Raw genomic sequence first — 461,373 nt, forward strand, 5'->3', positions numbered from 1 at the left:
TAAATCCAAGTATCATTAAAAACGTAGCACAGCAAGTAAAGGAAGTTGCTGATCTTGGTGTGGAAGCAGCTGTAGTAGTCGGCGGTGGAAATATTTGGCGTGGTAAAATTGGGGAAGAAATGGGAATGGACCGTGCCAACGCTGATTACATGGGAATGCTCGCTACAGTAATGAATTCATTAGCCCTTCAAGATAGTTTAGAGCAAATGGGCATTGAAACACGTGTTCAATCTTCTATCGAAATGAGACAGGTAGCTGAGCCATATATTAGAAGACGTGCAATTCGACATCTTGAGAAGAAACGTGTTGTGATTTTTGCAGCAGGAACAGGAAACCCTTATTTCTCAACAGATACAACAGCTGCCTTACGAGCTGCTGAAATTGAAGCAGACGTTATATTAATGGCGAAGAATAATGTAGATGGCGTATATTCTGCAGATCCGAAAGTGGATAACACTGCTACGAAATACGAGGAACTTACTTATTTTGATGTGATTAAAGATGGTCTTGCTGTAATGGATTCAACCGCTTCATCATTATGTATGGACAATGACATTCCGTTAATTGTATTCTCTATTACGGAAAATGGCAATATTAAGAGAGCTGTAATGGGAGAAACAATTGGAACAATAGTGAGGGGGAAAAATAATGCCTAAACAAGTTATCGCTAATACTAAAGACAGAATGGATAAAGCAATTCAAAGCTATTCGCGCGAGCTTGCAAGTATTCGTGCTGGAAGAGCAAATGCTTCCTTATTAGATCGTATTACAGTTGATTATTATGGTGCTCCAACACCAGTTAATCAACTTGCAGGTATCAGTGTACCAGAGGCTAGATTACTTGTTATTCAGCCGTATGATAAAACTGTTCTTGGAGATATTGAGAAAGCTATTCTTAAATCTGATATAGGTTTAAATCCTTCTAATGATGGTAGTGTTATCCGTCTTTCTATTCCAATGTTAACAGAAGAGCGTCGTAAGGAATTAGTGAAGAATGTGAAAAAAGAATCAGAAGAAGCAAAAATTGCTATTCGCAATATTCGCCGTGACGGCAATGATGATTTGAAAAAGCTAGAGAAAAATGGAGAAATCACAGAAGATGATCTTCGCGGCTACAATGATGACATTCAAAAATTAACAGATGAATACATCAATAAAGTCGATGCTTTAACAAAAGAGAAAGAAAAAGAAATTTTAGAAGTATAACCTAAACGTATTTAGTGGATATTTCAACATTTCAATTGAATAGGAAGTTTATTGTTCTTGAGTTAAACCCTCTACTTTATAGGGGGTTTTTTTCTTCATGTTAGTAAAAATAAGGATAAAAAATATAGCCTGAAATATTCATTCTTTGTACATAAAATAGTGAAAACTAACGAGTTTTTTAATTGATAGTTGCTTAGGTTGACTATTTTCCTATAATATAGAAAGGGAACTTATTTGATTATCCTTTTATTGGATAGGTTATGGAAAAGAATTTATTAGAAAAGTGGATCCTTACCATTAGTAGTTTAGGCAATATCGTTATCATAATGATTATCCTGAATAGTAGATAATATAAACAGATATAGATAATAGTATTTACCGTACATAATCACTGTGAATAGAGAGTTACAAAAGGGATCTATTTTGGAGGAGCTATTTTATGTTTAACAAAATAAGGTTATGGAAGAAGAAACCTGTTTCTTCTAATTTCCAAGACCGAATATCAGCACTTAAAATGCGACAAATTCCAGAGCATGTTGCAATTATCATGGATGGAAATGGAAGATGGGCAAAAAAGAGAACGTTGCCTAGAATTGCAGGCCATCATGAAGGAATGAAATGTGTAAAACGAATTACAGCTATTGCAAATGATCTTGGAATCAAAGTGTTAACTTTATATGCTTTTTCCACAGAAAATTGGAAAAGGCCGAAATCGGAAGTTGATTACATTCTGTCCCTTCCAGAACAATTTCTTAGTACATTTTTACCTGAATTAATTGAAAAAAATGTTCGCGTAACAGCCATTGGCTATACAGAAGGATTACCAGAATCTACTTTGAATGCCCTAAATCGAGCAGTAGAACAAACAAAGCATAATACAGGTCTTCATTTAAACTTTGCCTTAAATTATGGTTCTAGGGCCGAAATCATAGATGCTGTTAAAAATGTTGTAAAAGACAGTCAAACGGGAAAAATAGAAATAGATAACTTAACAGAAGAAGTATTTTCCTCTTATTTGATGACAGAAGATATAATCGAGCCAGATTTATTAATTCGTACAAGTGGAGAAATAAGAATAAGCAACTTCATGCTTTGGCAAATAGCTTATTCCGAACTATACTTTACGAATGTACTATGGCCAGATTTTAGTGAATTACATTTATTCGAAGCAATAGAAGAATTTCAAAACAGACAACGCCGTTTTGGTGGAGTCTGAAGAGAGTTGGTTTAGAGATGAAGCAAAGAATCATAACAGCAATTATTGCAATAGCCGTATTTTTACCATTTGTATTAATTGGAAAACTACCATTAGTTCTTTTTACTTTTCTATTAGTTGGAATTGGTGTATTTGAAATGTTTAGAATGAGAAAAATTTCATTTTTTTCTATTCCGGGATTTATTTCATTAATTACCGTATGGATGATTGTTCTGCCGAATCATTATATAAGTTCGTGGAATATGAATAAAATAGAATTGGGCTTAATCGCTGTTTTATTTTATTTAACTTATATGGTTTTTTCTAAAAATAAATTTACATTTGATGATGTTGCTTTTACGATACTAGCTGTCATCTATATTGGAACAGGATTCCATTTCTTTATTGAAATTAGAGAAACGGATTTAGCTTTTCTTATTTATTCACTATTTATCATTTGGGCCACTGATTCTGGTGCATACTTCATCGGAAGAGCAATTGGAAAACGAAAATTATGGCCAGAAATAAGTCCAAATAAAACAGTCGAAGGATTTATTGGCGGGATAGTAAGTGCTTTAGTAGTAGGAGTTCTATTTAGTGTGTTTGGATACATAGAATGGTCTATAGGCTTTGCTTTTACTACCATTATCTTATCTATTTTTGGACAAATTGGTGATTTAACAGAATCTGCGTTAAAACGTCACTATGATGTGAAGGACTCAGGAAAGTTATTACCAGGACATGGCGGAATTCTGGATCGGTTTGACAGTCTTATTTTTGTCTGGCCGCTGCTTTATTTTATCTTTGAACGTTTTCTTCATTTAATTTAAAATAAATAGTAGGAAATATTGGGTGTAGGAGTGAGGTAGTGAAGTATATTAGTTTGCTAGGGGCGACAGGATCGATTGGAATGCAAACTTTGGATGTTATTAAAAGTCATCCAGATATGTTTGAATTAGTTGCCTTTTCATCAGGAAAAAATATAGAATTAACCAGAAAGATCATTCAAGAATTTAGACCGCAGCTTGTATCTGTTGCAGAAAAAAAAGATTATGAGCAATTAAAACAAATCTTCCCAGATATATGTTTTAGCTATGGATTGGATGGATTAATAGAAGCAGCCGTTTTTGATAAAGCTGATATTCTGGTAAATGCAGTAATCGGTAGTGTTGGTTTACATCCAACGTTACAAGCAATTGAAGCGGGAAAGGTTATAGCGATTGCAAATAAGGAAACATTAGTTACTGCAGGACATATTGTAATGGATGCAGCTGCAAAATATAATGTTCCTGTATTACCAGTTGATAGTGAGCATTCTGCTATTTTTCAATGTTTACAAGGGGAAAACCCGAAAAATATTGAGCGCCTTATTATTACTGCCTCTGGAGGAAGTTTCCGCGATCTTAGTAGAAAAGAGTTAGAGCAGGTGACAGTGGATGACGCTTTAAATCATCCAAATTGGTCAATGGGTGCGAAAATTACGATTGATTCGGCGACAATGATGAATAAGGGTTTAGAAGTAATTGAAGCGCACTGGTTATTTGGGCTTCCATATGAGAAAATAGATGTATTACTACATAAAGAAAGTATCATTCATTCAATGGTAGAATTCCATGATAGTAGTGTAATCGCTCAATTAGGTACTCCAGATATGCGAATACCCATTCAATATGCTCTTTCGTTTCCAGAGCGTCTAGCTGCAGCAAATGGGAAAAAATTAGATTTAGCTGCGATTGGAAAATTGCATTTTCAGCCTATGGACTTAGAGAGATTTAGATGTCTTCATTTTGCTTTTGAGGCTGGAAAAGCAGGTGGAACTTTACCAACAGTATTAAATGCAGCGAATGAAGTGGCAGTACAAAAATTCTTAAATCAAGAAATTAGCTTTCTACAAATTGAAGATTTAATCGAAAAAGCACTAAATAGTCATCAGAATATACTAAACCCTAGTCTTGAAGTGATCCAAGAGATTGACTTAGAAACAAGAAAAAGAGTAAGCACACTTCTATAAAAAGGTGGTTAAAAATTTTGTATACAGTTATAGCTTTTATCATCATTTTTGGTGCGTTAGTTTTTTTCCACGAATTAGGGCATTTCGTATTAGCTAAGCGTGCGGGCATTTTATGTCGTGAATTCGCCATTGGAATGGGGCCTAAAGTTCTTTCTTTAAAAAAGGGAGAAACTGTTTATACGATTCGTCTTCTGCCAATTGGCGGTTATGTGCGGATGGCTGGAGAAGATCCAGAAATGGTTGATATTAAACCTGGTCATCGCATCGGCTTAATCCTTAATGATAAAGAAGAAGTAACGAAAATTATCATTAACAATAAAGAAAAGTATCCGAATGCTCGTGTTATTAATGTAGAGGATGCTGATTTAGAACATAAGCTTTTTGTAAAAGGATATGTAGAGGAAGACAATGAAGATAATCTCCTCGTTTTTTCTGTAAGAAAAGATGCTGTTTTTGTTGAAAATGGAATCGAAACGCAAATTGCACCATATGATCGACAATTTGCCAGTAAGTCACTATGGCAGCGCACACTTGCTATTTTTGCAGGTCCGGCCATGAACTTTGTGTTAGCTTTTCTTATTTTTATTGTGATTGCGTTAATACAAGGAATTCCTTCAAATGAAGCAAAGCTTGGTAAGTTAACAGATGATGGAGTTGCAATTAGTGCAGGCCTGCATGAAGGCGATAATGTCATCAGCATTGACGGACAATCTGTAGGTTCTTGGGAAGAAGTTGTTTCCATTATTCAAAAAAGTCCGGGAGAGAACCTAGAATTTTTAATCGATCGTAATGGACAAGAAATGACAATTGACGTAACACCAAAGGAAACAGAAGTAGATGGAAAAACAATTGGGTTAGTTGGTGTATACAGCCCAATGGAAAAATCGCCATTAAAGTCTATCCAATTTGGTGCAGCACAAACCTATAATTGGACAAAGGAAATTTTTGGAGCAGTTGGTAAACTAGTAACCGGTCAATTTTCGATTGATGCTTTAGGTGGTCCTGTTGCCATTTATCAATCAACCGATACGGTTGCTCAATCAGGTGTCTATTCCTTAATGAATTGGGCGGCTGTTTTAAGTATTAACTTAGGTATTATGAATCTTCTTCCGTTACCTGCATTAGACGGTGGGCGACTATTGTTTTTTGCTATTGAAGCGGTTCGCGGTAAACCAATTGACCGGCAAAAAGAGGGCATCGTTCATTTTATTGGATTTGCCTTACTCATGTTATTGATGATTGTCGTCACTTGGAATGATATCCAACGATTTTTTATACAGTAGGATACTTTTCATTCCCCTTATTGTAAGGGGAATGTTGTTTTGTCAGGAAACTCTTTTTTGATAATAGGCATGAGGCAGTTGGCGGCAGCACAAGACACTCAACTCAAAGATGTAAAACATATCTCACCATAACAACTTAATAACAACATAAATAATAGAGGTGCAATGATAGATGAAGCAAAGTAAAATGTTAATTCCAACATTAAGAGAAGTACCAGCAGATGCAGATATTAAAAGCCATCAGCTCTTATTAAGAGCTGGATATATTAGACAAAATGCAAGTGGTATCTATTCTTATTTGCCACTAGCAAACAAAGTAATAAAGAAAATTGAACAAATTATTCGTGAAGAAATGGATGCAGCTGGTGGAGTGGAGTTATTAATGCCTGCATTGCAGCAAGCGGAATTATGGCAAGAATCCGGCAGATGGTTTACTTATGGACCCGAATTAATGCGTTTAAAAGACCGTAATAGTCGAGAATTTGCTCTTGGGGCCACACATGAAGAAGTGATAACTAGTTTAGTTCGTGATGAAGTGAAATCTTATAAACGCTTGCCATTAACGCTTTATCAAATCCAAACGAAATTCAGAGATGAGAAAAGACCACGTTTTGGAATTTTGCGCGGCAGAGAGTTTATTATGAAAGATGCCTACAGCTTCCATTCTTCGCATGAAAGCTTAGGAGAAGTTTATGACTCAATTTTCCAAGCTTATTGCAATATATTTGAGCGCTGCGGCTTAAACTATCGGGCAGTTATTGCAGATAGTGGCGCAATGGGCGGAAAGGATACGCATGAATTCATGGTATTATCTGATGTTGGAGAAGATACGATTGCGTACTCAACGGAATCCAATTATGCTGCAAATATTGAAATGGCTCCAGTTATTAATTCCTATGATAAAACGGACGAGCCTGCTAAAGAATTAGAAAAAGTAGAAACAAAAGAACAAAAAACAATTGAAGAAGTTTCTTCTTTCTTAAACGTAGCAGCAGAAAAATGTATCAAATCTCTTTTATTTAAAGTTGATGAGAAGTTTGTTCTAGTATTAGTTCGAGGAGACCACGAAGTAAATGATATTAAGGTGAAGAACCTTTTAGAAGCAAATGTAGTAGAATTAGCAGATCATGCAGATACGGAAGAAGTGCTAGGAAGCAAGGTTGGCTCAATCGGTCCAATTAACGTGAAAGATGTTGAAGTAATTGCAGATTATGCTGTGAAAGCAATTGTAAACGGTGTTTGTGGAGCAAACCAAGAAAATTACCACTATGTGAATGTGAATCCTGATCGTGATTTTACTGTCGATCAATATGCGGATATTCGATTTATTCAAGAAGGTGACCTTTCACCAGATGGAAAAGGCACGATTACTTTTGCTAAGGGCATTGAAGTAGGCCATGTCTTTAAGCTTGGTACTCGATATAGTGAAGCAATGGGTGCGACCTATTTAGATGAAAACGGCAGAAGTCAAGCACTTATTATGGGTTGCTATGGAATTGGTGTGTCAAGAACGATGGCAGCGATAGTGGAGCAATTTAATGATGACAGAGGGATTGTATGGCCAAATGCTGTAGCGCCATTTGATATTCATTTAATTACTGTAAATACAAAAGATGACACACAAAATGAGTTATCCGAAAAATTATATGCAGCATTAAAGGCTAATCGTTTTGATGTATTAGTAGATGACCGTGCTGAGCGTGCAGGCGTGAAATTTGCTGATTCTGATTTAATTGGTTTACCAATTCGCGTCACTGTCGGGAAAAAAGCAGGAGAAGGCATCGTAGAAGTGAAAGTCAGAAGTACAGGAGAAATGCTGGAAGTACATGAAAGTGAGCTTGCTGCTACGATTCTCCGCTTAACACAAGTAGCAGGATAAGCGAAAACAGGATAAAAGAAAAAGGTTTAGCAATCGGCTAAATCTTTTTCTTTTTGTAGCTTAGATTGTATGCTAAACTGCATTAAGGAAAAGAACAATTTATTTCTGTGATATAATATTTTTTATAGAAATTAAGCAAGATTGGAAGGAGCGACATAAATGAGTGATATACAGGGGAAAGTAGATCGTTTCCAGATTTTGCTGCAACAATTGCAATTAACGGATGATTCATATATTTCCCATTTTCGCAACGCAAGTATAGAAAAAATTGTTGTCGAAAAACGGTCCAAAAAGTGGCATTTTCATTTTTTGTTTGATGATATCATTCCATTTCAAGTCTATCAATTATTTACTGCCAAGTTAAAAAGTAGTTTTTCTCATATTGCTACTATTACGTATGATATTCGAGTAAGAAATGGAATTGTTACAGATGTATTAATTCGAGACTATTGGTCTGCGTGTATAGAGGAGATGCAAGGAATTTCTCCACCGTTATTAAAACTATTAAATGAACAAGTGCCGCAATTAAATGGCAATAAGCTGACAATTCAGGTTAGAAATGAAATGGAAGGCTTAGCGATTAAGCGTAAATACGCGAACTTAATTACAGACGCTTATCAATATTTTGGTTTTCCTGCAATGAGTTTAGACACAGAGATAGCAGCAGAAAAATCAAATTCAGATTATGAGCAATTCTTGCTTGCGAAGCAAAAAGAGGATGAGGAAAGAGGAAAACAAGCTTTATTAGATATTCAGAAGATGGAAGCTGAAAAAGAAGCTGGTGATTCGCCAATCCCAAGTGGTCCATTAACAATTGGCTTAACGATCAAGGATGATAGCGATTATCGTCGTATGGAAGAGATTGTCGATGAAGAAAGACGTGTTACGATTCAAGGATATGTCTTCTTTGCAGAAACAAAAGAGCTGCGCAGTGGACGAACGCTATTAACCTTTAAAATAACAGATTATACAAGCTCTATCCTTGTCAAAATGTTCTCTCGTGACAAAGAGGATGCAGCTCTTTTTCAATTGGTAAAAAAAGGTATGTGGCTTAGAGCGCGCGGAAGCATTCAAAATGATACATTCGTTCGCGATTTAGTGATGATAGGAAATGACTTAAATGAAATTAAGCCTGTTGAGCGGAAGGATACCGCTAAAGAGGATGAAAAACGAGTTGAGTTGCATCTTCATACACCAATGAGTCAAATGGATGCAGTTTCATCTGTCGCAACTCTTGTCGGCCAAGCGAAAAAATGGGGACATAAAGCAATTGCTATCACGGATCATGCTGTTGCGCAATCATTCCCGGAAGCTTTTGGTGCTGGAAAGAAAAATGACGTTAAAATTCTTTACGGCGTAGAAATGAATCTAGTAGATGACGGTGTACCAATAGCTTATAATCCAAAGGATATCGATTTAGAGGATGCGACTTATGTAGTATTCGACGTAGAAACAACTGGACTTTCGGCTGTATATAACACGATTATTGAACTGGCGGCAGTGAAAATCCATAATGGAGAAATTATCGATCGATTTGAATCTTTTGCCAATCCACATCATCGTCTTTCTGCGACAACCATTAATTTAACAGGTATTACTGATGATATGGTAGAAAGCGCACCAGAAATTGATATTGTCTTACGCAAGTTTGCGGATTGGACAGGCGATAGTATTTTAGTTGCTCATAATGCATCCTTTGATGTCGGCTTTTTGAATGTCGGCTATCAGAAGGCAGGACTGCCTAAATCGACAAATGCGGTCATTGATACATTGGAACTGGGTAGATTTTTATATCCAGAAATGAAAAATCATCGTTTAAATACACTCGCGAAAAAATTTGATATCGAATTAACTCAGCATCACCGCGCCATTTATGATGCTGAGGCGACTGGATATCTCGCTTTAAAAATGTTGAAAGATGCTGCTGAAAGGGGCATCACCAATCATAATCAATTAAATGATAATATGGGACAAGGAAATGCCTATCAAAGGGCAAGACCATATCATTGTACAGTGCTAGCGCAAAATGAGGTAGGGCTTAAAAATCTCTTTAAACTCGTTTCGATTGCACATATTAATTATTTCTATCGGGTTCCTCGTATTCCGAGATCAGTCTTGCAAAAATACCGGGAAGGTTTGTTAGTAGGATCAGCTTGTGATAAAGGGGAAGTCTTTGAAGCAATGATGCAGAAGGCTCCAGAAGAAGTAGAAGATATTGCGCCATTTTATGATTATTTAGAAGTAATGCCAAAAGAGGTGTACGCTCATTTAATTGAAATGGAGTTAGTACAAGATGAAAAAGCCTTAGAAGAAATAATTGGTAATATCGTAAAACTTGGGGATAAATTAGATATACCAGTGGTTGCGACCGGGAATGTTCATTATCTGAATCCTAACGATAAAATCTATCGAGAAATTCTAGTCGGTTCACAAGGTGGAGCGAATCCGCTTAATCGCCATAAGCTTCCAGATGTCCATTTCCGTACAACAAATGAAATGCTGGACTGCTTCGGCTTCCTTGGAAAAGAAAAGGCAAAAGAGATAGTTGTAACAAATACTAATAAAATTGCCGATATGATTGATGTTATTAAACCAATCAAAGATGATCTTTATACACCGAAAATTGAAGGATCGGAAGAAGAGATGCGGGAAATGAGCTATGGCATGGCTAGACGTATTTATGGTGATGAATTACCTGAAATCGTAGAAGCACGCTTAGAAAAGGAACTAAAAAGTATCATCGGTCATGGATTTGCCGTAATTTATTTGATTTCCCATAAGCTCGTGAAAAAGTCGTTAGATGATGGATACCTAGTAGGTTCGCGTGGATCTGTTGGTTCTTCCTTTGTTGCTACTATGACAGAGATAACCGAGGTTAATCCATTGCCGCCACATTATATTTGTGCGGAATGTAAATACTCGGAGTTTTTTAACGATGGTTCGGTTGGATCTGGCTTTGACTTGCCAGATAAAAATTGTCCTAACTGTGGGGCTCGCTTGAAGAAAGATGGTCACGATATTCCATTTGAAACTTTCCTAGGATTTAAAGGAGATAAGGTTCCCGATATTGATTTGAACTTTTCTGGTGAATATCAGCCAAAAGCGCATAACTATACAAAAGTGCTCTTTGGTGAAGAGTATGTGTATCGCGCAGGTACAATTGGTACAGTTGCGGATAAAACAGCATACGGCTATGTAAAGGCATATCAAAATGATAATAATTTACAAATTCGCGGAGCAGAAATTGATCGATTAGCATCTGGATGTACTGGGGTTAAACGTACAACCGGGCAGCATCCAGGGGGAATCATTGTAATACCAGACTATATGGATGTCTACGATTTTACGCCAATTCAATTTCCGGCAGATGATCGGAATTCTGAATGGAAAACAACCCATTTTGATTTCCATTCCATCCATGACAATGTTCTAAAGCTTGATATTCTAGGGCACGATGATCCAACTGTTATTAGAATGCTTCAAGATTTAAGTGGAATTGATCCAAAGACCATTCCAACAGATGATCCTGAAGTAATGAAAATATTCAGTGGTACCGAGTCCCTTGGAGTAACACCAGAACAAATTTATTGCAAAACGGGAACATTTGGTATCCCTGAATTTGGAACAAAATTTGTTCGACAAATGTTAGAAGATACAAAGCCGACAACTTTTTCTGAATTAGTACAGATTTCTGGTTTGTCCCATGGTACAGATGTATGGCTAGGAAATGCACAAGAACTTATTCATAATAATATTTGTAACTTAAGTGAAGTAATCGGATGTCGTGATGATATTATGGTTTATTTGATATATCAAGGCCTTGATCCAAGTTTCGCTTTCAAGATTATGGAAAGCGTGCGTAAAGGAAAAGGCCTTACAGATGAAATGGAAGAGGAAATGAGAAAGAATGAAGTACCAGAATGGTATATTGATTCTTGTAAAAAAATAAAATACATGTTTCCTAAAGCCCATGCTGCGGCATACGTCTTAATGGCAGTAAGAATTGCCTATTTTAAAGTGCATCATGCCCTATTATATTATGCAGCTTATTTTACCGTTCGCGCCGATGATTTTGATATTGATGCAATGGTAAAAGGATCCCATAGTATTAAAGCGGTAATCGATGATATTACGGCAAAAGGGTTAGATGCATCAACGAAAGAGAAAAACTTATTAACGGTAATGGAGCTTGCTTTTGAAATGGTAGAAAGAGGATACACATTTAAGAAAGTGGACTTATATAAATCAAGTGCTACTGAATTTATTATTGAAGGAAACTCTCTTATCCCGCCATTTAACAGTATTCCTGGACTTGGGACAAATGCTGCCATTAATATTGTAGAAGCAAGAAAAGATGGTGAATTCTTATCAAAAGAGGATTTACAGCAACGTGGAAAAGTATCAAAAACAATTATGCAATATCTAGAGAATCATGGTTGCTTAGCTGATATGCCAGATCAAAACCAGCTTTCTTTATTCTAAAACTCTTTCTTAATAAGAGAAGAAACCTTGAAACTACGGACTTTCATTTGCATAAATGAAGTGGTTATGGTATAGTTTATTTGGAAATACTAAGGATAACTTTCGCGAATGGAGAGTGGGGCAACCCACTCTTTCCTGTTTGTATTAGGGTTTTTTTCCTAAAATCAAAGGAAAGGGTATCGCTGATTTGATGGATGAGCAACAAAGAGTACATATTTCAGGCTGCTAAGTTGACTCTAAAAACATAATAAGGTTCCTTGCTTAAGGAGGGAAAAATTTTGAGCAAAGTAACAGAAATAGTCGAAGAAATGGTACATCCTATTTTAGATGAACTACACTTAGAATTAGTAGATGTCGAATATGTAAAAGAGGGACCAAACTGGTTTTTACGGGTATATATTGACAAAGATACAGGTGTAGATATTGATGAATGTGCAGTCGTTAGTGAAAAACTTAGTGAGAAGTTAGATGAAGTCGATCCGATTTCAGAAAACTATTTTCTTGAGGTTTCTTCACCTGGAGCAGAGCGACCATTAAAAAAAGACAAAGACTTCGAAAAAGCGATTGGGAAAAATGTCTATATTAAAACATATGAACCGATTGAAAAGGAAAAAACATTCGAAGGAGTTTTAACAGCTTTTGATGGTAAAACAGTAACAGTTGAAGTGAAAATTAAAACTAGAAAGAAAACAATTGTGATACCGTACGAAAAAGTGGCAAAAGCAAGACTCGCAGTTAGTTTTTCATAATGTATAAAGAATCGATGAAATGTCTTTTGTAATCGATCATTATAATTTTTCATAAAAGAGAATAAAGGGGGATACACGCTCATGAGCAGTGAATTAGTTGATGCTCTAGTGTTACTTGAAAAAGAAAAAGGAATATCACGTGAAGTGATCATGGATGCCATGGAAGCAGCTTTGATTTCTGCTTACCGTCGTAATTTTAACCAAGCACAAAATGTACGAATTGATTTGAATCTAGGTGCTGGGTCTATGCGTGTATTTGCTAGAAAAGAAGTAGTAGATGAGGTGTTTGACCCACGTCTTGAAATTTCTTTAGAAGATGCACAAAGAATTAATCCGAACTATGAAGTGGAAGATGTAGTAGAGTTGGAAGTAACGCCAAAAGACTTTGGCAGAATTGCGGCACAAACTGCTAAACAAGTAGTAACACAAAGAGTTCGCGAAGCAGAAAGAGGAATTATTTATTCTGAATTTATTGATCGCGAAGAAGATATCATGACAGGCATTGTTCAACGCCAAGACAGTAAATTTATTTACGTCAGCTTAGGCAAAATTGAAGCGATTTTACCTACAAATGAACAAATGCCGAATGAGCATTATAAACCGCATGATCGCATCAAAGTTTTCCTGACAAAAGTGGAAAAGACAACAAAAGGTCCCCAAATCTTTGTGTCTAGAACACATCCTGGGCTACTTAAAAGATTATTCGAGATGGAAGTACCGGAAATTTATGATGGTACAGTTGAAATAAAATCAGTTGCCCGTGAAGCGGGAGATCGTTCTAAGATTTCCGTTCATTCTGAGAACGAAGAGGTAGATCCAGTAGGTTCATGTGTAGGGCCAAAAGGAACTCGTGTACAGACGATTGTTAATGAGCTAAAAGGGGAAAAGATTGATATTGTTAAGTGGTCAAGTGACCCTACTGTTTTCGTTGCAAATGCTCTTAGTCCTTCAAAGGTCTTAGAAGTTATTGTAAACGAAGAAGATAAAGCAACAACGGTTATTGTTCCTGATTATCAGTTGTCGCTGGCTATCGGAAAGCGAGGTCAAAATGCACGTCTGGCAGCAAAGCTGACAGGCTGGAAAATTGATATCAAATCCGAGTCAGAAGCAAGAGAAGCTGGAATTTATCCTACTGAAAATTCATTGATTAAGTTTGATGATGAAGTAGAAGAAGAGGATGATTTCCGCTTAAACACAGAAGATTTCGAGTGATAGAGGTGAATGTGTGTGAACAAACCAAGAAAAGTACCAATGCGTAAGTGTGTTGCTACTGGTGAAATGAAGCCGAAGAAAGAACTAGTTCGCATCGTTCGTTCCAAAGAAGGGGTTGTATCCGTCGATTTAACAGGAAAAAAATCTGGTCGAGGAGCATATCTCTCATTGGATAAAGAAGCAGTACTATTAGCCAAGAAGAAGAATATTCTTTCTAGCCAGCTTGAAGTTACTGTAGATGATACAGTTTATGACGAGCTGTTAGAACTAATAGATAAGGAGCAAAGACAATCCAAATGAACGATAACAAGTGGATGTCATTACTTGGCTTAGCAAATCGAGCACGGAAAATAACCTCAGGTGAGGAATTGACCGTTAAAGAAATTAGAAGCGGTAATGCAAAGCTAATATTATTGTCGGAAGATGCGTCACAAAACACGACAAAGAAAATCACTGATAAATGTCGTTCCTATAAAGTACCAGTGAAGCTTGTTTCAAATCGGGAAATCCTAGGGAAAGCAATAGGGAAAGAACAACGAGTGGTTGTCGCTGTTTTGGATAATGGATTTGCAAAAAAACTTTTAACGCTGCTCGATTAATTCTAGCGGGGGTGAAATGATGAGTAAAGTGCGAGTATACGAATACGCAAAAAAATATAACATTTCAAGCAAGGATGTTATTGCAAAATTAAAAGAGATGAACATAGAAGTCTCAAACCATATGACTACACTGGAAGAGGACGCAGTAAAAAAATTAGATAGCATATATAATAAAAAGAACGAAGAAAATAAGCCAAAAGCGCCAGCTGCAAAAGTGGCTGCTAAAAATATCGCGGACGAGTATGAAAAAGAAAGCGATGAAATGGCTGAAAAGGGGAAAGTAAATCAATCTGTGAAAAATACTAAAGATAATAAGCCAGGTTTTAACAAACCAAAAAATAATAATAATAACAACAATAAAAATAGAAACAACAATCGTAAAGGGAAGCAGAATACTGCTCCAGCTGCACCGCCAGCTCCGAAAAAGGAAAAAGAATTACCAGAGAAAATTACATTCAGTGAGTCTTTAACCGTTGCTGAATTAGCAAAGAAATTGCATCGTGAACCATCTGAAATCATCAAAAAATTATTCCTTCTTGGTGTGATGGCAACAATCAACCAAGAATTAGATAAAGATGCAATTGAATTAATCTGTACAGATTATGGTGTAGAGGTCGAAGAGGAAATCCAAATCGATACGACAGACCTAGAAGTATACTTTGCAGATGAAGAAGGCGCAGAATTAGTAGAGCGTCCATCTGTTGTGACCATTATGGGACACGTTGACCACGGGAAAACAACATTGCTTGACAGCATACGTAATACGAAAGTAACAGCAGGAGAAGCTGGTGGTATTACCCAGCATATTGGTGCATACCAAATTGAGGAGAATGGCAAGAAAATTACTTTCCTTGATACACCTGGACACGCAGCTTTTACTACAATGCGTGCACGTGGTGCGAAAATCACTGATATCACTATCCTTGTTGTTGCTGCTGATGATGGTGTTATGCCACAAACAATTGAAGCAATCAACCATGCCAAAGCAGCTGAGGTTCCAATTATCGTTGCTGTTAATAAAATGGATAAACCAACCGCTAATCCAGATCGCGTAATGCAAGAATTAACAGAACATGGATTAGTACCTGAAGCTTGGGGTGGGGATACTATCTTTGTTCCACTTTCCGCTTTAACAGGTGAAGGTATTGACTCTCTGCTTGAAATGATTCTTTTAGTAGGAGAAGTAGAAGAGTATAAAGCAAATCCAGACCGTAATGCAGTTGGTACTGTTATTGAAGCACAATTAGATAAAGGAAAAGGTTCGGTAGCAACATTGCTTGTACAAAATGGTACATTGCATATTGGGGATCCGATTGTAGTTGGGAACACATTTGGTCGTGTTCGTGCAATGGTTAATGATCTTGGCCGCCGAGTTAAAACTGCAGGACCATCAACACCAGTTGAAATCACTGGGTTAAACGATGTTCCTCAAGCTGGTGATCGTTTTGTTGTTTTCAAAGACGAGAAAACCGCAAGACAAATCGGGGAAGCTCGTTCCACGCAAGCGATTCAAGCGCAAAGATCTGAAAAAACAAGAATCAGCTTAGACAACCTGTTTGAACATATGAAACAAGGGGAAATGAAAGATATTAATATCGTTCTTAAAGCCGATGTTCAAGGTTCAGCAGAAGCGTTAGCAGCTGCTCTTTATAAAATCGAAGTAGAAGGCGTAAACGTAAAAATCATCCATACAGGTGTAGGGGCGATTAACGAATCCGATATTACCCTTGCTGCAGCATCAAATGCGATTGTAATTGGATTTAACGTACGTCCAGACGTAAACGCAAAAAGAGCCGCAGATGCTGAAGAAGTAGATGTACGCTTACACCGTATTATCTATAAGGTTATTGAAGAAATTGAAGCAGCGATGAAAGGGATGCTTGATCCTGAGTTCCAAGAAAAGATTATTGGTCAAGCGGAAATTCGTCAAACATTCAAGGTTTCTAAAATCGGTACCATTGCAGGTTCTTATGTAACGGACGGGAAAATTACAAGAGACAGCGGTATTCGTTTGATTCGTGATGGTGTTGTTATTTTCGAAGGGGAAATCGATGCATTAAAACGTTTCAAGGACGATGCAAAAGAAGTGGCTCAAGGTTACGAATGTGGTATTACCATCAAAAACTTTAACGATGTTAAAGAAGGCGATATTATCGAAGCATATGTAATGGAAGAAATTGAGCGTAAATGATTGTTGGATTAATGTCAGTGGAATGCATTATTTATGATGCCCACTCATTAAAAGAAAAGCGGGCGGTTCTGCAAAGAATTATGACCCGCTTAAAGCAAAGATTTAATATCTCTATTTCAGAAGTCGGGTATCAAGATACTTGGCAAAGAACAAAAATTGCTGTTGTTACCGTTGCTTCTGCGCGAGTTTCAGCTGAAGGTGTACTGCAGCAGACACAGCAGTTTATTGATTCTTTTCCTGAAATAGAGAGAACCATAACAGATATAGAATGGCTTTAAAAAAAATGAGGTGAATTGCGCGATGAGTCTAAGACCAAATCGTGTTGGTGAACAAATGAAGAAGGAACTAGGCGAGATTATTAGCCGTAAGATAAAGGATCCTCGCATTGGTTTCGTAACAGTTACAGATGTTAATGTTACTGGTGACCTTCAACAAGCAACTGTGTATATTTCTGTACTTGGCGACCAAGAGCAACGGGAAAATACACTAAAAGGGCTGGCAAAAGCGAAAGGATTTATCCGTTCTGAAATTGGACAAAGAATTCGTTTACGCAAAACGCCTGAAATTACGTTTGAATTTGATGAGTCGATAGATTACGGAAATAGAATTGATACATTATTGCATCAAATCGCAAAAGAAAATCCGTCCAGTGATGACGAAAGATAATGATGTAACATAAACTTGCTCCTATCGGACTTTTTCCATGATACTTATGGATGGGCGATAGGAGTTTTTTTATAAGCGGTGGAAATGGAGCCCGTTGAATTCCGCTCCAGGAACTTGCTTTTCTGCTGGACAGATAGGAGTCTCCTCGGCTATGCCTGTGGATTTCCCTCAATTCCAGCAGGAGTCAAAAGACTTTTAAATTATATTACAATTGAGGACTCAAGATTAAGAGTTTTTTTCCATAAAATGAATAAAGGATGAGGTATATGGAAGGGATTTTACCGTTATGGAAGCCTAAGGGGCTTACTTCCCATGATTGTGTTTTTCGTTTGCGGAAGATTTTACATATGAAACGAGTCGGTCATACTGGAACATTGGATCCGGATGTAACGGGTGTATTACCAATTTGTTTAGGAAGAGCAACAAAAGTAGCTGAATATATAACAGACGCAGGAAAAGAATATGTAGGAGAGGTAACGATAGGGTACTCTACAACAACGGAAGATCGTTCTGGTGAAAAGGTCGAGGAGAAAAAAGTAGCGGAAATTATTACGCGAGATAGAATAGAAGCGATTTTACGAGAGCTAACAGGAGAAATCACACAAACACCACCCATGTATTCGGCTGTTAAAGTAAATGGGAAAAGGCTTTATGAATATGCTAGACAAGGGATTGTGATTGACCGTCCTTCTAGGCAAGTAAACATTTACTCCTTAGAATTAATCGAAGAATGGCAAGTGTTACAGGGAGAAACCGTATCTTTTCGTTTTAAAGTAAGTTGTAGTAAAGGTACCTATATTCGCACACTTGCTGTTATGATTGGAGAAAAATTAGGGTATCCTGCCCATATGTCAGACTTGTGCCGGACACGTTCTGCAGCCTTTACGAAACAAGAGTGTGTAACATTTGAAGAACTAGAGGAATATGTAGAAAATGGGAAGCTGAAAAACTTTATTTATCCGCTTGAAGACGCGCTTTTACATTTGCCGAAATATGAAATAAATGATACATTAGCAATGAAGGTACGAAACGGAACGGTATTAGAAACTCCTGCTCATCTACTAAATGAACAGGAACCAATTGTCATTCAAACAACAACAGGTGAAGCGTTAGCTATATATGTTCAGCATCCAGCAAAACAAGGATTAATCAAACCGTCCAAAATATTAAAAATCTTGGAGTAACCATTGATGCTCTCGTTCACCTTGAAAGAAAGTTTAACGACAAATGAGAAAAAAAGAAATTTGTTAGAAAAGGTGAGTAGCACAGTGAAGATAGTAAGAATAAACCATTCAGAACGAAATAAAGAGCATGATAATCCGCCAATTTCTATAGCATTAGGTTCCTTTGACGGAGTTCATCTTGGCCATCAAAAGGTAATTGGCGAAGCGAAAAGAGTGGCAGATGAAAATGGATGGAGCAGTGCGGTGATGACATTTGACCCCCATCCTTCTATCGTATTAGGTGGAAAAACAAAAAAAGTAGATTACTTAACATCTTTTGAAGCGAAAGTAGAACAATTAGCAAACTTGGGAATCGATTATTTATTTATTGTCGATTTTACGATTGAGTTTGCTAGCTTACCTCCTCAAGAATTCGTTGATTTGTATTTAATTGGTTTAAATGTGAAACATGTAGTAGCTGGTTTTGATTACACTTATGGAAAGAAAGCTCAAGGAACAGCTGAGACTCTTTCTATACATTCACGAGGTAAATACAAAACAACAATTATTGGCAAAGAGACCTTTGGAGGTGAGAAAGTAAGTTCTACTTTAATTCGCTCTCTTATAAATAATGGCGAAATGGAAAAGGTACCTGCTCTTTTAGGTAGATACTATTCAGTAAATGGTACGGTCATCCATGGCGACAAACGTGGTAGAACGATTGGTTTTCCTACTGCAAATGTGAAATCAACTAGCGATGTCATTTTGCCGCCGTTAGGTGTATATGCAGTACGATTCTTTGTCAATGATCAATGGTATGAGGGTGTTTGTAACCTCGGTACAAAACCAACCTTCCAGCCTGATGAAAAAAAAATTAGTATCGAAGTCCATATTTTTGACTTTCATCAAGATATTTATGGTCATTCCGTAATCGTTGAATGGCATAAACGAATTAGAAGCGAACAAAAATTCAATGGCATAGATGAACTAGTAGCCCAAATTGAAAAAGACAAGCAAACCGCCTTACAATATTTTTATGAAAAGGCACGATAAGAAAAAAGAAAAGTAACCTGAATATTTCTAAAAAGATTAGGATATACTGAAAAATATATCCTAATAAAAAATGGAAAGAAACTAATGAATAGCAGGACTGGCCAGAAATACAATAGGATGAAGTTTTTTCAGATTCTATTTTTATGTTCTTTGTTTATAAAAAAATAAAAGGTTATGTCTTGATTTTTCCAAAGAAAACAGTTATTCTTAAAGACGTACTAAAAACAACCTTTGCTTGGCAAAATCGAATCACCAACGTTTTGCTCGGTAATTGGGGATTAGTGTAATAGAATTAGGAGGTGAAACAGGATGGCAATCACTCAAGAACGTAAAAACGAACTTATCAATGAGTACAAAACGCATGAGAACGATACTGGATCTCCAGAAGTTCAAATCGCTGTCCTTACTGAGTCAATCAATAATTTGAATGAACATTTACGTACACATAAAAAGGATCATCACTCACGTCGTGGTCTTTTGAAAATGGTAGGTAGACGTCGTAATCTTTTAACTTACCTACGTAATAAAGACGTTCAACGTTACCGTGTTTTAATTAACAAACTTGGTCTACGTAGATAGTTAAAAAAAGCGGGATATTTTTCCCGCTTTTTTATTGTAAATAAATGCGAATTTAACATATGATTAGTATAGATTACATAAATTAATTTCGTTTTTTAGTTATATAAAATGTGTATACTAGTAGAAGAGAAATTTAAGGATAATATTTTTTATTTTATAAAATAACGCAGGTTTTAGGTAGTTCTTAACCGGAAACCTCCATGAAGTGAATGAGTAGAGAGGGGTTTATGAATGGGACAAGATAAGCATGTCTATTCCATTGACTGGGCTGGAAGAAAGCTCACAGTTGAAATTGGACAATTAGCAAAACAGGCAAATGGTGCAGTACTTGTACGATACGGTGATACGGCTGTATTAAGCACAGCAACTGCTTCAAAAGAACCAAAGAACTTAGACTTCTTTCCATTAACAGTAAATTATGAAGAGCGTCTATATGCGGTTGGTAAAATTCCCGGCGGTTTCATTAAAAGAGAAGGCCGCCCAAGTGAAAGAGCAATCCTTGCAAGCCGCTTAATCGATCGACCAATTCGACCATTATTTGCAGATGGCTTCCGTAATGAAGTGCAGGTAGTCAGCTTAGTAATGAGCGTGGATCAAGATTGTACATCAGAAATGGCCGCAATGTTTGGATCGTCATTAGCATTATCTGTTTCTGATATTCCATTTGGGGGACCAATTGCTGGTGTTTATGTTGGAAGAATCGATGGAGAATTTGTCATCAATCCAACGGTTGAGCAAGCAGAAAAAAGTGATATTAACCTTGCTGTTGCAGGTACAAAAGATGCAATCAACATGGTTGAAGCTGGTGCCGATGAAGTTCCAGAAGAAGTAATGCTTGAAGCAATTATGTTTGGACATGATGAGATTAAACGCCTAATTGCATTCCAAGAAAAAATTGCAGAAGAGATTGGCAAAGAAAAAATGGAAGTTGTACTATACGAATTAAATAAAGACATCGAAGCAGATGTGCGCGCATTATGTGAAAGCGAAATGCTAGATGCTATTCGTGTACAAGAAAAGCATGCTCGTGAAGCAGCTATTAAAGAAGTAAAAGATTCTGTCATTGCAAAATATGAAGCAGAAGAAACAGAAGAAGAAGATTTAAAACAAGTGAAAGCTATTTTAGATAAATTAGTGAAAAATGAAGTTCGTCGTCTTATTACAGAAGACAAGGTTCGTCCAGATGGACGTGGCTTGGAAGAAATTCGTCCACTATCTTCTGAAGTGCATTTATTACCGAGAACACACGGTTCAGGTCTATTTACTCGTGGACAAACTCAAGCATTAAGTATTTGTACATTAGGTGCTTTAGGAGATGTGCAAATACTGGATGGTCTTGGGGTAGAAGAAGAAAAAAGATTCATGCATCACTATAATTTCCCTAATTTCAGTGTTGGTGAAACAGGACCAATGCGTGGACCTGGACGAAGAGAAATCGGTCATGGTGCACTAGGGGAAAGAGCATTAGAACCAATTATCCCTTCTGAAAAAGATTTCCCATATACGATTCGCCTTGTATCAGAAGTATTAGAATCCAATGGTTCAACTTCCCAGGCTAGTATTTGTGCAAGTACCCTTGCTATGATGGATGCTGGGGTGCCAATTAAAGCACCGGTTGCTGGTATTGCAATGGGACTGATTAAATCTGGTGAACATTACAGTATTTTAACAGATATTCAAGGGATGGAAGATCATCTAGGAGATATGGACTTTAAAGTAGCTGGTACTTCTAAAGGGGTAACGGCACTTCAAATGGATATTAAAATTGATGGATTGTCTCGTGAAATTTTAGAAGAAGCATTACAGCAAGCTAAGATTGGCCGCATGCAAATTCTTGAATCGATGCTGGCAACAATCAATACACCTAGAGAATCACTATCTTCTTATGCGCCAAAAATCTTAATGATGTCCATCAACCCAGACAAAATTCGTGATGTTATTGGACCAAGTGGTAAACAAATCAATAAAATTATTGAAGAAACTGGCGTTAAAATTGATATTGAGCAAGATGGCACAGTATTCATTTCTTCTGTCGATGATGAAATGAATAACAAAGCAAAACAAATTATCGAAGATATCGTTCGTGAAGTTGTTGTTGGACAAATGTATCTTGGTAAAGTAAAACGAATCGAGAAATTCGGTGCGTTCGTTGAAATCTTCAATGGAAAAGATGGACTTGTTCATATTTCAGAGCTTGCTGAAGAAAGAATTGGCAAAGTAGAAGATGTAGTAGCAATCGGTGATGAAATCCTTGTGAAAGTAACAGAAATTGATAAACAAGGAAGAGTAAATTTATCTCGTAAAGCTGTTTTGAAAGAACAAAAAGAACAAGCTGAGAATGCAAAAAACTAATAAAAGTATAATAAAGCGTACCCGCCAAAAAAGACTCATGTTTTTAAGCGGGTATTTTTTTTATGGAATGAAAAGGAACATTTTGAACAAAATAATAGGGGAAAAGGATAAGCTAACTCCGTCATTCGGCGTTCTACCTTGTCCTTTCCTATCATATGGTAGTAACTAGGGAGGGAAAGGTGATGAAAAAAACAGTTTCACTTATAGGAATTCTGGTCATCTCTTGGTTTTTAGTTAATAATCCGTTGGCTGATACATATGTTAGTACTTTACAAGAAAACGCTGTCTCAGTGACAGCAAATAACTCTTTATATACGACGATAAGCGAGAAAGCAAAAGACTACGAAAAGAAGCCGATTGATGCCAAGCTAGATCCTGTATGGAAAGCTATTCCTGGATTAAATGGGCTGACTGTGGATATTGATGCTTCTTACAAGAATATGAAAAAAGAGAAGAAATTCAATGAACAAAAACTAATTTTTAAGCAAGTGAAACCAGAAGTTACACTAAATGATTTGCCACCTGCTCCTATTTATAAAGGAAATCCAGATAAAGAAATGGTAAGCTTTATTATAAATGTAGCATGGGGAAATGAATTTTTACCTGACATACTAGCAACCTTAAAAAAACATCATGTTAAGGCGAGTTTTTTCTTGGAAGGCAGATGGGTTCAGAAAAATCCAGATCTTGCTAAAATGATTGCAGAAGCAGGACATGAACTCGGAAATCATTCCTATACCCATCCAGATATGAGTAAAATTAGCAGTAGTAAAATTCATGAGGAAATCGTAAAAACAAATGATGTCATTGAAGCTACAACTGGTAAGCAAATCACATTATTAGCACCGCCAAGTGGATATTTTAATAATGAAGTAGTGAAAATTGCCGCTCAACAAAAGCTTAAAACAGTAATATGGTCTGTGGATACGATTGATTGGCAAAAACCAAGTCCTGATACATTGCTTAAAAGAGTTACAGGAAAGGTCCATAATGGGGCTCTAATCCTTATGCATCCAACGGAAGTTACTACAAATAGCCTTGAACGTTTAATTACCGAAATCAAAAATAAAGGATATAAAATCGATACAGTTAGCGACATGCTTAGTGAAGAGCGAGAAAGCATAAAAACAAAAAAATAGTAGTTCGGTTCATCTTATAGTATTCTATAAGGAGAAAACGTTTTATTAGATGCTACTTCTTATAGAAGAAAAACAACATCTACATGAAAGGAAATGGAAAATAAAGGCTGTCCGTCCTTTTAAAAGGAACTATTCGCTATTTCATTTTTAAAACGGAGATATGTTATCATTATATTAAAACAATATTTTGGAAAAAATAAGAGGAATAAGATATACTAGCAGTCGCAGCTATTTTTTGCAACTTGGTAGAAGAACAGGAGGAACATAATTGATCAAAAGATATACTTGCCAAAATGGAGTAAGAATTGTATTGGAAAATATTCCAACAGTACGTTCCGTTGCTATTGGCGTATGGATTGGTACAGGATCTCGCAAAGAAGATGAAAAAAACAATGGGGTATCTCACTTTTTAGAGCATATGTTTTTTAAAGGAACAAAAACACGTAGTGCGAGAGAAATAGCAGAATCATTTGATAGTATTGGCGGCCAGGTAAATGCTTTTACTTCAAAAGAATATACTTGTTATTACGCAAAGGTGTTAGATACACATGCTGATATGGCGTTAGAAGTGTTAGCAGATATGTATTTTAACTCGACATTTGATGAGGAAGAATTAAAGAAAGAGAAAAATGTTGTCTGTGAAGAGATTAAAATGTATGATGATACACCTGATGATATTGTTCATGATTTATTGAGTCAGGCAATTTATGATAAACATCCACTTGGCTATCCGATTTTAGGAACAGAAGAGACACTTGCTACGTTTAATGGAGATACGCTAAGAGAGTATATGTTTAATCATTATACACCAGAGAATACGGTTATTTCGATCGCAGGGAATATTACCGAATCGTTTATTTCAGAAGTAGAAAAATACTTTGGGGCATATGAAGCCGGTAAATCCGAAGTAGAATTAGTAAAGCCTTCTTTCCATGCCAATAATTTTTCACGCAAAAAGGAAACAGAGCAAGCACATCTATGCTTAGGTTTTAATGGGTTGCAGGTGGGGCATGAGAAAATGTATACACTTGTTTCTTTGAATAATATTCTTGGGGGCAGTATGAGTAGTCGATTATTCCAAGATGTACGTGAACAAAAAGGTTTAGCTTATTCTGTATTTTCTTATCATTCCGCATACCAAGACAGTGGAATAGTAACAATTTATGGAGGTACAGGAGCTAAGCAGCTAGATGAATTATTTGATACCATTCAAAATACGCTTGCTATCTTGAAAAAAGAAGGAATTACCGAAAAGGAACTTCTTAATAGTAAAGAGCAGTTAAAAGGCAGCTTGATGCTAAGCTTAGAGAGCACTAATAGCCGCATGAGCAGAAATGGTAAAAATGAACTTTTATTAGGTAAACACCGTTCCTTAGATGATATCATTGCCGATATCGATCGTGTCACAAAAGAAGAAGTTGATCAAATGGCAAATGATATATTCACTGACACCTTTTCTGTCTCTTTAATCAGCCCAGACGGACAATTACCAAAAGCACTGCAATAAAAAGCTACATATTATATAAATAAAGAACTAGGAAACAGAATTCCCTTCTGAATCCTAGTTTTTTTTATGTATGACCACTAATAAAACCATTTTTTTGCTACTCCCATTATAAAGGAGTTGCAATAACTCCCTTCTTAAAATACCTGTCCACTAAAAGGAGATACCAACCAAATCATTCATTCTCATCGTTATCTATAATAGATAAGGAAAGTAACCATCTTTTTAAGGAATTGCGGTAAACAACTCACCTAATATTAGATAATCACATAAGATGTTGAAGTAGCGAGCTATGAAAAACAGGATCTTTAAAAAAGAAGGTGAAATATTCATGCTGAAAGGGATGAAAATCGCGGTTATCGGCGGTGATGCAAGGCAGCTTGAAATTGTTCGCAAATTAACAGAACTACAAGCAATCCTTTCATTAATTGGCTTCGAGCAATTGGACCATGCATTCACTGGTGCTACAAAAGAAAAAATCGATAACGTAGATTTTTCGAAAATAGATGCTATTATCTTACCCGTTCGAGGAACAGACCTAAATGGGCAAGTTGATACAATCTTTTCGAATGAGAAGGTTTTTTTAACGAAAAAAATAGTAGAAAAAACCCCTGAGCATTGCATCATATATTCAGGAATAACGAATGATTATTTAAATTTGCTTATTAAAGAAACGAATCGATCATTAGTTCAATTATTTAACCGAGATGATGTAGCAATTTTAAATTCTATTCCAACTGTCGAAGGTACAATAATGATGGCAATTCAACATACAGACACAACGATTCATGGCTCGAATGTTATTGTGCTCGGGCTAGGTCGTGTAGGCATGAGTGTTGCACGTGCTTTTCATGCCCTAGGAGCGAAAGTAAAGGTCGCAGCAAGTCAAAGTGAACATATTGCTCGCATTATCGAAATGGGATTAACTCCAGTACATTTAGATGATTTACAGATTGCGGTTGATGATATTGATATTTGTATAAATACAATTCCCCATCTTGTCGTAACTTCTGATGTCATTGAAAAAATGCCATTGCATACATTGGTGATTGATTTGGCATCTAAACCAGGCGGAACAGATTTTCAATACGCAGAAAAAAGAGGAGTTAAGGCATTACTTGCGCCGAGCTTACCAGGTATTGTAGCTCCGAAAACAGCGGGAAATATATTGGCAGATGTCTTAGCTCAATTACTGGATGAACAATAGCAGGCAATGAGAGGAGAATAGAATCATGAGTTTACAAGGAAAAAGAATAGGGTTTGGAATTTCAGGTTCTCACTGTACGTATGAGGAAGTAGTACCACAAGTAGAAAAGTTAGTGGCACAAGGAGCTGAAGTTGTACCAGTTGTAACAGGAAATGTAAAAAATACGGATACTCGTTTTGGAAAAGGGAAAGATTGGGTTAGTAAAATAGAAGAAATAACAGGACAGAAAATAATCGATAGTATTGTAGCAGCAGAGCCGCTAGGACCGAAAGCACCTCTTGATTGTATGGTAATTGCCCCATTAACTGGAAATAGTATGAGTAAATTTGCAAATGCGATGACAGATAATGCAGTTTTGATGGCAGCAAAAGCGACATTAAGAAACCAAAAGCCTGTGGTATTGGGAATCTCTACTAATGATGCGTTAGGATTAAATGGGATTAATCTGATGCGATTAATGGCAACGAAGAATATTTTCTTTATTCCATTCGGTCAAGATGATCCTGAGAAAAAGCCAAATTCTATGGTTGCAAGAATGTCTATGCTTGCAGAAACTATTGAAGCAGCATTAGAATATAAACAGATTCAACCAGTAATAGTGGAAAAATATTTAGATTAACAGGAAAGTACATGATTATTTAAAAAAGGCATATAAATCACGTTCTTTGAAAAAGAATGGTAGACTGATAATAAGACGTACCGTAAAAGGCGCTTGTCGACTTCCACAAGGAACTTTATAGCGCCAATCGGTGTTTTTTGAAAGAATCTGATAAAAGTTTCTTTTATTGCTGCTTGAATATGTTAAAATAGATAATATTATTTAAGGCGGAGCGTAATGCTTGCCTATTATTATTAAGAGAAAGCCTTTGGAAGGAGAACCTTAAATGGAGCAATTAAAAGGATTTAACGTAGCAGTAGTGGGAGCAACAGGGGCTGTTGGTCAACAAATGATTAAAACATTAGAGAGCAGAGATTTTCCGATTTCGACTTTAACACTTTTGTCCTCTAAACGTTCAGCAGGAACAAAGGTTCAGTATAAAGATAAAGAAATTATCGTACAAGAAGCAACACCAGATAGCTTTAAAGGAATTGATATCGCACTATTCAGCGCTGGAGGTGGTGTATCGAAAGAACTTGCACCACATGCAGTAAGACATGGGGCAATTGTTGTTGATAATACAAGCGCATTCCGTATGGACAAAGACGTGCCATTAGTAGTTCCTGAAGTAAACGAAGAAGATCTTCGCAAGCACAATGGAATTATTGCAAATCCAAACTGCTCTACGATTCAAATGGTCGTAGCCTTACAGCCGTTAAAAGAAAAATTTGGTCTTTCGAAAGTATTAGTATCCACTTACCAAGCTGTATCTGGATCAGGTGCTGCTGCTGTCGAAGAGTTGAACAGCCAGACACAAGCAATTCTTAATAAAGAAGCGTTTGAGCCGAAGATTCTACCAGTTAAGAGTGATAAAAAGCACTACCAAATCGCATTCAATGCAGTACCGCAAATTGATGTATTTACTGATAATGGATTCACATATGAAGAAATGAAAATGATCAATGAAACAAAGAAAATAATGCATGCAGATGACTTAAAGGTTGCAGCAACATGTGTCCGCATTCCAGTAGCAACAGGTCATTCTGAATCTGTTTACTTTGAATTAGACAATGATCAAGTAACAGTAGAAGAAATTAAATCCTTGTTAGCTGATGCTCCTGGCATCGTGCTTCAAGACGATCCAAGTAATCAAGTATATCCGATGCCTGCAGATTGCGTAGGAAGCAATGATGTATTTGTCGGTCGTATTCGCCAAGATTTAGATGTGAAAAACGGTTTCCATATGTGGGTTGTTTCCGATAATCTATTAAAAGGTGCCGCATGGAACTCTGTACAAATTGCTGAAAGTCTAATTAAATTAGGGCTAGTTTAATGGACTAGTGAAGAAAGACAAGGCTGTAGAGGTTTAGTATGCAGGAAAATTACCTGTAAGTAGATTTCTATTTTATTCTACATACAGGAAGTACAAGTTTGGACACAAGCCTAAAGAATGGTGCCAAAATCTTGTCTTTCTTATTATTAAATGATTCCTTAAATAGAATCCTATTTAGGGAATCATTTAAATAAGTGTGCTCATTTTGGATGGAAAAAAATCATCAAAGTTAAAACAACAAGGGATCCTCCTAGTAAAATGATGGAAGGGGAAATCTTTTTAAAAGTAGATTCCCCAAATTTGTTTTAGAAAAGGCACCCTTATATTACACTCTTTAAGAAAGTGTTCAGAGGTGTTTATTGTGAAAATCATGGTTCAAAAATTTGGCGGAACATCCGTTAGAGATGAAAAAAGCCGAATTCAAGCAAAAGATCATATTAAGGATGCATTAAATGAAGGATATAAAGTAGTAGTAATTGTTTCTGCGATGGGACGAAAAGGAGAACCTTATGCAACAGATACATTGTTGTCTTTAGTCGGCGGATCAGAATCAAGTATCAGCAGAAGAGAAAACGACTTATTAATGTCATGCGGCGAAATTATTTCAAGTGTTGTGTTTACACAACTATTACTAGAAAATCAAATTTCGGCAACTGCATTAACAGGTGCTCAAGCTGGATTTAAGACAAATAATGATTTTACGAATGCAAGAATTATGGAAATGGATTGCAGCCGTGTTCTTGAAGAATTAAAAAATCATGATGTTGTAGTAGTAGCTGGTTTCCAAGGGGCAGCGCCAAATGGGGATACAACTACTTTAGGCAGAGGCGGAAGTGATACATCTGCGGCTGCTTTAGGATCAGCACTTCAAGCAGAATATATTGACATTTTTACAGATGTAGAAGGTATTATGACTGCAGATCCAAGAATTGCAGAAAATGCTCGTCCGCTATCTGTTGTTACCTATTCGGAAGTTTGCAATATGGCTTATCAAGGAGCAAAAGTTATTCACCCACGAGCAGTGGAAATAGCAATGCAAGCAAAAGTACCGATTAGAATACGGTCCACGTATTCAAAGGGGACTGGTACACTTGTCACCTCTAGTAATGCGGAGAGTCGAGGCAGTGACATAAAGGAAAGACCAGTCACAGGAATTGCTCATGTGGCAAACGTAACCCAAATTAAAGTTTTTGCAAAAAAAGATCAGTATGACTTACAATCGCAAGTCTTTAAAGCAATGGCAAATGAAGAAATCAGCGTAGACTTTATCAATATTTCACCTAACAGTGTCGTATATACTGTAACAAACGAAATGACAAACAAAGCAATTGCCGTTCTTGAAAATATGGGATATGAACCAGTTATCGAAAAAGAATGTGCAAAAGTATCAGTGGTTGGTGCTGGAATGGCCGGTGTACCTGGGGTGACATTTAAAATTGTTACTGCACTTTCAAATAAGGGAATTCGCATCCTCCAATCAGCGGATAGCCATGCAACGATTTGGGTGCTTGTGAAGCAGGATGATTTAGTAAGTGCAGTTAATGTATTACATGATGCGTTTGAGTTAGAAAAAGAAATAGAATAGAAAATAATAGATACAACGAGATCGAAATGAGAATAGGAGTGGAACGATGGGTTTATTTGGTAGGGTGTCAACGGCCATGATTACACCATTTGATGCCAAGGGACATATAGATTTTCCAAAAACAACACAGTTAATTAATCATTTACTTGAAAACGGAACAGATTCTTTAGTGGTAGCTGGTACTACTGGAGAATCGCCCACATTATCCAAACAAGAGAAGATTGCTTTATTTAAACATGTGGTAAAGGTAGTGGAAAAGAGAGTTCCAATCATTGCAGGAACAGGTAGTTATAACACATATGAGTCCATCGAATTAACGAAACAAGCAGAACTCGCAGGTGTGGACGCTGTTATGGTAGTTGGACCATACTATAACAAGCCGAACCAAGAGGGGTTGTATCAACATATTAAAGCAGTTGCAGAATCTACAAAACTACCCGTTATGATATATAATATTCCAGGTCGTTCTGTTGTTAATATTGAACCAGAAACTATTATTCGTTTGTCAGAAATTGATAATATTGTAGCTGTAAAAGAGGCTAGTGGAAATCTAAATAATATCACAAAAATTATTGCATCAACACCAGCTGATTTTAATGTATACAGTGGTGATGACAGCTTAACTTTACCAATTTTATCTGTAGGAGGAACGGGAGTAATTTCTGTAGCTTCGCATATTATTGGCAAAGAAATGAAAGAAATGGTGACTTCCTTTTTAGATGGAAAGGTAGAGGAAGCATCTAAAATGCATCAACAATTACTTCCTCTTATGTTAGTTTTATTTAAAGCACCTAACCCTGTTCCAGTAAAAACAGCATTACAATTAAAAGGATTTGATGTGGGTTCTGTTCGTTTACCTTTAGTGCCATTAACAGAGGAAGAACGAATCGAATTAGCGAAATTTATTTAAGGAATTAGAAGGATATCGTATATTTACGAGGACTATTGATAACAGTTTATTTGATTCTTTTTTGCTAGTTTTATAAATGTTTACGTGTCAGAAGAGCTTAGCTATCTCTTATTACGACGGATAAACCAAAGCAAAAATGGTTTATTCCTCCTGAGATAACTAGCTCTTCTGTCTTTTTTATTAGATATCTTTATTAAGAAAGACTTGTTTCTAAACTAGTTTTTGATTATGATTGGATACATCATCATATTTTTAAATAGCGCAATCATAAGTTTCTCATATATAAGAAACTAGAAGTTTGTGAAGTAGATGAGTGTTTAGCTATATTGTCTTGCGAATTTTTTGTTTGGCGGAAGTCCACATGTGAAGACGCAAACTGTCTTCTTAGTTTCCTCTATCGAAAAAACTGCGGTTTGGACAACGGCTAGTAAGAACACAAGAGTATTTAGATAAGGTTATATATAAGGAGGAGAAGTCATGGCGAATAATCAGTTGCAAAAAAACTTACTGCCAAGACATATAAGTTTAATGGCCATGGGAGGAGCTATTGGGACAGGGATATTTAAAGGTAGTGGAGAAACAGTTTCAATCGCAGGTCCAGGTGTTATTTTTACATACATATTTGCAGGACTTTTATTACTAGTAGTGATGGGCAGTATTGCGGAAATGGCTATTATTTATCCAAATACAAACATGAAGGGCTTTATTGGGAAGGCCTTTGGCAACCAGACGGCATTCGTTATTGGCTGGATGTACTGCATTTTATGGCTTGCTGTATGTGTGATTGAGGTAGTTGTAGCAGGAAGCTTTCTGCAGTTTTGGCTGCCAGATGTGCCGCTGTGGATATTAAGCATTCTTTGCGCAATAGGTTTAATTGTCGTTAATACAATGAATGTGAAAAATTATGGGGAATTTGAATTTTGGTTTGCTGGAATTAAAATTGGCATGATTATTATATTTATTATATTAGGAGCCGCTGTTTTATTTGGGCTTATTCCATCTGGGCAAACAAACTATCTGCAAAATTATACAGAGCATGGCGGCTTTTTCCCAAATGGATGGACATCTGTTTTTTCTGCTCTTTTAATTGTTATGTTTTCTTATGGAGGCTCCGAGCTCATTGGCGTAACCGTAACGGAAGCGAAAGATGCAGAAAAAGTACTGCCAAAAGTTATTAAAAGCTTTATTCTTCGCATTGTTTTATTTTACACATTGCCTATTTTAATTATTTGTGGACTAATTCCTTGGAATGAGTTAACAGAAGAATCCAGCCCTTTTGTACAAGTACTTTCGATTTCTGGATTATCTGGTGCAGCCCACATTATGAATTTTGTCTTAATTATTGCTGTGTTATCTGCAGCAAATTCGGGTATATATGGATGTACAAGAATGATGTACTCTCTTTCAACGGAGGGAGAAGGACCGAAAGCCTTTAGCAAAGTAAACCACAATGGAGTGCCGACTTATAGTTTAATGGTTACAGGTATTATCTTAATTGCTGGATCAATGATTGCTTTATTTAAACAAGATCAAGTATTTTCTTTACTTATGGCATTCCCAGGCTTTGTTGTATCGATTGTTTGGATTATGATTTGTCTAGCGCAGTTAAAGCTTAGAAAACAATATCCATTTCAGCCAAGTTTTAAAATATGGGGATATCCGTATATTCCGATATTTACTGTAATCTGCTTAGGCATCATAAGCATTAGTTTCTTATTTGATGAGGCGAATCGAATTAGTATACTAGCATGTTTAATTTGTTTTTTTGCTGTGACAGCTATTTCTATATTTAAGTTTAAATTGAATAAACGGTAAAAAAATTTATTATAGGAAAAAGCGTTGGAATGCTAGGCGAACTATAGAAAAATACCTCCTGATATTGTTATGAAATGAACCTGAAAAAGGAAGATTTCATAAAATTGGTTGTAAACAATTTTAAACATCAAGTATAATAATCATAACTGATCAATGGTCGGCTTAACTCAACATAGGAGGAAACAAAAATTGATGAAAAATGAAAAAATAAAGCTTGTCGCACTCGGCGGAGTGGGCGAGAACGGTAAAAATATGTTTGTAGTCGAAGTAGACGAAGATATATTTGTAATTGATGCTGGCTTAATGTACCCGCAAAATGAAATGCTCGGGATCGATATTGTTATTCCAGATATCGCGTATTTAAAGCAAAATAAAGAAAAAGTAAAAGGAATTTTCTTAACACATGCACATGAAGATCATATCGGAGGCTTATCTTATATTTTAAGAGATTTAGATGTACCGGTTTATACGACTTTATTAACAGCTGAACTAACAAAGGAAAAGATGAAAGAGCAAGATTTCAAAGGACAAGCACAATTTGAAATTGTGACATCGAAAACTGTTCTAACATTTGCTTCCTCAAAAGTGTCATTCTTTAAAACGAATCATAGTATCCCTGATAGCATTGGGATTGTTATTCATACATCAGAAGGTGCAATCGTACATACTGGTGATTTCAAATTCGATCAAACAGCAAGTGATCTTTACAAGCCAGATTATGGCGAGATGGCCAAAATAGGAGAAGAGGGAGTATTAGCTTTATTATCTGATAGTACGAATGCAGATAAACCAGGCTATTCCACAACAGATTTTGTTGTAACTCAAAGCTTAATTGAGTCATTTTTACACACAAATGGTCGGATTATTGCAGCTTGTTTTGCAACTGACTTAAATAGAATTCAACATATTATTGATGCAGCTGAAAAAACAAATCGAAAAGTTGCGATTATCGGCAAGAATTTACAAAGAGTGTTGCAAATTGCTTTAAAACACAACTATTTAGTAGTAGATGAAGAAACGATCGTTACCTATAACGAGCTTCAAGGATATACACAAGACCAAATGGTAATCATCACTACTGGTACAAAAGGGGAACCAATTGAAGCACTGCAAAAAATGATTAAGAAAAATCATAAGCAGGTAAGCATCATGGAAGGGGATACCGTTTTATTTGCAGCATCCTCTTTCCTAGGCAGTGAAGTATTTGTCGGAAAAACAATCGATAAATTATACAGAGCAGGTGCAACACTTCTTGCAGGCTACAAAACATTTAACAGCTCTAATCATGGCAGCCAAGAAGAATTAAAATTTATGATTAATATGATGAAGCCTAAATTCTTTTTGCCTATCCATGGGGAGTATCGCGTATTAAAGGCACATGAAAAAATTGCGATTGAATGTGGTGTACCACCGCAAAATATTTACCTTCCGGAACAAGGAGAGGTGCTTGAATTTAAAGAAGATACTCTTCGTGTAGGCGGAAAAATTCCAGCTGGAAATGTATTAATTGATGGCAGCGGTGTTGGCGATGTTGGGAATATTGTTTTAAGAGACCGCAAGCTGTTATCACAAGACGGAATTTTAACGGTTGTTGTAACTTTAAATAAAGCGGAAAGAAAAATCTCTGCTGGTCCTGAAATCATTACAAGAGGTTTTGTGTATGTTCGCGAATCAGAGAAGTTGCTAGAAGAAGCAGCAGACCGTGTAAGAGATATTGTAGAAAAAAGTATTAGTAAGGACAGCTTCGACTGGACTGGAATTAAGCAAGATATTAGAGATACGCTAAACCAGTTCTTATATGAAAAAACAAGACGTAGACCAATGATTTTGCCAATTATTATGGAAGTTAAGCCAGTTAGAAGATAAAAGTGAGAGCCTCCTTAAGATAAGGGGGCTTTTAGTTTGTTTGGGACTAGCCGTGCTTAAATCTAAGAAGAGTTTGAATTGAAAAAGGAGAAGCTTCCTTGGGATTTAGATGAACCGTGGGGACCGCTGCTTAGCCAAAGGTCGGAAGAGACTTCTAACAAGAATTTTTCTGAAAAGCTTTTAATTAGAATTTATTCCAGAAGTAAAAGCGACTTATTGACTTTTCGATTTCGCCCGCATGAAATAGTGTTTCTCGCTTCATACTAAGATTATTATGGTTTTAGGAAGGGAGAACTTTATGGTTTCAGTTAACAATAATAATCAGCCTGATGAAAAGCCAAATGAGGATAAACCATCAAGCTTAATGGAAAAAATTCAACAGCTGGGACAAACTAATGTACCACAGCTTTCTCAAGATTCAAAAATACATTGTTTAACCATTGTTGGTCAAATCGAAGGCCATTTACAATTACCGCCTCAAAATAAAACAACGAAATATGAGCATCTGATTCCACAAATTGTAGCAATCGAACAAAATCCTAAGATTGAAGGGGTTCTTGTCATTTTGAATACAGTAGGAGGGGATGTAGAAGCAGGATTAGCTATTTCTGAAATGCTTGCTTCTCTGTCTAAACCAACTGTTTCCCTTGTTTTAGGAGGTGGGCACTCAATTGGTGTTCCAATTGCTGTTTCCTGTGATTATTCCTATATTGCAGAAACAGCAACGATGACAATCCATCCTATTCGTTTAACAGGTCTGGTTATTGGAGTACCACAGACCTTTGAATACTTAGATAAAATGCAAGAGAGAGTGGTTAATTTTGTGACCAAGCATTCTAAAATTACAGAAGAAAATTTTAAAGACCTGATGTTTGCAAAAGGAAATTTAACAAGAGATATTGGAACAAATGTAATTGGAAATGATGCTGTTACTTCTGGACTTATTGACTCTGTTGGCGGAGTCGGGGATGCGATGAAAAAGCTCAATGAGTTGATTGATGTCAATAAAGAACAGAATGAAGGGATTATCCAATGATTATGTATACAATGATGCCAGAAGAATTGATTTTTCCAATGAGCCAAGATATCTATGAAAAACACCAAGTTATTCATTATAATGGCATTCCTTTATTAGTAGCTAGAAATGAGTCAAATGAATATGAAGTCATAAGAATACTTAGCACCGATCCCAATCATTTTCTGCAGACAGAAATGCAGCCAGGAGCAAAAATTCCAACCATTTAATTGCTTTTTTATTAAAAAAGTTGATAATAGGGAATGATAGGGGGAAAAACTTATCTAGTATTTTGCTTTTTTAGCTAGAGTTGGCAGGATATCAGCTGAAGCAGGCGGCAAATCAGCCAAATGAGCAAAATATCAGCCAAAACAGGCAGCAAATCAGCCAAACGAGCAAAATATCAGCCAAAACAGGCAGCAAATCAGCCAAACGAGCAAAATATCAGCCAAAGCACACAACAAATCAGCCAAACCAAAAAGCATGAGCAAACATACTTTTTTCTATAAGACAGCAAAGGATAAAAAAACTTCGGAAAGAAGTTTCCCTTTATAAACTATGTTATAATATAGGAACAACAAAGAAGCAGCCTAAGGCTGCTTCTTTACTACAAAAGAGAAAGATACTTTTTAAATATTAGGTGATCAAATGGCAAAAAGGAAAAAAAGAAAAACAAGAAAAAAACAACATCTTAAATTAACGATACAATATGAACTTGCAGCCCTGCTTCTTATGGCGTTGAGTTTTATCTCTATTTTACAACTCGGTGCGGTTGGGAAAACAATGGTTTCTTTTTTCCGTTTCTTTTTTGGAGAGTGGTATATGCTTTGCCTAATAGGCCTTATCGTATACAGTGGTTATTTAATGTGGAAAAGAGAAAAGCCTTATATGTTTCATACGAAATTAAATGGAATTTATTTAATTGTCAGTGCAATTTTATTACTTAGCCATGTAACACTATTTAAGTTGCTAGCAAGCCAAGGCGCTTTTCAAAACCCAAGTGTTATATTCAATACATGGGAATTATTTTGGATGGAAGTGAATAAAGAGGCTACTAATGTCGATTTAGGCGGTGGTATGATTGGTGCCGTTTTATTTGCATTATTTCATTATTTATTCGACACGGTAGGTACTCAGATTATCAGCTTTATCGTGATTGTGATCGGTTTTATCCTGCTTACTGGTAAAACGTTAAGTGGTGCTTTTAAAAAAGTTATATCAAGTATCTGGAATTTTTTCCAAGATCAATGGGAAGCGTTTAAGCAAGATATGAAAGACTGGAAAGAATCGATTCAAAAAAATAAAGAAAAGCGGAAGGCAGAAAAACAAGCAAGACGCGAAAATCAGCAGTCTAAGGAAAATACGAATGCTTCTATTATTGTGAACACTCCGCCTCAAGAGGAAGAGCCATACATACAAGAGCCAATTATTAATACCTTTGCCGAAAGAGCCTATCAGGAAGAAGTCATTCAGGAAGACTTGTTGGCAGATTCGCCAGAAGAACAAACCGATATAGGTGATGTCGTACCAATAACTTTTACAGAAGTAGAAAATAAGGATTATGAACTCCCGCCTTTAAAACTATTAACGTTGCCGAGAAAGGCAGATCAGAGTGGGGAATATAAGCAAATTCACGCAAACGCTGCTAAATTAGAAAGAACCTTTCATAGCTTTGGCGTAAAAGCTAGAGTAACAGAGGTTCACTTAGGACCTGCGGTAACGAAGTATGAAGTTCATCCAAGCGAAGGGGTAAAAGTAAGTAAAATTGTTAATTTAAGCGATGATTTAGCTTTAGCTCTTGCAGCAAAGGATATTCGCATTGAAGCACCTATTCCTGGAAAATCAGCAATCGGGATTGAAGTGCCCAACTCTGAAGTTGCTGTTGTGTCACTAAGAGAAGTATTGGAATCAAGTAAAAATGATAAGCCTGATTCGAAGCTGATGATTGCTTTTGGACGAGATATCACAGGGGAAGCCGTATGCGCGGAATTAAATAAAATGCCCCATTTACTTGTTGCCGGAGCAACAGGAAGTGGTAAATCTGTCTGTATTAACGGGATTATTACAAGTATATTGATGAGAGCAAAACCTCATGAAGTAAAGCTAATGATGATTGATCCGAAAATGGTTGAATTAAATGTATATAATGGAGTCCCTCATTTGCTTGCCCCTGTTGTGACAAATCCAAAAAAGGCATCACAGGCATTAATGAAGGTTGTTAGTGAAATGGAGAGAAGATACGACTTATTCTCCCATACAGGGACAAGAAATATAGAAGGCTATAATGAGTATATTAAACGAATAAATGCAGAGGAACAAGAAAAGCAGCCACTATTGCCATTTATCGTGGTGATTGTAGACGAGCTTGCTGACTTAATGATGGTAGCATCATCTGATGTAGAGGATGCCATTACACGACTTGCACAAATGGCCCGTGCAGCCGGAATTCATCTAATTATTGCCACTCAGCGACCTTCAGTTGATGTTATTACAGGAGTTATTAAAGCAAATATTCCATCACGAATTGCGTTCGCTGTTTCCTCTCAGACGGATTCTCGTACCATATTAGATATGGGAGGAGCCGAAAAGCTATTAGGAAGAGGAGATATGCTATTCTTCCCTTATGGGGCAAGCAAACCTGTGCGAGTACAAGGAGCGTTCTTGTCCGATGAAGAGGTGGAAGAAGTGGTTGATTTTGTGATTGGTCAGCAAAAAGCACAATATCAAGAGGAAATGATTCCAGATGAAATTGTGGAAGTTACAGGAGCTGTAGAAGACGAACTATATCATGAAGCAGTTGAACTAATTGTTGAAATGCAAACAGCTTCTGTTAGTATGTTACAAAGAAGGTTCCGGATTGGCTATACGAGAGCAGCTAGATTAATCGATGAAATGGAAGCCCGTGGGGTAGTTGGACCATATGAGGGCAGTAAACCAAGAACAGTTCTTGTGCCTAAAAGTTCCGAAGAAATAAATATGCAGTAATAATAGCAGATGAATTGAATTCAACCAACATATAGGACAAAAAATGAACCGGTTATGAGAGAAACAATCATATTTTTTAGAAAAGGACTTGAAATAGTATAACCTATTTCAAGTCCTTTTTTAGCGTATATTCTGAACATTCATTCAAGATATGTAAGAAAAAATAACAAAACAATGCATTATTTTTACAATAATATACAAAAGAAAACGGTTGATTTCCGAACAATTACTCATTTCTGTATTTTTTCGACGAAATTCTTAAAAGTCTATTTATTTATTAGGAAAAAAGTGTTATAGTATTTTCGATTAGTAGGAATGATTGAACATCAGAGGTCTGATGTCTTAGAAATGTTTGGAGGAACATCATATGCTAATTAAATCGGATACGAGACATTTATATTTGCAAGTAGTAGATCGTCTAAAAAAAGATATTGAGTTAGGAATTTATAAAGAAAAAGAAAAATTCCCCTCAGAATTCGAGCTTGCAAAAACTTTAGGTGTGAGCCGGGCCACTTTAAGAGAGGCACTGCGTACATTGGAAGAAGAAAATGTCATTGTCAGAAGACATGGTGTTGGCACTTTTGTTAACTGTAAACCATTGTTTAATTCTGGCATAGAACAATTGAATAGTGTCACGAATATGATTAAGCAGGCAGGTATGAATCCAGGCACTATATTTCTAAGCTCAAACACGATGTTCGCTACTGAAGAAGACTCGACACGCTTCTCTGCATTACAAGGGGATGAACTGCTCGTTATCGAAAGAGTTCGAACAGCTAATGGCGAACCGGTTGTTTATTGTATAGATAAATTGCCACAGAAATTTTTGCCTGAGCGATTTTCATACGATCAAGAATCGATTTTTCAGTTCTTGGAATCGGATAGTCAAAGACATATTACATACGCTGTTGCACAAATCGAGCCGATAGGATATCACGATAAGGTATCTCCCATTCTGCAATGTGAACCAGAAACTGCACTGCTTGTATTAAAACAGATGCATTATGATGAGAAGGATGAACCGATTCTTTATTCAGTAAATTATTTTCGATCCGATAAGTTTAGCTTTCAAGTATTAAGAAAACGAATATACTCGTAGAAGCTGAACAGACTAATCGTATAAAATTTGACTAAATAACAATAAAAAGTCTAGGGGGTACAAGCTTTGAAGAAGCGTAAATTTGGCTTAGCACTATCTTTAGTACTAGCTGCTGGAACTGTATTAAGTGCTTGCGGAAGTAATGACAAAGGTAACGATAAAGCAGCAGATGGGGATAAAGAGAAAGACTCATTTAAAGTTGCAATGGTAACAGATGTCGGTGGTGTTGATGATAAATCATTTAACCAATCAGCTTGGGAAGGTTTACAAGCATTTGGTAAAGAGAATGGCTTATCAAAAGGTAATGGTATTGATTACCAACAATCACAGTCAGATTCAGATTATGCTACTAATTTAAATAATTTATCTCGTCAAGGCTATAATTTGGTATTTGGAATCGGATTTTTAATGGAAGGTGCAATTTCAGAAATTTCTCAACAACAAAAAGATGCACATTTTGCAATTGTTGATGCTGTAGTTAACCAACCTAATGTAGCAAGCATTACTTTTAAAGAACAAGAAGCTTCTTTCTTAGCTGGTGTTGCAGCAGCTCATGCAACCGAATCTAAAAAGATTGGATTTATTGGCGGGGTAGAAGGAGATGTAATTGGACGCTTCGAAGCTGGATTCGTTGATGGCGTTAAAGCAGTAGACCCTAATATTAAGGTAGACGTACAATATGCTGGTGCATTTGATAAACCTGAACTTGGTAAAACAATTGCAAGTAAGATGTACTCTTCAGGCGCAGATGTAGTATTCCATGCTTCTGGTGGTACTGGTGCTGGATTATTCTCTGAAGCTCGTGATTTAAAAGAAAAAGACCCTTCAAAATATATTTGGGCAATCGGTGTTGACTCTGATCAAGCAGCAGAAGGTGTTGTAGGAGACCACAACATTGTGTTAACTTCTGCATTAAAAGGTGTTTCCACAGCGGTACAAGATATTTCAACTAAAGCAAAAGACGGTAAATTCCCAGGTGGCGAAACTACTGTTTATGGCTTAAAAGAAGATGGTGTTGGTCTTGCACCAATTAATGAAGAAGTTAAAAAGAAAGCTGAAATTGATGCTGCTGTTGAAGAATGGACTGCTAAAATTAAAAACGGTGAGTACACTGTTCCTGATACTGTTAAGTAAATAGCAATTGCTAATTTTCCAGGAATAAGTGGTTTGCATGGCAAACACTTATTCCTTTTTTACGACAAAAAATAGAATTTTAACTAAAGAGTAGAAGTTTAATTCTAGTCTTTATTAAAAATTTTATATGTCGAAATTATCGTAATATAAAAATTACATAATTTCCTTTGTGGATTGTTTTAGAAAATAAAATTCTTTGACATCATACGTGTATTTTAAGCTTTATAACATTTATCTTGTAAGGTAAGTAAGAAGGAGTGGATTAGATGGAATATGTAATCGAGATGTTAAATATTCGTAAAGAATTCCCTGGTATTGTTGCAAACAACAATATTACCCTTCAAGTAAAAAAAGGTGAGATTCACGCACTTTTAGGGGAAAATGGTGCAGGAAAATCTACGCTAATGAATGTTCTTTTTGGTCTATATCAGCCAGAAAAAGGGGAAATTCGTGCGCGTGGGAAAGTCGTAAATATTTCTAATCCAAATATTGCGAATGATTTAGGAATCGGAATGGTTCATCAGCATTTTATGTTGATTGACACCTTTACGGTGACGGAAAATATTATTTTAGGAAAAGAAACAGTCAGCAAAGGAAAAATCGATTTAAAAAAAGCAGAAAGAGAAGTACAGGAAATTTCAGAGCGTTATGGATTGGCAGTTGATCCGAAAGCGAAGATTGCTAATATTTCTGTTGGAATGCAACAAAGAGTAGAAATCTTAAAAACGTTATATCGCGGAGCAGAAATTTTGATTTTTGATGAGCCGACAGCTGTTTTAACTCCGCAGGAAATTGCCGAATTAATTGGTATCTTCCGTAAGTTAATTCAAGAGGGCAAGTCCATTATCCTCATTACCCATAAATTAAAAGAAATTATGGAAGTATGTGACCGTGTTACGGTTATCAGAAAAGGGGAAGGCATTGGCACTTATAATGTAAAAGATACAAACCAAAATGAGCTTGCAAACTTAATGGTTGGCCGTGAAGTTTCCTTTAAAACAGAAAAAAAAGCACCAAATCCGAAAGAAACAGTATTAAAAATTTCTGATTTAACTGTAAAAGATAGTCGTGGTGTCCATGTAGTCAACTCTCTTAACCTAGATGTTAAAGCAGGTGAGATTGTGGGGATTGCTGGGGTAGATGGCAATGGTCAATCAGAGTTGATTGAGGCGATTACTGGCTTAATGAAGAAAAACAGTGGAAGTATTACCCTTAACGGCAAAGAAATCAGTGTACTTTCTCCACGGAAAATTACAGAAAGTGGGATTGGTCATATTCCGCAGGATCGACATAAACACGGTTTAGTACTTGACTTTTCGATTGGACAAAATATGGCTTTACAGACCTATTACAAAAGCCCATTTTCTAAATATGGCTTTTTAAATCAAGGTGAAATCGAGAAAAAAGCGAGCAAGTTAATTGAAGAATTTGATGTCCGTACACCAAGTATACACACACCAGCGAGAGCTCTCTCTGGGGGTAACCAGCAGAAGGCAATCATTGGTAGAGAAGTAGATCGTGACCCTGATTTGCTTATTGCTGCCCAGCCAACTAGGGGACTGGATGTAGGTGCAATTGAATTTATTCATCGACGATTAATCGAACAAAGAGATAAAGGAAAAGCGGTATTATTAATATCCTTTGAATTAGATGAAATTTTAAATGTCAGTGACCGCATTGCTGTTATTTTTGATGGAGAAATTATTGCAACAGTGGATCCAAAAACAACAACAGAACAAGAGCTAGGTTTATTAATGGCAGGATCGAAAGCTAAAAAAGTGGGTGTGGAGAATAATGTCTAATACAATAAAGAAAATTAGTATTCCAATTATTGCCGTATTGTTAGGGGTTATTGTTGGGACGATTATCATGTTTGCAACAGGTTATAATCCTGCGGATGCATATACAGCCCTTTGGAATGGAGCGTTTGGAGATATTTATTTCACTGGAGAAGTAGTGCGCCAAATCACTCCGTTGATTCTTGCAGGTCTTGCAGTTGCCTTCGCTTTTCGCACCGGATTATTCAATATTGGGGTTGAAGGGCAATTAATTGTTGGCTGGCTTGCTGCAGTTTGGGTAGGGATTTCCTTTGATTTACCAAAAATTATTCATTTACCACTTGCTGTATTAGCTGCTGCTGCTGCTGGTGCGCTGTGGGCATTTGTACCAGGCTTTTTAAAGGCACGATTTAGAGTTCATGAAGTTATCGTAAGTATTATGATGAACTATGTCGCATTACATGTATCCAACTATTTAATCCGAAACGTGCTTACAGATAAAGCAGACCGTACAGAAAATATTGCGCCAACTGCTAGTCTGCGTTCTGGGTTCTTAGAAAGCTTAACAGACTATTCCCGTATGCACTGGGGAATTTTAATTGCGGTTGGATGCGCTATACTTATGTGGATTATCTTAGAGAAAACAGTAAAAGGATATGAATTAAAGTCTGTTGGTTTTAATCAGAATGCCTCCCAATATGCTGGTATGAATGTTAACCGTAATATCATTCTTTCTATGGTCATTTCTGGTGCTTTTGCAGGTCTTGCAGGAGCAATGGAAGGTTTAGGAACATTTGAATATGTGAGTAATAAAGGTGGATTTACAGGGGTTGGATTTGATGGGATTGCCGTTGCTTTACTTGGAGCAAATGGCCCAGTCGGAATCTTGCTTGCTGCATGCTTGTTCGGTTTCTTAAAAGTAGGGGCGCTAAATATGCCGCTTGAAGCTGGAGTACCGAATGAGATGGTTGATATCATTATTGCTTTAATCGTTTTCTTTGTTGCTTCAAGCTATATGATTCGCTTATTCTTAGAACGATTGAGTAAAAATAAAAGTAAAAAGGGGGAGAAGTAAATGGGATTAATGGACGTATTATTAATTGTCATACCTTCTTCGCTATTGTTTGCTGCTCCACTAATTTTTACTGCGCTTGGCGGGAATTTTTCTGAAAGAGCAGGGGTAGTTAATATTGGACTAGAGGGTTTAATGGTAATGGGAGCTTTCTCCTCCATTGTTTTTAATTTAACATTTGCTGATAGTCTTGGCGCTTGGACACCATGGGTTTCTTTGCTTGTCGCAATGGTTGTCGGTGCTCTATTCTCGATACTTCATGCAGTGGCAAGTATTACATTCCGTGCCGACCAAACGGTTTCTGGTGTAGCGATTAATCTACTAGCAGCTGGTCTTGCTATGTTCTTAGTAAAATTAATCTATGATGGAAAGGGACAAACAGGTACCATTCGTTATAGCTTTAAGAAAATTGATATTCCGCTATTAAAGGACATCCCTGTGATTGGAGACTTATTTTTCTCTAATACATATTGGACTTCTTACTTAGCAATTGTTGTTGCTGTTATTGTTTGGTTCGTTATGTATAAAACGCCATTCGGCTTGCGTCTTCGTTCTGTTGGAGAGCATCCGATGGCTGCAGATACAATGGGCATTAACGTAACCAAAATGCGTTATATTGCGGTTATTCTTTCTGGTGCATTTGGTGGAATCGGCGGCGGCGTATTTGCCCAGTCGATTACAAATGATTTTACCCATGCGACCATTAGCGGACAAGGATTCATGGCACTTGCCGCCCTGATCTTCGGAAAATGGAATCCGCTTGGAGCAATGGGAGCTGCGATTTTCTTTGGTTTTGCTCAAAGCTTAAGTATTGTTGGAAGCAGCTTACCGTTCTTAGAAAACATCCCGAGCGTTTACTTGTTAATTGCACCATATGTATTAACTATTATTGCATTAACAGGCTTTATCGGTCGTGCAGATGCACCAAAAGCTTCTGGTGTTCCTTATATTAAAGGTAGCAGATAATCCTTTGGGAAAATAAAAAAGAGACTTCTAATGATGTGCACCCCAAAAGTTAGACGAACCAATTCTAACTTTTGGGGTGTTTTTTATTCCTCATGTGTATTAATTGCCTTCGTTTTAATTTCTTTATCCAATAAATCAATTGGAATATGTTTAGGAATCACATCGGCAGGAACTTCGCCGTTCATATCTAAATAATAATGGCGAATAGGTTTTAAGGAATTATCATCTAATTCATATACTAATGGAATGCTTGTTGGAATGTTTAAAGACGCAATTCCGTCAGGTGAAACATTATCTAAATACTGAATAATAGCGCGAATTGTATTACCATGAGCTGCAATTATTACTTTTTTATTATTGTGTAGCATGGGTGCAATTTCTTGATCCCAGAAAGTTAGGACTCTTTTCTCCGTATCGGCAAGACTTTCTGTTAAAGGAAATTCGCCTTCTTCGAGCTGTTGATACCTTGGATCGTCGATATTGTAGCGGGGATCATCTTTATTTAAAGCTGGTGGTCTGATATCCATGGATCTTCTCCATTTTTGAACTTGGTCAAGCCCATATTGATCAGCTGTTTCTTTTTTATTTAATCCTTGCAAAGCACCATAATGCCGTTCATTTAATTTCCACGTTTTATGTATAGGAATCCACATGCTATCCATTTCATCGAGAATAATCCATAATGTCCGAATAGCTCTTTTTAAATAGGATGTATATGCAATATCAAATGTGTATCCGTTATGATTGAGAATAATTCCAGCTTCCCTTGCTTCTGTTAACCCTTTTTCTGATAGTTCAATATCTGTCCAACCAGTAAAGCGATTTTCCACATTCCAAAGACTTTCTCCATGGCGAATCAAAACAAGCTTTGGCATTGTGCATCTCTCCCTTTCTTCTTTTCTTTATTTTTTTCCTGTTTTCATGGAAATAATCGTCCTTTTAAAGGAAAAAGTATAATTTAGAATTATTTTCTTCGCTATTATTGAATAAACTTTTTTTTGATTGATAATTGATTTAATTAATTTTTTATAAAGTTAGGAAAATATATGAGCGTAAAAAATCTATTATTTTTATTTAGTAGTATATTGCTTATCCTTGTAATCGGACTATTATGGAATGGACCAATTTATGGTAATGATGAAGTTCTATTAAGAAGGTTGATTAAGGAACTAATCTGAAATTTATTGATATTTTCGATACAGAAAAGACTAGAATCGCTGGTTTTACAAATGGGGAGGGCTAGGGAGCTATTAAGTTTGAAAAACATTCCAAAGGCAACTATACCTAGCTTGGTAAGAGCTTTGATAGAGAGCTGAGTAAAGGAGTAACTAGCTACACGATTTCAATCGAGGGTGAACGAACACCACTCTTTCTTTTTATTATCAGATGGGGTGGGGCAAGTGTTCGTTCGATTGACTTAATCATTCATAATGAGTGGAAGGAGAGAAAAAGGTATCTTTAGGCAATTTTTCAATGGGAACGTCGATGAAAGACTTTCAGAAATAGAGGCAAAATCCTATTATTATAAGTTTAAGCTATATGATAAAGAAGGAATAGAAATAAGCAAAGGAGAAAGATATAAGTTTAGAGGAAAATCATCCTAATCTAGACTTTATGAGAATAACCATATAAATAGAGTTAATACTAGTAAGTAGTGTATGATTAGTGTAAGTATATGAGGAGGTATGTTATGAGCATAGCAACGGAAAAAATTACAAAATATAGCGGCTTTCAATTACATACAGTCAAGACTGAAAAATTTAAAACGAATACGATTGTGGTGAAATGGCGGACCCCTATTACAAAAGAAAATTCCACACACAGGGCCCTTCTTCCTTATGTGATGCAAAATAGTACAAAGAAATATCCGACAACGGCAAAGCTTCGTTCCTTTATAGAAGAATTGTACGGAGCTACTTTTTTTATCGATCTTGCTAAAAAAGGGGAATACCACATTGTTTCTTTCTCCTTAGAAATTGCAAATGAAAAGTTTCTCTCAGACCCAGCTCCTTTATTAAAAAAAGGCTTGGAATTTTTATCTGAGGTAATCTTTCAGCCAAATGTATCAGAAAGTGGTTTTGACCAAAATGTTATAGAGAATGAAAAACGTGCATTAAAGCAAAGAATTCAATCCATCTATGACGATAAAATGCGATATTCGAATCAACGGGTAATTGATGTTATGTGTGAAAATGAGCCTTATGCATTAAGTGTGTACGGTGAAAAGGATGAGGTTGACAGCATTACCCCACAATCCCTTTACGCCTATTATACAAAAGCGTTAGCAGAGGATCAGATTGATTTGTATATGGTCGGCGATATTAAAGAAGAAGAGATAGGAGCATATATTGAGGATTTATTTCCATTTAAAGAAAGAACTGCACAATCAATTGATCGTAGAAAAACGTATGAAACTAGGGAAGTAAAAGAGGTTCGTGAAGTTCAAGATATTAAACAAGGAAAACTAAATATGGGATTCCGCACAAATATAGTTTATGGAGATCCAGAATATTTTGCCCTTCAAGTACTTAATGGTATTTATGGCGGGTTCTCGCATTCTAAGCTATTTATTAATGTCAGGGAAAAAGAAAGTCTTGCCTATTATGCAGCAAGTCGTTTAGAAAGTCATAAAGGATTGCTTTTAGTAATGTCAGGAATAGATAATAACAATTATGATAAGGCAGTAAAGATTATTAAGGAACAAATGGAGTTAATGAAAAAAGGCGAATTTTCCGATCAAGAAATAATGCAGACAAAAGCGGTGATTCATAATCAAATGCTGGAAACATTGGATACTTCCCGTGGCATGATTGAACTGTTCTACCATAATAGTGTAAGTGATAATTATGTAGAGATGGGCGATTGGCTTCAATATATGAGTAAAGTTTCCAGAGAGGAAATCATTGCTGCCGCTAAAAAGATCGAACTAGACACCATTTATTTCTTAACGGGATCGGAGGGAAATGCATAATGGAAAAAATAGAATTTGCTCAATTGCAAGAAGAGCTATATTATGAAAAATTAGCAAATGGCTTAAAGGTATATATTTTGCCGAAAAAAGGGTTTAATAAGACGTTTTGTACATTCACAACAAACTATGGTTCTGTAGATAACACCTTTATTCCTCTTGAGGGATCCGAATTCACTCAAGTTCCTGATGGAATTGCTCATTTCTTAGAGCATAAGCTTTTTGAAAAAGAAGAAGGTGACGTTTTTCAAGATTTTAGTAAACAGGGGGCAAGTGCTAACGCTTTTACGTCTTTTACAAGAACAGCCTATTTGTTTTCTAGTACCTCTAATGTAGCGAATAATCTGGAAACGCTTATTAATTTTGTACAGGAGCCATACTTTACGGAGAAAACGGTAGAAAAAGAAAAAGGAATTATCGGACAAGAAATTACGATGTATGATGATAATCCAGATTGGCGCCTTTACTTTGGATTAATTGAAAATATGTATGTCCATCATCCTGTGAAAATTGATATTGCTGGAACGATTGAATCCATCTCACATATCACAAAAGATATGTTGTATGAGTGCTATAATACGTTCTACCACCCAAGCAATATGCTTCTTTTCATTGTAGGACCTGTTGATCCAGAGGAATATATGGCTCAGATAAGAGAAAATCAAAGTAAAAAAGACTATACAAATCATAGTGAAATTCAACGTAAATTTAAAGAAGAGCCTGCACATGTTAATAAGGACAAGCAAGTTTTAAAAATGAACGTCCACACTTCTAAATGTCTTGTTGGGATAAAAGGAATCAATGTAGAGCAGTCCGGAAAAGAAATGATGAAACAAGAGTGGAGCATCAATTTATTATTAGATTTCCTATTTAGTGAAAGCTCTGAAAACTACCAAAATCTTTTCCAAGAAGGCTTAATTGATGATACTTTTTCTTATGATTACACACAGGAGCACGGATTTGGATTTGCGATGATTGGTGGGGATACGAGTGATCCTGATCGGTTAGAAGCTGCAATTAAAGAAATTTTAATGAAAGCTAAAACAATGGATTTCGCCAGCGAGACGTTAGAAAGAACGAAGAAAAAGAAAATTGGCGCTTTCTTACGTGCGATTAATTCACCAGAATATATCGCTAACCAATTTACACGCTATGCTTTCAATGAAATGAATTTATTTGATGTGGTGCCTGCTGTCGAAGAAATAACAGTAGAGGATATAAAAAATGCGGCTAATAAATTTTTAGCAGAAGAAAGACTAACATCTTGCCAAGTAGTGCCGAAATAATGATGGCAGACACAAAGAAATTTATTTCTTTGTGTCTGTTGCTGTTTAGATTTATAGGTAAAAGTATATGGAGTGAGAAAAAAATGGGGAAATGGATTTTAATTACCGGTGCATCTGGTGGGATTGGACAAGCAATTGCAAAACAATTAGCAAAAGAAGGCTATTCTCTTTACTTACATTATCATCAAAATGAAAAAGCAATAAAGGAATTATTAGAAGTTCTAGCAGTGAATGGCGGAGAATACTTACCTATACAAGCAGATTTACAACAAGAAAATGACTATCAAAAAATTCTCGAAAGTATTTTCACAATAGATGGAATCGTTCACGCAAGTGGTATAAGTACATATGGTTTATTGACGGATTTGGAAGAAGGGGAAATGAAAGCCCTATGGAATGTCCATGTTCATTCATTAATGTGTATAACAAAAGCATTATTACCGAAAATGCTTTCTAGACAATATGGTAATATTATCGTGATCACCAGTATATGGGGCCAAGTAGGAGCAGCAATGGAAGTTGCTTATTCAACTGTAAAGGGCGCCCAGATTAGCTTTGTGAAGGCATTAAGTAAAGAGGTTGCCTTTAATGGTATTCGAGTGAATGCAGTAGCTCCTGGCGCTATTGAAACGAACATGCTTCAATCTTTTTCGCCTGAAGAAATGCAGTTGATGGCAGAGGAAATCCCGATGGGGAGATTAGGAAGTCCGCAAGAAGTAGCAGAAAGCGTAGCCTTTCTATTATCGGAAAAATCTTCTTATATGACAGGACAAGTCCTTTCACTTAATGGGGGATGGCATGTATAGATAGCTTTTCCAAAAGATTTTCATGCATATTATTTCATCGAACAAACCAAAATAATGATGTAATTCACTTAAGCAATGGAAGGAGTAATTCATGATGTCTATTTTAGAAAATTGGGATCAATGGAAAGACTTTTTAGCAGATCGTCTTCATCATGCTGAAAATGAGGGAATGAATCAGGAAGCAATAGGAGATCTTGCTTTTCAAATTGGAGATTATCTGTCTAATCAAGTTCAACCTAAGAATGAACAAGAAAAGATTTTATCCGATTTATGGTCAGTTGCAGATGAAAAAGAACAGCATGCGATTGCAAATATGATGGTAAAATTAGTGCATAATAACGGAACAAAATAATTATTAGTGGCAATCATAGAAGCTCGATAAATAGAAAAGCTATTTATCGAGCTTCTTTCTTTTGTTATGTAAAAATATTCTAATCAAGATGATATGCTTAATAGATGGGAATCCTGTCTGACCAAAAGCAAGAAAGCAAAATAGAAAAGGAAATAGGGAGAAAAGCTCCTCTATTAAAAAGGTATATCTCCACACTGTTCATTTAAATAAAGGAAGAAACAAATAGAAGCAATTGCCTGCAAATAAATCAAGTAACAATAGCAGAAACCAATGATTTTAGATAAAAAAGAATACCTTATTTTCCTAGAATGCACCCTTTCTATAAAAAGTCCATCTTTTTTTCTATTTTGACCCCTTTTTTCTTGATTATTTATACTATTGCTATATGATAGAAGTTAAAAGACTAGAAAATTTCACTTGCTAGTTGTAGGAGGATTTTTTTGGAACAGAAGGAATGGTATCTAGAATACGAAATTCAAAAAAACCGACCTGGCCTACTAGGGGAGATTTCCTCATTACTAGGGATGCTTTCAATCAATATTATCACCATTAATGGGGTAGACGATGGACGGCGTGGCTTATTAATGTTAGCCAAAAATAAGGAACAAATAAAAAGGTTAGAATCTATTCTCTATACAATGGACACAATAAAAGTAATCAAGCTTAGAGAACCTTCTTTAAGAGATAAACTTGCAGTTAGACATGGTCGTTATATTCAGAGAGATGCAGATGACAAAAAAACATTTCGCTTTGTTCGTTATGAGCTAGGATTGTTAGTAGATTTTATGGCCGAATTATTTAAGACAGAAGGCCATAAATTAATAGGTATTAGAGGGATGCCGCGGGTAGGTAAAACGGAGTCCATAGTAGCTGCAAGCGTTTGTGCAAATAAGAGATGGCTTTTAGTAAGTTCTACTTTGCTAAAGCAGACTATCCGCCATTCCTTAATGCAGGGAGAATATAATGAAAACAATTTATTTATCATTGATGGAATTGTTTCTTCTAAACAGATTAATGAGCGACATTGGGCGGTTGTTCGAGAAGTGATGCGCCTGCCATGTATAAAAGTAGTAGAACATCCTGATGCCTTTGTACATAATACAGAATACACTTTAGATGATTTTGATTATATTATTGAGCTAAGACATGAGCCAGGCGAGGAGATTCTTTATGATGTTCATAAAAAAAATACTCTTGCCTTAGAAAGTGAATTCGAGGGTTTTGATTTTTAGTAGTTGGAAGGTGTTATCTTGTGAGTGAATTAGGAAATCGATTAAAAGAAGCTAGAGAAGCTAAAGGACTAACGTTAGAAGAATTACAAGAGATTACCAAAATTCAAGTCCGTTATTTAGTTGGCATTGAAGAAGGTAACTATAGTATGATGCCAGGTAAATTTTATACACGGGCATTTATCAAACAATATGCAGAAGCAGTAGATTTGGTTCCAGAAGAAATATTTGAAGAGTATAAAGCCGAGGTACCAACAACGGTAAATGATGAGTTACCGCAAAATTTATCGAGAGTAAATTCAAGAAGCGCAATAGACGGAGCCACTTCTAAAGTATTTGATATCTTGCCAACTATTCTTATTGCTATTCTTGTATTGGCTGTTGCTTTCCTGGTTTGGTATTTTGTGTATGCAAAAGATTCAAATCCAGAAAAACAGTCTAGTAGTGATACGGAACCGAATTCTGTTTATATGAAATCAGATGCATTAAATAAAAAGGAAAAAGAAAAAGCAATTGATGAGGATGCTAATAAAGAGGAAGAACAAGTAGTTGAAGAAGAAGAGAAGAAAGTAGAAGAAGAGGCACCAAAACAAGAGATTACCAAAAAAGAAACAGCGGGAAGAACGACAACATATGAAGTGAAAAATGCTGAGAAGTTTGTTGTTAAGCTTGTAGCAACAGGAAAAGTTTGGGTTGATATCCAAAATGGCAAAAACTATTCTTTTTTCCAAGGTATCCTTGAAAAGGGTGGAGCTGAATCACACGAAGAAGATTTATCAAAAGAGACAGAAGCACGTATTGTAATTGGAAATAGTCAAGTTGATGTTTTTGTCAATGATGAAAAATTAGAGCTTGGTGATTCATCCTCTAGACAAGATCTTGTTATTAAAAATATAAAAGAAGAATAGTCATCGATTCGATGACTATTTTTCGCTATTATATCGTAATTAGGTTATAATACTAATGTTTTTAATTTATTTTTAATGAAAGTGACGATTAACGTCATGGTAATGGAGGATGTAAGATGAATTTGCCAAATAAGATTACCGTAGCAAGAATTTTATTAATTCCCGTCTTTCTAGTCATCATGCTAGTGGACTTTCAATGGGGAGAACTAACATTTTTAGGTGTTACCTTACCGATGACACATTTTATCGGAGCCTTGATTTTTATTCTAGCATCGACAACGGATTGGATTGATGGACACTTTGCGAGAAAGTATAATCTAGTAACCGATTTAGGGAAGTTTTTAGATCCTTTAGCAGATAAATTATTAGTTTCGTCTGCATTAATTGTTTTAGTAGGATTGCAGATGGCACCTGCATGGATTACGATTGTTATTATCAGCAGAGAATTCGCAGTAACCGGTTTACGTTTAATATTAGCTGGCGGCGGAGAGGTAGTCGCAGCAAATATGCTTGGGAAAATTAAAACTTGGGCTCAAATAGTTGCGATTTCAGCCCTTTTACTACATAATATGATTTTTGAACTTGTCTCACTGCCGTTTGATAAGCTTGCACTATGGGTTGCTTTGATCTTTACAATTTGGTCTGGCTGGGATTATTTTGCAAAAAACAAACAGGCTTTTGTTTCATCCAAATAAAATAGAGGAATAAAAATAAGGACATCTATTTATGACAAGCGAATATTGCTTTATAAAGAGACGTCCTTTCTTTATGAACAGACAAAAAGGGGGAGCACTACATGAATGCAGAGATTATTGCTGTTGGCTCAGAATTATTACTTGGACAAATTGCTAATACAAATGCTCAATTTATATCCAAGCATTTAGCCGACTTAGGAGTAAATGTTTATTATCATACAGTAGTTGGAGATAATGCAGCTCGTTTAGAGGAAGCGATAAAAATCGCTGAAAATCGAGCGCAATTGCTTATTTTCTCCGGCGGATTAGGTCCAACAAAGGATGATTTAACGAAAGAAACGATTGCCAAGCATATAGGGAAAGAGTTGGTTTTTGATAAAACAGCTTTAGCTTCCATTGAAGACTATTTTGTCAAAACGAAACGCACTATGACGGAAAACAATAAAAAACAAGCATTGGTATTAGAGGGAAGCGACGTTCTTCCAAATGACCATGGGATGGCACCGGGGATGTTTTTAAAAAAAGACAATCGTTTTTATATGCTTTTACCAGGACCACCGAAAGAAATTCAGCCAATGTTTGTCAAATATGGATTTCCAGCTATACAAAAGCAAATGACAAGCAAAGATGTCATCGTTTCGCGCGTGCTTCGCTTCTTCGGCATTGGAGAATCGCTGCTGGAAACAAAAATAGAAGACTTAATTGATGCCCAGACTAATCCGACTATTGCCCCGCTCGCAGGAGATGGAGAGGTAACATTACGTATCACATGTAAACATGATTCTGTAGAAGAAGCAGATAAATTGATTGCCAAAACAGAAGAAGAAATATTCGCACGCGTAGGAGAATTTTTCTATGGATATGAGGACACTACATTAATGAATGAGCTTTCCCATATTTTATTAAAGAAAAATTTAACAGTAGCAGCAGCAGAGAGTCTGACAGGAGGACTGTTTCAGCAGGAGATAACAGGAATTCCAGGTGCTGGGAATATTTTTAAAGGGGGAATTGTTTGCTATACAAATGAAGTAAAGCATCAAATCCTGCAAGTAAAAGAGTCGACGATTAAAGAACATGGTGTGGTAAGCGAGCAATGTGCGAAAGAGCTTGCAGAGAATGTGGCACGTTTATTAAATGCCGATATTGGGATAAGCTTCACAGGTGTTGCAGGCCCAAATGAATTAGAAGGAAACCCAGTAGGTACCGTTTATATTGGGATTGCTAAAAGCGGGGAGCCGACAAAAGTAGAGAAGTTAGCATTAAGTGGAACAAGAGCAAGTAATCGAGTTCGAAGTGTGAGATACGGTCAATATTTCTTATTGAAAATGTTAGAAGATAAATAGTAGGGTGTCTTTTACTTAAAAGCTTCCTTTCAGCTGGAAAATAAAAAAAACGAATGAATGTTCGATTTTTTACTGTACAAATGAAAGGAAAAAAGGTATATTAAGTATATAATCTTTTAAACAACGAATGAATCATGATTAGTGAGATTCATTTTTTATATAAGGAGGAGAACGTATTTGAGTGATCGTCAAGCTGCATTAGAAATGGCGTTAAAACAAATAGAAAAGCAATTTGGTAAAGGTAGTATTATGAAGCTGGGAGAGCAAGCAGATAGAGTCATTTCTACTAGTCCAAGTGGATCTTTAGCTTTAGATGCAGCCCTAGGTGTTGGTGGATATCCAAGAGGTCGTATTGTGGAAATTTATGGTCCTGAAAGTTCAGGTAAAACAACAGTAGCGCTACATGCTATTGCTGAGGTTCAGGCAAATGGCGGACAAGCAGCATTTATTGATGCAGAGCATGCATTGGATCCAGTTTATGCACAAAAGCTTGGCGTTAATATTGATGAATTATTACTTTCTCAACCAGATACCGGAGAACAAGCATTAGAAATCGCGGAGGCCTTAGTACGAAGCGGGGCAGTGGATATTTTAGTTATTGACTCTGTAGCCGCACTTGTACCAAAAGCAGAAATTGAAGGCGAAATGGGAGATTCTCACGTTGGACTTCAAGCACGTTTAATGTCACAGGCGCTTCGTAAGTTATCTGGGGCTATTAATAAATCCAAAACAATTGCTATTTTCATTAACCAAATTCGTGAAAAAGTTGGAGTAATGTTCGGAAATCCTGAAACAACTCCTGGTGGTCGTGCGCTAAAATTCTATTCATCTGTCCGACTAGAAGTTCGTCGTGCTGAAACGTTAAAACAAGGAACAGATATGGTAGGAAACAAAACAAAAATCAAAGTGGTAAAAAATAAAGTAGCACCACCTTTCAAAGTAGCGGAAGTTGATATCATGTATGGAGAAGGTATCTCTAAAGAAGGAGAAATTATTGACCTTGGTTCAGAACTTGATATTGTTCAAAAAAGTGGAGCTTGGTATTCTTACAATGACGAAAGATTAGGCCAAGGCCGTGAAAATGCGAAGCAATTCTTAAAAGAAAATCCAGAAATGCGCTTAGAGATTCAAAAGAAAATTCGTGATCATTATGGGCTGGATAAAGAAGTAACATTACAGCCTGATAATGACGACCAAGAACAATTCGAATTAATCGATTAATCATTAAGAAAGATGGGAGACGGTTTTTCCGTTTGCCATCTTTTTTGTTACTATTCTATAAAAGTATATGTTTCGATACCATTCGTGTGCTTGAAGCTAACTAATCCAAAAACACGCAATTATTGGCCATCTTGTAAGCTGAAAAGTAAAAAAACTCTGTAATCGACTTAGGTATTTGAAAGAGGCTGTGGGATATAGGTCTCCACAGGTTTAATAAGCTTAATTTCTGACTATAATACGGATGATAGGTTAGATTTAGCTTTAGCTTTAAATAAGGTGAAATTCATACATATATAGGAAGTAAAGAGCAATTGTTAGAGGAAAATGATAACGAGATAGCCAATGAGAATTAGGTTAATCCTACTAGTTCAAAGTCTTGACAATAAATTGGTACAACTATACAATTGAATTGTATATTTTACATTTTTATAAGTATGAAAACCTAGAAAACATTTTTATAAGACTAGGGAAAATTTCGATTGAAAAAAGGAACATTTTAAGCCAATACTTTTAAAATCGTAACAAACACAATTTGATAGCAAGAGGAGGTGAAAATGATGGATTTAATAAAAATCATCTCCATTTTGCTTATTCTAATCGTTATTGCCGTTGTTGGCTTTGTTGTATATTTTATTCGAAAGTCCAATGCTAATGCAAAAATTAGCAATGCAACGTTGACTGCTGAACAAATTATGGAGAATGCAAAGCGTGAAGCAGACGCATTGAAAAAAGAAGCTTTGTTAGAAGCAAAGGATGAGATTCACAAGCTTCGTAGTGAAGCAGAACTAGAAGTTCGTGATCGAAGAAATGAACTACAAAAACAAGAAAATCGTTTATTGCAAAAAGAGGAAAATCTTGATCGCAAGGGAGAAGCGTTAGATAAACGTGAATCAGTGTTAGAAAAGAGGGACGATTCTCTTAATAAAAGACAACAGCATATGGAAGAGATGGAAAGCAAAGTGGACGAGATGGTTCGCAAGCAGCAAACAGAACTAGAGCGCATTTCTGGATTAACCCGAGAAGAGGCGAAGTCCATCATTTTAGAGCGTACAGAGCAAGAAGTTGCTCATGATATTGCGATAATGATTAAAGAAAGTGACACTAGAGCGAAAGAAGAAGCAGATAAAAAGGCTAAAGAAATTTTGTCACTTGCAATCCAACGTTGTGCAGCTGATCATGTTGCAGAAACTACAGTTTCCGTTGTTAACCTTCCAAATGATGAAATGAAAGGGCGAATTATCGGCCGTGAAGGACGAAATATTCGAACGCTTGAAACATTAACAGGAATTGACTTAATTATTGATGATACACCAGAAGCAGTAATTTTATCTGGTTTTGATCCAATAAGACGTGAAACTGCTAGACTTGCGTTAGATAAGCTCGTCCAAGATGGACGTATTCATCCAGCTCGTATTGAAGAAATGGTTGATAAAGCTCGCCGAGAAGTGGATGAACATATTCGTGAGATCGGAGAACAAACTACGTTTGAGGTCGGAGTTCATGGATTACATCCAGATTTAATTAAAATTCTCGGCCGTCTAAAATTCCGTACAAGCTATGGACAAAATGTATTAAAGCACAGTATGGAAGTGGCACAATTATCAGGAATTTTAGCTGCTGAACTTGGTGAGGATCAAACTCTTGCCCGCAGAGCTGGCTTACTTCATGATATAGGGAAAGCAATTGATCATGAAGTAGAAGGAAGCCATGTGGAAATTGGTGTCGAACTTGCTACCAAGTATAAAGAACATCCAGTTGTGATCAATAGTATCGCATCCCATCATGGTGATACGGAACCAACTTCAATTATCGCTGTACTAGTAGCTGCTGCTGACGCACTTTCAGCTGCAAGACCAGGAGCGCGAAGAGAAACATTAGAAAACTATATTCGCCGACTTGAGAAGCTTGAAGAAATTTCAGAGTCTTATGATGGAGTAGAGAAATCATTCGCTATTCAAGCAGGTCGTGAGATTCGAATCATGGTGAAACCTGATCTTGTGGATGATTTAGAATCCCATCGATTAGCACGTGATATTCGTAAGAAAATCGAAGAGGAATTAGATTATCCAGGTCATATCAAAGTAACCGTCATTCGTGAAACAAGAGCGGTTGAATATGCAAAATAAAAACGGTGCGTTTGCACCGTTTTTTTTATTGCTTGGCAACATTATTTTCAAAAAGCTTTTAGAAGGAAAATCGAGTTAGGAACGCAAGCAATAATATGTTACACTGTTACATAGTGAAGATTAGAAAGTAGGAAAAAAGACATGCATATTTTATTTATTGGGGATGTCGTAGGCTCTATGGGCCGAGATATGATTAAAGAGTACGTACCAAAGCTGAAGGAGAAATACCGTCCTCAGATGACGATTATAAACGGCGAAAATGCTGCTGGCGGAAAAGGAATCACCGAGAAAATCTATCGAAGCTTTCTGGAAATTGGTGCTCAAGCAATAACAATGGGAAACCATACATGGGATAACCGTGAAATATTTGAATTCATCGATCAGGCAAAATATTTAGTACGACCTGCCAATTTTCCCGAAAATAATCCAGGAAAAGGCATGGTATTTGTTAAAATTAATGATATTGAAGTAGCTGTTATCAATTTACAAGGCCGAACATTTATGAATCCGAGTGATGATCCATTTATCGTGATTGATGGCTTAGTTGAGGAAGCAAAAAAACGCACCGATATTATTTTTGTTGATTTCCACGGAGAGGCGACAAGTGAAAAGCAAGCAATGGGATGGTATTTAGATGGGAAAGTAACAGCGGTTGTGGGAACACATACGCATGTGCAAACAGCCGATAACCGTATTCTTCCAAATGGAACAGCCTTTATGGCAGATGTTGGAATGACAGGACCATATGACGCGATTCTTGGGATGCAGAAGGAATTAGTATTGAATCGTTTCTTAACCAATTTGCCAACACGCTTCGAGCCGCCGAAGAGTGGGAGAGCACAATTAAGCGGCTGTCTAATCGAAGTAGATAAAAAAACTGGGAAAGCAAAGAAAATAGAACGTATATTGATCAATGATGATCATCCATTTTTCTCGTAATAAATGGATGATGATTAGGAGAACTAGCTCTTCTTGCATTAACAAATATTTTCTAATTTTTTATGTCCAAGCTGGAATATGTGTATGAAACTTGGAATATAGTAACATTGGAATGATATATATCCTGATATGTTCATTATTACTTAATGTAACATGCGGGGGGGTTAAACAAGGAGGAGCTAGAAATGGAGATATTAAAGGTTTCAGCAAAGTCTAGTCCCAATTCTGTAGCTGGTGCGCTTGCAGGTGTTCTACGTGAAAGAGGTGGAGCAGAAATCCAAGCTATTGGTGCAGGTGCATTAAATCAAGCGGTTAAAGCAGTTGCTATCGCAAGAGGGTTTGTAGCACCTAGCGGAGTGGATTTAATCTGTATCCCTGCCTTCACTGATATCGTCATTGACGGTGAGGAACGAACAGCCATCAAGCTCATTGTGGAGCCTAGATAAAGAGAAAACAAGATTTGATAAAAAGTAGAAAAGCATGTAATTACATGCTTTTCCATTTATTCTGATCTTAATGGACAGTAAGAGGAAAGCGGCAGAACTTGCAGAACTTCTTGATATTCGCAGAAGCAGGTTTGAAGTCAGCTGTCTATTTAGTACTGAATGATTAACTATGATGAGTTGGAGAAGAAAAAATCTTCTCTGATCATAGTTTCGCTGTAACCCTTCTCTGATTGGTATGCTTGTTTGTGTTCTCTGATCTTTTTGGACCTGAATAGAGCAACCTTCAAAAAGGAAGGGGGATGTCTCCTCAATACGGTTTAGGCCCCGCAGTAAGGATTAAGTTGAAGAATAAACTTTTTCCTAAGCTATTACTTGAAACTGTGGAGAGTAAACCAAATGAGTGAGGCATCCTTTTTTTATAACTATAGTCAATTGATATCTTGAGGGATAGGAATAGCCATCAAGATTTACATAAAAAGAACATCTTTGTATGGGAGTGAATGGTTTGAATTACTTCGATGGACATTGTGACGTATTATTTAAAATGTTTATGGATAAAACAATGAATTTTCAGAATAGTAACAAACTTCATGTGACGAAGAGAGATTTACAAAAAGGGGGAGCAAAAATTCAATGCTTTGCTATTTATGTTCCAGAATCTGTCCATCCTGATATGCGGTTTGAAGCAGCTTTATCGATGACAAATATCTTTTATGAAAAAATCTTACAGCCGAATTCAGATTTAAAATTTATACGCTCACAAAAAGATATAAATGAATTAAAAGATGGAGAAATTGGTGCACTCCTAACATTGGAAGGCTGTGATGCAATTGGAGGAGATCTGCTAAAATTAAAAACATTGCTTCGATTAGGTGTTTCAGCAGTAGGGCTTACTTGGAACTATGCGAATGCTGTTGCGGATGGAGCACTAGAACCCAGAGGTGCAGGTTTATCTTTATTCGGGAGAGAAACAGTGAAGCTTTTGAATAAACAATCGATTTGGGTAGATGTTTCCCACTTATCGGAAAATGCTTTCTGGGATATTATGGAGCATGCTGATCATCCATATGCATCACATTCGAATACATATAATCTTTGTCCACATCCTCGTAATTTACGTGACGATCAAATTAAAGCAATGGTAGAAGCAGACAGTGTAATCGGAATTACTTTTGTACCGCAGTTTTTAAGTGGAACAAATTCAGCCACTATTACAGATATTCTGCGCCATCTTGATTATATTTGTTCGCTTGGAGGAGAGGATCATGTCGGTTTTGGTTCCGATTTCGATGGAATCGACCAAACGGTAAAAGGTCTAGCCTCTACTGCTGATTATCCTAATCTAATAAATGAGCTAACAAGATATTATACAAGTACGCAAGTAGAAAAATTCTTATATACGAATATGGCAAAAAGGTTTCCGAAATAAAGGAAATCATTCAGCTTCTTTTTGAGGAGGAGGGTGAAAGTCTCTTTCTAGTTAAACAATAAGAAAATAGTAGAATGATATCTTTAAAACGTTGCTATTGTTTTCAAAAGATGAAAGGCTTATACTAGAATAATGAAAATATGTCTATAAAGAATAGTACATATGAAACAGCAGCTATTATATGGATGGATGTTTTTCTTGTCTAAGCAGCTTTAATCAATTCACTCTGATGGGTGGAGAGAAGGAAACACCAATCAATAAGAAGCCTAAACATGTATTTTAACAAACTTATGGATGAAATAAAAATCATCGATAAGAGAGGAGTAGATGAAATGAACGAAAACCAACGTTTAGAAGGACAACAAATCGGAAGCAATAATTCTTCGGACAAAAAATCCGAAAAGGATTATAGCAAATATTTCGAAACAGTATATAAAGCGCCTTCCTTAAAAGATGCCAAAAGACGAGGAAAAGAAGAAGTTCGTTATGAAAAGGATTTCTCTATTTCCGAACAATTCCGCGGAATGGGTGAAGGACGTAAATTCTACATTCGTACATATGGCTGTCAAATGAATGAACATGACACAGAAGTAATGGCAGGGATTTTCTTAGCTTTAGGCTATGAAGCAACAGATTCAGTCAATGACGCCAATGTTATTCTTCTTAATACTTGTGCGATTCGTGAAAATGCCGAAAATAAAGTATTTGGTGAATTAGGGCATTTAAAACATTTAAAAACGGAAAAGCCGGACCTTTTAATAGGTGTTTGTGGATGTATGTCACAAGAAGAATCTGTCGTAAACAAAATCTTAAAAACATACACACAAGTAGATATGATATTTGGTACACATAATATTCACCGTTTACCAAATATTCTTCATGAAGCATATATGTCAAAAGAAATGGTCGTAGAAGTTTGGTCTAAAGAAGGGGATGTAATCGAGAACCTTCCTAAAGTACGTAATGGAAAAATTAAAGCATGGGTAAACATTATGTATGGCTGCGACAAATTTTGTACCTATTGTATTGTTCCATATACTCGCGGAAAAGAGCGAAGCCGCCGTCCAGAGGATATTATTCAAGAAGTGCGTCATTTAGCTGCACAAGGGTATAAAGAAATTACTTTGCTTGGTCAAAACGTAAACGCCTATGGAAAAGATTTCACAGATATCGATTTCCGTTTCGGAGATTTAATGGAAGAAATGCGCAAAATTGATATTCCGCGTGTTCGTTTTACAACAAGTCACCCACGTGATTTCGATGATCATTTAATTGAAGTGCTTGCTAAAGGCGGTAACCTAGTGGAACATATTCACTTACCAGTTCAGTCTGGTTCATCTGATGTGTTAAAAATTATGGCACGTAAATATACAAGAGAGCAGTATTTAGAATTAGTTCGCAAAATGAAAGCGGCTATTCCTAATTTAACTCTTACAACAGATATTATTGTTGGTTATCCAAATGAAACAGATGAGCAATTTGAAGAAACATTATCTCTTTATAAAGAGGTTGGTTTTGAAGCAGCTTATACATTCATCTATTCTCCACGTGAAGGAACACCTGCAGCACGAATGAAAGATAATGTTCCGATGGAAGTTAAAAAGGAACGCCTACAGCGCCTAAATGCTTTAGTTAATGAGTATTCTGCTAATTCCATGAAGAATTATCAAGGCCAAACGGTAGAGGTTCTTGTAGAAGGAGAAAGCAAGAATAACCCAGATGTGCTTGCTGGTTATACACGTAAAAACAAGCTAGTAAACTTTGTTGGACCAAAATCGGCAATTGGCAAACTTGTTTCTGTGAAAATTACCGATGCAAAAACATGGTCATTAAACGGAGAAATGATTGAGGTATTAGAAGCAGAAGCTGTTGAGGCAAACTAATGGCGAAATTCACACGAGAAGAAATTATTGAACGAACAGAGCAGCTTGCCAAAATGATTCGTGAGACAGAAGAAGTGGAATTTTACCAACGTGCCGAAAAACAAATCAATCAAAACCAAAAAGTAAATGATCGAATTGCCCAGATTAAAAAGCTGCAAAAACAAGCAGTTAATCTTCAGCACTATGGCAAAATTGCTGCTTTAAAAGATACTGAAGCAAAAATTGATGCCTTACAAAAAGAAATTGATGAACTGCCAATCGTCAGTGAATTTAAAGAATCACAAGAAATTGTCAATGATATGCTGCAAATGGTAACAAAAACGATCGCGGAAACAGTAGAAACAGAAATTCTTTCTTCTAATGAGAAGACGAAAGAACAATAAAACACTGAGATTCTCCGAAACAAGCGGAAAGAGGGTAAAAACATCCTCAAGAGTACCGCTGGCAGTTTTGGTAAATACAATGTAAACATATAAATGAAAACCAAGCATATTTTTGCTTGGTTTTTACTTGTTTTGATTATTTAAAATATTGATCGCCCGTAAGAATGCTTTCCGATATTCCTGTTGTTCCTTCATAGCTGTTTGCAAGGTCGAAAGCAATGCTTTATTAAGCTGCTTCGTTTCTTTGTCTTTTGCATTTCCGTTATTAACTGTTTGCAATAGAAATGTATACACAAGAAATAAGACAGAGTAATTGTCTACATAAGTTAGACTGACGGCACTTCCGCCATTTCCTCCTTCCGCATGTGTGTTAACAGAAGGTCCCCCTGTTTCTAGAATTTTATCGATAAGCTCCTCTGGTACTCCAAGCTCCTTTAATTTCTCGGCAGTTAACCCAATATTTTTTTCTTTAGCCATTCTTTAGCCTCCTTTTATTAGGTATGTAAAAAGAAAAGGGCAATCATCAAGAAGATGTTGCCCTTTATTATATGCTTATCTCTTATAGGAGTGATTATCTTAAAGGTGATTAACCTTCATTCACCATTTCAGGGCTATTTTCGTTGTAAGATACAGCAGTAGCAGCACCAGCAACGTTAGCATTAACTAAAATACCACCAACAAAGAAGTTTAATAAGTTAACACCTACAGCAGCACCACCAGCAGCACCAGCAGCAGAAAATTGGTTAGCTAGGTTACCGTTTCCTTGAGTAGCATTAGTGAATCCGCGAAGTTCTGCTCCTTTGTTTCCAATGCCTTTACCTTTAGCAGTAACATCAGTACCAGCAAGGCCAGTACCCTTACCTTCGTGACAATCAGATGTGCATTTAGACAACATTTGACTTCACCTCCTTTCAAGAAAAGATTCTTTACTTATTTTTTGATGAAATCTGAAAGATCTAGTGAAAAAATAGGCTTGCCGTTAACATTTAATTTAAGGTTCCCATCATCATTTGAAGCATCAATGACAGGTAATTTCTCTTGCAGCTTGCTTAGGGTGTCTTCACTTACTATACTTTTTAGCGTTTCTGGATTAAGATGTGGTTTTACTTTTTCTTTAATTGAATCTAAATCAACCGCACTTGCAACTTTCTCCTTCATCGCATCCATTGTAGTTCCAGCTACATTCTCAGAAACACCTTTGGTTAACTTTTGGACTAATCCACCCATTTCTGAAGATAATTTAGTAATTAATTCTTGTGCGTATTTAGCTCCGTCCTCACCAGTAACCTCTTTACCATTAACATTGAATTTAAAATCAAACTGATCGTTTTTATTAAATAACCCTGCCAACTTCCTCACCCCCTTACCGTATACTACAGTATATAGAGATTAGAACAAGCTGTATCCGCGAATGTATTAATACAAACGCATATTTTTTTTTAAAGCTTAAAAAAGAGCTGAATGGTAAGGTTCTTTCATTAAAAAAAGAAATATTGGAAATTTTTTTTAAGAATCGATAAAAAGTAGGATAGATGTCTAGAAAATACGCTAATATCGGCACACTTACCCAAGTTTTACATACAATGAAGTAGATTTAAGCATTACTTATCGTCTTTAAAAATTATCGCACACTAGACTCCTATCCCGCATAGGATGAAATGAAAATGAATGAGGAGGTTTCGCTCGAACATGGGAGAATATAGAGAGATTATTACAAAGGCAGTCGTAGCGAAAGGACGTAAATTTACAAAATCCAATCATACCATCTGCCCAGACAACAGCCCATCAAGTATCTTGGGCTGCTGGATTATCAACCATACGTATGAAGCAGAAAAGGTTGGTAAAACAGTAGAAATTAGTGGATACTTTGATATTAACGTTTGGTATTCTTATAATGACAATACACAAACGGAAGTAGTAACAGAGCGTGTGAAATATACAGATGTCATTAAATTAAAATATCGTGATCCTGACTGCTTAGAAGACCACGATGTAATTGCACGCGTCTTGCAACAACCAAACTGCATTGAAGCAGTGATTTCGCCAAATGGCAATAAAATAATTGTCCATGTAGAAAAAGAATTTATCGTTGAAGTTATCGGAGAAACAAAAATCTGTGTAGAGGTTTGCACAGACGAATGTGGCAAAGAAGATGACGATGAATGGTTTAAAGATGAAGTAGAAGATGAAGAATTTGAGGAATTAAATCCAGACTTCCTTGTAGGCGGGGAAGAAGAGTAAAGGCTAGGAGCTTTTCCTAGTCTTTTTTTCTATTAATGATTCCTCATAATCAATAATAGAAAAGCCTTTTTCCTATTTGCGTAAGAAAAAGGCAGGAAGATTATCTTTCACAAGCAATTCCGTCTTTATCACGGTCCATTTTTTTGTTTGCGTCATATAAGGCTTTAGATACATAAGGTTTGTATTTTGTTTTTCCACCTTTATTTTTGGTGCTTTTTGATTTAGCAACGCCACCCTTATAATCCTTGTTAAGGGCTGTACAATTTTTGTACTTTTTAACTTTTGTTTTTGCTTCTGCACTTGAATGTGGCATAAAACTTAGCATAAGAACAATCGTTAAAAGAATAGATAGAATACGTTTCAAGATAATTGCTCCTTTTCCTAAAATTAACTTTTATTTCAAGCTAAATTATAAAAGATTTGTTCGCGAATTACTAGTATTATTTTTAAAAATAATACTAGAATGGAGCAAAATGGAATGAACTAGTTAGCACCTTTAACTTCACACAAAAAAAGCAATTATTTTTAAGAGATATTCATGTTCTTTTCCCAACACCCCCCACTGAAATATTCTATTTCTTTATGTTATAATGGGAGAATAATAGATTTGGACAGGATTTTGGAGGAAGTTATGACAACATATACGCCCATGATACAACAATACTTACAAGTGAAGGCAGATTATCAGGATGCCTTTTTATTTTTTCGTTTAGGAGACTTTTATGAAATGTTCTTTGATGATGCCATCAAAGCATCACAGGAGCTTGAAATCACTTTAACAAGCAGAGAAGGAGGGGGAGCAGAGCGAATTCCCATGTGCGGTGTCCCACATCATTCTGCTGCAAATTATATTGAACAGCTAGTCGAACGCGGCTATAAAGTGGCAATTTGTGAACAAACAGAAGACCCGAAACAGGCAAAGGGAGTTGTGAAAAGAGAGGTCGTTCAGCTGATTACCCCTGGAACGATGATGGAAGGGAAAAATCTTTCCGATAAAGAAAATAACTACATTGCCACTATCTCTTTGTTTGCAGATGAGCAATTTGGCTTTGCTTATAGCGATTTATCGACAGGGGAAAGTAAAGCAACTCTTCTTAAGGGAATCGACTCTCTATTAAATGAATTATCCTTATCAGGTGCAAAGGAAGTCGTAATTTCTGACGATTTCTCAAAAGAGTATCAGAAGCGATTACAGGAAAGAGGTACATTGACCCTTTCGATTGAAAATGATCTGGATGAAAAAGATGTGCATGTACCATTATTGCAAGGTATTCAAGAACAACAGTTAAGAAGCACGGTTGTCCGCTTGTTTAATTATCTATATCGCACACAAAAGAGAAGCTTGGATCACTTACAGCCGGTTTCTACTTATGTTATTGATCAATTTATGAAGATTGATTATTTTTCTAAGCGGAATTTAGAATTAACGGAAACAATTCGCTCAAAAGGAAAAAAAGGATCTCTTCTTTGGTTATTAGATGAAACGAAAACCGCGATGGGGGGAAGACTTTTAAAACAGTGGATCGATCGTCCACTATTAAATAAGGAAGAGATAGAATATCGTCAAAATCTAGTCGAGACAATGATTGGACATTACTTTGAACGCCAAGATTTGCGGGAAAAATTAAAGGAAGTATATGATTTAGAACGTTTAGCAGGACGAGTGGCTTTTGGAAATGTTAATGCAAGGGATCTTGTCCAGCTAAAAAAATCGTTACAACAAGTACCAATCATTCAGCAAATTGTTGCATCGTTTGGTTCAAAGGAAGCAATGAGATTGGCTGAAGACCTAGATCCTTGTGAAGATATTACTGATTTACTGGAGCGAGCAATTGTTGAAAACCCGCCGTTATCCATTAAAGAAGGAAATATTATTTTAGACGGCTACCATCCTGAATTAGACAGTTACCGTGATGCAAGCCGAAACGGCAAAACATGGATTGCCCAGCTAGAAAGAGAAGAACGGGAAAAAACAGGCATTAAATCGCTGAAAATCGGCTATAATCGTGTATTTGGCTACTATATAGAAGTAACAAGAGCAAACGTCCATCTATTACAAGAAGGACAGTATGAACGTAAACAAACCCTTGCTAATGCGGAACGTTATATAACGCCAGAATTAAAAGAAAAAGAAAGTTTAATCCTGCATGCCGAAGAAAAAATGGTGGAATTAGAATATGAGATTTTTACAACCATCCGGGAAACCATTAAAGAATATATTCCACGCTTACAAAATCTTGCAAAAACTGTAAGCACACTAGATGTGCTTCAATGTTTCGCCACAGTAAGTGAGGATCGCCGCTATGTGAAGCCTGTGTTTTCAAGTGATCGTACGCTTTCTATTAAAAACGGCCGTCATCCTGTAGTAGAAAAGGTAATGAATGCACAAAGCTATGTAGCAAATGACTGCGCCATGCATAAAGACAGAGAATTGCTGTTAATTACTGGGCCAAATATGTCTGGTAAGAGTACGTATATGCGCCAGATTGCCTTAACAAGCATTTTGGCGCAAATCGGCTGCTTTGTGCCAGCAGATGAAGCAGCGCTGCCGTTATTTGACCAAGTATTTACGAGAATTGGAGCGGCCGATGATCTTATTTCCGGGCAAAGTACGTTTATGGTAGAGATGCTGGAAGCAAGAAACGCACTCCTGCATGCCACTAATAATAGTTTAATTCTATTCGATGAAATTGGTCGAGGCACAAGCACATATGATGGAATGGCATTGGCACAAGCCATCATTGAGTACATTCATCATGAAGTTGGTGCGAAGACTTTATTCTCTACCCACTATCATGAGCTGACTGTGCTTGCAGAAGAGCTTCCATCATTAAGCAATGTTCACGTCAGCGCAATGGAGCAAAACGGAAAAGTTGTTTTCCTTCATAAAATAAAAGAGGGAGCAGCTGACAAGAGTTACGGAATTCACGTTGCACAGCTTGCTGAGTTGCCAGAAGCATTGATTGAACGAGCACAAGAACTATTAACAAGCCTTGAGCAAAAGGATCAATTTGCTGGAGAAGCAGCCGTGGCAGTAATCGAAAAACCGGTTATGAAAGCTGAAATAGCTGAAGAAGAGGCACAATTATCATTCTTTGAAACAGAAGAGAAAAAACCGCAAAAAGTGATTTCTACGAAAGAAAAGCAAATTGTTAATAAACTGAAAGACTTAGATATATTAGAAATGACGCCAATGCAGGCATTAAATACATTGTACGAACTTCATAAAAAAGTCCGTAATGATAGATAAAGTGGGTTAGGGTGATAGAGTGTAAAGCCAGTGGTATGAACGCATAGAAATGAAATTGCGTTAGAAAAAGTGGTGTTCATAGGAACGATGAAAGCTGCAAATTCAACTATTTCAGCTGATACACTGCCCTATCCCTGATCGAAAAAAGTAAGAAAGAAAAGAGGAGAAACAATGGCAAAGATTATTCAACTGGATGATGCACTTTCGAATAAAATTGCTGCAGGTGAAGTTGTTGAGCGGCCAGCCTCTGTTGTAAAAGAGTTAGTAGAAAATAGTATCGACGCAAAAAGTACTTCAATTGAAATTTTTATCGAGGAAGCTGGTTTACAAAGCATTCGTATCCTTGATAATGGACAAGGAATTGACGAAGAGGATGTTTTAACTGCTTTTTCCAGACATGCGACAAGTAAAATAAAAGATGAAAATGACTTATTCCGAATCCGCACCCTTGGATTTAGAGGTGAGGCACTGCCAAGTATTGCCTCTGTCTCTCATGTCACTTTAACCACTTCTACTGGAGAAAAAGGGACAACAGTAGAGCTTAACGGCGGACATTTAGTGAAACAGGAAGGCGCGCCGGGAAGAAGGGGAACAGAGATAATCGTCAGCGATTTGTTCTTTAATACGCCAGCAAGATTGAAATATATGAAATCGATTCATACGGAGCTTGGTAATATTACCGATATCGTCAACCGCCTAGCCCTTGCTCACCCTGATATTAGCTTTCGCCTAGTGCATAACGAGCGCAAGCTCCTTCATACAAATGGCAATGGGGATGTAAGACAAGTGCTTGCGGGCATTTATGGCCTAAATATAGCAAAAAAAATGATACCAATTTCAGCAAGTACCCTTGATTTTAAACTAAGTGGCTATATGGCTCTGCCAGAAATTACGCGTGCGTCACGGAACTATATTTCCACCATGATTAATGGCCGCTTTATTAAAAACTATTCTCTTGTACGCAGTATTCAGGAAGGCTATCATACGTTATTGCCTATTGGCAGATATCCCATTGTTCTTTTAAATGTAGAAATGGATCCAATTCTTGTTGATGTAAATGTTCATCCATCAAAAATGGAAGTGCGCTTTAGTAAAGAACAAGAGCTATACGAACTTGTCAGCAATACGATTAAAGCAGCATTTAAGAAAAAAGAGCTTATTCCAGCAGGACTTATCCGCGAGAAAAAGCCTGCTCCAAAAGAAGAGCAAGCGGCCTTCAGCTTTGATACGAATCGCGAATCGGCAATGCCAGTATCAGTTCCAAAAATGGATTCTGTTTTTGCCAATCCAACAACAGAGCAAGTAGAAAAGCCGAGTTGGAGCGAACCTCTTGAAGACACACCAAGCAGTCGGCAATCTGGAGAAAGTGATGAAGAATCAACTATAACAGATGCCACAGCCTTTTTCTTTGGACAGGAAGGGAATAGTACTACCGCGCCTGCAACAGAAGAAGAGATAGAGGAAGCATGGGAAGAGGAAGAAATAGCTGACGTGGAAGAGGGGCCGAGAGTTCCGCCCCTTTATCCAATTGGGCAAATGCATGGAACCTATATTTTTGCACAAAACGAAAGAGGACTTTATATTATCGATCAGCATGCAGCCCAAGAACGAATTAAATACGAATTTTTTCGGGAAAAAGTTGGCGAGGTCCATAAGGAATTACAAGAAATGCTTATCCCATTAACATTAGATTATTCCTTAGATGAATGGATGAAAATAGAAGAAAATAAAGCCGAGCTCGAAAAGGTAGGCGTATTTCTTGAACCATTTGGCCAGCAAAGCTATCTAGTCCGCTCCCATCCACAATGGTTTCCAAAAGGAGAAGAAAAAGAAACAATCGAGGAAATGATTGAACAAGTACTCTCCATGAGAAAAGTAGATATAAAGCTTTTACGAGAAGAAGCTGCCATTATGATGAGCTGCAAGGGATCGATTAAAGCAAATCGCCATTTACGAAACGACGAGATTCAAAGTTTATTGGACGAACTTCGGACAACATCCGATCCATTTACCTGTCCACATGGTAGACCGATTATTGTGCATTATTCTACTTATGAAATGGAGAAAATGTTTAAGCGTGTGATGTAATTATTTAGTAGAAGAAACCTTTTATTTATAGACTGGTTATGGTGAGATTGATCACATTCTGAACACTTTTACTTGTCTGATGTAGATATAAAGAATGGATTTGTGTAATTTCAATTTGTGATTCTCGCATATTAGTGTCACATAAGTCCATGGTATCTAATTCTTTTATTTTCGGCTATTATAATATCAAACAAGTACGTAAATGCTGTTGTTATTTAGTTAGACGAGATGATTTAAGTTCCTTTTTTACACCCAATTTATAAGGACATGTAGTATTTTAAAGGATTCTTCCATAAGGAGGAGTCTTTTTTTATTGTTGTTTAATGAGCTGTAACCCTATGAATAGAGAAAAGGGGAGATAACAACGAAAGAGGAAATGCCAAATATAGACATGGTGAAGGTCGAATAGCACGCTTGATTATGGTTCTTTTGGTTATCTGTTCTTAGAAATGCGTTTTTTTGAGTTATTTAGAAGTTAAACCTGATATAATAATGAATGATTATTACAAAAGGAAGGTTATTATGTCAAAGTATAAATGTATAGTATGGGGAACAGGAATAGAATATGATTTATATATCAATTCTATTAGATATCATGAATTATTGGGAAATGTTGAAATCTTGGGTGTAACATCTAATCAGTCTATATATCAATATCTAGATGGCTATAAATTCATATCTACAGATGAACTTCTAACTTTAGAATTTGACCTATTAATTGTTGCTAGCTTGTCTTCATTTAACACAATCAAAAGGGATGCCATTTCAATAGGTATTAATGAGGATAAAATTATAAATATTAAAATATTTGGATTAGCAAATTTAGATATTAATAAATATGTACAAATAAAAAAATCAAAGTTGTCCATTTTTTCAAATAACTGTTGGGGCGGCCTAACATATAATAGATTAGGATTGGAATTTTTATCTCCATTTATAAATATGTTTGAAAGTACTACAGATTATTTGAAAATAATAAATAATCCAAAAGAGTATTTGAATTTTGAATTGGAATTTGCTAGATATAACTTTGATGAAAAATTAAAAATACAATATCCAGTTTTTTATTTAAATGATGTAATATTGCATTTTAATCATTATACATCAACGGAACATGCAGTTAGTAAGTGGAGGAGTCGTAAAAATAAAATTAATTGGGATAACATTTTTGTTATGATGTATACTACAAACGAGGAGGAAGTAAATAAATTTATAGAATTACCATATAAGAAGAAAGTATGTTTTGTTCCTTTTGAAACGTCGGAAGAATCATTAATAAATATACATTACAAAAATAATGATGAGCTTAATAATAAACCTTTTTGGGAAATAGTTAATGGTCTAGCCACTGGAGATTACAAGTATTATGATGTTTTCGATTTATTACTAGGAAGTAATAATAATTCGAGAATCAAACTGAACTAAAAGATGTTCAATGTCCAAAACGAAATTAGAATTCCACTCATTATGAACAGTAAATTACTTGTTTTCTCCATTTCGCAAACACAGGATTATATACATATAATAATTGGTTTTACAAAATGTTTACCTGCAAATCCTATTTTTCAGAGTAAGCTATTCCAAAAGCACTACCATATTACTGTCCCCCGCTCATTTGAGCAGGGGATTTTTTAGTTTCTATGTGTATAAAATAAATAAATGTAAGTTAAACTATTCAAAAAAAGTGGTGATTGTTTTGAACAAAATTATTGAAAACCTCGACATTCATGCTAAAGGGATATGGGTTCCTATTGTTTGGGCAGTAATATTATTAATGGTTGTATTATTTATGCCAAAGGAAAAAATGAATGGGCTGCAAATTTATTGTACTTATGGCGTAATTGGTGCTATTACTTGGATTGCAAATAGTGTATTTGGAATATATTTAGATTGGGTAGATTTTGGGAGAACAGAATCTACTGGTATTGGGGAGCTGCTAACATACGCAATCATTCCCTCATCATTAGCGATATGGTTTTTAAATAAATTGCACAGAGATAATCGTATGAAACGAACTCTATTATTTGTGTTATTGTCTTTGTTCATTGAGTGGACATGCCATATATCAGGATTTATGGGATACAATGGATGGAGTTTACTTTATAGCATACCTGTATATATAATCATTTATTATTTTTTCTTACCTTTTCACTATAGACTAATAAAAGATATAAAAGTCAGCTAAATATAAAATCTTTGTTATAAGCCCTATTCTTCGGAGTAGGGTATTTTTAGTTAAGCGTAAATTCGTCCCCCTTTTATATTATCGAGAAATGATCCTCTGTAATATAAATGGAGCTGAAATTTGATTCAGGGTGAGATTTCAAATTCAAATTAGATTCTATAGTATCTCCTATTCCCATTTTTTTGTTTGATACATATATATGTATAGGGGAATCCCCCTAATGGATGTGATTTTATGGAAGAAAATGCAATAAGGGAAATTCAACGAGAGATTGATATTGTCATAGCTTTTTTATTGTTAACAGGACAAATAACTTTAACTCGGGTTTATTTTGGCCCCGGCTATTTTGGGGTAACTGTTGGCGGGCCGTTAACGGGAGCTAATAGGTTGGAAAGTATTAATGATAACCCGCTTGGTAATTTTACATTGGATATAATCGACATTATAATAGCTGTCTTAATCTTAAAAGACGAGATTAATCTTGTAGGTCTTTTTGTGGCTTCTGATGCTCGGTTTTCCTTAAGTATAAGCGGTCCTTTATTCGGGAGAGAAAAGGTGGTTCCAGTTACGAAATTTCTAAAGAAAAATCAGAAAGAGTTTAATGCAATAGTTTCCGATAATTATTTCTTAGATGACGAATTTATAAAAGCTTTAAAAAGGATGAAATAGGGGGAAGAAAAATGGCCTTAACAGATTTACCAACGATAAAAAATGATTCCATGGGCAGTAAGTTCTTAATTGCCTTGGCGATAACAATATTTGTATTTTTCTTTACAAAAGATAAAAAAACGGATGCTATGTAATATGGTTCTAAATATCTATTAAATGGTCAAACTAAAAGTTGAACCTTATTTTCACTTGAGCATACACTACAGTGAATCTATAAGAGGAGGCTAATGCCATGGAAAATAATAGAGATTTAATGGAATCTTCAAGTCATCATTTATCCAGCCATCACCATCATCATCACCATAAAAAGGATCATGATCATTATAAACACAAGTTTCATCCTAAATGTCACAAGCACTTATTTGAATTTATTCAAATAGAAACAAGAGATGGAGAAGTTCACCAAGGTATTCTGCATAGTTACGATGATGAAAATGTATACTTATTGGTAAGTGGTCATCATACAAGCGAGGATAGTCGGTTAATATTCCCATTTAGAAGGTTTGGATTAATTGGATTCCCATTTTTTGGAATAAGAAGATTTGGTCCATTCTTCCCTCTTTGGTGGTAAAAGTTCGTTTTAACAAATAACGATGAATATACAGATAAAAAAATGGTTCGTTATAGTGAGTGGCGGGTTGTTCTGTTACTCCCCTCACCTTCGCCCTGCTCAATAAGCAGGGTATTTTTATGCCCAATATTTCAGCTTTTCCAAATCCTAATAGGGTTATTATGTAAGTATGAATCTTCTATTATGGTTCTCTTAATGTGGATATAGAGAGAGAAGTAGACGTGGTTTTAACTATAATTGAATGGCCAGCTCTATTTCAAAAACCAGCAAAGTCTGTTTTTTGTATAGACCTTTTATTTTAATTTGAAACTTTTTGATTATTCAAACGTATCCCTTTAGAGAGAGGAGGAAGAAAATGAATAAATTTTTTAGTAAATGTGCTTCTATTTAATTAATAGTCATGGTGGCAGCATTAGCGGGCTGTTCGGTTGAAGCGGAATCAAAAGACAAAAACATTAGTACACTTGAAACTGTATTGAATGAAACATTTACAGTGCCTAATAAAGAACTTCGGGACATTTTAGAAGATCCAAATAATTACACGATGATCGGGAATGACGAAAATACAAGCTCATCAAGTGACCTGGATTCTTACTTAAAGAAGAAGTATCAGGAATCTTTTACCGAAGAAATGTATGATAAGTATACAGGAACCTACGCATTAAGCTATATAGCAGCTAGTCCAGAAAACAGTGAAATGAAGATAAAGGACGTTCAAGTAGCCCAAAAGGAAAAACAGCAAAATATCTATGATTACACGGCTATTATTGATTATAAAAAGGACGATGGCTCTCCAATAGAAAAATATGAGGTTAAGGGGCAAGTGAATTTTTCGGAAAGCGGAAAGATTGTTGCGTTTATTATTGATGAGGATAGTAATTTATCTAGGGATATAAGAAATAATTAGGAATAGGAAGGTACTATCTTATGATTCAGACAAAAGTTATTTCGGAGAACGATAAAAATTTTGAGAACCATTTAAATAAAGCGTTAAAGGAATTGGGAAATCATGAAGTAATCGATATTAAGTTCGCTGTGAACAATGAACCAATAACAGAAGAGGGCATTTATACAGCAGTTATTTTATATAAAGCATAAGATTACGAATAATGCATCCTTTCTGGGATGCTTTTCTTGTCATGAAAAGTGGGGAGAAGTTATTTTGCTTTTTTAGCGTCAATAATAATGCCTATCTATTATATTTAATTTCTTGTAATAATCGAATTTTAAAAAGGGGATTTATGATGAATGTTTGGAGTGAAGAAGAGAGCAGCTATACGTTAAGTAATTTAACTAATAGAGATATAGAGTTGGCAGAAAAACACTTCCAAGTGAAATTGCTGAAAGCATAGATGGAAATTCTAAAGAAGAACGAGGGAGAGCTGCAATTCCATGCATTACCGATATCCCAAAATCGATGGGAAGGTGAGGATTATATTTTAATAGAGCATCTATTAGGGATAAAGGAAAAAGAAGGCATAATGGAGATGTATGATTATTTCAGGATATAATTTAAACGAGGAATTTATAGAAAATCTGAAAGATGAATTTAAAAAAAGCGATAATTAAATGTTTAGATCCTGTCTTGAATTAATGGATAATTACACAGATACTAATAAAAAATAATAAGGGAAGAGTTGTGATTGAGCAGCTTTTTTCTTATACAAACCCGATTAAAAAGGTCTGGAGCTGTTTAATTATGAAAAAAATCCTTGCAACTTTTTTTATATTGGTTATTTTGGTCGGTTGTTCGAATGAAGGGAAAGAGACTGATGTGAAATCTGCTAATATTGGTTCTCTTGAAGAACAAATTACTACTGTGATGGCAGAACATCATTTAAGGGATAAAGAAGTTATTGATTATGATCTCAAAGATGATTTCATTTATGTTATTTTTAAAAACAAACATGAAAGCGGCAATACGCATCATCCTGATTTAGTCATTTTGAAGAATAAGGAAGGGAAAGTAAAATGGGCAGCGGGACCAGAGGACCGTACAGTATCTGTTGATAGCTCTATGATATTTGAACGCGAGGATGGACCATCTGTTACTCTTACGATGCCAACAGGAAATACAACTGTTAAAGAGGTAAAGGTGCTGGGTGAATCGGCCAAAGCAGTAACCTATCTAGAGCATTTTACTGATGATTTTTCAAGAGAATATACCTATTGGATTACTTATACAACGGAAAAACCTACGCATGAGGATATTGAAGTGATTACGGAATAGGGAATACCAAAGGATAGAAAAAAGATTAAATTCGAATTGGACGATCGTCTTGCTATAAAGTAATATTGTATGATTTAATCATACAAATAACACTGCCTGCTTCTATTGACATTGTGTATGTGAATTTTATGCCAATAGAAAAAAACAAATTTATGATTTATTTTATATTCTGGGTGTTTTTTCGTTGCTAATACGACATTAACTTTATATTGGGGATATGTTAATTATAATGAATGGAATCGTTGGTATACTATTTTATATCTATGCCAATCTCTATATGCGCTAGCATTATTGATTCATATAGTGAGCAATAGACTCCCTAGTACGATAGAAGAGTGCATGAGCAGCGAGTAGAATAACGGCCTTTTTAATGAATCTTTTTTATATGAAAACTCGTATAAATGAGTATCTTAAAAATCGAGTGGAATCATATCTCGTCATTTCAATTCATTAAGCATTTAAAGATAATTCGAAAAATGGGAGAAAAAAATGGAACAGTTAAACAAAAATAAAGAAATGGAAAATCAAAAGCTGCTTAGAAAGAAATTAAAGAATATTGAAAAGTGGGAGAAAAACCAAAAAGGTTTGTTCTTTTGGGAAAAAATTGGAAGACTCCCATTTGTGCTGTTGGATAAATTGACACCGACATACATCCAAGAGAAAATACATATACTATTAGATGAAATTGCCGTATATATTGATAATGGCGGACAGTATCTAGTGGATAATGAGAAAACATTGTATAAAGTTAAAAAAGAATTATCGTTAAAGGAAGATGTGAAATTGGAAGATATAAAATATTTTCCGATTGATTCTATGGAACAGACAGCAGAAGCCTTTATCAAAAATCGTGCGAAAAATGCCCAACTTCAAGGGGCTACTACTGGTTTTGGCGGTATTTTTACACTAGCTATTGATATCCCCCTTATCTTTGGAATTACATTAAAAACCATCCAAGAAGTAGCATTAGCATATGGTTACGACCCTTCAGATAAGGAAGAGCGAATATTTATGATTAAATGTATGCAATTTACGTCTTCTGATATAGTTGGAAAAAGAGCCATTTTAAATGAATTGACCAATGTCTCTAAGGAGGAAGGTTTCGCACAGCTGCAAGGGTGGAGAGAGGTGTTTGCTTCTTATCGGGATAATTTTGGATGGAAAAAACTTTTTCAAATGATACCAGTAGCCGGAATGATTTTTGGTGCCTATACGAATAAAGCGGCCATAAAAGAGGTAGGGGAAGTTGCAAATATGCTTTATCAAAAACGGAGAATATTGGAAAGGATAAGCTAAATCGCTGGACAGTTAGAAATATAGGGGAGGAGAGGCAATAGAAAAGCCCCCTTGATGGGACAGAGGGCAGATTTTGAATTATTTTCTTTTCGATTCTTGGATGGATACATGTTTTGGCCTTTTTGGATAGGAAGCTTTTCCTGAATCATCTGGACCAGTAAGATTATTTCGTTGATCGAGAACCTTTCCCGTAAACTCAACTGGAATTTCCTTTTTCATCTTTACCACCTCCATTTAATAGGATGGGTAAAAATAAAAATCCAATGACAGGTAAATTTTCCATTTCCGATTTTAGCAGTAATCTCGATAGCGAGCAAAGAGGTATTGCTACTATTCACTTTATCTATTATTACAGGAAAAAAGAAACTAGCTCCAGTATGTTTTAAATACATGCTGGGGCTAGTCTCTTTTCAACTACTGTACCTTCACCTTCATCTTTTTCCTTTTTACAAACAGCCAAATAATAATAAATATTGCGATAGGGATTAATAAATAGTTCGTATATTGACCAAATACTTCGCCCGCTTTTTTCCATTGAGGTCCTAATTTATAGCCCAAATAGACATACATCGCTGTAATGGGAAGCATGGCTAAATAAGTATATATGATAAATTTCCATATATTCATTTTGGCCATTCCACAAGGAATCGAAATAGCCGTTCGGACTAACGGAATAAATCGTCCTAAAAAGGCGATACTTCCACCATATTTTTCAAAAAATTGATCCGATTTAGTAATATGTTCATCCTTTAAGAGAAAAAATTTCTTGAACTTCATAATTGCTGCTCTTCCGCCATAACGGCCTAATGCATATAAAGTGAGTGGTCCCAATACACCGCCGATCGAACCTGCAAAAATAGCCCCATATAAATTCATATCTCCTTCATATACCCAATAGCCAGCTAAAGGTAGTACCAGTTCTGCTGGAACAAATTCAAAAGTTAATGCAAGCATAATACCAAAATACGAAAGTCCTTTAAAGGCCTCTATCATTTGTAAAATCAAGTCTTCTATGGAAATCTCCTCCTATTATTTATGATAACGCAGAATTCAGACTATATCTTTATATGTAAGGCGAAAGTAAGTCCTTTACGTTATAGATTAAGTGTTATTGTTTTCATACCAATAAAGGAAAATTATACTATACAATTGTAAACCTGTCGAATGGGATTTAACATAGCAAAGAAGAGTGAGAAACAGTTATCTCAAAATTGCTATTGTTAATGTCAAAAAATAAAGTTTTAACGAAAGGTCCGAAGACAGAGGTATGGTGAGAGGAAAGATTTACAGCATAATACGTCATTAAGAAAGGGGATTTATATTAGCGATAGCCTGTTTAGGAGCATAGATTTGGAATAAGATGATGTAAATGAGAAGTATTAAAAAGCCTCCTTTTTAATGGTTAATAATAAAAATATGGCTCATATTAAATAGATAACATACCTAATAAAAGGAGCTAGATGGATGCAAAGTGTTAGAGCTAATCTAATCAAGTTTTTTACGCAACTGCCTATATTTTTACAAGCATTATTGAATAGCTGTTTGTTTCTTATAGGGATAACATTGAGTTTTCTTCTTATAAAAGAAACATGGTTTATCTTTTCCTATGTCGCTTTTGTAACAGAGGATGAAAGAGATTATTATTTATTTACTGAGGAACTGCTTACTTTCTTCTTATACTTCGAATTTATAGCTTTAATAATCAAGTATTTTGATTCGCATTTTCATTTTCCATTACGCTATCTCATTTATATTGGTATTACAGCTATAGTAAGATTAATTATTGTGGAGCATGATGCGCCCATTAATGCCTTCTGGTGGGCATTGGCTATTCTTATTTTGATTATTTCATTATTATTAACGAATTTAAGAATTCTCAAGAGAGATTATTAGTAATACTTTTGAAAAAATAAAGGAAGTAATTCTTTAATCAAAAAATGGTGATGGATAATATGCTAAGCTTCTTGATTCACAATACCTTTGCAAAAAAGGTTAGGGGGAGCATTTTTACTCATAAATAGGAGAGAACACCATCTAAAGTTAATTAGAAGAATATCTATAGAAAAAATGGATGAGAATTTGGTTTTTGGTGGGAAACTCTCTCCATCCTAACTAAAAGATAGGATAGAGAGAGGAATAGTTATTTACCTTCGTTGTACTTTTTTAAATACTCTTTTACTTTATCAGCATCGGCGTTTAACTCATTGCCAGTCTCTACTAATGGACTTACGGTTGAAACTGCTTTAATTTTATTGCCTTGATAATAGTTAATAAAGTCGTCTTGATTAATAGAATACAATACTGCTTTTCTTAAATCATCACTATTCGCTACTTCTCTATTTTTCGTATTGAATAATAAGTAGGTTACACCGTTACTTTCTTGGCGTTGCAGGGTAAGCTTGCTATCTTCTTCCACTAGATTATATTTCGTTTCAGGTACTCCATTGAAAAGGTGAATTTCCCCATTTCGTAAAGAAGAAAGGGCGCTATCAGCATCTGCTATAAAGCGTACTTGAACAGTAGAAATTTTCGGCTCAAAATCGGTACCTTTTTGGTATGCAGGATTCTTTAAGAATACTGCTTCGTAATCATTTTTATAAGAAAGAATATAGGGACCGCTAGCAAATAATGTATTATTATATTTGTCGCCTTCAGTTACTGTATTTTGATCCCCATAAGGAATGTCTTTATTAATGTCAAAGGAAGCTACATCATACGTATTAATACTTTCTACTTGTTTCTTCGAAACGATACCTGCAGATTGATGGGCTAAATAATTTAAAACTTGGGGGAATGGCTCAGTAGTAGTGACTTTAACTACTTGATATTTGCCTTCCTTATTATTTGCATCTTTTTTATCAGAGACTAATTCCGTAATTTCCTTGTCAAGATTTTTTTCTAGTGCTGCTTTTATGGTTGTGCCGCTTCCAGCTTCTTTCGCATTTAATTTTGCTAAATCTGTCACAAGCTCCGTTGTTTTAATATGTTCATGAAGGCTGTATGTACGGTGATCCGGAACAGAATTTTTGTCTTTGGCGCGGTCAAGCGAGAAGATAACATCGTCTGCACCAACTCTTTCTCCAGTGTCAACAGCTTTCTTGTCTTTGATTTGTGCAAAGTTAATATCATCTCTTAGTAAGAAGTAATATTCAGAATTTCCATCAGCGATACTGTAATTATGAGATAGAGATCCTTCCGCAGTGACTTGGTCGTCATCTGTTAAATTAATTAAACGGACATACATATTTGTGTTTAATGTATTAATAGATCCATCATTTCCTTTAATCGGATCAAGAGATGTCAGTGTAGAAATAGCCTGTTGAACAATTAATGGATCCGTATTTCGTTTGGAAGTATCTTTAAAGTCAATTGTTTCCCAAGCGATTGCTCTAGATTTTGCAAGTCGAACAGTTGCTGGATCCAAGACTTCTTTATTTACTCCTTGGGCTTTATAAGAAATGTATAAAGGAGCGATATAAGCTTTATCAAATACTAGTTTTTGTTCTAATTCCTTATATGTTTCTTTATATTCATCCGGTGATTGCGTACTTGCCTTATCAATTAAAGTATCAATGTCTTCATCTGCTAAAATACTATAATCTCCGCCTGTTTTAAAGAGGGAGCGTACTGCATAATCTGGGTTACCTGTTACAGTCGTCCAGCTAGATACCGCAACATCATAATTTCCAGCATCTTGTTGCGCTTTGAAGCTCGCATAGTCTGGTTGAAGATTTAATTTAACATCAAATCCATTTTTTATTAATTGATCTCTTAAAATATTGATGTCAGACTCACTTGTGCTGCTGCCCAAGATTTCAATGGTAGGTTTTGCACTTGTTTTCCCATCATTCCCTTTGTCTTCCTCAACACTTGATTTCGTATTGACACATCCTGCCGCGACTAAAACAAAGACAAGCAAGAAGGCTAATAAACTCTTTTTCATGCAAAATTCCCCCTAAATATATTTTTTTATTAATCTAACTTAGGATCCAATGCATCTCGAAGACCGTCTCCCAAAAAATTGAAGGAAAGGACTAAGGCTATGATGCATAATCCAGGATAAATGGCAAGATAGGAATGGGATTCAAGATAGGCACTCCCGATTTTTAGAATATTCCCCCATTCTGGAATATGCGGTTCAACCCCTAATCCAAGATAGCTTAAACTGCTTGTAGCTATCACAGCACTGCCAATAGTAAGGGTTGACTTAACAATCATCGGTGCAAGCGAGTTTGGAACTGCGTGCCTAAACAGGATGGTAAAATTATTTGCTCCCAATGCTCTTGCGGATTCAATATATTCGAGATTCGTAATCATGAGAATATTTGCTCTCATCGTGCGTGCATATGTTGGGATAGATCCAACACTTAAAGCGATAATGAGGGTGATAGTGTTCGAACCAAATGCGGCAATAATGACAATTGCAAGTAAAATACCAGGAATAGCGTACAATACATCCAATAGTCTCATGATTACGTTATCTGCTCGATTACCATAATAACCAGCTAAGGCACCTAAGAACCCACCGACAAATAATGGAATAATAGTAGATAGAAACCCTACAGTTAATGAAATTCTTGCTCCAAAAATAATTCTAGAAAAAAGGTCTCTACCAAAATCATCTGTACCTAAAGGATAGGCAAGACTGGGTGTCTGAAGGATGGCACCGTAATTATTCTCCATTGCCATATCTTTATCGAATGTCAGATAACTGCATATAGATAAAGCAAACAGAAAAATAATAAAGAATAGGCCAAGCATGGCAGAAGCATTATTGGTTATTTTCCTCCACGTTGTATTCCATCCAGCTTTCCCAGATTGTTTTTCTTTTCTTAAATCACGCAAGAAATTTATTCCTAAAAGAAGGGCAAATAAGTTCCCTGATAGTGCAGTAAGGAACAAGATTAAAGAAAGTACGATAACTTTTGTAGCGTTTAAAGTACTTCTGTCTTTTTTGAATAGAAAATAAAAGACGTAAAGATAAAAAAAAGAAATCGCAATGAGAATATACATGCCTAGTAAAAACGTATCTGCAACATATGGTTTAAACAAATTTAAAGCAGAAACAGCAATCACAAAAAACTGTGTTAGTAGCATGTAAACAGCAAATATATAGTCAATTGATTTGTTTTCTTTAATTAGTAATAGTCCGGATGAAGCAGTAAATACATTCCCAACCAGTACACTTAATAACTGAAAATATCCCCATTTTCTTGTTGATTTTTGAATAGAGCCAAACTGCTTCAGGTTTTGTTTAATCTTCCATGTAATCAATATCTGTATGATTGATACGAATAGATAGGCAGCAAATGCACTTAAGAAAAATGGTTTAATCACAGCTGATGAATAATCAAAGCCATTAATTAAGAAAATGATGGTCAGAATAAGAGAAACGATTAAGGAAAAAACTGCTTGTGAATATTCTAAAGGTACTTTCTGTGCTTGTTTTCTTCGGTAATGTGGTGTATCTACCGTAGTATTAGACATCGTAACACCTGCTTTAATATTGTTTCATTTTCGTACGTATACGTGGGTCAAAGAATGCATACAATACGTCAATTAATAAATTTACTAGGGAAATCGTTATGGCAATATAAACCACTCCGCCCAAAATACTCGGAATATCAGGTATGAATTGCTTATCAACAATAAAGCTTCCTATTCCGCTAATATTAAAAACTTTTTCTGTCACAGCTGCTCCACCAAGCATTCCGCCAAACAATAGACCGATGACGGTAATGACGGGAATCATGGCATTAGTGACAGCGTGCCTCCATATTACAGTTGACTTGCTTAATCCCTTTGCCTTTGCGGTGATAATATAATCTTCATTAATAATCTCAAGGGTAGAAGAACGCATCATCCTGGCAATAGAAGCAGTAAGACCAGTTCCAAGAACGACTGCAGGCATGATAATGGAAATCCAATTATCAGGTACGTATGTAGCTGGAAACCATTTTAATTTAATCGAAAAATTAAGAATAAAGATTAACCCTTGCCAAAAATTTGGAATAGATAAACCGATTAAAGCAATAAACATAAAACTATAATCAAAAATAGAGTTAGGTTTAGTTGCTGAAATAATGCCTATAGGAATCGCAATAAGGATTGCCATAATAAGCGAAATAAAAGCAAGTGTAAATGTGATTGGAAACTTTCTTGCAATACTGTTTGCGACTTCCTCATTTCCTGTGTAGGAATTGCCTAAATCAAAGGTGAAAATTCCTTTAAAGGCTTGTATCAATTGGTGAAAATAAGACTGATCAAGACCATAGATATGATTAAAGTTGGCAATCTGAACTTTCGTTGCTGTTTCCCCAAGGATATTAACTGCCGGATCAAATGGTGAAAAATATAAAATAGTAAAGACAAGAAGTGTTACGCCAAAAATGACAAAAATGCTCATTATTAATCGCTCTAGGATGAACTTTAGATAGGGATTAATACAGATCAGCAAAAATACATACATCAGTAAACCAGGTAAAAACAAAAGGGAAATTATCTTTTTGTTTGTGATGAAAGCTAGGAAGGTTTCTGAAAAGGATACCTTCTTGTTTCCTAACGCAAGCATTTTTTCCTTGCTTCTTTCCATTATGTCCGTTTGAAATTGCTCATTCGCCCATTTTCTTGCTTCTTTATTTAGTTCAGAGGGTGTATGTGCTTGATTGAAAAATTGTACCTTCTTTTCTAGTTGTAAGCGAAATTTTTTATGTAAGCTTTCCCAATGCCCTTCTTTACGTAATTGTTCTTCTATTTCTTCCATAGATTTTTTTGAAGGATCATTCTGTTTCTTGAACAAATACAGGAACAAGGCGAAGAGTGTGAGAGGCAAGCCCAAAATATAGATTGCCCAGCGATAAACAGGTCTTTTTTGAAGCTTTATAAAGCTTTCTTGTACAAGATTACAGAATGCTCTAGTACGATTACTAACGTTGGTGCTTTTTACATGAACAGGTTCCAAAGTATTGTTTCCCCCCTTTTTCTTTAAATTGCATTATTCCGACCTGTATAGTATATTTTATTTGTAGATATCAGAAAAATCAATACATAGTTTGAAAGAAAACGAGAAATAAGAAAAAAGATAGTGGGGGAGATTATGGAAGTAGTATTAAAGGTTGATAATCTGAGAGTCTCATTTACTTCAAATGAACAAGAGCTTGAAGCGGTAAAGGGAGTTAGTTTTGATATTAAAAAGGGAGAGACATTAGGTATAGTTGGGGAGTCCGGTAGTGGAAAGAGCGTAACAGCTCGTTCTATTATGCGACTACTACCATCCCCGCCATCTCACTTGAAAAGTGGCGATATAACATTTTTGGGAGAAAATCTAGCAGAAAAAACGGAAAAAGAAATGGAAGGGATTCGCGGGAAGGATATTGGAATGATATTTCAAGATCCAATGACTTCTTTAAATCCTACGATTAAAGTTGGGAAGCAAATTGCAGAAGGGATTTCTAAGCATCAACGTCTGTCAAAATCACAAGCGAAAAATCAGGCAATGGAATTACTGCGGCTTGTTGGTATAAGGAATCCCGATGAAAGATTTAATCAGTATCCACATGAATTTTCAGGCGGGATGAGGCAGAGAGTAGTAATCGCAATGGCATTGGCTTGCCGGCCAACTCTTCTAATTGCAGATGAGCCAACTACGGCATTAGATGTTACCATTCAGGCTCAGATTCTTGCTTTGATGAAGGAGATGCAGCAGCGATTCGGCACTTCTATCATTCTAATTACACACGATCTCGGAGTAGTGGCAGGAATGTGTGATCGTGTTGTAGTGATGAAAGAAGGAGAAATAGTAGAGACTGGCACAACAGAGGACATTTTTGAGCAGCCCAAGCATGCCTATACAAAAAAGCTGCTAAATGCTTTACCAAGACTTGATGAGAAGAAGAAGGTGAAACGAAAAGTCAGTATAACTTCAGAAGCGCGTCTTCATCCAATCCTTGAGGTTAATTCATTAAACAAGCATTTTGATCTTGGCAAGGGGAAAATATTAAAAGCAGTAGATGACATTAGTTTTCATATCCATGCTGGTGAAACATTAGGGCTTGTGGGAGAATCAGGATCTGGTAAATCAACGACAGGAAGATCGATTTTACGCTTGCATGAGCCAACTAGTGGCGAAACCCTATTTCAGGGAATTCCTGTTAATCGACTAAATAAGAAAGAGTTGAAAATGCTTCGACGTCATATGCAAATTATTTTTCAAGATCCATATGCAAGTCTTAATCCAAGGTTCAAAGTTCTTGATATTATTGGCCAGGCGCTAGATATTCATCAGCTATATAAAGATCCCCATCACCGTTTAAAAAGGGTAGAAGCGTTATTAGAAATGGTAGGGTTGGAAGCTAGTCACGCTTACCGTTATCCACATGAATTTTCAGGCGGGCAAAGGCAAAGAATTGGCATTGCAAGAGCACTGGCAGTGGAGCCATCTTTCATCGTTTGTGACGAACCGTTATCTGCGTTGGATGTGTCCATTCAAGCACAGATAGTAAAGCTCCTAGAAGAATTGCAACAAAAACTGGGTCTTACGTATTTGTTTATTGCTCATGACTTAGCTATGGTGAAACATATTTGTGACAGAGTCGCTGTCATGTATGCAGGGAAAATAGTAGAAATTGCCGAAAGCGAAGAGCTTTATTCCAATCCTTTTCACGATTATACGAAGGCATTACTTTCCGCCATCCCAATCCCTGATCCGAAGATAGAAAAAAATAAGAAAAAAATGGATCCAATAGATAATCGACAAGTTAAATATGAGGTGGAGAATACGCTCCTTAAAGAGGTTTCAGCCGGACATTGGGTAGCAATGCCTGTTTAGCATTGCTGCTCTGATAGGAAAATTCATAATATTATACACTTGAGGGACTCCTAATTCATTAGATAGCTTTCATAATTTCGATTTAAAAAATATAATCCATAAAGGTAGTAGACGTTTTTTGTTAAATTATAGTTCCGCAAACTCTTCTAACTATAAAGGACAGTTTACCTAAACAAAAGTTAGAACTTAAAAATGTTTAGAAAAAATGGTATTCTTAATAAGTGATATAAATACATAAGAAGAAGGTTGAAAAGTAGTGAGAATAGGATTTTTTGATTCTGGGATTGGTGGAATGAGTGTTCTTCACCAAGCATTGCGGTTGCTTCCAAATGAGGATTACTTATTTTATGCAGATACCTTACATGTTCCGTATGGTGAAAAATCGAAAGAAGAAGTAAGAGATTATATTTTTAGTGCAGCAGACTTCTTAGCTGATCAAGGCATTAAAGCATTAGTGATTGCCTGTAATACGGCAACGAGTATCGCCGTAGACGATCTTCGCCATAAATATGATTTTCCTATTTTGGGAATTGAACCTGCCGTAAAACCAGCAATTCAAAGTTGTGAAGGAAAACAAAAAAAGGTATTAGTATTGGCAACTAATTTAACTCTTCAAGAAGAAAAATTTCATAATCTTGTCAGAAGTTTGGACCAACATGATATTGTTGACAGTTTAGCTCTTCCTGGTCTTGTCCTATTTGCTGAGAACTTTGAATTCAGGAAAGAGAAAGTAATTCCTTATTTAAAAGAACAATTGGCTTCGTTCGATATCACGCAATATGGAACAATTGTGCTTGGATGTACCCATTTCCCATATTTTGAAAACAGCATAAGAGCAATTTTCCCTGATAATACGAATATAATTTCTGGAAGTATGGGAACAGCAAAGAATTTAAAAAGAATTCTTGAAGAAAAGAATCTAATAAATAAAGAGGGAACTGGCGACGTTACATTTTTCCAATCAGGTATTAAGATAGAAGATCAAGAAACTTTATCAAAGTATAAAAGATTATTAGGAAAATTGGATAAAGTAATATCTTGATTAATTTCGAATAAATTTAGTCAACATAACAGGGTAAATTAATAGAAAGGTAAGCCAGTTTATTAGGCTTACCTTTAATCTTGTAGCTATTTTTGAACGGCTATTTTTCTTTTTGTGTAATCTTATGAGGTTCAGGAAGGAATATGTTTAAGATGGCTGCTCCTACTAAGATTATTATGGAAAAATAAAAAGAAATAGTATAACTACCTGTTTCGTTATAAAAGAAGCCTGGTAAATAGGCGCCCAATGCCGATCCTATTTGATGACTAAGAAATAGCCACCCTAAAATGAATCCAATGGAATATTCCTCAAAATACTGCGTTGCCAGCAATTGAGTTGGAGCAACAGTAGCAAAGTCGACCAATCCAAAGATTACTGCAAATATAAGTAATAATGCAGGATTGTGACTAGACAAGAGAATCCCAATAGATATTGCCCTCATTCCATATAATAGAAATAGCATTTTGCGGCTGCTCCAGCGGTCAGCTATTATACCAGATAGTAAGATACCAATAATATTAAACCCAGCAAGTATACTTACGGCAGCGCTAGTAACACTTGTTGAAAAACCATGATCATGCGAAAATGGTATAAGATGTGTATCCATTAATCCTGTGGTAGTAAAACCACAGATTGCAAAAGGTAAAATTAAAAACCAAAATTGTCTTTTTAGAAAGACATTACCTATGGAAGCGTTTGTGTCTAGAGTCTTTTTTGGAACTGTATCGTCTTCGGCAATTTCGCCGCCAATAGGAACTATCCCTTTTTCTCTAGGATGATTTCGCAAAAATAAAAGAACGATAGGAAAGACAAAAAGCACTAAAAAGACGCCTAAGATAACTACGGTCATTTTCCAATTTAGTAAATGGATCAGCAAAAGAGATCCAGGGACGAGAAGCATTTGTCCTGCACCAAAGCCAGCCTCCATAATTCCAAACGCAAGTCCACGTTTTTCGTTAAACCAATTGGTTATAACTACTGTGGCAGCTACATTGGATGCTCCTCCCACACCGAGAGAAACCATAATTCCATAGAGAAAGAATAACTGCCAGGGATGTGTTACGAAAGCTGTAAGAAAAATACTTATTCCTACTAGGAAAGTACTAAAGGATAAAATGAGACGAGCCCCCCATTTATCTACTAGTCTCCCAATAAGTGGTTGAGACAGCCCATAGATGACAAAACTCAAAGTGGAGATAAGAGAAATGGTTCCTCTATCCATGGAAAAATCTGTTTCCCATGGCTCAACAAAAGCTCCAAATGAAAGGCGAACACCTTGAACGGCTAAAAAAGTCAAAAATGTAACAAAAACAATAATCCATGCGTAATGAAATGTTCTTTGCATATTTACCCCTTAAATAATAGTGATTAGCTTTTTTTAAGATCTAAATCCCAGCGTTCTTCTATTAAATTGGCTCCCCACAAAGACTTTTTCTCTTGTATTTCCATTATTTCAAATCCGAATTTTTTATATAGTGGTCTAGCTGTCACCATATCACTAACGGTCCAAAGAAAAATTCGTTCATAATCATGATCTTTACAGTATTGGATAAGAGCGTTAATAAGTTGGGTGCCGATTCCTTTTTTGTGAAAGGATGGATTTACTAAAAACCATCTTAACTGTCCTACTTTATTGCCATCATTTACTAAGCCAATACAGCCTGCAAATTCACGATTTATTTCTGCAATCCAGATTCTTTCGATATCAGCATGAAATGTCTCCTCAAGATAGGCTAAAAAACTATAATCCCATTTATGGACTTGATTATAAAATAACCATTGTTGTTTAATCATGTTGTTAATATCTTCTAAAGTATAATAACTTCTAATAGAAACGGCTTCCTCGTTTTTTTCGTTAAATGAGGCAGAAAGAATTTCTTGGATTGTACACATGGAGGCTATCAGCTTTTGCTGCTGTTCAGGGCTCAAAGCTTCACGTATGTATTCTACTTGCTGATTAGCTTTTTTCTCCAACTCTTTGTAAATCAATTCCCCATGACTGGTAACATATAAAAGATGATTACGGCCATCATCTTTACATTTTTGCTTATAAACCATTTTCTCTTTTTCGAATTTTTTGATAATTCTACTTACATAACCGCCATCTAAATCTAATCTTTCTTGAATATTTTTGGCTGTACAATTTTCTGTATTATAAATTTCAAAGAGAATACGAGTTTCTGTTAATGAAAAAGGGCTATTATAGATATGTTCATTAAGGAACCCTAAAACATCTGTGTAAAATCTATTGAATTTTCTGAATTCAAATCCAAACTTACTCTGCACATCTATCATTTTTAACACCTCATTTAATAGTATAATGTCATTATTTTCTTATTCTAGCCAAAATGCTTGCTTAAGTCAACTATTTATCGAGCGTTATTTAAAAAAATTAAATAGGATATACAAATGTAGTAATAAAAACGTTCCTGTAGAGGTAGGAACGTTTTTGTTAAAGTAGATTCATAAAAAGAATTTCGATCAGCCGTCAAGTTCTTTCGACTTTCATTTTTCACCGTTCATGCTATTAGTTATGCTGTTTCGTGATAGATTGGTATGATGGATGGTATTTTTATAGGTGGCATTGGTATTTTCCTCATGATGGTAGTACTTTAAAACATCCGTGTCTTTGAGAATATTTCCAGTCAGAATACATAAGGCGGATTCTTCTTTATCAATTACCTGCTTAGAAACTAAATTGCGCAGTCCGGCAATTGTTGCCGCTGAAGCAGGCTCACAGCCAATTCCACTTTTATCAATCATAGCTTTAGCATCAAGAATTTCCTCATCCGTTACAGATATAGTAACTCCCTGTGTTTGCAATAGAGTTTGCAGCGCTTTTTTCCACCTTGGTGGATTACCGATATTCAACGCAGAAGCACGAGTGTATGGAACAGGCTCAGGAATAAGTTCCTTTTGTTGTTGGGACACCATTTTATGAAACGGACTAGCACCTTCTGCTTGAACAACTGCCACTCGCGGCATTTTCTTTATTAATCCCAGCGTATATAAATCAGATAATCCTTTTCCTAATGCTGTTGCATTGCTTAAAGCACCACCAGGAACGATTATCCATTCAGGTAGTTCCCAGTTTAAATACTGTGCGATTTCATAAATAATACTTTTTTGTCCTTCTATTCTAAATGGATTGATAGAATTACAAACATATAATTCAAGTTCATTGCTATATTTTTCCAAAAAATGAATGCCGTCATCATAAGTCCCCGGAAAACTAAACACTTTTGCACCATAAGAAACTGTCTGCAGAACCTTATTTAAAGAGATATCTTTATCTGGGACGAACACATAAGAATCTGCGTTAGCAATGGATGCGTACATCGCTAAAGAAGAAGAAGTATTCCCGGTTGACGTACAAGTGAACTTCTTATACCCTAAGGAGTTGCCATGAGAAACAGCAACAGTCATGCCGTTATCTTTAAATGAACCACTAGGGTTCTCACTTTGTGCCTTGATATAAACTTGTTTAAGCCCTGTATAAGTTTGTAGTAATTCTGACGCATATAATCCTGTATTCCCTTCATATTTTGTGACAATAAAGTTATCAGGCAACTCAGGAAAGATTAACTCTTTGTATCTCCATACACCACTTGCATAAGGTGTCATCCGCTCAGAAAGACGTTCTTTAAATAAATGCTTTAATAAGTCAGCATCATAATGTTGAAAGTCATGCACAATATCAAGCAGACCGCCGCATGAACAATGATATACAAACTCGTTTGAAGTAGATTCTTTCTTACACTCAATACATACAAATTTCATCATTATTTGGGTATCTTGTAGATCCCATTCACCTCTTTAAAAGAAAATTTTTATTGCGAATTAGTTTTTGTAATTTTAGAATAAAAGAAAATAATAAATAAATCTAATATATATTTATTTGTCATTGATAACTTTTATCTATGAATCTAGAGGTGTAATATGAATCTTCACGCTTTGAAGCTATTTCACATTGTTGCTGAAAAAGGAAATGTTACTCGTGCTGCAGAGGAGCTGAATATAAGTCAACCTGCTGTAACAGCACAAATAAAAAAATTAGAACAAGAGATAGGGATGACTTTATTAGCTCCAAAAGGGAGGGGGATTTTATTAACGGAAGCAGGGATTGAACTTGCCAAACACGCTAAAAGAGTGTTTTCTCTTGAAGGAGAAATGGAAGTATATCTTGAACAATATAAAAATGGGTCGATCGGAAAGCTGCGCATTGTTGCAACCTATCTTCCAGCAAATTTCCTGCTGCCTAAATGGCTTGCAAAATATAAGCGAAGATATCCTGAGGTTGAAGTAGAATTAACTACTACTAATTCGCTTAAAGCGATGGATCAATTAATTAATTATCAGGCAGAAATAGCTTTCATCGGTGGGAAAAGAGAATTCCATCCATTTCTAACCAGAAGAGAATTATTTGAAGATGAAATGTGGTTTGTAGTGCACAAACACCATAAGTTTGCTTTAAAAAAGGTTACATTAGATCAAATTATGTGCGAGCCATTTGTATTTAGAGAAAAGGGCAGTTCTGCACGTGAAAAGTTGGTTTCGCTATGTACAATAAACAGCATTAATCAACCAACCGTCGGCTTACAAATTAATGGATTAAATGAAGCGATTAGGGTTGTCATGGAAGGTTATGGGGTTACTTTTGCCTCGTCTCTAGAAGTTAAAGAATATATTGCTCGTGGAGATTTAGCAAAGGTGAATGTAGAAGGGATTGAGTTAAAAAACCCTATCTCCATCTGCAGGAGAAGAGAAGATGAACTTTCAATGCCTGCCCAACATTTCATCCAAATGGTTATGAATGACGAGAATAATTAACTCGCAGTTAAAGAGGAAGAAGGATGGATGGAGTTGTGTTATTAATATAAGGGGGGAGAGAAAAAGAGTGAAAAAAAATAAAAGCAATGCGGAACATTACCTATGGGGAGATAATTGTGATGGATGGCATTTAGTGAAGAATCAAGATTTGAGTATAATTCATGAACGTATGCCTGCTCATACATCAGAAGTAAGACATTATCATCAACACGCGCGCCAGTTTTTCTATGTTTTATCAGGAGTAGCAACGATTGAAGTTGACGGCAAAGAAATAACGTTAAAACCGCACGAGGGATTAGAGGTTCCACCTTTAGTGCCACACCAGATGTTTAATAAATCAAATAATGAAGTAGAGTTTTTGGTGACTTCACAACCGACAAGTAAAGGAGATAGGATTTTAGTGGATTAAAAGATTTATAATGAGCCTTCTCTAGTAGAGTATGGAGTAGAGAGAAATGGTTGATATACATTATTTAATAAGGAAAATTACGTTATGGAGGGTTGAAGCTTGAAACAGAAAACCTATATAGTTGGTGTATTAATATTGGGAATATCAATAGTATTAGCTGCATTTATTTTAAGTGATAATTTTAAAAATTTAGAGAATAAAACCACTAATAAGCAAGCTATCCCTGATTTAATGACAATCACTCAACTTTCCGAATATCTTCAGATAAGTGAGGAAGCGATAGGAAAAATCATAAAGGAAGATGATTTGGAAAGGGCTAAATTAAGTAGTTATGATACATATCAATTTATTCCCTACTTAAAAATCGATAATCAAAAAAGGTTTATGAAATCGGAAATTGATGAATGGTTAAAGTATAAGAATGTTCAACACGAATAGACATTTTATTTTAATATGTTAAAATCTGCGAATTGGTTATTCATTAATCTGAGAAGGTTTCCCATCATTTTCTTTTTGCAAAATTTTTTTGAAAGTAACAGGCAAGATTGCTTTGAAAACAATAGATGAATTGATTAATGGAATAATGCCAATAAGGAAAAATACGCTTTTGTAAAAGGGGGAACTGAATTATATGGAGAATATCTCATTAAAAATAAAACAGATTGAAGAAGCTCTGTATAAATCTTGGTCTTTAGAATCAAGTTCAAAATGGAGTGAGGACAATCCAGCAAAGGGACATTGTGGTGTAACCACATTAGTAGTAAATGATATATTAGGTGGAGAAATTAAAAAAACTAAACTTCCTGATGGATGGCATTTTTATAATGTTTTGAATGGAAAACGATACGATTTTACAGCATCTCAATTTAGAGAAGCTATCGTATACTTAGATAGTCCTTCAAACAGAGAAGAAGCATATATGGATACAAATGAGAAACAGTATAATTATTTAAAACAAAGGGTTTTAAAAAACTTAGATATTATTTGAACTAATGATGCTTTCCTTAGAGTGTTTGGAAGGTAGTTTCTTATGGTGTACAACAGAGTATGTTAGTTTCATAGGAAAAATTTAATAGGAAATATAATTATGGATTATCTTGGTAAATAAAGAGGAGAATTAGGATGATATTAGATTTAAAGGGAGATTCGCAAATGGATCCTATCGTGGGTATGCTATATTCCATGGTAGAAAATAATTATCAAAGACTCAAATCAATTGTGGCTGGTATGGATCAAGAGGAGCTAGAATATAAAGGTCCAAGTCAAAATGACAATAGTACGGCTCAATTGCTGAGACATTTAATGTATGTTGACTTAAATTGGGTCTATCGAATAAGAGGAAAGGTAATTCCCAAAGAACTTGAAGATAGATATGGACCAATGTTAGATAAAAATAATCAATTACCGCAAGTTACAGATATTTCATTAGAAGTACTTCTAAACGAATATGATTATGTTTTATCTTTGCTTAAATCTGTATGCTGCCAGTTAACGGATAAAGATTTACTTCAAACAGTGGAATATGAAGATGGAAACGAAGCAACCATTCAATGGGGGATTTGGCATCTGGCGGACCATAACAGATATCATCAAGCACATATTAATCAATTGCGAAAATGGTTCAATACATACAATTAAAAGATTTATGTTCCATAAAGAGATAATAATAGTGGATTTCAATAGAAGAGGTGGAAATAAAATAGATAATGGGTAAAGAGAATAAGTGCTAATTTAGTAGTGAAACCAATTCGTTTCATTAGTTCCATATTTTTTCAATCCTTAAACATTGGTAGTAGGAAAAATGGAGCAGGCAGAATACACATGGATTCCTTGGAAGCTGTTTTAGAGCCTGCAGGTGAAGAAAGACCGTGTCTTAAAACTTTAAAACCTATAAAAGCGAAGTGTATCCAATCTGCAGGGATTACCACCAGTTTTCTTTCTTAAAATAAATTACCCCGAACAGTTATACGAAAATTCTTCGTATAATTGTTCGTTTTTTTATTTGGTTGGAATATTATTCCCAAGAACCTTACAGTTACTTGTTCCCTTTTTCATATTCGCCTTTAAATCGGTATAATAGGAACGATTGTTCTAATTGTAAACCAACCTATCCACAAGAGAAAATCTCTACCGGATTAAAAACATAATAAAGCTAGCAAATAATATCAAAAAATATAATCGGTTATCCTCTAATATTATATGTGAGGTGAGTAAAGTGTATCGCAAAGTAGCTCAAGATGTAATTTGTTTTCTAGAAGACTATTTGTTAGAAGATTGGCATTTAGAGGATTATGCATCAAAAATCGGTTATTCAAAATTTCATTTATCACGAATCTTTAAAGAGGAAACTGGATTGACGATAAGTGAATATATTCGAAAACGAAGACTGGCAACAGCAGCAATGCAATTATTATATTCAGATGAATCGCTAATTGACATTGCGTTTAAATTACATTTTCAGTCACAAGAAGCTTTCACACGTTCTTTTAAAGAGCTATATACAATGCCGCCAGGAAAATACCGCAGAGTAATGCGAATACTTCAAGGAATGGAGGAAAAAGTGATGAGTGATCATACAATAATTAAAGGATGGAATTTAAGCGGTTCAAACCCAGCATTATATGAAATGAGAACAGATGAACAAGTATTTCATACAGGTACGAAATCAGGCTTGCTGACTTCAAAAGCAGATATAGGAGAAGGACAATTTGGAACAATGATGCAAAGTTTTTCTGCAGATAATTGGAAAGGAAAACGTATTAAAATGTCTTGCTTTATAAAGACAGAAGAAGTTAGAAAGTGTGGAGTCTGGTGTCGAGTAGACAATGCTTTAGGCGATGTAATCCAATTTGATAATATGGACGATCGGCCGATAGAAGGTACAACAGATTGGAACTTTTATACGATAGTTTTAGATGTTCCGAAAGAAAGTAAATCGATCCACTTCGGAGTCCTGCTAACAGGAACAGGTAAAGTATGGGCTGATGGTTTTAAATTTGAAGAAGTAAATCTTTCTGTGCCATCGACAAATATGCTGATACGAGATACTTTACCACTAGAGCCAATTAATTTAGATTTTAATGGAGGCTGATGGATTTTTGTATTCGTTATTGATTTACTGCTACTTTCTACGTCACGGCTGATCGGCCTATTATTACTGGAAAGATTGTATTAGCACATCTTAATGAGTTCCATGATTACTACAAATAAAGGCACTGGAAGAGGAAGCTAAAGCTTATTGAAATAAAGGATAAAGCTGGGGCTTATATTGCAGTAAGAAATAGCCAAATTGTGAAGATGAATAATCGTTCATAAAATTAATTAGTTCCAAAAAATAAAGCAGCTTGAAGACAAGATAATTCCTATTGGTATCAGGGCACAACAGCGTGAACTACACGAGGGTTTAGCATTGATTTAGTAGTAAGATACGTGTATTCACGCTGTTGGTATTAGAAATAAACCTTCATGAAACTGCAGCCTTAAAAAATGAGAATGAATATAAGAATCTTTCTTTAGTATTTCTGTTTAATTATTGGAATTTATTTAGAAGCTAGAATAATTATATCCTAAATTCTCTCAATATCTGAATATATTATTTGGCTGACTGAGTGTCTTTTTGAATGGAGCGAATTGTTTCAGCTATACCTACTTCAAATGAAGTTTGGATTAAGGAACCAATTGTCTTTTTATACTTGCTGCCATCTAAGTAAACAGGAGTTTCTGTTAAATAAGACATTTCAACCATCTCTTTCATAACAGGGCTGAATATTCCAATCAGCTTTAACATGTATCTTGTTAAGGGGATTACCGGAGCAGATTTTCCTGCTGTAGATTGAGCTATCTGGATAAGTCTCTTGCCGGTTATAGTGTTTCCTGGGATATTCCAGTTTTGTCCGTATGCATCATTATTCATAGCAAGTTCTATTATCATTTTTGCCGCATCGGGTAGATATACATACTCTCTTGGAATAGAAAGAGAACCAATATAAGAAGATATTTTTCCTTTCGCTATATTTACCAACGTCATCCCTAAATAGGAGTTGAAATTTGTTGTAGGGCCATAATAATCTGGAAGTCTTATAATCATTGGTTCGGCCTTTATCCACTCATTACTGAAAATTAGTTTTTCTAATTCAAGTTTAACTTTTCCCTTCTTTGTATGGGGGTTTTTAGGATGTTCCTCATCGACTAATGGGGTTCTGGCTTTTCCATAGGGATATATTCCATCAATAAATACGATTTTTTTGCTAAGTTTATCTGCAGCAGTCATGACAGCCTTTCCTAAAGGGATTTGAGAATGATGCATTTCCACATATGGAACAGCTGCACATTGAAAAATTACATCAGCATCTTTAGCAGCATCATAAATACTGTTATAGTCAAAGGCATTTCCTGATTCCAATGTCAATAAATGGCTATTACCCAATTTTTCTTTTAAGCTATGAAGTTTTTCCATAGATCTACCAAAAGCTATCGTTTTAATTCCTCTATTTAGTAATTCCTCTGTAATGGCAGCTCCAGTACCGCCGGTTGCACCTAATACAATAACATTTTTCATAATAAGTTCAGCCCTTCTATTTTATTTAGTGATTGATCAATAACTATTTTTTAATAAAATAGACGATAGTTAGTCGTCTATTTCCATTAATTTTGGCAAATTTAAAGCTAGGGATATGTTACACAGCATTCCACGGGCTAAAAATAATAAAGTTTTTTCAGAGGGGTTAGAGACACCAGCTGTTTGAAAGGCCGTATATACGATGGATTGTATCTTTAAAAACTCCTCTTGCATAAGTGTAACAATATTAGTTTCTCTTATTGTTTGAGCCTGCATTTGCAGCAAGATTTCATTTTCATAATTCCTCATAATTTCTTCATAAGCCTGAATAAGTTCTATTTCTAGATTTTCTACAGAAGCAGATTGGATAACTTGTGAAAAAGCAGCTTGAATTCTAGACCACGATAATTTTAAGGCTTCTTCTAGTAATAGTTCTTTTGAAGAAAAAAAACGGAATATATAGGGTTGAGAAATCTCTGCTTTATTTGCAACCTTCATTGTTGTTGCCCGGTAATATCCTTCTTGCGCAAACACTTCAATGGCAGCAGATAAAATTTCATCTCGGCGATTACTCGTATTTTGCTTTTCTTTCAAAAAACTCCCACCTTTTAGTTAGTGATTAATCAATTACTAACTAAAATATAAAAGATAATTTTAAAAAAATCAAGCGTAAAAGAATAAAATTTTGTTTTTTGCACCTAGGGAGTGAATTCTAAAAAAGTGGACTTAGCTTAATTTAAGTTGAATAAAAAACATTCATACATAGAGAACTAGATTTATTAAGAAAAGTGAATAGCTTATTAATTTCTCTACAAACTACTTAAAGAATAATAAATTTAAGGATGGTAATGCATAAATGGGAGATATTTTTTTTATTACTATACTGAAGAGTATTGTAATATATATTTTAGCATTATTTCTCAGTCGAAAAATCGGTACCAGATTTATATCACAGATGAATTTTGTTGATTTTGTTATGGCAGTTTCAATGGGGTCATTAATTGCAAATGATTTTATTAATGAAGATTTTCCTACACTATCAGCCACCACTGCTTTTATAATGTTTGCTATCTTAACAGTATTATCTAGTTATTTAGGCTTGAAAAGTTGGAAGTTAAGGAAATTAATCAATTCTGAATCAGTTACATTGGTTAAAAACGGGATAATTGTGTATGAGAATATGAAGCAAATGAAGTCAACGATAAATGAATTAATGATGAAATTAAGGTCGAAAGATGTTTTTCATATTGCCGATGTAGAATTTGCCATACTGGAAACTGACGGTAGTTTATCTGTATTGCTCAATTCAAATAAGCGACCACTTACGCCTTTTGATATACACATTCAAACAACAAGTTCAATTATCAAAAAAGATATTATCATTGATGGAGAATTATTGGAGGAAAACTTAACAACTGCTGGTTTAGATAAGGAATGGTTGACAGCTGAATTTAGGAAGCAAAAAATTAAGAGTTGTTCAGAGATTTTCTATGCGGGAGTAGATAATACTAATAATTTGTATATATCTAAGAAGAATATTTCTAGTAAAGAAGCACATGGAAAATAGAGCAATTTGATCTCAGCAGATTGGGTACTGTCCCCAAAAGGCTAGGGTAAAAGACCGACTTTTGGGAGAAACTAGCGTGAAGCTCTTTTTTATTTAGACGTCTGCCTATTCTATTATAAAAGGAAGAGATAGTTTGATTTTTAGCTAAACTATTTAGCTGCTGCAAGAATAATGAACTTATCTAAAGAGGTGTATAGCATGTTAGAAGAAAAAACGATATTAATTGTTCAATCAACTGCTCCCATACTAAAGGAGCACAGCAAGGAAATTGGTTTAAGATTCTATAAACTACTCTTTGAAAAAGCACCTGACTTGTATAATATCTTTAACCAGACAAATCAAAAAAGAGGAATTCAACAAGAGGCATTAGGTTACTCTGTTTATGCTGCTGGAGAGTATATTACAAATTTGGATGCTATTAAACCTGTTATCGAGAGAATATCTCAAAAGCACCGTGCTATCGGAATTAAAGCAGAACAGTATCCGGTGGTGGGAGAAACATTATTGCAAGCAGTTAAGGATGTACTGGGTGACGCTGCTACAGATGAAATTATTAATGCTTGGGAAAAGGCATATAGCTACATTTCCGATGCTTTTATAAGTTTGGAAGAAAAATTATATGAAGAAACAAAAAAACAAGCTGGCGGGTGGGAAGGATATAAAGATTTTTATGTTGAAAAAAAAATAAAGGAAAGTGAAGATGTAACCTCTTATTATTTAAAGCCTAAAGATGGCAAGGAAATGGCGATCTACAAACCAGGTCAATATTTAACACTTAAAGCTACAATACCTGGTGAGAAATATACACACATTCGGCATTACAGCATATCGGAAGCACCTGGTAAGGATTATTACCGAATCAGCGTTAAAAGAGAGGATGATGATCGAAGCACTCCTGAGGGAATTGTTTCGAACTATTTACATAATGAAATAAAGGAAGGAGATACTTTACTATTTTCCGCCCCTGCGGGTGATTTTGTTTTAGATACCAAAGATAATTCATTAGTTTTAGTTAGTGGGGGAATTGGAATTACTCCTATTTTGAGTATGTTAAACTCAGTTGTTTCTGAACAACCTAATCGTGAAGTTACATTAATATATGCTACCAAAAACAGTAAGTATCATCCTTTTAAAGAGCATTTAAAGCAGTTAGAAAAACGTCATACCAACTTAAAAACGCTAGTTTGTTATGATTCGCCAACAACGGAAGACAAACAAGGGCTTGACTTTTATCTAAAAGGCTATGTGAATCAGGATTTACTTAATTCAGTTGTAAAGAATAAAGATACAGAAGTTTATTTATGCGGATCTGTTCCTTTCATGGAAGCTATCGTCTCAATCTTAGACAAAATAGGAGTACCCAGAAGTTACATTCACTTTGAATCCTTCAGCCCTTTAGCTATCTTGGGTGAGGAATAATTAATAATAAGCCAAAGTACTATAGAAGAATAAGTTTGAAAAATTCGGGCGCCTCCATCAAACCAAGGATAGGAGGTGTCTGTATTATGTATGGATACTTAATTAGAATATATTTGTGAATACTTTAACATTTCATTGCATACATAACTTAGCTGATGTTGATAAATTAGCATGCCAAATTATGCATTTATTTTTCATTTAAATAATTTTAATGTAAGGGATTATTTTCTACTAAAAATTCGGGTGTTAATCCAAAAGGATTAATGCTTTTTCATAGTTGCGAAGGATAACACTTACATAAACAGGTGCTTTTAAAGAAAAGGGAAGTTTTTGATATTTCTAAAGGGATTTTTAATCGAATGTTTGGTAAAATAACAAATATTTGATTGCTGCGAAACATACGTTCTGCTATAGTGATAATAAAAAACCTAGGAGTAGTATAAAAGTATTGTCTAACAGACATTCTTGAAGATTTCTACATTGGAAAATGAACTTATGTATCTTCCCCAACTTTAAGGGAAGTAGTTTAAAATAATTATTTAATTAATATCGGGGTAAGGAGATTGTTTTACATGAATCATAATCGTAAAATAGAGGCAGTATTTTTAGATAGAGATGGAACAATTGGTGGAGATGACACTGTACACTATCCTGGTACATTTACCTTGTTTTCTGATTCTCAGCAACAAATAAGTAAATTGAAGGAAGATGGAATAAAAGTACTCTCATTTACAAATCAACCAGGAATATCAGAGGGAAAAGCAACTTCACAAGAATTTATGGAGGAACTTACTAAATTTGGCTTTGATGATATATTTATTTGTCCACATAGTCAGAGCGAAGGGTGCAATTGCAGAAAACCAAATACAGGTATGCTTATCAATGGTGCTGAAAAATACAAATTAAACTTAAAAAATTGTGTGGTTATAGGTGATAGATGGAGTGATATGTTAGCTGCTTCTAAAACGAATAGTATCAAGATACTGGTAAAAACAGGTGCAGGTCATTCAGCATTAAACGAACACTACGAAAAAATAAAAGATATAGAAATTGAATATATCGCTGAGGATATTAAGGATGCAATAGATTGGCTGTATAGCCAATTCGATCTGAAAGGTTTATCTTTTTCTTCTTGAACAAACGAGTACATTGGTCTAAGAAGGATAAAACAGCTTGCGTTGAAGCTATTAAGTTAACGCAGCGGGGGAAAAGGAAGATGAAAATTTAAAGGAGCATCAGATTTCCATGATTTTCTTATACAAAGAAGTTGGAAAGTAAAGGTTGTCAAAACGCAATGTCCATAATTTCCCATCTTGATAATTATGGACATTGTGAATAGTTGATATTTACAAACTAATCTTTTTTGCCTCGTAATAACCTAATTTATGAAATTGATAAAGTTGATTAATATAATCCTTAGGATATGCTTCTAATAATTCAAGAATTTCTCTTGCAAATTCTAATGAAGCTGTTCCATTTGCTGTCACAATTTTTCTGTCAGTAACTGCTTGTTCTAATAGATAATTCTTCTCATTGGTGTAGTTGTCTTGTGCATAAGTTTTCAAATCATGAAGTTCATTGCTTGTATGCTTTACTTCATTTAACCAACCATTGACTCCCATAAAAACTGTCGCATCACATATTGCCCCTACTGGAATATCCATTGTAAGTGCCTTTTCTATTATGGGAATGACTTTATTGCTTACTGGTTTACGCCAAGAGTTTCCTCCAATTAGTATTAAACCGTAAAAATCTTCGGGGGCACTTTCTAAGGTGTAATCTGGAAGAACGTTTAATCCGCCGATTGATGTTATAACACCATCACTTACACTAACAATCTTAGAGATATACTTATCTGTATTATTTAAGAAAGATGCTACATAAGATATTTCCCAATCAGCAAATTCGTTCAAAATAACAATTAAAATCTCTTTTTTTTCGGTTTGGTTCATGCTTAATTCCTCCTAAAAATTCAATTATGATACTTTCTTCAGTATATAATGTAATAGTGACAAATGATGACACAATTAGCAAAAGAGGTGAAAAATTTTGAGCAAGGCAATTAGGTTAAATGAATTAAGATTGTATATTAATCGAGTCAAAAAGTTTAAGGTAGACGATTTAGCAAAGGAATTTAATGTTTCAAGAAGAACGATTCTAAGGGATTTAGAAGAATTAAGTATTTTAGGGGTACCATTAATTTCAGAGGTAGGGGCTAACGGAGGATATCGAGTTTTAGAAGAGAGAAATTTACTTGCTGTCTCTTTTACAAAAGAGGAAACTCTCTCTATTTTTTTTGCTCTTTTGTCTTTAAAACATTTTATCAGCCTACCTTTTGAATCAGAATATCAGTCAATCATAAGAAAGTTTTATCTGAATTTAAACGGAAAGATGAAAGAGGAAATAGATTTAATCAAAAATAAGATTGATTTTAAAATAGATAATCAGAGTAAAGAAAGTCCTTTATTAAAAGAGCTATTTATGGCAGCAATCGAAAATGAGTCGCTCTGGATTTCTTACTTGGGTGTTAAAAGAGAGATTCAACCAGTTGGGTTATTTTCTCAATATGGAAGATGGTATTGTCCTTCGTATTGTTATCTTAGGAAAGATTTTAGACTTTTTCGGTGTGATCGTATTTCGGAAGTTGAATTAAGTGACAGAAGGGATAATTTAAATCTAAAAGAAACCAGCTTACATGAGATGATTACAATGTTACAAACAAAGAAAAAGTATGACCTTAAGGTGGAATTAACACCGATAGGAGTAGAAAAATATAAATCGAATGTTTCGCTTTATTATAAACTTACAATTGACAGTAAAGGGTATGGAGTCATGAATGGTTCAATAAGTGAAACAGAAATAGACTTTTTATCTGACTATTTCATACAAATGGGGAACCATGCAAAAGTCGTTGAACCCGTAGAGCTAAAGACTGAAATAAAAAGGAAAATTTTAATATTGAGTGATTTATATAGTGAATAGATGTTGGGAAACAATATAAAGTCATCCACCTATACATAATTCCGAAAGCCTTATTCACTTATGATGAAAATAAACTTCGATATCTTCATAAAAAGATAATAAATAAAATGTTAAAAAATCAACGATAAAGTGACAATATATGATAGGCAAGAAAAAGAAATAGAAAAATGTAAATTATAACTATAACTTACAGCATCCTGTGCCAGTTAAAAGGGGGGATCAATATTTCCTGCTTAAGGTCTATAAGGTATTTTTTTCTCATAAAATATTTTGGAGGTGAAAAAATGGCAAGAATAGCATACAGGGATGCAGATATTGATTTAATGGCAAGAATGATGAGAGCGGAAGCGGAAGGTGAAGGAAACCAAGGAATGCTCTATGTCGGAAATGTAATTGTAAACCGTGTTGTTGGAGATTGTTTAGATTTTAAAGATTTACGTACCGTTGAACAAGTCATTTTTCATGTTCAAGGGGGAAATTACTCTTTTGAAGCTGTTCAAAAAGGAAATGTCTTTTATCAAAGAGCAAGAGAATCGGAAAGACGGTTAGCGCTTCAAAATGTGAAATACTGGAGAGATCATCCCGCAAAATTTGCTTTGTGGTACTTTAATCCATATGGTCCTTGTCCATCCACATGGTATGATCAGCCTTTTACTGGTCAATTTAAACAACATTGTTTTTATGAACCAAAGGCCGGAACTTGTGAAAGTGTTTATAGAGGATGAACATTTATAAATAAGCTGAAAACATGCATGTTATTTGCATATTTTTGGCTTTTTTTAGAGGGAAAGATTTAAATATACCCCATATTTTAAGCTGCCAAACTAGTTATGGAAGAAAATAGGCATGCATTTATACAACGGATAAGCTACCTAAAAATCAAGAAAACATACAATACTTTAGACATTGATAAAAAATAAGGTGGTTATGTTTGTATGTATAATCAAGAAGTATATCCTGCTGTGAATGCCTATCAACAATCAGAGAGACTGAATCTTCTATTCCCATCAGCGCCAGGACCTATAGGAACTCCAGGTATCCCAGGTCCTGGAGTTGGAGGCCCTGGAGGTATACCTGGATTCGGAGGACCATCAGGTATACCTGGATTACAACCTTCACAAGCTCCAACAGCACCTCCTCCACCGTTTATTCCGCAGCAAGCAGCGGCTTCACCATTTGCGATTGATCCAGGTGCCATTAGCTTGTGCATGTTTCGAAATACTTATATATGGCTAAGTAATGGAGATAGCTTTTGGTTTTTTCCTGTTTTCATAGGACCAAGATCTGTAGCTGGTTTTAGATGGAACGGCAGGTTTTGGATGATTTTTGGTATTGATACAAGAAGAATTGTTTCGTTTACATGTTTTTAAATGATTTTTTAGGGTGATGCTTCCAAGCATTGCTCTTTGTTTTGTTTAAGCATACATGCTATTTATACTTTTACAATGCCAATAGCAAAAAAGATTGGGCGAGAAATATCGGTGACAGACTATTTGCTTCTTAATAGCCAATGAGAATTAAGTACATTTTTGAGCGGGAAGGAGAATATCTTAAATTATACCCAGCAAGAAAAGTGTTGAATGGAGGAGCAAATGTTACAAATAGCAGGAACAACCTTTCAGCTTCCAGAAAATTGGCCATTGGATCAAATCGAAAGAAGTATTTTGCAGTACATGCAAGATGATCATAACATGTATTCTTATCCTTCATTAGAGGAATTGCAGTTCGAATTGACAATGCGCAAAAATATCATTAATAGTGCAAGAGCAATAAATGAAACAGAGGCACAGTTTACTGTTTTCGAGCAATCTCGGTGCAACCCTGCTTACTGGCAACTAACCTCGGCCGGGGGGTTCTCGCTGAGCCCGGATGTGCAGCCTTCTGATGCCATTATGGATATTTATTCGAACAGTTCGCTTTATGCATTTGAATGTGCAACTGCTGCTGTTATTATCATTTATCATGCTACACTACAGACGATCGGGAAACGTGCATTCGATACTCATTTTCGCAATCTTTATCTATACAGCTGGCATGTTGACACAGACCTCGGCCTTGTTACGTTTAATTCCAATAGTTTTTTGCCTGGTGACATTATCTACTTTGAAAATCCCGATTTTGACTTAGCAGCCCCATGGTTTAGAGGGCTAAATGCCATACTTCTGGATGATGGGAGGTTTTTCGGACATGGCTTTTCCATAAGAACTGATCAGGAAATTATTCAAAATCTTAATGAGATAAGAATACCAGCTAGTAATCGATCCGCATTTCTGTCAAGCTTGGTAACGAGACCATCATTTACCCATTTATCAAGATTGACACGGCAGCAGACAAGAAGCACGACGTTCAAACGACAACTACCTGTTGTACATCATAACCGCAGTTCTATATCAACTTTAAGGTATCAGAACTATCTAGTGCAGCTTGGATATATGTACAAAGGGTAATTTGTTTTTATTCTGCCTGGTGGCTGCTGGGTACATACCCATTTTTCAATAGACGGGCTCCATTTTCATTTTTGAGAGTATGATGTAGGGATAGCCTTACTAGAAGAAAGGATGAATGAAAATGTATGCTAACGTAAATGCACCTCCAACTTTTGGTGCGAATGCTGCTCCTCAGCCGAATGTATCACCTGAATTTTTTCCAAGTGCGCCATCTTTTCCTACCTATACAGCACCCGCTTACGGTTATTGCGCACCAGCCTGTCCAAGAAATGACTTTGTTTTAATTGTTGTATTGTTTATCCTATTGATTATTGTAGGAGCATTTATTTGCTTCTAATTATGATGTCGCTTTTTCTTTAAGATATAATAAAGTTTTCCCCTAAAAAGGATGGTAGTGACACCTAGTTGATAGACGGTTCTGATGAATGGTAACATCGTCTTTGTTCCTTGCCATCAAGGAAAGAACTACTAAATCGAGAGAGACAGGGGAAGGAGCAATTGGCCTGACCTAAAAAACAGAACATATATATGAAGTGGTATGCATTCCTTCCAACAAATAAGGAGTGCTTTTTTCTATTAAGGAGACAGCTTTCAGCACATTAAAGCCAATGATTTCTTATACTAAACTTGTCCGTGAGGGAAACCAAGTATCGGGGAATGGAGCATGTTTGGAAAGTTATAAGTTATCGAACCATCACGTTACGACTGAATAGCGAAGTGAGAAGATATAAATGAGATAAAAGCTAAACTGCTTCAATGACAGCTCGAGGAGACTATTGTTCCATCTATGACGGAGGATGATTATATCCGACATTACATCGTGCTCGTTCTTATATGGATTAAATAGTGATTACTTAAGTCAGAAAGATTAACCATAATCTAAGATAATTTGTATCTGAATATCTGATAGGGTAACGGAGTTCCCGTAGTAGTCCGAGCTAGGGAAAGCCTAGTACGTGGCGAAGCGGAACAGCTTATCTTGTCTAACTTAAAATTGGTAAGGAATGTGAGGTTCTATAAGAAGTCCGAACATTGTGTTAGACAATTTAACCAAACAATCAAAACGTGAAGATTACAAATTTGAAAGAATTTATCGCCATCCACTTATACTCGATTAATTTATACTTAGACCTGATGAAAATACAATATTGGTCGCGGTAACGTTGCAAATACTACAAATTTGATTGTAATAAAGTGGGGGATAGGGAGTAGATGGTAATAATAATGGAAAGGCAGATTCTTTTACTAAAAAAATGTTATTTTCACATCACTATTGCTGCTCTTGATAAGAATAATATTATAGCCTACAACATTGTTTCTGGTTCGCAATCGACTTGAATTATCAGAAAAACCATTTATTTTAATTGTTTAAGAATGTTTGGATATTTGAAGTAATCCATGTACTTGGAATTATTTCAGGTAGCCCTGTTAAACTTAATACAACCACTGATTCAAATTCAGCAAAAATTAGAGTTTCTTATAGCAATACGGATAGTGGTACATACGCCACAGCTTATAAAGGGAATAGTAACATTTTTTTATAAACCATTTAACACTTTAAGTACTACTAGAAAAAAAGAGACTGCTGTTCATGAGTTTGGTCATATCATCGGATTACATCATACTCAAAAATCTAATGAGTCTAAATCTGTAAGGAGAGCAAAAGGTTTTATTGATAAAGCTGGTTTAAATTATATTTACTAAATAATGGAGGATGTTAATATAAAAAAGAAGTAATTGTATTTATCTGGTATATTAACCTTGGTGGTAGTTTTATTTATATTACCATTAAATCAATCTAAATCTGAAAATAGTAATTCCAAGAAAATAAAACCTACTACATATAATAATAGATTTGGTGAAATAAAACCTATTATTTCAGAAGCGCACGCAAAAACAGACTCATATGAAAATCTAGCTCTACTAATAGAAGATTCCCCACTAATAGTTAGAGGTATTAAAGTTTTTGAGGAAGAGCCATCACTCATTAGAGATGAAGAGGGTTATTTAATGAATGAGTTTACAATTTCAAGTTTTATAATTACTAAAATCTATAAAAACACTACAAATAAAGAGTTAAACCAAAATAATACAATTAAGATTTCTGAGTTCTCTACTTTAGATAAAGAGAATAATATACTTTATCAAATAAATGAATATGAACTTATGGAGAAAAACGAACAATACATCCTCTTCTTAAGACCTTCAACAGATGTAAATGCAGATCACTACTTTACCAAAGGTATTACTTTTGGTAAAGTAGGTGTTAAAAATGAGGATAAAAAGTTAGATTCATAAGGAAGCAAGAGTAAAATTCAACAAATAGGATGGATTTTTATTAAAGCTTAAAGGGGGAAAACAATGCTCAAGATTAAGTGGGTTTATAGCATGTTATTTTTGATTCTTTTTATGAGTGGTTGCTCTAATAATGAAGAACTAAAAATAGTTGTTGAAAAATTAGCTGATAATGGGGAGTATAAACAAACTGAAATTGCGGATCAAAATCAAGTTTTAAAGATAAAAGATCTGTTAAATGAGTATGATTGGAAAAATGAAAAGATAGAACATAATAGGAAAGCAGATTATATATTTAATTTTTCCTATACGAATCCAAGTGTTGAGGAGAAACCAATTACCTATTATGTTTGGCTAATAGATAATGATACAATTCAAATTTCTAGAGAAAAAACTGAATATGTCTTTTTAAATAAAAATGAAAGTCAAGAATTATTAGAAGTTTTAATAAAAAACTAAATTTGTTTTAGAAATATATACGAGTATTACAACGGATTAAGTAGGATAGTTTGTTTTCATTGTTAGCGGGAAATGCCCACTTCTAAATGAATTTGTCAGAGTTAAGTCATTATTCTATATCTAAATAGATTTTTGTCAATATTAATTTCTATAAGTGTTTAATGAAGATTCCTATTAGTGTAAAAAAGTCGTCTTTTTATGTGCTTTTTTACGAATATTTCTTCTGAGATCTCTGGAGGAATTATCTCTATTATTTCCAAAATTACACTTAAAGTAAATAGGATGGTTATATATTATTCATACAACATGAATGACCACACTAAAGCCTTTCTGATTAACAGAAGGGCCTTCTCTTGGTTATGGACATTTTAACAGTAACGTTTTATCTGTCTGTGAATCTTCATCTTCTTAGAGATAGCAGTTAATAAAAAGGTTGTTAAACTAAAAAATAATTGAAATTAAAGGGGCGGCATTTAATAAGTGAACCCCTTGCTAATGGTAGAAAAAAAAGGGGGGGTAGCGGAAAAAGGATTTTATAGAATAAGAGAAAAGAAATAATTCGGATGTAAATCCTAATGAAAGTTGTACCGTTCTTAGATGACAAATATGGCGGTTAATTCAATAAGTAAGTGATGAAACACAAGGTGATGTATCGGTAATTCGTGATAAAAAGAGTTTTTATTGGTCTGATTTAGATAATAACTTTTTAATTTCCTTATATGCTGGATAAGGATATATTGGTCATAAGATAGAGCAAATGAATTAATGTTAAAGATAAGCAATTCTTTGATGAAGACTCCCTTGTATAGTTGCTTTTCTTTTTTAGAATTCATCTATAACAAACGGGGGTATTAATAGCAACAGTATCTGGAACAGGCACATTCGTTCTTTAAGCTTGCTTCAGTATTTGTATATTGAATACTTCAAAAAATAAGTGAGATTCCATATCCTAAGAGAAATCTTTCAACCTCAGCCGAATAATGATATAGTAAAGCCGTAGTTGGAGGTGCTCTTGTGAATGAATTAGAAGGGATTTTAGAAAGATCTAAATATAGGTATGAAATCATTCATCCTCAAAATTCTTTCTAGAGAAGATGGCATTAAGTATTTTGGGATTGAGGCAGGACAGACTGCTCCCACGTTCATTTTGAAAACAGATAAGGGATACTTTGTTTTCATTGTATCAGGTAACCGTGACAAACTTGATTTGAAAAAAATAGCAATTCTATTAGACTGTAGCAAAGTAAAATTAGCATCTCCAAAGGAAGTTCCAAAGGTGACAGGATTTGAGGTTGGTAGTATTCCGATGATCGGCTTAGATTTGCCTTGTGTCCTTGACAAGCAGCTTTTTAAATATGATTTTGTCTATGGAGGTACAGAAAAAACTACATGCACATTAAAAATCGAACCCCATGCCTTGCAGGAATTAAATCATGTAGTGGCAATATTAGAATCATGAAAAATAAATGATTGACTATCACCTTAGGGGGTAGCTTAAGCTTTAGTTGAGAGGTGATAGCATGTTAATTAGTGAAGCAAGTCAGACAACAAATTTAACGAAAAAAGCGATTGAGTATTACATCGAACAAAAATTACTCATTCCGAATACGTTAGAAAATGGCTATCGTGATTTTAGTGAAAAGGATATTGAATGTTTAAAGAAAATTTATGTACTTCGGAAACTGGGACTGAGTACAGAAGAAATTAGGTCCGTGCTTGTTGATAGAACAAGCAACACACTGCAAAGGATATCCACCCAGAAAGAATTGACGTTACAGAGGGAGCAAGAGAAAAAATCCTTACTGAACGAACTGGGCATTAGTAAAGATTATGCTGAAATAAGTAAGAAGCTGAGAATGATAGAACAGCATGAAACTGTAACGGAAAAAATATTAGAAGCTTTTCCAGATTACTATGGTCGTTTTATTTGCCTGCATTTTGCACGATTTTTAAAAGAGCCTATTACTACTCCCGTGCAGGACTCGGCATATGAAGAGATCATTGCGTTTTTAGATAATGTTCCGCCACTTCAATTAGCGGAGGACTTACAATTATTCTTAATAGAAAGTACAAACAATATGAACACAGAAAGTATGCAGGACATGCTGGCGAATATAAAGCAGTCTATTGAAGATCCTGATCAGTTTTTAACTGTAAGTAAGGATTTTATAGAGCGATACTTGGAGTACATAAAATCTGAGGAATACAAAAATTCTCCCATTAATAAAATCCAACAAATTTTCAAAGAGTTTAATAATACAAGTGGCTATTATGATGTATTTATTCCTGCTATGAAAAAGCTGAGTGCTTCTTATGCAGCATATTGTCAGCAACTGGAATCAGCAAATGAAAAATTATTGTTACAGTATCCAGCATTAGATAGCTTGAAAGACTAGAAGGAGCAATTCTGCTCCTTATCACATAGTTGATTTTATTTTTTCTGCTTCTGCCATTATGCTCTGGATTAATATTTTTGCAGTTTGTTGTTTAGCTAATCTTGGGCTTTGACCACACCAAAGTGACATAAATTCTTTGTTATTTTTAGAGACTGCGTTTTTTCTAATATCCTGGGTTAATGTGTTTTGAATCGGGAAGTCTGGTAAATTCCATTCTTTGTTCTTCATACACGTAATAAACGTATTTTTTATTCCTCTTGCCCATTTACCTGAAAATGATCGGGTTAGTACTGTATCTTCCTCTGTACTATTAGTAATAATATCTTTATGAATTGGCTGTGCCCCGCTCTCTATACAGGTCAAGAAAGCTGTGCCCATTTGGATACCTTTTGCCCCTAAGCAGATAGAAGCTAATAACCCGCGGCCATCCATTATGCCTCCAGCAGCTATTACTGGAATACGAACATTGTCCGCTGCCTGTGGAATTAATGACATGGAACCCACTAAGCTTCTGTTCTTATCATCAATAAAGTTCCCGCGGTGTCCCCCCGCTTCACTGCCTTGGATAACGACCATATCCATTCCTGCTTTTTCATTTTCGACTGCTTCTCTCACAGTAGTTGCAGTTCCTATTAGAATAGTATTCGCGGTTTTTAACTCAGAAACCACTTTTGCAGGTGGGATGCCAAATGTAAAAGAACAGACTGGGACATTTTCCTCCATTGCTACCTTTATTTGTTCGATAAACGTTTCATAGACATGGTGGAAATCAGGAATATCAATGCTGTCTTTTGGGGGTAAATTCAACTGTTCTCGAAAAGGATTTAGCAATTGATTAGCTGATTGAATAGTATCTTGTCTAATCGCAAACTTATTAGGTACAAATAGATTTATGCCAAAATGATTGGATGTTAGGGTCTTTACCTTTCTTATTTGGTCTCTCATTTGAAGAGGAGTCATATATCCTGCTCCAATCATACCTAAACCCCCACTGTTTGAAACCGCAGATACTAATTCAGAAGTTGTGATTCCACCTGCCATGGGAGCTTGTATAATTGGATATTTAATTTTTAATATTTTTGTCATTTCATTATTTAACATGTATCTTCCTCCCTTATTATGTAAGATCTCTGCTTTAAATAGCTGCCGCTAAATTGATTATATTTCCATCATAACGCTTATCTGCTATATTGAATAATACATAATACTGATATTTGTCATCAGTTATTTAGATAACAAAAAAGAGGGGGGATTTTGATGGATTTGCAAACATTAAAAGTTTTCCAGACGATTGCGAAGCTAGGTAGTATTTCACAGGCAGCAAGAGAACTGCAATATGCTCAATCTAATATCACGATGAAAATACAACAATTAGAAGCAGAACTGCAAACAACCTTATTTTATCGACATAATCGCGGGACTGCTTTGACAGCTAAAGGAAGGATGCTGTTAACATACGCTGAAAAGATATTTCATCTTATCGAGGAAACGAAAAGTGTGATGAATGATGATCAATCACCAAAAGGTCCATTAATGATCGGCTCCATGGAAACAACGGCAGCAGTGCGGTTGCCAGTCCTATTTTCAAAGTATCTTAAAAATTACCCCGATGTTGATTTAACCTTAAAAACTGGTTCTACGAAAGAAAATATTCTTGGTGTACTTAACTATAAACTAGACGGTGCATTTGTTGCTGGACCAATTGCAAATACGGAACTAATTCAAAAAGATGTCTTTGAGGAGGAATTGATACTTGTAACAAATCCAGTTCACTCTCCCATATTTACAATTGAAGATATACAAGACGAAACATTGCTTGTATTTCGTCCAGGATGTTCTTATCGAGAAAGACTTGAACAATGGTTTCGTACAGAGGGAGCATGTCCGAAAAAGATGATGGAATTTGGAACCCTTGATGGGATTATTGGCTGTGTAACAGCTGGCTTAGGTATTAGTATGCTGCCACAAAGTGTTGTAGCAAAACAAATAACAGAAGGTACGCTTAGACAGCATCAAATTCCAAGTTCATTCAGTAAAGTTAAAACACTATTCATATATAGAGAGGATAAGTATTTGCCTTCCTCCTTAATTAAATTTATAAATATGATGGACGATTTAAGAGAGAGCTAGATACATTTATAGGAAGATTTAAAGAAGGACCGAGTTACAGTAGAATTAATAATTTCTATTTATATGGATGGTTAATCATTTCTTATAAAAGCTTTTTGATATGGAAAGTTCTTAAGAGAATAATGAAGTTCTCTCTAATAGTGTTCGTATTAAAAAATCTTTATATATGCATCAGAGCAGATTACTTGAAGAATAAAATGAATGTTAGAGCGAGGAGGAGAGAAAGTGTATAAGGTTTTTGGAGAAAAAGTTGCTGGTCTTGATTATAAAAAGAGAAAGAGTGTGTATGCTGTTATTTTTACTATTGCGAGGGATAAGGTATTAACTGTGCAGAATTCCAGAGGGCATTATTTTTTACCTGGTGGGGGAATGGAAAATGATGAAAGCTATCAAGCATGTCTAGAAAGAGAAATGCTGGAAGAAACGGGATATAGAATATCCATAGGGACTTTTATCGGTGATGCAAAGAGATATTTTCAATCGACTAAGAATGAACCATTAATAAACGAGGGATATTTTTACTTGGCAAAACTGTTAGAAAAAATACAAGACCCTATCGAAGATGACCACTTTATAAAGTGGATAGATATTGATAGTGTGAAAGGCCAGCTTTTTCATGAACATCATTGTTGGCAGTGTATCAGGCCTTAAGCAGAGTTGGTTAATCTCTTTCGGTTTATTAAAGCGGTATTTCATTTAATAAGAGGATAAGTTTATACAAATGAGAAAAAGGAACAAGCGTTTTAAGCATTACGGTTATTGTAAAATGATATAGGTAGGAGATGTAAGGTAAATACAAATAATCATGCGCGATCTAACAGGCTCTTTTTTTTCTATTACATTCCATATAATAATAAGAAAGGAGTCTCTTTTATAATGAAAAAGAAACTCCTTTTAGCTTGAATAGGACCAATTTTGCTATTTTATTTTTTTAAATGATAAGGTACGGTTGTTATTACTACATTTCTTCGGTACAATAAAAATGTTCTAATCAATAAACTAGATTGATTATGAAGGATATTGTGCCAGCCTTTCTTCGGTATAAATTGCGGAATCACCACTGTTACCTGATAGTTTCCTTCTTTTGCTTTATGTTCAATTGTATCAACAAATTTTCTAAGCGGGTTAATGATACTTCGATAATACGAATGAAGTGTTACAAGCCTAATTTCGGGCTGCCATTTATTCCATTTCGCTTCGAATACTTTTTCTTCTTCTCTCTCAAAAGAAACATAAACAGCAATAATTTGTTCTGGTTTAAGTGATTTAACGTAATTTAACGTATTTTCCACGACATGTGTCATTCCTGCTATAGGTACAATCATCACATTTCCTTGAATAGTCAATGGCGGTTCAGAAGTAGTAAGTCTAAGCTGATCACCAACTGCTAAATAGTGCTTATTTATTTTATAAAAGATAAACACGATGATAGGCAAGAAAATTAAAATCGACCATATTTGGGAGAATTTTGTTATAAAGAATACCATTGTAACGATGAAACTGATCGTTGCACCAATGGTATTAATAATAAATTTCGGTACCCAGCCTTTTGGTTTTTCTCTAAGCCATTTAACCATCATGCCACTTTGAGACAATGTGAATGGGAGGAAAACACCAACAGCATAGAGTGGAATTAAATGCTCTGTTTTTGCGTTAAATACTAATATTAATAGGATGGAAGCTAGACCAAGAATGATTATCCCATTGGAATAACCTAGACGGTCTCCTCGAATGAGAAACATCCTAGGAACAAATTTATCTTTTGCAAGATTAACTGCAAGTAAAGGAAAAGCAGAATATCCAGTATTAGCAGCAAGAATTAAAATCAAGGCTGTAGTTACTTGAATAAAGAAATACATAAAATTACGCCCAAAGACTCCCTCAGCAATTTGAGAAACAACTGTCACTTCTGCTTTCGGTGTGATTCCGTAAAAATAGGCGAGAGTAACAATCCCTGCAAATAATACCGCTAGTAAAGCTCCCATCATGACTAGTGTTTTAGCAGCATTGTTAGGCGCTGGTTTTTTGAAATTAGGAATCGCATTTGAAATTGCTTCGACTCCTGTTAATGCAGAGCTTCCTGAAGCAAATGCTTTTAATATAATAAATAAGCTGATTCCCGCTACAGGAGTACCGATTGGCGTATGCAATTCAGATGGAACATTTCCGGTCAATATATTATAGATACCAACGCCAATTAAAATAAATAATGCTAAGACAAATAAATAAACGGGATAGGCTAATATAGAAGCAGATTCCGTCACTCCTCTCAAATTTAAAACAGTGAGAAGAAATACAAATGCAATGGCGATCTCTGCATTATAACCATGTAAAGCAGGAAAAGCAGATGTAATGGCATCTGTACCAGCAGAGACACTTACTGCAACCGTTAAGATATAATCTACTAATAAGGAACCTCCAGCAATTAATCCAGGAGTTACCCCTAAATTGCTTTTAGACACCATATAAGCACCGCCGCCATTTGGGTAGGCAAAGATAATTTGTCTATAGGATAAGATAAGGGCGCTTAAAAGAATTAATACTCCTATCGCGATCGGGATGGAATACCAAAACGCAGTCGCACCTATCGTTATTAAAACGATCAAAATTTGTTCAGGACCATAAGCAACCGAAGACAGCGCATCGGAAGATAAAATCGCTAAAGCTTTTGTTTTGTTGAGTTTTTGTTCACCTAGTTCATAGGATTTCAATGGACGTCCAATTAATAATCTTTTAATGGAACCTAACATGCGAATTCACCGCCTGATTATATGTGTTATTAATAACTACCTCAAATAATGTTTTTACTCATTTACGTAATTAAATAAAAAAGCCTACAAGCCATTATTAATAGACTTGTAGGCACGTTAATTTTCTTGTGTCACAAGTTCCACCTTCCTTCTCATATTAACGCTTACGAGGTTAGCTGTCGGATTCGGGCCTTGAGTAGCCCTACCTTAAAAAGGATTCACCCCATGGGCATAATAAACGCCCAGCAAAGAATGGTTCCCCCGTACCGTATGGTTTCAGCGATCTAGAAATTTGAAACAACGATATTATCTTACTCTCGTACTTGGGAAATGTAAATAGTTATTTTGTGTAATAATTGTGAAGCTGGAAAAGCTAATAGAAATAGCTATTTTCCTTTTCACTTACATAATAAAAGTTAATTAATAAGGAGGAATTTTATGAGCAAAGAAAACAAATTTATTATTTCAGATGAATTTTTAGATCAATTAGTAAAAGAAATTAATCAACTAAATGGAGAACCGGAAGAGGAAGAAAGTAAAGATGATGAATCGAGGGAATAAAAGCTTTAAAAAGAAACAAAAGTTGTTAACGATATTTTAAAAAAGAAGACTTTAATTATTTTATCGGAAAGAAAGCATGAAGAGAAAATTACCTGTGGATTTGAAAGATATGAAAGAGAATAATAATAAGCGCGCATCAAGCAAAAAATTTACGAAGTAAGTCTGGTTCAACACCGTATCCATATCAGTAAATTAGTTGCTTCCTATCGCGCTTATGTTGGAATGAATAATTTTTTTCTAAACTTACAAACTTGCATTCTCGCTGTTTCTATTTTTATCTATTTAACATAGATATCAAATTACAATATAAAAATAATAGAATATTAATCCCAAATTTGCGGTCGTTCAATCCCCATTGTCCTCATATAGCCCAATAACTGACCTGTATGTACTGATTCGTGATAAGCAATACGCAAGAGCATATCCTCAAGTGTTCTAATATAACCAACATCTGAACGGTCAATCATTCCATTTTCAAGGTCATCATTACTAATTGATTTAATATATGTCAAAAATTCCTCACGATATGGTTGAGAGAATTTTAATTCTTCCTCAACGGTTGTAAATTCCTTCTGCTCGAATGGATTGTGAAAAGAATTGGGCTCGATACTGCCTTTGTTAATAAGCATTTGATGATAAAGATATTCTCCTTCAACAACATGTCTAATCATGTCAGCACATGAAAGGGCCTCTTCGTCTGGCTTCCATTTTAGCAGCTGAGGAGGGATTGCTTTCCAAACTTTTATACTTCTACGTCGTACCTCTTTAAAATTTAAGATTAATAAATCTGTTTTACCCATTAGGTGAATCTCCTTTCAAATTGATATTTATAATAGTAGCATATAAAAACTTCGGTTATAATCGAACTATCAATGTAAAGGGAGGATGGTCATGGCTATTAGCCCCGATTTTTCATATGTTGCAAAACTAATGGCTGATTCATCAAGAGCGGCTATGTTGGAGGCTCTTCTCGGACTTGATGGACTTCCAGCGAATGAACTAGCAAGAAAAGCAGACGTTACCCTACAAACAGCAAGCAGCCATCTTTCTAAAATGGTTGAAGGAAAATTGATCCGTGTAGAAAAACATGGCAGACACCGCTATTATAGTCTAGCAAATACCGATGTTGCTAGAGCAATAGAGACATTGATCGTTATTGCCCCACCTGTGCGCATTCGCTCATTAAAAGATTCTTCACGAGCAGAAAAGATTAAAATCGCTCGAACTTGTTATGATCATTTGGCAGGGAGACTTGGTGTAAAGTTAACCGAAGCCTTTATTGTAAAAGGATATATGATTGAGGAAGAGGATAATTTTAGCGTAACGGAAGAGGGAGAAACGTTTTTTCGTGATTTTGGAATTGATCTTGACACTCTGAGAAATAAAAGAAGACATTTCGCTAGAAAGTGTCTAGACTGGAGCGAAAGGCGTTATCATCTAGCAGGATCATTAGGTCATGCAGTTTTATTAAAATTATTAGAACTTAATTGGATTGAAAAGCTGCCTGATCGAGCAGTGAAAATTACCATAGAAGGAAAAGAAAAGTTATATAATATCCTAGGTATTGAAATGTAAAGGGTTTGTCTTGCCTTTTTTGGTTAGTGGATAGGTATAATAAGATAGTTTTGATAGTATATTAAAGTTTATTTCTAATCTAAACAATAAGGCGGTAAGAAAGATAAAAGCTATTTTTTTCGGGCAACTAGTAATGGGGAGTAAACGAGTGAGTGTTTAAAAGAAAATAGTAGCATTCCTTTATGCTCATAGAGCTTTGAAGGATCACAAATGATACTAAGGCTATTTTCAAGTTAAAAGTCTCTCATTAATGATAATGGGAGACTTTTGCTGTATTTATGAGATAACAGTATGAAGGAAATGGATATAAGTTTACCGTTGTTTGAATAGCCCGAACAGATTTTTCTTTTCCAAATAAAATTGAAGGAAATATAACAATGGTGCTTTTAAAAAGAAATACATAAAAAATTGGAAATGATTAAATCGAACCAATGAATAATATTTTATTTTCTTTGCAAAAAATGAAAAAGGAAATGCAAAGAAGGCATGTATCATTGCATTGATTAATAGAAATTTCTTGAAATTTCCATATGCCAATTTTAGTGTCCATAGGGAGATAAAGACAAATGGTCCAGCATTAAATGGTAATTCACCAAACCAATAAGAATTTGGTTTATTATAGAAAACCCACCACTTTCGTTTTTTTCCAATCCATGCATTTAAGATTTCGATTATCCCTATAGTGAGTGTGGCAGGAAAAAATCTTTTTATATTACGAGAATCAATAAGAGTTAACGATAACCACGATAGAACAAGCAGTAAGATATTGTATGACCGTTGTAGTTTTAATGACATCTTAGAATCCTCCCTGTTTTTTATAGGATTCTTTTTTAGATTATTTATTATGCATAATAAATGGCACTTTGTTTTTAATTTAACGAATATAAAAGATTAAGTACACGCTTTTATTAATGTCTCAATTAGTAAAGTAATTTGTAGCAATTCTTTGTTAGGACCTTACCTAAGTTTTTTGGGGGAACTACAGGAGAGTTATTGCTGATTGCTATTCTAATGATGGTTACATCTGCATAGTGGATATATTCAAATTCGGTGAACGAAAAAAGTCGATTGACTGTTACACCAATCGAAGAAGATATCTTGACTTATCTATTTACCCATACGAATATTCTTTACGGTCTTCTTTTCAATACTCAAGTTTTCATAAATTCTCTTTCCGCCATTTCCTAAGGGAGCTTGTGCTAATAGTCCAACTTTTACAATCTCATCAACAGGCAAGCTGAAAAATCTCATCATATAATAATTTTGACCGTCTGTGGAGTAGTGGAATGCAAAAGAATGTCCACTTCTGCATACTTGTAGCCATACAGCATTATCATCAATATTGCAACCATTCGCATCATCCGACTCTTCCTTCGTTACAACGCTTACAACTGCATGAGTATCAAAATCAGTTAATTCAAAACAAGCCTTTGCCCAATATGTCATATCCTTCATAACCATTATGGAAGCAGAATCATAAGTGTCCTTAAAATCATGAGAAACCTTTACTTTCATGATAAAATCACCTGCAACCTCTGTATAGTAAAAGGGCGCGTTACACAATGATTGAGGCGTGATACCTTCTGCTCCAATTGCGCCATTGTTACAGAAAAAATCAGTTTCTTTTAGAGCGTATATTTCTATTCTGCCGTCTTCTTCCACGATAGTGCTTTCGTTAATCCAGTTGAAATTTAACATATTTTTCCCTCCTTTAAAGATAGAGCTATTTGCAATACATCCTATTACCTCCTCGCCTAATATTATAAACTAAATGGCGCTTCCAATAAATAACAACATTTTTACTTAGAGGTCCTATTGGATAAAAAAAGGATATATTTCATAACAGTCTAAAAAGAGCATAAAAAGACAGGAAATTATTTTTCTTTTTAAGTATAGTCAGATTTAGAAACAATAATGGAGGGGATTTCATGAAGAATTTTGAGGTGGATATTATTCAAATTAGGGATCGTTCTTTTCATATTGGTTTAAAAACAGCAGAGAGAATATTGGGGCGTTCTATTGTTAAGATGTGGAGTGAGTTTTTCGAACAGGACATTGATTATGAAAATATGCACTCCATCTATTCCGCATATGCTCCACATCTATTAGAGGAATTAGAAGGACTGGCCCAGGGTTTGGGGATTTCGTCTATCAGAGCTGCATCCATGTTTAGCGGTTATCACGTTCCCAAGATAGATGTGATGGGATGCACGGCTATTCTTACAGATGAAATCTATGTTCGGAACTACGATTTTTCTCCCAATCTGTATGATGGTATTTTTAGTTGTATCCAAGCGGAGAATACGCTGGCCACCGCAGGCTATAATTTGCAAATTTTAGGGAGACATGATGGAGTTAATGAGAAAGGGTTAGTGATGGGCTTCCATTTTGTTAGTTATAGTGGATATACAAAGGGTGTTTCCCCATGGGCTGCAATACGGATGGCTTTGGATACTTGTTCTTCGGTCGATGACGCATCTGCTCTGCTAAAAGAAATCCCTCATTCAGCCTGCTATAATTTTTCGGTGGGAGATAAAAAAGGAAACATCGCGGTGATAGAAGCAACTCCAGAAAAAGTGTGCATTAGAAAGGATGAGAAGCTCTTATCATGTGTTAATCATTTTCAAACTTCTGAACTCCAAGACAAAAACAGATCAGCTATTAATGGTTCCGTCAAAAGAAATAATTATTTACAATCATTCCAAGGGAAGAAACGAACACAGCAAGAGATGTTTAGCATATTCGCAAAGAAAAATTCTCCCGTATTCTTTCAGAATTATGACCAACTATTCGGAACACTACACACATTTTCCTACTCTTTCCAAGAATCAAGAATTCTTACTTCTCTAGCGCAAGGAAAGGAAGTTCTCGATTTTAATTTTCATAATTGGACAAATGGAGCAGATCTTGCCAGCAAAAAGATGACAGGTTATATCGAGACAATTAATTAGCTTCAATCCTTTTTAATAAACGTCTAAAACCTTGATACAAAGGGATTAGACGTTTTTTAGAAGGATTAACATCATGCTAGAAGTTGAAGCGTAGCTCAATTACAAAGAAGGGGACTCTTATGTAACTATCGGAGTTTAGGGGAAAAAGGACTTCTATAATTTGTAGAGAATATTAATAAAGGAATTATACAGTTTATGGATTTAGAAGGAGTAGTAGCATGGAGCATCTTGATAAATTGATTACGTGGGTAGAGAATATTAGAGAAAAAAATGGAAGTAGTAGCTCAGCATTATATATTTTAAAGGATAATGAAGTAATACTTGAACATTATAATGGCTTTCATTCCAATTCCACTAAAGCAAATCCGATCACTGCATCTTCTCAATTTAATGTAGCATCTGCTAGAAAGAGCTACCTTGGATTAGTAGTGGCCTATGCAATATATGAGGGGAAAATTAATAGTATTAATGATTATGCCAGTGATTACTTTGGAGATATGGATGAAGGATTATTAGGTAAAACAACTTTACGTCATTTAGTTACCCACTCGCACGGGTTACACCAAAAAGAGGATGGTACTATTTTTCGAGAGTTTGAACCTGGGCAAAATTGGGCTTATAGAGGGATTAATGTGTCAATGATGACAGAACTAGTAAATCGTCTATTTAAAATAAGTTTTCCAGATTTTTTGGAAGAAAGAGTATTTTCAAAATTGGGCTTTAGGGAAACAGCTTGGCAAACGAAAGAGAGTGAATTATTAGTAAAACAAATCATTAATCGTGAAGATGAAGGAGCCTTCAAACTAGGGAATTCTGCTGATGGAATGGAGGCAAACTTACATACCACTGCACGGGAGTTTGCACAGTGGGGAAATCTTCATTTAAATAAAGGTTTTGCAAACGGAAAGCAGATTGTGCCCAAAGAAGTTATCGAGATTGCGACTCAAATCCATAGTCCTATTTATAGAGATAATAAACTACCATTAAATGGATTGTTTTGGTATGTGCAAGGTGATCCTGCAGTTTACAGTGAACTTGGTCATAGAGTTCCAAAAGGTTCTTATCAAATATTGGGAATAACAGGACCAACACTTTTGGTTATTCCTAAATACAATGTGGTCGTTGCGAAGATGTACAATAAACGTTATAACTATGGAGGTGAAAGCTACCTTTATTATTTAAAGGAATTTAGTAATTTAGTTGCTGATACCTTTCAAAATTAAAGATTGTTATAATGTCTAGTAAACATTTGTATGTAATTTAACAGGAATATGCACTTCTCTAATCTATGGGGCATATTCCTGTAATAAGTGAAATGGAGCATAAAGATAAAGTTTGGCCGAAAACACCACACAAAACGATTTCACCTTAAAATCAAAAGAAGCCATTTTGAATAGAGATTAAATAACATGGCTTCTTTCTTTGGGAAAAACTTATCTATCTTAACATACTAATAACAATCATCAGTTGCTATCCCGCTATATGTCCAAGTAACGAGGTTTTTATCATAGGCGGCAAAGAGCCATAATATCAAGCATTCTCCTAGTTTGAATGCTTGAAGGTAATGAGTTATAATATTTCTACATATCCTTCTGTTCCATTCACCCTGATTCTTTGTCCGTCTTTTATTAGTTTCGTGGCATTTTCTACTCCAACCACAGCTGGTAATCCGTACTCCCGTGCAATAACGGCTCCATGCGTCATAAGTCCACCCACTTCGGTGATGAGACCCTTTATTGATACAAACAATGGTGTCCAGCTAGGGTCCGTAAAGGTTGTGACTAGTATATCTCCATCTTCTAAATCTGCGTCTTCCAAGTTTAAGATAACGCGAGCGCGGCCCTCCATAATTCCTGAAGAAACTGGCAGACCTGGAATTGCTTCTTCTGGGAGATTTTCACGTTTATACTTACCTTCAATGATTTCGCCATCAGATGTGATCACACGCGGGGGAGTCAGCTTTTCATATATGTTGTAATCTTCCTTTCTCTTGCTGATAATTTGATAATCCAGCTTATTTGTGCGTACTATTTTATGGAGTTCTTCGAAAGTGAGATAGAATATATCTTCTTTTTCATGAATAACTCCCGCTTGCACGAGCTGGGTAGCTTCATTCAATATGGCCTGCTTGTAAACGAAGTAACGGCTGATCATCCCAAATTTCGGATATTCACGATAACCGATGAAATTTCGGATTAGGTCAATCATCTGTTTTGTTTCGTTTGCCTTTTGTTCACCATCCGGTAAATATTTCAAGCGCTCCAATAACTCTTTTTCTTTTTGCAAAGCTTCATGAAGTCCTTGTTCAAATATCCGCTTACTAGCGTGGGGTTCAAAGTTTTTGATGTTACCAAGAATCATGGGAACAAGTGTAAGTGGTTTTTCACTCCAGCGTATTCTCGTAATATCAATTTCACCAGCACATCGCATTCCGTATTTGGTAAGAAAGGCAATTATGGCATTGCTTGCTTCCTGCCCACCATGTAACTTGACCATTTCATTCAAAAAGTTATCATCTTTTACACTTTGCAAATAATCAATTACTTTTGGAAAAGGTCGAATCGCATCTGCGACATCCAAGAGAGCTAAACCCATTTCTGAAGTAATATTATTCGATACAGATTGGGAAATGGTGTCCGCTGCGTTTTTTTCACCCAGCCACTCGTTCATCTTTTCATTGAGCCATGTTGCTGCATTCATGGCAGCCATAAATACAGCTGTACTTTGCGGGTCAAATAATATCCTCTTTAATTCCTGAATATCTTCTAGAATAAAATCAAATAACTCTGATCCGGATTTAGTTTTAATGTTTTGTTTTAACTCTTCAATGGATATTTGGCTGCGCTTTATGAAATCAGAAACGATGGATGGGTTATTATTTTCTAATTGAGCCTGTATAGCTGTATTGCCTTTTACATGATTGGGAGCTTGATCATCATCAGGTAATAACTTGATAAAATTTTCCCGCTCCAAGATGGTCATGAGTGCATCTTTTAGAAGTGGATCGTGTTGTCCCATGCCATTTAATAACATGTTTCTGCTAGCAGGTAAAGCAAGCTGCTGTGTGACATCAACAAACAACCTTCCACCTGCTTTACGCATAGGTGCGTTAGTGGTTAACAGAAAAAAAGACAATCCCAGCGGTTTAATTGCGTCGGTCATCATTTGCTGATGACCGACAGAGATATAGACATGGTTTTCTTGATCATTCGCCTCGGGGATTGGGAAAAGCGTTGTAATAGGACGACTCTGAACTATATAAAATTTATCATCAACTAAACACCACTCAATATCTTGAGGACAGCCAAAATAATCTTCAATCTTTCTTCCGATGCGTGCCAGTTGCAAGATTTGCATATCAGTCAGTGATTGTGTCTTTTGCTGCTCAGGATTAATCGCTTGCGTCTTTGTTCCGCCATCTTTAACAGCAGTTACAGCCAACTTTTTGGCAGCGATCTTTTTATGGGCAATTTCATTTTCTTGAATCTTATAATTATCGGCTGATACCAAGCCAGAGACTAGCGCTTCTCCAAGTCCAAAACTGGCATCAATCGATAGTATTTTTCGGTTGGAGGTAAGGGGATCAGCTGTAAATAAAATCCCAGAAGCCTGTGGAAAAACCATCCTTTGAATAATCACAGATAAATAAACTTGCTGGTGGGCGAATCCATTTTGCATTCGGTAGATTACAGCGCGATCTGTAAATAGAGAAGCCCAACATTTCTTGATATGCTCCAAGATGGCTTCTTTGCCGATGATATTTAAATAAGTGTCTTGCTGGCCGGCAAAAGACGCATGCGGCAAATCCTCAGCAGTTGCACTAGAACGTACTGCATATGCATGTTTTTCACCAAAACGGGCGAGATAAGTGACAACTTCACTAACAACATCGGAGGGAATATCCGTTTCCATGATGATTTGTCGAATCTCCCTAGAAATCTGACTTATTTGCTTTTGATTTTCTACTTTTAAGCATGTAAGCTTTTCTATTAATGCTTTAAACATTTCGTTTTGTTCGATGCTTTTTTGATAGCCTACTGTTGTCACACAAAATCCATCGGGTACTTGTATTCCTGGAATTTTTGATAATTCCCCTAAATGGACTCCTTTCCCACCAACAAGCATACGTTCTGTTTTTCCAACTTTCTTTAGATCGAGTACCAAAGAACTCATCCGCATCGCTCCTAACCATTAATGTTCTATTGATTTTAGCAGTAATAAAGGAGAATAAATAGTCTATAATAACCATTTTTTGTATGGTATAATTAATATAGAGGGTACTATGAAAATAAAATCTAGCCTTACAATAACTTAATTCATGTCATTTCTTATTTAACTTTTTTTGCTTTATGTTCTAATAGTTAATAGGAGATATTAAGCCTTTATCATACACACTGTGCGATACTTAATAATGAAGTATCGTATTTTAATTGAACAATAGGTGTATGAAAAAAACGCTATCTCATGATATATAATGGACAAGAAATAAGGAGGAGATTCATAATGCTAAGTAATAAATTCTGTAGAATCGGTATTTTGGCGGGGATGGGTCCACGTTCGACCGCTCCATTTATTGAGTCGGTTTTAGATGAATGCGAGCGACAATATGGTGCAAAAAATGACATTGATTTTCCCCATATGATTATTTATTCATTACCTACACCCTTTCATCCAAAAGAACCTATTATTAAAGAAGATATGGTGAAATCTTTACAAATAGGAATAAGGTCTTTAACAGAAGCTAATTGCGATTTTATTGCTGTTCCTTGTAATGTAGTCCATCAATTTTATGAGGATATGACAAAGATGACCAATATACCTATTCTTAATATTATCCAAGAAACAATAAACGCTATTGGTGTCCAAAGTTCAAAAGTCGCTTTAATTGGTACCAGAAGTACAGTAGAAAATCAGCTATACCAGCCTTACCTACATAATAATAATAAAGATATTTATTGGACAGAACATATTCAAAGCCAGGTTGATCAATTAATTTATGATGTTAAACAGAATCGCGAAATGGAAGAGCTTATTCAACAATGGAAAAACATAGAAATGGAGCTTGTAGAAAATGGTGTAACTGATGTAGTTTGTGTATGTACTGATCTATATTTTTGTGGATCTTATACATCTTTAAATTTCTTCGATTCATCAAAAATTCTTGCTAAAAGTTTAGTAGAAAGATATTTAGCCTTTAAATAGGTGATATTCGTGTTCAACTATAGGGTGGTTTATTTAGCGGATAAATAGTTGTACGAAGGGGAATATAGATCTTTAAATTATCCAGTATAATTTTATATTCACAAATAGAGTGCATTTGTATAATACATATTAATGCTTCAAAGATTTTTAATAAAAACGTCTAAAACCTGATATATAAGGAATTAGACGTTTTTTATTTCAGTTGAAGGAAAAGAAGATTCTTGGGTAACTTCTGGAGCATTCTTTTATTAAGTAAAACCTTACTTTTGCTAGAAAAGGACTGTGTTGTTATTTAAGTTAAATGATTTACGTTAATAATCTTTAATCCGAGTGGTGGAAGAACCTTTAATTAGAATAAAATAAATGCTTTTTAGTAAATAATATAATGGTTAAACTATTTTATTTAAGGGGGGGACATCTATGCCACACCATCGAAAAGCAGAACTTCAAAATGATACATACGAAGAAAAAGAGATGATTTCAGATAATTCACAAAGTCTACCTCATCATGTGCAAAAGGAGCTGCCGCAAGAATTATCGGTAAATCCTTTATTTGCCCGTGAAGGGGAATCGGACGTCCCGCGTTTTCACATGGCTGATAAAGGCATGTTACCAGAAACAGCATATCAAATCGTCCATGATGAAATTGCTCTTGATGGCAATGCCCGCTTGAATCTTGCCACATTTGTTAGCACATGGATGGAACCAGCCGCAGAGCATTTATATACTAAATCATTCGATAAGAACATGATTGACAAGGATGAATATCCACAGACAGCTGAAATTGAGGAGCGATGTGTCCGCATTTTAGCCAACCTTTGGCATTCGCCCAACCCTCTCACGACTATGGGTGTTTCTACAACTGGTTCGTCGGAAGCATGTATGCTCGCGGGGCTTGCGTTAAAGAGACGCTGGCAGAACACACGCAAAAGCACAGGAAAGTCGGTAGATCGCCCCAATATTGTGTTTAGTTCTGCTGTTCAAGTCGTTTGGGAAAAATTCGCGAACTATTGGGAGGTTGAACCACGCTATGTGAAGGTTAGCCCTGATCATCCTCTATTGGATCCTCAAGGGGTTCTCGCTGCAGTGGATGAAAATACAATTGGTGTGGTACCAATTCTCGGTGAGACTTACAGAGGGCTTTATGAACCGGTTGCTGCTATTGCAAAAGCGTTGGACGATTTGCAGAAGAGGACAGGTATTGACATTCCGATTCATGTAGATGCGGCTTCTGGGGGATTTATAGCACCATTTCTTCAACCAGATTTAGTCTGGGATTTTCAATTACCGAGAGTGAAATCCATCAACGTATCTGGACATAAATATGGGTTAGTATACCCCGGGCTGGGCTGGATAATTTGGCGGGAAGCTGCAGATCTCCCTGAGGATCTCATCTTCCGTGTTTCCTATTTAGGCGGGAACATGCCGACTTTCGCTTTGAATTTCTCTCGTCCTGGCGCACAGGTGCTCCTTCAATATTACAATTACCTGCGTTTGGGGAAAAGTGGCTACTATGATGTTCAAAGAGCTTCTCAGAAAGTCGCTCTTTTTCTTAGCGAGGCGATTCAAAAGTTGGGACCGTTCGAACTTTTGTCCGATGGTTCGGATATTCCGGTTTTCGCTTGGCGGCTTAAGGATGGTTACACATTAAATTGGAATCTTTATGATTTATCTCGACAATTACGTGTATTCGGCTGGCAAGTACCCGCCTATCCATTACCTCCAGATATGGAAGAAGTGACGATAATGCGCATTGTGGTTCGAAATGGATTTTCTATGGATCTCGCGCATCTGTTTTTGATGAATCTCAAACAGACCGTTGCTTTTTTGGATTCTCTAGACGGACCCATGCCACATGATTCGAAGTCTAACAATGGGTTTCATCACTAAATGGATTCTATAGTCTTTAAATTGAGCTAACTCTCAGTGAAATTAATATTCTTAGATGGATCCCTCCAAGCAGAAGTTTATTGGAGGGACTTTTTTTATGGAGATTACGTCAATAAAGGAGAATATGCTTTATACAGCTTATAAAACATAAACGTAGATGATTTGCTTTAAAAGAAATGTTTCTACCTAGCTCTGGCAGTATAACTTAATAACAAAATAGTTTATGATAGTAGTAAATACAATGAAATATATGATAATAAGAAAAATAATAAAAGAAAGGAGTCTTACAAAGTGCTCGGAAATAGAAAAGTTATTATAACAGGTGCAGCCTCCGGTATTGGAAAGGAGAGCGTCAGAAGATGTTTACATGAAGGTGCTTCCGTTATTGCTTGCGATATTAATAAACAGTCCTTACATAGTTTAAAACAGTCAATGGGTGACTGTTATGATCTACATACATATCATTTGGATATAAGTAACTACGAAGAGGTTCATAAATTTTTTGTACATATTGATGAAGACCATGCTGATATAGATGGTTTGGTTAATAATGCGGGAATTTATTTGGCTAAAAATATCTTGGATTATCAAGTAAATGAAATTGATAAAGTTCTAGATGTAAACATAAAGGGATTTATTTATTTTTCGCAAATGTTTGGTAGAAAATTGATGCAAAGTAAGTCAAATGGAGTAATCGTAAATATGTCTTCCGTGTCAGGCGTTGAAGGCAGTTCAGATGCAATTTACGGGCTCTCAAAAGCTGCCATAATTGGTTTAACTAAAAGCTGTGCCATCAATTTCTCACCGTATATTCGAGTTAATGCTGTTGCGCCCACGATGGTGGATACATCTATGATGGATACAATACCCGATTGGAGAAAAGAGGAGTATCTAAGCCACCAGCTTATTGATAAGCCTGTCTTACCGGAAGATGTGGCTGATACGGTTGTTTTTTTATTATCAGATAAAGCTAAACATTATACTGGTGCCACATTTGATATTAATAACGGAGGATATTTAAGATAGTACATTTTTTATAAGCTTTGTGCAGGCTTCCTTTTATTTTAGGAAGCCTGATTAATTAATTAATTGGAATGAGAAACAAATGCTTTTCGCTGCTATTATATATAGTGGATTAAAGAAGTAATGTAGCAATAGGCCAATAGAGAACCTAAATAAATTTGTGATATAGTTAAGAATAAATAACATTTGATTTATGTATTTGTAAGATTCGATTTTATTTAGGAGGAGATTCATTGAAGAATAAAAATTGGATATTATACGAGAATTTTGATGGTAAGAGTTTAACGGAAAATCTTGTGTGGCGTTGTGAACCAAAGAAATGGTTTGTAGACACGAAATCTTCTCAACTAGTTTTAGAAACAGATCAAGAAACCGACTATTGGCAAAAAACTCACTACGGTTTTGAGGTTGATAATGGCCATTTTCTCTTTACCAAAACTAACAAGAATTTCAGAATGACAACAAGAGTTAAAGCTATTCCCAAATCTAAATATGACCAAGCTGGACTGATGATTCGATTTTCCGAAGAGACATGGGTGAAAACGTCTCTAGAGTACATACCAGATGGGTTAAGCAAGCTGGGTGCAGTTGTCACCAATAGAGGTTATTCCGATTGGTCTACTCAATATGTAGACTGTAAAGAAGTGCAAATATATTACCGTATATCCAAAATTGGGCAAAATTGTTATGTGGATTTTTCGTGGGACGGAGAGGTATGGAATCAAATTAGAATTGCCCACTTAGATGTGGCAGATAGTTCAACTGTTTTAGCAGGAGTCTATGCTTGCAGTCCTCAAGGAAGAGAACAAGAAGTTCGTTTTGATTTTATAACAATCGAAGAGCTAAATAATGACCCAGCAACTGCATATTTGTAAGTCAACGATATTTACTATAAATTGCAAGTATTTAATTTAGATTAGATAAAAGAATTACTATGGCGCATTGATCCAATAAGGGATAATGCTTCTTTTTTGTTCTTATACTAACGGGGGGGAGTATAGCCCAAGAAGGATGATTTAAAGCAATCTAGAGTAGTAAAACGGAGTTAATTGTAGTATAGAAAGGAGAAAACCTACTTGTAAATAGATAAAACCATTGCGGATTTACGTCAACAAGTGGATACTTAGCTTAAAGAGCTAAATGTCGTTTAAATGCTGTTCATATGGATGAACAGACTTACTTCCTTTTAAATAATAAGCATACAGCTAACGAAAATTTTATAGATTAAAGTACTTTAATCATTTGACGAGTCATGTTATAGTAAATACTACAAATGTAAAAGTTGGGGCGTGATGAATGTAATTTTAGAAAATCTAAATATAGAAAATAAGCTATTTATAGGATTTTACAATCATTAAATGGTTAACGAATTATTTTAAATAATTTTTTTTGGTTGAAAAACTACAAATGTAGTATTTTGAGAAAAGAGAATCTATATCCAATATGGAAGAATAAATGTCAAAATACGTATATTTATTGTTATGAAAGGGAGGATGCCGTTGAAGAAAAAAAAAGAGAGGACAAAGCCATTTGTTTTCTCCTTCCGAATAAATATATTATTTTTAATTGTTTTTTTGCTGTTCTCGCTTCTTATTTTAAGGCTTGGGATTGTGCAAATAGTAAATGGAGAGGACTATAAGCGGGAAGTTGACAGAAAGGAGAATGTAACTGTAAAAATTGCTATGCCGCGTGGGGAAATATTAGATCGAAATGGGAAGTTAATTGTAGGGAATAAGCCGTCTAACGCAATAACGTTCACAAGAGCACAAAATAGTAAAACTGAAGAAATGTTGAAAATTGCAGAAAAGCTAGCGATATTTATTAAAAAGGATTCTAAAGAGGATTTAAAAGCAATAACAGAAAGAGATAAAAAAGATTACTGGATTATAAAACACTCAAATGAAGCAGAAGCGAAAATTACTGTAGCTGACAAGAAAAAGCTTAAAGATGATAAAAATTACGATGCAAAAATTTATCAGCTAACCCTAGACCGTATAACAAGTAAAGAAGTAAACTCATTTACTAAGCAAGAACTAGAAGTATTAGCTATTTATCGTGAAATGAGTAGCGGATATCCGTTGACACCACAGATCATCAAAAAAGATGCTACAACTAAAGAAGTTGCAATGATTAGTGAAAATCTAGATTCCCTGCCTGGGGTTGATACAACGATAGATTGGGATCGCTATAATCTTTATAAAGATACAGAAGGGAATGAAACTCTAGCCTCGGTCATTGGTAAAGTCTCCTCTTCTAAAGAAGGCTTGCCTAAAGATTCTATTGATTATTATTTAGCAAGAGGCTATAGCAGAAATGATCGAGTAGGGAAAAGTTATATTGAAAATCAATATGAGGATGTATTGCAAGGCCAAAAAGAAAAAATCAAAAACATAATCGATAAAAACGGAAATATATTAGAGTCTGAAGTTGTGCAAGAAGGAAAACGAGGTGATGATTTAATCCTTTCAATTGATATCGATTTACAGCGTAAGATTGAAAAGATAATTGAAGAAAAAATTGGTAATGCTAGAATTGGAGAGCCTTATCTCGATCGAACATTTGTTACTGTTATGAATCCGTATTCCGGTGAAGTTCTTTCCATGGCGGGAAAACAATTTGAGCAAAATAAAAAAACAGGTAAAACGGAAGTAAATGATTTTGCATTAGGAAATATAACAACCTCATATGAAATGGGATCAGTTGTGAAAGGAGCTACCGTATTAACGGGCTATCAAACAGGTGCAATTGTTCCAGGTGAGGTACTTAATGATCGACCTTTAAAATTTTTAGGAACGAATGCAAAAAAATCTTGGAATAAGACAGGATTCGGTCCAATTAATGATCTTTATGCATTGAAACGATCTTCTAATGGATATATGTTTTTAACGGCCATGAAATTAGGTGGACAGCAAACCTATATTCCCAATGGACTATTAAGTATTGATAAAGTGTTCGCGATTGAAACATTCAGATACAATTTCTCTCAATTTGGGCTAGGAGTGAGAACGGGAATTGATTTACCTGGTGAACAAATTGGTTATGGTGGAGGTCAAATCCCTTCTGAATCTGGAAAAGTATTAGACTATGCGATTGGGCAATATGATACATATACGCCATTACAAATTGTCCAATATATTTCCACTATTGCAAATGGGGGTTATCGAATCCAGCCGCATATTGCCAAGGAAGTACGTGAACCTAACCAAGCAAATGAATTGGGACCTATTATTCAGGAATTTGAACCAAAGGTGTACAATAAAATTGACATGAAGGAAGAGTGGATTAAACGTGTCCAGCTTGGCTTTAAGCAAGTAGTGAATGAGCCACTTGGAACCGGATATGGAATAAAGAACAAAGAATATAAGATTGCTGGGAAAACAGGGACTGCACAGGCGTTATATAATGGCCCGTTACCACATAGCCCAGGTCTAATGCTCTGGAATATTACATTTGGAGGGTATGCACCTTATGATCACCCAGAAATTGCTGTTTCTGTCACTGTCCCTTGGTTACGAACAGACCAATCACACGTTAATTTAGAAATAGCGAATGATGTGTTTAAAGCATACTTTGAACTAAAGGAAAAGAGGCAAGATTCTGAATAATCATTGTGTTTAATACTACAAATGTAGTAATTAAGTGAAAGGAAATGAGGGGAAGAGAGTTGACTAGCAGAGTAGAAAGAAAAAAGAGAAGAATCAAACCCTATATCATAATGATATTTGTCACTTTAGCTGGGATTATTGGCTTAAGTCTTTATATGATCATGAATAATAGTAATAGTAGCCAAGGACAAAAAGCTGCAGATGCCTTTATTCAAATATTAGTGAACAAAGAGTATGAAAAATTAGGAGAAGTTCTCGAAAAAGACTCATACGATTCATTAGGATATACGTTGGAGGAAGTGATCGACAAATATGATCATATATTTAATGGAATTAATATTCATGGGATTCACGCGTCCAATATTGAATTAAAAAAACTCAATCACAATGTGCAAGAGTTATCCTATCAATTAAGCATAATAACTCCTTTAGGTAGATTAGATAAAATTAATTATCAAGCAAGGATTATCAAATCAGGAGATCAGTATTTGATAAAATGGGACCCTTCATTAATTTTTCCTAATATGGAGGGAAAAGATAAGGTAGCTTTTCATCAATGGAGAGCAGAACGTGGAGAAATTATAGATCGTCTTGGCAATGGCATCGCAGTGAATGAAAACTTTAAGGAGGCAGGGATTGTTCCGAAAGACTTACTCAAGGGAAATGAAAAAACGAAGCAACTGCAAAACATTAGCAAACAATTAAATATATCTATAGAAGAGATTCAACAAAAACTGAAACAAGGATGGGTAAAGGATGACCTATTTGTTCCTCTTAAAATTATCGAAGCCAATAAAGCGGAAGTCATATCTGGGATTTCCTATCAAAATACTAACCTCCGATATTACCCTTTAAAAGAAGCTGCGGCACATTTAATTGGATATATCGGAGAAGTAACAAGGGAAGATTTAGATAAAAATTCTGATTTGAAAGAAGGAGACATGATAGGCAAAGCCGGATTAGAAAGAGCTCTTGATAAAGAGTTGCGTGGAAAAGATGGTGGAGAAATTCTGATTGTCGATGAAAATGGCAAAAACAAGCAAGCAATTCAAAAAACCGAAAAAATAGATGGAAGAGATATTAAACTAACCATTGATGCTTATATTCAAATGGAGGCATACAATCATTTGAAAGAAAATCCAGGTTCTACTGTAGTCATGAATCCGAAAGAAGGTGGTCTTTATGCTGTAGTTAGCTCTCCTTCATACGATCCGAACAAAATGGTTCGTGGCATATCACAGAAAGAATATAATAAATATGCTATGGATGAAAACAAGCCATTTCTTTCAAGGTTTGCTTCAGCTTATGCTCCAGGCTCCACTTTTAAAACGATTACAGCTAGTATCGGGCTTGATGCGGGTGTGACATATCCAGAAAAGCGAAGAATAATAAATAGGTTAAGTTGGCAAAAGGATAAATCCTGGGGAGGGTATTCCGTTACACGTGTTTCTAATGTGCAACATGTCGATATGAGAAAGGCACTTGTTTATTCCGATAATATTTATTTTGCTCAAGAAACGTTAGAAATGGGAGAAAAAACGTTTCGAAATGGGCTGGATAAATTTATCTTTGGCGAGGAATTGGATTTACCAATCGCAATGAAGCCAGCGCAAATTTCAAATCACAAGTCATTTAATTCAGATATCCTTCTTGCTGATACAGGATATGGACAAGGAGAATTATTACTTTCACCTATTCAACAAGCTGCCATGTATTCTATTTTTCAAAACGAAGGAAAAATCGTTTATCCGAGATTGCTAGAGGATAAAAGCGGGCCGAAAACTAAATCAGCTATTACCCCTTCAACAGCAAATGAAATGAGAACTTTTTTAGAAGCTGTTGTGAGCAACCCAAATGGAACGGCACATCTGCTCTATAATCAACAATATCAGTTAGCAGCCAAAACGGGTACCGCTGAATTAAAAATGCACCAAGGAGAGAAGGGGGATGAAAATAGCTTTTTATTAGCTTTTGATACAGGGAATGATCAGTTTCTTTTACTTTCATTAGTGGAACACTATTCAAAAGGCGGTTCGGCTACTCAATTAAATAAATCATTCATCGATGAGTTGTATAAATATTTTAAGTCCTTGTGATGCTTTAATAATTTGGCCCAACCTGCTATAATAAATACTACAAATGTAAAAGCAGGAGGGTCATGATGAAAGAAATTCCGCAAATTTCTGAAGGTGAATATGAAGTGATGAAGGTAGTCTGGAACTATGAGCCGATTTCCACTCCTGAAATTGTGGAGAGAGTATTAAAAAATAGCGATTGGAAACCGAATACAATTCATACAATGCTTGTACGTCTAGTGAAGAAAAAAGTATTACAAACAAGAAAAGATGGCAGAGCATTTATTTATACATCACTTGTTAAAGAGAACGAATATGTGGAACAGAAAAGTAAATCTTTCCTGAAACAATTTTTTGGTGGTACATTAAACTCAATGGTATTAAATTTTATTGAAAATGAGCAGCTATCAAAGGAAGATATTTCAGAACTCAAGAGTATTTTAGCTGAGAGGGATAAGAAAGAAGGGAAAAAATAATGGTTGTAACCCGGTTATTATTAAGTACACTTGTTGTATCCCTCCTTATTTTAATAATCCTGTTAATCAAAAAAGTATTTTACAACCATTTATCTCAGCAAACACATTATAAAATTTGGTATTTTCTTTTCGCTCCAATAATTACTTACGTGATTCCATGGGATTTTTTACAGTTTCGAGAAATATTTCAATATATGCAAAACTTCCTATTCATTGAGAAAGATATAACTAAGGGCAATGAAAGGTTCAGTGGTTTGGGCATTTCACAGACATCCAATTATGATTTATTGAATGATTTCTCTATTTCTGTGAACAAAACAAATACAGAATTTTTTCAACAGTTCTTTTTGGTAATTTGGATCACTGGAATCATGTTTTTCATTGGGAGTGCTATTTATGCAAATTATCAAATTAGGCAAATTAAAAAGTCATCTACGAGTATTAAAGATCAAAAAATAAATGAAATGTTAGAAGAGTGCAAGGAGGTTGTCGGGGTAAAAAGAAAAATAATTTTACTGGAGACCGCACTTATTACCTCTCCTATTACATTAGGATTGTGGAAGCCATATGTATTTTTACCCCAAAAAACCAAAGAAGAATTCTCGTTAAGTAAAATAAAATATGTCTTTTTACATGAACTATGCCATCAAAAAAGTAAAGATAGTTTCGTTAATTACCTAATGTGGTTGCTTCAAATTATTTATTGGTTTAATCCATTAGTATGGTTGGCTTTAAAAAAAATGCGAATCGACCGTGAGTTGGCATGTGATGCTTCTGTTCTAAATCTTTTGGATGAAAGTAGATACACCGAATATGGCTATACAATCATTCAGTTTGCGGATAAACAGTTTAACCGACCATATAAACAGTTTTCCACTGGAATGGGAGGAACGAAGGAACAACTCAAACGACGAATTCAGAGTATAGCTAACTATAGAGTGGATTCTCCATTACTAAAATGGAAGAGTAAAGTTATTTATACTATATTGGCAATTGTTGTGTTACTCTTTACTTCGCTTTCTTCTGTACTCGCTAGTTCAGACGATGTGTATCATTTTAATGAGAAAAATGTTATCTATGAAGATCTTAGTTCTTATTTTAATGGGGATATGGGTAGTTTTGTTCTATATGATGCTATCAAAAAACAATATCAAATATATAATCGTGAAATGAGTGAACAGAGGGTTTCCCCCAATAGCACCTATAAAATTTATTCTGCATTATTCGCTTTAGAAACGAATGTAATTTCCACTACAAGCAACGAGCAGTTGTGGGATGGAACGGCATATCCTTTTGAAAAATGGAATACCAATCAGAATTTGTCAACTGCTATGGAGAGTTCTGTTAACTGGTATTTCCAACACCTTGATCGTGAAGTTGGGAAGAAAAAGCTGCAAAGTTATTTTCACAAACTAAACTACGGGAATGAAAATTTGTCAGGTAATATAGATCGCTATTGGATGGAATCCTCTTTGAAAATTTCTCCAATTGAGCAAGTTCAATTATTATCTGCATTAGAAGAAAATAAATTGGGCTTTAAAGAGGAAAATATTCGTTCAGTAAATAATGCTATTTTCATAGATGAACAAAAGCAGGCACAGCTATATGGAAAAACAGGAACTGGTACAATTAATGGGAAAGAAATAAATGGTTGGTTTGTTGGCTTTGTGAAAAAAGATGGCTATAGTTATTATTTTTCGATAAATATTCAAAATAAAACTGGAAAAGCCAATGGAAAAAAGGCGGCTAATATCGCAAAGCGAATATTACATGACAAAAATATTTTCTAAATAAACCTAGTATGATACATGAAATTTTAAAGATGACTAGATTAGGAGAATTTAATACTAGTTGATAAAAAAATTATTTTAAATGATATGGTTTAAATTAAATACCTTCACTTTATTGGAAGAGTCTGTCACTAAGGGATACGTATGTTCTTAGTGACAGGCTTTTTTCTGAATTATGTTTGGTTTGGAACTTTAATCGATTTTATCATCTGTCGTATTGATCCGAGATGGTAGGCGGAGTGAGCGAGCGCCCCTAACAAACCATGCGATGTTTGTTTATCTAAGGAGCCAAGAGAATCAATCTTTTTTATTAGTTTTGTGTATTCTTGTTGAAGTTCGTCAGTAAATTGAGCCCATGTGATTTTATCAACGGTTGTGATTTTCCATGATGCTCCCCAGTCCTTACTGGGTACTTCCCCATTTAAGTAAGAGTTCGCAACCCATAAGTAATAGCGGGTATGATCTGTTTGTGCGGCGATTGTCGTACCGTTGACAGGTATTGAAGCATCTTCTGCCGATATCTTTTCAAGTGTTCCGAATAAACCACTACCAGGTTTCGCTTCTGTGTACCAGCTTGCGTTTTCTTCAGGTCCAGCATATGTTTCCTTCAACAATGTTCTAACAGCCACCAACATCGGATTGTCCATCTCAGTACCTCCTAAATTCAGTGTTTAACCATCAAAAATACTTTTGATGGTTAAATTATAGCTAGGTTGATTCTAACTGTCAATTTGTATTATGATAGTTATAGTAAAGGAGCTTTGAATATGTCGGAAATGAACTCTTATATGATGGTCGGAGAACGTTTGTGTATGGATTTTATCAATACTGTCAGTTGGCGGGAAAGTGATGAGAAAAGGCGCGATTGGTTTACGAGTTACGCTAAAATAGTCGACTGGTGCATCCATGCTGACGTCTTGACCAAACAAAAAGCAAAAGTACTTCTTTTAAAGGCCGAGGAGAAACCGTCTGAAGCGGGAGAAGTTCTAAAGCGGATTATCGAAATGCGGGAGGTCATGTATCAAATCTTCAAGTCCGTTTCAAAGGGGACATCGCCACATCTGCTAGACCTTGAATGTTTCAATGGTTTTGTAAGTAACTTCTACCAAACTTTGCGTGTAATCCATGAAAAGGATCATTACACGTTGAAGTTCATGGATAACGAGGAAAACTTGGACACTATGCTGCCTCCAATTTTGCAATCTGCTGTTGATTTACTTGTTTCTAAAAACGATTTAGAACGAGTCAAAAAATGTGAGGGCGACTCTTGTGGATGGTTATTTTTTGATACGAGTCGGAATAGGAGCCGTCGCTGGTGTTCAATGGCTGATTGCGGCAATCGAGCTAAAGCCCGCCGATTTTATCAAAAAGAAAAGTGATTAGATTCTCTCTGTGTAGAAATAGTAATTGGACAGGCAGGAAATAACAGTGGGTTTTCAATAATTATAGACTTGTTTAATAAATAAATCGTAGCTTATAAGCTATATCATCAATTTTGGTGATTGCCCCTTGGTGAAGTCTTAGCAAAATGAGGAAACCATAAAGGCATAATCATCCATTCTGATCAATGCAGCGTCTACGCTTCTTATACATATCAAAAAATATGATTAAAGAAAAAATTTAGTCAGTAGTATGTCACGCCGAGGAAACTATTGGGAAAACACAGTCATTGAGCCTTTTCATTCGAATGTAAAATTAGAGAGGGTTCAAAAGAAGTAACAGAACATGTAGAACAGTTTATGAGGATCATAGCGAGTAAACATATGCTGCCTGTTACCAATAGAGATTGGCAACAGGCAGCATATGTTGGTATTTTATTACTGCCCCATTTGGCTAGGTCAGTCTAATCTAAAAATATAATTTTTTAACTTTTGCATTCCTAATAACCTCTGTTATAAAGTTGCCCGATAACTTAGAACAGAACTTTCATTAATTGCCCGAAAGGAAGCCTAAAAAGTGTACGATATTTAATCTACATCTTTTATGCTTATTTTATTGATGTGAAGTAAAACTAGCATATTCATAACATTCTCTCGCCATTAACAATACTATAGTAGCCAACTTTAGCTAATTAAAAATCAATCGACTCATTATCCAATTGCTGCTGAATGGTCTTTACTTGTTGAAGTGTTTGCTCCTTCGTTAAATTATCTCTTTCCATTCCTATCATAATGTAAATGGACTTAGTAGTTATAAGAGTATTGTAGTTATAGGCAAAAAAAGAAACTAAATAAATATGTGATAGATCTAGTTATGAACAAATAAAATTTGGTTTATGTAATTGTAAGGTTTGATTTAATAGGAGGGGAACCATTGAAGTATAAAAATTGGGTATTTTACGAAAATTTTGATGGTAAGAGTTTAAATGAAAATATGGAGTGGTGTTTTGAACCAAAGAAAGGATTTATAAACACAAACTCTTCTTAAATTGTTTATGCTTCTTTTTTGTTCTGCTACTAAACAGGGATAGTTAGTTACCCAGAGAATATAATAAATACAATCATAATTTAAGTATTAGAGGGGGAAATTTAAATGAATCCTATTTTATTAGATATTCCGTTACAAATCGAAACAGATAGACTTATTCTTCGAGCGCCGCTTCAAGCTGGTGACGGCGATGTCGTATGCCAAGCTATAAAGGATTCATTTCATGAGTTAAAGCAATGGTTAAGCTTATTTCAAACAATGCCTACTGTTGAAGAAATAGAAATTATCTTGAGAAATGCCCATATTGATTTTTTGAAAAGAGAAAGCTTTCGTTATCTTATCTTTCATAAGGCAACTAACGAATTTATTGGAACTGCTAGCCTTCACGGAATTAATTGGAAGATTGCTAAATGTGAAATTGGATACTGGATTAATACAAAATATACTGGCAAAGGATATATGACAGAAGCAGTAAGAGCGTTAGTTAACCATGGTTTTCAACAACTCAATTTTAGCAGGATTGGAATAAGATGTGAATCAACAAATGTTAAAAGTCGTTCGATTCCAGAAAAACTAGGTTTTGAATTAGAAGGAATTTTAAGAAATGATGATTTATCCGCAGATGGCAGCAAGCTAACTGACATTTGTATTTATTCAATAATAAAGGAATAATCCCACTTAAATTAATACGGGTGCTTTCGTTTTAATAAAAAAGTAGGTAAAAACAGCTGAATATGGTTCAGCTGTTTTTACCTACTTAATTTTAGTTAATAACCGGAGTCTTCTGAGGTAAGGTTATCGATCATTTTATAATCATATTTTTGTAATGGCTTTTCAGCTGGTCCTTCAAGAACTTCTCCTGTATACGAGAACCTAGAACCATGGCACGGGCAATCCCAAGATCGTTCACCATCATTCCATGCAACTTCACACCCCATGTGAGTACAAGTTGTATCGACAATATGAAGCGTACCTTCCTTATCTCTATAAGCTCCTTTTCTTTGTCCATTAATGTCAATAACAGCTCCCTCATCAGGGGATAGGTTATGGATATCGTTTTGAGGTATTTCTAATTTCCCTTTAATTAGGTGACTAACAACGTTCGCATTTTGCGTTAAGAAATTTTTTAGACTTGGATTCAAATTGAAACGGGAAGGAGAATACAATTCCTGGTACTTGCTCTTTTTACCGAGTATGGTATCTCGGAATAAAAGCGCAGCTGCAGTTCCATTTGTCATTCCCCATTTCCGGTATCCAGTAGCGATTAATATATTTTTTTGGCCGGAAGTAATTTCGCCAATGTATGGAATTTTATCCAGAGTAGTTAGATCTTGTGCTGACCAGCGGTAGATAATATTTTCAATTCCGAATACTTGTTGACCGAACGCTTCTAAGGCTTCGTAATGCTTCAGTGTTTCTCCGCCTTGTCCTGTTTTATGACTTTCCCCAGAAATGAGAATCATTTCTTCCCCATTAATTGTTGCATACCGGAGAGACCTTTTCGGCTCATCTGCACTAATATACATACCACCTGGATAGGCTGTTTTTACTTTTGCAGCAATAATATAGGAACGGTCTGCATGCATTCTTGTAGAATAAAGTCCAGCCCCCTCATAAAAGGGAAAATGAGAACAGGAAAGAACATATTTCGCTGTAATTCGTGCTCCCCCACGGGTAAGAACTGTGGGGTGTTCGCCAGTCTCGATATTTACAGCTGTTGTATTTTCAAAGATGTATCCTCCTTTTTTGGTGATTATTTTGGTAAGATGAGCTAAGTACTTAAGTGGATGGAATTGAGCTTGATTTTTCATAACAAGTGCATTATATATTTCTAAATCGAAAGGAAGTTTGTTTACGAGTTTTCCTTCAATATGAAGCTCCTCATAGGCTTTTGCTTCTTTTTCTAGTTTCCGTGCATATTCTTCTGTTGTGGTATATACATAGGCATCTTGATGAGTGAAATCACAATCAATTTGATGCTTATTGACCGTTTCTTGAATAAATTTTAAAGCATCGGTGTTCGCCTCGTAATATAATCTTGCCGTGTCTTTCCCGGCATAGCGAATTAGTTCCTCATAAATTAAATCGTGCTGGGCAGTGATTTTAGCTGTGGTATGTCCCGTTGTCCCATTCAGTAATTTGTCTGCTTCGATAATAGCAACTTTCAGACCTTCATTCACCAACAGATAGGCGGAAGTAATGCCTGTAATGCCACCACCTACAATAGCTACATCAACTTGCATGTTATCCTCAAGGCATGGGTACTCTGGTAAATGAATAGTGTTTGTCCAATAAGATTCGGTGTTAGGTGGTAATTTTTCATTGTAATTAGCGTTGTCGGCCACTTTAACTCCTCCATATAATAGTTTATACCATTATTATTTCCATTTGCTAGAAGGATAAACTTAGTTTGGAAAACTGTATCGTTTATAAAGGGGAATAAAAGTGAATTTATGACCTATTTTCATACGTATTTAGGCTGTACCCATATGAGTCTTAATATAAAAACATGAGTAAAGAGAAGTATAAAAAATATTAGCAGATTTTCTATGAAACAACAGGGATGTATGGTTGTAGGGGAACAATGGTATAAACTAATTGATTGATTAAGGTCACCAGTATCTTTTCTAGTACAAGTTCTTTTAGTAATCTGTACCGTATCATTTATTTATGGGCAAGTGTTAAGGGGAATTTAATCTTCCAAATCAATAATTAGGCAGGAGCGGATATCAACTTTAGGATTCCATCATATAGTAAACAGAATCAAAACCCAATTATAAAGAACAACCCTAGATATAAATGGAGGTATTTTTTTCTATGACTAAATCACTTATTGTTCCCAATGTATATCAACCTAACTTGAACTTTATAGAAACCCAAATTGCTATAAATAAATTAAAACTTTACTTTGAAAATCATTTTTCTAAAGAGTTAAATTTAACAAAGATTTCCGCCCCGATTATATTGAAGGCCGGAAATGGTATTAATGATAATTTAAATGGAGTAGAACGCATTGTTACTTTTAATGCACTGGATGTAGAACATTCACAAATAGAAATAGTTCAATCATTGGCAAAGTGGAAAAGAATTGCCTTAGGACGTTATGGATTTAGTTATGGTGAAGGGTTATACACTGATATGAATGCAATCAGAAGAGATGAGGTTTTGGACAATTTACACTCTATGTTCGTTGATCAATGGGATTGGGAGAAAGTTATCAGCTACGATGAACGTCATTTAACAACACTAAAATTAGAGGTCAAAAAAATTTATCGATCGATAAAGTCTACGGAGGATTTCTTATATACGCTATATCCTCGTATCGAACCCAGCCTGCCAGAAAATATTCATTTTATTACGACACAAGATCTTGAAGATAGATATCCATCTCTAACACCAAAACAGCGGGAAGATGAAATTGCCAGGGAGTTTGGGGCAGTTTTCATTATGAAGATAGGCGGAGAATTGTTATCTGGTAACAAGCATGATGGACGTTCGCCAGATTATGATGATTGGAATCTAAACGGAGATATTATTTTATGGTATCCGCTGTTAGAAAAGTCTGTCGAGATATCTTCTATGGGGATACGTGTAGATGAGAAGACACTTTTACAGCAACTAAAATGCTCTAATCATGAAAATCGAAAAGATCTTGAGTATCACCAAGGTATCCTAAAGAAAAGACTTCCGTATACAATCGGCGGCGGGATAGGACAATCTAGATTAATGATGTTTCTGTTAAAGAAAGCACATATTGGCGAAGTTCAAGTATCTGTATGGAATGATGCTATTATTACTGCTTGTAAAGAAAGCAATATCCCACTTTTGTAATTTTTTAGGTTAAGATGATAGAGCCGATTCCTTCTGGCTTCGACTCTTCACTTTAACATCTAAAAAATTTAATTTCCTTTTACTTCACTTTTATTTGTGGTATTCCATATTTTATTCATGATGCTCAAAAAGAAACCAAAACGTCTATACTTTCAGAAATAGTTCCACTTACTGCCCCCAGTAGTAAAATAAGACCAATAACAGAAGTGATTTTATCTTTTCCTTTATCTTGAGGATTTTCAACGCCGAAATAATGATAAATGCCCAATTATACATCTGCAAAATTCCAGCAGCAGTCGTAATATATCCATATATTTTCCCAAGTAATAATAAGGCAGTTATAATGGAATATATAAGCCCGACTGTGGCAAGTCCTAAAGAAGGAAGCGGGAGTTTTTTTAATCTTTGGGCTTTCTTTCCAAAGAATGCTGAAGCATCTCCATCTTGTAAATTAGTAACGGCGAATAAAGCAGCTGTCATAGTCGAAAAACCGGCTATAATAATGGCTCCGAGTGGATATTTATTTTGGTAAAATGAGCTATATTAAGATTTGTCTTTATCTGGCTTATTACTTGGATGAAATTCTTCGGCCATTTCAGTTTGGAACTGGAGTTTTTCTTGTCGTGGATTGGATTTTGCTTCTTGCATAAAGTTTTGAATAAGGTACTTATGAAAGAAGTATTCAAAAATTAAAACTCCTAAAGAGGCAATTAACGATGTCATAACTGTATTCCCTCTATATGTGAAATTTTCACTCATTAGCCATATAACAAAGAAGGCCAATCCAAAATCCGAAAGAGTAGCAACTAGATTATTGGTTCGAGAAAGGATAAACATATCTCCAATAACGTATGCTAAAACTCCTAATACAACCGTAATCATGAAGACATTTGTAAATGGAAAATTAAATAGAACCATTAAAATTAAAGATAGTAGAACAAGTGTTGAAATAAATTTTATCGAAAAAGCTTTAACATGTTTCATTATAACACCACCTTTCCTCCATAAATTATTGTGGTTTTTATTTTTTATTTTTATACAATAGTTTTCTTAACAATAAAAGTTGTACAAAAATATTTGTTAAGGAAGGGGAAACATTACCTAAGGGAACAAGTAACTTATATACCATTTAAAACTTAATAGAAAAATTTTTTCCGGGTAAAAAGAATGAAGTGTAAAAAATACAGATTACGCTAAATAAACAATAGAATAAGTCTAATATGAACTGGAAAAGTGATTGCCTTAATTAGCCCATTCTTTATATAAAATATTTCTTTTTATATTTTTCCTGTTATTGGGAATATTATTCCCAATGGATGAATAGGAGGATTGTTAATGAAGTTGATGAGGCATTCAAGGGGATTACTAGTATTGATGATGTTTCTGTCTTGGTTTTTCCTTCCTTTAATCGGGAAAGATGCTGTAAAAAGATTTTTTGCCAGCAGGGTTATTTATAGCTTTGATTGTCACCATAGAAGATATAATTGCAAAAAAGCGAAAATGGTGGTGGTGGTACGAAAAAATTCATCCAAAGCTATCTGGCATTGTTCCTTTTTTATGGGGCCCATTTTTTATTGGTTCCTTGTGGATTTTAAAATGGACTTACGGCAAATACTTCAGATACATTTTTATAAATTTAGTGGTTGATTCGATCTTCGTCTATTTCTTGGTAGATTGGTTAAAAAAATTAGGAATTGCTTCGTTAGTTCGATTAAAAAAGTATCAACTATCATTGTTATTCTTTTTTAAATCCTTACTTTTATATGGCTTTCAGTTTGTAAAGGAAAGAAAATCATTAAAAAAAAATAGTGATAACACTCTTGTCTAATGGCTGGATGCTAACGTATTGTTACTAGAACAAAGCCTTTCTTGTGACTACATTAAAGACATCACTACTTAGTATTGAAAGCAATATCGTTAAATAGTTCAGCTATTTATGAAGGAAAATGACCATTTTAAAGTAATAAACGACAAGAACAAAGAAATTAGCTATAGTGTTAGTTGATTTTCTCGGATAATAAACCGATTAGTACATATTAGAGGTAACTTAGGGGGATGGTTACTGTATTATCTCTACTTGGGGGTTACTTATGATAGTACATGGTTGGCTGGAACAGCCCCCGATGGGATCAAATCGTGATGAATTAATAGGAAAATGTGTTCTCTTTAACTTATTGGGATCGAAATATTTCTGTCCTATCATCGTTTATTTTTAACAAGTTTTTTTCCTTCATTGTACTTTCAGAGTTTTAGTTTATTGCTGTGAGTCAACATATTAAGTGATTTCAGCATCTATTTCCTTAAAAAGACTAAAAATCGGGTGTTGTCTATTAGCATAATATTAATCATTGTTGTGATAGCTTATATTATTTGAAAAAAACGACCGTAATATCAATAATCTTCTCTATTGTTGGAAAAGCTATGGAAGTGCGAACAGATGCACTAACTAGAGAATTACTTAACATGAAGGAGGATTATAATGGGGATTTTATCTGGAAATCCAAAGGAAGAGCCCTTACACTATGGGGAAGTTTTTGATATTTGGGCTTCCCTATTGGCCGGAAACAGTATGACAGCAGGTTACCAAACGATGTTGAATCATGCTGGTGATGGGGATTTAAAGAAGTTATTAGTCGAAGCTATTGAAACTTGTCAGGAAGAAAAAAAACAGCTAGAAGAAATTCTGAAAGAAAATGGTATCGCTACACCACCAGCTGCTCCCGAACCTCCTGAAGCATGTTTAGAGGATATTCCAGTTGGAGCAAAAATTCCAGATCCTGCAATAGCAGCTACACTTTCTGCTGATATTGCTGCGGGCTTAGTTACCTGCAGCCAAATAATTGGGAAATCCATCAGAGAAGACGTTGCTGCTATGTATGGTCAATTTCATACCAAAAAGGCAGCTCTTGGAGCAAAAGTTCTTCGCTTAAATAAAGAAAAAGGCTGGCTTATTCCACCGCCATTACATCTTAATAAACATGGTGATTGTTAATTCTCAAACACGGTTAGTACTAGCCGTGTTTTTTTATTTTCTAGCTAACAAGCTATTCACGAATTGACGCTGGGGTCGATGAGAGGATGTATGTACATAAAAGATAGTATTGTTTAATAACTTAGTCTCTGTTTTGTTTACTTTTGTTGAAGAGGAGGAAATGAATAAAAAAGGTTTATTACAATAATGAAAAAGAAAAGGAGTTTTGTATCATGTATTTTTGAGTAAAGTTGTGGATCCAAAAGGCATATTCATATAATCTTTAAACAGACTAGAAAAAGTTACCGGTTGTTTCTGCTCTTAAAATATATAACAATGATATAGCAAGATAGCAGTCAACCAAACAGGGAGGAACATCATGAGAAAAACTAAACTATTATTATCACTAACTATGAGTATCGCGATAATCATTTCTGTTATGGGGATGAAACCAACTGTTTTAAAAGCTCAGACAACTGGACATGATCCAGTAATCTATGTTCATGGAACTGGCGGCAGCAGTACAAACTTTCTTGCGATAAAAAATTATTTGCTTAAGCAAGGCTGGTCTTCTGATGAATTATTCGCAATTGAATTAATTGATAAAACAGGCAACAGCTTGACGAATGCTAAGCAGCTTGAATCATATGTAGATAAAGTGTTAAAGGAAACGGGAAAAAACAAAGTAGATATTATCGGTCACAGTGCTGGTGGAATCAATACCCTTAAGTATATCCAAAATACGGGCGGAACGAAGGTAAATGATGTGATTACATTGGGATCTCCAAATAAATTCATTACGTCAAAAGCACCTGTGGGAAAAGATCCTAATCATAAAATCCTTTATACTTCTATTTACAGCAAAAATGATTATTTAGTTCCTAATATGCTCTCAAAATTGGAAGGCGCTAAAAACATACAAATAAGCGGTGTTGGCCATTTAGGATTAGTAGTAAATAGTAAGGTAAATGAGTTAATTAAAGAAGCTTTAAATGGTGGGGGAAAAAACACCAATTAAGATAAGAATAATAAAGAGCCCTTCGATGTTTAGTATAAGCATGGAAGGGCTCTTTTATTATGGAAAAATTAAATTTGGGGTTAGCAGTGGTACGATTTTATCCCAATTTGGTGTCGCGTTTGGTGCTTTTGTTGGAGCTATGATTACTACATTATGTGGTTCCTTCTCTAGCCTCATTATTTATTTTTCTAATAAATGTGATGGTATCAAAACAGTTATTTTTGGGTCTATGGGAAGCTTAGCATCATCTAGTTGGACAAAAGTCCCTATTATGGCAGTAGTCATTATGCTAGGGTGCATTTTGTTTCTTTTTCAATATCGCGTGTTAAACACAAGGCTACTTTGGGATGAATCTACTATTACTCTGGGAATTGATTTAAGCGTTTTCCGTAAATCTTACATGATTGCTACTGCTCTGGTTACAGGAACATTGGTTGCATATACAGGAATGTTTGGTTTTGTTGGGCTTATTATTCCCCATATATGTAGAAGTGTTTTTGGGGAAGATTATAAACGTTAATGCTAGGAACATTTCTAGTAGGAGGCTTGCTTTTAATTTGAGCGGATATTCTACCAAAGAACATTAATACATAATGTTGAATTGCCTATAGGAATCATTATATTTGTCATTGGATCACCGCTATTTATCTACAGGAAGCAAACGTTATATGAAAACAAAGAATTTAAAATGGAAAATCTAGTGGAAAATCTCCCGTTTTTTAGTAATAACATGTTACAATATACTTCATTTAAAAAAAATGGAAATTTTGATTATAATTTATATATCAATTATTTATAGGAAATTGTTGAGGAGAATATCTACATGTCGAAAAAAAAAGGAACTATTCCGTGGTCCCAAGAGAACTATTACGGAAGAATAATTGATTGGATTGTGGAAGAACTAGACAAAGTAAATTTACGAGTACAAGGTAATATAAAGCATATAAAAGAAACCGATCTGACACTCCTACTTCGTGTGCCAACAAATGAGGATAATTATTATTTTAAGGCAGTTGGTTCAGTACTAAAGTTTGAGGCAGCCCTAAGCAAGGAATTATATAGGAAATGCCCTGAAAGAACAGGTGATATACTAGCTATAAATGAAACAGAAGGATGGCTATTGATGAAGGATTTTAAAGGCCAGCCCTTACGGATACAAAAAGATAAAAAACTTTGGCAAAAAGCTATAGGGGATTATGCTGAACTTCAAATTTCACAAATCGGTAACGTGGATAAGTTTTTACAGATTGGGGTTCCTGATCGAAGAATGCCTATTCTTAAAGAGGAAATCAACCAGTATTTAGAAGAAATGTGTCTAACAGGGTTAAGCAAGGAAGAAACTAATCAGATACTTTCACTCTTGCCAATATTACTTGAGATGTGTGATGAAATGGCATCCAATATACCAGCTTCAATTGAACATGGGGACCTTCATACAAACAATATTAGAATTGTGGAAAATAAATTTGTATTCTTTGACTGGGGTGACGCATCAATTTCACATCCCTTCTTCAGTACCCGAGTTTTCTGGCATGCGCTTGATAACTTAATTTCATCAGAAACTGAATGGTTGGGTATGGTAGAAGAATTTCGTCCATATTACCTGGAACCTTGGACCAGATTTGGGTCAATGAAAGAGATTGATAAAACTCTTCGGATTTCTGATGAGCTAGCATGTATTCAAAGAGCGCTAAGCTGGCATTTATATATCACACCAAATAGACAAGATAAATCTGATTCTAATCATAAACCTTCGCAATGGCTTCGGTTATTACTTGAACATCGTACTTTATTAGGAAAGTAATGCACTTTGAACTTCAATTAGATACACCACTGAGAACCATATCATAAATAATGAATGAATCCTCCAACAAAGGTACTTTAGTTGAGGATTATTTAAATAACTTAAACTACTATATTATTAACTTAGAATTTTGCGAAATAAATTAATAATCAACTTCACTATTTTATGAACAACTATTGATATATATCCGAAAGGGAGAAATTTAAATCCATCTATATTAATTCTTGATCAAGCTACTTCAGCTTGAGATACTGAAACAGAAGCAGCTATACAAAGAGCATCCACTGAATTGTCACAAAGAAGAACTATCTTAGTCATCGCCAGCTGGTTTGCGACATAAAAATTGCTGATTGTATTCTAGTGATTCCGGAAGCAGGCATACAGAAACAGGGAACTTATAAAGAATTAATTCAAATAGGAGGGACATACACTAGACTTCGTCATACTCAGTTTCGTGTCGACTAAAAATTTTACCGTTAACGTAAGATTGATATGGATCCAGTTTTGGATAATATCTTGCCAACCAACTATAAAATAAAGGAAAAAAGTGTAATCACCAAAAGAGATTACGCTTTTTTCCTTTAACAAGACTTTTTGTCTGGTAATAAGACGTCCCTTTTTGTTTTCATTATTTACGGTCGGCATCTTCTTTAAATTTTCCTGCTGTTTCCTGCATTTTTCCTTTCAGCTTATCTTTTTTACCATCAGCTTGCATACTCGTATCGCCTTTCGCGTTACCAATCTGATCCTTTACTTCGCCTTTTACTTTTGATACACCACTTTTTACTTTATCTGCGATACTATGTTTATTTTCTGCCATGATTGATCACTCCTCATTTTATGTTATGTTTAATTTGTACCCTGTTGTTTTTTTCGTTAAACGTTCGGCTGATTGATTTAGTGATAAAGGTAGAGCATATATAGATGATTAACAAATTCCAACATCAATCATACAAACAAACTCTCATAATACATCCACTGAAACATGATTTTTTGAGGGTCTTGGAGACCAAAATTAAAAATTGCTTGAATTCAAATGTTTTGATTTTTATTTTATAGGTAATTTATATAATTAAAGTGACAGAAAACTGATTTTTCTGTAATAATTTATTACAAGAGGTGTTTATTCAATGAGTAAAGTTGCAGTTATTACAGGTTCAGCCGGTGGTTTAGGTCGTGGTATTGCAGAACGTTTACTTAAAGATGGTTTCAAAGTAGTAATACATGATATCAATCAAGAGTTATTGAATGCCACTCTAGAAGAAATGAAATCTCAAAATGCTGATGTAATTGGTGTTGTGGGAGATGTTTCAAAGCGAGAAGATCAGTTTAATCTTGTCCAAAAAGCAGTAGACGCATTTGGACGTTTAGATGTATTTGTTAACAATGCAGGTGTTGATGCAGTTAAACCTTTCTTGGAAATTGAAGAAAATGAATTAAACCGCCTATTTAACATCAATGTAAATGGTGTAGTTTTTGGTACACAAGCTGCTGCTAAACAATTTATAGCGCAAGGCTCAAAAGGTAAAGTCATAAACGCTTGCAGTATAGCAGGTCATGAATCTTTTGAAATGTTAGGTACTTATTCTGCTACAAAACATGCAGTACGTTCATTTACACATTCTGCTGCGAAAGAGCTTGCCAAATATCAAATTACTGTTAATGCTTATTGTCCAGGGATTGCGAAAACAAAAATGTGGGATCGAATTGATGAAGAAATGGTACGTTATAGTAATGGTGCTTTACAACCAGGTGAAGCATTTGCTCAGTATAGTGCAGATATTGCGTTACAGCGTTATCAAACACCAAGAGATGTAGCGAACTTAGTATCATTTTTAGCTTCTGATGATGCCGATTATATTACAGGACAAGCAATCTTAACAGATGGTGGCTTAGTTTATCGTTAATTTTCTAAAGTTTATTGGAGGCTGCTGTGTCTGTAAATGCAGACTGCAGCTTTCAAATTCATTTTTTAGCTGCTTTCTACTTATTCTTTGTTGTTTCTACGCTTGTTATTATTGATACCATTCTTTTCAAACCAACTTTCAAACGGTTGTCTACATTCTAAATATCAGCAAAACAGGAAATAGTCTATTGGCGCCTTTCTAGATAACGCTAATAGAGCCAAAAACCGTTCCTTTATCCCCAAATAAAATCTTCATTTTATCTCGCTTTCTATTACAAATACAAAATAGATTAGGAGAAAAAGAATTTAGCTCAAAAAAAGCCAATCCACCAATTATTTTTTTGTATCCGTATTTTCTTATTACTAGAAAGATTCAATCAACAGTCACTTTATTTAATATGAGTTTTCAGTACCTTTATCAGGAGAAGAAGTGAATTAAATCTAAGAATAAGCTTTTTTCTTCAGTATCCCAAGCCACTGTCATAGTAAAACATTGTTTTATGAACTAAAGCTCCCAAATTATATCTAAGAATTGGATAAAAATCCTTTTCTATCATTTACACAGTTATTTATTAGCGAAAAAGGAAGAAATTTGGGAATCTATGTTAAAATAGATATGGAAGGTTAAATTTTTCGAACAAGACATAAAGAGATTGGAGTTTTACAAAATGAAAAAAAGCAGTATATTTTTTGCAGCAACCTTGCTTGTTCTTTTATTAGCAGGTATGTCTGCATGCAGCAATGCATCAGAAAGTGATTCATCGAACAACTCAAATAATAATCAGTCAGAAAGTGATTCATCGAACAACACTAATAATAATCAGTCAGAAAGTGATTCATCGAACAACACTAATAATAAGCAGTCAGAAAGTGATTCATCGAATAACACTAATAATAAGCAGTCAGAAACTGATCAGAAAGCAGAAAACACAGACGTTTCTTCTCCGTCTAATGAAGCATCTGCAGATAGGACAGAAACTGCTGTAAATAGTAAGAATAGCAAGATGGACAAACCGGCGAGCGAAGATAAATCGCAAGCAGTTGATAAAGTAGAAGGAAGAAAAGCAGAGTTTATCGCAAAGTTAGATAACATCCAAAAAGAAGTAGATGCTATGCCTGATAAGAAAGATTCAGATAAAGGGGTAACAAACGCGATGATTAACTACTATGGCGTATCCTATGAGAAGTATGATGAGGCTCTGAACGAGATTTATAGCATTTTAAAGGCAGAGTTATCACCAGAAGTAATGAATAATTTGAAAACAGATCAAGTGAAGTGGATTGAACAAAAGGAAGCGGCAGCAAAGGAAGAGAGATCAAAATATAGTGGCGGTACGTTTGAAAATGTTGCTAATTATATTTCTTTATACGAATCCACTAAGAAGAGATGCTATGAATTAGTGAATGAGTATATGGCAGATTAGCGGTCTTTATCATTCCATCTGGATACGACATTTATAGGCAGAATATGTCGGACGAAATGTCTCTAATTTTTATAAGATAGGAAGTGAAAGGAGGGATTCTATGGACTGGCTGGATAGAATGAATCATGTACTAGACTACATAGAAGCAAATCTAGAAGGAGAGATAGACTACAAAGAATTAGCCAAAATTGCGTACTGTTCTGAGTTTCATTTTTCGAGAATGTTTGCATCTATATCAGGATTTACTCTATCTGAATATATAAGACGAAGACGTTTAACGCTTGCTGCTTTTGAATTACAAAAAAGCGATAGGCGGATTATTGAAATTGCTCAATTATATGGTTATGAATCGGCTGATTCTTTTTCTCGTGCTTTTAAAAAACTACATGGAATAAAGCCTTCAGAATGCCGTCATCAAGGAACACAGCTAAAGGCCTTTCCAAAAATCTCCTTTCAAATCACTATGAAAGGAGACACAGAAATGGAATATCGAATCGAAAATATAGACTTTGAAGTAAAGATTGTTGGGAAAAGCAATTCGGTTCAAACAAGCAGAGCCTTTAAAACGATTCCGACCATCTGGAGCAAAGCGAAAAAAGATGGATTTATGCAGGAATTGATTGACCTGTCATGGGAAAATCCAAAGTGCTCATTGGAAGGGATTTTAGGTATATGTGGAAAAGAAGCCGCCATAATGGACGAGGAATTCAATTATTTTACGGGTGTCCGGTATGAGGGAGAAGCAAAGAATTGGATGGAAAGCATCTTTATTCCTCCAGCAACATGGGCTGTTTTTCCCAATATCGTAGAAGCTTGGAAACGATTATATTCCGAATGGGTTCCGACCTCTGGATATGAGCTTGCCAATTTACCATGTATAGAATGTTATTATGGCCCAGGACATAAGCCGCGCCATGAACTCTGGGTGCCCATTATTCCTAAACCATCCAAGTAACTTTTAGAAAAACAGCCACTTATAAGAATGGCTGTTTTTCATTGAAAAGGAAGAGTTTTATTAATAGAAGAGTTAGTATAAGCTTACAGGTGAGTGCAGACTTACAAGGAAACGAACAATAATGGACTTAGAAGCCTAGAATAAAGAATTACAGCAAAAAGAAGCTGTATGGATGAATGGAAATGTATTAGTTATTGCAAATCATTAATACATTTCCATCTAAGTCTTTAAAGTTAAAATAAGCAAAATCACCAATTCGTTCTATCTCTTTCACAATAGTAATCCCTTTGTTTTTGATAAACTGATATGCTTCATCAATATCTTGAACAAAAAAGTTAAACAAAACATGCTCAGAGGGATTTAACTTAAAGCCTGGATCGAAAGTATGGTCGTCCAAAGTAATCCCCGTTTCTGAAGTAACTGGAATATTGTATACAGGCGATTCAACATTATTTTTATTGAAAGGAAGTCCGAGTAATTCACTATACCATTCAGCTGCCTTTTCAAGATTATCAACATGAATAAAAACATTATTTACTTTACAAGCAATAGGAGAAGAGAGTGAGTTCATTTATTTTCCACCTTTATATAGAATGTATGATAAAGATTCTATATAAGGGGAAAATATTCCTTTAAGATTCGAAAGATTTAGTAGCTTTTTTTGCTCATGTTAAAAGGACTGAAAAAGTCAATCAGTTTTTAGCTGGCTGCCTAATAGCTGCTTTTCTAATCAGTATCATCATAAATCGAACAAATAAAAAAGTTGTTGCGATGGAACCCAGGCTATAGAAAGAGGTCCAGGATTTTTTGTATTTAATTAAATTGGTTTTTCTTTCGATCCAATGTTCGGCAATCGCTATTGGAAGGCTAAACAATAAGCATTTAACCAAAATTCCCACTATACTTGAATTTCTTGTTACTTGATTATAATAGATACAAGTGACAGGAAAGAGAAGATAACTGAAAATCACACTGACATCAAATGTCTTTAAAAATTTTACAGGATAAGTTAGATAGCCCTTTTTTACTAACAGATTATCTAAAATAGAGGCGATATAACTTTTCAATAAGAAAATAATGAGCCAATCTTTTAGTGGCGGCTTTCGCAGTAAATTTAAAAACGAACCTATTCCAATTACAAATAGGACCCGTAACAGGAGCTTTTCTTGCTTGCGTTTCTTCACAGTAGTTCGCCCTTTCCTTTGCTTTTCTTTTAGTTTAACCAAAGAAGAAAGATTTCCTCTGCTTTTTTTAATGGGAATATGAGGATGGATGAATAAGCAAGATAGAAATTAGAAAAGCTCTGCTTCTTACACAGAGCTTTTTTCAAAATCTCCTTTAAGGATCGAATACATATATAAATCATCAAACTTTCCGCGTGTATACTCATAGTGCCTTAATAGGCCTTCTTTTAAGAAGCCGTGTTTTTCGACTAATTTTTGCGAGGCTGTATTGGCTGGTTCGATTAAGGCTTCGACTCTTTCCAAGCTAAGCTGTTGAAATCCATAGGCGAGAACAGCGTTGAGGGCTTCACCTGCGATTCCTTGTCCCCAATAGCTGCTGCTTAATTCATAGCCAATTTCTGCTTTATAATGCTTTGGCTGTCTATTCAGAAAGCCGCAGCTTCCTATAACGATGTTTTCCTTTTTCAATGTGATGCACCAGCGTATGCCAGTGCCTTTTTCCCAGATTGATTTGTACCAATTTATTTCTTCTAATACATCTTCTGCTGACTTGTAAGGTTCAAGCCCCATATGCTGCACTACCTCTTGATTCGATAAGTAGATAAACATATCTTTTGCATCTTCATCTCTTGCCTGTCTTAAATGCAAACGCTCTGTTTCTATGATGGGGAATGGCTGCTTCATTGACAATACTCCTTTTTTCTAAATACAATGGATAGGTATATACTTCAACAAGGAACAGATAATTCCTTCATTTGTCTTATAAAGAAGGGAAGAAGTCCGGCAGAATACATTTAGAATCACATATAGAAGAGGAAGTGAAACAATGGATTTGGAAACAGTTATGCAGGAACTAGAAGCACTAGGGAAAGAGAGAACGAAAAAGATTTATATGGGCAATGGGGCACAAGAGCCGGTTTTTGGGATTGCAACAGGTGCGATGAAGCCACTTTCTAGGATGATTAAGAAGGATCAAGCCTTGGCAGAAGAGCTATATGCAACGGGTAACTATGATGCCATGTATTTTGCAGGGGTTATTTGTGATCCAAAGAGCATGACAGAGGAAGATTTTGAGCGGTGGATTGATGCAGCCTATTTTTACATGATTTCCGATTTTATAGTAGCCGTTTCTTTAGCGGAAACTGACTTTGCCCAAGATGTTGCTGATAAGTGGATCGAAAGCGGAGAAGAATTTCGCATGTCAGCCGGATGGAGCTGTTATTGCTGGCTGTTAGGAAACCGCAAGGACGAGGAATTTAGTGAAACTAAGCTGGCGAGTATGCTGAATCAAGTAGAAAATACGATTCATCAAGCTCCAGATATTGTAAAATCATCTATGAATAATTTTATCGCTACTGTAGCCATTTCCTATGTTTCCTTACATGAAATGGCAGTAGAAACGGCTAGAGCAGTAGGTCCAGTGGAAATCAAGAAAGGCAAGAAAAAAAGCACGACCTCAATTATATCAGACAGAATTCAAAAAGAGCTGGACAGAGGAATGCTAGGATTTAAAAGGAAATATGTAAGATGTTAAGAAAAAGGTCAAATTCCTTCATGCTCACAGGGAATTTGGCCTTATGTTGTAGCCCTTTGTAATCATGCAAAACCTTTTCTAAACCAGAAGGCAAATTTCTTAGTCATATATAAAACGAGAAAGTCGATGCTGACAGCAAGCCACCAATGCCAGTTTAGATCATGTATAAGATTGCTATTTTTCTCTACTAAAAACATAAAAAGATGTATGCCATTGCTAAAGATTAAGTAATAGAGGAAAATTTTTAGCCAATGTTTCTTTTCCGGATAATAGAGAAGAAACAGAACAGCGAAAGTTGGCAATACAATGTAGTAGAGGGAGAAACTCATTTTTGTTGCATGCGAAAATTCTCTATATGGAAATCTCACCAAGTCCATAGATACTTGTATATGTGTAAAAATCCAAGCTGTTGCATGGGCGAATAAAAAAACAATTTGAAAATATCTTTTTCTCTCTTTTGGAATAATGCGAATGAGTAAAATCAAACAGACAACCCATGAAATAATTAAAATAATTAGTTCCTTATTCATTCTTTTTCAGTTCCTTCTTAAACCAACTATAGTAAGTATGGTTAATATACAATGTGACCATAACACTTAGTAGCGTATAAGATCCGTGCCAACTAAGATAGTCCACGAGTTCGGTGCAGCGCTCTATCACTACTTCAAGACAAGTGAAGAATCCAGCAAAGAGAAAATAATAGAAGAATTTGCCTGTTTTTTTTAATTTTTTGGGGAAATATAAACTAAACATAATCGCTGTCACTGGGAAAAGAAAGAATTCAAACGTAAAGCTAGACCGGTTAAATTTGTTTGCGGAGGAGAAAAGTTGAACAGGGTAGTCAATCATATTCCATTCCACAGCAAGTAATCCGGCAGGCCAAGTGATAATCTGCAGAGATAAAAATATCACCCACGCTTCTCTCGTTTTCTGTTTGGGAACAAGTAAGAAAATGGCAAGGATACTGATTACAATAATTCCTACTAAAATCCATCTTTCCATATTCATGGGAATTTCACCTGCTCAAATAGATAGTTATCCATAGTATTGCCGCTGGGACAGAAATTATCCAGAAAAATATAAAGGAAGACTTCTAGATATTCTACCTATTAACAAAGGGAGGCAGGTGGAGAGCAACGTCCACTGGCAGATAGAGAAGTGCGGGAAGGGAGAATAGCAGCAAACAAATTTATTGCTTACGTTCTCTGTCTTGCTCATAATGCTTCCAAACATAATAAATGCACCAAAATACAATCGGCAAAGATAAGGGAATAAAACTCTTTTCTGGTGGAAGAAAGAGAATAAGCACAATTCCTAGTATCAAAAAGGGAGGCATTAATAGCCAATACTTCTTATCTATGTTCATTTGTATCACTCCAAATAGCTTGTTTATACATATACGCTCCCGTGGATGAGAAAGTTTCCTTTCGTTATGAAACTTTCCCCCAGAATTGAAAAAATGCTGTTTTTTCTATAGCCAAATTGTCAAGACTGCATATGATAAAGTGGATGGACAACCAATAACTTGCCAGCTAGGAACGCGAAAAGCTCTGCTCATTTCATCCTGAGCAGAGTTTTTTTAGCAAAAAATTAATAAGCAATCTGTTTATGATTAATTTGGATAGATATTTTATCTGGAACTTCTTTTTTTGTTTGTTCCAGATTGGAGACGGAGGAAGTTTGGAGGCGATGGGAATCTGGTGGACCAATGACAACAGATTCCTTCAGCGCAGAAAAAGCATTGGCAACCTTTTCTGAATCCACTCCATATGCTGCTTCAAAAACTTCTGGTGGAGTTAAGCGTAATGTATCGGAGCCTTCCGCACTTTCAAATTGGTCATTATTAAAGAAGAGATGTAAATGCAATTTCTCTGTCGTCGGCTGAATCCAATGCCACCATGCCATTGGAATAAATACGACATCCCCGACCTTTGCATGGTAATGATGAAGTTTTCTTGTATCTGGATCGACAATCGAAATCATTGCTTCACCGGATACAATGACATCTAATTCCCAAGCGTTTGGATGCCAATGCGGCTCCCGCATATGTCCTTTTGTTAAAAATAAATCGACAAAGGCTCCGCCAATCATGGCTGGTAATTGTGTAGACGTAACTTTATAGGCAATGTTTTCTGGATTTCTTTCAAAAAATACATTATCACGAGTGTTATAAATAAGATTAGGAGTGCCACTCGATGAATGAATATTCGTGTTATCAGGAATATAGCCTGACTTTGACATGTGTTTTCCTCCAATACATAATTTTAAGGAATAGATCCTATTTTTTAATATGCACATGGAATGACGATGGTGTTAAGGAGAGAAAGAAAAGAGGAAGAAAAAATGGAAGATGCCATAATAGGCTTCTCCCATTTTTTCAGGCTTAATTATTTAAATCCATAAGGCCTGATGCATGCTCATTTGGCATATCTGGCAGTTCTGGAACTGGATAGCCTTGCGGTGGTGGAACGACATTTAAATCACCATTATTTCGGCTAGGGGTTGTGCCTTGAAAAATCTCACCGATTCTCGTATCGTCTAGGCGGAAATTAAATTGGGCATTGTGGAAGCCCATTTCTACATATTTACGACATTCAGGATATTTATTAATATCGTAGTTTGGAACTGGCAGAATTTTCCCCCAATTTACTCCTAATGTTTCTAATGCTTTGGCAAAAGCATTTTGATGAGCATTATCACGAACGATTAAAAAGGCAATCGTTTCTCTTAATGTCTTATTATCGCTCATTTCATAAATTCTTGATTTTTGAAGTACACCTGTTGATTCTAACATCACATTATTGAGAAGATTAGCAACGAGGTTTCCATGATCATACACCCAAGAACCATTCCATGGATTTCCGCCTGCATCGACAGGAAGAGAAGCTTTTGCACCGATTATATAATGGTGAGGGTTTGCCCCGCCTTTAATGACATCATCTAAAGGAGCTCCATCACTTGCCATATTGCCTGGCATGCTACCACCAGAATCGTTTAGAAGCTGATTGATAGTGGATTGTACAAGCTCTACATGGCTAAGCTCTTCCAAGAATACGCCGCGGATAAGATCACGATACTGTTTTGCTTTTCCACGGAAGTTAGCGCTTTGAAAAGAGAACTGCATTAGTGTTCTCATTTCTCCAAACTGTCCGCCTAATGCCTCCTGCAATACTTTTGCTGCATTTGGATCTGGTTTGTCAGGGACGATCATATTGATTAAATCTTCTTTATAAAAATACATACATCATCTAGCTCCTTTTTGATAATCTGCATATCGCTTTTATGATTCCAAAAGTAGCTGAATCTATTCTGAACTAGGGAGAGTTGGGAATTTTTTGATAGGAAAAAATGATGATTTTTGTTAGAGTGAAGGAAGCATTAGCTAATGGAGGGGAAAACATGAACAGATTAGTCGTCATGACAGTGGGCATGACACATAGCGGAAAGTCCACTTTTGCGCAAACGTTAAAAAGCAGACTTGAAAACGCGATTGTCATTGATCAAGATAATCATGCAGAATTTTTGCAGACCTATTATGAAAAGCTTTTGCCAAAGAAGGGGCCTAATCTTATTAAGCATGCTCTCACAAAAACAATTGTTGATTATGCCGTCCATCACTCTGACTGCCATCTTATTTTGAGTAATAGCAATCGCGATCGTGAAAGTCGGGCAGAACTGCTTCCATATTATAAAACACTTGGTTTCACGACGATTCTTGTCCATTTTGATCTGCCGATAGAGCTGCTAAAGGAGAGAATAGTTAAAAGTAAGCGGGATAAATTACGTTTAAGAACAGCGGCTACTTACGAAGAGGTTCTTGAGCGTCAGCATAAACAAACAGGGGGAGATCCAGCAGAAGGGGAAGCGGATCATTTATTTAGAGTAAAGCAGGAAGCAGATATCCCAGTTATAAGGGATTTGATTGTTAGTATATTTAAGTAGGCTAAAAAATTGATTCCTGAGATAAATGGAGTCCATTGTTCATGACCATTAATCTCAGGATTTTATTTAAGGCAACTTAAAAAACGGCATTTTCCTTAAATAAATAGTAAGATAATAGCTTTTCTGTATTTGCTTTTAATTCTGTATTAGCAAATCGGTGAACTTCGTGATAGTTGGCTACATAGTAATGATACTCGGTAAAGTTTTTATCCATATTGCCTTTTAGTAGTTTTATTTTCTTTCTATACATTTTTTCTCTGAAGCCTTTTAAATCATCTTGGACTTTTTTCATCGTATGTTCGATTAAGTTTAGATAGACTTGATTAAGTTTAAAGGGAGTTGTTTTTGCTTGCTGGTAATCTCTTTCTAAAACAGTTAGTAAGAGAGGCAAATATATGAGATGTTCCAGTATTTTTATGTCTTCCTTTGATAGTCTATTCATGGTGATTTCCTTTAAATTATAGGCGTTCCACATCGATTAATAGATGGAATGGAATGTAGTGAATAACATTGGTTTCGTCCTCTATCCGAAGTTCTTTTTTTAAGTAGTCAATAAAAACAGTTCTGCCAATGAGTGTTTCGATAAATCCATTTTTAAATAATGAAAATTGCAGGAATAAATGGTATTCCATTCCCTCGTGAATAAGCAAATCGATATCATTTAATTTTTCTTGATCCAATTCTGGTTTTTTTATTTTTTTCTCATTTAATAGCTCTTCTTTCACAGCAGCAACATGTTCTGGCAGCATCATTGCTACCCATTTTTTTGTTCCACGGTCTTTAATCATGCAAACACACTCCTTATATTATTATAATAAAACGAACAGACGTTCTTTTCAATACTTTTTTGAGAACATTTGTTCGTTTTATAATATGCGCATAATGATGATATATATGTGAAGTTAGGGAAAAAAATCGTAGCGTATAGAAAACCACTGATGAGGTGAATACGTATAAAGCGAGGGAGATCGAAGAGAGAAGGGGGTTTTCGGTGATTCGCTAAAAAACGTGGAGGAGCTGATTATATGTTTGCCTATCAATTTGTTTCCATTCCCGTTAAAGGATTGAGTGGAATACTCCAAATGGATTATCAACCAATTTGTTCATGAATATGCAAGAAACGGTGGAGTAGTCTTTAACAATGGAGGTAGTTTTTGAAAAAGAAAGAAAAGAAGGGGAAGGCAGTGAGCCAACCCTTTTCCTTTTTATTTAATAGGTCTTTCAAGTGTCAATAATTCGTCTTCAAGAGAGCTGGCTCTTTCTTCTACGATTTTTCTTGCATCTTTTACTCCAGCATTATAAAAATGGGGAGCAAGAGACTCTTTCACAAAGTCTAACAACCGTTCGGCAGCAAATTCCGAGATTTCTTCTTCTCGCTCTTGAGAAAAGAAGTATTGAATGTCTGCAATCATCGCATTTTGCTGTTCTCTAGTTAATTTATAAAACATGGTATCCCGTCCTTTATTTTGAGTTTTCCCATTCTTCACGCAGCAAACCATAGATAACATGGTCAACATAATGGTCATAAAGCCATTCTGCTTGTCTGATAATGCCTTCTTCTGTAAATCCAAGTCTTTCTGGAAGTGCTCTGCTTTTTTTGTTTTCGCTTGCTGCTGCAATTTGAATACGATTAAGCTTTAATTCAGTGAAGCCATAATGGATGATCGCTTGGCATGCTTTTGTCATAATTCCCTTTCCCTGATATTCTTCTCCTAACCAATAGCCAATTTCGCCAATCTTACTCGTACGGTTAATCTCATTGAAGCCGATGGTTCCAGCAATTTTTCCTTTATAGAGAATGGCGGTGGATTTTGGATAGCCACCAGTTTCCAGCATTCCTTGAAGTCTTTGCCGAATATTTTCTTTTGTGTCTTCCACTGTTCGCGTATAATCAAGCCAGCCGAGCCATTTCTTTAAATAAGCTTTATTTTTCATTGTTAATTGAAAAAATTCTTCGGCATCGTCTAAACGGAACACTCGTAGTGCTAAATTTTCGTCAATTGTATGTTCAAACATATGTATCCCTCCGCGGTTAGATTATGTATATTCTTTCATTGTAAGGGAAGTGAGTCAGAAGTTCATTACTTTTTTCTTCGCTAACACAATAGTTGTAATTCGAGACATCTCCTGTTTTAATAGAGAAGAAGGGATGATTTTTGTCATTATTAAGGAGGATATATATATAGTGGAGATAGGAATAAGTACATTTGTAGAGACAACTCCAGACCCGCATACAGGGAAGGTAGTAAGTCATGCAGAGCGAATTCGCCAAGTAGTGGAGGAAATTATTTTAGCAGATAAAGTTGGATTAGATGTTTTTGGCGTAGGAGAACATCATCGAAAAGATTATGCCGCGTCCGCACCTGCGCTTATTTTAGCAGCAGCTGCCACACAGACAAGTAAGATTCGGTTAACAAGTGCGGTGACGGTTCTTTCTTCTGATGATCCGGTTCGCGTGTTTCAAGATTTTGCAACATTGGACGGGCTATCAAATGGACGTGCCGAAATTATGGCCGGCCGTGGTTCTTTCATTGAATCATTTCCGCTCTTTGGCTATGATTTAAATGATTATAATGAATTATTTGATGAAAAATTAGATTTGCTTTTAAAATTGCAAGCATCCGAGAAAGTAACCTGGAGTGGAAAGCATCGCGCAGCTATTCAGAATCGTGGTGTTTATCCACGGCCAGTACAAGATCCACTGCCAATATGGATTGGAAGTGGAGGAAATAGTGAGTCTGTTGTACGTGCTGGGATTCTTGGATTGCCACTAGTGTTAGCAATAATCGGAGGGAACCCAGCAAACTTTGCCCCGCTTGTCGACCTGTATTACCGTGCAGTGGAGCATGCCGGTCATGATCCGAAAAAGTTAACAGTCGCGTCTCATTCTCATGGATTTGTAGGAGAAGATACACTGCTTGCAGCAGATGCATTCTTCCCATCCACTCAATATGCAATGAATGTGCTTGGAAAAGAAAGAGGATGGGAACCATATACGCGAGAAACTTTTGATGCAGCTCGTAGTGAAACTGGTGCTTTATATGTCGGAGATCCGCGTACAGTCGCAGATAAAATTATTGCTCTGCGCAAAAATGTAGGAATCACACGTTTTATGCTTCATGTTCCTGTTGGCAGCATGCCACACGACCAAGTGATGCGTTCAATCGAATTGCTTGGAACAGAAGTTGCCCCGATTGTCCGTAAAAAAATTGCCGAATGGGAAAATAATAACTAAAAAGATAAGGACTGCTCGTTAAGAAGCAGTCCTTATCTTTTTATCGGAGATGATAAATTTTTGAAACCAGTAATTAAGAAAAGAGAGGCCATATGCAATTAAGAATAAATGAATGGATGTGAATTTTTTTAATTTATAAAAGCCTGCTTTTTGAAAAAAGGAATTTAGTGGAAACGCAAAAATAAGATCCATGATTAAGTTTACTAGTGTGTACACAAGGAATCTTTTATATGTGAAATGAAATATCCCAATATTAATGGCGGCGAAAGGTCCGAATATAAACCCTAATGCGTCTGCGACCAATGATTTTAATCCGCCTTTTACCTCCCACCATTTAAAGATAAGTGATAAGAGCGTTTCAACTAAAAGGATAGAAGCAGAGAAAAAAGTAACCGGAAGAAATTTTTTAACTGCTGATTTAGGAAGAAAAAACAAGCTTCCCCAACTAATCAGAACCATACAAATTCTTAAAATAACAATCGACATTGGATTCCATCCCCATTTTGAAATTTTCCTAAATATGAATCATTTTTAGTTTTCGTCTATTTAATAATTTTATTCTCAGTAGAGTCGGGAAATGTGGAGAATAAAGTCTGATTTGGCAAAGGGAATGGAAAGGAACAGTAGACAATAAAAAATCCATCATTAATTAATGATGGATTGGCAGTAAGGACAGGTGATATCAGTTAACTGTTTAAATTCAATTCGTTTAAAGTCTGATTTTTTAAAGGTGGAGTATGATTTATACTTTGATCCACACATACAATAATTTTTGTCCTTTACAACATGTCTAAGACAAGGCTTTTCATCCGTTACTACAGTTGGGTAAAACATTAACATTCCTCTTTTCTAATTTTATAAGGCAAATTAGACAGGAAGATTTATTAACAAGATATACGATAATCTTGGCAACCCGGCTACCATAGCATTTTTGCTTTAGGCCCGTGGCTTTGCGTCTTTTACTTTCGTAAAATTTGCCCAAATTTAATTCTACCATGTTCCTCTGTTAATTCAAGGTATAAAGTCATGATTTTTTAATATTTTTGTAAAAAAAATGAGTTTATAGACCTATTTATTGTCAAATAAGGAAATATAGACGAGCGTCAATACTAATTTCAGATATATATTCGATTATATTCATGAATGTGGCAGGAAAAAAGAGATGGATTTTTTGGTATACCGCCAAAAGCGGCAGGGAACGGGATGAATTGCCGCTATATCAGCCAACCTGCAGGATATATCAGCCAAAGTGGAGGGGAAATCAGCCAACCTGCAGGGTATATCAGCCAAAGTAGAGGGGAAATCAGCCAACCTGCAGAAATATCAGCCAAAGTGGAGAGGAAATCAGCCAACCTGCAGGGTATATCAGCCAAAGTGGAGAGGAAATCAGCCAACCTGCAGGATATCAGCCAAAGCGGAGGGGAAATCAGCCAACCTGCAGGATATATCAGCCAAAGCGGAGAGGAAATCAGCCAACCTGCAGGATATATCAGCCAAAGCGGAGAGGAAATCAGCCAACCTGCAGGATATATCAGCCAAACCAAATAAAACCCCAACAAAAAGCCGAGTAGCAACCCAACCAGGACGCGCTTTCTTTATAATTACGCCAAAAAGGATTTCTTCTCGAGCTTATTTATTAGCTTATAATATTTAATTAAAATAAATAATAAGAACGGATTAATAAGAAAGGAGTAGGCGAGTTTCCACCAGCCATAATGAAAGAATCCCCATGGAGAAGGGAGTAAAGTAAGCCACTCGTATCCTACAATGATAAAATTCCATAGGAAAATAAACAAAATTTTATTTTGAATCCGCTTTTTCATCGGATAAAGGTTTAAGAAAATAATATTTACAGGCGGTACTAAAAATAGAATATGAATGATGGATTCCCAATCTACTTCGGTTTTGCTGAAGTACCAGTAGGCATGATATCCAATATCAATATATAAGTCAAATAGCTGCTGAAATGCAATCGTGAAGATCCATATATGTAAGATTTGATTTACTGTTAACTTTTTATTTGTTTTATAAGCAATCAAGTTAAATAAAAAGACAGAGAGTAATAATCCAAGCATAACATCCTCCTGGAAGTAATTAGATAGTTATACTATTTACTTACTTTGATTAGATTATCCTATATATGTTTTTTTACATTTCTTCTTCTGTAAATATATCTTTTAACATTTTCTCCCGATATTGCAAAAAGTATTTAGTAATCTGATAATGTTCTGTATCCTCGTATGCTATTTCTTCGATTTGGTCCCCGTCGAAGCTTAGAATTGTTGCACTTGGATACCCTAATAGAATTGGAGAATGGGTGGCAATAATAAATTGGCATTCTTCCGTTTCAGCTAAATCATGGAGGATGCGGAGAAAGCTTAATTGCCGCTGCGGGGATAGCGCAGCCTCGGGCTCATCCAGCAAGTAAATGGCTTCCCCTCTAAAACGATGGAGAAAGAGGGATAAGAAGGATTCGCCATGAGATTGCTGCAATAAGGACTTTCCACCATAGCTCACATACTTTTTTTCACTTTCTAGTTGATCAATATGGGTGGCAAATTGATAAAAGGATTCAGCCCGCAGAAAGAATCCATTGGTGAGCTTAGTCGGAGACCAAGATAGCTGCAGATATTCTCCTAAATCCGATTGAGAAGCATGAATATCATAACTGTTATTTCTTCCGCCGCCTGCTGTGTTAAATTGACATTGATAGGCAATTGCCTCAAGCAAGGTCGACTTTCCAGAACCATTTTCCCCTACAAAAAAAGTCACTTTATTTTGAAAATCAAGGGAGCTGAAATGGCTAATAGCAGGGATGGTAAAAGGATAGCCACTTTTTGATGGGATATTTTCTTTTTTTAAGCGAATTTGCTTTAACATTTGATGCACCTCATTTTTTTTTATTTTTTATGACCGCCAAGCAGCTGTGCGCGCTGCAAGGCTGTACCGCCAGAAGTGTAGGAAACAGCACGTAAGAGGGCAGTTGATCCATAGCGATTTCGAATAGTATCGACAACATATCCAAGCTTTCTTTTTTTCCAGCCGCCTGTATCAAATAAATCTAATTGCATTTCATCATCATTCTCTAATTTTGTAATAGAAACAGAAATTTGTCTAACGGTTTGTCCTCGGTGATTTTCATGAAACAATTCAAGACAAACTTGATAAATAATCATGGTTACATTAGTCGGATTTTCGATTGTTCGTGAGCGCTGGAAACCGCCGCCAAATTCATCTTTGCTGTAAGAAATGCCTAATGTAACCGTGCGTCCTGCATGGTGATTACTTCGTGCTCTTTTGGCAACATCTTCGCACATTTCAAGAAGAACCGATTTGATTTCATCAATCTCTTTATAATCCCGTAATAAAATTTGACTTTTCCCATAGCTGATTTGTCCCTGCATAATAGGTGCGCCAATTTCCGATAAATCAATGCCCCAAGCATGATGGTAAAGTTGATTGCCCATAATTCCCAATTTTTTCTCTAGTAAGCCTAAATCATAGTGTGCAAGTTGACCAACAGAGAATATTCCCATATTATTTAATGTCTTTTCCGTTCGCTTCCCAATCCCCCACATATCGCGTAAAGGGGAGATAGGCCATAATTTATCTGGAATGTCTTCATAAGTCCATCTGCTTATACCACCTTCTGCCTTTTTGGCTTCTAAATCGAGACAAAGCTTTGCCATAAGCATATTTGGGCCGATGCCGATCGTTGAAGGCAGCCCAAACTCACGCATAATATCGGCTTTTATTTTTTGTGCTATTTGGAAAGGTGTGCCCAAGCTTTTTTCCATTCCACTGACATCCAGAAAGCTTTCATCGACAGAATAGGTATGGACAGCAGTAACAGGGACATAACGAAAAAATAATTTCGTTATTTCCGTTGACACCCGAATAAATAGTTCCATTTTGGGATTACTTACGAGAATTCTTGGATCATCTGGTATTTCAAAAAGGCGGGAGCCAGTCTTTATCTTAAAATCCTTCTTCATAGCAGGAGATGCCGCAAGTACGACACTGCCCTTTTGATCGGTATTGCCGACAACAACTAGATGACAGGTTAGAGGGTCTAAACCTTTAGTGACCGCTATAATACTCGCATAAAAACTTTTCATATCGACGCAAAGAATCGCTCTATTGGGCAATTGGTCATAATCAAACACGGTAATGCTCCTTTTTTTAATCATTTTGTATGTTTACTAAGCTGTGAAAAGGAATAGAGTGCATATGATTATTCTTATCCTTGAATACGAAACTCTTGTTTTAGGTGGTTTTGCCATTTAAACGATCAATCGTTCCATTGTTAAAAATATCGTAGTGAAGCAAAAGCTTATTTTCGAGTCCTTCTAGTAAGAGTAGCTCCATTTCTGCATTTTATCTTTTTCTAAAATGAGAATTGTTATTTTTTCCGGTTACTCTAAAATCTCTTTTATACTTTGAAACATGCTCCGGCAGCAGCGATGTCCATTTAATCGAGCCTCGATTGCGTATTCATCATCTCCTTAATGGTTTCATCATATCAGAACAAACGTTCGTAAACAAGGAAGGGAACAAGAAAAATAAGAGGTAAAAGAAGGAAATGAAATATTAGAGAATAAAAATTTTACGTATCCAAAATAAGTAAAAAAACTTTCAACGTCTATAAAACAAGAATTGACAACAAGAAATTATCGTGCTAATATTTTGTTAATTCAAAATCGAATAAAAACTCTTATATAGAGAGGTGGAGGGACTGGCCCGTCGAAGCCTCAGCAACCATTCTTTTTAAAGAAAAGGTGCTAATTCCAGCAAAGCTATTATGCTTTGAAAGATAAGAGGGGGATAAGGATACAAGGTGAAACCTCTCTTTTTTTTAAAGGGAGGTTTTTTATTTTTACACAGGACAATTGAATAGCGCAAATAGGTGCTGTGAATGAAGTATTCATAGCTTAAAAGGGAAGACCGGTTAGAATCCGGCACGGTCCCGCCACTGTAAGGAGGAGCAATTTCTCAATATCCACTGTCTTTTTTAGATGGGAAGGGGAGAAAGAGTGATGATTCTAAGTCAGGAGACCTGCCTATTTTGTAAGTAAGCTACTCTACGTGGATATAGAGGAGGGAGACCATGTGTTGGGATAAAGCGTATCTCAACTCTAGTTAGTGCTGGACTAAAATGAGAGAAAATCTCATAAGAGTCTGACTCCACTGTTTATCCAAGAAGCAAGAAAGTAGGAAGCTTCTGTAAAGAGAATGTGGATGTCAGACTCTTTTTTTACTAACTTTTGGCTGAGAAAAAATAAGAAATGGGGAGAAGAAATGTACAAAAGTTCTAATTTAGGCTATCCGAGAATTGGAGAAAAGCGAGAATGGAAAAAAGCATTGGAACGTTATTGGAAGGGAGAGTGTTCCGAAGAAGAGCTTTTACAAGAAACGAAAAACCTTCGATTGAAAAACTTACAAAAGCAAAAGCTTCAAGGAATTGACTTGATTCCAGTTGGTGATTTTAGTTTCTATGACCATGTATTAGATACAGCTGCAATGTTTGGGCAAGTGCCAGCTAGATTTGCTTATGATGGGGGCAGGGTCCCGTTACAAACTTATTTTCAGATAGCTCGCGGAAATCCGACTGCTGTAGCAGCAGCCATGAAAAAATGGTTTAACACAAATTATCACTATATCGTGCCAGAGCTTGGGGAGAGAACACCAACATTAACGGAGAATCGCCCGCTGTTTTTTTATCGGGAAGCAAAAGAAGCATTAGGAATCGAAGGGAAACCAGTATTATTAGGACCGCTGACCTTTGTGAAATTAGCAAAAGGCTATGAAGAAGATAAGCTTGCAGAAACAGTGGCATCCTATCTTCCTTTATATGCGCAGGTTTTAAAAGAGCTAGAAGCAGAAGGGGTACAATGGCTTCAAATTGATGAACCATATTTAGTAACAGATGTCACAGCAAGAGAATGGGAGATTACGCAGCAAATATATCAAACATTGCGAGAAGCGGCTCCAAACTTAAAAATAATTCTACAAACCTATTTTGATTCTGTAACAGATTATAAAACAATTGTTTCGTTGCCTGTTGCGGGAATCGGTTTAGATTTCGTTCATGATGATGGAGAGAATTTAGCATCTATCCAGCAATACGGATTTCCCCAAGATAAAATCCTAGCGGCAGGCATTATTGATGGTAGAAATGTATGGAGAGCTAATTTAGAGGAAAAATGGAATCTGCTTACAGAGATACAGAAAGCGGTCGGAAGTGATAAGTTAATTATTCAGCCGTCATCAAGCTTACTTCATGTACCGGTAACAGTGAAGGAAGAGCAAATTGCTCCCATTTTAAAAGAGGCACTTTCTTTTGCAGATGAAAAACTGCAAGAATTAAATGCATTAACAAAAGGAATTAGAAATGGAAAAGCAGTCATTCAAGCAGAAATCAATAAAAGCGTAGAAGCAATCGGTCAATTGAATGCCTCCTCAGCAAGAAATAATCAACACCTTCAAGAAGAATTAAAATGGCTTCCTGATAAAGTGGAAAGAAGTGAAAATGCAAAAATCAGACAGCAAGCACAACAAGAAGCTTTTAAACTCCCAATTCTTCCAACCACCACAATCGGAAGTTTTCCGCAGACAAAGGAAGTACGGAAAGAACGCTTGAGATGGCGAAAAGGAGAAATAACGAATGAGGAGTACGAGACTTTTATTCAAGCAGAAATAAAAAAATGGATGGAAATACAAGAAGACTTGGGATTAGATGTATTGGTACATGGAGAATTCGAACGAACCGATATGGTTGAATATTTTGGCGAAAAACTAGCTGGTTTTCAGTTTACAACATTTGGCTGGGTTCAATCCTATGGTTCCCGCTGTGTGAAGCCGCCTATTATATATGGAGATGTTGCTTATGTGAATCCAATGACGGTGAAAGAAACGGTTTATGCCCAAAGCCTGACGAATAAGCCTGTGAAAGGAATGCTGACAGGGCCCATTACGATTTTAAACTGGTCTTTTGTAAGAGATGATATTTCACGAGCAGAAGTTGCCAAACAAATTGCCTTCAGCCTTAAGAATGAAGTAGAGGAACTGGAGAAAAACGATATACGCATGATCCAAGTAGATGAACCGGCACTTCGTGAAGGGCTGCCATTGAAAAAAGAAAAGTGGCAGGGCTATTTAAATACTGCCGTCTATTCTTTTAAACTTGCTACCACTTTTGTGGAAAAGGAAACACAAATTCATACCCATATGTGTTATTCGAATTTTGAAGACATTATCGATGCTATTGATGCCCTCGATGTGGATGTCATTTCTATTGAAACTTCGAGAAGTCACGGTGAATTTATTCAAACATTTGCAAATAAAACATATGAGAAAGGAATTGGCCTTGGTGTATATGATATACATAGTCCTAGAGTGCCAACAAAAGAAGAAATAACGCAAACAATCGGAAACTCCTTAGGTGTTTTGGATCCACAATTATTCTGGATTAATCCTGATTGCGGCTTGAAGACTAGAAATGAAGAAGAAACGATTCGTGCACTTGAAGTAATGGTAGAGGCAGCGAAAGAAACAAGAGAAAAGCTATTTGTGCAAAAACAGTAATTGATCGTAAAACTTGTAACCTTGGTTGCAAGTTTTTTTGCATTCCCATTAAAAATGTCCAAGGTTTGCCACAAAGTTTTTTTCAAAAAGCTGAATAAAATGGTCATTTCATGTATAATATTAGTGGCTTTAAGTAATGACAGATAGATAAGCGCCTAAATACAGTAACTAAAAGTTGAAGAAGTACCGTGTTTTTATCTATAATAAATAAGTTGAATGTATAAGCAGAAAGAGAGTGTTCATAATGGGTCGTAAATGGAACAATATTAAAGACAAAAAAGCTTCAAAAGATGCAAATACTAGTCGGATTTATGCAAAATTCGGACGTGAAATTTATGTAGCGGCTAAACAAGGGGAACCTGATCCAGAATCTAACCAAGCATTAAAAGTTGTACTAGAGCGTGCAAAAACATATAGTGTACCAAAACACATTATTGATCGTGCGATTGAAAAAGCAAAAGGCGGTTCCGAAGAAACATATGACGAGCTTCGCTATGAAGGCTTTGGCCCTAACGGTTCGATGGTAATCGTTGATGCTTTAACAAATAACGTAAACAGAACTGCTTCAGATGTTCGTGCCGCATTTGGCAAAAATGGCGGAAACATGGGAGTAAGTGGATCTGTTTCTTATATGTTTGATGCAACAGCTGTTATCGGTGTAGAAGGAAAGACAGAAGAAGAAGCATTAGAGCTACTAATGGAAGCAGATGTAGATGTCCGTGATATCATGGAAGAAGAAGATTCTGTTATTGTATACGCAGAGCCAGATCAATTCCACGCTGTCCAAGAAGCATTTAAACAAGCTGGTGTAACAGAATTCACTGTAGCCGAGTTAACAATGCTTGCTCAAAACGATGTAACATTAGATCCAGAGGCACAGGCGCAATTTGAGAAAATGATTGATGCAATCGAAGATTTAGATGACGTGCAGCAAGTATACCACAATGTGGATTTAGGCGAGTAAGCTGGATAAGAATAAATGATAAAACCCCACTTATTGGATGGATGAGAGCCATCCAGAAAGTGGGGTTATTTGTTGTTAGAAGAAGTATATCCCCAGTCTATAAGTTGGGGAATTTTTAACTTATTCGGCAATCGCCAACCATTAGGTAGAATTTTTCCAATTCTCCCTTGAACCTCCAGTTACTTGAGGAGTTATAATGAAATTAAACTTTGAATAGGGGGAATTTTAATGGACAAAAATAACAAGTTTTCGATTGGGGAATTCTCAGAAAAGACAGGAGTATCAATTCCTACTTTACATTACTATGATGAGATTGGTATATTACGACCCGAAAAGAATCCATCATCCGGTCACCGAATTTACAAATATCAGGATATTGTAACCTTACAGAAAATTCTTAGCCTAAAATTTCTAGGATATAGTCTAGATAATATCGCTAATTTGTTATATGAATCAAGTTTTACTACTGATTTGAATGAAAGTCTGTCTCTCCAATTGCAAGTGTTAGAAAAAGAACAAGAACAAATTGAACAATCCATAAAATCTATTAAAAGAGTAATTAAGCTAGTCAAGGAAGAAGGAGAAGTAGATAGTGCTGTTTTATTTAGCCTCATTCATAGCATGCGTACCGAATATATCCAAGAAGAGTGGATGGAGCGTCATATGTTAACAGATGTTGTTGAAGAGCTATCAAAGAAATCGGAAGAAGATAAAATCACTTTAGATAAAACATATATTCAGATGTCTAAAAAAGTAAAACGATTATATGGTAAACCAGTAGAGGATCCAGAAGTCCAAGAAATGATAAAGACCTATATAGAAGCATCCTTGGCATTTCTTGGGGAGGATTTGATGCAAAAGCTGGCTGATACTAATATGGAAGAACTTGATATTCAAGAAATTGAAAATATGACACCATCTCCTTTTACGGAAGAAGAACAACAATGGTTTAACCAAGCAATGGCATTTTATATGAAGCAAGAAGAACTAGAATAGGCAGATAACCCTTGAAGTTCAAAGAGATAAACCATTAAAAGGGCACGTTTGTAGGATTTAACAGGTCTTTCCTTAGTTAAAAGGGAAGCCTTTTTTTATGCTGGGATAAACAAATATTAGTAGAGGTAAAACTTACCTTGATTGAGGATCGTCTAATCATTGAAAGAGAGTAAATAAAGGTATGCAGCTTACAAAACATTGAAAAGTAATGGAGGGGAAAATGAAGAAAATAGGAAAAGTAGCTCTAAAGATAAGTTTCGTGTTTTATTTATTAGCACTAGTATATTTATTATTCTTAGGCACAAGAGCGATCTTCTGGTCAGATATATCATGGATAGAATATATAAAAAACTCATCCAATTTTGTCCCATTTAAAACGATAACTACCTATATTCTAGCAATGTTTGACGGAAGTATGAATATGTATATACCTATTGAAAATCTATTTGGTAATTTTATGATGTTTATGCCAATGGGTATATACTTACCTTATTTATTCAAGCATTTAAACAAGTTTAGCAGATTTACTATTTCGATGAGTTCCTTGCTAATAGTTATTGAAGTAGTTCAAGTAGTTACAAGATTAGGGAGTTTCGATATTGATGATTTTATCTTAAATATGTTAGGTGCATGGATAGGATATGGTGTTTGGAAAACAAAAGTTGTCCAATATTTACTTAAATGACTTATGTTGAAGAAGGAGTATAACGAGAGAACAAAGAATATAAAAGAGGAGAATTTGCAAGGGGATGATATACGATGGAAGGGATACTGCAATCATTTTTAGAAGTAGAAATTTCAGATCAAGAGTTTTATGACGGCATTATTGATTTTATTTATAATGGCAATATAAGATGTGGAGAATATGAATGCAATGAATTTGTCATTCGGAAAATGGATCTGTTAAATTTCATCGTTTATGTAGAGTATGTTATAGATGATAAGAGAGAAATTCACGGGTCTTTTTCTATCGCTAAAAATAAATTACTTCGAGCCATTAATGAATATGCCCGAAAGCAAGGATTTACCATAAGAAATTTCGAAGGTTATTCTAAACATAAAGGACATTGATCTAAAAAAGATTAATGTCTTTTTCGTTTGGATGTCTTATGGAAGAAAAGAGACGGTTTAGTAAAATAAAAGCAAGGTGATAAAAGGAGGAATGTTGTGAATTATAAAATATGGACTGTCAGAAATAAATCAATGGAGGCATAGTAAAACCCTCACTAATATTGCTATTGAAAAATGCTGAGGCTGTATATCTTATTAAAGATGTGGTTATACGGAAAAGAGATTTTCTCGTGCCCTTATAAAAAATCATGACCATCATATGTTAGTAATTCAAGATAGAGCAAACAATTGGAATTTCCCAGGAGGCAAACAGGAATTAGGAGAGACACCTGTAGAGTGTGCAAAACAAGAAATACAAGAAGAAATCGCTCTTTATATTCATCAACTTACAGAGGTTTTCCAAGGAGATTTTTATCTCGGACATACTAAATGGAAGGGCTATTTCTATTTTGCAGAGTCTGTTAGCGGAATACCTTCGATGAATGAAATGGATAAAATAAAAGGAATCAGGTTTGTAAATAGTAAGGAAAAGATTAATTTTCCAATTGAGTTATCCGCAGCAATAGAAACAGTATTAACTAGTAATCTTGTCCACGATAAAATAACTAAATGGATTTAACATTTAGGTGCTTTCCTTTAAATAAAAGGGAAGTTTTTTTTACGTTGCAATGGGGCAGAATAGTGAAATATTATTCAAAGCAGCGGAGAAATCAGCCAAACTAAAAATTTATCAGCCAAACTAGAAGGGGAATCAGCCAAAATAAAAAAATATCAGCCAAACTAGCAGGGGAATCAGCCAAAATAAAAAAATATCAGCCAAACTAGCAGGGGAATCAGCCAAAATAAAAAAATATCAGCCAAACCAGCGGGAAAATCAGCCAAAGTAACCAAATATCAGCCAAACCAGCGAGGAAATCAGCCAAAATAAAAAGATATCAGTCAAACCAGCGGGAAAATCAGCCAAAGTAAAAAGATATCAGCCAAACCAGCGGGAAAATCAGCCAAAGCAACAAAATATCAGCCAAACCACATACAAAGAAGAGGATATATTTTCCTTTTCGTCGAATATAAAAGCAAGCTATTCTATCGAAAAGGAGAATAATCATGAATACAATCATCCACAGAGTGGGAACAATTTATCTGCCAGTTGAAAATCCAGAATTAGCCTCAAACTGGTATCAAGAAAAATTAGGAGCAAGAGAAAATTTCAGAAATAAAGATAAAGCTATTCTAGACTTTGCCAATCAAAGTTTCTTTCTTGTTAAAGCGAAAAAAGGAGAAAAAGCAGCCTTTCAAGATGATGCAGGAAATGAGCATTTCTTCCTGACATTTGAAGTTGATGGGATAGACCAATTAAAGAAACTTCATTCCTCCTTAAAAGAAAAAGGTGTTACGGTTGACGATATTGAGGATAGAGGACATTCAGGCAACAATTTTGTCTTTTACGATCTTGATGGAAATAAATTTGATGTGTGGAGTCAGTTAAGCCCGAGCTTTAAAGAAAAATACTTGCTTAACGATAGTGAAAGATAGAAGATACATAATTCGAAAACTCCAGAGCATACTAATGTTTTGGAGGTGGCTATAATGGATGAAAAAGACTATCAAAAAATTTACGATGATTATTTACAGCAAGCAAGTAGCGAAGCTCAAATAGAAGCGGCCGAAGAAATCGATCCCAATATAGAACAAATTGTCGCTGTTCGTAAAAATGAGGATGATGATATTATTGCTTTTAAAACGAGCAGTGGTAGAGAATTAGATTATATTACTGCCATTGATGAAGCTAAAGCAGGGAAATTAGCGCATGTAGATGTTTTTCATAAATATGGCAGGGATATTATCCGTAGTGAACCAGATGGGATTAAAGAGAATAACTTAGATAATTTGCCTACTTTTTAAATAGGAAATAAAAGAGAATATTCAAGTGGATATTCTCTTTTAACATTTAAGGAGGAGAGAGTGTGATAAATATACATACATATATATTTAATTCACAAAGAGAAAAAATTGCTATTACAGAAGAGAAAGCAATAAGCATAGCAAATGACTATCAAGTGCGAAACAATGGTTATATAGACGGCTTCATCCATATCACATATTATAATCATAATATAACATCAGAGGAAAACAGCGATGATGTAGAATTAATGTGGATTGGTTTGCTGCGAATGACGTTAGAATACTTGGAAAATGGCAGCGGAGAAACGAGTTATTTTATGAACGATCAGACTTGGAAAATGGAAAGAATCAACACAAAGCCAGAAAATCAAATATTGTTCAGTATAAGAAACAAGCAGAAAAAATTCGCATTTGAAGAGCAATTGTTTCTAAAAGAATTACTAAAAAGTGGGGAAGAATTCACGAAATTTATAAGTGAGTTATCTCAACCAAATAGTATAACTGCTTTAGAACCAGTAATAATGAAAATAAAAAAACTAGTATACAAGTAACCTATAGTTGTAACTATTGACTATAAATCTAATTTAAGGTAATATTTTCTAAAATAAATACGGAATAGTTGGCTAAGAAGAGAAGAGTAATTTTGATTATTTATTTAAAGAGAGCTCCAGCTGGTGAAAAGGAGTAATAAGAATCTTAATGAAAAAAGACTTGGAGCTTTCGCACGGATCAAAGAAACCCTCTTTGTGATACTGCGACGGGATCTCCCGTTATAGAGATAGGGTATAACCAATTTTTTAATTGCCGTACCCGAAGAGGTTGATATGGCAACATATCAATAAACTGGGGTGGTACCACGAAGTTAATAATAACTCTCGTCCTCAAGATGAATAATCTTGGGGGTGGGAGTTTTTTTATTTTATATAGAATAAATAAAAAATCCAATAAAAGGACTGGAGGGCCATAGAATGAGCCAGGAACAAACAATACGGAGAATAGAAAAATTAGCGGCATTAAGATCAGAGGGAGTTTTCGTATATCCAGAAAGATATGAGACAAATTATGAACTTTATGAAGCGGCTTTACTGGAGGATGGCACAGAAGGAGTGCGAGTGGCAGGAAGAATCATGGGGATTCGCCAGTTTAGTAAATTTAGCTTCCTGACGATTTCAGATATTCAAGGAAGTCTGCAGCTGCTTTTGAAAAAAGAAGAGGTCGGAGAGCAGTCAGCCAATGTTTTCGCTAACTATTTTGATGTAGGAGATTTTATTGGTGTGGAAGGAAAAATGTATTCGACAAAAACAAAGGAAAAAACGCTGCGGATCGAAAAATATGTTTTACTAGGAAAGGCTCTGCATCCTCTGCCAGAAAAATGGCATGGATTAAACAATGTAGAGACCCGTTATCGACGACGTTATTTAGACCTGATGATGACAAATGAAACAAAAGAACGAATGTTAACACGAACAAAGTTAGTGCGTGCAATTCGGAGATTTTTAGAAGAAAGAGATTTCCTAGAAGTGGAGACACCTATATTACAGCATACTTCTTCCGGGGCATTAGCTCGTCCATTTAGAACGTATCATAATGCATTGGATTCGGAATTAAATTTACGAATTGCACCAGAGACTTACTTAAAAAGATTAATAGTAGGAGGCTTTACTAAAATATTTGAGCTTGCAAAGTGCTTTCGAAATGAAGGAGTCAGTCCTCAGCATCTTCAAGAATTTACGATGGTAGAAGGCTATGCGGCTTATTGGAGCTATGAGGATACAATGGCACTCATGCGTGATTTACTTCTATATGTGCTGAATGAGGTTTTTCATACAACCGTTATTTCCATCCAAGGAAAAACCATTGATTTTTCTTTAGACTGGAAAGTCGTCTCCTTTAGGGATTTAATTCTAAAAGATACAGGCATTGATATTGATTTATTTCCCAATGTAGATGACTTGTATGAAGAAACAAAGCGGAGAAGTATCTATTTAGAACAAGACAATATCGAGACCTTAGGAAGAGGGAACTTTATCGATTTGTTATATAAAAAAATGTGCCGTCCGCAACTAATAGAGCCAACGTTTTTAATCAATCATCCTATTGATTTGTCACCTTTGGCAAGAGCAAATGATGATAATCCCGCAATTACGGATCGCTTTCAATTAGTAGTAAATGGAGCTGAAATTATCAATGCATATTCTGAATTAGTGGATCCTCTTGAGCAAAGAAGAAGATTAGAGGCACAGGCTGTTTTGAAAAGCGGCGGTGATTTAGAGGCAATGGAAATGGATGAAGACTACTTATTGGCAATGGAATATGGAATGCCGCCAATTTCTGGTTGGGGATTTGGGATTGAACGCCTTTTAATGATATTAACAGACAGTGAGACAATTAAAGATTGTGTACTGTTTCCATTAACGAAAAAAGTTTAATAGAATTTTACAAAAGAAAAGCAGCAAGCATCCCCTTTTAGTAAAAGAGAAAGTGAGACCAAAAAGTTTTGGTCTCCATTGCTTTAGATTAGGAAATTTAAAACGCTTATTTAATTGAAGTAGGAGAGGTCAGCTGATAAAAAGAGAAAAATAATTGATTTCTAGATTGAAAAAAGAGATACCTAATAGGTGAGGAATTTTCCAAAAAACTGGATGTAATCAGACTGGTCTGTTAAAATCTAATGATAAAGAAGAATGAGAGAATGATAACAAATTTAGTGAAACAGCTCTAAAGGAAAAGAGGGACTAATGTGCAAGATCATATAAATGCTATAGCAGCAAGCATTCCAACACCCACAAGTGGGAAAAGAGTTGTAGTTGGGATAGACGGGCTAAGCCGGTCTGGAAAAACAACTATAGTGAAAAAACTACAAGCAAGTCTCCATGAAAAAGGATTTTCTGTAACAGTTTTACACATAGATGATTATATTGTAGAAAAAAATCGGCGTTATCATACCGGCTATGAGGAATGGTATGAATACTATCATTTACAATGGGATGTCCATACGTTACGAGAATCACTTTTAAAAAAACTAAAAGAGACAACAGAATTACAGCTGCGTAAATATAATTCAGACGATGATACCCACCAAATAGAAACGATTTCCTTATCGCATACTGACTTAATCATAATAGAAGGAGTTTTCTTACAACGGAAAGAATGGAGAGAGTTTTTCGATTTTATCCTCTATTTAGATTGTTCAAAGGAAACTAGATTTGCACGAGAAAGCAAGGAAACGCAGCAGAATCTAAATAAATTTAAGCATAGATACTGGAAGGCAGAGGATTATTATGTAAACACAGAATATCCAAAAGAACGAGCAAATATGGTGTTTCAAGTTTAAAGGAAAAGTACCGATTACATAAATAAGGAGACAAGATCGGGCAAAAGATTTTTGCATAAGGGGGCGTGGGCTGATTACTAGGATAAGATCTAATATTGATCACTTCAACAGCCATTTTAAGATGACTTCCTTTTATATAGTAAACATGAAGTGAACGGGAAGTAGATTAGGTATTTATATACCATTTACTACAGTTCTGCTCTGTACTTGGAGAATAATGAATAAGGTAAAGTACAAAGAAGTGTGGAAAGGACGTGGCAGGATGATAGGTAATATGGAACAAAACGTTACACTTCTTCCGGTAAACAAGTATATGCTGGCCGATTTTAAGCAGGAATTACACAAAGCTTTCTTAAAAGGGTTAAAGGATAGTTTTCCAGAGCATGATAATCCAGCTGAAATAGCACCGGTTCCATCTGAAAAGGATGTTGAGCAAATGCTCGCAGAACCAGATGCAGCGATCTATCATCTCGTAATGAGCGGAGAAAATCTGGGTGGAGCAGTGTTAAAGATTGATGAAGACACACAGCATAATGAAGTTGTATTTTTATATATGAATGCGAATGCCCATGGTAAAGGAATCGGGACAAAAGCGTGGCAAGCAATAGAGGCAGCATACCCAGAAACAAAAGTTTGGGAGCTATATACACCCTATTTTGAAAAACGCAATATTCACTTTTATGTGAATAAATGTGGTTTTCATATTGTGGAATTTTTGCATAGAGGTAACCCTGGCCCAGACTTTGAAGTGGATGAAACGAAACCAGATACAGAATATGAATTTTTCCACTTTAAAAAAGTAATGAAGTAAGAGCGTAATTTTATAAGGTAACTAAAAAAGTTGACTACTTGTTTAAGTTAACTTTCAGGTTGTATAAAAGCTGCGTTTTTATGCGGTGGAATGGATATATAATCGTTTGGTATGTGCGCAATAAACAAAAAGAAGAAGGAAAAACTTGTATTTTAATGATATAATCATAGGGTTGTTTTCGATTAATCAAGAGAGGAAATAGTATGAATAGTATACGTTTTTATAGTTTCTGGTTTGCTAAGACAAGCATAGCCTTAGCGGATGTCATTTACATTATGGTCATTACCACCTACATATATCAAAAAACGGAATCTGCATTAATGTCCTCATTGTTTCCTTTATTCAAGGCTTTGGCTAATTTAACTGCAGGTCTAACATCCCCATTAATTTATAGAAAGTTTGCTTTCGCTAAATTAATGTTAAAGCTTCAGGGGTTGAAAGCATTATTACTTTCTTTTTTACTACTCGGTTTTATGCCGATAACGAATCATATTTATGTTTTGCTTCTATTTATTTTAGTTATATCTTTTATGGAAGGATGGGGAAACCCATTACTTAACTCTGTTACACCTAAAATTGTACCAAAGGAAAATCTTGTGAGAGCTAACAGTTCACTATCCATCACAACTCAATCTGTTCAAATAGCGGGTTACAGCTTTACAGGTTTTGCAGTAATAAATTGGGGACATAATTCTACTTTGGCGTTTAATGTAGTATTGCTTTGGCTTTCTGTATTGGCTTTATATATTACATCAAAACATTTCGTTTCTAATATGGAAGTTCCTGTCGAAAATAAATCCAAGTGGGCGCTGATGAATGAAGGATGGAAGATTTTATGGCATAATCAGACGCTTAGAATGGTTACTTTAATGGATGTTATTGAGGGAATGGCAGGTTCCATTTGGGTTGGGGCAATAACATTGGTGTATGTAAAAGAAGCCCTAAACCAAGGAGAGCAATGGTGGGGTTTTATTAATGCAAGCTATTATGTTGGTGCTATTTTAGGGGGGATAATCACCATATTCATAGCTAAAATAATTCAGAAGCACTTGATACCTAGTATGGCAGTTGGTTCGTTAGTATTTAGTATTTTTACTTTAATTTATGGGCTGACCAGTAGTCCTATATTGGCTCTTCTGCTTTGTATTGCAATGGGTCCAGCCTACCAAATAAGAGATGTGGCTCAACAAACTGCATTTCAAATAAATATTCAAACCATAGACTTACCCAAGGTATTTGCATCACAGAGTATTCTATTATCAACTGTTACAGGTTTATCCATTTTTCTAATAGGTTTCATTGCTGACTTTGTTGGAATAAGAGCCGTTTATATATTTGCCTCCATCCTAATCTTTATTTCTGCTTTATTATCGTTTACCTTAGTTAAGGTAAACAAAAAGAAATTTTCTACTATAGATGTGAAGTAATATTAAAGAAGACAATTTCTGACTTGGAATAGTGCCTATTTCAGTACTAAAATTAATCAAATAGCATCTTTTGTTGAATCGAAAAGCAAATACTAGTGAAACTTCTAATTAGAAAAAAATAATGTAATATCTCTCCTAAACTTTTATTGAATTTAATACTACATAATCTAAGTATTTACTGTAATAATATTAAAATTGTAATATACTATTTTAAACAGGTTAACATTGTTAATTCTGTATAAGTTGAAAATTTCTAGAATGAATAATAAGAAAACATCATGAGGAGTCTTAACATGAAAAAGAAAATGAACTATTTAATCTTACTTTTAACTGCTATCTTTATAGTTGGTTGTTCCAACGTAGAAGATGTATCGAATACAGATGGGAAAGCTGATTTACAAGAAGTAACTACCAAAAATAGTGAAACAGAAAAAACATCGACTGAAAAACAAGTAGTAGAGGAAGCAGCAGCCCAATCAAAAAATGAACTGTTCAAAGGATACAAACTTATTGAAGTGGATGGCGGTGATTTATCTGGTCATCGTGAACCGAATGTTGTTGTTGATATTGGATACGGGGATCGTGAATATTGGGCATTTACGAATAAGCATGGGCAGCTAGTCCGTGTTATTGCTGAGGAAATCATTCTACAAGATGACAATAAGGAACCAGTAACATCGTCTGGCAGATACTACTCTGATGAAGCAAAGGTTCCTGGTGTCGAGAGAGCAGATTTAGATGAAGGACATATCGTTGCAGATTCACTTGGGGGAGTGTCGAATGCTTATAATATTACCCCACAAGATAGTACGCTTAACCGCCATGGTGATCAAGCTTATATGGAAGACGCAATCCGTAAGGCAGGTGGTGCAACGAACTTTGAAGCAATCATCACATATCCTAATACAGAAACGCAGATTCCTTCTAGATATCAGTATACCTATACAATAAAAGGAAATGTCATTAAGGATGAATTCGACAATGTGAACCCTGATGAAGTAAATAAATCACTTGGATTAACTGGCAGTAAGTCTTCTGAGTCAGCTAGTTCAAAGAAGAAAGAGGATATTTCTACTGTGGATACAAACGGTGATGGTCAAGTAACAATTAAAGAAGCAAAAGCAGCAGGATATAGCATGCCAATAACAAGTGATCATTGGTTGTACAAATATATGCGCGATAATGATAACGACGGTATGGTAGGGGAGTAAGCCGCTAGAATTTCAATCCATGACCATAAATAACAGATAAAAAGTCCAAAGAATATATTAAAAAAATGCAGCTGATATTATTAGTTGCATTTTTTTTATCCTTTTAAACATCTCTAACGTCACCTGATTTGATTTATGGACAGCATGAAATGAAAGTTGCTACTCATTCTTTTTGATTCATCTTTTTGGTATATTCTAAATATCACTTTGTGAAGGTACTTAAACTATGGGGGGCTTTTCTTAAATAGAAGGGAAGTTTTTCTCTCATGTAGCTAAAGGTGCAGGGAGTTAAATAAGAAGATAAGGTATCATTGAGTTATATAAATCAATAAAGGAAGTGTACAAGTGTTTTATTTTTCAAAAAAGAAGAAAATACGAGGTTGGAAAAGGCATAAAAGAAAAATCGAAAGATGGAAGCAAAATGCAATGAATTTAGATATGGACTACTTAAGGAATTACCAAAGACAATACGAAAAATTATGGATTCACCCTTTTTATGGATTAGAACGAAGAACCCCTCCTAATTGGTATAATTGCCTTTTACTTGATGCAATGATCGAAGTTTACCTAAAGTGGCATCAAAAAATGAAAAAAGAAGATGAAGACTTTTATTTGAAACTCTGGCTTTATGACCCCCATTTTATTAATTCACAAATTGTCGTCGCATATAGAAATTGTCTTGATTTTTATGATGAAACCTTCAAAAGAAGGCAAGAAAATAAGAGATTTCCATTTGATAAATTTCATTCTTTGAGAGACAAGTTAGAACAATTTGAATGGGATTTGCATATAGAGAGTGATTATTACGATGAAAACGACTTAAATGAATGGTTAGAAGAAGGAGCTTTAACTGAAAAAGAAGTATCAAGAATAAAAGAAAAAGCCTATGATGCCGTAAGAATTAAAGATGAAGATGGGAGTTTCCTGCAATATAGTCTCGACAAAGGTGATGTTTGGATAGGGGCTTTAAGGAGATAAAGATAATACGCTAGTTCTTCAGCTAACTGTTGCATTGATCCAAGACGGATGAACGCACTTTTGTCTATTAAGTTATTAAAGGGGAAGCATTCCTGCAATAAGTGAAATCTTGCTATTGGTAAAGGTTTGTTAAATAATGGGAACTTTTTCTAAAACTAATCGTAGTAATACTAAGAATATAAAGGATTGTTATAATCAAAAAAAATAACCCAATTTAACTATGTTTTACAATTATAAAAAAAGATCCGGATAAGGTGTGTCATAAAATTTTGAGCTAAGGAGTGGTAAGGTTGATCGTCTTGAGAGATATTGGAAGGTTTCAGGAGCTGCCGGAAATTGCGATGCATATTTATGAAGGAAATATTCCAGCTTTAGAGGCGGAAATCGCAGCAGGCTGGGATATTGAGGAGGGTATCGTACTTAGTAAGCGTATTTCTCTTAGTCCGTTAGATCTGGCGCTCGTATTGCAGAAAATGGAGGTTCTAAAGCTGCTGGTAGAGCATGGCGTTAACCTGAATGTTCATCATAATCCAGCTTTTTTGAGAGCTGTACGTTATTGCGGGGAGGATATCGTCCGTTACATTGCAGCGCAAGGAGCCGATATGGACAAGCCTAATCAAATGGGGTCGGGTGCATATTCAGAAGCCTATTATGGCAACAAAAAAAACATTCCGCTTATTCATGAGCTGGGATTAGATATCAAGCTGCACGGCGGTGCCATTATGCGTGAAGCTGCATCGGACCATGACCTGAAGACACTCAAGTATTTGCTCAATCATGGAGTGGACATCAATTATAATCAACCGGATATGGTCTATCCTTATCAAGCGACTCCATTAACAGTGGCTGCTCGTATGGGGAATATGGGCATGGTTAAATTTTTAATTGAACATGGTGCAGATGTTACTAAAGCGGAAAAAGACGGCGATCGGCCATATACGATTGCGGTCAGCAATAAGGATACGGTTATGGCTAATTATTTGAAATCGTTGGAGCCGGCTGAATTTCATGATCCAGCGAACAAGAAAAATGAGCTTAAAAAATATAAATTACCTGATGAACTGGTCTGCTTCCTTACAGGAAATCAGCTACGCCTTGAGCTAGCGCAAAATGAATATGAAATCGAGTATATAGATTTTTTTACGTTGAACGATACAATTGAGATGAAAATCGGTGGACAAAAGCTGCTGCGTCTTTCAGCTGATATCGACAATTACTCTGACCTACAGTTGGTTTGGAACCCAAAGAATAATGGCCTGATAGGATGTTATGATGTAGAGCATCAGACGTATCTGGATTTATGCAGCTTTACAGAGTTCTTCGCGCAGCCTGAATTGTACCTAATAAAGTATCTTGATGGAGAATTGTAAAGATGAGGAGGAGAAGATCAGATCAGATGAAGATTTTAGCCAAGAGAACAGATATATTTTTTCTGTTTTCTATAGATTGCAATTTAGATCTTCTGGAACTTCAATTGATTAATCGATGAATCTTATCTAATTTTTAAAGATGGACGGATTACCGACTATTATGCCGCAAAGGGACAAAGTGTTACATAATCTCATCGAAACAGACGAAGGTTCACATTATCTAGGTGAATTGCCTTGGTCTTTAATAAATCTCCACTTGCACAAGCAGATACTCTTTTTTACAATACCTTGTTTGCTGAAAATACGGCCAGTCCTATTGAAATCGGAAATGCATCGCCCTCCAATATTCAAAATGGCCTTGGCCAATCTGAAGAAGAGTTGAAGGCAGAGGGGCTGAATACTTCACTTTTGTAAGTCAATGAGACCTTTGGTACCGAAGATATGAAAGTAGTGGGAATTAAAGAAGGTGGAACTAAAGTGCTGCTAATGAAGGATGGGAATATCCAAATCTAATCCAAACTGGGCAGCTTTCTTACTATGGAGATTATGGGTTCTGTTTGTGAAAGAATGTACTTAAACAAAAGGGTGCATTTCTTATATAAAGGGAGGCCTTTTTCATGTGGTGCTAAAGTGGCAGTAAACTGTAATATGTAAGGTCTTTCTTATGGTAGAAAAGGTCAGTTTAGTAAAAGATAGGATTAAACCGACAAAATGGTGCACATAATGTCGGACGGATACATTCAACTCCTGTTACTCTATTGATGAAAGGGGGTCATTTAATGGATTTGCTTAAGAACATGAATAATGCAATGAGGTATATTGAGGATAACCTCACGAACGAAATAGACTTTAAAATAGTGGCAAGAATTGCTCATTGCTCTGAATATCATTTTAAAAGAATGTTTTCGTTTCTGGCAGGTATAACATTATCAGAATACATTCGCCGTAGACGATTGAGTTTGGCAGCATTTGAGCTTACAAATAGTATTTTAAAGATAATTGATATTGCGGTTAAATATGGATACAATTCTCCAGACTCTTTTACTAGAGCTTTTCAAAATTTACATGGTGTAACACCATCAGAAGCAAGAAACAACGGACAGCAATTAAAGGCCTTTCCACCAATGACCTTCCAATTATCAATTAGAGGAGGAAATGAAATGAATTACCGAATTGAACACAAAAAGGCATTTAACATAGTTGGTATTATGAAAAGAGTTCCAATTATTTTTGAAGGGGAAAACCCAGAAATTACAGCAATATGGAAATCTTTGGATATGGGAAAAATAGATCCATTAAAAAAACTCTCTAATGTTGAACCTAAAGGGATGATTCAAGCATCTACAAACTTTTCTGATGGACGTATGGAAGAAAAAGGAGAGCTTGATCAGTATATAGGAGTGGCAACAACAGAAGAATGTCCTGAAAACTTTTCAAAACTTGAGGTTCCTGCTTTAACCTGGGCGATATTTGAATCAACGGGACCTTTTCCTAGTACTTTACAGGAAACTTGGGGTAGGATTTTTTCTGAGTGGTTTCCATCTTCCAATTATCAAGTAACAGAAGGACCCGAAATCTTGTCGATTAAAACCCAAGATTTAACTTCACCATCTGTGAAAAGCGAAATTTGGATTCCAGTTTTAAGAAAATAATTTTAATTTTTAGATCAAAGAGCTGCTTATTGTCAGCTCTTTTTTCTTAAGAGATGGAATGATTGTGAATGTATTCACTTAAACTATAGGGTGAGATACTTCAACAAAGAGGTATCGCATTTCTTACTAAAGTAGGATAGTTGATCTAGAGTGAATATAATTATACATAATTTTTAGCCGAGGCTTTCTTTAAAGAAAGAGGGCCATATTCTGTGTTGCTATAGTGGAAATCGCTGTGGTTAATTTGATGAACCTATAAAATGGTAGGTAAATTTAATAATTCCATACATCCTCTAGTGGCTATTTTCATATTGAATTTACTGGAGTTTATGCAATATCTTAGCGATATTCTTGTGTCGCTATAGGGGCAGGGCAGGTTGGCGCAAATAGAATTCAAGTTTAGCATAATCGCCTTCAAAATATATGCTAAACTTGAATAAAAGTAAATCAAAGGACTGATTCAATTAATGGATATTAGAAAACCTAATGATTTTGAACTAAAAAAGGTATTATCTCTTTCACCACAAGCTGTTTTTGATGGTACTTTAGGACAAGTGGAACCTACGAAGGAAAAAATTGACCAGCTTGTTAAACCACTTTTGGAAAACGGAAGCTATTATTTAATAGCAACAAAAAACAACAAAATAATGGGCTGGATTCTTATAGGGACAAGTAAAGACCAATTTACTGATAGGGTAATTGGATTTATTTACGAACTATTTGTTATAGAAGAATTTAGAGGGAAAGGGATCTCCAAACTGTTAATGAGAGCAGGTATTGACCATCTAAAACAAGATGGATATTCAGAAATCCGTCTAAGTGCATTTGCAGAGAATCATGCAATTAAACTGTATGAGAAATTGGGATTTAACACCAGGACTATTACTATGAGTTTACAGTTATAAGAGACTAACTTATTTCATTTCCGGTTGTTAATCCAATAGGTATTATTACTGCTTTTAGACTTGGTATTAATGGGCAGGTTAACAAAATTTGCATTCTTTGTGTAGATGAAACAATAGAAGAACCCTGGTTTGAACAACACATAAACTAGGGGTTCTTTGGTATAGATATAAATTCTCATTTACATTCTTTATACTTCCTTCTTAAAGGTTCGACAAATAATGATTGATACAAGTAATTAATTATTGCTACTGCAATGCTTAAAAAGAAAAGTTGTTTTCGGCTCATTCTTACCATTTTATATACTCTAAGCTTCTCGGCTATTGAAGTTAATGGATATGCAAATAAATAGTCAGCAATGATATTAGAAAATAGATATAGCCAAAATCTTTTGTAAGTTAATTTAAAAATCCAAAAGTTTAGGATTGTAAAAGGTCCAAATACAAAAGAGACATCCGTTGCTAATTTGGGGAATATAGGTTTTCTTACTTTCCACCATTTTAAATTTCGGGATAGCTCACTTATTAATGCAATAACCAAGTCGCTAAAAATAATAGTGGGGAGAAAGCGAAGAAAGCTAAATTTACCAAGTTTTCTTATAGTTAACCAAGGCAATACCAATAATAAATACATTTTCCAGTTTCCCTTCATAAACAACCTCCGAAAATATACGATCTACATGATAATCACTGGTATTTTCACCTAAAATAACTTCATATATTCAATTTATTCATCCTATAGTAAAAATTACTGTTATTTGCTTGATTATCTTGTTATTGAATATAGTGGCAGCATTCAATAACCAATCTTTTTTCATAATCGGGGTATGTTTATTGAATAATACTATGGAAAATGAATCTACTGCTGCTGACAAGGCAGCTTTATTTAGTTATTATTTTCTTTAATCGTGACTTCCTTCCTTTTATCCAATTGTTCTTCTCCCCAATAGCAAATTGCATCTAATACAGGAATCAGTGACAACCCCTTTTCTGATAAACTATATTCTACTTTTGGCGGTACTTGAGGATATTCCATTCGAATAATTAGTTGATCACTCTCAAGTTCCTTTAGTGTATTGGTTAATGTTTTAAAAGAAATATTGCCAAGCTTCCGTTTCAACTGATTATATCGTATAGGGTTATTGTTTAAATATAACGCATATAAAACTGTCATTTTGTATTTTCCGCCAATTAATGACAAAGTATATCCAAAACCAGTATCCTTCAAATTCCCTTCAAATAGATAAGATTCTTTTTTCATTTAGCACTCTCCTTTAGGTTAGTATCGTACTTTAATTACCGTACTTGTAAAAATATATAGCATACAATAAGATGAATGTACATCAAAATAATGAAAATAAGGGAGAAGGGTGAACTAGTAATGAAAACCATTGTCTATGCACATCCATGGGAAGGAAGCTATAATCATGCAATTTTAACTTCTATCACGAAACACTTAGAAGCTAAGAAAGAAACATTTCAAGTGATCGATCTATATAAAGATGGATTTAATCCCGTATTTACAGCAGAAGAATTGGCGCAATTTAATAGAGGAGAAACACCTTACGAATTAGTTAAGGACTATCAAAAAAAATTAAGTCAGACAACCGAGTTGATTTTTATATTTCCTGTCTGGTGGTGGGACTTACCTGCTATTCTAAAAGGATTTATTGATAAAGTGATGTTGAGTGGATTCGCTTTCCTAGAGGATAAAACAACAAGTACTCTCAAAGGGCTATTGACAAATATAGAAAAAACAACTGTGATTTCAACTTCTACAACGGATAAAGAATATATTGAATCTGAAGGAGGCAATGCTATTCAAGGAGTTTTCATTAATCGAACTTTAGCTGACCTGGGAATTAAAAATGAATACACTAAATGGATACATTTTTCTAGAGTCAACTTAACAACAGATGAGAAGAGAAAACAATTTTTAAGAGAAATAACTCAAGAAATTTAAAGTAGAATGAACGGAAAAGACGTTGTTTGTGAAGACATGTACTTAAACAAACGGGAGCGATACTTTTACAAAAAGGTATCGCCTTTCTTTCTAAAGAGGTAGTTTGGTTTAATAAGGAGTATCGTCAGTTTTACGGGACTTTTAACTTTTAGTATAAAATGTTCTCCCACGATTTTTGGATCGTTATCATTTTATTACGAAGTGTTGGATATATTTTGTAAAAATCATTATTATAAATTTAATCAATAGTATACTGAGAATCTTGTACAAAAAATATACATAGGAGTTTGGCGATGGAAAAGTGGGATTTGTATGATAAGCACCGTAATAAAATTGATAAACAAATAGCTCGTGGCGACGAAATGACTTCAGATGAGTTTCATTTAGTAGTACACGTATGTATATTTAACCCAAAAGGAGAGATGCTCATTCAGCAGCGTCAGCCCTTTAAGCAAGGATGGTCGAACCTTTGGGATATCACTTGTGGTGGTAGTGCGGTTGCAGGCGAAACAAGTCAGCAGGCTGCTTCAAGAGAGTTATTCGAGGAGCTGGGGATTCTTTATAACTTTGAACGGATACGCCCACGATTTACTATTAACTTTGAAAGAGGCTTTGATGATTATTATTTAATTGAATATGAATTAGATTTGAATGAATTGACATTACAGACTGAAGAGGTACAAGCAGTCAAATGGGCCTCTAAAGAAGAAATCTTAGAGCTAATCGAATTAAAAAAATTTATACCCTATTATGAGAGTATCATTGCTTTTCTTTTTGAGGGGCGACATCATTATGGCTCTGTTTGTCTTTAAATGAAACGTGTAAAGGATAAAAACATATAAAGATCTGGTGAGAACACAAAAAGATGATGTGAAGTATTGTCCTTAAAATAGTGCGTTAGTTTAAGAAAGCCCCTCTAATCAACTAACTTTGAGGGGCTCTTCATTTTTAGGAGGTTGACCAGTTCTTGGAGAAGACTCTTTATTCAAAGCCAACAATAATATCATTCCAATGATACAAGCTGTACCTACCCATTGAAATAAACCAAAGGCTTCTTTTAACCAAAAGACCGTTGTCAAAACAGCAGCTAGTGGCTCTATGCTTCCAAGAAGACTTGATTCTTTAGGTAGCAGACTTTGTAAACTTTCTATATAGAACCAAAATGCAATCATGGTACCAAATATGATAACGAAGACTAAATATAAATAAGCTTCTATCGTTAAGCTTTTAAGGTCCATTTGCCAGGGAGGATGGATAAAACTTAATGCAAAACCACCGATAATCATAGCCCATCCGACAATGACAAGTGAATGATATTGCTTCAGTAATGGAACTGCATAAAGAGTATAAAATGCTAATGCTATTCCTGATAAAACACCCCAAATGATTGAAAGTGCAGGTACAGATAATTGAGAGATTGAGCCGTTTGTTAATAAGAAAAAACAACCCAATAAGGCCAAAGAAACAGTCAACAAATCACTTCGTGTTAAAACCAATTGTTTGCGGAAAATTAAGTATACGATAATCATAACAGGCGCTAAATACTGTAATAGTGTTGCAACAGCAGCATTTCCATATTTAATGGAAGCCATATATGTGTATTGAACCGCAAGCATACCGAGTAACCCGAAGATAATTAAATGAATAGCTGTCCTTCGAGATTTCCAAACACCAAGTATTTGGGAACGATCTTTTCTGAAAAACTGAACTGCTAAGAGTAAAAATCCAGCTATAAGCAATCGGATTATTACCAACCAATCTAGATCGATTTGATACTGTTGAAAAAGCTTTTTTGCAACTGTACCACCGATCCCCCAAAATACTGCTCCCGTTATAACAAGAAATATGCCCTTTCGTCTATTCATCATAGATCCTCCACCCTTAAATATAAAAATAGTGTTATAATATTTAAATAATAAGTGGAAAACCTCTAAAATAATATCTGAATCGAATAAAAAAATATAAGTATATTGAGGTGATATATATGCAAATAAAAAAATTTATGGTTGATGAAAGTTTAAAAGAATTAACTGAACACCGTACAGTTGAGTTACCTATTGCTTGTTATGAAACTATCATTAACCAAAATATAAATGGATATGTACCACTTCATTGGCATGATGAATTTCAGTTTATCTTCATTGTAAAAGGAGAAGCAATTTTTCAAATAAATGAGGAGAATATTACAGTTCAAGAAAGTGAAGGGCTATTTATAAATAGTGGCTGCCTTCACATGGCAAAAGATAAGAATGAGTCGGGTTGTGTCTATATTTGTTTGAATGTTTCACCACACTTCATTTTATCTCAGGAACTTTATACAACCTATGTAAATCCCTATATTCAAGCAACTAATATACCTTATTTATTATTGGATCCAACGGAGCTTTGGGCGAAAAATATTTTAGCCTCTATCATGAAAATCAATCAGTTGATACAACAAAATCCACCATGCTATGAAATTGACATTACCGTACATCTTACTTTAATTTGGAAGAACCTAATAATAAATGGTATTCAATTAGAGTCCGAAGAGACGGAAATGTTAAAGAATAATCGAATGAAACAAATGCTAAATTGGATACACCTGCATTATGCTGAGAAAATCCTTTTAGACGATATTGCACGAGCTGGTCAATTAAGCCGTTCCGAATGCTGTCGATATTTTAAACGAATTTTAAAGAAAACACCTTTAAATTACGTAAACGATTATCGAATTCAAAAAAGTTTAATTTTATTACAACATCCAGATTCCAATGTTACAGATGTTACCTATCAAGTAGGGTTTAACAGTACAAGTTATTTCATCGATAAATTCCGAAAGTCTATGAACATGACACCATTAGCATACAAAAAATATAAGATTAGTTGTTCACTTGTGAAGTAGTACACTTAAACTATTTGGTGCGATACTTTTCCAAAAAGGTATTGATTTCTTTCTAAAGTAGGATGTTAGTTTGGTGGAAGAAGGAAATAAATACTTTATAGCGAAAGGTATTGTATTAAACTAAATTAGGGGTGTTCAAAATATTGATAAAATTCTTTGAATATAACTGGCAAGTAAGAGATGAATGGTTTGACTGGTGTAATCAATTAACAATTAAAGAGTTATTAAAAAATCGTATTGGCGGAGTAGGAAATATTTTATTTACACTTTTCCATATAATTGATGTGGAATATAGTTGGATTCGTGGTATTAAAGGGAAAGAGGATGTAGTATTTCAGTTTGATGACTATAATACACTTGAAAAGGTTAAAGCTCTTTCAGATAAATTACGGAAGGAAATCGCTGAATATTTGAGAAACATAGATGACTTGAAGGAACAGAGTGTCAGTGTCCCTTGGGATGAAAAGAAATACGCTGTAAATGATATAATTCACCATATTATTGCACACGAAATTCATCATATCGGACAACTTTCAGTTTGGTCGAGAGAATTGGGACTACAACCTCCGTCTTCTAGTTTTGTTGGCAGAGATCTAAAATTTGTTCATTTTTCTTGAACTATCAGGCACATTTTTTTCTTTTTGTTATTATCAGGAGCTGTATTTCTATAATAAATGTATTATGTGACAAACGGGATTAACTTAGGAAATTTAGTTATAAAGGAAAATGGAGAAGGAGGGAATTGTTATTTTCGGAATAAAAAATTACAATCCCAAATTGTATGAAGAATCGTTTGGAATCATAGCTGAATATAAATGTAAGCTGGAATCTCTGAAAGGGCAAACAATAGAAGAACTATGGGTGTCCTGGGATAGTATTAATGATGAATGGTTTAATGACCTGCCAGTAATATTAAAATTTAAAACTTGCCAGTTAGAACTATGTGCATACAAGACTAATCAATATGCTGTAACTTTTGACCACATTGACCTGTTACAAGAGATTAATTACTTTGGTAGAAAACTAGTTTGGAAAAAGAACAAATTGGTAGAGCTTAATAAATTTTTAAAGAAAGAAATAAATACTGTTGAAATTATTCAATGGATGGAACAATTGATTGGCGTCGGTTTTGAAACTAATGAAGGTTTTTTTGCAATATGTAATGGCTTAGATGAAAATGAAATTGTTACAAGAAAGCATATAGATCAGGATTATAATTATATCAATATATAGTTTGCTCAAAGGGTAACTTGCTTAATATAGGAAAAAAGAGGCAGCATGATTGGAATAAATTAAAGTAAGGGAAGAATTGTACTTAGACTAGGGGCATTGATCCAAGACGGATGAATGCTTTTTTATCCATTATGGTACTGAAGCGGCAGGCTGCTTGGTATTAAACTTATGAATACAAAAAAGGTGTGATCCATATGAAATTATACGATAAACCGATTAGAGCATATTTACACAACGAATTAAGTGCTATAGAGGAACATGACGGTGAACTCATTTATCATTTTGAAAAGGGGTACGTGACAGTTCTTGGTGAGTTTGAATGTGAGAAGTATGTTGGAGGAACAGCTTGTATTATTTTTAATCAAGAAGATGTTATATCTGTTGGAAAAGGAATGCTACGATTTATTGACAAAGGAGTCAATGAAAAAGAGGGAGCCTTTTTTTAATGACTAATAGATACTATGAAGCAACGGCACTCTTTCTTGATCTTGCTATAATGGCAGATTAGTCAGTAAAGAATTTATAAATATTGGTTTATTCTGCATTTTATAAGAAAATAAAATGATTATTGAGTTAATAGGGGGTAATTTATGAGTATTGAAATGATAAAAATTTACGATGAACAAAAAAATCCATTAGGCATAACTAGTCGTGATATCGTTCACCAAAAAGGTTACTGGCACGATACCTTTCATTGTTGGTTTTTAAAAAATGAAAATAATATAGATTATATATATTTTCAATTACGTAGTAAGGTTAAAAATGATTTTCCTAATTTATTGGATATTACGGCTGCTGGTCATATCTTGGCCAATGAAACTGTTGGAGAGGGTATTAGGGAAATAAAAGAAGAATTAGGCATGGATGTATCAATGGAAGATTTAGAATTAATAGGTGTTATAAAGGATTGTATTATTACTGAAAATTTTATTGATAAAGAATTTGGCAATGTATATATGTATAGAGTAAATGAAGAACCTGTATATAAACTTCAAAAAGAAGAAGTATCTGGCATTGTAAGAACCAAATTCAAAAATTTTTATGATTTTGTTTTTGAGAAGAGAACTGAAATTACTGTAAATGGTTTCATAATTAATACGTATGATGAAAAGTTAGAAATTACAAAAAGTGTTACAAAAGAAGATTTCGTACCACACTCTGGTTCATATTTGAAAGATGTTGTAACAATAATTAAGAATGTTATGGATTGCTAAAGAGAGGTATAGTTGTCAGGGATGCATTTCCTTAATAAATAAACAAATTTTATTTAAAAAGGCAACCAAGTTTGTAAAGAAATGTACTTCAACTAAAGGGGGCATTAGCTCGATAAAACGATGGTCAGTTTTTTGCGGACTTTCAACTCGAAGTAATAAATGTTCCTAATCGTCGTTATGGGAAAGTTACTTAACTTTATTCCAAATCTTTAAATATCTATTGTGAAATTCATTATGATAATCTGATTATATAGTATACTGGGAATCTTATTACAATAATATACATAAGGATTTTTGCAATGGAAAAGTGGGATTTATTTGATAAGTATCGTAATAAAATAGAGAAACAAATAGCTCAGGGAGGATGAAATGAAACCAGGAGAGTTCTATTTAATAGTACACATATGTATATTTAATTCAAAAGATTCAGCAACGTCAGCCCTTTAAGCAAGGGTGGTCGAACCTTTGGAATATCACTTGTGGTGGTAGTGCTGTTGCAGGTGATACAGTCAGCAGGCTGCTTCAAGCGAGCTATTCGAGGAATTGGGGAATTCATAATAACTTTGAAAGGATTCGTCTACAATTTACTATTAACTTTGAACATGGCTTTGATGATTATTATTTAATTGAATATGAATTAGATTTGAATGAATTGACAATACAGACTGAAGAGGTACGTACAAGCAGTCAAATGGGCCTCTAAATAAGTACAAAGAACTTTTTAAGTTAGTAAATAATGTAGAAATCGATGAATGGATTCTCTATCCTATTAAAACCCAAATAAATTCTAAAAAAACATGGGACGATGTTGTTAGACAAAATAAGGAAGCAAGAGATGAAAGAATGTCTGAAGACCTTATTGCAATTGGTGATGATGGTTCGGGAGATCTACTGTGCTTTAAAAAAGTGAACAGAAAAATTGAAGATACCATTTTTCTCTGGAATCACGAAACAAGGGAATTAGACGAATATGCAGCTAGTTTAGAGGAGTTTATTAATTAAATATCTGAAGAAAATGATGAATTAAACAGTAACACCCTTATTCAACGAATGCTTTCGTTAAAGATGGAATGGCTGTGGCGCTCCCGTTTACTTCTTGTGCTAACTTGCAGTTTAATCGTTCATAGCTTTTTTTAGAGCCAGATATTATTCAAGAGAGACGAAACCGGCGCTCCCCTTTTGTTTAGGATAGAACCGGTTTAGGCATAATGAGTTTATAACTAGTCATAATGGATAACAATTTTAGATACCAGGAAAACCGTCTTTAAACATACATTCAACTTAGCTTTTTTCACTCTTTTTTTTACCTTTTTTCAAAAGCCATTTAATAAAAAAGTTTGGCTCTTTGATTCGACAGTTGTGAAAAGCAGAGATCTTCCATTCCCCATTTTGTTTGGCTATTACATTAGTATTGATAGATTCTCTTTTCTTATTATAATTTTTTTGGTTTGACATTTTTGTATTTCCTATACAGTGAACAATTGCTAGTTCATCATTTAGGAAACGAATGCTCGTAATTCGTCCTTGCATTTGTGATCCCTTTAAGACACCATTAAATAAATCCTGATGTGATCTCTCTACTTCTTTTTTTCCTTTTAAATGCTGTCCGAAAAAAGTAACATAGTCAACATCTTCCGTAAAGCAATTCGCAAATGCTTCGCCATCTCCATGACTCCATGCCGAAAACATTTCATTAAATAAAAAGTGTATGGCTTCTTTATCTGTTTTCCATTTTTGTGTCATTTGAATGTTCCTTTCTCTTATCGTTTTTTATGCTCATCTTAATCTGTTCTTTAAAATTAGTTGCCCATTGTTTTTCTAGATTCCATTGCTCTGCATTTAGGTGCATTAAACTTTCTATGGTCGTATAAAATGAGGTACGATGCATTGACTTAACATGCTCAGGATTTTCATCAAATTCTAATTGTTGGGCCTTGATATGATCAATTGCTGTTTGACAATATTTTATATAGTGATGAACCAAATAGAGTTGATCTTCTTCGTTTAGAAATTCAAAGTAGATGGCCTTTATGTGAAAAATTTTTTGGTAATTTCCAAGATTTTTTTTTGTATCCATCATCAACTCAAAAAAACGTGATTTACCTTTATTCGTTATTTCGAAAGTACGACTTGGCCGATCGGTAGGAAAAGGGACAGTGGCTGGATCAGATTCTTGAATCAGACCAGCTTTCTCTAATTTATTAAGCAATGTTGAAAGAGTTCCTCTGCTCACCTGCTCCCATGGACCAATGGTGTCATTTGATATTTTTGAGATAAGATATGCATGTAATGGAAATTTCATTAATAACGAAAGTACAAGAAGTTCATACATTCATTATCAAGCTCCCTTCTATAGTTTTGTTAAAACTAATTTAATAAAACTATATTCAATACTTTAACTTTTGTCAATGAAATATGAAAAAAGTACGTATTGCTTATTAAATAAACTGGCTCGTTTCTAATGTAAGAAGTTGTCTTTTTTATACTCTAAACAAAAGATTGTGAGGTTATTCACTTAAACTAACATGTGCTTTAAAGCTTGAAGTTAGATCCTACTTTTATAAAGCTGGATTTCAAAAATACATATTACAGACGCCTTTCTAGTCATGGCAGCTAATGTATCGTTCGTTGGATTGTACTTATTGTATTAATGCTTAAATCATTAAACGTCTAAACCTTGCTAAATAAGGATTAGACGTTTTCTTTATTATTCAATAATCTAGTTAATAGAAAAATGAACACTACTTCTTAAATAATACTGTGCAATAGTTTAAATTAAATAGAGATTCTAGCTAGAGTTAGTACAAGCTGAATTATTTTTCCATTTTCCAGCATTGCATTAATTGGTGTATGCTTTCCTCGATTTTTTCTAATGGGATGCCTCCAAACCCTAACAGGAATGTTGGATACTTATATTCAATTGGTTTTATAAGATAATCGCTTAATGGATAAATGGAGATATGGCTTTTTGCTGCGATAGCTTTTAGCTCATTTTCACTTTTTGGCAAGGGTAGGGATATTAAAATATGCATCCCGGCTTGATCTCCAGTGATGATGACTTCTGGATAATCTGTTTTAAAGATATGGATCAGTTTATCAAGTTTTTTACGATAAATTTTCCGCATACGATTTAAGTGTTTTGAAAAATAACCGTCTCTCATGAAGCTGGCTACTATATGCTGGTCAAACCTTGGTACAGTTGCCGAATAATAACTGAATGTTTCCTTATATTTCTTCAACAATGTAGAAGGCAAAAGAAAATAGGCCAATCGCAATGAAGGCATTAACGATTTGGTGAACGTACTTAGATAAATCACCTTATTGTTTTGATCCATCCCGTGTAAGGCGGGAATGGGTTTACCAGTGTAACGAAACTCGCTGTCGTAATCGTCTTCAATAATGTAGCGATTTTTACTTTTGGCTGCCCACTGCATTAACTGTGTTCTCCTTGTGGCGGAAAGAACGGCACCTGTTGGAAATTGGTGAGAAGGTGTAATATAGACCACATTCGCCTTTGTTTTTTCCAGTTGATCCACCATCAATCCGTCTTCATCAACTGGAATAGGGATGGCTTTATTTTGCAGTTGAATTCTAGGGCTTGCTGAATAGCCAGGATTTTCAAGGGCTAAGGTTGAATCTTTTTCAAGCAACTTTAAAATCATAGGAAAGAGTTGTTCTGTTCCTGACCCAATCACAATTTGCTCTGGTTTACATATTATCCCACGCGATTGATATAGGTATTTGGCTATTTCCGCCCGTAAAGTGTATTCCCCTTGTGGTTCTCCAATCTGTAGCAACTCCTTTGACGGTGTATCATATAAATTTTTTGCATACTTTCTCCACTGTGAAAAAGGAAAGGAATCTGTGTCGATTTTGCCAGGATGAAAGTCAATTCGGATCATTTCTTTCTCTATATCCTCCATAGGCAACTCAACATTTTCTGTTTCAATATAAGGTAATTCGTTTATATCCTCTACAAAAAATCCAATCCGTGGTTTTGAGACAATAAATCCCTCTGCAACCAGCTGAGCATATGCCACTTCGATAGTTGTTTGGCTGATGTTTAAAAAATCAGCCAATTTTTTTTTGGAGGGGAGTTGCGTTCCAACTTCAATTTGTTGGCTTAAAATAGCAGTTTTGATTCCCATATAAAGCTGCTCATATAAGGGTTTAGTTGTGTTTTTATTCAATTCAAACATAAGCATATCCATTCGGGAAGTATCCTTTCTGACCACGTTATTTTTATAAAAATTGACACTTTTTATATTGTCAGATTTTATTATACTAGTAATCATGAAGAAGAGGATATTCTTTTTTTAAACTGAAAAACAAATACTTGAAGGAAGAGGAGAATTTTGCATGTTTACGACAAAACAAAACAAAACGAGAATCCTAGTTCTCAATGCACTTTTTATTACTCTAACGTTTCTTGCTACAATGTTTATCAACATCAGGCTGCCACTGATGGGAAATGGGGGACTAATCCATTTGGGTAACGTGCCGTTTTTGATTGCTGCATTTCTTTTTGGCAAGAAATCTGGTGCGATTGTAGGCGCTTTTGGAATGGCTTTATTTGATATTATGTCAGGCTGGACATTATGGGCTCCATTTACATTTGTAATTGTTGGTACTATGGGATATATAGCAGGACTTATTGCGGAAAAGATGCCTGGCAAAAAGTCTTTTGTATATATAATGGCAGTTGCTGTTGCCATGATCATCAAAGTTGTCGGCTACTATTTTACAGAAGTAATCCTTTATGGCAACTGGATCCAGCCATTCGGCTCCGTGCCAGGTAATATCATGCAACTTGTCATCGCCGGCATCATCGTCGTGCCACTTACAAAAGGGTTTGAGCAACGAATTATTAAAAGTGTCCATTAAGAGTGCCTGGCACCACAAAAAGACAAAAGGGATTAAAATGTCCTTGCTGAGAGTACATTTTAATCCCTTTATTTAGTGTGCAACTAATCAATCAATTTGTTTACAAATTAAAAAAATTCATACAACCCTTCGTCAAAATATCGAAATTCATCCATGGTAATCTGATAATGTTTATAGCGTGCATAAAAGGCTTCTTTAAACCTGTTATTATGAACAAAGCTTTTAATGGCTAATGCTTCATCATAGCGGGGATCACCAACTGTCATGCCAGCGACATCAATGAACTTTGTTGCAGCGCCATTCACAACAAGAACATTGTCTGTTGTGCAATCTCCATGTATAATCGTTTGGTTTATTGGCGCTGGCTTATTATTTTTCAACAAAGTGAGAAGGTCATTGGATCCTTCTGTCCATCCTTTTTTAACATAATACTCCGCTTTTAGGAGACGTTCAGATAGCCATTCACCTACATGATGAAATGGATCCATTATTTCTGTAGTATGCAGATTATGTAAAAGTTGACCAAAGCTTTGGATTAAAGCACATTTCTCTGTGTCTGTTTTTGCTTGGTTTAAAGCAGCTGTTAAGGTAATCCCTTGTTCATAGGACATGATCAAATGACTGCTGGCTTGTTCCTTTATAAATCCATAGTAAAACGGAACAGGGATAAATTCTTTCCCGATTAATTTTTCTAAAACACATGCTTCTGTCTGAAGCCAATCTCGATATTTTTCATCAAAAGCGCTTTTTAGTATGTAGGTGCCACTTCTGGCCAGCACTTGATAAACGGTAGAGGTACTGCCTTGTTCAGCAACAAGTGAGATAGATGGAAGCGATCCAATAAGTTTCTCTAACTGCTTTAGTGGTAATTCGTTCAATTCTTTCACCAGCTTTCCATTATTCTATTTTTATATGGCCAAGAAAAGAGTAAAGAAAGAATCTTGATGAGATAGGTCACTAGAATAATTTATAATAATATTATTATGTTAACTAATGATTTTGGGACATTTTTTTCAAGCATATCCTCTATAATGAAAGAAGAGTGCAATAATTTATTGCTTTCGAACATTATCCTTTTTGCGAAACATATTTAAAAGCAAGTCACAGATAAGATAGACAATGACGAAAGCAATAAAAACGTTATACCAAAGAGTATCAATGTTTGTAAAGATTAATAGAAGACCTAAACCAGTAATCAAAATTTTTATCAATACATGTAACTTATTCATCATGACTCACTCCTAACCATTTTTTTAAATAAACGTAACCCCATTCAAACAAATTAGTAGTAATAACTCTATCAAAGAAAAAACATAAAGAGCTAAAAATAAATTTAAGAAAAAGATAAGGACATTGCCGATAAGGCCGCTAATATGAATGACTCCTTTTTTTAAGAAACCAGAGATAATCCCAATGAGAGGAAGAAGCCATATGAGTATGATAGAAAGAGTATTGGAATAGAGATACGCATAAAAAATACAAGGATAAAAGCCATCAGCGATATAATAAAAATAACAAAAGATCCAACACCAAAGAAATTCCGTTTTACATAATCTCTTATCCTTTTTTGTTTAATATTACCATATTGCAGCTTTTATAATAAAGAAAAGGAGCTTGATAGATAAATGCCTATTTACTTTACCAACCAAGCAATCGAAGTGGTAAATCAATTAAATAAAACTGGCTATTTAACTGGAAAAGCAGAATTTGTGGATATAGACTTTCTCCCTTCTTATAGATGGATGATAGAACAAATGGGTAAGAGGCTGAATCATAATGGCTCCTATCCTATTTGGCTGTGGACGACAAAACCAAATTTACAGTCGGAAGGACATTTTAATAAAGGAACAAAAGCTGTATGTTTAACAGTCGAGATACCAGAAAACCAAATTCTGTTTTCTGATTTTTCTGCTTGGCATTGTGTGTTAAATAACGGTTTTTGCCCTATGACTGAGGAGGAAGATACTTTATTCGACGATGGTAAATTAACTATTACAAAGGAGCAAAGCTGGGAAAGGATTTTCGATTTAGCAAAATTGCAAAATTCAGAAATGTGGAATAACGGGGTTCAAATAGTTCAAGGGGTGACACCTATAATTCAAAAAGAACAGATTGTAAATATAGAATATTTTATTGCAAAATAATAGATTTATTGAAATAATATCGTGAATGAAAAAGAGGAATTAGCTCCTTTCTATGGAATTTTTAAAATAATGTCATAGATTAGGAGAAAAAAGATGAAAAATATATTAGTGCTAGGCGGCACGCGTTTTTTTGGAAGGAAGCTTGTGGAATTGCTGCTGAAAGAGGGACACCGTGTTACGATTATGACTCGAGGGACAGTAAGTCATCCATTTGACAACGAAGTGAAACATATTATCGCTGATCGTTCTAAAAAGGAACAATTACAACATCATTTCGCAGGTCAAACCTTTGATATTGTTTATGACAATATCTGTTATACACCTAATGAAGCAAAAGACTTTTGTGAAGTATTTAATGGGAAAATAGGAAAGCTTGTGTTTACTTCCTCTTTATCTACTTATCCTGTAGATGGAAACGAAAAAAGAGAGGCAGATTTTCATCCATACAACTATCCAATACAACTAGATAAGAGCGAATTTGTTTATGATGAAGGAAAGCGGCAGGCAGAAGCAGCATTTTTCCAGTATGCAGATTTCCCCGTTGTAGCGGTAAGATTTCCAATTGTGTTAGGGGAAGATGATTACACGCGCCGGCTGCATTTTCATGTTGAGCGAATTCAACAGGATCGAACGATCGGCTTTGTTAATATGGAGGCAGAAATGTCCTTTATTCTTGCTTCGGAAGCGGCCGCATTTTTAAAGTGGGCAGGTTTTTCAGAGGTGGAAGGGCCATTTAATGCGACAGCAAATGGGAAAATTACAATGAAAAAATTAATCCAAATAATCGAAAAGATTACAGGACATACTGCAAAAATTACCCTTGACGGAGATGAAGAAGATTTCTCTCCGTATGCCATTCCTGCATCATGGTATATGAATACGGAAAAGGCAGAAAAAGCAGGATTTACGTTTACGAATCTGGATGATTGGCTGCCAGCATTGATTAAGAAGATTGCAAAAGATAATAAAAAATAATCTGTATTACTGAGATTTTTAGATAAAAATGTAACGAAGAAGAAATCCCCCGAGAATTAGACCATATTTAGTGTATGTCTTATTCTCTGGGGATGTTTTTGTGGAAAGGAGAAATATAGTCTTAGAAAGAGAAAAGAAACTAAAGGAAGATACCTATTATACAAATGTTTTGTCAGATGGATAACAACGGAATTATCATTAACAAAAAAATTAGTTGATATGATAAGTCGTATACAAAAGAATAAATAGCTCTACAAAGCAATTTTCGGGAGACTGGCAGTTGTTTTATAAACGAAAGAATAGATGTTGATATTTATAACACTTCCCTCATCTGTAAAATTCAATTAAATACAAATTGACATATCGTATTTTTTAGATATAATAAAAAACATGAAACCTATTGAAATCTTTAAAGCCTTATCAAATGAATCAAGGCTGCAAATTTTACACTGGCTAAAAGAACCTGAACGTCATTTTGTACCTCATGAAGGGATTGATATGAGAAAAACAGGGGTATGCGTTAGTCAAATAACAGAGCAATTAAAAATGACGCAATCAACAGCTTCTCAATACCTAAATATACTTTTGCGAGCTGGGCTGATTAAGACAGAGCGTATTGGAAAGTATACGTATTACAAAAGAGATGAAGAAGCAATAAAAAATATTGCAGCTATTTTGGAGCAAGAGATCTAAAGTAAATGTAACTGAATTCTCTCTAAGAATTCAGCTTTATTTACACCTAACATATCGATATATCACGATATGTTTATATTTATCATTTACATATCGTCTTTTCTAGATATGTAAATATAATATGCGAAGGAGAGATTATTTTGTCTAACACATTTAAAATTTATATTTTAGCACTTATTAGTTTTTTAGTTGGAACATCGGAGTATATTATCTCTGGTGTATTGGATAACATTGCAGATTCACTAGGAATCACTTTGGCGGCTGCAGGACAATTAATAACGATATTCTCGCTTGTCTATGCAATCTTTACACCCATTCTTATGGCACTAACATCAGGCATGGATAGACGAAAGCTTATGATTGTATCACTGGGCTTGTTTGTGATAGCAAACATATTTGCATTCTTATTGCCAGGTTACACCTTATTTGTTTTATCAAGAATTATAATGGCACTAGGCGCTGGAATGGTCGTCGTTACAGCTCTGACTATCGCGGCAAAAATAGCACCTGAAGGTAAACAAGGTAGTGCAATAGCTACTGTAGTGATGGGATTTACAGCATCTTTAATCATTGGTGTTCCACTAGGACGAATTATTACAGATGCATTCAACTGGAAAGCAGTATTTGGCGGAATTGCGTTCCTTGGGTTATTAGCGATGATCATCATCTCATTCGTAATACCGTCAACAAAAGGAGATGAACCGGTTCCGTTGAGACAACAACTTGCTCTCTTAAAGGATCGAAAAGTAGCGATTGGTTTATCCATCACCTTTTTCTGGCTTGGCGGGTATTCAGTTGCTTACACATACTTATCTCCTTATCTTTTGAACATCTCAGGTATCCATGAAAAATTATTAAGTGGAGTTCTGCTTATATTCGGTGTTGCTAGTTTATTCGGCTCAAAATTCGGTGGTTTTAGCACAGACAAATGGGGTGTGTCACGTACATTAATAGGTTCGATGCTTCTACACATTGTCATGCTTATTCTTTTATCATTAATCACTCACACATATGTTGGTGTTGTAATCATACTAATATTGTGGTCCTTTGCAGCGTGGACATCAGCTCCAGCACAACAGTTCAATTTGGCAACCATAAAACCAGAATCTTCCGGAGTACTTTTAGGACTAAACCAGTCAATGATGCAATTATCAATGGCTGCAGGGGCAGGAATTGGTGGGATATTTGTAGAAAAGGTATCGCTAGGTTCCATCACCTGGGTAGGAGTACTAGGATTAGCTATAGCTATTTTTATGGTATTAAAGTCTTCTCGTGGCAACTTACATAAATAGTTGAAAACAAGGTAAAAGGAACAAAAGATTTCAAGTATAATAGGTTTCTCTCTAAGTTGTTAATACTAAATGGAAAGTTTTTAAAAGGTTGCTGGTGGATTATAACGGGTTCTTTTTTGGAGTATAAAGAAAACAATCCAATTAGATATGTAATTAACATGAAAAACGACCAGATTTTTGTCTGGCCGTTTTTCATATCCTTATTTCTTAAAGTGAATACATCAATCATAAGAAATAAAAATCGTATAGTAACAACTAATAAAAACCTTTATGACCATTCTTTCTGCTTATAATATTGGCGTATTTTGCAAGTGGTTTGTCGCAGTTCGCTAGTTACAAGACTCTATTAGAGAGGTATTATTAAACAGTACCATTTGTAAAAAAGGACATAATTACATTTAAAATTAGTAATGTAAATAGAGAAAGGAGGACCATATATATGACGTTGTATGCCTCTGACCGTATTAAAATGCCGGCAGGATTTTGGACAGGATTACGTCAATTGGGGATAGACGCCATCGACATGGTTGGAAAAGCACAATTGCCAATCACCATTGTTTCTGATCCAGTTGTCACCACAGCCCAATATTTTGCGATTTGGCAGGCTTATTCCGATCTCGTTGACGACACTGCGAAAGGAATCATCAAGCTTGCGACATCCTTTGAAACAGATCATTTCCCTCCGACTGTCTTAGCAACTTACCATGCTCGTGACTACCGTGATGCCTTAAAGCGGATGGCTAGGTACAAACAACTGTGCCCTCCTGAAAGCTTATATATTACCGAGGAAGGGGAACACTGTACAATTGAAATAAAATCATTGCATAGTGAACAACCCGGTCTGACCATATTAATTGGTATTACGATGGCATTTCTTCTCGAACTGGGACGTCGGGGTACAGGTCAACCTTTGACAGCAAGATTCGTAGAATTTTCGACCCATTCAATTGGCGAACTGCAGTTACTTGAAGATTACTTTGGCTGCCGAATTCAGCTCGGTACAAATTGTAACAGGTTGACTATACATCGAGCAGATCTGGATCGTCCCTTTGTCTCATACAATGCAGAATTGCTAGAAATATTGACTACCGTACTGGAACAGTCGTTGAATGAGCAAGTACGCAGACCTTCTATTACTGAGACAGTCAAGTGGATCATGAAACGCAGCCTAACAGGAGGTCGCCCTGATATTCCGGCTATTGCGAGCGAGTTAGGGTTAAGCGATCGTACTTTGCAGCGGCGGCTTACGGAAGAAGGCACGAGCTTCAAGCATTTGTTAACAAAAGTTCGACATGAGCAGGCAAAAGAGTACCTGGCAGACCCCTCACTTGATATTAAAGAGGTCGCCTTTTTAATTGGATATGAAGATCAAAGCTCGTTCTATCGAGCCTTTCATCTTTGGGAAGGTACTACTCCTTTAAAATGGCGCACTGAATATCTCGGTTTAAACTTGATTAAATGATCGTTTACTTTTGGAACTGTATTATCAGTCGGATAATTTTAATAATAACTAGAATTTACTTAAAACGAAAAGGAGCAACCGTTTATGCAGCTAGATTTAAAAAATAAAACAGCTTTAGTCACTGGATCATCAAGAGGGATCGGCAAAGGAATTGCCATTGAACTAGCAAAAGAAGGTGTTAATGTACTAATTAATGGCCGAAATTACGAGGAGGTGGAACAAACCGTAAATGAAATTAAACTAGAGTTCCCTGATACCTTCCCTCAAAATGCCACTGCTGATATAGTAGATATTCAACAAAGGGAAGCATTATTTAAAAAGCATCCTCAAATTGATATTTTAGTTAACAATACGGGGATTTATGAAATAATGAAATACGAGGACGTCAACGATGAAGTATGGGAAAAGTATATCCATACCAATGTTCTTGCCGCAAATGGATTATCTAAATTTTACTTACCTAAAATGATAAAAAATAATTTTGGTAGAATTATTTTTATTGCGAGTGAAGAAGCAGTTATGCCTTCGGGACAAATGCCGCAATATTGTATGACAAAAACAATGCTATTATCATTGTCAAAAAGTCTATCTAAATTAACAAAAGGAAAAGAAGTCACTGTTAATACGATTATGCCAGGTCCAACACTCTCCGAAAATGTTCATCAAATAATTGAGGGGATGTATCCTAATGAAGATATGACATTTTCAGAAAAAGAGAAAAAATTTATGACCACAAATCTACCTCAGTCTGAAATCCAGCGATTTATCAGACCAGCTGAGATAGGTAGATTAGCTGCCTTTATATGCAGTCCTTATGCATCCGCTTTTAAAGGTTCTCCGATCCGCATGGATGGAGGCATGGTACCGACTATTTACTAGCACTTTTTCCTTTACTCATCTCTCAGAGTAAGTAAAAATTCTTTCAATAAACAAATCTTTGTCAAAATGACGAGTGTGCGTTTTCTTTTTCTGCTAAGCGTTGTTTACTGTAGATTACTCTTTTACTATTAAAGCGAACTGCATACTAATATTATTTTGCAACTTAATAATCATACATAGTGATTTTGTGTTTAAAAATAAACAATTAAAATGTTCTATTTGTACTAAATAAATTGAAACTAATGAAAGTCTTCAAGTTGAACTATAATTTCCATACACCGAAGTTAGAGTCAATATCCTAACTTCGGGCAGTATTAGTAAAAAATGCTAACTCAGGAGCATATTATCATTTATCTTTTGCTTGCCTGCAGAACGTCTATTACCAAATGCCTTTTTAGCTAAATAAATTTTTTCAAATCATTAATCGCCTGTAAATGCATGCCTTCGTGAAAAATCGTACGAATCAGCACTTGTTCGATTGTCTGCATTCCCATATCAATTGGGGGATATTCTTTTTCTAGATCAGCGCCGTACTTCTCTAATATGGCTTGTGGTTGTGACTGCAAAAGTACTTTTAATTCCGTAAAAGAAGGTGTTTCTTCTGTAAAGTTGGCTGGTGTAGTACCGAAACCAAACCATTGATTGAATTGTTTTGAGATAGCAGTGGGTACTTTAGTCAATGCCTCAATCCATAATAACTGATCAAGATATAGGTGACCAAGATTCCAGCGGATATTATTCCTAAACCCCGCTGGAATGATTTCTGCCTGTTCTTCTGTCAACGATTCAACGGCCCCTAAAAGTTCCTTTCGATAGGTTTCTAATTGTTTAAACAAAACTTCCTGACGTGGTTCCATTTTATCCACTCCTTTAAACATTAAATTACTATAAACATTCGCTATATATTTGTCTTTTTCCTGCACTGAAAGAATAGAGATCTGTCTAACGGAAATAATAGAAAAAATAGAATTACAGTCAGGAGGAGAACAATGCCTCGCAAGGATGTAGAGATTAGTGAAGAAGTAGAAAAAAAAGAACCGACGAATATGAAAAAGGAAGAAGGAGAAGAAGATAAATTAAACCGGATGCTGGCATCAGTATTGGAGTATATTTCCGATGATGAAGTAGAAGAAATCGACATTGAATACATATTGGATCAAACAGAAGGACTTCGCGACTGGTGGAATCAATACCGGGAGAAAAACCGCAAGCGCATGGAAAAAGAAATTAAAGAGTCATTAGGGGAATTGTCCCTTGAAGAATTGGAGAAGATTCGGGAACAAATAAAGGCAAAGCAATAGAAAAAAAGGTTTTCATCGTCGCTGATGAAAACCTTTTTAAATTTTTATTAAAAAAGCAGAAAAATGTGGATGTGAACAGCATATTCCTTTGATAGAATAAGAGAATCGAATTGGTAGATAAAATATTAAGAAATTCTTAAGAATTTTGCTTGGCAGATGTTAAGAAATTTTTTCTATGATAGAGACAGCGAAGAGAGAGAAAGCAGGTGTTTTAAGATGGAGAATGTCAATGTGCTCGTGGTGGATGATGAAAAAGAGATAAGAGATGCTATTGAAATATATCTTAAAAATGAAGGAATTACGGTGTTAAAAGCCAGTGATGGAATAGAGGCGTTGGAGATTTTAATGGGAGAAACAGTCCATTTAATTTTAATGGATATTATGATGCCTAATTTAGATGGAATTTCGGCTACTTATAAAATTCGTGAGCAAAAAAATATTCCGATTATTATGCTGACAGCTAAAAGCGAGGATACGGATAAAATATTGGGATTACAAATAGGGGCAGATGATTATATCACCAAGCCATTTAATCCAATGGAGCTAGTTGCCCGAGTGAAATCGCAGTTGCGAAGATATGTAACACTTGGCACCTTTGATGGGGTGAAGAAAAAAATAGACCTTCATGGATTAACATTAGACCAGGAGGCGAAAGAAGTCGCCGTAAATGGAGAAAGTGTAAAGCTGACTCCGATTGAATATAAGATTGTTGTTTTGTTGATGAAAAACGCTGGCAGAGTATTCTCTATTGCGGAAATTTATGAAAGTGTTTGGAAAGAACCTGGATACAATGCCGAAAATACGGTAGCAGTACATATACGAAAAATACGTGAAAAAATTGAAGTGGATCCAAAAAATCCTCGCTTCTTAAAGGTGGTGTGGGGCATTGGCTACAAAATCGAGAAGTAAAGGCCTTTTTATTGTCTGGACACTGCTTATTACACTCGCGCTGAGTGGAATTGTATCTGTAGATATGTGGTTTAACCGTTATTTACACACGGATTTTTATCAAACATCGATATTTCAAGAAAGAATGCAATATTATAAGGATCTTCTAAGTGAAAATGAGTTATATTATATTCCGATTGAAGAGGCAAAGAAAAAAATAACCGTATCAGCTAAAGAAATAAATGAATACCGTTATTATTATGGTGATTTAAATGAACAAATTCAAAACATAAAAAGTCAGTATGAAGAGCAAATTCAGACCGCTAAAGAAACAGGAAGCTCAGAAGCAGAACAGCTATATACAGAAGAAAGAGATAAGAAAATCGCTGATATTACGAAAAATTTCCAAAGTGATGAATACGTAGAAGATAAGATTAAGAAAGAAAAAGCAAGACAATTAGATGAATACTATCAAGAATTACAGAATAGAGAATATGAGTATAAAGACTGGACTGATTCCTTCCTTTATTATTTTGAAAATAACAAAACAGGAGAAAAAGTAACAAATGTTAATCTTGCTCCGGGCGAAACAATTGAGAATAAGCTGAATCAGAAAAATACAAAATTTCTTGGCGATATCCATATAAATCCAAAGGATGAGTGGGAACAGCATTATATTTCTTTAGATTCTCCGTGGTATGAGTTTGGCGATCCCGATGCGGTTGCTATAGAAGTGTCTATTCTAAATAACATCAAGAAAAACATCGGCAGCTTTGAAGGAGTTATTGCTGTTCCTGACAATTTAAGTACTAAGAGTATGCTACATAAAGACATGGATAATTATAAAACGCAACAAAAGCAAGTGATCTACTTTAGTGTTATTAGTATCATCAGCCTAGTTGCCAGCTGTATTCTCCTTTTAACTAAAAGAAGTATTTTAACACAATGGGAATACCCATTTTATAAGAAAATTCCAATTGATATCGGTATAATTTTTCTCCTTATAAGTTTAGCTGTTGCTATTATAGTTGTATGGGGAGTAAATGATCAAATAGAATTAAATTTATATAATGACGGCTCCTATTGGAAGGAAATTATTTTATTTGGCTGTTTAGCTTGGCTGTTTATATCCTTGTTCTTTATCCAAATGTCTTTATTATATAAGGAAATAGTAAAAGGCGATAAATCAATTTGGACAAAAACATTTGTTGGAAAATGTGTTAAAACAATCGGAAAACCAATGCTGCTATTATTTTCAAGTAGAAGTCCATTGACTAAATTAATCCTTTGTTTAATGATAGTTTTCGCGCTAGGATTTTGTTTAATGGCAGTGATTGTGGAACCATTTTTTGTGTTGTTCTTTCTTATTGCGGTCATAATTATCGGCATACCAGCCATCCATTATTTAGTGAAAAATGCAAAGTCTCTAGGTCAGTTAGTTCTATATACAAAGGAAATCAGGAGCGGTCGAAAAGTAAGTGACTTAGATATAAAAGCATCTAGTGAACTTTCAGCATTAGCAGAGACAATCAATACACTAAAAAATGGAGTGATTTATTCCCAAAATGCTCAAGAAAAAAGCGAACGCCTAAAAACAGAGTTAATTACGAATGTTAGTCATGATTTGCGAACACCTTTAACATCAATCATCAATTACACGGAATTATTGAAGAATAAAAATCTATCTGAGGAAGAAAAAGAGGGCTATCTAGGTATTATCGATCGGAAATCCCAACGATTAAAAGTACTAATTGATGATTTATTCGAGGTTTCGAAAATGGTCAGCGGCAATGTGGAATTAAAGAAGGAAAAAATAGACTTAGTGCAGCTTTTACAGCAAGCGTTAGGTGAATATGATGAAACAATTAAAGCGACAACACTTGATTTTCGTGTAACCAATCAAGAACCGTCGATTTATGCAACTGTAGATGGGCAGAAGCTTTGGAGAGTATTTGATAATTTAATAGGCAATATTTTGAAATATTCTTTAGAGCATTCACGTGTCTATATTTCCATTAAACTAGAAAAAGACCAAGCTATTTTGCAGTTTAAAAATATATCTAAGTATGAGCTTGACGATAATCTTGATGAATTATATGAGCGTTTTAAACGCGGGGATACATCGAGGCATACAGAAGGATCTGGTCTTGGACTTGCGATTGCGAAATCAATCATGGATCTACACCAAGGCATGATGAAAATCGAGACAGATGGCGATCTATTTAAGGTTACGCTCGCATTAAATCTAAGCGATTTGTAGTGAAAAGAAGTATGAATAAAAAACAAGCAGCCAAGCTGTATGCCTTAATATTTCCGATTACTCGCAATAAAAAGACAGCAACAAAAATAGTAATGGAAATGCTTCAGGCCGATGATAACCTAAGAGAGAAAGAATTAGCCCGCAAAGCAGTTAATAGAGCCATTGAAATGGTGAAAAAATAAATACGAAAAAGTACTTTCTTTTCAACTAGAAAAGGAGGTATTTTTTCGTAGGAGAAATTTATGGTAAAATAATGGAAAGATTGCAAAAAATCGCAAAAAAAGAAGGAATGGGGGAAAGCAATTGACTCAAAATACACAACCGCAATATGCGCCGCCTAAACATATTGTTTCGGCTGCTTCGATTGTCATCAATGAACAAAAGGAAATTTTATTAATCAAAGGACCCAAAAGAGGCTGGGAAATGCCAGGTGGCCAAGTGGAAGAGGGAGAGTCACTGAAAGCTGCTGCGATAAGAGAAACAAAAGAGGAATCAGGAATTGATATTGAAGTAATAAACTTTTGTGGAATCTTTCAAAATGTCAATGGTTCTATATGCAATACATTATTCTTAGCTAAACCGGTTGGCGGGGAATTTACTACATCACCAGAAAGTTTAGAAGTAGGATTTTTCCCTATTGAGGAAGCGCTCAACATGGTGAAATATAAAAATTTTAGACAAAGAATAGAATACTGTTTGGATGAGAAGCGACAACCTTTTTATGTGGAATTTTGAGAATGACATCGAAATAGATATAAATGGTGTCAAAATGCCCATAAAAGGTGGATGGTTTACTCCTCGCAGGATCAAGAAATCCCACCGAGATTAAACCATTTGCCGAAATTCATTCTTTTGATCGTTTATTGAGTTATTTTCCATAAGATAATAATCGTTATTTCAGAAATTAGAAGTAGACGTTTACTTACATAAGGATTCACACACCTTTTTTGAGTGAACCTGCTTGAATAAGCGGATATTTAAAAAAAGCTGAACCATCAGGTATGGAAAAAGGGGAATTGATGATTTCCCTTTTTCTATACTCTATTTACAATAAACTATTATCTATTTACCTATAAAACAAACACAAAATAAGCTTCTTCTTGCTCGGTATCCTCGAAATATTTAATGCCCATATATTGAAAACCAATTTTGCCAAGTACATCTAAGGAAGCCTTGTTCGCAATACTTGCAGAAGCATTTATTTTTTGGATATTCCCTTGCTCTTTTGCGAAGGTTAAACAGGCAATGCCAGCTTCTGTAGCGTACCCTTTATTCCAATTAGGTTTGGAGAAATGGAAAATAAGCTCAGCTTGATCAACGGAATCTTCCATATTAAAGCCTGCTGCTCCAATAACTTGATTGGTTGCCAAATCAATAACACCATAAACGGAGAGTCCAAAATCTTCTTGGCATTGCTGATAAAAGTCAATAACTTGAGGCAGTAATGCAGAGGAAGTGCTGCCGCCACAATATTTCATTACTTCCTCATTTCCCCAAAATTGTTCACATGCATCTATATCTTCTTTTGTTAATAAACGAAAACCTAATCGCTTACTTGTAAAAAGTAAATCCACTATAAAAACTCCTTTAAAAAATTCTATTGTCATTATAATCATTTTAGCGTATGGGAACCAATTCATGCAAAAGTAAATAAAAATACCAGAAGACCGCACAAGTGAAGATATCATTGAACGAAAAATAGAGGATAGGAAAAGTCACGAGGATAACAGATTATATACAATTAGAAAGATAGAATGGTGAAAGGAATTTTATCCTTCTTTTAACGGTTAGCAAGCATCAAACTATTGGAGGGAATTAGATGGGGAATTTGCTGTTAAATCAGAAAGTTACAACCAAACCATCAAGTGGGCGATGAACTTCCACTTGATGGAAGTTTTGATTTATTATGAAGTTTCATATTTACTAATAGAACTTGTGATACTTTCAGCTAGTTGGGAACAGTCACCTTCAAACATGTGAAAAGTTAAGGAATGTAGTAAATGGTCGAATTGATTGTGTGGAGATTCTGCATTGCTTATTTCGGTAGACCAATTAATTTTAGGGATGGAAATAACAAACGAATCAGTTGTTTTCATGATGTATAATTTCGTATCTTTTAGTCCATGTTGGGCAATATCTTCTAATAAAGTAATCATTTCAACAACCTCCCCCTATTTTTATTTCCATTATACTCCTTTTTTTCGACGTTTTTTTCCAATAATAGAATATTTAATAAAATTGTTAAAGAATTGTTATTTTTGAAATAAAAAGAGCAAGGTTCATTTACCAGTTAGTAGACAAAAAGATATTGGGGAAGTAGAATTGCATTTTTATGTATTGCTTGGAGTGAAGAGGGAAGACTCCCTATGGGAAAAGGGAGTTTCAGTCTGAGACCCTGCAGTTTAGCAGGCAAATCGCGGTTCATTCAGATTCAAAGAGATTAATAAATATACTTTACTCAAACTTTCATTTCCAAAATACAGGAGTTTGTCTACAGTTCTGGGTTGATTTTCATATGCTTTTTTCTTTTCATCGTAATGGATAATTAATTAGTTAAATTCCCATTATTTAAAAAACGGGATATTTTGGAAAAATGAAACGGTAAGAATTATCGTGAATATAGAACCAGCAGATGTTAATAAAACGATTTTGCGATTGTTTTGTTCTTTCGATGGCTTCAAAAACTCATATATTTGTATAGACCATATAGCTATTGCTGCTAATGCTATAATCAAGATAACGGTACTATTCGTATTTTTCACTCCTCAAGATAGTTTTTTATTATATAATTTATCATTCGTAGAAGAGATGACTGTCTTACACAACTTATTACGTTTAGACCATTCTCGTCTTCATAAAAGTCATCCTCACCATGTTCTACGGATTTGATAGAAAAAAGGTTTCAACTTTTTAGTGTCATGCTCGGTTATTGGGAAAACGTGAAAGTTGTAGGGAAGAGAAAGCACCAGAAATAAACTCTTGAAAAGGTTAATGTTTCAAACAATAGCAGACTGTTATATACTAATAGTTCATTATGTACGTTTTTTACCAGAATAAAAGGATAAGACTAATTAATGTTACCTAATATATTAGAAAAATCGGAGTTGATTTTATGAGTAAAGCAAAGGCTAAAGGTAAAGGCGGTACAGGCAGAGGAACAGATAAAAAAGGCTGGAATCGTTGGCAGGCTAGTGCCAATAAAGCAAAGAGTAACAAGCCTTATAAAAGCAAAGGGGTTAAGAATCGTAAAAATGCAGAAAATACTAGCAATCCTGCTTCAACCGAAAAAAATAACTAATCTCCATATTAAGATTTTTTTACTGAATAGATAAAGTAGCGATGCTTCCCTTAGGAAGGATCGCTTTGTTTAATTGTCCAATAGAGAACTTTCTTGTACAAGAAAGTTCTCTATTGGAAATGTTATAACCATTTTGCTTTAATAATATGTTTGACGGATGGCATCTCAATAATTCCTTCTCCAGAAGTAAAATGTCCGCCAAAAGGTAATAAAATAAAAGGAATTTCAAGTTTAGTCCACTATTTGTATATGGAAGAGTTCTTAAAGTCTTTTTTTATATCAAAAAGCCAAATTACTTTAGGTGACCCTCCATATCCATCAATTAAGTATAATCTTTTCATTTATTTTTCCTAAACCATGATGTTAGAGTAATAAAAATAGCATGGAAACTGCATCGCATAGCGTATTGTTGTTGAAAGTACTTATTATAATTTCAGTTCTTCATTTATGATTGTTAAAAACCGATTATTCCAAATAGATTCATGGTGGTTAATAATATCAACTGCATTTAAAATGGAGCTGTTAATGGTGCTATGAGTGTTTTGATAAAGGAGATTCTGCTGAAATCCCAAGCTATAGGCTGCTCTGATAGTAGTATCAAGACAAAACTCCGTTTGTGCACCAGCAAAAATAAGCTGTTCGATTTTCTTGCTTTTTAAATAATCCAAAAGTTCTGTTTTGTAAAATGCATCCCATTTAGATTTTCTAATTATCTTATCAGTAGTGGATAACAATAGATTATGATGGAGGTTCCAATCGTCCTTCCCCTCATAAAGCTCGGACTGTTCATTTGGATCTGTATGTTGGATAAAGATAACCTGAATATCTTTTTCGTGTGCTTGATTGATTAGTATATTGATGTTTTTTACTAGTTGAATTCTATCGAATAAATAATTTTCACGATGGTTAAAGAAAATTTCTTGCATGTCGATGATAATAAGTGCCTGTCTCATATAATTACACTTCCTGTTCGTTTCTTTTAAAGTATAGCAAATCGAAAAGGAGCTGGACAAGGACATTTAAGATGGAAGCGATCTAATAGACTTAAAACTTTGGATGGTTTGAATTTTTTCTTGATCAAAAAGTCGGAATTAACGAATATTTATATTGAACTTATGATAGATTCGTCTATAATATAAAAACGAACATATATTCGTTGTAAGGAGGGAGTTAGTAGTGAATACCTATATAAATAGTGCACTAAATCAAATAGAAATAGCTTTAAAAACAACAATCCAAATGGTTGAAGTTATTGAAGAGGCGGACTTACAGAAAAAGCCAGCAAGTAATAAGCGCTCGATAGGTGAGCTTTTAGAGCACATAGCCGTTATTTGTAAGGCTGATTTAATGATATCGAACGGTGCAACACAAAAAGAGATGAATCAATATTATTCGAGTGTTGCATTATTAAGCATACAGGATGTCAAGAGTGCTATTGCAGAAAATTATAAAACTTTAAAAGATATTTATATGAATCTTACAGAAATAGAGTTACAAGAAAGGACTACAGCTTATTGGGGAGCGACCTATACAAGGTACGAGTGGTTGTTAGAAATAGTCGCACATATCTATCATCATAGAGCTCAATTACACACACTGCTTGTCTACTGTTATGGGAAAAACCTGAATATATCATTATTTGAGTAAGGAACTTCCATAGATACATACATTTTATTAATAGGGAGGAAGAAAGATGCCATACTGCAAAGTGAAAAATGCAAACATATATTACGAAGATATAGGAACTGGAATTCCCATTATCATGCTACATGGATTTACGCTAGATCATAGACTCATGAGTGGGTGTATGGAGCCAGTTTTTAGAGAGAAAGACGGATGGAGACGGATATATTTGGATTTACCTGGCATGGGGAAAACCATGGATTATGACTTAATCAGTAATTCTGATGAAATGTTAAAAGCAGTTGCAAATTTTATAGATATAAACATTTCCAATCAACCTTTTCTGATTATAGGAGAATCCTATGGCGGCTACTTAACTAGAGGAATCATCAAGCTTTATAAAGAGCAAATATTAGGCGCAGCATTCATTTGCCCGATGATTTTACCAGATAAAGAAAAGAGAACACTTCCAGAACACACGATTGTTTATGCAGATAATGAATTTTTATCAAACTTAGTAGAAGAAGAACGTAACAATTTCAAAACCAATCAAGTAGTTTTAGATGAGTACAATTGGAAACGATATAAGGATGAAATTTTATCCGGATGCAATATAGCGAATACAGCATTTTTGAATAAAATTCAAAAGAACTACGGATTTTCCTTTCCAGTCGATGATGTCCTATTTCAAAAACCAACTGTCTTCTTACTAGGAAAACAAGATTCGGTAGTCGGATATGAAGATGCGTTTGCAATTTTAGGGAATTATCCCCGAGCAACATTTGCAATTTTAGATCGAGCCGGGCATAATTTGCAGATTGAACAGGCAAAGTTATTTACTGCGCTTATGAATGAATGGTTAGATAGGGTAGAAGAGGACATGTAGGAAAAAATAGTTTGATAGAATGGGAATAAAGTATAGTAAAAAAAGTAGTTATGTTTATGTAAAACTTAACTGCTTTTTATGTACTTACTTATTTTTTTTAGATAAGAAATAATCCCCCCTGATTGAAAAATAGAAGAAACGGGTAGAAAACAGATAATATAAAAAAACAAAAGGAAGAAATCTGTAGAAAATGAATCATCTAAGTGTACCACTCTTTAGAATATGACATATAATTTATGAAAAAGGTGATTTATATAAAACATTTTTGGAAGCCATTTACGTTTTTTGTGACAATCAGCCTCTTTATTATCTTTTTCCGATACACTGATATTTTTCAGGCGATTCGTGAAGGGGAGTTAAATTCAGTCACATCTGCATTTAAAGAGAATATTTCTTATGCACTTATTGTCAGTTTATTCCTTATGATTATTCAAAATAGCTTTACCGTTATTCCTTTAATTTTAGTAATTACCCTCAATTTTTACTCATTTGGCTTCATTTATGGCTTTCTATGGAGCTGGTTTTCTAGCATCATTTCTGCAATCATTATCTTCTTAGCCATTCGTTTTTGGTTCCAAGATTTTGTGATCAAAAAAGTGCAAAATCACCAAGAAATGTTAGATAAAATCGAACAAAAAGGGATGCGCTATGTGTTCTATGGAAGGGTTTTTCCGTTCTTCCCGACAAGTATTTTAAATATCATTGCTGGTATAAGCAAAATATCGATACGTCCTTTTACTATCGGTACAGCAATAGGTAATTTCTTTTACTTTTTTATCCTTGCGTTAATTCCTTATGGTGTATTCTCTACAGATATTAATCCATTAGCATTAATTGTAATTATTCTACTGATAACAGGGATTTTCTATTATTTCAGTAAAAAGAAGCCTTCCGTTATGGAAAGAGTAAAGGAAATAAGGAAAAGAGCATAAATTAATCTATCCGAAAGGTAGTTTGCTACTTTTCGGCTTTTTTAATTGAAAAAATATGAAACTATTTCCAATCAGCCTACGTATATAAAATAGAACAGCAAGTGAGGGAGGAATGAAGTATGTTTGGAATTATTATGTTGGTATTTGTGGCAATCGTCGTGGCTCAAATTTTTTCCCGCAAAGAAAAGACAAACAATATAAATAACCATCATTATCCGCCTTTTCAGGGAAATCCAGGAGATAGCTCACAAGCGTCTTTCTTTGATGGAGGAAATGACTGTGGATCCTCGTTTGATAGTGGAGGAAGCTGTGGGGGAGAATAAGAATAATATCGCTGGAATTTTCTATTTATAAAGAAAAATCGAAACTTTTCTGCAATATCAATCGTCCAATATATAAAAGAGGAATGAAAGGGGACAAAAAGGTTCACATGTTTATGGTGGTAACAATAATTGCTTTTATTTTTGCCTGTATTTGGGTTCTAATGGATACGATTTATTTTTCCAAGCCACCAAAACCTGAGGTATTATGGAAGAATAATAGAATTCCGACAACAATTGGTTCTAATTGCTGGCAAGGTTCATTAAAAGGATCTTGTGTTGATTATGTCTATGCATCTCCATGGGATATGGGGTTACAAAATGGTTCTGTGAAAGTGGAACCGAATTCAACGATTACCATCGATTTTAATAAAAAGCCATTAGCTGGATCTTTACAGGTTGCAGAAGTGTTTGAAGATGGAGAAGAGGAATTTATTAAAGTAGATAAAAATAAAATGACAGTGCCAGCCAAAAAAGGAACATATGTTTATATGATTTATGCTAAATGGGATCAAGGAAATCCCAATTATACGTTTTCTATTAGGGTCGAATAAGGTTGTCTAAACCTAGAGCTAGGGATAGACAGCCTATTTTATCGTGACGATACATATTTTATCTATAAAAAAGGAAGGGAAATGAATGAAAAATCATCCAATATTCAATTTGTTGATCACACTAGTGTTTTTAATACTATTTATTGCCAGTAAGAAGCTATTTGCCAATTACTTAGCAGCACTTATTATTTTTGGTGCCTTTTTTTGTATTTACTTAGGGCGGTCTATCCTTTCTTTAATCCGATATATTGATGAGAAGAAAACCAAGGATATATCTGTCAAAAGCAAGCATAAATGAACAGGAAAACCAACAGTAATCCATGTATGCTATTTTTAAGGATGTGATGAATGTGACATGGTTGGAAGGGTTACAAAAGGCATTAATATATATCGAAAATAATTTGGAAGAAAAGCTTGAAATAGAAGCGATTGCGCGTGTCGCAAATGTTTCAATATTTCACTTTCAACGAACATTTACAATCCTTACGGAAATACCAGTGGGAGAGTATATTAGGCGACGCAGACTATCAATGGCTGGTCAAAGCTTGCTTCATTCAAGAGAAAAGATAATCGATATTGCATTAAGATATGGATATGATACACCAGAAGCATTTACGAAAGCATATCGCAGACAGCATGGAGTTACACCAAGTGAAACGAGACGAGGAATTGGTAGTCTAAAAATATACAATCCACTAGTCATTCAAGTACAGCTGAAAGGGGCAGAACCAATGAAAGTAAAAGTAGTGGAGAAAGAGGCATTTACGATTGTCGGGATGAAAAAATCTTATACTTTTAAGGAAGATGAAAATCTCCGTGAGATTCCAAAACTCTGGGATGAAGTTAATAAGAATGGAACAGTGAACGAGCTTCTGATGCTGACTAGGGGAGAAATTCCAGGTGTTCTTGGCGTTTGTGTAGAGGAGTCAGAAGCAGCGGGTAAGGATATGGATTACTGGATAGCGGTTGCAACAGAGGATAAATCTGAAAAATATGATCAGCTCGTTATTTCAGCATCCAAGTGGGCAGTTTTTGAGGTGCATGGACCAATGCCGCAAAGTATGCAGAAGGTTTGGAAGCAAATATATTCGGAATGGATGCCGTCCAGTGGTTATCAACAAGCAGGATTTATTTCCTTTGAACGCTATACAGATGATGATCCGTCAAGCGAAAATTGCTACTCTGAAATATGGATTCCAGTTAAATAACAAAAAGCGATGGAATGACTATGCGGGCATAGTGTCAAATTCCATCGTTTTTTTGATATTTAAGGATGATTGTTATAGGGGGGGATATGTCAGTTAAGAGAGAGGGATGCTAGACTTGGAGTATAGCAAGGAGATTCAGTATTTTAATAGATTGAAAACCATTTTATAGAGGAACCGAGGGGAAAGTGGTGTTCATAAAGGGGATGAACCCTATAATTTTGAGGAAGCAAGGGGAAAAATGCGTTCATAAAGGGAATGAACACCATTATTCAAAGAAACCGGGGAAAAAATACGTTCATAAAGGGAATGAACACCATTATTTAAAGAAACCGGGGAAAAAAGGTGTTCATAAAGGGGATGAACACCTTTTTTCAAAGGAACCAAGGGAAAAGTAGCGTTCAAAAGCACAGTAGTTTAGCCGACAAAACTAGATGCACCTCCATTGTTCCCGATCGGTGCATTTCCCTTTGCCTCCATGCACTACTCGTTATCTGTTGTAAAACTATTATTTGCTGATGCTTGCCGCCAGTATCTGTATTTGCTAATGCACTGGCATTAGTAGGAGCTTGTCCTAACATAGCTCTTTTCTCGGTTGGAGCGTCTCTATAAGATTCTTTCCCATGATGGATTAGCAGTAACCTTCGCAATCTGGCGAAAAAATAAACAAATAAGCATAGCGGAATAATATCAACAGCATAAAAAAGCAGCAACTAGAATTTCTCTAAATGGATGGAATCTAGTTGCTGCCTTTTTTCTGAAATCAATAATAGGGATAATATCCGTAAGTAGAATAAGCGGGATTATAGCCATATGGTTGTGAGTATGCTGGGAAATGCTGACCATAATTCCAATGGTGTTGAATAGCAGGGCTATGATGAAAAGGCGTATAAAATAGAGGGTTGCCTCCAGCAAAGCTAGCTGATGGTGTAACTGCACCAAGGGGGATAGCCCCGATTCCCACTGCGCCATGCCCCACGCCTGCAAAACCACCGGCTCCAACAGGACCAACTGCACCAATAGGACCAACGGCCCCAATATGTCTGTCAAAAGCTCGATTTTGAGTATTCATAAATGTTTCACCTCCTCCATTACTATATGTAAACGGAAATGATTGGCGCTTGTCTTTCTTTTATAAAAATAAAAAAGTATTGGATTCTTCCGAAAAGTGTGTGTATAATAAGAAAAAAATATAGGAAATCGTAGAAAAAGAGAGTAGCTGGTTGTAAAGCAATAGCGAATTAGGGATGGTGGAAGCCTAATGTGGAGCAAGCAGTGAAACGCACTTTGGAGATATCATGCTGAAAAGGAGTAGGCATGATCGGTAACAGGCCGTTAACTGATTTAAGTGGTTATGAAAATAACAATTAGAGTGGTACCGCGGGAATTATAAGCTCTCGCCTCTTCGTATGAAGGGGCGGGAGTTTTTTTATTTTATTAAAATATCTAATATAGAAAAGGAGAATATAGATGAACATCAAATCAGAACTAGCAAACGTATTAGCAACACAATTAGATGTAGAATTATCACCAGAAACGATTGAACAGTTATTGGAAAAACCGAAATATGATCATTTAGGAGATCTCGCTTTTCCTTGTTTTACACTTGCCAAAAAATTGCGGAAAGCACCTACGTTAATTGCGGAAGAGTTTTCTCAAAAGATAGAATCTCAGCTGATTGATCATGTCGAAGTGGTAGGAGCTTATATTAATATTTTTTTAAATCAGCAATTAATTGCCTCTAAAGTAATCAAGGAGGTTCTCGAACAAAAGGAGCATTATGGGGATTTACCTACGAATAAAGGAGTCATGACAATTGATTTGTCTTCACCTAATATTGCAAAGCCGTTTTCCATGGGGCATTTGCGTTCCACTGTTATCGGCAATGCTCTTGGCCTTATTGCCGAGAAAAATGGCTACACACCGATTCGCATTAATCATCTTGGTGATTGGGGGACCCAGTTTGGTAAATTAATCGTCGCCTATAAACGATGGGGAAACGAAGAGGAAGTGCAGAAGAATCCTATTAAAGAATTATTAAAGCTGTACGTGAAGTTTCATGAAAAAGCAGATGAAGACCCCTCGCTAAATGAAGAAGGGAGAAAATGGTTTAACTATCTAGAACAGGGAAATGAAGAAGCCATTAATCTTTGGAAATGGTTTCGAAAAGAATCGTTAGAAGAGTTTAATAAAATCTATCAACTATTAGGAATTACATTTGATTCAAATGATGGCGAAGCTTTTTTTAACGACAAGATGGGAAGGGTTGTCGAGTTATTAAAGGAGAAGCAGCTTTTAGTAGAATCAGAAGGGGCACAAGTAGTAGAGCTTGAAGACTTCCCACCGTGTTTAATCAAAAAGAAAGACGGTGCGACACTTTATGCCACACGGGATTTAGCTGCAGCGATCTATCGTCAAGAAAACTATCATTTTGTGAAAAGTTTATACGTAGTAGGAAATGAACAAACTCTCCATTTTAAGCAGCTATTTCAAGTGTTAGAGAAAATGGGCTATGATTGGGCAGAAGGGATGGCTCATATTCCATTTGGTATGATGCTGAAAGACGGCAAGAAGATGTCAACGAGAAAAGGGAAAGTTGTTTTATTAGAAGAAGTGCTTCAAGCAGCTATTCAATTAGCGGAGAAAAATATCGAAGAAAAAAACCCTTCTCTTGAAAATAAAGAAGAAGTGGCAAAACAAGTAGGAACAGGAGCAATTATCTTTCATGACTTAAAGCATTATCGCCTAACAGATATTGAGTTTTCTCTAGAAGATATGTTGAAGTTTGAAGGAGAAACAGGACCATATATCCAATACACACATGCAAGAGCCTGTTCCTTACTGCGGAAAGGTAATTTCTACCCACCAGCTAATATAGACCAATTACAATGGGATCAGCTAAGTTTTCCAATTGTAAAGCTCTTAATGGACTTTCCGACAATTGTGGAAAAGGCGATTGTGCAATATGATCCTTCTGAAGTGGCAAAGTACGTTATTGATTTAGCAAAAACATTTAATAAATATTATGCGCATGTTCAAATTTTAGAGGAAAATAGCGGAAAAGAAGCGAGACTTTCTCTCGTATATGCTGTAACACTTGTTTTGAAAGAAGGCTTAAGATTACTAGGAATTGCCGCACCAGAGGCAATGTAATAGAAAGATAACCCCCTTGATTAAAGATGAATTATTTTGGCTAAAATGGGGAATAGGTCATTTAAAAGTACATTTGTCATAAAATGTTCACAGAATAGACATAATCCAAGCTGTTTTTTCTTTGAACGAAGTATCTCTATTTGATATGATGAAAGAGGTTAACACATTCAAAGTAGTGTTAACCTCTCTTTTTGCAAAACTGCAGAAATAAGGAAGGGAGATTTGAAATGATACATAAAAAGAAATTTTTATCTGGATTAGTAGCATTAGCGGCTGTCTTCTTTATAGCATTACCAGTCAGCGCCCATGTTACCGTGAATCCATCCCAATCTACTACAGAGGCTTGGGAAACGTATACTGTAAGAATTCCAGTTGAAAAAGATGTGGATACAACAAAAGTGACGATTAAAATTCCAGATAATGTGGAGTTTAAAATGTATGAACCTGTCGATGGCTGGAAAACGACTACAACTACCGATGATAATGATAAAGTGGCAACTGTAACTTGGGAGGCTGAATCAGAAGAGACAGCGATTAAGGCTGGTCAATACCGCGACTTTACCTTTAGAGCACAAAATCCCAAAGAGCCTGGCGATATTGCATGGGATGCATTCCAGTACTATGCAGATGGCAGCATTGTGGAATGGACTGGAGACAGTGATGCAGAACTACCTCATTCTATCACTAGTATTGCTCAATCCAATGAAACGGTTGACAGTCATGGACATAGCACAAAAACGGATGATGCAGCAGTTGATCAACAGGAAGACAAAGATGCCGAGCATGCAAATGAAGGTACTAATATAAATACGATTTTATCGATTATCGCTATTGTTTTATCACTAGCTGCGATTGTAATAACTTTTATAAGAAAAAAATAAGAACTAGCTAAAGAGTTCATTCCTAAGGAAGAGATTAACTTCAAGGAATGGACTTTTTCTTTTTACTCTATAGTAAATTATTCCACTACAAGCTTATGAGAATTTAGCGAAATAGGTAGGGAGTGATTAACCACAGTATTATTTATATTCCACAAAATAAATAGTACATTACGAAATAGAAAAAAGGAATGATTATGCAAAATCCATTACGATTTATATCTAGTGTATATTTAGTACTTGTATCAGTTGGCTTAATTGCTCACGTTGAAATAATTACAGGAAAAAAGAAATGCGTGGAATAGCGTCCTGTTAACGGTGCTTGATGTGCCGCTGTATGTGTTCATACTTCACATAATTAATGTAATCATACATACAAATTCATACATTAAAATAGTAAAACGGTATAGCAGCACAATACAATACTATTATTTCTTATTACCATTAGGTTTATATATGTTATTAGTACTTTTACAACGGAAAGAATTTGTTTTCTGGTCGTAATTAACCTATCTGAAAGACTATAATATATTTTGCTTCGAGGCCGTGCTTTTTTTATGTTTACTGTGCAGCAATTTACGGTTATTCTCTATGGGGATATTAAGCACCATACTATGCCCAATCGTGATTTTATTAGGTTTCTTTTTTCCCTTGCAAATAGGGAGAATAAAAACTATGAATTATTATTACCGGTATTAGAAAATGGATGTATGCCTGTTTCAAAAGGGCTCATATATACGCTTATCCTAAATTTTCAGGATTGTCCACATATAAGGCTGCAATGTAACCGCAGTGACAACAATATTCTGCCGATATTGGAGAAGGTTTCTTTCCAAGGTTTTTTCGGGATACATATGAACTTGACCAACAGTAGCTGCCATTACCCCTTTTTTTATTTCATCGCTGTTGCATTTCGGGCATATATCATTTTTTTCATACGAGAGTCCTCCTTGTTAATGTTGTCTCTATATTTTCATTGTAACATAGTAAATTCCTTCCTGAAAAATATCAAATTTACAAAAAGGTTGCTATCATAAATATTAGTGGAACTAGATCAAATTATCCGATGCTATCCAGAGCCTATGAGATATTCTCGATTTTATTAGTAAAAACAGTTGGATTTAGTGAATTCAATGAATGATAAGATAAAAAGGGTATGCCGTTTCTAAAAGGTTCAATGTTGTTTAAAGATGAGAAATTAAGCTATAATGAAACAACATAAAAATGAGACAGCTGTCTTTATGGAGACAAAATATAGTAAAGAAGTGTGGAAACAATGGAGTGGAAACCTAATCGACAAGTAAAAAAAGCAATATATAAGCAGCTGGCGGAGTATATAGAAAATGGTATCGCAGATGGATCCTTTCCCTTAGATAAACCGCTGCCATCGGAAAGAAAGCTAGCAAAACTGCTAGAATTAAATAGAAGTACGGTAGTTGCTGCATATGATGAGTTAGAGTCGAATGGATTAATTGAAAGAAAACGCGGCAGCGGAACAATGATAAGTAAAGATATATGGGGAATAACCAAAAAACGTGTACCTAGCTGGAATCGTTATATAGAAGCGGGATCTTTTCTTCCTAATCTACCTGTCATGCAGCGGATACGAAAAGAAATGACGGAACATGACCTGATTAATTTAGCAAGCGGGGAACTTTCGGAAGATCTTTTCCCCTTAAGTTCATTGCGGAAAATTACTTCTGACCGAGCTTACATAGGATCATTGGGATACGATCATCCACAAGGAAGTGAAGTGCTAAGAAAGACCATTGCAAATCATATGGAGAAATATCGTGGTTTACAAACAACGCCTTCTTCTATATTGATTACATCTGGAGCCCAGCAGGCTTTACATTTGGTTATTCAATGCTTGCTGAAACCTGGCGATGCGGTAGCAATGGAAGATCCATCTTATCATTATAGTCTTCCGCTATTTGAATCAGCCGGAGTTAAACCTTATTATTTGACTGCAGATGAAAATGGCATAAAACCTGACGATTTAATCTTATTATACAGAAAACACCGAATTAAGATGATATTTCTAAACCCAGCTTTCCAAAATCCATCTGGCGTATCTCTCGGTCAAAAAAGAAGAAGAGAGATTTTAGAAATTTCTTCTCAATATGGTATTCCCGTTGTAGAGGATGATCCATATAGCTTAACTTCTTTTAGCGGAAAGCCATTGCTTCCGCTAAAATCGATGGATCAAAATGGCAATGTATTATATATAAGCTCTCTCTCCAAAATTGTCGCCTCTGGTCTGCGAATTGGCTGGATTATAGGACCTAAGCCGGTGATAGAAAGGTTATCCGACGCTAAGCAGCAGATTGATTTTGGCCATTCTAGTTATTCTCAATGGGTAGCAAACGACTTCTTAGAATCACCCTCCTTTGCAGTCCATTTAGATAATTTAGTTAAACAACTTGAAAGCAGAAGAAATCAAATCATCGAAAGCTTGAATACCTACTTAAAAGGAGAAATGGAATTTCTAACACCAAATGGTGGGATTCATCTGTGGTGTAAAATAAAAAACGAAGTCAATGAAAATCGCTTATTAGAAGAGTCGTTAAAAAATGGTGTTATTTATGCGCCTGGATCTACAATGGGTTCAAACGCTAACTATGTTCGTTTTACGTATGCGAAAGAAACAGAAAGCAATATTGATGAGGGGATAAGGAGATTTGCTGCAGCGCTTAAATCCAGTAAAGAATAATGAGGGAAGGATGCAAGGATAAAGCGTGCATCTTATTTTTATCGCATGAGATAAAAAGTGGATGGTCAACTTATATGGAAATTGGATGGTCTATTTAGAGAGAAAATTTAGTACTATAAATAACGTAGAAATATTAATTGAATAAGTAATGGAGTGAATGGAAATGACCTGGATTACTATTATAGCCTTAGTGTTCTTTTGTATAATAAAAATTTTAATGACGTGCTTGCCAACAGGAGTAGTGGATTGGCTGCTGGATAAATATAAATTGCATTTAAAACTTAATAACATGGAAACAGAAATAATCTACAATGAAATGAAAATAGATGGAGAGAATAAAGAAGCAATTATTAAGATATTCAACGAAGCGATTGTTAGAGAAAAGTATAGTTTATATCCAGGAAGTGAAGAAGCATATCTTAATGCTAAAAATGCGGAGTATTCTCTTGTTATTCATACCAAAAAAGGGAATAAGAACATAAACTTATTTTTGAATAGTTATCAAGACCATGTAGATATTGTGAAAAAGTACAAAAATAAAATGGTTGCATATAGCACCTATCCACTTCAACTAGATGTTTTAACTAAAAAATAAAATATATTTTTACAAATTTATAAAAAGCTATTAAAGGGCTAAGCCATTTGCTGCTGCCACTTTAGTAGTTTTTTTATGCATTTTTTTAAAAATCAATTTATTAAACAATAATGACAAGGGAATTGGCAAAAAATGTCGAATTTAATACGTATAATTTTATTTTGGAGTGTTGCATATAATGGAATTTCTTGTTGAAAGTGAGTACTTTAATAGAGCGATAACAGATGTGAGCAAAGCAGTATCTCAGAAAACGCCATTTCCTATTCTTTCAGGTATCAAAATAATGGCTACTAAAGAATCATTAATTGTTATAGGAAGTAATGCTGATATCATTATTGAACAAGTAATTCCGATGGAAATAGATGGAGTACAAGTGCTAGAAGTAAAGGAGGTAGGCAGTGTTGTACTATCAGCAAAATATTTAAGTGAACTTGTGAGAAAATTGCCAGGGAAAATTCATCTAACAGTAAACGAAAAGCAAATAGCTACGCTTAAAGCGGATGAAATCGTGACAACACTTAATGGTTTTCATGCAGAAGAATATCCCACGCTTCCAAGTATGGAAGAAACAACACATATTAGAATGCAAAGCACCGATTTAATCGAGATGATCAACCAGACAGCTTTTGCTGTATCAAAAAGTGAAGCGAGAGCCGTTTTGACTGGCGTTAATATGTTATTCGAAGAAACAAAACTTACATGTGTAGCTACTAATTCTCATCGACTAGCATGGAGAGAGCTTCCGATTGAATCTGGTGTAAGTGGTGCATTCATCGTGCCAAGTACAAGCCTCCATGAGCTTACTAAGTTAATGCAGAAAACAACGGGAATGATTAAATTATTTGCTACAGATCGCTATATTGTATTTAAAACGAATTCAACTACTCTTTATTCTCGATTAATCGAAGGGAATTATCCAAATGTTGCTGGATTATTCTCCAAAAATGCAAGGACAATGATTACTGTTAATACAAAACAGCTGTTAAAAGGAGTAGATCGAGCTTGTCTTTTTGCAAGTGAGTGGAAGAATAACAATGTCCATATGGAAATAAAAGATGGTTTGAAATTAAAAATCACCTCTAATTCTTCAGAAATAGGAAAAATAGAAGAAACGCAACCGATCAATAAGCTTTCTGGAGAAACAGATTTAAGCATTTCTCTAGATGGAAGCTTCCTTATTGATGCATTAAAGGCAATTAAGGAAGAAGAAATAAAAATCAGTTTCGGAGGTACAATGAGACCAATATTGATGGAACCAGTTGGAAACAATTCATATATGCATTTGATTTCTCCTGTACGCTCCTGTTAGAGATTATAGATTGCTGATATGTATTGGATTTTAAATTTTCTGAAACCTTTGAGATGTTACATTCGTAATTAATCAAAAGGGGAGGGGAATATATGCAAAAACTTGGAGCTGTTGTTATTCTGTTTTCTTTCCTTCTATTAATCTCTTGTGAACTGAAAGAGACGATAAAAGAAGAGAGTGAATCAGATAATATTTATTTTACTTTTAAACATCCTGAAACAGACCAAGAATATGAGATTGTGCATGCTTATAAACTTTATAAAAAATATGAGAAGAGAATGAAAGAAGATTCAGCTACGCCGAACTTTTTGCTGTTTGATGAGGAGGTGATAGAACCAATTGTAGATGCGTGCTATAAAAATGCAGAATTTTTTGTAGGTAATTTTGACCTTACTGTAAAAGCACCAGAAAATATGGAGGAAGTTAATAATATTATTAAAACAATGGATGAGAAGCAGCTTAATAAGGCAATTCAAGAGGCACTCCTTAAATCATCAGATTACATCCCATCAGAAAAGAAGACGAATATTTGTATTTTCCCTATAGAAGAAGATCACATTACCCAAAGTATGGATACTTGGGGCGCTGGAATGATAAGTTTTTACTATAATAATAAGTTTTATACCGAAGAGTTTATCAAGACAACGATTGCTCATGAATATAATCACAGTGTATGGTTTGAGAAATATTATAAAAAAGAAGAGGAAGAAACAGTTTTAGATCGATTAATTTTGGAAGGAAAAGCAGTTATGTTTCAGAAATTAGTCTACCCAGATATTGACGTAGATAATTTATATTACAACTTTAAACTAGATTTTTGGAATAAAATTGAACCAGATTTGCAAACGTACGATTTAAAGAGAGCGCAGGAAATATTGATTGGTGGAAACGGATTACCATACAACTATGGTTATAGTGAGGGCTATAATATGGTAAGAACATATTTAAATAAGCATCCTGACATAACACCAGAAGAATGGACTGGACTTACTAGTAAAGAAATATATGAAGAGGGAAATTACATAGAGAACTACCAGTAAGTAATTTGTATGGAGATAAACGTTTCTTCATTGAAAGAAATAAAGAATTGGAAGCGTATTAAGAAGAGACGTTATGTCATCAGTTTAGATAACTTTTTTTAGAATCTTGATGTTAAGTAAAAATATCCATTTAGATAATAAAAAGAGAGTAGTGGTGTATTTATGGAGTTTATTATAGCGATGGGGCTGATAATATTAGCCATTACGTGTTTATCTATAGAAGTAAAGCTAAGAAAATTAACGGAACAAAACAAGGAAATTTTAGAATTGTTGAAAAGGAAAAAGGAAAAATAATCTGTTTAGTAGAAGCGTTTTTGTAGCTATTGTACTTTTGTTTTAGCGACGTATTTTTGTGATAAAAAGACCACTTCTAAATAGAGGGATTTTTTCAAAAAGGAATCAGGAGGAGAACTGTTCTTAATTATATGCCCTAACATGATATTTTTTAATTTAAGGAGATAGTAAAATGTGTAAACGCAAGATTGGAATTTGATTATATGACTATGTTGATCTTTAGATTTTGCCGGTCCTGCGGAGGTTTTCTCGTTAACAACTGAAAGTAAAGCAGAAAAAGGGTTAACTCTTTATAAAAAGAAAGCTAATGCCAACGAGACCTTTTGAAGTATATATGATTTCGGAATCAGGGAAGACAATAAAAACACATATTGGGACAAAAGTGACACCGGATTATAGTATAAATGATAGTCCAACATTTGATATATTGCTTGTTCCTGGTGGCCCATTAAGAGCAATACAATCAATTAGCAAGAATAAAAAGATTATTGAATGGATTAAGAGTCAGAAAAGTATAGAGTATATATGTTCTGTTAGTACCGGTGCCTATTTATTAGGAGAAGCTGGCTTATTAGCTGGAAAGAAGGTGACAACTCATCACCTAGCATTAAAATTGCTCCAGGATAAGTATCCAGATACACATGGGATATCTCAGGAAAAAGTTGTCCATGATGTCAACATTATTTCATGTGGTGGAGTGTCTTCTGGAATCAATATGGGATTATATCTTGTCGAGCAATTATTAGGAGACTCGTTGCAAAAAAAGAATTGCTAGAACGATTGAATTTACAAGATGAACTTTTCAATAAATATATAGATTTCAATTCAATATTTATAGTAAATCGTTCCATTTTATATATACAGGAGAGGAAAGAATGAAAGAGTTTACTGCTTATCATCTAGTTACTAATCAAAGAATGTCTCGTGGACAGGTTATTCACTTTGAAGAAAAAAAGATGAACACATTATATCGCTTTTTTTTGGAAAAGGAACACCTTAATACACAGGGCGAAGATTATATGGAGATTTTAGATAATCATTATACAGATGAAGGTTTGCACTTAAATAAAGAGAACGCCGATGTGGTTGTTCAGTATGCAGGGCACACCATGAGAGCAATTAGAGAAGTAATAGCAGAAATGGTGAGACTCCAGGATTTCCCCAATCATCCGTCTAGATTATCCTGTCTGTATGCTGCGAAAAGCTATGAGGATGTCTTAAAATGGAAAGCACTTTTTGATTCCTATAAGCGCAAAGTATTACAAATTGTGAAACTTCATGTGTCTGGAAATTATTTTGAAGGAGACGGAGAGCTTCTGCCTAATTTAGAGGCTGTTCCTTTCCATAAAAAAATGGAACAAGCGCGGGAGTATTGGAAGGGGAATGTAAAAAATGAACTTCCAGAGCTTTTGATAAATGGAAGAATAGAAGTAATGGAGATTATTCATGAATATTTAGATGAAAGTAAGTCGTAAAAATTTGATAGAAGAATGTTTTAGAAACCTTCGTGGACGGCAAACGTATTATGGAAAAATAAAGAGGGTTTCATAAAGGTAAAATGTATTGTTTGCAAAAAATACATTACCATCTATTAATGGCATATTCTTATTGTTTATTTGTTAGTTTTATAGGAGGGCTTGAAATGAAAAAAGAAAAAGATGCTCCTGAAATAAGAAGGGAAAAAATGCGACAAGAAGAATTGAAACATCCATCTAGTAGTATGCACGGCAGCAATCTTGCTGATTTAGTGGGCGGGTTAGGGTGGAAAGGTACTGGAATACTCATCCTTATCATAATTGTGGGGATAATCATTTATGCTGCCTTCTTTCAATAAGGCTCTCCCACACATATAATGGGAGACCGCACTTTTCTATATTAGTTAAGAAAATATAATAATGAAAGCTGGAATCAGTCGTAAGAAAAGAAACTTGAGCGAAAAGGGGGAGTATTAACAGTGATTAATTTAACTTTAATGAATGCAGATGAATATCAAAGATATCTGTCTAGTGCGATTAAAACGTATGCGGAAGAAAAGGTTATCGCAGGAAATTGGAAAGAAGAAGAGGCGCTTAAGAAAGCAGAGGAGGAATATACAAGACTTTTGCCACAAGGCGAGAAGACAGAGAAGAATTTTTTATACACCATTCGAAGGGATGACGAGGCAGTTGGCGTTATATGGCTTGCGCAAAAGTCTGAAGAACTAGGGTTTATTTATGACATTTATATACTAGAAAAATACCAAGGGCAAGGCTATGCTAAGGAGGCTTTAAAGGGTATAGAAAGTGTTGGCCAGAAACTAGGATTGAAAAAAATAGGTCTCCATGTTTTTGGCCATAATAAAGTAGCTAGAGGATTATATGAAAAATTAGGATATGAGACTACAAATGTATTGATGGAAAAAGACATTTAATATAAATCCATGGATGGAAGGAGTTAATGGATTCATGTCCTGAACAGGCTGTGAATAATAAGGGTTTAGAAAGAAGTAAGATGCTTGGTAAGCTATTTATAAATGATTTGAAATAGCTTACTATTATACATAGTTTTACTATATACATAGATTATCTTTGTACTATTGTAAAGTTTAATAGATTTAATAAATAGAATTCAGAGGAAGGAGAGAATGGAAAGAATTGAAGTATTCTGTCATAGGATTAATTTTTCAATTAATATTTATTTTCACAATAACTATCTTTAATCCAATTCGAGTTTATGTAATGAATCAATACTCCGTTTATCCTGTAGCATTATTTGAGTTGCTTTTAGGAGTTATAAGTCTAATTTGTGCATTAGTGGGGCTAATAAAGAAAGAGGTTAATGGTCTTTCACTCTTTGTTTTCCTTTTCAGTTTACTAATCTGTTTTTATTTTGTATTTGTATATCTATTAGGAGAAGCAGGGAATCCACCTGAGATTCCCTGGTTGTATAAAAAGTAAAAAAATGTATAAGTTAGTTTTCTTAAAAAATATTTTTTGCAGGACCAAAATTGTTTCTTAAAAAGTTAATGAGTGTAATAAGAGGAAATTAAAGAGGAGAGATGTTTTTTATGAAATTTTTACGAGATGATAATTGGGATAATGACGGGTATTGTGAATATTTAAAATCTATCCAGCATGTCTTTGATTCGTATACGGGCGAATTCCTTGTGACAAATTCATTCCATGATGGAAGGTTTAAAAAAATGGAGTTAATCAATCATTGTGAAGGAGATATAGATGAAACAAAGGATGATCCAACATCAATTAGAGTGGTCATAGAGCACTGGAATGGTTCTATATATGAATTGGTTTGGGATAAAGTGAAAAGATTTTACTTTGATTATGATATTACACGAAATATTGTCGTTAATACAAAGGAAATAGTGGATAATGGAAGAAGTGGGATTGATGATTGGGGTTATGACGAAATTTTAATAACAGAAGATAAGATGTTTTCACATGAAATAGAGCTGCTTTCAAAAACACGGATGTTTATCATCTGTAGACAGTTTCAAATCAAACCATATTCGGCATAATTAATTCAAAGTGCTAGACAAAGTTATAAAATTGATACATAGAAAAACTTTAATTAAAAGAAGTCAGGAACTTTAAGCTATAGTTATTAAATATGTAGTTTTGGAGGGGAACTATGATTAAAGTAAAACCCCAATGTTCTAATTGCGGTAAACATATTGAAAGAAATGAAGTAGTTTTTGTCAAAATGCGCTATCCAGAGCGAAAAGGGATGACCGAAATAAAGGCTTTTATCCAAAATGAAGAGAAATTAATTTGTGAAGCTTGCTTTAATACTAAGTAATCTTAACAAAAGACAAATGTAATGGGATTGGGTGTTTTTCGTCATTACCGTTATAGAATCATTAATTTTTTAATAATTAGGAGACTTAAATAATGTATGAAACTAGATGGGCAACTTATAACGAACTGAGTATTGTGGCAGAATGCTGGTATCAAATGGCTTGTGAAATGGGAGAAATAGACAGTATTCCAAAACCAAGTCTTCAGCGGCTGGAAGAAGTGAAAAATCTATTTCGGAAAGAATTTAAATTAGGAAATTTAATGTTTCAAGTTGCTTTAGACAGTGATGAAAAGATTGTTGCTTGTGCTGGAGGGTTAATTAGAACAGAGTATGCTTTTCCACTAGCGGAAGAACAAAGTCTCTTTGGGTGGATCATAGCTGTATATACGGTGGAAAACCACCGTAAGAATGGGTTAGCTTCTCAATTAGTTGAGGAAATATGTTTATGGCTAAAACAAAAAGGGGCTAAACGAGCAAGGTTATGGTCCAGTTCATCTGGCCGATCTGTTTATGAACAGCTTGGGTTCCATAATATGATGGATTTAGCAAAACCTCTTTCTTAAATGAAAGAAATGATAGGAAGGAAGATATAGATTTCACATATGATTAAAGAATTCATCATTATGATGACATAGAGATAATTATTTTGCAAAAGGTGTTGTAATATGATTAAGGTACCAATAGATCAGTATTCTATAATAAAAAAAGAGATTAGGGAAGCTCCAACATTTGCCCATAGTATATTAGATTTCATGATAGAGGGGACTGTATATAGTGACTGTACGAATTATCATTCATTGCTTTTTCAAACAGCTTCAGGCTTGTTTTTTGTGACAGGTTGTCCTTCGAACGAGCTATTTATGGAGCATTTAATTGATATTTTTGAGAAAACAGTTTTAAAGGGTAATAGATTTACGTTATTTTCCAATGGAATCGTATGGGAGCAGGCAATAGAGAAGTTTCTAAATAAGCGAGTAAGAAGAATCGACCGTATTGCTTATTCCTTTGATTTAAAAACATATAGTAATAGGACAACAATAGCTAGTCCGTATGATGTTTATCGAATTAATTCTTGCTTAATTGAAAATAGTTTAGAATTCAATGAAAGATATTATGAGGAGTATTGGGATTCTAAAGAGAATTTTCTTCAAAACGGAATTGGTTTTTGTGTGAAAGATAAAAATCGGATAATTGGGGAAGCAGTTTCTATTTTTAAATCTAATAACTATGCAGAAATAGATATAATAACAGACCCAGCGTACAGAGAAAAAGGGGTTGCAAGTCTTGTTTCGCAACGATTTATCGATTATTGTCTTTCTATCAATATTCAGCCGCGATGGGATTGTGATGTTGATAATCGTGCGTCCGTAAATTTAGCTAATAAATTTGGGTTTATCAATCCTAAAAAATACGCTATTTATATAAAAGCATAGTTGTGAAAATAATATCTCTACACCTAATAGAGAGAAGATTAGAAGGACTTTGGCAGCCAGCTATTCAAAGAGAGCGAGGAAAACTTACTGTCTCCTCGCTAGGCTCTATTATTCTTTTACGCCAATTACTCGAATCCTTTTATAGTCAGCCATCCATTTTCCATCAATATATAAAGTATCCTTTACATTTTTTTCAGCCTTCGCAATAATTTCGTTCTTAGCTTCTGATGGAATATCATGAAACAGTTGGCTTCCAAACATGTCAATCCAATTTCTTAAGCCATTTTCCCCAATTAAGGGAGTTGGTCGATCAAAGTGTTGTGCAAAGGTAACCCGGAATCCGACTTTTTCCATTAAATTTGAGTACTCCCCGACACTTGGGTAAAACCAAGGGAAATGCTCTGCGCCGAACGGAAATCCTGCTTGCTTTATTTGCTGTATCACTTCATTTGTTATTGTTTGAACATTGCCTTTTCCGCCAAATTCAGCTACAAATCTTCCACCTTGTTTTAAACATTGGTAGATACCTTTTAATGCTTGGATAGGAGGGTGTACCCAATGGAGAGTAGCATTAGAGAATACAGCATCGAATTCATTTAGATAATCCAAGCTTGTAGCATCTTGAACCATAAAAGGTAGACTAGGGTATTTATTAAGGGCTTGGTTTATCATATTTTCCGATTTGTCGATACCTAATATTTCTACACCATATTTGTGGATGGTATTCGTTAAATCACCTGTCCCACAGCCAAGGTCAAGAATTTTTTCGCCTTGCTTTGGAGCTAATAGCTCGACTAAATTATTACCGAATTTTGAAACAAAAGAATGTTTATTATCATATAAATCTGCATTCCAATTATCGGATTCACTTTGATAGCTTCCCATTTTCCCCACTCTCCTTATGTATATATTTGTAAGTAGAATTATAATGGAAAAAAAGGATAAAGGGAATTATAAAAAAAGTATTTAACACGAACTGTTATGAATAGAGAAGCTAATATGGATGTGCTTTTTATGATGTTTTTCCAAGTTAAAAATGACGCTGGATTTATTATAGAATAACGGAGCCTGAAAAGGAGAAGAAATTATAAGAAAAGAAGCAGCCATTAAAAAGAGGAAAACAATAAATTCCTCTTTCTAATGGCTTAATAGCCAGCCCAAAGGCTATAGGCATATTTGTTTATGTCCATGTTGTGTTGCAAATGTTTTTGGAAAAAATCCAATTGGCCTTCGTTAATAGCAAAAGTTCCAATAACGGGATGTTCGCTTGATAAATTAAAAAGGCTTCGATACTCATCAAGTGGGATAGCTGGAAGTTGTTCTTCTCCTGCAATTATCATGGAGGGATCGTCGATTTCATACCATTGTACTTGCCTGATCGTTTCTTCCTCGGAAAAATAGTAAGGGGATTGAAATGTCTCAACAAAAAGTCCGTTACTTGTCGCATAATCGATAGCAGATGGGCAATTAACGTAAGAACCTATGTACATATAGTAATCCCATCCAAAATGCACAAAGAATTTATCTTTAGCATATAACTGACATCCAAGGAAATTTCGCAAAACCATTTTGCAAATAAGGCGAATTTCCTTCCTCTCTACACGCATGTCTTCTTGCAGTACTAACTGATCAAATGCATCTTCATATAAGGAAGCGGTCAAGTCCTCTTCTGAGATTCCCTGTTTTGTTGCGTTTAAAATTCTTAATGAATGAACCCCGCTTTCTTCCAAGAATTTCATAACAGCCTCAACATAAGCATTCTCGACTTGAAGATATTCATCTAAAGTGAATTTTTTACCGTTAATGATCTCTCCAATCTGGGTAGGGGAAGTCCATTCCTCCGTTAAAGTAAAATAGCCATTTTCATCCCGAAACGCTGGATTGTATTTTGTCACACGCCACTGAAATTTTATGTGATTAGTCATACTGCACCTCCTCAACTAATTCTTATAATAACAGTAAAGCCAATAAAAGTTATTTATTAGTTACTAATATATAGCCTTTTCTAAAAAGGAATAAACAGTAGGAAAGGAAATAACTCTTCCTTTAACAGCAAAAAGACAGACCATACTTTGTTAGTTGGTCTGTCATTTAGATATAATTTATTTTTCTGTAAAAAAAGAAACTTCCCTATCCTATTTCTGTTCCTTGCTGGTTTTAGCTGCTTCTCTATTTGGAACAGACTGAGGCGAATGATGTTTTTCACTTCCACCATTTGGCGGCCCATATGTATGAGCATCATCCGTAATTTTGGCACCTTCTAGAAAATTATCCTTAGTTTTCATGTATTTCACCTCCGTTTATAGTATGTGTCTTGTCTAAAATATTATTTATATGTGAGGAATCCACTTAGTACTAACAGGGGTTTATTCTCTTTTTGAGTGAAACTAATTCCATTCTGCATCGTACTAAAAGATAACAAGTGGAAGACAGGAGCGTGATTATGGTGGAGCAAATTTTATCAGTTGTATTTGTAATTATTCTTGTTTTTTCTATAATTAGTGTGATTAAACAAAGAAAAAAAGCAGGTGTAACTGGATTTAAAAGTGTGTTAACACCAATTTGCTTTTTTCTTATAAGTATAAACTGCTTATTAGCTATTTGGTTTAAGTATGGGGGACTGGCTGTTTGGCTCATTAATGGTGTTTTGTTATTACTGGCAGCTTATTTCACAAAATATTTGCCGAAAACTAAAAATTGAACGGGAAGGTTCGGTAATCAAAAGCAAACAATTTCTTACAAAGAGCTTATGTTGATAATCTAATGATCGCATAAGCTCTTTTTTTCCTTTATTCACTTAGATAACAAGAAAATTCATTTTTGGATTAGCCTAAATGTAGGTGTTTAAAAATTCGTTAATTCTTAGTAAGTGGCCATATAACATAAATAATGTAAATGGCGGTTGCACTATAAGGTGATTTTGTATATAATGTATATATAGTATATATACATTATATTAAGTATGAAAGATAAAAAAAGAGGGATAAGCATGCAAATAATTATTTCGAACAGTTCAAAGGAGCCGATTTATGAACAAATTACCAATCAAATTAAATCGTCTATCTTAGCAGGGGAACTAAAGGAAGGAACAGCGCTGCCTTCCATACGCAACTTAGCTAAAGACTTGCAAATAAGTGTGATTACAACAAAACGAGCATATGAAGAATTAGAGAAAGCTGGTTTTATTTACTCGATTGTTGGTAAAGGATCGTTTGTAGCCGAGCAGAATTTAGATGTAATCAGAGAGAAGAAATTAAAGGTTATTGAAGAACAGCTAAGTGCTGTTATCGCCAATAGTAAAGAAATCGGCTTGCCATATGAGGATTTACTGCAGTTATTCAATATTTTGTATGAGGAGTGAGAAGGATGGAAAATGTGGTGGAGTTAAGGAATGCCACGAAGAAATTCAAGGGTTTTTCTGTTAATAATATAAATTTAGAAGTGAAAAAAGGCTTTATAACGGGTTTTATTGGCGAAAATGGAGCTGGGAAATCAACTACAATTAAGATGATGATGAATTTATTAAAACCAGATGCTGGCCAAGTGAAACTCTTTGGGTTGGATTATCAAACACATGAAAAGGCAATAAAGGAACGGATTGGCTTTGTATATGATGGTAATGTATTTTTTGAAGGGCTGAACTTAATCGATATAAAACGCATTGTGGGACCTGCATACAAACAATGGGATGATAAATTATTTTATCATTATGTAGAAAAATTTGAGTTACCACAAAAAAAGGCTATTAAGACTTTTTCAAAAGGAATGCAGATGAAAGCATCTTTAGCAATAGCTTTATCCCATCATGCCGAATTAATCATTATGGACGAACCTACAGCAGGCTTGGATCCTATCTTTAGGAGAGAACTGTTGAATCTGTTACAAGAGTTAATGGTCGATGGTAATCGAACTTTGTTTTTCTCCACTCATATTACAACTGATTTAGATCGTATTGCCGATTATATTGCCTTCATACAAAGAGGAGAATTGATTTTTAATCAATCAATACTAGATATCGCAGAGAACTATGCAGTTGTTAAGGGAGGACTAGATTTACTGGATAGAGACACAGAAAAAAGCTTTGTTCATCTAAATCGTGGTCCGACGGGGTTTGTGGCATTAACAGATAATCGAAAAGAAGTGGATCAGGTATTTGGTGATAGTGTTGTGATCGAACATGCGACATTAGAAGATATTATGTACTACACAAAAGGAGGAATGCAATATGTTTAATTTAATAAGACGTGATGCAATCCTTCAGAAAAGGCAACTCTTAGTATTTATCCCTTTTATCGTATTTTTTATTGTGATGAATATAGACTCTGTTTTCATTTTTCTCGTCGCTAGTATTTTTATCCCGTTTAATGCATATGCATATGATGAAAAAGCAGAGACAAATATATTATTAAATTCCTTACCTTATACACGAAAGGAAATCATTGCATCACGCTATATTGGAGCAGTTGTGTATATGTTAGCGTCTATTCTACTGACAAGTGCAGCCTTGTTTCTTTTTAATAAACCATTTACACTTACAGATATTGCCGTTGGGAGTGGTTTTTTCTTGCTGTTTGCTGCTTTCACCTTTCCATTGTTCTATATGCTTAAGCCTGGCTATATTACAACAGTTGTTATTATCAGTTTTCTTGTTTTATCAGCCATAGGGCCTAGAGTCGTTACCTTTCTAGCGGAACATTTAACCAGTATAACAGATTTTATTATCAATTTATCCCTTCCAACTTTATATACAGGAGCGACCATTTTTATTCTTGTTGTCTATTTAGCCTCATGGGGAGTTGCGACAGTGATTTACCAGCGAAAAGTATTTTAATATAAATATCTTTAATATCCAACAAAAGATGTAGGTACAGAATGAAAAACTGGAGAAGACAGTAAGTAAAAGAGAAGTTATCCATCAGTGGGGGAAACGAAAGTCTCCATTGATGGGAACTTTCTCTCTTTTTTTTAATATAGATTGCTCTATACATACAAGCTGATGTTCTGCAAGGTTCCAAAACTTGTGGATTAGAAGCTTGAAAGGAAATTACGTTTTAATAACAATTGGCCCAGAGATCATTCTTAAAATAAGAATATTTTTTTGTAACAAATCCCTTTTTTAATGTAAATAAGTTACAAAGAGTAAGAACGGAAACCTTTTACTAAAAAAGTACTCCTGTTATAATACAAATAAAGATTCGATGTAATAACGAGAATAAGGGGGATACTAATGACTGGTAAAGTAGATACAAAGGAAGTGTGGACACGATTTATTCAAGAAGGATCTTTAGAACCAGCAAATTTAACTCCAGAGATTGAAGAATCTTGGCATCTTTGCCGGCAAAAAGGCTTAAACCCACATGATGGCATAACTGATTGTATCTTGACCCCAGAGGAATTCGAAGAAAGATTGGCAGAAAATGAATTATTAATTACTTTAGCTAAGCAAAATGTTAAGCGTTTACAAAAATTTTTACGAGGCTGGCGTTTTGTCATTATTTTAACAGATAAAGATGGGTACATATTATATAAAGAAGGGGAAAATTCTATTAGCATTGCAGCAGAAACGATCCGATTTAAAGAAGGAGCAAAATGGGGAGAAATAGAAGTGGGAACTAATGCAATTGGTCTCGCGGCAAGATATAAAAAACCCATGATGGTTAGAGGGTATGAACATTTTTCGAAAGCATCTCAACAATGGAATTGTTCTGCCGCGCCAATTTTTAACCAGCATAAAGAAATGATAGGAGTTTTGAATGTATCTAGTCTCTATCAATCTATTAACCAGCCATATGTGTTAGCATGTGTTAAGCTTATTGCTGATTCCATTTCACTAGATTGGAAAAAAAAGATGCACGAGGATATGGAGTTTTTGCTGCGAACAACTTTCCAAAGCAGTGGACAATACATTGTTTGTACCATTGATAAATACATTTGTGCCCTTCCAAAAAATCTTCAGCAAAAATATCAAAATTGGATTGGCACATCATTAAGTCGATTCGCGCAAGAGACTGGTGCAGTATCTGCCGTACATATTCCGATTATGCACCACCATCGACTCATTGGATATCGAATACCTCTCCGTGCGGAAACAAGCTTTGTTTGGAATGGAAGTAGAGGTTTAAGCAAAAGTTACAAACAAGTGCTGGAATCTATTAAAAATGTCGCCCCCACGGATACTACGGTACATTTAGTAGGAGAAACTGGTGTTGGCAAAAAGTTTCTTGCTAGTTGTATTCATGAAAATAGCCCAAAGTCAACGGCCCCTTTTTATAAATTACACTGTTCGATGCTTACTAAGGATATTCTTCAAAGGTTTCTTTCTACAGATCTGCAGCGTTTGACTAAGAAAAGGCATCAAGTGGTCGAGGAAGCAACGATTTTTTTGGAAGAGATTGGAGAACTTTCGATTTCCTCCCAGCAAATGCTTTTAACCATCTTACAGGAAAAGGAAAGACAACATCACAAATCCTATCGTTTTATCACATCTTCCACGAAAGATATCCGTGATCTAGTAGAGCAAGGGATAATAGATCAAGATTTATTCTACTATATTTATGCCTATCCCATCTATCTTACTCCTTTGCGTGAACGAAACGAAGATATACTTGCTCTGATTGATTACTATTGTGACAAGAACAATTGGCATCCAGAGTGGAGAATAAATTGGAAATTACTATTTTCAAAGGGACAATGGTATGGAAATGTGCGAGAATTATATAATACTCTAGATCGATGCAGAATTTTATATAAAGAGGATGCGCCAACTGAAGAACAGTTGTATGAGCAAGTAATGATCGCAGAAAAACATATGCAAAAATCGTACCATAGAAAGGATCCGAAGACTAAATTTGAAATTCAGGCAATTACAAACGCTCTAAAAAAACACCATGGAAATGTGTCAGAAGCAACAAAAGAACTAAATATGTCTCGTGCGACTCTTTATAGAAAAATAAAAAAATATCAAATAAAAAATTTTTTATAAATGTTCACATTCTCAGTTTGGAAGATAGTGAGACAAAAATGAGACAAATTTATATGATTGGAGAATAAATAAGACAACCGAAATGGTGGTCTTGCACATTCTCCAATCTTTTTTTTGTTTAATAATAATTAGTTTTCTTCAAAGAAATTATTGCTTAAGAAAGTATGCGTCTTTTTTTAATAAAATGATGGTGAGAAAAGTGAGAAATAATGAGAAAGTCTGTCTCGTTTCAATCGATGACAAAGGTTAGAAATGTTGATTTATCAATGTTTTAAGCGCTTTCAAAAATAGAAAATATGTTGTATCATCGAAGTGTGTTAATACTGGAATATAGAATGGAGGAAAGAAAATGAAGAAAGAAACTGCTTATTGGGCCTATACGAAAATGAATGAAATTAGGAAGTTTGAAGATCAAGTTCATAAGATTTTTTCAACAGGGGCAATCCCAGGTTTTGTTCACTTATATGCAGGAGAAGAAGCGATTGCTGTAGGTGTATGTGCACATTTAACGAATAAAGATTATATAACGAGTACACATAGAGGTCATGGTCATTGTCTGGCTAAAGGCTGTGACTTAAATAGTATGATGGCAGAGATTTTTGGAAAAGAAACAGGGATATGCAAAGGAAAAGGAGGTTCTATGCATATTGCTGACCTTGACGTTGGCATGTTAGGGGCTAATGGCATTGTCGGTGGAGGATTTCCGCTTGCAGCTGGTGCGGCTTTAACAGCCTATGTAGAGGGAACAGACAGCGTAACTGTCTGCTTTTCTGGAGATGGTTCCAATAATCATGGAACATTTCATGAAGCAATTAACATCGCTTCAATCTTAAAGCTGCCTGTTGTTTTTGTAGTAGAAAATAACGGTTTCGGAGAAGCCACTCCATATCATTATTCTACTTCCTGTAAACAAATTATTGATCGTGCACCAGGCTATAGTATTCCAGGAGTAAGAGTAGATGGAAAAGACTTAGTAGCTGTTTATAATGCAGCTAAAGATGCAGTGGAACGAGCCAGAAATGGAGAAGGTCCTACTCTTATTGAAGCGGTTACGTATCGAAATTATGGTCACTTTGAAGGAGATGCACAAAAATATAAATCAGAAACAGATCGTGAGAAGTGGCCAGTAGATGAAGATTGTATTGAAATCTTTAAAGCATATGCTTTTGCCAATGATTTGTTAACGGAAACAGAAGTGGAACAAATTGAGAACGAAGTGGAAAAGGCAGTGGACAATGCAGTAGAATTTGCAAAAAATAGTAAACAGCCTGACCCATCCATGTTACTAGAAGATGTGTATGTCAACTACAAATAATAAAAGAATGAGGTGAAGGAAGAATGGGAAGAAAGATTACATTTTCACAAGCTATCAATGAAGCAATGGATATTGCCATGGAGAGAGATAATAAAGTTATCTTAATGGGAGAAGATGTTGCAGGTGGTGCGACCGTTGACCACTTACAAGACGAAGAAGCATGGGGCGGCGTTTTTGGTGTTACCAAGGGATTAGCAAATAAATATGGCCGTAAACGAGTTATCGATATGCCGATTGCAGAAGCGGGATATATGGGAGCAGCTGTAGCAGCAGCAGTTACCGGATTACGTCCGATTTCAGAGTTAATGTTTAACGACTTTATTGGAAGCTGTTTAGATGAAGTGCTTAATCAGGGAGCGAAAATGCGTTATATGTTTGGCGGAAAAGCAAGAGTGCCTTTAACCATTCGTACAAACCATGGCGCAGGAGCGAGTGCGGCCGCACAGCATTCCCAGACTTTATATGGAATGTTTACCGCAATCCCAGGTTTGAAGGTAGTTGTGCCATCTAATCCGTATGATGCAAAAGGTTTATTACTTTCTGCAATTGAAGACGATGATTTAGTTGTATTTTTTGAAGATAAAACCCTGTATAGCATGAAAGAGGAAGTTCCGGAGGGATACTATACCATTCCGCTTGGTAAAGCAGAAGTGAAGAGAGTGGGAACTGATCTTACCATTGTGGCAATCGGAAAAATGGTCCATGTTGCGATGGAAGCAGCTGATAGATTAGCGAGTAAAGGAGTGGAAGTGGAAGTAATCGATCCTCGTTCATTATCTCCACTTGAAGAAGAACCAATTTTGGAGTCTGTCGAAAAAACAGGAAGGCTAATTATTGTAGATGAAGCAAATCCACGCTGTAGTGTAGCAGCCGATATCGCAGCACTTGTCGCTAATAAAGGGTTTGATTATTTAGATGCTCCAATTAAAACAATAACGGCCCCACATACTCCTGTTCCATTTGCAACTAATTTAGAGCAATTATATATACCAAACGCAGAAAAAGTTATCAATACGGCATACGAATTAATTAATGAATTAACTTTAGCTCGATAAGTGGAGGTGAAAATATGTCAACTGCTATTGTGATGCCGAAATTAGGAATGACCATGAAAGAAGGAACCATTGTGGAGTGGTTAAAACAGCCTGGAGAATCCGTCTCGGAAGGAGAAGGTGTGGCTGTTATTAGCTCAGAAAAACTAACAAGTGAAGTAGAGGCGCCAACAGATGGAGTACTTCTTACAATCATTGAAGAAGTCGATAATGAAGTAGAAGTTGGAAAGCCAATTGGAATAATAGGTAATGAAAAGGAAGCGGAAAGTGAAAGTAGTCAAGATGTTAGGGAAGGAAAAGATGCAGCATTAGAGGAGAATGCGCCGGCGCGACAAGAGGCGGAAGTAAAAAGGAAAGATACAAATAAGCGTATTCGGATATCTCCCGCTGCAAGAAAACTTGCACAACAACTGCGAGTGGATACACAAAAAGTTACTGGTACTGGGCCAAATAATCGGATTACGAGAAGAGATATTCAAGCATTTGCTGACATGGGTGGAGAAGTAACAGAACCAAAGGTGGATCAAGAAACTAATACTATTGTACAACCAAATGTACAACCACCAGACGTAAAAGGCGAAAAACTATCTGTTATGCGTCAAACAATTGCAAAACGAATGCAGCAAAGCTTGTCTACAACTGCTCAATTAACATTACATCGAAAAGCAGAAATTAATGCCCTTCTAGATTTTCAAAAGGATATTAAGAAACAAGTAATGGAAAGTGAACTAGATGTCCGATTAACTTTAACGGTGCTTATTGCTAGAGCTGTTACATTAAGCTTGCGTGATAAGTCATTTATGAATGCTCATTTGATTGATGGTAAATTATATTTATTTGATGAGGTGCATTTAGGAATTGCAACATCTTTAGATGCCGGTTTAGTCGTTCCAGTAGTTAAAAATGCAGAACGGCTTCCGCTCGGGGAATTAGCAAAAGCTATATCGTCTGTAACGGAAAAAGCAAGAAATGGACAATTACCAGGATATGAACTAACGGGATCAACTTTTACTATTTCTAATTTAGGCCAACAGGGAATTGAATATTTTACCCCAGTCCTAAATACCCCTGAAACAGGTATTCTTGGTGTAGGAACATTTATTGAGGAAGTAACACTAGAAAATGAAAACGTAAAAACAGTGAAAAAATTGCCTTTAAGCTTAACCTTTGATCACCAAGTGCTTGATGGAGCACCAGCAGGAGATTTCTTGAACCGCGTTGTTTATTATCTAGAGCATCCATATTTACTAGTGTTATAGATAAAAAGAGTGTAAAAAGTAGATAGGCGTGCAAATGAAAAATGAATGCAGCTCTATTCCATGTTAGATAGCACCATTTATTGATGTTTGAGAAATTTTAAGAAGCGGGGCAGTACGACTTTTCTCTGTAATCGTGCTGCTATCTTAAAAGTCCAATTCAATATGGTAGCTTTAGGTACGAAACATGAATACTTATCGTTGGGATTAGCTCATCATTTTTCTGTGAGCTCTCCGTAGAAGGAAGGGAATCAAGAAATGAAGAAATATGATGTCGTTATCCTAGGTGGAGGTACGGGAGGGTATGTAGCAGCAATACGTGCCTCCCAAAAAGGAAAGACAGTTGCAGTAATAGAAAAGGATAAGCTCGGTGGAACTTGTCTTCACCGTGGCTGTATTCCAAGTAAAGCATTATTGCGTACAGCAGAAGTATTTTCTACATTTAAAAATGCTGCAAGCTTCGGGGTAGACGTAAGTGGAAATATAGCGGTGAATTTTCCAAAAGCACAAAAAAGAAAAGAAATGATTGTGCGCCAATTAGAAGCTGGGATAAAAGGATTGATGCAAAAAGGAAAAATTGATGTCTATGAAGGGACCGGTTTTTTCCACTCTAATTCTATTTTGAAGATCACTGATCGAGCAGGAAAAGAAACAAGTATTGAAGCAAAAAATACTATTATCGCAACAGGTTCAAAGCCAAGATCCCTGCCAGGCTTACCCTTTGATGAGAAGCAAATTCTTTCATCAGACGGGGCGCTGTCACTAAAAGAATTACCGAAGAGTATCATCATCGTTGGTGGAGGGGTCATTGGCATGGAATGGGCCTCTTTACTAAATGATTTCGGTGTAAAAGTTACCGTTTTAGAATATAGCCCGCGAATTGTCCCGACAGAAGATGAGGACATTTCACAAGAATTACAAAAAATTTATACGAAGAAAAAAGTACAGATTGTAACCAATGCTTTAGTTGATGCAAAAAGCTGTCGATTAACAGAAAAAGGGGTGCAAATCAGTGCCGAAGTAAATGGAAAAAAAGATATCTTTTCTGCAGAAAAACTGCTTGTCTCCGTTGGAAGAAGTCCTGTAGTGGAGGGAATTGGTTTAGAAAATACTGCAGTTAAACTGGAAAAAGGCGCAATCGTTGTAGATAAAAATTGTCGTACACATGATCATAAAATATTTGCGATTGGAGATTGTATCCCAACACTTCAATTAGCCCATGTTGCCATGCATGAGGGTATTCTTGCAGTAGATACAATTGTTGGGGAAGAAACATATTTGATTTCATATGAACAAATACCTCGATGTATTTATACCGCACCTGAAATTGCAAGTGTAGGGATATCTGAAGCAGCAGCTAAAGCAAGAGGATATGAAGTCAAAGTTGGATATTTTCCGTTCCAAGCAATTGGAAAAGCACTTGTTCATGGAGAAAAAGAAGGGTTCACAAAGATAACTGCCGATAAGAATACAGATGATATTCTTGGGATAACGATTATTGGTCCACATGCTACTGATTTAATTGGCGAGGCTGCATTAGGTCAAATGCTCGAAGCAACGCCTTGGGAAATTGCCCATACCGTTCATGCCCATCCAACTTTATCAGAAGTATTAGGAGAAGCTGCTTTGGCAGTAGATGGCCTATCTCTTCATATGTAATGACAATTGGCTGACCTGTACGATTGGTGTAGATAATGATAATTTGCAAGTATCCATTTAACCTTTGCAGAATAGTGTCTGCCCAGGTATCATTTACGGATTGTAAAAAGGATAAAGTAGTATTTTTAATACGATTGTTCTCCATTCATTTCTAGCTGCGGAAAGCAGAATTTTTGCAAGAAACCTTGTCATCCGTTAAGCTGAAAGTAAGTTTATTTCCATTCTTATATAGGAATAGTATATATAGGAAAGTAACAAAAGGCAGGAGATGGCAAGATGAAGGTCACAATCACCGATGCAGCTGTTGAGAAATTCCGCAGCTATGAAGTTCCTGAGGGTGCAGTTTATCGATTAAGTACCATTTTTAGTGGCGGCTGCAGCTATGTTTACAATTTTGACTTAGCAGTTGATTTTCCACACGAAGAGGATAAGGCATTTGAGGATAATGGTTTAACGATTTATTTAGATCCATTAACGATTAAGCATATTAATGAAGACTTAAAGTTTGACTATGTACAGGGGAAAGGCTTTCGTTTAATTGGACCAAGTGAAATTTATTCTTTCCATTTGGAAGTAAAGCAAAAAGCGAAATAAGGCTGAACAAAAGTATCAGATACTCATAATGAGGTCTGATCTTTTTTGTTTAGTGGCAAAATAAATGGATGTAACTATACCTCTTTATTTTCGTATAAGGATATAAAGTGAGGGATTAGTGAATGTTTATGTATTTCTTGATGCTATCGTTAGGAATCATCTTTCTATTGATTTCAGTTATTTATATGGTACAAATGTACAAGGATAGAAATTATTCTTTAATAATAATGGGGAAGACGTTAGTGGTTTTATCAGTTAGTATCTTTCTTTTATTGATAACTTTTCCAAGTTTAAAATACATATTGTTAAAAGAATATGTTGAAGTAATTGGGGAATGTACTATTGAAATAGATGGCACACGCCGTTATGCCGAAGCTAGATTCGAAATGCAAGATACAGGCGAAGTGTATAGCTTTGACAATATTCCAGACCTTGATGCATATGGCAAGAATGTGCCGTATTACTGTACTTTGACTGTAACGAAAGACAAGAAGTGGGAGATTGGCTATAAAATATATAATGTGAATACAAAGAAGCTGATAATATCTGATGAATAACAACGTGATGTTTACAGTGGATTTTTAAAATGGGTTTAATGAATAGGAGCATAGAATTATGTAGTTAAATAATTTAGTAATTTCTATTCTAACTTTTATTCTTTCCGGTATATACTTATTTAGAGGAATCGTGTCGCAGTCCTTTTTTAGTTGATATATAATTATGAATGAAATCAATTATCGAACAAAGCATTAGATAAGAATGAACCATCATTTCGTTTTATAAATAACAAAAAGGAAGTGAACTGCTTGATTAAATACAAATCCCTTCATCATGTAAGTCTTACTGTAACCGATTTAGAAAAAGCCAAACATTTTTATGGGGAAATATTGTGTCTAGAAGAACTTCCCCGTCCAAATTTTGATTTTCCTGGTGCATGGTACAAAATACAGGATCAGCAACTTCATTTAATTGTTTATCCAACATCGCAGACGATTCGCAAAGATAAATCGCTAAACAGTCGGGAAGGGCATTTTGCTCTCCGAGTTGAAAATTATTATGATACCCGTAGTTGGTTAAAGAAACATAATGTGGAATTCTTAGAAAAACCTTATGGAATAAGCGGATTTGCCCAAATATTCTGTGCTGATCCAGATGGTAATTTAATTGAGCTGAATGTGGATCAGAAAGATTTATAGGACAAAAACTGCCAAGAAAATAAATAATAGGAAACATAGAAATAGGGTGAATTTATCCCTATTTCTTTTATTAAAAAGCAATCATCATTATAATAGATGTTAAAACAAATAAATATGCTAAACCATCAAATAAATAAGTCACTATGCTTACAAACTTTGTAAAATTCTCAATGTATATAGTTTGTAATTCCTCTATATTCGCCTGCTGCTTATGGTAAATGTGCCAATTTTTAAGGATAAAATTTCATCGTCAAATCTCTTTAACGAGTAGAAGTAAAGAAGATTGAGCATTCTTATCGTACAAGTTAAATTAAATAATAGACATTAGATTTTAGATAGTTGATATAATAGCTAATCTCAAATTAGGAGAGTGGAAAATGGAAGCGAATGTTTTTGAACAGCTGGCCAAAAGATATGATACAGAAGATCGAAGAAAACTAGCTAATGTGATTGTGAAGGAAGTAAGAAGAGAATTAGCAAACAGTACACCTCAATCTTTAATGGACTATGGGAGCGGCACTGGTCTCGTTAGTCTAGAGTTAACGGATTTGGTAGCTTCGATTTTGTTAGTGGATTCATCCGAACAGATGCTGGAGGCTGCCCAAGCAAAAATAGCTAATAGAGGAATTACGAATGCAGATATACTATATTCTGATTTTACGCAAGACACCCCGAATTTTAAGGCAGATGTTATTTTAATGTCTTTAGTTCTTCTTCATATCCCAAATACAAAGAAGATATTACAAGCGTTATTCCAAATATTAAATCAGGATGGCAAATTAATTATCATCGACTTTGATAAAAATGATAAAATAAACCATCCTAAAGTACATAACGGTTTTACAGAAGAAGAATTAAATGAAATATTGTCGGAAGTTGGTTTTCATTCAATGAAAAGGAAAACATTTTATCAAGGTAATCATATTTTTATGAATCAAGATGCTTCTTTGTTTATTTCCAGCAGTATAAAGTGAATTTCAAAATATGTAGGCATAGGCTAAATGGTTTCTCTCTTTTCCTGCACTGCTTCATGATACTCATCTGGCAGGTCGCTAAGATAGAGAACGTTGCTTAAAAGTTTAATATCACTATGTATTTGCTTTTTAAGTTGGGTATTTTCACATTTATAATAATCATCCATTAAACGTTTGATTTCGTGACAAATAAGTTCGATTCGGAGCATGATACCGACCCTTTCGGGAAATTATAGACTATACTAATTATGTATCAAATTACTAATGAATGAAAGTGTTAAGTATTATTTAGCTGGTAGAAGATAATAAATGGCCATTTGAATGAGAATTCTTTTTTAACATGATTGGAAAAATTTTTTCCCATCTGCTATAAACTAATTTGATTTTTCTTTGGAGATTAGGCTTTCTTATTGACAAATATAAAAATTTAGCATATCTTATAGTTAGTTTCATACTTAGTTATAAGTTAATTTTCGCTTAAAAATTAAGACTTTAGCATTCTTTTAATAATGAATATTGACTGAATGAAAAAGTAACTTAATAAATTAAGCAAAAGTGATTTGATAAATAAGTAACCTAAATTATTGTACGAGTGTCTTTTATAAATTAAATGAAAATATAAAACCATATAGAGGTAGCTCTTCAAACAATTCGATGTAATTAGTTGAAGGGAAGCCGACAATTTTTTACTTTCTCATGATTGCAGATCATGGTGAATTTAAAAGATTGTCGGCTTTTTTATTGGCAAAATTAAAGGTTTTTTGAAGTAAGTTAGTTAAAGGAGTTTTTAAAATGTTTCTTTTGCACAGTATGCCATCATTACTGTTAGTGTTTTTTATGATGATTATTGTTTCGATGCTGAGTGGACTATTATTTTTGCATCCAAAAGTGCCATTAAGCTATGTAAGGGTTCATATCTGGATAGTGTCTTTTCCGCCTTTGATCGCATTAATCGCACTTATGAATCCGAATGGAATAGAAAATGCAGGTCCTTTTCATATGGATTCCTTGGCTTGGCTGATGACTTTTTTTGTCCTTGCCATCGGTTTAATTGTTCAACGTTTTTCAATCCGCTATTTAATGGGAGATCGATCTTATCGCAAATATTTTACCCTTTTCACTTTTACCACAACTGCCGCTTCCATTGCTTGGCTAAGTGGAGATCTTCGACTGCTGGTTCTATTCTGGGGAGCAACGCTTGCAGGATTAACCTTGCTTATAAGATTAAATAATGGCTGGAAAGTGGCTGCTGAGGCTTCTAAAGTATCTGGTTATCATTTTTTAATCGGTTGGGTGTCCTTGTTATTGGCAGCAATCTGGCTGTCTCACAGTACTGGTTCTTGGCAATTATCAACCGCTCTATCGATTGAAAATTCAGTTGGAATTTCAGCATGGGAAAGAACTGGAATTAATTTATTGATTGTCCTAGCGGTTATCATTCCAGCAGCTCAATGGCCATTCCAAAGATGGTTAGTAGAGTCTGTTGTGGCACCAACACCTGTTTCAGCGATAATGCATGCAGGAATTGTCAATGCAGGCGGAATCATGCTTACTCGTTTTTCCCCATTATTTAATGGTGATTTAGCTCCAACTCTTCTATTACTATTATTTGCCGGGATATCTGTCTTGGTTGGTACTGGAATTAGTTTAGTACAAGTTGACTATAAACGTCAGTTAGTTGGTTCGACGATTGGGCAAATGGGCTTCATGCTCATTCAGTGTGCCTTAGGCGCATATGTTGCTGCCATTATCCATCTTATTTTACATGGTTTATTCAAAGCGACACTATTTTTACAGTCGGGTTCAGCAGTGCGACGTAAGGAAGAGTCTAATTACAGAAAAAAACAGCCTGCTTTTTTATGGACGATAGCAGGGTGGATTTTAAGCATTACTGTGGGGCTAGTTTTTTGGCTCCAAGCACCAAGAGAAGGCTATCAAATAATTAGTTCGTTAATTTTAGTTTGGTCTGTTTCTATTTCTTGGCGACAGCTTGTTGCTTTTGGAGAAGGGCGCATCGGCCGGATTGTTGGTTTAATTTTTGTAGGGGGAACCGCTGCTATTTATTCTTTTATCCATCATTTTTTCTATGACATATTACAGACTGCTGTTTTCAAAGGTTCTCAGCCGCCATTAGCTGTTGTCATTATCGTTGGTTGTCTTTTATTAGTTGGCGCTGCGATAGGGGCGATCGCTTCTAGAAATCGTTCGTCCATCTTTTGTACTGTCCTATATCTTTGGTTAGTGCGATTAGGAGAAGCAAAGCCAAAAGCAGTAGAAAGTCATCCGAGCTATCTAAAACAACAATTACCATAAAGGAGGTAATGAGCGTTGAGTATTCCATCTGTATTAACAAAAGCTAGTTCAAATAAAAAAAATATGCCAGATGATTTTGTAGAAGGTGATATTAAGAGTTATGTTGAAGCTGCCAGCAAAGTAATTGCACCGCTGTGGCCAATTTCTACGTTTGCAGCCCGTCATCCGTGGATGGGTCTTGAAAAAAAAACTTTTGATCAAGTGGCAGATTGGTTAAAACAGACTCGTGATGTTGATATTTATCCTAGTGCCTCTATGATCCTTTCAGCGAAAAAAAAGGGAGAAATTAAGGAAGCATTTGTTAAGCAGAAGCTAAAGCAATGGCTTGCATCCAATTCCTTTAATATCCCACAAGATGTGGCAGAGCGTTTTTGCCATGCGGCATTAAATTTGGAACCCATTCCATCCAGCCTGCTCTCATCTCATGAATTAAAGAAAAAAGCAGAAGAATATAGGGAGCAACATTCAGATTCATTCCATTATTCTTCTGTGCAGCCAATCAGTTCTCATCTAGAAAGTAAAGATAAGGAAAGTTTAATCAATATACTCGATTACCATGTTATTAAGTGGTGTAAATTATATCTTGATGAGTCGCAGGCTGCCTGGACAATGCCCCATCGAGAGGAAGGTTTTTATCGTTCTTGGCGCCGGCTGATTAGTTATGATCCTGCCCTTACAAAAAAACAACGTGAAAGTTTAAAAAAGTGGCCAAAAGAGGCAGAAATAGCCTTGAATAAAGGCTTAAATGCTCTTTCTATTCCTGAACCAGAAAAACAGAAATATCTTGAAGCACATTTACTATCTTTGCCTGGATGGGCAGGAATGATGCTCTGGCGTTCTAAACAATCGAGTGAGGAAAATAGCCTGCTAACCGAATATTTAGCAGTAAGAATTTCCTTAGAATGGGTGCTTATCAATCCACAGCTTCCTTTTATTCCGAAAAGCTACGAAAATAATCAGTCCATAGATGGTCTTTTAGCAGCGTTGATTCATTGGGGCAGTCTTTCATTAGAGGAATGGTCTCAGTTGTCTAGTGCACAACAACAAGAATACTTGTTATTTGCAGCAAAATTTGATGAGAAGCTTTGCAGAAAACTCTGGCTGGAAGCTTGGGAGCAAACACATGCTGAACAATTAAGTCAAAAAATTAGTGCGAAACAATTTAGTACAAACGATAAAGCAACAACATTAGCACAATTTGTATTCTGTATAGATGTTCGCTCCGAGCCATTTCGTCGTCAGCTTGAAAAAGAGGGACCATTTGAAACAATAGGAATGGCTGGTTTCTTTGGAGTACCGATAGCCACGAATAAATTAGGAAGCGAACACAGTCACCCATCCTTGCCAATTATGCAAAAGCCATTGCATAAAATCATGGAGAGTACAGATGAGAATGAACTTAAAGCCTTTCAACACCGTCAGCAGACCGTTCATTCCTTTAGCGATACTTTCAAATCGATGAAACAGAATTTACTTGCAAACTTACTATTACCAGAATTAAGTGGTCCTTGGCTAAGTCTCCAAATGGCAGCACGCAGTTTTGTCCCAAAAAGTGCCGATCGCTTCATTCATAATCTACGCAAAAATTGGGTACGTAAACCAAATACAAAACTGGTTCTTAATCATGTTCATCAAACAGAGAACGGGATTCCAATTGGGTTTACCGAGGAAGAGAAAGTTAATTATGCCCGACAAGCATTAAAAATGATGGGGATAACAGAGAATTTCAGCCCATTAGTTGTTATATGTGGACATGGAAGCCATAGTACAAATAACCCTTATGCATCTTCTCTTGATTGTGGTGCCTGTGGCGGGGCTTCAGGTGGATTCAACGCGAGAGTCTTAGCAACTTTGTGTAACCTGCCTGAAGTAAGAAAAGCATTGTCCTTAGAAAGAATAGACATTCCTAAAGAAACGGTTTTCGCAGCTGCTGAGCATAATACAACCGTTGATGAATTAGACTGGATTTACATTCCAGAACTTTCTAAATCAGCACAAGAAGCTTTTCATCGGATTAAAGCCATTTTGCCAAGAGTAAGCAAACAGGCAAATACAGAGCGTTTAGCTAAAATACCGCATTTCTCATCCCAACGCAAAAATCCTCAGTCTGAGGCCCATCAACTAGCAGAGGATTGGAGTGTGATTCGTCCTGAATGGGGCTTAGCTGGTAATGCAGCTTTTATAATTGGTCAACGTGATTTAACAAATGGCTGTGACTTGGAAGGCAGAGTCTTTCTTCATAATTATAAATGGCAGAAGGATGAAAGCGGAGAAATCTTAGATAATATTATTTCAGGTCCAGGAACGGTCACACAATGGATAAATCTAGAATATTACGCATCAACGGTAGCTCCTCATTATTATGGAAGTGGCAATAAGGCAACACAAACCGTAACAGCAGGTCTTGGTGTTATGCAGGGGAATGCGAGTGACTTGTTAACGGGCTTACCGTGGCAGTCTGTTATGCAATCAGATCAAGCTGCATATCATTCACCGCTTCGCTTACTGATTATAATTCAGGCACCCAAAAATTATGTTGAGCGATTATTGCAAAATAATGCTGCATTTCAAGAAAAAGTTCAAAATGGCTGGGTCCGTTTAGCAAGTATTAGCCCAGAAGGCCATTGGGAGAATTGGTAAAGAACGGTTTCCATAACAAAGGAGGGTACGAGATGATTTTAGATAAAACAAAAAAAGTGTTATTTTTGATGGATGTTGGAGATGGATTGGAATCTATTATAAAAGAGGAAACCAATATACAGCCAGAAAACATGCTGACTATAAAATGCTTTGGTCCTGTTATCTCTAATCCTTTTGGAGATATAATGAGGTCAATTATTATTGCTGTCTTTCAGGAAAATGTAGAAGAAATTTTTGTTGTCGGAACAAGCAATGAGGTCAATCGTTTTATTTCTCTAGAAGGACAATTTAAGTCAAGAATCCAGACATTGGATTATCTTCTTCAAAATAGCATGCCTGAATTTACTGGTGAAACGATTAATGAATGGCTAAATGGAAAACAAAATACTGGTGACAATATCAAAAATTGTGTTAAGATGATTTGTCATCATCCATTAGTGCCGCCAACAGTAAAAGTGAGAGGACTACTGATTAATCATCAAGATGGAAAGTCTTCTGTTGTGGAAATAAATACAAATAAAACTGCTTAAAAAGGTTAAAATATGCTAATGCTGATGGTGCTGCAAATCAGATTAGTATATATTCTTTTATATGAAAGAGGTTTAAACCGATTTGTATTTAGCTTAATGATATACAAGTGTTAAATCATCTTGAAAGACAAATATAGAAAAATAAGTTTTTATCTGTTTAATAGGGGATGCATAATAAAATGAAATTAACAAAAGGTGCTTGTGAAGCAGAAATAAGTAAAGCAATAACACAATGGGAAAAGGATTTTCTTGGTCGGGGATCCTTATCTGTTAAAACTGATATATTACGCGATATGATCATAGTGAATTTGCAGGGCATTCTAACACCAGCGGAATATACGGTGTGTGAAACAAAAGAAGGACTATTAACCATTAAGAAAACACGCTCCGAATTAGTGGAATCAGGTGTTGAAGAACTAAAAAAATGTATATTAACCATTACTGGAGAGGAAGTAAAAAGCTTTCATACAGACTTAAGCTCACGTACAGGTGAACGAGTGATGGTATTTAAATTATATAATAATGTAGAAAATCTCTTTGCGTAAAAGGTTATTATCAATTTTTTATAAAAGAAAATAAAGACACTTAATCAGACTGCGCATAACTTCTATTTATCTTCTTTCATTTAAAGAATAAAAACCCAATTTGGGTTTTTATTCTTTATAACTGCCTCATTATTTGCTAACAGTGTCGTATATAAAAAGTTCGTCTACCGTGGTAGCCAATGCAGAGGCTAAGCTAAATGCTAATTGTAAAGTGGGATCATATTTATCATTTTCAATTGCATTTATCGTTTGTCTTGTCACATTACATAGTTTTGCTAATTCTTCTTGAGATAATTTTGACGATTTTCTTGATTCTCTAATACGATTTTTCATTTATCCACCATATTTCCTCTTAGATAATAGTAATGAAATTAAATATATAACTGAAATTGTAACAAGTAAACTAAATGGTTTCATCCCCTCATAATGGCTGTTCGTCCAAGTTGTTACATAGATAGACTCAATAATCTCTAACAATAAAATACCGATTACAACTACAAAAGTGTATGATTGTGCTCTCATTTTAATGTAAATTGCTCTTTCGTCTCCTAATTTTGGTAATGACACCAGATTCGTCACAATTAATAGAGTACAGATTGCAAAAATAATAAGTGATAAAGCAACTATCCAATTCATCATTCAATCTCCTTTTTTTAAAAAAGTAAAAAGTATTTTACATTTTCATTTTATCATTCGTTCTGTAAATGTCAAATTGTTTTTACATTTTTATTTGTGACAAATAGGAATAATCATGCAATGAAACAATAGAAATTTAAAGCCAAGTCCATATAAGGTTAAGTGGGGGAATGACCGTACCTTTACTTTTACTGTAACGTACATGCCCCCCTAGGCTTGCAGCCAAAGTAAATAAATAGATCCTAATACTGTATTTTTAATAATTCTCCATTGATTTTAATAACCAGCATAAAGCAAGTATAATCCCTTTTCCTCATTTCCTTAGTGAATATAATAGATGTTTGATTAAGCTCTAACTTGCCATATTTTTTGTTTATAAATAATTCAATAGTTGGAATATTATGTTATTATTGGTATAGAAAGATAATAATAAAGTATATTAGAAATTAAAAAGTATACGCGTCCGATAAGTGGGGCGCAGTGCAAATGACTAATGATAGAGTGGACAGGCTTTATGATATTGTAAAAAACAGTAGTTTCTCCAATAGAGATATCCTTTTAGGGGTTTTGGAGAGGCTAATATTAATATCTTATCTGTTGATGAAAAAGGAAAGAGAAGTAACTGAAAATACAAAACTATTTTAACTAGTCAAAAGGGGAAAAATTATGATTCATAAATTAAAAGAATACGTTGAGAATACAAGTGAAGAAGAAGTAAGGTCATTGTTATTTCTTATTCTGCTCCAAATAAGTGTGGAAGAACAGCCAGATGAGGAACTTGCGAAAAGTTTAAGAAGAACTTATCAAAATTATTTACAGGCTAAAACAATTCAACCAAAGATTGAAAATAAAAGGGATTATTTTGTACATATTGCTTTTGGTGAGTCTGCTGCTGGCAGTTTAAGAATGGCACTTAAAGAAATGGGAGTGCAGGATGAGGAAAAAGTTATCTGTTTTTCAGATGATTTTTCCTTTGGACCTTTATGGAAGATAGAGGAGGAAATGGGGCTCGCACTTAGGCACAAATGGTTAATAAACCATATTAATTATGATGAGAAGTACTTATTAAGCTATAAGAGAAGATTCTATAAAACAATTTTAGAAGTAAAGAATATTAAAGAACATGCCCATATCTTCATTTGGGCAGGTGAAAATGCTGATGAACAAACGGCACAACGCTTTGTTATTTCTTTATTACAAAATAAAACGAATGATATTTTCTTAATTAATCCTCTGGAATCTTATGAAGAGATAGCTTTCAAATCGGATGCAAAGGACTATGCAATACATACTGGCTTGTTTTCATCTGAGGAGTTACAAGCCATTTATCAAAAAAATAACCGGAAACAGCCACTTACAATGAGTACACGATTTAAGTACATAAATGAGTGGAAGCAAATATCCCAACAGAATAAAAATTTAAGAATCTGGGCGGATAAGAAAATTGATAGTGTTGCAGAAGACTATTACGATAATTATATAATAAAAACAGCTAAATTATTACATAAAGAACAGAATAACGCAGATTTTATAAAATCTGCGCGGCTAATAGGAGAGATTATTGGAAATCTCAATCAAAGAATCGGAGATATTTACTTCGAATATCGATTAATCCGATTAGTATTAAAAGGGATATTTGAACTAGAAGGGGTTCCTAAAGCCATGCGGTATTACAGTGTAAAGCTTCAAGAAAGTTATCTGTATTAAAATCTTTCATTGTTTACTATATATAGTAAACGTTAAGGAGAATCTTTAATGATAGAAAATGAAAAACAAACAGACATTTTTAAATTAGCAATAAAGAAGCTCTGCAAACTAAATAATATTTCTCCTCGAAAACCGAGATTTGAAATCATAGACAACTTTGTTGTGATAAATATTAAAAATCATTTAAAAGATGGCGTAGATTCCGACTGTTTTTTCATTTTGAACTTGATATACCAAATAATAGGAACATTGGGAATAAAGTTTCATCAACAATTAATGCACTTTCCGAACTCGAGGAGAGTAGCTAGCATAGCTGTTTCTTTTAAAGAGAAGGATTATGATGCATTAAATAGGAATTTGAAGGAAGGCAGCATTCCTAATTAATAAATATTTATACATATATAACTTAGCGAAACTAAATGGCCCCATAAACGTATGTATAAATATAGTAAAAATCATGTTTGAATGGATTTCAAACAAAGAAACTAAGTTAACTAATAGGGGGGATGAAATGAATAAAGTTACGATCTTGATAATTACTGGCATATTCCTATTTATGACTGGAATTTACGTATCTGCTTTTCTATCCGCAAATTGGGTGATGATTGGTACAGCGTTCACTGTTGGAGGTGGCATTATTACGGGCGGAAGCTCATATTTTCTAATAAATACAAAAAATGATCAACCACCAAAATGACTAAAAGATAGTAAAAATAGAGCTCGAAAAAGGTGAACATTCAAGAAGAAAATGCCTTTGACAAAGGGGACAAATATGCCTACTAACAAAGGGAATAAACATCCCAAATTGGAAAACTATTTAATATATGGAATGATTTTTGGATTATTAGCTGGTTCCTTATTAGGTACATTTGCTATGATTGCAGGGCATGTATTTATAGCAATAGGCAGCTACGGAGCAGGAGTATCTTTGGGAATGTTGATAGGAACCTTGTTATATACCATTAAAAAACGAAGTAGCTAAATATAATTATATTTACTGGAAGAGAAAGCAATTATCCACTTAGAGATAAAGAAATCAAGTTTACTATCAACAATTATGATTTTTTTTGTAATTAAACGGAGGTACTTTAGTGGAAGTTGTTTAATAGGTAACCGGATAGAAATGATTAAAAAAGGAACCAATTAGTATTTCGTCAAAGAAATGGAAACAGGTTATATAGTTATTGGTGATTAGGCCGATATATTGTTCCTTTGTAAAGAACATAAGAATGAGTTGGATAGTGATTTTAAAGATAAGTTTCTTGCCGAAATGAGTAGAATATCAGAAGCAGTATATAATTATGAGCTTTTAGGAAATGGCGATCCTCACATGCACTGGCACATTTTCCCAAGCAGCGAACAAGAACCTAATCCAACTCACCCAGTATGGTGTGGACACCTAGAGAGCAAATGTATGCTGAGAATTTGAAAGTAAATGATGAAGAACTATCTGCATTGAAAAAAATTATTAGTAAGTGAATTGGATAAGATAATGCCGAAATACTAAGTGAAAAACCCCGAAAGAGAAATTAGCACACATAATTTCTCTTTTTTGGTGTGCCCGGCATGGGTGCAATCTTTAGGGTGAAAGTCCCGAACTGCGAAGGCAGAAGTAGCAGTTAGCTTAACGCAAGGGTGTCCGTGGTGACGCGGAATCTGAAGGAAGCGGGCGGCAAACTTCCGGTCTGAGGGACACGAACTTCATAGAAGGCTAGGTATCATTGGATGAGTTTGCCAAACAAAACAAAGTCCTTTCTGCCGAAGGTGATACAAAGTAAATGAAGCAGATAGATGGAAGGAAAGATCGCACTCTTACCCGGGGAGGTCTGATGGATACGTGAAGTACTCTTCCTAACCTACTTAGCGATAAGTAGCTGAACCATCAGAAGTCAGCCGATGTCATAGTACAAATCGGTCTAGAACGATTTGGAAGGACGGAACAATTAAGAGAGAATAGCCCTTGGCTTTCAGTAGGTCATGAGGAACACAGAAAACATAGTACCTCACTTGAGGAAGGAAACGGTGAATTCCGTGGGGGATCTCTTGGAGGGTGGAGTGACCACTGGCATAAGAAGATAAGCTATTCACGGAAGGAAGAATAACGATGCTTTTAAATCAAATCCTGTCACGGGAAAATATGCTTCAAGCATTAAAACGAGTAGAACAGAATAAAGGAAGTCATGGAGTAGATAGGATGCCCGTACAAATCCTACGACAGCACATAGTCGAAAACTGGCATTCTATCAGAGAGGCTATTTTCAAGGGTACTTATGAGCCAATGCCTGTCCGAAGAGTCGAAATCCCGAAATCTGATGGAGGTGTTCGGCTACTAGGTATTCCAACCGTGAAAGATCGTTTGATTCAACAAGCCATTGCCCAAGTATTATCGAAGATATATGACCCGATGTTCTCCGAACATAGCTATGGCTTTCGACCAAACCGAAGCGCCCATGATGCGGTAAGGGAAGCAAAGGGTTATATAAAAGAAGGATATAGATGGGTTGTAGACATGGATTTAGAGAAGTTCTTTGATAAGGTCAACCATGATAGACTCATGAGTACACTTGCGAAAAGAATCAATGACAAACCACTAATAAAGTTAATCCGCAAATATTTACAGGCGGGCGTTATGATGGATGGAGTTATTTCAAGTACAGAAAAAGGAACGCCACAAGGCGGACCATTAAGTCCATTACTCTCTAACATAGTTCTGGATGAACTAGATAAAGAGCTAGAAAGTCGCGGGCATAAATTCGTTCGTTACGCGGATGACTGTAATGTTTACGTAAAATCGAAGCGGGCAGGAGAACGAACAAGGGCAAGCATTCAACGATTCATCGAAAAGAAACTTCGATTAAAAGTGAATGAGAAGAAGTCAGCAGTAGATCGACCATGGAAACGGAAGTTTCTAGGGTTTAGCTTCACGTCTTCTAAAGAACCAAAGATTCGTATTGCAAAAGAAAGCTTAAAACGAATGAAGATGAAAATACGAGAAATCACTTCCAGAAAGATGCCCTATTCTATGAGATGTCGGATGGAGAAATTAAACCAATATCTAATGGGTTGGTGTGGATATTTTGCATTAGCGGATACTAAATCACTGTTTATAAAATTAGATGGTTGGATACGAAGAAGACTTCGCATGTGCCAATGGAAAGACTGGAAGAAACCAAAGACAAGGATTCGCAACCTTATACATCTAGGTGTCCCAAAAGGGAAGGCTTATGAATGGGGAAATAGCCGGAAGGGCTATTGGCGCGTCTCGAACAGTCCTATATTAGATAAAACCCTCGATATCTCCTATTGGAATAATCAAGGGTTTAAAAGTCTACAAACTCGTTATAAATTCTTGCGTCATTTATCTTAATTGAACCGCCGTATACGGAACCGTACGTACGGTGGTGTGAGAGGTCGGGAGTTAATCACTCCCTCCTACTCGATTTTGGATTAACAAATAGATCTTGCCACATGAAACTATAAAAGAAATATAATCTAACACCCATCTTCCTTTTATGTTAATCCAATTTGACAGTTTAGCAAATTACAACTGAATCCTTACTGGAGAAAACTTTTTCAGGTGTTGTCTTGACGTAGAGACTAATGTGTGACAAAATTAACTACCGAACGGTTGGTAGTTATGTATAAGGGAGGTAATTAATTTGAATAAATATTGGATGATGGTTTTTAGTGCTGGAATCGTGGAGGTTGCGTGGGTTTCTGGCTTAAAACATGCATCAAGTTTTTGGGAATGGAGTGGAACCATAATAGCAATTGTCATTAGTTTTTATCTAATGATATATACGACAAGATATTTGCCAATTGGAACAGTTTACGCTGTATTTACAGGATTGGGAACTGCAGGGACAGTGATCGCAGAAATAGTTTTATTTAATGAACCGATTAATATAGCAAAAATAATTTTGATGCTTGTATTATTAATTGGGGTAATTGGCTTGAAAATGGTAACAGATGAAGCAGCAAATCAGGAGGAGGCTTGAATAATAAATGGCATGGTTAGCTTTAATTGCAGCAGGTTGTTGTGAGATAATTGGCGTTATTAATATTAAACGGTTAACGATGAAAAAATGGGATGCACTTCTTTATTTAGTCATTGGATTTATGTGTAGCTTTGCGTTGTTATCCTATGCGATGAAAACTATATCAATGGGAACGGCATATGGCGTATGGACTGGAATTGGTACAGTTGGTTCTGCTCTATTAGGGATGTTTGTATATGGAGAACCAAAGGATGGCAAAAGAATTTTATTTATTTCTATGATACTTGTTGCAGCTGTTGGTTTAAAACTAATCTCGTAAAGGAGAGAGTCCGATGAAAAAAGAAGAAATAAAAAAAGCGGCAATTAAGTTCTTTTTGCAAAATGGGTTTGAAGGAGCTTCTCTTTCAGAAATTGCAGAGGAAGCTGGGATAAAGAAAGCCTCTATTTATTCTCATTTTAAAGGGAAAGATGAATTATTTCTTGAAGTACTAAGGGAAGCAAAAGCAGAAGAAATAACACGCAAAGCGTATTATTTCGAAAAAGAAGACAGTCATAATCCTGAAACTTTTCTTTACGAATATTTACTATACACAAAAGAATTGTTCCAAGAGAATGAAATGTTGAAGTTTTGGCTAAGAATGGGATTTTTCCCACCCTTACATTTATATGATGTCATCCAAAAAGAGGTTTTTGAAGCAGAGCAATTTCAAGAAGAACTAATTGCTCAAAAAAGCAGCAAATGGATCGAACATAGCCAAATTTATGTAAAAGATACTAACACATTTAACCTAGCATTTACAGGAATCATCATGGCAATTATGGTAGAAATAGTTTATTTTAATTCGGAAAAAAGAGTAGATGATAAGCTAGAAGCTTTATGGGAAGTTTTTTGGAAGGGTGTTTCCAGTTAAATAAGAAAGGAAGGGAAATTATTGCAAAAAAACATTATCATGCATTTCCCATTAAATACAGAACAAAATAGCTCCTTAGAACCAAATAGTTATTGGCGCCAAATAATGAAGTACTTTTTACAAAAAGCAGATAGTATTGAAATTCATTGTTGGAATGAAGAAACAACCACAATAGAAGAAATTAAATCCCAATTTTATCTTGATACGGACATAATTCAAGAGGATAAATTAACGATTTTCCACGGGAAGAACACAGCTGCTTTCACTCAATATATTTCAAATAAAGCTGGAGCGTTAAAATGGTTTACTGTAAATTTAATGAATGGTAAAACGAGGGTATTACATTCCAGTCATTGGGGAACAGAGATTTTTGTTCCCAATGTTACGGAACAGGAAATATCCTTTATCAAAAGTGTAAGTCCAAAAGATGCTTTAATTGAAAGCTATCTATTGGAGTGAAAAATGGAATGGAGGTTTTAAGCCTCACCAAATCCTACTGCAAATGCTACTAATGTAAAAAAAACACTTGCTGCCCCATTTAGAAGCACTCCAAGGATAATATTGCTCCATTTTTTTGAAAAAATAGCCAAGATAATGCCTGTTAGAGATAAAATAAGGAAAAGCAAGAAGAAAATCCCTGCATTTTTGGTGTTGAGAAATAAGGATAATATAATACAAATACCTACCATAAGCAGGGACAACCATCATTTTTAGTCATTTAAAATCACCAGTCACTTATCGCAGTAATGTATTTACAATATATTCAAACAAAAACGAGGGTTATTACCAATTAATATAAATGTTGCATATTTTTTAGAAAGTTATTATAAATTAGCCCTTTTATGCTTAGGTAAGCGTATTTTTCATAACTATTTTGGTAGTTTTAGCATTGATTTTAACTTTTTTGTACCATCTAAAGCAAAAACAAAAGAACAAGTTAAAAGACCTTCCTCTACTCTTATTAAGAACAATGATTTTTTAAATCTTTTGTCATTACAGTGAAAATCATTGGATGCCCGTAGAAATCCCCATTATTTTCCTTGGTAATCTTAAATCCTTCTTTTTCATAAAATGATATATTAGGATTTCCTTTATAAACCGTTAACGAGAGAGTCCAAGGATCAGAGAATTTATTAACTCCTATGTTCAATAATTGTCTGCCGATTCCTTGCCCTTGGAAATTTGGATGGATATAGAGGGACTCTAAGTATATATCCTTCTTGTATAAATCTCCTGAAAAAAATGCATATCCTGTAATTTCATCCTTACTTTCTGCAACAAGCGTTAAAGAAGAGTTAAGTCGTTTATCCATTTCACCATCTGAATAAGCATCATTTAAAACTTTCGCTTGTATTCCTTCTGGAATGATTTCACTATATGTATTTTTCCAAGTGACAGCAGCAATTTCCCGGATGGAATCTATATCTAATCTATTCATATCTCTAACAGTAATCATACTTACCTCATCTCCATTTAATGGTGTTTACCAATAAATAGTAACATAGATCATTCTCTTAAACTATGTAGAAACTAAAGGTGAGGATATTTATATAGTAATAACGAGGTGTGGAAGAAATAAGTTCAGGATATATGTAGTTTGGCTGATAAGCCCCCATTTTTGGCTGATAAAATCAAAGTTTGGCTGATAAGCCCCCATTTTTGGCTGATAAAATCAAAGTTTGGCTGATAAGCCCCTAGTTTTGGCTGATAAAATTAAAGTTTGGCTGATTCCCACTTAACTTTGGCTGAAAAAAATGAAGTTTGGCTGATAAGCCCCCAGTTTTGGCTGATAAAATTAAAGTTTGGCTGATAAGCTCCTAGTTTTGGCTGAAAAAAATGAAGTTTGGCTGATAAGCCCCTAGCTTTGGCTGATAAAATTAAAGTTTGGCTGATAAGCTCCTAGTTTTGGCTGATAAATTTACAATTTGGCTAATTCACTCCTTGCAATTGTTTATATCTGCAAGAAGAATGATATTTTTTCAACAGATGACAGAGCCTTTGATAAATTTAAATCAAAAATGGAACCAATGAATGTTTATTAGAAAAACATATCAAAACTTTTGAACAAATTTAAGAAAGACCACTTGACGTGACTTATGTGAGGGATAGAGATAGTTAACTGTTGAGTTTGAATATCTTACTGGCATATATGCTAATTATATTTACAACAAAAGATAAAACTCAGACTTTCAATCATTTTTTCATTAAAAAGCACTGGTAGAAGAACTTACCGCAGAGTTAGATTAAATAGAAGCAAACATAGTGTCTTTGGAAATAATGGCAGTATGTTATACTAAATATAACCTATGTAAAAAATTTACTTTTAGTCATTAAGAGAAATATTTGGAGGAGGAAAATGAGAAAATTCTTTTCGATTTTGTCTGTAATTTCCACATTATTAGGATTTCTTCTGTTTATTTCGTTGTCACAAAATGATGAAAAGCTTCTTACCGCTTTATCTTTTGGAACTAAGGGATATCCCTTTATTGTTTTACTAAATCTATACAATATTATAGGTTTCTTGTTTGCTATTTTCGCAGAAAAGAATAAGTATAGAATTTTATTATTTCTTTTTAGTATTTCAATGATATTAACTAGTCTATTTGTAACATTTGTTGCTCTGTATGGTTTCCGAGAACCTTAATAACCCCAATTTATCAGGCTAAATAAGTTATATAGTATTAGTGAGAATAGCTGCGTATTAAGAGATAAGTGTTTGTTTATTGAGGGAGGATAGTTGAATAAGAAATGATTTAATCTCTATTGGTTATATAATTGAAGATTACCTTTGAGGAGAAATAAAAATGCTTCAAATACTGAGAAAATCAGATAATTTAATTATTGTCATACATGAAATCTATGGCATTAATCAACATATAAAGAATTTTTGTGATATATTATCAAAACAGGATTTTGATGTAATCTGCCCAAACTTATTAGAACGAGAACAACCATTTGATTATTCTGAGGAGAAAGTTGCCTATCACAATTTTATGGAGACTGTAGGATTCTCCGATGCTGCAGATAAAATAAAGAATTTATTAGCAGGTGTTAAAAATAAATATCAAAAAATATATATTATTGGATTTAGTGTAGGGGCAACGATTGCTTGGTTGTGCAGCGAGGAAGATTGTCTTGATGGGGTTGTGGGATACTATGGTTCGAGAATAAGGAATTTCACGAAAATAGTACCACTATGTCCTATAATTTTATTCTTTCCTCAAGAGGAGCAATCATTTAATGTGGATGAGTTAATTTTAAATTTAGATAAAAAGAATATAGAAGTACATAAATATATTGGACATCACGGATTTAGCGACCCATACTCTATAAAATTTAATGAGAAATCATCCCAACAAGCTTTCAATGAAATGCTAAACTTCTTAAAGAAACATTGATTTATTAAACAATGTTGATATTCATCTAAAGGGGCAAGTTCATGAAGGATTTTTATCGGTTATTCAATAATCGAGCCTTATTTTTAAATAGCATTCTTTTATGAAATGTTACCAAAAGAAGATTTTGGGACTTTGAAATATTTATTCGAGGTTCTCGCAAATAAATGCGAATAAATATATGGGGTGGTACAATTGCTAAAACAGAAATTAGAAATTTTAGAGCATCAACAGAAATTTATAGGATTTATACAAAAATTAGAAAATTTTAATGAAAATCTGCTTAGAAAACCAATTGGAGAAGGAAAATGGTCTGTCATAGAAATCATAGGCCACTTTTATGCTTGGGATGAATTTGTTTTTCAATACAGAATTCCATATTTATTATCAGCTAAAGATTTGCCAAAAGGTTCTAAAGCTGATGATTTAAACTCTCAATCTGCATTAATTGCTAGAACCGAAGATATAGAGAGTACCTTTAAAAAATGCATACATATTCGATACGAGTTAATTAATCAGTTAAGCAACATATCTGATGATAATTGGTTAATTGAATTACAGATTAATCAATCTAAACTAACACTTTATGAGTACTTAAAAGGATTAATGGAACACGATCTACATCATTTTAAACAAATAAAATCTGCTCTTAAACTACATGATTATTAGTGCAAAAGTTTCTATGCAAGCTAAAATTATCTGTTGTATTTAACTTGAAATTTTGTTTAGTTAAATATAAATAACATTCCATCATGAAAAAGTTCTATTTTCCCAATTTTAGTAGATTTTCTATATCATAAACGAATGTAATGATATTTTTTCCTTTTCCATGTCTAAACACATCCGTAGTACATTCTCCTAACCCACATAAATTAAATCAATATTTCTTCTCATTAATCCTTCCTATAGGTGGGAAGTGGACCTTTTTGAGACCTAGTTCTCTTAATACTAGAATTACCATCAAGCAATATCCATTTTTCTCTTTCAATAAAGGCCATTTCAAGTACTCCTTAGAATGATTTTTCTTGTTGAATACTCCATTTTAGTTTATTTTTCTTCATAGAACAAATGGTGTAGCGAAGGAAGGAATTTAATGATTCAAATAGAATTACTAATAGAACTGCGTTAGGATAAAAGACGTAGAGGAAAAGAATTGGAGATATATGTGATGAATATCAAACTTAATAAAGCTTTAGATCTACGGAAGAATGGTAATTTTAAAGAATCTAACGAAGTGCTTAGTAAATTGGTAAGGGATTTCCCAGAGGATGCTATATATAATTATCAGTACGCCTGGAGCTTTGATATATTGGGAGAAGAAGAAAAGGCAGTGCCATATTACGAAAATGCTATAAAAATAGGATTACCTTCTAAGGATATGGAAGGTGCAATATTGGGATTAGGGAGTACATATAGAGCTTTAGGAGAATATGAAAATTCAAAAGACGTATTCCTAAAAGGAATGGAATTATTCCCAGATAATCATGCAATTCAAGTATTTTATTCCATGACCTTATACAATTTAAAAGAACATAGTAAAGCGATGGAGCTGATACTAAAGTGTTTAATTAATACGACAAATGACACTGAATTACTGAGTTATAAAAGAGCTATAAATTTCTATTCAGATAAATTAGATGAAACTTGGAAGTAATTTATATATTCATCTAAGTTTTGCGTCCTTTCCTCAAATAAGGAGTGGATGCTCTATATTACAAAAGGGACAGTTTAGCTAATAAAAGACTTTTTTATAATTGAATAATGGATGGATAGGCTACACTTAGTTGGACAGATATTTTAAGGTCAAGTAGAATACCAATAAGACAATAAGGGGAGAATCTACCAAAGAGCACGTAGAACATTTACTGCAGAATTCAAACAACAAATGGTGCAACTATATCTGAACGGAAAACCAAGAAAGGATATCATTCGGGAATATGAGTTAACCCCATCTTCCTTAGATAAGTGGATTAATCAGCATCAAACTACCGGTTCCTTTCAAGAAAAGGATAATATAACACCCGAACAAAAGGAACTTCAGGAACTTCGGAAAAGAAACAAGCAACTTGAAATGGAGAATGCCATTTTAAAGCAGGCAGGGCTGATACTAGGACGAAAGTAAATGTAATTAAGAATAACCAACACAAATACTCGATATCAGCAATGTGTAAAGTCCTACAGCTTTCAAGAAACACCTATTATTATGAAGCCAAAGAAAGAGCGTCAGAGGATGATATAACCTCAAAAATCATCGAAATCTTTTGCTTAAGCCGGCAGAACTACGGCACACGTAAGATAAAAGTGGAATGAAAAAAACAAGGATTTATCGTTTCTAGACGCCGAATCGGTCGCATTATGCGGGAACAAGGGCTTGTTTCCTCTTATACTGTGGCTCAATTCAAACCACATTCAAAGAAGTGCAATGAATCCCAGCAACAAAATGAATAAAATCGTGCTTTTCATCAAGAAGAAGAAATGACAGTGGTCGTTAGTGATTGACATACGTAAGGGTCGATAAAAAGTAGCAATACGTATGTGTATTTGTTGATCTCTTTAATCGAGAAATCATTGGACAAAGTACCGGTCCAAACAAAGATGCAGCACTCGTATATCGCGCCTTTTCTTCCATTAAGAAGGATTTAAGAAAGATTCGATATTTCCACACGGATCAAGGAAATGAATTTAAAAATAAGCTAATAGATGAAGCTTTAGAGACTTTCGATATAAAGCAATCATTAAGCATGAAAGGCTGTCCTTATGATAATGCAGTGGCAGAAGAAACATTTAAAATTATCAAAACAGAGTTTATTAAGGAAAGGCATTTTACTAGTTTAGAAGAATTATCAAGGGAATTATACGACTATGTGAATTGGTTTAATTACATTGAATTCATGGAACGTTAGGTTATTTAAGCCCTATTGAATATAAACAGAAACACCTAAAAAAAGTTGTCTAGTTTTGTGTTGACATACCACTGGATACACTTTCAATTGAAGAAATTATTTATATGATGAAAGAATCAGAGTAAACGGAAAGTAAAATAATGTTTAGAGAAATATAGTTAGTTAAAAACTTCGAGATTAAAAGATTCGAAGTTTTTTGTGTGGTTCAGCAAATATACGAGTATTATAAAATTTCCTTCAATAAATTTCTGTAGGGTACAAAATACTTGCTATTTCTATAGAAAGGAAAAAACTCTTCTCTGAATTCTATATTATGGTATTATTAGGATATATTTAACAATGAAATTTATGAGGAGAAGATAATATGAATAAAAAATTAATAAAATTAGTTTTAGTAACAATTATAAGTACTGCTTTGATAATACCAATTTCTGTATTTGCTGAAACTGAAACCAAAGCGAATGATGATATTAGTACGGGTGCCGCATTAAATGATCCAAATTATATTCAAAATGAAGAGTATTATAACTCTCTGGAAGAGAAAAGAGATAAACAAACTGAAAGAGAAGAACAGGCCTTTCAAAAGAAACAAGCTATGTCGAAGGTAGCTGCTAAAACCAATGAGCATTACACGATTTCTGTTAAATATAATAAGCAGCAGTATAGTAACTTTTGCGGAGTAGCTGCTGGTAGACAATCTCTAAGTTTTCATAAATTGAAAAGTGGTAGTTCTGATAAACTTCCGAGTCAAAAGCATTTCGGAAACACAATAGGTACTCTCCCCAACGGTGGTGGTACAAAATCTACTTTTTTAGCTGATGGTCTTAATAAATATAAATATGTGTATAAATTTAGTGGAAACCCCTATATTGTTGGGAATATCGCTAAATATTCAAAGCCGGCAGTAAAATTAGAAACTCGGGTAAAGACAACATTACGGAATAAGAAAACTGCACCAATTCTATTAACGAGAACTGATTTTATAGAACAATATAGAGGGACAAAATATAGGCACTATGTTACAGTAAGCGGGTATGATAAAAATGCAGATGAATTTCGTTTAGTTGATCCAAATCATCACACTGAATTTACAAAAGGGGGAACATATTGGTCAAAATTAAAGACAACAGTTTCAAAAAAAGGGGTAGCTCGAGCAGTATATGAAGCTGACAAAGAGACAAAGGGTTCTAACCCCGTTATGGTTTGGTAATACTACATTAAAGGTTGTGAGAATCTTACAACCTTTCATATTATATTTTAATCAAAAATTTGTATATTGAAGAAGGAGGGGCGTAATGACGAGAAAAAATACATTTATATTAATAACTATACTAGTACTTATATTTATCGTATTTTATGGTAATCATTTACTTCAAACAAAAAAGTCATCAGCAACAAATTCTAAATCATCGGAAAAGACTCAGATTTATGATAAAGATTTTGATGTGAATGTGAATTTACCCTATAAAGAAATATCATCCTATGCTGCTTACAAAGACAATGTTTATATGAGTGCAGCTGATAACAGCCCTTCAGGAATGGCTAATAAAATCATCCAATACAACAGAAAAACTAATAAAGTTGAAACACTATTCACAACAAAATTCGATAGTTCTTCTATTCAAGGGCTAAAAGCTAATGATAAATGGGTTACATGGGTAGACAGTGATGATTTTGGGGATCAGAAAAACATATATATCATGAATACAAAAACAAGGGAAATTGAGCCGATCACAAAGGAAAACGATAAGTCGATCAAAAATGAATTTCCTGTGTTAGCTGATAATTATCTAGCATGGATATATTTTGATCAAAATAAAAATCAATCTTATGTTATGATAAGAGATTTAAAGACACATCGTAATAAAACTGTTTTTAATCTAAAAACACATACTCTTGATAATGCATTTTTATCCGTTCAAGATGGAAAAATCCTTTTCACAGATATAAGGGAAGGAAAAAGCTACTGTTATTTATATAATATTTCAACGCACAAGTTAGAAGAATTCCAAAGTCCTCATAAGAAGATTGGCTGGGGAGAATTATTAAATGATCACCAAATTGTTTACTTAGCTTTCTTTACTGAGTCTTTTGCAGACAATAAATTGGTTCTTTTCGATACACAAACGAAAAAGGCAAACGAATTCTCAAGTAAGTATATGGAAGTTAATGGACTACGAGTGGATGGTAGCAATCATGTTTTTGTTGGTACTGGTGTTAGTAACCATTTCCAAAAATATCAAATTGATAATGGGAATATAAAAAAAATTGGGGAAATTGAAGATAATGATATTTTTGATATGACGGCTAATAATGGAGTTTATTTAATGAAAATAGAGACGAAAAATAAAGATGAGAAACTAATTATAACATCTAAGTTACCGGAATAAATTGTATTTCTGCTAGATTTACCTGTTTCTAGCAGTTTTATAATCTGAGCGAGGATACAAACTGGAGTTGTAATATATTATCCGGCCAGAATATACACTTTAGAAGTTAAAAGTAGCAGCATCTAAGAATTAGTTCGATAAATCAATAAACCACCTAAAATAATCTATTTTATTTTAGTTCATTATTTTCTCGCAAAAAGCGAATGAATTTTTTTAAACCTGGTGAGTGTTGCTTTTTCTTTTTGATTAAAAAGTCTATTTTTATCTTTTTAGGTAATTCTGTGAATATGATTTCCTCGGTACCTTTTCGAGTTTTTGCAATGTCTGCAGGTATTATGCTGATACCCAATCCATCATGAACTGCTTGAATAATAGATTCAAGAGAATCAAACTCAATGATGTTAGAACTATGAAAATTGCTTTCTTTGGACCACTCTAATAAGTGTTTTCTATATATGCAATTTTTATCACTATTAACTATCAACGTCTGATTTGAATTAATAAGAATTGGGTTAGGTATAGGGGAAATTAGTATAATTTTCTCTAAGTAACTATAAACAATCTCGCAATCAGATGTATTTTTACTGCTATTTACAAATATACCATCCACTTCACCATAGAAAAGCATTTCTTCTAACATCAAATTATTACTTGTTCTTACTTTCACATCTAGATTATTAGATTCTTTTAAAAATGCAGAAAGTAAGGAAGGAATCTTAACGGCAGAAATTGTTTGAGAAGCTCCTATTTTTAATGGTTCTCTCCACTTATTAGGATTAATAGCTGTCTTAGCTTCGTCTATTAATTGTAGTATTTCATTTGTATAATCTAATAGTTTTTTCCCTTCTTCAGTCAATGTTACTCCCCGATTATTTCGCATAAATAATCGCACGCCTAGTTCATTTTCTAAATTTTTTATTCGTTGACTAACGTTTGGTTGTACATATCCTAATTTTTCGGCTGCTTTAGATACTGATTGCAATTCAGCAACGTGTTTGAAAATCTTTAATTCATGACTTTCCAATAGTTTCGCCCTTCTCTCTGTTATCATTTAAAATGATACCTAATTCATTATTCTGTATTATACTCCTCATTTTAATTAAAGCATAATGTAATAGTACAAATAAAAATAAGTAAGGATGATACGGAAATGGAATTAATGAATAAAGTAGTAATCATTACTGGGGCTGGAACTGGAGTAGGAAGAGCTGCAGCTATAAAACTAGCTGCTGAAGGTGCAAAAGTAGTGATAAATTACAATCAATCTGAAAAGGAAGCTCATAAAGTTGTTAATGAAATAAAACAAAATGGCGGGATAGCTATTGCTTATAAAGCAAATGTAGCAAACGAAAAGGAAGTAAAGGAATTAGTATCCCAAACTGTTCAAACTTTTGGATCTATAGATGGATTAGTAAATAATGCGAGTATCACAGCCCAAATAGCTATGGATGACTTAGATGCAGTAACAGATGATATATGGGATTCTCTTTTCAATGTTAATGTGAAGGGCATGTTCTATTGCATAAAAGCGGTTGTTCCTTATATGAAAAAACAACATTTTGGAGCAATTGTAAATATGGGGAGTGTAGCAGGAATGACTGGGATAGGTTCGTCTATCCCATATGCAGCAACAAAATCTGCTATACATACGATGACAAAGTCATTGGCTATCGCATTGGCACCTTCAATAAGAGTTAATAGCATTTCTCCTGGAGCTGTTGAAACAAGGTGGTGGGCTGGTAATGAAGAGAAGATGTATCAACTTACAGGTGAATTACCACTTCAAAGGATTTCCACACCAGATGATATAGCTGAAGCGATAGTTTTTCAACTAACTCAAAAATCTATAACCGGGCAAGTATTTACTATAGATAATGGTCAAACTCTCTAAATTAGTGGATTAGTAATAGCTATTTGTCTTCTGCAGTTAAGGAGGAAAAAAATATATAATAATGTAATAATACAGGAGTTTTCAGAAGGTCGTCGAAATAGAATATTTATAATAAGAAGGAGTGTGATTGGTTATGTCTCTTGCTAAAGACGTTTTGGAAGATCAATTGTTAGCAAATGCGAACGATCCTAGCTGGTATGTACCGTTTTCTGAATCAGTTGTAAATTTAACAGAGGAAGAAGCTTTTTGGAAACCTAATGATGAAAGTAATAGTATTGTAGAAATTGTCCAACATCTTCTTTACTGGAATGAAACTTGGCAAAAGAGATACAAAGAATCTCATGTAAATGCTGTTGCTTCCATAAATGATAATAATGAAAGCTTTATTATTTCAGAAAATAAAACGTTTGCTGACTTAAAAAAGTCCCTCTTAGCTGTTCTGCTTCAATGGCAAGACCTACTGACGCAAGAAAAGGTAGATAATGATGTAATTGGTTTCCCGGAGAAGGCAAAGTGGTGGCAAGTTCTAGGAAATTTGTCTACTCATAACGCCTACCACATTGGACAAATTGTTTACATTCGGAAGCTGCAAAAAAGTTGGAGATAATATGCTATTAGCAAGGAAATCGCTTATTTAAACATCCATTGACTTAAATGAATAATTGCTATTTTTTCATTTATAGGCTTTGTTGAAATACAATGGTGCGTTTTGAACTAAAGAGTCTAATTGTTGTTTTCACCTTTTATAAAGTGAAAAATTAAGTATTAATATATAAAAAGGATAAATCATCAATCCTCCTATTGCTAAAAGACCAGTAACTGGGTTAGGCTCATCTTCACCATGAGTCATTGGAAATAAAACAGCAAATAGATAAACCAAAAGTACAAGATATGGCAGCCAAAGAAGGATAGTCCAAAAACTTGCCTTTCGCCCATCCAACCACTTTTTCGTTAAAAGAATGATTAGTATTGTACCGACCACAAATTCAACAATAATGGCTGTACCAGTTAACATATTTATCGTTCCAAATTCCCAATTTGTCAGTCTGTTAATCCTATAAACATTTAACATTAGTTCGATCGGAACAAAAAATATAAGAGCATATAGCATACTAATAACATGTAACTTTAAGAAAAATTTCATTTTATAAAACCTCCATTATTTTCTAGAAATTGTTGGACTTTATTCTATAAAAAATAAATAACAGTTTATCTAATAATTTTTAAAAAGATTATTTTTTAATTTGTCTTCCTTTCTATTCTATACCGCTTTGCTCCTCAACATTGCGAAAGTATGTTTTCAGTAAGCTAGCGGCTTTTTGGGTATTTAAAGAAGTATCAAAAGCATGAAAAGCTTTTTCGTACTTGTTAATGGAAAAGGGCAGAAGATTGGTAGTTGCAAATCCAAGTTGCGATAATCTTTTGACATAAAAAGAATAATAGCTTTCTTTCTGTATTGGACCAACGTGTAAAACGCCTGTTAAATTCATATTGATGATTTCGATTATTGCTTTTGATAAATCATCAATATGAACAAACGTTTTGAACGTATTGGCAGGGGTATTCGCATATCCATACTTTTTAATTTCATGAATAAGACGTTTTGTTCTGGCTTCAATATCTTGATTAGCATTTTTTCCATAAATAGGACCTGTACGAATAATTATATGGTTTGTATGATTTGTCAGGAGCAATTCTTCCCCTACGTGTTTAGCATTTATATATGTAGATAACGGTGCTTCGCTGGGTAGGAATCCTGGTAGATCTGTTTCAGAATAGTTACCTTTGCCGTCGACAAAAACAGCATCTGTTGACAAATATATTAATTTTGTTTTTGGGGGAATGGCAGTTAATATATTGTTGAGGCCATTCTCAATAAGCTGCATTTCATTTTCTCCATCCATCAAAGACCAAATAACAACATCAGGATCAATATGGTTCATTAGTTGTGTTACTTGAGGTTTGTTATTTATATCCAGTTGTAAAATATGTGAATGGGCATTTGGAAAACGGGAAGTTCCGTAAACAGAAAAATCAGAGATGGATGAGGCAAGTGCAAATAAGGAAGATCCTAAAAATCCAGTTGACCCTAATATGATAATTTTCATAAGCAATACTCCTAGTCCGAGTTTAGAAAAATCTGTTAATATAATAGTATCATAATTTAATTGGAAGAATCATGAAATTCTTTTAAAGGAGAGATTATTGATAGAAATTAAAAATATTGGGCATTTTTGTCGGACAGATTCAAGAGGCCATATCATAAATGATTCGAGTATAAATGCCATAAAACCTGAATTTAAATATATTATAGATGCGGTAATAGAAACATATCAATCTTATTTAGGAGAACATTTACATAGTGTGTATATTAGGGGTTCTATTCCTCGCGGATTAGGAATAGATAATGTATCAGATTTGGATACGATAGCTATTACCAATAAAAATATTGATGCCATTGACTTAAATTGGGTGGATAAGGCAGAACAAGCTTTAAATGAAAACTTTAAAGCAGTTGATGGCGTTGAACTTAGTTTCTATTTTATTGAAGATATTTTAGAGACTACTAACTTTTCAATAATCCCGTTTATGATAAAAACTCATAGCATTTGTGTTTACGGAAAAGATATAAGTGTTTTTTTACCTAACTATAAAGCAGACAAAACACTTGCCAATGAACATCTTGTGAATTTAAGAAGTCAAATTCAACAAGCAAAAGAAGAACTTACTGGGAACGAAGATGTTGAAGATGTATTGGATTGCTGCAGATGGATAATGAAAATCATTGTTAGGGCAGGACTAGCACTGGTTCTAGTGGAAGAAAACAAATACACAAGGGATCTGTACCCGGCATATAAACTATTTTCTGAACATTTTCCTAGCAAAGAATCCGAAATGAAACAAGCACTGGAGTATGCTGTTAATCCAATAAGTAATTCAGAAGTTATTATAAATTTTTTAAATGAATTGGGAGAATGGATGATAAGTATCACGGAAAAATGGCTGCAAGTTTATAATCCTAATATGGAAAGAAATATGAAAATATAAAGTAATAGAGGAAAATTATTTAGTTACAGGTTGATACTATAGAACTTTCTGTGTCTGCCATTAAGAAAGCAGACTGTAGAATTGTCCAAGGACCTATTAATCGTGAATGTGAAGTTGTTGAGGCAGATCCAGATGGATAGAAAATACAATTTCCCGACCTTTGTCTTAATGAATGTTACATAATATAAATAACAGGGAGTGAGATTGTGATTGAAGTTAGAAAAGCGGAACCGAAAGATGTAGAAGGAATTGCGAAGGTTTGCAGGGATGGCTACTGGGCAACATATGAAGATCTCTGTTCAAAAGAATATATTACTAGAATTATTTCAACGTTTTATAATCGGGAAAGAATTCACAAGGAAGTTACGGAAACAAGTAGAGAATGGGGAGGCTATTTTGTTGCCATTGATAATGATGAAGTAGTCGGTGCCATCGGTGGTGGCATGATAAATGATACCGCTGGCGAAGTGTTTGTTTTATACATCAGTCCGGATAGACGGAATGAAGGCATTGGTACAAAATTATTAGATGTTCTCACAAAACAGCAGAAGGAAGAGTTCGCAGCAAGTGAGCAATGGGTGTCAGTAGCGAAAGGTAATCAAAAAGGAATCCCATTCTATGAAGCGAAAGGATTTATTTTTAAGAAAGAACAAGATACATACGGCAATGTAGAAGGAGAGAGTTACACTTCTTTGCGATATTGTCGAGTAATTTAAAAGCAGAAAGTAATTAACTATAAATGTACACATTTTTCCATATGTCTTTAAGTAGACCATCTAATTTGATTTCTTAGGTGGTCTTTTGAATTCTTTTAAATGGAAACAATGATCGAATAATGCTAATAAATGAACCATAGGGATTTTTAAATAAATGATAATCACGGCAATAATATAGAATTAACAAAAAGGAATAGTCAGATTAGACTACAAAAAGTTGGAATAATAAGGTAAAATAGACTTTTACATAGTAGTGAGTATAAAAAGCTTACCCTTCGTATGACAAGAAATTGAACGTCTTAGTAAATAAAGATTACAAATTGTGTACTATAAAAACATCAGTTATGATTATGATGTACCATTTTTCAGAAGCATTTAAATAACCTACAATTTAATATAATGTGAGGACTGTTTTAATGATAGACAATGAATTTTTACCTAGTATAAAGCTTTATCGTATGATTATTGGCTTATTCATCATATTAATGAGCGCAGGGATAGTGATAGTTTACATAGAGGATAATCGAATTATTTCGATGTCTTTAATCTTGCAATGTTTATTCGTTGTAAGTATTTCTATTCTACTAGTCATTTTTCCCAAAAAAGATACATTAAATTTTAGAGCAACGATTATTTTTTTGATGTCTGCCTACTTTTTCTTTATGTATTTACGGTTTCCTGACAGATTTGCTTTGATATTGCTGATTTGTTTTATCCCAGTTATTCCTGTCTTATTTTTACATATTAGATTATTTTATATTACATTGTTAGGGAACATTACTATTATGTTATGCGTAATTATTTATTTGATGATGAATAATACCCCTGGCATACATAGTTATAGCTATTTGGATTTTATAGGAGTTATCACTAATTTCTTGGGGACACAGCTTTTGCTGCTATTTCTTTTCCTGCTTTTTCAAAAAAGAATGAAGGATCAAGAGCTATATTATGTTCAAGTTAAGCAAGCTGAAAAGCTGCGGACAACTGGACAGCTTGCGGCAGCTGTTGCACATGAAATTCGCAATCCTATTACGGTAGTAAAAGGATTTATCCAGCTTCATGAAAAGGATAAGGAAATACCTGAACATATAAAAAAACAATATAAGCTGATGTTAGATGAGTTAGAAGCAGCTGAGACAGTTATTTCAGATTTTTTATCATTAGCTAAACCAAGCGAAACGAAGACAGAGATTATTTCCGTTAAACTAGCTCTTCATACAGTGATGGACTTACTGAATTCATATGCAATGAATGATACGATACATATTGAATTAGAAAGTGAAACAGACTATAAGATTCAATGTAATATCATGGAATTTAAACAACTATTCGTAAATTTATTGAAAAATGCGATTGAAGCCTCCCAGCCTGGTGATACCATCCATGTAAAATTAATAGGAGAATTAGACGAATTAAAAATTGTAATTATCGATAACGGTACAGGGATGAACGAAGAACAATTAGAGCAGATAGGAACGCCTTTCTATTCCTTAAAAGCGAAAGGAACTGGGCTTGGTTTAATGATTTGCTATAATATTATCGAAAAGTATGATGGAACCATTCGTTTTAAGAGTGAGGAAGGAAAAGGAACAGAAGTTACCGTTACTTTTCCCATTGTACAGAAATAATACTCGCTTATATTATACATTTTTAGTACATCACTAAGTATTCTACCAGGAAGCCATTAATCATTGTTGAAACACAATGATTAATGGCTTTTGTTTTTATGAAGTAAATAACTAGGCTCAAAAAGAAAGTTATCTAAATAATTTGAAGCCTAAAACTTCTTGGGAACTATTATTATCCTTTTCCTATTTATATACTCGTAGTTCGTATTTTTAGAAAAATCTGTTAAAATTAGTTAAAAGAAAAAGGTTGAGAGGGTATGAAAATGGCAAAAACATCAGGTTGCTTTACGATAGTAATAAATGACAAGGGACAAGTCTTATTGACGAAACGGAAGGATGTTCCAATTTGGGATTTGCCTGGAGGTAGATGGGAAAAGGACGAAACATTAGAAGACTGTGCCATTCGAGAAACAGAAGAAGAAACTGGATACATTATTCAAATTAAACGGAAAATCGGGGAATATTTCCAACCGCAATTCAATGATATGCAGTATTTATTCTTGGGGGAAGTGAAAGGAGGAAATCCAATAGAAGAAGGACCAGAAACAGAAAAAGTTGCATGGGTAAATATACATCATTTACCATTAAATATGGTTCCTAATAGAAGAAAACAAATTAAAAACTATTTACAGAAAAAGAATCACGTTGTAAAACAATCAATAACTGTGTCTCCTATTATAAGAACCCTTTTAAAAGGGTATTTGAAATTATTTAGATAATTATTAACACCAATTAAAATAAAGCAGCTGCTTCTAGGTTTTATTCCACATGTTAGATTAATGGAGATTGTAAATTGTGGCCATTGACTGTTATAAAGAAACCTGCTGAACTTAATAGAATTGCTGCAGAATTTTAGGTGATTCTATAGTTCTCTCTTATAATTTCTAGGACAAATTATTCTTATTCTATTCTCCCATCTTTGGGTTATATAAATTCGGTTGCTTTTTGCTAACAAAAAAATAAAAAAGAATGAAAGACTAATAAAATTGACACTATAAGTGATCTGTTATTCAATTTAAAATATTTCCTATAATGTGTTATATTGGAAATAAAAACGTGAGTATAGGAGAGTACAAAATGACACTTGAATCGTATGGTAACTATTATGATAAACGTGTGGAGTCAATTGATGAAAAAATATGTGAATTAATAAGTCAAAGAAAAATAATATCAAGTGATCCTGGAGATCCAACTTCGCAGCATATTGCTATGTGGTCTAAAAAATATAATTTGAATGGGGATTTTTTAAATGATGTTTTTAGCCACTTACCAAGAGAGGATATGTATAAACCAATAGAAGTACCTAAAGGATTTCTGAAAAATAAACCAGTTTTAAAATCGTATGAAGATAATAACGTTTTCTATTCAGTACCATTCATTCGTCAATATGAAAATGCCAGTGTAGTTCACTTGAATATTGATAAGGACGTCTCCGAAGAGAAGCCTGGAGATATGCACCATTTTATATTTATAGAACTTTCCATCGATGGCACTCATATTGATTACGACTGTCGAAACGATCATGGTGGAGCTTCCGGTGGGCATATATCATTTGAATTCATTGTAACACCGCCCTTACCTGATAATATGTCAAACATTAAATTAATATTCAAGGAATACAATGAGCCTCTCAAAAGAAAGCCAACTGGTCTTGAATTCGTTTTTTCTTTGGACAAATAGTTTTACTCCTATATAAGTATCTAACTGCTTAGTAGTATATTCTATCAAAATAAGTAGAGGAGGGTTTAAAAAATTATCTTCTATTTCTCTTCTCGGTAGTCCTTTCTATTTTCTTCTCCTTTTCTATGAAGAATTATTAGAATGTTCGGGAACTTTTACGTGCTTAGAACGTATAAATTATGAAAAATCTATGGGAGGCAAGGTGTAACTTTGCGGGGAATTAAATATTATTTGATGTTTACTATTTTCTTATTATCGTCATGTCAACAAAATGAGATAGTAGAACAAGAAAAAAAGGTAAAAGAAGGACTTACATACTCATTTCAACATCCTGAAACTGGTCAATCGTACCATATAATTCACGTATATAAACTATATGAGAACTTCGAAAAAAGAATAAAAGAGGATGTAAATATGTCAGAAAGTCAGGTGTTTGAAGAGGAAGTAATTAATCCTATTTATGAGGCATGTTATCAGGATGCAGAGTATTTCACAGAGACTGTTAAAGCACCAGAAAATAGAGAAGAAGTTAATAATATCATTCAAACAATGGATGTGAAGGCTATAAATTCAGCCATTGAGGAAAGTTTAATAAAATCTTCTAATTATATACCATCAAATCAAAAAACGAATATATGTATTTATCCTACAGAGGCAACTAAGAGTACAACTTTAATGTTTACAGAGGGAGCAGGAAAAATCAGTGTATTATACAATGAACTTTTTAATGAGGAAACTCTTAAAGCAGGAATTGCTCACGAATATCATCATAGTGTGTGGACGGAAATGTACTTTAATAATTCTCACTCTCATACCGTATTGGATAACTTAATTCTTGAAGGGAAAGCAGTAATATTTGAAAAGCTTGTATATCCAGATATTTCTCTAACTACTGTTAATTACAATTTTAATAAGGATGATTGGAATCAAATTGAACCAGATTTATTCCAAGAAGATCCCTACAGGGCAGCAGAAATAATATCGGGCGGGAATGGATTGCCTTATAATTATGGTTACAATGTGGGTTATCAAATGATGAGATCCTATTTAGATTTACATCCAGATTTAACACCCCAAGAATGGACAGCTCTTGGCGCAAGAGAAATTTATGAAGAAGGAAAATACAACGAACATTATCAATAATGGAAGTTACATATCGAACTAATCCCTTTTACTCTAATACAAAACATTCTCCAGCAAAACAGTGAAAGAGATGGGAAAATTTGTATTTTAACTAATTATATTTGTTAAAATCAAGGTGTTTATATAAATGTTCCTCCTCTTCATTAGGATTGGGGGAAGCTTGTCTAATTTCTTTATCAATACGTATATATTCATATTTTTGGTTCGGTTCATCTCTAAAAGTCACAAACGTGGTAAAGTGATAGCTTGCTTTTGTCATGGAAGTATCAATTTCAAGTATTTCCTCTTCTTGATATTTTTGATAGTTGATATATCCTAATAGAGCAAAAGGGCATAGTATCATTAACCAAGTCACGGTTGTAAAGAAAATAAGCGCTTTTTTCTTCAAGTGTTTGCTCCTCCTTTTAAAGGATTTATCGATAACTAATAAACATTGTTTATGATACGATTTTTTTCTTCTCTAAATCGTCTTATTAATTCATCCATAAGCAAGAACATAATAGATATACTTAAGGAGTAAATAGTGAAAATCCAAAGAAAAAAGAAAGGTAGAAAACCAAAGAAAACATATAATATAAAGCTAAATGCGAGCCTGCCTTGAGGAAGTTTGCTTGTTATTTTCTCTATTAAGATGGAGATCGGAAGGCCATATAGAAGTAAACCTAAGCTGAAAAAGAGAGTATAGCTTATAAGATTTTCTTTTAAATCAATATCTTGATTAACCGGTTCAGTAAAAAATAGGTCTAATGGAAGAAAAACAGTAAATACAAAAGTGGATAAAAATAAAGTCAGAATAGCTGATACTACTTTTCTTTTAAGCATGTTGTCTTCCTCCAATCTCTTCACTTTCTTTATTTTAACAAATAATGTAATTGAAAAGGAGAATCGTTTAAAAAAATGAATTTAGTACAGAGAAAAAATTTTAACATTAGGGAGGGGGATCGACAATTAACCATGATTAAAGCGATTATATTTGATTTAGATGGTACCTTATTAAATAGAGATGCATCAATAGAAATGTTTGTGGATTGTCAATATGATAGATTAAATATAGAGCTTGGCCATATTCCCAAAGATACATATATAAAGAGATTTATTGAATTGGATCAACGCGGCTATGTTTGGAAGGATAAGGTATATCAACAATTAGCAGCTGAATTTGAGGTTAAGGAGATAACATGGGAAGAGCTCTTACAAGATTATCTTAGCCAATTTAAAAATCACTGCATGCCTTTTCCCAATCTTAAGAAGATGTTGGAGGGATTAAAGAGCCAGAATCTTCTTTTAGGAATGATAACCAATGGCTTTGGACAATTTCAAATGGATAATTTGAAGTCTTTGCAGATAGAAAAATATTTTGATGTCATTTTGGTTTCCGAATGGGAAGGGATAAAAAAGCCGGATCCTAGGATATTTAATAAAGCTTTAAACATACTGAATGTGCAGGCAAACGAAGCTATATTTGTAGGAGACCATCCAGAAAATGATGTGCTTGCTGCGAAAAAAGTAGGGATGAAAGGGATTTGGAAGAAGGATTTGCATTGGAGAAATGCCGAAGCAGATTTAATTGTAGATGATTTAGGAGAATTGCCTTTCATTATAGAAAAGTTAATGAAAGAATAGAACCACGCTAAATGGAATGATATTTTAAGTCGAGAAGCGTATAAGTTATAAAAGGGATGAAGCGAGACAAGGAAGAGAAATTAAAAAAACAGAAAATGGTCCAAGAACTATATAGAGAAAGAGTAAAAGTTCCGCGTTTTTTGGGGGTTTAGTGCTAAAAATAAAGCAATATATACTAGGTGTTCTAAAAAATATTTTAAGAGAAAGACATAAAAAGCGAGGGGCTATATGAACCATATTGGAATAGATTTTGATGATACACTTGTTGATATGAGAAAATCGATTGTAAAACTTTTAAATAAAATACATAACAAAAATTTGGATTACGAAGAAATGGTAGAGTACGGAGTTTCGGATTTATATGGATATTCCTTTGAAGCATTTGTAGATTTTTTTACAAACAATCAAAAGGAACTGCATTCAGCTAAACCATATCCATTTTTAATTGATGTACTTAGTGAACTAAGCAAAACTTCAAAACTATCAATCATGACGGGCAGGTCAAAAGCTTGGATGAATTCAGCGGAACTTTGGGTTGTTAAAAATAAGTTGCCCATAGATGATATAGTATGCGCTTCAGAATATATAAATGGTAAGCCTGAATGTGCTTTAATTCATAATGTCACTCTATTTATTGAAGACAACCCTGCCCATGCATTCTCTATTGCAAATAGTGGAATAGATGTATTGCTACTTGATAAGCCATACAATCAAATGTGTAAGCACGAACGAATAACGAGAGTGAAGGACTGGGAAGAAGTAGGTAGTTTGTTATTAAGTTAAGGCTTCTATAAATGAAAAATAACTTTGAATCCATTATAGAAGCTAATTAATCTACACAAATCTTAATTCGAGCAACGGCCTCTTTATAATGAAGTATACAATCATTTATTGATAATACAGCGAAATAGGAAAAAGCGGTTAAATCTTCTATTATAGAATTATCATAAATAAAGTTAATATGTAATGGTTTTTTGGGGATGATTTTTTCTTCTAATAGTTTAGTTGAAACATCATGATAGATATGCTCTATTGTTTCGCCCATAGCCCTTTCAATGGAAAATCCACCTGCTAGACTTGTCCACCAAGTGAAAAAGGAATCATATATTTGATTAAAAGCAGTTAGATTATCGACAGTAACATCACACAATTCATGATAAAATAAGTGTTTTTCATTATAGAAAATATCCTGGTCAATATCTCTATTCTCAGAAATACTTTTCGTTATCTTAGTCCATAAGCCGCGATACTGTAATAAAAAATCCTTTCGAAACTCACAAGTTGTTAGGAGATAGGGGAATTTCCAATTATCCTTATTTTTATTTTGGTTGAGAAAGATATTTTGAACATAAACCAAAAAATTTAATGAATAAGAAGCTTCTGCTATTATTTGTAATGAGTTTTTCATCGGTTTCCTCCTTATTTCTTACACCAGATTTCAATATTTATTCCGCTTTTTTCTGAAGTAACAGAGAATCAACTATCCAAAAAAGAGATGCACACAAAATAAATAGAAAATAAAAGATGGAAGAATGGAAAGGATCTTTCATATCAAAAAACCATGGCAACAATCCATGTGACAACCCCAGAAAAAATATTATAGATCGCGAGGTAGAGAATACTAAATTTCTTTGGTCTTTGATTTAGCAAAATTTGCAGCGGCGACGCGATAACCAAATAAAAGCAAAAGAAAATAAAACTAAATATTAGTATTCCCAACAAACTAAAATAAGAAGAACTAATAAGGTAAATCGTACTAACGCAAATAGCGGAGATCAGAGAAGTAAGCAACGAGCGAGCGATCATATCAATATCTATCTTCTTTAATTGCATGAAATTCCCCCCATAAATGCATCTATTTCATCCTTAAATCGTGAAGCTTCTTCTAGAAACGGATAATGATTGCTTTGATTAAATATCAATAATTTCGAATGAGGAATGCACTCATTCATTTCAAGCGAATAGGAAAGAGGGCACTGAACATCGAATTTTCCACATATGATTAATGTTGGAGTTGAAATCAGCTTAAGCTTCCTAGTAACATCAAAAAGTTGCACTTCCCGGCTAAAATAGTTCAGTCTAATCGAGGATATTTTCTTTTGAATGGGAAGGGAAAAATACTCTCCATAGTTTTCAGGAGTATATAAGGATAACTTTGTTCGTTCTTTCGTAATTCTCATCTTTTCTGTAATTGATAAATCAGATTGTTTTATCTTTTCCATCAAATCTTGCATTTTCTTAAAGGATGGATGTTTATCATTGTATATACAGTCAGGATTCTCTTGCAGCAGCTCCTACTAAAACAAGTTTTCTCAAACTGTTAGAGCAATATATCCCATAAATAACTCCTAGAATACCCCCAGTGGAATGTCCTGCCAAGTTCCATTTTTTAAATCCTAATGCTTCCCGTATTGCTTCTAAGTCGAAGATAGACTCTAGTAACCCTAGTTCATACGGTTGAGTAGCCTTATCGGAGCTACCTGCTTCTCTGAGATTAACAAGAAATACTTCATGCGTATCGACAAAGGATTCTGCAAAATAATCTCCTGTCTCATTAAATTCTGCATAGTGATGGGTTATACAAAGAGGTTCACCTTGCCCTTTAATAAAAATTTCGAATTTTCCCCTAGAGGTATTTAATAGTTTTCTAGCCCATTTATTCATATATACTCCCTTCAAATGCAATAAGTTAATCTCATGTTATGTATGAGGATATAGAAGATGTACTTATTAATCTGCTAATTTTATAAACTCAGCATCATGCCGGATATTTGTTGAAAGCACTACATAGTTGTTACCATATTTTAGCATCTGGGAGAGAAGTAATAAACAGTTTTCGTAAGACAATCGAAAAATTATATCCTGCAGGTAATATGATAGGATAAAAAAAACGAAACATTTATTAAGCTCAATCTTTTAGCCATTTTTACTTCATAGTTATTGCAGCACCAAGAGGAATCCTTCTAGGGGCGATTAATTCCATCACTTTTTAAACGCTCTATATCTTATTTAATTTGCATCATATTTTATTACCATATATTGGTCTTTTTTCAATGAGTACTTTATAATCTATTAATAAAGGAGGGGAAAACTTGTCACAAAAAAATAAGAAAGAATTTATATCCCTTATTTTAACATTATTCTTATTCTTAGCCTCAATTGCAGTTTTTCTTTTTGTAAGGGGGTCTAATTTAACTCTGTGGATACCAATATCCTTATATTTATTAATTGACTTAGGTCTACTTGTTTCACTTATTATAGGTATACAATCTAATAATAAAAGCATAAAAATTTTTAGTATTCTATCTAATATTATTTTGATGATTCCAATAACCATTTGGACATATTTTTTGTTGTTGGCAAATGGAATTTCAGAAAAATAAGAATTATAGTGGGGTTAATGCCACTTAAATTTAATTTTAATGGTTTATTTATTTGAAAAGATAATTAAAGGATGGATTTAATGGAAACATCAAAACTTCTAAGAGGAACATTTCTTTTAACGCTAGGAACAATTATCTCAAAAGTTCTTGGCATGCTCTATGTTATTCCTTTTTATCATATAGTAGGGGAAAAAGGAAATGCTTTATACTCAATGGCTTATATCCCTTATTCTATTTTTATAAGTATAGCCACTGCTGGCTTGCCATTAGCAGTGGCAAAGTTTGTTTCTAAATATAATTCTCTAGAGGAGTATGCAGTAGGGAGAAAATTATTTAAATCTGGGCTTATTATGATGAGTTGTACTGGAATTGTCGCATTTGTTATTTTATATTTCTTTGCGCCCATTTTAGCAGCAGCTAGCATTCCAGATAACGCCGATGTAAGTGTTCAAGATGGGACAACTGTTATTCGTGCGGTTAGCTTTGGATTACTGATTGTTCCATTTATGAGTTTGATTAGAGGTTTTTTTCAAGGGCATCAATCAATGGGACCTTCGGCAGTTTCTCAAGTAGTTGAGCAGATTGTGCGAGTTATTTTTATGCTTTCTGGTGCCTATATTATATTAAATCTCTTAAAAGGAAGTTTAGTTACTGCTGTCAGTGTAGCAACCTTTGCGGCATTTATAGGGGCAGTTGGAAGTTTAGTAGTCTTATTATGGTATTGGTCCAAAAGAAAACCCCATCTTAATAAGCTTCTTTTAGAAAATAAAGGAGCTATTGATGTTTCCCTTAAGGAAATATACAAAGAGATTATCGTATATGCGATCCCTTTTATTTTTGTAGGTCTTGCAAATCCATTATTCCAGTTTATTGATGAACTTACTTTCAAAGGTGCAATGGAATCTATTGGCTTAAAAGATCAAGTAGTAACTGCATTTGGTGTTTTGACTTTAAATACTCATAAACTTGTCATTATTCCAGTCTCTTTAGCAACTGCTTTTTCATTAACGTTAGTGCCTGCCATTACGAAAGCATATACAGAAAAAGATCATGTAAGTTTAGTTCAACAAGTGAATCAAACAATTCAAATTGTTCTATTCTTTACATTACCTGCTGTTGTAGGTCTTTCGCTGCTTGCCGAACCGGTCTATACCTTATTTTATCATCATAAAGAACTTGGTACGGACATATTAAGAATATATGCTCCGGTAGCTATTCTCTTTTCCCTTTTCTCTATTACAGCAGCGGTCCTTCAAGGAATAAATAAGCAAAAATATACTATTATAAGTTTGTTGGTAGGTTTGATTGTGAAATTATGTCTGAACATACCACTTATAAAAATTTTTGCAACAAGTGGGGCAGTAATAGCAACAAGTATAGGATATTTAGTGGCAATTATTATTAATTTTTATGCAGTAAAAAAGTTTGCTGGCTATTCTTTAAGGTTAGTAATCAGAAGAGTGCTGCAAATCGGATTCTTTTCACTCGTTGTGTTTATTGGAACACTAATTACCTATATGCTATTAACTTTATTTTTATCAACTCAAGCTAAGTTAGATGCATGTATTATAGTGATAGTTTGCATGGTTGTGGGAATAAGTATTTATTTTTGTCTAAGTGTTAAGTTTAATTTAATTATTCATCTCTTTGGGGAACGAGCAATACGAGTAATAAAGAAGTTGAATATCAATAAATCTTTTTAATTGGTGGCGATAAGCAGTCTACTATTCTTTATTTCTATTTAATATGAGAAGCCTAGATATTTGGAGTTGAAATTATAATGGGGAGTTATGTTGAATAAATTAATAGGCTCTCAATTAAATAGAGAAGTATATAATATCAGTCAAAATATGAAGGGAATTAGCTGAATAACGAATTTATCAGCCAAAATAAGAGGGAAATCAGCCAAACTAGGAAATTATCAGCCAAAATAAGAGGGAAATCAGCCAAACTAGGAAATTATCAGCCAAAGTAAGAGGGAAATCAGCCAAACTGGGAAATTATCAGCCAAAATAAGAGGGAAATCAGCCAAACTAGGAAATTATCAGCCAAAGTAAGAGGGAAATCAGCCAAACTGGATTTATCAGCCAAAATAAGAGGAGAATCAGCCAAACTAGGAAATTATCAGCCAAAGTAAGAGGAGAATCAGCCAAACTAGGAATTTATCACCCAAAGTAAGAGGGGAATCAGCCAAACTAGGAAATTATCAGCCAAAATAAGAGGGAAATTAGCCAAACTAGGAAATTATCAGCCAAAGTAAGAGGAGAATCAGCCAAACTGGGAAATTATCAGCCAAAGTAAGAGGGAAATCAGCCAAACTAGGAAATTATCAGCCAAAGTAAGAGGGAAATCAGCCAAACGCCGAAATTATCAGCCAAAGTATGAAGGAAATCAGCCAAACGCCGAAATTATCAGCCAAAGTAAGAGGGAAATCAGCCAAACACCGAATTTATCAGCCAAAGCAAGGTGGAAATCAGCCAAACTACATATAATAAGTAGAGAAAATTTTTAAGCATTTAAGCACATACAGCATTAAACAGGGGAGAGTACAATTCATATGAGGGGATGATTAGGAGAATGCAAACTAATGAAATGCTGACTCAAACATTTTTAACCTTTGCAGAAAAGGAATGTAAGGGATCAAGCTTCATTTACGAACTTTTGTCAAAACAAATTGCAATGGATAAAACGCTTCTTAATATTGCTAAATGTGCTAGAGAGGGGCAGCCTGTCCCAAATCTATTATTTGGTGCAGTTCACTACCTACTGTTAAAGGGGACCAATCACTCGCTAAAAGATTATTACCCTAGTATCACAGAGAATCCCAAAACAGCTAAGGCTTCGTTTCCTATTTTTAAAGATTTCTGCCTCAAATATCAAAAGGAGATTAAATGGATTCTCCAAACGAAGTTAGTCCAAACGAATGAGGTAAGAAGATGTTCTTACCTTTATCCTGCTTTTTGTATGATATATAATCTAGCAAAGAAACCGCTAGCGTTAATCGAAATAGGCACTAGTGCAGGATTTCAGCTTCAGTGGGATAAGTATGCCTATTCATACGGTAAAGAATGGTATGGAAATTCAGAGTCAGAACTGCCAATTACTGCGACTGTAATAGGAGAAAATATGCCATTCTTTTTGAAAACTTCTCCTCCTGTTACGGCAAGGATTGGTTTTGATTTACATACGATAGATTTACATGACAAAGACGAAGAATTATGGCTAAAAGCATTGATATGGCCAGAACATAGAGAGAGATTATTCTTATTTGAAAAAGCGGCAGATTACAGAAGAGAAGGTGCTTTGAACGTAGTGAGCGGTGATGGAGTAAGCTTGCTGCCACATTATGCCGAAACTATTCCAGAGGGCAGTGCCATTTGCATCTTTCATACCCATGTAGCGAATCAAATACCAAGAGAAGGGAAGGAGCTTCTGTTACAAAGCGTGGAAGAAATCGGGAAGCACAGAGAAGTATTTCATCTTTATAATAATATTCAAGATAGATACTTACACTTAGATTATTATATGGCCGGTAAGAAGAGTGAAAATACCATTGCAGAAACAGACGGACATGGAAGATGGTTTAAATGGTTAAAAAATGATATCAAATAAGGAAGTAATTTAGTTTTAGGATAAAGAGTTATCTCTACACTGAATAAAGGAATATACTTCTAGAGCTTTAAATGTGAAAAGTATATAATAAGGAGGCACTAAAATATAATGGGGTTACTGAATATTGGGAGCCTGGTGCTTGGTTTAATTGCTTGGATATTGCCGGCTACAAACTTAATGGGAAATAAAGAGAAAGTTCAGAGAAATGGGCTAATGATTTGTTTTCTTAGCATGAGTGCTTGTGCGATTTCTATCTCTTTTCAGATTATCTATAGCTATTATCTTGTAAAAATGGAGGATTGGAGTGCAATGATGGACACAGCAGGTGGGGTAGTGGTTGCGACTGCAGTTCTACTTTCTGTAACAATTATTTTGAACACTGCGAATTATATTGTATATCGTAAAGTTACAGCAAAATAGCCTTTAAAATAAATACATATAAAGAAAAGGACACTTCTATTGGTGTCCTTTTATTGCAATAACAACATCTACTTAATGTAAAATCAACTTTAGTAAATATTTCTAGTTAATTTCAGAAAAAGAGTTATAATGTAGCTAGAATAAAAATTAAAGGAGTTTTTATGGAATTAATAACGTCAAAGGTCATCATTATTTCTATTTTACTATTAGTGATTACAATGGTAGAAACATTGGCCTATTTAACAAGAATATCTGGTACGAGAGTAAGGTTAATTGCTACTGCTATATCGTTATTTAGCACAATGGTTATTGTTTCGCGATTTTCCACTATGTTTCAACAGCCATTAACAGCAAAATTGATAGCAGAAGTTCCCAAAGGGGCAGACAAATTAACTTTTATTGCGGCGCAATATCGAATTTTGATAGGAGTAACATCATTGGGAGTATTATTTGGAATCCTGTTGTTTCCAACATTTATTAATATTTTTTCACGAGCCATTGTTCAATTAGCAAATGAAAGAGGGTCCATGCTAGCTCTTTTTTCTAAATTATTCAAGAAAAACAATTGGAAAAAGCTTGTAAAATGTCTCAAATTACCGAGAATTTCCTATTTTAGAGGAATTACCTTAAACACAGTTCCAAAGCGTTTATTTGTATTAAATGTCATTATTTCAGCTATATTTACGACGGGTGTCATATCCTCCATATATGCTTCCATGTTAGTTCCTGCAAAAGTTTCTCAGGCAGCTTTAATGTCCTCAGGGGTAATAAACGGGATTGCCACCATCATTCTGACCTTATTTATTGATCCAAAGGCGTCTGTGTTAGCCGATCGCGTCATGAAAAAACAAACGGACTACATCTATTTGAAAAGTTACTCATTAACAATGGTTAGTTCTAAATTTATCGGTACCATAGTAGCACAAATAATCTTTTTACCAGCAGCATACTATGTGGCTTGGTTTGCAGAGTGGCTTTAATCTAAAATAGGAGCTGAAAAGTAAATTACTGTCCTTTATATTATAGTCGTTAGGTCTATTAGCTTTTCAAACGACTGGATAAACAATTGAGAACTATCGAAATAGTTTTTTACTAAAGGGGGAAATAAAGTGACGGAGTCATTAGAGTTTAGGTTAGCAGTATTACAAGATTTAGATCAGATTGTAGCTATGCTTGCTGATGATGTTTTAGGCAGTAAGCGAGAGCGTTATGAACAGCCACTACCTGCCAGTTATCTGCAAGCGTTTCAAGCTATTGCAGAAGATCCCAATAATGAATTAGTGGTAGCATGTTTTGGAAATGAAGTAGTTGGGGTTCAACAAATTACATTTACTCCATATATTACCCATCAAGGAGGATGGCGAGCGACTATTGAAGGGGTAAGAACTGCCTCTTCTGTAAGAGGAAAAGGGGTAGGTACTCAACTAATTAACTGGGCAATCGAGCGTGCCAAAGAAAGAGGCTGTCATTTAATTCAGCTTACGACTGACAAACAAAGACCAGATGCCTTGCGTTTTTATGAACGATTAGGCTTTCAAGCAACACATGAAGGGCTGAAAATGAAACTATAGCAAGGAGGGAGGTGCGACAAAGTGGTTCGGGTGTTATCAATAGAGAAAGATGACATCATAATAGAACAAATGGAAGAGCTGTATAAAAGTGTATGGAATAAATCTATTAAGGAACCTTTAGTAAGACACATTAAGTATAAAGGATTTAGGGGGAATAGGATAATTTCAGCAGAAGGGAGACTAATAGGGTTTGTATATGGATATATATCTTTACCAGAACAATACTATCATACACTGCTTTCTAATGAGCTCAGTCAGGAAGAATACGATTTTTGGTTGAAAGATTGCTTTGAAGTAGTTGAATTAGTTATTCATCCCTTGCATCGAAAAAGAGGATTTGGAAGTAAATTAATGAGAGCTTTGTTGCTTGGTGTAGACAATAAAACAGCTGTATTAACGACACAAGTAACGAATACAGCGGCACAAAGTTTATACACTGGCTTAGGATGGACTGTTATTAAGAATGCATTCATACTGAATAAGACTGAGGCTCCTTTTATGATTATGGGGAAAGTATTAGGGAAGAAAAATGGATTATAAGAAGCATTAAGCAATCTGTAGGAGAATGTCTATAGTTGATGAACATTCCATTTAAAAGATACGGAGGAGAGACGATGTTTGAAATCTTGAATGTAAATGCTGAAAACGTGGATGAATACGGATTTTTTTGTATGAGAAGCAAACCAAAATCAAAAGGGTATCAAAATAAACTAGCATGGCTGAAGGAACGGTTTAAAGATGGGTTAAAAGTAAAAATCCTTCTAGAAGACGGTCGACAAAGAGGGTTTATTGAATATATTCCCGGTGAATTTACTTGGCGAGCGATAAATGCCAAGAAATATATGGTGATTCATTGCTTCTGGATCGTTGGCAAGAGCAAAGGAAAGGGCTATGGTAGCAAGCTCTTAGAGGAATGTATAACGGATGCGAGAGAATTACATTTAGATGGTATTACAATAGTCACTAGTAAGAAAAGCTGGTTACCAGACAAAACTATCTTTGAAAAAAAAGGCTTCAATCAAGTGGATAAAAAAGGGGATTTTGAATTAATGGCTTATGCTTTTCAAAATGATCGGAAACCTAGCTTTATTGATTGGCCGCAACTAGCAAACGAATATGATAATGGGATTACGGTGTTCAAATCAAACCAATGTCCGTTCACGCAGGATGCTGTTGATAATTTACAAGCTGCAGCAGATGAGCACGGCTTAAATGTAACAGTACTTGAAATGAACGATAATGAAATGGTACAACATCAGTCTCCAACACCCTTCGGCGTATTTACAGTTATATATAATGGTGAAATTATTACTTATCATCCAGAAACGAAGAATAAATTTCTACAATTAATAGAAAAACAGGATTTGAAAAGGAGTAAGTAAACATTGATGAAAGATATATCTATGTAAATAGATAATATTAGTAAATGCTTGACTCAAAGTATTAAAGAGGAAATGAAATAAAGAGCAATCTTCAAATGGATCTTAAAAATAGAGCAAAGCCTGTGAGACTATGCTCCATATATTTTTTTCCTAACTAGTAAATCTAGCAGTAAGAATTATTCTTTATTATTGCTAAAGTCTGTCTGTTATCAGCTAACGGAGGTTGCTCTAGCCATCCATACTTTATTAATAATTCACATCCATCTTCGGCGTATAAACCCACTTCAGCCATGAATTTCGTATATTCTGCGGCGATATCTCTCCTTTGAGAAACAGATAAGCCAGCACCATAATAGCCAACTGCAGAAGAAACCAATGTAACAATATGGTATAACATTAATTTATCAGAAAAAGGGGGAACGGTGGAATTTGTTACTTCCGACACCCATGTTTTCGGAGAAGATAAGTCTTCCTTTGTAAGGATAGTATTAAAAGTAGTGAAGTAGTTCAAACAAATTTTTTTACCTCTTTCAAAATATTTTTGAATTTCTTTTATTTGGCAAACTTGAGCAAATCCTAATTCTAAAACGGTTTTTACTATGTCTTTTTTCATGTTAAAACTCATACCACTTATTTCAATCGTATTTAATGGTCGTTTTTTCCCAAACCATCCAGCTAAATAACTCTGGTCATCGACAAATTTGACTTGCTCTGGTGTATTAATTCTAGCGGTTTTACTATAGAATCCTTTATTTAACATGATGGAAACGATTCGTTTATGTAACTCCATCGTTTCCTTGTTGCATTGAATAAAGTAATCTAACTGGTCATCTCTTGATGATGTAGAAACGGCACCTGCATATCCAGTTAATCCTAGTAAGGTCATAACATGTAAATACGCTATAATAAAAGCGTCAGTAAAGATAGAAGGAGCATTTAAATTAACATCTTCCTCCACTGAAAAACCTTTGGGAATGGGAAAGTTCTCTTGAGTAAAGAAATCAGTAATTTTAGTAATATGGGATTCAGCAAGACTAAGGGAAAAGTTAAGTACTTCTTTAATGTCTTTGTCTTTTGCCTTTTCAATTGAATGGGTAAGAATACATATGGATAAAGAATCATTTATGTATTGAGTCCAAAGGTTCGCTATTTCAGCTGTGGTTAGTTCTACATCATGACTGATTTTCTTCATAAAAACTCCTCCAACAAGTGCATATATCAAATACAATTTTATTTTTTTGATATTATATTAATATTTCATAGTTGCGCCATTTTTATGTAAGAAAAAAAAATGTTAAAGAAGCGATAAATAGGATAAAGTTAATAGACTGTTCTAGAATTTACCATAATAAATTCTTTTCTTAGAGGATTAACATAAAATTTCCGTGGTATTTATTAGGTATAAAAATCACGGAGGGATGTAGATGAATCATTTGAAGGCGGTTGTTATTAAGCTAATAATGATCCTCTTAGTATTAGGGATTATTCTTACTGGAATCTTTGATGGGGAATTTGGCAATACGCTTTGGATCAGCATTGTTCTGACGATTGCTGCTTACATTATTGGTGATTTGTTCATCTTTAGAAAAATCGGCGATGATGCAGCATTTGTAAAGCGTAACATAATAGCGACAGTTTCAGATGCAATATTGACGGTTCTTATCATTTATTTAATGGGTAAATCCATGTTTGCAGATGATAATAACCTGAGTGTTGCAGCAATTCTATCAGCTGTAGTAATAGGAATAGGAGAGTGGTTTTTTCATAAATATCTTAATAATAATGTATTTGAGGAGAAACCTAATCATCCAGAATCTACTTTTTAACTATTAATGAATAAAGGAAAGTTTTCAACAAAAATATATTTGAAAGCAGAATTGATATTGCATGTATTCCTTGAGAGTGTTTAATTTATGGACTAGGCCCGCTGCAAGCAATATTCCACCATTCAAGGAGAATGATAACTATGCTAATTTATCATTCTATTTCTAAAATACAAAAATTTGTCTAAAGTCTAAAAATCAGTTGACTCTATAGAGCCAACTGATTTTTTGCATAAGCATCTTTATATAAAGTGCATAAAAAGTAATTAATTCTTAATTATTTTATTGCAAATACAGCAAAAAAGGATTAAAATAAACTTAATTATTTTTATTGTAAATACAACAAAAAGGATTGAGGGTTGGAAAGGTGAAAGAAATTCTTCGAGAGATTGGAATGATTGGAAGAGCGCTAGATTCAATTAGTAATATCGAATTTAAAGAATATAATCTTACAAGGGGGCAATATTTATACCTTGTAAGAATTTTTGAAAATCCCGGTATCATTCAAGAGAAGTTAGCTGAAATGATTAAAGTAGATCGAACAACGGCAGCAAGAGCAATTAAAAAATTGGAGATTAATGGATTCATTACAAAAGAAGATGATCCACATAACAAGAAAATAAAAAAACTATTTCCAACAGAAAAAGGGGAAAAAGTGTATCCATATATCAAAAGCGAAAATGATTATTCAAATGAAATAGCATTAGCTGGATTGTCTAAGGAGGAGGTGGATATCTTGTTCAACCTCCTTCTAAGAGTAAGAAAAAATATAGAAAAAGACTGGGAGTATGTAAAAAAAGGCAATAAGCGCAATTATTAAGACGGAAGGAGAGCAGGTATTCTATGGAGACTTATATTGAAAAATGTACAATCGCTGATATACATAAACTGCAAGATATTAGCTTGGAAACTTTTGATGAGACTTTCAGAAATCAAAATTCACCAGAAAATATGAAGGATTATTTGGAAAAAGCTTTTAACTTAGAGCAACTGAAAAAGGAATTGTCCAATCTCTCTTCGCAATTCTATTTTGTCTATTTAAATAAAGAACTAGCTGGATATTTAAAGATAAATAGGATGGATGCACAATCTGAACAAATGGGAGAAGACTCACTAGAAATAGAAAGAATCTATATAAAAAGGAAATTTCAAAAACATGGTCTTGGACAAGTTCTAATGAATAAAGCTATTGATATTGCTAAGAAGGAATCCAAAAAGAAAATCTGGCTTGGTGTATGGGAAAAAAATAAAAAAGCCATTAGATTCTATCAAAAGTTTGGTTTTGTTCAGACTGGTGCTCACTCTTTTTATATGGGCAATGAAGAACAATCTGACTATATCATGATAAAGATTCTTTCTTAATTATGAAGAAATAATTTCGTTAAGCAATGGAAAGCCTAACATATCAGGGGTATGGCTTTCCATTAAAAGGTTACTTAGGAATTGAACGTTTTATTGCAAGTTGTTTAATCGTATTGGCCAAATCCCTTACATCATCTTCCTTGGTGTCTTTGCCCATCGATATCCGAACAAACTCTTTTGCCTCTTGAACTGCTAATCCAAATGCCTCCATTGTTTTGGAAGGGGCTTGTTTTCCGACCTGGCACGCACTCCCAGTTGAAATGGCAAATCCACGACGATTGCATTCAAGCATTAGCCATTGACCTTCTATCCCTTTAGCTCGTAATCCGATAATTCCTGGATATTGATCCGTGCATTCAAAAATAGTAACGGATTCTTTCGGAATCATCTTCGTAAATAATTTTCGGAACTTAGAAAGCTTCGTTTCGTTTTTCGAAATTGTAGAACATGCCTTTTGGGCAGCGACAGTCATACTTGCAATCCCAGCTGTGTTAACTGTGCCAGAGCGAAAGCCATTTTCGTGGCTGCCATTTAATACTATTGGAATCCAAGGAACATTCGGATTAATATAGGCAATACCGACGCCTTTTGGTCCATAAAATTTATGGCTTGAGAGGGATAATGCATCGACATAGGGGGTTACTTCTTTAACCTCTATTTTTCCAAAACTTTGCACCATATCACTATGAAAAAGGATGTGGTATCTTTTACAAATCGTGCTGATTTCTTTTATAGACTGGATCGCACCAATCTCAGAATTTACATGTTGGATAGAAACAAGCACGGTATCAGGACGAATTGTTTCTTCTAGTAACCGAGTATCGATTAAGCCAGTTTTTGATAATGGCAAATATGTAATTTCATAGCCTTTGTCAGCTAAGACATGCATCGCACTATGTATAGAAGCATGCTCTGCTGTTGATGTAATCAGGTGTTTTCCTTCCTTTTTTGTTCCCATTAGTAAGCTGTGCAAAATAAGAAAATTACTTTCTGTACCGCCGCTTGTGAAGTATATGCCATTTTTATCTACGTTTATTAATCTTCCCCATTCATCACGGCAATTCTCTACGATTCTACTAGCTGTATCTCCCATATCATGAAGACTATTCGAATTCCCAAAGTATTTACAAGCAACCTCGACATAAGTAGAGGCAGCATCGGGATCTAAAGAAGTAGTTGCTGCATAGTCAAAATATTTCATCAAAAATTCCTCCAAAAAGATCAGTAGTTTACAGGATTCAGATTCAAAGCTAAAAGTCTTTCCAAAAAAACCCTTGCCATAATTTTAAATCTATGTAAATATAGGTGTCAAGACACTTGTGAAATAGGATGGTGAAAAATGGCCATAGATGTATTGATTATCGGTAGTGGAATCGCTAGCTTGCAGCTAGCTAAAAAGCTTTCAACTGACTTTAATGTGATTATTCTCACAAAATCTAATATCGAAATCAGCAATTCTTATTTAGCTCAAGGTGGAATTGCTGCAAGCATGGGAGATTCAGATGATTATAGAAAGCACGCACTTGATACTTTAGAAGCTGGACGCTTTCACAATAATCCTGAAGTAGTAGCGGAAATTACAAATGCAGCACCCTTCTTAATAAATGATTTACGGCAGGGTGGATGCGCATTTGATGAGGATATGGCAGGAAATCTTGCATTAGGAATGGAGGGTGCTCATTCGGAAAACAGAATAGTTCACAGTGGCGGCGATACTACGGGAAAACAACTGATGCAGTATTTAGTGAAAACGAAGACTAATAATATTAAAATCATTGAAAATGTTTTTGTCTATGAATTAATGGTAAATACTAATACTAAACAATGCTTTGGCGCAAAAGGGATTTTAGCAGATGGCACGCGAACAGAATTTTATAGCGCTCATACTGTTATTGCAACAGGAGGCTGTGGAAATCTTTACACCTATGCGAGTAGTGCTTCCACCATTATGGGAGATGGAATTGCGCTTGCTTATTTAGCTGGGGCAAATATTAGCGATATGGAGTTTATACAATTTCATCCTACCCTGCTTTATGTCAACGGAAAAACGATTGGACTGATTTCAGAAGCTGTCAGAGGAGATGGAGCAAGATTAGTTACAGCTTCTGGTGAGTACGTGATGGAACATGTCCATCCATATAAAGACTTAGCGCCACGGCATATCGTCTCCCAAACAATTTATCAGTATTTATCAAGTGGGGAACCAGTTTATTTAGATATTTCAATGATTGCAAATTTCCAAGAAAGATTTCCTACGATTGCAAATATGTGTCGAGAAGCGGGCATTGATTTGCAGAAAGGGTTGCTTCCGGTTGCGCCAGGGAGTCATTTTTTAATGGGAGGAATTGATACAGACCTGCATGGAAGAACAAATATCAATAATCTTTATGCAATTGGTGAGGCAGCTTGCACAGGTTTTCATGGAGCGAACCGTTTAGCCAGCAATTCTCTCTTAGAGGGTTTATATATGGGGAAAAGCCTTGCGACACTCCTTCAAAAAAAAACAAAAATAAAAGCGAAAATGTTTCAATGCAAAACCGAAGAAAAGAAGGCAAATTTCTTTCCGATTTTGCCAGAAAGAGGAGAGATTCAGAATCGAATGATGGAGTATGCAGGCATTGTCCGTAATGGAATCCACTTACAGATGCATCTTGAATGGCTTGAAGGTTTCGGAATGACCAATCTGGAACAGATCTCTTTAGAAAATAAGTCAGTCGAGGAGATAGAAAAGTACTTTATGCTTTTAACTGCTTTTCTAATTACAAAATCTGCGTTGGAAAGAAAAGAAAGCAGAGGGGGCCACTTTCGTTCTGATTATCCTATGGAAAAGAATGAATGGATGAAGAAAAAGGTCTGCATGAATCGAGAACAAACAAAGGAGAATCAAAATGAACCAATTAAAATTGCAGAAACTACTGGAAGCATTTTTTATAGAAGATATCGGTGAACGTGATGTGACAACAGATGCGATTTTTCCACAAGAGCAGCAAGGAGAAATCGTATTTTTAGCGAAAGATAATGGAGTTTTTTGCGGGGAAGAGATTATTCAGGCAGGATTCCAGGTTTTAAATCCTGCCACAGAAGTCAGAATGCTTATCCATGATGGCGACCGAATGGAAGCAGGTCAAAAATTGGCGACAGTAAAAGGAAAGATTCGTGATTTATTAAAAGGAGAGCGAGTTATTTTAAATCTTGTCCAAAGAATGAGTGGTATCACCACAAAAACACGTGAAGCAGTAGAAACATTAAATAGTGGCTATACAAAAATAAGTGATACAAGAAAAACGACCCCAGGATTAAGAATGTTAGAAAAATATGCAGTAACAGTTGGCGGAGGACATAATCACCGCTTTGGATTGTATGATGCGGTGTTGATTAAAGATAATCATATTGCCTTTGCCGGTTCGATCGCTAATGCTGTAAAAGCGGTTAAACAGTCAATTGGCCATATGGTGAAGGTAGAAGTTGAAACGGAAACAAAGGAACAAATGTTTGAAGCTTTAGCTGCTGGCGCTGATGTGATTATGTTTGACAATCGAAAGCCTGAAGAAATCGTGGAGTGGATTACTCATGTACCAGAAACTGTCACAACAGAAGCATCTGGAGGAATTACGTTAGAAAATCTTGCTTCCTATCGAGAGAGTGGAGTGGATTATATTTCATTAGGATTTTTAACCCATTCGGTGAAAGCGTTAGATATTAGTGTGAAAGTAAGCTTTGATTAAAGATAAAAAGGGGAGAGGAAAATGAATCTTTTAGAGGGGCTGCAAGCATCGAATACAATACCAAAGAAATACTTAGCCATGACAAACGCGGAATTAGAAGAGAGAGCTGTTTGTGTAAAGAATCGATTAGGCAAAAAACTATTTATTCCGGGTCATCATTATCAAAAGGATGAAGTCATTCAATTTTCCGATGCTACAGGGGATAGCTTAAAGCTAGCGCAAGTTGCGGCTGAAAATACAGAAGCAGAGTTTATTGTCTTTTGTGGGGTTCATTTCATGGCAGAAACAGCTGATATCCTTACTACAGTGAAGCAGAAAGTCTACTTGCCAGATATGCGGGCGGGCTGCTCGATGGCGGATATGGCCGATATTTATCAGACTAATCGAGCATGGACCAAGCTGCAGGAATTATTCGGAGACACGATCATACCACTAACCTATGTAAATTCAACAGCAGCCATTAAAGCCTTTGTCGGAGAAAATGGGGGAGCAACCGTAACCTCTTCTAATGCTGAAAAAATGGTATCCTGGGCCTTTACAAAAAAGGAAAGATTACTATTTTTACCAGATCAGCATCTTGGAAGAAATACTGCCTATAATTTAGGGGTTCCTTTAGAACAGATGGCCATTTGGGATCCGGCCAAAAATGAACTTGTTTATGAAGGCGTGATAGAAGATATTAAAGTAATACTCTGGAAAGGTCATTGTTCTGTGCATGAAAATTTTACCGTAAACAATGTCGAGCAAGTTAGAAAACAATATCCTTACATGAAAATTATTGTCCATCCAGAGTGCAGCAGAGAAGTTGTCGCGGCAGCTGACTTAGCTGGTTCAACCAATTATATTATTGATGTAATCGAAAATGCAGAACCTGGAAGTGCTTTTGCTATTGGTACGGAAATGAACTTAGTTAATCGGATTATGAAAGAGCACCCGGATAAAGAAATTATTTCCCTTAATCCATATATGTGTGCTTGTTTAACAATGAATCGGATTGATTTGCCTCATTTCGTATGGTGCTTAGAATCAATTGAAGACAATTTTGAAAGGAATCGAATTATTGTCGAAGAGCCTATAGCGTCTAACGCAAAAATAGCATTGGATAGAATGTTGGAATTATCCTAAGTTTTACGCAAAAAACTGCTTTGTAAAATAAAGGCAGTTTTTTGGTGCTTAAGTTTAGATGCCTTTACATATCTCAATAACAAATCCAAGTAAGTTGAATTTTCAAACAGTTGTTAATGACAAGCATTCTATCTTCCTTTAAAATATAGGTAATATATGGAGAATGACGAAAGGTGGAACATACCCTGAATAGACGCCATAGACAATGGAAGAAATATATACAAGCCTATATAAATGAATGGTATCTTCTAGCATTTTTATTAACTGGAAATAGAGCACTAGCAGAACAATTGTTAAATAGAGCGGTAGATCAAGTGAAGGGTAAGTGGTCCTTTCACCATTTTGAGCGTTTATGGGCAAAACCAATAATCAAGGAATATATTAAATACAATCGCACTAATCAATTTTATGAGAAATTCTTAGATTTTAGTACTCTCTTAAATCGATTAGGTTTGCTTGAGGTAAATGCCCGAGTTGCTTTTTTACTAAAGTATTACTACGGTTTTTCTTATAAAAAAATAGCGCGAAATCTACATATCTCTGAGAGAAAAGTGAAAGTAATTATTTATGATGCCATACTTGTATGGACAAATAATGGCAAGTTAATACCGATTGAACAAGTGGAAGCAGTTATAAAAGAAGATATAAAACTCGTGAATAAAAACTTACTGGATTCTTTCCGTTTTGAAGAGAAAAACCAATACATAGAATCAAGCATTAATGGTAAGCGAAAGACACTATTCCTAATCCTTATGATATTTATTTTACTTGCTAATGGATCCATTAATCAAAAAACGTTAGGAAAGACGAGAGTCAGTCTCGGACCGGATATTTATAAAATTTATAAGGAGGGAGGAGTGTTACAGCTAGAAAGGGAGATTCAACAAAAAGGCTATACCGATATTTATACCAATCCAGAAAGGGAAACTAATATTTTATATGTCCAATTTAGCACAGCAGAGAGTTTAGAAAAGAAAGAAGAGGTAACAATGTTCATCGAATCTTATTTAAAGGATAGGGACCTAGATTACGAAATAAAGTATGAAGAGATGAACCAATTGAATGAAGTAGAACTAGAACAAACAGATGAACAAAAGGCAGAGAATAAACAGATGGAAATGGAACAAGAAATATTCGAATTACTTGCATCAAATACCTATCATTATAAACAAACCTATTCATCTGGCGAATCAACGGAAATCCTTTTATCTGAATCTATTCCAAAAGAAGAAGAAGCAATGATAAAGGAAGAAATCAAAAATATTATGAAAAAATTTGATAGTGAATGGAATTTCTCAATTGGAAAGGTTAGTGCAGACGTTGTAAAAATCGAAAAAGCAATGTGGGATATTGCTCCAGCTCTTTTGGAAGCCTATATATTTAAGGAGGAAAAATATAAAGTATATGATGTGTATCCAACATATGAAGATGAGCAATTGAAATTCGATATATTTACAGAATTAGCCTTCACAACAGATGAAGATCGAGCGAAAAACATCGAAACTGCCAAAGAGTTAAAAAGATCTATACAAATCTTTTTCCAACATGAAGACATTCAGAAACTCTTTAACCATGCTCCCTATATTATAAAAATCTATGGAGATAATAGAAAAGAAGTAGAATTAGATGCTTGACACAAAATAGTTAGGGAGGGGATCTTATTGAATAAATTGAGAAACTTTAAGCAATTAATTTTGTAGAATTGGAAGTTTATGTTGGTGTATTGGACGAAGCATGTAAGAATGAAAAACAAGATATCCTACATCGTTCAATTGGGGAGGAGGAAGAAGCTTATCAAGTATTTACAGAAGCCAAATAAAAGGGATAAAACTTTTTCCAGAGAATTTTTCTGAAAATGGGAAGTAACAGAATCTGATTATATCTTTTCCCAACACCATTGAACTTGTAACAGAACAGACTGATATAAAGAGAGTATATTCAATCTTAAAAAAGTATAATTATAGAGTTCCTTTGACAGTTTCCTATTATCATAAAGAAAGAGTCGAACGTAATAAAAGATGGTTAAATATAACTCCTTGTTTGGAGGAAGGATTCTTATGAGGAGTAAATTTTCATATAGAAAGATGTAGTATCGATTCCTCAGAGAAAGAAAATAGCTATTGAAATATATACATTTTTTGTAGTGGAGGATAAAGAATTAAGAAAGAGGCTGCTCAAGAGATTATACGTTCCATCAATCAATTTTTTCATAGCGAAGAAATAAACCAAATGATACATAACGATTCATATAATATAATTGTTTACTCAGAAGAGAAGAAAAAAATAAAGATTGATTGATAAAATTCTGTATATTTCATAAAGGATTGGTAATAATGCTTACAGGTTAAACTGCACGGAGGAATGTGATAAAATAATAATAATAGCTTATATATGATATGGCTAAATGTTGGCAAAAGGCAGTTGAATCATTTGACAATTAAGGAAAAAGTTGTGGTGCTAATTGGACCTACTGCTGTAGGAAAGACCAATCTTAGCGTTAAACTGGCGAAAAAATACGACGGAGAAATCATTAGCGGAGATTCCATGCAAATATATAAGGGGATGGATATTGCGACAGCAAAAATTTCTCCCGAAGAAATGCAGGGGGTTCCGCACCATTTAATTGATATTGTAGAACCAGACGAGAGTTTTTCCGTCGCCCAATTTCAGGAGCTTGTGCGCAAAAAAATAACAGAGATTACAGCAAGAGGAAAGTTGCCGTTTATTGTTGGCGGAACTGGGTTGTATATTCAAGCGGTTTTATATGATTATCAGTTTCAGGAAACAGCTTCAGATCCAGCTTTTCGGATGAAACTGGAAGAAATGGCACAGAGAGAAGGAAGCTTAAGGATTCATGACAGATTGAAGGAAATAGATCCTGAGGCTGCAGCTGCTATCCACCACCATAATGTACGACGTGTAATTAGAGCACTCGAGGTCTTTCATGTTACTGGCAGAAAAATGTCTGAAATCCAAAAAGAGCAGAAGCAAGAGGCGCTCTATGATGCTGCATTAATTGGTCTGACAATGGATAGAGAAATTCTTTATGAGCGAATTAACAAAAGAGTCGATCAAATGCTTGATAATGGATTGTTAGAGGAAGTGGAGCATTTTTATCATCAGGGCATAAGAGACTGTCAGTCCATTCAGGCAATCGGCTATAAGGAAATCTATAAGTATTACGATGGACTTCTAAGCTTAAATGAATCGATTGAAGAGTTAAAACAAAATTCAAGAAGATATGCCAAAAGGCAATTAACTTGGTTTCGCAATAAAATGAATGTACAATGGTATGATATGACAGATACCGTCAAAACAAATGACATTACAAAAAAAATACAGGAAATTTCGTCTTATTTAGAAGGAATGCTAGAGATTAAATCGAATACATAATAGTAGAGAGAAAAGAGGAGGATTTTCATGAAGCAATCAGTTAATATTCAAGATCAATTTTTAAATCAATTACGTAAGGATGGCACAAACGTAACGGTATTCTTATTAAACGGATTCCAAATACGTGGATTTATAAAAGGTTTCGATAATTTCACTGTATTATTTGAATCAGAAGGTAAGCAGCAGTTAGTTTATAAGCATGCGATTTCTACGTTTGCCCCACAAAAAAATGTACAGATTGATTTAGAAGGCACACAAGTTCAGTAAAAAAGATATTATAGGACAATTCAAATTCCTATTGTTTCATTCAAGTCAAAGAAAGGAATACATAGGCATTTACAAGGAAATGAATATGGAATAGCTTAATGAGAAACAGACTAGATCAAATATAGGTTTAGTCTGTTTTTTATTGATGTATCTATAATATATGACTAAAGGGAGAGATATCATTGTTACAGAAAATAAAAAAAACTGAATTCATGAATAATCATGATATTTGGAATGTAATGGTGTCTATAATGGCAGAATATAATTTTCCAGCAGAAAATGAAACGGCCAATAAGGTATATATGGTTTACAATTATTATTCGGAAATGGAAAGCGGAGGACATGAAGGATTATTCCATTGGTTTTCTTGGTATATAGAAGAGGTCGGTGGACACCAATACTTTGCAGAACTGATAAGAATATTGAAAGACATAAACGCTGATGCTTATGCGTTAATCGAAGAAAAGTATGGAGAGAAATTATGGAATCTTTTTCAAGCATTAGAAAATGGAGAAATACCTGAAGAAGCATTCTATTCGTTAAATACAAAGGCTGATGAGGAATATAATCAGCTTTCTGGTAAACTAGAAGATTTATTAGAGAATTATTTTGTGGATATATACCGTGAATTAATCGAGGTTATGGAAGATTAAAGATAGGCTGAATCCATTGTAAAAGTCACCATCAGTGGAAAGGAAGGAAGCGCCCGCTGATGGAGATTTTGCTTATATATGAAAAAGAATATATTGGTTGTCTTTTAACCTAGTAATAGTGCTGTTTGTATCTCTTTCAAATTCCTTCAAACGATCCTCCATGCTCTTACCACTATTGTCTCTATAAATATCTTCTCGAACATAATGAGGAAAGATAGCTCTATCAGTTAACCCCCAAGCCCTGAAGTTACTCCATTTCATTCTATATAATTCTGGTGAGAAATGATGCACCTCTTGATACAAGGTCCTAAAATAACTGCTCTGATTTTGTACGGATAAGAATTCAGCTTTAATTGTATCGGTAAAAAAACCGTTTGAAGTTAAAAATATGCTAGCCATTTAATCTCCTTTATCATTTAACATAATATTTGAAATATTTCTTTATTTTAGCATAATAACCTTCTCCATATATGGACTCACCAGAAGTCTCCTCGAAAGGACTTAAAAAATAATCTAAAATAGTTTAATGAATAGCAAAGGTTCTGAATATACATTAACAATGGGGAATAGTAGCAAACAGTATGAATCGATGTAAATGCTTATAAATAGTCATAAATAATGCTTTTGATGGGCAAGTGTTTGAGCGTTTTGTTTTAAGAGGAGGTGTGGCTTTTGGAGCATCCAATCCGGATGAAGAATAATGGACAGATCAGCGTAGTAATCAATTCACAGAAAAAGAAGGTTCTTCCAAAGGAAAAGCCAGAAGCTGAGTCAATCCCCAGAAATGTTCCGAGTGAACATGAAGCACTTAGGGAAATTGAAGCGGAATTAGGAAGCCTTGTTGGCATGGATGAAATGAAAAAAATGATAAAAGAGATATACGCATGGATTTATGTAAATAAAAAAAGAGAAGAAAGTGGCCTGAAAACAGGCAAACAAGCATTGCATATGATGTTTAAAGGTAATCCAGGGACTGGAAAAACAACGGTTGCGAGGTTGATTGGCAAGCTTTTTCAAAAAATGAATGTCTTATCAAAAGGGCATTTAATTGAAGCCGAGCGTGCTGATTTAGTTGGTGAATATATCGGACATACAGCACAAAAAACAAGGGATCTCGTAAAAAAAGCGATGGGCGGTATTTTATTTATTGATGAAGCCTATTCTTTAGGTCGAGGTGGAGAGAAGGATTTCGGAAAAGAAGCAATTGATACATTAGTCAAGCATATGGAGGATAAACAGCATGACTTTATATTAATATTAGCAGGCTATTCTAGAGAGATGGATTTTTTTCTCTCGTTAAATCCTGGCCTTCACTCCAGGTTCCCGCTAGTCATTGACTTTCCCGATTATACGACAGATCAATTAATGGAAATTGCTGATCGAATGTTAAAAGAAAGGGAATATGCCTTAAGTCATGAGGCAGAAAAAAAACTAAAAGAACATCTTTCATATGTACGAAACGTCCAGCATCCAAAAAGCTTTTCGAATGGCCGCTATATTCGTAATATCATCGAAAAATCGATAAGAGCGCAAGCGATGAGGCTGCTATTAGAAAGCAATTATGATAAATACGAACTTATGACACTAAGAAGTAATGATTTAATGTTAAGCTCCCATGAAAAATAAGGATAGCCGGTTATTCTACAAAGTAGAAATTCTCGTAGAATAGCCTTTTTTCTGTGTTTTTTCAAAAAGGCATTTTTACTAAGACATCTTTTGGGTAACCTTATAAGGAGCAAATAGAAGAAACGCAGTTTGTTTGCTATAATAGATAAAGTTCGACATGGAAAGAAGGTTTACATACTTGAAAGAAACTAAAATAGAAAAAGAAAAAGTAATCCTGGTCGGCTGCGAGACACAAAATGACGCTGCCAGATTTGCATATTCGATGGAAGAACTTGCGAATTTAACGAAAACAGCAAACGGAGTAGTTGTCGCAACGCTGACGCAAATGCGAGAACGAATTCATCCTTCTACATATATTGGCAAAGGAAAAGTAGAAGAGCTAGAAATGCTTGCAGAGGAGTTAGAAGCAGACTTAATCATTTTTAATGATGAGTTATCGCCAAGTCAGGTGCGCAATGTATCTAAAAATTTGGACGCTAGAATTATTGATCGCACACAACTTATTTTAGATATTTTCGCATCCCGAGCAAGATCGAAAGAAGGAAAGCTTCAAGTAGAGCTTGCTCAATTACAATACTTATTACCGCGTTTGGGCGGACAAGGTCTGCAATTATCAAGACTAGGAGCGGGGATTGGGACAAGAGGTCCAGGTGAAACAAAGCTTGAGTCAGATAGAAGGCACATTAGACGAAGAATTGACGATATTAAAACGCAATTAAGTGTGATTGTCGAGCATCGCGATCGCTATCGGGAGAGAAGAAAGAAAAACCGAGCATTCCAAATTGCTTTAGTTGGATATACAAATGCCGGGAAATCGACACTATTTAATCGCCTTTCGGAAGCAGATTCATTTGAAGAAGATATTTTGTTTGCAACTTTAGATCCAATGACACGCAAAATTATACTGCCAAGCGGATTTTCAGCACTGATTACGGATACAGTAGGATTTATTCAAGATTTGCCAACAACATTAGTTGCTGCTTTCCGTTCTACTTTAGAAGAGGTACGAGAAGCAGATTTATTGCTTCACGTTGTGGATAGCTCTAATGAGGAATATTATCAGCATGAGGAAACCGTACATAAATTACTTGAAGATTTGGAAATACCCGCAATTCCGCATTTAACGGTCTATAATAAAAAAGATTTAGTGCATCCAAAATTTGTCCCTACATCCAAAACAGAAAGTATTTTAATCAGTGCTTTTAATAAAGAAGATCGGGAACAGCTGAAGCAGACAATTGAACAAATGATGATGGAAAACATGGAATATTATGAAACAACGGTTGAAAGTAATAATGGGAAATTATTGTCGCAGCTAAAAAATGAAACAGTCCTGCGCAGCTTAATTTTTGATGAAGAAACGCAAAACTATTTGTGTAAAGGGTATGCGTTTAAAGAACATGCTATTTTAAACTATAAAAAGTCGATAGAAAAAGAGGAATGGGAGAAATAAATGTATATGCAGTTAACATATGGAAAACAGCTAGAATCATTAGTAATGGAAGTGGAACAACAAATAAAGGAAGTACATCAATCAATCGATAAAAGAATTGATTCCAATCAATTTCGTGTCTTAGCAAGCTTTCAAAATCACAAGGTAAGTGAATCACATTTTATTCCGTCCACTGGGTATGGATATGATGATATTGGCCGTGATACATTGGAAAGTATTTATGCAGAAGTATTTGGCGGGGAAGCTGGTTTAGTGAGACCGCAAATTATTTCAGGAACACATGCTATCAGTACAGCGCTATTTGGAATCCTTCGACCAGGCGATGAGCTTCTATATATTACAGGGAAACCGTATGACACATTAGAAGAAATTGTTGGGTTAAGAGGGGAAGGGACAGGGTCACTGCGTGAGTTTAATATCGACTACAACAGTGTTGATTTACTTCCAGATGGACAGCCAGATTATGAAAAAATCGCTGCGTCTATTCATGCAAATACGAAAATGATTGGTATACAGCGTTCAAAGGGCTATGCAACGAGACCTTCCTTTGCCATTGAAGAAATTGAAAAGATGATTGCTTTTGTTAAAGAAATAAAAAGTGATGTGGTTGTATTTGTTGATAATTGCTACGGGGAATTTGTGGAAGATATGGAGCCGTGCCATGTCGGCGCTGATTTAATGGCAGGTTCTTTAATCAAAAACCCTGGTGGGGGAATTGCTAAAACAGGTGGTTACATTGTCGGAAAAGAGGAATTCGTTAAAGCTTGTTCTTATCGCATGACATCTCCAGGTATTGGTGCAGAGGCAGGAGCTTCTCTTTACAGTTTACAAGAAATGTATCAAGGTTTCTTTCTTGCCCCACATGTTGTTGGGCAAAGCTTAAAAGGAGCAATTTTCACAGCAGCTATGCTGGAGAAATTGGGGATGAATTCTTCGCCCAGCTGGAATGCCAAAAGAACAGACCTTATTCAATCTGTTCAATTTGATGATAAAGACAAAATGATTGCTTTTTGCCAAGCGATTCAATATGCTTCGCCGATAAACTCCCACGTAACGGCATATCCTAATTACATGCCAGGATATGAAGAGGATGTCATCATGGCAGCTGGGACTTTTATTCAAGGTGCAAGTATTGAATTAACGGCAGATGGACCTATCCGGCCTCCATATGTTGCTTACGTTCAAGGGGGATTAACATACTCGCATGTTAAAATTGCTATATGTATTGCCATTAATCGATTATTAGAACAAAAACTGATTACTATTTGAGTATAACAATCCGTTACATCGGTTGGGAAGAAATTGTAACATTAGTTGACATCTTTTTTCCCCAATCATATAATGAAGGGGATTAAATCATTTTAAAGGAGCCGAATGCCATGTCTGGTAGTCAAATTCGTCGATCGATGCCTCTTTTTCCAATAAGTATTGTCATGCAATTAACAGAGCTATCCGCTCGACAAATTCGTTACTATGAAGAACACGAATTAGTGGCTCCAGCAAGATCGGATGGCAATAGAAGACTTTTTTCATTATCGGATATTGATAAGTTATTGGAGATTAAAGATCTAATTGATCAAGGAGTAAACCTTGCTGGAATTAAACAAATATTCTCTGTTCAAGAAAAACAAGTGCTGACAGATGAAGTAAAGAAAGAAGCAGAAAAAGCACGCAGAGAATTATCGGATGAGGATTTGCGTAAATTATTGCGCAAAGAATTATTAAATGCAGGTCGCTTTAATGATACTCATCGTCCCTCTATGAGACAAGGAGACATGTCTCGTTATTTTCAAAAATAGATAAGAAGAAAAGTAGGGAGTGGAGGAATAGTCGTGGCTAAAAATTACACTAAAGAAGATATCAAAAGGTTTGCAAGTGAAAGTAATGTGAAATTTATCCGTTTACAGTTCACGGATATCCTAGGAACAATCAAAAACGTGGAAATTCCAATTAGTCAGTTAGATAAGGCTTTGGATAATAAAATGATGTTTGATGGTTCTTCTATCGAAGGTTTTGTACGTATTGAAGAATCCGATATGTACCTATATCCTGATCTAAACACTTGGGTTGTATTCCCATGGACTGCAGAAAAAGGAAAAGTGGCACGTTTGATTTGTGATATTTATAATCCAGATGGAACACCATTTGAAGGAGATCCTCGTAATAATCTTAGAAGAGTCTTGAAAGAGATGGAAGAGCTGGGATTCACTGATTTCAATCTTGGGCCTGAGCCGGAATTTTTCTTATTCAAATTGGATGAAAAAGGCGCACCTTCTTTAGAACTTAATGATAATGGTGGTTACTTCGATTTAGCACCAACAGACTTAGGCGAAAACTGTCGTCGTGATATCGTGTTAGAATTGGAAGAGATGGGCTTTGAAATTGAAGCATCTCACCATGAAGTAGCACCAGGACAGCATGAAATTGACTTTAAATACGCGGATGCAATTACAGCTTGTGATCAAATTCAAACATTTAAATTAGTTGTTAAAACCATTGCTCGTAAGCATGGTCTTCATGCGACATTTATGCCAAAACCATTATTTGGTGTGAATGGTTCAGGTATGCACTGCAACCTTTCTCTATTCAAAAATGGCGAAAATGTTTTCTATGATCCAAAAGGTGAATTAGAATTAAGCGAAACAGCATTGCAATTTATCGCTGGTATTGGTAAACATGCTACTAGCTTTACCGCCATTACTAACCCGACTGTAAACTCATATAAGCGTCTAGTGCCTGGTTACGAAGCACCTTGCTATGTTGCATGGTCTGCTAGAAACCGTTCTCCACTAATGCGTATTCCAGCTTCACGTGGCTTAAGCACTCGTGTAGAAGTACGTAGTGTAGATCCAGCTGCTAACCCATACTTAGCAATGGCAGCTTTATTAAAAGCAGGTTTAGACGGAATCGAAAACCAAATGACTCCTCCTGCTCCAGTAGATCGAAATATCTACATTATGAGCAAAGAAGAAAGAATTGCGGAAGGCATTGTTGATTTACCATCAACATTAGCGCAAGCATTAGATGAGCTAAAGCAAAATGAAACAATGATTGACGCTCTAGGAGAGCATATCTTTGATCATTTTGTAGAAGCAAAAGAGATTGAATGGGATATGTTCCGTGTCCAAGTGCACCCATGGGAGCGCGACCAGTATATGGAAATGTATTAATTAGTAAAAGTCATTTATCTTAAAGGTTTAAGCTAAATTATTTCATGGGTGGAAATGGTTAGTTATTGGTCAGAATAACGAACATCCATAAAACGCCCATGAAATTAAATTTTTCCGAGTACATTATTCATATGATTTTCAAACTTGGATAAAGAATTTTCTTCAATATTTTTAGTTATATGTGAATAGGTATCTACAGTGACTTGGTAGTTTTTATGACCAAGTCTTTTTTGGTGTGCCCGGCATGGGTGCAATCTTTAGGGTGAAAGTCCCGAACTGCGAAGGCAGAAGTAGCAGTTAGCTTAACGCAAGGGTGTCCGTGGTGACGCGGAATCTGAAGGAAGCGGGCGGCAAACTTCCGGTCTGAGGGACACGAACTTCATAGAAGGCTAGGTATCATTGGATGAGTTTGCCAAACAAAACAAAGTCCTTTCTGCCGAAGGTGATACAAAGTAAATGAAGCAGATAGATGGAAGGAAAGATCGCACTCTTACCCGGGGAGGTCTGATGGATACGTGAAGTACTCTTCCTAACCTACTTAGCGATAAGTAGCTGAACCATCAGAAGTCAGCCGATGTCATAGTACAAATCGGTCTAGAACGATTTGGAAGGACGGAACAATTAAGAGAGAATAGCCCTTGGCTTTCAGTAGGTCATGAGGAACACAGAAAACATAGTACCTCACTTGAGGAAGGAAACGGTGAATTCCGTGGGGGATCTCTTGGAGGGTGGAGTGACCACTGGCATAAGAAGATAAGCTATTCACGGAAGGAAGAATAACGATGCTTTTAAATCAAATCCTGTCACGGGAAAATATGCTTCAAGCATTAAAACGAGTAGAACAGAATAAAGGAAGTCATGGAGTAGATAGGATGCCCGTACAAATCCTACGACAGCACATAGTCGAAAACTGGCATTCTATCAGAGAGGCTATTTTCAAGGGTACTTATGAGCCAATGCCTGTCCGAAGAGTCGAAATCCCGAAATCTGATGGAGGTGTTCGGCTACTAGGTATTCCAACCGTGAAAGATCGTTTGATTCAACAAGCCATTGCCCAAGTATTATCGAAGATATATGACCCGATGTTCTCCGAACATAGCTATGGCTTTCGACCAAACCGAAGCGCCCATGATGCGGTAAGGGAAGCAAAGGGTTATATAAAAGAAGGATATAGATGGGTTGTAGACATGGATTTAGAGAAGTTCTTTGATAAGGTCAACCATGATAGACTCATGAGTACACTTGCGAAAAGAATCAATGACAAACCACTAATAAAGTTAATCCGCAAATATTTACAGGCGGGCGTTATGATGGATGGAGTTATTTCAAGTACAGAAAAAGGAACGCCACAAGGCGGACCATTAAGTCCATTACTCTCTAACATAGTTCTGGATGAACTAGATAAAGAGCTAGAAAGTCGCGGGCATAAATTCGTTCGTTACGCGGATGACTGTAATGTTTACGTAAAATCGAAGCGGGCAGGAGAACGAACAAGGGCAAGCATTCAACGATTCATCGAAAAGAAACTTCGATTAAAAGTGAATGAGAAGAAGTCAGCAGTAGATCGACCATGGAAACGGAAGTTTCTAGGGTTTAGCTTCACGTCTTCTAAAGAACCAAAGATTCGTATTGCAAAAGAAAGCTTAAAACGAATGAAGATGAAAATACGAGAAATCACTTCCAGAAAGATGCCCTATTCTATGAGATGTCGGATGGAGAAATTAAACCAATATCTAATGGGTTGGTGTGGATATTTTGCATTAGCGGATACTAAATCACTGTTTATAAAATTAGATGGTTGGATACGAAGAAGACTTCGCATGTGCCAATGGAAAGACTGGAAGAAACCAAAGACAAGGATTCGCAACCTTATACATCTAGGTGTCCCAAAAGGGAAGGCTTATGAATGGGGAAATAGCCGGAAGGGCTATTGGCGCGTCTCGAACAGTCCTATATTAGATAAAACCCTCGATATCTCCTATTGGAATAATCAAGGGTTTAAAAGTCTACAAACTCGTTATAAATTCTTGCGTCATTTATCTTAATTGAACCGCCGTATACGGAACCGTACGTACGGTGGTGTGAGAGGTCGGGAGTTAATCACTCCCTCCTACTCGATTACATATTCTATAGTTGCCCCAGCTTCTAATAATAAAACTGCATGAGTATCCCTAAGGGCATGAATCGCTATTTGAGGTAACTCGGCTCTTCTCAATATGCTTTCAAGATAATATCACCAAGCTGCATTGTGATGGAAAATGAATCATTACCCAAAAAATAGCGTAGCGTAAATTCATAATTTTTCTGATACTTATAAATTATGTAAAGATGTTTTGCTTTAGGTGAAAAATAATTAGTTTCTATCACGAAGTCCTTTGAGACAAAGAAGTCTGCATTCAATTGCTCTCGAATATTTTTTATAAAAACCTCACTAAATTGTAAATATGACATAAGGATTCTTAACCATCCTTTTATGTAAGATAGTGATAAATACGAAAGATGAAAAAATGTTTCAATAAAATTAAAAAAATACAAACAATTATTTTCTATTAAGTTTAAATTGTTTGCATTTATACATATTAAATTTATATCATTAAGAAAATATTCAAAGAGAAGCGTTCCTCATTAGGGGGTTTTTTTAGCTTGCTAGGATATGTATTTTTATAGAAAAATATGGTTGATTTTATAGAATGGATATAATATAATACTTTAGTCATAGGTATATATACATAAAGGGGGAGAATTAGTGAAAAACAGAAAAGTATTAATGTTTCTAATGGCATTTGTACTCACATTGGGTACATTTGTTACATTTAGTAGCACTGTAGATGCAGCTTCAAAGTCATCATTAGAAAAGCAAGTTAAAGATTTAAAAGCGGAAAATAGCAAGTTGAAAAAACAAGTCTCTTCAAAAGACAAAGAAATAAAGGATTTAAAATCAAAAGTTTCCAGCAGGGATAAAGAAATAAAAAAACAAAAGGGTAATGTAGCTTCTAAGGATAAAGAAATAAAAAGGTTAAAATCAACTATATCAAGTAAAGATAAAGAAATAAAAAGCCAAAAAGATAAGGTAGCATCTCGTGATAAAGAAATTAAAAGCCTAAAGGCTAAAGTAATTCAACCTCTTGACGCTAAGTTAAGTTATCTTGGTAATACCAAAAGCGGTAATACAACAATATCAAGTAAATCGGTTCCTGTCTTAGTTAACTACAATGGTGTACCTTACGCTCCTGTTCAACTATTAGGTTCAATGTATAATGTTGGTACTTCTTATAATAGTAAAGTGAAAACTTGGTACTTAGGTGAAGGTACAAATGGAGTTTATATGTCTGATGTTTTTGAGGAACCATATCATCAAACTGGTAGCTCATATACCAATGAAGATTGGGCTTTAAAAACAGGAGGAAATAAATATTCCAAAGGTTATGCATTCTATGTTGCAAACGATAACGAGAGCAACGTATATGACTTTAACCTTCAAGGGAAGTACTCATCTATTTCTGGTATGCTAGGTTTACAAGATGGTGGTCAAATTCCTGGCCATATTGCATTTTATGGTGATGGTAAATTAATCAAAGAGTATAACTTTAATGCGGGTGACTTACCAATTAATATGTCTATATCCGTTAAAGGTGTTAAAAAGCTTGAAATTAAAACAGATAGTAAGGCAGTTTGGTATGACAATTATTTTGTTTTGGCTAATATGAAACTAAAATAAAAATATAAAAGCGTTCCTGATTGAACTGTCCCCATTTTATAGACAGTTTAAAAAAGTGCTAAGCAGCAATTAGATGGTCCCGGTATTGTACCGGGGTCATTTTATTTTTATAGAAAAGAAAACCCTGGGCTATGCCTAGGGTTCCAAAAAGCTTACAGCGTGGTATTAAAAAAACTTCCTCTTGGTGCTAAAATATTTTTTGGTTCGCCAACCGAAAATAAATAGCCAGGAGGAAGTCCTTATGTCAAAAGACAATAATAGTTTAGCACACACAACTTGGAATTGTAAGTATCACATAGTATTTGCACCAAAATATAGAAGACAAATAATTTACGGGAAAATAAAGAAAGATATTGGGCAAATCTTACGTACCTTATGTGAGAGGAAAGGCGTGGAGATAATAGAAGCAACAGCGTGTAAGGATCACGTACATATGTTAGTGAGTATTCCGCCAAAATTAAGTGTATCAGCATTCGTAGGCTATCTAAAAGGGAAAAGTAGCTTGATGATATTTGATCGACATGCACAATTGAAATATAAGTATGGAAATCGAAAATTTTGGTGTACAGGATATTATGTAGATACGGTAGGAAGAAACAAAAAGGTAATTGAAGAATATATCCGTAATCAAATACAAGATGATATAGTCGCAGAACAATTAACAATGATGGAATATATTGATCCATTTACAGGGGAAGAAGTGAAGAAAAAGAAACGAAAAAATTAGGAGAGAAGGCCTTTGAGGTCTGGCCAGTAGAAGTAGTACAATTGGCGAACCTTTCAGTAGCCCTTTAGGGTTTGGTCAGTAATAAAGGCTTTCAGCCGCAGAGAAAACCACCCGTTCTGATCTGAACCCAAAAAGTTAGACACGGGATTTAGGCAGCTACTAGGGCATGAGTTCGATATTGCACCGGACTCATGCCTTTTAATTTTGTCTTAATCCGTTTGTGGTTATAGTAGTGAATGTAATTCTCTAATTCTTCTTTAAAATGCTGCATACTCTCAAATTCTTTTAAATAGAGTAATTCAGACTTTAATAAGCCAAAGAAATTCTCCATGACTGCGTTATCTAAACAATTCCCCTTACGTGACATACTTTGAGTAATCTCATGTTTCTTTAAAGCATGTTGGTACTTCTTCATTTGATAATGCCAACCTTGATCCGAATGGAGGATAGGGGTGTCACCCTCTTTCAAATGCTCAAAAGCTTTGTCCAGCATTTTCGAAACAAGTAGATAAACAGGACGCTTTTCTATGTTATAAGCGATGATTTCTCCGTTGAATAAATCTAGAACGGGGGACAAATATAGCTTCTCCCCGTGTAGATGGAATTCTGTTACATCCGTTACCCACTTTTCGTTTGGTTTCGATGCTTTAAAATCACGTTCCAAAATATTTGGGGCTATTTTCCCTACTTGCCCACGGTAGGAACGATATTTTTTCATACGCACAAGACACTTTAATCCCATCTCATTCATAAGACGGCGGACTGTTTTATGATTTATTTTGATGCCTCGGTTATGTAATTCTAATGTGATCCGACGATATCCATATCGTCCCTGATGTTCATCAAAAATCTCCTGAATTAACTCTTTAACTTCCTTATATTTATCTGGGCGATCCATTTGTTTTACCCAATAGTAATACGTACTACGCGCAATACCAGCGACCTTTACTAGATCAATCACTTTAAATTCTTGCCTTAATTCATAAATTATTTGCGCTTTGTCCTGTTCTGTAGTTTTTCCTTTTCTTGAATTAAGGCATGTAACTTTTTTAAGTAAGCATTCTCCATCCGTAAACGTTCATTTTCAGCTTGTAATGCTTCTTCAGACCCTTCTACTGGTTGAGGTTTATTCGTTTCCTTTTTCATTGGTGGGCGCCCCTTTTGTGTTGGTTTCAGGGCGTCAATTCCATGTAATTCAAAACCTTTTTGCCATTTTAGAATGGTACTATGTGTTGCAATGTTAAATATTGCAGCAGTTTCCCTTATAGACGTCCCTGTCTCTCTCATATAATTCAGTACGTCTAGTTTAAACTGTGTTGTATAAGATGTATAGGGTTTTATTAAAGCATCGGCACCATGATATTCATATTGTTTTATCCAATTTAATAAGACTGTATGATGTACCCCTATGGATTTCGCAATAAATTTTACCCCCTCCGTTCCCTGTAGATAACGAATAACTGCTTCTATTTTTTCCTCTATATTAAATTTAGACATATAAAAACTGCACCTCCAACTGTTAGTTTGTGTCTAACAATTGGGGTGCAGTTCATTCTCACGGGTGGTCCTTATTTAATCCCCACGGATAACGATAATGGTTATTTTCCACGATTACTCTATATCTAATTCACTTTTAACATCTTTTATATTATCTATTATGAGATAAAAAGGAAAGCGTAAAAACTTCTGTATTTATATGAACTTTTACCCACTATTATGAGATAGTATATGTTCCGTGTCCAAGTGCCCCCATGGGAGCGCGACCAGTATATGGAAATGTATTAATGATAAAAGCCTTGGTATTTTTATACCAAGGCTTTTTTAGATGGAATAGACGAAATTTTATTAAGACGGAAAATTAAAAGGATAGTTTGCCAATCCAATAAAAAAGCTAGGTGATTATCCTAGCTTACGCGTTTATTTAAAAAATAAAGAAACCAAACTGCATGATTTTGTTCATCATGGGCTGCTCTGATAAATGCTTCTTTAATTTTTAGATTATCAGTTTTGGAGGCAGTTTCTAAGTAAAAATCAACGGTCTCTTGTTCATCTTTAAATGCAAAGTCTATTCCAGCGTTAAACTGATTTGGGCAATTTTCAATCATTTTAGGTTGATGGTTCTTCCCCGTCAATTGTGTATATAAATTCGAAAAAGTTCTGAAGTGTCGCATTTCATCATTTCTAATTTCCGTAATTCTTTCCTTGATTTCTTTAGATGGTGCTAGGTTAATCAGATGCTGATAACAAGAGATAGCAGAATACTCACCATCAATTGCCTTCTCAATGAATGAATAAATATTATTTCTAGAATGAGCATGAAAAGGCGAAGTAAAACCTGGTACACCTGGAACGTAAGATGCTAGAAATTGTGGATAAGGATAAGTAGTTGAATGATAAGGGGGATATTTCAAATTGATAACTCCGTGGGAATAGTGAACATGACACATATTATTCTGGCAATGCAAAGGCTGATTCCAAGGACCAACTTGAAAAAATGTAGTGCCGTGATATATTGGACCGTCAAGCCCTGTAATAACTTCAGAAGACATAGTTTACCTCCTTTTACTTTTAGATATCTTATGTTAATTTGTTCCAGAAAATGTTTGTCTAAAATGAAAATGGGTTTTGTCAGACAGAAGCAGAACAAAAAGAGGCTATTTATGAGATTAATAAGCATCAATGTATTAATTTATTAGAAAATAAAGAATTAGATAAGCAAGCAACCTTTCGTTAGGGCTATTGTTTGTTAGTTTACTACCTTAACTTGTCTTACTGTCCATTTATAAGTATTATTAGTAAGGTCGGAGAAAGGTAGAATTTGTTTAGGAACACATCCTTCTTTGTGAGATAAAGAAGAAGTGAAATAGATTCAGTTAGGAAATTCAGTATCCAAATAATACTTCTTTATTTTTCCTATATCTAATAATTTGAATGATGATGCTGATTTGTAAAGGAAGTAGCAGCAAATACTACAAGCCAAGATTCTACTTTCAGCAAAAACATTAATATTAGAAAAAAGGCAAGTGAAACAGCACATTTGAAAAATGTTAGCAAGAAAAAGGAAGTGTAAGAGCATGAAAAAACAATCAAGTTAAATGGATAGCTTATTTTACCCTATATATAAGACATTCAAGTTGTGTTAAGAAAATTGATTTCGTTTTAGGATCAATTATTTCTATGAGCCCATTTTCATCAAAATCTGAAAAGCAAAAGTGAATTCTACCATTGTATATTACCTTTTGGCGGAACGTTATTATTTTATTCAACAAATCATCCTTTGTTTTTTATTTCAAAAAAAATAAATTCATGTCCTTAATTAAATAATTGATATATGAAATTTAGTTTTAATGGTAGCTTTACCCTAACATAAAAAAAGATTAGAGTATACAAAGACAGCTACTTTCCCAGTATTACATAAGATAACCGAATGAGGTAGCAAAGAAAAATAAAAATGTGAAATGCATATATAATTGTTTTATACAAGAAATCGTATCAATTCCCCATTATCTTTTTAATCTTAACATACTGCAGCTTCCCCATTAATTGCGAGCACCTTTTGGAATCAACCTTAAAAAATAGGTAAGAAGATTTATGTCGAAAAATGACGAAATATATAGATTGTCCATTAATTTCTTTTCTTTAATAATGAAAGGGAGGGAGGTGCAAAGATGGAGTTAAAAACTACTGGAAGAAATAAGTACGATATGATTATGGAGTTACTAGCCTTACATGTGAAACAGGCAGATTTTTTTGGAGATGATGTAAGGCCAGAAGAAATTGAAGAATTATTTAAAAAATATTCAGAAATAGTAAATAGGATTTAAAGTATAAAAAGCATCCAGTGGATGCTTTTTACATGCAAAGAAACTCCAAAGAGGATTTTATACCACTTTCTACATTATTGCAGTTCCTCCATGTGGATTTAGGTGCAATTTCAGTCATCAATAAAAATATGTAGCTTTTCTGTTTGTCTTATCATGAGACAGATCACCTTGGTGTCCGTATGCTTATATTCGATCCTTTATGACTTGGTATTTTTATATTCAAGGCTTTTTTATTATATGGAATACTTGCTGTGTTTCATTCAAAGGAGGAAAAAGATCAAGCTGCAGCTGGAAAATAACGTCCTTTGTTTACTCTCTTTTGAATAATTCAGTATAAATCAAACATAATTGTCACACTTAAATTACAGTACTGTTCGTTTATAAAGCACAATGTTATCTAATTTGAAGGAGAAAATTTATATATTACCTTAAATTAAAGTCATAGTATATCAAAAGAGAGGATTATGGTAGATATGATTTTTTCAGAGGTTAATATTCATTTATTTAGGTACATTAATGATTTAGGAAAGCAATACACTTTTTTGAATATACCAATGATATTTATTGCCGAGTATATGGTGTATTGCTTAGCTATTTTAACTTTGATGCTTTGGTTCAATAGCAAGAAGAAAAATAGGATGATGGTATTTTGCGCCATGGTTAGTTTCATATTTGCAGAAATTGGAGGGAAAATAGCTGGAATACTACATTCAAATTATCAACCTTTTGAAGAGTTATTACATGTAAATAAATTGATTGAAAAGGCTGTGGATAATTCTTTTCCAAGCGATCATACAATTTTATTTTTTTCCATTTGTCTATCCTTTTATTTATTTAAAAGAGGACTTTGGTTGATATGGGTTATGCTTGCTTTTATTGTCGGGGTATCGCGTATATGGGTAGGCGTTCATTATCCAATGGATGTTTTGGTAGGAGCAATCATTGCGGCAATGTCATCCATTTTAGTATATGTGACTTTACCAAAATTAAAGTTGACTAATCAATTTTTAGCCTATTATGAGGATTTGGAACAATGGCTTACTAGGAAATTTTCTTCAAAAAATAAAAGTTCAAGGGATATATAACGGTTGTTACAGTAATAATATGGGAAGAAAATAAAGTAAGCCTCTTTTTAGGGGCCATTGCTTATTGGCTAAAAGAAGTTTGAAAGCAGAAGAAACATAAATGATCCTTCAAAAGCTGAGCATGATATATCACTCTGCTTTTGAAGGAATTTGATTAATCTGTAGCTAAAAGTGAATACAACCTAAGATCAATAAAACGATTCTTAGCCTTTTCCGCTTTTCTTAAAGTTCCTTCGTAAGTGAAGGATAATTTTTCTATAAGTTTGATTGAATTAATATTATCAGGTTCAATTTTAGCTTCTATTCTATTTAGGTGTAAATCAGTAAAAGCAGATTGAATTAAACATGAAATTGCTTCTTTGGCATATCCTTGTCCCCAATAGAGTTTGCTTAATTCGTATCCTATTTCCGCTTTCTCATTCTCAAAATCAATAAAATTAAAGCCGCAAGAGCCGATAATTTGGTTTGATTCCAGCTCAATGATGGCGTAGCGAATGGCTTTATCTTCCTTTGATAGCTCATCTAAGAAAAAAATCATTTCTTTAGCTTGACTTTCCTCTGTGAAACTGTCGATATTCATAAATTTTGTCACTTCAGGATCCGACCAAATCGGAAATAAACTAGTTGAATCTGAGACTCTCATTTTTCTTAATAATAGTCTTGTAGTGTGTAATTCTGTAATCAATATTTTTCCCTCCATTTTATAAAGTTTAGTTTGGGGTTATATATTGATATCTGTGCATAATTCAGTCCCTTCATATGAATCTTTTTTTATTATAACAAGACTGTTATGAGAAAGAAATAAAACTACAAAAATGCGATTAACAACCACTATATTTATGAAAGAAGTCCAATGGTATTGGAAAATGGTAAGAGGTTAATGAGAGGGGATGACATGATTAACAGCTGATAATAAAAAATGATACTTCTTATTAAAGTAAGTACCATTCATCTTTTTTAATGTATAGAGAGGTCTCTTTTTGTGATTTCATTTTTTAATATTATTACAAATTCATTTGATAATTTAAGTTTTACAGCAGAATAGTATGCAGTAAATAAGTTATCCTTACTTCATTTTCTTAACGATTCCATCCTTGCAATCTCCTTTAATTGGTAATTTTCGTATATTCATCCGAATTAGAGCAATATAAACTAATTATAAGGGAAATCAAGAAACTACATTTAAGTAAAGGCGGTTCTGCTGATTTCTTTATAAAGTTGTCTTTTTTATGGTTTACTTTATAGAAAAATTATTAATAGCACAATCATTTGTCTCACCTTTTCATATTATATAGGGAAAGGACAAGCAATTAAAATAATTGATTGCTTGGAGGTATTTTTTTAATAAAGGGGTGAAATTTATGCCATTTACAATTTTCGGTGTTGATTTAACTGTTACTATTTTAAATATTCCTTTTAATGCAGAATATAGTATCACTATTGGTAAACACCACAAAGAAAAACATCACCATCATCATCATGATGCTGTAAAAGCATAATAGTTTAAGGAGACTATTAATATGGTCTGTGTATAGTCTCTTTGTCTACCAAGAAGAGTACAAAGGGAAGTAATCACAAGAGCAGCGGATTAGTCCGCTGCTTCATTTGGTACTAAATTTAAAAAACGGGCAAATGCAAGGAGCGTATATTGTCGTTTACTATACATATCATCTATTAGTTTGCAGAAGTTTTTATAAGCGAATTCTTCTTTTGCTTTTTTCTGTTTTTCTCCAAGACTTTGCAATGATTTACTAAGCTTTTCCGCTTCTATACGGTATGCCTTTTCCTTCTGTTCATATTCCTCGATTTTTGCTTTGATATTTTCTGGGATATAGCCTTCTGGAATAAGGAGTGAAACCAGTGCTTTTATTTTTGGTATTTCCAGTTGATTGGCTAAATAGGTACGGTGATTCCCGTCTGAAGCAACTGTATATTTCCCATTCGGAAGCCTATATAAATGTAAATCGGCAGGACATTCATCATGCCAGCCCTTTTGTTCCAGTGAATTTCGAAGATCTTTAATTTTATCGCTGTTCTTTACTTGGTTAACGGGTGTAGAAAGTCCGATAATGTCATTTGGAGATACAGATATGACACCATAATCAACCGTAACATAAGGTTTATAAGGTTTCACTACTTGATCAAAGAGCATCCATCGTTTTCTAAATAATTTAATCAATGGAAACACCTCCTAATTAAAGCTATTTTAACTAGAGGTAGTCTCATGACAATAAAATCATAATAATTATTTCCGGCTCTAGACAAACCTCTAAATATTAGAAATAGGCGTTTATTATTCCATTATAAAAGGGAGTAAGTATCAAAAATTTGTTTAGTACAATGGTATAATAAATTAGATAGATAATAAGTAAATAAGAGGAAATTAGAAATTATATAATTAGTTTTGTAAACGGTATCATAGGAAAGAGAAACGGCTATTCTTTTCTTTGTTAGAAAACCTTGTTCTCATGAAAACAAGTAATAAATCGTATTATCTATCATATAGTACGAGTGTAATCATGGAAAAAGAGGAGGTGCTTTTTACATATATGAGTGGATTAGTGTTTTTTCAATTAGCTGCTGCATTATTAGCAGCAGTAATATTTTCATTTTTACCTATCTTAATCTTTTTAATAGTTGTCCTATTTTCAAAACTGAAAGGGGTTACTTTGTCTGGGAAGTTTGCAAATAGCTATTTGTTAATCAGCACACTTTTTTGCTTAATTATTTTGTTCTCATTTAGTATTCCGACAGTCTTACATTATATTGGAAAATAAGCTATATTTTATGGAATAAGCGTTCGATGTAAATTAACTTCTTAAGAAAGAAGGGTAAATTCTTTGGGAGTTTATTAATAAATATTAAGCGCCTTCATTTTGAAAAATATAAAAAACATACAACATGATTTTGCTTTATCTTATTCTTTGTTATGTGGAAAGTTGGTTGTCTTCATTAAAATGAGTTTCTAACAGTAAAGATAATACAATGTTCGCTGGAAGAGTAAAAAGTTTTTTAATAAGAACATTCGTTCGTAAATAACTTGATTAAGAACAAATGTTCTTGTATAATAAGAAAGAAGGAGGAGTTAACGATGGTAAAGCAATTAGAAAAAGCGCGGAAAGAAAAAAGACCTATTGAGATTATCTATGTGAAAAAGGATAATGCTGTCTCCCAGCGTACGATTCTGGTGTATGGAGTCACAGACACATACATAAAGGCCTATTGTCTAAAAAAGAAGCAGCCACGCATTTTCAAGTTGGATTCCATCTTAGCAGCCTCCTTTGTTAAAAGGACATATCCATTGTATGCTTAGAAGCTTTCTCTTGAGGAGATTGCTTTTTATTTTATGAACTAGATAAAAATGAATTTTGGGCATGGATGTAGGAGCCAGTAAAGATATTTCAGCTTTGTATCGTTCTGTCTATAAAAATGGGTATCTATTATATTAGATTGTGAAACTATAAGCTTTTGCTCTAATTAGTGAATCAGTAGCTTTGTTTGCTAATATTATAAAATGCTCCGATTTCTATGTGTTTGGCTTTATTAAAAATATTCATATTTACTATACATATTATCCGCTTTCTAGTAATAGACTTTATTCTTAGTAGTTCTGCATATTTTGACAAAGAATAGTATAAAAGCTCGAACAAGCATTGTTTCCTTCCATAGTATATATTGTAAGTGAAATTCAATAATTGAAAGGAGTGATAGAGAATGGGTCGTCATAATAATAATGTTGGTGGTTCAGCTCATAACAAACATTGCAATAAATGTTCTAATCGTGTTTCCCCAGTAGAAGATATCATCCATCCAACTAAAACGGTTGTACGTACAACAACAAATAAACGCAGAATCCGTAATATTCATCCAACAGAAATCATCAATGTAAATAGAACGGTAGTCCGTAATGAAAACTTTTTCCCTGTAACAGAAAGACAAGTAAACGAAACAGTAGTACAAGATTTTGATTGTGGATCTGATATCAATAACTCAAATAATTGCAGACCAAGAAGAAGATTCTTCTAATGGTAAGGAGAAAAGGGCACCTGTTGAAAATAGGTGCTCTTTTTGTATATAGAGGGTTTGTATTTCAAAAAGAAGGACATAGAAAAAGAAAGCACAAAGCGTGCTTTCTTTTTACGGATTAATAACTTCCTAAAAAGGAAGCTCCAACGATAATTAACAAGATGAACAAGACAACTATTAAAGCGAAGTTACTTCCGTAACCGCTGCCACCGCCGTAATATTCTGACATTTATGCCACCTCCTTCTACTAGTTACAATATATATTATGTAAGCATGTATAAGAGTGAATGGACAAGAATCACATAGGAAAAACAAAAGGCATTTTCATTAAAGAACTTGCACTGATAAATAATAGAATAGATATTCTCCATAAAAGCAAAAAAGCCTCAAGAAGAGGCTAACATTATGTGGTTATGGAAGGCTGTGTTAGTCATATATTGCTTAATTGAAGAAAAAGGCCATATCCATGCACACATATACCAATTCTTGAGCCTTTTCGCAATCTTTATTAATAACCGCCTACATAAGATGCACCGATGATAATTAATAAAATAAATAATACGACGATTAAAGCAAAGTTTCTTCCAGATCCGCCTCCATATTCAGACATATCAGTCACCTCCATCTATAGATTTACTATATGATATGAAAGTAACCGACTATGGTGTGGACAAGTTCATTAAAAAACGTTAAATATGTAAAATGATCAATAACCCTAAAAAGGGATTTATCTATGGGGGAGATAACTAGATAACGCTTACTATTATATCTAAATATAAAACTGTACTAATTTCATCAAAAAAATTAAACTATTGGGTGCAGATATCTTCTAACTTTGTAAGCTGTGAATTATGTACAAGTTCAACTTTAAAAACATTATAAATATCCCTAATTTCCCAATAACCTGTATCATAGCAAAATAAAACTTTGAACACTCTGCCTTTATACAAAACCTTCCCTTCTGCCATTATAAACCTCCTTGATATTAGGTATACTTATATATGGTTTCTTTTCCACTTACCCAATTTTGAAAGCAAATAAACTTATTTTTTCATTTTTTTTTTTGAAAAACTAGGTTTCTGTTTATTCTGTGCTATGAATCTAAGTAAAATCATAAAAATATATTAGGAAATTAGTAAAAATAAGACTTCTTTTAAGCCGATAATCCAGTTAGAATAATAGGAAGGAGAAAAATTTTCCATTTTCAACATTCTTATCAATTAGTTGAACTAAGGTAGTGAATAGAAAATTGCACGATTCTCAAAATGGAGGGATCAAGATGAAAAGAATTGCTGTGTTCTGTGGTTCAAGTACAGGTGCTTCTCCAATATATATGGAAGAAGCAATTGCGTTAGGGAAGGAATTAGCAAGAAGAAAATTAGAACTTGTATATGGTGGATCATGCGTAGGTTTAATGGGAGCCATTGCAGACAGTGTGGTGGAAGCAGGAGGAAAAGTAATTGGTGTGCTTCCAGACTTTTTGCAAGAAAAAGAGATAGCACATCCAGCTTTAAGTGAGTTGATTATTGTTAAGTCCATGCATGAACGAAAAGCGAAAATGACAGAGCTTGCAGATGGCTTTATTACTCTTCCTGGCGGGGCAGGAACAATAGAAGAATTTTTTGAGATATTTACTTGGGCTCAGCTTGGATTACATAAAAAACCTTTAGGGATTTTGAATATTAATCATTATTACGATCCACTTGTGGGATTAATTAATCATATGGCGGATGCGGAATTTTTGCAAGAGCAATACCGTTCCATAGCGATAGTGGATGCTAATCCAAAACAATTACTTGATCAATTCACTACATACACCCCGCCAGCCATAAAAACGTTCATTGAAGTAAGTCAGTCGTAATTTTTTATCCCTTAAAATATTCATGATAGGAGTAGAACAGCTATGTATCTAGTACAGAAGTTTTATGATTTAGTAGATTTCAAGAAAGTGATGATTCCTCATTTAGAAAAAGATGAAGCAGTAAATGGGTTGCCTCTTGGAATTTTAATGAATGCTAATCAGGATATGAAGCCAACTGTAATGGCCGGCTTATATGATAATGAACAACCTATTCTTATGTTATTGCAGACACATCCAAAACAAATCATAGTCGCTGTGTTTGAAAGGATTTCGCCTAATGATTTACCACTTATCAGCAAGTTGATTCATGAAAGCATCACCGAAATTCCAGGGTTAATTGGAGATAAAGCAATTGTAGAAGAAATAGCGATGCATATTGCCTCTTTGCGCAGCTTAAAAGTTGTCCTTGGGATGGATCAACGTATTTATCAATTGAAGGAATTAAAGAAAAAGGCAGATCAAACTGGTATTTTTAGATGGGCGGATAAAAGTGATCAGGCCATCATCCAGCAATGGGTTTACGATTTCGCAGTTTCGGTCAATCAGCCGCTGGAAATCGACCAAGCTGCTAAACGGGCAGAAGAACTAATTGAAAGCAACCGGCTTGCTTTCTGGGAAGTAGATAATCAGGTGGTCAGCATGGCTAATGCAAGCAGACCGACGAAAAATAATATAACGATAAATTTTGTTTATACACCAAAGGAATTCCGAAAAAGAGGGTATGCATCAAATTGTGTTGCAGAGCTTACACAACGATTATTATCCTCTGGGTTTTCCTCTACGAGTCTCTATACGGATATAACAAATCCTACGTCCAATAAGATTTACATGGAAATTGGATATGAGCCAAAGATAGATTCTATCTTACTATTTTTGGAGAAATAAGCTATTCCAAAATTAAAACGTCGATGAGGAGGAATAAAATATGGATGAAAAATATCCAATTGGCTTATTTGAATGGCAAGATGAAATTACCGAAGAAGTCTTACAACAATGGCTTGCAGAATTGGAGGAGTATCCTGATAAACTTGCAAAAGCAGTTGAGTCTTTAAAGGAGGAGCAGTTAGATACTCCATATCGAGATGGCGGCTGGACAATTCGTCAAGTGGTACACCATGTAGCAGATAGCCATATGAATGCATATATCAGAACAAAGTTAACTTTAACAGAAAAAGAGCCAACGATTAAACCGTATGAAGAAGCACAATGGGCAGAGCTCTCCGATTCTGCACTACCTATTTCTACCTCGCTCCAATTACTTTCTTCCCTTCATGAAAGATGGACATATTTACTCCGAGCCATTCTTTCTACAGAAGACAGGAAAAAAGAATTTTTTCATCCTGAAAATGGAAAGCAGTCGATTGAATTATTAGTGGGAACGTACGCCTGGCATGGTCGTCACCATCTTGCTCACATTATCAATTTATGTAAAAAGATGGGGTGGGATTAAGAAGATAGTAGGAAAGCTTACTCTCTGTAAACAAGGGATTCTTTGAATCTGAATAGTTTTCCGAAAAGGACAAATTTAATTTCATTTATCTGCTTAAATAGATTTTGCAAAGATTATGGCGATATGATTCGCAGCCGGAATACAGAAGGATCGTGTCAGCCACGATTGGTTTATGCTTGCAGGCTATTACGTCTTGTTGGGCAATTTTTTTATGTGTATTCCGGTTACTTTGTTTATTCTTACATTTATGGTGAAATTTTCTTACAGAATAAAAAAGTACTCAATTATATTGTTTGAACCACTTAACTATTATATAGTAGCCATCTCCTCATTAACCATTACTAAATTTATAGACTGTTCTCTATTTGTTTATTTTCTTCAGTAGACAAGAGGGATGGTTAACGGATTTTCCTCAACCCTTCATAAAAATTTCCTGTTTTTTGCTTACACCATCTATATTTTGAAAATAAAATCATATACATATAGAGATTTGTATATAATTGACCGTGTTTTTTTATGTTTGAATGATCTCATAAAATCTATTCTAGAATAATATCGGGGAAAAGAAGAGGAGGGGCACTGTGACGTATATTGGAAAAAGTGTTTTTCGAAAAGAATCCCTCGAAAAAGTAACAGGGAAAGCAAGGTATACCGCTGATTACCTAGCGAGTGATGCTTTACATGTGGAAATGGTGAAAAGCTCGTATGCTCATGCAAATATTCGCTCCATTGAAATAGAGAAAGCACAAAGGCTAGATGGCGTACGAGCAATTATTCTCGGAGATAATCTTCCTTTAATTGGGGAGGAAGTAATTGATCGACCTGCCCTTGCAGTCAATAAAGTTCGTTATTACGGGGAAGTCATTGCGCTAGTTGTAGCGGAAAATATTTCTATTGCCAAAAAAGCGGCACAGCTTATTCATATTGAATACGACCCTCTTCCAGTTGTAAATTCACCGCTTGAAGGCCTGGAAGAAAACGCACCTCTTCTTCATGAAAATTTGCTTGATTATACAAAAGACGAAGGAATATACCCGGTAGAAGGAACGAATATTATCAATCATACTAAAATCAGAAAAGGGGATATTCAGGCTGGTCTGCAGGAAGGGGAAGTCAAAATAGAATCTCATTTTTCCATTCCTTTATCAGATCATGCCGCAATGGAGACAAGGGCCGCTCTCTGTGAAATTATGGAAAGCGGGATTGTCCGAATTGTAACCAGCTCTCAAGCCCCTTATATGGTGAAAAAGATTATTAGCAGGGATTTCAAGGTGGAAACAGGAAAGGTCGTTGTAGAAACTCCCTTTGTTGGTGGTGGCTATGGTGGCAAAGCATCTGTACAGCTTGAAATATTTGCTTTTATTGCATCAAGAGCAGTCGGCGGGCGAAAAGTACGTCTATTTAATACAAGAGAAGAAGATTTTGCAGTTTCACCAGTACATATCGGTCTAGAAGCAACCATACAACTCGCTTGTACAGAGGACGGAAAACTAACCGCTGCAAAACTGAAATATGTATTTGATGGGGGAGCGTATGCTGATAAATCACCACACCTTAGTACAGCTGGGGCAGTTGATTGTACAGGACCTTATAACATAGAGAATGTTTGGTGTGATGCTTTATGTGTATATACCAATCATCCTTATCCTGCTCCTTATAGAGGCTTCAGTCATGGAGAGGTACATTTTGCTTTTGAAAGAGCAATGGATATGCTGGCAAAAAAAGTGAGGATGGATCCTCTTCGGTTTCGCAGAATAAATGCAATCCGCCCTGGTGATACCACACCAACACAAGTGTTATTAACAAGCAGTAAAGTTGGAAATATTGAAAAATGCATTGATCGATTACATGAATTAATGGATTGGGAAAAAGGACAATTAGAAGAAATTTCCCCTAATAAAGTACGTGCAAAAGGAATCGCATGCACCTGGAAAAATTCAACTATTGGTCCTAGCGTCAGTTCAGGTGTTATTCTTACCTTTAATTCCGATGGGAGCATCAATCTTATGTCCGGATTAGTGGAAATAGGTACGGGAACAAAAACGGTCTTGGCACAAATTTTAGCAGAGAAGATGAAAATGAAGGTGGAGAGAATTCATGTAAGAATGACCGTAGATACACAAACAGAACCAGAACATTGGAAGACAGTAGCAAGCAGAGGTACGTTAATGGCCGGCAGAGCAGTAATGGCTGCAGCAGATGATGCTATTCGCCAACTGAAAAAAATGGGCGCAATTGTATTAAGGGCTTCAGAAGATGACATAGAGGTTGCTAATGAAACAGTATATCTACGAGATAATCCCCAAAAATTAGTGCCGTTTAAAGATATAGTATATGGATACACCTATCCAGATGGCAATTCTATAGGTGGGCAAATTATTGCAAATGGAAGCTATTCACTTACTGGATTAACGAATTTAGACCCTGAAACTGGTGCAGGGAATCCTGGTCCTGAATGGGCGGTCGCAGCACAAGGTGTCGTAATAGAGATAGACACAAAAACATTTCGCTACAAAATTCTTAAAGCGATAACCGTTATGGATATAGGCGAAGTATTGAACTACAAAGGAGCGCTGGGACAAATAAAAGGAGCAATGAGTATGGGGATTGCATGGGCAGGAAGGGAGGCATTTTACTTTGATAAGAATGGCAGGCTTCTTAATCTGCAATTACGAACCTATCGACCACTAAGGTTTGGCGAACATCCCAATTATGAGGTAGCAATCATTAAAACTCCTCATTTAGAAGGGCCCTTTGGAGCAAGAGGGGCAGGAGAACATGGTTTGATTGGTATTCCTGCAGCAATAGCAAATGCGCTTTCCAAAGCAGTTAATCATGAATTGACCCGGTTGCCTTTGACTCCAGAATCCATCTGGCGACAGACAAAGGAGGGAGCACATGGGTTTTGAATTTTGGAAGACTTCAACTATCGATCAAGCATTAGCGCAATTTGCCAAAACCAAGATGGAAAATCGACAACCTGCTTATTACGCTGGTGGTACAGAAATCCTTACATTACAAAGAATTCAACAGTTAAGTATTGATGTAGCCATTGATATTAAAGATATTCCAGCTTGCCTTGTTCATCAGCTGAAAGAAGACTATCTTGTTTATGGTTCCTGTCTCACTCTAACTGAAATAGAGGATCAAAATCATTTTCCATTATTAACAGATATCTGCAAAGAAATTGCCGATCATACAGCGAGAAATAAGATAACAGTCGGGGGGAATATTTGCGGTGCTATTTTTTATCGAGAGGCTGTTTTACCGTTCCTTTTGACAGACAGCATTCTAGTGCTTGCTGGCAAAAATGGATTGAGAACAGAATATATTCATGATGTTTTTCATGAGCAATTACAGCTTAAAAATGGAGAATTATTTGTGCAGGCATTTATTGAAAAAAGGTACATATCTCGTGAGTATATTGCCATTAAAGTGAGACAGCAATGGGAAACCGGTTATCCGTTAATTACAATTGCTGCTTTAGAAATAGATGGTGAAATTCGAATGGCCTTTAGTGGCTTATGCCCATATCCGTTCCGTTCCATTACATTAGAAAACATAATGAATAATCGAATGCTTAGTCGGCAAGAACGTATCGATCAAATCGTAAATCATCTGCCTGCTCCCATTTTAAATGATGTGGAAGGATCAGAGGAGTACCGTATATTTGTTCTTACAGATCTTTTAGAAAAAGTAATAGCACGACTGGAGGTAGATTGATGGGAGAGAAAGAACCTAATTTGCAGACGATGAAGCTGCGCGTCAACAGGCAAAATCATTTAGTAGTCATTCCTCCAAATAAAACTTTGCTAGCTGTATTAAGGGAAGATCTATTTTTAACTGGATCTAAGCCTGGCTGTTTCAATGGAGATTGTGGAGCTTGTACTATTATGGTCGATCAAATGGCGATGAAATCGTGTTTAATGCTTGCAATGGAAGCAGTCGGAAAGGAAGTAGTAACAATCGAAGGGTTAGAGAATAGTCCTCTTCAGCAAACATTTATCGAGGAATTTGCTTTCCAATGCGGGTATTGTACATCAGGTTTTATTATGAACGGCCATGCACTGCTACTAAATGAAAAAAATCCTAATAAAGAAAAAATAAAAGAATGGCTAGAATCGAATATATGTCGCTGTACAAGTTATGAAGAAATTGAAACTGCAATGTTAAAAGCGATAGAAAGAAAGAAAACATAAGTTTAAATACCCCTGTAGTCCTAATATGTATGCTGCAGGGGCATTTTTACTTATTGTTTTAATTGAGTATTCGAGTTATGACGCACGTCTTCTTCTTTTGTTTCCGCCATACCATATAAACCATTCATTTCTTGTTCATCTTCATCTAGACCTAATCGATCTTGCAGGTTTGTATCTTTTCCATTAGGATCTTTCATCATTGTTCACTCCTTTTTCGGTTATTACTTTTGTTAGTTTGCGAAAAAATGAAAATTATATGTGATGAAAAAGAAAAGGCTAATTAGGAAGTGTCTTCTTTATTTTTTCAAAAATACTTTTCAAGATAAATCCAAGTATGATAAAACCAATAAAGGATCTTGTATGGGACCAATGTTCTCCTAATTCAAACATTTTTCGCAGTATAAATAATGGTTCAATAATATAAGAAAATAGAATCGACCAACCTAAAGTTGCTAACATAAAGTGTTTCCAATTACTAAAATATTGATAGACAATCATAGCTGATATCGGAATGATGACCAAATTAGCAGGAATTAGAGGGGTGATAATGGGGATAATTTTGTCTGGATAGCTCCATAGCATAAACTCAGTACCAATAACATCAAGGAGCATGCAAAAAGTGGCACACACCATTCCATAAGAAAAAATTTCAAAAAAACGATTTTTATCCACGAGTTTCCACCAAATAAAATAAGGAATAATGGTTGCGAGAAATAGAATCCACCAGTTCGGCGATAAAAAGTCATGCTGCAACCAATGATCGATGGAAAGGTGGGTTAATTTTTCTTTTTCTTGTTCGATTTCAATATTGCTGGGATAGTGTAAGATAAAACTAAACATGTATGTCACCACTTTTTATCCTTGATTTAAAGTAGAATTTTATAAAATTAGTATGAGTATAGGAAAAATTTTTATTAGTATTATTTTTGTATACATAAATTTACCAATAAAGAGGATATTAATAGCTATAAAGGTGGGGTAAGACGTGAAAAAAAAGTGGAAAAAATACAAAGTCTATATTATTGGGTTATTTTATATCCTCTTTATTAATGCGCTAATTGCAGCAAGCTATATTATTGGGTTTAAGGAATTAAAAAAACTAATTACTTTCTAATCCATTTATATTATATTGTGGCCACACAATATAAAAAGTGTCCTTTGTTAGTTAGAGGACTCTTTTTTATTTTATAAGGGTGACAGTATTTGAGCTGAGAACAGTTAAGTGATATATTTATAATATTAAGAAAATTTTAAGGGGTGGCCATCATTGTCGTTAGAAAATGTACAAGCATATTTAAGTAAATGGAATAGAGAGAAAGATATACGAATATTTACAACATCTAGTGCAACTGTTTTAGAGGCTGCTGAAACATTAGGGGTAGAACCACAAAGAATTGCAAAAACATTGTCATTTCGTAAGGACAATAATGCGATATTAATTGTTGCAGCAGGTGATGCCAAAATTGATAATAAAAAATTTAAACAAGCTTTTTCGGAAAAACCAAGGATGCTCTCACCAGAAGAAGTTTTAGAAAAAACTGGTCATGCTGTAGGCGGTGTTTGTCCTTTTGGTTTAACGGAAGATTTACCTGTCTATTTGGATGAATCATTGAAGCGATTTAGTACGGTCTTTCCAGCTTGCGGCAGCAGCAATTCAGCTATTGAATTAACCAATGAAGAACTTTATATCTACGGAAATGCAGTGGAGTGGGTGGATGTATGTAAAGATTGGGAGTGATAGAACAAAAATAAATTATTTGAACATAAAGTAGGGATAATAGATGCAAATTTCTTTTATTTATTAGCTAAAAGGATAATCGCGCAATATAATCACAATAACATGTTTTAGAATTTTAATATGAGAAGGATTTAGTAGCTTTTAAGGGAATTACATAGTTAAAGAAGGCTTACCACATAGTGATAAACCTTCTCTATTTCCAGTCTTCCATTCTACTTTTAAATATTATTGAATATGACGATATACACCAATTACTTTTCCAAGAATGCTTACATTTCGCAGGATAATCGGTTCCATTGTGCTATTCTCTGGCTGAAGGCGAATAAAATCGCGTTCTTTAAAGAATCTTTTAACAGTAGCTTCATCTTCCTCTGTCATTGCCACTACTATATCTCCGTTATTAGCTGAATGCTGCTGCCTTACAATTACATAATCACCATCTAAGATTCCAGCCTCAATCATACTTTCTCCCATAACTTCGAGCATGAATATTTGTTCGTCACTAGGTGCTAATCTTTCAGGCAGTGGAAAATATTCTTCTACATTTTCAATTGCTGTAATAGGCATACCCGCTGTTACTTTTCCGACCACAGGCACATTAATAATATTATATTTTGGTATATTGCTTTCTTCAAGATCCAAAATCTCAATCGCTCTAGGTTTCGTTGGATCTCGACGAATTAATCCTTTACTTTCTAATCTTGCCAAGTGGCCATGAACCGTAGAGCTCGATGCAAGACCAACAGCTTCTGCAATCTCACGTACAGAAGGGGGATATCCTTTTAGCTTTACTTCTTCTTTTATGTATTCTAGTATGTCTAATTGCCTCTTTGAAAGCTTCTGCATTATATGCACCTCGTTATTTTATTCTTGTCATAATTATAGCATGTTTAAGAATAGGATACAAACATAAGTTCTATTTTATTGTTGACAGGAAACGTTTGTTCGTATTAAACTAGATTCATAAACGAACATACATTCTAAAAAAGGTGGAATTATAGATGTCTAAATTGTGGGAAAAATATTCATATACTATTATTCTTTTAATTTGTGGTTTTATAGCGTGTATTATAATTGTAATTAATACGGGTGAAGCAGATTCTAGCAAATATGTATCCGTTACTGTGAAAAATGGGGAAACTCTCTGGGAAATATCTAATGAATATGCAGGCTCTTATAATATGTCAAAAAAACAATTTATTAAATGGGTAGAACAACAAAACAATATCTCTGCAAATAGTATTTCGGCAGGAAAAGAAATACTCATCCCAGTACGTGAAGAGGATCATCAACTAATGTTGGCATCAGAATAATAGAAAAGGACTAATAATAGTAATGAATAAGGAAAAGAATGCGATTATCTATTGTCGAGTAAGTACAGATAAAGAAGAACAGACTACTTCTCTTGAGCGACAGGAAGAGGAATTATTACAATTGGCAAGTAAAATGGGCTTTGAAGTGAAAGAAATAATCTCCGAAAGAGCAAGTGGATACGATTTAGATAGAGAAGGATTATTGGACCTTTTATCGCGGATAAAGGAAAAGGATATTTCGTCTATTCTTATACAAGATGAGACAAGATTAGGCAGGGGAAATGCTAGAATAGCGATTTTACATTGTATATTAAAGGAAAATATTAAAGTTTATAGTGTTTCCTCTTCTGGAGAACTTACACTTTCTGAAGCAGATGAAATGGTATTAAAAATTGTAAGTATTGTAGAAGAATATCAGCGAAAGATACATAATTTAAAAATAAAAAGAGGAATGAAAAGAGCTGTAGAAAATGGATATCGCCCAGATAGAAACTTAAAAAACTTAGGAGATCATTCAGGAAGGCAGAAGATAGATGTTCCTATTGAAGAAGTGGTGAAATTAAAGCAAAATGGGTTAACTTTTGCAGAAATAACTTCTACATTAAAAGGATTAGGCTATAGCTTTTCTAAAGCTACTATTCATAGGAGATATCAAGACTATATAGAGCAAAGAAAAGAAAAGTAATGCAGAAATCTTCATGTCAGTCTTTTCAATAGGAAACTGCTTTTATTTATGTTATAATGGATTTCATCAAGCCAGTTACAAGTAAACTGGGCTTTTTTATTTTATTACAGCTTAAATTAAAACACACAGTTAGTGCGTTATTGACAGATGGTAAGACAAGTTATCTTATCACACAATCATGAAAAATTTAATAAAAGGAGTATAATATGTATCCTAAAAATAAACTTGATCGTATAAATGAACTTGCAAAAAAGAAAAAGGAAACAGGCTTAACGCTTGAAGAAGCAAAAGAACAAACAAAATTACGCGCAGATTATTTAAAAAATTTTCGTTCAACTATGGTAAATACAATTGAAAATGTAAAAATTCTTGATCCAAATGGAACGGATGTAACACCTCAAAAGATTAAAGATATTCAAAATAAAAAGAAATTACACTAATTTTTCCCTTTAACTCTAGCCTTAACATTTATATGTTAAGGTTTTTTTATGTTTTCTAAAGGAATTTATGGGTAAAATACAAAATAAATGTCGAAATTATATAGTGGTGCTTCTTTCTAGTGTACATATATAGAAAAAGAATCATATTGGCTACTAAAATCAAGAAAATGAGAGGATGTTGAACATTGAATACAAAATTAGATCATTTATCTATTGCTTCAATTAGAACACTTTCTATTGACACAATCGAAAAAGCTAAATCAGGCCATCCAGGAATGCCGATGGGTGCAGCGCCGATGGCTTATACTTTATGGACATCTTTTATGAATCATAACCCTAAAAATCCAGAGTGGTTTAATCGAGACCGCTTTGTTTTATCTGCAGGACATGGCTCTGCTTTACTATATAGCTTATTACATTTATCAGGCTATGATTTATCCCTTGATGATTTAAAGGGGTTTAGACAGTGGGGAAGCAAAACACCAGGACATCCAGAGTATGGACATACCGCAGGAGTGGATGCTACAACTGGACCCTTAGGACAAGGAATTGCGATGGCCGTTGGTATGGCACTTGCAGAAAAACATTTGGCAGGTGTATATAATAAAAATAATTATCCAATTGTCGATCACTTTACATACAGTATTTGTGGTGATGGGGACTTAATGGAAGGAGTATCTGCAGAAGCGGCTTCTCTAGCTGGACATTTACAGTTAGGGAAATTAGTTGTGCTATATGATTCCAACGATATTTCTTTAGATGGTGATTTGGACAAATCGTTTTCCGAAAGTGTAGAACAGCGATTTAAAGCGTATGGATGGCAATATATTCGTGTCGATGATGGTAATGATACTGACCAAATTGCAAAAGCAATAGAAGAAGCAAAGAAAGATCAATCAAAACCTACATTAATTGAAGTGAAAACGATTATTGGTTTTGGTGCACCAAATAAAGCTGGAAAATCATTAGTTCATGGAGCTCCACTTGGTGCTGAGGAGTTAAAATTAACGAAGGAAGCCTATAATTGGACGTTTGATGAAGACTTTTATGTACCTGAGGAAGTTTATAATCATTTTAAAGAAAAAGTCTTAATGAATGGTGAGAAAAAAGAACAGGAATGGAAAGAACTTTTTGCAAATTATGAAAAGGAATTTCCGGAACTAGCTGAACAATTAAAAACTGCTCTAGCAGATACTTTACCACAAGGTTGGGATCGTCAAATACCTGTATATGAGGAAGGCAGCAGTCTAGCAAGTCGTGCCTCTTCCGGAGAAGTAATCAATAGCATTTCAAAAGAGCTGCCATTTTTACTTGGAGGATCTGCCGATTTAGCTGGAAGTAATAATACAATGATTAAGGGAGGAAAGGATTTTACTCCTGAAACGCCTGAAGGAAGAAACATATGGTTTGGCGTTAGAGAATTTGCGATGGGCGCAGCTTTGAATGGAATTGCCCTTCATGGGGGATTAAAAATATTTGGTGGTACTTTCTTTGTATTCTCTGATTATTTAAGACCTGCGATCCGTCTCGCTGCTTTGATGGGACTACCAGTAACGTATGTTTTCACACATGATAGTATTGCGGTAGGTGAAGATGGACCAACTCATGAACCTGTTGAGCAATTAGCTTCTTTAAGAGCAATGCCTAATCTTTCTGTCATTCGTCCAGCGGATGGAAACGAAACAGCTGCTGCTTGGAAAATTGCACTTGAGTCTACAAATAAGCCAACTGCTTTAGTCTTAACTAGACAAAATTTACCGACTATTAAAGGGACAAAAGATAATGCATACGAAGGTGTATCGAAAGGTGGATATATTATTTCTCCTTCTAAAACGGAAACCCCTGATGCATTATTAATAGCAGCAGGTTCAGAAGTTGGCTTAGCAGTTGAAGCACAAAAAGAATTAGAAAAAGACGGAATCAATATTTCTGTTGTCAGTTTACCAGCATGGGACCGCTTTGAACAGCAATCTAAAGAATATAAAGAGGCCGTTATTCCAAAAAACGTAAAGAAAAGATTAGCAATCGAAATGGGAAGTTCTCTCGGCTGGCATAAATATGTTGGAGAGGAAGGAGATGTTCTTTCAATCGAAACATTTGGAGCATCTGCGCCAGGAAATAAAGTACTAGAGGAATATGGATTTACAGTGTCCAATGTGGTCAAACGGTTAAAATCATTACTAGAAAGTTAACTCGTCAAGGATGGCTGGAAAAGGATTCTTCACCAACCAATGGGGGGAATCGCATTTTCCATTCCATCCTATTTTCTTCGTTCGACAAAATAAGTCTGTTTTTTTAACACCTTGAGACACATCTTGGAGATATCCTTCTTTATAATAGAAGGAAAAGAAGTGGACAGGTTGGTGAAGATTCAGTATGAGAAGATATCAATTGTATTTAATTAAAGAAAAAATCGCTATTCACTATAATGGTAGAGAACGTTTGTTTTACAATTTATTTTCGGACCATACTAAAACAAACGATGGACCATTAAAGGAGATACTGCAAAAACAAGTGGATTTTATTACGCTTCCTATTTCTAGATGGATGATCGAAAATCAACTATACTCCGCTTTACAGAGAAACAAGAGCTTCCAATATAAAGATGGTACTTTTTATATTGAAAACGGAAATTTAAGCAGTGCAACATTAACGATAAAAGATAATTCTTTATTTATAGAAGCAAAGGGTTACTATGATGCGGAATCCATTTTCTTTGAAATTATTCGGAAATACGAACCTTCTTTCTTAGCAATTGATGTGGAAAATGGCCGATTTGGCTGGTTAAAACCAATTAAGGAAAGAAATTTTGTCTAAAATGGAGAAATTCTGTAACAGATATTGTATAATATTATCTGGTCTAGTACACTAAAGTATAGACAACATGAAGGAGGAAAAAAGATATGCCTTGGTACGCTTGGTTAAGTATTGTCGTAGCACTAATCGCCGGTATCGTTATCGGATTTTTTATTGCGCGTAAATACATGATGAACTACTTAAAGAAAAACCCACCAATTAATGAACAAATGTTAAAAATGATGATGATGCAAATGGGAATGAAACCTTCTCAAAAGAAAATCAATCAAATGATGACAGCAATGAACAAACAACAAGGGAAATAATAGGACAAGCTTTAAAGAAAGCCTATTTTTCTGTTTTGATAAGAGAGGATTCTGTTATTATTTAACTTGATTATTAGCGATAGATGAAACAATCATAGAAGTTTTTAAGTGACTTTGGTTAATCTGTCATGAAACTATTTAAAAACCGCCTATTCTGTTGGAAACTAAACCAATAGGAAGGTGGTTTTTTGTGTTATTAGAGGATGTAATAAAAGAGTATATGTATCACTGGATAGGCTACACTTAGTTGGACAGATATTTTAAGGTCAAGTAGAATACCAATAAGACAATAAGGGGAGAATCTACCATGACCAAAAGAGCACGTAGAACATTTACTGCAGAATTCAAACAACAAATGGTGCAACTATATCTGAACGGAAAACCAAGAAAGGATATCATTCGGGAATATGAGTTAACCCCATCTTCCTTAGATAAGTGGATTAATCAGCATCAAACTACCGGTTCCTTTCAAGAAAAGGATAATTTAACACCCGAACAAAAGGAAATTCAGGAACTTCGGAAAAGAAACAAGCAACTTGAAATGGAGAATGATATTTTAAAGCAGGCAGCGCCGATACTAGGACGAAAGTAAATGTAATTAAGAATAACCAACACAAATACTCGATATCAGCAATGTGTAAAGTCCTACAGCTTTCAAGAAACACCTATTATTATGAAGCCAAAGAAAGAGCGTCAGAGGATGATATAACCTCAAAAATCATCGAAATCTTTTACTTAAGCCGGCAGAACTACGGCACACGTAAGATAAAAGTGGAATGAAAAAAACAAGGATTTATCGTTTCTAGACGCCGAATCGGTCGCATTATGCGGGAACAAGGGCTTGTTTCCTCTTATACTGTGGCTCAATTCAAACCACATTCAAAGAAGTGCAATGAATCCCAGCAACAAAATGAATTAAATCGTGCTTTTCATCAAGAAGAAGAAATGACAGTGGTCGTTAGTGATTGGACATACGTAAGGGTCGATAAAAAGTGGCAATACGTATGTGTATTTGTTGATCTCTTTAATCGAGAAATCATTGGACAAAGTACCGGTCCAAACAAAGATGCAGCACTCGTATATCGCGCCTTTTCTTCCATTAAGAAGGATTTAAGAAAGATTCGATATTTCCACACGGATCAAGGAAATGAATTTAAAAATAAGCTAATAGATGAAGCTTTAGAGACTTTCGATATAAAGCGATCATTAAGCATGAAAGGCTGTCCTTATGATAATGCAGTGGCAGAAGCAACATTTAAAATTATCAAAACAGAGTTTATTAAGGAAAGGCATTTTACTAGTTTAGAAGAATTATCAAGGGAATTATACGACTATGTGAATTGGTTTAATTACATTCGAATTCATGGAACGTTAGGTTATTTAAGCCCTATTGAATATAAACAGAAACACCTTAAAAAAGTTGTCTAATTTTGTGTTGACATACCATGATTTTAATACACTTTTTAAGACAATTGAATTTCAGTGTCTTTTATTAATCGTCAATAGACTTTTATCTTATATTGAAATGGCTGACTTTAGAATTTTATTCACTACTAAAGTCAGCTAAAAATATTAATTAATCATATTGCTTAGTTTTAGCAAATTTATATAAAAACTCCCAATATTCGTCTGCGAAACCACTCTCTGCCCACAGTTCACCATAAGCATCGATATGAGCTTGCATAATTTGATTTTTAGTTCGAGATTTTTCTAATTGGTAGGGTATTTTCTTTCTCATCTTTTGAGTGATTTGATAATGATAGTGATAGTGATATTTTGAAATAAAAATAGACAACATTCTTCCACTTGTTGTATTTAGATTACTAGCAAATCTTTTTTTCAATTATATGATGTCTTTCCCAGCCTTTAGCTCTGTAATTCTTCGGTGGGGAAATTTTTTGTAGACTACTGTATCTTCTAACACCTTTTGAAAGTGCAGGCTTAAGAACAGTAGTACTTCCTTCTATCATTCGCTTTACGCCACTTACGGCAGGGATTCCTGGAAAAACAACAGCCGCTGCATCGGTAACTACCCAAAATCCATTCCAAAAAGTCTTGTTTTTCTTATACTCATTTAGAGATATAGAAAATGCAGCAATGTCAAAAATTGTATCTACAGCATAAGTTTGAAATTTCTCTGAGAAATCGACATATTCGCCAATTTCAGATTTTATATAGTACTTTATTTGCTGGATGCTTCCATCTTCTGCAGTATAATTTAATAAAAAAGTATACTCTGGTAGGAAGTTAGCAGTTATATTTGGTATATTTTCTAATTCAGAAGGATCAAAGGGTAGTAATTCATATGAAGCATTTTTGTCGTTACCACTTTTAATCCATGAATCTAAAGCTTCCTTTAATGAAAGCGTTGTTATTTCTTCGGTGATTATAAAAGAAGAATTTTCTTCATCAGCATATCCGTAAGTGATTTTGGTTTGTAAATTTTCAGAGTTCTGAATTTCTTTTGTATAGGTTTCAGCTGATATACTTGGTGTTAAAATTGAAAAGGTTAAAAATACAATGGATATTGTTATTAATAATAGTTTGTTGATATTATTCTTCATATTCCCCCCAAAAATGGTATTATATAACAAGAGCTCTCTATCAAATAATAACATAAATTGGTAGATTCTAATATGTTTTTTTTATTATATAATAATGGAGGGGAAATTAATAATGAGGTTTATATACAGCATTTTAAGAGAAATTAATGAAAAATCATTACCCACTGCTAAAGATTATGGTTATAAACAAAGAGAGTTTGAAAATCTCATTTTTACTTTGGAAAAGGAAGGGTATGTAGAACGAGTGTTAAGAATCGATACTTTTTTCTCTCTTAAGCCAGCTAGATTAACCCAAAAGGGTCATGAGCTATTAGAAAGTCTTAGATATTTTGATGAGTCTTACCCAGGTAAAAAGGGTCTTATTAATTGGTTGAAAGTAGAAAAAGAAGAGAGCTCATATGCAGAGGATATAGAAGATTATTAATTCTCTTTATTTAAAACAGGGATTTTAACTCTTTAGCCCATTCAGGGCTTTTTGTTTTGAAAATAACATAAAAACAATGGATAAAGTATGTTTTAAATGTTAATATGGACACTTAATAAAAAAAGATGTCAACTTATAATTATAAAAGTAACTATTAGAAATCAGCCGGATTCAATTTTGAATCGGGGTTACTTAAAGGGAAAGATTATAATGGAGAATATCGCTTTTAACGACTATAAGAGTAGAAATTACAAAAAAGATAAATACTACGCATCCAAAAAAAAGTAGTGAAAATAGTGATTTAGGAAGGTAGTTAGGCGAGTATGCACTTCCATCTCAATCCTTTTATTATTAGCTAAATCTGCCTTTGCTGCTAGACCTGCATCTGTTCCAGTTAATGCAGCTACTGAGTTTGCTGGTCATACTACAATGGAAGCACTAGCACATGCTTTAGATCCGTTAGTTGATGTCCTAGTTGCGCTATCTATTTCAGTTGCTTCAGTAATTATTGTAGGTGGATGTTTCTTTTTTATGCTTGGAAAGAGTGAGAAGGGATGGAGTTTGATAATGAATGTTGGATTAGGTTATGTATTGATTCAAATCAGTCCGTTAATATTGAATATGTTAAAAGATATAGGGAATGCTTTTTAAGGACACGAGAATAAAATTCTGAAGGTGTTATCAAAATCACAATACCGTCTATTTCTTGTTAAAAAGAAAAATAAATAAAAGTTAGTCAGTTTTTTAAGGTCTCTATGGGCAAGCTATATTAATCGTGGTATATTTTTCATAATAGATTAGTAGAATTGAATAGATAATAAAACCTTGGTATATCAACATTTTTATAGATTATAATTGATTTTTTATGAAACCTTCTCAAAAGAAAATCAATCAAATGATGACAGCAATGAACAAACAACAAGGGAAATAATAGGACAAGCTTTAAAGAAAGCCTATTTTTCTGTTTTGATAAGAGAGGATTCTGTCATTATTTATAAATAAATGGTAATTCTCATCAAAATTTCTAAACCACTTTTTTCTGATTAAATATGAAGAAAGTGGTTTATTTGTATTTTGATAAAAATTCAATAAAAAGAAGACAAAATTTCAAGGCTGAGGACGACAAGACATGATGGAATCAACTTATCATTTCCCCGGAAACCGCAAAATATGACAAAAAGTTCAGTAGATTCATCAATCATGTGAAAGATACCTAATGAAGACAGCCTTGCTCTATTGCAGCTGGAAATTGCGCTTTTTAAGTGATTAAATAAGCCGAACAATCACAAAAAACTTGTAATTGTTCGGCTTTAATTCTGTGGGATTACATATATATCAGCTATGCCTTCATTTAATCACAATATTTTTGATAACAGCCATTTCTTTGCCGAATCTGTTCCCTAAATCTTGAAAACCTAAACGGGAATATAAGTGATGTGCAGATTTATTTTCAGGATGGTAGCCAACGGCAATTTTTTCTACAGTGGCTAGTTTCTTCATTTCATCTATCATTAATAGAGTAGCTGCTTGGCCAATGCCTTTTCCTTGATTATTCTCTGTCAACCATTATTCTGTATATCCTTACCATCTAGTTCCTCTTTTACAGTGTTAAACATTAAGAAACCTACTATTTTCTCCGCAAAATAGATGGCATATGGTTGTAAAGTAGGTTCAAACTTGAACTGGGCGATGGAAATAGCATTTGGTTCGATATATTTTTCTTGTTCCTCGGAAACTTTCAATTCACAACATCTATACCAATTATTTTCATTTAAGCTAACAAGCTTTACATCTACAGGATTCAATTCTTTTCCCCTCTCAAAATCGGGAATCCATCCTATTATTAATTAGGCGTTTCCCCTTGGATTTTGTTAACTATCATCAATTTTCTATTCATCATAATGAACGCCCCCTTTTATACAATTTGAAAAATCAATCTAAAACAATATCCTTTAAATTATATCATAAATTCTGAAATTTCCGTCAGGGAAATAAAAAATTCAGTAGATCAGTTTCGAAATATTCGAACGAAAGTTCTGTTATAGTTGACAGATAACTTATGACGATATTAAACTTAAGATGTATACGAACGTATATTCGCAAAGAGGGAAGGAGGCGAATAATTTAGAAGAAAGCCATTCAAGCAAAATAAGAGGTGTTATGTCAGCAACACCAATAAATGCTGGGAAGATGAACTAATATTTTCACTCCATTAAATATTTTGAAAATATAATAAAATTTCTTTCCAGTTCCTAAATATTTTGCTAAACTAGTGAAGGGTATTTTTACATATTTAGTTGCCAATAGATAAGAGGGTGTGTATGGTTTGAAAGTTTTTTTAAATTTAAAATGGTATTTTATACAGGAGAAGAAATCCTATCTTGGTGGGGTCTTTCTGTTGATTTTAGTTGCTATCCTTCAGTTGATACCTCCGAAAATAGTTGGGATAGTCGTTGATCATATTCAAGGCAGAACGTTAAATTGGAGCAATTTATTACAGTGGATAGGCGTTTTAATTGTTTCGGCATTAGCAATGTATGTACTTCGTTATTATTGGCGGGTAATGATATTCGGGTCCGCTGTAAAGCTAGGAAGATTATTGAGAAATCAGCTGTATAGTCATTTTACAAAAATGTCTCAGTCTTTCTATCAGCGAAATCGTACTGGAGATTTAATGGCACATGCAACAAATGATATACAGGCGATTCAACAGACAGCAGGGCAAGGGGTGCTTACTTTAGTAGATTCATTGGCAACAGGTGGCTTTGTTATTATTGCAATGGCTACAACGATCAGCTGGAAGCTTACCCTTATATGTTTATTGCCAATGCCGTTAATGGCTGTATTAACAAGCTATTATGGTTCTTTAATACATAAGTACTTTCATCAAGCCCAGGCTGCTTTTTCATCGTTAAATGATAAAACGCAAGAAAGCATTTCTGGAATAAAAGTCCTAAAAACCTTTGGGCAAGACAAAGAAGATGTCGAAGACTTTCGCAGGTCCTCACTTGAGGTAGTTGATAAAAATATTAAAGTAGCTAGGGTCGATGCCCTATACGATCCTACAATATCTATTATTGTCAGTATTTCTTTCTTTTTGGCAATTGTATTTGGATCCCGGTATGTTATTACTGGAGAACTTAGTTTAGGACAGCTCGTTTCTTTTACTACTTATCTTGGTCTGTTAATATGGCCAATGCTTGCGTTTGGATGGCTTTTTAATATTATGGAGAGAGGGAGAGCTTCATATGACCGAGTTACGGCATTATTGGAAACCAAGGTCGATATTATCAATAAGCCTACAGCTATCACAACGGCGCCAGCTGGGGATATTGTGTATGATTTAAAATCTTTCTCTTATAACCATAAAATCGATGTTCTGAAAAATATTCACTTTTGTTTAAAAAGAGGGCAGACATTAGGGATTGTCGGCAAAACAGGAGCTGGAAAAACGACGCTTTTAAAATTGTTATTTCGAGAATATGATCATTATGACGGAAGAATTATGATTAATGGAACAGAAATAAAAGAAATAGATTTGGATGCATTGCGAGTGTCCATTGGATATGTACCACAGGAACACTTTCTATTTTCTGCCAGTATCCGCGAGAATATTGCCTTTACTAATCCCAATATTTCAGAGGAAGAAATCCATCAGGCCGCTGTATTAGCAAATATTCATGATGATATTCTTGGATTCACAGACGGTTATAATACGGTAGTTGGTGAAAGAGGAGTATCTTTATCTGGGGGGCAGAAACAACGTATTTCGATTGCGAGAGCACTCCTGATGAATCCGGAAATACTTATTTTAGATGATTCTTTATCAGCAGTGGATGCAAAAACGGAAGAAAATATTTTGACAGCCCTAAAGGAAAATAGGGAAGGCAAAACAACGATTATCACTTCCCATCGACTAAGCGCTATTGAACATGCCGACCTTATTATCGTATTAGATGAAGGGGAAATTATTCAAAGCGGGAACCATCAACAGCTTGTAAAGGAAAGCGGCTGGTATAAAGAAATGTACCATCGCCAGGCTTTAGAAGTAATGGTAAGCATGGGGGATACAAATGGATAAAACAATTAAACTCACAAGTGAACAGCAAAGAAAAGTATTATTTCGATTACTAGGTTATATAAAACCACATAAAAAAGCGGTTATGATTGCATTCGGCCTCTTAATTTTATCGACATTGGGCGAATTAGCAGGCCCCTACTTAATTAAAGTCTTTATAGATGATTACTTAACACCAAGAAATTTAGCGGTTCAGCCATTAACTGTTTTGGGAATTACCTATATTTTTATCCAAATAATGAATGTAGTCATTATGTATTTTCAATTATATAAGTTTCAAGAAATTGCTTTATATATTATTCAACAGCTTCGAGTTGATATATTTTCGAAGATTCATACACTTGGACTCCGCTATTTTGACAAAATACCCGCTGGAAGTATCGTCTCCAGAGTAACAAATGATACAGAAGCAATTAAAGATATGTTTGTCAGTGTCCTTGCGACTTTTATTCAAAGCGGATTTATGATTTTCGGTATTATTATTGCTATGTTTGTTTTGAATGTTAAGCTTGGGGCAATCTGTTTAATTTTACTGCCAATCTTAGGATTTATTATTTATACGTATCGGAAATATAGCTCAAGCTTCTACCAAGATATAAGAGAACGATTAAGCCAATTAAATGCAAAACTTAGTGAATCTTTACAAGGAATGAATATAATCCAAGTATTTAGACAAGAAAGAAGATTGAAAAATGAGTTCGATGATATTAATACTAAGCACTATCAAGCAGGAATGCGTAATATCAAGTTAGAAGGGTTACTCCTCAGACCTGCCATTGACCTTGTTTACGTACTTGGGCTTATTCTTGTTTTAAGCTATTTTGGAATATCTTCTTTTAACAATCCGATTGAAATTGGGGTATTATATGCCTTTGTAAGTTATTTAGATCGTTTTTTTGAGCCAGTCAATAATATGATGATGCGCCTATCACTTTATCAACAAGCAATTGTATCTGCCTTTCGCGTATTTACCGTATTAGATGAAGAAGATATGGAGCCAACTCTCGTTTCTGATAGCAAAAATAAAATTGAAAATGGTGTGATAGAATTTAAGGATGTCACCTTTTCTTATGATGGGAAACAAGATGTGTTGAAAAACATTTCATTTACGGCTAAAGAAGGGGAAACTGTTGCATTAGTAGGACATACAGGAAGTGGAAAGAGTTCTATTGTCAATCTACTTATGCGGTTTTACGATTTTGGAAAAGGGGAAATTCTGATTGACGGCAAATCATTAAAGTCTTTCAGTAAAAGAGAACTTAGGGAAAAAATGGGGTTAGTACTTCAAGATCCATTCCTATTTTATGGAACAGTAACAGATAATATTCGTTTATATAATAAGGAAGTAACGGAGAAAGAAGTTATCGAAGCAGCTAAGTTTGTGCAAGCTAATCAATTCATTGAAAAGCTAGAAGATCAATATAATCATAAAGTGGTAGAAAGAGGTTCTGCTTTTTCAAGTGGACAGCGCCAGCTTATTGCATTTGCGAGAACCATTTTGACAAATCCGAAAGTACTAATATTGGATGAAGCAACAGCCAATATTGATACAGAAACGGAAGAAGCTATTCAACTTGCATTATCGAAAATGCGTAAAGGCAGAACAACCATCGCCATCGCTCATCGCCTTTCTACCATTCAAGATGCAGATTTAATCTTAGTGCTTCACAAAGGAAACATTGTGGAAAAGGGTAACCATCAACAACTTCTGCAACAAAAAGGATTGTATTATAAAATGTATCTACTACAAAATGGAGCTGCCGATTCTATTGAAGAGACAGTAGAAGATAAAGTGGAACTAACATAGATATTTGGTTTCGCTTTAGCAGTACAAAATTAAACCGAAGTTCGCTAATTTAGCAGTGAACTTCGGTTTTTTTGTTTCTTTCTCTTTTACATATTCCATTGTTTTTTTGATTCTCGGAAAGCAGGAAACTCATTTTTGAGATTTATTTCATTATATTTATTTAGTAATACATCTAATTCTTGACTGCATATAATGGCTGAGGAAGATGAAAAACCATGTTTCATAGCAATCTCAATAAGCTCTGTACGCTTTAATTCAATTTGAGTAAGCAATTGCTTTTTTAGCATGGTTAATTTTCCTTTCCGTCTAAATTCTGTTATTTAATAAATGTTAATAGTGGAAATTAATTTACTTAATTATATCTATTTTTGGAAGTAAATGCAAAAATATCGCAAAGATACATAAATAGACTGTACAAGCATATAGTTATAGGAATTGGAGAGAGGAGCGATAAATAGTGGTAGATATAAATTTTTTTATTGCATTAGGCGCAGGTTTTTTGAGTTTTATTTCTCCATGCTGTTTACCATTATATCCTGCCTATTTATCCTATATTACCGGAATGTCTAGCGGGGAGTTAAAAGAGGGGAAAATACTTAATAATGCTAGTTTTCTACATACAATTCTATTTCTTTTAGGGTTTTCGATTATTTTTATCGCCCTTGGTTTTGGTTCCTCCTTGATCGGAGAATATTTTAAAGTATATCAAGAAGAGATAAGAAAAATTGGTTCACTTATCATCATATTCTTTGGTCTTACTATCATTGGATTAATAAAGCCTAAATGGTTAATGAAAGAATATCGGTTTTCTTTTAAGACAAGACCAACTGGTTATCTAGGATCTATTTTGATTGGATTAAGTTTTGCGGCAGGGTGGACTCCCTGCAACGGACCGATTCTAGCAGCAGTTCTATCTTTAGCAAGCCTGCATCCAGAAACAAGCTTACTTTATTTAGGTGCATATATTATCGGATTTGCACTCCCATTTATTTTTTTATCCTTTTTTATTTCTCATTGGAATATGCTTAAAAAGTATAGTGTGCAGTGGACGAAAATTGGCGGTTTTTTTATGATTGTGATGGGAATATTATTGTTTGTAGACGGAATGAAATGGTTAACACGTGTTATCTCACCAATTTTTGGTGATTTTCAAGGTTTTTAATCATTTTTCCACGCTATAATACTCTATAAGCACAATAGTATGATATTTATAATAGGATGAATTACATAATTTTATCCCATGATTTGTAAAGAATAATGCCGAAATACATTGAAATTATGATAAAGATTCGCTATATTGGATAGGTATTATTAATTTATTTACCTATTAGATATGGTGTTTTCGGTTGTTGAGGAGGAAGTAAGATGGCTCGAATATTGATTGTGGATGATGCAAAGTTTATGAGATTAACACTCTCAAACATTTTAACTAGAGCGAATCATGAAGTTGTTGGAGAAGGGGAAAACGGGAAGGAAGCAATAAGATTATACCGTGAATTGGATCCAGATTTGGTCACAATGGATATTACAATGCCAGAGATGAACGGATTAGACGCAGTTAAAGAAATTAAGAAAGAATTTCCCCAGGCAAAAATTATTATGTGTTCAGCAATGGGCCAGCAAAAAATGGTGGTAGAAGCAATTGAAGCTGGTGCGAAGGATTTTATCGTGAAGCCTTTTGATGATACCCGAGTATTAGATGCAATAAATCGAGTTTTAAAATAACAAATATAGTAAATGCTTTTAGAGGATATGATATAATCGTATCCGTTTTTCTTTGTGTCTATTTATATAAATAGACAGCGTACTTATCTTAATGGTAAGATTAAAAGTATTCTAAAGCATTGATAAAAGGTTAGTAAAGGGGTTTTTCTATGACTTCTGTCATAATTTCAACATGTATCGCAGTGTTTATGGGCGTCTTTTTTATGGTTATGAGAATGAAAGCGGCTAAAAAGCCAGTTTCACCAAAGAAAATTATATTGCCGCCTTTTTTTATGAGTACTGGAGCTTTAATGTTTATTTTTCCATACTTTCGTATTAGTGGACAAGAAATTTTAGAAGCAGCCATTGCTGGAATCTTGTTTTCTTTTTTATTAATTAAAACAACAAAATTTGAAATAAAAGATAATGATATATATTTAATTAATTCAAAAGCATTTATCTATATATTATTTGGACTTTTAGCAATTAGAATTGTGGCCAAGTTTATTCTAAGTAGTTCCATCGATGTTGGCCCATTAGGAGGCATGTTTTGGATGCTTGCTTTTTGTATGATTGTTCCATGGAGAATTGCCATGTTTATTAACTATAAAAAATTAACAAAGAATTTAAGTACAACTAATTAACATATACACAAAAACTAGCTGGATGATTACATATCCAGCTAGTTTTTTAGCTAAAAGAGATGGAGAAAGAGGTCAATACATATACAAAGATTAGATATAATAAAGGTGATTGAATTAATAGACAGCAGCAAGTTTCTTACATTTGTCGCGGTTTTGGGCTAATCAAAAGCAGATGATAAGATTCATAATCTACCTGAACTTATGCTATTTTTTATTTCCATAAACGTTCATAAATTACTTTATTACCGACATTTTTTAAAAGGTATATGTCAGGATTACTAAGATTTTGCCAATCCTCAAACCCGAAATTTTTATTATAAAAATTTAAAAGTAATGACATTAGATTCCCATGTGTAACAATAAGTGTATTTTCAGATTCACTGTTAAAAACGTCTTCTACAATATTTACTATTCGTTTCATTGCTTCCTGACTGGACTCTCCACCTTCAAATGTTAACTCAATATCTTCAAATGTTGCTTTTAATTTATCTAACCAGTCAGAAAGACTTTCAGTGCTTAATACACGTTCTGTTAATTTTCTATTAATCTCTATCTCCAGATTTAATCGCGTTGCAAGTGGCTGTATCGATTGAATAGCACGCTTATAAGGACTCGAAATAATACGGTCGATATTAATTTTAGCAAAAAAATTAGATATTTCTATTGCTTGTTTAAATCCTTTATCCGTAAGGTGTGCTTCTGACAGCTGGCCTTCAGCCTCACAATGTCTTATAATATAAACTTTCTTCAACTAGACCACTCCAATTATAATATGTAAATTTATATTAATTTTTTATAACACAATAAGTGGATTCAACGATTCAAAAATTTAAATGATAGAGTCGATTATTCTTTTGCAGTAGCCAAAAGGAAATCGACTCTTATCGTGATAGATCCTTCATCGAGCAGTCCTACTTTAATTTGTCATCATTACTATTTGGATTTATCTTTAAAAATCGTCTGTTTTACAAGCTGGTGTCCAAATACAGATACGCCTGTTGCGATAATTCCATTTGTTATAGCTTCAAATGTCATTCCATAAGCAAAAGCAGCTAAGGAAATGGAGGTTAGAAGAAGAATCCAAATGATCAACCAATCAGAGATAATGGGGGTTTGTTTAAGCGCATAGCCAATAATCCATAGGACAGGTACTAATATATAATAATGTTCTAGTAGAAAACCCTGTAACCATTCCAAAGTATCTTCCCTCCTTTATTTTACATGATTATCATATGCACTGATGAGAAAATCTGATTGTTTACATAACCATTCTCATTTCAGAAAGTACTATTAGCATGCTTGTAAAAAAACAACTGTCCTTTTTGTCTTTTTCTCTCTATGTAATAGTTGAAAGGAGGTGAGAGGCAATGGCACAGGCACTTTGGAATGAAGCAAGTTTAAAGTTGGCTTTTCTAAATGGGATGAAAGAAAATGGGGATCCGAATCTTGTAATAAAGACGTTTAGAAATTTAAATGAAACAGCTACTCCAGAACAAATTTACGCAGCTGCACAAGGACTGACATCATTAGTGACCTATTCTTTATATTCAGTTGAACGAAATGATATTTCAGAAATTGTAGAAGTAGAAGCTTAGTGATTTACACATTAGAGAAAAAAATAGAAAGGAGAAATCATAATGGCAAAAACACTAGAGATAACATTTGAAACGAATAATGGTAAAAGTTCAAAATTATCCCTTGAAAGTCCGATTGAACCAGTTAAGTCTGAAGAAATATTATCTGTCATGCAAAGTATTATTGCATCCAAAGTTTTTACTTCAAATAACGGTGATTTAACGGCGGTAAAAGGAATTCGACTAGTGGAAAGAAAGATTACAGATTATGAAATTTAACGTATAAATAGCAAGTTAACAGTTTACCTATTACGCTGGGAATAATTGATACACCTAAAACGTAATAGGTAACTTTATTGGGAGGCGTTCAGAGTGGATGAGGTTATATCATTTATAAGCCAAGTAGGGTTTCCGATAGTTATCAGCTTTTATCTGCTGAATCGTATCGAAACAAAGCTAGATATAATGATAAAATCTATTCAGAGTTTACCAGAATTAATCAAAAAGTAGTAAATTGCTTAAAAAATGACCCGAAATTATAATTATCCGAAAAATGAAAGGGTTTTCTATTGACAATAATAGTTAAAAATGTTAAATTTACATTAACCGTTATTGACGTATTTAGTATGTTATTTATTCAATCAACAACTTAAAATGAGAGATTAATAGCCAAATGCTTATGCGTGAAAATGGTAATTTAAAGATGAAGCTAGCAAGCTTTTTTAGGAGGATTTTTTTACATGAAAAACGGTAAAGTAAAATGGTTTAATGCAGAAAAAGGGTTTGGATTCATTGAAGCTGAAGATGGCAATGACGTATTTGTACACTACTCAGCGATTCAAGTAGAAGGCTTTAAATCTCTAGAAGAAGGCCAAGACGTATCATTTGAAGTTGTTGAAGGTGCTCGTGGACCTCAAGCAGCTAACGTTACTAAAATATAAGGATAGCTATTCTTCATATATAAAAGGTCAGACCAAAAAATTGGTTTGGCCTTTTTCTTTTGATAATCTGTCAAACGAATAATGACTCCTTTTATAGAAATAATTGATTTACTCCTTCTCCCACATCCTCATCTTTTCATAGTTTGTTATAATAAAAGAATATATTCTTTTATTTATAATGAATATACAAAAAAAGTGTAAGTAGTTTTTTCAAACATAGAGGTGAATGTGATGAAATTTATTCATACAGCCGATTGGCATTTAGGAAAATTAGTGCATGGTTTATACATGACAGAGGACCAAAGATTTATGCTAGCACAATTTATGGAACTAGTGGAGAAAGAAAAACCAGATGCAGTTATTATTGCTGGTGATTTATATGATCGCTCGATTCCTCCGACTGATGCAGTGAATCTATTGGATGAAGTATTATATTTTATTAATGTCGAGTTAAATACTCCGATTCTTGCTATTTCCGGTAATCATGATAGTGCAGAAAGATTATCTTTTGGTAGCTCTTGGTATCAGAAGAATCGTTTTTATTTAAACGGTAAAATAGAAAATAGCTTTATTCCGATTTCATTTTCGGGAGTGAATTTTTATTTAGTGCCATACTGTGAGCCAGTAGTGGTAAGAAAATTATTAGCGGACGATACTATCCTTAATCATCATGATGCTATGAAAGCAATCATCGGCAAGATTGAAAGTAATTTAAATGTAAATGAGCCAAATGTATTCATAGGGCATAGTTTTGTACTTGGCGGAAAAACAACAGATTCTGAGAGAATATTATCTGTAGGCGGATCTGGATGTGTCGGTGCGGAATTATTTGCGCCCTTCTCTTATACAGCATTGGGTCATTTACATAGTCCAGATGCTATTCATCATCCAACTGTAAAGTACTCAGGATCACTAATGAAATACTCTTTTTCCGAGGCAAATCAAAAGAAGTCAGTATCTATTATTGAAATAGATGAAAAAGGGAATTTCACACAAAATTATCAAACGCTTATGCCGAAAAGAGATATGCGAGAATTAGAAGGCCACTTAGAAGAATTGCTAGACGTTTCCTATTATCAGCAGCAAAAAGTAGATGATTATCTAAAAATTACATTACTTGATGAAGGGGCAATTCTTGATCCGATACAAAAATTACGACAAGTCTATCCGAATGTCCTTCATTTAGAAAGAAAAATAGAAAACAAAGACCGGAAAGAAAAGAGTATTTTACAAGTTCAAAAAGAAGTTCAAAAAAACGAACTAGAGTTATTTGCTTCTTTTTATGAAGAAATGACAACAGCTGATTTTACGCAAGAAAAACAGGAATGGATGACTTCGGTTATTAATCAGGTTCTAAGAGAGGAGGGTGCTAAATGAGACCGTTAAAGCTAACGATGCAAGCATTTGGACCATATGCACGAAAAGAAGTCATTGATTTTACTGTTTTAGGAAATCGTACTATGTTTGTTATTTCTGGAAAAACTGGATCTGGGAAAACAACGATTTTTGACGGAATTAGTTATGCGATATACGGGAAAGCAAGTGGAGAAGACCGCAATGGTCCAGAATTAAGAAGCCAGTTTGCTGAAGACTCCTTGTTAACAGAAGTCAGTTTTGAATTTAAGTTAAAAGAAAAGCGATATTTAATTACAAGATCACCTCAGCAAGAGAAGAAAAAGGAAAGAGGAGATGGATATACAACTATCGGTGCTAAGGCAGAATTATATACGTTTGATGCAGAGGGAAATGAACAACTTGTTGCCTCCTCTATCCGTGATGTCGATGAAAAAGTTAGGGAGATTATGCAAATTGACAGCAATCAGTTTCGGCAAATTCTCATGATCCCGCAAGGAGAATTTCGTAGATTACTTACTTCCGATAGCAAAGAAAAAGAAAATATATTACAGCGATTATTCCATACGGAAATGTATAAGCGGATTGAAGAGAAATTAAGGGAACAAGCACAAGCACTAAAAAAAGAAGTGGAACAAAAAGTCCTGTTACGTACTAATGCTTTATCGAAAATAACGGCAGTTTATCATCAGGATCTCATCACTCAATTGGAATCAGATCGAGAAAATGATGTGGCGATTCTTCCCCTGTTAGAACAGGAAATTGTATTAATGGGAGCAGAGATAGAAAAAATACAGAAAAAATTGGACCGAAAAAACAAAGAACGAGATAGTTTGAAGCAACATTTATATGAAGCGGAATCTATATTAAAACAAATAAAGCTTAAAGAAGAGCTTTCTGCTCGTTTAAATGAACTAAATAGTCAACAGAAGGAATATACAGAAAAAGAAAATAAAATTAATAAGGCGCAAAAAGCAGCACTTCTTGCCCAGCAGGAAGAAATTTGCCACCATTTAAAAAAACAAATCGATGACAGAAATTTGGAAGAGAAAACAATTCAATTCAACTTGGAAAAGCTTAATATTCAATTAACGGAGGCAGAAAAACAACTTAAACAAGAGGTTGACAAAGAAGTAGAACGTAAACAGTTAGCTGACTATCTTGTACATTTAAAAAATATGGAGAAGGATGTCTTTCGTTTCGCGGAAGTAGAAGGAAAACTAAGAACGATAAAAAAAGATTTAGATAGTATAGGTGACAAGGAAAAATTACTTCAAACTCAACGAAAAGAGAAAGAAGTAAGGATACAAAATATGAAAGAACGTTTAAAGCAGTTAGACGGGATAAAGGAAATGCTGCTAGAAAACAAAGACAAGCTTCGGAATTTACAATCTATTTTAGAGAAAATGAATGATTATTTAGAAGTACTTAATCGCGGGATGAGACAAAAGGCAGATGCAGAAGCAAAGAAAAAATTGCTAGATAATACATTAAGAAGAGTAGAAGATGCAAAAGGATTAGTAGAAGAGCTAGAAAAAAAATGGCTTATTAATCAATCATCTATTTTAGCGAGCAGCTTAAAGCAAGATGAGGCTTGTCCGGTATGTGGAAGTGTACATCATCCTGATCCGGCAATAAATAGGAATCAGAATGATAATGCGACGGAGGAAGACCGTAAGAATGCGAAAAAGGATTTTGAAGCAATAGAAAAGGAAAAAGCAAAAGCAGAAGCGGCTTGGCTTGAAGCAAATACGCAATGGAAATTATTAGCGGAAGATGCCCAAAATAAGCTAATGAAAGTGAAAGATGTTTACCCAGCTTTTACTAATGAAGAGAGTACGATAGCAGTAAATACGATTAAAAGCGAACTTCACAGAATTGAGACCGAACAGAAGAGACTTGAGGAACAATTGACAGAAAGAGATAAGATGGAACAATCTCTTGTTAGTGCTGAGCGCGAGTATCAGGAATTGCAATCTGAGCTTGAAAAAATTGCAGTAGCGATGCGAGATACTACTATCCAATATACGGAACATAATACGACATGGAAAAATATGAAAGATGTCATTCCAGCTGAACTGCGTGTTCTATCACAGTATAAAACAGTATGGAAGGAAAGTTCGCTTCAGTTAGAGAAGTTAGAAGCTCAATTTAAGTTAGCGCAAGAAAAAGTACAGATGACGAAAGAAAATTGGCAAAAAGAATCCGTTCGGTTTGAAAGCGTACAAAAACAAATCAAACAGCTAACTGATAGCTTGCAGACAGAAAGAGAGATTTTTTTAGAAAGCATGACAAAGCAAGGATTTCCAACCTATCGCTCTTATTCAGATAGTAAATTGTTGGAAAAGGAAGTGGAAAAGTTAAAAGCATCAGTCCAAGCTTACCGAGAAGAATGTCGGTCTGTTTCCGATCGATTAAGGGATTTAGAAGAGACGCTTAAAGATATTACCATTCCGAACACGGAAGATCTTCAAAACAAACTTAAGACAATTATTGAAGAAGCAGATAAATTGCAGGAAGAACATACAAATATGTTAATAAAGCAGAAAGAAAATAAAGAAATATATAATCAGGTGATTGCAATAAATCGACAAGTAAAGGATCTAGAAAATCAGTATAAACTTGTCGGCCACTTATATGATATTTCCCGAGGACAAAATGCTCAGCGAATTACTTTTGAACGCTATGTACTAGCTTCTTTCCTGGATGAAATATTGCTTCAAGCAAATAGCAGGTTAAATAAAATGACGAGCGGTCGATATCAGCTTGTCCGCAAGAGTGACCGATCAAAAGGAAATGTCCAAAGTGGTTTAGAGTTACTCGTATTTGACCAATATACTGGTCAAGAAAGACATGTAAAAACACTGTCAGGCGGAGAAAGTTTTAAAGCTTCACTAGCCCTAGCATTAGGATTGTGTGATGTTGTGCAAAACTTTGCTGGCGGTATTTCCCTTGAAACAATGTTTATTGACGAAGGTTTCGGTACATTAGACCCAGAATCCTTGGATCAAGCAATTGAAACATTGATGGACATTCAAAATTCAGGTCGATTAGTTGGGGTGATTTCCCATGTTCCAGAATTGAAAGATCGAATGGAAATCAGGCTCGAGGTAATCGCTGGGCAAACGGGAAGTACTACGCGATTTGAATATTTACGATAAAGAAATACATTTTGGTGTAAAACCTAATAATAACTTTTGAAGCTGGGAGCGGTATTTTGAGAAAAAAAAGAAAGAAGCATGGAAGAAGCTTATTTATTATATTGATTTTTTTCTCTATTCTTCTATTATATTGGAAATTAAACCAGCCTGATTATAGGGATGTTCCAATGCCTGTTGAATTAAACCCGGTTGTAAATGAGAAGAAGGATATTCTTGTTAAAAAAGCTGGTGATATTGGAATTCGGGTAGTTATCACAGAGGACTTCAGAAGTGTAGAGGAACAGGATCGCTTATATGAGCAGGGTAGAACGAGCGAAGGTTCTATTGTCACAAATGCAAAGGGGGGACAGTCATATCATAATTATGGACTAGCTATTGATTTTGCCCTTATGGATATTAATGGAGTTGTTATTTGGGATATGAAATATGATGGAAACGGTAATGGCAAAAGTGATTGGTCAGAAGTGGTAGAAATAGCAAAATCTTTAGGTTTTCAATGGGGTGGCGATTGGGCAAACTTTAAAGATTATCCCCATTTACAAATGGATTTTGGTTTAACAATAGAGGAATTGCAAAAAGGGAAAAGGCCTGAATAACAAAAAAGAGGGTGACTCATAATAAAAGATGTCATCCTCTTTTTTCTATTAAGAAACCACTATGTATGGATAGTTGCACTACTGCTGTCTATCTGGACGCCTTACAATCTCATAACGTGAACGTCTTACAGCCCATTGATAGTTGGATAGAAAATTAGACTAAATCACTTAACAGATAATGATAAATCAATTGACCTGTTGCCTTAATAGACGAAAAGTGAGTACGTTCGTATGCATGAGAGGAATCGATACCTGGTCCGATTAATGCATGTTTAATATCATGACCAGATCGTATTGCTGCAGATGCATCTGATCCATAATATGGATAAATATCTAGTTGATAGGGAACCTCGTGTTTTTCAGCTAATTGAACAAGATGTTTTCGCAAGGCATAATGATATGGTCCGCTACCATCTTTCACACAGATGGAGACAGTATATTCGTCTGTAGATTGTCCGTCTCCCATTGCTCCCATATCAACAGCCATATATTCGATTGTTTCGGTTGGAATATTGGAATTGCCTCCATAGCCAATTTCCTCATTATTGGAAAGAAGGAAATTAGTTGTATACGGAAGTTCGATATTATTCTCTGTCATTTTTTTCATTAGTAATAACAGAATTGCCACACTAGCTTTATCATCTAAATGCCTTGATTTAATGAATCCAGATGGGGTAATCTCCACACGTGGATAAAAAGAAACAAAATCGCCAACAGAAATGCCTAGTTTTTTTACATCTTCTTGGTTTTTTACGATTTCATCAATTCTAACTTCCATATTGGCTTGATTACGCTCAGCAGTTCTTGCTTCCTTATATACATGAACAGATGCTTGATGAAGGAGAATAGTGCCTGTATATGTCTTGCCAGAAGAAGTTTCAATTACACAATTTTCTCCTTCAATGCTGTTATACGTAAATCCGCCAATTAAATCTAAGCGAAGTCGACCATTTGCTTTAATTTCTTTTACCATAGCACCAAGTGTATCAACATGGGCAGTCAGCATCCGCTGCTTTTCTGAGATTTTGCCTGGAATAGTTGCAATTAATCCCCCTTTATTATTTCGATAAGTTGAAATATTTGCGCTATGTAAGTATTTTTCCATTAATTGAATAATGGTTTCTGTGTTACCTGAAGGACTTGTAACATTCAATATTTGCTCTAATAAATCGAAATACTCTTTTTGATTAATTTGTACCAAGTAGAATTCCTCCTTTTAATATCCTAATCATTATACTATTAATAATAGAAAGATTAAATATGCTTATCCGCTGTTTAACTGACTTAATCTTAGGGTAGTAAGAAAGAGTTGTGAGTATTTACCATTTTCTTTTTGTAAAAGAAATGTTAATATACATTCTTGTCGAAAAAACACAAAACATGTGCTTTTCTTTCTTTTTTTCGTATAAATATAGATATCGCTGGCAATATTCATTCATTTAATGTAAGATGGGGTTGATTTGAAATCCAATTAATGAAAATTTACATTAATAGGAAGAAAAAGAAATGACCATTATAAAAATGATGTGTTATAATGGATTACGTCATTTCATCATCTGCTACTTCATAAAGAGATGAACAAAAGGAAGAGCAGTATCATATGTAGATAAGGTAGCACTTATTAAGGGAAAATAAACATTATATTAAAAATTGTTAATTATTTGAATTGAGGTGAACGGGATTGAAAGGTACAGTAGAATTATTTCGCAAATTTTTAACAAAACATTCTTCTTTCTTTTTAATCGCCATAATTTTATTTTGGTTGAAAACGTATATTGGTTATAAGGTAGAGTTTAGCATTGGTGTCCAAGGGCCTATGCAGGAATTTCTACTATTTATTAATCCATTGAGCTCTGCGTTGCTCTTTATTGGACTTGCTTTATTTGTTAAAGGGAAAGCACAGCCTATTTATATTACGATAAATACGGCATTAATGTCAGCTTTATTATATGCAAACATAGTCTATTATCGCTTCTTTACTGACTTTATAACAGTTCCAGTAGTAATGCAGGTGAAAGTAAATGGTGGTCAATTAAGTGATAGTATTTTATCGTTACTTAAACCTTATGATATACTTTATTTCCTTGATGTTATTATTTTAATCGTATTACTTGCAACAAAAGCATATAAACCTACGATACAAAAAAATAGAAAAGCAGCAAAATCAGTTTTTGCACTAGCTATTTTGACATTTGTTATTAATTTAGGTTTAGCGGAGGCAGACCGCCCGCAATTATTAAGTCGTTCATTTGATAGAAACTATTTAGTGAAATATTTAGGTGCATATAACTTCACTATATATGATATCGTCCAAAATGCTCGTTCGGAAAGTCAAAGAGCATTGGCAGACAGCAGCGACATTACGGAAGTACAAAACTTTATTAGTGCTAATTATGCAGAACCAAATGACAAATACTTCGGAGTTGCAAAGGGCAAAAACGTTATTTACGTTTCATTAGAGTCCCTACAAAGCTTTATTATTAATTACAAATTAAATGGAGAAGAAGTAACACCATTTTTAAATTCACTCATTAAAGATGACAATACATTTTATTTTGATAATTTCTTCCACCAAACAGGACAAGGAAAAACATCTGATGCGGAATTTATGATGGAAAATTCTCTATACGGAATGTCCCAAGGAGCTGTTTTTGTAAACAAAGCGCAAAATACATTACAATCAGCACCAGCTATTCTAAAAGGGGAAGGTTATACATCCGCTGCATTTCATGGGAATTATAAAACATTCTGGAATCGTAATGAAATGTATAAAACGATTGGATATGATAAATTCTTTGACGCAGAGTATTATGATATGTCAGAAGAAAATACAAAAAACTATGGTATGAAGGATATACCGTTCTTTGAACAGAGTATGCCTCTGCTTGAAGGGTTAAAGCAACCATTCTATACAAAGTTCATTACGCTATCTAATCACCATCCATTTGAAATGGATGAGGGAGATACGGACTTCCCAGCAGGTGACTTTGGTGACAATGCTGTTAACCATTACTTCCAATCTGCTCATTATTTAGATGAATCAATCCGTTTATTCTTTAAAGAACTTAAAGAATCAGGATTATATGATAATTCAGTAATTGTTATGTATGGTGACCATTATGGAATTTCTGAAAATCATAATAAAGCAATGGCCCAAGTACTTGGTGAAGAGGAAATCACACCATTTATGAACACGCAGTTACAACGTGTACCATTATTTATTCATGTACCAGGTGTTGAAGGGAATGTCGTAAGCAAATACGGCGGCGAAGTAGATGTAATGCCAACGTTAATGCATCTTCTTGGTATTGATACAAAGGACTATTTACAAGTTGGTTCTGATTTACTTTCTGAGCAGCATCGTGAAACAGTTCCATTTAGAAACGGTGACTTTGTTTCTCCTACACTAACAAAAATAGGTGATAACTATTATGATGCTAACGGCGAGTTAGTGGATGCAGAAAAAGGAAAAGAACAATCGGAAGCAGCTGCTGCTGAACTACAAGCATCTGATAGCATTGTGATGAAGGATTTATTGCGATTCCATAAACCAGATGGATTTACCCCAATAAACCGTGAGGATTATAATTATATAAAAGGTAATACTAGTAAGACTGATTCAGAAGAATCACCGGAAGAATAAGCATTTAAAAAGTCTCTTTCCAGTATGTGGGAAGGGACTTTTTTATTGTTAATAAAATAGCGACATTTTATATTATTTTAGCTATATCTAGTTATCTGGCATTAGAGGAAGAAATATTTTCTTTATGCTGGAGAGGCTATTTATCATCATTCGGATTATGGCCTATCTAGATTTTGTGACCATGCAGGAGGTCATTTTCTCTCACTGTTTAAAAATGAGAGAAGGGATTAGGTTTCAATCAAAAAGAACATGGCAAAAATATAACTAAACACATAATAAATCCCATATCCGTAAAGGATATGGGATGTCTATTCTTATAATAATGGTAATTTGTTGATAGATATGTTAAAATAAATGAATCTGTTAGTGAATTCATTTTTAGAAAAGATTATATTATTTCTATATTAATGATATCACAAAATGATTCTGCTTGTCAAGATAATTGATTAGGGGTGGAGACACTATGAACAATAAAGAAGAACTAGAAAAAGACCAGGAACAAAAGCGAATAGATTTTGTTCGTCAACAAATTGAAGAGAAGCTAACAGTATTAGAAACTGATATTAACCATATTGGCGGTGATGTAAGCCAGCTGCGTTCTAGTTTCTGGGAAGATGTTACTGTAAACTTAGATGAACCAGATGATGTCATTGAAACATTTACAAGTATTAAGCAGCAAGCAGAGCTACTTGGTGAGCGTGAGCGAACATATGGACAGATCCATAAACAGCAAAAGGTTCTTCATAAATTAAAGGATTCTCCTTACTTTGGTAGGATAGATTTTAAGGAAGAGGGGGAGGAAACTGAACCGGTATATATTGGCATACGTTCGTTCATGGATAAAAAGAATGAAGAGTTTTACATATATGATTGGAGGGCGCCAATTTCTAGTGTTTATTATGATTATTCACCAGGACCAGCGTCTTATCAAACACCAGGTGGTAAAGTTGATGGGGAATTATTATTAAAAAGACAATTTATTATCCGTGATGGAAAGCTAATTAGCTTATTTGATACTGGTGTTACTATTGGAGATGAGTTATTACTAGAGGTGCTTGGTAATAATGCCAGCTCCATGATGAAATCAATTGTTGCTACTATCCAAAAGGAACAAAATCAAATTATTCGAAATGATAAAAGTAAATACTTGCTTGTCCAAGGAGTTGCTGGAAGTGGGAAAACTTCCGCTGCTTTGCAACGAGTTGCCTATTTATTATATAAACACCGAGATACATTAAAATCGGATAATATTATGCTATTTTCGCCCAACCCATTATTTAATAGTTATGTTTCCACTGTACTGCCAGAGCTGGGAGAAGAGAATATGCGTCAGTCCACCTTTTATGAGTATTTGCAATCAAGGATTGGCAAATCTTATCAAGTGGAAGACTCCTTTTCTCAATTAGAGTATTTGTTAACAGAAACAGACAAGGCAAAAAAAGCGCAAAGATTAATAAGTATTCAATATAAAAGTAGTGTTGCATTTAAAGAGCTAATCGATGAATATCTTCAACATCTTCAGAATGATGGGATTGTATTTAAGGATATTATGTTTCGGAAAAAAGTATTTATCTCTAGTGAAGAACTGACGAGGAAATTTTACGAAATGGATAGCACTATCACGATTCCCAATCGAATGCAATTATTAATTGAATGGGCACAAAAAGAAATGAAAAAACATGCTAAAGTAGAAAGAAAGCAGCCTTGGGTGGAGGAAGAAATTCAGCTGCTAGATAAAGAGGAATATTTAGAAGCATACCATGCATCTGAAATGAAAAATGGGAAAGAGCAAGAGTTTGCTTATTTCGAGGAAGAGGAAAAGTTTTTACGTAAGTTTATTGTAAATCGATATTTTAAATCAATTTATGCTTCCATAAAAAAAATGCGATTTATTGATATTGCATCAATCTACAAAAACATTTTTCATTTATCTTGTCCTAAAGAGTTAACAGAGAAAGAGTGGCAAACGATAGGAACACAAACGATTGCTAATCTCAATCGAAGCTTTCTGGCGTATGAAGATGGAACTCCTTTTGCCTACCTAAAAGATAAACTAGAAGGGAAAAAATCTACGTCTGGTATTCGCCAAGTATTTATTGATGAAGCACAAGACTATTCTGATTTCCAAATTAACTATTTGAAGGAACTATTTCCATATAGTAAAATGACTCTTTTAGGGGATATTAACCAAGCTATCTATGCGCATCATCACAATGAAATTGTTAGGAATGAAGAGAGCGGAGAAGTAGAACGAATAGAGTTAATGAAAAGTTATCGTTCAACAAAGGAAATAATAGAGTTTACAAGAGGCTTGACTGTAAATGGAGATTTAATTGAACCATTTAATCGCCATGGTGAAAAACCTACAGTCGTAAATGTGGCAAATGGGGATAAGAAAATAAAGGACATCCAAAAGCGAATGGAAGAGTGGAAGGAAAAAGGCCATAAAACAATTGCAATCATTTGCAAAACAATTGAAGAAAGTAAGGAAGTATATAAACGACTTAAAGCAAAAGTGGATGTTCGTTTTATTCAAAAAGGAACAACTTCTTATGAAAAAGGTGTATCTGTCATACCGGCCTATTTAGCAAAAGGAATTGAGTTTGATGGAGTTATCCTTTATAATGCTTCTAGTTATGAAGGCGAATTAGAGAAAGAATTATTTTACACAGCTTGTACAAGAGCAATGCATGAACTGACTATGTATATCGAAAACGGAAAACAAAATGAGTATTTTGAGAAAATAGACCATACAACCTACGAAGGGTTGGAAATTAATTAGCTAAATTGGTAGTTTAAATAAAGCAGCTCCCATTATCCATGCTAGTGGAGGATTATCCTTTAAAAAAGCAAGGGGATGGGAGCTGTTTTGATATTTAGTGTTAGTTCGCTATTTTCACCACACCTCTGCCAGATCGAACCAGTAATGACAGATTGTTTCTAATCCTTTGTCATAGTTTTTGAGATGAAAATGTTCATTTGGAGCATGGAAGTTTTCATCTGGTAAGCCGAATCCCATTAAGACAACTGGTAAATGTAAAATTTGATCAAAAGCTGCTACGATAGGAATAGATCCTCCGCCTCGTGTATAGGAAGTAGGTACTTTATATACTTTTTCATACGCTCTTCCAGCGGCCTGAATAGCTTTGTGATCAAAGGGAGTAACATAGGGATTGCCTTTGTCAAATAATTGAACTGTTACATCCACTCCTTTTGGCTTATGCTTTTCAATATGTTTCTTTAATAAAGCAACGATTTCATCTGGATCTTGCGCTGGAACTAGTCTACATGTTATTTTTGCACTCGCTTCAGAAGGGATAACTGTTTTGACGCCAGTTCCTTGAAATCCACCTTTAATTCCATTTATCTCAAGGGTTGGGCGTACCCAAAGTCTTTCTAAAGTAGTGAACTCTGTTTCTCCAAATAGGGAAGGAGAGCCGGTTTGTTCGATAATTGATTCATCTGTGATTTCCAATGCTGCAAAAGCATCTTTTTCCTCCTTTGTTAAAGAAATTACCCGATCATAAAAGCCTTCCACAGAAATGACTCCATTTTCGTCATGAAAACTTGCTAAGAGGTGGCTTAAAGCAGTAATAGGATTGTGAATTGCTCCTCCAAATAACCCAGAATGCAGATCGCTTTTCGGGCCTTTCACATGGATTTCCATCCCGCATAATCCTCTTAAACCATAGCAAATCGTTGGTTTTCCTTCTTCCATCATCCCTGTATCTGAAATAACGATGACATCGGCACTTAATAACTTCTTATTTGCTTCTACAAAAGACGGCAAAGCTGGACTGCCAATTTCCTCTTCTCCTTCGATGCAGAATTTAATATTTACTGGTAAAGAACCTGTCGTTTTAAGAATTGCTTCGATTGCTTTAATATGCATAAAAACTTGGCCTTTATCATCACTGGCTCCTCTAGCATAAAGCTTTTCGTTGCGAATTTCAGGTGCGAAAGGAGGAGATTCCCATAATTCAAGGGGATCAACTGGCTGAACATCATAATGTCCATACACCAATACGGTCGGCTTCCCTTCCTCATGCAGCCAATCTGCATAAACGACAGGATTGCCGCTTGTTTGATGAATGGCAGCATTCTCTAATCCAGCTTTTGTTAAAGCGTTCACTAACCATTCTGCGGTTCTATCTATATCTTTTTTATGTTCTGGAAGGGCACTAATACTTTCTAATGATAAAAAGGAAAATAATTCCTCTAAGTGGTCTTTTCTTTTTTCTTTTAAATATTGTTGAATAACATCCATTCTATCCATTCCTCCAATTATTTCGATATGGAAAATAAATTCGCTTATATAAGAAGAATATCCTCTTTTTTTGAAAATAAAATATATTGAAAAATAAATAACTTCGTTGTAAAATTACACTATTAGTTTAAAAGGTATGAAACGCATGTGTTTATAGAAAGGATGCATACAATGCAAAAAAATATGATTATTTTTTTTAATCGGATGGTAGAATCATTGTATTCGAAGGAATATATAACAGAAACAAGTTATACCGATATTAAGTCTGGTTTCCAAAAGTATTTAGAGGACGAGGCGATAAAAGAAAATGGAGAAAAAGAAGAAAAAGTAAAAGTAAAAGTAATGGAGAAAAAAGAAAAGAAAAAGCAGCCTTCCATACAAAAGAAACAACATACTCCAGAACAGCTGCGCGAACGAAATATAGGGGTGTTACTTTATTTAGGAGTTTTTCTATTATTAATAGGTGGATTAGTGGTTGCAACTAGTAATTGGGACTCTATGCCCGGTTGGTTGAAGGCAGTATCTATTTTCTTTGTTTCGATCTTATTTTTTGGTTTTGCCATGTTATCGAAAAAAATAATAAAGATCGACCATACAGCCTTTGCTTTCTTTCTCCTGGGGAGTCTTTTTCTTCCAATAGGATTTTTGTCAATAAGCTTTTTTCAGCTAGCAGGGGACTATCTTTCTATGTATGGCAAGGGACGTTTCTTATTAGGAGTAATAGCTGGTTTCGTATTATTCCCTATATATGCAGCTCTAGCGATTTATTTAAAGTCCCGTCTTTATAAAATACTAACGATTGGGACCATCACTGGAACGATTGCCTTTCTGCTTGCTTTTTTACCATTAGCACTAGATGGATTCTTCTTCTTTATGATCATCTATCAATTTATAACCATCTATGTTTTATTAAAGTATCAGCACATGAAATGGATTCAATATTTTCAGAAGGAACTCACACCCATTGTTCAAGTTCAATTAATCTTAACTGCTTTATTTATGACTTTTTTGTTTGAGAGCAGTGTGATAAATGGCTTTTACTATTTGATAATCAGCAGTCTATTTATGATGACCGTAGCATTAACGAAACGAAAGCATGATCATTTTTACATAACTATCGCTATAGCCTTTGGGCTTTATCGAATTTTTACCTATCCAATTCTAGAAGACTTATTGCCAATAGCCTTTGCTTGCTTTAGTATTTTCCTTCTTTCTTTTGTTTTTATCTTAAAAGGAAAGATAGAGTGGGGGAAAGTTTGGGAGTTTACAAGCTTTGTCATTGCTTTAGCTACATTTTTCGTAACCATTCTTTTTTATTGGGAACTGTTTCTCGCTGGAAGTTTGTATTTAGTGTTTGCGTATCTCTTACTGGCTGTAGAATTCATCCTTTTAGCAAAAAGGCTGACATATGTAATTATTCGTTATTTGCCAGTTCTCTTTATCAACCTGGCGTTATGGAATGCTGCTCTGTTAATTCCATTAATAAAAGATCCCGACAGTTTTTTCCTTGTTAGCTACGGGATTAATATAGGGCTTTTATTTTTGTTAGGTATTTTTAATAAATGGCATCCATTACAGGATATTAGAAAGCCATCTGCCATTTATAATATTGCCTGGATGGTACTAATAGCCTTTTTATCAACAGCAATCTTTTTAGGGAAATGGTATATACCTTTTATGATAGCAGGAATTGCCCTAAGTCTATATAGCGGCAGTCGTTTCATAAAAAATAAAACGCAGCAGCAACTTCTTTCCTATATAATTCCGTTTACTGTTTTTGGTGTTTATTTTACAACAGCAGAATCCTTCCGTTTTATCCAAGAGCAAGGCCATCCATTGTCGATTGCATTAGGAAGTGTCTTTACCATCTTAACAGGTAATTTATATGAAAAAGCGGATAAGAATATGGGAAGAAACGGCTATTTCATTGGGCAAATCATGTACGGATTTGGGTTGCTATTAATTTTGGAATATTTCACACTAAATAAATGGGTGACTACTGGTATATATTTAGCATCAATTATTATTTTTTATGATTTGTATCGAAAAATAAAAAATATCCTTATTGCCTGGTTAATTGGGATCGTTAGTTTGATTAGCTATTTCAGTCTTGTAGGTTCTATTTGGAACACAGATACACTTTCTTTTGAACTACTTATGAAGTATGGCTGGATGGGTATGTTTATGATGGGTTTAGGATTAAAAAACACATCTTTCAAGCTTCCATTTCTCACGATTTCCCATATTTATATTCTCGGAAGTATTATCATTGATCGGTTAATGATAGAAAATGATTCCTTTCTTCCGTTTATCTATTTATTTATTGCTTATAGTATAAGTGTCTATTTAGTTGCTAATAAATATGTGAAAATGGTATTTCGATATGGGAGCTATCTATCTAGTTATTTCTTTTTAGCGGCCGCTCTTCCTTTTGGCTTTGCAGGAGGGAACGCTTATAGTCTCGCATTTATGGTAATGTCGATGGCGTTATTCGGGATATATTTTCTGAAAAAAGAAAAGAAAGAACTTGTTTTCTTTTTCTTACCATTTAGTTCAGTTGGGATAATATATTGGATGTTTGCCTCACCTTTTACCATTATTACTTACATCGTCATCCTTCTATATATTGTACTCCTGCTACTTGTTATCCATCTAGAAAAACTATATCTTGTCTCGTTTATAGGAATAGTTTTCCTATTTATGAATAATGAAGTATTCATGCATGACTTTCTGCCAATCGACCGGTATCTTTTTACGCTGGTTTGGGGTCTTATATTTATGCTTATGAGCACTATTGTATATCCAGTCATTACAAAGTGGCAGGAAGAAGGAGAAAAGTGGATTGATTTTTATTTCCTAGCAAGTTTTCTTACCATTTTCTCTTTATACGCAATAGAAACAAATTTAAAGTGGGATATTGTTATTCCGGGAGTGTTACTCGCATTGCTAGTTTTTATCCAGAAAAATAGGGTGGGGAAAGAAATTCAATGGGTACCTCAACTTATCGGCTTGGTTACACTCATGTTGCCATATTATTCTATGCTATCAATTATTTCTATCCAGAAATATATCGAGACAGAGCTAAAGGTGTTACCAGTACTTGTCGTTATGGTTGCCGCAAAGAAAATCGTCAAGCATGCGTCGGGACTATTAAGGAAGATTGAATGGGGTGTCGTAACCATTTCGGCCTTGCTTTTAGCGATGGATGGCTATCTTTCTCATACTATCTATGATGCCATCATTTTGGGTGTGCTTGCAGTAATATCCATTTTATCAGGATTTTATTTCCGCTATAAATCTTATTTCTTTGTTGGCATTGGTGTATTAATATTAAATGTATTATTGCAAACTAGACCATATTGGGGTAATTTTCCTTGGTGGGTATATTTATTAATTGCTGGAACAATTCTAATTACAATTGCAAGTATGTATGAAATGCAAAAGCAAGGAAAACAACCAAAAATATTTACAAAAATCCTTTTATGGAAAAATAGAATAAGGGTGTTTTTAAAGACTTGGAAATAGCCTGGAATTTCCGCATGATCACACGAAGGTTCACTTTAACCTTCGTGTGATTTGTTTGGGATATAATAAGCTTGTGGTACATTCATATGTAAAAATCGCTCTAACCAGTTTGAGAATTATTCGGATCGATTATTTTTTCCTAATTCTTCTGAATGTATTAACGCAGCAGTTACTACATATCTTTTTGGTGCATGTCCTATAAAGGAGAAGGGATAACAGGTAGTTAGTGTAAGGACAGCTCTTGATTTAGGAGTAAGAATGGTTCGGTCATTAGGTGAGACAATGGAGAATTTCGTAATTTTATATTCATATTCTTTTTCCATTGTTTGGATTATAAGGGAATCATTCTTTTTTAAATCTCTCAGGAAACGGAAAAAGGTGTCGCGATGTCCTGACAATACAACATTGTTGTTTTCACCGGGTAAGGCACTCTTTGGATAATGACCTGCTCCCTCAGTTAAAACCTCAGCACTTACCCCTTCATAAATAGGAATCGTTTTCTCTAATTTCGGCATGAGGATGACTCCCATTTTTTCTCCTTCTTTTAAAAATTGAGTTGGAGAGAAAACTACATGACTATCTTTAGCAAGGAACGGTTGTTTTGTAATAGTTTCCACTTTTAAATAACAAGACAAAGTATAGAGAATCATTCCCAATCCTATCAAGATAGAGAGAATCCCCATTTTTTTTCTAATTTTCATAGGGAGCTTTCCTAAATGTTATCAACAACCCTAGTAATACTAGCATATAACCGATGCAAAGGATAATAGGAAGAGAAGATGCTGTATTAGGAAGCTGAGCAGCATATAAATTGGCTAAACCTTCTGTCACTTCCGTCAATTCAACCACTTTGTCGATAACATCTACAGAAGCAACCAAATCAGATGTCACAACTGCATCCCCAATTAAAAATTGCTCATGATCGTATAATTCAATCGCCACCGTCGCATCCATCTGTTTATGATTTAGATCATTCAAGGAAAGTTCGTTTCTTTTTCCGTTATCGTCTATGCTAATAATGACTGGCTTTAAAGAGGTTGCTGTAAAAAAATCTTTCCAAAAATCCGTTAATGCCTGGTTTCTTTCTGCGCTTATTTCACTTTCTTGGTCCATAGCTTGAAAAGTTGATAATTGCTGTTTCCAATCCTCCACTTTTGCAGCTAAAAAAGCAGGGTCCAATTTATTTAGATGCCCATAAAATTGTTGTTTTTCCTTATCATCAAAGCCAATATTCTCGAGAAATTTTTCTAATTGCAGCATCTTATCTTCATGGTTTTTATAAAAATCAATCGCTACTTCTAAGTCTTCTAAAAACCAGAAATCTTCTATACTTTCATGAAATCCCGCCAATAAAATATCTAATTCTTCCTGTGTCATCGAATTTTGTACAAGTAATTTATTGAGATTAGACGGCGTGATTGGGGTTCCAAGTTGTTTTTTTAAAACACGTATATTATCAAAATCACTTATTTTTAATCCTTTAAATGATAAATATTCTTCTAAGTCTTCCGTTGTCCATCCCAAATTATCGGCTAAGCTCTCAACCTCCTTTTCACTTGGAGATGCGGCAACAGGCGATGCTTGAAGAGATAAACCACAAAAAAGAAAAAAAGTAAAAAGTACTTTTTTCATTAGACAAACCTCCACCATCATTATATTGGTATTGTTTGTTAATTTATGAAAAAAATACGTGAATATTAAAAGAGATTTTGGAAATTAGGACGATTTTTTTTAGTGGTGCAAGATTATTGGACAAAAGGGGGAGGATTCTGGACAAAACCGGAAAATATCAGCCAAAGTGGGTAGGAAATCAGCCAAAGTAAAAAAATATCAGCCAAAGTAGGTAGGGAATCAGCCAAAGTAAAAAAATATCAGCCAAAGTGGGGAAGAAATCAGCCAAAGTAAAAAAATATCAACCAAAGTGGGTAGGGAATCAGCCAAAATAAAAGAATATCAGCCAAAGTGGGTAGGGAATCAGCCAAAGCAGAAAAATATCAGCCAAAGTGGGGATGAATCAGCCAAACTACAACTAATAGAAATGCAGAAACCTGGTTAGACAGCTTCTGCATAAAATAATTATTAGACTAAAGTAAACGGAAGAACGGTTAATTATTCAAATTTAACTCGTAATGAAAAAATTTCGTATCTTTTTTATAGCCATTCTTCTCATATAATCTTTGCGCAGATAAATTATCTATAGCTGTACTAAGACTTAGACTCTTGGCTCCGCTATTCTTTGCGTATTCTTTTACTTGTTGTAATAACATTTCTCCGATTCCTTTTTTTCTTGCTCTTTTTTCAACATATAAATCATTTAATATCCACGTTCTTTTCATCGATAAAGAGGAATAGCTAGGATAAAGTTGAGTAAAACCTATGTAATCATCACCGTCTTGAACAACGAAGATTACAGATTCGTTGTTTTCGATTCGTTCCTTTATATAACTTGCTGCACTCACGATATCATCTTCTCGTTTATAAAACATGCGATATTCATTAAATAAGCGAGCTACTTCTCCGATGTCTTTCTTTGTTGCTTGGAATATGTTCATTTTGCTCCTACCTCCACCAAAAATAATTGTCGCACTACAAAATCATTCCCTTCCATTTCTTGTTCCTTCATTTTAAAATGAAATGAGTATATTACATAGGCACAGTTTACAGAAATTTTAAGGGTACAAAACGGAGAGAAAAAGGAGAATTAGGGTATGAATATGGCTATTCATTTGCATAAAGAAAGTACAGAGCCAGTATATATGCAATTATATAATTATTTTAAAGCGGAAATTTTAACAGGGAAGATAGAAGCGGGCACAAAATTGCCATCCATTCGATATTTAGCAAGTTATTTGTACATAAGTAAAAATACTGTTATTGATGCATACCAGCAATTATGGCTGGAAGGGTATGTGGAAAGTAAAGAGAAAAGTGGGTATACGGTTGTTTCCTTACCTAGTTATGAATATAAAAATGAACAAAACCAATGGAACCATAAAAATAGTTTAAAGCAAACAGGACAGTATTCCGTTGATTTTCATTATGGGGATATTGATCAGACTAATTTTCCAACAAATGCTTGGAAAAAGACCCTGAAAGAAATAATGGAGGACAAGCAAAATGGGTGGATGAATTATGGAGATAAGCAGGGAGAATTAGAATTAAGAGAAGAAGTGGCAGGATACTTATACAGGTCACGTGGAATTCAGACGACAGCAGATCAGCTTGTTATTACAGCAGGCACGGAGCAGCTAATCCAAGTTGTATTATCACTTTTAAATGATTGCCCATTACATATAGGGATGGAGGAGCCAGGTTATAATGATGTGCGCAATGTATTCCAGGAAAAAGGGCTTTCTATATCTTCTATTCCAGTATCAGAAACAGATGGACATGACTTATCTTCTTTATTAAATAGTTCTTGTAATTTGGTCTATATTACCCCTTCCCATCAGTTTCCAACCGGGAAAATTATGCCTATTTCAAAGCGGATTGAGCTATTAGAGTGGGCAGAAAGGGAGAACGGGTATATAGTAGAAGATGATTATGACAGCGAATTTCGTTTTCAAGGTTCGCCAATTCCAAGTATGAAAGCAATTGACCAGCATGATCGAGTAATATATATGGGGACTTTTTCTAAATCATTCTTACCATCATTAAGAATAAGCTATATGGTATTACCTAATGTTTTACTAGAAAAATGGAAAAAGAAAAGGTATAACGAGACTCAACCGTGCTCTCCGCTATTACAGCAAGCTTTAGGAAAATTTATCCAAAAGGGAGAATTTGAACGGCATATTAAGCGTATGAGAAAAGTATATGAAAGAAAATATACCTTTTTGATTCAATGTATCAAGCGGTATATGGGAAATAAGGTGGAAATAATTGGTGAAAAAGCAGGTTTACATTTACTTATTCGTATAGCTTTGAAAAATGAAGCTATCCTGCTATCAGAAGCAGAAAAAATAGGGATTAACGTTTATTCCACAAAACCATATTTTGCCGAGGAAAGGGCGAGTTACCCTCTGTTATTAGGGTTTGGAGGATTAAAAGAAAAGGAAATAGAAGAAGGAATCATAAACCTAGCAGACGCATGGTTTATGTAGAGGAGGAATATTTTTGGTATCTTTTGGAACATTTATAATCGGAGTAGCTGTAGCTATTATTACTTTCTTTGTACTCGACAATTTTACATCTCCTCTATTTCTAAACATCTTTATTTGTTATGTACTTGTATTTGTAACGATGTTAATAACAACATGGTATCGTATTCATGCAACTAGAAATATTGAGAAATTGGAAAAACTTTTTAGTAAGAATAAAAAGCATCCCTATTATAGCTTTGTTCATGCTTTAAGTGTGAAAGAGGATAAAAGGGTAATTGTAAGCTACCGGAAACTAATGAAACGAAAAAAATATCAAGCTCATTATCCAATATTCACGATATTATTTTCTCTTTATTTTGGAAAAACGCTTGGACTTAGAGAAGAAGCTGAGAAAATAAAACATTCGGAAATGAAGTCCTATTATTTAGCCTTAATCAATATAGAAGAGCAACAATTTCATGATGCCCAGCAATGGATAGCAAGGGTAAATAAGAAATGGATGAAAGAAGCACTATTAGCGGAAATCGCTATAAAAAAAGAGGAAAAGGATGTAGCGAAAAAGCATGCCAAAAGTGCTTTAAAGCATACGAAAGGAATCCAATATTATGTTTTAAAAAAGACATATGAAAGAGAATTCAACTTATAAAAACTGAATGTCAATCGTAGATGTTAGTTTCTTGTCTTGCTGTTTTTTCTTCTGAATAAAAATTTCCAGAATTTCATTTGTGCATACAGCATAAACTGGATTTTGATCAATTGAAACCGGAAATTCAATTAATCTTTGTTTTTCTTTGAGGAGATTAGAATCTTGCATTATTGCCTTAATAGTAAGCAAATTTTTAGTTACAGAAAGATGGATGCTGTTATCGTGACAATTCGCTAATAATGCTTCCACGATAAATTCTTTCTCCGTTTCGTACACATCAATTCGAAACTCAGTTTCATCTAATACGGAAGTCAACGGATCAAGAAAATGGTTTTTCAGCCATTCATCCATTAAACTTAACCAGTTATCATCATTCATAAAAATCCTCCTTAGTATATTTAATATATTCTTATAAGGAGGAAAGCGTGACGAAAATATAAAAAGGTTGTCTAAAGGCATTACACCTTCTTAAGACAACCCATTTTTTACTCATCATTTTCCACATAAGGCTCATGCTCGTAAGCAGGCAAGTCACCAAACGTAGTCATAATTCCTTCTTCATCCAAGCTTTGTTCATAGCGTTTATGCTGTTCATTAGGGTAAACCGTTATATTTCTTCCATCTATATCCACACCGACAAAGTTCTCGTAATCTTCCACATAGCCAATATTCTCATCACTTTCTGTGTAGACGTCATTATAATGGTCATAAACAGGATGAGCAAAATCAGACGGTGTTTCCGATGTTCCCCAGCTAGATACTTCCTGCCATGAATCCTCGGCATCATATACGACAGATTCATCTTTATTATCCATATCGAATTTTCCGAAAGGAGGCATTAATATTTCTTCTTCCACTGGCCGTTTCTCAGAGATTTTCTGATCAGGAGAATGCTCCTTACAATAAAGCGTTGTAGGAATAACTTCCAATCTTTCTATCGGGATATCTTGAGAGCATTCCGCACATTTTCCGTATGTTCCTTCATCAATTGCCTTTAAAGCATTTAACACCCCCATATATTCATGATGGTAATGTTCAGCAAGGGCAATATCCTTTTCGCGTTCATAAAGCTCCGTTCCTTCATCTCCTGGATGATTATCATAACTGGATAGCTCTCCAAGAGACTCATGGTAATGTCCATCTTTCAAATCTAAGTTATCATTATGTTCAAATCTAATTTCCAAATCACGTTTTTGTTCATTTAATACTTTTTGAAAATGGGACATTTGTTGTTTATTTAGCATAATAACCTAATCCTTTCAAGAAGTCGTTTGCTTTATTAGTATGAGCAAAAGAAACGATAACATTAAAGGAAATATGTACATAATTCAAATTTTATGTAAATAAAGATGTTTTTTTCCAAAAAATAAATCGTTAAAAATTGCTAGTAAATTAAGAAAAGAAGTTGGGGAAAATAGCGAAGTAATTAAATTAGGACAGGAGGTAATTGGTCATGGAAAGGAACAGCTTAGCTCCGCATGAATCATTAGATTTACATGAAGTGATAAATTTTAAAACACTCTGTGTAGCAAAATCAAAGTTAATGCAAGGTCTTGTTTTTGATGAAGAGCTTAAGAATTTAATGCAGAAAGATGTAAATCAGTCTATTCAGGCGCTTAGGGAACTACAAGAAGTATATAAGAATGTGCCATTCGCAACAGAAATCCCTCAAATGCGTCCAACGCCAATTATAGGTGGAGAGGAAGGTGTTATCCATTGAATAATGACTACTTAGATCCCATTAATGCGTTAAATATGCCAGAGCTTGCTGATATGACATTTGCGGTTGATTTTCTTATTCGCGCAAAAGAAGGGGTGAGAAATATAGCAACAGCTTTAACTGAAACAGCTTCACCAGACTTAAGAGTACTGTTACGAAAACAACTTAATCAGGCAATCCAGATGCACCAAGAAATAACAGATTTAATGATAGAAAAAAAATGGTTCCATCCTCATGATATGAGTGAACAATATAAGTTAGATCAACTTTCGGCAAAGAATACTATTATGATTGGAAATATGCATTTGTTTACTGGTGAAACGAATCGAAAAGGAATGTTTGATCGGACGCCTGATCAGCATTAAATATGGAGGTTAGATAGAATGAAAGCAGTAACTTACCAAGGGATTAAAAATGTGGAAGTAAAAGAAGTGGAAGATCCAAAGATTTTAAAACCTGATGATATGATTATTAAAGTGACAAGTACTGCGATATGCGGATCTGATTTACATTTAATCCATGGAATGATGCCAAACTTACAAGAAAATTATGTGATTGGCCATGAACCGATGGGGATAGTTGAAGAGGTTGGACCAGAAGTGACGAAAGTCAAAAAAGGTGACCGGGTTATTATTCCTTTCAATATTGCCTGTGGAGAATGCCAGTACTGCAAAAGTAATTTAGAAAGTCAATGTGACAATTCCAACGATAATGGAGATGTTGGTGCCTATTTTGGTTATTCAGGGAATGCGGGAGGTTATCCAGGCGGGCAAGCAGAGTATTTAAGAGTTCCTTTTGCAAATTTCACTCACTTTAAGATTCCAGAAACTTGTGAAGAACCTGATGAAAAATTGACGGTTATTGCCGATGCAATGACAACTGGATTTTGGAGTGTAGATAATGCGGGTGTAAAAGCTGGAGATACAGTCATAGTATTTGGGTGTGGACCAATTGGATTATTTGCACAAAAATTCGCATGGCTGAAAGGGGCAAAACGCGTCATTGCTGTCGATTATGTTGATTATCGTCTGCAGCATGCCAAACGTACAAATAAGGTAGAAATTGTTAATTTTGAACAGGTTGAAAATGTGGGAGCTTACTTAAAAGAACTCACAAAAGGCGGTGCCGATGTGGTGATTGATGCTGTTGGCATGGATGGAAAAATGAGCGATATGGAATTCCTAGCGAGCGGCATGAAGCTGCAAGGCGGCACAATGAGCGCTCTTGTGATGGCTGCCCAAGCGGTTCGTAAATGTGGTACCATCCAAATTACTGGCGTTTATGGCGGCAGATATAATGCTTTTCCTTTAGGAGATATCATGCAGCGCAATGTCAATATTCGTTCTGGACAAGCTCCTGTTATTCATTACATGCCATATATGTTTGAATTAGTTTCTACTGGAAAAATTGATCCGAGTGATGTCGTAAGTCATGTATTACCATTGAGTGAAGCAAAACGAGGGTATGAAATTTTTGATACGAAAATGGATAATTGTATAAAAGTTGTCTTAAAACCATAAGAAAGGCAGGATTATGTAATGGATTATGTATTACATGAAGTATTAGAAGTTCAAGAACTGGCTACGTTTAAAACGATTTGCATAACAAAAGCTAAAACGATGCGCGCACTTGTTTCCGATCCACAATTAAAAGAATTAATGCTGCAAGATGTGGATATATCAACAAGGCAGCTACAGGAATTTTCAACTATTTTATCGAAAGCGCAAGAAATGCCGAGAATGGGGGGAGAGAACGGATGAATTCCATTATAGAATATTTTACAGGCATGGATGCTTTAACTGATCAAATGATTGCAACAGATCTATTGATTTCTGCCAAAAGCGGAATTAGAAATTATTCCATGGCCATCACAGAAACGGGACATCCAGAGATAAAAGAAATCCTTGTCCGCCATCTAAATGAAGCACTTGACTTACATGAACAACTATCCCAATACATGACTGAAAAAGGGTGGTACCATGCATGGGATCCAAAGGAACAAGTGAACCTTAATTTGCAAAACATTCATACTGCTTTAAACTTACCGATACTTTAAGATAAAAAAGGAACTCGTTTGTGTGAACAGTTCCTTTTTTGTTGTTTTTAGGAGAAGTTGCAAATATAAAACAAAGAAATAGAAAGGATAGCAAGAGCATCTCTATGCAAAGGATATTTTACTAAAATATTTACTGAAAAAAATAATAAATAACGTAATGGTGTATTTAAAATATAAATAATTCTATAGGCTGATTAGTAAAATAATTTTTAGAAAAGTTAATTTTCTTATTGAAAGCCTTTACATATGGTGTTATTATTCGTATATAGCAGGTAATTTTATTAGTGATTTTATAAGAAAATTTTACTGACCTAATAAGAACAAAAAGAGGGTTTTAAAATGGCAACTATTAAGGAAATTGCAGATAAGTCAAATGTATCCGCATCAACCGTTTCACGAGTATTAAATAATGATCGAACGCTTACTGTTCAAGCGGAAACAAGAGAACGAATTATTCGGGTTGCCAAAGAGCTTGGTTATGAAACAATCTTAGAAAGAAGATTGAAGCAAAGAAAATCTACTTTCAAACGCGTCGGAATAATCTTAACCCAATCATTAGATGAAGAAATTAGTGATCCATATTTCCTATCTATCCGTCAAGGGATTGAAATGGAACTTGCATCTAATAGAATCAATACAGTTACTTTTCGCTTACATGAAACAGAAAGCAACCAGATGATAGAAGAGTTAGATGGACTTATTGTTGTCGGAAGAGTAAAAGAGACAGCGCTAAAGGCTATTAGTCAGGTCGAAAATATCGTTTATATAAATCATTCGCCTAATGAAGATCTCTATGATTCGGTTGGTATTAATTTTGAACGAGCAACAGAAAAGGCGTTAAAGCATCTAGTGAATATTGGTTACAAACGGATTGGTTATATTGGGGGAAAGGAAAGAGAACATTTAAAAAATCAGAAGCTTATTATTGAAGATAAACGACTTACCACCTTTGAACGCTTTATGAAGGAACAAAACTTATTTGAAGAAGATTCAGTCTTTATCGGTGAGTATACTATGGCGCAGGGATATGAATTAATGCAAAAGGCTATTCAAACATCTGAGCTGCCAGAAGCCTTTTTTATCGGCAGTGATCCAATGGCGATTGGAGCTTTAAGAGCCTTGCAAGAAGTTAATCTTAACGTTCCTTCTGATGTAGCAATTATTAGTTTTGACGATATTGAAGCTGCTAAATTTGCGAGTACCCCATTGACTACAATTAGAGTACATACAATGGAAATGGGAAGAACGGGGGTAAGGCTTTTACTTGATCGTTTAAAGGGTAGAGAACTCCCAATAACCATTACTCTTCCCACTGAATTAGTAATTAGGGAAAGTTGTGGCGGAAAAAAGAATTATCCTTTATAGGAGGTGGTGTGTGATGTGAAAATGAACTTATTTTGATGATTAGCCCTCCTGGCGCCAAAGGCTTGATGCCAGGTTTAAAAGTGATGGCAGTCACTTTTTTTACGGGCAAATAACAGTTAACTCCAATTAGGAAAGGGAGCATAATTCTATTATATCGATGCTCCTATAAACCAGCAAGAGAACAAACTCGAAACTTAGGTGAATATACCTGGAGCTATCGAGATGAATTTTTTAGGGGGCGTTTTTATTGAATAAGCTTTTGAAAACGATGGTCATTGCGGTTGCTTTAACCATGATTGTTGCAGGATGCAGCAAAGCTTCAGGTGGAAACGAAGAAAATGGGGATAGGACAGTCGTTACGCTGTATTCAACAGTGACTAATGAAGCTGATAAAATTACCCTTCAAAATGTTGTAGAAAAATTCGAAAAGGAAAATCCAGATATAGATATTAAAGAAAATTATCCTGCGGATGGTTATGAGGGCATGCTTAGGGTTAAGATGGCTGCTAATGACATGCCAGACCTATTCGACACTCATGGATGGGCGCTCCATCGTTATGGGGAGTATGTAGAAGATTTGAAAGATATGGACTGGGTGAAAGATCTTGATCCAGCGCTTAATCAAATTTTGCTAGATGAAACCGGCAAAGTATATGCTTATCCTCTTAATCAAGCAAAGGATGGACTTACATACAATGCCACTCTTTTAGAAAAGTATGGAATCACTCCTCCAAGTACTTTTGATGAATTTATGTCAGCACTTGAAACAATCAAGGAAAAAGGAAAAGGAGAAGTTACTCCACTATGGTTTGCTGGAGCGGATAAATCTGCATTCGGTCAGTTTTTTGATCAATTTGCTACACCTTTATTAATTACAGGTGAGAAAAACTATAAGGAAGAGCTGCTGGACGGCACCTTTGATTGGTCAAACTATACTTTTTTACCCGAAAAACTAAAGGAAATGCAGGATAAAGGTCTCCTAAATGAAGATGTCTTAACGGCTCAAAATCATCAAATGGTAGACTTAATGGCTCAAAATAAAATTGCTTTTATTGTTGGTGGTGGGATGCTTGGACCTTCGGTGGAAGAATTAAATCCAGATGTTAAGCTTGGTATTATTCCAATGCCAGTAATGGAGGAAGGAGACAAGCCAAGTTGGATTGGCGGCGAGCGTCATACATTAGCTGTATGGAAAGATTCTAAAGTGAAAGAGGAAGCGAAGCAATTCTTAGATTTCATTTCCCAGCCAGAGATTGTCAAAGAGATTGCAGAAGGTACTTCGCTTCCGGCAGGGCTGACAAATACGGAATCAAAAAACTATTACTCTGATGATTACGAGAAGTATAAGGATAATAAAGTGGAGCCTTACTTTGATCGAGTGTATTTACCAAGTGGCATGTGGGATCCAATGGGGGCAGCTGGTCAAGAATTACTATCTGGGACAATGACACCTGAGGAAGTTTCAAAAAAGATGGCTGTAGAATATAAGAGACTGTTAGAACAAAAGAAATAGTTTATACGGTAGGAGGGAATGCAGTTATCCGTCTCGCCTCTCAATTTAAAATTTAGGAGATGGTTACTTTGATAAAAGTAGAGACTAAAGGGCAGTCGAATACCAACTCTTCAATTGAAGTGAAAAGGAACCGTAGAAAGAAGCGGGAATCTTCCATTTGGTGGATGTATCTTCCAGCACTTGCTGCCATCTGTTTTTTTATCTTTTATCCTTTTTTAAACGGAATCAAGATTTCTTTTACAAATTGGAACGGATTTTCTCAACACTATGACTATGTTGGCTTCAGCCAGTATATACGTATGCTGAAGGATCCGGATACGTGGCTTGTTGTAAAAAATACTCTTCTTTATGGTGTCGGGAGTACTGTATTTCAGAATATCATTGGCCTAGGTTACGCACTTATGCTGAATCGAAGTATTCACTTTAAGAATTTTACTAGGACAGTCGTTTACTTGCCGGTCATAATCAGCCCGCTAGTTATGGGATATATCTTTTATTTCTTCTTTGCTTTTCAAGGCGGTGCGCTAAATGATCTTCTTGTTTTTCTCGGTTTTGATAAAATTAATGCATTAGCAGATCCGAAAATTAATATTTGGTTGATAGTTTTCGTTAATACATTTCAGTTTGTTGGAATTGTGATGATTATTTATCTTGCTGGATTACAAAGTATATCAAAAGACTATTACGAAGCAGCTCAAATGGATGGGGCATCTAGCTTTCAACAATTTAAAAGTATAACCTTGCCGATGTTAATGCCTTCTATAACTATTAATATAGTTATTAACATCATCGGTGGATTGAAGCTGTTTGATGTAATAATCTCATTAACTGGTGGCGGACCAGGATATGCTTCACAATCGATGTCTACTTTTATGTACGATCTCTATTTCAATCGTCAAGATGCAGGTTATGCAGCAACACAAGGAGTGTTTATGGCGATCATCATTTTAATCTTAAGCTTGACAGCGCTTATATACTTCAAGCGGAAGGAGATTGAGGCGTAATGGACTATATAAATAAAAAGCAAAAATGGCTTTTCTCTATAGTAGCACTTCTAGTCGCAGCCTTTCACCTAATCCCTTTCTATATTTTAATTACAACAGCGCTCAAGGCGAAGGGGGATTTTAGCTCAAAATGGGTTTTCCCAAAGGAGTGGAGCTTTGAGAACTTTTCAGAGGCTTGGGAAATGGCAAGTCTCGGAAATGCCCTTTGGAATACTACGGTTATTACTTCTGTAAGTGCTTTATTGTTGATTATATTTGGATCTTTAGCAGCTTATCCATTAGCCAGAAGGCGAACTAAGCTAAATCAGTTTGTATTTATGTTTTTTATCGCTGTAATGGTAATTCCGCCATTAACCGCTTTAGTACCACTTTATAAGCTGGTGGTAGACATTGGAATGATGAATACACTTGAAATTGCCATCTTGAATAATGTTGCATCCTTTCTGCCATTAACTATTTTCTTGTATTCCGGCTTTATTCGCTCCACTATTCCGAAAGAATTAGAAGAAGCTGCAAGAATAGATGGAGCAAGTACATCTGGCATATTTTTTCGAATTGTCTTTCCGTTGTTAAAGCCAGTTACTGCATCTATTTTAATTATTGCCTGTGTTTTTATATGGAATGATTATCAATTCGCCATCTTCTTCCTGCAAGCAGAGGAAGTAAAGACAATTACTGTTGCGTTAGCTGGATTCTTTGGGGAAAATGCCAATCGAATGAATCTCGTAGCGGCAGCAGCGATAATGGCTGTTCTGCCAATGGTAGTCTTGTTCCTATTATTACAAAAGCATTTTGTGAAAGGGTTAGCATCTGGTTCAGTAAAAGGATAAATCAAAGAAAGCTGGGAGGAGAGGATTACTATGACTAAAATTACATTTCTAGGTGCAGGAAGTACCGTGTTTGCTAAAAATGTTCTTGGAGATTGTATGTTCGTTGATGCTTTAGATGGGTATGAATTTGCATTATATGATATTGATAAACAGCGTTTGCGGGATTCGGAACAAATGCTTACTAATTTGAAGGAAAGTCTAGGAAAAAACATTATAGTAAAAGCCTATACGGATCGAAAGGAGTCTTTGAAAGGATCTAAATATGTAATCAATGCGATTCAGGTAGGCGGCTATAAGCCAAGTACGGTAATTGACTTTGAAATTCCCAAAAAATATGGCTTACGACAAACGATTGCAGATACAGTCGGCATCGGGGGAATATTCAGGAATTTAAGAACTATTCCCGTTATGCTCGATTTTGCAAAAGACATGGAAGAAGTTTGTCCTGATGCGTTATTCTTAAATTACACAAACCCAATGGCTGTGTTAACTGGGGTTATGAATCGTTTCACACCAATTAAAACAATTGGTCTGTGTCACAGTGTGCAAATTTGTACAAAAGAATTATTTGAAGCATTGGGGATGGACCGAACAGGAGTGAAAGAAAAGATTGCGGGTATAAATCATATGGCCTGGCTTCTTGAAGTAAGCAAGGATGGAATTGATTTATATCCAGAAATTAAGCGGAGAGCTCGTGAATTGCAAAAAACTAAGCATGGTGATATGGTTCGGTTTGAGTTGATGGATAAGTTTGGTTATTATGTAACAGAGTCATCAGAACACAATGCTGAATATCATCCGTACTTTATTAAATCGCGTTATCCTGAGTTAATTGACCGTTTCAATATTCCATTAGATGAATATCCTCGTCGTTGTGAAAAGCAAATTAATGATTGGGTTGCAATGAGAGAGGATCTAGTTAACAATAAAGCCTTGGAACATGTTCGTTCCCGGGAATATGGATCACGTATTATAGAAGCAATTGAAACAGATATCCCCTTTAAATTTGGTGGCAATGTGCTTAATACAGGAAGATTGATCAGCAATCTGCCGGAAAAAGCATGTGTAGAGGTTCCTTGTATTGCTGATCGAAGCGGGATTACTCCAACCTATGTAGGAGATCTCCCTGAACAGCTTGCAGCTTTAAACAGGACAAATATTAACACGCAATTGCTGACAATTGAAGCAGCAATGACATTGAAAAAGGAATATATTTACCAGGCGGCAATGCTTGATCCACATACAGCTTCTGAGTTATCGATGGACGATATCATCTCCTTATGTGACGAGTTAATAGAAGCGCATGGTGACTGGCTGCCGAATTTTACAACGGAAACTAGTGTTGGGTTAGCTAAATAGTACTCTCAAATATAGAGTGATCGTTTCCTCAAGGATTCGGTCTCTTTTTTCTTAAGATGCTCATTCATCATACATAAAAGGATTGTAAATTTGTATATGTATTCTTATTACTAGTATAAAACTATTTCATGGATTAATTACTGAAAATCAGTCAATTTAAATAGATGGAGAGGAAGGATGTGCAGTTCAGGAATATTGGAGGGAAATAAATCATGCAAGTGCGAAAGTATCTTCTTAAATAAGTTCTTATTGGTATGACTACTCTAGTTGGCATAACTGGCAGTTTTGCATTATTCTATTATTTTTAATTCGCCCACTTATTGTGCTTTTAGGAAGGCTTATAAAGAAAATCCCCTTAGCACCAACTATCGCAAAACAAAATAGAACTACATGGGAAAAAAGGGGGCTAACACAATGTTTCAAGTCGAGGGTAAAGTTAATGGAGTAAAATATACCAAGGGAATTACAAAAGGTCATATCAAACAACTTTATCCCAAAAGAATAAAAGGATGAAAAAACATGGAAAAATTATTAATAATCTCACTTATTTTAAAAAAAGTTGTTACGGACCTTCAAGATTTAGTTAGTAATGAAGAAAAATACATTGTAAAATTAGACGATCAGAAAAATTTTATAAATAATATCAAAAGTCAAATGAAAGTAGAGGATGGAATACTTACATTAGATGGCGGCATAATTATTACTTATAATTACAGAATAATTTCTGAGGTTAGTAACTGGGATGACTTACCTACTTTATGGGCATATTTGTTAAACTCTATAGAAGAGTTAGTAGAGGAAGGAAAATCTGAATTTTATTTTCCTAGCCAACCTATCAACGTCACCTTGGACATTTACAGGAATGATAAAAGCAAGTTAGATTTTAAAATTGAAAATAAAGGTTTTATTGTTGGTTATAAAACTTTTATTCAAGAGGTCTTAAAAAGAGCTGAAGAATTTTTTAATATCTTAGTTTATGAATTAAACCTTGTAAAGTATGACTATGAACTTAAGCAAATAGAAAAAATTCGCATGATATACAATCTTTAAATAACTAATATAAATAAAATCTTGCCAATGGCAGGGTTTTATTTTTTTTGGATGTTTTTTGTCTATTTCATGAACTATCAGGAATATCTGCTTAAATAAAAAAAAGGAGGGATAAAAAACGGACTTTGAAATATTGCTTCTGCTGAAAGAACAGTATACATTAATGATTATGATCGACCAAAAAGAAATAGGTTAGAGACTAATGATGTATTGTAGTTTAGGATAGTTCTTGTAAATTTATTACCATTATTTTTATCCTTATTGACTGATGTTGGTTAGGCTATTTAATTAAAAAGGCCAAATGAGTGGCCGCATATTGACCACACATTTGACCACACATATACATCAATTAGGGTAAATACTTGAAAAACCTTTTAAAATAACCTACTTTGTTAACTAGAATGTAATAGAGTGAATTAGTATACTTTTCTTACATATCGTGATGATTATTATGTTTTTGTCTAGAATGGTTACGGTTCTTCACCTTTTTGCTCCCGCTAAGTGGCTCTGGCTGGCCAGATTGATTTCCTTTAGGAGCATTTCTGTGCATATCTTTGCTGTCATTTTTGTTCACTTTTTTTCTCTCCTTTCTATTATCATGAAGAGGTAATGCATCACTATCCTTTATAGAATGGTTTTTTATACACACATTTATACCGCATATTTTCACGATTCACTGCACAACTTATTGGTAAGCACCACGAATATAACTAGCAGGAGGATAAGAATATGCCTTATCATAGTAATAAACAAGAAGCTTTTCAAGATGCTCAACGGAATTTACTTGAAACACAAAATCTTTATCAAGATATCGTAAAAGATTCTGCAAACTATGGACATCAGCTAAAGCATCTAAAACAAGAAATTAATGAGACCTATCAACAAATAGAGAATGCTCTAGAAGTAGCATCTGAGCATCAAAGACAGCAATTAGAAAGCTTTCAAAGAGACTTAAAAAGCATTGTGGATGAAGTAAATGAAATTTAAAAAGGTAGACCATCAGAAAGTTTGCAGCTTTTTCGATGGTCTACTTTTTTGCTATGAAAAAAATACCATAAGATAAACTTATCGTATTTGATAACTTTCTTATTATTTACTTATGACAATCCTTGTATTAAAATTATAAATGGTAAATAGATAATAGAGATCAAATTGTTCGACTATTTTTCTATTTTTGGTATATGATTACAATGAGGGGGTAATACATATGGCAAAAGATTTTTATAATGCCCGCCAAACGTTTGAAGTGGGTGGGAAGCGTTATCACTACTATCAATTAGCAGCATTAGAAAAAGCTGGGATCGGTAAAGTATCGAAATTACCGTACTCTATCAAGGTATTACTAGAATCAGTTTTGCGACAAATGGATGATTTTGTTATTAAACAAGAGCATGTAGAAAACCTCGCAAAATGGGGAACAGATGAGGTAAAGGAAATTGATGTTCCATTCAAACCTTCGAGGGTAATCCTCCAGGATTTCACAGGAGTTCCAGCGGTGGTTGACCTTGCATCTTTACGTAAAGCAATGGCTGACCTAGGGGGAGATCCTAGTAAGATTAATCCAGAGAAACCAGTTGATTTAGTTATCGACCATAGTGTTCAGGTTGATAAATATGGAACTCCGGATGCATTAAAAGCAAATATGGAATTAGAATTTGAAAGAAATGCAGAAAGATATCAATTTTTAAGCTGGGCGCAAAAGGCATTTGATAACTATCGTGCTGTTCCGCCTGCAACTGGTATTGTTCACCAAGTGAATTTAGAATATTTAGCAAATGTAGTACATGTAAATGAAACAGCTGAAGGCGAGTATGAAACATTCCCTGATACATTAGTAGGTACTGATTCTCATACAACGATGATTAATGGTATCGGTGTTCTTGGCTGGGGTGTTGGTGGTATCGAAGCGGAAGCAGGTATGTTAGGACAACCTTCTTATTTTCCAGTTCCAGAAGTTGTAGGGGTAAAACTTGTTGGCGAAATGCCAAATGGCTCTACTGCAACAGACTTAGCCTTAAAGGTAACGCAAGTACTTCGTGCAAAAGGAGTAGTTGGAAAGTTTGTTGAATTCTACGGACCTGGTGTGCCGCAATTACCACTTGCTGATCGGGCAACTATTGCGAATATGGCACCAGAATATGGAGCAACATGCGGTTTCTTCCCAGTTGATAATGAATCTTTAGCTTATATGAGACTAACTGGGCGTTCTGAAGAGCAAATTAATGTGGTTGAAGCTTACTGTAAGGAAAACGGTTTATTCTTTGATCCAAACTTAGAACCGGTTTATACGGATGTTGTAGAAATTGACTTAGCAGAAATTGAGCCAAATCTTTCTGGTCCAAAGCGTCCTCAAGATTTAATTCCACTTTCTAAATTGAAAGAGGTATTCAATGCGTCTGTAACAGCTCCAGAAGGAAACCAAGGGTTTGGCTTAAAAGCAGACGAATTTGATAAAGAAGTAGTAGTGAACTTTGCAAATGGGGATTCTACTACAATGAAAACAGGTTCTGTTGCTATCGCCGCAATTACAAGCTGTACAAATACATCGAATCCATATGTATTAGTTGGTGCAGGCTTAGTTGCGAAAAAAGCAGTCGAAAAAGGAATGGAAGTACCGAAGTTTGTGAAAACATCTCTAGCACCAGGTTCAAAGGTAGTTACTGGCTATTTAAGAGATTCTGGTCTTCTTCCTTATTTAGAACAAATTGGTTTCAACCTTGTAGGATATGGATGTACTACATGTATTGGTAACTCTGGTCCGCTTCGCGAGGAAATCGAGAAGGCTATTGCGGATTCTGATTTACTTGTAACAAGTGTGCTATCTGGTAATCGTAACTTTGAAGGACGTATCCACCCACTAGTAAAAGCAAACTATTTAGCTTCACCGCCATTAGTTGTTGCATATGCTCTTGCTGGTACTGTTGATATTGACTTGCAAAAAGAACCAATTGGAAAAGATAAGGATGGTAATGATGTATTCTTCAAGGATATTTGGCCATCTACAGAAGAAGTAAATGAAGTAGTTCATCGTACAGTTACACCTGAACTATTTAATAAAGAATATGAAAGAGTATTTGATGATAACGAACGCTGGAATGAAATTCAAACAAGCAGCGATTCTTTATATAGCTTTGATGATACTTCTACTTATATTCAAAACCCGCCATTCTTCGAGGGCTTAAAACCTGATCCAGAGCAAGTATTACCATTAAAAGGCTTAAGAGTTGTAGGGAAATTCGGTGATTCTGTAACGACTGACCATATTTCTCCAGCTGGTGCCATTGGTGTAAATACTCCTGCAGGTAAGTACCTAAAAGATAATGGTGTACAGCCACGTGATTTCAACTCATATGGCTCTCGTCGTGGTAACCACGAAGTAATGATGAGAGGGACATTTGCGAATATCCGTATTCGTAACCAAATTGCTCCAGGTACAGAGGGTGGTTTCACTACGCACTGGCCAACTGGGGAAGTTACCTCCATTTATGATGCATGTATGAAGTATAAAGACGAAGGAACTGGCTTAATGGTTATTGCAGGAAAAGATTACGGAATGGGATCATCTCGTGACTGGGCTGCAAAAGGAACAAATCTGTTAGGCATTAAGACGGTTATCGCAGAAAGCTTCGAAAGAATTCATCGTTCTAACTTAGTGTTAATGGGAGTACTTCCATTACAGTTTAAAGAAGGCGAGAATGCGGAAAGCTTAGGATTAACTGGAAAAGAAACATTCAATGTTTATGTAGATGAAACAGTTAAACCACGTGATTTCCTAGAAGTTACAGCTACTACGGAAGATGGTAAGAAAATCACATTTGAAGCATTAGTACGTTTCGATTCAGAAGTAGAGATTGATTATTATCGTCATGGTGGTATTTTACCAATGGTATTACGTGATAAATTAAAAAACTAATAGATTAAGAGAAAAACTCTCACTATTTAAAGTTGACATTATTTTTCTAATATTTGGGTAAATTTCTTTGCTCACAAGTTAGTAAAAAAGTCTCTTTATAGAGAGAGTTTTTGTCATTCTCTCTAATAGTCCATTTTACTTAATCAAAAACTATAACTTAAGGAGAAAGCTATTTTATGAAAATAATTCCTGTACGCTATGATGTGAATAAGCTTCCTTATATAATAAGAAGTGCGGAGGAAAGTGATGCAGAACAGCTTGCTAGTGTTAGGTTACAGATAGATGGAGAAACAACTTTTCTAGATCGCGAACCTGGAGAGGGAGTACTTACTGAAAAAGAATTTATACACTTAATCCGCTCAGATAGCGAAGAGCCAAATCATTTGTTTTTAATTGCAGAGAGAGAAGATGGGCAAATTATTGGCTTTTCTCGCTGTGAGGGTTCTAACTTGCGGCGTCTTAAGCATAAAGTGGAATTCGGTATTGCTGTCTTAAAGGAATATTGGGGATATCAAATAGGTAGCCATTTATTAGAAGCTTCCATAAATTGGGGAGCGGAAAATGATATTACAAAAATGACATTATCGGTTATAGAATTAAATGAAAAAGCGATTAAACTATATAAACGATTTGGCTTTGAAATAGAAGGAGTCTTAAAAAAAGATAAACGATTAACTAACGGAGAATATTATTCTACCATTATAATGTCTCGATTTTTCTCCTAAAGGTATGGAAAACGATTCATTAGTAATTTAGAATAAACTTTGTTACTATGTATATGTTAGATAATAAAGGAGTGATGAAGATATGGCATTAACTTTTGGAAAAATGGTAGAAGAGGCTAGAAAAAATGTTCAAGGTATTTCTTCCGTTGAGGCGAAAAAGAAAATCGAAGAAAATCCTAATACTTACATAATTGATGTTCAAGATGCTACAGATGCCGGTGCTTGTGGTTTAATTCCTAGTTCCGTTAACATCTCTTTAGGAATGCTGCCAATTCGCGCAGATTTGGAATTACCAGAAGAATTGAGAGATCCAGAATTAGCGGATCGCAACCGTCCAGTTATTGTTACATGTGGTCTTGGAGGACAAGCGTCACTTGGTGCCTACCTATTAAAGCAAATGGGCTTCACAGATGTAGTCTTCATTGAGGGTGGAACTACCGCTTGGAAAAAAGAGGGCTTTGAAACAGTATAATATAAGATATTTGGTTAAATCTGCCGGTAAACAAATGTTTATCGGCAGTAATTGTATTTCCTTATTTTTTAATAACCTAATTGTTTATCGACGACGTTCAAAAGTTCTTTGCCTTCTTTGAAGCGCTCGATATTTTCCAAGAATAAATCCATATAGCGCTCAAGAGTATTGGGAGAAAAATATGCATTATGTGGTGATATAATCAGATTCTCCAGTTGCCAAATAGGATGTTGCGGTGGTAAAGGTTCTGTTTCGAAGACATCAAGAGCTGCTCCTGCAATTTTCTTTTCTTTTAAGTGATTAATGAGCTCTTCTTCCACAATTGTATTTCCTCTTCCGATATTAATTAAAAAACTAGTTTTTTTCATGCTTTCTAATTTTTCTTTATTAATAAGATGGTACGTTTCTGGCGTTGAAGGTAAAGCTAGAATTAAAAAATCAGCTTCTGCCATCACTGATTCTAGCTGATCAAGCCCAACAATTTTATCGGCAGGATCGTCAGTTGCATGTATGGACGGTCTTTTTTTGCAGCCGATCACAAACATATCAAGTGCTTTAGCACGTTTTGCGATTTGCTTGCCAATCTCCCCATAACCAATAATCGCAACGGTTGCCCCTGAAAGATCAGTTATAGGGGTAGGTGTCCACCTTCGATTTAACTGATTCCGAATCATATAAGAAATTCCCCTCGCTAAACCAGTCATCATTGCAATTGTATGCTCTGCTATAGGAACAGAAGTACATCCCTTTGTATTCGTAATGACGATATCATTCTTTTTGATTTCCTCTGTTAAAAGTGCATCTAAGCCAACACTTAAAGACTGCACCCATTTAAGATAGGGCGCTTGTTTAGTGATGGCTAATGAATCTGTTAATCCCAAAGTCAAGACAATATTGCAACCACTAATATCTTGGCTTATTGGCGGTTCGGGCTCCCCATATTGCCATGGATCTACTATATATTCTCCTCCAGTGGATTTTATTTTATCTAAATACTTTTGTGGAATAGTTCTCCGGATATAAATTTTCGGAATTAATTTCCTTTTAATCATTAATTTACTCCCTCAATTATTTGTTTGCTATTTACATACTCATAATAAATGTTTGCGAGTCGTTTAATGGCTTCTTCAATGATGTCCTCCTGACAGAATGTAAAGCTTAATCGCATATGATTATATCCTTCATCTTTTAAGAAGAAATGCTTACCAGCGATATAGGAAACTCCGGCTGATGCTGCAGCATCAATAAATTCACTTGTATCAATATGGCAAGGGAAGGTAATCCAAAGGAAAAATCCGCCATTTGCTTCATGAAAGGTAACATCATTACCAAAATATTGTTTTATCGCTGAAACCATAGCATTTTTACGCGATAAATAAAGGGAATTTAAATAGCTAATATGTTCATCCATATCGATTTGATCAAGTAAATTTTTTGTTACCTCTTGAACATAAACGCTTGTTAACCCATCGATTTTTAAAATCCGCATCTTTTCGATGATTTCCGTTAAGCCAATAGCCCAGCCGAGTCGTAAACCTGGGGCGATTATTTTGGAAAAAGTACTTAAGTAAACGACTCTTTCTGGCCCGTACGAATAAATAGCTGGAGAAAATGTTCCATCAAAAGAAAGCTCAACATAGGCATCATCTTCGATAATAAAGAAATTATACTCGTATGCTAATTCGGCAAGGCGTTTTCTTCTGTCTACTGATAGATTAACTCCTCCGGGATTTTGAAAATTCGGTATAACATACATTAATTTAGGGAGTGGTAAATTATTTTTAACTCTTTCGCTTAATTCCTGTTCCACTAAATCGACTCTTAAGCCATTTTCATCAATAGGGAAAGAAGTTAATTTCGTTTCTGCCAACTGAAATGTTTTCAGTGCGCCGAAGAATGTAGGTGCTTCCACCCATATTTCATCACCAGGGTCGGTTAAGGTTCTTGTGACTAAATCTATTGCCTGTGAACTGCCTGCAGTTACAAGTATTTCATTCTCCTTGGCTTTTATCTCGCGTAACTTTGATCTTTCTTTAATCCAGTTAATTATATCATTCACTCCTGCTCCACCACTATAAGCTAATGCATATCTTCCTTGTGTTTGCATGGCAGCTTCTGTAGCAGCGGTCATTTTATCAACCGGAAGTGATTCAGGTGCCGGAAATCCAAATGATAAGGGGATCAGATTATCCTGATTACCCGCAAAGGCGGAACCAATTACCTCGATGTTAGGAAATCTTCTACTATAGGAAAAAGGTTTTAATAATTGCATGCATATCACCGTCCAAAAATTAATTAAAAGCTTTATTTATGAATATAAGCTATTTATTTCGTGATGGGAAATATTAAAAATGCCTAAAAATGAGAGAAAACAAGAGATAGCTCGATAAAAACATAGTTAAATAACGAATATTCGGAATTTTGTTATTTTTATAATAAGTTTCTCTTATCGCTATCCATATTGGCAAATATCTGTTTCGGTCAATAATCTTACATTTGACCATCATTCGACAAAAATTACAGCAACTATCTAACATGATATATGTGAAAAAAGGAAAATTCACAAAGAAATAAATGTAAACGCTACCTAATAAAATTTTTAAAAAATTTAAAAAAAACATTGTTTTAACAGAATTTTTTTCTTATAATGTAATCAAGTTAGATAATAGAACATGAATTGTGAGGTAAGTTAACATGAGTGAAATTACATTAGAGAAAATTGATAGTATTGTAAAAGAAAAAAATGTAGAATTATTACATCTACAATTTGTGGATATTGAAGGAATTTTAAAAAATATTACAATTACTGCTCAACAATTAGATGATGCTGTTGAAGGAAAAATCATGATTGACGGTTCATCCATTAAAGGATTTTCTCCTATTAACAAATCAGATTCTTATTTATTACCAGACTTAAACACATTCGCAGTTTTGCCTTGGACTGAAACAGAAGGATATTCAGAAGCACGGTTCCTTTGTTCTGTAACAAATCCTGATGGTTCTTTATTTGAAGGTGATACTCGTAATGTTCTCAAGAAAACAGTGGAGCGTGCTGCTGAAAATGGATATAGTATTTCTGTCGGCCCAGAGTTAGAATTCTTCCTATTTGCAACCGACGAAAATGGATATCCAACTACAGAATTAGGGGATAGAGGCGGCTATTTTGAACCATCACCAAAGGATTTAGGAGAAAAAGTCCGTGTTGAAATTTTCAAAACATTAAGAGCAATGGGCTTCACTATCGAAGCACTTCACCATGAAGTAGCAGAAGGTCAACATGAGATTAACTTCAAATATGCAGATGCATTAACTGCAGCTGACTTGGCGACAACATATAAATGGGTTGTGAAAACAATCGCTTCTCAATATGGTTTACACGCAACGTTTATGCCAAAACCAGTATTCGGAATTAATGGTTCAGGAATGCATGTTAATATGTCATTCTTTAAAGATGGAGAAAATTGCTTCTATGATGCGAACGATGATTTAGAATTATCTGAAACAGCTTATTCATTTATTGCAGGTGTTTTAGAAAATGTTAAGAGTTTCGTAGCTGTTACCAATCCACTAGTAAACTCTTATAAGCGTTTAGTACCAGGATATGAAGCACCTTGCTACTTAGCATGGTCAGCATCCAATCGTTCTGCATTAATCCGTATTCCTGCAAAACGTGGAATGGCTACTCGTGTGGAGCTTCGTTGTCCAGACCCATCATCTAATCCATATTTAACATTTGCTGTTATTGCTGCAGCAGGTTTAGATGGAGTGGAAAGAGGTTTAAGAGCACCAGCACCAATTAATGAAGATATCTTCCATATGACAGATGAGCGTCGTGAAGAACTTGGAATTGACAGTTTACCTGGTGGATTAGAAGCTGCAATTGCTGAACTCGAAGCAGGAGAAATTGGTCTTAAAACACTTGGAGAGCATGTATTCACTGAGTATGTTGCTGCTAAGAAAGAAGAGTGGGATAGCTACCGTACAACAATCCATACTTGGGAAATTGAAAACTATCAATATAAATTCTAATTTACAAGTTAAATAGACGATTCCATAAACTGCAAATAACCACCTTTTCGGGTTGTTGATTTGCAGTTTTTCTTTTTATTCAAGCATTTAGGGTAGTATTCATAATGTCTATAGGGGATTTGCCTATTCTTTTTTATGTTCTTTTCTTTAAATTCCGGTAAGTTATGATAAAATAAAGAAGGATGTATGAAACAGAATGGATACGTCATCAGATTATTGTAATAAGGAGATTTGCTAAATGGAAAAAGTATTGATATTTGGTCATAAAAATCCGGATACGGATACTATTTGTTCTGCGATTGCGTATGCAGAATTAAAAAAGGCACTTGGAGTAGAAGCAGAAGCTGTTCGTCTTGGTGACGTTAGTGGAGAAACAAAGTTTGCATTAGATTATTTTAAAACAGAAGCTCCTCGTTTTATTGAAAAGGCAGCTTCAGAAGCTAATTCAGTTATCTTGGTAGACCATAATGAATTCCAGCAAAGTGTGGAAGACATTAAAGATGTAACGATTTTAGAGGTAATTGATCACCATCGTATCGCTAATTTCGAGACAAGTGATCCTTTATATTACCGAGCGGAACCAGTGGGCTGTACGGCAACTATATTAAATAAAATGTATAAAGAAAATAATGTAGAAATCAAGAAAGAAGTTGCTGGATTAATGCTTTCAGCTATTATTTCTGATTCCTTATTATTTAAATCACCAACTTGCACAGACCAAGATGTACAAGCTGCCAAGGAATTAGCAGAAATTGCTGGTGTAAATGCAGAACAGTACGGATTAGACATGCTGAAAGCGGGTGCTGATTTAAGTGATAAAACGGTTGAACAATTACTAAGCATCGATGCAAAAGAATTTACAATGGGTACATATAAAGTAGAAATTGCACAAGTGAATGCAGTTGATACAAATGATGTCATTTCTAAACAAGCTGAATTAGAAACGTCTATTCAAGCAATCATCGACAAAAAAGGATTAGATTTATTCTTGCTTGTCGTAACGGATATTTTAAATAACGATTCTGTTGGTGTTGCTTTAGGCAATAAAGCAGAAACAGTAGAGAAGGCATTTAATGTATCATTAGAAAATAATAGCGCATTATTAAAAGGTGTCGTATCTCGTAAAAAACAAATCGTACCAGTTTTAACAGAGACTTTTGAAGCGCTATAATTCCTTGTTTAAATAATCTTTTTAACACATGGTACTGATTTGGAAAGCAAACAATTGAAATAGAGGATAAGAGGCAGGTCTGTTCGCATGGTGAATGGATCTGTCTTTTTTATTGGTCTACATATGATTGTTCGGGTTTATATTTGGTTGGGTTTCTTGTGTCTCAGCTACTAAGGGAAAAAAACTGCCACTATAACTAGAGTGCAAATCATCTTTCTGTTATAAATTCAACTAATTTTACGCACTCAAACTAATAAATATAAATAAATTGGTTAATCTATAAGTAAGTTTACAATAGAATTTAGAAAAAATACTTTATCAAATAAGAGGAGGAGGGCATAGTGTCACTAAAAACAACTATTTTTATATTCATGGTTTTTTCTAGCTTTTTCTTTATTATGTCCACTAATGTAGAAGCAAACACTGGTTTAAATATTGGGGAGGAAGCACCAGATTTTAAACTGAAAGATTTAAATGGAAAGACAGTGCGCTTATCTGATTATAGAGGAAAATCAGTCATGATAAATTTTTGGGCAACTTGGTGTCCACCTTGTAAAAAAGAAATGCTTGATATAGAAACTTTTTCTAAAAAAAAGCAAGATCACTGGATTGTTCTAGCGGTGAATGTGGATGGTGGAAATGAAAAGGGAGTTAGACAGTTTGTGAAGGAAAGAAATTTAACATTCCCGATCTTAATAGATAATAACGATATGGTTTCAAATCAGTATGACATTCTAAGTATTCCCACAACGTTTTTTCTTAATGAAGATGGAATTATTATTAAAAAGGGCTTCACTATGTTAACACTTCAACAAATGATGGAAATGACAAAAGACTAACAGAGTAAAGTTCACAAAAAATTAACATTGTAAGCGCTTTACAACGGGTATAACATATACTATAATTACAAATGTAACAAAGGAGTGCACGCCTTGTTTATTTTCTGAAAAAATAAACTTTTCAAATAGATTTAAAGATTATTTCTTTTTATTGTAATAATTATCTAATTTTTTGGGAAATATGGAAATACAAAATACTTATTAAAGGAGAATAAAGATGAGAAAACCTCGTAAACGTTCATTTCAGGAACTTGTATTAGAAAATAAAATGCAATTACTAAAGGATAGAGAAGCGATTGAAAAAATTGAGGAACGGTTAGAAAGAAAGCATTTGAAAAAAGCTCGTTAATGTAGAAATTACCATCAATTCTACTTGTTCTTTTGAACAAACTATGGTAGAAGGAGATGATATGATGAGTAATCCTAAAAAAGACAGCAAACACTTTGTACCGAGTCATATTGGAACTAAATCTAGAAGCTTCGGCGGGAACAAAGGAAAGCAAATGCAGGATAAATCAGGACAACATGCTCAAGTAATACAAACAAAGGGCGAATAAATCCTTCCAATGGAATAAAGGAAGAAGAATAAAAAGCAATGGCTTCTTTTTTAATTGAGGCTATTGCTTTTTTGTTTTTTATAATTGAGTTACACATTTTCAGGGATAGTATATTGCATCCTGCATATATTAATGGTTATTAGATTAACACAGTGTGAAAAGTACATAATCATTAACGAAAAAGAAGGAATATGTTAGTATTAATAAGGAATTAAATTTATTAAGAGATGTGAATGTATTGAATAACGAGAAAATAATTACAAATAGAAAATATCCAGAAATTTTCCTGATAGAAAAGGAATTTGAAGAACATGGATTTGTACAGGATGAAAAGAAAATTTTAAATGAAATACAAAAATTAACTGAGGCTGAGAATGGAAAAGAAATCTCTCAGTTATTAACGATTGCTGCCTTATCAAGAATGCACATCAATCAAGAAGATACGATCGCAGTTGCCTGGCTAAATAAAGCGATTGAGCTGGATGAAGAGAATAAAACAGCTCAAAAATACCTTTCCCAATTCGATTGGAAAAATTTCAGCGGCTTACTGGATTCACTGGTCTTTCCTAATATTCGCGAAACGGATAATCGGACCGCCAAACGAAAAATCGCTGAGCAATATATTAATAATTGCCGCTCGTTTTTAGAACAGATGGATGAGGAAGCTGTCCATCTGCAAAATCAGAAAAAAAATGCCTCCTTATATGAAAATGTGGAAGCTCTTGCAAAATATGAAGCAATTGAAGAGTTATTACAAAAGGTAATGGAGAAAACTTCTCAGTTATTAAAATCAGCTGAAGAGTATGAAGAGTCTATTAGTGGTGTTTTTCACACATCGATTTATTATGAGAGTGTAAAAAAATTAATTGAAGAACTGACTGAATTAAAAGATGAATGGACAAGTCTATTTGTAGAAGAGGATGAGGAAGACAACAAGACTCTTTCCTCTTTAGAAGAACTGCAGCAAATGATTGGGTTAGATGCTGTAAAAAAAAGAGTTCATGATTTTTATCAATTTTTGCATTATCAAAAATCTCGGAAAAAGCTAGGTTATAATATTCAAGATGAATTAAGCTTGAATATGATCTTTACTGGAAATCCAGGTACTGGGAAAACTACTTTGGCAAGGTTGATGGCAAAAATTTATCATGAATTAGGCGTACTGCCAAGCGCTGAAGTAGTGGAAACTGACCGTTCTCAATTAATCGGCGGCTTTATGGGCCAAACAGAGGAAAATGTCCGTTCTGTTGTAAAACAAGCGGTTGGCGGTGTCTTATTTATCGATGAAGCCTATAGTCTAAAAAGAGAGGGTCAGTCTGGAAATGATTATGGCCAAACAGCAATAGATACTCTTGTATCTTTAATGACAGGTTCAGAATTTGGTGGTAAATTTGCTGTCATTTTAGCGGGATATCCTGAAGAAATGCGCCAATTTTTGGACGGGAATCATGGTTTAAGAAGTCGGTTTCCTGCTTCTAATATGATTCATTTGCCTGATTATACACCATCGGAATTATTGGTGATTGGAGAAAGAATTGCTTCTGCGAATGACTATGTCATGACAGAGGACGGAAAAAAGGCATTGCTAAAAAGGCTTGAGAGAGAACAAGTTGATGAGAGCTTTGGAAATGCTCGAGCTGTTCGTAATATTGTGCTGGATGCAATATTCAGCAAAGGCTCTCGCAAAGCAAACGAACAAGAAATATTTAAATATACACTATTGCAAGAAGCTGATTTTGTTTGTGAAGAAGAGGACAAACAAATTGATCCTGCAAAAGAGCTTAATGAATTGATTGGTTTGTCAAAAGTAAAAGAGGAAATAAAAAAAATTATTGCGCTTGTTAAAGTGCAGCAATTAAGACAGGCTAAAGCCAAAAAGAATCTGCCTATTCAATTGCACGCTGTCTTCACGGGAAATCCAGGTACCGGTAAAACTACTGTTGCTAAATTATACGCCCAGTTTCTTAAGGATTGCGGAATATTAAAAAGAGGTCACTTAGTTGTTACAAGTAGAGCTGACTTTGTTGCCGGCTATGTTGGTCAATCAGCTATCAAGACAAGAAAAAAAATAAGAGAAGCGCTTGGCGGGGTGCTATTTATCGATGAAGCATATTCCTTAGTAGGAAATAGCGGTCAGGATTTTGGTAAAGAGGTCGTTGATACATTAGTCATGGAAATGACAAAGCACAATGAGAATTTAGTTGTTATTCTCGCAGGATATCCGAATGAAACAAATACTCTATTACAAAGCAATCCAGGATTAACGTCAAGGTTTAAAAAGTTTATCCATTTTGAAGATTATTCTGCAGCAGAATTAGTTGAAATCATGCAGTTATATGCGGGTAAATACGATTATTTATTATCAACTGATGCAATCCAATTACTGCAAAATATGCTGCCGACTGTTTCTACAGACGGAAATGGACGATTTGCAACTAATTTAATCGATGAAGCAGTTCAATTACAGGCTTTACGATTATCTGAACAATTGGAACAAGGAATAGATGCAGATGTTTCTACAATAACTGCTGAGGATATCGAAAGTGTGCTAAAAGAGAAAAAGAAAATCGATGAATAGGCTGGGGACGAATATGGATGGACAATTAATTACTTTATCTCCAGAAGGGATATAGAATTGTATTATGCTGATATCGATATGATCGGGGTCTCGTTAACCAATGATATAAAAGGATAAGTTTCAAACAATTAAAGCATAAACCTTGATATATAGGGATTTACAGGCGTTTCTTATGTGGTTTTTACCTTACTGTTTTTTCCTAACTTATCCTGAATTATTCAAATAATTAACAAATTGCTGTGATTAAGGACCATCCATGATAATCACGGTGACAACAAGTAGTAAAAAATATGCGTCGATTTGTTTATCTATTCAATGTTAGTCTCTAGAAGGGACATAGTTGTAGGTGTGGGGAGAGCTTAGAAGGGTGGCATTTCTTTGTTTTCTGAGAGTGAATGGAGAAAAATAAACGTAATATTAAGAAATGGAAATCGTGAGGAAGAATTTGTGGCCTATATGTATAAGAAAAAACTGAGGCTGAAAGAGAAAAAATAAATAACTTATATTAGGTACACTTTCATTATTGGGCAAATGAAATACTCACTCGTAGAACTCCTTAGCCACAGACTTAAAAGAAACAGATTTTAAATCGATCTTGATGCGTTTGAAGGTATATATTTGCTCTTGGTACGTCTTAGTATTAAAAATTTAGACAAAAAAAAGTAAAATAAATACAAATCTAAAGAGCCTGCAAGAATATTATGGAGAAAGTCAGATAGAAACAGGGTGAAAAGTGAAGATGAAATGTAAAATTAAAATAAGTATGGTGTGTGGATGGAAGTGTTAGAGTTATTTTACAATTGGAGTGATTAAATGGTTATAAATGATATTTACCTAAGAAGAAAAAACAAATTACTATTGAATATAGGTAATGAAAAAACTCCACAGAAAAACTACATTGCGACAATATTATTAAACATTGATAATTTGGGATTTACATTATCGAAAAATATTATTGAAATCCTATATACATATTCCACAAGTCAATTAAACAGTTTCTACATTGCTTTAATTAAAAATTTAAAAGAGTTAGTAGGAGCTAACAAACAATACAATCCAATGTATCCTAACTTTCCTCACCAAGTAATGGATGCAGATAACTCCGAGTTATTCATTAATGCTATTTTTCATTACTGGTCATTTGGATCATTACTTCCTAATTATAAAAAAGAAGAGAGATTACCATTATATGATATAACAACCAAGAAAGTAATAGAGATAGGTACCGAGGAAGAATTTGAAAGTATTTTTATAAATCTATTATCTTCTAAAACTTCTATTTCTGAAACTGATAAAGAGGATTTAAGATGGTTTTTCAATGAATATCCTGACAAAGTTAACAATATCTTACCTAAAGAAATACCTTCAAAAGAAAATTTAGCTTTGTTATCTAAATTGTTACTGCATAATAACATAAATACTTCTGTATTATTTGATTATGTAAAGATAGCTACTGATGTATTAAGAATTGCAGTTGCTATGTCAGAAGGAGATATTAGTTTAGCAACTAATACAAAGTTTAAAAGTTTCAAACGTAAGGAAAGACGTTTATTAATGTCCTTATTAGAAAATTGTTCTAATATTGAAGAGGATATGAAACGATATAAGAATAGATGGATTAGATTAGGTGAAAGATTACATCCTACAGAATTCAAAAGATATGAAAAAGTAAAAGAGGCTTTTACTAAGCTGAGAAATAATCAACCAATTCAAACATTTAATGGTGTGTTAACTGATGCGTTAGAAAATAATAGAATGGATCAAGCATTATCTTTATTAGTGAAAAGACCAGGGGAATTCGCACGTAAATTAGATCATTTAATAAGGTTGCATACTAACCCAAATGTAATACTAAATGAATTTAAAAATGTGGCGGATAGTGTTGAAACTACAGTGCTATTGCAAGTTAGAGAGCACTTTAAAAATAGAAATAATCAAAAAGAGAAAAGAACATTTTTCCCTAAAGGTAATGTTGCTAAATTATTTGTCATAGATAATAACCTTCCTGAGATTGAGGAGAATATATGCAATAGCATAGTACAAATCTGCGAAAATAGTTTAGTAAATGAGTATAAGAAAAGGGACTATCTTGGTAAGGTTTATCTAGATGAATCATTAAAAAATTATCTTGTGCCTTTTTCGCAACGGTCAGCAAGTAAATCACTTAAATCAGTAGTAAGAGGTTCAAAATTAGATATAAGCGATTCAACCAGTACTATTCGCTCCTTTATTTATTGGAAAGAAAATAATTTGGATAGGGCAGATATAGATTTGTCTGCAGTAATGTATGATGATAATTGGAATTATTTAGAGCATGTGTCCTATACAAATCTGAGATCATCAAAGTATAAAGCTTTTCATAGTGGGGATATTACTTCAGCTCCTCATGGAGCAAGTGAATTTATCGATTTAGAAATTGATTCTGTTAGAAAATTTGGAGGAAGATATATAGTACTTTCAATTCAATCCTTTACTGGTCAAACTTTTAGTGAGTTACCCGAATGTTTTATGGGATGGATGGATAGGGAAAATCCTAATTCTGGAGAAATTTACGAACCTAAGACAGTCGAGAACAGAATGGATGTAACTTCTGAAGCTAGAGTAAGTATACCTATGATAATCGATCTTCATGAAAACAAAGTGATATGGACAGATATAGCACTTAGAAACAATCCTGATTATTACAATAATGTGGAAGGTAATAAAATAGGTATGGTATTAATGGGTAAAGCAATGACTACTTTAATTAAACCTAATCTTTATGAGTTAATAGAATTGAATATTAAGGCAAGAGGGGAAAAATGTGATAATATAGAAGAGGCAGATATTGTATTTTCTATAAATCAAGGTGTTACTCCTTTTGACCAGGATGTAATTGTGTCACAATATTTATAAGTTAAAATTGGGCTATTGCTCGTCTTCCTTCTATATCCATCTTCCTGAATTAGATGAGCAAATTCCCCGATTGTATAATTAAGGCTATGTTATATCTTCCTTCAAACTACAATCTGTGTGAATGAATTAGATATGACAATTTCCTTTATAAAGGTTAGGGTGATAATAGCCCTGACCTTTTATTGAATTGGATTTATTTAAAAGATGTAGTATTATGGATAATATTCGGTGGTACTCCTTTCTTTGTTTTGAAGCAGTAAAAACCAAGGAATCGGACTACTTAAAATGCTTTCTAATGAAAAATTAAATTCTAGTTGATACCATTTACATACATAAAATGAGTAATATTATGACTGTATTAAAAGAATTTGTTGAATAAATAAAAAAGAGAAAGTGTAAGTCGCTATTATAAGTAATTTAGTTGATGAATTTATGAGACTAGGTGAAAGAGTTATTTAATAAAACAGCTTATATATAATTGCTGGACAATAAAAATCTTTTTAAGAACCTATGGTCATATATTACATCAATTGGCATATCTGATGCAGTTGCGAAATTTAACGTTATCACAGAGTGATAAAAATGGTGATTATTTTATAAAAAGTTGAGTAAAGGAAGTGCTAGAAACCGTGGTATATGTGAGTTCTAGGAATATTGAATTATATTATGCTGATACCGATATGATGGGTGTTATTTATCATGCGAATTATCTTAAATTTTTTGAACGAGGAAGAACAGGTTTAATTGAAGATCTTGGGTATAGTTATTTAGAAATGGAGAATAAGGGGTATTTCGCCCCTGTATATGATGTGTATGCTCAATATAAAAAGCCATTACGCTATGGAGATCAGGCAAAGGTGAAAACCTGGGTAGAAACAAATGATGGCATAAAAACTGTATACGGATATCAGATTATTAATCAGGACGATGAAGTTTGTGTAGAGGGTACTACTACGCATATTATAGTCTCAAAAGAAACATTTAGACCTAAATCGTTTAAAAAGATGTTTCCAGAATGGTTTAATAAATATGAAGAAATTAAAAAGCAACCATCTGACAAGTAAGAATAGCAAAAGGGGGTTGCGATTATGGCCTTTGGTTTGAAGAAAAAGGAACTGATAGAATGGAAAAGAAAAATCGATAATGGAGAAATTGCTTTTTTAACTCATTATTGGCTGGATGATCGTTTTCCAGGCTGTAAGACTGTTACGAAAGTTGGCTGTGCGGATCTGGAGAAATTAAAAAACTGGGGAAAGAAATATGGCTTAAAAGAGGAATGGATACATTATCGGCATGACGGCTATTCTCATTTTGACCTATTAGGCGACACACAAAAGAAGATTTTAAAAGAAGAAGGAATTGACCATCCTTTACAATAGAGAAATAGTTTTTTTACACTTGATTAAGATAAGGCTGGAAAAAATATGTTGTTAAAAAAAACAGTGAGACACTTGATGTATCTCACTGTTTTTTTAAATTTTGCCCCTAAACAACAATTGAACTTATTGAGCATGACGATATTCTGGTTCATTTGCAACTTCATTGAAATCTGCAAATAGATCATGATCATCAAAATACCACAAATCTTTTTCTTCGATATAGTAATGGATACCGTCTTTTTCTGTTTCTACCCCAATGTTAACTGGCTGCTCATTAGAAATTCCTAATGAAAATCCTTGCTGAACAGTACTGCATCCACCATAACGTGCAAAGAAGCGTACATAGTCACCGTCTTTTAACATCATTTCATCTTTATACCACTCAGCTGCTTTGTCACTAATTACAATTTTCATATTAACACCTCTTATGAATTTTGCTTCGACTACTTGAAGCATTTTAATTCTATTCCTAATTATAAGTTCATTATAAAGGAATGGATGAGAATTATCGAATATTTGAATTTAAGATAATTTCAAAAACATTCCTAAAGAGCTGTAAATTTTACTTTACTCTGCTTGTCCCTCTTTTTGCATATGCTCCATGATTTCTTTATAAATAGAAGGACTATATTTATTAATTGCATGCTCTGAAACTTGTAATGGATACATCTTATAATCTTTTTCATCCTTACTAGAAACAAAAGTGGGATAGAAAGAAGGTGCGTCCATTGTAATAGATGTCTGCTTTCCTAATTGCTTTTTCTTGACTGTAACAGTTACCATTCCACCAATATCCCGATACTCTTCGTCCTGACCAGATAAAAAGTTTCCTAATGAATAGACTACTAATCCTTTATGTCCATTTTTACCTTTTACCCACTCGATTGGCTGCAAAACATGTGGATGACTGCCGAATATAATATGCACACCTTCATCTACTAGAAATTGTGCCAATTCTTTTTGCTCATTAGATGGGAACCGTTGGTATTCATTTCCCCAATGAATCATCATCACGACAACATCTGCTTCTTTTTTTGCTTTTTGGATTTCACTGCTCATTCTTTTTTTATCCAATATATTTACAATATATTCTTTTCCTTCGGGAATAGGGATTCCATTTAAGCCATAAGTATAGGCTAGATAAGCAACTTTGATGCCCTTTTTCTTCAAGACAACGACTTTATCTTGATCATCCTGAGACAAGTAAGTTCCAACATGAGGGAGACCAATTTGATTTAAATAATCAAGGGAGAGCTTTTGTGCATCAACTCCACGATCTAGGGCATGATTATTAGCCGTTGTGACAATATCGATGCCTGCTTTTTTTAAACTATCAGCAATTTCATGTGGACTATTGAAAGCAGGATATCCGGATAAACCAATCGATTCTCCGGCAACAATTGTTTCTTGATTTGCTATTAGCAAATCAGGTTTCTTTAATTCGCTTGTTATATTATCTAGCATTTTATCAAAATTAAACCGATTTCCTTCTCGTGCATCATTGTAGACACGATCATGGATTAAAATGTCGCCGATTGCAGCTAATGTAATTTCGCTGGATTCTTCTTTTGCTAAATTTCCTTTGTCGCTTCCTGAATTAGGACGCACTTCTTTATAGGCAGAAGATGAATGGTCTATTGTATATGTAAGTATTATGCCGATTATACCAAAAAGAAGAAGGAGGAAAACGAATAATAGATGTGTTTTTTTCTGCATAGCTAGCCTCTTTACAATTCTAAATTTTATTTATTTCTTTACATTTAATAGCATACCAAAAAAATACTAGTTTGTAAGGAAAATAGGAGATTTTTACATAAAATAGGCATTCAGTAACTTTTTTGTGTCGTACATACTTTAAGAATTATACAACGGAAAAAAGATACTCATAGTTGTACCTTTCTCTCGTGAACTAATGATATTCATCTTTCCATCATACTTCTCAACTAGTTGTTTACACACATATAGACCCATGCCTGTTCCGTTTTTTTTAGTTGTTTGCAGTGGTATAAATAAGTTTTTTAATTGTGCTTCCGGTATTCCGCATCCATTGTCTTTAATCTCAATAACTAATTGATTTCTTTGTTTTCTTGTGGCTATTGTTACTTCTTTTGGAATAGATGAAAGATTTTCTTTTGTAGCTTCGAAAGCATTTTTCACTATATTAACTAACACCTGTGTTAAATGTTGTTTATGGCCCTTGCATAAAAGTTCGTCAGTGGAAAATCTTGTTATTAGATTTATGTCTTTTAAATGAGCCTCACTTTTAAAAATAGGTATTAAATTTAGGAGTAATTCGTTTATAGATAATGGAGTGATATCGTCTGCTTGTTGTTTGGAAAGCGTTAAAAAGTCTGTGATTAACTCATTTGCACGTGTTAATTCTCCAAGAGCGATATCGGTGTACTGATGAATAAGTTCGACATTATTTGTTTGTTTGATTAATTGAAGGAAGCCACTTACAGAAGTTAATGGATTACGCACTTCATGTGTAATACTTGTAACCATTTTGGCAATATTTTCACTGTAAGTGGTGGAAAGAGAGAGTGATTGCAAACTATCTGTTAGTGCTTCCATGGTTGCTGATTGTTCTTGCAGCTTTTCCTCCACATGCTTCCATTTATTGATAAAACATTTAAAAGTTGCGTCAGATACATGAAAAGATGTAGCGGGTAAGTTCATTTTGTATTCGCTCCTTTAACAATTATAGTAAAAGGTATGACGAAATAAATCATTTTATGTCAAATAAATATTCGACCAAGAAAAAAAGACCATAATCGGTCTTTTTTTCTTATAACCAGTTTACTTTTGGCTCTGTTTTATTAATAATTCGTTTAATATTCGCTCGATGTCTATAGACAACAAAAATTGTAAGAATCGCCAGGATGATAATGAGTAATTTATCTTCCCATAGAATAAAGGAATATATTAATCCCGCCAAACCAGCAATCATTGAGGACAGCGACACATATTTTGATAAATAGAGCGAAATAAAAAAGACCGCAACAATAATCAAGAATAAGATAGGTTCGTGTCCAAGAAGAATTCCTGCTGAAGTAGCAACTGCTTTTCCTCCCTTGAAACCTGCAAAAATGGGATACATATGGCCAATAACAGCAAATACTCCGATTATAAGCGGATTAATATCTATTTCCACATCCCAAATAAGTGTGACCAACAGTGGGAGAACTGTTGCAATTGTTCCTTTCAGTATATCGGAGATTGTAACAGCAAAGCCTGCTTTTTTTCCAAGAACTCGAAATGTATTTGTACCACCTAAGTTGCCACTGCCATGTTCTCGTATATCTATATTGTAAAAGGATTTGCCTATTATTAGTCCAGAAGGAATAGATCCAATTAAATAAGCGAGTATAATTAAAAGTCCAATAATCAATTTCGTATTCTCCTTCACGTATGTATACTATTTGCCTTTATATTGTACCATGTAATTGCGAAAACTCATCATTTTTTCAAAAAAAATTATCTATATATCTTGCCACTAATGGTAAAAATTAAAGGGAAATAAGTTGGATTTTGTTGAGAAGAGGGGGGGAAAAGATGAAACAATTATTCTTTTTTCTATTCATTATTTTTATCATTTTTTATAGTAGTACCATTTATCACCATTTGAAAAAACCACTGCCAAGGGGATTGTCAATGGAAGGCGTTATTCATCAGGTGAAGGATGTTGAACTATTAACAGATTTAACCTACAAAAATAACCAAAAGAAAAGAATGGTTCAGCATGAAATAATTAATTCCATGATAAAGGAAGTAGAGAAAGCAAATGAATTTATCATAATTGATATGTTTTTATTTAATAAAGATACAAATGAAGACCAGCAATATCCAAAGTTAGTAGAAAAGTTTACAGAAGTGTTAATTAAGAAAAAGCAAGAAAAACCAATGATAAATATTATTTTTATAACGGATAAAATTAATACTGTGTACGATTCTTATCCGTCAGAAGAATTTAAGCAATTAAAAGAAAACGGAGTGAAAGTGATAGAAACAGAGCTGAATGACTTGCGAGATTCTAATCCACTTTATTCTGGCTTTTGGCGTATGTTTGGACAGTGGCTAAAAACAAGAGGAGATGGTCATCTACCTAATTTGCTTGCAAAAAGCGCTCCAAAAGTAACAGCTATATCCTATTTAGAATTACTTAACATAAAAGCAAATCATCGGAAAGTCATAATTACCGAAACAACAGCGATTATCTCGAGTGGTAATATTCATAATGCAAGCGGTTATCACTCTAATGCTGCCTTTAAAGTGCATGGGAATATCCTTAACGAATTGCTAAAAAGTGAGGAGAGTGCAGCAAGATTAAGTGAACCGATTGATTTGCCGAGAATAAAAGAACAAGCTGAATCGAAAAGTGCTAATGTGAAAATTCAATTATTAACTGAAGGGAAAATTGGTAAGCATATACTACAGGAAATTAAAAATACCAAAAAAAGCGAAACGATTTGGATAGGCATGCTCTATTTAGCAGATCAAAAAGTAATCAAGGAAATAAAGGCAGCTGCTAAAAGAGATGTAAGGATATATATAATATTAGACCCAAATCAAAATGCATTTGGCAATAAAAAAATTGGCTTACCCAATATCCCAGTTGTTGCTGACCTAAGAAAAGCAAAAGCCGCAAAAAACATTCACATTAAATGGTATAACACAGGAAAAGAGCAATTTCATCCGAAACTCTTATATATAGAAAGATTGAAAGATAGAGAAAGTATCATTATAAGCGGTTCAGCCAATCTTACGCAAAGAAATCTTTATGATTTTAATTTGGAAACAGATATAAAAATAATTGCCAACCATAAAGAAAAAATTATGAGAGAAACAAAGACCTATTTCCAAAAATTATGGGGAAATGAACAGGCTCTTTTTACAAAAGGGGTAGATAAGCAAAAAAACTTCCCCATGTTTCGCTATATTATTTATCGTTTGCAAAGGATACTAGGTTTTACGACTTATTAATTTAATTAATAATTTCTGACCCTTTTCAAATAATAATATTACGGAAATGGAGGGAAAGATAATGAATAAAAAAGAAATTTTAACTTCATCAGAGCTTGCAACATTATGGATGACATATCAAGAAAAAACAATGTTTCTTCGAGTCGTTGAATATTTCCATGCTGTTAATGAAGAGAAGAAAGAGAAAAACTTCTATGAAAGTCATTTAACCAAGTTAGCAAAAGAAATAAAGAAAATAGAAGCGATATTGATAGCGGAAGGTGCAGTTATTCCACATGGATTTTCTGACCAAGATGTAAATAAACAAGCTCCACCTTTATTTCAACCAACCTTTGCCTTGCAAATCGTAAGAATGCTCGCAGAAATAGGCATGGGACTACATGCTTTACATTTAGCAAGATCCTATCGAAAGGATATAATTCGTTTATACCAAGAATTATCAGTTACAACCCAGCATTGTTATGAAGAATGTACAGAACTGCTAATAGAAAAAGGAGCATTAAGCCGCCCACCTCAAGTCGCAATGCCTGAGCAAGTAGAAGTGGTTGTTAGTACGGAGTATTTGAAAGGCACAAAGATATTAGGAGATAAAAGGGTTTTAAATACGGTAGAGGTTTCTTTTCTCTATCAATCGATTGAAAGCAATAGTATTGGTCAACAATTAATAACTGGTTTTGCTCAAGTAACAAAAGATCCTGAGTTAAAAAAATTTTTTACGGAAGGAAAAGAACTATCCAAAAAAATCATTGCGAAACTTTCCAAGAAATTAACGGATGATGATATACAAGTTCCCTTAGGGTGGGTTGGTAGTCCAACACTTTCCACGACTGCCCCATTTTCCGATAAATTAATGCTATATTGTATAAGTTTATTTTGTAGTTTTGGACTTGGCAGCAATGCTATTGGTACGACCTTCAGCTTACGCAAAGACTTGTCAGCAACCTTTATTCCACTTATTGCAAAGATTTATGATTATGGAGTACAAGGTGCAGAGTTAATGGCAAAAAAAGGATACACAGAAGAGCCGCCAGCAATGGAGAATCGTCAAAATTTAATAAACAGAAAATAATTCATTCCTATTTAAAGGGAATTGCATTTTACTTATCAGTATATAGAAATAGTGCTATGATTACCATATAGATGATCTTGTTAAAGGGAGATGGCACTATAGTGACTGGATTTTTCAGTTTGGAAAAAGATTTAGCACAAAAAATAAATAAACTTATGGAAATGAGCAGGAGATTTTCAGAAAGAGCAAAGGAAATAGATGAAACTGCATCATTTCCCTTTGATAATGTAAAAGAATTACAGGAATCAGGTTACACAAGTTTAACCATACCAAAGGAGTTTGGCGGACAAGAAATCTCATTATATGAATTGGTAAGATTACAAGAAGTGATTGCCCAAGGCGATGGATCTACTGCTTTATCCATCGGTTGGCATATGGGAATCGTAAGAAATATCCAAGAAGCAAATTGGAATAAAGATACATTAACAGAGGTATATGAGAACCTATTATCTGGTTCCTTAATTAATGGAGCTGCGACAGAACCGCAAACTGGCAGTCCCACTAGAGGTGGAAAACCACAAACTACCGCAGAAAAAAAGGGCCAGAGTTGGGTTATAAATGGACATAAATCCTTTACAACGATGTCTCCTGTTTTAGATTATTTTCTTGTAACGGCATCCATAAATGATACAGACGATGTAGGGAATTTCTTAATTCCTAAAGAGTGTAGAGGCATTCGTATAGAAAACACATGGGATAGCATTGCTTTAAGAGGAACAGGAAGTAACGATGTTTATTTTGAAAATGTGGAAATTCCAGCTCGTTATTTTGTCGAAAAATTAGATAGTCGAAAAAAAATTAATCCCTGGCTTCTGCATATTCCGGCATGTTATATAGGAATCGCTGGTGCTGCACAAAAAGAAGCAGTTACTTTTGCGAAAAACTATTCTCCAAATAGTATTAAAGGAACAATCAGCGATATTCCGAGCGTAAGATCCAAAATAGGGGAAATAGAGTTAAAAATGCAAACGGCTAAACACTTTCTATATTCCGTAAGTAAAAAATGGGATGAAGCAGATAAAGAGCAGCAATCCCATATGCTGCCAGAATTAAGTGCTGTTAAATTAGTGGTCACGAATACTGCCATTGAAGTGGTAGATATAGCAATGCGTATCGTCGGCGCACGCAGCCTTTCTGCAAAAAGTCCGCTTCAGCGCTACTACCGAGATGTACGCGCAGGCTTACATAACCCACCAATGGATGATATGACGATTGAGCAGCTGGCACGAAAGTCGATAAATGAATATTAAATAATATTTCAAAGAAATCTGGGAAAAAACCTATCTATCGCAAAAGTCGAGCGTCCTTCTCTGCATGTCGCTATTTTTTAAGGTTGTTCAGTGTGCGAATAATTACCGCCAATTTCTTTGTGGAAAGAATAAAAATCCCGAACAATTATACAGAATTTTAATTGAAAACGACGGATAATTAACTGGTTATAAATGACGGCTGGAATACTAATGTCCAGCCGCCATAAACAGATGTTTAGCTAACTTTTTCCCTATCAACTTTTATTTTATTTGTCCGATAATGGCGTAGAAAATGATTTTCTATTTTAAATGAACCATTTATGTATCTTTTTAATCCAATCACTGCCAATTCCTCTATCAAAATTAAACCAAGAAAAGCATAAATGAAAATACTCAATAAAAATCCCTCCTTCAGCAGGTTTATAACTTCTATTTCAATTCCTTTTTTTCCGAAAATCAAAACAATGGACTATCATAAAATAATATGAACATCTATATTTTTAAGAACATAAATATAAATAGTAAATTCCAATAAAAAAATAGTGCAAAACGATTGAAAAATATAGAAGAATAACGCATAATCAAATCTTGAATAATCATTTTTATGAACATTAAACACATTTATGTAAAAAGTGTTTTATCTATATAAGATATAAAATAAACATATAAAGGGAGATGGAAGATGAAAATAAGAGTTTCTGCCGTACAATACAAATTAGAAAACATTAAGTCATTTGAAGAATTTGCTAAACAATGTGAGCATTATGTTCGAACAGCGCTTGAATTTGGTGCAGAATTTGTTTTATTTCCTGAATTTTTTACAACACAGCTGTTATCTATGGGAGATGAAAATAACGCCTTAACAATCAATGAGCTCCCTGGATTTACGGAGCAATATCAGGAATTATTCAGATCATTTGCTGTGGAAACGGGAATGCATATTATCGGTGGAACTCATGTTATTCGCAGAGAAGATAAATTATTTAATGTAGCTCATTTGTTTTATCCAGATGGAAGAATAGAAGAACAAGCAAAACTTCATATCACACCTACAGAAGAATATGAATGGAATATGGAAAAAGGGGACTCCTTCCGTATTTTTGATACAGATAAAGGAAAAATTGCCATTCTAACTTGTTATGATATTGAATTTCCAGAAATTGTCCGTATGGCAAAAGCAGCAGGAGCAGATGTGATTTTTTGTCCATCTTGTACAGATGATCGTCATGGTTTTCATCGTGTTCGCTATACTTGTCATGCAAGGGCCATTGAAAATCAAGTATATGTAGTTGTAACAGGAACAGTTGGAAGCTTAACGAATGTGGACTTTATGCGAGCCAACTTTGGGCAGGCAGCAGTCATTACTCCTAATGATATCCCATTCCCCCCACAAGGAATTCTCGTTGAAGGGGAATTAAATAATGATATGATTGTAACAGCAGATTTAGATCTTTCCTTATTATATGAAGTAAGAGAAAAAGGTTCTGTCACAACATGGAGAGATAGAAGAACAGATCTTTATCCAGACTGGAATTCGACTGTGGAAGGATGATTACTGCATGATCTTTAGTGAGTTTTTTCTTTATGATGAGGAAAAACCGATTCGATGTACGGTCCGAAATTATCAAGAAAGAGATTTTAACGAACTAAGTGCTATTCAAGCAGAATGTTTTCCTGCCCCGTTTCCAGAAGATCTCTGGTGGAACGATGAACAATTAGCAAGTCATCTTGCTTATTTCCCACAAGGGGCAATCTGTGTGGAAGTGGAGGGAGAACTTGCTGGATCATTAACAAGTTTCCGTACAATTTATGATCCTGAACATTCCCAGCACACATGGGGGAAAATAACCGATAATGGCTATATTACCACACATGATGAGAATGGAAATGCATTATATGTAGTCGATATTAGTATCCGGCCAAAATATCGTAAGCTCGGTTTAGGTAAAGTGCTAATACAAAGTGCCTATTATTTAGTTATACACTTAGGCATAGAGCGATTGCTGGGCGGTGGAAGAATGCCAGGTTACAGAAAAGTGGCCGACAAACTTTCTCCCGCAAAATATTTAGACTATGTGATGGCAGGCAAATTGCAAGACCCTGTTCTAACGTTTTTACTGCGATGCGGAAGAACGCCAGTAACGATATTGTCTAACTACTTGGACGATGAAGATTCTTTAAATTATGCAGTATTAATGGAATGGAAAAATCCCTTTCAAAACATATAAAAATAGCGAATGTCTTATTTGATCTTTGAGGAGTGAATAGATTACTCCTCTTAAGATCGAGTGAGACATTTTTTATATACGGCTTATGGTGGAGAAATTCCCTGCTAATAAGAAAACACCTACCAATAATCGGATAATAGTCTAGAATTCCATATTAAAAACTCCTCATTCAAAATTTGTCTTAAGTTAATCAATTTCCCCATTCCTATAAAAATCTCATAACAAAATATCCTCTAACTATTGACACTTACGTTGCGTAATTCTTTACAGTAGCAGTTGAAGGAGGTACAAAAAGATGAATAGGAGAGTAAAAAGAGTAGCTGAAAAGCGGGATATAATTTTCCATAAACTTGCAGCCTTTGTGATCTATCTCCCGAATCTAAAAAAGTATAAGTAAAATTAATGAATGGTATGGCATTTTTAATGAAAAACTTGCCAAATACTATCCTGCTCCCTTTATGGATAGGTCCAATCCATATTAAAACGATTTATCAAAAACATTAATCAATATGGTAATGGATTAGCAAAATTTACGACTGAAGCGATAAGTATTCAGATAATAAAAAAGGTGGTAACAATGAAAATAGTAATCGAAAATACAACCGAGCAATATGAAAAGTTGTTCTCTATGGAGGATGAAAAAGAAAACTACTTTCGGTATTCCATGATGAAACCTTTTGAAAAAATGTGGAATACTATTAATGTTCCTTTAAAGGCTAATCAATCTAATGGATATGACGTAATAATGGCTGCAAAAATGCTTGGATATCTTGATGTTACGAAAACCGAAATCGGAAAGATAGCGTTAGAGAATCTAAAGAAGATTCATGCACTTCAAACGGCATATGATACCTTGAATCACTGTACTGATTTTATACAAGAGAAGAACTTAGAAATAAATAATGATGAATTGAAATTTGGAATGTATATTGCTGATCCTAAAAAGCTAGAATTACAAAAAGGTTATTGTGGCTTTGGGGGAATTCCAGGGTTTATTCAAGTGGCAATTTTCCCTAACTCCTATAATATACCTAAAATCCCTGCTGTCATTGCACATGAATTTCATCATAATCTCCGTTTTTCTTATTTTGATTGGGATCATGGTAATGTTACAGTTGGAGATTACCTAATTATAGAAGGTTTAGCAGAGTCATTTGCAAAAGAGTTATACGGAGAAAGCAATTTAGGTCCTTGGGTTACTTCTTTTCATAAAGAAGATTTAGAATACTCAATCGGAATAATAAAAGATGCAGTAAATGTTAAAGGCTTTGCTGAGGTTAGCAGTTATATGTTTGGTGACACCATTGCAATAGAACAGGGATATCAACCTGTTGGGCTATCACCGTTTGCGGGATATGCAGTTGGATACCAAGCAGTACAGTCCTTCATGAAAGCTAATAATGTGGGGATAAGAGAAGCAACCTTACTTAGTGCAGAGGAAATACTAAACAATTGTAAACTGTTTTCCTGATATCGTTTTTATCTATGAAGGGTGGGACATAAGTATTTCAATCAAATATACCCCGATCAATTATACGTACACACTAAAAAATATTCGTATAATTGTTCGTGGTTTTATTAATTTTAGAAAGAAGGTTTGTGGTAATCATCCGCAGCGTGAATACACTTCGCTTTCCATGGGGCGTGTGCCAAGCCTCCCAGCCACTTTTCTTGTTTAAGCAATTCATAAATGATTCTATTTGAAAAATAACCAATACGTTAAAGGAAAAGAAATAATAACCAATATGCTCAATCTACTATACTTTAAGATTCTTGATTGGAAGGAGAGTAAACCTGATTATAGATTCTTAGTAGAGACTACTTTTCTATCCTCTCCTCATTGCCAAAAATATCCGTACAGTTGCTAATTACAAAATTTTTTATAAAGTCCCTGAATCATTTTATTTAGACGTTGGTTGAGATTACACTTTTGAAGCCTTTAGAGAAAGAGTGTATTTACTTAGGTTAACGTAAAGTTAAAAAGAAATCAAAAACGTTGTAGTTACTTTCGGAAAAATATAACGAATCACTTCCCAGGAGGGTTAAAAACTGTTTACGAATGGATCTATAAAGAAATTTATGGTGCTGACTTTTCCATCTTGGCTAATGCTATGGAAAAGTGTATATTTTAACCCTCTTTCCACATTATTTTCCGATTACCATATAGATTGTAATTTCTTTTATTTAAAAAGCTTCTTATATAGAAAGAAGCAGCATAAAGGGGGAAAAAATCTTTTAGCATTAAAACGGGGTAAAAAAACGTAAAACAAAAAATAATATTTGACATGTAATTAATTAAGTTATATATTATTAAATGGTTAATAATTAAGAAGTTAAACATTTATTTGTAAAGTAATTTAAGAAAGGATGGGGGATAGGTGCATAATGGCGAAGAGCTTTTTGAAGTCGCTGCGATGTTTGGCAATTTTATTAAAAATATAACTAGTGACTTTAATAAAAATAGCAGTGATTTAAATATTACTCAATATAAATTGCTTTTTCATTTAGATAAGGTAGGATCCCTTAATGTTTCAGATCTCGCCAAAAGCGTACACATTACTAACGCTGCTGTAACAACCATAACTGATCAGCTATTGGCGGATGACTATATTACAAAAGATCGATCAAAGACAGATCGAAGGGTAGTCAATATTACCATTACCGATAAAGGAAGAACTATCGTTAATAATATGAAAAAAGAGCAGCAGAATAAAATGAAGGAACACTTTCACAAGCTAACAGAGGAAGATATTCAACATTTAAAACGTATCTTTAAATTATTAAACGAGAATTTCTAATATTTTATAAAGAAAAGAGAGAATGCAATGGAACATTTAACACAAAAGAAAAAGCTGTCGATTATGATTGCAATCATGGCAGCGATGTTTTTTGCAGCGATTAACCAAACAATCGTTAGTACTGCAATGCCGAAAATCATTTCGATCCTTGATGGGATGGACTATTATACATGGACCATTAATATTTATATGCTCACATCCACAATTGCCACAGTGCTTGTTGGAAAGCTATCCGATATGTATGGACGTAAGCCGTTCTTATTAATTGGGATATTATTATTTATGGTTGGTGCTTTCTTAACAGGTACTTCCAATGACGTATTTCAATTTATTGCATACCGCGGTATCCAAGGGATAGGTGCTGGTATTATTCAATCTTCCGCTTTTACAGCAGTTGGTGACTTATTCCCGCCTCGTGAACGTGGAAAATGGATGGGATTATTAACGGCTGTATTTGGTTTCTCCAGTGTACTTGGCCCTCTATTAGGAGGATACTTAGTTGATCATTTAGATTGGCACTGGTTATTCTGGATTTTCCTACCAATTGGAATTATTGCATTTGGTATGATTATGGCACTATTCCCTAAAGTAGAAGGAAACGGAAAACAAAGTATTGATTACATTGGATCCTTATTTATGACTGTCGCAATTGTTCCATTATTATTGGCCTTTTCATGGGCAGGAACAGAGTATGCATGGGGATCCGTACAAATTCTCGGATTGATTGCAGCAAGTATTGTTTTTGCTATTGTGTTTGTATTGGTGGAAAAGAAAGCAAAAAATCCAATTTTACCATTACATCTATTCAAAAATAATATTGTTACTGTTTCTAATATAATTGGTTTTATTATGAACTTTGGAATGATGGGTGCCATGATTTATCTATCTTTCTTCGTTCAAGGTGTATTAGGGATATCTCCTACTTATGCTGGTTATGTAACAATGCCAATGTCTATTGTTATGGTTATCTCAAGTACCATTATAGGTCAGTTAATTTCAAAAACAGGGAAATACAAACGTTTTGCCTTAATCGGGGTTCCAACAATGATCGCTGGTATGGCCATTATGATTTTTATGAATAGTGTACCAATGGCGATTTTAAGTATGATTGTATTTGGTTTGGGACTAGGTATTGGTATGCCGGTATTTTCAATTGCTACTCAAAATGCCGTTTCCCATAAAGAATTGGGGGTAGTAACTGCTTCCACTCAATTATTCCGTAATCTAGGTGGTACAATTGGTATTGCGGTCATGGGTACAGTTATGGCAAATAATCTTAAGACAAACTTGCAAGATACGATGCAAAACTCGCCAGTAGTAAAAGATTTAGCAACGTTAGATCCGAAAGTAACAGAGCAAATGGTTGGTTTCGCCAATCCACAAGCATTGATGAATAAACCATTACTCGAACAGACAGAAGCAAATTTACCTGCAGATGTACAACCAATATTTGCGCAAATGATTCAAGGAATCAGAGATGCATTAGGAGATACATTATCAACGGTATTCTTAACTGGAACCATCGTCCTAGTTGTTGCGTTTTTATTAGTTTTCTTCTTAAAAGAAATTCCTTTACGAACATCTAATCAAGCAGCTCCTGAAGAAAAGAAGGAAGAAGATATCGTTTTAAATAGACAAAAATCTTAATACAAATGTGATTTTAGGCTGTCTCCAATAATTATTGGAGACAGCTTTTTATTTGCTTATTTTAGGACAAAAATACAATTCATACCCTATTTTTGGAAAAACCAGAAGTTTTCTCGCACAACCTTTTTTCTGTTATAATAAGTTATAGTATTAGAATGAAAAAAGTAGGGATGTTAAATGAAAATTATCTGTTTTGGAGATAGCTTAACAAGAGGTGTCTCATTTGTAAAAGGTAGGATAAGAATAATTAAAGACAATTATCCCGCTTTACTTGGAAAATTATTTGCCTTAAATAATTCAGAAGATACAATTGTCTTAAATAAGGGTGTATTTAATGATAATTCTGATTTATTACTAAAGCGATTGGAAAAGGATGTGCTTTCTGAGGAGCCGAATTATGTTTTATTAAACGTAGGCGGGAATGATTGCAATTTTCAATGGCAAGAAGTAGCCGAGGATCCTGATAGTAATCATGAGCCGATTGTTCCGATTAATCAATATATCGAAAACATTGCTCAAATGGTCACAAAAATGAAGCAATCTAATATCACGCCAATATTGTTAACTTTGCCACCACTGGATCCAGTCAGATATTATAAATCAATTGCAGATAGATATGGTACAGCAATTAGTCATTGGATTAGCTGCTGTGGCGGGATAGAGCATTGGCATGGTTTATATAATTTTCATTTAAACAAATTAATCGAGCAATTAAATCTTCCAAGTATAGATGTTCGCTCAGCTCTTAAAAAGGCTGGGAATATTGCTGATTTCATTAGTGATGATGGAATTCATTTAAATGCTGAAGGCTACAAGAAAATGAGTTATTTTATTTTTGAGGAGATGAACCGATTAACCGGCAGTCATCAAGAACAATTATCGTAACTTGTCTTTTTTGCAAGAAAATAGTGGAATTAGTTTTCATATACACTGGCTATGGAAAATTTTGGAATTTGCGATAAGATAATGGGACAAGCAGTCATTAATAGGTAGATTTAAATAGTGGAGGAAATACAGATGAGCACATTGTACGAAAAAATAATTGAAGTTTTGCAACAAAAAGGCCCGACAACCCTTTCCGCTATTTTTAATGAATTAAATAGTTATTTAGGAGAGGAAGATACACCTATTTCTATGTCCTCCATAAAGTCTGTACTTTCTCGAAAAAAAGACTTGTTTGAGGTTTATGATGATATAGTATCGATTCATCCAGCAAAAGAAATTACAAAATTAATTGTTGAATATAAAGTAAATCAAGAACATTCTTTCAGTATTCATATTGATTTCGATCTTCGCAACTACTTAATTCAAGAATGGAGTCAGTTTCCGATTGTGATCCCACCGGTTTTTAATAAAATTGAGCCGGAAGAGTTTGATGCTTTAAGGATGGAATTATATCGCTTAAAAATGTGGGATTGGGAAGAAGAGCTGCTAGGAATTGAAACGGTTAAATGTACTGCTCGATTGGTTACTGTGACCACGACTTATACGGTTGATTTAGTGAATATGCAATCGAAGGAATGGAGACAGCTGCAGAAAATGATTTCTCTTTTTACCGATTTAGAATTATTGCTTAAATAAGTTAAATCGATTTGGAAGGATGATTGATAAATAAACGCAGTTTATTGTCCTTTGAAAAATGCGGTTATCTAAAGAGGATAGCCGCAAACATTCATTTATAATAGGAATAAAAAAGCCAACAATTATATGCATCTCTGTATAATTGTTGGCTTTATTTTGTTTAATATTTAGAAATGGTTTGTTTTCTAGATTGTTTTATACGAGCCATTAGGTGCAAAATATAGGGAGTGTTTAGCGATACATAGTCCATAATCCAATATCTTCAAAGCCAATTTTTTTATAAATTTTACCAGCATCAGGATTATCGTAAAATAAGCAGACAAACTGTTTTTCATCTAATACATCATTAACTAGGGCCGTCATTAGCTTGCTTGCCAATCCTTTATTTCTGTAGTCTTTATGTGTACAGACGCCGACAATCATTGCTGAATGGGAATTTTCTGCTGTAGTGGAGACAGTTGATATAATTTCTCCTTTATCGTTTTCAAGAAAATATGTCCGCCCGGTTTTAGTCTCGATCGCTTTCTTGAGCATATCTCTTGAATCATCTGTTGTAATAAATTCATCAATAGAATTGCGCAATGCGACAATGCGATCAATATCATTAAGACTAGCCTGTTTGATCATTTTCGTTTTTTCAATTTTTCGTTTTTTGCCGCATTGAGCAAAATAAGTTACTCTTTTCCTTCCTAATTTTAAAGAAGGATGGTTTTCAAATTTTTCTACTAAATCCGCTCTTCCTGATAGTGTTACTGGATTTGAATTGGTTTCCATTAGAGCCGCAAAAGCTTGGACGTCAAAATGATCTTTATCGACAGAGTAAAATATATAGCTTTTATAATATTTGAGAAGCACTGCTTTTATCTCTCCGCTCTGGAATTCTCCCCAAAGTCTTTGAAATTCTGAATGATACCCAAACGCTTCAATATCGCCAATAATAAAAAGATTCATCGAAGGGTCTTGAAGTAAAAATTTCATCACCTCAGCATGATCTTGTTCTGTAAGTTCTCGAATCATTGTATGACCTTCTTTCTGCTTTCTGAAAATAGTTAATTGTAAGTTTATCATAATATTAAGAATATATATAGATGTGAAAGGGTAAAAATGGATAATTATTATATGTATTTTACAGTGTGAAAGAGATAGACGAAGTAAAAATCCAATCCAGCTTTGCTGACAGCAGGATTGGATTTTTTTGTAGCTAGCAAATACTTCACTAGACAATAATATTATAAGGAATTGCTAGATAAGACGTTAAAGTAACGTGCATCCGGATGGGCAAATACCATTGCTGAAACAGATGCCTCAGGCTCCATCATACATTCTTCGGACAAGGTAATTCCAATATCTTCTGGTGATAATAAGCTGAACAATTTTTTCTGATCTTCCAATTCCGGGCAAGCTGGATATCCAAATGAAAATCTTTGTCCTTGATATTTTGCTGTAAAGCGATCCTTCATTGTAAAAGTTGCCGGGTCAGGAAATCCCCATCTATCTCTAATCTGTCGATGAATTAATTCTGCTAACCCCTCAGCTGTTTCTAGCGCAAGGGATTGAAGGGCATGGGATTCAAGAAATCTTCCATTTCGTTTAAGCTGTTCTGCTGCTTCCCGTATACCAGTACCAGCTGTCACAGCAAAAAATGCAACATAGTCCATCACTCCACTATCGACTGGTTTTAGATAGTCCGCTAGGCATAAAAATGGTTCTCTTTCTTGTCTTGGAAAATCAAAGGTTTCGATTTTTTTCGTATTGTCTTTTGGATCATAGATATAGATCTTGTTGCCATCTGATTGAGCAGGGAAAAAGCGATAAACCGCTTTTGGCAGAATCCAATTATTTTGTTCAGCTTCTATTAACAACTGTTCAATCATATTATTTAATTGGACGGCTTTATCATCTTTATTTTCTAGTAAAACATCAATTTTTCCTTTAACTCCTAAATGGTGACCTAGGAGCATTTGTTTATTAATATATGGTTTAATATGACCGGTCGTATAATTCGTTAATAAATGTCTTTTTGTATCCTGCGGCACAAAGACGGGAGCATCTAGGTTAACAGTTTTTCTTTTAATCCCTGTGATAACAGGTTTTGTGTATTCTTTTACTGGACTAGCTGAAAGTAATTGTTTTTTCTTTTCGTGTTCCTGTTTAAGCAAATCGAATTCGTCTTTATTAGTCAGCTGATTTGCAAGAGATAGGCCATTCATTGCATCTTTTGCATATAATACTAATCCATCATATTCACGCGAAATTTTTGTGTCGGTAAATTTTCTTGATAATGCTGCTCCCCCTACTAAGATAGGAACTTCTATGCCAGCTTGTTTCATATCTGCAGCTGTCAGTACCATCTGTTGTGCCGATTTTACAAGTAAACCAGACAAGCCAACAATATTTGGTTGTTCCTTTTTAATAGCAGCAACTAAATCTGCTGGGGGAACTTTGATGCCGAGATCGATGACTTCATAGCCGTTATTAGAGAGAATGATATCAACGAGATTTTTGCCGATATCATGAACATCTCCTTTAACAGTTGCTAAAATAACTTTGCCTTTAGTAGATGCGGAAACATTTTTGTCCATATATCCTTCTAAAAAAGAAACGGCCGTTTTCATCACTTCTGCACTTTGCAGCACTTCTGCGACAATTAGCTGATTATCATTAAATAAGCGGCCAACTTCCTTCATTCCATCCATAAGAGGACCATTTATAATATCTAGTGGGGCACTATATGTAGTAAGTGCAATAGCTAAATCAGCTATTAATCCTTCTTTTGTTCCTTCCACAACATAGTAAGCTAACCGTTCATCTAACGTTAAATTTTCAAGTGAATTGATCTTTTCTTTTTTCTTATCTCGATAGAAGTCTGTGAAAATAGCCAGCGTTTCATCTGTTGTTTCAAATAAAAGTTTTTCAGCCAATTCAATTTCTTCTTTACTTATGGACGCAAATCTTTCCAATTTTTCTGTATTAACGATTGCGTAGTCAAGGCCAGCTTGTGTGCAGTGATAAAGAAAGACACTATTTAATATTTCTCGACCGACAGGAGGGAGACCAAAGGAAACATTGCTTATTCCAAGAATAGTTTGGACGTCTGGGCATGCTTGCTTTATTTGTTTAATTCCTTCTACCGTCGCTAATGCTGAGCCGATGTACTGTTCATCTCCCGTTCCTACAGGAAAGACAAGGGGATCAAATATTATATCTTGACCATTAATGTTATATTTTTTTGTTAACAGATCATAGGATCGCTTGGCTATTTGTAGTTTTTTCTCTACAGTAACTCCCATGCCATCTTCATCAATAGTTCCGACAACAACAGCTGCTCCATACTTATGGATGAGAGGAGCGATAGCTTGAAATCTTTCTTCGCCATCCTCCAGGTTAATACTATTGATGATTGCTTTTCCTTGTGAGTAGGAGAGTGCCTTTTCAATTACTTGTTCATCAGTAGAATCAATTACAAGGGGAACCTTGACTTTTTTTACAACTTCTTCCATGAAAAGCTCCATGTCTTGTAATTCATCTCTATCAGGATCTGCTAAGCAAATATCGATAACATGGGCTCCGCCTTTGACTTGAGCTCTAGCAATTTCTGCTGCTTCTTCATATTTCCCTTCTTTTATCAGCCTTTTAAATTTCCTTGAACCAATAACATTCGTTCGTTCCCCAACCATAATTGGTCTTAATGTAGGATCATCATAAATAAAGGGCTCAATTCCAGAAACCATGTGAAAATTAGTTTCTGCAACATTTCGCGGGGAGATGTCTTTCATTTTTTCGGCGATTGCTCGAATATGCTCAGGTGTAGTACCACAGCAGCCCCCAACAATATTAAGCCAGCCCTCTTCTGCGAATCCACCAAGTTTATTGGCAAGAGAGGAGGCTGTTTCGTGGTAGTTTCCTTCTTCATCAGGCAAGCCAGCATTTGGATAACAGCTAACAGCAAACTTAGACAGACTTGAAAGTGAGCGAATATGATCCTGCATAAACTCAGGACCTGTTGCACAATTTAGGCCAATGGCAATAGGACGCATATGTTCTATAGAAATGTAAAATGCTTCGATCGACTGTCCGGCAAGAGTAGTCCCCATTGGTTCAATCGTTCCAGAAATCATTAGTGGTAGTTCTTTTCCTGTTTTTGCAAATGCTTGTTTAATGCCTAAAAATCCAGCTTTAACATTCAGCATATCCTGACTTGTTTCCAGAAGGAGGAGATCAACACCTCCGTCGATTAATCCTAATGCTTGCTCTTCGTATGAAGAAATGAGTTCTTCAAATGTAGTGCCGCCAGTAACACTTAATGTTTTCGTTGTTGGGCCCATTGCACCTGCAATAAATCTTGGCCAATCAGCTGTAGAATATTTGTTTGCTGCTTCTCTAGCAAGTTTCGCTGCTTTAACATTTAATTGGTAAGCAATATGCCCTAGATGATATTCATCCAGGACAATTTTAGTTGCACCAAATGTATTGGTTTCAATAATATCTGCTCCGGCATGGAGGTAAGATTCATGAATTTTCGTAATAATATCTGGTCTTGTTAGATTAAGATTTTCATTGCATCCTTCTAATTCTTCTCCACCAAAATCGGCTGCCGTTAAGTTCTCTCGCTGGAGCATTGTTCCCATTGCACCATCCATAATGATAATTTTTCGTTTAAGTTGTTCAGCTAATGAAGTTTGTTGCATCAGTTGTCCTCCTAAGTGCCGCAGTTCGTAATTTCGTATAGCGAGCTAATTCCACAGAAAGCTCATAACGTAAAAAGGGTGTTATTAAGTAAATACCGTTAAAATAATTAGCTGCAGTGTCGATTAAAGATTTGGTGATTTTGAGACCTTCCTGTGCTGCTTGTTCTGGATTGTCTTTAAATTGTGCCATGGTGCGCCGTATGGAGTCATCTATTTTTATGCCAGGAACCTCGTTGTGTAAAAACTCCGCATTGTTACTGCTTGTTAAGGGCATTAAACCGATATAGATAGGAATATCAATGTGTTTTGTTGCTTCATAAAGTTCAATTATTTTTTGTTCGGAATAAATAGGCTGGGTTATAATGTAATCAGCACCGCATGCTACTTTTTTCTCTAACCGCTTTACTGCTTTTTCCACTTGACGAACATTTGGATTAAATGCAGCTGAAACCGAAAATGTCGTTTTTTGTCCGAGATTTTTGCCAGAGAAGGAGAGACCTTCATTTAATTGCTTAATCATCGAAATTAAGTCAAAGGAAGTCATATCATAAACAGAAGAAGCACCTGGAAAATCCCCAACACGAGCTGGATCTCCTGTAATGGCTAGGACATCATGAATTCCTAATGTATGTAATCCCATTAAATGAGACTGTAAACCAATTATATTGCGATCCCGGCAAGCAATATGAACAAGGGGACGAAGCCCAATGTTTTGCTTTACTAATGTACCAATTGCTGTATTGGAAATACGGGCAGATGCTAAACTGTTATCCGCAAGTGTTAAAGCATCAATTCCTTCTTCTTTTAGTTTTTTAGCACCTTCAAAGAATCGAGTCGTATCTAGTTTTCTTGGAGGATCTAATTCTACAATAACAGAAGCTCTTGTTTTTACAATCTCCTCCAAAGGGGTGTAATCCCTAGGGGGAGAGGAATGATGAAATATAGCATCCACAGCAGTCTTATTAGTTGCAACTGTTTTTTCTGTGATAGGGGAGGCTTCCTTTAACACCTTTGCGAAATTTCTGATATGTTCAGGTGTTGTTCCACAGCAGCCGCCTAAAAGACGAACGCCTTGCTTTCTAAATTCTTCGGCTGATTTTTGGAAATATTCTGCATTATCTTTATATTCGAATTTTCCGTCAATATAACTCGGCAAACTAGCATTGGGATAGGCAGATAAGTAGGCATTTTTAGGTAATGGTATTTGTTCAAGTGAAGCAATCATATGGTGTGGTCCTAATCTGCAATTCAACCCAATAACATCAGCACCTAAATTTTCTAATCTATCGAAAGCAGAAGCAAGGGATATTTGGTTTTGTAAAATCCCTATTTCGTGTATGGAAAGCTGGGCAATGACTGGAATATCTGTTTCTTTTTTAGTAATTTGCAGTACTGTTTCGAGTTCTTCCAAATCATAAAATGTTTCTAAAAGAATCCCGTCGACATCTTCTAATAACAAACAGTATAGCTGTTCACGAAAACTACGCTTCAGTTCTTCTAAACTAATTGCTTGGGGCTTCACGCCTCTATTTCCACCAATCGTTCCTAATATATTTACATTTTTATTTTCCACAGCTTTTTTGGCAATTTTCACGGCTGCGCTATTTATTTCCTTTACGTTATCTTCTAAACCATATCTTTGTAATTTTAAATAGTTGGCAGCATATGTATTAGTTTGAATTATATCTGCGCCGGCATGGATATATGCTTGATGTACCTGTTCAATCTGTTCATGGTGAGAAAGATTTAAAGATTCAAAGCAAGTATCTTTTCCATAAGAATAGAGGAGGGTGCCCATAGCACCATCACCAATTAAAATTTCATTTTTTAGTCTATCAAGAAAATTCATTGTAATCCTCCAGTTAAATATAATGTAACTCTGCGGTCTTTTTTAGAGCTGTATCAAAATCATTGATTAAATCTAATGGATTCTCTAATCCAACAGATAAGCGTAGAAGGGAATCTGTAATTCCACGTTCAGATCTAGCTAAAGGATCCATTGCAGCATGAGACATTTTTGCTGGATAAGAAAGAATCGATTCAACCGCACCAAGACTAACGGCGAATACAGGAAGTTTGACATTCTCTACAAAAGTACGCATTGCCTCTTCTGAATATAACTCAAAGGAGAAAACTGCTCCTGGATTTAGCGCTTGTTTTCTTTGGATCGCATATTGTGGATGATCTTCAAAACCTGGATAATGCACTTTTTTTATTAATGGGTGGTTTTGCAAATGCTCAGCGATCATTCTTGCACCTTCACTTGAATGCTTCATCCGAACATGTAATGTCTTTATTCCTCTAAGGAGCAGCCAGCAATCCTGTACGCCGAGAACTGCGCCAAACGAATTTTGTAAATAACCAATTTGCTTTGCCAGCTCTGCATCTTTAACTACTGCTACTCCAGCAATTACATCGCTATGGCCAGATAAGAACTTAGTAGCGCTATGAAGCACAACATCTGCACCTAGTGTTAATGGTTTTTGTAAGGCTGGTGTTAAAAAGGTATTATCCACGAAAGTAAGTGCATTGTATTTTTTGGCAAGTAAGCTAATTGCTTCAATATCGGTTACTTTTAATAAAGGATTGGAAGGAGTTTCTACATAAAAGACTTTTGTGTTTGGCAATACAGCTGCTGCAACTTCTTCTAGATTGGTCATATCTACAAAGGTATGATCGATTCCAAATCGATTTAATACGGTCGTCACCATACGATATGTTCCACCATAAACATCTTCCGAAATAACGACATGATCTCCTTGCGATAATAATAGAAATGCTGTTGAAATAGCAGCCATTCCTGAAGAGAAGGCAAAGCCGTGTGTTCCTTCTTCTAATTCTGCCACAACTTCTTCTAATGCTTCTCTTGTTGGATTTAAGCTTCGGCTATAGTCGTATTTTCCGAATTCATCAATATCTTTTTGGTGAAAGGTGGAAGCGTGCTGAATTGGCACGCTGACAGCTCCTGTTTCTGGATCGAATTTATGTTTATTATGAAGTAATTTTGTTTCAAATGTATATGATGTACTCATATTGTTACCTCCTGTGCAATTCCCTTTGCAATAGAAAAGGCTTTATCTAGATCTTTGATTAAATCATTTGCGTTTTCAATACCAACTGAAAAACGTAATAGTCGATTATCGACACCAGTTTCTAATCTGACTTCAAGTGGAATATCTGCATGAGTTTGAGTGGCAGGATATGTAATAAAACTTTCCACCCCTCCAAGACTTTCGGCAAATGAGATTAACGTTAAGTTTTGCAAAAATGGATTAACCCAAGATTCGCTTTGGATTCTAAACGAGATCATTCCGCCACGACCAGGATAGAGGACATCTACAACAGCGTCATGTTCTTGCAGAAAAGTAGAGAGTATTTTCGCGTTCTCTTCATGTTTTTCCATTCTTAACGCCAGTGTCTTCATTCCTCTCATCAATAGCCACGAATCAAAGGGACTTAAAACAGCTCCAGCTGAATTATGGTGTAAGGCAAGCTCATTACAAAGCTCTTCTCCCTTTGCAACAATAAGACCAGCGAGAACGTCATTATGTCCACCTAAATATTTTGTTGCACTGTGGATAACGATATCAGCACCTAAACGAATCGGCTGTTGGATAATAGGAGTATAAAAAGTATTGTCAACAATAAGCAGAATATTGTGTTCTTTTGCGATGGAAGCAATCACAGAAATATCCGTCTGTTCCATTAAAGGATTCGTAGGATTTTCAAGGAAGATTGCTTTTGTTTTTGGGGAAATCGCCGCACGCACAGCATCAGTATCTGAGGTATTAACGTACGTACATCGAAGACCCCATTTTTTATACCCTTGTTCTAATAGACGGTATGTACCGCCATATAAATCTTTAGAAATAATCCATTCATCTCCGCTTTGGAAAAGGGAAAGAATTGTTTGAATTGCTGCCATTCCGGAACTACATGCAAAGCCGCGGTCTCCTTCTTCTAATTCAGCAATTGCATTTTCTAAAATTTGACGAGTAGGATTTCCTGTTCGTGTATAATCATAGCCAGTTGATTCTCCAATTCCTGTATGACGATAAGCTGTTGAAAAATAAACAGGCGGATTAACTGACCCAGTAGTTGTTTCACTTCTATTACCAATTTGCGCTAACTTCGTTTCTAAACTATACATTCTATAACTCTCCTATTCTCATATTGTGGATTTTTTATGTAATTAAAACAAACCAAGAAAAGATAAAGAAAAATGACATGAAAAAAGCCTTCTTCGTTATAAGAAGAAGACTTTGGATACTAATGGTCATTCTTCTTATCTTTCAAGCATTTGCTTGATGGAATTAGCACCTTTTCAGTATATAGGATACTGAAGGTTGCTGAGGTTTCGTCGGGCCATTCCCTCTACCTCTCTTGATAAGAATTACGTATGTAATTGACTATTAATTTACTATATATTTCGCTTATTGGCAAGAATTATTTTGTTATTTCTGAAAAGAAACTATATTCTTTCTATTGTAATATATCATCATATTTCTTCAATAAGCTGGTATACATCTACATCTAACTCGTGTTCTGGATTTGTTTTTGTATAGATAGTTGCTTTCTTTGTTTTTTCATTTACATTCTGGATAATAATCTTTTCTCCTTGATAACTAACATCCACAATATCTGCAGCATTCATAATTTCAATCGCACGCCCAATATTCATCGATCTACCTCCTAAACTTACAAACCATTGTTCATGGAAATGGCTATCTACATGAACGCTTCCTTTCGTATGAATGAACCATATCTGTTGTCAGGACTTACAATAATTAGAAAGGTTTCTAATTTTATAATGGCTAATTCCATCAATTATATTCTTTATTTTTTCTTCTCATCAAATTTTAATGTTTCTTTCATGCTTTTTTACAAAAAGAGGTATACCATAAGTTTTATTCACATTAGCACATTAGAAAAGTTTTTTAATTTATTAAATTAACTAGAAATGTGCTTTCAATATAGTTATTAATGGGTAATAGAGGAATGACCTCGATACTTTTAAGCGAAAGTTTAATTCAAAGGAGAGATGAAACATGCAATTTCTTCGCATTGCAATGATTGTATTTAGTTCTTTAACAGCAGCATCATTATTCGGATTTCAATTTGTAGAAATGGCACATGCTATTATGGATTCAATGTTTTCGAAGCAAAATTAAAGATTACGGGGTATTTTTTGTATATCAAGCTTCTAATATGATAAAATAATCATATATTTAGGCAAGTTAAAGCAGTTTTGTTGAAATTTCCTTTCATAATAAATCAAATTTCAACATGCCGCTTGTAACATTGCCTATGTTAAATAGAGAGCGTGGTATAATGAAAAAAATTTTGATTATAGAAGACGAAAAAAATTTATCGAGATTTATCGAGTTGGAATTAACATATGAAGGGTATAAAACAGAAGTCTGCTCAGATGGTAGGAGCGGTCTTCATAAAGCATTAGAGGAAGAGTGGGATATTATCTTATTAGATTTAATGCTGCCTGAATTAAATGGCATTGAGGTATGCAGAAGACTCCGTCAAACAAAAAACACCCCAATATTAATGATAACTGCACGGGATAGCGTTTTAGATCGAGTTTCTGGATTAGATAGTGGCGCAGACGATTATTTGGTTAAGCCATTTGCGATTGAAGAACTGCTTGCTAGATTACGTGCATTATTTCGCCGAGTAGAGCCACAAACAAATACTTCCAATCAAATTATGACAAAGTTGACTTATAAAGATATTACTCTGGAGGTGGAATCACATATCGCCAAAAAAGGAGATGAGATTCTGTCCTTAACCAAACGAGAGTATGATTTGCTTTATATGTTCATGACCAATATTAATATTGTCTTATCAAGAGATATATTATTAGAAAAAATCTGGGGTTATGAATCAGAAGTAGAAACAAACGTAATCGATGTATATGTTAGGTATTTAAGGAATAAGCTTGATCCATCTGGACAAGAAGTATATATCGAAACGGTCAGAGGAATAGGATATGTGATGAGATGAAATGGATAAAAAAAATATCTCTTTTACCTTGGAAATGGAAATTAACACTTGGGTTATCCTTTAGTATTTTTTTAACTTATTCTATTTTTTCCTTTTTTGAATTTCATACTGTTTCTTCTTGGTTATTAAATCAGGAAGAAACAGATGTAAAACAAGCGATGAACCAAGTTGTTAAACAATTGAGTTTGCAAGAAAAGAATCCTACAGACGAAGAAATCGCCGCAAATGTCACTTTATTAGAAAAACTTAATAATAATAACCAACTAATTCGTATTTTAGATGAAAATGGACAAGCCATCCTTGCAGATATGAATGGAGATTTCCCGATTATTGAGCCCAATCAAATATATAATGATGAACAGTTTCATTATATTTCAATTGGAGATCAGAATTCACTAGTTTATAGTAAGGAAATTAAGACAAAAGCATTTAATGGCAGAGTAGAAATTATCCGTTCTCTGGAATCCTTAGATAAAGTACGAGAACACTTATGGTTTGCAATGACAATGTTTGCAATTGCTGCACTCATTATCAGCGCCCTTATTGGTTATTTTATTTCCTATTTATTATTACGACCAGTTAATTCGATGACAAAAACAATGAAAAAAATAAAAAACAGTGGATTCAAGGAAAGGATGCCAGTCTATCCTCAAAAGGACGAAATTGCTGATTTATCTCTTATTTTCAATGAGATGATGGATGTGATTGAACAATCCTTTCAGCAGCAAAAACAATTTATTGAAGACGCTTCCCATGAATTGAGGACCCCGGTTTCTGTCTTAGAGGGTCATCTTTCCATGCTAAATAGATGGGGGAAGAATAATGAAGATATATTAGAAGAGTCACTGCAAACATCAACTGAAGAAGTTGCTCGTCTAAAAAAACTAATTATCAGTTTATTAGACTTATCCAAATTAGAGCAAAATAGAATGGATGCAGAATTAACTCCTGAGAGGGTAAAGTGGATTTTTGAGCATACTATTCGTGATTTTGTGATGCTCCATGACGATTTTACATTCGAGATAAAACTTGACTCTCTCCATCTTTATGAGGTATCTGAGCAACATTTGCAGCAAATAACGACTATATTACTTGATAATGCGGTCAAATATTCTGTACATGAAAAAAATATTTTTCTGCATACGTATGAAAAAGACAACCATTTTATCCTTGAAATTATCGATCATGGAATTGGAATACCTAAAGAAGATCTTGAAAAAGTATTTGACCGGTTTTATCGAGTGGATAAAGCTAGGAGTAGAGAACAGGGTGGAACAGGACTTGGATTAGCCATTGCAAAGCAAATTGTTAGTTTATATAATGGGACAATTGAAATTAAAAGTAAGGTTGGTCAAGGAACAAAAGTAATTGTTCGCTTTAAAATATAGTTATCATCAAAGAAAAAGAGGAAGAAGGGCAGGGAGCAGAATATTAGCATCCTGTAATTTCTTTCGAATTATTCCTATTATGAGCAACTAATAAAGCCAGACAAACAGAGGAAACCATGTTTGTCTGGCTTTTTTTTCGGGTTAACTATGTTTCACTCTTTTTTGCTTTGTCATGTAAAACTTTATGCTGCATATGATTACTACTAAGATTGTTTTTTTTTCTGAAGATAGGGCCGATAAAAAATATTTTTAATTTTTTTACCATAAAAATGTGTAAAACTTTTGAAGCTGTTATTAAACCATGATAGAATAGAAATGTAAACGTTTTAAAAAATGTTTTTTCACTAGAAAGTGTAAAGCGCAATAACAAAGGGAAGATAAAAAATGATAATAAAAGTGGTGGAGGGAAATTTTCATGGAGAAGCCATCTGATGGTACAGTCTCATACCAACCAAGATTTTATGGGCCGAACTTAGGGCTCGTAATGGAGCTTTATGAGAAATACGTTCAAGATCCAAATTCAGTTGATGAAGAAATGAAAAGGCATTTTGATCAATGGGGTCCCCCAATTGATAATCAAACAAAAACTAGCACGAATCATTTATCTCTACAGTCCGAAGTTCAAGTTGAAAAAATTATTGCAGCAGTAACATTAGTGAATAAGATAAGAGCATATGGACATTTAGCGGCTGATATTTATCCTTTAAAGGATCATAAGAGAGAGTATGAGTTATTTGATTTAGCTCGTTTTGATTTAACGAAAGAAGATTTAGAAAAAATTCCAGCTCGTTTAATTTGTCCAGATGCTCCTAATCATATAATAAATGGCTATGAAGCGGTTCAATATTTAAAAGAGATTTATACAAAGACCATTGCATTTGAATACTATCATGTTAATGATATTAAAGAAAAAAACTGGCTACAGTCTAAAGTAGAGTCAGGAAGCTTAAAACCCGCCTGTCATAAAGAGTTAAAAAGAAAGCTTTTAAAAAGGGTAATAGAAGTTGAAGAATTCGAAAATTTTTTACATAGAACATATGTCGGTCAAAAGAGATTTTCGATTGAAGGTCTCGATACAATGGTACCAATGATAGATAAGATTATATCTGAATCAGTATTAAATGGTGCTCAAAATATTAATATAGGAATGGCGCATAGAGGTCGATTAAATGTGTTAGCCCATGTATTAGAGAAGCCTTATGAAATGATATTTGCAGAATTTCAGCATGCTCCTAATAAACAGTTAGTACCATCAGAAGGATCAATCGGTATTAGCTTTGGCTGGACTGGGGATGTAAAATACCATTTAGGCTTGGATCGACAAATTAAATCAAATAATGTTTCAAATGTCCGGCTCACTCTTGCAAACAATCCAAGTCATCTGGAGTTTGTAGGTGCAGTAGTAGAAGGATTTACAAGAGCTTCACAGGATGATAGAACAAAACCTGGCTTTCCAGCGGAAGATTCTAATAAATCACTAGCTATTTTAATCCACGGAGATGCAGCTTTTCCTGGGCAAGGAATTGTTTCTGAGACTTTAAATTTAACAGGGTTAAAGGGTTATCGAACAGGTGGAACAATTCATATTATCGCTAATAACACAATTGGATTTACAACAGAATCTAGTGATTCGAGATCTACTAGATATGCTAGTGATCTTGCAAAGGGATTTGAGATTCCTATTATTCACGTGAATGCAGATGACCCAGAAGCTTGTATAAAAGCTGCAAAACTAGCTATCGAATATAGAGAGAAGTTTAAGAAGGACTTTTTAATCGATTTAATTGGTTATAGAAGATATGGTCACAATGAAATGGATGAACCAATGACGACAAATCCATTAATGTACAAGTTAATTCACGAACATCCAACCATTACAAAGCTGTACGGTGAAAAGCTAGTTGCCGAAAATGTGATAAATGAAGAAGATATTCAAGCGTTGAAAGAAGAGGTTACAAGAAAACTTAAAGAAGCACATGATAGAGTACCAAAGAAAAATGAAGATCCGGATATTACCAACCCACCTAATTCGGTGGAGCGTCAATTGCCGAAAGTTAAAACATCTGTTCCAATTGAGCAATTAAAACAAATAAATAGTGAGTTACTTTCCTATCCTTCTCAATTTCAAGTTTTTGATAAATTAGGAAAAGTTTTAAAGCGGAGAAATGATGCTCTAGAAGGGGAAGGGAAAATTGATTGGTCTTTAGCGGAAACATTGGCTTTTGCAACGATTTTAGAAGACGGTACACCAATCAGACTTTCAGGGCAGGATTCTGAACGTGGTACATTTGCTCATCGTAATATTATTTTACATGACTATGTAACAGGGAAGCAGTATTCACCTTTGCATACCTTATCTAAAGCGAAAGCGTCATTTGCTGTTCATAACAGTCCGTTATCGGAAGGTTCTGTACTAGGATTTGAGTACGGTTACAATGTTCATGCTCCTGAAACACTTGTATTATGGGAAGCGCAATTTGGTGATTTTGCTAATGCAGCACAAGTAATGTTTGATCAATTCATTGCAGCTGGCAGAGCTAAATGGGGACAGAAATCTGGTTTAGTAATGCTTTTACCACATGGATATGAAGGTCAGGGACCAGAACATTCCAGTGCAAGATTGGAGCGATTCTTAATCTTAGCAGCTGAAAATAACTGGACGGTTGCAAATTTATCATCATCTGCACAATACTTTCATATTTTAAGAAGACAGGCAGCAATTCTAAATAAAGAAGAAGTACGACCTTTAGTTATTATGACACCAAAGAGCTTGCTGCGTAATGCTGATGTTGCTTCTAACGGACTAGAATTTAGTGAAGGTGCGTTTCATTCTGTTTTAGAAGTAGATAACACAGGACAAAATGACAATGCTGTTACGCGATTAGTTCTTTCTACCGGTAAAATTTCCATTGACTTATATCAAGCACATAAAAAGCTTGAAAATGCAGAAGCAATCCACCTTGCAAGAGTTGAAGAAATTTACCCTTTCCCAGAAGAGAGGCTAACTGAAATTATTCAACGCTACCCAAATTTAAAAGAGGTAGTATGGGTTCAAGAGGAGCCAAAGAATATGGGAGCATGGAGCTTTATGGAGCCAAGAATTAGAAAACTAATTTCCGATTCTATTTCCTTACAATATGTCGGTAGAAGAAGAAGATCTAGTCCTGCTGAAGGGGATCCAATTGTTCATCGAAAAGATCAAGCAAGAATCGTAAATGAAGCATTGACTATGGAATGAATTGAGGGGGAAAATTAAAATGGCAGAGATTAAGGTACCAGAATTAGCTGAATCAATTACCGAAGGAACTGTAGCCCAATGGTTAAAGAAAACAGGGGAATATGTGGAAAAGGGCGACTATATTGTTGAATTGGAAACAGATAAAGTAAATGTGGAAATTATTTCTGAGGAAAGTGGAATCATTAAAGAATTAAAAGCAAATGAAGGAGATACGGTTCAAGTCGGAGAAACAATTGCTATAGTCAGCGCAGAAGGAGCTCCTGAAGAACCACAGGCAGTAGAAGAAAAAAAAGCTGAAAAGATTGAAACAGAAGCTCAAACTACAGAGGAGCCAAAGGAACAAAAAGAAGAACAAGTTAATAAACAACATCCTATTGCTTCACCAGCTGCTCGCAAGCTGGCAAGAGAGAGAGGAATCGATTTAACAGCAGTCCAAACGAATGATCCATTAGGAAGAGTAAGAGCGCAAGATGTTGCAGCACATGATCAAAAGGCGGCTGCATCAGTTTCAGCACAATCAGTACAAACACCGAAAGTTGAAAAGGCAGCACCTGCTGTAGAATCAGATAATCGAGTGGAAAGAGTGAGAATGACAAGAAGAAGACAAACAATCGCTAATCGATTATTAGAGGTTAAACAAAATACGGCAATGCTAACTACTTTTAATGAAGTTGATATGACTAATATTATGGCCTTAAGAAATCGTAGAAAAGATGCATTTCAAAAAGAGAATGATGTGAAGCTTGGCTTTATGTCTTTCTTTACTAAAGCTGTCGTAGCAGCTCTAAAGAAAGCGCCATTATTAAATGCAGAAATCCAAGGTGACCAAATTGTCTTAAAAAAATACTATGATATCGGTATTGCTGTATCAACAGATGAAGGGCTTGTTGTACCAGTCTTAAGAGACGCTGACCGGAAAAACTTCGCTGAAATAGAAAGTGAAATTTTAGACTTTGCAAGTAAAGCAAGAAGTAATAAACTATCATTAAGCGATTTACAGGGTGGGACATTTACTATTACAAACGGCGGTGTTTTTGGATCTTTGTTATCTACTCCAATTCTTAACGGACCACAGGTCGGTATACTTGGAATGCATAAAATCCAGCTGCGTCCTGTGGCAATCGATGCTGAGAGAATGGAAAATAGACCAATGATGTATTTGGCTCTGTCTTATGATCACCGCATCATTGATGGAAAAGAAGCAGTTACATTCCTAGCAAGAATAAAAGATCTACTAGAAGATCCTGAGTCGCTATTGTTTGAGGCTTAATTACTTCGCTAAATATAGATACAGGGAGTTTCTATTATCGGGAACTCCCTGTATCTTTTTATAATAGAATAGTATTTGAAATCGTACAAAAAGTGTTGATTTGAACCAATTTCAAAGGAATTTTTCTGGATGCAAAGCACAGTACAAATCCTTTATCTACGGGTCTTTGCTAAAAGAATAATATATCATTACATGGTAGGAATCTATCAATATCTGACAGATGATGCTCGGGTACATAAAAAATTATTTGATGGAAACATCAATTATCGATTTTCAATATTGATGATCAAAAACAAGTGTATTGAGAATTATACGTGTACCACGTATAGATTTACTGATTTTAGAAGAATTTGAAGACTATTACCCAAGTGGTAATAATAATTTATGTAAACGAAAGATCGTTACTGTTCATCAAGAAGAAAAAACTCGGAAGTATTTACCTGTATTTTCCATAAATCGATAAGGCTCAAAAAGGAAATCACAGGAGGAAGAAGGAAAGTATACCAAGATAGAAATTAAATAAAATGTTACATTAATATAATAATTATTTTGGTTTAAGAGGTAGTTTTCCTGTGGTATAGAATACTAACTACATCATAGAAGGAAGGTCATAATATGTATATTCAAGAACATAAAAACATTTATGTCATCAAATATAATCATACATTCTATTATGCAATGGATTTCAAACGCATGGATTGGATTAATGGCATATGCTACATGACTTTTTTACAAGTAGACACAGGAAAATGGTTTACATTTGAAAGAAATAGGATTAAGTGGATGGAAAAGGAACAACAGAATTTAGTTTCATAACAGAACCTGTTGCACTATGTATCGGTTTCCCTTTATACTAGGATAGTACTAGATGAAAGGAGCAATAAAATGATACATGAAAACTGGGAAAAGAAACCATCTGTTAAAAAAGTAAAATGTATACATACAGATGCAAACAAATACATTGTTAATAGAGTGTTAACAGTAGGAAAAGAGTATGAAGTAAAGAATGAGACAGAGGAATTTTACTTTGTTGTAGATAACTCTGGTAAAGTTGGCGGTTTTTACAAAGATTATTTTCAAACAATATAAGAAAGATAAGATGTCTTTTATGATAGAAAAGCTATGAGGTTTATAGGAATGAAATGATAGAAAGAATTCCTTTGAAAATCATACCTATTCTTTTCATTAGACATCTTTTTTGTATCATAATCCTGAATTGATTTTATTAAATAAAGGAATGAATAATTATGAGTTATATATTTGTTGGTATTGGCGGGGTGATAGGGAGCATTTTGCGATTTATTGTAGGTCAAATTCCTTTTGACTATGATTTTCCCCTGCAAACATTGGGAATTAATATTGCTGGTTCCTTTATATTAGGCTGGTTTACCAGCGCCATTATAAAAAAACAAAAGTTAAAATCAGAATATACTGCAGCCATTGGAACAGGCATGATTGGTTCTTTTACTACTTTATCAACACTCAGTCTGGATACTGTTCAATTGCTAATTGCAGGTAGTCCTGTGCCCGCTATTAGTTATGTTGTTGGTAGTGCCGTATTTGGAATTAGTTTTGCGTATTTAGGAATGAAAATTGGAGAAAGAAAATGGAGTAAATCAAATGGTTAGTAATCTTTTGTTAATTGGAGTTGGCGGTTTTATTGGCGCTATTTCTCGTTATTTTTTTATAAATGAACTAAAAAAAATAATGGCATCGTCTATCCCTATTCCGACCATGATTGTCAATATAATCGGATCGTTTCTACTAGGATTAATTGTAGGAATGGGTGTGAATGTCAATGCCTATTTTATTTTAGCAATTGGTTTTTTAGGAGCATTTACAACATTCTCTACTTTTGCTGTTGAGGCAGTAACATTATGTCGAGAAAAGAAAAAAGGAGGTTTTTTCTTTTATATTTTGGGGACCTTTTTAGGCGGGATTTTATTTTGCTTTGCAGGATGGAAATTTGGTCTCTATTTCTAAACAAAATGTCTATTTAAAAAAGGACAAATTTTACATGTAGCCAAGTGCTCTTTACGTAAAATTTGTCCTTTATTTATAGAAAAGAAAACCCTGGGCTATGCCTAGGGTTCCAAAAAGCTTACAGCGCGGTATTAAAAAAACTTCCTCTTGGTGCTAAAATATTTTTTGGTTCGCCAACCGAAAATAAATAGCCAGGAGGAAGTCCTTATGTCAAAAGACAATAATAGTTTAGCACACACAACTTGGAATTGTAAGTATCACATAGTATTTGGACCAAAATATAGAAGACAAATTATTTACGGGAAAATAAAGAAAGATATTGGGCAAATCTTACGTACCTTATGTGAGAGGAAAGGCGTGGAGATAATAGAAGCAACAGCGTGTAAGGATCACGTACATATGTTAGTGAGTATTCCGCCAAAATTAAGTGTATCAGCATTCGTAGGCTATCTAAAAGGGAAAAGTAGCTTGATGATATTTGATCGACATGCACAATTGAAATATAAGTATGGAAATCGAAAATTTTGGTGTACAGGATATTATGTAGATACGGTAGGAAGAAACAAAAAGGTAATTGAAGAATATATCCGTAATCAAATACAAGATGATATAGTCGCAGAACAATTAACAATGATGGAATATATTGATCCATTTACAGGGGAAGAAGTGAAGAAAAAGAAACGAAAAAATTAGGAGAGAAGGCCTTTGAGGTCTGGCCAGTAGAAGTAGTACAATTGGCGAACCTTTCAGTAGCCCTTTAGGGTTTGGTCAGTAATAAAGGCTTTCAGCCGCAGAGAAAACCACCCGTTCTCACGGGTGGTCCTTATTCTTATTTATCTGCCGCTATCTTTTTATTATTAGGTTGGGGCGGATATAGCTTTCTGCCGATTAAAGATTGGAAGATAAGGAAAGTTCCACCGACTGTCCAATATAGTGGTAGAGCTGCTGGAGCATTTAAAGACACTATTACAATCATAATAGGAGAAATCAATCCTATTTTACTCATTTGCTTTTGTTGTTCTTGTGTCATGGTACTTTGCGATACTCTAAATTGTAAATAATAAACAATACCTGCTAACGCGGTTAGAATTAAATCTGACTGTCCTAAATTAAACCATAAAAAGGAGTGGCTAGCTATTTCTTGAGAACCACGTATTGCATAATAGAATCCCATTAAAATCGGCATTTGAATCAGCATTGGTAAACATCCAATATTAAGTGGGTTAATATTATTTTTTTTGTAAAGATCCATCATTTCCATTTGCAGTTTTTGCTGTTCTTTTTGATCTTTAGTGGCCTTAATCTTTTTCTGAATTGCTTCCATTTCAGGTTTAATTGTATCCATTTTTGATTTCATTAATTGTTGTTTTTTATATTGCTTCAGCATTAAAGGCATTAAGACAAGTCGAATTACTAAAGTGATCAGAATAATCGCAAGGCCGTAGCTTCCAGCAAATACATCTGCTGTTCCGTGAATAATTGCCGTAAAAGGCTCAACAAATATTTTATGGAAAAACCCATCATTATTTCCACTTGCTGATGAGGAACAAGCACTCAGTAGAATAGTTGATAAACCTAATAGCATGATTAGTAATGTATTTTTTGATAATATTTTCATTGTAATTCCTCCAAATTGTTAATTAAATACTAGCTAACAAAGGAGGTAATTGGTTTCTCAGGATCATCATGGGAACTCTCTATTCTTTTACGGATATTTTTAACAATCCAGTGCAAAATAGGAGTATTATATTTTTGAACATTCATATTTATTGTTGTGATAGAAACATCTAATGACAACTTTTCATCCGTTGCAAAGAATTCTTGCTGAACCGTTGTCTTAATGTTCCAATCCCATAAATATTTCAGTACTAGACCTACTAAAAATGTATAGTAAACCGTTTGATAACTGGGAAAAAACGTTAAGTCTAATAATAAATCAATCATTTATACACCTCATTATTAGTGAACAAATAAAATTATATCTAAACTAGTGTGGAAAAGCAATTAACAACTAGGGATAAAGGTCAATATTACAGATAATAAGGATATTTTATGACATTTTTAAATGTTGAATGATAAAACATAGTTCCCTTCTAGAGAAACAATTTGAATAAAATCAGGAAGAATTAAGTATTTACAATAGGAAAAAATAAAATGAATGGTATAATAAAGGATAGTTTAAATATAAATCAAGGTGTTTTCTTATAGGATGTTTTTAATAAGTTCTGTAGAAATTAAGGGGGGATTTAATGAAAGCTCTAATTAATATTGATTACACTTTTGACTTCGTGGAGGGCAATTTACCATGTGGTGAACCAGGCATTGCCATTGAGAATGAAATAGTCAACATTACGAAGAATTTTATCGATAATGATGATTTAACCGTGTTTGCAATTGATTTGCATACATTAAATGATCCATATCATCCAGAGTCAAAGCTTTTTCCACCTCATAATATTGCTGGCACAAGAGGAAGAGATTTATATGGAACACTTCAAAAAACTTATGAAGATCACAAAGATTTAACCAATGTGTATTGGATGGATAAAACTAGATACAGTGCTTTTGCAGGCACTGATTTACATATAAAATTGCAAGAGAGATCCATTAAAGATATTTATCTAGTTGGCGTTTGTACAGATATATGTGTGCTGCATACTGCTGTAGATGCTTATAATCTTGGTTATAATATTCATATATATGAAAATGCCGTTGCTTCATTTAATGAAATCGGCCATCAGTGGGCATTGGAACATTTTAAAAATGTACTAGGGGCTACTATCCTTTAGTCGTTTAGGGGTTGCAGGAGGACTATAATGAGTTTTAATTTTAAAGATGACAGTTTAATGTTACATACGGACTTATATCAAATTAATATGGCTGAAACATACTGGGAGGATGGCATTGCTGAAAAGAATGCTGTTTTTGAAGTATATTTTAGAAAATTGCCTTTTAATAATGGCTACGCTGTTTTCGCTGGTTTAGAACGAGTGATTCAATACCTAGAGAATCTGCAATTTTCTGAAGGGGATATTGAATACTTAAGACAAGAAGGGTTTAAGGAAGATTTCCTAGCTTATTTGAAAGATCTCCGTTTTACTGGAAGTCTAAGGTCAGCAGCAGAAGGAGAAGTGGTTTTTGCAAATGAACCTTTAATGAGAATTGAAGCACCACTTGCCCAAGCACAAATTGTTGAAACAGCTATCTTAAATATTGTGAATTACCAAACATTAATTGCAACAAAAGCTTCTAGAATTAAAAATGTAATTGGTGATGGAATCGTAATGGAGTTTGGAAGCAGACGTGCACATGAACTTGATGCAGCATTATGGGGGACAAGAGCTGCTTTTATCGGTGGCTTTAATTCCACCTCAAATGTCAGAGCAGGTAAATTATTCGGTATTCCGATTTCTGGAACGCATGCCCATTCCATGATTCAAGCCTATCATGATGAGTATATAGCTTTTCATAAATACGCACGAAGACATAAGGATTGCGTATTTTTAGTAGACACATATGATACTTTGCGTTCTGGAGTTCCTAATGCTATTCGCGTTGCAAAGGAATTAGGCGATAGCATAAATTTCCGAGGGATTCGACTGGATAGCGGTGATTTAGCTTATTTATCAAAAGAAGCAAGAAAAATGCTAGATGAAGCCGGCTTCTATGATACTAAAATTGTTGCAAGCAATGATCTAGATGAATACACGATTATTAACTTAAAAGCACAAGGCGCAAAAATAGATATTTGGGGAATTGGAACCAAATTAATTACAGCATATGATCAGCCAGCACTTGGCGGCGTATATAAGCTCGTTTCTATTGAAGATAAAGAAGGCAATATGCAAGATACGATTAAAATTAGCGGAAATCCAGAAAAAGTGACTACTCCTGGATTAAAAAGGGTATATCGAATTATAAATGATATAAATGGCAAATCTGAAGGGGATTATATCTGTTTAGAATCCGAACATCCTGAAAACGAAGAACGCTTAAAAATGTTTCATCCAACCCACACGTATATCAGCAAATTCGTGACTAATTTTAATGCAGTAGATATCCATCAAGATATTTTTAAGGATGGTAAGTTAATATATGCAACCCCAGATATCGTCAGCATTCAAAAGTATTCAGAGCAAAGTTTAGAAATACTTTGGGATGAATATAAGCGTTCCTTAAATCCTGAGGAATATCCTGTAGATTTAAGCCCTTTATGCTGGGAAAATAAAATGAGTCATATAGAAAAGGTAAAAGTAACAATTCAAAAACGCAAATGAGGAGGAAAAAGCATGCGTCAGCTACAAGAAAAAATTATGAAGGATTTAAACGTACAACCTGAAATTAATCCAAAACAAGAAATTGAAAAAAGAGTCCAATTTTTAAAGGATTACGCTAAGAAAGCGAAAGCAAAAGGATTTGTTTTAGGGATTAGTGGTGGACAAGATTCATCATTAGCAGGAAGACTGGCACAATTAGCAGTAGAAGAATTACGAGCGGAAGGCTATAACGCAACTTTTGTAGCGGTAAGATTGCCATATGGAGTTCAAGCAGATGAAGTAGATGCAAAACGTGCAATGGAATTTATAAAAGCGGATAAGGAATATGTATTTAATATTAAAACTCCTGTAGATGACGTGAAGACTGTTTATGATAACATGAGTGAAACTCCATTAGCTGATTACCATAAAGGGAATGTAAAAGCTAGAATGCGGATGATTGCGCAATATGCAATTGGCGGACAAGAAAATTTACTAGTGATAGGTACTGATCATGCTGCAGAAGCTGTTACAGGATTCTTTACAAAGTATGGAGATGGCGGTGCAGATGTTCTACCGTTAACAGGATTATCAAAAAGACAAGGAAAGCAATTATTAAAAGAGCTGAATGCAGAAGAGGCTCTATATCTGAAGGTGCCAACTGCCGATTTATTAGATAATAAACCAGGACAAGCTGATGAAACCGAACTTGGTATCACTTATGATGAATTAGATGATTATTTAGAAGGAAAAGAAGTTACACAAGCTGTTGCAGAAAAGATTGAAGCTCGTTATTTATTGACAGAGCATAAGAGACAAGTACCTGCATCAATGTTTGATGAATGGTGGAAAGAATAGTAGAAAAGAAGAAGAGACCGATAATCGTTTATTCGGTCTCTTTTTATTGGCAATATTCTCTCTTAAATTAATGACACAGCACAAACATGTACCAGGAATGAACATACTCTATAATGTAAGTACAAAATATGTAAATGTTGTTTAACAAAATTTTGTACGAAAAAAAATATAGGAGGGAGATAAAATGCTTAAAATTCTAGGTTTAGACGTAGAAGTTACACTATTAAATATCCCTATATCCTTTGAATCCGAATTATCTGTCGGCTGCAAAAAGAAGTCATGTTGTCCACATTATCCGCCAAGTCCACCAAAACCACCAGGACCTCCATTTCCGCCATATCCCCCATTCGCTAATCGTGATGCTTAAATAGGATAATAGCTAGTAAGAGGCATAGATATCACATAGTAAATTTATGCCTCTTATCTTTGTTTTTAAAACTTTTACATTGTTCTATTTAAAATAGCAGCCGCAAAATCAACTGATTCTTGTGTAGGTGGTTCGATGCCTTTTAAAGGATATTCTAATCCAAGATTCTCCCATTTATATACACCTAATTTATGATAAGGGAGTATATCAATTTTTTCTACATTTTCAAGTGTAGCAATGAAATCACTTAATCTCGTTAAATCTTCTTCTGTATCATTAATTGTGGGTACTAATACATGTCTAACCCATATAGGGACTTTCTTATTAGATAAATAGGCAGCAAAATCTAAAATATGATCATTTCCCATGCCAGTCAATTTAATATGCTTTTTACGGTCAATATGTTTTAAATCAAGCAAAACTAAATCAGTATATTGCATCAACTCATCTAATTGTGTTTGGAAAGAAGGGGCTTTTGAATAACAACCACCAGAAGAGTCAATTGTGGTATGAATACCAAGTTTCTTACACTCTTTAAATAGTTCTATTAAAAATGGTATTTGTAATAATGGTTCCCCGCCACTTACAGTAATACCTCCACCGGATGGTTCGATAAAAGGAAGGTATGTTTTTAAATCATTGATAATGTCCATAACAGACATTTGCTTTCCAGTACCAATTTCCCAAGTGTCAGCATTATGACAAAATTGGCAGCGGAGTAAGCAGCCTTGTGTAAATACTACATAGCGAATACCTGGGCCATCTACTGTTCCAAATGTTTCTATTGAATGTATATTGCCGTTCATGATTATTTCCTCCTTATAATAAACCCGCAATCCAGTATAGTAGCACTGTAAGAAGAAGGGGAGAGGGAACAAGAAAATCCCTCAGCCCAGTCTTTAAGAATTACATTGACTCATGGAAGGTACGACTAATAACGTCTTGTTGTTGTTCACGAGTTAATTTGATAAAGTTAACTGCATATCCAGATACACGAATGGTTAATTGTGGATATAATTCTGGATGTTCCATTGCATCTAACAATGTTTCTCTATTAAATACGTTAACATTTAAGTGGTGCCCAGCTTTTGTTGCATACCCATCTAAAATAGATACTAAGTTATTTGCCCGAATATCATCTTCCTTGCCTAAAGCTTTTGGAACAATAGAGAATGTATTGGAAATACCATCTAATGAATAATCGTAAGGTAACTTAGCAACAGAAGATAGGGATGCTAAAGTTCCTTTTGTGTCACGACCATGCATAGGGTTGGCTCCTGGAGCAAAAGGTTCTCCTGCACGACGTCCGTCTGGAGTATTACCTGTTTTCTTACCATATACAACATTAGAAGTGATGGTTAAGATAGACATAGTATGCATAGAATTACGATATGTTTGATGCTTACGTAATTTTTTCATAAAGCTTTCAACTATCTCAACTGCAATACTATCAACCGCATCGTCGTTGTTACCATATTTCGGGAAATCTCCTTCCGTTTCAAAATCTACAGCAAGACCGTTTTCGTCTCTAATAACTTTAACTTTTCCATGTTTAATTGCACTTAATGAGTCAGTAACTACGCTTAATCCGGCAATACCTGTAGCCATTGTACGAAGAATCTCTGTATCATGAAGAGCCATTTCAATTCTTTCGTAGCTATATTTGTCATGCATATAATGGATAACGTTTAATGTGTTGATATAAAGGCCCGCTAACCATTCCATCATATTATCAAATTTTTCGGTAACTTCTTTATAGTCTAGGTATTCAGAAGTGATTGGTTCAAATTTAGGTCCAACCTGAATTTTTAACTTCTCATCTTTACCACCATTAATTGCGTATAATAAACATTTTGCAAGGTTAGCACGAGCTCCAAAGAACTGCATCTGCTTACCAATTTCCATTGCTGAAACACAACATGCAATTCCGTAATCATCGCCCCATTGAGGTTTCATAATATCATCATTTTCATATTGGATCGCACTTGTTTGAATCGACATTTGCGCACAGAATTTCTTAAAATTATCTGGTAACTGTGTAGACCATAGCACAGTTAAATTTGGCTCTGGTGCAGGTCCTAAGTTATCTAAAGTATGAAGGAAACGGAATGAGTTCTTTGTTACTAAAGGTCTTCCGTCATTAGCCATACCACCAATTGATTCTGTTACCCAAGTAGGGTCACCGCTGAATAATTCATTATAGTCAGGTGTACGAGCAAATTTTACAAGGCGTAGCTTCATGATAAAGTGATCCACAATTTCTTGTACTTCTTTTTCTGTTAATGTACCATTTTCTAAGTCTCTTTCTACATAAATATCTAAGAAGGTAGATACACGGCCTAAGCTCATTGCAGCTCCATTTTGTTCTTTTATTGCTGCAAGGTAGGCAAGATAAACCCATTGGAATGCTTCTTGGGCATTTGCTGCTGGTCTTGATAAATCAAATCCATAGCTTGCACCTAATTCTTTTAATTCATGTAGAGCACGAATTTGTTCAGAAAGCTCTTCTCTTAAACGAATTGTTTCTTCTGTCATAACAGAACTAGTTGCTTTTTTATCTTTTTGTTTTTCATTAATTAAGAAATCAACACCATAAAGTGCAACGCGACGATAGTCACCAATAATTCTTCCGCGACCATAAGCATCAGGAAGACCTGTAATGATGGCAGCTTTTCTAGCTAATCTCATTTCGTCTGTATATGCATCAAAAACTCCTGCGTTATGGGTTTTACGATGTTCAGTAAAGAATTTTACTAATTCTTCATCCGCTTTATAGCCGTATGATTCACAAGCTTGAACAGCCATTCTAATACCACCGTTAGGTTGGAAAGAACGTTTGAAAGGCTCATCTGTTTGTACTCCGACAATTTTTTCTTTTGATTTATCTAAGTACCCAGGACCGTGAGAAGTAATGGTAGACACGATGTCAGTATCTAAATCGTAAACGCCGCCTCGTTCTCTTTCTAATTTACTTAATTCCATTACTTGTTCCCATAATTGTGTTGTTTCTAATGTAGGACCTGCTAAGAAAGCAGAATCTCCATAATATGGTTTAAAGTTTTTCAGGATGAAATCACGAACATTTACTTCTTTCTGCCATGATCCATTTTTAAAGCCTTCCCAATAAGTAGTTGTTTCAACTTTTTCCATTATAATCACCTCATGATTTAATAAAAATATATAACAGAAAGCTTTTTTCTTTCTGTTTTAACTATAACAGATAATATGTGAGAACAATCACAATAAATGTGTACATCTCGCGAATATTCTGTGTCTTATATGTGAACTTCAATAATATCAATGGTTCCTAGAAGTTACTTTAAAGAGATAGAAGAAAAAGGCTAAGAAAAAACTTTACATCTGTTATATATATTTATGTTGTTTTTATTATACTGTTATACAATAGGGGGAGTTTTCATCATGGAGCATAGAGAAAGGAAGTGGAGAAGTTTTCCATGCAATAGAATATTGATATTCATTTTGACCATACTATTGGATAGTAAAAAAGCTATTTAAATAAAAATTTTTTGAAGAAAGTTCCGTTTCTTTTCTTCCATATATAAGGTAAGATTAATTTTAGGTCTCTATTACTAGAATTAACATAAGCAAAAGAAATGTATGAGGTGGTAAATATGTCAATCAGAAAAAAAGAAATCTTAATTAATATAGTGAAGATATTACTGCCGATTGTTATATTTATCATCGTTTTAAGAGAAATTAAAAACATGATTGTATCAGCAGATATAAACCAATTATATGAATATTTACAGACTATACCCTTTCATAGTTTGTTTTACATTGCAATAGGGGGATTCGTTGCGATTCTTCCCATGTTTTTTTATGATTTTTTTCTTGTAAGACATTTAAAGAAGCCTGTTCCTATTGTAAAAGTAAGTAAATACTCGTTTATTAGTAATTCTTTTTCAAATTTAATTGGTTTTGGTGGTTTAATAGGTATTGCCTTACGAAATTTCTTTTATAAACGATATGAAACAGACCGAAAAAAACTGTTTAAAGGGATTGCTATTGTAACAATATTTTATTTATCTGGGATTAGCTTATTGTCTTGGATTGCTATTCTTTATAGTAAAAGACTGAATTTAATGGAAGATCATATTTGGATATTTGCAGCTATTATAGTAGTGGGATTAATCTTTCCAGTGCTGCTAGTAAGTTATCAGAAAGCAAAACAGCATAACTTTGTTTTTAACAAAAATCAGATAGTTGGTTTAATCATTGTTTCTCTATTAGAATGGATATTTTTATTTGCATATTTATATTTTATTGCCAAAATAATAGCATTGCCAGTATCTATTGGGGATTTTTTCTTGCTTTTCTTAGTTGCTGCGTGTACTGGAATAATCAGTATGATACCTGGAGGGATGGGTTCTTTTGAATTAGTATTCTTATGGGGAATAGAATCTTTAGGGATTGAATCAGAACAAATGTTAATAGTCCTTTTTTTATATAGGGTTGGATATTATCTTTTACCATTTTTATTGGCAGCTTTTCTATTCTTATTAGAAATTGTAAAAAATATAAAGAAAAATGCGGCAGCCTATCTAAAGGGCTTATCAAGTGAATAATCTATATGTTTAGCAATAAAGGTATACTTGTATAATGATAAAAAAAATACAAAAGCGTTTCATTTTTGTGACAAAATCCCGATTGACCTTTATTATTCTCAATTATTTGGTACAATAGTCATGGTATTTAAAACATAGAAAATAATAGGTGAGGGAAAATGAAAGAAACGAGCATTGTATTTTGTTTCGTATTACTATTATTTTGCTTTCCTGCTATAAGTAATGCTGAAGATAATAGGGAACCTGAATTAATAAGTGAGGCAGCTTTCTTATTAGATAGTGATACTGGAGCAGTATTATATGAAAAGAATGGGTATAAAAAAATGTATCCGGCCAGTTTAACAAAAATAGCGACTGCTATTTATGCGATTGAAAATGGAAAATTAGATGATATTGTGACGGTAAGTGAGAATGCGTATTCAACGGAAGGGACAAAAGTTTATTTAGAAAAAGGTGAGCAAGTAACACTGAGACATTTACTTGATGGAATGTTAATTAACTCTGGAAATGATGCCGCAATAGCTATCGCTGAATATCTAGATGGTACGGTTAGTGATTTTGAAACAAGTATAAATAAGTATTTAAAGGAAAAAGTAAATGTTCATTCCACCCATTTCAAAAATCCAAATGGTTTATTTGATAAAGATCATTACACAACTGCAAACGATTTAGCATTAATCACCCAGTACGCCATGAAAAATGAAACATTTAGAGAAATATTTGGTACAGATGAATTAAAGTGGGATGGTTTGTCTTGGGATACTACATTAGTAAGCCATCATCAAATGGTAAACGGGAGTCGGCCATATGACAAAGTGACTGGCGGAAAAACTGGCTATGTAGACGAATCGAAACAAACTTTGGCTACTACCGCAGAGAATGGGGAGTTAGGTTTAATTGCTATCGTTTTAAAAGGAACATATAAGCAGGATGTATATAATGATACGGAAGCACTAATGGATTATGGCTTTAACCAATATACGCATAAGATACTTCCAGCAGGAAAATCATTTTTTGCTAATGGGAACACTTATGAAACATCAGAGGAAGTTAACATAACAGTTCCACGCACAAAAGGGAAGGAAGAGGTTAGCTCAACCGGTATTTTCATGATAGAAAATGATAACGGCGATATTGTTCAATCAGTACAATTAGCAAAAACTAAGCCCGCAGAGGAAACATTTAAAAAAAATATTCCGAATGAAGCTGGAAGAGATGAGAAAAAATCTTCTTTTCCAGGAATAGTCTTCATTATTCCGTTCGCCATTTATTTGATCTATGTGATGAGAAAAAAGGCAATTAAACGTTAAAAAAACCGGGGAATCCCGGTTTTTTTATTTGTACATATTTGCAATATTTTTTTGTAATGCTTCATCTTCTAAATATTCATCGTAATTCATTTGCTTATCAACAAGTCCTTGCGGTGTAATCTCAAGAATACGATTAGCAATTGTTGATACAAACTGATGGTCATGAGAAGTGAAAATTAATGAACCTTTAAAGTTGATTAATCCATTATTTAAAGCTGTGATGGATTCTAAATCTAAATGGTTAGTAGGTTCATCTAAAAGTAGAACATTTGCGCCACTCAGCATCATTTTAGATAACATACAACGAACTTTTTCTCCACCTGATAAAACGCTAGGTTTTTTCAATACTTCTTCTCCAGAAAATAACATGCGACCTAAAAATCCTCTTAAGAAGCTTTCTGTTTGATCATTTGGAGAATATTGACGAAGCCAGTCTACTAGAGTTTCGTCATCGTTTTTAAAATACTCCGAGTTTTCGGCTGGGAAATAACTTTGAGAAGTAGTAACTCCCCATTTGTAAGTGCCGCTATCTGGCTCCATTTCGCCCGCTAAAATACGAAATAGGGTAGTCTTAGCAATTTCATTTGGACCAACAAGGGCAATTTTATCATCTTTATTCATAATAAAGCTTACATTATCAAGAATTTTAACTCCATCAATGGTTTTTGTTAGGTTTTCGACTCTTAATAAGTCATTACCAATTTCACGTTCAGGAGTAAATGCAACATATGGATATTTTCGTGATGAAGGTTTAATGTCATCTAACGAAATTTTATCAAGTAATTTCTTTCGGGAAGTAGCCTGTTTCGACTTAGAAGCATTTGCGCTAAAGCGAGCAATAAAGTTTTGAAGCTCCTTTATTTTTTCTTCTTTCTTTTTGTTTGCATCATTTGCCATTCTAGAAGCTAATTGACTGGATTCATACCAAAAATCATAGTTACCCACATAGATTTGGATTCTGCTATAGTCTAAGTCTGCGATATGTGTACAAACCTTGTTTAAGAAATGTCTGTCATGGGACACAACGATGACAGTATTGTCAAAGTTAATTAAAAATTCCTCCAGCCACTTAATTGCGTTAATATCCAGATGGTTAGTAGGCTCATCTAGTAAAAGAACATCAGGTTCACCGAAAAGTGCTTGCGCTAATAACACTTTCACTTTATCGGAACCGTTTAATTCCGCCATTGTTTTATAATGAAGCTCCTCACCAATGCCTAATCCTTTTAAAAGAATCGCTGCTTCAGATTCTGCTTCCCATCCGTTTAATTCGGCGAATTCTCCTTCAAGCTCTGCGGCTTTCATGCCATCTTCATCTGTGAAATTTTCTTTCATGTAAATAGCATCTTTCTCTTGCATTACTTCATATAATCTTGCATGACCCATTATTACCACTTTTAATACTTCATGTTCCTCATATTCAAAGTGATTCTGCTTTAAAACAGCAAGTCTTTCTCCAGGTCCTAAAGAAACATTGCCTGATTGAGCTTCTATTTCTCCGGATAGTATTTTTAGGAAAGTAGATTTTCCTGCACCGTTTGCTCCGATTAGACCGTAGCAATTACCTGGTGTAAATTTAATATTAACATCTTCAAATAATTTGCGATCACCATATCGAAGACCTACATTCGTTACTGTTATCATTTAAAAATCCTCCAAACTCCAATATCCTTAAAATTATATCATTTTTACTATCAGAGCGCGAATTATTTTAAATAAATCTTTCTTTGGAAGACTTTTTTTGATGAAAGTTTCCCTATTCCAAAATAAATAATTATCTATAGAAAGATAAGCTAGTTTTAATGAATACATTTATGCTTAAAAGAATCAAAAATATGAAAAATGCCCGATAGAAAAATGAAAAAATGTTTACGATAATAGAAACAAAGGGTAAAAAAATATCATAAATTAAAGGGTTTTCTACTAATAAAGAGAATTTATTAAGAAGTAGAGATGAAAGTGTTTTAATATGTTTCTAAATTAATAATCGATCGTCTAAAATTATTTATGATTTGTTCATATTTTTTTCATAAATTTCTAGTACACTAAAATTATTAAGAAATAAAGGAGTCGTATAGGATGGCTAAAAAACAGCTAGTTGATTTAGTTAATAAAATGAAAAAATCTGGTATAAAAATTAGCTTTACAAAGCCAAGATCGCAGTTTTCAGTAGCAATTCAACAGAATAGTAAATTATCGACTACGACACAGTGAGTTTATAAGCTTATTTCTATTTGAATAGTACATATTATAAATTTATTTTTGTAAATGAGGAGACGATATTTTCTCATTTACCTAATTGTTAAAAATTGTTCATTTTTTCACAAAGTAATTAACTTTTCCTTTTGTATAATAATGTTATACAGAAAGGAAGGTATTGCAATGGAAATTCACCCAGTTGATAAGGCAATTAATTATGCATTGAAGAAGAAAGAAACACTCGACGATTCTTTCTTTCGCTATTTTGTAAAAGCCATTTTAGCAGGAATATATATTGGTTTTGCTTTAATGCTGTGTTATCGTTTAGCACAACCATTTTTCGATATTCATTCTCCTGCTACGTACATGATGACTAGTTTATTTTTCGGGTTGGCGCTAGTCCTTATTTCGTATGGCGGCGGGGAATTATTTACAGGAAATACAATGGCTTTTGCAATGAGTACTTTGTCAGGAGCAACTAGTTGGAAAGATACTATTTATAATTGGGTTAGTACGTATTTTGGCAACTTAGTTGGAGCATTATTTTTTGCTTTGCTAATCTATTACTCAGGCTTGTTTAGCTTAGTTCCTAAAACAACTTGGCTTATGGATGTTGCTAATTCAAAAATGAGTGCAACAACAGTTGAATTGTTTGTTCGAGGCATCCTTTGTAACTGGTTGGTTTGTTTGGCAATTTGGATACCTATGAATGTGAAGGGGGATGTCGGAAAAATAATTGCAACATTATTAATTGTCTTCGCCTTTATGATTTCTGGTTATGAGCATAGTGTTGCTAATATGGCGCTTTTCTCCATTGCACTCATCGTACCACATCCAGAGACAATCACATTGGCTAATGCTTTACATAACTTAATACCTGTTACAATCGGTAATATCGTTGGCGGAGCATTCTTTGTTGGCGCATTAAACCTCTATATTTTTCCTAAGAAAAAAAGAAAAACGAATGAATCCTCTTTACGTGTTACTACACCTAAGTCATTAGCAAAGTAACAACCATTTTTAGTGACCAGAAAACTGTCGAAATCTTATTTCGACAGTTTCAGTTTCTATCCTAGATGACTCATGCATAGTGAGAAGATTAATCCCATACATGCAACAAAACCAATTGTTGGTCCTCCTTGCTCAAAAGCTTCGGGAAGCATAGTGGAGCAAACCATTGCAATTAATCCACCAGCACCAAATGACTGAAGCCCAGAAAGCATTACTGCTGATGCATTTTCTAAAAATAAATATCCCACTGAGCTGCTTATTGCGGAAATAAGGATGACACTGCTCCATAAAAATAAAATTTTCTTGTTTGAATAGTTGTCTTTTTTTAGACCCACCGTTGAAGATAGGGACTCAGGAAAATTACTGATGAAAATGGCAATTAAGAAGAGCATGTCCACCTTCTGTGTTATTAATAGACTTAATCCTATAATCATTGATTCTGGTATTGCATCCATCAGAGTGCCAATATAAATAGCTAGTCCCGAATGTCCTTCTGGATTTTTATGTGATCGTTTTCGATTGGACCCGCCTTTTTTATAGAGAAATATTTCAATTAAGGTAAATAAACCCGCTCCAGTTAAAAAAGTAATAGCAGTTGCTGCGATTCCACTTGTATGTACGGATTTGATTAAAAGCTCGAAAGAAGAGGCCCCTATTAATATACCAGTACCCAAAGCCATAAAATAAGCAATAATCCTTTTAGGTATCGATAAAAACAAAGCGGCGATAGATCCCGCGAGTAAGGAAAGACTTGCTACTGCCCCCCACATTGCTGCAACTAACATATGAAATCTCCTTTTTTTTCTTATTCCTACCCAATTATTTTAAAATCTACACATTTAGAAGTTATTTTAAATTATTGGTATTTCTATTTTGGAATATGCAATTTCTCGATCTGTTCTAGCTCAGGTAAATCGTAAAGGAAGGATTTTTTTTCTGATTTAATCTTAATGAAATAATCAGTCAAAATATCCGCTCTTCTCTTATGATAGTTGTCCATTCTTTTTTTAGACTTGTACATAGGATAATAGGGATGAATGGTTGGAGGTGTGATAAATGTCTGCTAAGAATTTTTATAATCAGTGTTCAAAAGGTGTTGGAAGATGTGTAAGAATCCGTACCCATAGTGGTGAGGTTCATACTGGAATCATCGAAAGAGTCACTCCTAATAAAGTGTATATTCGACCAATAGGGGGAAATCGGAGAAACCATGGTGGATTCGGATATGGTTATAGACGTGGTAATAGACCCGGCTGGGGCTGGGGTTGGGGCTGGGGATTTGGTGCAGCCGCAATAGGAGTATCTTTAGGGTTAATCGCAGCATTGGCCTTTATTCCTTTCTTTTAAACAATTATTAAAGGCAGATTTCTTTCTGAAAGGAATCTGTCTACATACTTTAATAAATTTTCAGCTTTTTCTTCAAACGCCCAAACAGGACAAACTCTAGACTCATATGATGCTTATGTGTATGAGGGAGGTGGAATAAATGAGTGGTGGCCATACAGCTGGTTTTGGTGGAGGTTTTGCTCTACTAGTAGTGCTATTCATTTTATTAATAATTGTAGGTTCTTGTTACGTCGGCTTCTGATAGGAATAAAGATAGAAAAAAAGGAGTGTTTTATAAAATGGGTTACGGAGGATTTGGATACGATAATTGTGGATGCGGTTATGCGGCCCCGGTTGCTGCACCAGTAGCTCCTTGCGGAGGATTTGGATTTGGCAGTGGGTTTGTCTTAATCGTAGTACTTTTCATTTTATTAATCATCGTAGGAGCAGCTTGGCTATAAATTTAATTAAAGGCTGATCCTCTGCTTTCGGTTCATGTTGTTAGCAGAGTGTAGCTTAGCATAATTGATAACTTGCTAATACCTCTATATGAGAATTAGCAAGTTACTTATTGCTGTGCTAATAAAGTGTTATTACGCATCTAATTGGACAGGCACTTGTAATGACAATGCTACGTTCAAAATTCATCCGATTAGTGTTACAATATTTTAAGGATATGTTCGGATAAAAGTGGGGAGATTTAGGTAATGATGGATAAAGCACGTAGTATTTTAAAAGAGTACTTTGGATATGACCATTTTAGAAAAGGACAAGAAGATATTATTCGTCTATTATTAAATGGGGAAAATGTTGCAGGAATTATGCCGACTGGCGGCGGAAAATCAATTTGCTATCAGGTGCCCGCGATGATTTTTCCAGGACTGACGATAGTTATATCCCCATTAATTTCTTTAATGAAAGATCAAGTAGATGCACTAACAGAAGTTGGAATTCCAGCGACTTACATTAATAGTACGTTACATAATGAAGAAGTACAGGAAAGGATCTATGAAATAAAAAACGGTCATTATAAATTACTTTATATTGCACCAGAACGTCTTGAAGCAGATTATTTTACGGAATTATTAAAAGAAGTTTCTATTTCTTTTATTGCAGTAGATGAAGCTCATTGTATTTCACAATGGGGTCACGATTTTCGTCCAAGCTATGCAAAGATTGGCTTTCTCATTAATAAATTAGCGGAAAGACCTCTTGTCGCTGCGTTAACAGCAACGGCTACACCTAAAGTGCATGAAGATATTTGTCTTTTATTAAATATTCCAAGGGAAAATACAATTAAGACAGGATTTGCTCGTGATAATTTATCTTTTTCCATTATTAAAGGGCAAGATAAAGGGAAGTTTCTTGAATCCTTTTTAAAGAAAAATAAAGAGGAATCTGGGATTATTTATGCAGCGACTAGACAAGAGGTGGAAAAACTGCATGAAAGATTAGCAAAAAAAGGCTATTCAGTTGCGAAATATCATGGCGGTATGAACGATGGGCAAAGAGAGACTGAACAGCAAGCATTTATAAAAGATGATGTTTCCATTATGATTGCCACAAATGCATTTGGTATGGGGATTGATAAAAGTAATATTAGGTATGTCATTCATTATCAGCTTCCGAAAAACATGGAAGGTTATTACCAAGAAGCGGGAAGAGCAGGACGTGATGGTCTACAGAGTAAGTGCATATTGTTATATTCAGCACAAGATATTCGGATTCAGCGTTTTCTCATTGATCAGACAATAAACGATCCAGATAAACAGAAGCAAGATCTCGATAAATTACAATCCATGATAAATTTTTGTCATACTGAAGATTGTCTTCAAGAATATATTTTGCATTATTTTGGTGAAGAACATACGGAGAAATGTGGACAATGTTCGAACTGTACAGATGAAAGGACGGTAATCGATGTTACCGTGGAAGCACAAAAAGTACTGTCGTGCATGATAAGAATGGGGGAAAGATTCGGGAAAACAATGGTTGCCCAAGTATTAACAGGTTCAAAAAACAAAAAATTAATGGAGTTTCAATTAAATAAAATCAAAACATATGGCCTTATGAAAGAGCAATCAGCTAAAGAAATCAGTGATTTTATTGAGTTTCTTATTTCTGAACAATATATAGATGTTAGTACAGGAACGATGCCAATATTAAAGGTTTCCAACAAAGGAAAAGAAGTTCTTTTAGGAAAAATTAGAGTGGTCCGGAAAGAACAAATAGAGACAGTAAAAGTTAGTGAAAATAACGCACTATTTGATTATTTAAGGGGGATTCGCAAACAATTGGCAGAGGAAGAAAATGTGCCTCCATTTGTGGTATTTTCCGACCAAACACTGCGAAATATCTCGATGGTTATGCCTACATCGCATGAAGATTTCCGAGAGATAAAAGGAATAGGAGACCATAAGCTGCAAAAATATGGAGATGTAATCATTGAACATATTTTAGCATTTCAAAAAGAAGAGGCATATTCAGCTGACAGGAAAGAGATTCATTCTTCCGAAATAAATACGGAAATAGACAAAAAAGCGAAAAAATATGTGGAGAACTCTCATCTCCATACATTGGAGTTATGGGAAAGCGGATTATCCATTAAGGAAATCGCAAAAGAAAGACAATTAAATGTTCAAACGGTAGAAAACCATCTGCTTCGCTGTGGAGAAGAAGAAATAGAGATTGATTGGACAAAATTTCTAAAGCCAGAAGACAAAACGAAAATAGGGGAAGCAATTCAAAAAGTGGGCAAGGATAAATTAAAGCCCATTAAAGAAGAACTTCCAGACGAGATTAGTTATTTTATGATTAAAGTGGCGATCATGCTAGAAAAAAGAAACCAACAAATACGGAATTAACAAAAACCGTCCTCGATTTATTGGCAGAGCCATTATCTTAGGGACGGTTTTTGTTTTTTACATACTCTCTACTAATCTTTCTCTTATTTCCTTTAGGCAGGCATTTAATTGTGGAACGGTAGGGAACGTCCCTTGTGCCTGAAGTTCATTTCCCCCGCCTTTCCCTTCATATCCTTGGATTGTTTCCTTAAGAAACTTGCCACAATGAAAAGGATAATCACCATTATGCTGTAATAGTATTTTTTTATCTATTTCCGAACTAAGGAGAATAATACAGCTAGATTTTTGCAAGAGGTATTTGGCAAGAATAGATAAATCTTTGATTGTTTTGTCTGCAAATGAAAGGAAGATTACTTTTTCCATTTGTGTCGAAAGCATTTGTTCTGCTAAAAACGCTATATTTTCTCTCTTTAGTGTTTCTAATTCTTTAGTTAATCCCTTTTTCTCTAATTCCAGTTTATTTACACGATCTTCAAGCTGCAGTTTGTTTGTTTTAAAAAACGTTCCTAAGTTATCTAATATAGATTGTGCTGTTTGATAGTCACGAATGGCTCTCCACCCACTTAAAAAGAAAACCCTAGTTTGACCACGATGTTTTTCAGTTTTAAATATTTTAAAGACGCCTAGTTCTCCGGTTCTGCCTACATGTGTTCCAGCACATGCAGAAAAATCCCAATCATCGATTTCTACGATTCTTATATCGCCAGTTACTTTCGGCCGCTTTCTTAAAGGAAATTTGCTCACTTGTTCATGAGTGATAATATGTGTTTTGATTTCTAAGTTTTTCATGATATAGGAATTACAGGAGTTTTCTAGTTGAGTTATTTGTTCTTTTGTTAGATCAGCTGTATCTATATCAATTGTTGTGTACTCTTTTCCTAAATGAAAGCTAACTGTAGTAATTTGAAATAATTCTTCCAAAACAGCTGATAACATGTGCTGAGCAGTGTGCTGCTGCATATGATCATACCGTCTATCCCAATCTAATTCACATGATACCAGTTTATTTTCTGGTTTTCTTTCCATAAGATGATAAATTTGATTATCTTTCATCTGTACATCTAGGACACGAATCCCATCAATGAATCCAGTATCTGCTGGCTGCCCTCCGCCTTCTGGATAAAAAGCTGTTTCTTTTAAAAGTACATAAATTTGATCATTCGTTTCGATAACTTTCTTTATTGCGGTTGTCCATTTTGTTTCATATGGAGTTGAATAAAACAATTTTGTAGACATTTTTTGCTCCTTCGCGTTCATTTTTCATCATAATACCATAACAATTACACTTAGTTACAGATTTGAAAAAAATATTTGCTCAGTTTCTTTAGCATTATAGATTATTAATGGTCAATGCGCTAATTCCCATTATGGCTTGGAAAAAGTAATAGGTGTTTAATTTCTTTAAATGTTTTGGTTTACACACATAATTACTGGCGGTGCTGGCCATAATAATTTAAAAAGGGGGCTTGTTCATATGTTTTTTAATCGAAAAGGCGCGGAAGAAAAACCAGAAGAAGTGTTAATGAGTATGGAAGTATATGCATGTAATTCGTGTAACGGGTGGATGAGAAAGGATTATGCTACAGATGATCTACTTTGTCCTCTATGTGGAGATCAGACAACTGCAGAAATGAGAGAGCTTCCTCAAATCAGTAATTAACTCGTAAATCACGACAGCTTTATAAATTTACTTAATATTGTTGGGCTTAGTCGTGGAGATTTCCTATCCCATCTCCTTATTTGGAAAACTCTTCGACTTTCTTCAGAGAATATTCATGTCCCTCCATATCCCGCTATTCAATCTCTCCAAAGAACAAATGATTATGTGGCCGTTTAGTGTATGATTTATACAAAAATGCTTTCTTATCTGTTTTATTTGATTTACAATCAAATAGAATGCAAAAAATAGATTAGGAGGATTTTTTGTTTGTATAACTCCATATTAATTTTTATTAGTATCCTAATCGTATATATGGCATGCTATTCTTCGTTTGATTTATTTCAATTAGTGAAAAATGGAGAGAAAAATAGTAGATTTTTGTTCTTAGCAAGCACATTTACGATAGGCTTTGGTTTTTGGATTTTAAGTTTTATTGATATGATGATTAAAAATGTGTATGCAACTGCTAATTATAATATCCCTATCACTATCTTATCAATGGTAGTTGGCATATGTTTTAGTGGTATGGCATTTTATGCGCTATTAGATAAGGAAAAAAAGAAAAGAAGAATCTATGTCTCTGCTTTCTTTTTTAGTCTTTCTTTATTATCAATATCCATCATTGGTTTTTATTCAATCGGCAGTACAGTATATTATCAAATTCCGCAATTATTTATCAGTTTTTTATTGTTATTTATAGTATTTTTTATTTCAATATGGTTATCATTTTATCCTGTTACAATTTCTGCCACTTTAAAAAAATGGGTACGGCCTGTATGTAGTTTATTAATGACGGGAGTATGTATGATTAGTCATTTTATTCTCTTAAGTGATGTAAGCGCACCAGAAGTGTCCGTTGTGAGAGATTCCTATCAAAGCAGCTTCATTATTTACATTGCGTTATTTGTCTCTGTATTAGTGTTAGGCGGATTAATTGGAACTAGTACCTTAATTCGAGAACGAATGGATGTAGGAGCAATCAATGTAAGAGATATGCAGCTTGCACTTGATGAGTCTGCAATCGTGGCTTTTACTGATGATAATGGAATGATTACATATGTAAACGATAAATTCGTGGAAGTCTCGAAGTATAGTCGTGAGGAACTGTTAGGACAAAATCATCGTATTTTGAATTCGGGTCATCATTCGCCTGAGTTTTTTCGAAAATTATGGAACACGATTAAAAGAGGGGAGATATGGAAAGGGGAGATACTCAATAAAGCAAAGGATGGTACGCTATATTGGGTTGATACCGTAATAGTCCCTTTTTTAAATAAGGAGGGGGCACCTTATCAGTATGTTGCAATCAGACGGGACATTACAGAGCAAAAAATGGTTCAGCATCAACTGGAAGAGTCTGTACGTGAAGTAAGTGACATTACCTATGCATTAGAACAATCAAGTATTATTGCTTTTACAGATAAAAGAGGGATTATTACAAATGTTAATTCTAAATTTTGTGAGATATCC

The 461,373-nt window shown here is 34.8% G+C and carries 461 protein-coding genes, 9 pseudogenes, 5 riboswitches and 2 other annotated features (2 of these 477 cut by a window edge); of the genes and pseudogenes, 347 read left to right on the top strand and 123 right to left on the bottom strand.

All coding sequences use genetic code 11. The features are described from left to right. The 37 genes from pyrH to MHH96_RS15325 form a co-directional block, all read left to right on the top strand. Positions 1-656 carry the 3' portion of a UMP kinase gene (gene pyrH / locus MHH96_RS15145; RefSeq protein WP_047940275.1) on the top strand. Its footprint begins 79 nt before the window's first position, so only the last 656 of its 735 coding nucleotides appear in the window; the start codon falls outside the window, past its left edge; the stop codon is at positions 654-656. Beyond that, on the top strand, positions 649-1,206 hold the full coding sequence (frr, locus tag MHH96_RS15150) for a ribosome recycling factor (protein WP_047940028.1): 558 nt from the start codon (positions 649-651) through the stop codon (positions 1,204-1,206). The genes pyrH and frr overlap by 8 nt, the downstream gene beginning before the upstream one ends. Positions 1,207-1,645: 439 nt before the next feature. Further along, complete coding sequence (locus tag MHH96_RS15155; protein ID WP_047940029.1) at positions 1,646-2,422, top strand: isoprenyl transferase; 777 nt, start codon at positions 1,646-1,648, stop codon at positions 2,420-2,422. Positions 2,423-2,439: 17 nt separating this feature from the next. Then, on the top strand, positions 2,440-3,231 hold the full coding sequence (locus tag MHH96_RS15160) for a phosphatidate cytidylyltransferase (protein ID WP_047940030.1): 792 nt from the start codon (positions 2,440-2,442) through the stop codon (positions 3,229-3,231). Positions 3,232-3,269: 38 nt separating this feature from the next. Next, entirely contained in the window at positions 3,270-4,412 is a 1,143-nt protein-coding gene (gene dxr / locus MHH96_RS15165; protein ID WP_047940031.1) for a 1-deoxy-D-xylulose-5-phosphate reductoisomerase, read from the top strand. Positions 4,413-4,429: 17 nt separating this feature from the next. After that, complete coding sequence (rseP, locus tag MHH96_RS15170) at positions 4,430-5,695, top strand: RIP metalloprotease RseP (protein WP_047940032.1); 1,266 nt, start codon at positions 4,430-4,432, stop codon at positions 5,693-5,695. Positions 5,696-5,867: 172 nt separating this feature from the next. Continuing rightward, positions 5,868-7,574, top strand: a complete 1,707-nt coding sequence (locus MHH96_RS15175; RefSeq protein ID WP_047940033.1) for a proline--tRNA ligase — start codon at positions 5,868-5,870, stop codon at positions 7,572-7,574. Positions 7,575-7,733: 159 nt separating this feature from the next. Beyond that, positions 7,734-12,056, top strand: a complete 4,323-nt coding sequence (locus MHH96_RS15180) for a PolC-type DNA polymerase III (RefSeq protein WP_047940034.1) — start codon at positions 7,734-7,736, stop codon at positions 12,054-12,056. Positions 12,057-12,331: 275 nt separating this feature from the next. Continuing rightward, on the top strand, positions 12,332-12,805 hold the full coding sequence (gene rimP / locus MHH96_RS15185; protein ID WP_172866010.1) for a ribosome maturation factor RimP: 474 nt from the start codon (positions 12,332-12,334) through the stop codon (positions 12,803-12,805). Positions 12,806-12,886: 81 nt separating this feature from the next. Then, positions 12,887-14,017 carry a transcription termination factor NusA gene (nusA, locus tag MHH96_RS15190; RefSeq protein WP_047940036.1) on the top strand — a complete coding sequence of 377 codons (1,131 nt, stop codon included), beginning with the start codon at positions 12,887-12,889 and terminating at the stop codon, positions 14,015-14,017. A gap of 15 nt (positions 14,018-14,032) precedes the next feature. Further along, entirely contained in the window at positions 14,033-14,317 is a 285-nt protein-coding gene (gene rnpM, locus MHH96_RS15195) for an RNase P modulator RnpM (protein ID WP_047940037.1), read from the top strand. Then, positions 14,314-14,616: a YlxQ family RNA-binding protein gene (locus tag MHH96_RS15200; protein ID WP_016201165.1), complete on the top strand. Its 303-nt coding sequence runs from the start codon at positions 14,314-14,316 to the stop codon at positions 14,614-14,616. Before rnpM ends, MHH96_RS15200 begins: the two co-directional genes overlap by 4 nt. 19 nt (positions 14,617-14,635) lie before the next feature. Next, a complete protein-coding gene (infB, locus tag MHH96_RS15205; protein WP_095319948.1) occupies positions 14,636-16,807 on the top strand; it encodes a translation initiation factor IF-2 in 2,172 nt (723 codons plus the stop codon). After that, a complete protein-coding gene (locus tag MHH96_RS15210; protein WP_047940039.1) occupies positions 16,804-17,085 on the top strand; it encodes a DUF503 domain-containing protein in 282 nt (93 codons plus the stop codon). Before infB ends, MHH96_RS15210 begins: the two co-directional genes overlap by 4 nt. Positions 17,086-17,107: 22 nt before the next feature. Further along, complete coding sequence (gene rbfA, locus MHH96_RS15215; RefSeq protein ID WP_047940040.1) at positions 17,108-17,473, top strand: 30S ribosome-binding factor RbfA; 366 nt, start codon at positions 17,108-17,110, stop codon at positions 17,471-17,473. A gap of 266 nt (positions 17,474-17,739) precedes the next feature. Beyond that, a complete protein-coding gene (gene truB, locus MHH96_RS15220) occupies positions 17,740-18,657 on the top strand; it encodes a tRNA pseudouridine(55) synthase TruB (RefSeq protein WP_328283420.1) in 918 nt (305 codons plus the stop codon). An 84-nt stretch (positions 18,658-18,741) separates the two neighbouring features. Beyond that, the gene (gene ribF / locus MHH96_RS15225; RefSeq protein WP_095319979.1) at positions 18,742-19,689 is read left to right on the top strand and encodes a bifunctional riboflavin kinase/FAD synthetase; all 948 of its coding nucleotides are present in this window, start codon (positions 18,742-18,744) and stop codon (positions 19,687-19,689) included. Between the two features lie 309 nt (positions 19,690-19,998). Then, entirely contained in the window at positions 19,999-20,268 is a 270-nt protein-coding gene (gene rpsO / locus MHH96_RS15230) for a 30S ribosomal protein S15 (RefSeq protein ID WP_016201171.1), read from the top strand. A 231-nt stretch (positions 20,269-20,499) separates the two neighbouring features. After that, the gene (gene pnp, locus MHH96_RS15235; protein ID WP_047940043.1) at positions 20,500-22,620 is read left to right on the top strand and encodes a polyribonucleotide nucleotidyltransferase; all 2,121 of its coding nucleotides are present in this window, start codon (positions 20,500-20,502) and stop codon (positions 22,618-22,620) included. A 182-nt stretch (positions 22,621-22,802) separates the two neighbouring features. Then, the gene (locus tag MHH96_RS15240) at positions 22,803-23,759 is read left to right on the top strand and encodes a polysaccharide deacetylase family protein (RefSeq protein WP_047940044.1); all 957 of its coding nucleotides are present in this window, start codon (positions 22,803-22,805) and stop codon (positions 23,757-23,759) included. A 268-nt stretch (positions 23,760-24,027) separates the two neighbouring features. After that, entirely contained in the window at positions 24,028-25,266 is a 1,239-nt protein-coding gene (locus tag MHH96_RS15245; protein ID WP_047940045.1) for a M16 family metallopeptidase, read from the top strand. Between the two features lie 328 nt (positions 25,267-25,594). Beyond that, positions 25,595-26,470 (top strand): dipicolinic acid synthetase subunit A, encoded by an 876-nt coding sequence (dpaA, locus tag MHH96_RS15250; protein ID WP_047940046.1) that lies wholly within the window; start codon positions 25,595-25,597, stop codon positions 26,468-26,470. Positions 26,471-26,495: 25 nt separating this feature from the next. Then, positions 26,496-27,089: a dipicolinate synthase subunit B gene (locus MHH96_RS15255; protein ID WP_047940047.1), complete on the top strand. Its 594-nt coding sequence runs from the start codon at positions 26,496-26,498 to the stop codon at positions 27,087-27,089. Between the two features lie 265 nt (positions 27,090-27,354). Next, a complete protein-coding gene (gene asd / locus MHH96_RS15260) occupies positions 27,355-28,401 on the top strand; it encodes an aspartate-semialdehyde dehydrogenase (protein WP_047940048.1) in 1,047 nt (348 codons plus the stop codon). 361 nt (positions 28,402-28,762) lie between these two features. Next, positions 28,763-29,986 carry an aspartate kinase gene (dapG, locus tag MHH96_RS15265; RefSeq protein ID WP_047940049.1) on the top strand — a complete coding sequence of 408 codons (1,224 nt, stop codon included), beginning with the start codon at positions 28,763-28,765 and terminating at the stop codon, positions 29,984-29,986. A 46-nt stretch (positions 29,987-30,032) separates the two neighbouring features. Next, positions 30,033-30,896, top strand: coding sequence for a 4-hydroxy-tetrahydrodipicolinate synthase (gene dapA, locus MHH96_RS15270; RefSeq protein WP_047940050.1), 864 nt, complete (start codon positions 30,033-30,035; stop codon positions 30,894-30,896). Positions 30,897-31,373: 477 nt separating this feature from the next. Beyond that, positions 31,374-32,711 (top strand): amino acid permease, encoded by a 1,338-nt coding sequence (locus tag MHH96_RS15275; protein WP_047940051.1) that lies wholly within the window; start codon positions 31,374-31,376, stop codon positions 32,709-32,711. A 192-nt stretch (positions 32,712-32,903) separates the two neighbouring features. Beyond that, entirely contained in the window at positions 32,904-34,577 is a 1,674-nt protein-coding gene (locus MHH96_RS15280) for a ribonuclease J (protein WP_047940277.1), read from the top strand. A gap of 298 nt (positions 34,578-34,875) precedes the next feature. Further along, on the top strand, positions 34,876-35,613 hold the full coding sequence (locus MHH96_RS15285) for a ClpP family protease (protein ID WP_047940052.1): 738 nt from the start codon (positions 34,876-34,878) through the stop codon (positions 35,611-35,613). Beyond that, on the top strand, positions 35,610-35,822 hold the full coding sequence (locus tag MHH96_RS15290) for a YlzJ-like family protein (protein WP_047940053.1): 213 nt from the start codon (positions 35,610-35,612) through the stop codon (positions 35,820-35,822). The genes MHH96_RS15285 and MHH96_RS15290 overlap by 4 nt, the downstream gene beginning before the upstream one ends. 120 nt (positions 35,823-35,942) lie before the next feature. Next, positions 35,943-36,101: a hypothetical protein gene (locus tag MHH96_RS15295; protein WP_161798378.1), complete on the top strand. Its 159-nt coding sequence runs from the start codon at positions 35,943-35,945 to the stop codon at positions 36,099-36,101. A gap of 139 nt (positions 36,102-36,240) precedes the next feature. Then, positions 36,241-38,577: a DNA translocase FtsK gene (locus MHH96_RS15300; RefSeq protein WP_341117634.1), complete on the top strand. Its 2,337-nt coding sequence runs from the start codon at positions 36,241-36,243 to the stop codon at positions 38,575-38,577. A 367-nt stretch (positions 38,578-38,944) separates the two neighbouring features. Next, the gene (locus tag MHH96_RS15305) at positions 38,945-39,676 is read left to right on the top strand and encodes a GntR family transcriptional regulator (protein ID WP_047940055.1); all 732 of its coding nucleotides are present in this window, start codon (positions 38,945-38,947) and stop codon (positions 39,674-39,676) included. A 66-nt stretch (positions 39,677-39,742) separates the two neighbouring features. Continuing rightward, positions 39,743-40,810: a BMP family lipoprotein gene (locus MHH96_RS15310; RefSeq protein ID WP_061796650.1), complete on the top strand. Its 1,068-nt coding sequence runs from the start codon at positions 39,743-39,745 to the stop codon at positions 40,808-40,810. A gap of 266 nt (positions 40,811-41,076) precedes the next feature. After that, positions 41,077-42,612 carry an ABC transporter ATP-binding protein gene (locus MHH96_RS15315; RefSeq protein WP_047940057.1) on the top strand — a complete coding sequence of 512 codons (1,536 nt, stop codon included), beginning with the start codon at positions 41,077-41,079 and terminating at the stop codon, positions 42,610-42,612. After that, positions 42,605-43,663, top strand: a complete 1,059-nt coding sequence (locus MHH96_RS15320; protein WP_047940058.1) for an ABC transporter permease — start codon at positions 42,605-42,607, stop codon at positions 43,661-43,663. The genes MHH96_RS15315 and MHH96_RS15320 overlap by 8 nt, the downstream gene beginning before the upstream one ends. After that, positions 43,664-44,626 carry an ABC transporter permease gene (locus MHH96_RS15325; RefSeq protein WP_061796649.1) on the top strand — a complete coding sequence of 321 codons (963 nt, stop codon included), beginning with the start codon at positions 43,664-43,666 and terminating at the stop codon, positions 44,624-44,626. 83 nt (positions 44,627-44,709) lie between these two features. On the opposite strand, the gene gpmA is transcribed toward MHH96_RS15325, so the two are convergent. Continuing rightward, positions 44,710-45,501 carry a 2,3-diphosphoglycerate-dependent phosphoglycerate mutase gene (gene gpmA, locus MHH96_RS15330; RefSeq protein WP_047940061.1) on the bottom strand — a complete coding sequence of 264 codons (792 nt, stop codon included), beginning with the start codon at positions 45,499-45,501 and terminating at the stop codon, positions 44,710-44,712. Between the two features lie 815 nt (positions 45,502-46,316). On the opposite strand from gpmA, the gene yfmF reads away from it, so the two are divergent. The 15 genes from yfmF (at position 46,317) to MHH96_RS15405 (ending at position 62,640) form a co-directional block, all read left to right on the top strand. Further along, positions 46,317-47,597 carry an EF-P 5-aminopentanol modification-associated protein YfmF gene (gene yfmF / locus MHH96_RS15335; RefSeq protein WP_061796648.1) on the top strand — a complete coding sequence of 427 codons (1,281 nt, stop codon included), beginning with the start codon at positions 46,317-46,319 and terminating at the stop codon, positions 47,595-47,597. Next, the gene (yfmH, locus tag MHH96_RS15340; protein ID WP_047940063.1) at positions 47,597-48,880 is read left to right on the top strand and encodes an EF-P 5-aminopentanol modification-associated protein YfmH; all 1,284 of its coding nucleotides are present in this window, start codon (positions 47,597-47,599) and stop codon (positions 48,878-48,880) included. The genes yfmF and yfmH overlap by 1 nt, the downstream gene beginning before the upstream one ends. An 83-nt stretch (positions 48,881-48,963) precedes the next feature. Then, a complete protein-coding gene (ymfI, locus tag MHH96_RS15345) occupies positions 48,964-49,686 on the top strand; it encodes an elongation factor P 5-aminopentanone reductase (RefSeq protein ID WP_047940064.1) in 723 nt (240 codons plus the stop codon). 94 nt (positions 49,687-49,780) lie between these two features. Next, entirely contained in the window at positions 49,781-50,038 is a 258-nt protein-coding gene (locus MHH96_RS15350) for a DUF3243 domain-containing protein (protein WP_047940065.1), read from the top strand. 440 nt (positions 50,039-50,478) lie between these two features. After that, positions 50,479-51,270 carry a YmfK family protein gene (locus MHH96_RS15355; protein WP_047940066.1) on the top strand — a complete coding sequence of 264 codons (792 nt, stop codon included), beginning with the start codon at positions 50,479-50,481 and terminating at the stop codon, positions 51,268-51,270. 20 nt (positions 51,271-51,290) lie between these two features. After that, positions 51,291-52,175, top strand: coding sequence for a helix-turn-helix domain-containing protein (locus MHH96_RS15360; RefSeq protein WP_047940067.1), 885 nt, complete (start codon positions 51,291-51,293; stop codon positions 52,173-52,175). A gap of 116 nt (positions 52,176-52,291) precedes the next feature. Beyond that, positions 52,292-52,870, top strand: a complete 579-nt coding sequence (pgsA, locus tag MHH96_RS15365; RefSeq protein WP_047940068.1) for a CDP-diacylglycerol--glycerol-3-phosphate 3-phosphatidyltransferase — start codon at positions 52,292-52,294, stop codon at positions 52,868-52,870. Between the two features lie 101 nt (positions 52,871-52,971). Further along, the gene (locus MHH96_RS15370; protein ID WP_144544228.1) at positions 52,972-54,213 is read left to right on the top strand and encodes a competence/damage-inducible protein A; all 1,242 of its coding nucleotides are present in this window, start codon (positions 52,972-52,974) and stop codon (positions 54,211-54,213) included. Between the two features lie 177 nt (positions 54,214-54,390). Beyond that, positions 54,391-55,434: a recombinase RecA gene (recA, locus tag MHH96_RS15375; protein ID WP_047940070.1), complete on the top strand. Its 1,044-nt coding sequence runs from the start codon at positions 54,391-54,393 to the stop codon at positions 55,432-55,434. Between the two features lie 557 nt (positions 55,435-55,991). Next, the gene (gene rny / locus MHH96_RS15380) at positions 55,992-57,560 is read left to right on the top strand and encodes a ribonuclease Y (protein ID WP_047940071.1); all 1,569 of its coding nucleotides are present in this window, start codon (positions 55,992-55,994) and stop codon (positions 57,558-57,560) included. A 141-nt stretch (positions 57,561-57,701) separates the two neighbouring features. Beyond that, on the top strand, positions 57,702-58,499 hold the full coding sequence (locus MHH96_RS15385; protein ID WP_047940072.1) for a TIGR00282 family metallophosphoesterase: 798 nt from the start codon (positions 57,702-57,704) through the stop codon (positions 58,497-58,499). Positions 58,500-58,684: 185 nt separating this feature from the next. Further along, on the top strand, positions 58,685-58,945 hold the full coding sequence (gene spoVS, locus MHH96_RS15390) for a stage V sporulation protein SpoVS (RefSeq protein ID WP_016201204.1): 261 nt from the start codon (positions 58,685-58,687) through the stop codon (positions 58,943-58,945). A 505-nt stretch (positions 58,946-59,450) separates the two neighbouring features. Beyond that, positions 59,451-60,374: a dipeptidase gene (locus MHH96_RS15395; RefSeq protein WP_152679985.1), complete on the top strand. Its 924-nt coding sequence runs from the start codon at positions 59,451-59,453 to the stop codon at positions 60,372-60,374. A gap of 332 nt (positions 60,375-60,706) precedes the next feature. After that, positions 60,707-62,257 (top strand): tRNA (N6-isopentenyl adenosine(37)-C2)-methylthiotransferase MiaB, encoded by a 1,551-nt coding sequence (miaB, locus tag MHH96_RS15400; protein WP_047940278.1) that lies wholly within the window; start codon positions 60,707-60,709, stop codon positions 62,255-62,257. After that, positions 62,257-62,640, top strand: a complete 384-nt coding sequence (locus MHH96_RS15405; protein WP_047940074.1) for a RicAFT regulatory complex protein RicA family protein — start codon at positions 62,257-62,259, stop codon at positions 62,638-62,640. The genes miaB and MHH96_RS15405 overlap by 1 nt, the downstream gene beginning before the upstream one ends. Positions 62,641-62,763: 123 nt before the next feature. On the opposite strand, the gene MHH96_RS15410 is transcribed toward MHH96_RS15405, so the two are convergent. The 3 genes from MHH96_RS15410 to MHH96_RS15420 all read right to left on the bottom strand — a co-directional run bounded on the left by MHH96_RS15410 (position 62,764) and on the right by MHH96_RS15420 (position 63,990). Further along, complete coding sequence (locus MHH96_RS15410; RefSeq protein ID WP_047940075.1) at positions 62,764-63,117, bottom strand: hypothetical protein; 354 nt, start codon at positions 63,115-63,117, stop codon at positions 62,764-62,766. A gap of 109 nt (positions 63,118-63,226) precedes the next feature. After that, positions 63,227-63,535, bottom strand: coding sequence for a hypothetical protein (locus tag MHH96_RS15415; RefSeq protein WP_047940076.1), 309 nt, complete (start codon positions 63,533-63,535; stop codon positions 63,227-63,229). A 35-nt stretch (positions 63,536-63,570) separates the two neighbouring features. Next, entirely contained in the window at positions 63,571-63,990 is a 420-nt protein-coding gene (locus MHH96_RS15420; protein ID WP_047940077.1) for a hypothetical protein, read from the bottom strand. A 339-nt stretch (positions 63,991-64,329) separates the two neighbouring features. On the opposite strand from MHH96_RS15420, the gene MHH96_RS15425 reads away from it, so the two are divergent. Next, the gene (locus MHH96_RS15425; RefSeq protein WP_047940078.1) at positions 64,330-64,881 is read left to right on the top strand and encodes an outer spore coat protein CotE; all 552 of its coding nucleotides are present in this window, start codon (positions 64,330-64,332) and stop codon (positions 64,879-64,881) included. A gap of 100 nt (positions 64,882-64,981) precedes the next feature. Here the strand turns inward: MHH96_RS15425 and MHH96_RS15430 are convergent, their stop codons facing one another. Continuing rightward, positions 64,982-65,206, bottom strand: coding sequence for an excalibur calcium-binding domain-containing protein (locus MHH96_RS15430; protein ID WP_095257593.1), 225 nt, complete (start codon positions 65,204-65,206; stop codon positions 64,982-64,984). Positions 65,207-65,512: 306 nt separating this feature from the next. Between MHH96_RS15430 and mutS the strand changes: the two genes are divergently transcribed. The 11 genes from mutS (at position 65,513) to MHH96_RS15485 (ending at position 77,170) form a co-directional block, all read left to right on the top strand. Beyond that, positions 65,513-68,131 (top strand): DNA mismatch repair protein MutS, encoded by a 2,619-nt coding sequence (gene mutS, locus MHH96_RS15435; protein ID WP_047940080.1) that lies wholly within the window; start codon positions 65,513-65,515, stop codon positions 68,129-68,131. Positions 68,132-68,302: 171 nt separating this feature from the next. Continuing rightward, on the top strand, positions 68,303-70,219 hold the full coding sequence (gene mutL, locus MHH96_RS15440) for a DNA mismatch repair endonuclease MutL (protein WP_144544236.1): 1,917 nt from the start codon (positions 68,303-68,305) through the stop codon (positions 70,217-70,219). 522 nt (positions 70,220-70,741) lie between these two features. Next, the gene (locus MHH96_RS15445; protein ID WP_047940082.1) at positions 70,742-71,644 is read left to right on the top strand and encodes a DUF1919 domain-containing protein; all 903 of its coding nucleotides are present in this window, start codon (positions 70,742-70,744) and stop codon (positions 71,642-71,644) included. Positions 71,645-71,915: 271 nt separating this feature from the next. Next, positions 71,916-72,404 carry a hypothetical protein gene (locus tag MHH96_RS15450; protein WP_047940279.1) on the top strand — a complete coding sequence of 163 codons (489 nt, stop codon included), beginning with the start codon at positions 71,916-71,918 and terminating at the stop codon, positions 72,402-72,404. A 234-nt stretch (positions 72,405-72,638) separates the two neighbouring features. Further along, a complete protein-coding gene (locus MHH96_RS15455) occupies positions 72,639-73,073 on the top strand; it encodes a hypothetical protein (RefSeq protein ID WP_047940083.1) in 435 nt (144 codons plus the stop codon). 11 nt (positions 73,074-73,084) lie between these two features. Then, positions 73,085-73,207, top strand: a complete 123-nt coding sequence (locus MHH96_RS15460; protein ID WP_268874790.1) for a hypothetical protein — start codon at positions 73,085-73,087, stop codon at positions 73,205-73,207. A 98-nt stretch (positions 73,208-73,305) separates the two neighbouring features. Further along, on the top strand, positions 73,306-73,644 hold the full coding sequence (locus MHH96_RS15465; protein WP_047940084.1) for a hypothetical protein: 339 nt from the start codon (positions 73,306-73,308) through the stop codon (positions 73,642-73,644). A 400-nt stretch (positions 73,645-74,044) separates the two neighbouring features. Next, positions 74,045-74,551 carry a hypothetical protein gene (locus tag MHH96_RS15470; RefSeq protein WP_144547212.1) on the top strand — a complete coding sequence of 169 codons (507 nt, stop codon included), beginning with the start codon at positions 74,045-74,047 and terminating at the stop codon, positions 74,549-74,551. Positions 74,552-74,571: 20 nt separating this feature from the next. Next, a complete protein-coding gene (locus MHH96_RS15475) occupies positions 74,572-74,742 on the top strand; it encodes a sporulation protein Cse60 (RefSeq protein WP_082138201.1) in 171 nt (56 codons plus the stop codon). A gap of 601 nt (positions 74,743-75,343) precedes the next feature. Further along, positions 75,344-75,874, top strand: a complete 531-nt coding sequence (locus MHH96_RS15480; protein WP_061796625.1) for a hypothetical protein — start codon at positions 75,344-75,346, stop codon at positions 75,872-75,874. A gap of 516 nt (positions 75,875-76,390) precedes the next feature. Then, complete coding sequence (locus MHH96_RS15485) at positions 76,391-77,170, top strand: EcsC family protein (protein WP_341118125.1); 780 nt, start codon at positions 76,391-76,393, stop codon at positions 77,168-77,170. Positions 77,171-77,248: 78 nt separating this feature from the next. Here the strand turns inward: MHH96_RS15485 and MHH96_RS15490 are convergent, their stop codons facing one another. After that, positions 77,249-77,389 (bottom strand): hypothetical protein, encoded by a 141-nt coding sequence (locus MHH96_RS15490; protein ID WP_156485381.1) that lies wholly within the window; start codon positions 77,387-77,389, stop codon positions 77,249-77,251. A gap of 195 nt (positions 77,390-77,584) precedes the next feature. After that, positions 77,585-78,184 (bottom strand): DedA family protein, encoded by a 600-nt coding sequence (locus tag MHH96_RS15495; RefSeq protein ID WP_047940087.1) that lies wholly within the window; start codon positions 78,182-78,184, stop codon positions 77,585-77,587. A gap of 450 nt (positions 78,185-78,634) precedes the next feature. Between MHH96_RS15495 and psiE the strand changes: the two genes are divergently transcribed. After that, positions 78,635-79,063, top strand: a complete 429-nt coding sequence (psiE, locus tag MHH96_RS15500) for a phosphate-starvation-inducible protein PsiE (protein ID WP_047940088.1) — start codon at positions 78,635-78,637, stop codon at positions 79,061-79,063. 247 nt (positions 79,064-79,310) lie between these two features. On the opposite strand, the gene MHH96_RS15505 is transcribed toward psiE, so the two are convergent. Genes MHH96_RS15505 through MHH96_RS15515 form a run of 3 tightly spaced genes read right to left on the bottom strand, consistent with a single transcriptional unit; the run spans position 79,311 to position 84,131 of the window. After that, positions 79,311-81,113: an ABC transporter substrate-binding protein gene (locus MHH96_RS15505; protein ID WP_047940090.1), complete on the bottom strand. Its 1,803-nt coding sequence runs from the start codon at positions 81,111-81,113 to the stop codon at positions 79,311-79,313. Positions 81,114-81,142: 29 nt separating this feature from the next. Beyond that, positions 81,143-82,657: an ABC transporter permease gene (locus MHH96_RS15510; RefSeq protein WP_341117637.1), complete on the bottom strand. Its 1,515-nt coding sequence runs from the start codon at positions 82,655-82,657 to the stop codon at positions 81,143-81,145. A 13-nt stretch (positions 82,658-82,670) separates the two neighbouring features. Next, complete coding sequence (locus MHH96_RS15515) at positions 82,671-84,131, bottom strand: ABC transporter permease (protein ID WP_061796621.1); 1,461 nt, start codon at positions 84,129-84,131, stop codon at positions 82,671-82,673. Positions 84,132-84,266: 135 nt separating this feature from the next. Between MHH96_RS15515 and MHH96_RS15520 the strand changes: the two genes are divergently transcribed. Together MHH96_RS15520 and murI are read left to right on the top strand one after the other, a co-directional pair. Further along, a complete protein-coding gene (locus MHH96_RS15520; protein ID WP_341117639.1) occupies positions 84,267-85,997 on the top strand; it encodes an ABC transporter ATP-binding protein in 1,731 nt (576 codons plus the stop codon). Between the two features lie 256 nt (positions 85,998-86,253). Next, positions 86,254-87,039 carry a glutamate racemase gene (gene murI / locus MHH96_RS15525; protein ID WP_336045437.1) on the top strand — a complete coding sequence of 262 codons (786 nt, stop codon included), beginning with the start codon at positions 86,254-86,256 and terminating at the stop codon, positions 87,037-87,039. A gap of 100 nt (positions 87,040-87,139) precedes the next feature. Here murI and MHH96_RS15530 read toward each other — a convergent pair whose 3' ends face one another. From MHH96_RS15530 to thrC, 3 genes are all read right to left on the bottom strand, one after another. Then, complete coding sequence (locus MHH96_RS15530; protein WP_047940094.1) at positions 87,140-88,384, bottom strand: MFS transporter; 1,245 nt, start codon at positions 88,382-88,384, stop codon at positions 87,140-87,142. A 23-nt stretch (positions 88,385-88,407) separates the two neighbouring features. Beyond that, complete coding sequence (locus MHH96_RS15535) at positions 88,408-89,334, bottom strand: bifunctional helix-turn-helix transcriptional regulator/GNAT family N-acetyltransferase (RefSeq protein WP_047940095.1); 927 nt, start codon at positions 89,332-89,334, stop codon at positions 88,408-88,410. Positions 89,335-89,544: 210 nt separating this feature from the next. Continuing rightward, positions 89,545-90,819, bottom strand: a complete 1,275-nt coding sequence (gene thrC / locus MHH96_RS15540; protein WP_047940281.1) for a threonine synthase — start codon at positions 90,817-90,819, stop codon at positions 89,545-89,547. 159 nt (positions 90,820-90,978) lie between these two features. Between thrC and MHH96_RS15545 the strand changes: the two genes are divergently transcribed. From MHH96_RS15545 to MHH96_RS15570, 6 genes are all read left to right on the top strand, one after another. After that, the gene (locus MHH96_RS15545; protein ID WP_047940096.1) at positions 90,979-91,869 is read left to right on the top strand and encodes a LysR family transcriptional regulator; all 891 of its coding nucleotides are present in this window, start codon (positions 90,979-90,981) and stop codon (positions 91,867-91,869) included. Positions 91,870-91,936: 67 nt separating this feature from the next. Beyond that, on the top strand, positions 91,937-92,278 hold the full coding sequence (locus MHH96_RS15550) for a cupin domain-containing protein (RefSeq protein ID WP_047940097.1): 342 nt from the start codon (positions 91,937-91,939) through the stop codon (positions 92,276-92,278). A 99-nt stretch (positions 92,279-92,377) separates the two neighbouring features. Beyond that, complete coding sequence (locus MHH96_RS15555) at positions 92,378-92,716, top strand: helix-turn-helix domain-containing protein (protein WP_047940098.1); 339 nt, start codon at positions 92,378-92,380, stop codon at positions 92,714-92,716. A 193-nt stretch (positions 92,717-92,909) separates the two neighbouring features. Further along, a complete protein-coding gene (locus MHH96_RS15560; RefSeq protein ID WP_047940099.1) occupies positions 92,910-93,266 on the top strand; it encodes a YunG family protein in 357 nt (118 codons plus the stop codon). A gap of 134 nt (positions 93,267-93,400) precedes the next feature. Next, on the top strand, positions 93,401-93,916 hold the full coding sequence (locus MHH96_RS15565) for a DinB family protein (RefSeq protein WP_173427255.1): 516 nt from the start codon (positions 93,401-93,403) through the stop codon (positions 93,914-93,916). Between the two features lie 577 nt (positions 93,917-94,493). Then, on the top strand, positions 94,494-95,369 hold the full coding sequence (locus tag MHH96_RS15570) for a helix-turn-helix transcriptional regulator (protein ID WP_047940100.1): 876 nt from the start codon (positions 94,494-94,496) through the stop codon (positions 95,367-95,369). Between the two features lie 501 nt (positions 95,370-95,870). Here MHH96_RS15570 and MHH96_RS15575 read toward each other — a convergent pair. Together MHH96_RS15575 and MHH96_RS15580 are read right to left on the bottom strand one after the other, a co-directional pair. Further along, entirely contained in the window at positions 95,871-96,836 is a 966-nt protein-coding gene (locus MHH96_RS15575; RefSeq protein WP_047940101.1) for an NAD-dependent epimerase/dehydratase family protein, read from the bottom strand. Positions 96,837-96,905: 69 nt separating this feature from the next. After that, positions 96,906-97,430, bottom strand: a complete 525-nt coding sequence (locus tag MHH96_RS15580) for a TetR/AcrR family transcriptional regulator (protein ID WP_047940102.1) — start codon at positions 97,428-97,430, stop codon at positions 96,906-96,908. A gap of 382 nt (positions 97,431-97,812) precedes the next feature. Between MHH96_RS15580 and MHH96_RS15585 the strand changes: the two genes are divergently transcribed. From MHH96_RS15585 to MHH96_RS15595, 3 genes are all read left to right on the top strand, one after another. After that, the gene (locus MHH96_RS15585; protein WP_236691755.1) at positions 97,813-98,403 is read left to right on the top strand and encodes a DUF421 domain-containing protein; all 591 of its coding nucleotides are present in this window, start codon (positions 97,813-97,815) and stop codon (positions 98,401-98,403) included. A 198-nt stretch (positions 98,404-98,601) separates the two neighbouring features. Next, a complete protein-coding gene (hmpA, locus tag MHH96_RS15590) occupies positions 98,602-99,822 on the top strand; it encodes an NO-inducible flavohemoprotein (RefSeq protein WP_047940104.1) in 1,221 nt (406 codons plus the stop codon). Positions 99,823-100,394: 572 nt separating this feature from the next. Then, complete coding sequence (locus MHH96_RS15595) at positions 100,395-100,958, top strand: HAD-IIIA family hydrolase (protein ID WP_047940105.1); 564 nt, start codon at positions 100,395-100,397, stop codon at positions 100,956-100,958. A gap of 210 nt (positions 100,959-101,168) precedes the next feature. Here MHH96_RS15595 and MHH96_RS15600 read toward each other — a convergent pair whose 3' ends face one another. Further along, on the bottom strand, positions 101,169-101,774 hold the full coding sequence (locus tag MHH96_RS15600) for a DJ-1/PfpI family protein (RefSeq protein WP_047940106.1): 606 nt from the start codon (positions 101,772-101,774) through the stop codon (positions 101,169-101,171). A gap of 97 nt (positions 101,775-101,871) precedes the next feature. On the opposite strand from MHH96_RS15600, the gene MHH96_RS15605 reads away from it, so the two are divergent. The 10 genes from MHH96_RS15605 to MHH96_RS15650 all read left to right on the top strand — a co-directional run bounded on the left by MHH96_RS15605 (position 101,872) and on the right by MHH96_RS15650 (position 110,401). After that, positions 101,872-102,804, top strand: a complete 933-nt coding sequence (locus MHH96_RS15605) for a WYL domain-containing protein (protein WP_144546273.1) — start codon at positions 101,872-101,874, stop codon at positions 102,802-102,804. A 284-nt stretch (positions 102,805-103,088) separates the two neighbouring features. Beyond that, positions 103,089-103,529, top strand: coding sequence for a cell wall hydrolase (locus MHH96_RS15610; RefSeq protein ID WP_047940108.1), 441 nt, complete (start codon positions 103,089-103,091; stop codon positions 103,527-103,529). A 210-nt stretch (positions 103,530-103,739) separates the two neighbouring features. After that, positions 103,740-104,174, top strand: a complete 435-nt coding sequence (locus MHH96_RS15615; protein WP_186325691.1) for a collagen-like protein — start codon at positions 103,740-103,742, stop codon at positions 104,172-104,174. Between the two features lie 222 nt (positions 104,175-104,396). Next, positions 104,397-105,251: a protein-glutamine gamma-glutamyltransferase gene (locus MHH96_RS15620; RefSeq protein WP_047940110.1), complete on the top strand. Its 855-nt coding sequence runs from the start codon at positions 104,397-104,399 to the stop codon at positions 105,249-105,251. 121 nt (positions 105,252-105,372) lie between these two features. Next, positions 105,373-105,588 (top strand): YjcZ family sporulation protein, encoded by a 216-nt coding sequence (locus MHH96_RS25655; RefSeq protein WP_413230944.1) that lies wholly within the window; start codon positions 105,373-105,375, stop codon positions 105,586-105,588. Between the two features lie 1,067 nt (positions 105,589-106,655). Beyond that, positions 106,656-106,955 carry a hypothetical protein gene (locus MHH96_RS15630; protein WP_341117642.1) on the top strand — a complete coding sequence of 100 codons (300 nt, stop codon included), beginning with the start codon at positions 106,656-106,658 and terminating at the stop codon, positions 106,953-106,955. Between the two features lie 57 nt (positions 106,956-107,012). Continuing rightward, complete coding sequence (locus MHH96_RS15635) at positions 107,013-107,549, top strand: hypothetical protein (protein WP_341117643.1); 537 nt, start codon at positions 107,013-107,015, stop codon at positions 107,547-107,549. Between the two features lie 63 nt (positions 107,550-107,612). Next, complete coding sequence (locus tag MHH96_RS15640) at positions 107,613-108,005, top strand: hypothetical protein (protein WP_047940113.1); 393 nt, start codon at positions 107,613-107,615, stop codon at positions 108,003-108,005. 1,057 nt (positions 108,006-109,062) lie between these two features. Beyond that, complete coding sequence (locus tag MHH96_RS15645) at positions 109,063-109,464, top strand: aminoacyl-tRNA deacylase (RefSeq protein ID WP_236691756.1); 402 nt, start codon at positions 109,063-109,065, stop codon at positions 109,462-109,464. A gap of 61 nt (positions 109,465-109,525) precedes the next feature. Then, positions 109,526-110,401 carry a MerR family transcriptional regulator gene (locus tag MHH96_RS15650; RefSeq protein WP_047940114.1) on the top strand — a complete coding sequence of 292 codons (876 nt, stop codon included), beginning with the start codon at positions 109,526-109,528 and terminating at the stop codon, positions 110,399-110,401. A 21-nt stretch (positions 110,402-110,422) separates the two neighbouring features. Here the strand turns inward: MHH96_RS15650 and MHH96_RS15655 are convergent, their stop codons facing one another. Continuing rightward, a complete protein-coding gene (locus MHH96_RS15655; protein WP_061796592.1) occupies positions 110,423-111,502 on the bottom strand; it encodes an NAD(P)H-dependent flavin oxidoreductase in 1,080 nt (359 codons plus the stop codon). Between the two features lie 156 nt (positions 111,503-111,658). On the opposite strand from MHH96_RS15655, the gene MHH96_RS15660 reads away from it, so the two are divergent. Both MHH96_RS15660 and MHH96_RS15665 read left to right on the top strand, forming a co-directional pair. Continuing rightward, positions 111,659-112,531 carry a LysR family transcriptional regulator gene (locus MHH96_RS15660; RefSeq protein ID WP_061796590.1) on the top strand — a complete coding sequence of 291 codons (873 nt, stop codon included), beginning with the start codon at positions 111,659-111,661 and terminating at the stop codon, positions 112,529-112,531. 225 nt (positions 112,532-112,756) lie between these two features. Beyond that, positions 112,757-113,182 (top strand): NUDIX hydrolase, encoded by a 426-nt coding sequence (locus MHH96_RS15665; RefSeq protein ID WP_341117644.1) that lies wholly within the window; start codon positions 112,757-112,759, stop codon positions 113,180-113,182. Between the two features lie 272 nt (positions 113,183-113,454). On the opposite strand, the gene MHH96_RS15670 is transcribed toward MHH96_RS15665, so the two are convergent. Beyond that, positions 113,455-115,281 carry an APC family permease gene (locus MHH96_RS15670; protein ID WP_061796586.1) on the bottom strand — a complete coding sequence of 609 codons (1,827 nt, stop codon included), beginning with the start codon at positions 115,279-115,281 and terminating at the stop codon, positions 113,455-113,457. A 146-nt stretch (positions 115,282-115,427) separates the two neighbouring features. Continuing rightward, positions 115,428-115,573: riboswitch (cyclic di-AMP (ydaO/yuaA leader) on the bottom strand. Positions 115,574-115,719: 146 nt separating this feature from the next. Here MHH96_RS15670 and MHH96_RS15675 point away from each other — a divergent pair. After that, a complete protein-coding gene (locus MHH96_RS15675; RefSeq protein WP_341117646.1) occupies positions 115,720-115,842 on the top strand; it encodes a bacitracin ABC transporter ATP-binding protein in 123 nt (40 codons plus the stop codon). A gap of 323 nt (positions 115,843-116,165) precedes the next feature. Here MHH96_RS15675 and MHH96_RS15680 read toward each other — a convergent pair whose 3' ends face one another. Beyond that, a complete protein-coding gene (locus MHH96_RS15680; RefSeq protein ID WP_047940120.1) occupies positions 116,166-116,642 on the bottom strand; it encodes a DinB family protein in 477 nt (158 codons plus the stop codon). Between the two features lie 91 nt (positions 116,643-116,733). Between MHH96_RS15680 and MHH96_RS15685 the strand changes: the two genes are divergently transcribed. Further along, positions 116,734-117,417 carry an ArsR/SmtB family transcription factor gene (locus MHH96_RS15685; protein ID WP_061796576.1) on the top strand — a complete coding sequence of 228 codons (684 nt, stop codon included), beginning with the start codon at positions 116,734-116,736 and terminating at the stop codon, positions 117,415-117,417. Between the two features lie 312 nt (positions 117,418-117,729). Here MHH96_RS15685 and MHH96_RS15690 read toward each other — a convergent pair whose 3' ends face one another. Both MHH96_RS15690 and MHH96_RS15695 read right to left on the bottom strand, forming a co-directional pair. Beyond that, entirely contained in the window at positions 117,730-118,212 is a 483-nt protein-coding gene (locus tag MHH96_RS15690; RefSeq protein ID WP_061796574.1) for a hypothetical protein, read from the bottom strand. A 312-nt stretch (positions 118,213-118,524) separates the two neighbouring features. Next, positions 118,525-119,115: a DUF1349 domain-containing protein gene (locus tag MHH96_RS15695; RefSeq protein WP_061796572.1), complete on the bottom strand. Its 591-nt coding sequence runs from the start codon at positions 119,113-119,115 to the stop codon at positions 118,525-118,527. 230 nt (positions 119,116-119,345) lie between these two features. Here MHH96_RS15695 and MHH96_RS15700 point away from each other — a divergent pair, with 230 nt between their 5' ends. After that, entirely contained in the window at positions 119,346-120,368 is a 1,023-nt protein-coding gene (locus MHH96_RS15700; RefSeq protein ID WP_061796570.1) for a C45 family autoproteolytic acyltransferase/hydolase, read from the top strand. Between the two features lie 218 nt (positions 120,369-120,586). Further along, complete coding sequence (locus MHH96_RS15705; protein WP_341117649.1) at positions 120,587-121,591, top strand: serine hydrolase domain-containing protein; 1,005 nt, start codon at positions 120,587-120,589, stop codon at positions 121,589-121,591. Positions 121,592-121,937: 346 nt separating this feature from the next. Here MHH96_RS15705 and ppsA read toward each other — a convergent pair whose 3' ends face one another. Continuing rightward, complete coding sequence (gene ppsA / locus MHH96_RS15710) at positions 121,938-124,541, bottom strand: phosphoenolpyruvate synthase (protein WP_144546263.1); 2,604 nt, start codon at positions 124,539-124,541, stop codon at positions 121,938-121,940. A gap of 330 nt (positions 124,542-124,871) precedes the next feature. Between ppsA and MHH96_RS15715 the strand changes: the two genes are divergently transcribed. The 8 genes from MHH96_RS15715 (at position 124,872) to MHH96_RS15750 (ending at position 136,429) form a co-directional block, all read left to right on the top strand. Continuing rightward, positions 124,872-125,570, top strand: a complete 699-nt coding sequence (locus MHH96_RS15715) for an aspartate/glutamate racemase family protein (protein WP_061800998.1) — start codon at positions 124,872-124,874, stop codon at positions 125,568-125,570. Positions 125,571-125,990: 420 nt separating this feature from the next. Next, positions 125,991-127,460, top strand: coding sequence for a glutamate decarboxylase (locus MHH96_RS15720; protein WP_144546261.1), 1,470 nt, complete (start codon positions 125,991-125,993; stop codon positions 127,458-127,460). Between the two features lie 291 nt (positions 127,461-127,751). Further along, positions 127,752-128,486 (top strand): SDR family oxidoreductase, encoded by a 735-nt coding sequence (locus tag MHH96_RS15725; protein ID WP_144546259.1) that lies wholly within the window; start codon positions 127,752-127,754, stop codon positions 128,484-128,486. 230 nt (positions 128,487-128,716) lie between these two features. Continuing rightward, positions 128,717-129,358: a DUF1349 domain-containing protein gene (locus MHH96_RS15730; RefSeq protein ID WP_144546257.1), complete on the top strand. Its 642-nt coding sequence runs from the start codon at positions 128,717-128,719 to the stop codon at positions 129,356-129,358. Positions 129,359-129,976: 618 nt separating this feature from the next. Continuing rightward, entirely contained in the window at positions 129,977-132,088 is a 2,112-nt protein-coding gene (locus tag MHH96_RS15735; protein WP_445668998.1) for a peptidoglycan D,D-transpeptidase FtsI family protein, read from the top strand. A gap of 59 nt (positions 132,089-132,147) precedes the next feature. Further along, the gene (pbp4, locus tag MHH96_RS15740) at positions 132,148-134,184 is read left to right on the top strand and encodes a penicillin-binding protein PBP4(5) (RefSeq protein ID WP_186325690.1); all 2,037 of its coding nucleotides are present in this window, start codon (positions 132,148-132,150) and stop codon (positions 134,182-134,184) included. A 65-nt stretch (positions 134,185-134,249) separates the two neighbouring features. After that, positions 134,250-134,639, top strand: coding sequence for a BlaI/MecI/CopY family transcriptional regulator (locus MHH96_RS15745; protein ID WP_061800994.1), 390 nt, complete (start codon positions 134,250-134,252; stop codon positions 134,637-134,639). After that, positions 134,639-136,429 carry a BlaR1 family beta-lactam sensor/signal transducer gene (locus MHH96_RS15750; RefSeq protein WP_047940132.1) on the top strand — a complete coding sequence of 597 codons (1,791 nt, stop codon included), beginning with the start codon at positions 134,639-134,641 and terminating at the stop codon, positions 136,427-136,429. The genes MHH96_RS15745 and MHH96_RS15750 overlap by 1 nt, the downstream gene beginning before the upstream one ends. A gap of 173 nt (positions 136,430-136,602) precedes the next feature. On the opposite strand, the gene MHH96_RS15755 is transcribed toward MHH96_RS15750, so the two are convergent. After that, positions 136,603-137,076: a hypothetical protein gene (locus MHH96_RS15755; RefSeq protein ID WP_047940133.1), complete on the bottom strand. Its 474-nt coding sequence runs from the start codon at positions 137,074-137,076 to the stop codon at positions 136,603-136,605. 120 nt (positions 137,077-137,196) lie between these two features. Between MHH96_RS15755 and MHH96_RS15760 the strand changes: the two genes are divergently transcribed. Beyond that, positions 137,197-137,808, top strand: a complete 612-nt coding sequence (locus tag MHH96_RS15760) for a CGNR zinc finger domain-containing protein (RefSeq protein ID WP_341117655.1) — start codon at positions 137,197-137,199, stop codon at positions 137,806-137,808. Positions 137,809-138,500: 692 nt separating this feature from the next. On the opposite strand, the gene MHH96_RS25660 is transcribed toward MHH96_RS15760, so the two are convergent. Then, the gene (locus MHH96_RS25660; protein ID WP_438825713.1) at positions 138,501-138,665 is read right to left on the bottom strand and encodes a hypothetical protein; all 165 of its coding nucleotides are present in this window, start codon (positions 138,663-138,665) and stop codon (positions 138,501-138,503) included. A 296-nt stretch (positions 138,666-138,961) separates the two neighbouring features. On the opposite strand from MHH96_RS25660, the gene MHH96_RS15765 reads away from it, so the two are divergent. Continuing rightward, on the top strand, positions 138,962-139,528 hold the full coding sequence (locus MHH96_RS15765) for a GNAT family N-acetyltransferase (RefSeq protein WP_095257488.1): 567 nt from the start codon (positions 138,962-138,964) through the stop codon (positions 139,526-139,528). A 95-nt stretch (positions 139,529-139,623) separates the two neighbouring features. Here MHH96_RS15765 and MHH96_RS15770 read toward each other — a convergent pair whose 3' ends face one another. Further along, positions 139,624-141,201, bottom strand: a complete 1,578-nt coding sequence (locus MHH96_RS15770) for an FAD-dependent oxidoreductase (RefSeq protein WP_061800990.1) — start codon at positions 141,199-141,201, stop codon at positions 139,624-139,626. A 472-nt stretch (positions 141,202-141,673) separates the two neighbouring features. Between MHH96_RS15770 and asnA the strand changes: the two genes are divergently transcribed. Beyond that, positions 141,674-142,687, top strand: a complete 1,014-nt coding sequence (gene asnA / locus MHH96_RS15775) for an aspartate--ammonia ligase (protein ID WP_144546253.1) — start codon at positions 141,674-141,676, stop codon at positions 142,685-142,687. Positions 142,688-142,755: 68 nt separating this feature from the next. Here the strand turns inward: asnA and MHH96_RS15780 are convergent. Next, positions 142,756-143,197, bottom strand: a pseudogene (locus MHH96_RS15780) (hypothetical protein); the annotation flags it as partial. 33 nt (positions 143,198-143,230) lie between these two features. Continuing rightward, positions 143,231-143,671 (bottom strand): DUF2512 family protein, encoded by a 441-nt coding sequence (locus MHH96_RS15785; protein WP_144546251.1) that lies wholly within the window; start codon positions 143,669-143,671, stop codon positions 143,231-143,233. Between the two features lie 475 nt (positions 143,672-144,146). Here MHH96_RS15785 and MHH96_RS15790 point away from each other — a divergent pair, with 475 nt between their 5' ends. From MHH96_RS15790 to MHH96_RS25665, 6 genes and pseudogenes are all read left to right on the top strand, one after another. Beyond that, the gene (locus MHH96_RS15790; RefSeq protein WP_236691759.1) at positions 144,147-144,515 is read left to right on the top strand and encodes a hypothetical protein; all 369 of its coding nucleotides are present in this window, start codon (positions 144,147-144,149) and stop codon (positions 144,513-144,515) included. Positions 144,516-145,166: 651 nt separating this feature from the next. Continuing rightward, entirely contained in the window at positions 145,167-145,679 is a 513-nt protein-coding gene (locus MHH96_RS15795) for a DUF3231 family protein (RefSeq protein WP_047940138.1), read from the top strand. Positions 145,680-146,037: 358 nt separating this feature from the next. After that, positions 146,038-146,676, top strand: a complete 639-nt coding sequence (locus tag MHH96_RS15800; protein WP_047940139.1) for an esterase/lipase family protein — start codon at positions 146,038-146,040, stop codon at positions 146,674-146,676. A 25-nt stretch (positions 146,677-146,701) separates the two neighbouring features. Further along, entirely contained in the window at positions 146,702-147,196 is a 495-nt protein-coding gene (locus MHH96_RS15805) for an iron chelate uptake ABC transporter family permease subunit (protein ID WP_412973472.1), read from the top strand. A gap of 303 nt (positions 147,197-147,499) precedes the next feature. Continuing rightward, positions 147,500-148,480, top strand: coding sequence for a phosphotransferase (locus MHH96_RS15810; protein ID WP_061800987.1), 981 nt, complete (start codon positions 147,500-147,502; stop codon positions 148,478-148,480). 205 nt (positions 148,481-148,685) lie between these two features. After that, positions 148,686-148,945: pseudogene (locus tag MHH96_RS25665) on the top strand (multidrug ABC transporter ATP-binding protein); the annotation flags it as partial. A 163-nt stretch (positions 148,946-149,108) separates the two neighbouring features. Here MHH96_RS25665 and MHH96_RS15815 read toward each other — a convergent pair. Further along, the gene (locus MHH96_RS15815) at positions 149,109-149,300 is read right to left on the bottom strand and encodes a CsbD family protein (RefSeq protein ID WP_047940141.1); all 192 of its coding nucleotides are present in this window, start codon (positions 149,298-149,300) and stop codon (positions 149,109-149,111) included. Positions 149,301-149,610: 310 nt separating this feature from the next. Here MHH96_RS15815 and MHH96_RS15820 point away from each other — a divergent pair, with 310 nt between their 5' ends. The 4 genes from MHH96_RS15820 (at position 149,611) to MHH96_RS15835 (ending at position 152,765) form a co-directional block, all read left to right on the top strand. Beyond that, positions 149,611-150,387 (top strand): acetoin reductase, encoded by a 777-nt coding sequence (locus tag MHH96_RS15820; RefSeq protein ID WP_047940142.1) that lies wholly within the window; start codon positions 149,611-149,613, stop codon positions 150,385-150,387. A 26-nt stretch (positions 150,388-150,413) separates the two neighbouring features. Next, on the top strand, positions 150,414-150,548 hold the full coding sequence (locus tag MHH96_RS15825; protein WP_268874878.1) for a hypothetical protein: 135 nt from the start codon (positions 150,414-150,416) through the stop codon (positions 150,546-150,548). 506 nt (positions 150,549-151,054) lie between these two features. Then, the gene (locus MHH96_RS15830; RefSeq protein ID WP_235850396.1) at positions 151,055-151,810 is read left to right on the top strand and encodes a lysozyme inhibitor LprI family protein; all 756 of its coding nucleotides are present in this window, start codon (positions 151,055-151,057) and stop codon (positions 151,808-151,810) included. 100 nt (positions 151,811-151,910) lie between these two features. Next, positions 151,911-152,765 carry an AraC family transcriptional regulator gene (locus MHH96_RS15835; protein WP_095321350.1) on the top strand — a complete coding sequence of 285 codons (855 nt, stop codon included), beginning with the start codon at positions 151,911-151,913 and terminating at the stop codon, positions 152,763-152,765. A 187-nt stretch (positions 152,766-152,952) separates the two neighbouring features. Here the strand turns inward: MHH96_RS15835 and MHH96_RS15840 are convergent, their stop codons facing one another. From MHH96_RS15840 to MHH96_RS15850, 3 genes are all read right to left on the bottom strand, one after another. Then, positions 152,953-153,336, bottom strand: a complete 384-nt coding sequence (locus tag MHH96_RS15840; protein ID WP_095257481.1) for a VOC family protein — start codon at positions 153,334-153,336, stop codon at positions 152,953-152,955. A gap of 121 nt (positions 153,337-153,457) precedes the next feature. Then, positions 153,458-153,949, bottom strand: coding sequence for a CBO0543 family protein (locus tag MHH96_RS15845; protein ID WP_095321355.1), 492 nt, complete (start codon positions 153,947-153,949; stop codon positions 153,458-153,460). 126 nt (positions 153,950-154,075) lie between these two features. Next, positions 154,076-154,633: a GNAT family N-acetyltransferase gene (locus MHH96_RS15850; RefSeq protein WP_047940146.1), complete on the bottom strand. Its 558-nt coding sequence runs from the start codon at positions 154,631-154,633 to the stop codon at positions 154,076-154,078. 142 nt (positions 154,634-154,775) lie between these two features. Between MHH96_RS15850 and MHH96_RS15855 the strand changes: the two genes are divergently transcribed. After that, the gene (locus MHH96_RS15855; protein ID WP_047940147.1) at positions 154,776-155,483 is read left to right on the top strand and encodes a DNA alkylation repair protein; all 708 of its coding nucleotides are present in this window, start codon (positions 154,776-154,778) and stop codon (positions 155,481-155,483) included. Between the two features lie 62 nt (positions 155,484-155,545). On the opposite strand, the gene MHH96_RS15860 is transcribed toward MHH96_RS15855, so the two are convergent. The 5 genes from MHH96_RS15860 to MHH96_RS15880 all read right to left on the bottom strand — a co-directional run bounded on the left by MHH96_RS15860 (position 155,546) and on the right by MHH96_RS15880 (position 158,724). Beyond that, complete coding sequence (locus tag MHH96_RS15860) at positions 155,546-156,013, bottom strand: CBO0543 family protein (protein WP_047940148.1); 468 nt, start codon at positions 156,011-156,013, stop codon at positions 155,546-155,548. Further along, positions 156,006-156,491, bottom strand: coding sequence for a CBO0543 family protein (locus tag MHH96_RS15865; RefSeq protein ID WP_047940149.1), 486 nt, complete (start codon positions 156,489-156,491; stop codon positions 156,006-156,008). Before MHH96_RS15865 ends, MHH96_RS15860 begins: the two co-directional genes overlap by 8 nt. Positions 156,492-156,672: 181 nt before the next feature. Then, the gene (locus MHH96_RS15870; RefSeq protein WP_162837567.1) at positions 156,673-156,849 is read right to left on the bottom strand and encodes a hypothetical protein; all 177 of its coding nucleotides are present in this window, start codon (positions 156,847-156,849) and stop codon (positions 156,673-156,675) included. Positions 156,850-157,073: 224 nt separating this feature from the next. Continuing rightward, a complete protein-coding gene (locus MHH96_RS15875) occupies positions 157,074-157,724 on the bottom strand; it encodes a cupin domain-containing protein (protein WP_047940150.1) in 651 nt (216 codons plus the stop codon). A 142-nt stretch (positions 157,725-157,866) separates the two neighbouring features. Further along, positions 157,867-158,724: a manganese catalase family protein gene (locus tag MHH96_RS15880; RefSeq protein ID WP_047940151.1), complete on the bottom strand. Its 858-nt coding sequence runs from the start codon at positions 158,722-158,724 to the stop codon at positions 157,867-157,869. A 158-nt stretch (positions 158,725-158,882) separates the two neighbouring features. Between MHH96_RS15880 and MHH96_RS15885 the strand changes: the two genes are divergently transcribed. Beyond that, a complete protein-coding gene (locus MHH96_RS15885; protein WP_095321356.1) occupies positions 158,883-159,425 on the top strand; it encodes an ATP-binding protein in 543 nt (180 codons plus the stop codon). A 76-nt stretch (positions 159,426-159,501) separates the two neighbouring features. On the opposite strand, the gene MHH96_RS15890 is transcribed toward MHH96_RS15885, so the two are convergent. The 4 genes from MHH96_RS15890 to MHH96_RS15905 form a co-directional block, all read right to left on the bottom strand. Next, the gene (locus tag MHH96_RS15890; protein ID WP_095321351.1) at positions 159,502-159,867 is read right to left on the bottom strand and encodes a hypothetical protein; all 366 of its coding nucleotides are present in this window, start codon (positions 159,865-159,867) and stop codon (positions 159,502-159,504) included. A 16-nt stretch (positions 159,868-159,883) separates the two neighbouring features. Further along, positions 159,884-160,213 (bottom strand): YolD-like family protein, encoded by a 330-nt coding sequence (locus MHH96_RS15895; protein ID WP_047940153.1) that lies wholly within the window; start codon positions 160,211-160,213, stop codon positions 159,884-159,886. 417 nt (positions 160,214-160,630) lie between these two features. Further along, positions 160,631-160,873 carry a DUF2164 domain-containing protein gene (locus tag MHH96_RS15900; RefSeq protein ID WP_047940154.1) on the bottom strand — a complete coding sequence of 81 codons (243 nt, stop codon included), beginning with the start codon at positions 160,871-160,873 and terminating at the stop codon, positions 160,631-160,633. Between the two features lie 13 nt (positions 160,874-160,886). Next, complete coding sequence (locus tag MHH96_RS15905) at positions 160,887-161,441, bottom strand: GNAT family N-acetyltransferase (protein WP_047940155.1); 555 nt, start codon at positions 161,439-161,441, stop codon at positions 160,887-160,889. Between the two features lie 169 nt (positions 161,442-161,610). Here MHH96_RS15905 and MHH96_RS15910 point away from each other — a divergent pair, with 169 nt between their 5' ends. After that, complete coding sequence (locus tag MHH96_RS15910) at positions 161,611-162,660, top strand: LLM class flavin-dependent oxidoreductase (RefSeq protein ID WP_061800983.1); 1,050 nt, start codon at positions 161,611-161,613, stop codon at positions 162,658-162,660. 18 nt (positions 162,661-162,678) lie between these two features. On the opposite strand, the gene MHH96_RS15915 is transcribed toward MHH96_RS15910, so the two are convergent. Continuing rightward, a complete protein-coding gene (locus MHH96_RS15915) occupies positions 162,679-163,146 on the bottom strand; it encodes a hypothetical protein (RefSeq protein WP_047940157.1) in 468 nt (155 codons plus the stop codon). Between the two features lie 159 nt (positions 163,147-163,305). Next, complete coding sequence (locus tag MHH96_RS15920; protein WP_141231309.1) at positions 163,306-163,494, bottom strand: hypothetical protein; 189 nt, start codon at positions 163,492-163,494, stop codon at positions 163,306-163,308. Positions 163,495-163,564: 70 nt separating this feature from the next. Next, a riboswitch (cyclic di-GMP riboswitch) is annotated at positions 163,565-163,649 on the bottom strand. Positions 163,650-163,863: 214 nt separating this feature from the next. Between MHH96_RS15920 and MHH96_RS15925 the strand changes: the two genes are divergently transcribed. Then, positions 163,864-164,208 (top strand): hypothetical protein, encoded by a 345-nt coding sequence (locus MHH96_RS15925; RefSeq protein WP_144546242.1) that lies wholly within the window; start codon positions 163,864-163,866, stop codon positions 164,206-164,208. Positions 164,209-164,261: 53 nt separating this feature from the next. Here MHH96_RS15925 and MHH96_RS15930 read toward each other — a convergent pair whose 3' ends face one another. The 3 genes from MHH96_RS15930 to MHH96_RS15940 form a co-directional block, all read right to left on the bottom strand. After that, positions 164,262-164,735, bottom strand: a complete 474-nt coding sequence (locus MHH96_RS15930) for a hypothetical protein (protein WP_061800982.1) — start codon at positions 164,733-164,735, stop codon at positions 164,262-164,264. 73 nt (positions 164,736-164,808) lie between these two features. Next, positions 164,809-165,540 carry an AAA family ATPase gene (locus MHH96_RS15935; protein WP_061800981.1) on the bottom strand — a complete coding sequence of 244 codons (732 nt, stop codon included), beginning with the start codon at positions 165,538-165,540 and terminating at the stop codon, positions 164,809-164,811. A gap of 20 nt (positions 165,541-165,560) precedes the next feature. After that, on the bottom strand, positions 165,561-166,778 hold the full coding sequence (locus MHH96_RS15940) for a Y-family DNA polymerase (protein WP_369988621.1): 1,218 nt from the start codon (positions 166,776-166,778) through the stop codon (positions 165,561-165,563). A 593-nt stretch (positions 166,779-167,371) separates the two neighbouring features. Continuing rightward, a riboswitch (SAM riboswitch) is annotated at positions 167,372-167,480 on the top strand. Between the two features lie 67 nt (positions 167,481-167,547). Next, positions 167,548-167,738: riboswitch (cobalamin riboswitch) on the top strand. A gap of 220 nt (positions 167,739-167,958) precedes the next feature. On the opposite strand from MHH96_RS15940, the gene metE reads away from it, so the two are divergent. The 19 genes from metE (at position 167,959) to MHH96_RS16035 (ending at position 186,865) form a co-directional block, all read left to right on the top strand. After that, on the top strand, positions 167,959-170,244 hold the full coding sequence (gene metE, locus MHH96_RS15945; protein WP_047940284.1) for a 5-methyltetrahydropteroyltriglutamate--homocysteine S-methyltransferase: 2,286 nt from the start codon (positions 167,959-167,961) through the stop codon (positions 170,242-170,244). A 244-nt stretch (positions 170,245-170,488) separates the two neighbouring features. Then, positions 170,489-171,208 carry a YebC/PmpR family DNA-binding transcriptional regulator gene (locus MHH96_RS15950; protein WP_047940162.1) on the top strand — a complete coding sequence of 240 codons (720 nt, stop codon included), beginning with the start codon at positions 170,489-170,491 and terminating at the stop codon, positions 171,206-171,208. A gap of 228 nt (positions 171,209-171,436) precedes the next feature. Further along, complete coding sequence (locus tag MHH96_RS15955; RefSeq protein ID WP_047940163.1) at positions 171,437-172,204, top strand: MerR family transcriptional regulator; 768 nt, start codon at positions 171,437-171,439, stop codon at positions 172,202-172,204. A gap of 220 nt (positions 172,205-172,424) precedes the next feature. Next, positions 172,425-172,889, top strand: a complete 465-nt coding sequence (locus tag MHH96_RS15960; protein WP_047940164.1) for a VanZ family protein — start codon at positions 172,425-172,427, stop codon at positions 172,887-172,889. A gap of 74 nt (positions 172,890-172,963) precedes the next feature. Beyond that, entirely contained in the window at positions 172,964-173,275 is a 312-nt protein-coding gene (locus MHH96_RS15965) for a hypothetical protein (RefSeq protein WP_095319991.1), read from the top strand. A gap of 238 nt (positions 173,276-173,513) precedes the next feature. After that, the gene (locus MHH96_RS15970; RefSeq protein ID WP_269083441.1) at positions 173,514-173,894 is read left to right on the top strand and encodes an NUDIX hydrolase; all 381 of its coding nucleotides are present in this window, start codon (positions 173,514-173,516) and stop codon (positions 173,892-173,894) included. 485 nt (positions 173,895-174,379) lie between these two features. After that, entirely contained in the window at positions 174,380-174,808 is a 429-nt protein-coding gene (locus MHH96_RS15975) for a VOC family protein (RefSeq protein WP_095257470.1), read from the top strand. Between the two features lie 54 nt (positions 174,809-174,862). Next, positions 174,863-175,177 carry a DUF3892 domain-containing protein gene (locus MHH96_RS15980; protein WP_144545925.1) on the top strand — a complete coding sequence of 105 codons (315 nt, stop codon included), beginning with the start codon at positions 174,863-174,865 and terminating at the stop codon, positions 175,175-175,177. 62 nt (positions 175,178-175,239) lie between these two features. Then, positions 175,240-175,728 carry a hypothetical protein gene (locus tag MHH96_RS15985; RefSeq protein ID WP_144545923.1) on the top strand — a complete coding sequence of 163 codons (489 nt, stop codon included), beginning with the start codon at positions 175,240-175,242 and terminating at the stop codon, positions 175,726-175,728. A gap of 65 nt (positions 175,729-175,793) precedes the next feature. Continuing rightward, positions 175,794-176,063 (top strand) — a binding site (T-box leader). An 82-nt stretch (positions 176,064-176,145) separates the two neighbouring features. Then, a complete protein-coding gene (lysS, locus tag MHH96_RS15990; protein ID WP_144545921.1) occupies positions 176,146-177,606 on the top strand; it encodes a lysine--tRNA ligase in 1,461 nt (486 codons plus the stop codon). A gap of 311 nt (positions 177,607-177,917) precedes the next feature. Further along, entirely contained in the window at positions 177,918-178,511 is a 594-nt protein-coding gene (locus MHH96_RS15995; RefSeq protein WP_082138204.1) for a kinase, read from the top strand. A 217-nt stretch (positions 178,512-178,728) separates the two neighbouring features. Next, positions 178,729-179,322, top strand: a complete 594-nt coding sequence (locus MHH96_RS16000; RefSeq protein ID WP_341117668.1) for a GNAT family N-acetyltransferase — start codon at positions 178,729-178,731, stop codon at positions 179,320-179,322. A gap of 203 nt (positions 179,323-179,525) precedes the next feature. After that, on the top strand, positions 179,526-180,749 hold the full coding sequence (locus MHH96_RS16005) for an MFS transporter (RefSeq protein ID WP_095321364.1): 1,224 nt from the start codon (positions 179,526-179,528) through the stop codon (positions 180,747-180,749). 293 nt (positions 180,750-181,042) lie between these two features. Further along, complete coding sequence (locus tag MHH96_RS16010) at positions 181,043-181,960, top strand: DNA/RNA non-specific endonuclease (protein ID WP_144545919.1); 918 nt, start codon at positions 181,043-181,045, stop codon at positions 181,958-181,960. Between the two features lie 426 nt (positions 181,961-182,386). After that, positions 182,387-182,938: a hypothetical protein gene (locus MHH96_RS16015; RefSeq protein WP_176473254.1), complete on the top strand. Its 552-nt coding sequence runs from the start codon at positions 182,387-182,389 to the stop codon at positions 182,936-182,938. Between the two features lie 290 nt (positions 182,939-183,228). Continuing rightward, positions 183,229-184,308: an ankyrin repeat domain-containing protein gene (locus tag MHH96_RS16020; protein WP_341117670.1), complete on the top strand. Its 1,080-nt coding sequence runs from the start codon at positions 183,229-183,231 to the stop codon at positions 184,306-184,308. A 234-nt stretch (positions 184,309-184,542) separates the two neighbouring features. Continuing rightward, positions 184,543-184,722 (top strand): aminopeptidase, encoded by a 180-nt coding sequence (locus MHH96_RS16025; RefSeq protein ID WP_047940175.1) that lies wholly within the window; start codon positions 184,543-184,545, stop codon positions 184,720-184,722. A gap of 365 nt (positions 184,723-185,087) precedes the next feature. After that, a complete protein-coding gene (locus MHH96_RS16030; RefSeq protein ID WP_047940176.1) occupies positions 185,088-185,960 on the top strand; it encodes an AraC family transcriptional regulator in 873 nt (290 codons plus the stop codon). A 467-nt stretch (positions 185,961-186,427) separates the two neighbouring features. Further along, the gene (locus tag MHH96_RS16035) at positions 186,428-186,865 is read left to right on the top strand and encodes a GNAT family N-acetyltransferase (protein WP_047940177.1); all 438 of its coding nucleotides are present in this window, start codon (positions 186,428-186,430) and stop codon (positions 186,863-186,865) included. A 175-nt stretch (positions 186,866-187,040) separates the two neighbouring features. Here the strand turns inward: MHH96_RS16035 and MHH96_RS16040 are convergent, their stop codons facing one another. Both MHH96_RS16040 and MHH96_RS16045 read right to left on the bottom strand, forming a co-directional pair. After that, complete coding sequence (locus MHH96_RS16040) at positions 187,041-187,514, bottom strand: hypothetical protein (RefSeq protein ID WP_047940178.1); 474 nt, start codon at positions 187,512-187,514, stop codon at positions 187,041-187,043. A 234-nt stretch (positions 187,515-187,748) separates the two neighbouring features. Next, positions 187,749-188,123 (bottom strand): winged helix-turn-helix transcriptional regulator, encoded by a 375-nt coding sequence (locus MHH96_RS16045; protein WP_061800967.1) that lies wholly within the window; start codon positions 188,121-188,123, stop codon positions 187,749-187,751. Between the two features lie 120 nt (positions 188,124-188,243). Here MHH96_RS16045 and MHH96_RS16050 point away from each other — a divergent pair, with 120 nt between their 5' ends. Continuing rightward, positions 188,244-188,825 carry an NAD(P)H-dependent oxidoreductase gene (locus MHH96_RS16050; RefSeq protein ID WP_061800966.1) on the top strand — a complete coding sequence of 194 codons (582 nt, stop codon included), beginning with the start codon at positions 188,244-188,246 and terminating at the stop codon, positions 188,823-188,825. 293 nt (positions 188,826-189,118) lie between these two features. Further along, on the top strand, positions 189,119-189,637 hold the full coding sequence (locus tag MHH96_RS16055) for an NUDIX hydrolase (RefSeq protein ID WP_047940181.1): 519 nt from the start codon (positions 189,119-189,121) through the stop codon (positions 189,635-189,637). 108 nt (positions 189,638-189,745) lie between these two features. On the opposite strand, the gene MHH96_RS16060 is transcribed toward MHH96_RS16055, so the two are convergent. Next, on the bottom strand, positions 189,746-190,690 hold the full coding sequence (locus MHH96_RS16060) for an EamA family transporter (protein WP_061800965.1): 945 nt from the start codon (positions 190,688-190,690) through the stop codon (positions 189,746-189,748). Positions 190,691-190,809: 119 nt separating this feature from the next. On the opposite strand from MHH96_RS16060, the gene MHH96_RS16065 reads away from it, so the two are divergent. The 6 genes and pseudogenes from MHH96_RS16065 to MHH96_RS16090 form a co-directional block, all read left to right on the top strand. Continuing rightward, complete coding sequence (locus tag MHH96_RS16065; protein WP_047940183.1) at positions 190,810-191,709, top strand: AraC family transcriptional regulator; 900 nt, start codon at positions 190,810-190,812, stop codon at positions 191,707-191,709. 143 nt (positions 191,710-191,852) lie between these two features. Next, complete coding sequence (locus MHH96_RS16070) at positions 191,853-192,326, top strand: DinB family protein (protein WP_144545915.1); 474 nt, start codon at positions 191,853-191,855, stop codon at positions 192,324-192,326. A 109-nt stretch (positions 192,327-192,435) separates the two neighbouring features. Continuing rightward, on the top strand, positions 192,436-192,942 hold the full coding sequence (locus tag MHH96_RS16075; RefSeq protein ID WP_061800561.1) for a hypothetical protein: 507 nt from the start codon (positions 192,436-192,438) through the stop codon (positions 192,940-192,942). A gap of 194 nt (positions 192,943-193,136) precedes the next feature. Next, positions 193,137-193,388, top strand: coding sequence for a hypothetical protein (locus MHH96_RS16080; RefSeq protein WP_047940185.1), 252 nt, complete (start codon positions 193,137-193,139; stop codon positions 193,386-193,388). Between the two features lie 144 nt (positions 193,389-193,532). Further along, entirely contained in the window at positions 193,533-194,156 is a 624-nt protein-coding gene (locus MHH96_RS16085; protein WP_047940186.1) for an NUDIX hydrolase, read from the top strand. Positions 194,157-194,861: 705 nt separating this feature from the next. Further along, a pseudogene (locus tag MHH96_RS16090) lies at positions 194,862-195,158 on the top strand (SMI1/KNR4 family protein); the annotation flags it as partial. A 279-nt stretch (positions 195,159-195,437) separates the two neighbouring features. Here MHH96_RS16090 and MHH96_RS16095 read toward each other — a convergent pair. From MHH96_RS16095 to pdxR (MHH96_RS16105), 3 genes are all read right to left on the bottom strand, one after another. Beyond that, positions 195,438-195,899 carry an SgcJ/EcaC family oxidoreductase gene (locus MHH96_RS16095; protein WP_047940188.1) on the bottom strand — a complete coding sequence of 154 codons (462 nt, stop codon included), beginning with the start codon at positions 195,897-195,899 and terminating at the stop codon, positions 195,438-195,440. Then, positions 195,874-196,488, bottom strand: a complete 615-nt coding sequence (locus MHH96_RS16100) for a PadR family transcriptional regulator (RefSeq protein WP_053215551.1) — start codon at positions 196,486-196,488, stop codon at positions 195,874-195,876. Before MHH96_RS16100 ends, MHH96_RS16095 begins: the two co-directional genes overlap by 26 nt. A 481-nt stretch (positions 196,489-196,969) precedes the next feature. After that, a complete protein-coding gene (gene pdxR / locus MHH96_RS16105) occupies positions 196,970-198,367 on the bottom strand; it encodes a MocR-like pyridoxine biosynthesis transcription factor PdxR (protein WP_328282865.1) in 1,398 nt (465 codons plus the stop codon). Positions 198,368-198,515: 148 nt separating this feature from the next. Here pdxR (MHH96_RS16105) and MHH96_RS16110 point away from each other — a divergent pair, with 148 nt between their 5' ends. Continuing rightward, positions 198,516-199,040 (top strand): ECF transporter S component, encoded by a 525-nt coding sequence (locus tag MHH96_RS16110; RefSeq protein ID WP_144545913.1) that lies wholly within the window; start codon positions 198,516-198,518, stop codon positions 199,038-199,040. Positions 199,041-199,147: 107 nt separating this feature from the next. On the opposite strand, the gene MHH96_RS16115 is transcribed toward MHH96_RS16110, so the two are convergent. Together MHH96_RS16115 and MHH96_RS16120 are read right to left on the bottom strand one after the other, a co-directional pair. After that, entirely contained in the window at positions 199,148-199,918 is a 771-nt protein-coding gene (locus MHH96_RS16115; RefSeq protein WP_412759304.1) for a phosphotransferase, read from the bottom strand. Between the two features lie 174 nt (positions 199,919-200,092). Further along, positions 200,093-200,272 carry a hypothetical protein gene (locus MHH96_RS16120; protein ID WP_144545909.1) on the bottom strand — a complete coding sequence of 60 codons (180 nt, stop codon included), beginning with the start codon at positions 200,270-200,272 and terminating at the stop codon, positions 200,093-200,095. A 393-nt stretch (positions 200,273-200,665) separates the two neighbouring features. Between MHH96_RS16120 and MHH96_RS16125 the strand changes: the two genes are divergently transcribed. The 6 genes from MHH96_RS16125 (at position 200,666) to MHH96_RS16150 (ending at position 206,485) form a co-directional block, all read left to right on the top strand. After that, positions 200,666-201,184 carry a DUF3841 domain-containing protein gene (locus MHH96_RS16125; RefSeq protein ID WP_047940190.1) on the top strand — a complete coding sequence of 173 codons (519 nt, stop codon included), beginning with the start codon at positions 200,666-200,668 and terminating at the stop codon, positions 201,182-201,184. Positions 201,185-201,277: 93 nt separating this feature from the next. After that, positions 201,278-202,159 carry an NAD-dependent epimerase/dehydratase family protein gene (locus MHH96_RS16130; RefSeq protein WP_047940191.1) on the top strand — a complete coding sequence of 294 codons (882 nt, stop codon included), beginning with the start codon at positions 201,278-201,280 and terminating at the stop codon, positions 202,157-202,159. 390 nt (positions 202,160-202,549) lie between these two features. Continuing rightward, on the top strand, positions 202,550-202,852 hold the full coding sequence (locus tag MHH96_RS16135) for an ArsR/SmtB family transcription factor (RefSeq protein WP_047940192.1): 303 nt from the start codon (positions 202,550-202,552) through the stop codon (positions 202,850-202,852). 140 nt (positions 202,853-202,992) lie between these two features. Then, a complete protein-coding gene (locus MHH96_RS16140; RefSeq protein WP_144545907.1) occupies positions 202,993-204,144 on the top strand; it encodes an MFS transporter in 1,152 nt (383 codons plus the stop codon). Between the two features lie 439 nt (positions 204,145-204,583). Next, a complete protein-coding gene (locus MHH96_RS16145) occupies positions 204,584-205,606 on the top strand; it encodes a helix-turn-helix domain-containing protein (protein ID WP_144545905.1) in 1,023 nt (340 codons plus the stop codon). An 84-nt stretch (positions 205,607-205,690) separates the two neighbouring features. After that, positions 205,691-206,485: an SDR family NAD(P)-dependent oxidoreductase gene (locus MHH96_RS16150; protein ID WP_144545904.1), complete on the top strand. Its 795-nt coding sequence runs from the start codon at positions 205,691-205,693 to the stop codon at positions 206,483-206,485. A 398-nt stretch (positions 206,486-206,883) separates the two neighbouring features. On the opposite strand, the gene MHH96_RS16155 is transcribed toward MHH96_RS16150, so the two are convergent. Further along, on the bottom strand, positions 206,884-207,342 hold the full coding sequence (locus tag MHH96_RS16155) for a DinB family protein (protein ID WP_144545902.1): 459 nt from the start codon (positions 207,340-207,342) through the stop codon (positions 206,884-206,886). 132 nt (positions 207,343-207,474) lie between these two features. Between MHH96_RS16155 and MHH96_RS16160 the strand changes: the two genes are divergently transcribed. The 5 genes from MHH96_RS16160 to MHH96_RS16180 all read left to right on the top strand — a co-directional run bounded on the left by MHH96_RS16160 (position 207,475) and on the right by MHH96_RS16180 (position 211,669). Continuing rightward, a complete protein-coding gene (locus tag MHH96_RS16160) occupies positions 207,475-207,786 on the top strand; it encodes a hypothetical protein (protein ID WP_144545900.1) in 312 nt (103 codons plus the stop codon). A gap of 216 nt (positions 207,787-208,002) precedes the next feature. After that, a complete protein-coding gene (locus MHH96_RS16165) occupies positions 208,003-208,695 on the top strand; it encodes a response regulator transcription factor (RefSeq protein WP_095328358.1) in 693 nt (230 codons plus the stop codon). Further along, the gene (locus MHH96_RS16170; protein ID WP_144545898.1) at positions 208,673-210,934 is read left to right on the top strand and encodes a histidine kinase dimerization/phospho-acceptor domain-containing protein; all 2,262 of its coding nucleotides are present in this window, start codon (positions 208,673-208,675) and stop codon (positions 210,932-210,934) included. Before MHH96_RS16165 ends, MHH96_RS16170 begins: the two co-directional genes overlap by 23 nt. A gap of 11 nt (positions 210,935-210,945) precedes the next feature. After that, the gene (locus MHH96_RS16175; protein ID WP_161798379.1) at positions 210,946-211,116 is read left to right on the top strand and encodes a hypothetical protein; all 171 of its coding nucleotides are present in this window, start codon (positions 210,946-210,948) and stop codon (positions 211,114-211,116) included. Between the two features lie 121 nt (positions 211,117-211,237). Further along, on the top strand, positions 211,238-211,669 hold the full coding sequence (locus tag MHH96_RS16180) for an NUDIX hydrolase (RefSeq protein ID WP_047940199.1): 432 nt from the start codon (positions 211,238-211,240) through the stop codon (positions 211,667-211,669). A gap of 335 nt (positions 211,670-212,004) precedes the next feature. Here the strand turns inward: MHH96_RS16180 and MHH96_RS16185 are convergent, their stop codons facing one another. The 3 genes from MHH96_RS16185 to MHH96_RS16195 form a co-directional block, all read right to left on the bottom strand. Then, on the bottom strand, positions 212,005-212,508 hold the full coding sequence (locus tag MHH96_RS16185; protein ID WP_047940200.1) for a GNAT family N-acetyltransferase: 504 nt from the start codon (positions 212,506-212,508) through the stop codon (positions 212,005-212,007). Positions 212,509-212,838: 330 nt separating this feature from the next. Beyond that, on the bottom strand, positions 212,839-213,090 hold the full coding sequence (locus tag MHH96_RS16190) for a YueH family protein (RefSeq protein ID WP_047940201.1): 252 nt from the start codon (positions 213,088-213,090) through the stop codon (positions 212,839-212,841). A 408-nt stretch (positions 213,091-213,498) separates the two neighbouring features. Continuing rightward, positions 213,499-213,696 (bottom strand): hypothetical protein, encoded by a 198-nt coding sequence (locus MHH96_RS16195; RefSeq protein ID WP_082138205.1) that lies wholly within the window; start codon positions 213,694-213,696, stop codon positions 213,499-213,501. 350 nt (positions 213,697-214,046) lie between these two features. Here MHH96_RS16195 and MHH96_RS16200 point away from each other — a divergent pair, with 350 nt between their 5' ends. Beyond that, positions 214,047-214,232 carry a DUF3934 family protein gene (locus tag MHH96_RS16200; protein ID WP_047940202.1) on the top strand — a complete coding sequence of 62 codons (186 nt, stop codon included), beginning with the start codon at positions 214,047-214,049 and terminating at the stop codon, positions 214,230-214,232. A gap of 425 nt (positions 214,233-214,657) precedes the next feature. Here the strand turns inward: MHH96_RS16200 and MHH96_RS16205 are convergent, their stop codons facing one another. Further along, positions 214,658-215,185, bottom strand: coding sequence for an isochorismatase family protein (locus MHH96_RS16205; protein ID WP_047940203.1), 528 nt, complete (start codon positions 215,183-215,185; stop codon positions 214,658-214,660). 223 nt (positions 215,186-215,408) lie between these two features. On the opposite strand from MHH96_RS16205, the gene MHH96_RS16210 reads away from it, so the two are divergent. The 7 genes from MHH96_RS16210 to MHH96_RS16240 all read left to right on the top strand — a co-directional run bounded on the left by MHH96_RS16210 (position 215,409) and on the right by MHH96_RS16240 (position 219,755). Further along, positions 215,409-215,879: a DinB family protein gene (locus MHH96_RS16210; protein WP_047940204.1), complete on the top strand. Its 471-nt coding sequence runs from the start codon at positions 215,409-215,411 to the stop codon at positions 215,877-215,879. A 46-nt stretch (positions 215,880-215,925) separates the two neighbouring features. Beyond that, the gene (locus MHH96_RS16215) at positions 215,926-216,741 is read left to right on the top strand and encodes an alpha/beta fold hydrolase (protein ID WP_144545896.1); all 816 of its coding nucleotides are present in this window, start codon (positions 215,926-215,928) and stop codon (positions 216,739-216,741) included. 236 nt (positions 216,742-216,977) lie between these two features. Further along, positions 216,978-217,673, top strand: a complete 696-nt coding sequence (locus MHH96_RS16220) for a TVP38/TMEM64 family protein (protein WP_047940206.1) — start codon at positions 216,978-216,980, stop codon at positions 217,671-217,673. Between the two features lie 119 nt (positions 217,674-217,792). Further along, on the top strand, positions 217,793-217,996 hold the full coding sequence (locus MHH96_RS16225; RefSeq protein ID WP_047940207.1) for a hypothetical protein: 204 nt from the start codon (positions 217,793-217,795) through the stop codon (positions 217,994-217,996). An 83-nt stretch (positions 217,997-218,079) separates the two neighbouring features. Further along, entirely contained in the window at positions 218,080-218,547 is a 468-nt protein-coding gene (locus MHH96_RS16230) for a hypothetical protein (RefSeq protein ID WP_142300779.1), read from the top strand. A gap of 85 nt (positions 218,548-218,632) precedes the next feature. After that, positions 218,633-218,845: a hypothetical protein gene (locus tag MHH96_RS16235; RefSeq protein ID WP_047940209.1), complete on the top strand. Its 213-nt coding sequence runs from the start codon at positions 218,633-218,635 to the stop codon at positions 218,843-218,845. A 46-nt stretch (positions 218,846-218,891) separates the two neighbouring features. Beyond that, positions 218,892-219,755 carry an AraC family transcriptional regulator gene (locus MHH96_RS16240; protein WP_328587746.1) on the top strand — a complete coding sequence of 288 codons (864 nt, stop codon included), beginning with the start codon at positions 218,892-218,894 and terminating at the stop codon, positions 219,753-219,755. 760 nt (positions 219,756-220,515) lie between these two features. Here the strand turns inward: MHH96_RS16240 and MHH96_RS16245 are convergent. Further along, complete coding sequence (locus MHH96_RS16245; protein ID WP_061800535.1) at positions 220,516-220,824, bottom strand: hypothetical protein; 309 nt, start codon at positions 220,822-220,824, stop codon at positions 220,516-220,518. Between the two features lie 122 nt (positions 220,825-220,946). Continuing rightward, positions 220,947-221,160 (top strand) — a binding site (T-box leader). Positions 221,161-221,222: 62 nt separating this feature from the next. Between MHH96_RS16245 and argS the strand changes: the two genes are divergently transcribed. The 15 genes from argS to MHH96_RS16320 all read left to right on the top strand — a co-directional run bounded on the left by argS (position 221,223) and on the right by MHH96_RS16320 (position 234,962). Beyond that, on the top strand, positions 221,223-222,905 hold the full coding sequence (gene argS / locus MHH96_RS16250; RefSeq protein WP_144545894.1) for an arginine--tRNA ligase: 1,683 nt from the start codon (positions 221,223-221,225) through the stop codon (positions 222,903-222,905). Between the two features lie 227 nt (positions 222,906-223,132). Continuing rightward, positions 223,133-223,786, top strand: coding sequence for a YcnI family copper-binding membrane protein (locus tag MHH96_RS16255; protein ID WP_144545893.1), 654 nt, complete (start codon positions 223,133-223,135; stop codon positions 223,784-223,786). Between the two features lie 1,273 nt (positions 223,787-225,059). Continuing rightward, entirely contained in the window at positions 225,060-226,496 is a 1,437-nt protein-coding gene (gene pdxR, locus MHH96_RS16260) for a MocR-like pyridoxine biosynthesis transcription factor PdxR (RefSeq protein ID WP_047940215.1), read from the top strand. A gap of 163 nt (positions 226,497-226,659) precedes the next feature. Further along, the gene (locus MHH96_RS16265) at positions 226,660-227,091 is read left to right on the top strand and encodes a YfmQ family protein (RefSeq protein WP_047940216.1); all 432 of its coding nucleotides are present in this window, start codon (positions 226,660-226,662) and stop codon (positions 227,089-227,091) included. A 178-nt stretch (positions 227,092-227,269) separates the two neighbouring features. Beyond that, on the top strand, positions 227,270-228,400 hold the full coding sequence (gene dnaN, locus MHH96_RS16270; protein ID WP_144545891.1) for a DNA polymerase III subunit beta: 1,131 nt from the start codon (positions 227,270-227,272) through the stop codon (positions 228,398-228,400). A 92-nt stretch (positions 228,401-228,492) separates the two neighbouring features. Then, positions 228,493-229,440 (top strand): DUF2268 domain-containing putative Zn-dependent protease, encoded by a 948-nt coding sequence (locus MHH96_RS16275; protein ID WP_047940218.1) that lies wholly within the window; start codon positions 228,493-228,495, stop codon positions 229,438-229,440. 162 nt (positions 229,441-229,602) lie between these two features. Beyond that, a complete protein-coding gene (locus MHH96_RS16280) occupies positions 229,603-229,734 on the top strand; it encodes a hypothetical protein (protein ID WP_268874867.1) in 132 nt (43 codons plus the stop codon). A gap of 307 nt (positions 229,735-230,041) precedes the next feature. Beyond that, positions 230,042-230,509 carry a DJ-1/PfpI family protein gene (locus tag MHH96_RS16285; RefSeq protein WP_053215552.1) on the top strand — a complete coding sequence of 156 codons (468 nt, stop codon included), beginning with the start codon at positions 230,042-230,044 and terminating at the stop codon, positions 230,507-230,509. A 100-nt stretch (positions 230,510-230,609) separates the two neighbouring features. Then, positions 230,610-231,209: a DUF2441 domain-containing protein gene (locus tag MHH96_RS16290; protein ID WP_047940219.1), complete on the top strand. Its 600-nt coding sequence runs from the start codon at positions 230,610-230,612 to the stop codon at positions 231,207-231,209. A 167-nt stretch (positions 231,210-231,376) separates the two neighbouring features. Beyond that, the gene (locus MHH96_RS16295; RefSeq protein WP_047940220.1) at positions 231,377-231,568 is read left to right on the top strand and encodes a DUF6366 family protein; all 192 of its coding nucleotides are present in this window, start codon (positions 231,377-231,379) and stop codon (positions 231,566-231,568) included. A gap of 120 nt (positions 231,569-231,688) precedes the next feature. Beyond that, complete coding sequence (locus tag MHH96_RS16300; protein ID WP_047940221.1) at positions 231,689-232,144, top strand: GNAT family N-acetyltransferase; 456 nt, start codon at positions 231,689-231,691, stop codon at positions 232,142-232,144. 636 nt (positions 232,145-232,780) lie between these two features. Next, entirely contained in the window at positions 232,781-233,248 is a 468-nt protein-coding gene (locus tag MHH96_RS16305) for a hypothetical protein (RefSeq protein WP_047940223.1), read from the top strand. A gap of 113 nt (positions 233,249-233,361) precedes the next feature. Further along, a complete protein-coding gene (locus MHH96_RS16310) occupies positions 233,362-233,529 on the top strand; it encodes a hypothetical protein (protein ID WP_047940224.1) in 168 nt (55 codons plus the stop codon). Between the two features lie 92 nt (positions 233,530-233,621). Then, positions 233,622-234,092 carry a GNAT family N-acetyltransferase gene (locus tag MHH96_RS16315; protein ID WP_047940225.1) on the top strand — a complete coding sequence of 157 codons (471 nt, stop codon included), beginning with the start codon at positions 233,622-233,624 and terminating at the stop codon, positions 234,090-234,092. 102 nt (positions 234,093-234,194) lie between these two features. Next, positions 234,195-234,962, top strand: coding sequence for a GNAT family N-acetyltransferase (locus tag MHH96_RS16320; RefSeq protein WP_047940226.1), 768 nt, complete (start codon positions 234,195-234,197; stop codon positions 234,960-234,962). Positions 234,963-235,070: 108 nt separating this feature from the next. On the opposite strand, the gene MHH96_RS16325 is transcribed toward MHH96_RS16320, so the two are convergent. The 3 genes from MHH96_RS16325 to MHH96_RS16335 all read right to left on the bottom strand — a co-directional run bounded on the left by MHH96_RS16325 (position 235,071) and on the right by MHH96_RS16335 (position 237,247). Continuing rightward, entirely contained in the window at positions 235,071-235,847 is a 777-nt protein-coding gene (locus MHH96_RS16325; protein ID WP_047940227.1) for a class I SAM-dependent methyltransferase, read from the bottom strand. Positions 235,848-236,107: 260 nt separating this feature from the next. Beyond that, entirely contained in the window at positions 236,108-236,887 is a 780-nt protein-coding gene (locus MHH96_RS16330) for a DUF7683 domain-containing protein (protein WP_053215553.1), read from the bottom strand. A gap of 210 nt (positions 236,888-237,097) precedes the next feature. Further along, complete coding sequence (locus MHH96_RS16335; RefSeq protein ID WP_156485457.1) at positions 237,098-237,247, bottom strand: hypothetical protein; 150 nt, start codon at positions 237,245-237,247, stop codon at positions 237,098-237,100. Between the two features lie 158 nt (positions 237,248-237,405). On the opposite strand from MHH96_RS16335, the gene MHH96_RS16340 reads away from it, so the two are divergent. From MHH96_RS16340 to MHH96_RS16400, 13 genes are all read left to right on the top strand, one after another. Then, positions 237,406-237,663 carry a hypothetical protein gene (locus MHH96_RS16340; RefSeq protein ID WP_047940228.1) on the top strand — a complete coding sequence of 86 codons (258 nt, stop codon included), beginning with the start codon at positions 237,406-237,408 and terminating at the stop codon, positions 237,661-237,663. A 288-nt stretch (positions 237,664-237,951) separates the two neighbouring features. Then, entirely contained in the window at positions 237,952-238,323 is a 372-nt protein-coding gene (locus tag MHH96_RS16345) for a GntR family transcriptional regulator (RefSeq protein ID WP_047940229.1), read from the top strand. 5 nt (positions 238,324-238,328) lie between these two features. Beyond that, positions 238,329-239,195 (top strand): ABC transporter ATP-binding protein, encoded by an 867-nt coding sequence (locus MHH96_RS16350; RefSeq protein ID WP_047940230.1) that lies wholly within the window; start codon positions 238,329-238,331, stop codon positions 239,193-239,195. Then, positions 239,188-239,793: an ABC-2 transporter permease gene (locus MHH96_RS16355; RefSeq protein ID WP_025908694.1), complete on the top strand. Its 606-nt coding sequence runs from the start codon at positions 239,188-239,190 to the stop codon at positions 239,791-239,793. The genes MHH96_RS16350 and MHH96_RS16355 overlap by 8 nt, the downstream gene beginning before the upstream one ends. 396 nt (positions 239,794-240,189) lie before the next feature. Beyond that, positions 240,190-241,944, top strand: a complete 1,755-nt coding sequence (locus MHH96_RS16360) for a sigma-54-dependent Fis family transcriptional regulator (protein ID WP_047940231.1) — start codon at positions 240,190-240,192, stop codon at positions 241,942-241,944. 349 nt (positions 241,945-242,293) lie between these two features. After that, on the top strand, positions 242,294-243,259 hold the full coding sequence (locus tag MHH96_RS16365; protein WP_047940232.1) for a thiamine pyrophosphate-dependent dehydrogenase E1 component subunit alpha: 966 nt from the start codon (positions 242,294-242,296) through the stop codon (positions 243,257-243,259). Positions 243,260-243,282: 23 nt separating this feature from the next. Beyond that, positions 243,283-244,314 (top strand): alpha-ketoacid dehydrogenase subunit beta, encoded by a 1,032-nt coding sequence (locus tag MHH96_RS16370; RefSeq protein WP_047940233.1) that lies wholly within the window; start codon positions 243,283-243,285, stop codon positions 244,312-244,314. A gap of 14 nt (positions 244,315-244,328) precedes the next feature. After that, on the top strand, positions 244,329-245,570 hold the full coding sequence (locus tag MHH96_RS16375; RefSeq protein ID WP_047940234.1) for a dihydrolipoamide acetyltransferase family protein: 1,242 nt from the start codon (positions 244,329-244,331) through the stop codon (positions 245,568-245,570). A 255-nt stretch (positions 245,571-245,825) separates the two neighbouring features. Further along, the gene (gene lpdA, locus MHH96_RS16380) at positions 245,826-247,226 is read left to right on the top strand and encodes a dihydrolipoyl dehydrogenase (protein ID WP_047940235.1); all 1,401 of its coding nucleotides are present in this window, start codon (positions 245,826-245,828) and stop codon (positions 247,224-247,226) included. Positions 247,227-247,502: 276 nt separating this feature from the next. Beyond that, complete coding sequence (locus MHH96_RS16385; protein ID WP_047940236.1) at positions 247,503-247,820, top strand: HesB/IscA family protein; 318 nt, start codon at positions 247,503-247,505, stop codon at positions 247,818-247,820. A gap of 122 nt (positions 247,821-247,942) precedes the next feature. Continuing rightward, complete coding sequence (locus tag MHH96_RS16390) at positions 247,943-248,377, top strand: hypothetical protein (RefSeq protein ID WP_047940237.1); 435 nt, start codon at positions 247,943-247,945, stop codon at positions 248,375-248,377. A 249-nt stretch (positions 248,378-248,626) separates the two neighbouring features. After that, positions 248,627-249,016: a VOC family protein gene (locus tag MHH96_RS16395; RefSeq protein ID WP_047940238.1), complete on the top strand. Its 390-nt coding sequence runs from the start codon at positions 248,627-248,629 to the stop codon at positions 249,014-249,016. Positions 249,017-249,393: 377 nt separating this feature from the next. Then, the gene (locus MHH96_RS16400) at positions 249,394-249,990 is read left to right on the top strand and encodes a class I SAM-dependent methyltransferase (RefSeq protein WP_047940239.1); all 597 of its coding nucleotides are present in this window, start codon (positions 249,394-249,396) and stop codon (positions 249,988-249,990) included. A 23-nt stretch (positions 249,991-250,013) separates the two neighbouring features. On the opposite strand, the gene MHH96_RS16405 is transcribed toward MHH96_RS16400, so the two are convergent. Further along, positions 250,014-250,199 (bottom strand): hypothetical protein, encoded by a 186-nt coding sequence (locus MHH96_RS16405; protein ID WP_047940240.1) that lies wholly within the window; start codon positions 250,197-250,199, stop codon positions 250,014-250,016. Between the two features lie 583 nt (positions 250,200-250,782). Here MHH96_RS16405 and MHH96_RS16410 point away from each other — a divergent pair. From MHH96_RS16410 to MHH96_RS16425, 4 genes are all read left to right on the top strand, one after another. Next, positions 250,783-252,303: an NADH dehydrogenase subunit 5 gene (locus MHH96_RS16410; protein WP_095257418.1), complete on the top strand. Its 1,521-nt coding sequence runs from the start codon at positions 250,783-250,785 to the stop codon at positions 252,301-252,303. Between the two features lie 15 nt (positions 252,304-252,318). After that, positions 252,319-254,943: a DUF2309 domain-containing protein gene (locus MHH96_RS16415; RefSeq protein ID WP_328282879.1), complete on the top strand. Its 2,625-nt coding sequence runs from the start codon at positions 252,319-252,321 to the stop codon at positions 254,941-254,943. Positions 254,944-254,975: 32 nt separating this feature from the next. Beyond that, positions 254,976-255,473 carry a carbonic anhydrase gene (locus tag MHH96_RS16420; RefSeq protein ID WP_047940243.1) on the top strand — a complete coding sequence of 166 codons (498 nt, stop codon included), beginning with the start codon at positions 254,976-254,978 and terminating at the stop codon, positions 255,471-255,473. A gap of 179 nt (positions 255,474-255,652) precedes the next feature. Beyond that, entirely contained in the window at positions 255,653-256,018 is a 366-nt protein-coding gene (locus MHH96_RS16425; protein ID WP_047940244.1) for a DUF2294 domain-containing protein, read from the top strand. A 129-nt stretch (positions 256,019-256,147) separates the two neighbouring features. Here MHH96_RS16425 and MHH96_RS16430 read toward each other — a convergent pair whose 3' ends face one another. Beyond that, on the bottom strand, positions 256,148-256,351 hold the full coding sequence (locus MHH96_RS16430) for a helix-turn-helix transcriptional regulator (RefSeq protein WP_328282880.1): 204 nt from the start codon (positions 256,349-256,351) through the stop codon (positions 256,148-256,150). Further along, the gene (locus tag MHH96_RS16435) at positions 256,352-256,657 is read right to left on the bottom strand and encodes a hypothetical protein (protein WP_141232309.1); all 306 of its coding nucleotides are present in this window, start codon (positions 256,655-256,657) and stop codon (positions 256,352-256,354) included. A 459-nt stretch (positions 256,658-257,116) separates the two neighbouring features. On the opposite strand from MHH96_RS16435, the pseudogene MHH96_RS16440 reads away from it, so the two are divergent. From MHH96_RS16440 to MHH96_RS16485, 10 genes and pseudogenes are all read left to right on the top strand, one after another. After that, positions 257,117-257,299: pseudogene (locus MHH96_RS16440) on the top strand (DUF6241 domain-containing protein); the annotation flags it as partial. 21 nt (positions 257,300-257,320) lie between these two features. Beyond that, a complete protein-coding gene (locus tag MHH96_RS16445; protein WP_341117693.1) occupies positions 257,321-258,361 on the top strand; it encodes a DUF1835 domain-containing protein in 1,041 nt (346 codons plus the stop codon). 48 nt (positions 258,362-258,409) lie between these two features. Next, positions 258,410-258,745, top strand: coding sequence for a hypothetical protein (locus tag MHH96_RS16450; RefSeq protein WP_328282882.1), 336 nt, complete (start codon positions 258,410-258,412; stop codon positions 258,743-258,745). 127 nt (positions 258,746-258,872) lie between these two features. Then, a complete protein-coding gene (locus MHH96_RS16455; protein ID WP_144545881.1) occupies positions 258,873-259,058 on the top strand; it encodes a hypothetical protein in 186 nt (61 codons plus the stop codon). 75 nt (positions 259,059-259,133) lie between these two features. Next, positions 259,134-259,343, top strand: coding sequence for a hypothetical protein (locus tag MHH96_RS16460; protein WP_061800469.1), 210 nt, complete (start codon positions 259,134-259,136; stop codon positions 259,341-259,343). 1,122 nt (positions 259,344-260,465) lie between these two features. Beyond that, positions 260,466-261,728, top strand: a complete 1,263-nt coding sequence (ltrA, locus tag MHH96_RS16465) for a group II intron reverse transcriptase/maturase (protein ID WP_047945094.1) — start codon at positions 260,466-260,468, stop codon at positions 261,726-261,728. Between the two features lie 292 nt (positions 261,729-262,020). Beyond that, positions 262,021-262,359, top strand: a complete 339-nt coding sequence (locus tag MHH96_RS16470) for a DMT family transporter (protein WP_061800467.1) — start codon at positions 262,021-262,023, stop codon at positions 262,357-262,359. 7 nt (positions 262,360-262,366) lie between these two features. Beyond that, entirely contained in the window at positions 262,367-262,678 is a 312-nt protein-coding gene (locus tag MHH96_RS16475; RefSeq protein ID WP_047940253.1) for a DMT family transporter, read from the top strand. 13 nt (positions 262,679-262,691) lie between these two features. Continuing rightward, complete coding sequence (locus tag MHH96_RS16480; protein WP_047940254.1) at positions 262,692-263,270, top strand: TetR/AcrR family transcriptional regulator; 579 nt, start codon at positions 262,692-262,694, stop codon at positions 263,268-263,270. A 21-nt stretch (positions 263,271-263,291) separates the two neighbouring features. Further along, positions 263,292-263,729 (top strand): hypothetical protein, encoded by a 438-nt coding sequence (locus tag MHH96_RS16485; RefSeq protein WP_047940255.1) that lies wholly within the window; start codon positions 263,292-263,294, stop codon positions 263,727-263,729. Positions 263,730-263,746: 17 nt separating this feature from the next. Here MHH96_RS16485 and MHH96_RS16490 read toward each other — a convergent pair whose 3' ends face one another. After that, positions 263,747-263,959: a hypothetical protein gene (locus tag MHH96_RS16490; RefSeq protein WP_047940256.1), complete on the bottom strand. Its 213-nt coding sequence runs from the start codon at positions 263,957-263,959 to the stop codon at positions 263,747-263,749. 272 nt (positions 263,960-264,231) lie between these two features. Next, positions 264,232-264,726 carry a GNAT family N-acetyltransferase gene (locus tag MHH96_RS16495; protein WP_053215554.1) on the bottom strand — a complete coding sequence of 165 codons (495 nt, stop codon included), beginning with the start codon at positions 264,724-264,726 and terminating at the stop codon, positions 264,232-264,234. A 900-nt stretch (positions 264,727-265,626) separates the two neighbouring features. Between MHH96_RS16495 and MHH96_RS16500 the strand changes: the two genes are divergently transcribed. The 7 genes and pseudogenes from MHH96_RS16500 (at position 265,627) to MHH96_RS16530 (ending at position 271,958) form a co-directional block, all read left to right on the top strand. Next, a complete protein-coding gene (locus MHH96_RS16500; RefSeq protein ID WP_047940257.1) occupies positions 265,627-265,914 on the top strand; it encodes a hypothetical protein in 288 nt (95 codons plus the stop codon). Between the two features lie 160 nt (positions 265,915-266,074). After that, positions 266,075-266,668 carry a dienelactone hydrolase family protein gene (locus MHH96_RS16505; RefSeq protein ID WP_047940258.1) on the top strand — a complete coding sequence of 198 codons (594 nt, stop codon included), beginning with the start codon at positions 266,075-266,077 and terminating at the stop codon, positions 266,666-266,668. A 192-nt stretch (positions 266,669-266,860) separates the two neighbouring features. Next, the gene (locus MHH96_RS16510; protein WP_047940259.1) at positions 266,861-267,334 is read left to right on the top strand and encodes a DinB family protein; all 474 of its coding nucleotides are present in this window, start codon (positions 266,861-266,863) and stop codon (positions 267,332-267,334) included. A 499-nt stretch (positions 267,335-267,833) separates the two neighbouring features. Next, positions 267,834-268,319 (top strand): tetratricopeptide repeat protein, encoded by a 486-nt coding sequence (locus tag MHH96_RS16515; RefSeq protein ID WP_047940260.1) that lies wholly within the window; start codon positions 267,834-267,836, stop codon positions 268,317-268,319. Between the two features lie 183 nt (positions 268,320-268,502). Then, a pseudogene (locus tag MHH96_RS16520) lies at positions 268,503-269,621 on the top strand (IS3 family transposase). 311 nt (positions 269,622-269,932) lie between these two features. Next, entirely contained in the window at positions 269,933-270,778 is an 846-nt protein-coding gene (locus tag MHH96_RS16525) for a C39 family peptidase (protein ID WP_047944959.1), read from the top strand. Positions 270,779-270,863: 85 nt separating this feature from the next. Continuing rightward, the gene (locus MHH96_RS16530; protein ID WP_047944957.1) at positions 270,864-271,958 is read left to right on the top strand and encodes a hypothetical protein; all 1,095 of its coding nucleotides are present in this window, start codon (positions 270,864-270,866) and stop codon (positions 271,956-271,958) included. A gap of 169 nt (positions 271,959-272,127) precedes the next feature. On the opposite strand, the gene MHH96_RS16535 is transcribed toward MHH96_RS16530, so the two are convergent. Beyond that, positions 272,128-272,982: a LysR family transcriptional regulator gene (locus MHH96_RS16535; protein ID WP_047944963.1), complete on the bottom strand. Its 855-nt coding sequence runs from the start codon at positions 272,980-272,982 to the stop codon at positions 272,128-272,130. Between the two features lie 126 nt (positions 272,983-273,108). Here MHH96_RS16535 and MHH96_RS16540 point away from each other — a divergent pair, with 126 nt between their 5' ends. Beyond that, positions 273,109-273,849: an SDR family NAD(P)-dependent oxidoreductase gene (locus MHH96_RS16540; protein ID WP_047944956.1), complete on the top strand. Its 741-nt coding sequence runs from the start codon at positions 273,109-273,111 to the stop codon at positions 273,847-273,849. Positions 273,850-273,982: 133 nt separating this feature from the next. Next, positions 273,983-274,456, top strand: a complete 474-nt coding sequence (locus tag MHH96_RS16545; protein ID WP_047944954.1) for a DinB family protein — start codon at positions 273,983-273,985, stop codon at positions 274,454-274,456. 129 nt (positions 274,457-274,585) lie between these two features. Here the strand turns inward: MHH96_RS16545 and MHH96_RS16550 are convergent, their stop codons facing one another. Together MHH96_RS16550 and MHH96_RS16555 are read right to left on the bottom strand one after the other, a co-directional pair. After that, positions 274,586-274,993, bottom strand: coding sequence for a hypothetical protein (locus MHH96_RS16550; protein WP_047944953.1), 408 nt, complete (start codon positions 274,991-274,993; stop codon positions 274,586-274,588). 112 nt (positions 274,994-275,105) lie between these two features. Then, complete coding sequence (locus tag MHH96_RS16555) at positions 275,106-275,957, bottom strand: sugar nucleotide-binding protein (RefSeq protein WP_144545879.1); 852 nt, start codon at positions 275,955-275,957, stop codon at positions 275,106-275,108. A 97-nt stretch (positions 275,958-276,054) separates the two neighbouring features. Here MHH96_RS16555 and MHH96_RS16560 point away from each other — a divergent pair, with 97 nt between their 5' ends. The 6 genes from MHH96_RS16560 (at position 276,055) to MHH96_RS16585 (ending at position 282,067) form a co-directional block, all read left to right on the top strand. Beyond that, positions 276,055-276,897, top strand: coding sequence for a nucleotidyltransferase (locus tag MHH96_RS16560; protein ID WP_144545877.1), 843 nt, complete (start codon positions 276,055-276,057; stop codon positions 276,895-276,897). A gap of 206 nt (positions 276,898-277,103) precedes the next feature. After that, positions 277,104-277,613: a GNAT family N-acetyltransferase gene (locus MHH96_RS16565; RefSeq protein WP_144545875.1), complete on the top strand. Its 510-nt coding sequence runs from the start codon at positions 277,104-277,106 to the stop codon at positions 277,611-277,613. Positions 277,614-278,029: 416 nt separating this feature from the next. Continuing rightward, a complete protein-coding gene (locus MHH96_RS16570; RefSeq protein WP_144545873.1) occupies positions 278,030-279,244 on the top strand; it encodes an ATP-binding protein in 1,215 nt (404 codons plus the stop codon). A gap of 263 nt (positions 279,245-279,507) precedes the next feature. Continuing rightward, complete coding sequence (locus MHH96_RS16575; protein WP_321198316.1) at positions 279,508-279,963, top strand: NUDIX hydrolase; 456 nt, start codon at positions 279,508-279,510, stop codon at positions 279,961-279,963. 358 nt (positions 279,964-280,321) lie between these two features. Continuing rightward, the gene (locus MHH96_RS16580) at positions 280,322-280,924 is read left to right on the top strand and encodes a hypothetical protein (RefSeq protein ID WP_144545869.1); all 603 of its coding nucleotides are present in this window, start codon (positions 280,322-280,324) and stop codon (positions 280,922-280,924) included. 414 nt (positions 280,925-281,338) lie between these two features. Then, complete coding sequence (locus tag MHH96_RS16585; RefSeq protein ID WP_341117700.1) at positions 281,339-282,067, top strand: DUF2268 domain-containing putative Zn-dependent protease; 729 nt, start codon at positions 281,339-281,341, stop codon at positions 282,065-282,067. Between the two features lie 91 nt (positions 282,068-282,158). On the opposite strand, the gene MHH96_RS16590 is transcribed toward MHH96_RS16585, so the two are convergent. Together MHH96_RS16590 and MHH96_RS16595 are read right to left on the bottom strand one after the other, a co-directional pair. Continuing rightward, complete coding sequence (locus MHH96_RS16590) at positions 282,159-282,455, bottom strand: DUF3139 domain-containing protein (protein ID WP_144545865.1); 297 nt, start codon at positions 282,453-282,455, stop codon at positions 282,159-282,161. A gap of 35 nt (positions 282,456-282,490) precedes the next feature. Then, complete coding sequence (locus tag MHH96_RS16595; protein ID WP_144545863.1) at positions 282,491-282,889, bottom strand: hypothetical protein; 399 nt, start codon at positions 282,887-282,889, stop codon at positions 282,491-282,493. A 132-nt stretch (positions 282,890-283,021) separates the two neighbouring features. Here MHH96_RS16595 and MHH96_RS16600 point away from each other — a divergent pair, with 132 nt between their 5' ends. Together MHH96_RS16600 and MHH96_RS16605 are read left to right on the top strand one after the other, a co-directional pair. Continuing rightward, positions 283,022-283,690, top strand: a complete 669-nt coding sequence (locus MHH96_RS16600; protein ID WP_144545940.1) for an HAD family hydrolase — start codon at positions 283,022-283,024, stop codon at positions 283,688-283,690. A gap of 228 nt (positions 283,691-283,918) precedes the next feature. Then, complete coding sequence (locus tag MHH96_RS16605; RefSeq protein ID WP_047944939.1) at positions 283,919-284,473, top strand: 5' nucleotidase, NT5C type; 555 nt, start codon at positions 283,919-283,921, stop codon at positions 284,471-284,473. Between the two features lie 46 nt (positions 284,474-284,519). Here the strand turns inward: MHH96_RS16605 and MHH96_RS16610 are convergent, their stop codons facing one another. The 3 genes and pseudogenes from MHH96_RS16610 to MHH96_RS16615 form a co-directional block, all read right to left on the bottom strand. Further along, positions 284,520-285,098, bottom strand: coding sequence for a hypothetical protein (locus tag MHH96_RS16610; RefSeq protein ID WP_061800431.1), 579 nt, complete (start codon positions 285,096-285,098; stop codon positions 284,520-284,522). Between the two features lie 143 nt (positions 285,099-285,241). Beyond that, complete coding sequence (locus MHH96_RS25670) at positions 285,242-285,523, bottom strand: UPF0715 family protein (RefSeq protein WP_144545861.1); 282 nt, start codon at positions 285,521-285,523, stop codon at positions 285,242-285,244. Beyond that, positions 285,514-286,354, bottom strand: a pseudogene (locus tag MHH96_RS16615) (alpha/beta fold hydrolase). Before MHH96_RS16615 ends, MHH96_RS25670 begins: the two are co-directional and overlap by 10 nt. A gap of 428 nt (positions 286,355-286,782) precedes the next feature. Here MHH96_RS16615 and MHH96_RS16620 point away from each other — a divergent pair. The 8 genes from MHH96_RS16620 to MHH96_RS16655 all read left to right on the top strand — a co-directional run bounded on the left by MHH96_RS16620 (position 286,783) and on the right by MHH96_RS16655 (position 294,058). Then, positions 286,783-287,073: a hypothetical protein gene (locus MHH96_RS16620; protein ID WP_047944934.1), complete on the top strand. Its 291-nt coding sequence runs from the start codon at positions 286,783-286,785 to the stop codon at positions 287,071-287,073. Between the two features lie 80 nt (positions 287,074-287,153). Then, positions 287,154-288,776, top strand: coding sequence for a putative polysaccharide biosynthesis protein (locus MHH96_RS16625; RefSeq protein WP_047944932.1), 1,623 nt, complete (start codon positions 287,154-287,156; stop codon positions 288,774-288,776). Between the two features lie 874 nt (positions 288,777-289,650). Continuing rightward, positions 289,651-290,685 carry a DUF2332 domain-containing protein gene (locus tag MHH96_RS16630; protein ID WP_144545859.1) on the top strand — a complete coding sequence of 345 codons (1,035 nt, stop codon included), beginning with the start codon at positions 289,651-289,653 and terminating at the stop codon, positions 290,683-290,685. A gap of 108 nt (positions 290,686-290,793) precedes the next feature. Further along, complete coding sequence (locus MHH96_RS16635) at positions 290,794-291,105, top strand: hypothetical protein (RefSeq protein ID WP_321198315.1); 312 nt, start codon at positions 290,794-290,796, stop codon at positions 291,103-291,105. A 161-nt stretch (positions 291,106-291,266) separates the two neighbouring features. Beyond that, positions 291,267-292,085, top strand: coding sequence for a lipid II flippase family protein (locus MHH96_RS16640; protein WP_341117703.1), 819 nt, complete (start codon positions 291,267-291,269; stop codon positions 292,083-292,085). A 129-nt stretch (positions 292,086-292,214) separates the two neighbouring features. Continuing rightward, a complete protein-coding gene (locus MHH96_RS16645; protein ID WP_047944731.1) occupies positions 292,215-292,676 on the top strand; it encodes a GNAT family N-acetyltransferase in 462 nt (153 codons plus the stop codon). 21 nt (positions 292,677-292,697) lie between these two features. Then, the gene (locus MHH96_RS16650; RefSeq protein ID WP_053215811.1) at positions 292,698-293,216 is read left to right on the top strand and encodes a GNAT family N-acetyltransferase; all 519 of its coding nucleotides are present in this window, start codon (positions 292,698-292,700) and stop codon (positions 293,214-293,216) included. A gap of 74 nt (positions 293,217-293,290) precedes the next feature. After that, entirely contained in the window at positions 293,291-294,058 is a 768-nt protein-coding gene (locus MHH96_RS16655; RefSeq protein WP_047944759.1) for a GNAT family N-acetyltransferase, read from the top strand. A 163-nt stretch (positions 294,059-294,221) separates the two neighbouring features. On the opposite strand, the gene MHH96_RS16660 is transcribed toward MHH96_RS16655, so the two are convergent. Beyond that, positions 294,222-295,250, bottom strand: coding sequence for a DUF3231 family protein (locus MHH96_RS16660; protein WP_047944732.1), 1,029 nt, complete (start codon positions 295,248-295,250; stop codon positions 294,222-294,224). Positions 295,251-295,482: 232 nt separating this feature from the next. Between MHH96_RS16660 and MHH96_RS16665 the strand changes: the two genes are divergently transcribed. From MHH96_RS16665 to MHH96_RS16675, 3 genes are all read left to right on the top strand, one after another. After that, positions 295,483-295,884 (top strand): DUF2512 family protein, encoded by a 402-nt coding sequence (locus MHH96_RS16665; RefSeq protein ID WP_047944734.1) that lies wholly within the window; start codon positions 295,483-295,485, stop codon positions 295,882-295,884. 364 nt (positions 295,885-296,248) lie between these two features. Beyond that, a complete protein-coding gene (locus MHH96_RS16670; protein ID WP_047944736.1) occupies positions 296,249-296,701 on the top strand; it encodes a MarR family winged helix-turn-helix transcriptional regulator in 453 nt (150 codons plus the stop codon). A gap of 23 nt (positions 296,702-296,724) precedes the next feature. After that, a complete protein-coding gene (locus MHH96_RS16675) occupies positions 296,725-297,243 on the top strand; it encodes a GNAT family N-acetyltransferase (RefSeq protein WP_047944738.1) in 519 nt (172 codons plus the stop codon). Positions 297,244-297,313: 70 nt separating this feature from the next. On the opposite strand, the gene MHH96_RS16680 is transcribed toward MHH96_RS16675, so the two are convergent. Continuing rightward, positions 297,314-298,444: an IscS subfamily cysteine desulfurase gene (locus MHH96_RS16680; RefSeq protein WP_047944740.1), complete on the bottom strand. Its 1,131-nt coding sequence runs from the start codon at positions 298,442-298,444 to the stop codon at positions 297,314-297,316. Between the two features lie 138 nt (positions 298,445-298,582). Between MHH96_RS16680 and nadB the strand changes: the two genes are divergently transcribed. From nadB to MHH96_RS16715, 7 genes are all read left to right on the top strand, one after another. Next, complete coding sequence (gene nadB / locus MHH96_RS16685; protein WP_047944742.1) at positions 298,583-300,190, top strand: L-aspartate oxidase; 1,608 nt, start codon at positions 298,583-298,585, stop codon at positions 300,188-300,190. Further along, positions 300,132-300,968, top strand: coding sequence for a carboxylating nicotinate-nucleotide diphosphorylase (nadC, locus tag MHH96_RS16690; RefSeq protein WP_047944743.1), 837 nt, complete (start codon positions 300,132-300,134; stop codon positions 300,966-300,968). Before nadB ends, nadC begins: the two co-directional genes overlap by 59 nt. 21 nt (positions 300,969-300,989) lie before the next feature. Continuing rightward, the gene (gene nadA / locus MHH96_RS16695; RefSeq protein WP_047944744.1) at positions 300,990-302,093 is read left to right on the top strand and encodes a quinolinate synthase NadA; all 1,104 of its coding nucleotides are present in this window, start codon (positions 300,990-300,992) and stop codon (positions 302,091-302,093) included. A 173-nt stretch (positions 302,094-302,266) separates the two neighbouring features. Next, entirely contained in the window at positions 302,267-303,727 is a 1,461-nt protein-coding gene (locus MHH96_RS16700) for a sigma factor-like helix-turn-helix DNA-binding protein (protein ID WP_144545857.1), read from the top strand. A 796-nt stretch (positions 303,728-304,523) separates the two neighbouring features. Next, on the top strand, positions 304,524-305,486 hold the full coding sequence (miaA, locus tag MHH96_RS16705; protein WP_285850552.1) for a tRNA (adenosine(37)-N6)-dimethylallyltransferase MiaA: 963 nt from the start codon (positions 304,524-304,526) through the stop codon (positions 305,484-305,486). Between the two features lie 27 nt (positions 305,487-305,513). After that, positions 305,514-305,753, top strand: a complete 240-nt coding sequence (gene hfq, locus MHH96_RS16710) for an RNA chaperone Hfq (protein ID WP_031538267.1) — start codon at positions 305,514-305,516, stop codon at positions 305,751-305,753. 182 nt (positions 305,754-305,935) lie between these two features. Beyond that, positions 305,936-306,406: a DMP19 family protein gene (locus MHH96_RS16715; RefSeq protein ID WP_162837597.1), complete on the top strand. Its 471-nt coding sequence runs from the start codon at positions 305,936-305,938 to the stop codon at positions 306,404-306,406. 72 nt (positions 306,407-306,478) lie between these two features. Here the strand turns inward: MHH96_RS16715 and MHH96_RS16720 are convergent, their stop codons facing one another. Then, positions 306,479-306,805: a hypothetical protein gene (locus MHH96_RS16720; protein WP_047944747.1), complete on the bottom strand. Its 327-nt coding sequence runs from the start codon at positions 306,803-306,805 to the stop codon at positions 306,479-306,481. A gap of 273 nt (positions 306,806-307,078) precedes the next feature. Here MHH96_RS16720 and spoVK point away from each other — a divergent pair, with 273 nt between their 5' ends. From spoVK to tnpA (MHH96_RS16760), 8 genes are all read left to right on the top strand, one after another. After that, positions 307,079-308,032 (top strand): stage V sporulation protein K, encoded by a 954-nt coding sequence (spoVK, locus tag MHH96_RS16725; protein ID WP_047944749.1) that lies wholly within the window; start codon positions 307,079-307,081, stop codon positions 308,030-308,032. A gap of 157 nt (positions 308,033-308,189) precedes the next feature. Further along, on the top strand, positions 308,190-309,485 hold the full coding sequence (gene hflX, locus MHH96_RS16730) for a GTPase HflX (protein ID WP_047944751.1): 1,296 nt from the start codon (positions 308,190-308,192) through the stop codon (positions 309,483-309,485). Beyond that, complete coding sequence (locus MHH96_RS16735; RefSeq protein ID WP_341117706.1) at positions 309,486-310,754, top strand: methionine gamma-lyase family protein; 1,269 nt, start codon at positions 309,486-309,488, stop codon at positions 310,752-310,754. Between the two features lie 110 nt (positions 310,755-310,864). After that, positions 310,865-311,284: a MerR family transcriptional regulator gene (locus tag MHH96_RS16740; protein ID WP_016204997.1), complete on the top strand. Its 420-nt coding sequence runs from the start codon at positions 310,865-310,867 to the stop codon at positions 311,282-311,284. A gap of 33 nt (positions 311,285-311,317) precedes the next feature. Continuing rightward, positions 311,318-312,655 (top strand): type I glutamate--ammonia ligase, encoded by a 1,338-nt coding sequence (glnA, locus tag MHH96_RS16745; protein WP_047944753.1) that lies wholly within the window; start codon positions 311,318-311,320, stop codon positions 312,653-312,655. A 782-nt stretch (positions 312,656-313,437) separates the two neighbouring features. Further along, entirely contained in the window at positions 313,438-314,700 is a 1,263-nt protein-coding gene (ltrA, locus tag MHH96_RS16750; RefSeq protein ID WP_047945094.1) for a group II intron reverse transcriptase/maturase, read from the top strand. 701 nt (positions 314,701-315,401) lie between these two features. Further along, positions 315,402-316,373, top strand: a complete 972-nt coding sequence (locus MHH96_RS16755) for a coiled-coil domain-containing protein (protein ID WP_061798987.1) — start codon at positions 315,402-315,404, stop codon at positions 316,371-316,373. A 241-nt stretch (positions 316,374-316,614) separates the two neighbouring features. Next, entirely contained in the window at positions 316,615-317,100 is a 486-nt protein-coding gene (tnpA, locus tag MHH96_RS16760) for an IS200/IS605 family transposase (protein WP_047944525.1), read from the top strand. Positions 317,101-317,248: 148 nt separating this feature from the next. On the opposite strand, the gene MHH96_RS16765 is transcribed toward tnpA (MHH96_RS16760), so the two are convergent. Then, positions 317,249-318,597, bottom strand: a protein-coding gene (locus MHH96_RS16765; protein WP_144547513.1) for an IS3 family transposase whose coding sequence is annotated in 2 segments (ribosomal slippage) — positions 317,249-318,141 and positions 318,141-318,597 — 1,350 coding nt in all. Because the reading frame shifts where the segments join, the coding sequence is not laid out codon by codon here. A gap of 407 nt (positions 318,598-319,004) precedes the next feature. Further along, the gene (locus MHH96_RS16770) at positions 319,005-319,547 is read right to left on the bottom strand and encodes a ferritin family protein (RefSeq protein WP_445669009.1); all 543 of its coding nucleotides are present in this window, start codon (positions 319,545-319,547) and stop codon (positions 319,005-319,007) included. A gap of 1,221 nt (positions 319,548-320,768) precedes the next feature. Between MHH96_RS16770 and MHH96_RS16775 the strand changes: the two genes are divergently transcribed. Then, complete coding sequence (locus MHH96_RS16775; RefSeq protein WP_186325681.1) at positions 320,769-320,924, top strand: hypothetical protein; 156 nt, start codon at positions 320,769-320,771, stop codon at positions 320,922-320,924. Positions 320,925-321,397: 473 nt separating this feature from the next. Continuing rightward, positions 321,398-322,009, top strand: a complete 612-nt coding sequence (locus MHH96_RS16780; RefSeq protein WP_144546044.1) for an undecaprenyl-diphosphatase — start codon at positions 321,398-321,400, stop codon at positions 322,007-322,009. Positions 322,010-322,163: 154 nt separating this feature from the next. On the opposite strand, the gene MHH96_RS16785 is transcribed toward MHH96_RS16780, so the two are convergent. Continuing rightward, complete coding sequence (locus MHH96_RS16785; protein ID WP_341117709.1) at positions 322,164-322,694, bottom strand: GNAT family N-acetyltransferase; 531 nt, start codon at positions 322,692-322,694, stop codon at positions 322,164-322,166. A 272-nt stretch (positions 322,695-322,966) separates the two neighbouring features. Further along, positions 322,967-323,068: pseudogene (sda, locus tag MHH96_RS25675) on the bottom strand (sporulation histidine kinase inhibitor Sda); the annotation flags it as partial. Between the two features lie 302 nt (positions 323,069-323,370). On the opposite strand from sda, the gene MHH96_RS16790 reads away from it, so the two are divergent. Next, complete coding sequence (locus MHH96_RS16790) at positions 323,371-323,508, top strand: hypothetical protein (RefSeq protein ID WP_156485423.1); 138 nt, start codon at positions 323,371-323,373, stop codon at positions 323,506-323,508. Between the two features lie 89 nt (positions 323,509-323,597). On the opposite strand, the gene MHH96_RS16795 is transcribed toward MHH96_RS16790, so the two are convergent. After that, a complete protein-coding gene (locus MHH96_RS16795) occupies positions 323,598-324,188 on the bottom strand; it encodes a hypothetical protein (RefSeq protein WP_047944834.1) in 591 nt (196 codons plus the stop codon). Positions 324,189-324,558: 370 nt separating this feature from the next. Between MHH96_RS16795 and MHH96_RS16800 the strand changes: the two genes are divergently transcribed. The 3 genes from MHH96_RS16800 (at position 324,559) to MHH96_RS16810 (ending at position 326,035) form a co-directional block, all read left to right on the top strand. Next, on the top strand, positions 324,559-324,786 hold the full coding sequence (locus MHH96_RS16800) for a hypothetical protein (protein ID WP_047944833.1): 228 nt from the start codon (positions 324,559-324,561) through the stop codon (positions 324,784-324,786). A gap of 314 nt (positions 324,787-325,100) precedes the next feature. Beyond that, positions 325,101-325,322: a WYL domain-containing protein gene (locus tag MHH96_RS16805; protein WP_341117710.1), complete on the top strand. Its 222-nt coding sequence runs from the start codon at positions 325,101-325,103 to the stop codon at positions 325,320-325,322. A gap of 401 nt (positions 325,323-325,723) precedes the next feature. After that, positions 325,724-326,035 (top strand): CotD family spore coat protein, encoded by a 312-nt coding sequence (locus MHH96_RS16810; protein ID WP_047944831.1) that lies wholly within the window; start codon positions 325,724-325,726, stop codon positions 326,033-326,035. 118 nt (positions 326,036-326,153) lie between these two features. On the opposite strand, the gene MHH96_RS16815 is transcribed toward MHH96_RS16810, so the two are convergent. From MHH96_RS16815 to MHH96_RS16825, 3 genes are all read right to left on the bottom strand, one after another. After that, entirely contained in the window at positions 326,154-326,264 is a 111-nt protein-coding gene (locus MHH96_RS16815; RefSeq protein ID WP_061798981.1) for a YjcZ family sporulation protein, read from the bottom strand. Positions 326,265-326,543: 279 nt separating this feature from the next. Further along, complete coding sequence (locus MHH96_RS16820) at positions 326,544-326,645, bottom strand: YjcZ family sporulation protein (RefSeq protein ID WP_141231624.1); 102 nt, start codon at positions 326,643-326,645, stop codon at positions 326,544-326,546. Between the two features lie 199 nt (positions 326,646-326,844). Continuing rightward, complete coding sequence (locus tag MHH96_RS16825) at positions 326,845-327,003, bottom strand: hypothetical protein (protein WP_162531752.1); 159 nt, start codon at positions 327,001-327,003, stop codon at positions 326,845-326,847. A 311-nt stretch (positions 327,004-327,314) separates the two neighbouring features. Between MHH96_RS16825 and MHH96_RS16830 the strand changes: the two genes are divergently transcribed. The 6 genes from MHH96_RS16830 (at position 327,315) to MHH96_RS16855 (ending at position 333,545) form a co-directional block, all read left to right on the top strand. Continuing rightward, positions 327,315-327,896 carry an LOG family protein gene (locus MHH96_RS16830; protein WP_341117712.1) on the top strand — a complete coding sequence of 194 codons (582 nt, stop codon included), beginning with the start codon at positions 327,315-327,317 and terminating at the stop codon, positions 327,894-327,896. 42 nt (positions 327,897-327,938) lie between these two features. Beyond that, on the top strand, positions 327,939-328,781 hold the full coding sequence (locus MHH96_RS16835) for a GNAT family N-acetyltransferase (RefSeq protein ID WP_328283632.1): 843 nt from the start codon (positions 327,939-327,941) through the stop codon (positions 328,779-328,781). Positions 328,782-328,821: 40 nt separating this feature from the next. Then, positions 328,822-329,346, top strand: coding sequence for a YfiT family bacillithiol transferase (locus tag MHH96_RS16840; RefSeq protein WP_047944827.1), 525 nt, complete (start codon positions 328,822-328,824; stop codon positions 329,344-329,346). 581 nt (positions 329,347-329,927) lie between these two features. Next, the gene (locus MHH96_RS16845) at positions 329,928-332,255 is read left to right on the top strand and encodes a xanthine dehydrogenase family protein molybdopterin-binding subunit (protein ID WP_144546034.1); all 2,328 of its coding nucleotides are present in this window, start codon (positions 329,928-329,930) and stop codon (positions 332,253-332,255) included. After that, complete coding sequence (locus MHH96_RS16850) at positions 332,245-333,069, top strand: FAD binding domain-containing protein (RefSeq protein WP_061798972.1); 825 nt, start codon at positions 332,245-332,247, stop codon at positions 333,067-333,069. Before MHH96_RS16845 ends, MHH96_RS16850 begins: the two co-directional genes overlap by 11 nt. Next, positions 333,069-333,545, top strand: a complete 477-nt coding sequence (locus tag MHH96_RS16855) for a (2Fe-2S)-binding protein (RefSeq protein ID WP_047944824.1) — start codon at positions 333,069-333,071, stop codon at positions 333,543-333,545. The genes MHH96_RS16850 and MHH96_RS16855 overlap by 1 nt, the downstream gene beginning before the upstream one ends. A gap of 50 nt (positions 333,546-333,595) precedes the next feature. On the opposite strand, the gene MHH96_RS16860 is transcribed toward MHH96_RS16855, so the two are convergent. Together MHH96_RS16860 and MHH96_RS16865 are read right to left on the bottom strand one after the other, a co-directional pair. Continuing rightward, on the bottom strand, positions 333,596-333,745 hold the full coding sequence (locus MHH96_RS16860; protein WP_082138457.1) for a DUF4021 domain-containing protein: 150 nt from the start codon (positions 333,743-333,745) through the stop codon (positions 333,596-333,598). Between the two features lie 76 nt (positions 333,746-333,821). After that, positions 333,822-334,385, bottom strand: coding sequence for a CBO0543 family protein (locus MHH96_RS16865; RefSeq protein WP_047944823.1), 564 nt, complete (start codon positions 334,383-334,385; stop codon positions 333,822-333,824). Positions 334,386-334,530: 145 nt separating this feature from the next. Here MHH96_RS16865 and MHH96_RS16870 point away from each other — a divergent pair, with 145 nt between their 5' ends. Together MHH96_RS16870 and MHH96_RS16875 are read left to right on the top strand one after the other, a co-directional pair. After that, a complete protein-coding gene (locus MHH96_RS16870; RefSeq protein ID WP_268874835.1) occupies positions 334,531-334,659 on the top strand; it encodes a hypothetical protein in 129 nt (42 codons plus the stop codon). A gap of 153 nt (positions 334,660-334,812) precedes the next feature. Then, positions 334,813-335,283: a YbaK/EbsC family protein gene (locus MHH96_RS16875; protein ID WP_047944822.1), complete on the top strand. Its 471-nt coding sequence runs from the start codon at positions 334,813-334,815 to the stop codon at positions 335,281-335,283. 225 nt (positions 335,284-335,508) lie between these two features. Here MHH96_RS16875 and lexA read toward each other — a convergent pair whose 3' ends face one another. Then, positions 335,509-336,129, bottom strand: a complete 621-nt coding sequence (gene lexA, locus MHH96_RS16880) for a transcriptional repressor LexA (protein ID WP_047944821.1) — start codon at positions 336,127-336,129, stop codon at positions 335,509-335,511. Between the two features lie 155 nt (positions 336,130-336,284). On the opposite strand from lexA, the gene yneA reads away from it, so the two are divergent. The 7 genes and pseudogenes from yneA (at position 336,285) to MHH96_RS16915 (ending at position 342,271) form a co-directional block, all read left to right on the top strand. Then, positions 336,285-336,596 carry a cell division suppressor protein YneA gene (gene yneA / locus MHH96_RS16885; protein WP_047944820.1) on the top strand — a complete coding sequence of 104 codons (312 nt, stop codon included), beginning with the start codon at positions 336,285-336,287 and terminating at the stop codon, positions 336,594-336,596. Positions 336,597-336,618: 22 nt separating this feature from the next. Continuing rightward, positions 336,619-337,281: a YneB family resolvase-like protein gene (locus MHH96_RS16890; protein ID WP_047944819.1), complete on the top strand. Its 663-nt coding sequence runs from the start codon at positions 336,619-336,621 to the stop codon at positions 337,279-337,281. 206 nt (positions 337,282-337,487) lie between these two features. After that, a complete protein-coding gene (locus tag MHH96_RS16895) occupies positions 337,488-337,721 on the top strand; it encodes a DUF896 domain-containing protein (protein ID WP_047944818.1) in 234 nt (77 codons plus the stop codon). Between the two features lie 185 nt (positions 337,722-337,906). After that, on the top strand, positions 337,907-339,913 hold the full coding sequence (gene tkt / locus MHH96_RS16900) for a transketolase (RefSeq protein ID WP_047944817.1): 2,007 nt from the start codon (positions 337,907-337,909) through the stop codon (positions 339,911-339,913). Positions 339,914-340,097: 184 nt separating this feature from the next. Continuing rightward, positions 340,098-340,538 (top strand): sporulation inhibitor of replication protein SirA, encoded by a 441-nt coding sequence (gene sirA / locus MHH96_RS16905; RefSeq protein WP_047944816.1) that lies wholly within the window; start codon positions 340,098-340,100, stop codon positions 340,536-340,538. Between the two features lie 86 nt (positions 340,539-340,624). Continuing rightward, on the top strand, positions 340,625-340,843 hold the full coding sequence (locus tag MHH96_RS16910) for a YneF family protein (RefSeq protein WP_016205025.1): 219 nt from the start codon (positions 340,625-340,627) through the stop codon (positions 340,841-340,843). A 307-nt stretch (positions 340,844-341,150) separates the two neighbouring features. Next, positions 341,151-342,271 (top strand): annotated as a pseudogene (locus MHH96_RS16915) (IS3 family transposase). Between the two features lie 148 nt (positions 342,272-342,419). On the opposite strand, the gene MHH96_RS16920 reads toward MHH96_RS16915, so the two are convergent. Then, positions 342,420-342,686 (bottom strand): hypothetical protein, encoded by a 267-nt coding sequence (locus tag MHH96_RS16920; RefSeq protein WP_341117720.1) that lies wholly within the window; start codon positions 342,684-342,686, stop codon positions 342,420-342,422. After that, entirely contained in the window at positions 342,667-343,407 is a 741-nt protein-coding gene (locus MHH96_RS16925) for a hypothetical protein (protein ID WP_341117722.1), read from the bottom strand. The genes MHH96_RS16920 and MHH96_RS16925 overlap by 20 nt, the downstream gene beginning before the upstream one ends. Positions 343,408-343,519: 112 nt before the next feature. On the opposite strand from MHH96_RS16925, the gene MHH96_RS16930 reads away from it, so the two are divergent. Together MHH96_RS16930 and MHH96_RS16935 are read left to right on the top strand one after the other, a co-directional pair. Further along, positions 343,520-343,831, top strand: coding sequence for a hypothetical protein (locus MHH96_RS16930; RefSeq protein ID WP_047943476.1), 312 nt, complete (start codon positions 343,520-343,522; stop codon positions 343,829-343,831). A gap of 429 nt (positions 343,832-344,260) precedes the next feature. Next, positions 344,261-344,482, top strand: coding sequence for a hypothetical protein (locus MHH96_RS16935; protein WP_053215739.1), 222 nt, complete (start codon positions 344,261-344,263; stop codon positions 344,480-344,482). A 696-nt stretch (positions 344,483-345,178) separates the two neighbouring features. Here the strand turns inward: MHH96_RS16935 and MHH96_RS16940 are convergent. Further along, positions 345,179-345,636: pseudogene (locus MHH96_RS16940) on the bottom strand (GNAT family N-acetyltransferase). Positions 345,637-346,157: 521 nt separating this feature from the next. On the opposite strand from MHH96_RS16940, the gene MHH96_RS16945 reads away from it, so the two are divergent. Beyond that, a complete protein-coding gene (locus tag MHH96_RS16945; RefSeq protein WP_047943477.1) occupies positions 346,158-347,912 on the top strand; it encodes an ABC transporter ATP-binding protein in 1,755 nt (584 codons plus the stop codon). Next, positions 347,905-349,716, top strand: coding sequence for an ABC transporter ATP-binding protein (locus MHH96_RS16950; RefSeq protein ID WP_144546023.1), 1,812 nt, complete (start codon positions 347,905-347,907; stop codon positions 349,714-349,716). The genes MHH96_RS16945 and MHH96_RS16950 overlap by 8 nt, the downstream gene beginning before the upstream one ends. A gap of 86 nt (positions 349,717-349,802) precedes the next feature. Here MHH96_RS16950 and MHH96_RS16955 read toward each other — a convergent pair whose 3' ends face one another. Continuing rightward, the gene (locus tag MHH96_RS16955) at positions 349,803-350,003 is read right to left on the bottom strand and encodes an aspartyl-phosphate phosphatase Spo0E family protein (protein WP_047943479.1); all 201 of its coding nucleotides are present in this window, start codon (positions 350,001-350,003) and stop codon (positions 349,803-349,805) included. A gap of 170 nt (positions 350,004-350,173) precedes the next feature. On the opposite strand from MHH96_RS16955, the gene MHH96_RS16960 reads away from it, so the two are divergent. The 3 genes from MHH96_RS16960 to MHH96_RS16970 all read left to right on the top strand — a co-directional run bounded on the left by MHH96_RS16960 (position 350,174) and on the right by MHH96_RS16970 (position 352,064). Then, on the top strand, positions 350,174-350,878 hold the full coding sequence (locus tag MHH96_RS16960; protein WP_047943480.1) for a cytochrome c biogenesis CcdA family protein: 705 nt from the start codon (positions 350,174-350,176) through the stop codon (positions 350,876-350,878). Positions 350,879-351,081: 203 nt separating this feature from the next. Then, positions 351,082-351,441, top strand: a complete 360-nt coding sequence (locus MHH96_RS16965) for a response regulator (protein ID WP_047943481.1) — start codon at positions 351,082-351,084, stop codon at positions 351,439-351,441. Between the two features lie 149 nt (positions 351,442-351,590). Beyond that, a complete protein-coding gene (locus MHH96_RS16970) occupies positions 351,591-352,064 on the top strand; it encodes a CcdC family protein (protein ID WP_047943482.1) in 474 nt (157 codons plus the stop codon). A 211-nt stretch (positions 352,065-352,275) separates the two neighbouring features. Here the strand turns inward: MHH96_RS16970 and MHH96_RS16975 are convergent, their stop codons facing one another. Continuing rightward, positions 352,276-352,815 carry a histidine phosphatase family protein gene (locus MHH96_RS16975; RefSeq protein ID WP_341117724.1) on the bottom strand — a complete coding sequence of 180 codons (540 nt, stop codon included), beginning with the start codon at positions 352,813-352,815 and terminating at the stop codon, positions 352,276-352,278. Between the two features lie 182 nt (positions 352,816-352,997). After that, entirely contained in the window at positions 352,998-353,261 is a 264-nt protein-coding gene (locus MHH96_RS16980) for a phage holin family protein (RefSeq protein WP_047943484.1), read from the bottom strand. A 170-nt stretch (positions 353,262-353,431) separates the two neighbouring features. Here MHH96_RS16980 and MHH96_RS16985 point away from each other — a divergent pair, with 170 nt between their 5' ends. The 7 genes from MHH96_RS16985 (at position 353,432) to MHH96_RS17015 (ending at position 359,689) form a co-directional block, all read left to right on the top strand. Beyond that, positions 353,432-353,659, top strand: coding sequence for a DUF1659 domain-containing protein (locus MHH96_RS16985; protein ID WP_328283663.1), 228 nt, complete (start codon positions 353,432-353,434; stop codon positions 353,657-353,659). Between the two features lie 42 nt (positions 353,660-353,701). After that, complete coding sequence (locus MHH96_RS16990) at positions 353,702-353,917, top strand: DUF2922 domain-containing protein (RefSeq protein WP_047943486.1); 216 nt, start codon at positions 353,702-353,704, stop codon at positions 353,915-353,917. Positions 353,918-354,010: 93 nt separating this feature from the next. Further along, positions 354,011-354,148, top strand: a complete 138-nt coding sequence (locus MHH96_RS16995; RefSeq protein WP_047943487.1) for a YvrJ family protein — start codon at positions 354,011-354,013, stop codon at positions 354,146-354,148. Positions 354,149-354,378: 230 nt separating this feature from the next. Next, positions 354,379-354,579: a cold-shock protein gene (locus MHH96_RS17000; RefSeq protein WP_031537602.1), complete on the top strand. Its 201-nt coding sequence runs from the start codon at positions 354,379-354,381 to the stop codon at positions 354,577-354,579. A gap of 231 nt (positions 354,580-354,810) precedes the next feature. Further along, complete coding sequence (locus MHH96_RS17005; protein WP_047943488.1) at positions 354,811-355,956, top strand: exonuclease SbcCD subunit D; 1,146 nt, start codon at positions 354,811-354,813, stop codon at positions 355,954-355,956. Beyond that, positions 355,953-359,093: an SMC family ATPase gene (locus MHH96_RS17010; protein ID WP_341117728.1), complete on the top strand. Its 3,141-nt coding sequence runs from the start codon at positions 355,953-355,955 to the stop codon at positions 359,091-359,093. Before MHH96_RS17005 ends, MHH96_RS17010 begins: the two co-directional genes overlap by 4 nt. Positions 359,094-359,149: 56 nt before the next feature. After that, positions 359,150-359,689 (top strand): M15 family metallopeptidase, encoded by a 540-nt coding sequence (locus MHH96_RS17015; protein ID WP_061798962.1) that lies wholly within the window; start codon positions 359,150-359,152, stop codon positions 359,687-359,689. A 154-nt stretch (positions 359,690-359,843) separates the two neighbouring features. On the opposite strand, the gene MHH96_RS17020 is transcribed toward MHH96_RS17015, so the two are convergent. Beyond that, positions 359,844-360,890, bottom strand: a complete 1,047-nt coding sequence (locus MHH96_RS17020) for a M42 family metallopeptidase (protein ID WP_047943491.1) — start codon at positions 360,888-360,890, stop codon at positions 359,844-359,846. A gap of 480 nt (positions 360,891-361,370) precedes the next feature. Here MHH96_RS17020 and MHH96_RS17025 point away from each other — a divergent pair, with 480 nt between their 5' ends. Together MHH96_RS17025 and helD are read left to right on the top strand one after the other, a co-directional pair. Beyond that, entirely contained in the window at positions 361,371-363,332 is a 1,962-nt protein-coding gene (locus MHH96_RS17025; protein WP_341117729.1) for an LTA synthase family protein, read from the top strand. Between the two features lie 463 nt (positions 363,333-363,795). Further along, entirely contained in the window at positions 363,796-366,114 is a 2,319-nt protein-coding gene (gene helD / locus MHH96_RS17030; protein WP_095257353.1) for an RNA polymerase recycling motor HelD, read from the top strand. Between the two features lie 114 nt (positions 366,115-366,228). Here helD and MHH96_RS17035 read toward each other — a convergent pair whose 3' ends face one another. After that, complete coding sequence (locus tag MHH96_RS17035) at positions 366,229-367,608, bottom strand: dipeptidase (protein WP_369989874.1); 1,380 nt, start codon at positions 367,606-367,608, stop codon at positions 366,229-366,231. A 162-nt stretch (positions 367,609-367,770) separates the two neighbouring features. Here MHH96_RS17035 and MHH96_RS17040 point away from each other — a divergent pair, with 162 nt between their 5' ends. Continuing rightward, entirely contained in the window at positions 367,771-371,124 is a 3,354-nt protein-coding gene (locus tag MHH96_RS17040; RefSeq protein ID WP_341117730.1) for an SCO7613 C-terminal domain-containing membrane protein, read from the top strand. Positions 371,125-371,240: 116 nt separating this feature from the next. Here the strand turns inward: MHH96_RS17040 and MHH96_RS17045 are convergent, their stop codons facing one another. The 3 genes from MHH96_RS17045 to MHH96_RS17055 form a co-directional block, all read right to left on the bottom strand. Beyond that, positions 371,241-371,825 carry a class D sortase gene (locus MHH96_RS17045; RefSeq protein WP_328283666.1) on the bottom strand — a complete coding sequence of 195 codons (585 nt, stop codon included), beginning with the start codon at positions 371,823-371,825 and terminating at the stop codon, positions 371,241-371,243. Beyond that, positions 371,815-372,756 carry a processed acidic surface protein gene (locus MHH96_RS17050; protein ID WP_179290007.1) on the bottom strand — a complete coding sequence of 314 codons (942 nt, stop codon included), beginning with the start codon at positions 372,754-372,756 and terminating at the stop codon, positions 371,815-371,817. Before MHH96_RS17050 ends, MHH96_RS17045 begins: the two co-directional genes overlap by 11 nt. A gap of 473 nt (positions 372,757-373,229) precedes the next feature. Next, the gene (locus MHH96_RS17055; RefSeq protein WP_047943497.1) at positions 373,230-373,676 is read right to left on the bottom strand and encodes a GNAT family N-acetyltransferase; all 447 of its coding nucleotides are present in this window, start codon (positions 373,674-373,676) and stop codon (positions 373,230-373,232) included. A 156-nt stretch (positions 373,677-373,832) separates the two neighbouring features. On the opposite strand from MHH96_RS17055, the gene pdxR (MHH96_RS17060) reads away from it, so the two are divergent. Continuing rightward, positions 373,833-375,227: a MocR-like pyridoxine biosynthesis transcription factor PdxR gene (gene pdxR / locus MHH96_RS17060; protein ID WP_061798936.1), complete on the top strand. Its 1,395-nt coding sequence runs from the start codon at positions 373,833-373,835 to the stop codon at positions 375,225-375,227. 13 nt (positions 375,228-375,240) lie between these two features. Beyond that, on the top strand, positions 375,241-375,873 hold the full coding sequence (locus MHH96_RS17065; protein WP_047943499.1) for a hypothetical protein: 633 nt from the start codon (positions 375,241-375,243) through the stop codon (positions 375,871-375,873). Here the strand turns inward: MHH96_RS17065 and MHH96_RS17070 are convergent. Together MHH96_RS17070 and MHH96_RS17075 are read right to left on the bottom strand one after the other, a co-directional pair. Next, complete coding sequence (locus MHH96_RS17070) at positions 375,868-376,251, bottom strand: Hsp20 family protein (protein WP_047943500.1); 384 nt, start codon at positions 376,249-376,251, stop codon at positions 375,868-375,870. The genes MHH96_RS17065 and MHH96_RS17070 overlap by 6 nt on opposite strands. 107 nt (positions 376,252-376,358) lie before the next feature. After that, complete coding sequence (locus MHH96_RS17075) at positions 376,359-377,117, bottom strand: TraR/DksA C4-type zinc finger protein (protein ID WP_047943501.1); 759 nt, start codon at positions 377,115-377,117, stop codon at positions 376,359-376,361. 209 nt (positions 377,118-377,326) lie between these two features. Between MHH96_RS17075 and MHH96_RS17080 the strand changes: the two genes are divergently transcribed. From MHH96_RS17080 to MHH96_RS17130, 11 genes are all read left to right on the top strand, one after another. Then, complete coding sequence (locus MHH96_RS17080; protein WP_047943502.1) at positions 377,327-377,593, top strand: hypothetical protein; 267 nt, start codon at positions 377,327-377,329, stop codon at positions 377,591-377,593. Beyond that, positions 377,590-377,958 (top strand): spore coat protein, encoded by a 369-nt coding sequence (locus MHH96_RS17085; RefSeq protein ID WP_047943503.1) that lies wholly within the window; start codon positions 377,590-377,592, stop codon positions 377,956-377,958. Before MHH96_RS17080 ends, MHH96_RS17085 begins: the two co-directional genes overlap by 4 nt. 18 nt (positions 377,959-377,976) lie before the next feature. After that, on the top strand, positions 377,977-379,113 hold the full coding sequence (locus MHH96_RS17090; RefSeq protein ID WP_047943504.1) for a zinc-dependent alcohol dehydrogenase: 1,137 nt from the start codon (positions 377,977-377,979) through the stop codon (positions 379,111-379,113). An 18-nt stretch (positions 379,114-379,131) separates the two neighbouring features. Continuing rightward, entirely contained in the window at positions 379,132-379,353 is a 222-nt protein-coding gene (locus MHH96_RS17095; RefSeq protein ID WP_047943505.1) for a hypothetical protein, read from the top strand. Beyond that, positions 379,350-379,649, top strand: a complete 300-nt coding sequence (locus MHH96_RS17100; RefSeq protein ID WP_047943506.1) for a spore coat protein — start codon at positions 379,350-379,352, stop codon at positions 379,647-379,649. Before MHH96_RS17095 ends, MHH96_RS17100 begins: the two co-directional genes overlap by 4 nt. 339 nt (positions 379,650-379,988) lie before the next feature. Further along, positions 379,989-381,014, top strand: coding sequence for a LacI family DNA-binding transcriptional regulator (locus MHH96_RS17105; protein WP_061798929.1), 1,026 nt, complete (start codon positions 379,989-379,991; stop codon positions 381,012-381,014). Between the two features lie 247 nt (positions 381,015-381,261). Further along, the gene (locus MHH96_RS17110; protein WP_061798927.1) at positions 381,262-382,527 is read left to right on the top strand and encodes an ABC transporter substrate-binding protein; all 1,266 of its coding nucleotides are present in this window, start codon (positions 381,262-381,264) and stop codon (positions 382,525-382,527) included. 164 nt (positions 382,528-382,691) lie between these two features. Next, complete coding sequence (locus tag MHH96_RS17115) at positions 382,692-383,531, top strand: carbohydrate ABC transporter permease (protein ID WP_235844497.1); 840 nt, start codon at positions 382,692-382,694, stop codon at positions 383,529-383,531. After that, positions 383,531-384,361 (top strand): carbohydrate ABC transporter permease, encoded by an 831-nt coding sequence (locus MHH96_RS17120; RefSeq protein WP_061798926.1) that lies wholly within the window; start codon positions 383,531-383,533, stop codon positions 384,359-384,361. The genes MHH96_RS17115 and MHH96_RS17120 overlap by 1 nt, the downstream gene beginning before the upstream one ends. A gap of 30 nt (positions 384,362-384,391) precedes the next feature. Then, complete coding sequence (locus tag MHH96_RS17125) at positions 384,392-385,720, top strand: alpha-glucosidase/alpha-galactosidase (protein WP_061798924.1); 1,329 nt, start codon at positions 384,392-384,394, stop codon at positions 385,718-385,720. A gap of 519 nt (positions 385,721-386,239) precedes the next feature. Continuing rightward, a complete protein-coding gene (locus tag MHH96_RS17130; RefSeq protein ID WP_328283668.1) occupies positions 386,240-386,770 on the top strand; it encodes a hypothetical protein in 531 nt (176 codons plus the stop codon). Positions 386,771-387,200: 430 nt separating this feature from the next. On the opposite strand, the gene MHH96_RS17135 is transcribed toward MHH96_RS17130, so the two are convergent. Further along, positions 387,201-387,344 (bottom strand): small acid-soluble spore protein P, encoded by a 144-nt coding sequence (locus MHH96_RS17135; protein WP_082138385.1) that lies wholly within the window; start codon positions 387,342-387,344, stop codon positions 387,201-387,203. Positions 387,345-387,499: 155 nt separating this feature from the next. Here MHH96_RS17135 and MHH96_RS17140 point away from each other — a divergent pair, with 155 nt between their 5' ends. The 4 genes from MHH96_RS17140 to MHH96_RS17155 all read left to right on the top strand — a co-directional run bounded on the left by MHH96_RS17140 (position 387,500) and on the right by MHH96_RS17155 (position 391,880). Next, positions 387,500-387,757 (top strand): hypothetical protein, encoded by a 258-nt coding sequence (locus MHH96_RS17140; protein ID WP_047943508.1) that lies wholly within the window; start codon positions 387,500-387,502, stop codon positions 387,755-387,757. Positions 387,758-387,977: 220 nt separating this feature from the next. Continuing rightward, positions 387,978-390,683, top strand: a complete 2,706-nt coding sequence (gene acnA / locus MHH96_RS17145; RefSeq protein WP_061798917.1) for an aconitate hydratase AcnA — start codon at positions 387,978-387,980, stop codon at positions 390,681-390,683. A 176-nt stretch (positions 390,684-390,859) separates the two neighbouring features. Then, the gene (locus MHH96_RS17150; RefSeq protein ID WP_144546007.1) at positions 390,860-391,408 is read left to right on the top strand and encodes a GNAT family N-acetyltransferase; all 549 of its coding nucleotides are present in this window, start codon (positions 390,860-390,862) and stop codon (positions 391,406-391,408) included. 82 nt (positions 391,409-391,490) lie between these two features. Next, positions 391,491-391,880 carry a rhodanese-like domain-containing protein gene (locus tag MHH96_RS17155; protein WP_061798913.1) on the top strand — a complete coding sequence of 130 codons (390 nt, stop codon included), beginning with the start codon at positions 391,491-391,493 and terminating at the stop codon, positions 391,878-391,880. A 68-nt stretch (positions 391,881-391,948) separates the two neighbouring features. Here the strand turns inward: MHH96_RS17155 and MHH96_RS17160 are convergent, their stop codons facing one another. Both MHH96_RS17160 and MHH96_RS17165 read right to left on the bottom strand, forming a co-directional pair. Next, the gene (locus tag MHH96_RS17160; protein ID WP_047943511.1) at positions 391,949-392,932 is read right to left on the bottom strand and encodes a D-2-hydroxyacid dehydrogenase; all 984 of its coding nucleotides are present in this window, start codon (positions 392,930-392,932) and stop codon (positions 391,949-391,951) included. Next, a complete protein-coding gene (locus MHH96_RS17165; RefSeq protein WP_341117743.1) occupies positions 392,932-394,152 on the bottom strand; it encodes an aminotransferase-like domain-containing protein in 1,221 nt (406 codons plus the stop codon). Before MHH96_RS17165 ends, MHH96_RS17160 begins: the two co-directional genes overlap by 1 nt. A gap of 422 nt (positions 394,153-394,574) precedes the next feature. On the opposite strand from MHH96_RS17165, the gene MHH96_RS17170 reads away from it, so the two are divergent. From MHH96_RS17170 to MHH96_RS17210, 9 genes are all read left to right on the top strand, one after another. Continuing rightward, positions 394,575-395,909, top strand: a complete 1,335-nt coding sequence (locus tag MHH96_RS17170; protein ID WP_341117745.1) for a glutamine synthetase family protein — start codon at positions 394,575-394,577, stop codon at positions 395,907-395,909. 238 nt (positions 395,910-396,147) lie between these two features. Next, complete coding sequence (locus MHH96_RS17175) at positions 396,148-397,080, top strand: manganese-dependent inorganic pyrophosphatase (RefSeq protein WP_047943514.1); 933 nt, start codon at positions 396,148-396,150, stop codon at positions 397,078-397,080. A 341-nt stretch (positions 397,081-397,421) separates the two neighbouring features. Further along, on the top strand, positions 397,422-397,919 hold the full coding sequence (locus tag MHH96_RS17180; RefSeq protein WP_321198325.1) for a redoxin domain-containing protein: 498 nt from the start codon (positions 397,422-397,424) through the stop codon (positions 397,917-397,919). A 217-nt stretch (positions 397,920-398,136) separates the two neighbouring features. Further along, positions 398,137-398,268 (top strand): FbpB family small basic protein, encoded by a 132-nt coding sequence (locus tag MHH96_RS17185; RefSeq protein WP_031540139.1) that lies wholly within the window; start codon positions 398,137-398,139, stop codon positions 398,266-398,268. 64 nt (positions 398,269-398,332) lie between these two features. Further along, positions 398,333-398,476 (top strand): acid-soluble spore protein N, encoded by a 144-nt coding sequence (locus MHH96_RS17190; protein ID WP_016205356.1) that lies wholly within the window; start codon positions 398,333-398,335, stop codon positions 398,474-398,476. Between the two features lie 238 nt (positions 398,477-398,714). Next, the gene (locus MHH96_RS17195; protein WP_328283656.1) at positions 398,715-401,054 is read left to right on the top strand and encodes an AAA family ATPase; all 2,340 of its coding nucleotides are present in this window, start codon (positions 398,715-398,717) and stop codon (positions 401,052-401,054) included. 813 nt (positions 401,055-401,867) lie between these two features. After that, complete coding sequence (locus tag MHH96_RS17200; RefSeq protein WP_061798907.1) at positions 401,868-403,949, top strand: TerD family protein; 2,082 nt, start codon at positions 401,868-401,870, stop codon at positions 403,947-403,949. Between the two features lie 617 nt (positions 403,950-404,566). After that, positions 404,567-405,013 (top strand): acyl-CoA thioesterase, encoded by a 447-nt coding sequence (locus MHH96_RS17205; protein WP_268876323.1) that lies wholly within the window; start codon positions 404,567-404,569, stop codon positions 405,011-405,013. Positions 405,014-405,037: 24 nt separating this feature from the next. Beyond that, entirely contained in the window at positions 405,038-405,328 is a 291-nt protein-coding gene (locus MHH96_RS17210; protein WP_047943517.1) for a hypothetical protein, read from the top strand. Positions 405,329-405,451: 123 nt separating this feature from the next. On the opposite strand, the gene MHH96_RS17215 is transcribed toward MHH96_RS17210, so the two are convergent. From MHH96_RS17215 to plsY, 4 genes are all read right to left on the bottom strand, one after another. Next, positions 405,452-405,742: a HesB/YadR/YfhF family protein gene (locus MHH96_RS17215; protein ID WP_047943542.1), complete on the bottom strand. Its 291-nt coding sequence runs from the start codon at positions 405,740-405,742 to the stop codon at positions 405,452-405,454. 153 nt (positions 405,743-405,895) lie between these two features. Continuing rightward, the gene (locus MHH96_RS17220; RefSeq protein ID WP_047943518.1) at positions 405,896-407,044 is read right to left on the bottom strand and encodes a CapA family protein; all 1,149 of its coding nucleotides are present in this window, start codon (positions 407,042-407,044) and stop codon (positions 405,896-405,898) included. A 138-nt stretch (positions 407,045-407,182) separates the two neighbouring features. After that, positions 407,183-408,007: a HAMP domain-containing sensor histidine kinase gene (locus MHH96_RS17225; protein ID WP_341117751.1), complete on the bottom strand. Its 825-nt coding sequence runs from the start codon at positions 408,005-408,007 to the stop codon at positions 407,183-407,185. Between the two features lie 109 nt (positions 408,008-408,116). Then, positions 408,117-408,719: a glycerol-3-phosphate 1-O-acyltransferase PlsY gene (gene plsY / locus MHH96_RS17230; protein ID WP_047943520.1), complete on the bottom strand. Its 603-nt coding sequence runs from the start codon at positions 408,717-408,719 to the stop codon at positions 408,117-408,119. Positions 408,720-408,883: 164 nt separating this feature from the next. On the opposite strand from plsY, the gene MHH96_RS17235 reads away from it, so the two are divergent. From MHH96_RS17235 to MHH96_RS17245, 3 genes are all read left to right on the top strand, one after another. After that, a complete protein-coding gene (locus tag MHH96_RS17235) occupies positions 408,884-410,311 on the top strand; it encodes a phospholipase D-like domain-containing protein (RefSeq protein WP_047943521.1) in 1,428 nt (475 codons plus the stop codon). Positions 410,312-410,372: 61 nt separating this feature from the next. Then, a complete protein-coding gene (locus MHH96_RS17240) occupies positions 410,373-411,380 on the top strand; it encodes a DUF3231 family protein (protein WP_061798902.1) in 1,008 nt (335 codons plus the stop codon). 155 nt (positions 411,381-411,535) lie between these two features. Further along, entirely contained in the window at positions 411,536-412,630 is a 1,095-nt protein-coding gene (locus tag MHH96_RS17245; RefSeq protein ID WP_061798997.1) for an acyl-CoA dehydrogenase family protein, read from the top strand. A gap of 235 nt (positions 412,631-412,865) precedes the next feature. Here MHH96_RS17245 and MHH96_RS17250 read toward each other — a convergent pair whose 3' ends face one another. Then, positions 412,866-413,027 (bottom strand): hypothetical protein, encoded by a 162-nt coding sequence (locus MHH96_RS17250; RefSeq protein ID WP_156485421.1) that lies wholly within the window; start codon positions 413,025-413,027, stop codon positions 412,866-412,868. Between the two features lie 285 nt (positions 413,028-413,312). Here MHH96_RS17250 and MHH96_RS17255 point away from each other — a divergent pair, with 285 nt between their 5' ends. The 7 genes from MHH96_RS17255 (at position 413,313) to MHH96_RS17285 (ending at position 420,884) form a co-directional block, all read left to right on the top strand. Further along, positions 413,313-414,182 carry a carbon-nitrogen hydrolase family protein gene (locus MHH96_RS17255; protein WP_047943523.1) on the top strand — a complete coding sequence of 290 codons (870 nt, stop codon included), beginning with the start codon at positions 413,313-413,315 and terminating at the stop codon, positions 414,180-414,182. Positions 414,183-414,189: 7 nt separating this feature from the next. Next, positions 414,190-414,858 (top strand): GNAT family N-acetyltransferase, encoded by a 669-nt coding sequence (locus MHH96_RS17260; protein WP_061798900.1) that lies wholly within the window; start codon positions 414,190-414,192, stop codon positions 414,856-414,858. 577 nt (positions 414,859-415,435) lie between these two features. Next, positions 415,436-416,329 carry a DUF2268 domain-containing protein gene (locus tag MHH96_RS17265; protein WP_061798898.1) on the top strand — a complete coding sequence of 298 codons (894 nt, stop codon included), beginning with the start codon at positions 415,436-415,438 and terminating at the stop codon, positions 416,327-416,329. A 907-nt stretch (positions 416,330-417,236) separates the two neighbouring features. Continuing rightward, positions 417,237-417,656 (top strand): MarR family winged helix-turn-helix transcriptional regulator, encoded by a 420-nt coding sequence (locus tag MHH96_RS17270; protein ID WP_053215745.1) that lies wholly within the window; start codon positions 417,237-417,239, stop codon positions 417,654-417,656. Positions 417,657-417,683: 27 nt separating this feature from the next. Further along, the gene (locus MHH96_RS17275) at positions 417,684-419,303 is read left to right on the top strand and encodes an MDR family MFS transporter (protein WP_047943526.1); all 1,620 of its coding nucleotides are present in this window, start codon (positions 417,684-417,686) and stop codon (positions 419,301-419,303) included. A 177-nt stretch (positions 419,304-419,480) separates the two neighbouring features. Next, a complete protein-coding gene (locus tag MHH96_RS17280) occupies positions 419,481-420,188 on the top strand; it encodes an SGNH/GDSL hydrolase family protein (protein ID WP_061798894.1) in 708 nt (235 codons plus the stop codon). A gap of 132 nt (positions 420,189-420,320) precedes the next feature. Then, a complete protein-coding gene (locus MHH96_RS17285; protein WP_047943528.1) occupies positions 420,321-420,884 on the top strand; it encodes a hypothetical protein in 564 nt (187 codons plus the stop codon). A gap of 231 nt (positions 420,885-421,115) precedes the next feature. Here MHH96_RS17285 and MHH96_RS17290 read toward each other — a convergent pair whose 3' ends face one another. The 6 genes from MHH96_RS17290 to MHH96_RS17315 all read right to left on the bottom strand — a co-directional run bounded on the left by MHH96_RS17290 (position 421,116) and on the right by MHH96_RS17315 (position 430,253). Next, entirely contained in the window at positions 421,116-421,901 is a 786-nt protein-coding gene (locus MHH96_RS17290; protein WP_061798892.1) for a GNAT family N-acetyltransferase, read from the bottom strand. Between the two features lie 212 nt (positions 421,902-422,113). Beyond that, a complete protein-coding gene (gene metH, locus MHH96_RS17295) occupies positions 422,114-425,572 on the bottom strand; it encodes a methionine synthase (protein ID WP_061798890.1) in 3,459 nt (1,152 codons plus the stop codon). Further along, positions 425,550-427,421 carry a bifunctional homocysteine S-methyltransferase/methylenetetrahydrofolate reductase gene (locus tag MHH96_RS17300; RefSeq protein WP_047943531.1) on the bottom strand — a complete coding sequence of 624 codons (1,872 nt, stop codon included), beginning with the start codon at positions 427,419-427,421 and terminating at the stop codon, positions 425,550-425,552. Before MHH96_RS17300 ends, metH begins: the two co-directional genes overlap by 23 nt. A gap of 13 nt (positions 427,422-427,434) precedes the next feature. Further along, positions 427,435-428,604, bottom strand: coding sequence for a cystathionine beta-lyase (gene metC / locus MHH96_RS17305; protein WP_095321499.1), 1,170 nt, complete (start codon positions 428,602-428,604; stop codon positions 427,435-427,437). Beyond that, positions 428,601-429,722 (bottom strand): methionine biosynthesis PLP-dependent protein, encoded by a 1,122-nt coding sequence (locus MHH96_RS17310; protein WP_341117762.1) that lies wholly within the window; start codon positions 429,720-429,722, stop codon positions 428,601-428,603. Before MHH96_RS17310 ends, metC begins: the two co-directional genes overlap by 4 nt. 132 nt (positions 429,723-429,854) lie before the next feature. Next, a riboswitch (SAM riboswitch) is annotated at positions 429,855-429,965 on the bottom strand. Between the two features lie 105 nt (positions 429,966-430,070). Next, positions 430,071-430,253: an H-type small acid-soluble spore protein gene (locus MHH96_RS17315; protein WP_061798884.1), complete on the bottom strand. Its 183-nt coding sequence runs from the start codon at positions 430,251-430,253 to the stop codon at positions 430,071-430,073. A 367-nt stretch (positions 430,254-430,620) separates the two neighbouring features. On the opposite strand from MHH96_RS17315, the gene MHH96_RS17320 reads away from it, so the two are divergent. The 10 genes from MHH96_RS17320 to tnpA (MHH96_RS17365) all read left to right on the top strand — a co-directional run bounded on the left by MHH96_RS17320 (position 430,621) and on the right by tnpA (MHH96_RS17365) (position 440,159). After that, a complete protein-coding gene (locus tag MHH96_RS17320; protein ID WP_268874830.1) occupies positions 430,621-430,743 on the top strand; it encodes a hypothetical protein in 123 nt (40 codons plus the stop codon). Positions 430,744-430,903: 160 nt separating this feature from the next. Continuing rightward, complete coding sequence (locus MHH96_RS17325; RefSeq protein ID WP_061798882.1) at positions 430,904-431,587, top strand: response regulator transcription factor; 684 nt, start codon at positions 430,904-430,906, stop codon at positions 431,585-431,587. Further along, positions 431,584-432,975, top strand: coding sequence for a HAMP domain-containing sensor histidine kinase (locus MHH96_RS17330; RefSeq protein WP_095257327.1), 1,392 nt, complete (start codon positions 431,584-431,586; stop codon positions 432,973-432,975). The genes MHH96_RS17325 and MHH96_RS17330 overlap by 4 nt, the downstream gene beginning before the upstream one ends. A 415-nt stretch (positions 432,976-433,390) precedes the next feature. After that, the gene (locus tag MHH96_RS17335; RefSeq protein WP_251687248.1) at positions 433,391-436,213 is read left to right on the top strand and encodes a 2-oxoglutarate dehydrogenase E1 component; all 2,823 of its coding nucleotides are present in this window, start codon (positions 433,391-433,393) and stop codon (positions 436,211-436,213) included. Positions 436,214-436,232: 19 nt separating this feature from the next. Next, on the top strand, positions 436,233-437,483 hold the full coding sequence (gene odhB, locus MHH96_RS17340) for a 2-oxoglutarate dehydrogenase complex dihydrolipoyllysine-residue succinyltransferase (RefSeq protein WP_061798876.1): 1,251 nt from the start codon (positions 436,233-436,235) through the stop codon (positions 437,481-437,483). A gap of 615 nt (positions 437,484-438,098) precedes the next feature. Continuing rightward, entirely contained in the window at positions 438,099-438,299 is a 201-nt protein-coding gene (locus MHH96_RS17345) for a hypothetical protein (protein ID WP_047943397.1), read from the top strand. Positions 438,300-438,368: 69 nt separating this feature from the next. Beyond that, on the top strand, positions 438,369-438,572 hold the full coding sequence (locus MHH96_RS17350) for a DUF6501 family protein (protein ID WP_047943398.1): 204 nt from the start codon (positions 438,369-438,371) through the stop codon (positions 438,570-438,572). Positions 438,573-438,730: 158 nt separating this feature from the next. Then, positions 438,731-439,111, top strand: coding sequence for a fluoride efflux transporter FluC (locus MHH96_RS17355; RefSeq protein WP_061798874.1), 381 nt, complete (start codon positions 438,731-438,733; stop codon positions 439,109-439,111). Then, positions 439,104-439,466 carry a fluoride efflux transporter FluC gene (locus tag MHH96_RS17360; protein ID WP_095257323.1) on the top strand — a complete coding sequence of 121 codons (363 nt, stop codon included), beginning with the start codon at positions 439,104-439,106 and terminating at the stop codon, positions 439,464-439,466. Before MHH96_RS17355 ends, MHH96_RS17360 begins: the two co-directional genes overlap by 8 nt. A 207-nt stretch (positions 439,467-439,673) precedes the next feature. Then, positions 439,674-440,159, top strand: a complete 486-nt coding sequence (tnpA, locus tag MHH96_RS17365) for an IS200/IS605 family transposase (protein WP_341117765.1) — start codon at positions 439,674-439,676, stop codon at positions 440,157-440,159. Positions 440,160-440,295: 136 nt separating this feature from the next. On the opposite strand, the gene yidC is transcribed toward tnpA (MHH96_RS17365), so the two are convergent. Both yidC and MHH96_RS17375 read right to left on the bottom strand, forming a co-directional pair. Next, positions 440,296-441,084, bottom strand: coding sequence for a membrane protein insertase YidC (yidC, locus tag MHH96_RS17370; RefSeq protein WP_061798870.1), 789 nt, complete (start codon positions 441,082-441,084; stop codon positions 440,296-440,298). A 29-nt stretch (positions 441,085-441,113) separates the two neighbouring features. Next, positions 441,114-441,410: a hypothetical protein gene (locus MHH96_RS17375; protein ID WP_061798868.1), complete on the bottom strand. Its 297-nt coding sequence runs from the start codon at positions 441,408-441,410 to the stop codon at positions 441,114-441,116. A 305-nt stretch (positions 441,411-441,715) separates the two neighbouring features. Here MHH96_RS17375 and MHH96_RS17380 point away from each other — a divergent pair, with 305 nt between their 5' ends. The 4 genes from MHH96_RS17380 (at position 441,716) to MHH96_RS17395 (ending at position 444,947) form a co-directional block, all read left to right on the top strand. After that, entirely contained in the window at positions 441,716-442,255 is a 540-nt protein-coding gene (locus MHH96_RS17380) for a cysteine hydrolase family protein (protein ID WP_047943402.1), read from the top strand. A 27-nt stretch (positions 442,256-442,282) separates the two neighbouring features. Continuing rightward, a complete protein-coding gene (locus MHH96_RS17385) occupies positions 442,283-443,743 on the top strand; it encodes a nicotinate phosphoribosyltransferase (protein WP_144547203.1) in 1,461 nt (486 codons plus the stop codon). 12 nt (positions 443,744-443,755) lie between these two features. Next, positions 443,756-444,580, top strand: a complete 825-nt coding sequence (gene nadE, locus MHH96_RS17390; RefSeq protein WP_047943404.1) for an ammonia-dependent NAD(+) synthetase — start codon at positions 443,756-443,758, stop codon at positions 444,578-444,580. A 184-nt stretch (positions 444,581-444,764) separates the two neighbouring features. Further along, on the top strand, positions 444,765-444,947 hold the full coding sequence (locus tag MHH96_RS17395; protein ID WP_047943405.1) for a hypothetical protein: 183 nt from the start codon (positions 444,765-444,767) through the stop codon (positions 444,945-444,947). 74 nt (positions 444,948-445,021) lie between these two features. Here MHH96_RS17395 and pflA read toward each other — a convergent pair whose 3' ends face one another. After that, positions 445,022-445,753 carry a pyruvate formate-lyase-activating protein gene (gene pflA, locus MHH96_RS17400; protein ID WP_047943406.1) on the bottom strand — a complete coding sequence of 244 codons (732 nt, stop codon included), beginning with the start codon at positions 445,751-445,753 and terminating at the stop codon, positions 445,022-445,024. A 100-nt stretch (positions 445,754-445,853) separates the two neighbouring features. Then, positions 445,854-448,097, bottom strand: coding sequence for a formate C-acetyltransferase (gene pflB, locus MHH96_RS17405; RefSeq protein ID WP_047943407.1), 2,244 nt, complete (start codon positions 448,095-448,097; stop codon positions 445,854-445,856). A gap of 482 nt (positions 448,098-448,579) precedes the next feature. Here pflB and MHH96_RS17410 point away from each other — a divergent pair, with 482 nt between their 5' ends. Beyond that, the gene (locus tag MHH96_RS17410; protein ID WP_053215737.1) at positions 448,580-449,533 is read left to right on the top strand and encodes a lysylphosphatidylglycerol synthase domain-containing protein; all 954 of its coding nucleotides are present in this window, start codon (positions 448,580-448,582) and stop codon (positions 449,531-449,533) included. Positions 449,534-449,691: 158 nt separating this feature from the next. Beyond that, entirely contained in the window at positions 449,692-450,843 is a 1,152-nt protein-coding gene (locus MHH96_RS17415; protein ID WP_047943408.1) for a D-alanyl-D-alanine carboxypeptidase family protein, read from the top strand. A gap of 24 nt (positions 450,844-450,867) precedes the next feature. Here the strand turns inward: MHH96_RS17415 and MHH96_RS17420 are convergent, their stop codons facing one another. Continuing rightward, a complete protein-coding gene (locus tag MHH96_RS17420) occupies positions 450,868-452,487 on the bottom strand; it encodes an ABC-F family ATP-binding cassette domain-containing protein (protein ID WP_047943409.1) in 1,620 nt (539 codons plus the stop codon). A 435-nt stretch (positions 452,488-452,922) separates the two neighbouring features. Between MHH96_RS17420 and MHH96_RS17425 the strand changes: the two genes are divergently transcribed. Continuing rightward, positions 452,923-453,057 carry a hypothetical protein gene (locus tag MHH96_RS17425; RefSeq protein WP_268874828.1) on the top strand — a complete coding sequence of 45 codons (135 nt, stop codon included), beginning with the start codon at positions 452,923-452,925 and terminating at the stop codon, positions 453,055-453,057. A 168-nt stretch (positions 453,058-453,225) separates the two neighbouring features. Next, the gene (locus MHH96_RS17430) at positions 453,226-454,053 is read left to right on the top strand and encodes a formate/nitrite transporter family protein (protein WP_047943410.1); all 828 of its coding nucleotides are present in this window, start codon (positions 453,226-453,228) and stop codon (positions 454,051-454,053) included. 56 nt (positions 454,054-454,109) lie between these two features. On the opposite strand, the gene MHH96_RS17435 is transcribed toward MHH96_RS17430, so the two are convergent. After that, the gene (locus tag MHH96_RS17435) at positions 454,110-454,838 is read right to left on the bottom strand and encodes a ZIP family metal transporter (protein WP_047943411.1); all 729 of its coding nucleotides are present in this window, start codon (positions 454,836-454,838) and stop codon (positions 454,110-454,112) included. A 271-nt stretch (positions 454,839-455,109) separates the two neighbouring features. Between MHH96_RS17435 and MHH96_RS17440 the strand changes: the two genes are divergently transcribed. The 4 genes from MHH96_RS17440 to recQ all read left to right on the top strand — a co-directional run bounded on the left by MHH96_RS17440 (position 455,110) and on the right by recQ (position 458,243). Beyond that, positions 455,110-455,400, top strand: coding sequence for a hypothetical protein (locus tag MHH96_RS17440; RefSeq protein WP_047943412.1), 291 nt, complete (start codon positions 455,110-455,112; stop codon positions 455,398-455,400). A 139-nt stretch (positions 455,401-455,539) separates the two neighbouring features. Beyond that, complete coding sequence (locus MHH96_RS17445; protein ID WP_082138378.1) at positions 455,540-455,641, top strand: YjcZ family sporulation protein; 102 nt, start codon at positions 455,540-455,542, stop codon at positions 455,639-455,641. 37 nt (positions 455,642-455,678) lie between these two features. Continuing rightward, positions 455,679-455,840: a YjcZ family sporulation protein gene (locus MHH96_RS25680; protein WP_082138379.1), complete on the top strand. Its 162-nt coding sequence runs from the start codon at positions 455,679-455,681 to the stop codon at positions 455,838-455,840. A 246-nt stretch (positions 455,841-456,086) separates the two neighbouring features. Further along, positions 456,087-458,243, top strand: coding sequence for a DNA helicase RecQ (recQ, locus tag MHH96_RS17455; RefSeq protein ID WP_144547205.1), 2,157 nt, complete (start codon positions 456,087-456,089; stop codon positions 458,241-458,243). Positions 458,244-458,300: 57 nt separating this feature from the next. On the opposite strand, the gene MHH96_RS17460 is transcribed toward recQ, so the two are convergent. Continuing rightward, the gene (locus MHH96_RS17460) at positions 458,301-459,479 is read right to left on the bottom strand and encodes an alanyl-tRNA editing protein (protein WP_047943414.1); all 1,179 of its coding nucleotides are present in this window, start codon (positions 459,477-459,479) and stop codon (positions 458,301-458,303) included. 238 nt (positions 459,480-459,717) lie between these two features. Here MHH96_RS17460 and MHH96_RS17465 point away from each other — a divergent pair, with 238 nt between their 5' ends. Both MHH96_RS17465 and MHH96_RS17470 read left to right on the top strand, forming a co-directional pair. Then, positions 459,718-459,903: a cold-inducible protein YdjO-related protein gene (locus MHH96_RS17465; RefSeq protein ID WP_047943415.1), complete on the top strand. Its 186-nt coding sequence runs from the start codon at positions 459,718-459,720 to the stop codon at positions 459,901-459,903. 267 nt (positions 459,904-460,170) lie between these two features. Continuing rightward, positions 460,171-461,373 carry the 5' portion of a PAS domain S-box protein gene (locus MHH96_RS17470; RefSeq protein WP_235844490.1) on the top strand. 930 nt of this gene lie beyond the right edge of the window, so only the first 1,203 of its 2,133 coding nucleotides appear in the window; it begins with the start codon at positions 460,171-460,173; its stop codon lies off the right edge, out of view.

Source organism: Niallia sp. FSL K6-0212 (assembly GCF_038007605.1).
Lineage (GTDB): Bacteria > Bacillota > Bacilli > Bacillales > Cytobacillaceae > Niallia > Niallia circulans.

What these genes read in the sequence shown, in the direction of transcription:
- frr (WP_047940028.1), top strand. Translation starts at nt 649, where the DNA reads ATGCCTAAACAAGTTATCGCTAATACTAAAGACAGAATGGATAAAGCA.
- MHH96_RS15155 (WP_047940029.1), top strand. Translation starts at nt 1,646, where the DNA reads ATGTTTAACAAAATAAGGTTATGGAAGAAGAAACCTGTTTCTTCTAAT.
- MHH96_RS15160 (WP_047940030.1), top strand. Translation starts at nt 2,440, where the DNA reads ATGAAGCAAAGAATCATAACAGCAATTATTGCAATAGCCGTATTTTTA.
- MHH96_RS15175 (WP_047940033.1), top strand. Translation starts at nt 5,868, where the DNA reads ATGAAGCAAAGTAAAATGTTAATTCCAACATTAAGAGAAGTACCAGCA.
- MHH96_RS15180 (WP_047940034.1), top strand. Translation starts at nt 7,734, where the DNA reads ATGAGTGATATACAGGGGAAAGTAGATCGTTTCCAGATTTTGCTGCAA.
- nusA (WP_047940036.1), top strand. Translation starts at nt 12,887, where the DNA reads ATGAGCAGTGAATTAGTTGATGCTCTAGTGTTACTTGAAAAAGAAAAA.
- MHH96_RS15200 (WP_016201165.1), top strand. Translation starts at nt 14,314, where the DNA reads ATGAACGATAACAAGTGGATGTCATTACTTGGCTTAGCAAATCGAGCA.
- infB (WP_095319948.1), top strand. Translation starts at nt 14,636, where the DNA reads ATGAGTAAAGTGCGAGTATACGAATACGCAAAAAAATATAACATTTCA.
- MHH96_RS15210 (WP_047940039.1), top strand. Translation starts at nt 16,804, where the DNA reads ATGATTGTTGGATTAATGTCAGTGGAATGCATTATTTATGATGCCCAC.
- rbfA (WP_047940040.1), top strand. Translation starts at nt 17,108, where the DNA reads ATGAGTCTAAGACCAAATCGTGTTGGTGAACAAATGAAGAAGGAACTA.
- truB (WP_328283420.1), top strand. Translation starts at nt 17,740, where the DNA reads ATGGAAGGGATTTTACCGTTATGGAAGCCTAAGGGGCTTACTTCCCAT.
- rpsO (WP_016201171.1), top strand. Translation starts at nt 19,999, where the DNA reads ATGGCAATCACTCAAGAACGTAAAAACGAACTTATCAATGAGTACAAA.
- pnp (WP_047940043.1), top strand. Translation starts at nt 20,500, where the DNA reads ATGGGACAAGATAAGCATGTCTATTCCATTGACTGGGCTGGAAGAAAG.
- MHH96_RS15240 (WP_047940044.1), top strand. Translation starts at nt 22,803, where the DNA reads ATGAAAAAAACAGTTTCACTTATAGGAATTCTGGTCATCTCTTGGTTT.
- dpaA (WP_047940046.1), top strand. Translation starts at nt 25,595, where the DNA reads ATGCTGAAAGGGATGAAAATCGCGGTTATCGGCGGTGATGCAAGGCAG.
- MHH96_RS15255 (WP_047940047.1), top strand. Translation starts at nt 26,496, where the DNA reads ATGAGTTTACAAGGAAAAAGAATAGGGTTTGGAATTTCAGGTTCTCAC.
- asd (WP_047940048.1), top strand. Translation starts at nt 27,355, where the DNA reads ATGGAGCAATTAAAAGGATTTAACGTAGCAGTAGTGGGAGCAACAGGG.
- dapA (WP_047940050.1), top strand. Translation starts at nt 30,033, where the DNA reads ATGGGTTTATTTGGTAGGGTGTCAACGGCCATGATTACACCATTTGAT.
- MHH96_RS15275 (WP_047940051.1), top strand. Translation starts at nt 31,374, where the DNA reads ATGGCGAATAATCAGTTGCAAAAAAACTTACTGCCAAGACATATAAGT.
- MHH96_RS15280 (WP_047940277.1), top strand. Translation starts at nt 32,904, where the DNA reads ATGAAAAATGAAAAAATAAAGCTTGTCGCACTCGGCGGAGTGGGCGAG.
- MHH96_RS15285 (WP_047940052.1), top strand. Translation starts at nt 34,876, where the DNA reads ATGGTTTCAGTTAACAATAATAATCAGCCTGATGAAAAGCCAAATGAG.
- MHH96_RS15290 (WP_047940053.1), top strand. Translation starts at nt 35,610, where the DNA reads ATGATTATGTATACAATGATGCCAGAAGAATTGATTTTTCCAATGAGC.
- MHH96_RS15295 (WP_161798378.1), top strand. Translation starts at nt 35,943, where the DNA reads ATGAGCAAAATATCAGCCAAAACAGGCAGCAAATCAGCCAAACGAGCA.
- MHH96_RS15300 (WP_341117634.1), top strand. Translation starts at nt 36,241, where the DNA reads ATGGCAAAAAGGAAAAAAAGAAAAACAAGAAAAAAACAACATCTTAAA.
- MHH96_RS15305 (WP_047940055.1), top strand. Translation starts at nt 38,945, where the DNA reads ATGCTAATTAAATCGGATACGAGACATTTATATTTGCAAGTAGTAGAT.
- MHH96_RS15315 (WP_047940057.1), top strand. Translation starts at nt 41,077, where the DNA reads ATGGAATATGTAATCGAGATGTTAAATATTCGTAAAGAATTCCCTGGT.
- MHH96_RS15320 (WP_047940058.1), top strand. Translation starts at nt 42,605, where the DNA reads ATGTCTAATACAATAAAGAAAATTAGTATTCCAATTATTGCCGTATTG.
- MHH96_RS15325 (WP_061796649.1), top strand. Translation starts at nt 43,664, where the DNA reads ATGGGATTAATGGACGTATTATTAATTGTCATACCTTCTTCGCTATTG.
- gpmA (WP_047940061.1), bottom strand. Translation starts at nt 45,501, where the DNA reads ATGCCAAAGCTTGTTTTGATTCGCCATGGAGAAAGTCTTTGGAATGTG.
- yfmF (WP_061796648.1), top strand. Translation starts at nt 46,317, where the DNA reads ATGAGCATAGCAACGGAAAAAATTACAAAATATAGCGGCTTTCAATTA.
- yfmH (WP_047940063.1), top strand. Translation starts at nt 47,597, where the DNA reads ATGGAAAAAATAGAATTTGCTCAATTGCAAGAAGAGCTATATTATGAA.
- ymfI (WP_047940064.1), top strand. Translation starts at nt 48,964, where the DNA reads ATGGGGAAATGGATTTTAATTACCGGTGCATCTGGTGGGATTGGACAA.
- MHH96_RS15350 (WP_047940065.1), top strand. Translation starts at nt 49,781, where the DNA reads ATGTCTATTTTAGAAAATTGGGATCAATGGAAAGACTTTTTAGCAGAT.
- pgsA (WP_047940068.1), top strand. Translation starts at nt 52,292, where the DNA reads ATGAATTTGCCAAATAAGATTACCGTAGCAAGAATTTTATTAATTCCC.
- MHH96_RS15370 (WP_144544228.1), top strand. Translation starts at nt 52,972, where the DNA reads ATGAATGCAGAGATTATTGCTGTTGGCTCAGAATTATTACTTGGACAA.
- rny (WP_047940071.1), top strand. Translation starts at nt 55,992, where the DNA reads ATGGATTTAATAAAAATCATCTCCATTTTGCTTATTCTAATCGTTATT.
- MHH96_RS15385 (WP_047940072.1), top strand. Translation starts at nt 57,702, where the DNA reads ATGCATATTTTATTTATTGGGGATGTCGTAGGCTCTATGGGCCGAGAT.
- spoVS (WP_016201204.1), top strand. Translation starts at nt 58,685, where the DNA reads ATGGAGATATTAAAGGTTTCAGCAAAGTCTAGTCCCAATTCTGTAGCT.
- miaB (WP_047940278.1), top strand. Translation starts at nt 60,707, where the DNA reads ATGAACGAAAACCAACGTTTAGAAGGACAACAAATCGGAAGCAATAAT.
- MHH96_RS15405 (WP_047940074.1), top strand. Translation starts at nt 62,257, where the DNA reads ATGGCGAAATTCACACGAGAAGAAATTATTGAACGAACAGAGCAGCTT.
- MHH96_RS15410 (WP_047940075.1), bottom strand. Translation starts at nt 63,117, where the DNA reads ATGGCTAAAGAAAAAAATATTGGGTTAACTGCCGAGAAATTAAAGGAG.
- MHH96_RS15415 (WP_047940076.1), bottom strand. Translation starts at nt 63,535, where the DNA reads ATGTTGTCTAAATGCACATCTGATTGTCACGAAGGTAAGGGTACTGGC.
- MHH96_RS15425 (WP_047940078.1), top strand. Translation starts at nt 64,330, where the DNA reads ATGGGAGAATATAGAGAGATTATTACAAAGGCAGTCGTAGCGAAAGGA.
- MHH96_RS15430 (WP_095257593.1), bottom strand. Translation starts at nt 65,206, where the DNA reads ATGCTAAGTTTTATGCCACATTCAAGTGCAGAAGCAAAAACAAAAGTT.
- mutS (WP_047940080.1), top strand. Translation starts at nt 65,513, where the DNA reads ATGACAACATATACGCCCATGATACAACAATACTTACAAGTGAAGGCA.
- mutL (WP_144544236.1), top strand. Translation starts at nt 68,303, where the DNA reads ATGGCAAAGATTATTCAACTGGATGATGCACTTTCGAATAAAATTGCT.
- MHH96_RS15445 (WP_047940082.1), top strand. Translation starts at nt 70,742, where the DNA reads ATGTCAAAGTATAAATGTATAGTATGGGGAACAGGAATAGAATATGAT.
- MHH96_RS15455 (WP_047940083.1), top strand. Translation starts at nt 72,639, where the DNA reads ATGGAAGAAAATGCAATAAGGGAAATTCAACGAGAGATTGATATTGTC.
- MHH96_RS15460 (WP_268874790.1), top strand. Translation starts at nt 73,085, where the DNA reads ATGGCCTTAACAGATTTACCAACGATAAAAAATGATTCCATGGGCAGT.
- MHH96_RS15465 (WP_047940084.1), top strand. Translation starts at nt 73,306, where the DNA reads ATGGAAAATAATAGAGATTTAATGGAATCTTCAAGTCATCATTTATCC.
- MHH96_RS15470 (WP_144547212.1), top strand. Translation starts at nt 74,045, where the DNA reads ATGGTGGCAGCATTAGCGGGCTGTTCGGTTGAAGCGGAATCAAAAGAC.
- MHH96_RS15475 (WP_082138201.1), top strand. Translation starts at nt 74,572, where the DNA reads ATGATTCAGACAAAAGTTATTTCGGAGAACGATAAAAATTTTGAGAAC.
- MHH96_RS15480 (WP_061796625.1), top strand. Translation starts at nt 75,344, where the DNA reads ATGAAAAAAATCCTTGCAACTTTTTTTATATTGGTTATTTTGGTCGGT.
- MHH96_RS15485 (WP_341118125.1), top strand. Translation starts at nt 76,391, where the DNA reads ATGGAAAATCAAAAGCTGCTTAGAAAGAAATTAAAGAATATTGAAAAG.
- MHH96_RS15490 (WP_156485381.1), bottom strand. Translation starts at nt 77,389, where the DNA reads ATGAAAAAGGAAATTCCAGTTGAGTTTACGGGAAAGGTTCTCGATCAA.
- psiE (WP_047940088.1), top strand. Translation starts at nt 78,635, where the DNA reads ATGCAAAGTGTTAGAGCTAATCTAATCAAGTTTTTTACGCAACTGCCT.
- MHH96_RS15505 (WP_047940090.1), bottom strand. Translation starts at nt 81,113, where the DNA reads ATGAAAAAGAGTTTATTAGCCTTCTTGCTTGTCTTTGTTTTAGTCGCG.
- MHH96_RS15510 (WP_341117637.1), bottom strand. Translation starts at nt 82,657, where the DNA reads ATGTCTAATACTACGGTAGATACACCACATTACCGAAGAAAACAAGCA.
- MHH96_RS15520 (WP_341117639.1), top strand. Translation starts at nt 84,267, where the DNA reads ATGGAAGTAGTATTAAAGGTTGATAATCTGAGAGTCTCATTTACTTCA.
- MHH96_RS15530 (WP_047940094.1), bottom strand. Translation starts at nt 88,384, where the DNA reads ATGCAAAGAACATTTCATTACGCATGGATTATTGTTTTTGTTACATTT.
- MHH96_RS15535 (WP_047940095.1), bottom strand. Translation starts at nt 89,334, where the DNA reads ATGATAGATGTGCAGAGTAAGTTTGGATTTGAATTCAGAAAATTCAAT.
- thrC (WP_047940281.1), bottom strand. Translation starts at nt 90,819, where the DNA reads ATGAAATTTGTATGTATTGAGTGTAAGAAAGAATCTACTTCAAACGAG.
- MHH96_RS15545 (WP_047940096.1), top strand. Translation starts at nt 90,979, where the DNA reads ATGAATCTTCACGCTTTGAAGCTATTTCACATTGTTGCTGAAAAAGGA.
- MHH96_RS15560 (WP_047940099.1), top strand. Translation starts at nt 92,910, where the DNA reads ATGGAGAATATCTCATTAAAAATAAAACAGATTGAAGAAGCTCTGTAT.
- MHH96_RS15565 (WP_173427255.1), top strand. Translation starts at nt 93,401, where the DNA reads ATGATATTAGATTTAAAGGGAGATTCGCAAATGGATCCTATCGTGGGT.
- MHH96_RS15575 (WP_047940101.1), bottom strand. Translation starts at nt 96,836, where the DNA reads ATGAAAAATGTTATTGTATTAGGTGCAACCGGCGGTACTGGAGCTGCC.
- MHH96_RS15585 (WP_236691755.1), top strand. Translation starts at nt 97,813, where the DNA reads ATGGCAGTTTCAATGGGGTCATTAATTGCAAATGATTTTATTAATGAA.
- hmpA (WP_047940104.1), top strand. Translation starts at nt 98,602, where the DNA reads ATGTTAGAAGAAAAAACGATATTAATTGTTCAATCAACTGCTCCCATA.
- MHH96_RS15595 (WP_047940105.1), top strand. Translation starts at nt 100,395, where the DNA reads ATGAATCATAATCGTAAAATAGAGGCAGTATTTTTAGATAGAGATGGA.
- MHH96_RS15600 (WP_047940106.1), bottom strand. Translation starts at nt 101,774, where the DNA reads ATGAACCAAACCGAAAAAAAAGAGATTTTAATTGTTATTTTGAACGAA.
- MHH96_RS15610 (WP_047940108.1), top strand. Translation starts at nt 103,089, where the DNA reads ATGGCAAGAATAGCATACAGGGATGCAGATATTGATTTAATGGCAAGA.
- MHH96_RS15615 (WP_186325691.1), top strand. Translation starts at nt 103,740, where the DNA reads ATGTATAATCAAGAAGTATATCCTGCTGTGAATGCCTATCAACAATCA.
- MHH96_RS15620 (WP_047940110.1), top strand. Translation starts at nt 104,397, where the DNA reads ATGTTACAAATAGCAGGAACAACCTTTCAGCTTCCAGAAAATTGGCCA.
- MHH96_RS25655 (WP_413230944.1), top strand. Translation starts at nt 105,373, where the DNA reads ATGTATGCTAACGTAAATGCACCTCCAACTTTTGGTGCGAATGCTGCT.
- MHH96_RS15640 (WP_047940113.1), top strand. Translation starts at nt 107,613, where the DNA reads ATGCTCAAGATTAAGTGGGTTTATAGCATGTTATTTTTGATTCTTTTT.
- MHH96_RS15645 (WP_236691756.1), top strand. Translation starts at nt 109,063, where the DNA reads ATGAAATCATTCATCCTCAAAATTCTTTCTAGAGAAGATGGCATTAAG.
- MHH96_RS15650 (WP_047940114.1), top strand. Translation starts at nt 109,526, where the DNA reads ATGTTAATTAGTGAAGCAAGTCAGACAACAAATTTAACGAAAAAAGCG.
- MHH96_RS15655 (WP_061796592.1), bottom strand. Translation starts at nt 111,502, where the DNA reads ATGTTAAATAATGAAATGACAAAAATATTAAAAATTAAATATCCAATT.
- MHH96_RS15660 (WP_061796590.1), top strand. Translation starts at nt 111,659, where the DNA reads ATGGATTTGCAAACATTAAAAGTTTTCCAGACGATTGCGAAGCTAGGT.
- MHH96_RS15670 (WP_061796586.1), bottom strand. Translation starts at nt 115,281, where the DNA reads ATGTTAGGTTCCATTAAAAGATTATTAATTGGACGTCCATTGAAATCC.
- MHH96_RS15675 (WP_341117646.1), top strand. Translation starts at nt 115,720, where the DNA reads ATGAGCAAAGAAAACAAATTTATTATTTCAGATGAATTTTTAGATCAA.
- MHH96_RS15680 (WP_047940120.1), bottom strand. Translation starts at nt 116,642, where the DNA reads ATGGGTAAAACAGATTTATTAATCTTAAATTTTAAAGAGGTACGACGT.
- MHH96_RS15685 (WP_061796576.1), top strand. Translation starts at nt 116,734, where the DNA reads ATGGCTATTAGCCCCGATTTTTCATATGTTGCAAAACTAATGGCTGAT.
- MHH96_RS15690 (WP_061796574.1), bottom strand. Translation starts at nt 118,212, where the DNA reads ATGTCATTAAAACTACAACGGTCATACAATATCTTACTGCTTGTTCTA.
- MHH96_RS15695 (WP_061796572.1), bottom strand. Translation starts at nt 119,115, where the DNA reads ATGTTAAATTTCAACTGGATTAACGAAAGCACTATCGTGGAAGAAGAC.
- MHH96_RS15700 (WP_061796570.1), top strand. Translation starts at nt 119,346, where the DNA reads ATGAAGAATTTTGAGGTGGATATTATTCAAATTAGGGATCGTTCTTTT.
- MHH96_RS15705 (WP_341117649.1), top strand. Translation starts at nt 120,587, where the DNA reads ATGGAGCATCTTGATAAATTGATTACGTGGGTAGAGAATATTAGAGAA.
- ppsA (WP_144546263.1), bottom strand. Translation starts at nt 124,541, where the DNA reads ATGAGTTCTTTGGTACTCGATCTAAAGAAAGTTGGAAAAACAGAACGT.
- MHH96_RS15715 (WP_061800998.1), top strand. Translation starts at nt 124,872, where the DNA reads ATGCTAAGTAATAAATTCTGTAGAATCGGTATTTTGGCGGGGATGGGT.
- MHH96_RS15720 (WP_144546261.1), top strand. Translation starts at nt 125,991, where the DNA reads ATGCCACACCATCGAAAAGCAGAACTTCAAAATGATACATACGAAGAA.
- MHH96_RS15735 (WP_445668998.1), top strand. Translation starts at nt 129,977, where the DNA reads ATGCCGTTGAAGAAAAAAAAAGAGAGGACAAAGCCATTTGTTTTCTCC.
- MHH96_RS15745 (WP_061800994.1), top strand. Translation starts at nt 134,250, where the DNA reads ATGAAAGAAATTCCGCAAATTTCTGAAGGTGAATATGAAGTGATGAAG.
- MHH96_RS15750 (WP_047940132.1), top strand. Translation starts at nt 134,639, where the DNA reads ATGGTTGTAACCCGGTTATTATTAAGTACACTTGTTGTATCCCTCCTT.
- MHH96_RS15755 (WP_047940133.1), bottom strand. Translation starts at nt 137,076, where the DNA reads ATGGACAATCCGATGTTGGTGGCTGTTAGAACATTGTTGAAGGAAACA.
- MHH96_RS15760 (WP_341117655.1), top strand. Translation starts at nt 137,197, where the DNA reads ATGTCGGAAATGAACTCTTATATGATGGTCGGAGAACGTTTGTGTATG.
- MHH96_RS15765 (WP_095257488.1), top strand. Translation starts at nt 138,962, where the DNA reads ATGAATCCTATTTTATTAGATATTCCGTTACAAATCGAAACAGATAGA.
- asnA (WP_144546253.1), top strand. Translation starts at nt 141,674, where the DNA reads ATGACTAAATCACTTATTGTTCCCAATGTATATCAACCTAACTTGAAC.
- MHH96_RS15785 (WP_144546251.1), bottom strand. Translation starts at nt 143,671, where the DNA reads ATGAAACATGTTAAAGCTTTTTCGATAAAATTTATTTCAACACTTGTT.
- MHH96_RS15795 (WP_047940138.1), top strand. Translation starts at nt 145,167, where the DNA reads ATGGGGATTTTATCTGGAAATCCAAAGGAAGAGCCCTTACACTATGGG.
- MHH96_RS15800 (WP_047940139.1), top strand. Translation starts at nt 146,038, where the DNA reads ATGAGAAAAACTAAACTATTATTATCACTAACTATGAGTATCGCGATA.
- MHH96_RS15805 (WP_412973472.1), top strand. Translation starts at nt 146,702, where the DNA reads ATGTTTAGTATAAGCATGGAAGGGCTCTTTTATTATGGAAAAATTAAA.
- MHH96_RS15810 (WP_061800987.1), top strand. Translation starts at nt 147,500, where the DNA reads ATGTCGAAAAAAAAAGGAACTATTCCGTGGTCCCAAGAGAACTATTAC.
- MHH96_RS15815 (WP_047940141.1), bottom strand. Translation starts at nt 149,300, where the DNA reads ATGGCAGAAAATAAACATAGTATCGCAGATAAAGTAAAAAGTGGTGTA.
- MHH96_RS15820 (WP_047940142.1), top strand. Translation starts at nt 149,611, where the DNA reads ATGAGTAAAGTTGCAGTTATTACAGGTTCAGCCGGTGGTTTAGGTCGT.
- MHH96_RS15830 (WP_235850396.1), top strand. Translation starts at nt 151,055, where the DNA reads ATGAAAAAAAGCAGTATATTTTTTGCAGCAACCTTGCTTGTTCTTTTA.
- MHH96_RS15835 (WP_095321350.1), top strand. Translation starts at nt 151,911, where the DNA reads ATGGACTGGCTGGATAGAATGAATCATGTACTAGACTACATAGAAGCA.
- MHH96_RS15840 (WP_095257481.1), bottom strand. Translation starts at nt 153,336, where the DNA reads ATGAACTCACTCTCTTCTCCTATTGCTTGTAAAGTAAATAATGTTTTT.
- MHH96_RS15850 (WP_047940146.1), bottom strand. Translation starts at nt 154,633, where the DNA reads ATGAAGCAGCCATTCCCCATCATAGAAACAGAGCGTTTGCATTTAAGA.
- MHH96_RS15855 (WP_047940147.1), top strand. Translation starts at nt 154,776, where the DNA reads ATGGATTTGGAAACAGTTATGCAGGAACTAGAAGCACTAGGGAAAGAG.
- MHH96_RS15860 (WP_047940148.1), bottom strand. Translation starts at nt 156,013, where the DNA reads ATGAATAAGGAACTAATTATTTTAATTATTTCATGGGTTGTCTGTTTG.
- MHH96_RS15865 (WP_047940149.1), bottom strand. Translation starts at nt 156,491, where the DNA reads ATGAATATGGAAAGATGGATTTTAGTAGGAATTATTGTAATCAGTATC.
- MHH96_RS15870 (WP_162837567.1), bottom strand. Translation starts at nt 156,849, where the DNA reads ATGAACATAGATAAGAAGTATTGGCTATTAATGCCTCCCTTTTTGATA.
- MHH96_RS15875 (WP_047940150.1), bottom strand. Translation starts at nt 157,724, where the DNA reads ATGTCAAAGTCAGGCTATATTCCTGATAACACGAATATTCATTCATCG.
- MHH96_RS15880 (WP_047940151.1), bottom strand. Translation starts at nt 158,724, where the DNA reads ATGTATTTTTATAAAGAAGATTTAATCAATATGATCGTCCCTGACAAA.
- MHH96_RS15885 (WP_095321356.1), top strand. Translation starts at nt 158,883, where the DNA reads ATGAACAGATTAGTCGTCATGACAGTGGGCATGACACATAGCGGAAAG.
- MHH96_RS15890 (WP_095321351.1), bottom strand. Translation starts at nt 159,867, where the DNA reads ATGAATAGACTATCAAAGGAAGACATAAAAATACTGGAACATCTCATA.
- MHH96_RS15895 (WP_047940153.1), bottom strand. Translation starts at nt 160,213, where the DNA reads ATGATTAAAGACCGTGGAACAAAAAAATGGGTAGCAATGATGCTGCCA.
- MHH96_RS15900 (WP_047940154.1), bottom strand. Translation starts at nt 160,873, where the DNA reads ATGTTTTATAAATTAACTAGAGAACAGCAAAATGCGATGATTGCAGAC.
- MHH96_RS15905 (WP_047940155.1), bottom strand. Translation starts at nt 161,441, where the DNA reads ATGTTTGAACATACAATTGACGAAAATTTAGCACTACGAGTGTTCCGT.
- MHH96_RS15915 (WP_047940157.1), bottom strand. Translation starts at nt 163,146, where the DNA reads ATGTCGATTGTTATTTTAAGAATTTGTATGGTTCTGATTAGTTGGGGA.
- MHH96_RS15920 (WP_141231309.1), bottom strand. Translation starts at nt 163,494, where the DNA reads ATGTTTTACCCAACTGTAGTAACGGATGAAAAGCCTTGTCTTAGACAT.
- MHH96_RS15925 (WP_144546242.1), top strand. Translation starts at nt 163,864, where the DNA reads ATGAATTGCCGCTATATCAGCCAACCTGCAGGATATATCAGCCAAAGT.
- MHH96_RS15930 (WP_061800982.1), bottom strand. Translation starts at nt 164,735, where the DNA reads ATGCTTGGATTATTACTCTCTGTCTTTTTATTTAACTTGATTGCTTAT.
- MHH96_RS15935 (WP_061800981.1), bottom strand. Translation starts at nt 165,540, where the DNA reads ATGTTAAAGCAAATTCGCTTAAAAAAAGAAAATATCCCATCAAAAAGT.
- MHH96_RS15940 (WP_369988621.1), bottom strand. Translation starts at nt 166,778, where the DNA reads ATGAAAAGTTTTTATGCGAGTATTATAGCGGTCACTAAAGGTTTAGAC.
- metE (WP_047940284.1), top strand. Translation starts at nt 167,959, where the DNA reads ATGTACAAAAGTTCTAATTTAGGCTATCCGAGAATTGGAGAAAAGCGA.
- MHH96_RS15950 (WP_047940162.1), top strand. Translation starts at nt 170,489, where the DNA reads ATGGGTCGTAAATGGAACAATATTAAAGACAAAAAAGCTTCAAAAGAT.
- MHH96_RS15955 (WP_047940163.1), top strand. Translation starts at nt 171,437, where the DNA reads ATGGACAAAAATAACAAGTTTTCGATTGGGGAATTCTCAGAAAAGACA.
- MHH96_RS15960 (WP_047940164.1), top strand. Translation starts at nt 172,425, where the DNA reads ATGAAGAAAATAGGAAAAGTAGCTCTAAAGATAAGTTTCGTGTTTTAT.
- MHH96_RS15965 (WP_095319991.1), top strand. Translation starts at nt 172,964, where the DNA reads ATGGAAGGGATACTGCAATCATTTTTAGAAGTAGAAATTTCAGATCAA.
- MHH96_RS15975 (WP_095257470.1), top strand. Translation starts at nt 174,380, where the DNA reads ATGAATACAATCATCCACAGAGTGGGAACAATTTATCTGCCAGTTGAA.
- MHH96_RS15980 (WP_144545925.1), top strand. Translation starts at nt 174,863, where the DNA reads ATGGATGAAAAAGACTATCAAAAAATTTACGATGATTATTTACAGCAA.
- lysS (WP_144545921.1), top strand. Translation starts at nt 176,146, where the DNA reads ATGAGCCAGGAACAAACAATACGGAGAATAGAAAAATTAGCGGCATTA.
- MHH96_RS16000 (WP_341117668.1), top strand. Translation starts at nt 178,729, where the DNA reads ATGAATAAGGTAAAGTACAAAGAAGTGTGGAAAGGACGTGGCAGGATG.
- MHH96_RS16005 (WP_095321364.1), top strand. Translation starts at nt 179,526, where the DNA reads ATGAATAGTATACGTTTTTATAGTTTCTGGTTTGCTAAGACAAGCATA.
- MHH96_RS16010 (WP_144545919.1), top strand. Translation starts at nt 181,043, where the DNA reads ATGAAAAAGAAAATGAACTATTTAATCTTACTTTTAACTGCTATCTTT.
- MHH96_RS16015 (WP_176473254.1), top strand. Translation starts at nt 182,387, where the DNA reads ATGAATTTAGATATGGACTACTTAAGGAATTACCAAAGACAATACGAA.
- MHH96_RS16030 (WP_047940176.1), top strand. Translation starts at nt 185,088, where the DNA reads ATGGATTTGCTTAAGAACATGAATAATGCAATGAGGTATATTGAGGAT.
- MHH96_RS16035 (WP_047940177.1), top strand. Translation starts at nt 186,428, where the DNA reads ATGGATATTAGAAAACCTAATGATTTTGAACTAAAAAAGGTATTATCT.
- MHH96_RS16040 (WP_047940178.1), bottom strand. Translation starts at nt 187,514, where the DNA reads ATGAAGGGAAACTGGAAAATGTATTTATTATTGGTATTGCCTTGGTTA.
- MHH96_RS16045 (WP_061800967.1), bottom strand. Translation starts at nt 188,123, where the DNA reads ATGAAAAAAGAATCTTATCTATTTGAAGGGAATTTGAAGGATACTGGT.
- MHH96_RS16050 (WP_061800966.1), top strand. Translation starts at nt 188,244, where the DNA reads ATGAAAACCATTGTCTATGCACATCCATGGGAAGGAAGCTATAATCAT.
- MHH96_RS16055 (WP_047940181.1), top strand. Translation starts at nt 189,119, where the DNA reads ATGGAAAAGTGGGATTTGTATGATAAGCACCGTAATAAAATTGATAAA.
- MHH96_RS16060 (WP_061800965.1), bottom strand. Translation starts at nt 190,690, where the DNA reads ATGAATAGACGAAAGGGCATATTTCTTGTTATAACGGGAGCAGTATTT.
- MHH96_RS16065 (WP_047940183.1), top strand. Translation starts at nt 190,810, where the DNA reads ATGCAAATAAAAAAATTTATGGTTGATGAAAGTTTAAAAGAATTAACT.
- MHH96_RS16075 (WP_061800561.1), top strand. Translation starts at nt 192,436, where the DNA reads ATGGAGAAGGAGGGAATTGTTATTTTCGGAATAAAAAATTACAATCCC.
- MHH96_RS16080 (WP_047940185.1), top strand. Translation starts at nt 193,137, where the DNA reads ATGAAATTATACGATAAACCGATTAGAGCATATTTACACAACGAATTA.
- MHH96_RS16085 (WP_047940186.1), top strand. Translation starts at nt 193,533, where the DNA reads ATGAGTATTGAAATGATAAAAATTTACGATGAACAAAAAAATCCATTA.
- MHH96_RS16095 (WP_047940188.1), bottom strand. Translation starts at nt 195,899, where the DNA reads ATGACACAAAAATGGAAAACAGATAAAGAAGCCATACACTTTTTATTT.
- MHH96_RS16100 (WP_053215551.1), bottom strand. Translation starts at nt 196,488, where the DNA reads ATGTATGAACTTCTTGTACTTTCGTTATTAATGAAATTTCCATTACAT.
- pdxR (WP_328282865.1), bottom strand. Translation starts at nt 198,367, where the DNA reads ATGGATATGCTTATGTTTGAATTGAATAAAAACACAACTAAACCCTTA.
- MHH96_RS16110 (WP_144545913.1), top strand. Translation starts at nt 198,516, where the DNA reads ATGTTTACGACAAAACAAAACAAAACGAGAATCCTAGTTCTCAATGCA.
- MHH96_RS16120 (WP_144545909.1), bottom strand. Translation starts at nt 200,272, where the DNA reads ATGATGAATAAGTTACATGTATTGATAAAAATTTTGATTACTGGTTTA.
- MHH96_RS16125 (WP_047940190.1), top strand. Translation starts at nt 200,666, where the DNA reads ATGCCTATTTACTTTACCAACCAAGCAATCGAAGTGGTAAATCAATTA.
- MHH96_RS16130 (WP_047940191.1), top strand. Translation starts at nt 201,278, where the DNA reads ATGAAAAATATATTAGTGCTAGGCGGCACGCGTTTTTTTGGAAGGAAG.
- MHH96_RS16135 (WP_047940192.1), top strand. Translation starts at nt 202,550, where the DNA reads ATGAAACCTATTGAAATCTTTAAAGCCTTATCAAATGAATCAAGGCTG.
- MHH96_RS16145 (WP_144545905.1), top strand. Translation starts at nt 204,584, where the DNA reads ATGACGTTGTATGCCTCTGACCGTATTAAAATGCCGGCAGGATTTTGG.
- MHH96_RS16150 (WP_144545904.1), top strand. Translation starts at nt 205,691, where the DNA reads ATGCAGCTAGATTTAAAAAATAAAACAGCTTTAGTCACTGGATCATCA.
- MHH96_RS16155 (WP_144545902.1), bottom strand. Translation starts at nt 207,342, where the DNA reads ATGGAACCACGTCAGGAAGTTTTGTTTAAACAATTAGAAACCTATCGA.
- MHH96_RS16160 (WP_144545900.1), top strand. Translation starts at nt 207,475, where the DNA reads ATGCCTCGCAAGGATGTAGAGATTAGTGAAGAAGTAGAAAAAAAAGAA.
- MHH96_RS16165 (WP_095328358.1), top strand. Translation starts at nt 208,003, where the DNA reads ATGGAGAATGTCAATGTGCTCGTGGTGGATGATGAAAAAGAGATAAGA.
- MHH96_RS16175 (WP_161798379.1), top strand. Translation starts at nt 210,946, where the DNA reads ATGAATAAAAAACAAGCAGCCAAGCTGTATGCCTTAATATTTCCGATT.
- MHH96_RS16190 (WP_047940201.1), bottom strand. Translation starts at nt 213,090, where the DNA reads ATGATTACTTTATTAGAAGATATTGCCCAACATGGACTAAAAGATACG.
- MHH96_RS16200 (WP_047940202.1), top strand. Translation starts at nt 214,047, where the DNA reads ATGAGTAAAGCAAAGGCTAAAGGTAAAGGCGGTACAGGCAGAGGAACA.
- MHH96_RS16205 (WP_047940203.1), bottom strand. Translation starts at nt 215,185, where the DNA reads ATGAGACAGGCACTTATTATCATCGACATGCAAGAAATTTTCTTTAAC.
- MHH96_RS16215 (WP_144545896.1), top strand. Translation starts at nt 215,926, where the DNA reads ATGCCATACTGCAAAGTGAAAAATGCAAACATATATTACGAAGATATA.
- MHH96_RS16220 (WP_047940206.1), top strand. Translation starts at nt 216,978, where the DNA reads ATGAAAAAGGTGATTTATATAAAACATTTTTGGAAGCCATTTACGTTT.
- MHH96_RS16225 (WP_047940207.1), top strand. Translation starts at nt 217,793, where the DNA reads ATGTTTGGAATTATTATGTTGGTATTTGTGGCAATCGTCGTGGCTCAA.
- MHH96_RS16230 (WP_142300779.1), top strand. Translation starts at nt 218,080, where the DNA reads ATGAAAGGGGACAAAAAGGTTCACATGTTTATGGTGGTAACAATAATT.
- MHH96_RS16235 (WP_047940209.1), top strand. Translation starts at nt 218,633, where the DNA reads ATGAAAAATCATCCAATATTCAATTTGTTGATCACACTAGTGTTTTTA.
- MHH96_RS16240 (WP_328587746.1), top strand. Translation starts at nt 218,892, where the DNA reads ATGAATGTGACATGGTTGGAAGGGTTACAAAAGGCATTAATATATATC.
- MHH96_RS16245 (WP_061800535.1), bottom strand. Translation starts at nt 220,824, where the DNA reads ATGAATACTCAAAATCGAGCTTTTGACAGACATATTGGGGCCGTTGGT.
- argS (WP_144545894.1), top strand. Translation starts at nt 221,223, where the DNA reads ATGAACATCAAATCAGAACTAGCAAACGTATTAGCAACACAATTAGAT.
- MHH96_RS16255 (WP_144545893.1), top strand. Translation starts at nt 223,133, where the DNA reads ATGATACATAAAAAGAAATTTTTATCTGGATTAGTAGCATTAGCGGCT.
- pdxR (WP_047940215.1), top strand. Translation starts at nt 225,060, where the DNA reads ATGGAGTGGAAACCTAATCGACAAGTAAAAAAAGCAATATATAAGCAG.
- MHH96_RS16265 (WP_047940216.1), top strand. Translation starts at nt 226,660, where the DNA reads ATGACCTGGATTACTATTATAGCCTTAGTGTTCTTTTGTATAATAAAA.
- dnaN (WP_144545891.1), top strand. Translation starts at nt 227,270, where the DNA reads ATGGAATTTCTTGTTGAAAGTGAGTACTTTAATAGAGCGATAACAGAT.
- MHH96_RS16275 (WP_047940218.1), top strand. Translation starts at nt 228,493, where the DNA reads ATGCAAAAACTTGGAGCTGTTGTTATTCTGTTTTCTTTCCTTCTATTA.
- MHH96_RS16280 (WP_268874867.1), top strand. Translation starts at nt 229,603, where the DNA reads ATGGAGTTTATTATAGCGATGGGGCTGATAATATTAGCCATTACGTGT.
- MHH96_RS16285 (WP_053215552.1), top strand. Translation starts at nt 230,042, where the DNA reads ATGCCAACGAGACCTTTTGAAGTATATATGATTTCGGAATCAGGGAAG.
- MHH96_RS16290 (WP_047940219.1), top strand. Translation starts at nt 230,610, where the DNA reads ATGAAAGAGTTTACTGCTTATCATCTAGTTACTAATCAAAGAATGTCT.
- MHH96_RS16295 (WP_047940220.1), top strand. Translation starts at nt 231,377, where the DNA reads ATGAAAAAAGAAAAAGATGCTCCTGAAATAAGAAGGGAAAAAATGCGA.
- MHH96_RS16305 (WP_047940223.1), top strand. Translation starts at nt 232,781, where the DNA reads ATGAAATTTTTACGAGATGATAATTGGGATAATGACGGGTATTGTGAA.
- MHH96_RS16310 (WP_047940224.1), top strand. Translation starts at nt 233,362, where the DNA reads ATGATTAAAGTAAAACCCCAATGTTCTAATTGCGGTAAACATATTGAA.
- MHH96_RS16315 (WP_047940225.1), top strand. Translation starts at nt 233,622, where the DNA reads ATGTATGAAACTAGATGGGCAACTTATAACGAACTGAGTATTGTGGCA.
- MHH96_RS16320 (WP_047940226.1), top strand. Translation starts at nt 234,195, where the DNA reads ATGATTAAGGTACCAATAGATCAGTATTCTATAATAAAAAAAGAGATT.
- MHH96_RS16325 (WP_047940227.1), bottom strand. Translation starts at nt 235,847, where the DNA reads ATGGGAAGCTATCAAAGTGAATCCGATAATTGGAATGCAGATTTATAT.
- MHH96_RS16330 (WP_053215553.1), bottom strand. Translation starts at nt 236,887, where the DNA reads ATGACTAATCACATAAAATTTCAGTGGCGTGTGACAAAATACAATCCA.
- MHH96_RS16335 (WP_156485457.1), bottom strand. Translation starts at nt 237,247, where the DNA reads ATGAAAACTAAGGATAATTTTCTAGAAGGTGCCAAAATTACGGATGAT.
- MHH96_RS16340 (WP_047940228.1), top strand. Translation starts at nt 237,406, where the DNA reads ATGGTGGAGCAAATTTTATCAGTTGTATTTGTAATTATTCTTGTTTTT.
- MHH96_RS16345 (WP_047940229.1), top strand. Translation starts at nt 237,952, where the DNA reads ATGCAAATAATTATTTCGAACAGTTCAAAGGAGCCGATTTATGAACAA.
- MHH96_RS16350 (WP_047940230.1), top strand. Translation starts at nt 238,329, where the DNA reads ATGGAAAATGTGGTGGAGTTAAGGAATGCCACGAAGAAATTCAAGGGT.
- MHH96_RS16355 (WP_025908694.1), top strand. Translation starts at nt 239,188, where the DNA reads ATGTTTAATTTAATAAGACGTGATGCAATCCTTCAGAAAAGGCAACTC.
- MHH96_RS16360 (WP_047940231.1), top strand. Translation starts at nt 240,190, where the DNA reads ATGACTGGTAAAGTAGATACAAAGGAAGTGTGGACACGATTTATTCAA.
- MHH96_RS16365 (WP_047940232.1), top strand. Translation starts at nt 242,294, where the DNA reads ATGAAGAAAGAAACTGCTTATTGGGCCTATACGAAAATGAATGAAATT.
- MHH96_RS16370 (WP_047940233.1), top strand. Translation starts at nt 243,283, where the DNA reads ATGGGAAGAAAGATTACATTTTCACAAGCTATCAATGAAGCAATGGAT.
- MHH96_RS16375 (WP_047940234.1), top strand. Translation starts at nt 244,329, where the DNA reads ATGTCAACTGCTATTGTGATGCCGAAATTAGGAATGACCATGAAAGAA.
- lpdA (WP_047940235.1), top strand. Translation starts at nt 245,826, where the DNA reads ATGAAGAAATATGATGTCGTTATCCTAGGTGGAGGTACGGGAGGGTAT.
- MHH96_RS16385 (WP_047940236.1), top strand. Translation starts at nt 247,503, where the DNA reads ATGAAGGTCACAATCACCGATGCAGCTGTTGAGAAATTCCGCAGCTAT.
- MHH96_RS16390 (WP_047940237.1), top strand. Translation starts at nt 247,943, where the DNA reads ATGTTTATGTATTTCTTGATGCTATCGTTAGGAATCATCTTTCTATTG.
- MHH96_RS16400 (WP_047940239.1), top strand. Translation starts at nt 249,394, where the DNA reads ATGGAAGCGAATGTTTTTGAACAGCTGGCCAAAAGATATGATACAGAA.
- MHH96_RS16405 (WP_047940240.1), bottom strand. Translation starts at nt 250,199, where the DNA reads ATGCTCCGAATCGAACTTATTTGTCACGAAATCAAACGTTTAATGGAT.
- MHH96_RS16410 (WP_095257418.1), top strand. Translation starts at nt 250,783, where the DNA reads ATGTTTCTTTTGCACAGTATGCCATCATTACTGTTAGTGTTTTTTATG.
- MHH96_RS16420 (WP_047940243.1), top strand. Translation starts at nt 254,976, where the DNA reads ATGATTTTAGATAAAACAAAAAAAGTGTTATTTTTGATGGATGTTGGA.
- MHH96_RS16425 (WP_047940244.1), top strand. Translation starts at nt 255,653, where the DNA reads ATGAAATTAACAAAAGGTGCTTGTGAAGCAGAAATAAGTAAAGCAATA.
- MHH96_RS16430 (WP_328282880.1), bottom strand. Translation starts at nt 256,351, where the DNA reads ATGAAAAATCGTATTAGAGAATCAAGAAAATCGTCAAAATTATCTCAA.
- MHH96_RS16435 (WP_141232309.1), bottom strand. Translation starts at nt 256,657, where the DNA reads ATGATGAATTGGATAGTTGCTTTATCACTTATTATTTTTGCAATCTGT.
- MHH96_RS16445 (WP_341117693.1), top strand. Translation starts at nt 257,321, where the DNA reads ATGATTCATAAATTAAAAGAATACGTTGAGAATACAAGTGAAGAAGAA.
- MHH96_RS16450 (WP_328282882.1), top strand. Translation starts at nt 258,410, where the DNA reads ATGATAGAAAATGAAAAACAAACAGACATTTTTAAATTAGCAATAAAG.
- MHH96_RS16455 (WP_144545881.1), top strand. Translation starts at nt 258,873, where the DNA reads ATGAATAAAGTTACGATCTTGATAATTACTGGCATATTCCTATTTATG.
- MHH96_RS16460 (WP_061800469.1), top strand. Translation starts at nt 259,134, where the DNA reads ATGCCTACTAACAAAGGGAATAAACATCCCAAATTGGAAAACTATTTA.
- ltrA (WP_047945094.1), top strand. Translation starts at nt 260,466, where the DNA reads ATGCTTTTAAATCAAATCCTGTCACGGGAAAATATGCTTCAAGCATTA.
- MHH96_RS16475 (WP_047940253.1), top strand. Translation starts at nt 262,367, where the DNA reads ATGGCATGGTTAGCTTTAATTGCAGCAGGTTGTTGTGAGATAATTGGC.
- MHH96_RS16480 (WP_047940254.1), top strand. Translation starts at nt 262,692, where the DNA reads ATGAAAAAAGAAGAAATAAAAAAAGCGGCAATTAAGTTCTTTTTGCAA.
- MHH96_RS16490 (WP_047940256.1), bottom strand. Translation starts at nt 263,959, where the DNA reads ATGGTAGGTATTTGTATTATATTATCCTTATTTCTCAACACCAAAAAT.
- MHH96_RS16495 (WP_053215554.1), bottom strand. Translation starts at nt 264,726, where the DNA reads ATGATTACTGTTAGAGATATGAATAGATTAGATATAGATTCCATCCGG.
- MHH96_RS16500 (WP_047940257.1), top strand. Translation starts at nt 265,627, where the DNA reads ATGAGAAAATTCTTTTCGATTTTGTCTGTAATTTCCACATTATTAGGA.
- MHH96_RS16505 (WP_047940258.1), top strand. Translation starts at nt 266,075, where the DNA reads ATGCTTCAAATACTGAGAAAATCAGATAATTTAATTATTGTCATACAT.
- MHH96_RS16515 (WP_047940260.1), top strand. Translation starts at nt 267,834, where the DNA reads ATGAATATCAAACTTAATAAAGCTTTAGATCTACGGAAGAATGGTAAT.
- MHH96_RS16525 (WP_047944959.1), top strand. Translation starts at nt 269,933, where the DNA reads ATGAATAAAAAATTAATAAAATTAGTTTTAGTAACAATTATAAGTACT.
- MHH96_RS16530 (WP_047944957.1), top strand. Translation starts at nt 270,864, where the DNA reads ATGACGAGAAAAAATACATTTATATTAATAACTATACTAGTACTTATA.
- MHH96_RS16540 (WP_047944956.1), top strand. Translation starts at nt 273,109, where the DNA reads ATGGAATTAATGAATAAAGTAGTAATCATTACTGGGGCTGGAACTGGA.
- MHH96_RS16545 (WP_047944954.1), top strand. Translation starts at nt 273,983, where the DNA reads ATGTCTCTTGCTAAAGACGTTTTGGAAGATCAATTGTTAGCAAATGCG.
- MHH96_RS16550 (WP_047944953.1), bottom strand. Translation starts at nt 274,993, where the DNA reads ATGAAATTTTTCTTAAAGTTACATGTTATTAGTATGCTATATGCTCTT.
- MHH96_RS16555 (WP_144545879.1), bottom strand. Translation starts at nt 275,957, where the DNA reads ATGAAAATTATCATATTAGGGTCAACTGGATTTTTAGGATCTTCCTTA.
- MHH96_RS16570 (WP_144545873.1), top strand. Translation starts at nt 278,030, where the DNA reads ATGATAGACAATGAATTTTTACCTAGTATAAAGCTTTATCGTATGATT.
- MHH96_RS16575 (WP_321198316.1), top strand. Translation starts at nt 279,508, where the DNA reads ATGGCAAAAACATCAGGTTGCTTTACGATAGTAATAAATGACAAGGGA.
- MHH96_RS16580 (WP_144545869.1), top strand. Translation starts at nt 280,322, where the DNA reads ATGACACTTGAATCGTATGGTAACTATTATGATAAACGTGTGGAGTCA.
- MHH96_RS16585 (WP_341117700.1), top strand. Translation starts at nt 281,339, where the DNA reads ATGTCAGAAAGTCAGGTGTTTGAAGAGGAAGTAATTAATCCTATTTAT.
- MHH96_RS16595 (WP_144545863.1), bottom strand. Translation starts at nt 282,889, where the DNA reads ATGCTTAAAAGAAAAGTAGTATCAGCTATTCTGACTTTATTTTTATCC.
- MHH96_RS16600 (WP_144545940.1), top strand. Translation starts at nt 283,022, where the DNA reads ATGATTAAAGCGATTATATTTGATTTAGATGGTACCTTATTAAATAGA.
- MHH96_RS16605 (WP_047944939.1), top strand. Translation starts at nt 283,919, where the DNA reads ATGAACCATATTGGAATAGATTTTGATGATACACTTGTTGATATGAGA.
- MHH96_RS16610 (WP_061800431.1), bottom strand. Translation starts at nt 285,098, where the DNA reads ATGAAAAACTCATTACAAATAATAGCAGAAGCTTCTTATTCATTAAAT.
- MHH96_RS25670 (WP_144545861.1), bottom strand. Translation starts at nt 285,523, where the DNA reads ATGCAATTAAAGAAGATAGATATTGATATGATCGCTCGCTCGTTGCTT.
- MHH96_RS16625 (WP_047944932.1), top strand. Translation starts at nt 287,154, where the DNA reads ATGGAAACATCAAAACTTCTAAGAGGAACATTTCTTTTAACGCTAGGA.
- MHH96_RS16630 (WP_144545859.1), top strand. Translation starts at nt 289,651, where the DNA reads ATGCAAACTAATGAAATGCTGACTCAAACATTTTTAACCTTTGCAGAA.
- MHH96_RS16635 (WP_321198315.1), top strand. Translation starts at nt 290,794, where the DNA reads ATGGGGTTACTGAATATTGGGAGCCTGGTGCTTGGTTTAATTGCTTGG.
- MHH96_RS16640 (WP_341117703.1), top strand. Translation starts at nt 291,267, where the DNA reads ATGGAATTAATAACGTCAAAGGTCATCATTATTTCTATTTTACTATTA.
- MHH96_RS16655 (WP_047944759.1), top strand. Translation starts at nt 293,291, where the DNA reads ATGTTTGAAATCTTGAATGTAAATGCTGAAAACGTGGATGAATACGGA.
- MHH96_RS16660 (WP_047944732.1), bottom strand. Translation starts at nt 295,250, where the DNA reads ATGAAGAAAATCAGTCATGATGTAGAACTAACCACAGCTGAAATAGCG.
- MHH96_RS16665 (WP_047944734.1), top strand. Translation starts at nt 295,483, where the DNA reads ATGAATCATTTGAAGGCGGTTGTTATTAAGCTAATAATGATCCTCTTA.
- MHH96_RS16675 (WP_047944738.1), top strand. Translation starts at nt 296,725, where the DNA reads ATGGAGACTTATATTGAAAAATGTACAATCGCTGATATACATAAACTG.
- MHH96_RS16680 (WP_047944740.1), bottom strand. Translation starts at nt 298,444, where the DNA reads ATGAAATATTTTGACTATGCAGCAACTACTTCTTTAGATCCCGATGCT.
- nadB (WP_047944742.1), top strand. Translation starts at nt 298,583, where the DNA reads ATGGCCATAGATGTATTGATTATCGGTAGTGGAATCGCTAGCTTGCAG.
- nadC (WP_047944743.1), top strand. Translation starts at nt 300,132, where the DNA reads ATGAACCAATTAAAATTGCAGAAACTACTGGAAGCATTTTTTATAGAA.
- nadA (WP_047944744.1), top strand. Translation starts at nt 300,990, where the DNA reads ATGAATCTTTTAGAGGGGCTGCAAGCATCGAATACAATACCAAAGAAA.
- hfq (WP_031538267.1), top strand. Translation starts at nt 305,514, where the DNA reads ATGAAGCAATCAGTTAATATTCAAGATCAATTTTTAAATCAATTACGT.
- MHH96_RS16720 (WP_047944747.1), bottom strand. Translation starts at nt 306,805, where the DNA reads ATGGCTAGCATATTTTTAACTTCAAACGGTTTTTTTACCGATACAATT.
- hflX (WP_047944751.1), top strand. Translation starts at nt 308,190, where the DNA reads ATGGAAAGAAGGTTTACATACTTGAAAGAAACTAAAATAGAAAAAGAA.
- MHH96_RS16735 (WP_341117706.1), top strand. Translation starts at nt 309,486, where the DNA reads ATGTATATGCAGTTAACATATGGAAAACAGCTAGAATCATTAGTAATG.
- MHH96_RS16740 (WP_016204997.1), top strand. Translation starts at nt 310,865, where the DNA reads ATGTCTGGTAGTCAAATTCGTCGATCGATGCCTCTTTTTCCAATAAGT.
- ltrA (WP_047945094.1), top strand. Translation starts at nt 313,438, where the DNA reads ATGCTTTTAAATCAAATCCTGTCACGGGAAAATATGCTTCAAGCATTA.
- tnpA (WP_047944525.1), top strand. Translation starts at nt 316,615, where the DNA reads ATGTCAAAAGACAATAATAGTTTAGCACACACAACTTGGAATTGTAAG.
- MHH96_RS16770 (WP_445669009.1), bottom strand. Translation starts at nt 319,547, where the DNA reads ATGTGTCATGTTCACTATTCCCACGGAGTTATCAATTTGAAATATCCC.
- MHH96_RS16775 (WP_186325681.1), top strand. Translation starts at nt 320,769, where the DNA reads ATGGAGTTAAAAACTACTGGAAGAAATAAGTACGATATGATTATGGAG.
- MHH96_RS16780 (WP_144546044.1), top strand. Translation starts at nt 321,398, where the DNA reads ATGATTTTTTCAGAGGTTAATATTCATTTATTTAGGTACATTAATGAT.
- MHH96_RS16790 (WP_156485423.1), top strand. Translation starts at nt 323,371, where the DNA reads ATGCCATTTACAATTTTCGGTGTTGATTTAACTGTTACTATTTTAAAT.
- MHH96_RS16800 (WP_047944833.1), top strand. Translation starts at nt 324,559, where the DNA reads ATGAGTGGATTAGTGTTTTTTCAATTAGCTGCTGCATTATTAGCAGCA.
- MHH96_RS16805 (WP_341117710.1), top strand. Translation starts at nt 325,101, where the DNA reads ATGGTAAAGCAATTAGAAAAAGCGCGGAAAGAAAAAAGACCTATTGAG.
- MHH96_RS16810 (WP_047944831.1), top strand. Translation starts at nt 325,724, where the DNA reads ATGGGTCGTCATAATAATAATGTTGGTGGTTCAGCTCATAACAAACAT.
- MHH96_RS16815 (WP_061798981.1), bottom strand. Translation starts at nt 326,264, where the DNA reads ATGTCAGAATATTACGGCGGTGGCAGCGGTTACGGAAGTAACTTCGCT.
- MHH96_RS16820 (WP_141231624.1), bottom strand. Translation starts at nt 326,645, where the DNA reads ATGTCTGAATATGGAGGCGGATCTGGAAGAAACTTTGCTTTAATCGTC.
- MHH96_RS16825 (WP_162531752.1), bottom strand. Translation starts at nt 327,003, where the DNA reads ATGGCAGAAGGGAAGGTTTTGTATAAAGGCAGAGTGTTCAAAGTTTTA.
- MHH96_RS16830 (WP_341117712.1), top strand. Translation starts at nt 327,315, where the DNA reads ATGAAAAGAATTGCTGTGTTCTGTGGTTCAAGTACAGGTGCTTCTCCA.
- MHH96_RS16835 (WP_328283632.1), top strand. Translation starts at nt 327,939, where the DNA reads ATGTATCTAGTACAGAAGTTTTATGATTTAGTAGATTTCAAGAAAGTG.
- MHH96_RS16840 (WP_047944827.1), top strand. Translation starts at nt 328,822, where the DNA reads ATGGATGAAAAATATCCAATTGGCTTATTTGAATGGCAAGATGAAATT.
- MHH96_RS16850 (WP_061798972.1), top strand. Translation starts at nt 332,245, where the DNA reads ATGGGTTTTGAATTTTGGAAGACTTCAACTATCGATCAAGCATTAGCG.
- MHH96_RS16855 (WP_047944824.1), top strand. Translation starts at nt 333,069, where the DNA reads ATGGGAGAGAAAGAACCTAATTTGCAGACGATGAAGCTGCGCGTCAAC.
- MHH96_RS16860 (WP_082138457.1), bottom strand. Translation starts at nt 333,745, where the DNA reads ATGATGAAAGATCCTAATGGAAAAGATACAAACCTGCAAGATCGATTA.
- MHH96_RS16865 (WP_047944823.1), bottom strand. Translation starts at nt 334,385, where the DNA reads ATGTTTAGTTTTATCTTACACTATCCCAGCAATATTGAAATCGAACAA.
- lexA (WP_047944821.1), bottom strand. Translation starts at nt 336,129, where the DNA reads ATGCAGAAGCTTTCAAAGAGGCAATTAGACATACTAGAATACATAAAA.
- yneA (WP_047944820.1), top strand. Translation starts at nt 336,285, where the DNA reads ATGTCTAAATTGTGGGAAAAATATTCATATACTATTATTCTTTTAATT.
- MHH96_RS16890 (WP_047944819.1), top strand. Translation starts at nt 336,619, where the DNA reads ATGAATAAGGAAAAGAATGCGATTATCTATTGTCGAGTAAGTACAGAT.
- MHH96_RS16895 (WP_047944818.1), top strand. Translation starts at nt 337,488, where the DNA reads ATGTATCCTAAAAATAAACTTGATCGTATAAATGAACTTGCAAAAAAG.
- sirA (WP_047944816.1), top strand. Translation starts at nt 340,098, where the DNA reads ATGAGAAGATATCAATTGTATTTAATTAAAGAAAAAATCGCTATTCAC.
- MHH96_RS16910 (WP_016205025.1), top strand. Translation starts at nt 340,625, where the DNA reads ATGCCTTGGTACGCTTGGTTAAGTATTGTCGTAGCACTAATCGCCGGT.
- MHH96_RS16925 (WP_341117722.1), bottom strand. Translation starts at nt 343,407, where the DNA reads ATGAAGAATAATATCAACAAACTATTATTAATAACAATATCCATTGTA.
- MHH96_RS16930 (WP_047943476.1), top strand. Translation starts at nt 343,520, where the DNA reads ATGAGGTTTATATACAGCATTTTAAGAGAAATTAATGAAAAATCATTA.
- MHH96_RS16935 (WP_053215739.1), top strand. Translation starts at nt 344,261, where the DNA reads ATGGAAGCACTAGCACATGCTTTAGATCCGTTAGTTGATGTCCTAGTT.
- MHH96_RS16950 (WP_144546023.1), top strand. Translation starts at nt 347,905, where the DNA reads ATGGATAAAACAATTAAACTCACAAGTGAACAGCAAAGAAAAGTATTA.
- MHH96_RS16955 (WP_047943479.1), bottom strand. Translation starts at nt 350,003, where the DNA reads ATGCTAAAAAAGCAATTGCTTACTCAAATTGAATTAAAGCGTACAGAG.
- MHH96_RS16965 (WP_047943481.1), top strand. Translation starts at nt 351,082, where the DNA reads ATGGCTCGAATATTGATTGTGGATGATGCAAAGTTTATGAGATTAACA.
- MHH96_RS16970 (WP_047943482.1), top strand. Translation starts at nt 351,591, where the DNA reads ATGACTTCTGTCATAATTTCAACATGTATCGCAGTGTTTATGGGCGTC.
- MHH96_RS16985 (WP_328283663.1), top strand. Translation starts at nt 353,432, where the DNA reads ATGGCACAGGCACTTTGGAATGAAGCAAGTTTAAAGTTGGCTTTTCTA.
- MHH96_RS16990 (WP_047943486.1), top strand. Translation starts at nt 353,702, where the DNA reads ATGGCAAAAACACTAGAGATAACATTTGAAACGAATAATGGTAAAAGT.
- MHH96_RS17000 (WP_031537602.1), top strand. Translation starts at nt 354,379, where the DNA reads ATGAAAAACGGTAAAGTAAAATGGTTTAATGCAGAAAAAGGGTTTGGA.
- MHH96_RS17005 (WP_047943488.1), top strand. Translation starts at nt 354,811, where the DNA reads ATGAAATTTATTCATACAGCCGATTGGCATTTAGGAAAATTAGTGCAT.
- MHH96_RS17010 (WP_341117728.1), top strand. Translation starts at nt 355,953, where the DNA reads ATGAGACCGTTAAAGCTAACGATGCAAGCATTTGGACCATATGCACGA.
- helD (WP_095257353.1), top strand. Translation starts at nt 363,796, where the DNA reads ATGAACAATAAAGAAGAACTAGAAAAAGACCAGGAACAAAAGCGAATA.
- MHH96_RS17035 (WP_369989874.1), bottom strand. Translation starts at nt 367,608, where the DNA reads ATGGATAGAATGGATGTTATTCAACAATATTTAAAAGAAAAAAGAAAA.
- MHH96_RS17040 (WP_341117730.1), top strand. Translation starts at nt 367,771, where the DNA reads ATGCAAAAAAATATGATTATTTTTTTTAATCGGATGGTAGAATCATTG.
- MHH96_RS17045 (WP_328283666.1), bottom strand. Translation starts at nt 371,825, where the DNA reads ATGAAAATTAGAAAAAAAATGGGGATTCTCTCTATCTTGATAGGATTG.
- MHH96_RS17050 (WP_179290007.1), bottom strand. Translation starts at nt 372,756, where the DNA reads ATGAAAAAAGTACTTTTTACTTTTTTTCTTTTTTGTGGTTTATCTCTT.
- MHH96_RS17055 (WP_047943497.1), bottom strand. Translation starts at nt 373,676, where the DNA reads ATGAACATATTCCAAGCAACAAAGAAAGACATCGGAGAAGTAGCTCGC.
- pdxR (WP_061798936.1), top strand. Translation starts at nt 373,833, where the DNA reads ATGAATATGGCTATTCATTTGCATAAAGAAAGTACAGAGCCAGTATAT.
- MHH96_RS17070 (WP_047943500.1), bottom strand. Translation starts at nt 376,251, where the DNA reads ATGAATGATGATAACTGGTTAAGTTTAATGGATGAATGGCTGAAAAAC.
- MHH96_RS17075 (WP_047943501.1), bottom strand. Translation starts at nt 377,117, where the DNA reads ATGCTAAATAAACAACAAATGTCCCATTTTCAAAAAGTATTAAATGAA.
- MHH96_RS17080 (WP_047943502.1), top strand. Translation starts at nt 377,327, where the DNA reads ATGGAAAGGAACAGCTTAGCTCCGCATGAATCATTAGATTTACATGAA.
- MHH96_RS17090 (WP_047943504.1), top strand. Translation starts at nt 377,977, where the DNA reads ATGAAAGCAGTAACTTACCAAGGGATTAAAAATGTGGAAGTAAAAGAA.
- MHH96_RS17095 (WP_047943505.1), top strand. Translation starts at nt 379,132, where the DNA reads ATGGATTATGTATTACATGAAGTATTAGAAGTTCAAGAACTGGCTACG.
- MHH96_RS17100 (WP_047943506.1), top strand. Translation starts at nt 379,350, where the DNA reads ATGAATTCCATTATAGAATATTTTACAGGCATGGATGCTTTAACTGAT.
- MHH96_RS17105 (WP_061798929.1), top strand. Translation starts at nt 379,989, where the DNA reads ATGGCAACTATTAAGGAAATTGCAGATAAGTCAAATGTATCCGCATCA.
- MHH96_RS17115 (WP_235844497.1), top strand. Translation starts at nt 382,692, where the DNA reads ATGTATCTTCCAGCACTTGCTGCCATCTGTTTTTTTATCTTTTATCCT.
- MHH96_RS17120 (WP_061798926.1), top strand. Translation starts at nt 383,531, where the DNA reads ATGGACTATATAAATAAAAAGCAAAAATGGCTTTTCTCTATAGTAGCA.
- MHH96_RS17125 (WP_061798924.1), top strand. Translation starts at nt 384,392, where the DNA reads ATGACTAAAATTACATTTCTAGGTGCAGGAAGTACCGTGTTTGCTAAA.
- MHH96_RS17130 (WP_328283668.1), top strand. Translation starts at nt 386,240, where the DNA reads ATGGAAAAATTATTAATAATCTCACTTATTTTAAAAAAAGTTGTTACG.
- MHH96_RS17140 (WP_047943508.1), top strand. Translation starts at nt 387,500, where the DNA reads ATGCCTTATCATAGTAATAAACAAGAAGCTTTTCAAGATGCTCAACGG.
- acnA (WP_061798917.1), top strand. Translation starts at nt 387,978, where the DNA reads ATGGCAAAAGATTTTTATAATGCCCGCCAAACGTTTGAAGTGGGTGGG.
- MHH96_RS17150 (WP_144546007.1), top strand. Translation starts at nt 390,860, where the DNA reads ATGAAAATAATTCCTGTACGCTATGATGTGAATAAGCTTCCTTATATA.
- MHH96_RS17155 (WP_061798913.1), top strand. Translation starts at nt 391,491, where the DNA reads ATGGCATTAACTTTTGGAAAAATGGTAGAAGAGGCTAGAAAAAATGTT.
- MHH96_RS17160 (WP_047943511.1), bottom strand. Translation starts at nt 392,932, where the DNA reads ATGATTAAAAGGAAATTAATTCCGAAAATTTATATCCGGAGAACTATT.
- MHH96_RS17165 (WP_341117743.1), bottom strand. Translation starts at nt 394,152, where the DNA reads ATGCAATTATTAAAACCTTTTTCCTATAGTAGAAGATTTCCTAACATC.
- MHH96_RS17170 (WP_341117745.1), top strand. Translation starts at nt 394,575, where the DNA reads ATGAGTGAAATTACATTAGAGAAAATTGATAGTATTGTAAAAGAAAAA.
- MHH96_RS17175 (WP_047943514.1), top strand. Translation starts at nt 396,148, where the DNA reads ATGGAAAAAGTATTGATATTTGGTCATAAAAATCCGGATACGGATACT.
- MHH96_RS17185 (WP_031540139.1), top strand. Translation starts at nt 398,137, where the DNA reads ATGAGAAAACCTCGTAAACGTTCATTTCAGGAACTTGTATTAGAAAAT.
- MHH96_RS17190 (WP_016205356.1), top strand. Translation starts at nt 398,333, where the DNA reads ATGAGTAATCCTAAAAAAGACAGCAAACACTTTGTACCGAGTCATATT.
- MHH96_RS17200 (WP_061798907.1), top strand. Translation starts at nt 401,868, where the DNA reads ATGGTTATAAATGATATTTACCTAAGAAGAAAAAACAAATTACTATTG.
- MHH96_RS17210 (WP_047943517.1), top strand. Translation starts at nt 405,038, where the DNA reads ATGGCCTTTGGTTTGAAGAAAAAGGAACTGATAGAATGGAAAAGAAAA.
- MHH96_RS17215 (WP_047943542.1), bottom strand. Translation starts at nt 405,742, where the DNA reads ATGAAAATTGTAATTAGTGACAAAGCAGCTGAGTGGTATAAAGATGAA.
- MHH96_RS17220 (WP_047943518.1), bottom strand. Translation starts at nt 407,044, where the DNA reads ATGCAGAAAAAAACACATCTATTATTCGTTTTCCTCCTTCTTCTTTTT.
- MHH96_RS17225 (WP_341117751.1), bottom strand. Translation starts at nt 408,007, where the DNA reads ATGAACTTACCCGCTACATCTTTTCATGTATCTGACGCAACTTTTAAA.
- MHH96_RS17235 (WP_047943521.1), top strand. Translation starts at nt 408,884, where the DNA reads ATGAAACAATTATTCTTTTTTCTATTCATTATTTTTATCATTTTTTAT.
- MHH96_RS17240 (WP_061798902.1), top strand. Translation starts at nt 410,373, where the DNA reads ATGAATAAAAAAGAAATTTTAACTTCATCAGAGCTTGCAACATTATGG.
- MHH96_RS17245 (WP_061798997.1), top strand. Translation starts at nt 411,536, where the DNA reads ATGGAAATGAGCAGGAGATTTTCAGAAAGAGCAAAGGAAATAGATGAA.
- MHH96_RS17255 (WP_047943523.1), top strand. Translation starts at nt 413,313, where the DNA reads ATGAAAATAAGAGTTTCTGCCGTACAATACAAATTAGAAAACATTAAG.
- MHH96_RS17260 (WP_061798900.1), top strand. Translation starts at nt 414,190, where the DNA reads ATGATCTTTAGTGAGTTTTTTCTTTATGATGAGGAAAAACCGATTCGA.
- MHH96_RS17265 (WP_061798898.1), top strand. Translation starts at nt 415,436, where the DNA reads ATGAAAATAGTAATCGAAAATACAACCGAGCAATATGAAAAGTTGTTC.
- MHH96_RS17275 (WP_047943526.1), top strand. Translation starts at nt 417,684, where the DNA reads ATGGAACATTTAACACAAAAGAAAAAGCTGTCGATTATGATTGCAATC.
- MHH96_RS17280 (WP_061798894.1), top strand. Translation starts at nt 419,481, where the DNA reads ATGAAAATTATCTGTTTTGGAGATAGCTTAACAAGAGGTGTCTCATTT.
- MHH96_RS17285 (WP_047943528.1), top strand. Translation starts at nt 420,321, where the DNA reads ATGAGCACATTGTACGAAAAAATAATTGAAGTTTTGCAACAAAAAGGC.
- MHH96_RS17290 (WP_061798892.1), bottom strand. Translation starts at nt 421,901, where the DNA reads ATGATTCGAGAACTTACAGAACAAGATCATGCTGAGGTGATGAAATTT.
- metH (WP_061798890.1), bottom strand. Translation starts at nt 425,572, where the DNA reads ATGCAACAAACTTCATTAGCTGAACAACTTAAACGAAAAATTATCATT.
- MHH96_RS17300 (WP_047943531.1), bottom strand. Translation starts at nt 427,421, where the DNA reads ATGAATTTTCTTGATAGACTAAAAAATGAAATTTTAATTGGTGATGGT.
- metC (WP_095321499.1), bottom strand. Translation starts at nt 428,604, where the DNA reads ATGAGTACATCATATACATTTGAAACAAAATTACTTCATAATAAACAT.
- MHH96_RS17310 (WP_341117762.1), bottom strand. Translation starts at nt 429,722, where the DNA reads ATGTATAGTTTAGAAACGAAGTTAGCGCAAATTGGTAATAGAAGTGAA.
- MHH96_RS17315 (WP_061798884.1), bottom strand. Translation starts at nt 430,253, where the DNA reads ATGAATATTGGGCGTGCGATTGAAATTATGAATGCTGCAGATATTGTG.
- MHH96_RS17320 (WP_268874830.1), top strand. Translation starts at nt 430,621, where the DNA reads ATGCAATTTCTTCGCATTGCAATGATTGTATTTAGTTCTTTAACAGCA.
- MHH96_RS17325 (WP_061798882.1), top strand. Translation starts at nt 430,904, where the DNA reads ATGAAAAAAATTTTGATTATAGAAGACGAAAAAAATTTATCGAGATTT.
- MHH96_RS17330 (WP_095257327.1), top strand. Translation starts at nt 431,584, where the DNA reads ATGAAATGGATAAAAAAAATATCTCTTTTACCTTGGAAATGGAAATTA.
- MHH96_RS17335 (WP_251687248.1), top strand. Translation starts at nt 433,391, where the DNA reads ATGGAGAAGCCATCTGATGGTACAGTCTCATACCAACCAAGATTTTAT.
- odhB (WP_061798876.1), top strand. Translation starts at nt 436,233, where the DNA reads ATGGCAGAGATTAAGGTACCAGAATTAGCTGAATCAATTACCGAAGGA.
- MHH96_RS17345 (WP_047943397.1), top strand. Translation starts at nt 438,099, where the DNA reads ATGTATATTCAAGAACATAAAAACATTTATGTCATCAAATATAATCAT.
- MHH96_RS17350 (WP_047943398.1), top strand. Translation starts at nt 438,369, where the DNA reads ATGATACATGAAAACTGGGAAAAGAAACCATCTGTTAAAAAAGTAAAA.
- MHH96_RS17355 (WP_061798874.1), top strand. Translation starts at nt 438,731, where the DNA reads ATGAGTTATATATTTGTTGGTATTGGCGGGGTGATAGGGAGCATTTTG.
- MHH96_RS17360 (WP_095257323.1), top strand. Translation starts at nt 439,104, where the DNA reads ATGGTTAGTAATCTTTTGTTAATTGGAGTTGGCGGTTTTATTGGCGCT.
- tnpA (WP_341117765.1), top strand. Translation starts at nt 439,674, where the DNA reads ATGTCAAAAGACAATAATAGTTTAGCACACACAACTTGGAATTGTAAG.
- yidC (WP_061798870.1), bottom strand. Translation starts at nt 441,084, where the DNA reads ATGAAAATATTATCAAAAAATACATTACTAATCATGCTATTAGGTTTA.
- MHH96_RS17375 (WP_061798868.1), bottom strand. Translation starts at nt 441,410, where the DNA reads ATGATTGATTTATTATTAGACTTAACGTTTTTTCCCAGTTATCAAACG.
- MHH96_RS17380 (WP_047943402.1), top strand. Translation starts at nt 441,716, where the DNA reads ATGAAAGCTCTAATTAATATTGATTACACTTTTGACTTCGTGGAGGGC.
- MHH96_RS17385 (WP_144547203.1), top strand. Translation starts at nt 442,283, where the DNA reads ATGAGTTTTAATTTTAAAGATGACAGTTTAATGTTACATACGGACTTA.
- nadE (WP_047943404.1), top strand. Translation starts at nt 443,756, where the DNA reads ATGCGTCAGCTACAAGAAAAAATTATGAAGGATTTAAACGTACAACCT.
- MHH96_RS17395 (WP_047943405.1), top strand. Translation starts at nt 444,765, where the DNA reads ATGCTTAAAATTCTAGGTTTAGACGTAGAAGTTACACTATTAAATATC.
- pflA (WP_047943406.1), bottom strand. Translation starts at nt 445,753, where the DNA reads ATGAACGGCAATATACATTCAATAGAAACATTTGGAACAGTAGATGGC.
- pflB (WP_047943407.1), bottom strand. Translation starts at nt 448,097, where the DNA reads ATGGAAAAAGTTGAAACAACTACTTATTGGGAAGGCTTTAAAAATGGA.
- MHH96_RS17410 (WP_053215737.1), top strand. Translation starts at nt 448,580, where the DNA reads ATGTCAATCAGAAAAAAAGAAATCTTAATTAATATAGTGAAGATATTA.
- MHH96_RS17415 (WP_047943408.1), top strand. Translation starts at nt 449,692, where the DNA reads ATGAAAGAAACGAGCATTGTATTTTGTTTCGTATTACTATTATTTTGC.
- MHH96_RS17420 (WP_047943409.1), bottom strand. Translation starts at nt 452,487, where the DNA reads ATGATAACAGTAACGAATGTAGGTCTTCGATATGGTGATCGCAAATTA.
- MHH96_RS17425 (WP_268874828.1), top strand. Translation starts at nt 452,923, where the DNA reads ATGGCTAAAAAACAGCTAGTTGATTTAGTTAATAAAATGAAAAAATCT.
- MHH96_RS17430 (WP_047943410.1), top strand. Translation starts at nt 453,226, where the DNA reads ATGGAAATTCACCCAGTTGATAAGGCAATTAATTATGCATTGAAGAAG.
- MHH96_RS17435 (WP_047943411.1), bottom strand. Translation starts at nt 454,838, where the DNA reads ATGTTAGTTGCAGCAATGTGGGGGGCAGTAGCAAGTCTTTCCTTACTC.
- MHH96_RS17440 (WP_047943412.1), top strand. Translation starts at nt 455,110, where the DNA reads ATGTCTGCTAAGAATTTTTATAATCAGTGTTCAAAAGGTGTTGGAAGA.
- MHH96_RS17445 (WP_082138378.1), top strand. Translation starts at nt 455,540, where the DNA reads ATGAGTGGTGGCCATACAGCTGGTTTTGGTGGAGGTTTTGCTCTACTA.
- MHH96_RS25680 (WP_082138379.1), top strand. Translation starts at nt 455,679, where the DNA reads ATGGGTTACGGAGGATTTGGATACGATAATTGTGGATGCGGTTATGCG.
- recQ (WP_144547205.1), top strand. Translation starts at nt 456,087, where the DNA reads ATGATGGATAAAGCACGTAGTATTTTAAAAGAGTACTTTGGATATGAC.
- MHH96_RS17460 (WP_047943414.1), bottom strand. Translation starts at nt 459,479, where the DNA reads ATGTCTACAAAATTGTTTTATTCAACTCCATATGAAACAAAATGGACA.
- MHH96_RS17465 (WP_047943415.1), top strand. Translation starts at nt 459,718, where the DNA reads ATGTTTTTTAATCGAAAAGGCGCGGAAGAAAAACCAGAAGAAGTGTTA.